This window comes from Bradyrhizobium japonicum USDA 6, from assembly GCF_000284375.1.
GTDB lineage: Bacteria > Pseudomonadota > Alphaproteobacteria > Rhizobiales > Xanthobacteraceae > Bradyrhizobium > Bradyrhizobium japonicum.
The window spans coordinates 3,380,137-3,836,675 of record NC_017249.1; the positions used below are offsets into that span (position 1 = coordinate 3,380,137).

Genomic DNA, 456,539 nt, shown 5'->3' on the forward strand with positions numbered 1-456,539 from the left:
CTCTGCCGCCGGTTCGGCAGGCGCCTGCCATTGTTCGCCGGCAGCGCCGTCGTCGCCTTGGGCTGCATCGTGGCGCTCCGTATCGGTCCGAACGCGACCTATTGGGAGGACATCTTCCCCAGCATCCTGTTGCTGGCGCTGGGCATGAGCCTTGCGATCGCGCCGTTGACGACCCTCGTCCTCACGTCCGTCGAGTCCGATCGAGTCGGAACCGTGTCTGGCGTCAACAGCGCAGTCTCACGCGCCGGGTCGCTGTTCGCCATCGCATTGCTCGGCGGTGTGCTGCAGCAAGGCGGTCCTCAGCTGTTCTGGGGATTCCACATGGCGATGGTTGTCGCCGCCGTCGCCTGCGTTCTCGCCACGCTCGCGGTGTTCATCATCGAGCCGGGGCCCCACGTCGACTTCATCCCGCGAGACTGACCGTTCGGTGTCGGCGAACAGCAGGCCGGCAAGGTCGAGAGGGAGCAATGAAGAACGAATACCAACCTCTAGGCAGAAGGAGAAACTCATGAAGATCCGGACCATTGTCGCTGTCACCTGCGCCGCCTTCTCGATGGCCGGCTCCATCCGCGCCCATGAGCGCGAAGCGGAAACCGTCGCGAAGAAACTCGAGGCGGCCATTCCCAATGTCCCTGGCAAGTCGCTGCTCGCCCTGGAGGTCGATTACGCGCCGGGCGCGGCATCCCCGCCCCATACCCATGCGAAGTCGGCTTTCATCTACGCTTACGTCATCTCGGGCGCGATCGAGTCGAAGGTGAACGACGGGGCGAAGCGCATCTATCGGGCAGGCGAGGGCTGGTCGGAGCCGCCGGATGCAACCCATTCGATCAGCCGCAATGCGAGCAAGACAAAACCGGCGAAGCTGCTCGCTGTCTTCGTCCTCGACACCAATGACAACCCGCTGACGACACCCCTCAAGTAGCGTACTCACCCAGCCTGGCACGAATTCACGGTGAAGATATCGGCCACGAGTTTACCTCGGCCGTTGTCCGCCGTGGCACCGAAAGCGGAAAATATGCTTCACGTGAATGACAGCATCGAAGCTGTTGAAAATGTATTTGCCCGAGACGTCGTCGGCGGCTTATCCGCTGATGTGAAGACGCTGCCGAGCCGTTGGTTATACAACGAGCGTGGATCTGAACTCTTCGAAGAGATAACGAGGCAGGATGAGTATTATCTGACCAGAGCCGAAACGTCGATCTTGCGAGAGCGGCAGCGGGACATCGCCAATTTTATAGAGCCTGGCGCGGTTCTCATCGAGTATGGTGCGGGAGCCGGCGTTAAGACGGAGCTTGTGCTGTCAGGCCTGCGTGACCCGCGAGGCTACGTGCCGATCGATGTCGCCGATGCTTTCCTTGCAGAAACGTCCAGGAGGATCGCTTCGCGCTTCCCGTCGCTCTGGGTCCGTCCCATCGCGCGCAATTTCCTGGATGTATTTGAGGTTCCGTTTGATGGCTTCAGCGGCGGCAGGACAGGTTTTTTTCCTGGCTCGACGATGGGGAATTTGAATGCGAGCGAGGCGAAGGCCTTGCTCATGCAGATGGGGCGACACTTGGGCAAAAACGGACGTGCCATCATCGGTGTCGATCTCCAGAAAAACGTAGATACGCTTTTACGTGCTTACGACGACAGCGCTGGTGTGACAGCCGCTTTCAACCTCAACCTCCTTGAGCGGATCAACGCCGAACTGGGCGGCGATTTCCGTTTAGAGCGGTTCAAGCACGTGGCGCGCTGGAACGAGATCGAGAAAGCAGTAGAGATGCATCTGGTTAGCGTGTGTGATCAGCGCGTTACCCTCTGCGAGCGCGCGTTTGGCTTCAGAACGTCGGAAAGCATTCATACTGAGAGCTCCCGAAAATATACTGCGGAGAGCTTCGAGCGGCTTGCCCGCTCCGGCGGATGGAAGGTTGTCGAGTTCTGGCAGGACGCGGGCGGATTATTCGGCCTGTTCGGGCTCATTCGCTATTGATCGGCCGATGATGCGCCACACCAGGTCTTCCGAAACCAGCGTGAGAGTTGCGGTGTAAAGGAACGCGGCATGGAACAGTCCCCCCAGATCGGCGACAGGATCACCGACAAATCAGCGTTGCCCGACGACAGCACTGTCCGAGACTGGATCGGGCCGAAGGCGTTCGGGCATTGGGCCGAGCTGCGAAAATGGATCGAGGCATACTACCCCGGTGTTTTCGTGCCGGACTGGCTCTATCGTGGCAAGAAGCGTGGTTGGTCCCTGCGTTACAAGAAATCCAAGGCATTCTGCACTTTCCTGCCGGAATACAGGCTGTTTTCAGTCGAGGTGGTCCTGGGGGCAGCAGAGCGAGAGAAGTTTGAGGCGCGGCGTTACGGGTGGCGCTCGCAGCTGGTGAAGCTCTATGATGAAACCCGAACATACCCTGACGGAAAATGGTTGAAAGTTGCGATCTCATCCGCAGCCGATCGGCATGACGTGACGGAGCTTCTAAGTCTGAAGCGCCCTCCCTCGCGGTCACGCGGTTGAGATGCCCGCGCCATGGTCGACTTCCAGATGAGATAGGCGCGCGCATCGAACATCTTCTTGTGCGGCGGAGCGACGTCATCGTCCTAGTGGGCGATCTGGCGGCCTAGAGCGATCCCTTGAGTGCCCCGTCGAAGGGCTCCGGCGCCTCGACGTCAAATGACGGCGCATTGGAGACGTCGGTCACCACCTGCCTGTCGGCAATGGCTTCTTTGAACCCTTCGCCGGTGACGGTGTTGCCGCCCGCTTTCCGCGGCGCTGTGATCACTTCGTGGCCGCCTTGGCGAAGGACGGCGACAGTATTCGCGGCAACCAAAAGCCCGGACACATTCCCAAGAATCCTTCCTGGGTGCATCCGGGCTCTTGCGTCATGCTCGCACAGAGCGTCCTCAGAGATCGTCGATGCGAATGGGTTGAGTTCAGATCGAGCCAGCCGGCGCAACGGCAGGAAAGTCCTTCTCGGGATCGAACACGTTGTTGAAGAAGTTCGTCAGAGAGTACATGGCCACCAGCGCGACTATCTCGATGACATTCGCATCCGTGTAGCCTGCATCGCGGACGACTTTCAGATCGGCGTCACTAACCTTGCCGCGGGTCTCGATGACTTTGCGCGCAAACTGAATGGCGGCGTCCCGCTTCGGGTCGGTGGCATGGCCCTTCCGGGCGAGAGTGATTTCATTGGCGGGCAGCTTGGCCATATGATTGGCCGTAAAGCTGTGAACCGTCAGGCAGTAGTCGCAGCCATTCACTTCGGAGACAGCGAGGCCGATGCTGTCGCGCGTCTTCACGTCTAGCGCCTTGCTCAAGGAGCCAAGCAGGGCGGCCCATGAGTTGAACGCGATCGGGCTTGCCGCGAAGGCCGCCATCATATTTGGGGTGAACCCGATGTTCTTGGTGAACATATCGAGGGTCGCTTTCGAATCGGCCGGCACTTGGTCCGGTTTCAGAGCTGCAATTCTTGGCATCATAATCTTCGCAAGTTGCTGGGTTCACAGATAGTCAAACGAGATCCAACACATCAGCCACCGGACGGCGCGGCTTTTGTGGCCAGTTTCCCGGGCGCTCGGCGCCTACCGACAACAACATGACCGGTACTTCGTCCTCGGCCAGTCCAAAATCTCGGTGCACCGCTTCCGCATCGAAACCGATCATCGGCGTCGAACCTAGGCCTAGGGAGCGGGCCGCATAGATCATGGCGGCCGCGCCGAAGGCGCCGGTGCGCACTGCTTCGTCGCGCTGGCGCTGCGGGTAGTCCTTATAGAGATCGCGTGCGGGGATTTCCCAATCCGGTATCAACTTTGCCGGCATGATACCCGCCTCCACCACCGGCGCCAGGCGGTCCGGAATTACACTGGAATCAGCCAACTGGCCGCAGATGATAAAGGTAACGGCGGCTTCAGTGATCGCCGGCTGCTTCCAGGCGATCGGACTCAACCGAGCCTTGGCTTCGGGCGTGCGTACCGCGATGAAGCGCCAGTTCTGCAAATGGAAGGATGTCGGCGCAGTAGTGCCGATTCGCACTAGCTCGCGGATTTGGTCATCGCTCAAAGTGGCGGCAGGGTCGTAGTATTTGGCGGAGCTGCGGCTCAGGATACATTCGATGACAGCGTTGGTCATGGCGAGTCTGTTGGTCATGTTGATTCCTGTGCGTTAGGGGATGATTTGAGATAACGAGTGCTTTCGCTCTCTTTGCTTGATATGCCGCAGGGATGGAGGCCCGGTTGGCATCTCATGCCCGGGGGCCGTGGTGGTTTCCTGGGTTGCGGCGCGTCCGATAGGACGCGACAGCCGCGTGCATCGAATGTGGGTCGTTCACGGACGAACGCGGATGATCGTCTTCCCGCCGATCCGCTTTGTCGGTTTGAGGGCGGCGACGGCATCTTCGAGCGTCGTTACGTGGCCGATGTTCGTGCGCAGTCGCCCGTCCCGAACCCGCCGGACGATCTCAACCAGTTGGGCACGATCGGACTCGACGACGAAGTCGACCGCCAGGCCATCGGCGGGCCGCGCCTTGGCCGGCCCGACGATGGACACCAGCGTTCCTCCGGATCGAGCCAGGCGCGCGGAGCGCTTCCCGATGTCGCCGCCAATGAGATCGAACACCAGATCGACCGGGCCGACGTCTTTTAGAGCGTCGTTCTCCAGGTCGACGAACTCATTCGCGCCGAAGTCGAGCGCCTTCTGACGGTCGGCGGCGCGTCCGGTGCCGATGACATAGGCGCCGGCCTCACGCGCGAGTTGCGTCACCATCGACCCGACTGCGCCAGCCGCGCCGTGCGCAAGGACGCTCTGCCCCGCCTGAAGGTGGCCGTGCACGAACAGTCCCTGCCACGCGGTCAGACCCGAGACCGGCAGGCTCGCGCCCACCGTGAAATCAACGTCGCCCGGCAGCGGCGCGAGGTTGCGTGCCTCGATCGCCACATACTCGGCCAGTGTGCCATCGCGATACCAGTCCGCGAGGCCGAACACCCGCTGTCCCACCGACAGGCCCGTCGTGCCATATCCGAGAGCGGTGACCACTCCAGCCAACTCGTGCCCGGGAATCGACGGTGTTCGGTCACGATCGAGGCGATCGGTCCACGTCGAAGGCCACGACAGCTCGGTTCCAACGAATCCTGACGCATGAACCTGAACGACGACGTCGTTTATTGCTGGCCGCGGTTCGGGTCGCTCCACCAGCTTCATCCCGGCCATTCCCGCAGCTTGGTCTGCCACGACGATTGCCCTCATCGCCAACCTCCTCGTGTGTGGTATGTCGTCATCTTCCGATTTGCCTCGCGGGCGAACAAAAATACGATCGCGAAATTCGATGGTCCAATGACCTGTGGCTATGGAATCGATGCCATCGACACGAAAGATCAAAGCGCGTCGGCAGTGAACGTCGGAGCGAATGCCCCACGATGGAGGATCTCCGGGCACTGAGGACGCAAGAAAGAGCTGCAATGCGGGTTTGATAGGCTGCGATGCGCCGGTACAGCGATCGACGGCACGAGAGATGCTCAATCCGGAGTGATATTCGGGATCGGGAGTTGAGCCAGATCATCCTCGTAGCTGGCCTGAGTGCTTGGGCTGTGGCCGGAAGCAGTAGCGTCCAGGCGCGTGTTGATAGCGGCACCGATGCCGAGAATCCTGCCGACAGGACAGAGGTTTGCGGCTTCCAGCAGGAGCGCGCGCTGATGCGCATCGAGTTCTCCGTCCAGCACGAGGGTGCGTGCGAACGAATCTCGTTCGCCCTGAGCGCCATGGCGGAAGCTGACGCTCACTTCCAGCCGCTCCAGCGGAAGTCTTTGGCGTCGAGCCTGAAAACGAATGCTCATAGCGGTGCATGCGGCGAGAGATGCGCTAAGGAGGTCGTAAGGATTGGGACCAGAAGAAATGCTGCCGACGCCATCCGGGCCGCCGACAGTAAACTGAGAGCCGCCGACACGGCATACCAGTGCATCATGATTAGTGGGGTCGCTTACGACAACAACTTCGCGGATCTTGGTCATGACTAGGTTCCGATTGTTCGAATGATCGACCACCGGCTTCGACGACGTGAACGCCAGCAAGCAGCGCAGAACGGGTCTTGAAGATAGTGCGAGGTCTCAGCGCCGCGTCCGCTCCGGGTCCGCTCCGGCCGGCGCGTTCAGCAACTAAATCCGGCGACCATTCGGGTAAAGCTATCATGTCGATAACCACCAGGAATGCTTCGGGAGTCGGTGCCGAAGCTCTGCGACGAGGAAATCCGTGAACCCGCGCGCCGGGCTTGACGGTCTTCCGCTCGCGACAACGCATTGACTTTCGTCGAGGCGAAGTCTCGGTCGGAGAAACAACGCGCGGGAATGGAAATCATAACGGTCGGACATTTCTCAATTAGGGGGCGGCGACGTAGTTTCACCCTGCAGGGGGCGGCGTGATGGCTCGTGGGCGATCAGTGGGTGCCGGAATTCCCGACGTACTGGGAAAACACTGCGGAGAAGAGAATGCTGCTGCCTCGTCGATCGGTTCCCGAACTGCGCGTGCCGACCCTTGCTCATGGCGACTTTGATCTTGCCGCCGACGCGCCGAAGCTGTTTACGCTGATATGCTTCTATCGCGGACTCCATTGCCCGGTCTGCCTCAAGTATCTGCGCGAGCTGGAATCGCTCATACCCGAGTATGAGCGTCGCGGTACAAAGGTCATCGCTATCAGCTCTGACGTTCGCGAGCGCGCTCAGGAAATGGCAAACAAGGTCGGCGCCAGCTTGCGATTCGGATATTCGCTGCCGCTGGCGGTTGCTCGCAAGTGGGGTCTCTATATTTCGTCGTCGCGTGGAAAGACATCGATCAACATCGAGGAGCCGTCACTGTTTTCGGAGCCCGGCGTATTTCTCATCCGACCGGATGGCACTTTGTATTACGGTGCGGTTCAAACAATGCCGTTCGCACGTCCGCTGTTCTCGGAATTGCTTCAGGCGATCGATTTCGCTATCGCCAGGGATTATCCGGCGCGTGGCGAGTATGACGGCCCTCTCTGAGCGGCCGTTGGCTTAGCTACCGGCACAGCCGTGAACATGAAGGCCGCTGCACGCTAGCTACTGTGTGATTCTCTGTTCGGCCCGGTTGTTTCGGGTTTGTTTGATCTTACCGGCTCTGGCCGAGCGTGACTCGGAATTCTCCGCAGAATAAGACGTCGCGGTTTCGAGTTCCATGCGGCCTGCGGCATTCCTCGCTACGGCATCGCGTTCGCGCGGCGAGCGGCAATAACGGCCGTTTATCGAGTTCATGGCGAGAGGTGATTTCCGTCGCCGGAATTGCAAGGCCATTCTCCAAAACATCGTCGAGCCTGAACCGGCGGTTCTGCGATCCAGGCGCGGATCACGATGAAAGATCGAGAGCGCAGTGGGTCGATATGCGAAGCAACGACGTAATCTAGATCATCGCGCTGGGTTCTTGGAGAGACGGAAGTGAGTATGACTGATAGACCGGCATCTCAGCTCGATCGCGGTTCGTTCTATCGCTTTCCACGATGTTGCGTCGCACCGATCGGTCTGCTGTTCGCGCTGGCGCTCGCCGGCTGCGACAAGAAGGCACAGTCACAGGAGGCTGCGCCTACACCGCCGCTGGTTACAGTCGCGCAACCAGTCAAGCGCACGGTCACTGACTGGGACGAGTTCACCGGCCGCTTTGAGGCGATACAGGAGGTTCAGGTCCGTGCCCGTGTCGGTGGCTTCGTCAACAGCGTCGAGTTCACAGACGGTGCGATCGTTCATGCCGGCGATCTGCTCTACATCATCGATCCGCGCCCGTTCGAGGCGGTCGCCTCACAAGCGCAGGGCCAACTCGACGACGCGCGGGCCAAGGCAGAGCTTGCCAAGCGTGAACTCGACCGTGGGCTGAACCTAGTCCAGACCAGCGCAGTTTCGGTGCAGGTCGTCGATCAGCGCCGTCAGGCCTTGCAGGCGGCCTATGCGGCCGAGACGCAGGCCGAGGGTGCGCTGAAGGCCGCGCAGCTCAATGTCGAATTCACCCACGTGCTGGCGCCGATCACCGGCCGCGTCAGTCGCCATCTGGTGACCCCCGGCAACCTCGTGCAGGGCGCCGATAGCGGCGCGACGTTGCTCACCTCGATCGTGTCGCTCGATCCGATTTACATCTATTTCGACGTCGACGAGGCGACCTATCAGCGCAACAGCAGGCTGTGGTTCGAAGGCAAGCGGCCGAGTTCGCGCGATACGTCAAATCCCGTGCAGGTGACGCTGACCGGGGAGATAAAGCCCTCGCATGAGGGGAAGATGGACTTCCTCGACAATCGACTGGACATTTCGACTGCGACCCTGCGCAGCCGCGCGATTGTCCCGAACAAGGATCTCTCGATCCTCCCGGGGCAGTTTGGCCGCGTCAGGATCATCGGCTCGTCGCCCTATGAGGCGCTGCTGATTCCGGACACCGCTATAGCCACCGACCAGTCGCGCAAGATCGTGTTCGTGGTCAAGGCAGACAACACGGTAGATGTAAGGCCGGTGATGCTCGGGCCGCTCGATGGGGGGCTGCGCGTGATTCGCGAGGGCCTCATGCCGGAGGATCAGGTCATCGTCGACGGGCTGCAGCGTGCGCGCGTCGGCGCCAAGGTGACACCGAAAAAGGCGCAGGCGCCGGCAGACGACAAGGCTCCGGCAGGTGCGAGGCCATGAATCTCGGAAAGCTTTCCATCAACCAGCCCATCTTGGCGATGGTACTGTCCATCGTGCTTGTGATCGTCGGCACGATCGCCTACCAGACGCTGCCGGTCTCGGAATATCCGCAGGCGGTGCCGCCGACCGTCACCGTCACCACGCAATATCCCGGCGCCTCCGCGCAGACCGTATCCGACACGGTGGCAGCCCCGATCGAGCAGGAGATCAACGGCGTCGAGGACATGCTGTATCTCTACAGTCAGGCGACCTCGAACGGCCAGCTCACCATCACCGTCACCTTCAAGCTCGGTATTGACCTCGACAAGGCGCAGGTACTTGTGCAGAACCGCGTCGCGATTGCGCAGCCGCGGCTGCCGGACGAGGTGCAGCGCAACGGCGTCGTAACCCGCAAGAACTCGCCCGACATCCTGATGGCCGTATTCGTGCTGTCGCCCGACGACTCGTTCGATCAGCTCTACATCTCCAACTACACGCTGCTGCAGGTGCGCGATCAGCTTTTGCGGCTCGACGGCGTCGGTGACATCCAGATGTTCGGCGCGCGCGACTACTCGATGCGACTGTGGCTCGATCCCGACCGGATCGCTGATGTCGGTCTGACATCGGGCGAGGTGCTGGCGGCGATCCGCGCACAGAACCTGCAGATCACCGGCGGACAGATCGCTGAGCCGCCGATCGCCGATCGCGCGCTCCAGCCGAACCTCGTCTTCACTGGCCGCCTCAAGGATATCGGGCAGTTTGAGGACATCGTGGTGAAGGCCGGTTCCGACGGCCGCACCGTACGTCTGCGCGACGTCGCCCGCGTCGAGCTCGGTGCGCTCTCCTACGCCACCAGCAGCCGCATACTACGCAAGTCGGCCGTCGCAATGGTGGTGACGCAACGGCCCGGATCGAACGCGCTCGCCACGGCGAAGGCAATCTCCACCACCATGGCGAAGCTGAAGGAAAGTTTTCCGAAGGGCCTCGACTACAATATCGGCTACAACCCCACCGAATTCATCGCCCAATCGGTCCATGAGCTGATTAAGACGGTGTACGAGGCGATGGCGCTCGTCGTCATCGTGGTGCTGGTGTTCTTGCAGGGATGGCGGCCTGCGATCATCCCGATCATCGCGATCCCAGTGTCGCTGGTCGGCACCTTCGCGGTGATGGCCGCGCTTGGATTCTCGATCAATAATTTGACGCTCTTCGGTCTGGTCCTCGCGGTCGGCATCGTGGTCGACGACGCCATCGTGGTGGTCGAGAACGTCGAGAGACACCTCCAGCACGGTATGAGCCGGCGCGAGGCGGCGCTCAAGACCATGGAGGAAGTCGGCGGCGCGCTGGTCTCGATCGCACTCGTGCTCTGCGCAGTGTTCGTGCCAACAGCTTTCCTGGGCGGTATCTCCGGGCAGTTCTTCCAGCAATTCGCCGTCACCATCGCAGTCGCGACCGCGATCTCCTGCTTCTGCTCGCTGACACTGTCGCCGGCACTGGCCTCCCAGATCCTTACTCCACACGAGGAGAAACGTCCGCCGGCGCGCTGGAACGTCATTGCGCGCGGCTGGGACGGCTTCACCGCGCTGTTCAACCGCATCTTCGATCGCCTAGCGCGCGGCTACGCGACCGCCGCCGACTTCGTGATCCGGCATACGATGGTGATGCTTGTGATCTATCTCGGGCTGATTGGCAGCGCCGGCTGGCTGCTCGTCACCACTTCGCAGGGCTTCATTCCCGCGCAGGATCGCGGTTACCTCATCATCTCGGCGCAATTGCCAGGCGCCGCGTCGCTGGCGCGGACCGCTGCGGTGGTGCGCGAAATCGAGCGGATCGCGCTGGATACGCCAGGTATCGTCCGCGTCGGGGCGTTCAGCGGGTTCTCCGGCGCGACGCGCACGCAGGCCGGTAATGCCGCAGCGCTATTCCCGGTGTTCGACGAGCCGGAGGCGCGGCAGAAGAGGGGATTGTCGGCCAACGCGATCACGGCCGATCTACGCAAGCGGCTGTCGGCGATCCAGGGCGCCTTCATCATCGTCATTCCACCGCCCGCGGTGCCAGGCATCGGCACTGGCGGCGGCTTCGCCATCCGCATCCAGGATCGACAAGGGCGCGGTCCCGAGCTGCTCGCAGCGGCGACCGACGAGCTCGTCGCCGCCGCCCGTAAGTCGCCAAATCTGACCTCGGTGTTCTCGCCTTTCACGGCGAATACGCCGCAGCTGTTTGTCGATATCGATCGTGTCAAAGCGCAGAAGCTCGCAGTCCCCATCGCCAACATCACCGACACGATCGAGACCTACTTCGGTTCGACCTATGTCAACGACTTCAACCTGTTTGGGCGTACCTATCACGTCACCGCGCAGGCCGATCTCCCATTCCGCAAGGAGACTTCCGATCTCGCGCGGCTGCGTACCCGGAACGCGGCCGGCGACATGGTGATGCTCGGCAGCGTCGTTGACTTCAAGGACATCTCGGGACCCGATCGTGTGGCGCGATACAATCTCTACTCGACGTCCGAGGTGCAAGGTGAGCCGGCGACGGGCGTAAGCTCGGCCACAGCGCTCAGCACCATCAAGCGATTGGCCGACGAAACGTTGCCGAGCGGCTTTTCTCTCGAATGGACCGATCTGTCCTATCAACAGGTGATGGGTGGCAATGCCGGCCTCTATGTGTTCCCGATCTGTGTGCTGTTCGTCTACTTGGTGCTGGCAGCGCAATATGGCAGCTGGACGTTGCCGTTCGCGGTGATCCTGATCGTGCCGATGTGCCTGTTCGCGGCCACCATCGGGGTGCGCTTCATGGGTCAGGACGTCAACATCCTAACCCAGATCGGCTTCGTGGTGCTGGTCGGACTTGCGGCCAAGAACGCGATCCTGATCGTCGAGTTCGCGCGCGACATCGAGCTTGAGGGCAGGTCGCGGCTGGAGGCTGTCATCGAGGCCTGCCGGCTCCGCCTGCGGCCGATCCTGATGACCTCGTTTGCTTTCATCCTCGGCGTGCTGCCCCTGGTGATTTCGACTGGTTCGGGCTCGGAGATGCGCCAGGCGGTCGGCGTCGCGGTGTTCTTCGGCATGCTCGGCGTCACGCTGTTCGGCCTGATCTTCACGCCGATTTTCTATGTGGTGGTGCGCAACCTCGCGGAAGGCAAGAACGAGGGCAGGCCAATTCAGCCGAGCGCGGCCGCGGCGGCGGCGGAATGAGCCGCGTTGACCGCGGTGCGCGATGAAGCGGGGACACTCGCGCGAAGAGGGCGGATCAAGAACGCCGACGATGTGCGGGGCGGCCTCACATGGGCGGTAAAGATGTTCCTCGCCGCGGCGGCGATCGGCCTCGATGAGCACCGGTTTCGGATGCCGGCGGGAATCGAACCGGCGCGGTCTAGCCGCACACCCGCGGAATGTTGTTGATCGCGAACCGCACCGGCACGGGTTGCGCCGGACGTCGAGGTGTAGACGGGATCGACGTTGGCAGCTCCAGCGTAGCGGCCGCTGGGCCGCTGCCGCGACGCCTATTCGACGGCTCACGCATTTCACTTGTAGTCTAGCGGCGGATCGAGCAATCTCTTGTACCGTCGAGCGAAGCCTTCTTGACTCGCCGCTCGTGGTCGTCGGCAAGAGCCTTAAGCTGAGCCGCAATCACTTGGTCCGTCATGGCTTTGGCAGAGCGAAGCAAGGTCTTCGCAGTCCTCAAATATTCTTTGCCTCGCTGTGAGATCTGAAGCGTCATGACGCCCTCGCGCGGTTTTCGGGCGACTGGTCGAAGCGTGTTGGAACCAGCCTATCCAATTGTGCTCACCCTGGTGGCGCGCCGTGAAGCGATCGACGCACCTTGGACCTCCAGGCCCGCGATCGTTCAACAGAACGCCGACTTCGGCCGGTATCGAGGGCGGGGGCGATTGGTTGCAGATTGAGTTCAAGCCAGTTGAAAGGAAAGTCACCTCTCGCCATGGAGTTGATAGCCGACCGTTATCGGAACGGCTGGGGCGCGCCTGGGTTCTACGGCGAGAGAGTGGCGCTCGTTCCACGAGGATTTCGATCGAGCGGAACTATCGATCCATTGCTTTACCAGCGAATTTCACGGCAGTAAGGCCGGCTTCTGCGAGGGGGATCCCTATAGCCGTATCCGGTCGGACCGGGGATCGGCTGGCATTTTTCGGGCGACGGAGTACGATTTCTCCCGGCGGAGACAGACCGCGCGTGTGGCGCGCGAAGAGCTTGATTGGCCGACTTCCGGCCGAGGCTCGACGCCGGAGTCTGACAGATGGTGCGGCAGTCGTTGAACGTCGCATACTCGGATGGTAGTTCCCAGGTGTTGTGGGAGGATGGCGAGCGCGTGTTTAGCCGCGGCTGGCGAGTGGACGACAATGGCAACCGGCTCGCCGTCCTGCTTGTTGCTCCTGCCGCCCATCACCCGTCCCGGTCAAGACTCGATCGTCTCACGCACGAATACGAGCTGAAAGATGAACTCGACGGGGCATGGGCGGTGCGGCCACTGGCCCTCATGCGCGACGCCGGTCGGACCGTGCTAGTGCTCGATGATCCAGGCGGCCAGCCGCTCGACCATTTGCTCGGTGAGCCCATGGAGGTAGCGCGCTTCCTGTGCCTGGCTATCGCCGTTACCTCAGCCTTGGGCAAGCTTCATCAGCGCGGGCTCATCCACAAAGACATCAAGCCAGCTAATATCGTCGTGGACTGCGCGGATGGACATGTGCGTCTCACCGGGTTTGGCATCGCATCCCGCCTGTCCCGCGAGCGGCAGGCGCCCGAGCCGCCCGAAACCATCGCCGGTACGCTCGCTTACATGGCACCCGAACAAACCGGGCGGATGAACCGCTCGATCGACGCCCGCAGCGACCTCTACGCCCTCGGCGTCACGCTGTACCAGATGCTCACGGGCGTGCTGCCCTTCACGGCGGCGGATCCGATGGAATGGGTGCACTGCCATATCGCAAGACGACCGGCGCCCCCCAGCGAGCGGTTAAAAAACCTCCCAGGCTCGGTCTCCGCGATTATCATGAAGCTTCTCGCCAAGACTGCCGAGGAGCGTTACCAGACGGCTGCAGGTGCCGAGAGAGATTTACGGCGCTGCCTCGCTGAATGGGAAACCCGTGGCGATATCGATGAATTCCCGCCCGGGGAACATGACACCCCGGACCGGCTGCTGATCCCCGAGAAATTGTATGGTCGGACGGCCGAGATCGATACCCTGCTTGCCTCCTTCGACCGTATCGTTGCCGGCGGCAGGCCGGAGTTGATCCTGGTTTCCGGATACTCCGGCATCGGCAAATCCGCGGTCGTTAACGAGCTTCATAAACGACTTGTTCCGCCCCGCGGTCTTTTTGCGTCGGGCAAGCTTGATCAGTACAAGCGCGACATCCCCTACGCCACCCTTGCGCAGGCCTTTCAGAGCCTGATCCGCCCTCTCTTGAACAAGACCGAAGCGGAGCTGCGGAAATGGCGGGAGGCGCTGCTCGAGGCGCTCGAGCCGAACGCTCGGCTCATTGTCGATCTCGTTCCGGAATTGAAGCACATCATCGGCGAACAGCCACCGGTCCCCGAGCTGCCGCCACAGGATGTGCAAGGTCGCTTTCAACTGGTGTTCCGGCGATTCATCAGCGTGTTCGCGCGGCCGGAACATCCGCTCGCCCTGTTCCTTGATGATCTCCAATGGCTCGATGCAGCAACGCTCGATTTGCTTCAGGATCTGTTGACCCGGGCGGATGTACAGAACCTGTTGTTGATTGGCGCTTACCGCAACAACGAAGTCGATCCCGTCCATCCGCTGACACGCAAGCTTGAGGCGATCCGCCAAGCCGGAGCGATACTACAAGGCATCGTATTGGCGCCCTTATCCTGTGAAGATCTGGGACAATTGATCGCGGATTCCGTTCACAGCGAACCGGAGAAAATCGCGCCGCTGGCACAGCTGATTCACGAGAAGACAACCGGCAATCCGCTTTTCGCTATTCAGTTCATTTCTGCGCTCGCCGACGAAGCATTGCTCACTTTCGATTATGACGAGGCGCGATGGTGCTGGGACCTGAATCGCATTCACGCCAAAGGTTACACCGACAATGTGGTGGACCTTATGGTGGGGAAGCTGAACCGTCTGTCCGCCGAAACCCGGAACGCATTGCAAAAGCTCGCCTGCCTGGGCAACGACGCAGAGTCCGCCATGTTGCGGATCGCTTACCAGGACTCCGGGGAGGAGATGCACGGCCAGCTTTGGGAAGCCGTGCGAGCAGGGCTGATCCTTCGTTCAGAGGATTCCTACAAGTTTCTCCACGACCGTGTCCAGGAAGCGGCCTACTCCTTGATTCCGGAGGAATCGCGTGCCGAAGCCCATCTCCGAATGGGGATGCTCCTCGCAGCGCAGACCCCTCCAGAGAGGTTGGAGGAGACGATCTTCGAAATCGTCAATCAGCTCAACCGCGGCTCGCATCTCATCACGTCAACTGAGGAGCTTGAGCGGGTCGCTGAGTTGAATTTCATTGCAGGGAAACGCGCAAAGACCTCGACAGCATATGCCTCGGCGCTGAACTACCTGATCTCCGGCGTAGCACTGCTGCCAGGGGACCCCTGGGAGCGCCAGCACGACCTGATCTTCGAGCTGGAGTTGCACCGGGCCGAATGTGAGTTCCTTACTGGTGCACTGGCGGAAGCCGAGCAGCGCCTGGCGATGCTGTCGGCCCGTGCCACAACGACGATCGAACGAGCCCGCGTTACGTGCCTGCAGGTGGATCTTTACACGACACTGGATCAGGGCAGTCGCGCGATCGCAGTCGGTCTCGACTATCTCCGCCACCTGGGTGTTGACTGGTCGGCGCACCCGACGGAAGAAGAGGCAAGGCGCGAGTATGACCGGATCTGGTCCCAACTCGGCTCCCGCGCGATAGAAACCCTGATTGATCTGCCTTTGATGAGCGATCCCGTATCGCTCGCGACCCTTGATGTGCTGACAAAGCTCGGGCCGCCGGCCCACTATACAGATGCGAAACTACGTTCGATGGTCATCTGTCGAGCAGTCAATCTCAGCCTCGAGGGCGGCAATTGTGACGGGTCGTGCTACGCCTATGCAGTGCTAGCCAGGCTTGCTGGACCGGAATTCGGCGACTACCAGGCGGGACTTCGATTCGGTCGTCTCGGCTATGAACTGGTCGAACAGCGCGGGCTAAAGCGCTTCCAAGCCAGGACCTATTTGAACTTTGGATATTTACTCATGTTCTGGACGAGACATGTCCGGGAAGGTCGTGATCTGCTGCGACGTGCGTTTGAGACGGCAAACCAGATAGGTGACCTCACTTTTGCGGCGTACTACTACACCCACCTGAACACGTATCTTCTCGCGGCGGGCGATCCGCTCGATATCGTGCAGGTCGAGGTCGAGCATGGTCTTGCGTTCGCGCGGAACATGCGGTTCGGCTTTGCGATTGACTCCATTGCCGGCCAGCTAGGGCTGATCCGGACGCTCCGCGGCTTGACGCCGATTTTCGGTTGCTTTGACGATGGGCAGTTCAACGAACTCCTACTGGAGTCCCGTTTCCGCAAGAACCCGGATCTGGCGTTGGCCGAGGGCTCGTATTGGACCCGCAAGCTGCAGGCACGTTTCTTTGCCGGCGACTATGTGGGTGCCCTTGAGGCCTCATTGAGGGCGCAACAGCTGCAGCCGACATCGGCGTCTTTTTTCGAATGCGCGGAATATCACTTTTACAGTGCGCTCTCCAGAGCGGCATCCTGCGAGTCCGCGGCGGCCGCCCAACGGCAGGAGCATGTCGAGGCACTGGCTGCGCACCACCGACAACTCGAGGTCTGGACGACGGCTTGCCCGGAGAGCTTCGAGAACCGCGCCGCACTCGTCGGGGCGGAGATCGCCCGGATCGAAGGCCGCGCGCTCGACGCCGAACATCTTTACGAGCACGCTATCCGCTCGGCACACACGCATGGCTTGGTCCACAACGAGGCGCTCGCCAACGAAGTCGCCGCACGCTTTTATTCCGCACGCGGGTTCGAGAAGATCGCGCATGCCTATCTGCAGGACGCGCGGTACGGATACATTCGCTGGGGAGCCGACGGCAAGGTGCGCCAACTCGACGAGTTGTATCCGCACCTCAGGAAGGAAAAGCCAGCTGCCGGCCCCACAAGCACGATCGGGGCACCCGTCGAACAACTGGATCTATCTACTGTTATCAAAGTCTCGCAAACCGTGTCGGGCGAGATCGTCCTGGAAAAGCTGATCGACACGCTGATGCGCACGGCGATTGAGTACGCGGGTGCCGGGCGAGGTCTGTTGATCCTTGCGGTAGGTGATGGGTACCGGATTGAGGCGGAAGTCACGACCAGCAATGATATGGTGACCGTCGGTCAGCGACAAGCAGGTGTAACCGCCGCAAATCTACCGGAGTCCATTCTACACTACGTGATCCGGACCAAAGAGAGCGTTCTGATCCACGATGCCGCTGCCGCGAACCCGTTTTTCGCCGATGAGTACATCCATAAGCATCACGCCCATTCAATTCTCTGCCTGCCGTTGCTCAAACAAGGCAGGCTGGCCGGGGTACTCTACCTAGAGAACAACTTGGCGGCACACGTTTTCACACCTGACCGCGTCACAGTCTTGAAGGTGCTCGCGTCGCAGGCGGCCATCTCGCTCGAAAATTCGCGGCTTTATGACGATCTCGCAGATCGGGAAGGGAAGATCAGGCGTTTGGTCGACGCCAACATCATTGGGATCCTCATTGCCGACAGCGAAGGACGGATCCTCGAAGCTAATGACGCGTTTCTACGCATCGTAGGATATGACCGCGAGGACTTGGTTTCGGGGCGCGTGCGCTGGACCGAGCTGTCCCCGCCCGAATGGCGCGAGCGGGACATACTGACTCAGGCGGAACTGAACTCGGCCGGAATAGTTCGACCCTTCGAGAAGGAGTATGTTCGGAAGGACGGCAGCCGCGTTCCCGTACTTATTGGCGCTGCTCTGTTCAAGGAAGGAGGCGACGAGGGCCTTGCATTCGTGCTCGATTTGACGGAGCGAAAGCGCGTCGAGGAAGCGCTTAGCCAGGCACAAAGACTGAGCCGCACCGGCTATTGGATCTACAACGCCACAACGATGCGTTACCTCTATTGGTCGGACGAGAGTTACAGGATCTGGGGGTTTGATCCGTCGCAGGGCCTGCCAAGTCGGCAAGGTATTTGGGAACGTATTCACCCAGAGGACCGCGACAGAGTGTGGGGCGCGGTTCAGGAGGCCGTGCAACGGAAGAGAGACTTCGTGGCCGAGTTCAGACTTCTCCTACCTGATGGAACAATCAAATGGGTCGAAGGAACCAGCTATCATGTGTTTTCGCCTGGGGGCGCGCTGGCTGAGGTTATCACCACAACCGTCGATGTGACGGAGCGAAGGCGGGCACAGGACGAACGTGAGAAGCTGCGTCAGTTCGAACTGGATTTCGCCCACATGAACCGCGTGAGCATGATGGGAGAATTGGCGGCCTCGCTGTCTCACGAAATTCTGCATCCGATCGCTACTGCTCGTAACAACGCCCGTGCAGGGATGCGCTTTCTGGAGATGAAACCGCCAAATTTGGATGAGACCAGGGAAGCGCTCGCTTGCGTCGTGAGGGACACGGACCGCGCCAAGGATATCGTCGGACGGATGCGTGATCACATCAAGAAAGCGCCTCTGCGAAAGGAGCGTTTTGATCTCAATTCGGCTATCAACGAAGTGATTGTACTGGCGCAAAGCGCAATTCACAGGAACAGCGTTTCGGTCCAAACCCGGCTCGCAGATGGACTGCTTCCGGTTATGGGGGATTGCGTTCAGCTGCAACAGGTATTGCTGAACTTGATCCTGAACGCGGCCGAAGCGATGGGCTTGGTCGAGGAAGGGGCGAGAGAGCTATTGATCAGCACCAGGGAGGATCAGACCGGCGCCCTCGTAACCGTACGGGATTCGGGGCGGGGCATTGATCCGGAGCACTTCGATCGAGTCTTCGACGCCTTTTACACCACGAAGCCCGGTGGAACAGGGATGGGGTTGTCGATATGCCGTTCCATCATCCAAGCACATGGAGGCAAGTTGTGGGCGGAAGCGAACGAACCTCGCGGCGCCGTATTTCAGTTTACCCTGCCGGCGGACAACGACTCATGAATTATCTTCAATTGGCGTACCCGACCGCAGAGCAGAACGCACGCATCGCTCGAGAATGTCATCGTCCACTGGCTTGCTAAGATAGCAAACAACCCCGTCCTTCAGAGCCTGATCCCTGACAACCTCATCGGGGTAGGCGGTAACGAGGATCGTTGGGATTGCATACCCTGCATCGACCAAACGCCTGTGCAGCTCGACTCCGGTCATTCCGGGCATGTTAACGTCAGTGACCAAGCAGGCGGTTTCAGGCAGGGCACGCGATGCCAGGAAATCGGCCGCCGACGAAAACGCTTCGACAGTATAGCCCAGCAGCATTATTAGCTTTCGTATTGACTCACGGTGGGGCTGATCGTCGTCGACGACGGATATCAGTGTACGGTGCAACATAGCGGCTTCCAGGCACTTCCGCCGGCCGGCGAGGCAGCGCCTCGCGCTGCATGCAACATAGTGTCACGGACATCCCTCAATAACGCAATGTCGGCGTTCCTAAGCGATGGTTTAGTCATCCGGCTATCCGCTCAGGCAAAATATTCTGTTCATCTCGATAGATTGTGCGTAGGGTGTGCAGGACTAGGCAAGAATGCGCTTCCCCAACGCAGGATACCGGGAATGGGTGAGGCAAATCCCAGTGTCTTGGTTATCGATGATGATCCCGAATTTCGCGATTCGGTCGCGCGACTGTTGCGGACAGTCGGCTTGGATGCCCGACAATTTTCGTCTGTTCCCGATTTTCTCGAGGCCGATCCGCCGGATGGTCCTACTTGCCTGGTGCTCGACGTAAGAATGCCGGGGCGAAGCGGTCTCGATCTTCAGAGCGAACTTGTCGCCGCAAACAGGCAAGTGCCTATCATCTTCATCACAGCCTACGCCGACGTGCCGATGACTGTGCAAGCAATGAAGAGCGGTGCGATAGAGTTCCTTACAAAGCCATTCCGAGATCAGGATCTGCTTGACGCCATCGATGCCGGTCTCGCTCGCGATCGTGCCCGACGTGAGAGTGATAGGGTGGTGGCTGCAATAAGGCGGCGTCTCGACACGCTCAGCCCCCGCGAGACTGAGGTCATGCTCCATGTCGTGGCTGGTCGCCTGAACAAGCAGATTGCCAACGATATCGGCATCGCCGAGTCCACGGTGAAAGTGCATCGCACTAACCTGATGCGAAAGATGAAAGCGCGTTCGGTCCCGGAACTCACCCGGATGGCGGACTGCCTCAATATAAAACTGCAGCAGCTGCAGAACCTCTGAGCCCGAAAGGCGCGCCATCAGTGCTTTCGTGCGAGGGTGCCGTCTACTCGCAAATCGCATCCACCTCATTTCGCCGCGCCGCTGATCGTCTCCTTTAGGGGCCGATCCGGCCAACGGATTCGGGGCGCGAGGTTTACGCTCTCACTTCTAAGCGATCGCTTAGCACAAGCAGCGACAAGCGAACCTCATCATACCTCCGCGTAGTCGACCGCGGCGCCCCTATCCGTCAAAATGCGGCCGTTGACGGTCACCGAGTTCGTCTTCCCCCTTGGTGAACGACCACGAGCGCCCGAATCCGGGCAGGGCGACGCAAGGCCTGTCGGTAGAGACAGCCGCACCTTGACGGAGAACATAGCAGCCCATGGAGCTTCATCAGGTTCGCTACTTCCTCGCCGTCGCGTCCACGCTCAACTTCACCCGCGCGGCCGAGCAGTGCAACGTTACGCAGCCCGCTCTGACCAAGGCGGTGCAGAAACTCGAGCAGGAGCTCGGCGGCCAATTGATCTACCGCGAACGCCAGTTGACGCAGCTCACCGACCTTGGAAAAGAAGTCCTTCCGATGCTGGAGCGCACACTGGCCTCGGCAGAGGCGGTGCGTCGCCGAGCCCAGGAGTTCCAACGCAAGGAAGTCGCGCCACTGAAGATCGGCCTCGCCCCATCCATCTCGGCCTCGCTCGTCCTCGATCCGATCGCCGAGATCGCAAAGTTCGTTCCCGGACTTCACGTAGAGTTGCGTGAGGATGTGACGGAAAAGCTCGTCGACCTCTTGCTCGAGGGGGAGATCAATGCCGCAATGGTCGGCGACGTGCAGGACGTGCCCGCCCGCATCGACGACTGGTCGCTGTTCGAGGAGCGCTACGTCGCGGTTCTCGCGCCGACACACCGGCTCGCAAACCGTCTCTCGATCGGCATCGACGACCTCCGTGAGACCATCTTGCTGGAACGCGCCGGATGCGACATCACTCCGAAGATCCAACGGTCGTATTTCCCCGAGGAACCGCTCCACCTCGGCCACTGCAGCGGTCATGACTTGCACTTGCAGCACATGGCCGCCGCTGGCTTCGGCGTGATACTCGCGCCCGAGCACATGCCGCACCTTCCGACGCTCAAGACCATCCCGCTCGAAGGCGACATGGTTTCGCGGGAGGTGCGGCTGCTGGCAGTGCAGGGGCGCTGCTACTCGCCGGCGCTGGATGCGTTCGTCAAGTTCGCTCGCCTTCGCGACTGGTCGGTCGTCGCTCGGACGGCGTGAAATCGTCGAATGCGTCCAGCGCCCGGAAGAACATGCGGCGCATGCGTTCACTGCGGTTGGTTCAAAAGCCATCCAAATGCGCTACGCGAACAATGCTGCCTTCCCAAGCTGTCCCTGACCTCGACAGCCGGACACTGAGCCACCACCGTCGGACTCGCGGTAGACGCGCCACGCTCACCCGCTTCCGTGGCGCCCGACGACTGGAATGGAAACGATAACGACCGGGCATTTCCCATGGTTGACGTGCCGGCCTACGCCTATTGCTCGTCTAACCAGAGTGCTTGCTGGCACAGGATTGCGTAATCTCTCTCTTGGATGGATGCACCTTCCGCGTCGCAAGGACCCGCTCAAGTAATCGACCAGAGGAGTCTCCGATGTCGTTTCGCTTCATCACCAAGTCTATCCACGCCTACCTGATCGACTATCCTGTCGCGGTCGTCTTGATCGCCGCGCCGTTCGTGCTGGGGCTCGGTCAAAGCGGACCGGTTGCGGTGGAGCTTTCGGTCGTCGCCGGTGTGGCCGCGCTGCTCTTGGCCTCCCTGACCGACCATCCCACCGGGATCGTCCACATCATTCCCTATTGGCTGCACCTTTGGGTCGATCGCGCCGTCGGGGTGGTCTTTGTCATCGCACCGTTTGCCTTCAAATTTACAGGGCTCGACGCCTGGTACTACTGGGTCCTCGCTGCGGCCGTCCTGTTCACGACGTCAGTCCTGAACGCGCCTGAGAAGCGAGTTGCGATCCGCCCGGAATTGGGCAGGCGCGCAGCCGGCTGAAAGCTGCGATGGCGTCGTCGAGACGTCGCCGATGTTCGTCTGCAGCCGTCCGCAGGACCTCGGGGAGCGACAATAACGATCGCCTGTCGACTCCATGGAGATAGGTGAATTCCCCCGCCGGCGTTGCAGGATCACTCTCCAAAGGCATGGTCCGATCAATCCCAGGATCAGGAGCTGTGATAGTGCCACGTCGGCGACGGACGCTGATTGAACGATGCAAATTCTGTGAAAGAAAAGACACTGATGTCCCACGAAGCCTACGATATTGTCATTGTTGGTGCAGGCGCAGCCGGCTGCGTCGTCGCGAGTTATCTCGCCGAACGTACCGATGCGTCGATCGCGCTGATCGAAGCGGGCGATATGGATCGCGATCCGTTCATCCACATCCCAGCGGGCTTCGCCAAACTTCTGGCCCACGACCGGCATGTCTGGAAATACGAGACGATCCCCCAGCACGGGACGAAGCGAGCATATCGCTCAGGCAAGGTACTCGGCGGCGGCTCCTCGATCAATGCGATGTGCTACGTGCGTGGTCAGATTCGCGATTTCGCCGCGTGGCAGGACGCGGTCGGCGACACCGGAAAATGGTCGTATGAAGACCTGCTTCCCGTCTTCATGGCGCAGGAGGACAACGACACCTTCCACGACGAGTATCACGGCATAGATGGTGGCCTGGCGGTCCAGTTGCCCAAGGGCATCAACAAGCTGAACCAATATTGCCTCAAGGCATTCCAGGAATATGGGGTTCCCTATAATCCCGACTATAACGGAAGGAGCCAGATCGGCGTCTCGCCGGTGCAGTCGACGGTCGGAGACCAGCGCCGATGCAGCGCGGTCGACGCTTATCTGCGTCCGCACCTCACTTCGGGCCGCGTGGTCCTGCTCACCGGCAAGACCGTCGTTCGCGTCCTCGTCGAAAACAAGCGGGCTGTGGGCGTTGAGTTCATGGACACGAGCCTGAAGAGGATCATGGCCAACGAAGTTGTGCTGTCGGCTGGCGCCGTCCATAGCCCGACGATCCTCATGCACTCAGGCATCGGGCCAGCCGAGCAGCTGCGCCAACACGGTATCGCGGCGATCGTCGATTCTCCGGAGGTAGGCGAAAATCTCCAGGATCACCCGATGGTACCGGTCCGTGTCTATGTGAAGGGTGGTCTCGGCTATCAGGCTGCCGCCCAGGGCCTCGGCAGCGTGAAGGCGGGCCTGCGCTATCTCGTCACGAAGGACGGCCCGGCGTCGGGTAATGGCATCGAGACGGTGACACACTGGAATCCATCTGATTTCACCGCCGAGCCCACGATCCAATGCTATCACGCTCCTATCGTCTTGAACGAGCAGCTCGGCCCGGCGGGCGACCGCTCGGGCATCACTTTCGAACTCGTGGTGCTTCAGCCTAAGAGCCGCGGCTGGGTGCGGTTGGCCGACAGTGACCCGACGTCAATGCCCCTCATCAACCCGAATTTCGTTGGCGAAGAGGAAGACCTGAGGGCCGCGGTGGAATCAGTGCGCGCGATCCGCAAGGTCATGGCCCAGGAATCGTTGGCGCCGGTGATCGAGGAAGAGATGGACCCCGGCCTGCACATCCAGTCCGATGCGGAGATCCGCGAATGGGTGAAGCGGGTCGTGACGACAATGTGGCACCCGGTCGGTACCTGCCGGATGGGCCAGGATGCACGAGCGGTGGTTGACGCGAGGCTCAGGGTCCGCGGCGTCGACGGCCTCCGGGTAATCGATGCCTCGATCATGCCGAACATAACCAGCGGCAATACCAACGCTCCGACCCAGGCGCTTGCGCGCCACGCTGCGACGATGCTGGTCGAGGATCTGAAACGCACCTAAGGAGTTCTGGCGCGAGCAGGCGAGGCCGGCCTCCCGCCCACGCCGGGCGGGAAGCCGCGCGGGAGCTGACACCGGCCATGAGCGTCCAATGCGCATAGAAAGGTTCAGGTACCTGGCTCCCGCAGCCGTACTCGCTATCGGCATCTTTCTGGTCGATACCTTGTCATCACTGCAGTTCGCGGTCGCCTCGCTGTATGTTGTCGTCGTGTTGGTAGCTGCCCAGGATCTCGATCGCGGAGGCGCTGTCGTCGTCGGCATAGTCTGCGCACTGCTTACCATCCTCAGCTATATTCTTACGCACGGCTTCGTCCCCAATGGGAGCGCAACGTTGCGATCCAGCGTTAGCCTGATCGCGCTCTTGGTCACGACAATGCTTGTGCTCCATCGACTTTCCGCTAACCAGCGCGTCAAGAAAGCAGAGCGCGAACGTATGAACCTGGCGCGCTTCTTCCCGCCAGGCATCGCTGAACAGCTCATCAAGGCTCGGACCCCTCTTTCGTTTACGCGTCGTCAGCGTGCAGCAGTACTGTTTGTCGACATCGTCGGGTTCACTGAATTCTCATCCAACAGGCCGCCGGATGTCGTCGTCCGGACGCTGCGACACCACTTGCGTATGTTCAGTGACGTGGTGTTCTCCCATCAGGGCTCGATCGACAAGTTCATGGGTGATGGGCTGATGGCTTTTTTCGGCCCGAATTGACCAACCTGCGCGACGCCACGAACGCTGCGGAGTGTGCGATCGAGCTTATCAAATCCGTCGATTCCTGGAACCGACGCATTGAGGCGAGAGACCAGTCGCTCCGTATCGCCGTCGGTATCCATTACGGCGAAGTCATCTATGGAGACGTCGGCAATGAAAAGAAATTGGAACTCACCCTGATCGGTGATACCGTGAATGTCGCTAGTCGGGTTGAAGCCCATTGCCGGGTATTGGAGGCTTCTGTGCTCGTCACCGGCGAATTCATGGATGCATTGTCTGCGGAAGGGAGCGCGGAACTCGCCACCGCGTTTCGCGACGAAGGCGCACACATGCTGCGTGGCCGAAGAGATCCGGTCCGTCTCTTCAGTATTGGCAGGCCGTCGTGCGAGCAGGCCAACTGCGCTTGGCGGTTGCCTCGCCAGCGGAACTCATTGAATCACGGTGGAAATCGGCAAAACCAGGCCGACGTGTCCGGTTGCAGAGCCTCTAGAGGTCGTGGGAGGACCGGTGGACCTCGCTTATCGTACAGGAAGCGCGGTGCTTAGGGTGTCGATCGTAGAGAGCGCATAGCACCTACGATCGGATCGCACCTCGCTCTCAGATATCCTTCCGGACTTCGCCCTCCTTGGCCATCCGCCGATGGTCGCTGGGATCTCTATTGTACGCCTTTCGGAAAGCCCGCACGAAACTCGAACGGCTCTCGTACCCCGCATTAAGAGCCACTGCGTCGATCGACATCGTCGTTGTCGTCAAATCGATCGCAGCCTGGCGCATTCTCAAGTGTCGCAAGACAGCCATCGGGGATTGTCCAAAGATGTCCGAGAAGCGCGCCATGAACGCCGAACGACTCAATCCTGCACTGTGTGCCAGGCTTTGAACTGAATGGGCGGCTCCCGGCCGCGCCACCATATCGGCAAAAGCACGGGTGACCTGCCTGTCGGCAAGTATCGAGAACCGTTCAGTCCACCGTCGGGATGACTTGAGCGACCGTCGTACCAACGAGACAACGATCTGCCTGAGCAGAGAAGCTGTCATGGCTCCAACGCCGACCTCTTGCTGTAGCAACTCGTTCATGGCTTCGCGAAGTTTGAGATCGATTCTGTCCGCCGGCTCGAATTGCTCGATGACCGGTTCGCGGAGTTCTCCGAACAGCCTCACGGACTGACCAAAGGATGCGTTAAAAAAGCCGCATATCTGGACGATCTCTGGTTGCTCTTTCGGCACTGCGACGCGGAGGATGCCTTCTTGACGAGTCCAGCAGTCTCTCGAAATGAGCTTCGGAGGGCTACTTCCACCGTCAACCTCGATCATGAGCGGGGTGTTTGGCGGCACGATGATAAGTAAATGAGGGCGCAACGGTATCGTCGGCCCGCCATCAATTGATAGACGTCCCATGCCACTTAAGTTGTAGTGGATCCCGGGTACGTCAATCGTTCCAAATTCGACTCGATGGCCTCGCGGCACCAGAATCTCGGTCATGGCGATGACATCTATGTCGAGCGCCTGCATCAAATTGTTGAGGTCTGTTGTAGACAATTTGACAGTGGCGCCCGAGGGCGACGAAACATTCTGCCCGACAAGAGCCTGCTTTGGAATCGATTTCGAATTATGCATGACTGTGGTGGCTCCTGCTAACGGCTACCAGCACCGATAGTGCTCCGAAATCTGTTCTCCGAGGATCAGCGGGGGCGTCGCCATGCCGTTCGTACCACTGAACCTCGTCTCTCGCCACTAGGCGAAATTTGGACTTGCGGAGAACGCAAATGCTCCAATAGCCATTATGCTCCGGGACTATAGTTCCCGACCGTCATCCCGTGTGCGCTACAACGCGCGCGGGATGACGGGAATGATTAAGACGACGACTTCAACGAATTCGTATCGATCGGCAGGCTGCGCACACGCTTGCCTGTTGCGGCGAAGATCGCATTGGTCACTGCAGCACTGACAATGGCCGTCGGAGCTTCACCAACGCCACCCGGAGCCTCCGCGTTCTTGATCAAGTGTGTCTCCACCACCGGCACCTCGTCGATACGCATCGGCAGATAGTTGTCAAAATTGCTCTGCTCGACCCGACCATCCTTGAAGGTGATTGACCCATGGAGTGCGGCGGTGAGGCCGAAAAGCGTTCCACCCTGAACCTGCGCTTCGATTGTATCCGGATTAACGTGCATTCCGCAGTCAAGCGCACAGACGATCCGCTTGACTTTGACGGAGCCATCGGCCGCTACTTCGACCTCGGCGACCTGCGACGTGTAACTTCCGTAAGCGAATTGTACTGAAATTCCGCGGCCATGCCGCACGGGAAGGGGGGATGCCCACCCCGCTTTTTCCGCCGCAAGCGATAAAACAGCGAGTGCTCGCGGATTGTGGCCAAGCAATCCTTTGCGGTAGGTGACGGGATCCTGCTTCGCGGCATGAGCGAGCTCATCTATGAAGCTTTCGACCACAAAGACATTGTGAGTCGGTCCGACGCCGCGCCACCAAGACGTCCGGACACCAGGGGGCTCGACCCGGACAAAGTCGACGTGGATATTGGGCAGCGCATAGGGCGGCTCTGCCGCCGCTTCGACGGCATCGGGGTCCAATCCGTGCTTGACGTAAGGGGGATAATAGCGAGCCATGACTGAGGAGCCGGCGATCCGATGCGTCCAGGCAACCGGCTTGCCGGCCGCGTCAAGCCCGGCCGACAGTCGATCGAGATAGTACGGCCGATACATATCGTGCTGGATATCTTCCTCGCGGCTCCAGATCACCTTCACCGGGCCATCGACGTGCTTGGCGATCTTGACGGCCAGCACCGTGCCATCGGCCTCCAGCCTTCGACCGAAGCCACCGCCAATCAGGTGATTGTGAATCTTGATTGCCTCCTTTGGCAGGCCGGTGAGTTCGGCCACCAGAGACTGCGTGATCGTAGGCGCCTGCGTCCCGACCCAGATGTCGCAGCGATCGTTCTGCTGGTGGACCGTGCAGTTCATCGGCTCCATCGCCGCATGGGCCAGGAAAGGCACCTGATAGATGGCGTCAACCCGTTGCGTCGCGGCCGCAAGGGCGTCCTCTGCATCACCATCGTTACGGGCAACCGCGCCTGGTTTTTTGGACGCCTCCTCCAACTGCTTGACGATATCGGCATTACTGATCTTCCCGTTCGGCCCATCGTCCCACGTGATGGCAGCCGCCTCGAGCCCCTTCTTCGCCGCACCCATGTGATCCGCCACCACGGCAACAGCTTCATCGATGTTGACCACCTGCCGGACGCCCTTCACCGCCAGCGCGGCTTTCTCGTCCACCGCTTTCGCTTTACCACCGAGCACAGGCGAAATGGCAACCGCTGCAACCTTCATGCCCGGCAATCGTGTATCTATGCCGTAGAGCGCGCGCCCATCGACCTTTATCGATGAATCCACGCGCCTGGCACGCGTGCCGATCAAGGTGAAATCCTTCGGCTCCTTCAATTTGACGCTTGCCGCCGGCGGCACAGGCAATTTCGCCGCGGCCGTCGCAAGTTCGCCGTAGCTCAGATGCTTTGCGCCTGACGCATCGAAGACGATGCCGTCCTTGGCGCGGCAGGTCGCCGGATCGACGTTCCAGCGTTTTGCGGCTGCCGCGATCAGCAGATTGCGACCTACTGCGCCTGCCTGACGCAGCGGTGTCCAGAACGCTCGGACAGAGGCGGAACCACCTGTATTTTGAATGCCTATGATCGAATTGACGTAAAGCGCGTGATTTGGCGGCGCATGCTGAACCTGAATTTTGTCAAGCTTCACCTCCAGTTCTTCAGCGAGAAGCATCGAGAGCGACGTGTAGACCCCTTGTCCCATCTCGACCATCGGCATGACCAGCGTTACGGCGCCCGTTGGATTGATCCGTATAAATCCATTCGGAGCGAAAGTACCCGTGACCTCGTCCTCGACGACCTGCGAAGTGGGCGCCGCGAAGACGGAGCTCGTGCTGGCGCCGGTCAGCGAAAAGCCGAGCAGAAAGCCTGCGCCCTGAAGGAAGGCGCGCCGTGACATGCCTGTTTCCTCGGCGACCTGCTCGCTCAAAATCGGCCCATTCATGATCTCAAACTCCGGCAGCCAGCCTGATCGCGGCGCGGATGCGCTGATAGGTGCCGCATCGGCAGACATTCCCCGACATGGCGGCGCCGATGTCGTCATCCGTCGGCTTCGGCATGTCTTTCAGGAGCGCCGCCGCCGACATGATCTGGCCAGATTGGCAGTAACCGCACTGCACCACCTCGAGCTCCAGCCACGCCTTCTGCAAGGCTGCGCCCTGCGGCGTCCGCCCGATCGCCTCGATCGTGGTGACCGCGCTGTCCCCAACGCTGTCGATCGTTGTCTGACAGGAGCGGACCGCCTGGCCGTCGACATGCACAGTGCAGGCGCCGCACAGCGCCTGGCCGCAGCCGAACTTGGTTCCGGTCATGCCGAGCACATCGCGCAGCACCCACAGCAGCGGAATGTCACCGTCGACATCGACTTCATGGGGTGTACCGTTGATTTTCAACGTGAATGCCATGCGTGCCTCCTGAGCGCGTTGGGAGTGAGGAGTGAGTGGACGGGCACCCACGCATTGGTAGTCCTCGACAGGCTCAAGTCGCCCGATGCGGCCTATTCCGGCAGATGCGACGGATTGAGGTTGCGCGGGGCGTTACTCGATGAATCTCCGATAGCGACACCCATTGATCGCAGCGCGGGACGAAATCTTCCAATAGCCGGCATGTATGGTTTCCATAGCAGCGGGGAATACTGCTGCGATGGTGCTGTCCGCCAAAGGCATCGCACTGCGCGGCGAGCGGGCGCGGGCTCATTCAGCTTCGACAATTGCTTCCAAGAGTGAAAGTGACGCGCGCATTTGGCGCATCGATCGGCGGCGCGAGCATTATAAACGAGCTCGCGCATGCGCACCAACGCGAAGGGCTAATAAAGAGGAAGTGAGTAAGCGTCGATAATGATTGATTTGTACCGACCCGTCGAAACAACGACAGATGGTCGAACGACAAGTAAGTCCACGAACAGGTCGATGATGTCAGACATCTTGAAGAAAATCGAAGCCTATAAGCGCGAGGAGATTGCCGCCTCCAAGCGTGCTCATCCCCTCGCGAGCATCGAGGCACGCGCCAAGGCGGCGGCGCCACCGCGCGGCTTCGTCCGCGCGATCAAGGAAAAGCATGGCGACGGTGACCATGCGCTGATTGCTGAGATCAAGAAGGCTTCGCCATCGAAGGGACTCATCCGCGCCGATTTCGATCCGCCGGCCCTGGCAAAGGCCTATGAGGCCGGGGGCGCGGCCTGCCTCTCGGTGCTGACCGACACTCCGTCGTTCCAGGGGCATCTCGACTTCATGGTCGCGGCGCGCGCGGCGACCAATCTGCCGGTGCTGCGCAAGGATTTCATGTTCGACACCTATCAGGTCGTCGAAGCCCGCGCTCATGGCGCGGACTGCATCCTGATCATCATGGCCGCGCTCGATGACGCCGCCGCCAAAGATATTGAGGACGCCGCCATCGCGCTTCAGATGGATGTGCTGGTCGAGATCCACGACCGGGCCGAACTCGAGCGGGCGCTGAAACTCCGCTCGCCGATGGTCGGCGTCAACAATCGCAATCTCCGTACCTTCGAGACCACGCTTGCGACCAGCGAGGCGCTAGCGCCGCTTATCCCGGAGGAGCGGCTGATGGTCGGGGAAAGCGGTATCTTCACGCCGGACGATCTGGCCAGGCTTGAGCGTGTGGGAATGTCGACCTTTCTGGTCGGCGAGAGCCTGATGCGCCAGCCGGATGTGACGGCAGCAACCCGCGCGCTGCTGGTGCGGGACACGCCGGCGACGGCGGCGGGAATACGTTCCAGCCGAGTCGCGCCATCCTCTCAATAAGCGGCTGCATGAGGCCGCGCTGGAATGCCTGTGCGCCTTCCTTCGATCATCTGCAACGCCGTATGACGGCGCCCTGGCCCCGCGCCTTAAGCGCGGCGGCCAGAAAATCGATCGTTGCGCGAACGCTGGGTAATATGCCGCGCCGTGATGGATGATGCCGTCCTGGGCGCTCCACTCCGGCAGAATGCGGACCAGCTGTCTACGCTCTAACGTCCTAGTACTCGCCGGACGCAAAGCATTCTGATTTCGTTAGTTTGGTGTAGTTGCTCAGCACTCGGGGGATCAATGGAGCCGAGAGTCTCGATACTAAACTTCGCTTCAAGCTCTGACGCCATGCAGATGCAAATCTGCAAGCAAGCGTCCGTCGAAAAGCCGCCTTGCTGCGCGCAGCCGTTTCGGCACGCTGAGAGAAACTGCGGTCGCCATTCTGCAGCCGTGGCGATTGTTATGAAGTTGACGGCAGCTATCGTCAGAGCAGGGAGAAACGCGGACATTGCTTCGCTTCCCTTTTTTAGTTTGCTGAGGGGCCGCTCTAATTCGACTCCATCTTTTTCGCCTCTGGCAATATGTAGCTATTTGCGTAGTTGTCCCCTGAAACGGAACCACAAATGACCGATCAGTGATAGGACTATGGCGGTCAGGATTATCGGGAGCCAGATCGACGTGGTTATGATGAACAAGGATATGATCACCACACGTCCAAAGACCGATTCGCTGACCGGATTCTTAAGACGAGCGAAGTAGGCGTAGATAACAAAGATGGTGGCCGGCACCATCCACGCGGCGACAAGCACGAGTAACAGGTCAACAAGTTGGCTGGCATAATGGTGCATGAGCGCACCTCCTGACAGCGTCGGCGCGAATTGCTGTCACCGCTGCGAGAGATGCGATGATCGTCGACGACAATTGGTCTTTGTTCGCGTTGGTGGGCATCTGCACGCTCGGCATCGCTGTCACGGCCGGTGCCCAAACTCTTGCGAGCCCGCAGCCTTCGATTCGCCTGAGCTAGGGCCTCTCAACGCGCACTCGTTGAGATTGCTCGGGCAAGGGCTCGTCCAATGCAATCATAACCATCCGCGGTGTTGTGCAATCCGTCCCACGTTACAAGCGCGCTTTGCGCAACTCCGGCACTGACCGAGTTTCGCATCAGCGCAAAACGAGAGAATAGCCCGACCCGTTCCTGTTTTGCGACATCGATGATGATGTCCTCCATCGTCGAATAGCCAGCTGAGGCGAGCACCTGTGGCGCATATTGCAGATCCATCAACACGACATCGGCAGAGCCGGCCTTAAGTGCCCTTACCCCTTCAACAACGTTTCTTTTGAGCCCTTGGTCCGGCCGCCCACCCCAGGCGACGTCATTGGTACCTAATTGCCAGATAACGAGATCAGGCGTGTGCGCGAAAACGTCGCGCTCGAACCGCGCGATGTTGTTCGGAATCGTATCGCCGACTCGACCGCTGTTGATGACGTCGATCGTGGCGTTGGATCTAAGCCTGGAGAGTTCTCGGCGCATCACCTCCGGATATGTGGCCGCGGACCTAAGTACCCAGAGTCCCACCGTCGACGATGATCCGATCGCGACAATCTTTAGCGGCGCACCAGATCTCAAACGCGCCGCCGTGCGGGGCAATTGTGCGCCCAGCGAGACATCCAAATTTGCAGCAAGGCATCTCTCGCCAGATGATGCCTCGTTCTGCGCTTGAGAGGGCGCCGTGCTGGACAAACCGACAATTACGGCAGCACCGATCGACGCTATTGTTCGAGCGGTTCGGCTTACGCATGGCAGAATAATTCGACCCATGTTCCCCAATAACTGGTGGATTCTCTCTTGACAACCCTTGGCGTCAAACGTCTGTTTTTGATTACAGGTCGATCGAGGGGCAGCGAGCAGCACGCATGAGTCCGGGAATAAGACAATGTCCGGCAAGCCTGTAGCGAAACGGTTGGTATTCCATATCGGCGGCTACGATCCAATCACGTCGCATACCAGCGCGCAACGACGCTTTGTGCGCGAAATTGCGAGGTTCCAACGTACCTGGTCAGTGAATGCGGCCGTTGATGGTTTGCATGAAACCGCCGACCAGATACGATGGAATGTGAGGACAGCTGGTCCCGATTGGCTCGTCGAAACCGATTACCGTCTGGTCCGATGGCACGATGTAATTGAGGTCTTCGGGGGCGAAGCATAGGCTCACGCATTTCCATCGGCATTCTGACGTTTCTGGATTTCGTTTTGACCGGCACTCTTTGGCGTTACTTGCAGACCAATTGGCGCTACGCACTTTTCTTTCTCTATCCATTCGTTACGTTCGGATTGCTCATCGCTGCCGCCTTTTTGATTGGCGTGGCTGCACTCAAGATCACCGGATCGATTCCCGTTGCTACCGGCGGCGGCCTCTTCGGGCTCGCAGCCGTGTTGGCGGGGCCGTGGCGCTGGCTGCACCTGGGCGACTTGTTCGACGATTGGATTTTTTCTTGCGAGTACATTCGATTCGGTAATTCGGAAATAGAGCAAAGGCTGGACAGATTGGCCGCCGAGCTCGTGGCTGCGGCGAGCAACTCTGCCGCAGACGAAATCTTGGTCATAGCGCACAGTCTCGGCGCCGTACTTGCGGTTGATCTGCTTGATCGCGCCTTGAAGCAGGACCCTGAACTCGGTCGGAATAAAACTCCCGTCACGTTCTTGAGCGTTGGATCATCCATACTCAAAGTAGGCCTGCACCCGAAAGCAACACGCTTTCGCGTGACGATGGAGCGCGTCGCCAAGTCGCGCGCGATCTTCTGGGGCGATTATCAGGCCCTCGTCGACCCGTTGAACTTTTACAAGAGCCGGCCGATGGCCGAAATGGGCTTGTCGACAGAGAACGAAGCGATCGTCAGGGTCGTGAGATTCAGTCGAATGCTCGACGACGAGATCTATCGACGTATCCGCCTCCACTTCTTCCGTTTGCACAACCAGTTCGTCAGCGGAAATGACAAGCGAACATCGTATGACTACTTCATGCTGACTTGCGGACCTATTTCAGCCAAATCCCAGACGCTCGCCCCGGATGGCGCCGTGTCGATGATCGCTGACGACGGAGGACTGATTGCGAGCGCGGCGCCGTCGGAGGGCGAACTGCCAAGTCGTCCGGGCGCGGCGGCCTGATTCAAATGACGCCCACTATTTCGAAAATCATTTTCGTTGCCTTGGCGATCGGCTGGTACCTCATACGCTACAAGTACGCGCGGCGTTCTCGCCGTGCGAGGATTGTGCGGAGCGCTCGCGGCCCGCTGGAAATTGCCCTCCTGCTTACATCTCTTTCGGGACTCGGGCTTGTTCCGCTTGTCTACGTAGCGACAGGAATGCCTCGTTTCGCAGATCACAGCTTTTATCCCTGGTTGGCTTGGCTGGGGTCTTTCTTTGCGATTGCGGCTTTGAGCGTGTTTCACCTGACACATCGTGCACTCGGCCGGAATTGGTCGGTAAGTCTCGACGTGCGGGAGAACCATGAACTCGTGACGGAAGGGATTTACCGGAGAGTTCGACACCCGATGTATTCGGCATTTTGGCTGTGGGCTATCGCCCAGGCATTGCTGCTGCCGAATTGGATTGCCGGTTTGGCGGGCCTGGTCGGCTTCGGGGTCTTGTTCTTTGGCCGCGTCGCAAGGGAAGAGCGAATGATGTTGCAGACGTTTGGCGACAGCTATCGCGATTATATGGCGCGGACCGGTCGGGTCTTCCCGTGGATCCTCTGAGGTCGGCCCGCCACGTCTCGACCTGTGGTACCCACGAGACTGATTTGGAACCAGACGCCTCAATTTGCGTGCCATTTCCGCAACATACGGCAGAAAAAGCGGTCGGAACCGCCGACTCACCGGTCTATTCGTTGGTGCCGTGGCGAGTGTCGGGTTATTCATATGCCTGTCAGGTGAATCCAATCGTTCCCGAACAATGGTGAGAACCGATGTTGAAATTCGTTGTCCTTGGAATCGCTACTTTGGCTTTCGTGGGAACCGCAGCTGCTGCGGACCTGCCACGGCCTCAGCCGGTTGCCGCCGCGGCGCCGGTTGGCAAAGCCCCGATCGGCAAATATCCCGTGGGTAAGAGCCCCGTGGGCAAATACCCGGTCGCTGCCCCGGCTCCGTTGGTGACCAAGGGTTGATCTGACTATCCATTCGTACGCCAGCGGCGTTCGTTTGGGGTAGCGGACTACCTGTGTCATCGGATCTTGGATCCAAGAGGATTCGAAGATGGGAGTGATTCGGAAATATCCGGGTCTAAAGCTTCTTGCAAAGGCCGCCATGCTGGCGGCCTTTGTGGGCTTGGGGGCCGGGATCAGTGACGCGCAACCACTCGTGGCGCGTACCGACCAGCCGCAACGGGACGCTCTCCCCAGCTCGGCGACGAAGCATGCGGCGAGCATGGCTGCTGCTACGCCGTCGATATCCGATGTAAAGCCAGCTCGAAGAGCTGCCGCCACGGGTCCATACTACGTTGATTTTCGTGCCCGCACGGCAGCAACGTACGGTCATGCATTCGTCTGGTACGGAAAGACGAGCGAGAAGAAGGTCGAGGTCGCTGGTCTGGCTCCGGCCGGCGACGAGGTGCCCTATCTCCTGGGACACATCATGTTTGTCCCTTCTGAGACGGGTGCGACCTACGGTGATCTTGACGAGCAATATCTGACGGCCAGCTATCGCGTCTATTTGTCTGAGGCAGACGCCAAGAAGGTCTTTGCTTATATCAAGCGCCAGCAGGAGTCTTCGCCGCTCTGGAATGCAGCAACGACAAACTGTACTGCCTTTATCGGCCGCATAGCGACGTTCATGGGCCTCAACGCTCCGTTTCATCTGCTGAAGCCTGAGGAATACGTCAACAAACTCAGAGATCTGAACGGGGGGCGAAAAACGGTGCAGCTTGAACCCGGTCGGGGCTAGAATCCTCGGGTTGAGTTCATGCAGTTTTCCGCGCGCCAGGATGGGTGTGAGGTCTTCGAGACATTCAAGCGAGCTTGTTCTTTGAGGATGCGGTTCGATACGACCTCGTGGGCTGCCTCGCCTGGTTGATGAATAGGCCGGGAGATCATGGAACGTCCGTGGCACTGCGCTGCAAGGCAGTTCCACCTCCGCTTGGTCGTAGCTAAGCTCTCGTTGGAAACCGTTCTGAGGGTGAAGTCCTCCTTGGCGTAGTTGAGGAAGGTTCGCAGAACTTGTCGTCGCAGACGAAGATCACCGCTTAGGCCATGGTTCTGGCGTCCAGGCCGAGCATCAACATCAATCGACCAGTGCACGTCGCGTACACGGCGGGATAATGGACGCTCTCCTGCCGAATCGAGATCTGTATCATCGGTACGCTTGTCGCCGCCTATGGCGATTCGCGATCATGATCGCGGTGTCGCCGACCTTTGCAGCGGTCACCGCGCGGAAAGCTGCGTGTTATCAAGTCGAAAAGCGCTCCTTCAGCTCTGTGGAAATGGAAGAGCTGAGTTCACTCGCTCGTATTCGAGCGCGATGGATCAGGCGCATTTTTTGAGCTAAGCCGTCTGAGCCGCCTGGAACGGCGCGGGCGGCCGCTCTCTTGCAGCATACTCAATGCCTGCAAGCTATCGCGCCGGTATTCGGGGGACGCGGATGCGGGTCCATATGATTGTTGCCGGCCTTATCCTAGCGATCATGGGGAAGGCCAGTGCCACGGTTGTCGATAAGGGAACCGACGCGCAAAAGTCTTGCGAGCTGCTTGTCAAGAACTCGCTTCGCAGTCAGGAAGAAGCTCGGTCCGCAGGCGCATGTGAGGGGATGATCGAGACCGCGATGATCTTTTCGCCAAATCTGCCCGCTGACGTGCGTGCATGCCCCCCGCGCAAGGCAGCCCCTTGCAAAGTGCGAAGGTTTTTCTGCAGTATCTTGATAACAATCCGGATCGAGCGAATGAACCGGGGATCACCGTCGCGATCGAAGCATTCAGGGATGCTTGGCCCTGCCGCGGGGACGATGCCGGGACTGGACTGAAAAAGCGTGCCCCAAAAAAATCCAAATAGAACGCGTATCTGCGGATACTGATACTAGCCTTGCGGCCGGCGATGTTCGCGTCAGGCCTGATTGATTCGCAATGAACTACCGCCGAGGTGCGAACTGAACCGCAGTGCACACCTCCACGATCAGCATTCAACGCCTTATCGACGAGCGAAGCGAACCCTTGAGCCCCGATCAACAGCGGGGCATTGTGCCATAAACGCCCGGGCTGGAACAGCATGACAATCCCATGCCGCGTCCTGATGATCTATCCGAAGTTCGTTCCGAATTCGTTTTGGAACTATGCGGAGGCCTGCGAACTCGTCGGCGCGAAGTATCCAACGGCGCCACTCGGCCTGATTACCGTCGCTGCTATGTTGCCGAAGCATTGGGACATCCGGCTCGTCAACCGCAATACCGAAGCGTTGACAGATGCGGACCTCGATTGGGCCGATCTTGTGATGATCGGCGGTATGCTCAACCAGCAGCCTGATGCCATCTACCTGATCGATCTCGCTCACCTGCGCGGCAAGCCAGTCTGTGTTGGTGGGCCGGACGTCTCCTCCAGCCCGCATCTTTACGCGGACGCGGACTTTCAGGTGGTCGGCGAGGCCGAGCATGTCATCGAGCAGTTCATCGCCGCCTGGGAAAGCGGCGAACGCAAGGGCGTGTTCATCGCCGAGAAATTCAAGATTGATGTCACGCTGAGTCCGATGCCTCGCTACGATCTACTCAACTTCGATCACTATCTATACATCGGCTTGCAGTATTCGCGTGGCTGCCCGTTCACCTGCGAGTTCTGCGATATTATCGAACTGTATGGTCGTGTGCCGCGTACCAAGACCAACGATCAGATTCTCGCAGAGTTGCAGGCACTCTACGATCACGGTTATCGCGGGCATGTCGATTTCGTCGACGACAATTTCATCGGCAACAAGAAGAACCTCCGCACCTTGATGCCGCGGCTCAAAGCCTGGCTGGAAGACCACGATTATCCATTCGAGTTCTCAACCGAAGCCTCGATCAACATCGCGGACGACAGCGAGCTGTTGCAGGCAATGAAGGATGCGAACTTCTTCGCGATCTTCGTCGGCATCGAGAGCCCGGATCCCGAGACGCTCGTCCAGATGAAGAAGAAGCAGAACACCAAGCGCAACATCGCCGAGTGCATTCACAAGATTTACGGCTACGGCATGTTCGTCACCGCTGGCTTCATCGTCGGGTTCGATAGCGAAAATGCCTCGATAGGACAGGCAATGGCCGACCTCATCGAGGAGGCGAGCATTCCAGTCTCCATCGTTGGACTGCTTTATGCGCTGCCTGGGACGCAGCTTACACGGCGGTTGGCAGCAGAAGGCCGCTTGCACCAGGGCCATGACCTCATGAACGTCGAGCAGACGGGCGATCAGTGCACGCTCGGCTGTAATTTCGATACCAAGCGTCCGCTTCGTGACATCCTTGCCGATTACAAGGCCGTGCTCGGGCACGTCTACAGTCCGGCAGCATATGCAGGGCGGCTGTCGCGTCTCGCAGCCATGCTCGACCGCTCCGACCGGCGACGCGATCTCCCGGATGGCGATGTGCGCAAGAGGCTTGGCGGCATCGACAGCGTACACAAGATCATGCGGGCCCTGCCGAAGGTTCGCGAGCCGTTCTGGAAGACCTTCGTCGAAGTCGCGGAGACCAATCCGGGCGCGCTACGGTACATCGTGATGCTGATGGCGTTGTACATGCACCTTGGGCCGTTCTCGGAACGCGTGATCGGCGAGATTGACCGCCGCATTGCCGAGTTGGACGATGTACCTCCACTAAGGGCGTCCGCAGTTAGTCAGGTGCTACCTCCAGCGACGGTGTAGCCACAGCCACTGATCGGGATATTCGCGGATCCAGCCCTCGATGACCGACGTGACCGCTTGCATCGTTCCCTGAATGTCGATTTGCCCGCGCGGCCGATTCAGGCTTGAGCAGCCGAAGCGATAATTCGGAGCTCGGGTCCTCGCTAGTTCTCAAGCCAGACACTCATGCCCGGCTCAAGGTCTGTCGACTCTCCCTTGGGCTCGAGGCGCAAGCGCAGCGTATTGCGGTCATGATCGCCAATGACACGCTCTGCCTGCCAGGTGGCAAACACGCCGAGCGGCCGCAGCTCGGTGATGACCGCCTTCGTCGCGACATTGGCGCCTTGCCGCATCACATTCGCCGTTTCTCCCATCGCGAGACGATCGAGATGATCCTCGCGGACGTTGAATGAGAGCCATTGCCTGCCCGCGGCCTCGACCATCAGGATCGGCTGGCCCGCGCGAACGTTCTCGCCGACCTCGGCGGCGGTGACGCTGACCACGCCGTCGGCCGGCGCGCGCAACACCATCTTGTCGAGGCGGCGCTCGAGCACGGCCACGGCGGCGGCTGCGGCCTGCACCTGTGCATCGGCGATGGCCCGTTCTTCCTTGGTCGGGCCCGCCACCGCGGCATCGTAATTGGCCTGGGCCTCGGCGACGTCGGCCTGCGCGGCCGCCACGTCATTCTCGGCCTGGTCCAGCGCCTGCTGCGACTCGAAACTCTGCCGTGCGAGCGTGCTAGTCCGCGTGAGTTGGGCCTGCACGTAGTCGAGGCGGGCGCCGGCCCTGGCGATCGCGGCCTTCAGGGAATCGACCTGTTCGCGGCGCACGCCGGCATAGACATTGTTGCGGCTTGCGACGGCGGAGGCGAGCGCGGCACGTGCCTGGTCCGCCTGCGCCGTCAGCTCCACCGCCGAGAGCTGCGCCACGACGTCGCCTTGCTTCACGGAGGCACCCTTCGCGACCGCGATCGAGACCAGCTGGCCGTTGACCTCCGGCTCGACCCTGACCTCGGTCGCGCGCACGACGCCGACGATGGCCGCGGGCGGCGCCCAATGGCGGATGACATAGATCAGCACCCCCGCCGCGACGAGTGCGAGTGGAATGGCGATGAAGGCGGCAGGTCTAAGGTTGGGCATGTCGCTGTCTCCTCCTGACGGCAAATGCCGAGATCACCGCGAGCGCGAAATAGCCGAGCGCCAGGCACCAGAGAGTGAGCCAGTCATGGGCAACCTCCCAGATGCCGGCCCCTAGCTGGTTGATGCGCACGAGGCCGTCGATCGCGGAGTCGGCGGGGAACAACCGGCCGAACGCAAGGGCCACATCCGGGATCGCTTCGCGCGGCCACGCGAAGCCGGCCATGAAGAACTGCGGCAGGCTCGTTGCCAGCAGCAGAATGGTTGCATTCTCCGGCCGCGTGAACCAGGCCCCGACGGCCTGACCCATGAAGCTCGTCGCCAGCAGAAAGACGCTCGCGAGCGCGAGAACCCGCGGAAGATGGCCGAGCGTCGAAAAGCCGTAGATGCGAGGCAGCACGATGACATAGAGCGCGAGCGCAGGAAGGTAGACGGTCAGATGCGCGATGCCGCGGCCGAGCACGCCGGCAAAGGCTGCGCCTCCGCTCGCGAGCGCAGTGCCGGTCAACATCGCCGCGCCGATCAGCAGGGTCTGCTGCAGGATCAGGATGAACGCCGCTGGAACGATGTAGCTCGCATAGCCGCCCACCGGGTTGAAGATCGGCTGCAGCAGCACATCGGCCGGGCTCGACGCCGCGAGCTTCGCCTTGACGAGGCTGCCATCCGAGCGCGCGCCGCGCGAAACGAGCTCGGACGTCAAGGTTCCGATGGCGGTGGCCAACCCGCTGGCGCTCGTTCTGAAGATGAACAGATAGGTTGCGTCCGCATAGACGGGGATGTGGGCGGTGATGCCCTTGAGCACGTCGCGCTCGGTGTTGGGCGGAATCTCGACGACGGCAAAGGCCTGCCCGCGATCGATCGCGGTGTGCGCCTCGGCGAGCGTTCGGGAGCGAACCGTCACGCTCAATGCGCCGCTCGCATCCAGCGTCTCGACGATCTGCCGGCTGAGATCGCTGAGATCGTTGTCGACGACCGCAATCGGAAGCTTGCGAAGGATCTGGTTCAGATAGGGTTGGGGATAGTAGATGCCGTAGACCAGCGGAGCGACAAATAGCAGAGTGAGGGCGCTTCGCGTTCCCAGCACGCGCCGCCACTCCGCCACGAAGGCGCCACCGACGCCGCGCGGCGTGTCGCTGGCCTCGGATGGCTCGGCAGGCCGCGCCGTCGCAAACCAGCCCTTGCGGGTGACGTTCGCCATGCGCAGCCATACCAGGCCGGCAAAGAGCAACGCCAGGCCCGCAAGCGCCGCGAAGGGAAGGGCGGAATCCGCGACCGGCAATCCCCGCGCGGCTTGTCCCAGCAGGACGGCCATGTACCAGCGCAGCGGCAGGATCGCGCTCCATGTCTGCGCAAAGGCATTCATGCCGATGGTGGGAAAGCCGACGCCGGCATAGCCGAATGCGGGTGAGGCGATCAGGCCCGCAAGCCCGAGTCCGGTGGCGAGATCGCCGACCAGAAGCTGAAGCAGGGCGCCGAGCGACAGATAACCGATGATCAGCAGCGAGGCCGCGGCGATCATCAAGGGCAGATCGCCCTTGAAGGGGATTTCCAGCACGCCTTCCAGGAACAGCGGCTCGGCCAGCATGATCAGGACGAAGATGCAGAACAGCGGCGCGAGCTTGCCGGCCAGCGCGACAAGCGGATCACCGCCGGCGCTTTCGAGCCAGGCCCGGGCGTCGCGGCGGCGGAATTCGGAGCCGACGGAATAGCCGGCGGCGAGAGTAATCACCACATGGATGATGGTCGGCAGCAGCGCGCGTAGCAGAAACTGCGCGTAGTTCTTCTGCGGATTGACGAGCGCGATGGTCTCCGCCTTGAGCGCTCCCAGGGTTGTTGGGGCAGGTGCCGCGCGACTGGCGGGAGCGGCCACGGTCGCCGCGGCGGAAAGAGAATCGCTCAGACCCGAGGATGCGATCCCGGACGGAGTCAAAAACTGCTGGTTATAAAATCCGACGATCTGCGGGCGGCGCGCGGCCTTCAGGTCGCGGTCGAAGTTCGGCGGGATATAGACGGCCGAGATCGACTTGCCGGAGCGTATATTCTGCACGGCCGTGGACAGTGTGCCGGAGCGGTCGACGATCTTCAGGCTTGGCGACGCCGCAATGTATTCCACCAGGGCGCGCGAGGCGTCCGACTTGTCCTCGTCGACGACAGTCACGCCTAACCCGCGAATGACCGGATGGCTGAACACCGTCGTGAGCACCACGAAAGCGAACAGCGGGACGCCGAGAATCAGCAGCAGCGCCACGCGATCATGGATCAGCCAGCGGCATTCGCGCCGCACAACCATCCAGAACCCCGGCTTGGAGGCCGCCATCATTGCCGCGACCGCCAGTCGAGATAGGCGCTCATCCCCGGCCGCAGCTCGGGCATCGGTTGCACCGGATAGGCGCGGATCGAAAACGTCCGCAGGTCGAAATCGCCGGAGGCACGCGTGGCCCGCCAGCTCGCATATTCCCCCTTGGTCGCGATCAGCTTGACCTCGACCGCGACGGAGCGGTCGCCGAGGGCCGGAATGCGGACATCGAAGCGATCGCCGACCTTCAGGCCTTTGACGAGATCCTCGCGCAGATCGAAATGCACCCAGAGGTCGGCCAGATTGATCAAGGTGATGAGCGGGACGCCCGGCGATACATATTCGCCAGGCTCCACGTTGCGCTGATAGATCTGTGAGGCTACGGGCGCATAAACCACGAGCTGGTCGATGATCGATTGAACGCTCTGGATATCGGCACTGGCCTTTTCGACATTGGTCTTGGCAATGGCCCGCTCCTCCTTGGTGTAGCCATTGACCGCCTGCTCATAGGCCGATTTGGCCTGGTCGACGGCGCGCTCGCTTTCGTGCAGCGCATCGGTTACCTGGTCGAGGCGGGCCTGCGGCGCGTTGCCTTGCTCGGTCAAGGTGTGTGTACGGTCAAACGTCTTCTGTGCCAGCACCAGCGCCGCTTGCGCCCGCTCCATTTCCGCGTTCCGTGCCGCGATCACTTCCACGCGCGTTCCGACGAGCACGTTGGCAAGCTGCGCGTCCGCGACAGCCTTGGCCGCCTTCATCTGCTCGTGCTTGGCCAGCGTCTCTGGATTGTCGATCTGGACCAGCACTGCGCCCGCAGCCACGTTCTGGCCGCGCTCGACGGGAATCTTGCCAACCCGTCCGTCCACGCGCGCCGCGATATCGAGCCGCGTTGCATCGACCTCGCCCTGAACCAGCAAGGGCTCCGGGCGCAACAGATAGAAGACGGAAAGCCCGACGACAGCAGCCGCAACGACACCGACGATGATAGAGGGCGTGCGTGTCGGGTTGCGCGCGGCTTTCGCCGGTCCGTTACTCGGCACGTCGGGCGTGCTTTGAACGTCCTTGTCAGAGCTCGGCACGTCCATGCCTGACTCCCTTTCTGGTGGCCGGCCGGCCTTTAGTTTATTCGGTTGTTAGGCTCAGCCGCAATCGCGAGGCGATGAATTTTTTGAGTCAGAGCCGACCATGTAACCTGTCCGTTGCCCACGCTTGGATGTTTGATACCTGACTTGTTGAAAGTTGCTGCTCTCGCAGTGGTGCTCGTCCCGATGTCCCGTGGGGGCGTCAAGTGATCAAGCAGCAGACCCATCCCAGCGATGACATTCCTCTCCAAGATGAATGACGGCGATCGCGTCATAGTCGCGCCACCTGACCCTGTCCTTGGTCGGGCCAGGATGCAGGTGCGAGATGCCAAACGCCGTCACGAAGTCAAACCCCACGATCCCTTTGGGGGAAGACCGGAAGTGGCGTTTCGGAGCCGTCGGGGCAGCTTTTGACCCAAAGGCGAGATTCAACGTCTGGAGTGATTTCCAGCTTCTGTCTGATCTTCGGATGCTAGCCGGGGAAGTCGCGGAACTCCTTGACGAGATTAAACGGAATTTTCCACCCGGCGCCTCCCCCGCGCATCAGCATCTTGATGTCTTCCGCCCTGTTTTCTTTTCCGGTTTTCGGATCGGTCTCCAGCGTGTGGCCTTGGCTGTCCCAAGGTTTGGTCGCGCTCTTCGAGTAGTAGCCGAGAAAATGGCCGGATTCATGGGCAGATGTGTTGGGCCCGCGTTGCGAGCTGATGAGGGCAAGGTCCAGGCCTCGAGCAAACGAGCCATTGGCGGGGCCGCCATTGGACCAAACCTTATCGACGCAGAAAATGGTTAGATGGGCGCCCTGAACTTTGTGTTTGACGAAGAAGCCCTTCAGTTTTTCGACGTCGATCACATCGGGAAAGATCGCTAGGCTCGCATCCTTCATGCCAGTCGCATTGGCGAGCTCCTGTTTGATGGCAGCCTGCGAGTCGTCGATGACCAGCCAGTCGCTTGGCACCCGCTCGAAGCGGATGTTGGCCTGCGGTCTCCATATATTGTTCATCGTCAGCAATTCATCTTGCTCGTTGCAGGGCTTCTTGGCGTGAAACGCCGGAGCGCCGCCACTCCCCGGAACCATGACATTGCGGAACGCCACCTTGATCTTGATTTCCGGCAGCACGACAACATGGAGCTTGGCTTCGATCTTCCGGCCGGCCGACCGGGCCACCACCTCCAGGCCGGGAAAGCCAATCGGCTTAATCCGGCCATTGATTTCGAAAAACCGTGCATCGCCATTGAAGGTGGCGGGAAGCGACGCCGCCCTGAGCTGCGGATCGATATCGGGTTTGGAAAAGGTGTCTCTGGCCTGCATGACGCGTCTAAGGGTATCGGCGCCATCGATCTCCTTGATCCCGAGGGCATGGGCGTTAGGATCGACTTTGAGCTTTCTTCCGGGATCGATCAGCGCCACGATGTTGGAGCCGCCGAACGGCACCACCATGCCCGGCGGGCTGCGGCGCTCATCGATGCCGGAGCGCCGGAAAACCTCTTGAAAGGCGGCCATGTCTGGTTCTCCTGTCTTAGTTCGGTTCGTCAACGCGAAATCTTGCGCGCAGAAATGAGAGCCTCGTTCGGCCCCGGAAACACCATCTGGCCGGCCCCCGCGGCGAGATGCAGAAAATTTCGGCGGCGAAGTTTCATGGCCAGTCCCTCCGCAAAAATTGGGCACGGACGACAATAAGCGTAGCCTACTCCGCTTTCCGGAGAGCGCGGAAGGCCAATCAATGTCCGCTAATGGCCCTGTTGAGGGCGCTCGCACCTCGCCTTTGAACTTCCCCGACCGCTCACGTCACTACTAGTCATAGCCGTGGTGGGAGCCGACGCTCCCTCCAGCGCTCAGCTTTGGGCAGGCCACGCCAGCAACGGGAGAAATTGCCATGGGACGCGCGCCGCAGCCACTGCCGCAATACACCCCGCCGGGCCCGGTGGAACAGATGCCGAATATGGCGACGCAACCGCAGTGCTCGCCGCTTGCCAAGGTTCACAGCGCCGATGTCTTTCCCTACGTGGCCAATGAAGTCGCGACGTCCCGCACCGAGGTCGGCCATCTCGGTGTGGACGTCAGTCTGGTCCCGCCGGCCGGCATCTGCCAATATCTCATCATCTGGGATTTCGGCGTCGACTGGCGGCATCTCAAGAACATCGCCAAGCGCGATCCGCTGTTGGCAGCACAGCTCATCCGATTCGAGAGCGACAAGTCGTTGCAGTTCCAGATCGTCGGATACAGCGACAGCACCGGCGGCGAACGGAACAACATCTTCCTGCGCACGGGCCGGGCCAAGAACGTCTTTCATCTGTTCGGCCCAAGCGCCCGCTCGCGCGTCTTCTCCGTCAAGCCCGCTTCACACTATGAGTATCTGAAGGACAACACGACCGTGATGAACAGGGCCGCCAATCGCGCTGTGGTCGTCGAAATCTTCGCCGGCGGCGGCGGGACGATCTAGCCACATTCCAACGCGAACGGAGGGGCGGGCGGCTCCTAATCGTGCAGTACAGCGTTTCAGCGTTTGCGGGGCCCAGCCGGACCACTATTGCTCGACCACGCAAGGGAGATAGGTGATGCCACTGACCGAAGGCGACGTCCTGGACACACTCAGTGACTCGGTCGCGCTTGGCATCGAGTTCTACGTCGACAAGATCCATATCAAGGGCGAATACTTGACGACGGTTCGCGATCACATTCGTGCCGGCAATATATTGGTGAAGGGCGGCACTCAGGATCTCGCCTTCTACGATCAGGTTACGGATGTTTTGTTGACGCAGAAGAAGTCGCCGCCCGCAAATGATAGCGATCGGGCGCTGCTCCTGCATGAGTGCGTCCATGCCATGATCGACGTCTATGATCCTGACGGCGCTGTTACGCGCCACATGGGCGAACTGGCGGCCTACCTCACTCAAACCACATATAGTGTTCGCAAGAATCCGTCGTCTAACCGCAACGGCACCGCCCCCTGGGACAAATTCTGGGGCGACCTCTACGCCACGGTGCGCGCCAATAAGCTCGACACCAGCGCGGGCAACGGCGTCCGGATCCCGTCGGCGACGCTCGAAAATCTGCGCCGGCAGCTCGCAGCGCTGCCTTTTGTGAACTATGGAAAGTTCACCAAAGAAGCGACGGGCGTATCGGATGGGCTGACCCGCAGGAACTTGTTTCTGTCGAGCGATGAACCCGTGTCCATGCGATCATCGAGCGTTTCCCACGAAACTTATGTTGATCCGAGCGATGACTATTTGGTGCGCACCCTGATGGAGGCTTACGCGAGCGCCGATGTCAGAGGCTATGGCAGCCGACTGCGCCGGCTACGTCGTGATTTTCTCTATTGCTCGCTGTCTCGCGCCCATGAACTCCAGAAGAGGTTTTCGGTGCGGAAGCGTGGAGACCGGCTCTCCGAACTGTTTCACGATCGCCTGTCGCATGGCGGCCGCGCAATTCTTCTCCGTGTGCTTGCGCTGCGAAGCTGACCAGCACGCTGGAAAAATCGGAAAGATACTCTTGAGAGGAAGAATTCACGACCGCACCGCGTCGAATTCTCGGCGTCTTGGTGCGTCATTTGAGTGGACTCCCGGCCGCTCCCTTGCAGTGGATTCTAGTCCAGGTGCCTTGCGCGCAGATCTTGAAGGTCCTTTTTCAATGCCACAAGATCCAGCCCGCGAGGAAAAGTGAGGCGTCCAGAGCGGATCACGAGCCGGACGTACGGATAGCGCTCCTCGGCAAGCATCGGAGAGCTGATTTTGTATTTGTGCCAATCTTCAACGATGTGTGCTTGTTGCTCGACGTTGTAGGATTCCCAGGAATCGCCCGGCGTGTACTCGTAGCCGGAACCGATTGTCTGCGCCCAGAAGGAGCGCGCCATCGTCCAGTTTGAATCGTTGAACGCCTGCCACACATGGGTCATTTCGTGCACGAAGAGGTCGCAAATGCGACCGAAGTCGTCGCACAAGAGACCGAAGGTGGGGCTGGGCGATGCCAGGTTACTGAACGCGACACTGCCAAGATTGATGGCATACCGCATGCTCGGCACCATGGGATTGCTCCCCCTGAAGAACGGTCCATCGTTCGTCCACGGTCTTCCGCCTGCTCCCAGGCCATTGGTAATCGCAATTGTCTCCCACGGCGGCAGCGTCGGGCCAAAAACGTTGCGCGCGAAATCCCGTTCGCTCACGTCCAGCACGCGCGCGAAGTCGGGTCGGCTTCCTTCACATTCCGGCGGGGTCGGAGCCGCTGGAGTGGGCGCAACCGGTGGAGTGGGCGCAATCGGCGGGGGAGGCGGCGTACCTGGCGGCAGATAGATGAATCCCCCTCGCCATCCACCTCTGCCGCCGGTCGTACCGGAGGAAAACGCGAAATTCTGGCGATCGGGCGACATCGCGCGGCTGCCTACATACTCGGCCAGGTACCAGTTCACCTGCCGTGTGGCTTGTTGGAAATCGCGCTGCTTGACGAGCTTTATGCCCGGAAAATTGAACTCGATGAGGTCCCAGGGGTCGATGCCGATCCGCTTGGCAAGGGATATCCAGGTCTCGCCTGCCGTCACCGCATGCCGGATTCCTGCGGGCGGTACGTAGCTTTCGACGACAGGCTTCAAGGGCCTTTCCTGGTTCGGCAATGTAAGACCTCCCCCCGCTAATTCCTGCGGAACTACGCGTTCTCGCCACCAATACTTTTATTCGTCGCCGCTACCTCGAGGCGGTTCGATGGTCCCATTCATTCTGGTCACCAACTGGCAGTGGCAAATCGAAGTGCCTCATTCGTCGGTTGGAGGCGTAGACACGGAGCAATGTCGCACCAGCGATATCCGCTTTAGCGCCGGCCTTTTGACTTCGAGCCGAGCAGGTCATGCGTGCCGCTGATGCTCACGGTTCCGGAGCACTCGAACCCGCCGAAAAGTCCGCAGGAGCCGGTGACCGTAACGCGTAAGTCTTTGCGCTGGTACATGTCGACCGAAATGCCCACGCGCGAAAAGTCGTTCGCGCTGTTCGGCAGGATCAGATCGATGTGCTCCGCGGCCCATTGCGGTATATGCTTGTTGCTCTTCCAGAACAGCTCATTGCCGGCGTGATGCACGAAGTTCGGCCCGACCGTAAGGGCGCCGTCCACGCCCTCGAATACGAAGCCCGTTTCGTCGATGTGCACGTTCACCCGATCAGGTGCTACGGCGAAATGCAACGAGGTGATGTCCTGGGGCTGCGGGTCTTTGCCGAATTGCGAGCTGTAGGCGTCGCTCCATTGTCCGCGGTCGCGCCCGAGCCCGAAGCCGTGGCGGCCCGGGAGATCCCGCGTTGAGAGCGGCCTGTCCGACAGCTTTGGGCGCCAGATCTCCCGAAACCCCTTGCCGATCGTTGCCGCCATCGACAGATCGAGGGCCCAATGCGACGCTTTCTCCGGGCTTTGCCCTTCGGCGAAGGCGTCGAATCCGTCCGTCGTCTTGGCAATGCGCAGCTTCTTGATCAGCTCTTCCCAGTCCTTGGGCAGGAAGGTGACGCCGTCGAGCGTGGTCGTCGCGGCAGCGACACCATACTTCTCGAGCTGGTGTCGGATGTAGGGCTTCTCGTCATAAAGGCGCACATCCGGGTTGGGGCCGGCAAAATAATTCTTCAAGTCGATCTGCGGCCGCAGCATGGTCAGTCGCGCCGCGATCTTCCGGTAAGTGTCGGTCGTCGTCGGATCGGTCGTCGTCATGGGGCGCACTCCGAGGCAATCCTCGCCCCAAATTGGTCTCACCCGGACGGGTTCGGGTTCAATGCCGGCTCGTTCGACCAAGCTGCCGCCCGGCCCAGGTCACTCGAATTCCTGTCGCGCCAGTGCAATGACTGTTTGAACCTGCTGATCGGAAACGGCGACCATTATCCATGGGGTAGTGCAAACAACGAGGACGATCAAATGTCACTGCGGGGCAGGGTGTTGGACGTACTCAATGGCCCGGCAGTCGCACGCATGCGCTTCCGGTTTCCGATCCGCGGCAGCCACGTGACGATTGCGCCGCAAACGTTCCATCACGTCGCCCGCGCGATCCGGTTGGGGCAGGTCACCGTCAGACCTCCGACGGATCTCGCGGCAGGCGTTGCTGCACAATACAACGATGTCGCGAGAACCAGGGCGGACGGCACAGCGGTTGCGGCGAACACGCTGGAGGTCGTGTCGGCGACGGGGCGGCTGGACGAGGCCTATGTCGTCCACGAGAGCCTGCATGCGGCATACGATCTGTTGCGTACAGGCCTTGATGCCAATGCCGAAGAGGCGTCTGCCTACGTCTGCACGGCGCTCTATTGCCGCATGACAGGCCTGCCCCGCCCTCGCTGGGCCAACGGGCCGATCTACGCCAATGCCGCAGAGGTCGCCCGAACGCTGCTGTCCCAGTATCAGAAGGGCGATCCCGGGATTCCCTGGGTCGGCGAGCATGAATGGAAGATGCTGCGCGCAGGTGTTGGCCTTGATCCGGTCTATGCCAGCGGACCCGGAGGTATTCTCACGGGATGGCTCCTCGGCCAGCAATATACCCACGACGGCTAGAGTGCCGGGCCGCATCCGTTGCAGGAAATGGCAGGAGCTTCCAACTCCTGCCGTTCATGCCAACGGAGCCGACGCACTTTAGCGCGTCACGCGACCAGCAGGCCCAGCTTGCCGACCATTGCAAGCGAGCGTTGAACGCTTTCTCGCGTCGACAGCAATAACGGCTCGGCAGGCTGCCCGGCACTATCCTTCTGGTCTATCCGGATGGTCGGGCCGAATTTTTCGGTCATTTCGGCCGTGATCTGGTCGATGGTCCGCGCTCCGTCGAGCAATTGCAGGAAATCCCTGGTCCGGTCGTCCTCCAACTGCACCGTTTGGTGGAGGAGGTTGGTGACGAGCGGACCTGTTTGCGCTTGTCTTCGCGCGAGCAGGCTCGCCTGCGGATGCACGGTAGCTTCCTTCAACAGAAAGGGACGCGACAGCAGGAACGAAACTTCGCCGCTGCAAGCCAGGATGAACATCGCCTCAGTCAACACCCTTTGGTCATCATCTGCCTGCCGGTCGCCCAGCAGCGCGCGGGCCCCATCGAGCAGCTCGTCGAATGAAAGTGCTCGCGGCCAGGCCCGGCCCAGACATAGATACGCGGCCTTCAAGAGCGGATTGGTCACCGTGACCCTGCTGCCGTCCTGGTTCTCGAATTCCATCGCGGAATCGTCGGTCACGCAGGCGTCGGGGTCGACCGGGTTGGTCGTGCTCAGCAAATGGAACCTGGTGACGAAATCGAGGTCGATCTGGCGGGATAGCGAAATGCTGTCGTGGCAGAGCAAGGTGCGCCGAAAGCCGTTGCCGTCGATGAAGTCCTGATATTGATCGCGTGCCATGAACTCGCTCTCCGGGAAGCGCTGCAACGTTGCGCGAACCTCCTCGGAATAGCCGGCAAGATAGCGTCGTGAAAAATCAGCGTCGCCCAGATATTGCAGGCCATGGCGGCTTGCGTCCTCGGCCACCTCATGCAGCAGGAACGCCTCGGCGCCATCATCGAGATCGTCGTGAAACAGTAACTCGTCGGGGGATTTAAGGACGCGGTTGTACTGGTCGCGCATGACTGCGCCGTGCACCGAGTTGGCCTTCGAGCCGTCGCTCAGGAACTTCAGGATCGCGCGGGCCTGTCCGACCTTCTCCTTCATGCCGGTGAGACGGCGGGTGTGATACCGCATCATGTCGCGGACCATGTCGCGAAGATGCGAGAACGGGTGCGCATTGTAGCTGACGTAGCAGACCCCGCGCGGAGCCAGGTTCTGCTTGAAGATCATCATCATCTTCTCGCGCACCGCCGGCGGTACCCAGGAATACACGCCGTGCGCCAAGATGTAGTCGAACTCCCCGAAGCCTGTGTCGACATTCATGATGTCGCAGTGGAGGAGCTTGATGTTGCTCAGGCCCAATGTGGCGATATTTCGCTGGCCGCGCTCGATCGTCACGCCGCTCAGGTCGACACCGACGAATTCGCTGCTTGGATATTGAAAGGCCATCGGCAACAGGTTGCCGCCAACGCCGCAGCCAAGCTCCAGCACCCGGCAACGCTCGACCGGCGCTGACTGCATGCCGTAAACGGCGGCAATGGTAGCAAGATGGTTCGGATGAGTGAGCCCGTAGACGTGGCCAGGGTAGTAGACCTCGTCGTATGGCGTGGGACCAGCGTTCGGGTGGCGATGCTCGGTTTGAATGTTCATCGTCCTCAATTCCACGAATATGCGAACTTATCGTTCTCGATCGAGACCCGCGCCTTCTTGATTTCTTCCTTGGCAAGCGATTTGCTAAGGAACTCGCGCGACAGCTCCGGGAGCAGGGTGTTGGTGATGATGTTGTCAATCATTCGCCCGCCGGAATCCGGGTCGTTGCAACGTGACACTATGTGCTCCACGACCGCGTCATCGTAGTCGAAGGACGCGTTATGATTGTCGCGGAGGCGTCGTCCGATCCGGTCGAGCTGCAACCGAACGATCCCGGCGAGCATCTCGTCGGATAGCGGGAAGTACGGTATCGAGACGATGCGTCCGAGCAGCGCTGCAGGAAACACCTTCAGCAATTCCGGCCTCAGCATCTTGGCGAGCTCTTCCGGCTCGCTGCGATACTTTGGATCGCGCGCGAGACCCATGATCAGATCGGTGCCGACGTTGGTGGTAAGGATGATCAAGGTGTTCTTGAAGTCGATCCGCCGCCCGTTGCCGTCTTCCATGGTTCCCTTGTCGAACACCTGGAAGAAGATCTCGTGGACGTCGGGATGAGCTTTCTCCACCTCGTCGAGCAGGATGACGCTGTAGGGCTTGCGCCGGACAGCCTCCGTGAGGCGCCCACCTTCGCCGTAGCCGACATAGCCGGGAGGTGCACCCTTCAAGGTCGAGACGGTGTGCGCTTCCTGGAACTCCGACATGTTGATCGTGATCATGTTCTGCTCGCCGCCGTAAAGGGTCTCGGCAAGCGCCAGCGCGGTTTCGGTTTTGCCCACGCCGGATGGACCAGCCAGCATGAACACGCCGATCGGCTTCGACGGGTTGTCCAGTTTGGCGCGGCTGGTCTCGATTCGCTTGGCGATCATCGTCAGCCCATGAGACTGGCCGACGACGCGGCGGTTGAGGATCTCCGGTAGTTTCAGCACGGTTTCGATCTCGTCGCGCATCATCCGGCCGACCGGGATGCCGGTCCAATCAGAAACAACGGACGCCACCGATTGCTGGTCTACATGGGCATAGACCATCCGCTTTTCCGGATTGATGCTCTCAAGTGTGTCGAACTTGCCGCGCAGCTCCGCGCGCCTGGCAGCCGGATCGTCGCCTTCCTTGGGTTCGGACAGGATCTCTCGAATGCTGCGGATGTCCTTGACGAGCGCCTGCTCTTTGGCCCAATCGGCTTCGAGGTTCGTCAGCTTGTCCTTCAGTGCTGCAATGTCGTTGTCGATCACTACGATGCGCTCGTCGCCCTCAATCCCAAGATCACTGTCGCTGACGAGTGCCGATCTCTCCGCTTCACGAGCGGTAATCGCAACGCGTGCATCCTCGATCAGGGCTGGCGTCGCGCTCTGGCTGATGGCCACGCGTGCCGAGGCGGTGTCAAGCAGGCTGACCGCCTTGTCCGGCAGCTGCCGTGAAGGAATGTAGCGGTGGGACAAGTTGACCGCTGCGACGATGGCAGCATCGGAGATGCGAACCCCGTGGTGCTTTTCCATCGGACCGAGAAGTCCGCGCAGCATGACGCAGCAGGTCTCCACTTCCGGCTCATCGATCTGGATCGGCTGGAAGCGTCGTGTGAGCGCGGGATCTTTCTCGATATACTGGCGATATTCTGCCCATGTGGTGGCGGCGATCGTGCGCAGCGTGCCACGGGCGAGAGGAGGTTTCAGGAGATTGGCCGCATCACCGGTGCCGGCCGCGCCGCCGGCGCCGATCAATGTGTGGGCTTCATCGATGAACAGTATGATGGGGGTGGGTGAGCTCTGGACCTCGTCGATCACCGAGCGCAAGCGCTGCTCAAACTCACCCTTCATGGAAGCACCGGCCTGCATCAGGCCGATATCGAGCGCACAAAGCCTTACACCGCGGAGCGGTGGCGGCACGTCGCCGGCGGCGATTCGCTGGGCGAATCCCTCGACAACTGCGGTCTTGCCGACGCCAGCCTCGCCGGTAAGAATTGGATTGTTCTGCCGCCGTCGCATCAACACGTCGATCAGCTGGCGGATTTCTTCGTCCCGGCCAAGGATCGGATCCATCTCGCCCGATTTGGCCTTGGCGGTGAGATCCTGAGAGAACCGGTCGAGCGGCGTCGTCCCCTTGGGACCCGCTTGGGCCGCGCCTTCCGTGCCTGCACCGACCAGGCCCGAACCGTCCATCGGCCGCATGGTTTCCTCGTCGGAGCCGGCCCAGACGTTGCGGCGCTCCGCGGCGAGTGCGTCGACGTTGACCTTGGCGAATTCCTGCGAGAGGTTGTTCAGCGTGCGACGAATATCGTTCGATTTCAGGCCCGCCACAAGCAGATGACCGGTGCGGATCTGGGTTTCGCCAAAGAACAGCGTGGCATAATGCCAGCCCCGATCGAGCAGATCGATGACCGGATTGGCGACGCCCGGCATGTCGGTTTCGTTCTTACGAAAGCCATTGATCACGCCGGCAAGGTCCGACAACAAGCGTGCCCGGTCGAGCTTGTAATGATCGACCGAGAGGCTGAGATCGTTGCGTTCCTGCTGCAGGATATGAAACAGCCAGTGCGCTAGCTCGACGTTGCGATTGCCGGCGCTCTTCGCGTGACGCAGGGCCTGTATGAAGGCATCATAGCCGGCCCGGTTCAGCTTGCCCGTTACAGCCTCAATGCTGATGTCGGTCACGGCGGATCCTCCTGCTTAATCCATCCGCGGATGCCTGGCATCAAGCGGAAATTTCATCGAATCCCATAGCTTTAGGCAATCGGCGCTACGGATAGGTTCAAATCGCCGGGGCATCGCCTGCGGCGGCCCGACGGGCGCTCAAGCGCTCGCCGAGCTGAAAGCGGGCATCGCGGCGATATTCTTCCGTGGAAGTCCAGTTCGGCGAGATCCAGGTGGTCCATCCAAGTCGTCCGCTCTGTCCGAGCCTGACCGGAACGACCTCTCCCGCCGGAATGGCGAGCTCCACCTCCCATTCCAATTCGTCGCCGATATAGAAGAATACGGCGTCCGCCAGAGGCTCCGACAGGTTGCGCGCTTCGGTCGGCAAGAACTGTTCGTACTGGGTGAAATTCTTGACGAAGACTCGCACCCTGATCTTGTCCTCGACGCTGAATACGCGTGAGCCCAGAAGCGCGTCCCGGCCGAGACTGGCATGGGTTCCGCCGAGCCGGCTGCAATGACTTGGGTCGAATGACAGCCAGGTGCCGACAAATTCGTCGATCTCGACCTTGACGTCGAACAGCCCCTGCAGGAACCGCGTCAACCGTGACGCACACTTCGCTCTGGGGGAGATCAGTCCGGCAAAGCTGAGCTTCGCCATGTCCGGTACGGTGTCTCGATCGGCCAAAACGTCGGAGCCGAGGCCGGCGAAGGAGCCTACATAGGCGATGAAGCGATCATCCGCCGGACGGTCGTGCTGAGCGATCGGCCGCGCATCGGCCCAGGCGCGAAAGAAGAGTTGCAGAAAGCGTCCGTTGAGCAGATCGAGAAAGCGCGGGAAGGCGTCATCCCGCATCAGCCACCAACTGAGGCTTTCGTCGGTGGTGGCAAGCGGCAGCGCGCCCTGCGGCCCCAGGAGACCGAGAAATTTGACGAGTATCCTGATCCGGCCACCCAGGTCGTCGACGGCCGCAAGGTTGGAGGCGGGGAACTCCAGATAAGGCACTTGGCCGAGGTCGATATACTCCTCGCGGCGCGCAGCACTGTCACCGATCCGCGGTCGATCGGAGTTGGCGCGCTCGAGCTGGCGCAGCGTGTTGAAGAAATCGAACCGCCAGGGCTCCGCCTTCATCTGGTCGATCAGCGTCATAGAGGTCTCCGCGTGCCCATGCGCGGCGGCCAACGCATGATCTCGCCGCGTTCCGGCGTCGAGACGACCGTCTGTGTGAAGGTATTGAAGCCCGAATAGTCGGCGAAGAAGCGCTCCAGCACGGCTCCGAGCAAGAACACGCCGCTGCCCTCGAATGCCTTCTCGTCGAGGGTGATAGTAATCTCCAGGCCGCGTGCTGCGCCGCTGCCGGTGCGCTCGCGCACCCGCCGTACGACAGGCCGGCTTTCTATGCTGCGCACGCCGCGGATCTTGCGTTCCGTGGCGTCGTCGAACTGGTCGGCGAACAAGGACAGCATTTCGCGCAGGGCTCCGGCGTTCTTGCCGCCACCGCGCTCGACGAGGCCAAGATAGTTCAGGCTCAGCATGTTGATCAGCCGCCAGCTGACGATTCCGCTGTTCGCGATCTCGCTGCGGCTGCGCATCTGCGCCACGATCGGCTCGCGTGGTCGGGTGGGACCAGCGACGCACATCAGATCAAGGGAAGTATCGTCCAGCAGGCGGAAGTCGGCGCCCCCCTGGCCGACCGGCAAGTGTTCCGTGAGATGCCGGTTGGAGCACAGCGCCCGGACGCTGAGTTCGGCGACCGCACCTTCGCCGCTTAGTTCACCGGGCTCCAGCAGAGACAGGAACATGTCCGTCCCGGTGTAGTCCGAGGATGCGCCATAAGTCTTTTCTCCCACTGTGCGGCGCCGGGGCAACCGTCGAACGGTGAAATAGAGCCCCTCGACCGATCCGCTGGTCCGGTCGACGGCGGCCGAATACAGCGGGCGCACCGGCCGCTTGTCCTTGTCAGCCGGAAAGTGCGCGTAGACTTCGAGCACCTGGTGCGGTTCGTATTCCAGATAGCGGCTGCGATCGGGCACGACATGGTACTCGTGCGTATTCGACTTGACGGGGATGCGATCGCTCGTCTTCTCGAACAGGTTGATCGCCGGCGCGCTATAGAGACTGAAAGTATCGGGCCGTACCGCGGCGGCAAGCCGTGAATTGTGTTCATCGAAAGCGAAGACGATATCGATCGATTTGCTGCGCAGCCGTGGTATCACGCTGCGAAGTCCCGTCAGGTTGAAGCCGAGGAACTTGCGTGGAAACATGAAATATTCCCGCAGCAGCTCCGAGCCGCGAAAGACCCGGTTGTCGTTGGGAAACAGCGACTCGTTTTCGTCGAAACCAATCTGCTGCACGCAGTCATGGGGCGCACGAGTCACCACCGGATCGCCGAAATCATCGAGATGCCGGAAGTAGACGCCCCTGCAATTCGAGATCAATTGCTCGTAAAGCGCAATGGCGTCGGATTCCGCGCCTGAAAGGTAGATCGGAAGCTCGCTCGTGCGGCAGCCTGCAAACCAGGTTTCCGGCTTGGCCCTAGCCTCTGCGTCCGGCAGCTCCTCATCGAGCCGGGCCGCGGTGCGGTGGGTCAACGATAGCCTGAGCCCAGCGATGACGTCGCCGCCGACGGGAATCCCGAGCGCCTGCAGCGCGCCTGCAGTCGAGAAGTATTCGGCGCCGGTGACGTCAAATGGCCAAAGAACGATATCGCGGCAAAGTCGAAATCGGCAGGAAAGACTTCGTTCTCTCTCGCGATAGGCGGCATCGAAATAGGCGCCGCGCGCGATCTTCCTGCCATCGCGTAGCGCTGGGTCGGCATAGGGGGGGCGAGCCGTGACCAACATGGCCGACGGAGTCGGGGCAAGGTAATTCGGAACCAGTTGCTCGAGCAGGTTTGCAGTGAATTCCGGGAACTCATGCTTGAGCTTGAGCTGAACGCGAGCGGCGAGAAATGCGGCGCCTTCCAGCAATCCTGTGATCATGGGATCTGAGCGATCCCGGATCAGCCCACCGAGGCGTTCTGCGATGCCGGGATACTCTTCGGCGAAATCCCCGGCCTGCTCGTAGAGCAGTGACAGTTCACGATTGTAAAAATCCAGGAATTCGCGGTTCATGCTAAAGTCGGTTGATCTGGATATCGCCGCTGTCGAGGTCGACGTCGGCGACAAATTCCACGGGGACGTTGAGCGGTTCGGCTTTCAGGTCGGCGTGAACGATGAAGCGCAGCTTGAGTTGCTCGGGGCCGACCGAGCCGTCGCGTCGGACCCGGATGGTGTTGCGATCGAGCCTCGGTTCATAAGTCGTGAGCGTCGCGCGCAACGCGTCGGTGAGCTCGTCGTCGGCGACCTCATCGATCGAACGGTGGGCAATATCAGGGAAGCCAAAGTTCAGGATTGAGGTTCGGACGCAATCGCGCCCGTCCAGATCCAGGGTCGATTCCAGGGCAATGGTATTGAGGAGCGTTTCGAGGTCATGGGAGACCTCGCGCCGGAGCAACGTTTCCGAGATTGGAAATCGGCCCGCGCTCCGCCGCCCTGCAATGACCCGCTCGCCAGACTCATCGCGTAGATTGAGCTTCTTGCGTGCGTCGCGCGCTTCATGGGCTGAGCGAAATGCCAGCATCAATGGGGGAGAGAGCCGATCCTTCCTTGGTGCAATGGTCATTCACGGTCCCCATGACGTCCAACTCGCATGCAATCTCGGGGGACGCTCGTTGGTGTCCGACTTGACGTCGCCCAGCAGGCTTTCGGACCCGCAACCGGGCCGAACGAGAGGTGCGATAAAAGTCGCACCGCTTGGCGCCGGTTCGCCATTCGCAACCGGCGCCAGGCGAGGGGCCGACAATCAGGCCCATTCCTTGTTGGCAGGAACATCCCAGCCAAACGTCGGCGAAGCTCCGGCGCCACCCTTCTCCGTCTGGGTCTTGTAGATCATCTTGACCTTTGCGAAGTTCAGACTCACGTTTTCGGTAAGCCGATCTTCGCCGTGCGATCCGCCTGTTGATACGCTAGTCACGAGAACCTGCTTCATCTCGATCTTGAGATATTCCAGCGGGTTTTCGCCGGCCTTGCGGACCGTCAGGATCGCGCTGTCAATATGCTTTCCGTTTGCGCAGACCTTGAAAAGCTCCGGCGTGGCCTTGTCAACGAAGTGCGTGAAGTGAAGATCCTGCACGCTGACCTTGCCGGCGCCGCCGCCCGATCCGCTGTGGAAGGTGCCGGTCTGGCTCTCGCCAAACGACCAGCTCAAAATATCGATTTCGTCTTTATGCTTGTCGTCCAGCGACTCGCCCTTGATCGGATCGAGTTTCAGGAAGATGTCGACAGCCATAGCATGGTCCTCTCAAATTTCTGTGTGTACGGTTACGATGCTGCAGCGTCAGGAGCTGGGACCTGGCAGGCGTGAAACCAGACTGAGGCCGACATCCATCGCTTCCAATTGAAAGTGCGGACGAAGAAAGAAGCGCGCGTTGTAATATCCCGGGTTCTCCTCGTTTGCTATGACCTCTACCTTCGCAGCGGCCAGCGGCTTGCGCGCTTTCTGAGCTTCTGACGATAGGGCTGGGTTGGCATCAACGTACTCGTTGATCCAGGTTTGTAGCCAGACCGTCAGCTCATCCTTCTCCTTCATGGATCCGATTTTGTCGCGAACCATGCACTTCAGATAGTGCGCAAAGCGAGACACTGCGAACATGTAGGGCAGACGTGACGACAGGTTGTCGGACGCGGTTGCATCCACGCCCTTCTCGCCGAAATACTTCTTCGGCTTGTAAAGCGACTGGGCGCCGATGAAGGCGGCCTTGTCGGTGTTCTTGCGATGGATCAGCGGGATGAGGCCCGCTTTTGCAAGTTCGTGCTCGCGGCGATCGCTGATGGCGATCTCGGTCGGGCATTTCAGGTCGACGCCACCGTCGTCGGTCGGGAATGTGTGCGTCGGCAGATTGATGACCTCGCCGCCGGATTGCACACCGCGGATGCGCGTGCACCAGCCGAACTCTTTGAAGGCGCGGTTGATGTTGACCGCCATCGCATAGGCGGCGTTGATCCAGCCGTATTTGTCGCCGGTGTGCCCGTCTGTCTCCTCCTCGAAGGCGAACTCCTCCACGGGCTCCGATTTCGCGCCGTAGGGGAGGCGACCCAGCGCGCGCGGCATGCACAGGCCGAGATAACGCGAGTCGTCCTGGTCGCGCAGTCCCTTCCATGCGGCATATTCCGGTGTGTCGAACACCTTGCCGATATCGCGAGGGTTGGACAATTCGGTCCACGAGTCCATCCCCATCAGCGTCGGCTCGGCGCCGCTGAAGAAGGGGGCGTGTGCGGCGCCGGCGATCTTGCTGAGATCGCGCAGCAACTGCACGTCGGTGGGGAGGTGGCTGAAATAGTAGTCGCCGATAAGGCAGCCGAACGGCTCGCCGCCCAACTGGCCGAACTCATATTCGTAGATCTGCTTGAACAATGGGCTCTGGTCCCAGCGCGCGTCGGGATAAAGCCGCAGGTTACGATACAGCTCGTTCTTCGAGACGTTCATCACCCGGATCTTGAGGTTGGCGTCGGTCTCCGAGTTGAAGACGAGGTAATGGAGACCCCGCCAGGTACTTTCGATCGCCTGGAATTCGGGCGCGTGAATGATCTCGTTCATCTGCGCGGTCAGCTTCTGGTCGATCCGCGCGATCATCTCCTCGATGGTATCGAGAACGTCCGACTTGATGACGCTCGAGTCCTTCAATGCCTCTTGAACGAGCGTGGTTACCGCGTTGTCGACCTCGGTCGCTGCGCGCTCGGTGCGCGGTTTGAAGCTTTGCTTCAGCAGAGTGGCAAACTCGTCAGCTTCGACGGTCTTGACCTGGGTGGTGCTCTCTTTGTGAACAGCTTCTTTTGCCATGGTCCCCGTTCCTTCCTTAGCTCTCGGTGCCAGGTTCGGTCGACTGGCTGATCGCGCGTTCCCGAAGCGCTGCCATCAGTTGAGGATCGGCCAGAAGTTTTTTCAGCTGGTCCTCGGCGGCTACCTTGCCATCCATGTAGCGCAGCAGGTTGGCAAGTTGTTCGCGCGCCTCGAGCAGCTTGGCTGTAGCCGGCACCTGGCGGGCGACGGCCACGGGAGTGAAGTCGGCCATCTTGTTGAAGCGCAGATTGACCGAAAGTTTTTCGTCTGATCCGTCGCTGAGACGATTGGCGACACGCGCCGTCACGCCGGGCTGGATTGCCGCCATGCGGCTGTCGAAATTGTCCATGTCAAACTCGAGGAATTTGCGCTCCTCGACCTTGGTCTTCTCGACGCCCGGGTTATTGCCGGAAAGGTCGGAGAGGACGCCCATGACGAACGGCAGTTCGATCAGCCGCTCGGCGTCGTAAGGATCTTCGTATGTGATGTGCACGCGTGGTGCGCGATTTCGACGAATGAATTTTTGACCGCTATCTGTAGCCATGGTTCCCTCACTACGAAATCGCTTTAGACGTCGAATTTGCGCGACGCAGATCGGCTAGGGGACTTCAAGTTGCTGCGGTCGGCAAACATCCTTGTGTCCATTTAGTGCCCTCGAGCGAAAGCTGGGTTCAATGCGATCCGTCGATTGTTTTAAGGACTCCCTCAGGAAGAACATCATCCAAAAGGCTGAGAAAATCTCGTTGCGCGAGGTCGCGCGCACGATCTACCAAAAAGGGGACGGGGCTGGACGGCTCTGCGGTTCGGAAAAACGACGCCACCTTCGCCAGCAGACCCAAGGCTTGCGCTCTGCTTTCCACTGAAAATACAATATCTTGAGTGTGGTTCTCGGCCGTCGATGAGAGCGACGTGGCGAGTTCCGCCATCCGTTCGATCGGCAGGTCGAAGACCTTGTTGCGCCCGATGTTGATCGCAGCGCTCTCCACGTGCGCAGGCACCAGCATCCGCATGACTTCGATAAATGACTTGCCGACCATCTCCTGCGCTTGACGCACCAGCAACAGTGCCGGGTTGGATGGTTCCATTCGGGCAAAATAGTCTGCCGCCGCTGCAAGCGCTGCAGATGCCTGTGCGGATGAAGTCACCACCCCGGTCGTGTCTGACGGCGCCTGTGTATCGACAGGACCGACATCTTCCGCGGTTGCGGCGATCGCGGCCGGATCGCGCGACGCGACAAGACCCGCAAGCCAGGCAGCCATGCCGTTAACCAAGCCGGAGAGCCTGTCGAGGCTGATCGGTTGCCCCGCGTTCAACTTCTCGTGCCAGGTCTGCTTGATACCCGCGATTTCAGCAGCAACCGCAGAGCACCGCCCGCTGGCTGCCTTGAGAGTGTCGAGATCTGTCTCGCTGACGATGCGCTCGATGGCTGCCAGATCAGGCCCGTCTGCGTCGGCGTCGCCGGCGGGAATTTCGCCGTGAGCGATTTGATAGGCACGGTAGTTGAGGTTGCCGTGTCTGCGGTTCTCGATCAGGGGAAGGAACTGGAGCGGGTTGATCACGGTCGGGAACACGTCGATTGCCTCGACCGTGACGGCGCGAAGTGCGTAGTCGCCGTCCTCGCCCTTCGGATGCACCGCTTCCCACTGTTCGCGCAGCAGCAGGTTGGTCGCCTTCAGGCAGCAGAGAAAGCCGTCGAGATCGCGGTTGAGGATTGAAAACTTGGCCAGCAGCAGGTTCAGACGTAGATCGCGGGTACGCGCCAGAATGGGCTGCGCGGCGGCAAACTGGCCGGCAAAATCGACTGCCTTTGGATCGAAGCGTCCACGCTCTCCGTTGGCATTGACGACCTCGAAGAAAGACATCGGTAGCAGCGATTCCGCACCTGCGAAGAAGTTCAGATATTGGACGTCTCCGATGGCGTCGAGATCCGGCCCGCAGGGATCGTCAGCGGCAATGGGCTGCGTCAGGGAGGCGACATCAAGCATATGCGGGCCGTCCATCTGCTCGATCACGGCCCCGCTGCCGAGCCCGTGGCGACTAGGGGATCGCGCGGGGGGCATGATCCGAATCTATACCTATGGGTCAGATGCCTGCCGACCTTGGTTCATTCCCGAAGATCATGCCATTTTCGCGTGAACCGGCAAGCTCTTGGAGCCGACTACTTGATGGCCCGAGGTGGTTCTTTGACGGCCGTTGCGGACCGTCAGGAAGCCCAGCCCTGGGGCGGGCTTGCCGGCACAGCCGGTGGCGCGCAGGATTTCCGTCGTTCTTGCATAACGTCTGATCAGCTTTTTGCAGCGGGTCATTCGATCGAAGGAGGGAGTTTAAGCCCACATGGGCCAGCTTACTCAGGATACCCGCCTCTGCGAACTCAAGACGCCTCTTGGCAAGGACGTTTTGGTTTTTGCCGGATTCGAAGGCTCGGAAGGTCTCAGCGAACTGTTCGAGTATCGCATCGAGTGTCTCAGTGAGGATGCCGACCTCGACTTCGACCGCGCTATCGGTCAGCAGTGCACGCTGACCATAAAGCTGCATGAAAAGGAGCGCGAGTTCAGCGGCATTCTGACGGAGGCCCAATGGCTCGGGGTGAAGAACGACTATTTCAGCTACCGGATCGTGCTGAGGCCCTGGTTATGGCTGTTGTCGCGAACCACCGATTGCCGGATCTTTCAGGACAAGAAGGCACCCGACATCATCAAAGAGGTCTTCAACGAACGCGGCTTCACCGACTATGAATCCAAACTGACCGAAGAGGGTTCTTGTCCGAAGCTAGAATATTGCGTTCAGTACCGCGAGACCGACATGAACTTCGTGTGCCGGCTGATGGAGCAGCATGGCATCTACTACTTCTTCAAGCATGAGGGCGGCAAGCACACGCTGGTGTTGGCGGACTCCAAATCGTCGCACAGTCCGATCAAAGGTCTTGCTACGATTCCCTACATCCCGCTCGCGGGTGCCGACCGGCGAGGCGAGCAGCACGTCTATGAATGGGTATCGGAACGACGATTTCGTACCGGCAAGATCGAACTTAACGATTACAATTATCAGAAGCCCAACGCTCAGATGATCAGCGATGCCAAGGGCTCCGAGCATTACACTCGGTCGGAGATGGAGTTTTACGACTATCCCGGGAAGTTCAAGGAGAAATCCGATGGCGAGCGCTACGCGAAGATCCAGCTCCAGGCAGAGCAAGCGATGGATCGGCGTCGCCGCGGCAATGGCGACGCCGTCAACCTGTTCCCCGGTGGGCTGACGAAGCTCGAAAAGCACTCCAAGGACTCGCAGAACGTCGAATACCTCGTGGTGCGAGCTGTGCACTCGTTCTCGATCGAATCCTATCGCACCGGCGGTCCGAGCGACGCAGGGCAGCACGTCTATTTCGGCAGCTACGAGTTCTTGCCGAGCGACCGGCCGTTTCGAGCGCTGATGATGACGCCGAAGCCAAGAATCAACGGTGTCCAGACGGCCAAGGTGGTGACCAAAGACGATAATTCGAGCGAGGAAATCGACGTCGAATCTCTGGGCGAAATCTATGTCCGCTTTTTCTGGGATCGGAAGAAGAAGCGGTCGTGCCGGTTGCGCGTGGCTCAGGTCTGGTCTGGCAAGCGCTGGGGCGGTCAGATCATCCCGCGCGTCGGACAGGAAGTCGTTATCGAATTCCTGGAGGGGGATCCGGACCGGCCCCTGGTGATCGGCACCGTTTACAACGACGAGTACAAGCTGCCCTACGATCTGCCGTCGAAGAAGACGATTGCAGGATTGAAGTCGGACTCCACCAAAGGTGGCGGCGGCTTCAACGAGTGGAGCTTCGAGGACAAGAAGGGGTCCGAGAAGATCACGGTGCATGCCGAGAAGGACCACGACGTAACGGTCCGCGACACCGAGACACGTACCATCGGCGAGGCCGCATTTGGCGGCGACACGCGCAGCACCACGCTCAAGAACGGCAATGATAAACTCGATATCCAGTTGGGTGGTCAGCACATCACTTTGGCCATGGACCAGTCTGTCAATGCAGGCGTCAGCATCACGCTCATGGCCAATGCCAACATCACCCTACAGGTGGGTCCTAGTCAGATCATTCTGACCCCGGCGGGCATCGTCATCAACGCGCCGACGATCGCCATGACGGCGCAGGCCGGTATGGCGCTTGCTGCCGGTGGTCCGCTGGTCGCCCACGGTACTCCAACCCTTGTTGGTTGACGGTCATGGGACAAGTTCGGTTCGGTACGGTTCAGGATCTGTTTCAGGCCTATCCCTTGGCGCGTTATGATGTCGGCAAAGCCGACGTTGACAAGCCTTCGCTGGACTTCCTTCAGGAGGCCGCCGATGCGCGGAATTGGCACCCGGCCGTGTCTTACTGTGCCTATCTGCTTCCCAGGCGCGTAGCAGTTGCCTGGGGATGTCGCTCTCTGCGACTGATGTTCGACCATTTCGACGCCAGCGATACCAGGTCGCTCAATATTGTGGAGACCTGGGTCCGGCAGCCGGACGAGCAGTCCCGGAACAAGGCGCTGGCTGTCGGCAATGCCAATGATCCTGAGCAGCCGGCGACATGGCTGGCGCTGGCGGCCGGCTGGTCCGGCGGAAGCGTGGTTCCCCCGGAATTTGCGCCTGTGGAAGCTAAGCCAGATCAGGCCGCGCGGGCGGTGCGTGCAGCACTGCTGATCGGCCTCTGCCGGCTCCCCCGTGACTCCCGGGACCGGATAATGACGTCATGCCTAGAGGATGGTATTCAATTGGCACGCGGCGAACCGCGCCCTCCGCGCTAACGAGACGATGTGATGGTGCTTCGCTTTAATATCGAGAACGAACCGAACCTTCCGGATGGCGGACCTGTGTCGTTTACGGTCACCGGCAGGCGTTCAGTCGATATTGGCCGGGACCGTCACCTCGACTGGACGCTGCCGGATCCGGCGCGGACGATTTCCGGAAAGCATTGCGAAGTGCACTTTCGCGACGGTGGCTATTGGCTACACGACGTTTCGACCAACGGCACCTTCCTCAATGGTGCCGACCAGCGCATGCGGGGGCCGCACCGCTTGCGCGACGGTGACCGACTCACGATCGGCCACTACATCATCGGAGTTTCGCTGGAGAACGAGGCTGGCGGACGCAGCCCAAACCCTGAGCCGCAACTGCGCGAACCCTCGGTCCAGCGGCATGCCGACTACGGAGAGCTTTGGGCAGCCGATCGTGACATTCCGCCGCCGATCGATCCGCAACTGTTGAAGAAGCCACGCGAGGCTGCGCGGCCCGTCAATCCGGGGTTCCTGGATTGGGCGGCGAGCGTCCCGGCACCGGGTGTAGACCCGTTCCGACGGTCACAGCCGGCGTCTCCGCACCAACCGTCCGAGCAGGACGACGACATGAACTGGGCAGCCGGTCCAGCCAGCGCGCCGAAACCGCAAGTCGAGCGCCCCCCCATCATGCCGACCCCGCGCCGGCCGTCGGTATGGACCGATGATGAACCAGCCGCTGCCCAGCCGCCAGCATCGCCATCGCGCCCGGCGCAAGCGGCAGACGAGGGACCTGTCACGGCCAAGCCAGTCGGCGGTACCGAGTTCGCGCGACTGGTGGCGCGCGCTGCAGGATTGCCGGACAATTTCTTTGCCAGCAGGTCCGATGCCGAACTCGCCGAACAGCTTGGCGTCATCTTGCGTATGACCGTGGATAATCTGATGGCGCTGCTTCAGGCGCGGACGCAAGCCAAGCAGCTGACCCGTAGCACCAGCCAAACCACCGTCCAAGCCCTTGAGAATAATCCGCTGAAGTTCTCGCCGAGCTCGGAAGAAGCGATGCGCATTCTCTTTGGGCCGCCGACGCGCAGCTACCTCGACGCACAGCGCGCCTTTGCACAGGGCTTCAGTGATCTCAAGTCACATCAGTTGAAGACCTACATGGCGATGCAGCATGCTGTCCATGAGCTGATTGCGGGCATAGATCCGACGCTGATGGCGCGCGAGCTCGAGCTTCAGCGTGGCGCAAGCTCCTGGCTCGGCACGAACAAGGGAAAACTCTGGGACGAGTTCTTGACGCGCTGGAAGGCGCATCTCGGCCGCGACAACAGCGCGCCGATCGAAACCTTTATGTTGCATTTCTCGAACTATTACGACCGCGGCGACAAGCCCGGTTCAAAGTAAACTATCGGCGACCACGCGGCTGCCGACAATTTCTAAGTGGATGTAGGAATGTCTTGGTACAGCAAAGTTTTCTGGTCGGAAGGTCTATTTCTGCGGCCGCATCATCTGCAGCAGAACGACCGCTACATCGAACACTTGCTGGAAAAGCGCGTTCGCTACACGACCCCATACCCGTGGGGCTTTGCCCAGCTAGAGATCGACAAGGATCTTACCGAACAGAGCAAGTTCGCGGTGCGCAATGCGTCCGGTGTCATGCCGGACGGTACGCCGTTCGATATCCCCGCGGACAGCCAAATTCCCGAAGCGATCGATGTGCCGGAGACGGCCGCAGGCCAGGTCGTCTGGCTGATGATGCCGGTCGCGGCGCCAAACACCCGCGAGGTCGACGAGGATCGCACCGACAGCGCCAGTCGTTATGTTCGTAGTTCGGAAACCTTCATTGACTCGACCTCTGCGCTACGCATCGAGGAAGAGATCGACATCGCTTATCCGCGCTTGTCGTTCGAACTGCGCAAGAGCAGCAAGCCCGGATACATGGGGCTCGGCATCGCGCGCATTCTCGAGGTGCGCGACAAGAACATCCTGTTCGACGATAAGTTCGTGCCGCCGATGCTGATCTGCGCCGCGCATCCGATCATCGATGGCTGGCTCAACCGCATCATCGGCTGGGTTGAGACTAAACTCGACGAGCTGGCGCGTTACGCGGTCGATCCGTCATCCGGCGGTGGGTTGCAGAGCGTCGACTATCTGGTCCTGCAAGTGCTGAACCGTACCATTCCGGTCCTGACTCATTTCCAGCGCTCCGGCAGCGTGCACCCCGAGCGCCTGTACGAGGAATTGCTGAGATTCGCGGGTGAACTTGCGACGTTTTCTACGGCGGAACGGCGGGCGCGCAACTATCCGGCTTACGATCACGACGATCTCGAGAACGTCTTCACACCCCTGGTGAGCGACATCCAGGACTTCTTGAGCGCGCGATTGGGCCGGCGGGCGATCCGCCTTGAGATCATCGAGCGCGCACAGAATGCGTTCGTATCGCCGATCCGCGATCGAGCGCTATTCCGAAACGCGACCCTGGTGCTGGAGGTTGCCGCGCGGCGGCCGCTCGTGGAGATCCAGAACGATTTCCCGCACCTGTTCAAGGTCGGGCCGAACACCAAGATGAACGAGATCGTGCACGCAAACTTGCCGGGCCTGACCTTGGCGCATTTGCCGACGCCGCCGCCGCATATCCGGGCCATTACGGATCACGTCTATTTCTATCTCGACCGCAAGTCGCCGCTTTGGCCCGAGTTCAGCACGGCGGCCTCGATCGGAATGCATTTCTCCGGCGACTGGCCGGAGCTTGAGCTGTATCTTTGGGCCATCCTGGAAGACAGGCCATGAGCGACAGGGACAAGCCGGTCAATCCTTTCGGTCGGGGCGAACGGACGATCATTCGTCCCAACCCCGGCGGGAAGTTGCCGCCGGCGCCGACCTCTCAGCCTCCGCCGGGCGAGGGGCCCGCGGCACGCCCAGGCTATTCGCCATCACCAGTACCCTCTCCCGGCGCGCCGGCGCCACCGTCATCATTTTCTCCTGTCCCGCAGGGCTCGAACTACGCCTCCGCGCCGGCCAGCCATCCCGCTGAGGAATGGATATCGACACCCGCACAGGCCCAGGCGCAGCAGCCTATGCTACCGCCAGGACCGCCGCTGCGCGTCGACGATCTCGTCGCGCCAAATGCCAATCCAGTGATGCGTGCTGCGGGCCCGTTGCTGCAGCTGCTTGGTCGGTTGCGGGTGGCGCTCATGCGCGCGTCATTCGCGAGTTTGATGGAGCAGGTTGCAGACGCGATCAAGTTCTTCGAGAAGGACATCCGTTCCGCGGGCATATCCGAGCACCAGGCCAACACAGCGAAATACATCCTGTGTGCCACTGCCGACGATATCGTGCAGCACATCCCAACCGAGGAGCGCCACGTCTGGACGCAATATTCGATGCTGAGCCGGTTCTTCGGCGAGCGTGTCGGCGGCGTCCGTTTCTTCGAGATCCTCGACCATTTGAAGGTTGATCCACTGGTCAACTATCCGGTCCTCGAACTCCAGCACGCCTGCCTTGCGCTTGGTTTTCAGGGCATTCACCGGACGTCAGGTGGCGGACTTGCGAACCTGCAGCTGATCCAGCGTAACCTTTATGAATTGCTGCGCCGGGTCCGGCCGAAGACGATGAGCGACCTGTCGCCCAACTGGCGCGGGCAGGCGCTGGCGGGGCGCCGGCAGCGTCTGCGCGTTCCGGTCTGGCTCGTCGCGGCCGTCGTCGCCGCGCTGCTGACCGGGTCCTATTTCGTCCTGCGGACGCTCCTCGCTGGCCGGTCAGAGAATGCTGCCGAGGTGGCGCTCGCGCTCCATCCAGCCGGCCCGATCGAGCTCAAGCGCCAGATCGTTGCACCACCGCCGCCGCCTCCACCTCCGCCGCCACCGGATCGCATCACCCAGTTGCAACGCATCCGCAATGCGCTCGCGAAGGAGAACACCGCCTGTGCCATGACGGCGGACCAGACCCCGAGCTTCATCGTGATCAGGGTCTGCGATCTGGCGCTGTTCGCGTCGGGCCAGGCGACCATCCTCGACGGTTTCAAGCCGATCGCACTCCGCGTCGCAGCAACCCTCGACAAGGAGCCGGGACGGATTCGGGTCGTCGGCCATACCGACAGTTCGCCGATCCGCACAGTCCGCTTCCCGTCAAATTTCGAGTTGTCGGTCGAGCGTGCCAAGGCGGTAGCCGCGGCATTGAAGCCTGGCTTGACCGATGGCGCACGCGTCGACGTCGAGGGCAAAGGAGCAGATGCGCCAATCGCCAGCAACACGACACCCGAGGGACGCGCCAAGAACCGGCGCGTCGAGATCTTTATCGAACGCAGCGAATAGGCAGATACCGCCGGGTCAGGTGGTTTGCGACAGGTACGGTTAGATGCTTGCCAAGGACATTCTTCGCATCGTTCTCTACGGAGTAGGGCTCAGCTCGCTCGGAGCGGTGATCTATCTCGCCGGTCCCTTCATCGCGTTCGGCGACTGGCGGCCGCTGGAGAACCATATCGTCCGGCAGATCGCTATTCTGCTGCTCACCACGGTCGTGGCAGGCATCGTTGGCCTCAATCTATTCAAGCGTCGCAAGAGTGCCAAGGAGATTGCCGATGGCATCGCTGGTGCGGACCAGCCTGTCAGCGATGAACCGGTGCTCAAGGAGCGCATGAAGGATGCGCTCGCGACGCTGAAGACCGCCAGCGGCAACAAGTCGGGCTATCTCTACGATCTGCCGTGGTACGTCATCATCGGTCCGCCCGGCGCCGGCAAGACCACGGCGCTGGTCAATTCCGGGCTCAAATTTCCGCTCGCGCGCGGGGCGACGCCCGCAGCGATCGCGGGAGTCGGTGGTACGCGCTACTGCGATTGGTGGTTTACCGAGGAGGCGGTGCTGATCGATACCGCCGGCCGCTACACGACCCAGGACTCCAACAGCAAGGCCGACAAGGACAGCTGGCTGGCGTTCCTGGACATCCTGAAGAAAAGCCGGTCGCGCCAGCCGATCAACGGCGTCCTCGTCGCCATCAGTATCGAAGACATCCTGACGCTGCCGAAGCAGGAACTCGCACTTCACGCCGATGCCATCAGGATGCGCCTGCTCGAGTTGCATCAGAGGCTCAAGGTCAGCTTCCCGGTCTACGCGCTATTTACCAAAGCCGATCTCGTTGCCGGCTTCACCGAGTATTTCGCCTATCTCGGGGAGGCCGGCCGGCGCCAGGTCTGGGGTGCCACGTTCCAGACCGCAGACAAGACCCAGAATCTGGTGGGGCAGATCCCGGTCGAGTTCGACCGTCTGCTGGAGCGCCTGAGCGAGGAGACGCTCGACCGTCTGCAGGATGAGCCGACGCCCCAGCACCGCGTGCAATTGTTCGGCTTTCCGGCACAGATGGCGCGGCTCAAGCCTCAGATCCACGACTTCCTCAACCAGATCTTCGAGCCGACGCGCTATCACGTGAACGCGAACCTGCGCGGTTTCTACTTCACCTCGGGCACGCAGCAGGGCACGCCGATCGACCAATTGATCGGGTCGCTGGCACGTACGTTCGGCGCTGAGGAGGTCGGTTCCGGATCCTATTCGGGCGCGGGCAAGAGCTTCTTCCTCGCCGATCTGATTTCCAAGGTCATCATAGGCGAGGCCGACTGGGTGTCGACCGACCGTGCCGCGGTGCGCCGCGCGCTGATCCTGAAAACCGCGGGCCTGTCTTTGATCGGCCTGGTCTCGATCGGACTGATCGCAGCTTGGCTGATGAGCTACAAGCGGAACTCCGATTTGATCGAGCAAAGCCTGCAGGCGGATAGCGAGTATGCAGCCGCCGGCGCACCACTTATCAAGCAGACGCTAATTGCCGATCATGATCTCGACAAGGTGCTGCCGCTACTCTACCGGTTGCGCAACGCCCCGGCAGGGTACGGATCGCGCGCCCAGTCGGTGCCTCTGTCGGCTCGCTACGGGCTCAGTCAGCACGCCCGGCTGCTGTCGCCCTCGAAGGCGGCCTATCATACGGCGCTTGAGCGCATGTTTCGGCCGCGCCTGCTGTATCGCCTCGAGGAGCAGCTCAATGCGCGCATCAACGAACCTGCCTTCGTCTACGAGGCGCTCAAGGTCTACTTGATGGTCGGCGGCCTACAGTCGCCAGACCGCGAGCTGATCCGCTCCTGGATGCAACGTGACTGGGTGGACAACCTCTATCCTGGCGCCACCAACGCGGAAGGGCGGCGTCTGCTCGACGAGAATCTCGTGGCAATGTTCGACCTCGAGACCGAGCAGCAGCCGCTGGTCGAACTCGACGGCCGGCTGATCAAGCAGGCCCAGAGCTCCTTGGCGCGCCTGAGCGTGTCGCAACGTGCCTACGAGTTTCTGAAATCGGAGGCTCGCGCATCGACCGCTGGCGACTGGATCGCTAGCCGCCATGGCGGACCCGACATGGGTGTCGTGTTCGAAACCACGACGGGGCAGCCTTTGGACGCGGTGCGGGTACCTGAGTTCTTCACGTATAACGGCTTCCATCAGAAGTTCGTCGCCCGGCTGTCCGGATTGTCTGAGCGGATGAAGAGGGAGCGATGGGTTTTGGGTGACGCAGGCCAGCAGTCAGCCATCGACCAGCAGTACGACAATCTGGCCGGCGATCTGCTCAACATCTATTCGAACGATTTCGTGACGACCTGGCGAACGGCGCTCGGGAGCCTGCGCCTGAAGAAGCTGCTCGCCGACAAGCCGAAATACGAGGTGCTGCGGGCGCTTTCGGCGCCGACCTCGCCGATGCGGCAAATTCTGGAATCGGTGCGCGACGAGACGGTGCTGACCAAGGAACGGGCGAAGCCGGCGAACGCTTCGGCGCAAGCTGCCGCACCGGCGCCCGCACTCTTCACGAACGCCCAGGATGGACCGCCTGGCGCGACGATCGAGGCACAGTTCAAACCTTACCACGCGGCGCTCGAAGGCGAGAGCACCCGCCGGCCGATCGACTCGACGGTCGCAAACCTGAACGACATCGCGCAGAACCTGACGTTGATCATTGAGAATCCCCAACTGACAGCACAGGCCACGGCTGCGCTTCAGGCCCAGGTCGCAGCGCTCCGCAACAATGCCTCGCGCATGCCGCCGCCATTCTCCGACATGCTGCGCGCAGCAGCCGCGGAGTTCGAAGGCAGCATCGCGGCTTCAACCGCCGGGCAAATCCTGCAAACGTTGCGCGATCAGGTCACGCCGGTCTGCCAACAGACCGTGACCAACCGCTACCCGTTTGTCCGCAGCAGCGGCCAGGAAGTCCCGCTGGCGGATTTTGCCAAATTGTTCAGTCCGAATGGCGTTATGGACAAGTTCTTCACCCAGTACCTGGCACCTTATGCCGATACGTCGCGGTCGGACTGGGCTTGGCGCAAGGAGAGCCCCGTTGGTCGGTCGTTCTCGCCCGACACGCTCAAACAATTCCAGAATGCGGCTTATATCCGGGATGCGTTCTTCCAGACGGGCGGCGGTGTGCCCGCCGTTTCTTTCGCGATCCGGCCTCCTGGGGCACCGGGCCCAGGCGTGACCGTTAAGACCGAGATCGGCGGCACCACGATTGCGAGTCCAACCATTCCCGGACCGGCCACGTCGTCCTTGTTCGGCGGTCCGCAACCGACGCCACCGCCACCGCCACAGAGCAACTCGCCAACGACCGTCCTATGGCCGGGCCCGGCGCCCCGAACGGCAATCTCAGTTAGTAACGACACCGGCGCGCCATCCGTGCTTGAGCGCATTGGTCCCTGGTCGCTATTTCGGATGCTGGAGGCGGGCTCGTTGGTTGTGAAAGCGGAAACGGCCAGCGCGACTTTCATCGTCGCGGGGCGCGAGCTCAACTATCAAATTTCGACTGGGTCGTTGCGCAACCCGCTAAACCTGTCAGTGCTGCGCGAGTTTCGTTGCCCGACCGGGATATGACCATGCGTTGCGGGCTATTCGGCAAGATCGGCGCCAAGCGCGATTTCATCGCAATCGCGACCCCGCGCAGCTTCCTGGAAGCCTGGGAGCCGTGGGTACAGGCAGCGCTGTCAGCAAGTCGCCACCAGCTTGGCCCAGGATGGCAGCAGGCTTTTCTGACCGCTCCGGTCTGGCGGTTTTGGCTCGGCGCCGCGATCTGCGGCACGACAGTGGCGGGGGCGATCATGCCCTCGCTCGACGGGGTGGGGCGATACTATCCCTTGACCCTGCATGCGGTGACCGGCGAGGCCGCCTCGCTGCCGCCGCCGAGCATTGATCCGCAGGACGAATGGTTCGGGCAAGTGGAAGCGTTCATGCTTTCGACCCTGGATCGTGCCGCAACCTTCGAGCAGATCTCCGATGCATTGGATCGGCTTGCGGTGCCACGACTGCAGGAAACCATCGCCGGCGGTCCGCCGATCACGTCGCTTGGTACTGCGACAACGGGAAGGGCTTCGGCGGTCGACGCCTTCGCGGGGTCGTTTGCAACACTTTGCGCCGCCAACCCACAGGTCTACGCCGCAGCTAGCTTCTGGTGGACCGCCGGAGGGGAAGGCTTTCCGCCAATGGCGCTGAGTTGCCGCGGATTACCAGATCCGTTTCACTACATCACGCTGCTGACCGGTGATCTCGGCCACGCGGCATCCGGGAATGGATGACACGCGATGGTGCATATTCCATCCTTGTTCGATGTTGGTAGCGTTACCCATGCCGGACGGGTGCGGGAGCGGAACGAGGATTCATGTCTGGTACGAACCGACGTCGGCCTTTGGGCGGTCGCCGACGGTATGGGTGGTCACGAGGCCGGCGATCTCGCCAGTCGCATTGTAGTGCAGTCGCTTGACGCGATCGGCACGCCAGAATCAGCCGCAGACCTGCTGGCGGAGTGCGAGGAGCGGCTGTTCAGCGCAAACCAGCAGATACTTGCGCTAAGTCATGAACGACAGGGTGCCACCGTCGGGACCACGGCGGCGGTTCTGCTCGTTCGCGATAGCTACTATGCCTGCATATGGGCGGGTGACAGCCGGGTCTACCTGATCAGTCGTGGCGCAATTAGCCAAGTGTCGCATGATCACAGTGAACTGGAGGAACTGATCGCCGAAGGTGCGCTGTCGCGCGAAGACGTGAATGATTGGCCGAGCAATGCCATTACTCGTGCCGTCGGTGTCGCCGATGATCCGGAATTTGAGGTGGTGACTGGCCCGGCCGAGCCGGAGGATATCTTCGTGATCTGCAGCGATGGCCTGACCAGGCACGTGCAAGACGACGAGATCCTGCAGCACGCAGCTACGCGACGCGCCCAGGCGGCTTGCGATGACATGCTCGCGCTGGCTCTTGATCGTGGCGGACTTGACAACGTGACGATTGTGATCGTGCGACTGCTGACGCCACGATCTCAGGAGGCGACAAGATCTCCACTCAATCGGGAGCCGCAACCATGACCCCGAACGATCCGTTCCGATCGTCCTATCACGGCGTGCCGCCCGGCACACGTCTCAACGGCATTTACGAGATCGAAGCGGTGATCGGCGCGGGCGGCATGGGGGAGGTCTACAAATGCCGTGAGATCCAGACTGGATCGCCTGTTGCGGTGAAAATGCTGCTGCCCGACATGGTTGATAACGAGGCGGCGCTCGCGCTGTTCCGTCGAGAGGCCGCGGCACTCCACAATCTTCCGCATGACGCGATCGTTCGCTACTTCCTGTTTACCGTGGAGCCGGTGCTGCAGCGACCTTATCTCGCGATGGAATTCGTGAATGGCCGCTCGCTCTCGAACATGCTCGATGATGGGCCGTTGACCTTCGAGGCGCTGATCAGGCTGATGCAGCGAGTCGCATCGGGACTGGAAGCCGCCCATGAGCACGGCATCATCCATCGTGACGTTTCTCCGGACAACATCATCGTTCCGCTCGACGACGTCAGGCGGGCCAAGATCATCGACTTCGGCATCGCGCGGTCGACCCAGATGGGTGACAAGACCATCATCGGCTCGGGCTTCGCCGGCAAGGACAATTACGCATCGCCGGAACAGGTTGGGTTGTACGGCAATGACGTGACTGCGAAATCCGATGTCTACAGCTTCGGTCTTGTGCTGTTCCATGCGCTGACCGGACAGAAACTCGACATGGGCGGCAGCCAGTTTCAACTGGTGGAGAAGCGCCGGCGTGTGCCCGATCTCGGTGCGGTTGATATGCGGATCCGGCCTTTGCTGGAGCGGATGCTGCAGCCTGATCCGGCATTGCGCCCGACCATGGGGGAGGTCGCCAGCTGGACGCCAACCGGTTCGGCCCAGACACCGGCCGCGCCGTTATATGGCTTCGATCCGCTACGGCGGCCGGAAAGCGCGGCGCCGGCGTCGCAGGATAGGATGCCGTCGACCGCGCGGAGCGCGCGCGGCCTCTGGCTGGGGGCGGGCGTGGCGGCGTTGTTGCTGCTGGTCGGCGGTGGCGGATATGCCTTCTACAAGCTGGTCTGGTCAGCGCCCGGCACCGCGACCTTGCCGCCACCTCCGAAACTCGCCGGAACAATGGTGCCGCCGAAGGTCGAGCCCGCTGGACCACAGTCCGGACGCCAAGAGACAGAGAAGTTGTCCGCGCAGCCGACGGCAACGCCGTCTCCGGCACTCGATGGGCCGGGGCGAGCTGAGCGCATCCGCAAATACGTGGCCCAATATTCTGGCGGTGACTGCTTCTTTGTCTTGCCGATTGCTGTGAGCCCAAATGCGGCCGTCATCGAAGGGTTCGGTTCCTCGACCGCCCCATTCGACACTTTCGACAAAGCATTTCGGCGTGAGCAGGGTTTCGAAGCTTCGGTCGGCGTCAGGCAAGTGACCCAGGCGCAATGCCCAGCCGTCAAGTTCTTGAGTCAGGTCGGGAGCGATCAGGCGCGAATGCCACGCATCACCCTGTCAGCGACAGAGCTGAAGGGCGGTGAAACCCTCAATGGGACCATTGAGAACTTTGCCAACCGCGTGGTGGAACTGCTCATGGTGTCGGATCGCGGCGAAGTCCAGAGCCTCTCATACCTTCTGAAGCCGGGCATCGACTCACTTTCGTTTACGCTCCCGACAGCGCGCGCGAGCGGTCCGCAACTGCTGTTGGTCGTGGCGGTTCCGCAGGTTCTGGACTCATTGCGCCAGCCGAGGCCGATGGCTGCCGACACGTTCTTTCTGCAGGCACTAAGCGAGGCTCAGCGCAACAAGGTGACCGTCATCGCGGCCGCGCGCTACGTGCTGCTCACCAATTGACCGGCACGTTCAGAATGTTCCGATCACCAGGATTTTCAGGTCGGCATCCGGCTTGAAGTCGCTTGCCGTATATTCAAGCATGTTTCCGGCAGCAGGCGATGCCTTTAGCCGCCCAGGACAGAAGCTCACCAAACGGTCGCTGCCGCCTGGGTCGATTGTCAGTTTGAATGAGCGGATCGGCCCGGCCCAATTCGCGCCGGTCTTGAGCACATACGATATGCGCCGCTCCTGCAGCTTCGCGCTGTTGGTCTGGTTACTGCCCGCGCGCTTGTCGAGTTCGGCGAGGAACGTATCCTGGACGCAGTATTCTTTCCGGTAACGGGCGACTTCCTGAGCGAGTGCGCCGCTGCGGCGCAGGCTCGAGCGCAGGATGGTGTCGGGACTGGAGCCGACGCTCGGCCGGTACTGGTGTTCGACCAAGACGGTGCGCGTGGGCGGAAACACCTGCTGGCGCACAGCCGAGGTCTTGACAACCCAACCCGGCGCATACTGCTGCCGACCGTTGTCGCTCATTCCGGCAGGTATCAGAAGTCCGTCGTCCACGAGCCGGGCCCGCGTCGCCTCGGGCAGGTCGTTCACCCGGATCTCGCGGCTACCAATCGGCAGCAGCGGCAACTTGAGTTCGCGGAGCAGGGCACTGACATCCCTGTTGCCGACCATGGCGCGCTGATCGACGGTCAGCGGCGCCGGGCTGCTATCCACCTTGGTCTCGAAGTCGACGAAGTTGATCGGATCATTTGACGGCAGTGCGATGTTCTCAGCCTCCGACAGGTCGATGTCGGGCAGCGGGAAGGCAACGGTAAGTGTGACCGGCTTGGCGGTGACGTTGGCGAATTGGTAGCGAACGCTAACCCTGTCGAGTGCGATACGAAGGTTCTCGCTCTCCATGGCCACGTCATTGGTGCGCACGAACTGGAGCCCGCCGATCGACAATTCCGCAGCCGAGTCGTTGGCGCGTGCCGGCCAGCCCGTCGCGGCCAGCAGCGCGACCATCAAGGCCCATATCCAGAACGATGGTCGGGCGGAGGGGCCATGCGGCAAGCTAGTATCGATGCGGCGTCGCAGCATATGCTGGTTCCATCCGATGCGGGTCAATCGATCGGCTGATAAAGATCGCCCCACTCGGACTTCCAGACCCCGTCTGGATCGCACACTACGAGTGCGAGCTTTACGTCGTTTGCCAGTCGGATCGCGCCGCGAAAAGCATCCTGAGCCGGCAACTGCGCGCTGACCTGGTCGGTGGTCAGCCGTCCCCCGCTCGCGGCGGCCGGCAGCACGATCGATCCGGAGATGCCGTCATTGTCGCGTTTCAGGACAAGCGTGATCGCGTCGGGCTGGACTTCGCTCACCTGCTCAAATCTATTCCGGGCCATGTTTTGCACCGCAAGCTGAAGACATTTCGGACTATCACCGTCCAGTGATAGATTGAACGTGATTGAGATTGCTCACCACTAATTGACGCGCCGCATCAACGGCATCTCGGATTAGTCGATCCGACGCGGCGATCGGTTCGGGGTACATTGAGGCGAACATGCTTCGTCCAAATCATTGGATCTTGGTCTTCATCGTTGGCGTTGGCATTCTTGGAACCAAGGCGTACGCCGACGATACCGTTGTACGCAGCTTTGCCGGCGGTTCGGCTGCTTCCATGGTCGGCATCGTCCCGGCCAGCGAGGACGTGGAACTCGCGGGACCGCAAGCACTCAGCGCCGACGGGCAGGGCAACCTGTTTGTGCTCGATCAGATCAACGGTCGCATCCTCCAATTTGATCCGAAACAGCCAAGCTCAGATCCTGACGTCCTCAAGATGCCGAAGGACGTGCAGCCGACCGATCTCGTGGTCCACAACGACGACATTATGGTCTGGGACGGCGGCGTACGGACGCTGAAGGCGGCGCCGGGGCAATCCACGCGCGGTCTCGGCGGTGATGTGATCCAGCTTGAAGAGGTATCGAGCCGCGGCGCGGATGATCAGGTCGCCGTCTCCGCTTTTGCCCAGATGGGATCACAGGCGCCCGGCAGCGCGGCCGACCTGCTCGACCAGAATACCCGCGCGGCGATCGTCAGGACGACGCGGCAGCCCGACCGGCAATATGTGGCTTCTCGAAGCAAGGGCTCGGTGATCGCCGACATCATTCCGGACAAGGGCAATGCCAGCGTACGGGTCGAAATCCAGACCATGGTCACCAACGAGACGATCGGCCAGCTCGGCCTGCGGGTGCGCAACCAGCTCGGCACGGTGGAGTTTCTCGAGATCGACAACAGTGACCGCTTCTACGTCCTGGCCGAGGACGTTCCGCCATCGGGAAAGAACGCCTCCACGTTCGTGGCACGCTATGCCGCGAACGGGCGTCTCGAAGGAATCTATGAGCTTCCTTTGGAAAACACGCCGCTGACCCGGCGGTTCGTAACGGTTTCGGGCGATGGCGATGTCTATTTCCTGCGGACCAAACCGGACGGTATTGAAGTGGTCGGCGTGGGCTTCAGGCCTCTGACCAACGCTTCGATTATCGACGTGCGGCCGTCGCGAACGGCAGCCGCGCCGGCATCGCAATCCGGCGTCAAATTCGACGCGTCGGCCGCCGTGAGACCGTCCAATCGCCAGCAGGCGATCGAGACAGCGTTTGCGTTCGAGGGCATCCAGTGGAAGCTGACGCAGGCGAATTACGGCAACGATCCCGACAGCCAATGCAGCGGCTTCAGCCGTGTTCGTAGGCCGTGGTATCTGCAGGGAAAGATGAACCAGGAGGTCCGCGGCGTACCCTATTGCTGGGGCTGCCATGGTTCGCTCGCGAACTTCCGGCAGCGGATCGAGAACGGAACGCTGGCTGGCAATGTGTGCACTCGCAATGCGCCACGGCCGGATGTGGCTGGCGTCGATTGTTCGGCATTCGTCAGCGCCGCGTGGGGGCTCTCCGTCCACTACACGACTGCCGCTATTCCCGCGATCGCAGCGCCCGTGGCAAATCCCTGGGACCTGAGGCCCGGCGATGCGCTGAACAAGCCGGGCTCGCACGTGATGTTGTTCCTGCGGTTCACGCCTGATCGCAAGGCCGAGGTGATGGAATCCTCGACCGGTGGCTGCAACGGCCGCGTCTGCCGCAACGTCTACCCGTTGGCGAGCCTGCTTTCGCGCGGCTACGTTCCGGTCCGCTTTCGAGCCTTCGCGGACGATCAGACGGCAGTTTCAGCGAGCGCCTATCAGGAGACCGAACAATCGCCGGCGGGCCGCAAAACGGCAAGTAAAAGGCGCTGAACCCAGTGTGTCGCCAGAGCTACAAAATGGGTAGGCATGATGTCGAGGTGGATCACGATGCGGATGCCCAGAGGACTTGATTGCGGGATCACGCGGCTATGCGCCACCATCGGGCTCGCTGCGCTGATCGGGCTGATAACCCCGCACGCGCATGCGGCAGGAGGACTTTCGATCAGCAATCCGGACGGGGCGGCGGTGCGCGCGCTGGTGATCGGGATCGATGATTATCAGCACGTGCGGAAATTGAAGGGCGCGGTCGCTGACGCCACTGACATCGTGACCAGCTTGAAAAGCATGGGGGTTGGCGACGTCGTCGTACTGACGAACGCCCAGGCTGACAGGGCAAGCGTCCTGCGCGAGATCAGTGCGCTGGTGGAGCGAACCAAGAACAACGACCTCATCTTTCTGTCGATCGCCGGTCATGGCACCCAGGAACCGGAGCGCGTCAAGGGCTCCGAGCCCGACGGAATGGAAAACGTGTTCCTGCTGCCAGGCTTTGAAACTACGCCAACCGGGTCGGTCGAACGTGTTCTAGGCAGTGAGTTCAACCATTTCATCCGGCAGTTCGAGCTGCGCGGGGCGAGGGTGATCTTCGTGGCTGATACCTGCCACGGCGGCGGTATGGTGCGCGATATCGATCCGCGTGCCGCTGAGATGAGCTTCCGGCAGGTCCCGCGCTACACGTTGCTGGTCGACGAACTGAAGCCGGTGTCGGACAGCAACGATCCGAAGTCAGAACTCGATCTTGACCACACGGCGTTTCTGGCTGCGGTGGACCGCTACACCAAGGCGCCGGAAGTCCGCATCCCTGGCATCGATGGCCTGCGCGGGGCTCTCAGCTATGCGGTCGCGCGGGCGGTGGAGGGGAGCGCGGACATCAATCACGATGGGAAGGTGACGCTCAAGGAGCTCTTCAGCAATGTTCGACAGGTGGTCTATCAGCTCTCGGACCAGCGCCAGAACATCGTGACCATATCATCGCCGCCTCAGACGCCGGATACCGACGTCGCCTTCGAATTGACGCGCGGTGTCGTGCTGATTCAGGGGCCGGCCGCGAGAGCGGCCTCTGGGTCGGCCGGATCCGGGGCCATCGAGGGACAGGCGCCCGTGCCGCCGGCTGTCACGGCCAAGGCATCAACCATTCCGACCCTTGCCGCGGCGGCGACCAAGGAACTTCCGGCCGGCGACGCGCCGGGGCCTCTCCGCCTCGCTGCACCAATCCGGCTGGCGGCGCTCGACGGCAAGACGAGCTATTTTGTAAGCGTGAAGCCAAAGGATATTCCCGTGCAGGCGGTTCAACCGACGGACAATCCCGACCTGATCTGGGATCCCGTGTCGCACGATGTGATCGCGTGGGGCGACGTGGTCGCCTACGGGATCGACGTTGCAAACCTGCCGACGGTAGTTGACCGGACAGCGGCAATTCGTGAACTGAAACGCATTGCGACCCGGTCACCGCAGATCATGCGTATCTGGCCGGACGATCGCCAACAGCGTGCTGGCCAGACTGTCGAAGTTGATCTGTCTGATGTGGGGTCAAGAGCGGTGCTGCTGTTCAATGTGTCTGGCGATGGCACCATCCAATTGTTGTATCCGGTGGGTTCTGATGCGGCGCTGGCCCGATCTGCGAGTTTGCGCCTACCGCTCAGGGTCGGCGAGCCGTTCGGTGCGGAACAGATCGTTGCGGTGACCTCGCAGCAACGCATGGTCGATCTTGAGACAGCCCTAATGCAGTTCAACCGGCGTCGCGCCTCGGGGCAAGTGATCAAGAGTCTCGAGCGTTACTTGCCCGCAGACGCGCGAATCGCCTCGATCAGCTTCTTCAGTGCTCCCTGACTCTTAGGGAGCAGGCCATGCCGTCATCGCAGCCGATCCGCCAGGCGCGACCATGGCTCGCATTCCTGCTGCTACTGGCGGGTAGCGGAGCTGCCCCCGCAGCACCATTGCCGACGGCGTCGTTGCATGTCGGCACGACGTACGCACGTTGGCTTTGGCCCGTACAAGCGGTGCGCGGGCAGACCAATACCGCGAGTGTGTCGCTTCAGATCCGGCCGAGCGAGACCGTCAATGTCGGCGGCAAGGTCTCGTTCGGCGTCACCGCCAGGAAGACCGGATATCTCATTTTGGTCGATGTCGACGCGGAAGGGCGGATGTCCCAGATCTTTCCGACCCCCGAGCTATTGGCGCAGTCGAACGAACGCGACATCAATCTCGTCAAGCCGGGTGTCGAATTTGTTGTTCCTGCCCCGGCGGCGCGACAGCGTGGTTTTGAATATATCGTCGCACCGCCGACGGGGTCCGCAGTGATGATCGCCATCCTGAGCGAGCGACGCGTGCAATTGCTCGATTTGCCGGACATGCCCCGCAAGCTGGAAGGTCAGGCCGACGCGTTGAGCTATCTATCGGCCTGGACCAGCGAGCTACGCGTGCCGGACAGCAGCAGCGGAAAGCTGGTGACGAACAATTGGTCGTTCGACGTCAAATCTTATTCCATCAAGTGAGTCCCGTGAAGCTTGGGTTATAGCTTGCTCAGTCGGCTGAAGAAGCCGCCCCGGGCGATCATGTAATGAATGTCCTTTGGAAAGGGAAAAGCGCTGCGAACGTTGGAAATTGCGTGCTGGAGGAATTCCCCGCGCTGCGGCGCTGGCTTATGCCGCGGCTGATCCGCGACCTGCGGTATCATGAAGCGATCCACGAAAGCCGGGTCAAGATCGTTGACCCTGACCATCTGGCCAAATGCCGGGAACAGGTCGTAATGACCCAAGCTTACGCTGAGATTCTTGAGGGCAGGGCGCTGAGGCTGAGTTTGATTGCCATCGGTCGTCGCCAGCCCACGCCCGATCAGGTCCAGCTTCACCGATTGCGGCAGAGTTGATGGACCATACACGATCTCGAGCGCCCGGCCGCTCTGTCCGGACAGCCATTGGTACCAGAAGGTCGCATCGTCGGGCCGCGCATTGGCACCGTAGAGGCAGTCAAATCCCCAACAGGCCGTCAGCTTGCCCTGATACTTTCCAAGGCTCCCGACGAGATTGCGCATGCCGTTACCGCCGCCGGAGTGGCATGCGATGATGAGCTTGCCGATCTGGAGCTGAGGAATGGACGTCGAAGAGAGACCCAGGAACCTGGCAAGAGCTCCAAGGATCTCCTCGAGATAGCGTTCGCCCCAGTTCGCGGTTGCCAGGTCAGACACGCTGTAGTTTCCGGCAAAGGTGTCGCCAACGGCATATTCGTAGCCCAGGAACGGCGCGATAAGCACTACGTCCTTGCCGGAATCCCGGACCTGTTCGCGCAGCCGCGCTGGATCGCTGTGGAAGAGGAATTCATGGTTTTTGACATAGAAGCCGTGAAGCCAGATCACGACGTCGAACTTGGCGGCAGATGTTGGGTGCTTTGGCGGAAGATAAACCGCCGTCGGCTTCATGCCGGGGGCCTGCCGCTTCGTGAAGAGCGTCACCCCGGGAAAGGCGTTGGCGTCCTTTTGCTCAAGCTCACACGCAACCACGCAGGTCGCTCCGCTTCGGCCAATCCAGGCACGGACCTGGCTGACCTGGTATTAAGCTCTGCTGCCCGTCACACACCTTCTCGGCACCAAAATCTGCGCGGCCTCCTGGCCTTCCATGACGCCGCGGCAGCCTTGCGCGTTGCTAGCGGCAGGACTCGACATTACCCACGTTGCCCCCGGGGCCGCCGCCGCCACGGTATTCGAGGTGGCAGCCGCTTCTAACCTGACGGCACAGAGATTGATCACAAACGATCTGACCACTGCCGCCGCCGCTGTTCTTCGCAGTTGCTTGTCGCCGCGGAACGTCGGCTGTTGGCTCCGGTCTCTCGCGGGCCGAACGATCTGCACGTGACGGACGTTCGTCCGTGTTGCGCTTTGCAACCGGTTTCTTCCCGCGTCGTTTCTCGCATTCATTGTCGTCGTTGAGGAACGAACCCTCGGCACAGGTGATCCTGCTGCACTGGTCACCGTCAGCCTTGTAGCCATGATCACAGATCAGGGGACAGACCCGGGACGGCTTGAGCTTGATTGCGTCAAGCGCGTCGAGACTTGCGAGCTTGGCGTCGAATTTGGTTCCCGCGTGCTGGTTGAAGAGAGCCAACGAGCGCTGTGAGGTCGCATTCCATTGGCCATTGACGGCGCCGGTGAAGCAGCCGACGCGGCTCAATTCGCCTTGCAAGGACTTGGCGATATCTACGGGCTTGGCGATATCGGCCTTTGTGACATCGGTCCGGCGCGGCTCGTCGCTCAGCGCGGCAAGCTTGGGCGTCTTGCTGTCCTCAGCGGGCGCAGCAGCCGCAGGGTTATCCGCGACGGTACTCTCAACAGCCGGCTTATTCCCGGAGAGTGCAGCGACGATCGTAGATTCGGATGAAATACGTTTCCGTTCCGCCTCGGCGGCCTGCTCCTGCGCCGCTTGCTTCGTCTTCTCGGCCGCAATCCGGGCCTCTTCCGCAGCCTTCAGATCCGCGGCCGCCTTCTCCTGGTCTGCACGCTGGGCGCCCTGGGACATCAGGCGAGCTTGCTGCTGCTCGGCCTGCTGCGCTTTCGCCGTGGCCGCGACGCGTGCGTCCTCGGCGTCGAGCTGGTTGAGCTGCAGCTTGGCCAGATTTGAGTAGTATCCGTCCGGATGTTGGGTCAGGAACGCGTTCAGAGCAGGCTTGTTGCGGAGCTGCAAGGCCAATTCGTAATCACGACGAATTTCCGACTGGGCGTTGGCTGCCTGTATCGGCTCCTCGGCCTTGGTAGCCGGAACAAGCGCAACGTCTTCGCCGCCGAGCGAGCCGTAGACATAGGGCTCCTGTCGGTTGCCGGTGGCTTGCAAGACATCGTCGCGGACGAAGCCGAAAGCCCTTCGCAAGTCGAGCCCCGGCTTTGCGATGTACTTCACGAGGGCCGTTGCGTACGGACTATTCTGGCTGTTGCCATCGAGTGCGGTCAGTCCCGCTTTCGCGGCAAACGCGATCAGCGTGTTGGAGACGGTGGGCTCGACCCTGGCCAGTCCGCGGCTGATCGATCGCGAGGCAACTGTACGCTTCATCGAGTCGGCAAACGGATTGTTGCGGCACGCGTCGACGATCACCACGCGTAGTTGCCTCGCCGGCTCAATCGCCAGCAGGACGCGGTCGAGCGAGAATGCTTCGTCATAGATGTCGGTGTCACGTTCGAGTCTGGCGTCGGTCGGGATCAGATAGTTTGTCCCGTCGATCTCGATACCGTGGCCAGCGTAGTACACCAGGGCTATGTCGGCATTGCGGGCCTGATCGGCGAATTCTCTCAAGGCCCGCCGCATATCAGTCGCGGCGAGGTTAAGCCTTGAGTCAACCACATCGAAACCCGCTCCCTTCAAGGTCGCGGTGATAGCCGCAGCGTCGTTGGCCGGGTTTGGGAGCAGAGGGGCGTTTTGATAGTTGGCATTGCCGACCACCAAAGCTACGCGTTTTGTCGCCCAGGCTGGCTGAGAGGCCAGGAACAGCGAAGCGGCGAGAAGAAGCAAAACTCGAAGGTGCCTGTACACTCTCATGGCGAACACTCAACCTATGCCCGTAGAATGGTGACGTCGCGAAGATCGCCGCGTGAGAAACAATTCCTGAATTCGTACGCTACTGGCGGCTGCCCATCTGCATACAGTACCAATCTCGAGCCCGATCCATTCCTATCTGTTGTTGCGAAATGCGGACGCGTTCAAAAGGCATGGAAGATATTGCGCCGGGCGTTGTGCGCCGATTCATCTGGATGGTAGGCGCCCGCCAGTGCTTTGCTGAGGGCGCGATCGCAATATAAAACATTGATATAAAACAGCTATTTTCTTTGGGGCTGCTCGTGGCAGCGCAGCACAAGGCCTCTGGCGTGGTTCAAACTTGAGTTCCGCTGAGCCGCACATCGAGGAGACGTGAAGCCCGGTGTCAGGCGCGCGGATCAATCGTCCTGGTCGAGAGCTCCCGCCCGGCCTGATGAACTCGCCGCCCGAGTCCCGCGGGGATCAGACTTGCAGGGATTAGAAAAGGCGTTGCAGCGGCATAGACGTCATATTCAGGGAAGGCCAGTCTTAGAATCCGCTCTTCGTTGATCATTCGTCGGTACTGAATCATCGCAACCACGATGGCGATGAGCACGGCAAGTGGTGAAAGGACCTGAAGTGTGACACCGGCTAACGCAATCCCCTCACATAGGTAGAGGGGATGCCGGACGACTCGATAAGGCCCCTCCGTCACAAGGCGCCTCGCCTCCGGTAGAATGCTGAAGGATTTGCCCAACCAGCGGAGTACCACGATAGAAAGCGAGATCCCCACCAGGATCAACGTCGTGGACAGAGCCGACCAGATCGGGCCGAGCTCTGCCTTCGGGAGAAAGGCGAGTGCGACGGTCGGAAATGCGCCCAGCAAGGCCGAGACCCGCATCTCAACACCCTTCGACTTCATCGTCGGGACCAGCCGGGTCATGGTTGTCAGTGCAACGAGTCCGAGGAACAGGACGTTGGCAATACTGGCTGCGATCATCAGCAAGTTGTCCACGCTGCCCAACGGAAGGCGATGGATGCTGGCGGCGCCAATGAGAGCAGATCCGCCATAGACGATCACGATGGCCACCCTGGAGGTCCAGTCCAGCCAGGGATTGACGCCGCCGGCGATCCGGTTCCTGGCTGTCCCCTCCTGGCCGACCTTGGCGTCAGTCACAGCAGTGATCTCGCTCGCTCAAAATCTGCCTCACTAAACGCCAGGCCCCTGGAGAGGTCAATTGGCTGGCCACATCTCCGAGCGCGGCCACACCAGCCAGTCCCATGCGGTTCCACATTCCGCGGACCTTCCGGATCTTCGAGTGGTCATTGAACCGAACCTGTCGTGGCGACACGAATGATAAAGCGCATAATTAAACAGTAGTACTGCCATGGGTTTGCACGGATTCGTGAATTTGCGCCGAATCTTGTTCCTTCTTCCTGTGCTGCTGCTCTTCTTCTGTCAGCCGGCGTGGGCGGGGATTCGCGTCGCACTTGTCATTGGCAATTCTGCCTACAAAAACGCGGCGCCACTTTCGAATCCCGTCAATGACGCTGCGATTGTCGAGGCGACACTCAAGAACGCAGGTTTTGACGTTGTGCAAACTCGCCGGGATCTTCAGGCGATCGAGATGCGGCGAACGCTGCGCGATTTTGCCGATCAGGCTCGCGACGCAGATGTGGCCGTTATCTACTACGCCGGTCATGGTATGGAGATCGAAGGTACGAACTATCTGATCCCGGTCGACGCCACCCTCGAGCGCGATACGGATGTGTACGATGAGGCGTTTTCGCTCGATCGCGTCATGCTGGCCATCGAACCGGCAAGGCAGCTGCGACTTGTGATCCTCGACGCTTGCCGCAACAATCCTTTCTCCGAAAAGATGAAACGGACGGTCGGCTCGCGGTCCATCAGCCGGGGACTTGCCCGAATTGAGCCAGCGACGGCGAATACTCTGGTTGCCTTCGCCGCCAAGGCTGGCTCGACAGCGTCGGACGGCAACAGCAAGAACAGTCCTTACGCTTCCGCATTGGTCAAATATATCGGGACTCCGGGACTGGATTTGCGCAGAGTGTTCGGCTTCGTTCGCGACGACGTCATGAAAGCGACGGGCAATCGGCAGGAGCCCTATGTTTACGGCACGCTTGGCGGCGACGACGTGCCGCTGGTGCCCGCCAAGGAAACAGCCAAGGAGCCAACCAGGGAACCAGCCGGAGAGCCAGCCAAGGAGGCCGCGAAGGAAGCTGCCCCATCGACTACGCTGCGATCCGAAATACGGCGCGACTACGAGCTCGCGCTGCAGGTTGGCAACAAGGACGCACTGAACTTCTTCATCGTCCAGTATCCGGATGGTTACTACGCGAATCTCGCAAAGCTTCAGCTCGCCAAAATCGATGCGGAGGAGAAGCGTGTTGTTGCGGCCGAAAAGGCGCGTCAGGCCGAGCAGGAGCAGGCGCGGCTCGTCAACGAGGGCGCACAACAGATGCAACTTGCCAAGGCTGCGTCGGATCTGAAGGCAGCGCAGGAAGCTCGGGCCGCCGCCGAGGCCGCCAAGGAAACCGCACAGCATCAGGCTGCTCAAGCCGAACAAAGGCGTGTCGCGGCTGAAACGGCAGCTGCCGCGAAGAACGCTGCACCATCAGCAACAGGGCAGCCGCAAGAGGCGAAGGCAAACACGGACACAAAAGTGGCAGCGCTCCCCAATCCACAGGCTCCCGTGCCGCCACCTTCGCCAGCCGAGCTGGCAAAATCGGTGCAAACCGAATTGCGCCGGGTCGGCTGCCTGACGGGATCGGCCAGTGGGGAGTGGGATGCGGCGTCGCGGCGCTCGCTTGAGCTGTTCAATCAAAGCGCCGGCACCAAGTTCGATACCAAGGCCGCGAGCGCCGATGCGCTCGATGCGATCAAGCTCAAGCCGGCGCGGGTTTGCCCCTTGATTTGCGGATCCGGCCTCAAGCGTGATGGCGATCACTGTGTCAAGATTACCTGCGCTGCGGGTTACTTTCTGAATGGCGACGATGAATGCGAGAAGCGCAAGGTCCGTCAGGCCCCGTCCGCAAGACTTGAACGAAGGGAGAGGGAGGCTGCTCCTGCAAGACCCGCAAGACCCGAGGCCAGCGCAAGCAACAAGCCGGAAGGCGGCGGAATGCCATTCATGTTCTTCCTGCCCTGAAGATTTCAGCCGATACAGTGTAGGGCCGTGTTCAAGCATGCCGTTCGAGTCTGCATCGGCCATTCTGAGCGTAAGCCCGGCTCTAGACTTTCCTTGCGCAGACTTCCGGGTCTTCGCGACACATTTTCCAGCTGGTTTGGCCGACCCGTGCACGAAGCCAACATGCTCGTCTGACCCGATTCACGTTCAGTCGACGAGGCGGGCGAAACGTGGCTCGTTAGTCGCCGTTAAGGGGCAAACCGCTCACGCGATTGCTGCCGCGAAAGCGCATAGGAACGCGAAGTGCGCATATGTGGTTGCCCTCTGCGCGGCAGCTGTTGCCGTAGCTGAGGACCGTACAGTGTCTTTCCGGTTGTGACCATCGTCGAAAGACGGCGCAGCGAGATACGATCGCAATTTCGAAATTCGGAGGAGCTGATGCCCATTCCGTTGAGGATCTACATCACCCCATTTGCCGACAGGGGGGTCGTTGAGCCCGGGCAATGGAGCAGCGACACGGCAAAGAAGGCGCTCGACGTGGTCAATACGATCTGGTCAAAGGCCAAGATCGCGTTCGTGATCAGCGATTGCTTGATGGAGAAGCCGCTCGACATGGCAAAGAGCGCGCGCAGCAATGATCAGCGATTGCTGGGTGTTCTTGCCTCTCGGCACGATCCGGACAATGCCATCCACATCTACCTCGTCAATTCGATTGAAAATCTATCCGCCGGCGGAAGCTCATACCCCAACAGCGAACCCGAGCCGGCAAGCTTCGTCCAGTGGTATGGCAATGACCACGCCAATGGACGCGCCTGGGCTCACGAGCTTGGCCATCTGATGAGCCTCGATCACGTCGAGATCGACTATTCCAATGAGAAACAGGCGGCGCAACGCATCAAGAACCTCATGACGAAAGGATTGAGCGCCGGCTCCGACTTGACTGGCCAGCAGATCGATGCCGCCAAGGGCTCAAAGCTGGTCAAGCGATTTGGCGGATAAGTCGTCGGCCGACCGGAGCGCTGAGTTGTGGTGCCTCCTTGATGTCGACGAGTTCGCCAGTTTTGCTCGGTGCGGTTGCAGACGGTCCAAGAGCGGACCAAATCGGCCATAATTGCTGTCACGATTGGCCTTTTGCGGCCATTTTGGCACGGATCTGGAGCCCGATCTAATCCGCCCATCCAGCCTGGGCCGGACAACGGCGCGCGCTTAATGGGCGCTTAATGCTTTTGCGCAACAGATAGATCACCAGCGCGGAATTAGTCCTAGTTACGAATGCGAGCCGAGCTCCCGAGGAGGGGAATCGGATGGGACTGCTTTTTGTCGGAGTGCTGGCGGGAGTCCTGATCGGCTTTGGCTGGTTCGCGCCTTCCCGAGGGTATTTCCTCGGGTGCGCGTCACGACCTTGTTTTGACAGGGGCATAGTGGCCAGACCCGCGGAGCCAATACCGACGGCATTGGCGCCAGATCCTGCGGTCGTCAAATCGAATTCCGCAACGCCGGCAAGGTCCGGCAAAAAGCCATCTCCGAAGAAACGCGGATCGACCGACCCTGCCAAAGCGGCGTCCCCGCGAACAGTGATCAGCGTCCCGGCATCCGAACGGCCCGCGGAAATGTCGGATCCCGCTCTGGACAAGGCGAAAGTTGCGATCGCGACGCAGATGGGGCATCCGGAAGCGGTCGAACTCAGCGACGTCAAGCGCGCAATGCGAAAGAACATGTTTGGACGTAGCGTCGATACGATTTGCGGGCGCGTGAAAGGAAGAAGCGCGTCAAGCGGCGAGGCTGGAGAGAGGCCGTTTCTGTATCTCGTGAAGGAGGATGAAGCATATGTCGTCGACGGCAAGTCAGGGTCGGCGGCGTCAACGGCGTATCGAAATATCTGCAATTAGGGATGCGTCGACTGCGCCACCGCGCGGTACATGCCCAAATGATTTGAGCGGAAAGAATTTCCCCCAGGTGTCGAGTGATCCAGCAGCGGATACGGCACTAACGCGGCACTGCGCCGCTCTCGTGATGATGCATTCAGGATGAATGCATCAGCAGGGGAGACGCAATACGGAATGGGAATATCGCGGAAGTTCTTTTCATCTCGAGGACACCATGCACGACATAACCAACACTTCAAAACGGCTCAATGAATCGCTTCACTTGCCGGTTCTGGTGATCATCGAGCCGCTCCTGTTGCCTCGTACATGCATTCTGCACGTCCTCAGGCGGGAGTTGGACGAACTTGAGATCCTTGACATGGCATCGGTCCAAGGCCTGGACTGCACGTCAGCCCGCGATGTTCGTCTGGTGATGCTGAGTATCGCGGACAAGCCCATCGGCGATCCCGCGGTTGAGGACGACCTCGCCTTCGTTGCGGAGTGTTGTCCCAACGCCGCCACTGTGGTCCTGTCAAACCACGACGACGAGCCGACCGTGCAGGCCGCGATGCAGCGGGGCGTGCGCGGCTTTCTTTGCACCTCGCTACCAATCGAGATCGCCATAGCCGGCCTGCGCCTTGTTCTTGTCGGCGGCGCCTACAGGCCGTTGCCCGTGGCCGGGATGAACAGGATACCGGATTTCGAGCCGCCGGATTCGCGCGGGCTCGCGCCCGCGTATCTGATGAACGAGGGAGCCAGATTGGCTATCGACAGGAGCCTGACCGATCTCACGCCTCGTGAGCAACAGGTTCTGGCGGAACTGGAGCTCGGCCTGCCCAACAAGCTGATCGCCGCCAAATTGGGCCTGTCGGAAAGCACGGTCAAAATGCACATTCAGCATATCATGAGGAAATGTGCCGCGCACAATCGCACGGAAGCCGTGCTCCGCTGGCGCGGCCGGTTGCCCGCGCCAAGTCGCGATCACGACCCCGGCGCGGCTCTCATGCCGGAGACCTGATGCATAATCCGGACCCGGAAAGCGCGATAACGATCCATCCCGATCTCACCGCGCTTCAGTCCTCTCTGAATGCACCACGGAAGCTGTCGAGCAGGGGCCTGAGCGCGTAGAGAGCCACGGTGCCGCGTCCCGTCGTGATGAACACCTGAACCGGCATGCCGGGGACGATCTGGATGTCGTTCGCGACGATCTGCCCGTCGTCGATCCGGATCCTGGTCGCGTAGTATGGCTGGTCGGTACGCTTGTCGAGCAGCCGGTCTGCGGATACGTGCACGACGGTTCCCTTCAGGCGGGGCACGCGACGCTGATTGTACGGTACGAGTTGAACCTCGGCATTGAGGCCGGGATGAACCACATCGATGTCCTCGGGCCTCAGGCGCGCGGTCACGACGAGACGGTCTTGGCGGGGCACCAGGTCCATGAGCGCAGCGCCCGCTCCGATGACGCCGCCGGCCGTATGAATCCGCAGATCGGTTATCACGCCGTCCTCCGGCGCCTTGATCTCCGTTCGCGATAGCTGATCCCTGGCCGCAAGCAACCGCTCGCGGAGCTGGAATATCTGGTTCTGTGCTTCACGAAGCGATTGTGCGATCTCGTTCTGCCTCTCGCTCTCGAGCTTGAACAAGGTGGCCTGCTGTTCGCTGATGACCTGCCCGGCGCGGGCAATCTGCGCGGTGATCTCGCCGCGGCGGCCCTCAACGTCGGCCAGCTCCCGCTGCAGGTTCAGAAGCCGCGGCCGCCGTTCGAGTCCCTTGTTGACGAGGGTCGCGACCATATCCAGTTCCTCCCGAACGATGTCGACCCGCTGCCCGGTGGCGGTTTCCTGAGCCTTGAGACCTTCGATCTCCTTCTCGACTTGACGTCTTCGTTCGCGAATGACCGCAAGCTGCGACTCGTGAACCTGCAGGCGTGCCTGAAAAATGAATTGCTGCGCCGACACCGCGGCGGCCGCCACCCCGCTCTGCCTGCTGTCCTGTTCCAGCGCGTCGGGGATTGCGATCCTCTCGAATCTCTGCTGCTCGGCTTGAAGCCGTGCGACACGAGCAGCTGCATCCCAAAATTGGCCTTGGAGGCTTTGCATCTCCGACCCGGCCCGGGTGTCGTCGAGCTCGATCAGCGTCTGGCCGCTGCGCACGATATCGCCATCCGAAACCAGGATCTTCCTGATGATACCGCCTTCCAGATGCTGAATCGTCTTGCGGCTCGATTCCGATTCCACGACGCCGGACGCGATCGCTGCGCTCTCGAGAGGCGCGAGGCTCGCCCATGTCCCAAGCCCCAGCATGAAGCAGAGCACCAGCAGATTGCCCGCGACGGTGATACCGCGAAGCCTTCCGCGCGGAGAGGTTGGCGTGGGCGTCGAACACCATGGAAATTCCAGAGGCTCGAAATCGTCGATTGCGGTCACCACGACGCCGGATCGCCGGGCGGGCGGGGGGCTCGCCGGCGCTCGCATGAGCTGGTCCCAGATCATGGGAAGTCTCGAGACGGCGGGAAGCTTCCGGATGGTGAGAGAGTTCCAGGTCATGGCGCTATCTGCGAAGTAACCTGGGGTCGGCTCAGGTGCGTTTCGAAGATGTCCTCGCTGTCGCCGAACGCGGCGACCGCACCGCCCTCCATGATGGCAATCTTGTCCGTGGCGGCGAGGAGACCCATCCTGTGGGTGACGACGACAAGGATGACGCCTGCGAGCTTCATGCGCTCGATGGCATCCAAGAGCATTCGCTCGCCCCCGTAGTCGAGGCTGGCGTTGGGTTCGTCGAGAACGACGAGCCGTGGACTGCCGAAAAAGGCGCGGGCAAGACCGAGGCGCTGCCGATACCCGCGCGAGAAGGTCGCTTCGCTCTGAACCACCGTGTCGTAACCCAGCGGCAGGCCCATGATCGCCCCATGGATACCGACGAGCTTGGCCGCTTCGATGACCTTCCGTCGGTCTGCATCTTCAAGGCGTGCGATGATGTCGTTGATCGTGTCGCCGAGCAGGTTGATGTCCTGGGGGAGATATCCGAGGCGGTCGCCGTTTCGGCCCTCGCGAAGCAGCGAGACGTCGGTATTGTCGAGGAGGACATGGCCATGCGTTGGCATCGACAGCCCGGCGATCACCTGGCCGAGCAAGGACTTGCCTGACCCGGACGGACCGATGATGCCAAGGCATTCTCCGGGCATGAGGCTGAACGAGATACCGTTCAGCAGAAGACGGTTGGTCCCCGCAAGCCTCACGTCAACATTGTCGATCACGAGGCCGCTTCGCGCCTGCGGCGGAGAAACCTCCGCGTTCTGCTGCCGGGTGACGGGGAATGCGGCGAGAAGCGCGCCGAGCCGCTGACAGGCGCTCACGGCCGCCACGAGTGATTTCCAGCCCGCGACCGCACTTTCGACCGGCGCGAGCGCCCGGCTGAACATCAGTGTGGAAGCAAAGATGATTGCCGGACTCTTCCCGTGATCGAGGACGAGCCATGCAGCGGCCCCCATGATCAGGACCTGCGACAGCGCGCGAACCGGCTTGGTGGCCAGCGAAACGATCTCGCCTCGCCGAAGTGCCACATCATGCTCTCTGCGGGCGTGCTGCGCGTCACGGTGGATCATGCGCGCAGCGCTATCGAGCATTCCCATGGCGCGGATCATGTGGATGTTGCTCGCTGCAGTCTGGAGCCGGCCGCAGCTTCTGGACAGCGCGGCGCCGGATCTGAGCAGAACGTCTTCCGTGACCAGCTCTCCGGCAACCGTGAGCGCGAACAGGAAGGCGACGCAGCAGGCGCCTACCACGCCAAGCAGGGGATGGATCAGAAACAGCACAAGGAGGAACAAGGGCGCCCAGAGCGCGTCGAACAGCATCGGACATGCGCCGGACTCGACGAACTGGCGCAGCACGGTGAGATCCCGATATGCGCCCGACGCTTGCGTCCAATCGCTGCGAAGCGCCGATTCGAGGCCGGCCGAAAGCACGCAAGGACGAAGGCGATCGTCGAGCCAGGCGCCAAGGCGTCCAAGGACGGCGCGCCGCAATGCATCGAACACGCCGCCGACGACCACCGTGATCGCGACAATGAGCGTGAGCAGGAGCAACGTGTCGCCGCTCCGGCTCGACAACACCCGGTCGTAGATTTGAAGAAGATAGATGGAGGGCGCGAACAGAAGCAGGTTGTAGCTGCAGCTATACGCGAATACGAGACCGAGCGGTCCCGCGCAGGACCGGAGGGCCGCGTGTAGTGGCGTCCCGATCTGCGGCAGGATAGGCAACCGAATGGGCGGCATCAGCATGATCGTCACCGCCTGAAATCGAGGTCCGACGCACTTGACCGATGGCCGACACAATCCGGCAACGGCATCGGTAGGTCATTGGCGCGAAATCCAGGACCGGTGGCCGGGGCCCCCGGTCCTGCCAGTCAGACGAGCGGCTGGTCAGAGCGTATCGAGATGGAAGGTCACTCCGCCACCCCATGCGAAGTTGCCGTCTCCGCCATCGCCGCCGATGCCGGCCACAACTTCCTGGTGCTGGTCCACCATGACCTTGTTGATCTGGGTGGCATCCGTATTGGCGTAGACCTTGGAGGTATCGTAGCCGCTGTAGGATTTCTGGCTTCCGTTCGACTCGGCGTCTCCGCCATGGGCCTTCGAAAAATACGAGGCCTTGGCGTTGGCGCCGCCGGCATCCCAATCCGCCGTCTGTTTGACGTGATCGCCGTTGTTCACGTGCACGTCGGCACCTTCCGCCTTGTTGGTCGGATCGTAGTTGACAGTCGGCTTGCTGATGATGGCTCCCTTGAAAGTACCGTCGCCGCCATTTCCGGCACTTTGACCACCGGTGTCGATCGATTTGACTTTGATCGTATCCGAGATGTTGATTGCCTTTGGCATCATTTGAGGCCTCCGTCGTTTTGTTGGCTGTCGTGCAACATCCATCCCGATCAGGCGGACGCGCGCGGCAAGTCTGGTCCGCCCGCGCGCGATGGCGATAGATGTCAAATCGGACACCATCCGGTTGGTCGGCCTATGTACGAAAGGATGACGTTCGTCGTGCGGCATCGGGGCTCGAAACATCCGCGAGGGCGCGCAGGGCGAGCTTGCGTCGTGTTGACGCAGCTCGCGATCGGGCTTGTGCGAGCGGCGCGATATTTCGCTATCCCATCAGGTGAAGATCCGACAGAAGATGGGCGGAAAGATCGCCACCCAGTGCGAGATTGCCGTGGCCGCCGTCCCCGCCAACACCGGCGATCTGGACCGCACTCTGGTCGATGTGGACGTTGTTGACCTGATCGGCTACAGCCGTCGAATGGGGACCCGCGATTGCGATATTGATGGGTGCATAGATCGCGACGCTGACGTCGATCAGGCTGCCGGAAAAATAGCCGTTGCCGCCATTGCCTGCGCTGTTCGAACCGGTCGCGATCGTATCGGAGCCGCCCCACAGATTATGGGAGAGAAGGCTTGCATGGCCGCCCGCCGCGGCGTTGGCGTTGCCGCCGTGCCCGCCAATGCCGGCGATCTGGATGATGGATTGATCTACGTAGGCATCATTGGTCTGGACCGAATGAACGTTGGAACCATAGCCCGCGACTGCGATGTTGATCGGGTCGTACACTACAAACGAGGTATGGACGAGTTCACCGTAGAACACGCCGTCACCGCCATTGCCGGCCTGGCTTCCGCCCGTTTGAATGCCAAAGGCGCCCCCTCCATTGCTTGATCCCCAGCCGGGGTCGAGCGTCATGACGCTGCCGCCGGCGGCCACGTTGCCATGTCCGCCACTTCCGCCGACGCCCGCGATCTGAGTGGCCGACTGATCGATGTCCACCGTGTTCGATTGACTTGCATGCGCAGTGCCGCCCGCGGCCGCCACCGCAATATTGATCGGATGATAGATCACCACGGGAGCGTCCACGATCGCACCCGAGAAATAGCCGCTGCCGCCGTTTCCGGCACCGTTGTCGCCGCTCGCGATCACGCCGGCGCCCAGGGACGTACTGACGCTGCCTCCCGATGCAATGTTGTCATTGCCGCCATGGCCGCCGACGCCGGCCATCTGAAAGGCGGATTGATCGACATTCAAATTGTTGGACTGGTTGGCCAGGGCGACCGAGCCGTATCCCAAGCTCACCGAGATGTTGATCGGTTGATAGATCAACAGGGACGCGTGAATGATGCTTCCGTAGAAGTAGCCATCTCCGCCGTTCCCGGCCGTGTTGGCTCCGCTCTCGACCGTAGCAATGCCCGTCCCGGGATGTGATGCGCCGGAAGCGGGCGTGGTGGACGAAACATCCAGGCCCGCCGCGGCGTGGTCGCTGGCGTGGCCGCCCGTGTCGCCCACCGATGTGGGATGCTTGGATTGAATCGGGTCGGAGTCATTATGCTGGGTATTCGCGCTCGCGGGGCGCGCCCCAGGACCTGAAAATTGTCCTGCAGATTGACCTACAAAATGACCTGCAAACGGGCCGGGACCATGGACCAGGGTGCCACCGCCGACTGCGTCAGACACGAACGGGGCGCTCGGTGCCGGACCCGCTTCGTCGTCACCATCGTACCCATCGTGCCGATGAGAGGCGTGATGCAGCCGGATCCCATCCGACATCCGCGAAAAGTCCATCGTAGCCTCCCTCATCGCAATCGCTTCACGCAATCGGACGGGTTCTGCACTCCGAACGGAATGTCATCCCGGGAAGGTCGAAAGCCCAGTCGTCAGTTCGGATATAGCGCTTCGTCTGGCAGCCGTAACATCGGCTACATCCGTTCGGGTAAAGCGCCTGATTAGCCCTTCGCACCGACGCAACTCGTCATTGCGATCCCGCAGCACTTCGATCCGCAAACGAAGGTCCGGTCTCGCGCACCGCAGGCAGCTACCAGCCTTCAGGCAGCCGACAAACGGGCCTGGGCCTTCAAGGTCGTCCCCAACGATGACCTGATGGCGAGCGCCATTCTCAAATACATAGCGAAGTCCGGCGCGAAGATGCTTGGCTTTATCGGTGTTTCGGATGGGTATGGCGAAGGTTACTATAAGGAGGTCGGCCGCCTTGCGCCGACCTTGGGTCTGACGGTGACGACGCATGAAGTCTACGCGCGTGCGGACACCAGCGTCACCGGCCAGGCGTTGAAGGTGATGTCGACGAATCCTGACGCCGTCTTCATTGCTTCTGCAGGTACCCCGACGGTCCTGCCGCAACAGGAGCTCCGTGAGCGCGGATACACCGGAAAGATCTTTCAGACCCATGGCGTGGCCAGCGAGGAGTTCATCAAGCTCGGAGGCGCGACCGTCGAAGGCGCTATTTTCGCCGGCGAGACCTTTACCGTTGCGGCCGATCTTCCGGCGGGAGACCCGTTCCGTCACGCGACGGAGCAGTTCGTGACCGCCTATGAAGCGGTGAACGGTCAGAAGCCCAATATGTTCGCGGCTCACCTCTGGGATGTCGTCGCACTGATCGGAAAAGCTGCCCCGAACGCGCTGGAGACGGCGAAGCCGGGGACGCCCGAGTTTCGTGCAGCTCTGCGGGACGAACTCGAACGCGGGCAGAACATCTATCTCAACAACGGGCTGTCGAGCATGAGCAAGACCGACCACAACGGCTATGATGAACGCTCAGCCTTTTTGATCAAGGTCGAGGGCGGGAAGTTCCGCTTGGCGAAATAGCAGCGCGCCATCCTCGGGAAGACGCGATGTCGAAGCCGAGTTTCTCGTCGGTGATCTCGACTCCTCGGCCCGGAGGACAGGGCGTCACGCCGTCAGCGCGCCACGAGAGGAACATAGTGTTCGAGTTCGGGATCGGGGAAATGGATGGTCCGGCCAAGCTCTGCGGAGCGATAGAGCCCCATAAGCATTTCCATGACGCCGACCCCGTCATCGAAGGTTTCTGCCGGACTCATGCCTCGCCTGAATGCCTCCACCATATGTCGGTTCTCGTCGGTGTAGCCGTAGATGCCGGCTTCGTCCTCGACAACCGGCATCAGACCTTGCTCGGAATTCTGCTTCTCGACGAGGTCCTCGCCCTCTGATCCGCTGATCGCGCGGGAGATGAAGACCTTGAGGCCCGTCGAGAGCGAGGAGAACTCCATCGAATATTCGGGTCCAAGCAATTCAAGCTGGATGCGCAAGCCCGCGCCGACATACGCCCATGAGGTTGTCGCCTCGATCATCAATTGATGCCCATCGGTATCTTCCATCGTCAGTATCCCGCGCGCGAAATCTTCGACCGGACGTTTGGCGAAATCGACCCCCATTCGCCTCTTGAGGTCGGCAGCGTAGTGGGGGCGCGTCCATTTGAGATTGGCCGTCGTGGCGCTGGCGCTGACCAGCCGTAAGGAATCGCGCTTTGCGCCGGGCGCGGTCAGCATGAAGCGTGCGACCTCGACTGAATGGCACATCATGTCGGAGAGCACGCCCCCTCCTTGCTTGTCGCCCTGCCAGAACCATGGCTCGTGCGGTCCTGAATGCTCCTCGGCGGCACGCGCGAGATAGGGGCGTCCACTTCCGGGTACCGCTCGCCGCCAGATGATGTCCTTGCCGCGCATGACCGCGGTCGAGAAAAGCTGGTTCTCCAGATAACCGTGAAGCAGGCCTGCATCTTCGACGAGCCTGCGCATTTCCCGTGCTTCGGCAAGCGTGCGGGCGAGCGGCTTTTCGCAGGCAATGGCGCGCAGGGGAGCCCCGGCCTTGGTCACGCGGTGGATCTCGCGCATGATGTCGAGACGGCTGTCGTTCGGCGTCAGCAGCCAAAGCGCATCGACCTCGCCGGACATTGCCATCGCCTCGATGCTGTCAAACACATGCGCCGGCCCCAGGCCAAGATTGCGCGCCTTGTCGGCAATGCGCGTCCGCCGCTCGGCGGAACGGCTGTAGACGCCGCCGACGCTGACGTTGCGCACGCCGAGCATGGACTGCAGATGGAACGCGGCAATGAAGCCGCTGCCGACAAGGCCGATGCGCAGCATTGGAAGTTCCGTGAGCTTCTGCATGTCAGAGACCTCCTTCAATGGAAATGCGCTGGTTCAGGCCGGCGTGGGCGCTCTGCGTTGCCTGCCCGGGATCGCGGCCAGCAGTGCCTGTGTGTAGGGATGCTCCGGCCGTGTCAGCAGATCTGCCGTCGGCCTGATCTCGACGATTTCTCCGAGGCGCATCACGGCGATCCTGTCGCAGACCTGGGCCGCGACGTTGAGATCGTGGGTGATGAACAGCACCGCCAGCCGCAGCCGCGCCTTCAATGTCTCGAGCAAGGTGAGCACCTGCGCCTGGACGGAGACGTCGAGCGCTGACACCGGTTCGTCGGCCACCAGCACCTCTGGGTCGAGCGCCAGCGCGCGCGCAATACCGATCCGCTGGCGTTGCCCTCCGGAGAATTCATGCGGAAAGCGTCGCGCGGCGCTCGGGTCGAGGCCCACGAGCGCCAGCAGTTCATCGGCACGCGCGAAGGCCTGCCCCGGCGGGACGCCGTGCGCGATCGGTCCGTCGGCGATAATTCGCCCGACGCGGCGACGCGGATTGAGCGAGGCGAAGGGATCCTGGAACACCATTTGGACATGCTTGCGGGCGGCCCGCAGGCCGGCACCGCGAGCCTCGGAGAAATCCAGTTCGCCGATACGGACCACGCCCGCATCGGCGTCGGTGAGACGCATCACGAGCCGACCGATCGTGCTCTTGCCCGAGCCGGACTCTCCAACGAGGCCGAGCGTCTCGCCGCGCCGGATTTCGAAGGTCACATTCTTTACGGCTGCGACCTCGGTCTGCGAGCTGAACCAGTCGCTGCCGCGATAGATCTTCGCAAGTCCGGTCGCGGCGCAGGCGATCGGTTCGTCCTCGACCCGGACCCGAATCGGCGGGGTCCCGCCGGGCACCGCGGCGAGCAGCCGGCGCGTATAGGGATGCTGCGGGCGTTCGAGTACGTCCTCCACGGACCCCTGTTCGACGACGCGGCCCTTCTCCATGACCGCGACGCGGTCCGCGATGTCGGCGACGACGCCGAAATCATGGGTGATGAACAGCACCGCCATGCCGCGCCGCTGCTGAATGTCCCGGATCAACCGAAGGATCTGTGCCTGTGTCGTGACGTCGAGTGCCGTGGTTGGTTCGTCCGCGACCAGGATCGATGGTTCGAGCGCAAGGGCCATCGCGATCATGGCACGCTGACGCTGGCCACCCGACAACTGATGCGGGTAGCTGCGGATGATCCGCTCGATATCGCGCATGCCTACCTCTTCGAGGAGGGCGCGCAAGTGGGCCTGCCGCTCAGTTGGCGTGAGTTGTCCGTGCGCCTCGAACGCTTCCATGATCTGGTCGCCGATCCTGATCACAGGATTGAGCGCTGTCATCGGTTCCTGGAAGATCATCGCGATGCGTCGCCCGCGCAACGTCCGCCATTCTGCTGCGGGGAGGTTCAGCAGATCGCGCCCCTCGAAGTGTATGGCCCCTGCAACCGGGCGAATGGCCCTGGGCAGCAGGCCCATGACAGCAGAGGCGCAGACCGATTTACCGGAGCCGGATTCACCGACGACGCAGAGGATTTGTCGCGGATGCAGAGCAAGCGAAACGTCCTCGACCGCAGAGGCACGATCCGCGCCGGCGGGCAGCGCCAGTGTCAGCCGCTCGATCGACAGGATCGCCTCTATTGTCTCGCTCATGCTGCCCGATCCGACATCACGTCTTTCTCATCCTGGTCACGCCGCCAGTGCAATGCCGTCCTTGCGATGGTCCGACGCGCCGAGAATGACGCCCCTGGAAGGATCGACGTGCACGGCCTGACAACCTCCGAGCGGTTCGTCCGCCCAGATCACGCGATGACCGCGCGCAATCAATTCGTCGGCGACGGAGCCGGGAATCGTGGGTTCGAGGCTCAGCGTGCCATCAAACGCAAAGCTGCGCGGCGCATCCGAGGACTGCTGAATGTCGAGTCCACGATCGAGCACGCCGCTCAGGATCTGCATATGTCCTGCCGCCTGGTATTGTCCACCCATCACGCCAAAGGCCATGATCGGCTTGCCGCGCTTCGCCAGCAGACCCGGAATGATGGTGTGAAAGGGACGCTTCCGCGGCGCAATCGCGTTGGGATGTCCTTCTAAGAGGGAGAATCCCGAACCGCGGTTCTGCAATAGCACGCCGGCGCGGGGGGCGTAGATGCCGCTGCCGAACGCGAAGAAGAGCGAATTGATGAAAGATACCATGTTGCCGTCGCGGTCGGCGACCGCAACGTAAGCCGTGTCACGATGAACAGGCATGTCAAAATCCGCTGATGCGCTGGCGTGCTTCCGGTCGATGGAGGAGCGCAATGCCGCGACTGACGCCTCCGAGAGGAGCGAGTCGACATCGAGCGGACGGAATGCCGGATCGGCGACTAGCGCGTCACGCTGCCGATAGGCCGCCTTGGTTGCCTCGGCGAGGAGGTGAATGCGATCCACCTCGCCGAGCGCCGGATTGGCCATGTCGAAGCCGGCAAGGATGCGGGCGATCAGCAGCGCCGCGACGCCCTGTCCGTTAGGTGGACATTGCAGGATTTGATGATCGCGGTAGTCGGCGCTGATCGGCTCGACGTACTCCGATCGGGCACTTGCGAAATCGTCAAGCTGCATCACTCCGCCCAGCGCCTTCAATGTTGCGACGATTTCCTCGGCGACAGCGCCTTCGTAAAACGCAGCGCGTCCCTCGCGTGCGATCCGGCGCAGCGTCGCGCCGAGTGCGGGATGATTGAGCTTGCTGCCGACGGCGGGCGCAGCGCCACCGGGCAGATAGACCGGTACGCCAGTCTGATGTCGTTCGATGCGATCGGCATAGCGTGCCCAATCCAACGCGGCGCGGGGCGTCACCACAAAGCCGGTCTCGGCCGCGCGGATCGCCGGCGCCAGAACCTCGTCCAGGCCTTTTGAACCATAGTCGCCAGAGAGGCGGCACCAGGCATCGACCGCCCCCGGAACTGTCACTGCATGGGGTGAATCGTCCGGAATCGACGCCAGCCCGTGTTGCCGAAACCAGCCGAGCTCGGCCTTCGCCGGCGCTCGGCCCGAGCCGTTGACAGCGACGGGTTTGCCGGAGGCGGGAGCATAGATCGCAAAACAGTCGCCGCCGATGCCGGTCATATGCGGATCAATGACACCCTGGAGGGCGATCGCGGCAATGGCTGCATCGACTGCATTGCCGCCACTGCGCAGGATCTCGACCGCAGCGAGCGTGACAGCCGGATGAGAGGTCGCGGCCATGCCCTGGTCGCCCACCGCCAGCGAGCGCCCCGGCACCATGAAATCGCGCTGTCCCCAGCTCATGCCCTTCTCCGATTGTTGTTGTGGGGCCGCGTGGCGAGGGCTGCGGCAGCCGGTTCATCGCAAAGGATATCGACGTTGCCGTGCAGGCGGAGTGCCGAGGCAGGACAAGCCGCTGTGATCGGACCCTCGATCGCGGCTGCGACTGCGGCTGCTTTCTCCGGCCCCCTGGCGATAAGGAGGATGCTCCGAGCCTCCAGGATCGTTGCTATGCCCATTGTGATCGCACGTTCGGGAACCGACGCCGGATCGGGAAAATTGATGGCATTCGCGATGCGGGTAGCTTCATCGAGTCTGACCTCGCGGGTACGTGAGGCGAAATCCGAACCTGGCTCATTGAAGCCGATATGGCCGTTGGCGCCGATGCCGAGGAGCAGGAGGTCGATGCCCCCGGCAGCCGCAATCCGCGCCTCGTAGCGCGCGGCCTCGGCGGCGACGTCGTCGGCCGTGCCATCGGGGATTTCTGCCCGACCGGCTTCCATATCTACATGCCCAAACAAATGCTGCTGCATATAGGCATGGAAGCTTCCGGGCGATTGGGGGGCGACGCCCACATATTCATCGAGATTGAAACTCGACACCGTTCGGAATGAGATGACGCCGGCGCGGGTCGCGGCGACAAGGCGGGCATAGAGCGGCGCCATTGTCGCTCCGGTCGCAAGACCGAGGGTCACCGGCCGTCGATCCTGCAGCCGCGCGATGACGAGCGCGGCTGCCCGTTCCGCGACGGCGGCGGCATTGCCGACAACTTCGATTCTCGGCGCCTGCTCCTTCATGCCGCGACATCTGCTGCCGTGAAAGGAAGAGCCAGCGGGCCCGCATCCCTGCCGATGCCAAACAGCGAGCGATGCACGAGGTCGATCGCGCTGCCGATCGCGCCGATCAGCGTAGCGCGATTGCCGAGCGCGCTGAGCTCGATACGAACAGGCTCGCGCATGCAGCGTCCCAGGTGTTCATCGATCCGGACCTTCAACTCGGGCCGTGCGCCGATGCTGCCGCCCATGATGATGATTTCCGAATCGAGGATGCTGTGCACCGCCAGGATGGCAGTCGTGAGGATCCGGCCGACCTCGTCGATCGTCACTCGTGCCGTCTCCTCGACCGCGAGCCGATCGAAGACATCGCGCACGGTACTGCCGGGCGCGCCGCCGAGCGCGATATAGCGTTCGACAATGCCGGCGCTGCCGATCGCGGTTTCCAGGGTGCCGAACCGAAGGCCGCGCGCATCGTAGGGATCGCCCCCAAGCGGCAGGTAGGCTATCTCGCCGGCCGCCCCGCGTGCGCCGCGCACGAGATAGCCGTTCGAAAAGATGCCCATGCCAATGCCGGTGCCGACTGCGATGAAGGCGAAACTGCGCGCCTTGCGGCTGTTGCCGCGCCAATGCTCCCCGATTGCGGCGAGATTGACGTCATTTTCGATGGCGACGTCGATTCCGAGCCGTTCGCGCAGCGCGGCCCTCACGTCCAGGCTATCCAGTCCGGGGATATTGGGCGCGATGACGATGCTGCCCGACCCTGGGTCGACCATCCCCGGACTTCCCATCACGCCACCGCGCAACCGTTGCGCCGATACGGACGCACGCTGAAGCAGGGCATCCTTCATGCGATTGATCTGTGCGACCACGGCAGCGCCGCCGTCGCCGGATGTCGGTTCGATGCTCTCGGCGGCGATCTCGCCGTGCAGATCGGCAAGTGCGACATGCAGTTTCGTGCCGCCAAGGTCGATACCCAACACAAAGGCGGCGTCCGGCCGGAGCGCGTAGGTGACGGCGCTTCTCCCCACGCTGCCCTGAATTTGACCGTCCTCATGGACCCAGCCGTCGCGTTCGAGATCACGCATCACTTCGGAGATGGTCTGCTTGGACAGGCCCGTGCTGCGAGCGATTTCGGCGCGCGATACCGAGCGATCGCGCAGCAGGCGCTCAACCACAAGGCGCACGGATTGCTGTCGCGCAACGGGCGATGAGGGGGCGTCTGGCATGGGCCTCAATCCAATTAGTCAATATACAGAACTAATACCTCGCCAGATCTGTCGTCAAGGGGGCAGAGTGAGGGTTTTACGCTCTCAGAAGCGTTACGCTGTAATTTAGTTTCATTTCGCGAGATGATTTGTTCGAGACGTTTACAAATAGGTTGAGTCGTGCTTGTCTTGACCGTTAGCAGCAGAGCCTTGGAAGCCTTGGGATAGGCGTGCGACGAAAGGAATTCCGTATGAAGCGGACGGGCACGGCGTTGGCGGCAATTCTTATGATCGCATCGGGCCTGGTCTCGGCGAGTGCCGCGACATTGCGGGTCGGCATTCAGGACGATCCCGATGCGCTCGACCCGGCCCTCAGCGGCACATACTCCGGCCGCTTCGTGTTTGCGGCGCTGTGCGACAAGCTTGTCGATATCTCCCCCGACCTCAAGATCGTGCCGCGGCTGGCGGAGGCATGGGAGTGGTCTGCGGACGGCAAGTCGATCACGTTCACGCTGCGCAAGAACGTCACGTTCCACGATGGCACCGCGTTCGATGCAGCGGCAGTCAAGTTCAATATCGAGCGCATGAAGACGATGCCGGATTCCAAGCGCAAGGCCGAGCTGGCGCCGGTCGCGAGCGTCGAAGCGCTTGCCGCGGACAAGGTGAAGTTCAACCTGTCGGAGCCGTTCGTGCCGCTGCTTGCCAATCTCAGCGATCGCGCCGGCATGATGGTCTCGCCCAAGGCCGCCACGGAGAAGGCCGGGGAATTTGCAGCCGCGCCGGTCTGTGCCGGTCCGTATCAATTTGCCGAGCGCAAGTCGCGCGACCTCATTCGCGTCAAGAAATATCCCGGCTACTGGGACGCTGCACGGGTCGGCTATGACGAGGTCGTCTACTACTACGTTCCCGACTCGACCGTGCGGTTGTCGCGTGTCCGGGCGGGCGATCTCGATCTCGCGGAACGTATCGCGCCGACCGATCTCAAGACCGTACGCGACGATCCCAACCTCGCCCTGCATTCCGGCCAGGGACTTGCCGTCTCGCACCTGATGTTCAATGTCGGCGCGGGCGCGAAGGCCGATACGCCACTCGGCAAGAACTCGACGCTGCGTCAGGCCTTTGAGCTGGCGATCGATCGCAATGTCATCAACCGCGTCGCCTTCAACGGCGAGTTCCTGGCGGATAACCAGATGATCCCGCCGTCATCTCCGTTCTACGACAGCGCGCGCAAGGCGCCGGCTCGCGATGTTGCCAAGGCAAAGGCAATGATTGCCGCCGCCGGAATGACTCGCGTGCCGGTCGAGATCCAGTACGAGAATACGGCCGGCGATTCCCGGGTCGCACAGATCATCCAGTCGATGGCGGGCGAGGCCGGTTTCGACGTCAAGCTGCTGCCCATGGAAACGACCACTGCCATCGAGCGCTACATGAACGGCAATTTCGAAGCCTATATCGGCAACTGGAGCGGCCGCGCTGATCCGGACCCGACGCTGGTCGCCTTTTTCAGTTGCGCGGGCTCCCAGAACGTCAACAAGTACTGCAACAAGGATCTCGATGCGATCCTGAACCAGGCCCGGGGCGAGGCTGACGAAGCCAAGCGCAAGGCACTCTACGCCAAAGCGACGGACATTTACCTGACGGCGCTCTCGTCGATTCCCCTCCATCACCCGAACTGGTTCTTTGCGGCCCGCAAATCGGTCGGCGGCATCGTCATGGTGCCGGACGGTCTGTTGCGTCTGGTCGGTGTCAAGCCTGTGAATTGATGCGCAACGCCTCGCGCCCGACGATGCGCTCGCCCTGGTGAGGACCAGTCTGCCCCGATGAAGAGCTTGCTTCTGCGCCGGCTTGCCGTCCTGCTGCCGACCCTGTTGCTGGTGTCGATGATGGTGTTCGGTCTGCAGAAACTGCTGCCCGGCGATCCTGCGCTGGCGCTCGCCGGAGAAGAGCGTAATCCCGAAGTCGTTGAGTATCTTCGGCAGAAGTATCGCTTCAATGATCCGATCCCGGTGCAATACGCCGTCTGGCTGAAAGCCCTGGTGCACGGTGACTTCGGCACTTCGGTACGCACCCGATTGCCGATCGGCACCATGCTGGCGGAAAAATTGCCGGTGACCGTTGAGCTCGCGATGCTGTCGATGCTGGTTGCGCTGCTCGTCGGGTTGCCGATCGGGATATTCGCGGCGCTGGGGCGCGGGACGCCCTTCGACTACGGCGCCAGTCTGTTCGGGCTTGCCGGACTGTCGATCCCGCATTTCTGGCTGGGGATCATGCTGATCCTTCTGTTCTCGGTGAATCTCGGCTGGCTTCCGGCCGGAGGTTTCGTTCCGCCGTCCGAGAGCGTGGGAGGCAATCTGCTTTCGATGCTGATGCCCGCGTTGGTGCTTGGCACGGGCACCGCTGCGATCATGATGCGCCATGTCCGCAGCGCGATGATCGAAGCGATGAAGCAGGACTACGTGCGCACCGCCCGCGCGAAGGGCGTGCGCGAAAGCACCATCGTGGTGCGCCATGCGTTGCCGAACGCGCTGATTCCCGTGGTCACGCTGGGCACACTGCAATTTGGCGAACTGCTGGCCGGCGCGGTGTTGACGGAGCAGGTCTTTTCCATCCCGGGGTTCGGCAAGATGGTCGTCGACGGCGTGTTCAGCCGCGATTATGCCGTGGTTCAAGCGGTCGTGCTCTGCACAGCAGCCGTATTCCTCCTGATGAGCCTGATTGCCGACGTCGCCTATGTGCTGCTCAATCCGAGGCTCAGGTCATGAGCTCGATTGAGACGGTGCCGGTCGCAAGTCAGGTGCGCGCCGCCGCTCCTTCGGAAATTCGTCGCCTGTTGCGCGAACCATCCGCCGTCATCGGAGCCACGATCATCCTGTTCTTCGTCGTGCTGGCGGTGTTTGCCTCGTGGATCGCGCCGTACGATCCAAACTCGCCGGACTGGATGGCGATTCGCGCGGCGCCCAGTGCGGCACACTGGTTCGGCACCGACGATCTCGGTCGGGACGTGCTCTCGCGCGTGATCTTCGGCACGCAAGCCTCGCTTGCCGCCGGCATGGTCTCCGTGACGGTCGCCGTGCTGATCGGCCTCCCGTTTGGTCTCATGGCCGGCTATTTCGGCGGCCTCACCGATATGGTGATCTCGCGCCTCGCCGATGCGCTGCTCGCTTGCCCCTTTTTGGTGCTGGCGATTGCGCTCGCCGCGTTCCTGGGCCCCAGCCTGCAAAATGCGATGATTGCCATCGGCATTTCCGCCGTGCCGGTGTTCGTTCGTGTTGCGCGTGCCGAGACGCTGGTGGTCTGCACCGAGGATTACATCGCGGCGGCCCGGTCCCAGGGCCTCGGCCATCTCGCCATCCTGACCGGACAGGTGCTGCCGAACGTGCTTGCGCCGACGATTGTGCAGGCGACGCTGACCATGGCGATTGCAGTTCTCGCCGAGGCGAGCCTGGCCTTTCTGGGGCTTGGCCAGCTTCCTCCGGCCCCTTCATGGGGCGCCATGCTTGACGTTGCCAGGCAATTTCTCGGCGAGGCGCCATGGATGGCCTTCTGGCCGGGGCTCGCGATCATTGCGCTCGTCATCGGCTTCAACCTGATGGGGGACGGCCTGAATGATGCCCTCAATCCCAGGCACTAGATGGAAGACGAGCCGGTTCCGCTGAGGGACTCCGCAGCGGGGCCTAGGGCTGTTTGATTTCAGGCGGCAGAGCAAAGCCTGTCTCGTCCGAGCGTTGCAGCGCGCAGATCCGATGACACAGGTCGATGACGTGCTCGTCGTAGACTAGAGTGTATTGGCGCGAGCATTTGGCGCGCCGTTGATCTGTATCAAGCCCGCCGCGGGATAGGGGCCGCTAAGCTTCCAGCAGGAACGCTGCCCGGATACAGGCCTTGAACACTCTTCGCCAGCATCGGTCCATCGACGGAGTCATCCAGCTCGTGATCCGGCTCGGATTGCTGGCGCTGCTGATCCTGTGGACTTTCCTCATCATCCGCCCGTTCGTGCCAATCCTGGCCTGGAGTGCGGTGCTCGCGGTGGCGTTCTATCCAGTCTTCGGCTGGCTCGCCAAACGCCTCGGCGGCCGCCCGCGCACCGCCGCTTTCATTCTTACGCTGGTTACACTGGGCATCGTCATCGGTCCTGCGGCCTGGCTCGGCGTGAGCGCAGTCGACGGCATCAGGGATCTCGCGGGCCAGATCAGCAGCGGCGATCTCAGGCTTACGGAGGCGCCCGAACAGATCAAGAGCTGGCCGCTGATCGGCACCCAGCTCTACGATCTCTGGACCCAGGCCAACAGCAATATCCGCGCGGCGCTGAGCGAGGTGATGCCGTATCTGAAACCGCTTGCCGGGATGATGCTGTCGTTGGCCGGTGATGCCGGTGTCGGCACGCTCCAGTTCCTGCTGTCGGTATTCGTCGCCGGCTTCCTCTTTCCCTACGGTCCGCAGCTCGTCGACGCGGTGCGCGGCTTCCTGTTCCGGGTCGTACCTGAGCAGAGCGAGCATTTTCTCGAGCTCGCCGGCGCGACCATCCGCGCGGTGTCGCAGGGCATCATCGGTGTCGCAATCGTGCAGTCGCTACTGGCCGGCATCGGCTTCAAGCTCGCAGGCGCCCCGAGTGCCGGCCTGCTGGCATTCCTCGTCCTGTTGCTGTCGATCGTGCAGATCGGCCCCTTCCTCGTTCTCTTCCCCGTGGTCGTCTGGATCTGGATGGACAAGGACGTGACCACAGCGGTGCTCCTGACCATCTTCCTCGGCGCCGTCGGCCTCCTCGACAACATCCTGAAACCCATCGTCATGGGGCGCGGTCTGACCACGCCGACGATCGTGATCCTGATCGGGGTGATCGGTGGAACGCTCGCGCACGGAATCATCGGCCTCTTCATCGGCCCGATCATCCTGTCCGTCGCCTGGGAACTCGCGGCGGCCTGGATCCGGAACGACCGCGCCGCTGTGCCGAAAGGGCCGGAAGAGACCTGAATCTCCGCACGCATCACCTTTGACCTAAGTCAATTCTCTCGACTCCCGATGCGCCCTAGATCGGGCGTAGGCAGATCTGACCTCAGGCATGTCGATGGCCCATCGAACGTCGCAGCGGGATTGCACATTCGGGCAAACGTCCCCGGCGATGACGGCTGTCGACTAACCGCCATGGATGCGATCCTTGCCATCGATGCGAATGCAGGAGGGGTGAACTTCCAGCTCTTCTCCGTGCGAGGCGAGGGGAGGCTGGAACGGCAAATCAAGGGACGGCTTGACGGGCTCGGCAGCCATCCGCGCCTCAGGGCGAGCGGAGCGAACGGCGATCCGCTGGCGCACCGCACCTATCAGAACGACGACGTCGATGACATCCCGGCGGCATGCGCGGTTGTCGATAGCTGGCTGCGGGACGAATTGGGAATCCAGCCGCTGGCCGTGGGACATCGTGTCGCGCAGGGAGGACCGGATGACGCCCGGCCGGCCCTGATCGATGACGCCGTGATGGCGCGTCTGGAACGGCTGATTGCACTCGCGCCGCTGCTTCAACCGTATAATCTTGCGCCAATCCGTATCATGCAGGCCAATCATCCGGCGCTACCGCAAGTCGCCTGCTTCGATACTGCGTTCCATCTCGGCAAGGTCGTGGAGAACGGCAGCTATCCCATTGCGCATCAACTCTACGCAGGTGGCGCAAGGCGTTACGGCGCTCACGGTCTTTGCTACGAGTCGATTGCTCGAGCTCTGACGCTCGAGGCCCCCGAGATTGCCGCGCGCCGCGTGATCGTTGCGTGCCTCGGCGACACCAGCTCGATGTGCGCGCTGAAGGAAGGCCGCAGCGTCGAAAGCACGAATGGATTCTATGCTTTTGGCGCATCGCCGTCGGACTATTCCGCGGGCGAAATCGATCCCGGCGGCGCATTTCTGCTCACCAATCCGGGTGACGCCGGTGCGGCGGCTCGTTTTCTGCGAGCAGAACACGCCGTCGAGCACCTCGCCTACTGCGCCGGCCTCAACGCCGGCCTGCTTGCGGCCGCGCTGGAGGGGCTTGACGCCTTTGTTTTCACCGGCGCAATCGGCCAGCGCTCGACCGCGATCCGCGCGCGCATCGCCGAAAGGCTGAGCTGGCTCGGTGCTATACTGGATGCGAAGGCCAACGGCCATAACGCAAGGCTGATCTCGCGCCGCGATAGTCGCATCCCTCTCTACGTGCTCCCGTCCGACGACGAATTGACCATCGCGCGGCACACATTGGCGCTCTTGGTGAACGGGCCGTCGCCACGTTGAGGCAGCTTCCCGGAAAGCTGAAAAGGATTGGGCGCGCGATGCTTCTTCAATTCCTCGTCGGTACGCTGGTCAGCGTGATCAATATCGGCATCCATGCGCTGGTGACCATCGTCGCCGTCGGGATCGCCCGCGGCGCGGGCTTGCGACAAACCAGGAGACCAAGAGTGCACCTGATGGGTGTCATGGTCGCGACAGCCGTGGTGTTGCAGGTCGCGCATACGCTGGAGGTTCTGATGTGGGCTCTGATGTATGAAGTCGTTCAGGCCGCCGCACCGGGCAGTGATGTACTCTATTTCGCCTTCGTCAACTACACCACGCTCGGCTACGGCGATATCACGCCCGTGCGCGAATGGCGCCTCATCGGCCCGTTGACGGCCATGAATGGTGTCCTGCTGTTCGGCTGGTCGGCCGCCATCCTGTTCGAGGTCTTGCGCAAGACTCTCGAGCACCTCGGCGTAACCCAGGCGCCTGGCCTCAAATGACCCTGATACCGATGGAGGCTTCGGCGAGAGCCGGGCTCAGCCAAGGAAAAGGATCATGGCCGTGAACGCCACCGGCAGCGTCCCGAACAAAATGACTGCGATCCGAAATGCGGTCTCGTTCCACATCGGAAGAGGCTAGCATCGGACGGTACCGGTGTGATGTGCAGTTTGTGCCATTCGCCGGTGTCGGCCCGCTCAAGGCTGCAGGTCGAGGCTTGCAAGCTTGTGCCGATCCAGCAGCACGATCTGACGCTGGGTGTTGCCGACGAAGCCGAGGGCGCCGACCTCATGGAGCCGTGACAGCGCGCGGGATACGGTCTCCAGCGTCAGGCCGAGGTAATCGGCGATATCGCGCCGCGACATCGGCAGCGCCATGACGCCGGACGCCGTCAACCGCCCGTCCATCTCGAGCAGGAACGCTGCGACCCGCTCCAGCGAGGTCTTGCGGCCCAGCAGCAGCATATGGTCCTCCGCATGCTGGAGGTTGTTGGTGGTCATGCTGAGGAGGTTTCTGGCGACCATCGCATCGCTTTCGGCCACCATTTCGAGGCTTTGCCGTCTGACCAGGCGCACCGTGGTGTCGACGATCGCTTCCGTGGTGAAGCGGTGTTCGTTGCCGTTCTCCAGGCCAAAAATGTCGCCGGCGAGGTGAAAGGCGCCAATCTGCCTGCGGCCGTCCGACAGCAGCTTGTAGCTTCGCACCGCACCAGACGTCACCTGATAGACATATTCGGCGGGCTCTCTCTCTCCATAGATTTCGCTGCCCTTTTTATAGGTAAATTGGCTTAAACTGACGAGCGCATTTGAATCGCTGGTCATGCCAAGGTCACGAAGGGAGTTGGGACGCGGCGTCGAATCCGCTGTGATGCGAACGAACATAGGCCAACTCCTCAGCTCATCGCCGAATTGGTCTGTCGGACGAAAAGTCTCGCCGCCGGGAATGCGCCGCGCCGTCCCACTCCCGCTGAAGTTGATTTACGACTAAGGCGGCATTCTCATCCATTGTCCCAAGGTTCATTGTACCAAGGGACAGCGTTGAGGCCTGCTGGGAGGTTGTTGCGCGGATTGAGAAGTTGCCGGTGGTGGTTGACGAATTCAGCAAGAGGTGACGCGTGCCTGGCCTTGTTCACGTGGTGGATGACGACGATTCCTTCCGGACGGCAATCGCGCGCCGGCTGAAGCTCGCCGGTTACGACGTTGCGACCTACGCGTCGGCGCAGGATTTGCTGGATGCGGCGCCTGACGACGCGCAGCCGGGATGCATCCTGCTCGACGTGTGGATACCGGGGCTGAGCGGCCCCGACTTGCAGACCCGATTGGTCGCGTCGGGTTCGACGCTGCCAATCATATTCCTGACTGGACACGCCGACACGCCAACCACGGTGCAGGCCATCAAGGCCGGCGCGGAGGATTTCCTGACCAAGCCAGTATCCTCCGAGCAGTTGATCGCTGCGATCGAGCGCGCGCTGGTGCGCCAGCGCGCCGCGCAGGCGCATCGCGGAAGGCTCGAGACCTTCCGCATTCACCTCGCCACGTTGACGCATCGCGAGCGTCAGGTGTTCGATCTCATCGTCCGCGGCAGGATCAACAAGCAGATCGCGCATGAGCTTGGAACCACCGAGCGCACCGTGAAGGCGCACCGCCACCAGGTGATGGAGAAGATGCAGGTTCATTCGCTGGCGGAGCTCGTTTCGATCGCGGAACGGCTTGGAATGCTCGATACGAGCGACGATTAGCTGATTTGTCGTCACGGACAGTTCCCGCGGCGTGACTTCCCCAAGAGACAATATGAAATTCGCTGGTGCGGTGCCATGCAGGGCGACGGTTTGCCTGACACGCAAGTGGCAACCAGGCGAATTCAATATGGCCAGAGCCGCCGCAATCAGTCGTTCGGCTCGAAGGGGCACTTCCTTGTCAGAGCGTGGCTCTGTTTTTATCGTCGATGACGATCCGTCCATCCGGACCAGCTTGAACAGGCTGCTCCGCGAGCATGGCTTTGCCGCGACGCTCTTCGACTCCGCTGGAGCCTTGCTCCATCACGGCAGCTTCGACAAGGCGATCTGCATCGTCCTCGATATCGACCTGAACGGACGGTCCGGCATCGACCTGCGCCGGCAACTGGCAGAGGAGGGCGTCACCGCGCCGGTGATCTACATCACCGGAAATGACAGCTCGGCGAATCGCGCCGCCGCGGTCGCGTCCGGATGCATTGCCTATCTGGTAAAGCCTTTCACGGCGCAGTCCCTGATCGAGTCGGTGGCGCGTGCGTCGGCAGCGTAACGCAGTACGGCCGCTCATTCATCGACATATTGCTCCAGCGTCCTGGCCGGCGCGCCCTTGTGGACGGACGCGAACTGCGCCAGCGGCACCGAGGTCGTCAATGCCAGAAGGTTTGAATCGACGACCTCGAGGGCAAGTGTCTTCCCTGACTCCATCTCCTTGATGATCGCGGGAGGCGCGACGTCGGCCGCAATGCAGCCATTGGTCAGGCACCAGCTGTAGGGGATGCGGAGGGGGCTGCCCTGGTCGACGGTCAGCTTCGCCGGCTGTTGCAGGTACATGCCGACGGGCACGAAGAGTTGCAGTCGTGCCGTGGGAGTGCCTTCGCGCTCGATCAGGTCCACGCGTATTGCCGTCTGGCCGGTTGGAAACTTGCCGGTGATTGACGTCCGGCACAGCGTCGGCGCACCGCCTGCCTTGAAGCAGAGCTTCTGCCAGTCTCCGTAGACGATGTCCTTTGCCTCACGCTGGCCGCGCGTCGCGATCTCGGCGGGCTTGTCGGCCTGCGCGGATTTCGGCGCGGCGATGCCGGCACATGTCGCGCTTCCGGCGACCGCGACGACCAGCAGGCCAGGGAGACAATTGCGGGGACTTGGCATGATGTGCCTCCGAGCCTGAACTCTATTTCTGCGCGTCGAGGAACTTCGCCACCAGCGGCGACCACAGCGGGATCGCGTCCGGCGAGCCGATGAAGAAATGGCCCTCGTTGCCGAAGGGCGGCATCAGATGATATTCGGCGCGGCCGCCAGCCGCCGTGAATGCTGCATGCATGCGCCTCGACAGATCGGGGCCGAAAAACGTGTCGTTCTCGATGTAAATCCACAGCATCGGCACCCGCGACGTGCTGCCGAAATCCGCGGTCGCCTCGACCAGCTTGTCGGGTGCGCAATTGTTGTTCGGCTTGCCGCCGACCCGCCCGCCGCGGCCGGCGGCGAAGGTGATGATGGCCTTCACCTGTGGTGGGTTCACGCTGGACAAGGCGATGGAAGCCCAGCCTCCGGCGGACTGGCCGACCACGATCACGTCCTTTGGAATGATGCGTTTCTCGGCGGCCATGTAGTCGATGATCCAGAGATCGACCTTGGCGACTGCGAGGCCCGCATCATGGAAGTTGGGGTTCGTGCACTTTCCGACCTTGGAAAAGAATGGCCCATAGAGCGCGCGCTCGGGAATGTCGATGGCCGCGGCGCCATAGCCGCTGCCGACCGGTGCGACCACGAGATAGCCGCGCTTGGCGAACCACTTTGCAGCGTCGCGGAATTCCACCAGCGGGAAGAAGCTCCGGTCGGTCGGATTGAGAGAGACGCCGTGGTTCATGATCACCAGAGGGAAAGGGCCGTCGCCGACCGGGCGCACCAGATAGGCGAACATCGGCAACGGCAGCGGCAAGGCCCAGATCTCTTCCTGGATTCGGACCTCGTCCTCAGCCCGCATTGGGGCGGAGAGCGAGGCCAGAACGAGCAGGGTGGTCGCCAGGGATCGGAGCGTTACAGCCAGAAGCGAGCGCATCGCGATCTCCTTCAACCCGTATACGTAGCGGCAACGACGATCGGGCCCAGCACCGTCAGCAACACGTTGCCGACCGCGTAGGGCACGGCGACACCAAGCACCGGCGTCTTGCTCTCGGCGACGTCGCACGCGCCTGTCACGGCGGCATCGACCGTCATGGCGCCGGCGAGCGCGCCGCACGTCACGACCGGGTTCATGCGCAGCACGTGGTAGGCGAACAGTGTCCCGACCGTCAGCGGGATCAGCGTAACAACCACACCCATGCCGACCAGCAGGAAGCCGTGGGCCTGGATCGCCGCCCACGCGGCAAGACCGTTGCCGAGCCCGATCGCCGCGATGAAGCCGCCAAGCCCGAGATCGCTCAGCGTCTGTTGTGCCGCCGGCGGCAGCGCGCCCATGGTCGGGTTTCGCGAGCGCAGCCAGCCGCAGACGAGCCCCGCGATGAGCGCGCCGCCACCGCCGCCAAGCGTCAAAGCTACCGCGCCGACCTTGAAGCTTGCAAGGCCGGCCAGCAGACCGGCGGCTATGCCGATGGCAAGGAAGGCAATATCGGTCCGGTCGCTCGCGTTCAGGGAATGACCGACCTGTGTCGTCGCCCGCGCAATATTGCCGGTGCTGCCGACCAGCGTCATGACGTCGCCGATATAGACGCGCGTGTCGGGGCCGAGCGGCACCTCTCGGCCCATCCGGGTGAGTGCACGTAGGAAGACGCCGCGCGCATTTGCACCGACGATATCGGCAATCTCCCTGATGGAGCGGCCGTGCAGCCTGCGGTTCTCCACCAGAACCTCGGTCACGTTGCCGGGCAGGTTGCGCAGGAGTTCGCCGGCGTCGATCTCCATGCCGATGACCGGCTCGGCGGCGACGATGGCCGCGGTCGGGCCGGTCACGACGACATCGTCCCCAGCTTCGAGGATGACGTCGCGGTGCGGCGGGACGTCGGCACCGCGGCGCACGATCCGCTCCACCACGGAGCGGCCGCCGATCTCCGCCTCGATCGCCTCGATCGTGCGGTCCGCGCCGGCCGACACGCGATAGGCGCGTGCCTGGAATTTGCGATAGGACAGATTTTCTGTTTTCGCCGGGGCGCCGCCGGCAAGCTCGGCCTCGAGCTTCGCCGCCTCGGCCTTCAGATCGATCCGCATCAGCCGCGGGGCGACGAACGGAACGAACAGCAGCGTCAGGATGTAGCCGAGCACATAGGTCACGGCATAGCCGGCCGCGATATTGGCCTCCTGCTGCTCCAGCGCCGCCTTCGACAGGCCGAGTTGCGCCAGCGCGCCCGACGCCGTGCCGATCACGGACGACTGGGTCAGCGCGCCGGCAGTCAGCCCCGCCGCTGTCCCAGTGTCGAGCTTGAACGCATAAGCGAAGACAAGCACGATGATGAGGCCGGTGGCTCCGATCACCAGCGCCAGGATAACCTGCGCCAGGGTCCGGACGCTCAGCGAAGCGAAGAATTCCGGGCCCGACCGGTAGCCGATGGTGAAGACGAAGAGGCTGAACAGGATCGCCCGGAGGATCGGTGGAAAGGTGAAGCTGCCGAGCTGTCCGATCAGGACGGCGACGATCAGCACACAGGCGGTCGTTCCGATCGAGAAGCCGCGAATCCTGATCCGGCCGAGGAGGGTGCCGATCGCAATGGCCAGCAGCAGGAAGATTTCCGGAGCGGTGGAGATGATCCACCTGACAGTGTCCATGGTCGCAATTCCCCCGGCGCTTTGCGCTGGATTTGATCCGCAGAGGTCTGGATTTGCTTGATCCAGATCAACCCTCCGGAACGCACGGACGAGACCTATGGGGCGATGCAGCATCTCCGACCGTCGATACGTCCGACATGAGTTCTCTGGACATTGCCGCCAGTTCGTCCGTCCATCGCGACGAAACGGCCGAAGTCGTGCTCCTGCTGGCGTTCACAGGAGGCTTTATCGATGCCTATACCTGGATCATCCACGGCGTGATGGCCAACGCGCAGACGGCGAACTTGGTCCTGCTCTGGGTTCACGGGGGCGAGGGCGATTGGGGGAACGCTTTGCGTTTCGTCCCGCCGATCCTGGCCTTTGCTGTCGGCATAATCATCGCGGCGTGGTTGCGCCGCCTCACCGGCGAGCGCGCCCCCGCGATCAGTACGCTCGTCGAGATACTGTTCCTGATCACGATCGGAATTCTGCACAACCGCTTGCCGGACCTCGCAGGTACGCTGGGCATCTCGCTCGTTGCCGCCATGCAGACAGCGGTATTTACCAAGGTCGAAGGTGCGGTCTGCAGCACGGTGATGATCACCGGGAATATGCGTCACGCCATCGAGGCTTTGTTCGCCGCGACGCTTGGCGGGTCGCGAGTCGGAGCATTTCGCCGCTCCGGCATCCTCACGGCGCTCTGCATGGCGTTCGGCCTCGGAGCCGCCGTGGGCGCCTTCGCAACCAAGAGCATTCCCGATCTTGCGCTCGGCATTCCCGTGATTGCGCTGTTGGTCGTGCTGCTGCGCTGCGAAGTGACGCCTCGCCAAGTGTCTCCATGAGCGCGCTGTCCGAACCCGGGTGGACGCGGCTTTTTTCCGTCGTTCGGCTGGCTTCCCTCCTATCGGCGCGAGTGGCTCCCTTCCGACGCCGTCGCCGGCATCACGCTCGCCGCTTACGCCATCCCGGTCTCGCTGGCTTACGCGGTGCTTGCCGGTCTCCCGCCGCAGGTCGGTGTCTACGGCTACATGCTCGGCGGCATCGGCTACGCCCTGCTCGGGTCGTCGCGCCAGCTCGCGATCGGCCCGACCTCGGCGATCTCGCTGATGATCGCCGGCACCGTCGGCGCGCATGCGCAGCTTGCGCGACCTGCTGCGCGCCGAAGGGCTGGCGGAGAAAACCGACAGCGGCCAGTGGCTGCGGTCGCTCGACAGCGTCTTGGGTGGCGATTCAGCCAATACCGCGCAACGAACGGTCTGACGCCCCTTATTGCGATGCAAGGGGGATCGTCCTGTCCGTCCGCCCGATCAGAATGCGCGCGACCGTTGACTTGGATCAATGGAGCGACCGGCCCCGCACTCACGATCCCGCATCACCTTTGCCTATGGGATCGGGAGGGCCGCATGTCCAAAGAAGCCAAGCCCGCGCAGAAGCGCATCGATCAGTTCTTTTCCGGGCCCGGCTGCCGGGCAGACGATTGGCGTGACCTCGTTGAGGCGGCCAAGGTGTGGGCGCGCGGCGGAGATCGCGCGAAATACGATGCAGCACTTGCTGATCTTTCTGTGACGGAAGAATTTCACGGCTATCCAGGCCTGCAATTGATGGCGGCGTTGCGGGAAGCCGCCGTCGCCGGTGACGCGGCCGGCTCGCTCGCTTTGTCGACGCGGATCACGCAGGCCCTTCAAACCAAGTCCTTCCGCCAGCATGCGGGCGACGCGAGCGACAACGATGAGGGCAACGGTGATGCCTCTGATCTGCTGGTGCCGACATCTGGTTCTGCGCGCCGTCCTTATTTCGAGACCCTGATCGTCACCGGTGTCTCATCCAACAGTTGGCCGTCACTTGCGGCCGAATGGCGCAAGCTGCGGCGGCCGGCGGATCAGTTCGTCTATGAACCGGTCTTCGTGGGGAGCCTCGAAGACGCCTTCTGTGCCACGCTTCTGAACCCCAATCTCGCGGCGGTCGTGATCAATGAAGGTTTTGGGCTGCGCTCGCGTCATGATGCGCCCATCCTGCGCACGATGACTTCCTCGGCCCGTCTGAACGATGAAAGCGATGCGTCCGCGCTTGGGCTCGCCCATATCATCAAGCGGATCCGTCCGGAGCTCGACCTCTACCTGATGTCCAACCGCGACGTGGAGGAGATGGCCGGGAATCCCGAGGCCAACGTCGCCCGCCGTATCTTCTATTCCATCGAAGAGCTGCTCGAGCTGCATCTGTCCATCCTCGAAGGCGTGCAAGACCGCTACGACACGCCGTTCTTCGACAATCTCAAGAAATATGCACAGCGGCCGATTGGGACATTCCATGCGCTGCCGATCGCGCGCGGCAAATCCATCTTCAAGTCGGACTGGATCCGCGACATGGGCGAGTTCTACGGCCTGAACCTGTTTTTGGCCGAGAGCAGCGCGACCACCGGCGGCCTCGACAGCCTGCTGGAGCCGACTGGCAACATCAAGAAGGCGCAGGACAAGGCGGCGCGGGCGCTTGGCGCCGACCGCGTCTTCTTCGTCACCAACGGCACCTCGACCTCGAACAAGATGGCGGTGCAGGCCCTGCTGGCACCGGGCGATATCGCAATCGTCGACCGCAATTGTCACAAGTCGCATCATTACGGCATGGTGCTGGCGGGCGCGCAGCCGCTCTACGTCGAAGCCTTCCCGATGACGGAGTATTCGATGTACGGCGCCGTGCCGCTGAAGACGATCAAGCAGGCGCTGCTGAACGCCAAGGCCGACGGCCGGCTCGACCGCGTCAAGATGCTCGACCTCACCAACTGCACGTTCGACGGCCACATCTACAACACCCGCCGGGTCATGGAGGAATGCCTCGCCATCAAGCCCGATCTGATCTTCCTGTGGGACGAAGCCTGGTTCGGCTTTGCGCGCTTCTCGCCGTTCTTGCGACGACGCACCGGGTTGGGCGCGGCCAACGAGATCGAGGCCTGGATGCACGACCCGAAATCGGTCGCGGCCTATGAACAGCAACAGGCCGAACTCGGCAAGAACCCTTCGAACGAAGTGCTGCTCAAGACCCGGCTCATTCCCGATCCGCGTCAGATCCGCCTGCGGGTCTACCAGACCAATTCGACGCACAAGTCGATGTCCGCGATCCGGCAGGGCTCGATGCTGTCCGTCAAGGACGTCGAATTTCACACCGTCGAGCAGCAATTCAAGGAAGCGGTCTTCACCCACGCCTCGACCAGTCCGAACCAGCAGCTCATTGCCAGCCTCGACGTCTCGCGGCGCCAGATGGAGTTGGAGGGCTACGGTCTCGTCGCCAATGCGATCGAAGTCGCGTTCGCCATTCGCAAGGCGGTCAACAACAATCCGCTGATCTCGAAATACTTCCGCGTTCTCGGCGCCGACGCCATGGTGCCCGCGCTCTATCGCCAGAGCGGCTTCACCGACTATCTGGCGGCCGGCGTAAACTGGGCAAATACCCTGAAGAGCCTGGACGACGACGAGTTCTGCCTCGATCCGACCCGCATGACTCTGGTGTGCGGCACGGCGGGCTTCGACGGCACCCAGTTCAAGGGGATGCTGGCGAACGAATACAGCATCCAGGTCAACAAGACCTCGCGCAATTCAGTCCTGATCCAGTCCAACATCAACAACACCCGCAGCGACGTGGCGCATCTTGTCAGGGTTTTGGCCGAGATCGCGGGCGAGGTGGATCGCGGCCTCGCCCAAGGCGGTGCCAATGCGAAGAAGACCTTCGAGGCGCGGGTCAAGAGCCTGATGAAAGACGTGCCCGACCTGCCGAACTTCTCGCATTTCCACCCGAGCTTCCGTGGCGATGCCGGCACCAAGACCAACGAGGGCGATATCCGTAGCGGCTTCTACACGGCCTATAACGCGGCGGGGTGCGAATTCATCCGGCTCGGTGATCCCGAGATCGACCGTCGCCTGAAGGCTGGACCTGAACTGGTTTCCGCCAGTTTCGTGATCCCGTATCCGCCGGGCTTCCCGATCATGGTGCCGGGCCAGGTCATCACCCAGGAGACCATCGACTTCATGCGCAAGCTCGATGTGAAGGAGATCCATGGCTACGACGCCAAGGAAGGCCTGAAGCTCGTGCGCGCAGAAGCCTTGGCGAAGATCGGCAAGCCGAAGCCCGGTGCTTCGCCGAAGCTCAAGGCGGCGTCATAAGGGGGACGAACAATGCAGGGGTTTTTCACGTTTCTGCAGCAGAATCCATTTCTGCTTCTGTTCTTCGTCGTCGGGCTGGCGGTATGGATCGGGCGGGCCAGCATCAAGGGCTATGGCCTCGGCATGGTGGCCGGCGCCATCGTGGTCGGCGCTGGCTTGGCGGTATGGTCATCGACTTATGGCGTAAAGCTCGAGCTCAACAATTTTGCCAAAAGCCTGTTCTACTATCTTTTCATGTACGGCGTCGGCCTGCGGGTCGGCCCGTCCTTCATCAACAGCCTGAAGGGTGACGGGATCAAGTTCGTCGTCCTGGCGGTGGTCTCGAGTGTCCTTGGCCTCGCGCTTGTCGTTCTCGGCGCAAAACTCTTCGCGCTTCCGACGGGCGCTGCGGGCGGCATGCTTGCGGGTTCGCAGACCATGTCTGCCGCGATCGGTTCGGCCGAGCAGGCGATCACGTCGGGCGTCGTCAAGCTGCCTGAGGGGATGAAGCCCGAGGAAGCGACCGGCATGATCGCGCTGTCCTACGGCATCACCTACATCTGGGGGACCGTCGGCATCATCCTGATTTGCAAATACCTGCCGCGCTGGTGGGGCATCGACGCCCAGGCCGCCGCGAAGAAGTATGAGCTGGACTTCGGCGTCAAGGACCTCGAAGGCGGCGCTCTCACCGGCTATCGGCAGTTCGGCGTGCGTGCCTACCGGCTGGAGAACCCGGCCCAGGTCGGCAAGAGCATCGAGGGCTTCCGCAAGGAGAACCCCGAATATCGCATCGCCAACGTATTGCGAGGCGGCGAGTCGGTGGGGGCCAATGCGGACCTCGTGCTTCAGAAGGGCGACATTGTCGCGCTGGGCGGCGCGACAGAGCACCTCACCGACAAGATGGGCCTGATCGGGCCCGAGGTTGCCGACGCCAAGGCACTTAGCGTTGCTCTGGATCAGGCCGATATCCTCGTCACCAACAAGGAGATGGTCGGGAGGACCTTTGAATCCTTCCGCGACCTGGCAATTGCCGGCCAGTTGCAGATCGGCAAGGTCGAGCGCGGTGGCGTGCCGCTTCCGGCCGGCCTCAAGACCGAGCTGCAGCGGATGGACATCATCTCGGTGGTCGGTCTGAAGTCGGCCGTCGACGAGCTCGGCAAGATGTGGGGCCGCATCGCGCGTTACAACACCTCGACCGATCTACTGACGCTGTCTGTCGGCATGATCCTTGGCTTCCTGATCGGCCGGATCGAATTCCCGGCCTTCGGCGCCAAGATCGGCCTCGGCAATGCCGGTGGCTTGTTGCTGGCGGGCGTGATTGTTTCCTCGATCGTGTCTCGCTTGCGCTTCTTCGGCAGCACGCCGAACGCGGCGCGCAACGTGCTGGAGGATCTCGGCCTCGTCGTCTTTGTCGCGATCGTCGGCGTCAATGCGGGTGCCGGCCTGCTGGCCCAGCTCACCGGTGCCGTCGCCTTGAAGATCTTCCTCGTCGGCTTCATCGCCTGCACGATCCCGCCGTTCGTCGTCTGGGCGATCGGCTTCCACATATTCAAGATCAACCCGGCGGTGCTGATGGGCGGTGTTGCCGGCGCACGGTCGCATTCCGGTCCGTGCCGCGAGGCAGCGGTCGAAATCAAAAGCACGGTGCCCTGGATCGGTTTCCCGGTCGCCTATGCCGTATCGGGCATTCTGCTCACCGTGTTCGGCTACTTCGCAATGCTTCTAGCCCAATAGTCCGTTGCAACAACCAAAAGGGGAATGAACATCATGAGGAAATTTGCCATCGGCGCCGCCTTGGTCATCTCGTTCGCCACCGCGGCCGGCTTCAGCACGCCGTCACGTGCCGAGACCGGCCAGGTCGCCGTCGTCTTCACCAAGGGCGGCTTCGTTGTCGGCGTCGGCGGCGGCGAGGGCGTTTTGGTGTTGCGGGGCAAAAAATATCCCTTCACCGTGTCAGGCATGAGCGTTGGCTTCACGATCGGAGCTTCGACGACCAGGTTCGTCGGCCGCGCCCTCAATCTGAGGGGGCCGCAGTCGATTGAAGGCTCTTACGCGGTGGGCGGCGCCGGCGGCGCGGTCGCCGCAGGGGCCGGAGCCGTGCAGTTGCAGAACGGCAACGGCGTGATCCTTCAGCTCAGCGGACCGAGGGTCGGCGCGGAAGTGTCGGCCGCGGTCGGCGGCGTCACGATCCGGCTGAAATAGGTCCGGCAGGGCGCTCAAGCCAAACGGGCTGCATCATCGCAGCCCGTTTCGCGTTTCAGTAGCGTTCCTCGACGAACTTCAGGCCGCGCAGGCTCGCCTGGTCGTTGTAACGTCCCTTGTGGGACCGCGGCGGCAGCTTGACCTTCTCCCGCTTGACCTCCTTGTAAGGGATCGTTCTCAGGATGTGCGAGATGACGTTGAGCCGCGCTCGCCGCTTGTCGTCGGAGCGGATCAGTCGCCACGGTGCATGCTTCGTGTCAGTCGCCTCGAACATCATGTCACGCGCGCGTGAGTAATCGTACCAGCGCCCGAACGACTCGGTGTCCATCGGGCTCAGCTTCCACTGCCGCAGCGGATCCTCGATACGCGCCTTGAAGCGGAGTTCCTGCTCCTCCATCCCGACCTCGAGCCAAAGCTTGATCAGGATGATGCCCGCGTCCACGGCGAACTTCTCGACCAGCGGACACAATTCCAGGAAGCGCCTGTGTTCGGCCGGCGAGCAGAAGCCCATGACGTACTCAACGCCGGCGCGGTTGTACCAGCTGCGGTCGAAAATCACGATCTCACCGCCGGCCGGGAATTGCTCGATATAGCGCTGCAGGAACAGCTGGGATTTCTGCCGGTCGGAGGGCGCGGGCAGGGCGCAGACACGGAACACGCGCGGGCTCACCTTTTCGGTCAGCGCCTTGATGGTGCCACCCTTGCCGGCCGCGTCGCGCCCCTCGAAAATGATGATCACCTTCAGCTTTTCGGCTTTCACCCATTCCTGGAGGTGACACAGCTCTACCTGGAGCTTCTCGAGCTCCTTCTCATAGTCCTTCCGCTTCATCCGCTCCGCGGGCGCGTCCTTGGCCATGCTCAATCACCCCAGGAAATGGTCACGCCGATGTCGCCGGGCACACCGCCTGGAAAATCGATGACCTGATAGGCGATGCGATAGCCGCGTGGTTTCAGGTAGTCGCTCCAGAGCTGGAAGATTTCCTTCGGAATCCCGGTCAGGGTGTTCTCCCAGCCCGCTTCCATCTGATTGATGGCGCGGCCCTTGTCGGTGCACAGCGTGTTGGGGAAGCGATAGACCTGAACCTCGGTCAAGCCGTTCCGCACCGCACGCTGGATGATCGTCGAGGCGAGCTTGATCTTCTCGTCCTCGGTCTTGCCAGAAGGCTTGCTGAGGCGTTCAATGAGGGCGTGTTTCTCGGCTTCGGCGGCGGCGGCAAGGCGCGCATATTCGTCGGCCTTCGCTGCCTCCTTGAGGGCTGCTTCCTTGCGGATCTGCGTGGCGCTGGGGATGAGATCATCGATGCCGGGCATGGCTGGCGACTCCTGTTGCTGCGCGTCAACTTTCAGGCGAGGCTAGGAGGGGCCGTTCCAGGCCCGTTGATCCAAATCAAGCAATTGCGCCACCCGATACCGACACTGCATTCGACGCATTCAAGTGGGAACGCGCCTGACGAGGAGAGAACGTTGAGCGATCAGCTTCATCCGATGGCCCCGCATCATCTGCCGTTCTTTCTCGCACCGGGAAGCGGGGTGGATCCGCTGATGGTGGTGATGGGAATTTTCCTGATCGGCACCGTGCTCTGGGTCGGTACTCTTTATTGGAAACTGCACAGCCTGCCTGAGCGAATGGCGCACAAGTCGCAGAAACTGCAATTCGAATTCGTAGCCGTGCTCGGCCTGATCTCGCTCTTCACGCACATGCACATCTTCTGGATTGCAGGCCTGCTGCTGGCCATGATCGACCTTCCCGACTTCGGCGGTCCGCTGCGCAGCATCGCCGGTTCCGTGGAGAAGATCGCGGATGCGACGCCCGAAGACAGCGACGCGGCCACGCAGATCGGCCCGCGACCTGCAGGCGGCGACGCACCGCCTCCAACGGACAAGCCGGGGCCCGCGAAGGAGAAGGAGCACAGCCATGTTTGAGCTGATGTTCTGCTCGCTGCTGACGATCCTGCCCGACTATCTCTACCGCCGCTATGTCCAGGGCAAGCGCTTCGGCAAGGAGATCACCTTCTTCTCCGTCTGGTACGAGCTGCGTTGGGGCATTACCGGCTGCCTGATGCTGACGGTGTCGCTGATCACCATGATCTTCTATTTCCATCCGTCGACATCCAGCGCGACGCTTTATTTCCGCACCGTGCCGATCCTGCCCGAAGGCTCGGGGCGCGTGGCCGAGGTCAAGATCGGCTTCAGCGCGCCGGTGAAGAAAGGCGAAGTGCTGTTCACGCTCGACGCGTCGAAGCAGCAGGCCGCGGTCGCGACCGCCAGGCGCAAGATCGCCGAAGTCGATGCCGCCATGCAGACGGCACAAGCTGACGTGGTCAAGGCCGAGGCGCAGATCGGCGAAGCGAAGGCGAATTATCAGCAGGCCAAGGACGAGCTCGACGTCAAGAGCGAGCTGCAGCGACGAAATCCCGGTATCGTGCCGCAGCGCGATATCGAAAAGCTCCAAGTGCTGGTCGACCAGCGCCAGTCCGGCATCGATGCCGCGACGGCCGCGCGGCAGTCGGCGGCGTTGCAGGTCTCGACCTCGCTTCCAGCGCAGAGGGCGAGTGCCGAGGCGGCGCTTGATGAGGCCCAGGTCGATCTCGACAAGACACTGGTCCGCGCCGGCGTCGACGGGCGCGTCGAGCAGTTCCTTGTCCGCTCCGGCGATGTCGTCAACCAGTTGATGCGGCCTGCGGGAATCCTGATTCCGGCGGAGGCCGGCCGATCGGTCCTTCAGGCCGGCTTCGGTCAGATCGAGGCCCAGGTGATGAAGACCGGCATGGTGGCGGAGGCGACCTGCATCTCGAAGCCGTGGGTCATCATTCCGATGGTGATCACAACGGTGCAGGACTACATCGCCGCCGGCCAATTCCGCTCCGGCGAGCAGTTACTGGAAGCACAGAACGTCGTTCGGCCCGGCACGATCCTGGTGTTCCTGGAGCCGCTCTACAAAGGCGGCCTCGAGGGCGTGACGCCGGGCTCGAGCTGCATCGTCAACGCCTACACCAGCAATCACGAGGAGATTTCCGCCAAGGACACGCCGACCAGCCGGAAGATCGCGCTGCACGTCGTCGACGGCGTCGGCCTGGTCCATGCCCTGCTGCTGCGCATCCAGGCTTTGCTGCTGCCGATCCAGACGCTGGTGCTGAGCGGGCACTGAGCGCGCGAGGGAAGAGAACATGAGATCACGAAGAGCGATTGCACCGGGCGCGATGTTGCTTGCCTCGCTGTTGGGGGCGTCCGGCCGTGCCGATGCGCTTGATCTCAACGGCGCATGGGTCAGTGATGCCGACAACTGCCCCAAGGTGTTTGCACGCAACGGCTCGCAGCTCGGCTTCACCGAGATGTCGGACGCCTATGGCGGCGGCTTCATCATCAACGGCGACCAGATCGCCGGCAAGTTCGCGCGCTGCCGGATCAAGGCGAGGAAGGACAATGGTCCGTACGTTAACCTCATCGCTGCGTGTGCGACCGACATAATGCTGTCCAGCGTCCAATTCAATTTGAAGGAGCTGGACTCCAACAGCCTGGTCCGCCTGTTCCCGGGCATGGAAGACATGGAGATCCGCTACCACCGCTGCCTGGCGAAATAGCGGCCATAGGCTGTCGGTGCCGTGCAATTCCCGCTAGAGTTACCGCGGTGAGCGGCCGTTCGAAGCCGCCGGGGAGGTGGATGAGCGGGCACGTGACCATTGCGTCAACCAAATCGTGGTCAGTCACGGCCGCAGTGCTCTGTCTCGGCCTGCTGCTCGCCGCGTGCATGCTGTCCGGGCCCGCGCGAGCCGCCGAGCCCGTCTCGGTTGCGCGCAGCGAGCCAAAGCGCGTGCTGATCCTGCACTCCTTCGGCCGCGAGTTTCGCCCCTGGAGTGAGTACGCGCGGAGCATCAAGGTCGAGCTCGAGCGGCAATCGCCCTGGCCGCTCGACGTCCAGGAGCACGCGCTGCTCAGCGCGCGCTTCAACAATGCTGGCCCCGAAACGCCCTTCGTCGAATATCTCGGTTCGCTCTACCATGGCCAGCCGCCCGACATTGTGCTGAGCATCGGCGCACCCGCGGCGCGGTTCGTGCAGAGATACCGTGCGAAACTCTTTCCGGAAGCGCCGGCGGTGCTGACCGTGGTCGAACAACGGCTGGTGAACCGCCTGGATCTCACCGACAATGACGTGGTCGTGTCCGTCCGCAATGATTTCGTGGCGGCCTTCGAGAACATTCTCAAGGTCTTGCCCGATATCAAAACGGTTGCCGTTGTGATCGGCGCCTCGCCCCTCGAGAAATTCTGGATAGAGGAGGTGAAGCAGGAGTTGAAACCGCTGGAAGGCAGGCTCGACCTCGTCTGGTACTCCGACCTCCCGTTTGAGGAGATCCTGAAGCGCGCATCGGCGCTTCCACCGCACTCGGCGCTGTTCTGGGGGCTGATGTCGGTCGATGCCGCCGGCATTGTCCACGAGGGCGATATCGCCCTGCACAGGCTGCATGCTGTCGCGAATGCGCCGATCTTCTCGTATCAGGAGCCTTTCTTCGGCGACGCCAGTGTCGGCGGACCCATGCACTCCGTCGCCGAAACCAGTTCGAAGACCGTCAGTGCCGCGATCCGGATCCTCGGCGGCGAGAAGCCGGCCCGCATCAAATACGAGCCGATCGGATTCGGGTCGCCGAAATATGATTGGCGGGAGTTGCAGCGCTGGGGGATAGGCGAGAGCAGTCTACCGCCGGGCAGCGAAATCCTGTTTCGTGAGCCGACCCTCTGGGATCGCTATCGCTGGCAGATGCTGCTGATCGCGGCCGTGATTTTGATACAGGCCGGTTTCATCAGCGGGCTTCTGCACGAGCGCCATCGCCGTCAATTGGCCGAGATCGAGTCGCGACAGCGCCTGGCGGAACTCGCCCACGCCAATCGGTACTCGGCCGTCGGCGAGTTGACGACGTCGATTGCCCACGAGCTGAACCAGCCGCTCGGCTCCATTCTGACCAATGCCGAGACGGCGGAGCTCATGCTCAAAGCCACTGCACCCGACATCAACGAGATCCGCCAGATTCTAGCCGACATCAGGCGCGACGATCAGCGGGCGTCCGAGGTCATCCGCAGGCTTCGCAGCGTCCTGAAGAAGAGGCCGTTTGAAATCAGGGACACCGAACTGAACGACACGGTACGGGAAGCAATTGGCCTGGTGACAGCGGTCGCCGACGGGCGCCGGATCACGCTGGCTTACGCGCCGGCCGCTGCGGAGTTGAACGTCAAGGGCGACCCCGTGCAGCTGCAGCAGGTCGTTCTCAACCTGATCATCAATGCGTTGGATGCGGTCTCCGACGCGGACATGAAGAAGCGCGAGGTCAGCGTATCGACCGCGCGCGCCGGCGGCCACGCCGAGATCAGGATCGCCGATACCGGTTCGGGCATTGCGGTCGGCGACCTCGCGAAGATCTTCAATCCATTCTTCACAACCAAGCCTCAGGGCATGGGTATGGGGCTCGCAATCGTCAAGACCATTGTCGAGGCCCATCACGGCACCATAGCCGCCGAGAACCAGCCGTCGGGCGGCGCGCTGTTCACGATCAGGCTCCCGATCATTCATTAGCGCCGACGTCTTGCGATCCGGCAGCGCGGCATTGCTCTCGCGCCGCAACAAGGCGGCGAAGCAGGCCTTCGTTGATCTTGATCAATAAACGGCCATGCCGCGGCCCGATCTTGGTGGCCGGAAAGTTCGATGGAGGAAGGTATGTTTCGCTGCGGCAAGATCCTGATGGCACTTGCGCTGATGCTGACGCTGCCGATCACCGCAACCGCGCAGACAGCTGACAAGCCGGCGGCGCCAAGCACGCAGGCACAGCCCGCAAGTCCGCCTCCGCCGAGCGCCGAACTCCTGAAACCCGAGCAGCTCGAGGCACTGGTCGCGCCAATCGCGCTCTATCCCGACGAGCTGTTGGCAAATGTGCTGGCGGCATCGACCTATCCGCTGGAAGTCGTGCAGGCCGATCGCTGGCTGAAGGAACGCAAGACGCTGAAGGGCGATGCGCTCAAGGCCGAGGTCGACAAGCAGGCCTGGGACGACAGCGTCAAGGCGCTGGCGAGCACCCCCGATGTTCTTTCGATGATGAGCGACAAGCTCGAATGGACCCAGAAGCTCGGCGATGCCTTTCTCGCCCAGCAGCCCGACGTGATGGACGCGATCCAGCGCCTGCGCAACAAGGCCTATGACAACAAGAAGCTGGTCACGACCAAACAGCAGAAGGTCAGCGTTCAGAGCCAGGAAGGCAGGCAGGTGGTCGTCATCCAGCAGGCCGATCCCGCCGAGATGTACGTGCCCTATTACGATCCGGCGACGGTCTACGGCGCCTGGCCCTACGCGGAGTACCCGCCCTATTATTGGGGCTATCCGTCCTATATCGGCGCCGGCGTGGTTGCTGCCGGCATTGCCTTTGGCACGGCCTGGGCGATCGGGCGCTGGGGCAATTACTGGGGCGGCGGCTGCAACTGGGGCAACCGCAATGTCTACGTCAATCATCGTACCACCAACATCGGCAACGGTTGGCAGCACAATCCCGCCCATCGCGGCGGCGTGCGCTACAACAACACCAACGTCCAACAGCGTTTCGGCAACACCAATGTGAGGGCGGGCGCGTCGGATCGGATGGATTTCCGCGGCCGTGATGGCAACCAGGTGCTGCGTCCGGGCCAGGGTGCGGGAGATCGGGCGGGAGATCGCGCCGGCGACCGTGCCGGTGATCGTGGCGGTCCGGGTGACCGTGCAGGAGATCGTGCAGGAGATCGTGCAGGAGATCGCGGTGATCGTGCCGGCAATCGCGGTGACCGGCCCGGCGGCGGCGATCGCGCTGGCGCGGGAGATCGTGCCAAGGGTGGTGGAGATCGCGCCAAGAATGCAGGCAAGAACGCAGGCAAGGGCGGCGGCGATCGTGCAAAGGCTGCCAACCGTGCCGGCGGCGGCGCTGCCGCCAATCGTGGCGGTGGCGGCAATCGCGGCGGTGCGATGAATGTCTCGTCCGGCCGGGCGGCGGCTGCAGCATCGGCGCGCGGACGCTCCAGCATGGCGAGCATGCCGCGCGGCGGCGGTGGTGGAGGCTTTGCCGGGCGCGGTGGCGGGGGCGGAATGGCCATGCATGGTGGTGGTGGTGGCGGCTTCCGTGGTGGAGGCGGAGGAGGAGGCCGTGGCGGTGGCGGCGGTGGCCGGCGCTCCGACATCGCGCTGAAGCATGACATCGTCCTGCTCGGCCATCTCTCTAACGGCCTCGGCTATTATCGCTTCAGCTACATCGGCAGCGACAAGGCCTATGTCGGCGTGATGGCGCAGGAAGTCGAGCGGGCGATGCCTGACGCTGTGACGCGCGGCAGCGATGGCTATCTGCGCGTGTATTATGAAAAGCTTGGCCTGACATTCCGCACCTACCGCGATTGGCTCGCCGACGGCGCGAAGATCCCTGCGGAGGCGACGCCATGATCGGCCTGAAATTGCTTAATCGTACCGTCTTACCGGGCATCATGGCGCTCGTGCTCATGGGCACGGCAAGCCAGGCACAGCAGTCCTACCCGACACCGGAGGAGGCGGCATCCGCGCTCGCTGCCGCGGCCAAGAGCGGTCCGCGCGATATCCTGAAAGTGCTCGGCAGAGCGGCGGACGACATCGTCTCATCCGGCGACGAAGTCGCCGATGCCGACATTCGCGCGCGTTTCGTCTCGATGTACGACGCCAAGCACGCGATCAAGGCAGAGGCCAACAAGAAGGCGACGCTGCTGCTTGGCCCCGATGACTTCCCGTTCCCGATTCCGCTGGTCAACACGAAGGCGGGTTGGGAATTCGACACCGACGAGGGGCGGATCGAGGTGCTTCGCCGCCGCATCGGCCGCAATGAGCTCGACGCGATCCAGACCGCGCTCGCTTATGTCGACGCCCAGAACGAATATGCCGACAAGGATCGCGGCCAAGGCGCCGGCGTCTATGCGCAGCGCTTCCTCTCCACCCCCGGGAAGAAGGACGGCTTGTTCTGGCGCGATGACAACGATCCAAGTCCGCTCGGCGCGCTGGTCGCGGAGGCTTCGGCCGAAGGCTACAAGCCGGGTGAAGGGCCGGCGCCCTACCACGGCTATTACTTCCGCATCCTGAAGGGCCAGGGGCCTGACGCACCCGGCGGCGCGCTCAACTACGTGGTCAAGGACAAGATGATCGGGGGCTTCGGGCTGATCGCCTGGCCCGCCGAATACGGCAATTCCGGTGTGATGACATTCGTGGTCAATCATGCGGGCACCGTCTACGAGAAGGATCTCGGCAGGCGGACCGATTTCGTCGCGCCGCGCATGACGCTGTTCGATCCCGACCAGACCTGGAAGAAGGCCGATGCCGGAAAACCGTAAGCTGGAATGGATGCGGCGCGCGATAGCAATCGGCGTTGCGGCACTTGCGTTCGTCCTGCTCGCGATGCCGGCCACGCCGTCGTTTGCGCAAGCGAGCGGCCATGTCCAGGTGAGGTTCGTCAAGGCTGGCCTGCTGGTCGGAGGCGGCACCGGTAGTGGCGTGCTGAACTACCGCGGTCGGAACTATCCCTTCAAGGTCTCCGGCTTGAGCGTCGGCATCACCGCCGGTGCGACCGTCGGCAGATTTGATGGCCGGGCATCAGGCATCAGCGAGGTCGGCGACTTCGTCGGCACCTACAGCTCCGTCGGCGGCGGCTTCGCCCTCGTCGGTGGCGTCAACGGCGTCCACCTGCGCAACGAAAAGGGCGTGACGATCGTATTGCAAGGCCCGAAGGCCGGACTTGAGCTCGCCTCCAACATCAGTGCGATCACGATCGCCTGGAAGTGAGCGCCTCGAGCCTGGGTTACCGGGCCGCGATGGCCGTCATCTCGAGTTTGACGCCTGGACCGAGATCGGCCACGCCGATCGCGGCGCGCGCCGGCAGGTGAGCTTCCGCAAAGTGCGCCTTCCAGGCCACATTGAACTCCGCCTTCTCCTTCAGGTTGGTCATGAAGATGGTCACCTGCAAGACGTTGGCGAGATCGGAGCCGAGCGTCTTCAACAGGCGCGCCAGCTGCCCGAGGACGTCGTTGGCCTGGCCCGACATATTGAGGCTCGTGTCCTCGGGGACGATCCCGCCGATGTAGAGCACGCCATTATGCTCGACCACTTCGTGGAGGAGTCCTTCGTAGGGCAAGACGCGCTGGATCATGATGAGACCGATATTGCTGTGGGGATGGGCGGCATATCGCACATTTCCATGTCGATGTCGTTTGAAGAGATTTCGCGACCGGGGCGTCTCGAAGATAGTCCAATAAGATATTGAAAATAAAGAATAAATTGGCCGAGAAATCGCCACTGGTGGCGCGGTTGGACGGTCACCAAGCTGTACTTGCGCGCGGGAGCCCGGCGTTTCCGACGGCCCTGATCCCGACGACAGCGGGGGCGGATTGGTATACTGCCACCGGAATTGACGCGGTAGCGGCTGGGCCCGTGCCGCGCGGAATAAGGATCAGACGATGGACGATACGATTGGCTTTCCCGACCCCGGCCTCGACCTCTCTGACGGCTTCAAGCCCCACACCTCGCATTGGGGCGTGTTTTCCGCGCGTCAAAGCGAAGCTGGACTCGAGGTCAGGGCCTATGCGGGCGACCCCGATCCGAACGGCATCATCGGCAATTTCCCCGGCGCGCTGCGTCATCAGGCGCGCATCGCCCAGCCGGCGATCCGCCGCGGCTGGCTCGAGCGCGGACCTGGCCCGGACGATCGCCGCGGCCGCGATGAGTTCGTCTCCGTCAGTTGGGAGAAGGCGCTCGATCTGCTCGGCGACGAGCTCGGCCGCATCCGCGACACGCGCGGCCCCGGCGCCGTGTTCGGTGGCTCCTACGGCTGGTCGAGCGCGGGCCGCTTCCATCATGCCCAGAGCCAGGTGCATCGCTTCCTCAACATCGCGATGGGCGGCTATGTGCGCTCGGTGAACACCTATTCCTCGGGCGCGTCCTCGGTGCTGCTGCCGCAGATCCTTGCGGGCTACGAGGACATCACCAAGCGCAACGTCACCTGGGAGCAGATTGCCGAGAACACCGACATCGTGCTGGCGTTCGGCGGCATGGCGCTGAAGAACTCCATGGTGGCCGGCGGCTCGATCAGCAAGCATATCGAGCGCGGCGCCATGGAAGCCGCGCGCCGGCGCGGCTGCGCGTTCATCCTGGTCAGCCCGCTGCGCGACGATCTTCCCGTCGAGGCCGGCGCCGAATGGATGACGTGCCTGCCGGGCACCGACACCGCCCTGATGCTCGGCATCGTCCACACGCTTGTGAGCGAAGGTCTGCACGACCAGGCCTTCCTCGATCGCTACACCGAAGGCTGGCCCGTGTTCCTCCGCTATCTCACTGGCGAGAGCGACGGGCAGGCCAAGCATGCCGAATGGGCCGCCGCGATTTGCGGCGTCGATGCGGACACGATCCGCGAGCTCGCGCGCCGCGCCGCCGGAAAGCGTGCGCTGATCACCGTTTCGCATTCGCTCCAGCGCGCTGAGCATGGCGAGCAGCCGGTGTGGATGGGCATGGTGCTCGCAGCGGCGCTCGGCCAGATCGGCCTGCCTGGCGGCGGCTATGCTTATTCGCTCGGCGCGATCGGCTATTACGGCCGCCGCGTCAACGACGTGCCGGGACCGACGCTGGGGCAGGGCCGCAACGGCGTGCGCGATTTTATTCCGGTCGCGCGCATCGCCGACATGTTGCTCAATCCCGGCACGACCTATCGCTACAATGGCGAGACGCGTACCTATCCGGACATCCGCCTCGTCTACTGGGCCGGCGGCAATCCCTTCCATCACCATCAGGACATCAACCGCTTGCGCAAGGCTTTTGCGCAGCTCGATACGTTCGTCGTGCACGAGCTCGCCTGGACTGCGACGGCGCGGCACGCGGACATCGTGCTGCCCTCGACCATGACGCTGGAGCGCGAGGACATCGGCTATTCGACCAACGATCCCCTGATGGTCGCGATGCACCAGATCGCCGAGCCCTTTGGCCTAGCGCGTGACGATTACGACATCTTTGCCGATCTCGCCGAGCGCCTGGGTGCGCGCGAACCTTTCACCGAGGGGCGCACGTCGCGGCAGTGGCTCGAACATCTGTACGAGCCGACTCGCGCCTCGCTTCAAGCGCGTGGCCTCGAGGCGCCTGATTTCGACGAATTCTGGCGGCGCGGCAGCCTGGTGGTGCCGCGGCAGCCCGACGACGGCGGCCGTCTGCGCAGCTTTCGCGAAGATCCCGTCAATCATCCGCTGCCGACGCCGACCGGCCGCATCGAGATCCATTCGGCCAAGATCGCCGCGCACGGCGATGCCGATTGCCCCGGCCATCCGGTCTGGCTGGAGAAGACCGACATGCCGAAACCCGGCGCGCCGTGCTTCCTCGTCGCCAATCAACCGGTGACGCGCCTGCACAGCCAGCTCGATTTCGGCGGCCATTCGCTGGGCGCGAAGCATCGCGGGCGCGAGGTCGCGCGCATGAATCCACGCGATGCCGATGCACGCGGTATCAGGGATGGCGACATCATCCGCCTGTTCAACGAGCGCGGCGCGTGTCTTGCCGCAGTCCACGTCACCGACGGCATCGCGGCCGGCGTGGTGCAATTGCCGACCGGCGCGTGGTACGACCCAATGGACCCCGAGGACGACGCGCCGCTCTGCGTTCACGGCAATCCCAACGTGCTCACCCGCGACATCGGCACCTCGTCCTTCGCGCAGGGCTGCACCGGCCAGCTCACGACGGTCGAGGTGGAGAAGTTCACGGGCAATCTGCCGCCGATCCGCGCTTTCGATCCGGTGTAGGCGCGTCGCCGGGATTGCTTCGGCCGTAGTGCAAAGGCGCCGGACTACGCCGCGCTCTATCCGGTCTACGCGAAATGCGCTCGCAACGACGACGTGGAGGGAGTGTGAGTCGTGCTGCGCTCTCGTGCCCGTGCCGTAGCGCGTCCAGGACACGCAGAAAGAAAAGGGGCCGCCCTGTGTAGGCGCAGGGACGGCCCCGAGTGGCTCGCAGGCCCGGGAGGAAAGGGGCTCGAGCCGGCGTGAGTGGCGGGGTACTCACGCCAAAGAAAATCGCAAACCGGTCGAAGTGCAAATGGCGTGATGCCAAGTGCCTTGATCCTAAGTCGCTTGACTGCAACTCCCTTGATTCCAGTTCCCTCGATCCCAATTCACCTGCCGGCGCACGAACTACGCCGCTGCGCCAACCATCCAGTCCATGTCCGCGGCAGCGCGCCGCCGCGGAAGCGCCTCCGTAGCAGGCAGCACAGCCCTGCTGGCCAGACGCCAGCGTGCCGGTGACTCGCCGCTGATGCGCTTGAACACGGTCGAAAAATGCGCCTGCGTGCTGAAGCCGACGGCAAGCGCGATCTCCGCAAGCGGCCGCTCGGTCGTCGTGAGCAAGGTCTTCGCATGCGCAACCCGATGATTGAGCAGATATTCGCGTGGACGGTAGCCGGTCGCGGCGCGGAACTGCGCCGCGAAATGCATCCTCGAGAGGCCTGCGACATTGGCGAGCTCGGACAGGCTGATACAGCGATCAAAGTGATCGGCGATATATTGCTCGACGCGCCGCAGCCGCCATTTGGGCAAGGCATTGACTTTCGAGCGTGGCAGCTCGAGCCGGGTCAGATGCATCGCGAGGGTCTCGCCGATGCAGCGCGCGAACTGCTGGTCCGCGGTATCGCCATGCTCGGTCAGTGCCTTGGCGAGCTCGGCGGCGAGCGGGTCGCGCAGCAGGACGAGGTCGTTGAGGCCCTCAGTCGCCGGCCGCGCCGCCGAAAAATGATCGGTGGAGATATGGAAGTGTAGGAAGGCGCAGGGCGACTGGAATTGCACGCCGAGAAGCTTCGATGGCGCACTGACGTACAGCGTGCCCGCGGGCATGGTCCCGTCGAAGATGATCTGACGGTCCCGCGTCAGCTTTACCCGAGCGGTCTTCAGCGCGATGGCGACGAAATAGCGGTCCGCCGGCGTCGTTGCTTCGTGCGACGAGATGGCCCGAGAGTCTTCCCATCGCGAAATCGTGATGTCCGCGTCCAGGCCGCGGTCGACCTTGCGCCATCCGCTTTCCTGCGCGATTGCTCGCATCCCGTGCGAAGCGTTGCGATCACACCGGCTGGCGGGAAATTCGATCCAGGCATGCGCTGCTTGCAAGTCATTGAACATCGCTCGTCCTCTCCTGGCCTCGTCGCCGCTTGCAGCGATCGGCCAACTCTCAGTGCTTTCCACGATCAGAGGATAGGCGTGAGCCAGGCAAGAAGCCCGTTAGTGATGATTAGGAGGTGTTAGATTTTGTGCGAGCGCCTGAAGTGTGACAGCGCGCCGCAGGGCGTTTGATTTTGTCCAGCATTTCAATTATTTGCGCAGATCGGCGCGGTGTGAGGACATTGCAGAACATCGCGCTGCGATCGAGGTGCCGGTAGGAGGCCGGCGCGGTGCCTTGCTGGACCGCGCATCGACGGCGGGTATAGTCGCCGCGCATTTGAATGAAATGGCCGTCAAGATGAGTCAGAAGTGACCGAACCCCCGGCAGGACATAGCTCGCCCGGCAATGGCGCCGGGGCGAGCCTGGATTTCGACGCAGTCTCGTTCGGACCGTTTTCGCTGCGGTCGCGGTTGCTCGAGAGGGACGGGGCGCCGGTCAAGCTCGGCAGCCGGGCGATGGACATTCTGCGCCTGCTCCTCAGCCGTGCCGGCGAAGTGGTGCCGAAGAGCGAGATCCTGAGCTACGCGTGGTCCGGCCTCGCGGTCGAGGAGATCAGCCTGCGCGTCCATGTCGCGGAGCTGCGCAAGGTGCTTGGCGACGGCAAGGACGGGGCCCGCTACATCACCAACGTCCCGAGCCGCGGCTATTGCTTCGTCGCGCCTGTGCAACGTGGCGAACGCAACGTGGCGCCCGTGCCCGTATTGCGTGCGCCCGAACGAGCGGCGGCGCCGGTGGCCTTGCCACATCGGCTGGACCGGATGATCGGTCGGGACGACGTGCTGCCCGAGTTGTCGGCGCGTCTGCTGAGCGACCGCTTCGTCACGCTGCGAGGACCAGGCGGTATCGGCAAGACCACGGTCGCGACCGCACTCGCGCATGACATGTGGCAGGCATTCGAGGGCCAGGTTCATTTTCTCGAATTCGGCCCACTAAAGGACGCCACGCTGGTCGCGAGCACGGTTGCCGCCGCTCTGGGCCTCGTCGTGCATCACGATGATCCCTCAGGCAGCATCGTCAATTTTCTGCGCGGACGGCGGCTGCTTCTCATCCTCGACAGCTGCGAGCATGTCATCGACGAGGCCGCGCGCCTTGCGGAAAATATCTATCGCGAGGCACCGGGCATCGCCATTCTCGCCACCAGCCGCGAGTCGCTGCTGGTGGAAGGCGAGCAGATCTTCGAGCTCGTTCCGCTGGCCGGCCCGCCGCAAGGGGCGCACCTCAGCGCCGGCGAAGTGCTGGATTATCCGGCCGCGCAGCTGTTCATCGATCGTGCCGCGGCCGCAGGCCATCGCGGCGATATCACGGACGAGGATGCCGAGGTTCTGGCCGAGATCTGCGGCAAGCTCGATGGTATCGCGCTCGCGATCGAGCTCGCCGCCGTGCGCGTCGGCGTCTACGGATTGCGGGAGATGGCCGCGCTGCTCGACTCCAGGCTCAAGCTCGAATGGCGCGGACGGCGAACGGCGCCGCCACGGCAGCAGACGCTCGGCGCGACGCTCGACTGGAGTTTTGGCCTGATCGGCGAGAGCGAACGCACCGTGCTTCAGCGGCTCGCCATCTTCGCCGGCCCCTTCACGCTCAAGGGGCGATCGCCGTCGCCGCGGATGAGGGCGCCGCGGCCGATCGCGTCGTCGATGCGCTGGAGCAGCTCGTCGCCAAGTCGCTGGTGTCGGCGCAGCCCGATGGCGCATCGCGACGCTATCGCCTGCTGGATGCCACGCGCGCCTATGCCATGCAGAAGCTGGTCGACGCAGGCGAAGCGACGGCGATCGCGCGCCGTCACACGGTCTATGTTCAGCGCACGCTCGAAGCCGGCATGGCGGAGCAGGGCGGCGACCCGGCTTCGCGCCTGCAGGCGCGCGCGAGCCTGCTCGCAGATGCCCGTGCAGCGTTGGAATGGAGTTTTGCCAACCACGACGGCGCCGCCTTGCGCGTGCCGCTCGCCGGCAGCGCCGCAAGGCTGTTCGTCGAGCTCAACCTGCTGAACGAGGCGCGCATCTGGTCGGGCCGCGCGCTCGCGATGCTCGACGATGTCAACCAGGGCGGTAAATGGGAACTCGAGCTGCAGTCGACGCTCGGCCACGCCTTCATGTTCACGGAGCGCAACAGCGAGCAGGCCGAGGCCGCACTCCGGCGCGGGCTGGAGATCGCGGAAGCGCTCGACGATCACGCCAATGCGTTCAGGCTGCTGTCGCGGCTGAACATGTTCTATCGCCGCACGGGCGACTACAGGCATCTCGTGCCGACCGCACTCCAGGCCGAGCGCATCGCCCGCCAGATCGGCGATACCGCGGGGATCGCAGGCAGCAAGGCGCTTCTCGGCGTGTCCTATCATCTTGCCGGCGACCAGGCCGAGGCGCAGGCCCATCTCGACGAAGGCGTGCGTGACGACGCCGCGCTGCGCGGGACGGAGCCCGGGCATTTCGCCTATTCGCGCACGCCGCAGATTCCGCTCGCGCGGGTGCTGTGGCTGCGCGGCTTCCCCGACCGCGCGCTCGATTGCGTCCGTCCGCTCGTCGGCGCCGCCGCGCCGCGCGACGTGGTGATGCATTGCATCGCGCTGTGCTGGTCATCATCGGTGTTCGGCTGGGTCGGCGACTGGGCCGCCGTCGAGACGATGACGGGACGCCTCGCGACCCATGCGAATTTGCACGGGCTCGCGCCGTACGAAGCCGTCGCGACCGGCTTTCGCGCGCAGACCATGATCGCCCGCGGCGAGCTGGCCGGCGGTGTCGATCTGCTGCGGAGCGCGCTGCCGCGCCTGCATGCGGATCGCTACGAGCTCTACGCATCCGCGTTCGCCGCAGACCTGTCGCAAGGACTGGCTGCGCTGGGGCGGTTGACGGACGCGCTGCAAGTCCTGCATGAGACGATCGCCCGTGTCGAGCAGGGCGGCGGCGGTTTTGACGTGCCCGAGCTCCTGCGCCGGCGCGGCGACCTCGAGGCGCGGACCGGTGACCTCGGTGCCGCCGAAGCGAGCTTTGCCGCATCGCTCGCGCTGGCCGAGCAGCAGGGCGCGCTGTCCTGGCGATTGCGGACGGAGATGTCGCTCGCGGCGCTTCGGCTTCGGCAGGGTATCAAGAATCCGCTCGACGATCTCGCCGCAACCTATGCGCGGTTCTCGGAAGGATTCGAGACGGCGGATTTGAAGGCCGCACGGCTCGTGCTGGACGAGGCATCGGCCTGACTAGGCTCAGTCGAACCGGAAATCCGCGAGATCGATCGACACCATCAACTCATCACGCAGCGGCATCAGATCGTCGCCGCGCAGATAGATGCGCCGCCGGCTCGGGAGCTTGAAGCCGTCAACGCTGACGGGATCGGATACGTACTGAGCTGCCGGAAAATTGCCGGCGATCTCGACCCGGTAATCATGCCGACGGATGAGCATGTCGGGGCCGAAATAGAAATCCTGCTCGGCGCTGTGGCTTGCGATCACGGTTGGGAAGGTCGCCCGCAATCCGCGCCAGACCTCCGCGCCCTCGCGCCAGGGTGCGATCTCCCGGACCTGGAACCCGTCCGCCGCCAGCAGGAACGGCGCAGTCATGTAGGTCCAGAGCGCATAGCCGTTGAAATAGGCGCGATGCAGCGGATCCCAATGCGTGCGCATATCGTGCCGCGCGAAGGCGGCGCGCGGATTGCTGCGCTCCGCGACGATGCGGCCGTCCGCAGCCACGATGGCGATCCGGTCCGGGCTGAACTCGGTGCGCCGGCCGGCCTTGCCGAACGGCTCCACGGAAGCCCGCTCGCGATGCAACTCGATCCGCATCGTGCGCGGCGCCTGGTCCTGATCGACGCCCTTCAATATCCAGAGATCGCCGCCCGTCACGATCGTGGCGGTGAGCCGCTCGTGGGCATTCCATCGATCGAGCCCGCCATGGGCCTCGATCGCATTCGCCAGCAGCGGAATCATCCGGCCGTTTCCTCTCGCATCGGTGGTGTCGCCCCAATAGAGATACCCCCGTGCGCAGACGATCGCCCGTTAAGCGTTGTTAAGTGCCGTTGGCAGGTTCGGCGCCTAGGCTTCGACCATGACGTCCAGCACCGCGTCGGCAAAGGCCTTCGGCGCCTCTTGCGGCAGATTGTGGCCGATACCGCCCTTGATGGTCCGGTGCGAATAGCGCCCGGAGAATTTCTTCGCGTAAGCGGACGGCTCAGGATGCGGCGCGCCGTTGGCGTCACCCTCCATGGTGATGGTGGGCACGGCGATCACGGGGGCTTGCGCCAATTTCGCCTCGTCGTCGGCGTATTTCGCCTCGCCTTCGGCAAGGCCCAGCCGCCAGCGATAATTGTGGATCACGATCGCCACGTGGTCCGGATTGTCGAACGCCTTCGCGCTGCGGTCGAAGGTGGCGTCGTCGAAATGCCATTGGGGCGAAGCGAGCTGCCAGATCAGCTTCGAGAAATCGTGGCGGTACTTGTCGTAGCCCTCGCGGCCGCGCTCGGTCGCGAAATAGAACTGGTACCACCATTGCAGCTCGGCCTTCGGCGGCAGCGGCGTCTTGCCGGCTTGCTGACTGCCGATCAGGTAGCCGCTCACGGACACCATCGCCTTGACCCGCTCCGGCCGGAGCGCAGCGATGATGTTGGCGGTGCGCGCACCCCAGTCGAAGCCGGCAATCGTCGCCTTGTCGATTCCGAGCGCGTCCATCAGGGCGACGATGTCGGCCGCGATCGCCGCCGGCTGCCCGTTCCGCATCGTCGAGTCCGAGAGGAAGCGCGTGCTGCCGTAGCCGCGCAGGTAAGGCACGATCACGCGATGACCGGCCGCGGCGAGCAACGGTGCGACATCGACGAAGGCGTAGATGTCATAGGGCCAGCCATGCAGCAGGATCACGGGCGGGCCATCCGCGGGGCCCGCCTCGGCATAGCCGACGTTGAGGAGGCCGGCGTTGATCTGTTTCAGGGACGCGAACGCGGTGTTGGCGCCGGGCTTGACGACGGTGGCGGACTTGGCCGGCTTCGCCGTAGCCGTCGTGCTCAGCGCAAGCTGGGTCGCGGCGAGCGCCATCGCAGCCCCGCCGACGAAACGACGTCGTTCGTGGCTGATGTTGTCGGTCATGTGTGCCTCCTGTGGTCGGTGCATCGTGCAAGTCGCCGTTCAGCCCTTGTGCCCGTCCAGACGCGCAAGGAAGTTGCGGACCAGCGTGGCGATCTCGTCGGTTGCCTCGTCGAGCGCGAAATGGCCGGCTTCGAGGATGTGGACCTCCGCATCCGGCACATCGTCGCGATAGGCCGAAGCGCCGGCGACGGCGAAGGACGGATCGTACTTGCCCCAGACCACCAGCGTCGGCGGCCGCGTCTTGCGCAGCCATTCCTGCCATTTCGGATAGGAGGCGACGTTGGTCCGGTAATCCAGGAACAGCGTAGTCTGGATCTCGGCCTCGCCGGGACGCGTTAGGAACGCGTATTCGTCGGTCCAGCTATCGGGGTCGTAACGCTCGGGGTGCGGGCTGGAGCCGAGGTGCCGCTGGCGCGTCGCGGCCAGGGATGTGAAGTTTGCCTTGAGCGCCTCAAGCTCATGCGCCGGATCGGCCCAGTATCTGCGACGCGCTTCCCAGAGCGGGCTCAGTCCCTGTTCATGCGAAACGGCATTCTGGATCATGATGGCGCGGACGCGCTCGGGATGCGCCAGTGCCATGCGGAAGCCGACCGGGCCGCCATAGTCCTGCATGAACAGCACGTAGTTGGTCAGGCCAAGCTTGTTCGTCAGCTCGCCCATCACGCCGGCAATGTTGTCAAAAGTGTAGTTGAAATCGGACGGCGGCGGCGCGCTGCTGTTGCCGAAGCCGGGATAATCAGGCGCGATCAGGTGATATTTGTCGGCGAGCAGCGGCAGCAGGGGTTCCCACATCCGCGACGAGGAGGGAAAGCCGTGCAGCAGCAGTACGGTCGGCGCATCGGCTGGCCCGGCCTCGCGGTAGAAGATATTGAGACCCCCGATATCGATCGTGTGATAGCTGATCGAGCGTCGGCTCGACCGCAGATCCTGTGCCGAGGCCTGCACGGTGGTGCAGGCGAGGGCGGCTGCGAGGGTGAGGGTGGCTGGAATGTTCATGTCATCGCTCCGATGTGGGCGTGTCGCGTCGAGACGTGCCGGCGCGTCATGCACCGGCAACCGCTCTGACGGGATTGAGCGCCACGCCGCCACTGTGATCGCTGTTGTGCGAAGTAGCTTCCGCTCGCCGGATCACATTCGTGAGCCCCGGCGTAAAGCTTTCGTCATCGTTCTCGGTGTCTCCGGTCAGTTGCCGGAGCGGTGCTGATTGATGAGCACCGCTCCGATGCAAGCCTGACTTACGCGGCCGACTTCGCCTTCTTGGCCAGGGCGGCGAGCAGCGTCTGCGCCGCCGGGCCGGAGGAGTGCGGATTCTGTCCCGTGATGAGCTGGCCCGCGCTGACGACGTGTACGCCCCAGTTCGCCGTTTTCGAGAAGACCGCGCCGAGCTTCAACATCTCGTCCTCGACGAGGAACGGTACGACATGGGTCAGGCCCACTTCCTCTTCCTCGCCATTGGTGAAGCCGGTCACCTCCTTGCCCTCGACCAAAGGCTTGCCGTCGGGCGTCTTGACGTGGCGCAGCGCACCGGTCGAGTGACACACCACCGCGATGGTCTTGCCCGCGGCGAGGAAGGATTCGATCAGCTTGACCGAGTCCTTGTCTTCGGCGAGGTCCCACATCGGGCCGTGACCGCCGGGATAGAACAGCGTGTCGAAGTCTTCCTGCTTGACGCTGTCGAGGCGCACCGTCTTGTCGAGCTGGGCTTCAGCGGCAGCGTCCGCCTCGAAGCGCAGCGTCAGGTCGGTGCGGAACTCGGGCTCGTTGCTCTTGGGATCGAGGGGCGGCCGGCCGCCTTTGGGCGAAGCCAGCGTGATCTCCGCGCCGGAATCCTTGAACACGTAGTAGGGAGCGGCGAGCTCCTCGAGCCAGAACCCGGTCTTGCGTCCAGTGTTGCCGAGCTGGTCGTGGGAGGTGATAACCATAAGAACCTTCATGACGATCTCCTTGAGTGCGTTCGCTGCAATGACGCATTCCCTCGTGGTGGAGGTGCGCCGGCCTCGGTCTCGTTCGAGCACGACACTCGTTCGTTGCTCGTGAGCCCAATGTTGCACCCAAGGCCGCGTGTTAGCTCGTTATGTATTGTTAGGCGTTGAGAGCAGTGAACGGTTCCCGCTCTCGCGCGTCGCCACCGCTACTCGAACACGGCGTCGAAGATCTCGACGTCCATCAGCACGGGCCTGGCGATCACGCTTCCATCAGGCCGCAGCGTCTGCACACGCCGCAATGTCGGCACGACGATGCCGCCGAAGCTGTCATGGGCCCAGGAATAATGCGCGACCTTGTTTCCGAACAGATCGTGATCCGTCCGCCGTTGCAGCGCGTTCTCGTCGAAATAGAAGATCTGCTCGGGCGCGAGCGTGATCAGGCTCGGCGGGAACTGCGCGCGCAGCCGCCGCCACGTGTCAGCGTTTTCGCGCCACGGCGGAAGCTCCTCCGTGACGACGTCGGGATGGGCGAGCAGAAATGGGTTGGTCAGATAATTCCAGATCGAAACGCCGCAGAAGAAGACGAGATGCAGTTCGTCCGCGAGCGCAGGAGAGCCGGTCTCGGGAAATGCAAGGCTCGGGTTATCCCAGGTGCGCAGGACCTCACCCTCGAGGCTCTCGATCGTGATCGCGTCGGGCTGAAAGCAGCCGGAGTGTTCACCCCCGGTGATGCCGGTGAAGCGGACCGACTGGGCGCGGGTCGAGCCCTCCGCCGTCACGTCCTTGAATTCGCTGGCATGTCCGGCGCTGGAGAACAACGAGCCGCCGACGGAAAGGTGGAGCGTGAATCGGGTCAAGCTATTCCAGCGGGCCATACCGCCACTGGCATCAATTACATCGTCAAGAAGCGCCATAACCCGCCATATCCACCGTGAAGTGCCACCACCATGGCGGGGTGGATGCGGCTTGGCATGTTAGAAGTTGTTAGGAGTTGCGAGCAGGTGCTTGGGCGGTATCCCGTTGAAGATACTGTCAATTCAGCGCGCTCAACAGCTCCCTGGCGGCCACGAGATCACGGGTCTGGAGGCCTTCCTGGTACCGCGCGACGAGCGGGGCGAGCAGGGCGCGTGCTTCGCCCGCTTGTCCGGTCTGGCGCCAGACCCGGCCGAGGCTGATCGCCCCCCGCAGCTCCCAGCCGAGCGCGCACTGCCGGCGCGACAGATCGAGCGATTTCCGGAAGCAGCGCTCGGCCTCCGCGGTGTTTCCCGACCGGACGAGGATGTCGCCCTTGACCCGGAGCATCTCCGGCATGTCGAAGGATTCGCCATGATCTGGAATCTGCGCAATGGCCTCATTGATCGTGCGCAGGGCCTCGTCCGGCTGGTTCTCCGCCACGAGACCCTCCGCCAGCGCCGTCGCAAACACTGTCGTCATGATCCGGTGCCGCGTCGCGTACAGCGTGGCCTGGCTGCGGCGAAGATGCTCGATCCCGCCGGCGATGTCGCCGCGGCGAAGCATGAGCTCGCCCTTCTGGCCGACGCCGACGGCATGATAGGGACCAAGGAAGTGCCGCGCCGAATGGTCGATCAGCCGCTCGATCAGGATTTCGGCATTGGCCCAGTCGCCGACCCAGAGGAACACGTAGATCGTCCAGACCAGGGAGATGCCGAGGGTGAGGGGTTGTTCCAGCAGTTCCGCCTCGCGAACGGTGTATCTCGCCGCCTCGATCGCGCGATCGGGCCGGCCGGTGAGCCAGAGCCCGCGCGCCAGCGCGACCAGCGCGACGATGCGGTCGTCATAACCGAGATGCCCGATGTTCAGCCGCTGCGAGCCGGGATTGTGCACCATCGCGCTCTCGCAGAACTGCACGGCCTTGTCCTGATTGCCGATCAGATGGTGCGCGACGCCCAGCATCCATTCCACGTTCAGCGCGGCGGCCGCGTCATTCAGCTTGCGGGCAACGCTCTCGCCCTGCTCGCCGGTGCCGAGCGCGCCGTGAAAATCCCCGACCCTGGTCAGGTAGATGTGCAATCCGCGCAGCAGCCAGAGCTGCCAGTGCAGATCCTCGAGATCCCGCGCAAGCTGAAGACTGCGTGTGAACGCCGACCGGACCGCTTCGGTATTGCCCTGCGTGAACATCAAGGAGACGCCGAGCGCAGCCTGCAACGTCATCTCCTGGCGGCGGTCGATCGAATTCGTATCGAGAGAGACAAGCGCCTGCTTCGTCCAGCGATAGCACTCCGTCAGCAATGTCAGTTCGAGGAAAAACTGGGCCGCCGAAGCCGCCAGATCCACGCCGATCGTCCGGTCGGCGCTATCCGAAAAGCTCCAGGTCAGCGCGGCCCTGACATTGTGCAAATGGTCGGCATAGGGAAGGAAGCCGCCCGCGGTCTGCATACCCGTGGATTTGAGCGCGATGTCGCGCAGGAAATCGCGGAAATATTCGGCGTGAGCGCGCGCGACACGGGGCGCTTCGCCGTTCTCGACGAGCTTGGCGCCGGCGAAGGCGCGGGTGGTGTCGAGCAGACGATAGCGCAGCCGCCGCTCCGCAGGTGAGGTTGCGATCAGCGATTTGGAGAGCAGGTTCGAGATCGCCTCGACCGCCTCGGGCTCGCTGATGCCCTGGCTGAACGCAACGGCGAGCGCGGCCTCCATCGTGAATGGCCCGACGAACACCGACAAACCGCGCAGCGTCGCACTCTCGGCTGCCGGCAACAGATCATAGCTCCAGGCGAGCGCGGCGCTCAGGGTCTGGTGCCGCGGGATCGCGGTACGGCGTCCCCGCCACAGAAGCGAGAAACGGCTGTCGAGCAGCGAGGCGGTCCCGGCAATGCCATAGGCGTTCACGCGTCCGGCGGCGAGCTCGATCGCGAGCGCGATGCCGTCCAGTCGCCGGCAGATCTCGGCGACAAGCGGTGCATCCTCATCGCTCAGTTCGAATTCGCCCAGGCTCTCGGCAATGCGTTCCACGAAGAGCTGGCTTGCGGGATAGGCAAGGATGTCGGCGATGCCGAGCCCGTCGCGCTGGGGCGGGCAGTCCAGCGGAAACAACCGGTGGACGCGTTCGCCTTCGGTGCGAAAGGATTCGCGGCTGGTGGCGAGAATATGCAGCTCAGGGGCTTCCTGGACGATGTGCTCGGCCAAGGGCGCGAGCTCGTCGATGATGTGCTCGCAGCTGTCGAAGATCAGCAGCATTCGACGGTTGCGCAGCACCGTCAGCAGGCCCGGCATCGGGTCCTCGGAATTGACGGTCAGGCCGAGCGTGGCGGCGATGGTGCTTGGAACGAGCCTGGCATCCGTCAGCGCGCCGAAATCAACGAAGTTGACCTGACCGTCGAAGGCCTGGAGCTCGCGATGCGCGACGGCGAGCGCGACGGAAGTCTTGCCAATCCCGCCGGGGCCGACAATTGTCACGAAGCGATGCTGCGCAAGCTCGGTGGAAATCCGCTCGACCGCGTCGTCTCGTCCGATCATCCTGGCAAGCGGCGGCGGGAGTATGTGAGGCGACGGGACGGCCGGGCCTGTCCGCGTCTCCGGCGATTCGGACCGGACCAGCGGGCCCGCGAAGCAATAGCCACGGCCGGGCACGTTGACGACATAGCGGGAGCCTTCGCCGGCATCCCCCAAGGCCTTGCGCAGCGTCGTGATGTGGAAGCGAAGGCTGCCTTCATCGACCGTCACGTCGGCCCAGACGCGCTTGATCAACTCACGCTTGTCGATGACCTCGCCGGCGCGCTCGACGAGAAAAATGAGAATATCGAGTGCGCGGCCGCCGAGGTGAAGCGGAGCGCCGTCCTTCTCGAGCAGGCGCGACCTTGCGTACAGCCGGAATGGCCCGAAGGAAATCGCCGCATCCTGGTCGTTAGTGTCCGCCACGCGCCAATGAATCCAGTGAAGGGGCTGTTGTCCGCATCCTGATCTAGCAGAACGAGGTCATGAGTAAACTGGTCGAAAGTGGCGAAATCGCGCGGCAAGTCAGCCGGCCGCGCCGGGATGATGCGTGACAAGTTTCGCTTAAAGGCGAGCGGCTTGCGAAGCGATCGGGACGACCCGTCAGCGTGCTTGACCGTCGAGATGACAGTCTGGCCGCCAACTTGTGATGTCGCCGATCATAACAAAATCTTGCAACGTCTAACGAGCAAAACGCGCGCGGCGCATCCAGTATAGGGTTCGAGTTAGGTCCTAGGTCCAACGGGGAGGCTATCATGTCCGCTATCGGTTTGGGGACGAACGACCATTTCGTTCGATCTCAGCACATTGCCAACCTTGATGATCAGTCGCGTGATTGGGAACTCGTACTACGGGAATCCCACCATCGGATGAAGAACACGCTGACGCTGCTGGGTGCGTCAGTCCGCCGCGACTTCTCGCGGCCGGGCACCAGGGACATGTCGGGCGCGGTGGACCGGTTCGAGCAGCGCATCGTCGCGTTCGGCAGGCTCTATCAGCTCTTGTCCGACAGCGACAGCCTGTCCGCCGTCTCCGTCGAGGCCTTCTTCGAAAACCTGTGCGAGGCGCTCTCCGAGGCAGTGCTGGAACCGGCCGGCATCCGCTGCGAGGCCGCGATCGAGAGCGGGGCGCTGCCGGCATCGCAGTGTCATCGGTTGGCGTTGATGCTGACGGAGCTGGTCACGAATGCAGCGAAACATGCCTTCCCGAACAAGAACGATGCGCTGATCCGCATCGAAATTGCCAACCGCGACGACGCTTGGCTCTGCACGGTGGCTGACAACGGCATCGGCGCGACCGGTCCGCTTCAGGGCACCGGCAGCCGCATCCTTGAAGGGCTCGCACGCAGTATCGACGCGCGGTTGCAGGGTGAGGCGGGCCAGGGTGGCACGCGGGTAACGATCGTGATGCCCGCTGCCGCTTGAAGCTCGTTTCAATTTCAACTCAGGGAGTGCGACATGGCCACCACCGAAATCGACCGCGACGCCGCGGCCGGGTCCCCGAAGACGTCTTCGACATCGCGGGGCGTTGATCTGAAGCTCGAGATCGTCGTCATCCCCGTGTCGGATGTCGACCGCGCCAAGGCGTTCTACACGCGCCTCGGCTGGCGATTGGACGCCGATTTTGCCTCGGCTGACGAATGGCGCGTGATCCAGTTCACGCCGCCGGGTTCGGCTTGTTCTGTGATCTTCGGCAAGAACGTCACGCCGGCAACGCCGGGTTCGGCGCGCGGGCTGTACCTGATCGTCTCCGATCTGGCCGTGGCGCGACAGGAACTGCTCGACCGCGGCATCGCGGTGAGCGCACCATTCCATGGTGCGGGCGACGTTCACGCCGGTTCGGACGAGCCGTATCTGTTCGGCAGCGTCCGGGTCAGCGGTGTTGACCCGAAGCGCGGCAGCTACAGCTCGTTTGCCTCGTTCAGCGATCCCGACGGCAATGGCTGGCTGTTCCAGGAGGTCACGACGCGACTGCCTGGACGCATTGCGGGTGACGGCACGACGTTTGCCTCAACGGCCGATCTGGCCGCAACCCTGCGACGTGCCGCTGTCGCGCATGGTGAGCACGAGAAGCGCATCGGCGGACACGACGAGAACTGGGCCGACTGGTACGCCGACTACATCGTCCGCGAGCAGGCCGGTCAACCGCTGCCCTCGTGAGTTGTAATGAGCCCATCTCCCGAATTCACGGACAGGGCGCGCGCCGATTGAACTCGTCGCGCGCCGTGTCGCTTCTGCATCGCGCGTATCGTCATGGTCGCTCGCTCTCTTGCACCCCGCGGACTCGCAACGGCTAACGCGGCCTAACAACCGATAACGAGCAAATTGCCAGGACCTGCGCCAATCTCTGTTCACGACGAAACGACGCGTCGATTTCGAATTCGGCTGGCGTCACCGACCAGAGTAAGGGAGATCCGACATGACAACGCAAGCACGAGCCGACATTCTCAATCCTGACCGCCGTCAATTGCTGAGCCAGGCCGCGATGACCGCGGTCGCTGCCAGCGTAGCGAGCCTGCTGCCGCTGCGTCCGGCAAAGGCCGCTGCAAGCGGCGCCATCCGCCCGTTCCGCGTCAGCGTGCCCGAGGAAGATCTGCTTGACCTCCGCCGCCGCCTCGCAGCGACACGCTGGCCCGATCGCGAGATCGTCGCCGACCAATCGCAGGGCGTACAGCTCACGACGCTCCAGCAGCTCGTGCGGTACTGGCAGAACGACTACGACTGGCGCAAGATGGAAGCGCGGCTGAACGCCTTGCCGCAATTCGTCACCGAGATCGACGGCGTCGACATCCACTTCATTCACATCCGCTCCCGCCACGAGAACGCACTGCCGATGATCGTCACGCATGGCTGGCCGGGCTCGATCATCGAGCAGATGAAGATCGTCGGCCCGCTGACCGATCCCACCGCGCATGGTGCGAAGGCCGCGGATGCATTCGACCTGGTGATCCCCTCGCTTCCGGGCCACGGCTTCTCCGGCAAGCCGACGGAGCTCGGCTGGGATCCCCAGCGCATCGCGCGCGCCTGGATCGTGCTGATGCAACGCCTCGGCTACAACCGCTACGTGGCGCAGGGCGGCGATTGGGGCAATGCCGTCACCGAGCAGATGGCGGTGATCGCACCGCCGGAACTGCTCGGCATTCACACCAACATGCCCGCCACCGTTCCCGACGACATCGCCAAGGCGCTTCAGCCGGGTGGAACGCGGCCATCAAACCTCTCGGCCGACGAGCGCATTGCCTACGACCAGCTCGACGATTTCTACAAGCACGGCCTCGGTTACGCGATCGAGATGTCGAACCGGCCGCAGACGCTCTATGGTCTCGTCGACTCACCGGCCGGTCTTGCATCCTGGATGCTTGATCACGACGCACGCAGTGCTGCGATGATTGCGCGGGCGTTCGACGGCAAGACCGAAGGCCTGTCGCGCGATGACGTGATCGACAACATCACGCTCTACTGGCTCACCAACACCGCGGTGTCGTCGGCGCGGCTCTACTGGGAGAACAAGCTGGTGTTCTTCGAGCCCAAGCACATCAAGATCCCGGTCGCCGTCAGCGTGTTCCCTGACGAGATCTATGCCGCGCCGCGCAGCTGGGCCGAGAAGGCCTATCCGAAGCTGATGCACTACAACCGCCTCGACAAGGGCGGCCACTTCGCGGCCTGGGAGCAGCCCGCGCTGTTCTCTGCGGAAATGCGCACCGCGTTCCGCCCGCTGCGCCAGTCGATCTGAACCGAGCAGGGGACGCGCGCCGCCGTGCGTTCCATTTTCGAACACACATATCAGGAGTGTCAACAATGAGCCGCCCCGTACAGATCTTCACCACCGAGGACATTCACCTGGAGCGCCGCCTGCCGACATACTGGCGCGTCACCTTCGACATGCCGCCGGTGAACATCTTCGGCCCTAAGCACCTTCCGCTGCTCAACGACATCATCACCGCGATTGAGACCGATCCGGACGTGAAGGTGGTCGTATTCGACAGCGCCGTCGAAGGCTTCTTCATCACGCATTACGACTTCCTGGCGCCGCTGGAGGACTCTCTCGGCGTTCCGCCAGGGCCGACCGGCCTGCAGGCGCTGCCCGACATGCTGGTGCGCCTCAGCCGCGCGCCGGTTGTCTCCATTGCCTCGATCCGGGGCCGTGCGACCGGGGTCGGCAGCGAGCTCGCGCTGGCCAGCGACATGCGTTTTGCCAGCCGCGAGAAGGCGATCCTGTCGCAATGGGAGGTCGGCGCGGGACTCGTGCCCGGCGGCGGGCCGATGGCCCGGTTGCCGCGGCTGATGGGCCGAGGCCGTGCGCTCGAAGTGTTGCTCGGTGCCGACGACATCCACGGCGATCTCGCCGAGCGTTACGGCTACGTGAACCGTTCGCTGCCGGATGCGGAGCTCGTCGGCTTCGTCGAGGCGCTCGCCATGCGCATTGCGTCGTTCGACAAGGAAGCCATCGCCGAGACCAAGCGTCTCGTCGATGTTGCGAGCCTGCCGCCGGATGATGAGATCAAGCCGGAGTGGGATGCGTTCCTGGCCGCGCTCGGCCGTCCCGCCAGCCAGACTCGCATCAAGGCGCTGATGGCGCGCGGTTTCCACCGCGCCGGCGACGTCGAGAACCGGCTGGGCTTCCACGTCGGACAGATCGGGAGTTGACGGAACCGCTGCGGCGCTCGGCCGGTTGGAAGGGGTGACAGGCGGTCGTGCCAATGTCGCTTTCCTCCGGTACCGAGCGCCGGTGCCAAAAACCAACCTGAGAACCAACAAGGAGAATCGAGATGATCCGCAAGGCAACAGCAGTCTGGAAAGGCACCGGTCGCGACGGCACCGGCCATCTGTCGAGCGAATCCGGTGTGCTCGCCGGCACGCCCTATTCGTTCAAGACCCGCTTCGAGAACGAGAAGGGCACCAATCCCGAGGAGTTGATCGCCGCGGCCCATGCCGGTTGCTTTACCATGGCACTGGCCTTCGGCCTTCAGCTCGCCGGCTTCACGCCGGACGAGCTGTCGACGGAAGCCGCCATCACGCTCGAGCCGGAAGGCAAGGGCTTCAAGATCAGCAAGTCGGCACTGACGCTTCGCGCCAAGGTGCCGAACCTTGACGACGCAGGTTTCGCCAAGATCGCCGGCGAGGCCGAGAAGAACTGTCCGGTGTCGAAGGTGCTCAACGCCGCGATCACGCTCGACGCCAAATTGACCTGATCCAACACAGGGAGCGGTGCCATGCCTCGCCAAGATCTGTCTCGCCAAGATCTGTCTCGCCAAGATCTGTCTCGCCAAGATCCGCCTCGCCAGCATCAGCCGGATGAAGACAGGTTCCGGGCGATTTTGCCCGAGGACATCGCATGGCAACCATTCCCTGCGTTCCCGCCGGGCGCGCGGCTGGCCGTGATGGTCGGCCATCCCAGCGAACCCGGACCTTACGTGGTCCGGGTGAAGGTGCCCGGGGGCACGAAACTGATGCCGCACAAGCATCCGGAGGATCGCATCTACACGGTCATGTCGGGTGTGTTCTACATCGGCCTCGGCGAGCGTTTTGATGGCGACCAGGTGAAAGCCTATCCGCCGGGCAGCGTCATCGTGCTGCCCGGCGAGACCTGGCATTTTCACTGGGCGAAGTCCGGCGAATACGTCACACAGGTCTCCGCCATCGGGCCGCTGGGCCTCGAATACCACGATGACCACGATGACCCGCGCTTGCATCCGGCAGCGGACAAGCGCTGACTATCTCGACGAAACCAATGGAGCATCAGATGACGACAGAGCGCGCAGTTTTGGCCGGAGGCTGCTTCTGGGGCATGCAGGATCTGATCCGCAGGCAACCGGGGGTGATCTCCACCCGTGTCGGTTACACCGGCGGGCATGTGAAAAACGCCACCTATCGCAATCACGAGGGCCACGCCGAGGCGATCGAGATCATCTTCAATCCCGCGAAGACGAGCTTCCGGACCATGCTGGAGTTCTTCTTCCAGATCCACGATCCCACCACGCTCAATCGCCAGGGCAATGATCGGGGCACGAGCTACCGCTCGGCAATCTTCTATACCAGTGACGAGCAGAAGAGAGTCGCCGAAGACACCATTGCCGATGTCGAGGCATCAGGTCTCTGGCCTGGCAAGGTGGTGACCGAGGTCGCGCCCGCAGCTGAGTTCTGGGAAGCCGAGCCCGAGCATCAGGATTATCTCGAGCGCTATCCCGATGGCTACACCTGCCACTTCATCCGGCCCGACTGGAAGCTGCCAAGGCGCGCGGCCGCCGTGGGAGGCTAGCGGGATTGTCGCGTACGGCCGCCGAGGCCCTCTTGACGAGGAGTGCAAATGTGCGAACTCCCCTCATCCTACGATCACGAGCATTCCTCGCGGCTCAATGCGCCTCCGGCCGGCGTCGACAGATCACAGTCACCGCCTTGCGGGCAATCTCCCTCAGATCGGCGCGGCGTGCGCCGGCCCGGGCGCGGATGGCGATCGTCTGCATCGTGGCGGCGGCAAGGATCGCAAGTGCAGCCGGATCGGCCTCGCGATCCAGCTCGCCCTTGTCCTGCGCCAGGCGGAAGCGGGCCTCGAAATCGGCATCGATCGTCCGCAGTCCCGTCGCAACGCTGCTCCGGATCGCCGCATCCTCGGCGACTTCGGTCACCGCGGTACCGACCACGAAGCAACCGCGCGCTGATCCCTTGCCGGAAAAGTAGATCGACAGCGCCGCGTCATAGGCCAGCATCAGCGCTTCGTCCAAGGGATGGTCCCCTGCGAGAGCCTCACGCGTTGCCGCAAGGCTGATCTCCCAATAGCGCGCCAACGCCTCGAGATAGAGCGCGTGCTTGTTGCCGAACGCCGCATAGAGGCTCGGTGGACTCATGCCGGTCGCGGCCGCGACCTTGTCCAGGGACGTGCCGGAATAACCCGTCCTCCAGAACGTTTCCGTTGCCCGCTTGAGGGCCGTCTCAGTGTCGTAGGCGGGTGGCCGTCCCCGGCGCGCCAGGCCCGCCTCGCTCTTTTTCCGTGCCATGTCGTTCGAACCTGCTTGCCATGTTTCACACGTATATTTGTATGGATCGTTATAAAAATCAATGGCCGCGCGGCTTGATCGCCGCATCGGGGTACAATATTTGTAACGAACGTTAGTAAATGAGATAAGGACGAGGACGATGGGTTTGAACTTTGCGCCAATCGCCGGCTGGCTGGGCGATCGCAGCTTCCGCGGCAGCGAGGCTGTTGCGCCGTTGTTCGGAGCGGATCTTGCCAGGCGGCTGCGCCGGCCCCTGATGCTCGCGGTGCCCGCCGCGGCTGCCGTGTTCGGCGCCTTCATGTATCTGGCGCAGGAACAATACGTCTCGACCGACGATGCGTTCGTGCGCGCGGCGAAAGTCACCATCAACGCGCGGGTGTCCGGCCAGGCGGTCGACATCGCCGTGCGCGACAATGAGCGTGTCCGGCAGGGCCAGGTCCTGTTTCGAATTGACCCGGAGCCCTACCAGATCGCCGTCGATCAGGCCGAAGCCCGGCTCGGCAGCGCGCGGCTCCAGATCGACTCCCTCAAGGCGACCTACCGCCAGCAGCAGGCGGAACTGCAATCGGCGAAGGACTCGGCCTCTTTCGACGAGCGCGAGTTCGACCGCAAGAGGATGCTGGTCGCCTCCGACTTCACGCCGCGCGCGGTCTACGAGCGGGCCGAGACCGATCTGAAGGTCGCGCGCCATCGGATGGCATCGATCGAACAGCAGATCGCCAATACGGTCGTCGCGCTCAACGGGGATCCCAATATCGATGTCGACCGTCATCCGACAGTCCGCGCGGCCAGGGCGCAGCTCGATCGCGCGCGGCTCGATCTCTCCTACGCCACGGTGAGGGCACCCGACGACGGTATCGTGACCAAGGTCGACGATCTGCAGATCGGTGGTTTCGTCAACGCAGGCGCGCCCACGTTCTCACTGATGTCGAGCCGGGACGTCTGGATCGAGGCGAATTTTCGCGAGACGGGCCTGACCCACATGCGCCCGGGCCAGCAGGCGACGATCGACGTCGACGCCTATCCGGATCGAAAATTCAAGGCGCATATCGTCAGCATGAGTCCCGGCACCGGGTCGGACTTCTCGATCCTGCCGCCGGAGAATGCGACCGGGAACTGGGTCAAGGTCGTCCAGCGGCTGCCGGTGCGCCTCGAGCTCGATGATCCCGATTCGACCCGGCCGCTGTTCTCCGGCATCAGCGTGACGGCGCGGGTTGACACCGGCCATCGTCGCGACTGGCTGCATCTGCTCCAGCCTGCGCTTGCGACGGAGGTCAAATGAGTACGCCCCTCCCATCGACCGCGACCGGCGGTCATCATGCAATCTCGGCGGCCACCCTGATGGCGACCTACATGCAGGCCGTCAACATTTCGATACCGAACGCCGCGCTGCCGCACATCCAGGCCACGCTCTCGATGGCCAATGACGAGGTCGGCTGGGTGTTCTCCTCGTATATCGCCGCAAGCGCTGTGACCATGTCGATCACGCAATGGCTTGCGGGACGCTATGGTCGCAAGGCGGTCTATCAGGCGGCCCTTGCCGTCTTCACGCTCGGTCTTGTCCTCGACACGCTGGCGACGACGTCGATCCAGTTCGTGCTGGCGCGGATTCTCCAGGGCGCGGCGAGCGGACCACTTGCCCCGCTCTCATTGGCGATTCTGCTGGAGGCGACGCCGGCGGCGCGGCAAGCGCGCATGGGCCTGGCATTGACGGTCTGCTCGCTGCTCGGCATCAGCACCGGTCCCGCTCTTGGTGGCTGGCTCAGCGAATATTACGGCTGGCCGTCGATCTTCTATGTCAGCCTGCCCATGACGGCCTTCATCGCCCTGACGATGGCCCTGTTGTTGGGCGAGAAGCGGGCAGAGCGGAGCCAGCCCTTCGACGTCTTCGGCCTGACGACCTTCTCCGCCGGCATGATCGGGTTGCAGATGCTGCTGGATCGCGGCGAGCGCCTCGAATGGTTCGCCTCGACGGAGATCTGGGTCGAAGCCATCGCCTCGGTCCTGGGCTTCTATCTCTTCATCGTGCACGTTCTGACGAAGAAGGAACATTTTCTCCGCACGTCGCTGTTCAGGGATCGCAATCTCGTCCTCTCGACGGTGATCTCCTTCGCGCTCGGCTTCGTCCTGCTGCCGACATTGGCGTTGACGTCCCCGATGCTGGAGGAGTTGCTCAACTACCCTGTCGACACTACCGGCTACATGAGCATTCCACGCGGCGTGGCGCTGGTGGGCGCGCTGGTGCTGACCAGCCTGGTTCCGGGACAGGTCGACTACCGGCCGTTCCTCATGGGAGGAATGGCGCTCGTGGTCTATGCCAACTGGCTGATGCTCGGCTATTCGCCGGCGATGGATTGGCGGCCGGTCGTCGAAGCAGGCTTCCTCCAGGGCGCTGGTCTCGGCATGTTGTTGCCGGCGCTCGTGAGGGCCGCGTTCGGAACGCTCGATCCGAAGCTTCGCCCTGAAGGCAGTGCGCTGATCAACCTGTCGCGCCTTTATGGCAGCACCATCGGCATCGCGGTGGTCCAGCTCTTCTTCTATGCCAACACCCAGGCCGTGCATATCGCGCTCGCCAAGCATCTCACGCCTTATCGTGTCGCGGCGAATGTCACGGGCCCGATCGGGAAGTCAGGCCTTGCCGCCCTCAATGGCATGGTCACGCGCCAGGCGGCCACGGTCGCGGTCATCGATCAGTTCGAGATCCTGATGTTCGCCATGCTCGTCGTGATTCCGCTGGTGTTCTTTCTTCGTAAGCCGCGCCCCGTCGGTTAACGCCGAAGAGTCGTGAAATGACGTTGTGTCCGCAACCCCGATCGCTTCGTCCGCATCGCGCGGCTAGCAGTCAACAAGGAGTATCACCATGACGACCTCCGATTCACTTCGTTACACGAGGATTCCCACACATGAGGCCGTGACGATTCCCGCAGTCGGATTTGGCACGCTCATTCCCGATCCGCTCGTAACCAGGCAGGCCACCAGGGCTGCGTTGGGGGCCGGATTTCGACATCTCGATTGTGCCGAGCGCTATCGCAACGAAGCGGCCGTCGGCGACGCGCTACAGGACGCGTTCAGGGCGGGCACGCTTCGGCGCCAGGACCTGTTCGTTACGACGAAGCTATGGAACACCAATCATCGGCCGGAACGGGTCAGGCCCGCCTTCGACGCCAGTCGCCGGCGGCTGCAACTCGACGAGATCGATTGCTACATCATCCATACGCCCTTCGCCTTTCAACCCGGTGACGAGCAGGACCCGAGGGACGCGAGCGGCCATGTGATCTACGATTCTGGCGTGACGCTGGCGGAGACATGGGGGGCGCTGGAGCGCCTCGTCGACGAGGGGCACTGCAAGTCGATCGGGCTGTCGGACATTACCTTGGAGAAGCTGCGCGAGATCGTCGAGGTCGCGCGGATCAGGCCTGCCATGGTGCAGGTCGAATCGCATCCGTACCTGCCCGAATGGGACCTGCTCGACTTCTGTCGGGAGCATGGAATTGTCCTGCAGGCGTTTGCCGCGCTGGGGCACGCCATGAAGCCGAACCTCCTCGCTGACCCCGTGATCACCGCCATCGCGGAGCGCCTGCAAAAGACGCCGGCTCAGGTCGCACTGGCCTGGGCCGTCCAGCGCGGCACGGCTTTCCTGACGACCTCGACCAATCCTCGGCGTATCGAGGAAAACTTCGATATCTCGACGCTGCCTGCAGACGCCATGCGGGAGATGCGGGACCACATCACGACGAATGTCCGGTTCAACACGGTGGTCGAGACCGGCGTGCCCGGATTCATTCCGCGGGCAGGATGAAGCGCGTGGCGCGGTGCGAAAGCCGAAGGCCTTCGGCCGGCCTCGTCAACTCCGGAGTTGCGCGATCAAATCGCGCGCGCTGCGGATATCGGCGATGCCGGCGCCCTCGCTGAACGGCCCGCATGCGCGTTCGAGAATTGCCAGGGCCTCTGCATTCTGGCCGGCTCCGATCATGAACCGCGCGAGGCTGATCGCGCCGCGCAGCTCCCAGAATCGCGCGCCCTGCTGGTTGGCAATGTCCATGGCCTCGCGAAAGCGCACCTCGGCGTCTCCCGCATGCCGCGGGCTCTTGAGCAACAATTCGCCCTTGATGCGCGTCAGTTCCGGCAGATACCACAGCTCCTGCCGGTCGTTGCAGCGGGTCAGGACGTCCTCGATCACGTCGAGGCCACGGTCGACCTGGTGGGCCTCGCCGGAACATGCGGCGAGTTCGCCGAGCAGTGGAAGAAAGCGCGGCAGGAATCGCGCATCGCCGGCGCGATTGAGCTCTTCGCGCAGCAGCGGCAGGCCGGTCGCGACGTCGCCACGCCTTACGACGACCGCCGCGTTGAACGCCCGTGCCCAAAGGCCCCACAGCCGGATGGCGTGGCGCTCGGTGTGTTCGAGCAGCTCGGCGCCGTGGCGCTCCGCGGCCTCGAAATCGCCGGACCAGAAGGCGATCGGGCAGGCGGCTTGCCCCAGCACGCTACAGAAAGTCAGCGCGTGGCCGTTGGCACGGCCTTCCTCGATGTTTCGGGCGGCGAGCGCCTGCGCCTGATCGGCGAGGCCCTGAAGCCACAGGATGCGGGCCCGGAAATATTGCGTTGATATCCTGAGGTCGAGCGGGAAGATCTTCGGCTTCTCCGCCAGCACATGCAGCGACGCGTTCACGCGCTCGATGCGAAGCCGTGCGTCGTTCTGATCGCCGAGATAATGCAGCGCCACCGCCATCAGCCGGTCGCCCAGCATGAGGTCGGTCCTGTCCGACGAGTTCGCCGCTGCATTCGCAAACCGGTCGGCGAGCGCGCGGGCCTTGCCGAACTGTCCGTTGTTGAACTGGTCGATGCACAAACCCCAGAGCGCGCGCAGCCGGAAGTCCTTGTCGTCGAGCCTGTCAGCCAGCTCCAGGGTCGTCTCGAGGATCGGACGCGCCTCGCGGGCGCGGCCCTCGCCATACATCAGCGACCAGCCGAGCGCCGACAGGAGTTGCATGCGAATGCGATCGTCGCCGCCGCTGTCGCCGAGCGCGGTGAGCGCCGTCTTGGCGCGCTCGCGGCATTCGGCGAACAGGGACAGGCGGACCCACAGCGTGACGGCAGCCGCCGTCAGTGCGATCCCGAGTGCAGCGTCGCCGTTGGGCCCGAAGGCCCAGTTCAATGCGGCACGCACATTGTCCAGCTCCGCGCCATAGATGCTCAGCCATTCCGTCAGCGGCGTCGATGTATCGGCCTCCGCGCGCTCGAAGAATTCGCGAAAATGCTCTGCATGACGCCGCGCGAACTGACTGGTCTCGCCGAGCTCGTTCAGCTTTCCATGCGCATAGGTGCGGGTGGTGTCGAGCAGGCGATAGCGCAGCGTTCGCGAGCCCGATGGCGAGATCAGCGATTTGGTGACGAGGCTGTCGATCGCCTCCAGCGTTTCGGACGCGCCGAGGCCGTCGCCGGCGGCCACCGCGGCAGCCGCCTCCGGCGCGAACGGCCCGGCAAAGACCGACAGGCGTCGCAGCGTGGCACTCTCGGCGGGAGGTAGCAGATCGTAGCTCCAGTCGAGCGCCGCGGCGAGCGTCTGATGTCGTGGCACGGCGGTGCGCCGACCCCGCCACTGCAACGAGAAGCGGCTGTCGAGCAGCGACGCCGTCCCGGCAATACCGTACGCATTGACACGGCCGGCCGCGAGCTCGATTGCAAGCGCAATGCCGTCGAGGCGCCGGCAGATGCTGGCGACGAGCGGCGCTTCTTCCGCACTGAGCTGGAACGGACCCGAGCTCTGCGCAATGCGCTCGACGAAGAGCTGGGCCGCGGGGTAAGCGAGGACCTCGGCGACATCCAGGTCCTCGCGCTCCGGCGGGCAATCCAGCGGGAACAGGCGGAAAATCCGTTCGCCGTCGCTCCGGAACGACTCGCGGCTGGTTGCGAGAACGCGAAGCTGCGGTGCGTCGCGAACGATGCGCTCGACGAGCGGCGCCAACGCATCCAGCACATGCTCGCAGCTGTCGAAGATCAGCAGGGCTGGGCCGGTCTTCAGGAATGTCAGCAGGGCCGGCGTCGGATCCTCCGCGCTGATGGTCAGTCCCAGTGCGGAGGCGATGGTGGTCGCGATGTGGCCGGCGTCCCTCAGCGGACCGAAGTCGACGAAGAAGACGCGTCCGCCGAAATCCGCCGATCTACGATGCCCGACGGTGACGGCGACGGCGGTCTTGCCGATGCCGCCGGGGCCGACCACCGTCATGAAGCGATGCAACGAAAGCCCGTTCGATATCTTCTCGACGATCTCCTCCCGTCCGACCATTTTCGAGAGCGGCGAGGGAAGGGAGCGGGGAGGTGCGATGTTCACGGCGGGCTGAGCGGGCGGCGGAGCCGCCTGAGCGAGCGAGGCGACAAAGCAGTAGCCGCGGCCGGGCACATTGACGACATAACGGGCCGACTTGCCGGTATCGCCCAGCGCCTTGCGCAGTGCTGCGACGTGGAAGCGCAGGCTGCCCTCGTCGACATTGACGTCGGCCCAGATGCGCTTGACCAGCTCTCTCTTGTCGATGACTTCGCCGGGGCGCTCGGCGAGGAAGATCAGAATATCGAGCGCGCGGCCGCCGACGTGAAGCGGCGAGCCCTCCTTCTCCAAGAGCCGCGACTTCGGAAATAGGCGAAATGGCCCAAAAGAAATGGCCGAGTCTTCGGTACGATCTGGCACGCGCCATTGCCCCCGCAACGGGAGTCAAAAGGTATTACTTTTTGGTCTATCAGAACGAGGCGTACAGTAAACTGGCCGAAAGCAGTGGGCAGAGCTGGTAGCCCTGCGCGCATGGCTTCGATCGGTCGGTCCGCCGAAATAACCCTTAAGAAGTAAAGGGTTATATTGACATGGCAAGGCGATGACCCCGGTGCTCTCACCCGGATGGCGCATTGACGGCGGTAGCAGATTGCTGCGATTGGATCGTTCGGGAGCCGGTCCCGCCTCGACTGTGACTACCGACTTCCGGAATTCGAACATGGCTTCCTTCTCGCGGCGACGATTCGTCCATGCGCTATCGGGCGCAGCGGCGCTGGCGGCCATCCCGCGCAGCGGACAAACCGCTGATTATCCGACTCGTCCCATTCGCCTCGTGCTTCCGTATGGAGCCGGCGGAGCGGGGGATCAGATCGGGCGTCCCTGGGTGGACAAGATGACATCGCTGCTTGGGCCGACCTTCGTGGAATATATCGGCGGTGCGGGCGGCGCGATCGGGGCTGCGACGGTCGCGCGCGAGGAGCCCGACGGATATTCGCTGCTGCTCGGCAACGGCAGCACGCAGGTCATCATTCCCCTGACCTCGAGAAATCCCGGCTATTCCGTCGACGATTTTCGCGCCATCTATCGTCTGATCAGCACTTCGCTGGTTTTCGCGGTCCATCCGTCGGTGCCTGCCGCTAACCTGCGCGAGTTGATTGCTCACGCGAGAGCCAACCCGGGAAAGCTGTCCTATGGCACGCCCGGCATCGGCACTGGAAATCATCTCGTTGGCGAATCCTTCAAGCAGCAGGCAGGCGCGCTGGACATCGTCCACGTGCCGTATCGAGGCATTTCGCAGGCGACCAACGACCTCGCCGGTGGCCAGATCTCGCTTGTCATCGGCGTCATGTCGGACCAGCTGAAGCAACTGGGCGAGGCCGGGAAGGTCAGGCTGCTGGCGGTCACCAGCGAAAAGCGGCTGAGCGGCGCGCCGGAGATTCCGACCGCTGTCGAATCCGGCATGCCGGATCTTCGCTATGAGGGGTGGTTCGGCATCTTTGCGCCCAGGCACACCGACGATGCGATCATCGACCGGATCGCGCAGGCAACGCGCGTCGCGATGGCCGATCCTGCGCTTCAGGCAAGCTACCGTGCGCAAGGCATCGAGCCGGACAGCGATTCGAGCCCCGAGAAATTCCAGCGCATTGTCGATACGACGACGGCAAGCCTGGCGCCGGTGATCAAGTCGATCGGGCTGAGCAATTTGTGAGGCCGCTCAGGCCTCGACGCGCGATGTCTGGCGGCCCTCCGCCGTGACGATGCGCGCCGACAGCGCGACGAGACACATCAGCGCGGCCAGCAGCCAGAACGCTGTCGGCAATCCGCCAAGCCGTGCGATGAAGCCGACACCGGCGGGACCGATGAGGATGCCCGCGTAGCCTGCAGTCGTGATGGCGGCGACGGCGAGCCCCGTGGGCATCACAGTCTGCCTGGCCGCCCGGCGGAACAGCACCGGCACGAGGTTCGATGCACCGAGGCCGATCAGCAGGAAGCCGCCGATGGCGACCGCCGCTACGGGCGCCCTGAGCAGGACTACGAAGCCTGCGATCGCAATGATGCTGCCCCAGAACAATGTCGCGCGATCCCCGATGCGTGCAACGACGGCGTCGCCGCCGAGCCGCCCCGCGGTCATGGCTATCGAGAACACGATGTAGCCGATCCCGCCTTGCGCCTCCGAGACGAGGCCCGCGCCGATGACAAGCAGCGCGCCCCAATCGAGCATCGCGCCCTCGACGAGGAAAGTGATGGCGCCGAGCAGCGCCAGCAGGAGCACGGAGCCATGCGGCAGCACGAAGAGCGGTCCGTCCTGCACTTGCACCGAACGAAGCAGGCGCGGCCAGGCGGCCAGCATCGCGACCAGCATCAGCACGGAGCAGATCAGCGTGCAGGCGAGCGCGCCGAGTTGCAGCGAGAGCAGCGCAGTCATCAAGGCGGATCCCGCGAAGCCGCCGATGCTGAACAGCGCGTGGAAGCCGGACATCAGCGGGCGGCCCGCGTCGCGCTCCACCTCGACCGCATGGATGTTCATGGCGACGTCGATGGAGCCGAGCGCGGCGCCGAAGGCGAACAGGGCCAGCGCCAGCGTCGCAGGCGAGCTTGCGATCGCCAGCAGGGGCAGCACCAGCGCCAGACCGAGTCCGCCCGCAATGATGATCGGCTTGCTGCCGTAGCGCGCGCTCATGACTCCGGTCAGAAGCATTGCCACGACCGAGCCGATGCCGAGGCTGAGCAGGAGCAATCCAAGAACGCCGTCATCGACGCCGAGCCGCGTCTTTGCGAACGGCACCAGCGGCGCCCAGCACGCGATGCCGAAGCCCGCGACGAGAAAGGCGAGCCGCGTCGCGAGGCGCGTTGCCGGCCGGTCGGCAGAATGCATGGGAACTCCGGGGAAGCAGGGGCGGGGCGATCGACAAGCCCTGAGATTGCCGCGTCTTTATGTCCGAGGCGTGCTCGAATTGTCGCAGGCTGTGCTCGAGAACGGCGCGACGTCGACCTGGGTTCCGAAGCGTGTCGCGTTCGCGACGATATTCGTGAGTGCGCCGCCGGGGGCCGGCCGTCGGGCAAAACACCGGGTCATTCCGAGCTGCGCCGGTGTCAAGCCGCGCCTGCAACAATATTCCACTTTACCGAAATTCGGAAATGACGTATGTGTCGTCCATCCCGGCTCACCAAGAGGGGCGATCTTGTGTCGTCACTGTCGCGAGCCGGGCTTGCGGTGGACGCGGCAGCGTTGGGCGCGAGAAGTGCGGGCAGGGCGGATTGCTCTCCGTGAGCCCAAGACTTCGTGCCGGATGAGCGGCGCTGCTAGGCTTCGTCTCGTCTGCAAGTTTCCGGCTCCGTCGACAGGGCTGGAAAAACTGCGGCGACATGGCGGGCCGTGCGTGCGGCAAAACCGTGTGGTCCTGGCCGTCGTCGCTACGGTCAAGTGCTTGCGAATGCGGCAGTCGCGTCAACCGGCGTGGTGCTGGTGACTTTCGCAAGGACGAGGGAGGCCAGAGGGAATTCGGCTCCCGGGAGAGCACGGCATAAGCCGTCCAACCATCGCGCAGGGAAGGCCGAGTGATTGGCACCACCTGTATGCTGCTGTGCGGTCTCCTTTGCGCTACCTTTCGCGCAGCGGACCGCGGGTGCGAGGTCAGCACCCGGCCTTCCCAGCGCCCTCTTGGCTTCGAGGGCGGAGAGATCAAGCAAGCTCGGGCGAAATGCGCTGCGAGGGTGCATAGGTGTGTCTGCAGCATTCGCTGTCATCGCCCGCCTTGTGCGCACTTGCGCACTGGGGCGGACGATCCAGCATGCCAGAGGCGGGTGAGGTTGAGCGTTGCGCTTCGACTATGCCGTTCCGATCACGAAGGGCAAGTACGGCATCGTCCAGGAGTTCAGATGCGGCGGCGGCACCTCGTTCTAACCACCCAGGAGCCGCCGGCAGGCGTCGACGAAGACCTGTGCGCCGGTGACGATATCGGCATCGGCGGTGTTTTCGGTCCAGTGATGGCTGATGCCGCCGATCGACGGCACGAACAGCATCGCTGCGGGCATGACGGTCGCGAGCATCTGCGCGTCGTGGCCGGCGCCGCTGGGCATGCGAATGGATCGTCCGCTGGCAAGGGTCTTGCTCGCGGCTTCGATGGCGTCCTGGAAGCCGGCGTTCATCATCGCTGGCGCGCCGGTGCGAATCTTCTCCACGGTGACGGTGCAAGGGCCCTTCACATTGGCCTCTTCCGCCATGGTGCGCAGCAGCTCCTCCAGCCGCGCGATAACCGCCGGATTGTCGTCGCGGATCTGGAACAGCATCTCGGCGCCGCCGGGAATGATGCTCGGCGCGCCAGGATCGAGCGTGATGCGGCCGGTGGTCCAGACCGTGCGGGGACCGCATGCGGTCGGGAAACGTTCGTCGATCGCCACGCAGAACTTCGCCAGCGCGAGGCCCGCATCCTTGCGCACGGCCATGCGGGTGGTGCCGGCGTGATTTTGCTCGCCGGTGAAACTGATGCGATACTGCCAGATGCCGACGATGGAGGTGACGACGCCGATCGCGAGCTTGTCGCTCTCGAGCGTGTCGCCCTGCTCGATATGCGCCTCCAGATATCCAACGTGTCGCTTCGGTTCGACGGCAACGCGGGCGCGTCCTGTGAGACCCATGTCGGCGAGCGCATCGCGCATGGGCCGCCCGTTGGTGCGGTCACGTGCGGCGTCGATTTCGGCCTCGGTCACCTGTCCGACATAGGAGCGCGAGCCGAGGAAGCTGCCGAAATGTCCTTCCTCGTCGCACCACGCGGCGACTTCGACCGCGCCCTTCACGGACGGATCGGCATTGAGCACGCGGGCCGCTTCGAGCGCATAGACGACGCCGAGCGGGCCATCGAGCCAGCCGGCGTAGTTCTGGCTCTCCAGGTGCGAGCCCGCCAGCAGTTTTGGTCCCGGCTTTGCGCTGGTGCCGAACACATTGCCGATGCCGTCGATCGCGGCGATAAGGCCGGCGTCGGGCAGCTTCTGCACCAGCCAGTCCAGCGACTGCTTGTGCGGCTCGGAGAAGGTCGGCTTGTGCACGCCGGTCTTGTAGGCGCCGATGGCGCGGAGCGCATTGAGATCGGCGAGAACGCGTTGCCCATCGGCACGCGGCTTGGTGTCAGGCATGTTCGGCAACCTTCAGCGCCTCGGTGCGGATCTCCTCGACCAGCCGTTCCTTCAGCTGGACGAATTCGGGCGTGGTCTTGATCTTGTACGAGCGCGGATGCGGCAGGTCTACATTGATCTCGGCCTTGATGCGGCCGGGGCGCGCGCTCATCACGATGACGCGGCTGCCGAGGAAGATGGCCTCCTCGATGTCGTGGGTGACGAACAGCACGGTCTTCTGGTCGCGTTCCCAGATCCCGAGCAGCATTTCCTGCATCAAGGCGCGGGTCTGGTTGTCGAGCGCGCCGAAGGGCTCGTCGAGCAGCAGGATCTTTGGATCATTGGCGAGCGCGCGGGCGATCGCGGTGCGCTGCTGCATGCCGCCGGAGAGCTGCTTCGGCCAGTGGTTCTCGAAGCCGGACAGTCCGACCTGGCGGATGAGGGCATCGGCGATCTTGTTCCGCTCCGCCTCGGGCACGCCGCGCTCGCGCAGGCCGAAGGCGATGTTCTCGCGCACGCTCAGCCAGGGAAACAGCGTGTAGGACTGGAACACCATGCCGCGATCGGCGCCCGGGCCGGTGACCTCGCGCCCGTCGAGCGTGACGCGCCCGCTGGTCGGCCGGTCGAGACCGGCGACGATGCGAAGCAGTGTGGACTTGCCGCAGCCGGAGGGGCCGAGGATGGTGACGAAATCGTTGTTGCCGATGGTGAGGTCGGTCGGCTCCAGCGCCCTGGTCGGCGCGTTGCCGTGGCGCGCGGGGAAGGTTCGCGAGACCTGTTCGATCTTCAGCGTGGTCATGCGAGCCTCCACGGAAACAGCCAGGCGTTGAACGCCTTGAACATGAAGTCCGAGAGGAGACCGATCAGTCCGATGACGATGATGCCGAAGATGATCTGGCCGGTGTTGAGCAGCGCCTGGCTGTCGGTGATCATGTGGCCGATGCCCGAGGACGAGCCGATCAGCTCGGCGACGATGACGTAGGTCCAGGCCCAGCCCAGCACCAGCCGCAGGATTTCGGCGATCTCGGGCGCGGAGGAGGGCAGCAGCACGCGGCGGATGATGCCGCGGTCGCTGGCCCCGAGCGTATAGGCCGCCTCGACCAGATCGCGCCGCGTAGTGCCCACGGTTACGGCGATCATCAGGATGATCTGGAATACCGAGCCGATGAAGATGACGAGCAACTTCTGCAATTCGCCGATGCCGGCCCACAGGATCAGCAGCGGGATAAAGGCCGAGGCAGGCAAATAGCGAGCAAAGGAGACGAACGGTTCGAGGAACGCTTCGACCGGCTTGTAGGCGCCCATCAGCACGCCGAGCGGAACCGCGATGATCGCAGCGAGCGCGAAGCCGCCGACGACGCGCCAGATCGTCATGCCGATGTCGAACAGGAAGCCCTGCTTGGCGAGCAGGTCATAGCCTTCCTGCATCATGGTCAGCGGGTTCGCGAGAAAGGTCTTCGACACATGGCCGCCGAGCGTTGCCCACGACCAGAGGGCGACGAACAGCACGAAGAACGCGAGGCCGTAAACCACGCGCTGCTTCGATGTCACGGGATCCAGGGGACGCATCAACGATCTATCCGGGCGGTGAACGAGTTTTCCGGCCCCGCCGCGAGACGGGGCCGGCAGCTCCTGAAGGGTTTACTTGATGTAGCTCGCGTCGAAGAGGTCCTCGACCTTCGGCGCGGCCTTGATGATGCCGATCTCGAGCAGGAGGTCGGCGGCCTCCTTGTTGAAGGTCAGGAAATCGCCGGCAAAGAACTTCTGGTTCGCGGCCTTGTCCTGCCAGCGCAGATATTTGGCCGAATTGCCGAACGCCTCGCCGGTCTGCTTCACATCGGCGCCCATGATCTCATAGGCCTTGGCCTGGTCCTTGGCGATCATGTCGAGCGCCTCGAAATAGCTGTCGGCGAGCGCCTTGGCAGCCTTCGGGTTCTCGGTGAGGAACTTCGGCGTGCAGCCAAAGGTGTCCATGACCATCGGGTAGTCGAGCGTGGTCGCGATGATCTTGCCCTTGTCGGGCGCGGCGCGAACCGTCGACAGATACGGCTCGTAGGTCATCGCGGCATCGTTCTGGCCGGAGACGAAGGCCTGCGCGGCCGCAGCGGGCTCGAGGTTCACGACGGTGACGTCCTTCACCGAGAGCCCGTTCTTCTTCAGCATCCAGGCCAGCGCGAAATAGGGCGAAGTGCCGGGCGCGGAAGCCGCGACGGTCTTGCCCTTGAGGTCCTTGATCGATGCGAGATCGTTGCGAACGGCCATGCCGTCGGCACCATAGCTCTTGTCGAGCTGGAAGATCTGCTTGGTCGCAACGCCGTTGGCGTTCCAGGAGATCCAGGTCTCGACCGTCGTGGCAGCGCACTGGACGTCGCCGGAGGCGATCGCGAGGTGGCGGTCCTTCTGCGGGATCTTCTTGATCGTCACGTCAAGACCATTTTTCTTGAAGATGCCGGCCTCCTTCGCCAGCGTGAGCGGCGCGAAGCCGGTCCATCCGGAGATGCCGATGCCGACCTTGACGTCGTCGGCGAGCACGGGAGTGGAGGCCGCAAGTGCAATGATTGTCGCAAATACCTTTAAACTACGCATGATTGTCGTCCTCTTGCCGATCGATGGTTTGACGTCTTGTTGATCATTGCCGGCCCATATGGACCGTTGCCCGAAGCGTTGCACGATTTGTGCCGACATTGTTCTCTCAGCCTCCCTTGAATCGGGCGACAAGGCGGTGAGAGTCACCGGGATAGAGCAGGCGCACCGCGGTGATGGTGCGTGCGCTGCGCCAGGTATAGCGGTCGATCACGAGGCAAGGCGCGCCGACGGCGATGTCGAGCGCTTCCGCCGTGCGATCGTCCGCAACGATGGCGCTGATCGTATGCTCGGCTTCCGTCCATGGGACATGATGAAGCAGCCACGAGCCGGGCGGCTCGCGCGAGAAATCCGCGGTCGCCGCATCCGGCACGGAGGAAAGATCGATCAGTCGGTCCTCGACGGCAAACGGCACCTTGTCGGCGCTGTGCCGGCAAGTGATCGCAACCACCTTGCCGGCCTTCTTGACGCCAAGACGCTCGCGGTCGGCGGCGGTCGCCGCGCGCAGCTTGCGCCCGATCAGCTCGTAGCCGTAGCCGCGGCCAAGCGCGGTGATCTCGGCGCGAATGTCTGCGATCTTCAGCACCGCGGACAGATGCTGCGGCCGGCGTACGAAGGAGCCGGCGCGCCGCCGCCGTTCGATCAGGTCTGCCTGCGCGAGCTCCGACAGCGCTTTGTTCACCGTCATGCGCGAGCAGCCGTAACGTGCGACCAGTTCGTGCTCGAACGGGATGCGATGCCCGGGCGGCCACTCGCCGGTCAGGATGCGCTTCTCGATGTCGGCGCGGATGCGCTTGTAGAGCGTCGGCTGGTCGGCGGCATCGGTGGCCAGGCTCATGCGAGGAGCCTCCGCACCGCCGCGTTGAAGCGCTCGCGCGCGATCTGTCGCAGCCTGTGACGCCCGCCTTCGACGACCTTGTGGCCGCCGGCCCAGACGCAATCGATCGCGCCGGTCCCTCCGGCAAAAATCCAACCGTCGATGGCGGCGTCGCGCAAACGTCCCGCGAGTGACGGATGTGCGGTGTCAAGTGTGACGATGTCGGCGCGTGCGCCGGGCTCGAGGCCAACCGTCGCTTGTGCCAGCGCGCGCGCACCGCCGGCGAGCGTATGATCGAACAGCGTACGTCCCGTCGAGCGGCCTGCGCCGCCGGAGAGCACGTTGCGCTCGCGATGCTTGAGACGCTGGCCATATTCGAGCTGACGCAGCTCGTCGGCTGCGCCGACCAGCACGTTGGAGTCGGTGCCCACACCGAATGCGCCGCCGGCGTGGACGAATTCGCGCGCCGGAAAGATGCCGTCCCCGAGACTGGCTTCCGTGATGGGGCAGAGACCCGCCACTGCACCGGTCCTGGCGAATGCGGTTACTTCCGCGTCCGTCGTATGGGTCGCGTGGATGAGGCACCAGCGTTGATCGACGGGCGCGTTCTCCAGCAGCCACTGCACCGGCCGTCGTCCCGACCAGGCCAGGCAATCCTCGACCTCTTTCACCTGCTCGGCGGCATGAATGTGCACCGGCCCGCCATCCGCGAGTGGAATGATCGCCGCGAGCTCGTCCGGCGTCACCGCGCGCAGGCTGTGCGGCGCGATGCCGATATTGGCGCCCGGCAATCTGCTGATCGCCTTGCGCGATGCAGCCATCAGAGCGGCGAACTGATCGACCGAGCAGATGAAGCGGCGCTGGCCTTCATGCGGGGCTGCGCCTCCGAAAGAGCCGTGCGCATAAAAACTCGGCAGCAGCGTCAGCGCAATGCCGGAAGCTTCGGCGGCCTGCGCAATGCGGGCAGCCATTTCCGCGAGGTCGGCATAAGGAGAGCCGTCGCGGTCGTGGTGGAGGTATTGGAATTCGCCGACGCGGGTAAAGCCCTGTTCGAGCATCTCGACATACAGCAACGTCGCAACGGCAGCGACATCGTCCGGCGTCATCGCCAGCGCGAAACGATACATCGTGTCGCGCCAGGTCCAGAATGTATCGGTGCTATCGCCGCGCAGCTCGGCCAGCCCCGCCATGCCGCGCTGGAATGCGTGGCTGTGCAGGCTCGCCAAGCCCGGAAGCGCAATTCCGTGACGCTCGTCGCCGGCGGCCGGCGCCACGCCCGGCGTCACCTCGGCGATCGCGCCGGCGGTGATCACCATCTGCACGTCATTGGCCCAGCCCGAGGGCAGGAGCGCGGAGGCGAAATGCAGTCGGGTCATGATTACACGCCGGCTGGACAGAACCGCCCCACGATTATATGTCTAGACATATAAGTCAAGCATCCCACGAAGGGACCATTGCATGGCAGAGCGCTTCGACCGGATCTGGCACAACGCCCGGCTCGCCACGATGCGGGCCGACCGTCCCGATCTCGGCGAGATCGAGCACGGCGTGATCGCCACGCGCGGCGGTCATATCGTCTATGCGGGCGCAGCGGCGGATTTCCCCGGTGATGCAGACGCGATCAAGCGGATCGACTGTGAGGGGCGCTGGATCACGCCCGGCCTCGTCGATTGCCATACCCATCTCGTCTATGGCGGCAACCGCGCGCATGAATTCGAGCTGCGCCTGAAGGGCGCAAGCTACGAGGAAATCGCGCGCGCCGGTGGCGGAATTGTCTCGACAGTCGCCGCGACCCGCAAGGCGAGCGAGGCCGAGCTCGTTGCAAACGCGCTGCCGCGGCTCGATGCGCTGGTCGGCGAGGGCGTCACCACCATCGAGATCAAGTCCGGTTACGGCCTCGATACCGAGACCGAGATGCGTCAGCTCTCAGCGGCGCGCATCCTCGGCCGTCAGCGGCCGGTTGCGATCCGCACATCCTTTCTCGGGGCGCATGCGCTGCCTGTGGAGGCCAGCGGTGACAAGGATCGCTACATCGATCTCGTGTGTCATGAAATGCTGCCGGCTGTCGCAAAGGCCGGTCTTGCCGATGCCGTCGATGCCTTCATGGAAGGTATCGCGTTCTCGGCCGAGCAGACCGCGCGGGTGTTCGAGACGGCGAGGGGGCTTGGGCTGCCGGTCAAGCTCCATGCCGACCAGCTGTCCAACCTCGGCGGCGCTGCGCTCGCCGCAAAATTCTCGGCGCTCTCCGCCGATCACCTCGAGCATACCGACGAGGCCGGCGCCGCCGCAATGGCGAAGGCCGGAACTGTCGCCGTGCTGCTGCCCGGTGCCTTCTATTTCATCCGCGAGACACAGAAGCCGCCGGTCGAGGCGTTCCGCAGGCACGGCGTCCACATGGCGCTCGCGACCGACTGCAATCCCGGCAGCTCGCCGCTGACATCCCTTCTGCTCACGATGAACATGGGCGCGACGCTGTTCCGGATGACGGTGGCCGAATGCCTCGCTGGTGTCACCCGTGAAGGCGCGCGGGCGCTCGGCGTGCTCAATGAGACCGGCACGCTGGAAGCAGGGAAGTGGTGCGATCTCGCGATCTGGGACATCGAGCGCCCCGCCGAGCTCGTCTACCGCATCGGCTTCAATCCGCTGCATCGCCGGGTTTGGAGGGGACAGTGACGGAACAGGGCGCGGTGATCGCCGTCAAGCCGGGAACGGTAAGCCTCGGTGATCTCGCGCGCGTGCTCAAAGGCGCCGCTGTCGTGCTTGATCCGTCATTCTGGCCGCGCGTCGAGGCGACGGCGGAGATCGTCGCAAAGGCCGCAAACGCCGCCGCGCCGGTCTACGGCATCAATACCGGTTTTGGAAAACTGGCCTCGAAGCGCATTCCGCCCGACCAGACCGCGCTGCTCCAGCGCAATCTCATCGTCTCGCATTGCTGCGGTGTCGGCCTGGCTACGCCGGAGCCGATCGTGCGGCTGATGATGGCGTTGAAGATCGTCTCGCTCGGCCGCGGCGCCTCCGGCGTGCGTCGCGAGGTGATCGAGCAGTTGCAGGCCATGCTGGCGCAGGACGTCTATCCGCTGGTGCCGCAGCAGGGCTCGGTCGGCGCCTCTGGTGATCTTGCGCCGCTCGCGCACATGACGGCGGTGATGATCGGCGAGGGGGAGGCGATCGTTGATGGCAAGACTGTCTCCGGCCGTGAGGCACTCGCCGTCGCCGGTCTCGCGCCGCTGACGCTCGGTCCCAAGGAGGGGCTCGCGCTCATCAACGGGACGCAGTTCTCGACGGCCTACGCCGTCTCCGGCGTGCTGCGCGCGTTTCGCCTGGCTCGCGCCGCGCTCGTGACCGGCGCGCTGTCGGTCGATGCGGCAATGGCATCGACGGCGCCGTTTCGCCCGGAAATTCAGGCGCTGCGCGGTCACGCCGGACAGGTCGCTGCGGCCGCGACGTTGACCGCGTTGCTCGACGGCAGCGATATCAGGTTGTCGCATCTCGAAGGTGACGAGCGCGTGCAGGATCCCTATTGCCTGCGGTGCCAGCCGCAGGTCGCGGGCGCTGCGCTCGACTTGATCACGCAGGCCGCCCGCACCCTGGTCGTCGAAGCCAATGCCGTCACCGACAATCCGCTCGTTCTGGTCGAGACCGGCGAGATCGTCTCCGGCGGCAATTTCCACGCTGAGCCGGTCGCCTTTGCCGCCGATACGATCGCGCTGGCGCTGTCGGAGATCGGCGCGATCAGCGAGCGGCGGATCGCGACGCTGGTCGATCCCGCGCTCAATTTCGGTCTTCCGCCGTTTCTGACGCCCGATCCCGGCATCAATTCCGGCTTCATGATCGCCGAGGTCACGGGCGCTGCGCTCTACGCCGAGAACAAGCAGCGTGCGGCTGCCTGCTCGATCGACTCGACCCCGACCAGCGCCAACCAGGAAGACCATGTCTCGATGGCCGCGCACGCCGCGCGTCGCCTCTCGGACATGGCCGATAATCTCGCCGCCATCCTCGGCATCGAGCTCCTGGTCGCCGCACAAGGCATCACGCTGCGTGCGCCGCATGCGACCAGCGCGCCACTCGCAGCCGTCATTGCTGCGCTTCGCGAGCATGTGCCCGCGCTCGCCGCCGACCGCTACATGGCCGGCGATCTCGCCCAGGCGGCGGCGCTGATCGAAGCCGATGCGCTACCGGCCGTGGCGATCGCGGCGCTTCCAACCGATCCGTTCCCGAGACTTGACTAAAGAGGTGCTCCGCATGAACCGCCGACTGGACAATGACCGCACCATCCGCGCCCCCCGCGGCAGCGACATCAGCGCCAAGAGCTGGCTGACGGAAGCGCCCCTGCGCATGCTGATGAACAATCTCGATCCTGATGTCGCGGAGCGTCCGAGCGAGCTCGTCGTCTATGGCGGCATTGGCCGCGCCGCGCGCGACTGGGAGAGCTTTGACCGCATCACGGCGGCCTTGCGCACGCTCGAAGCCGACGAGACGCTGCTGGTCCAATCCGGCAAGCCGGTCGGTGTCTTCCGCACCCATGCCGATGCCCCGCGTGTCCTGATCGCGAACTCCAACATCGTGCCGCATTGGGCGACGCTCGACCATTTCAACGAGCTCGATCGCAAAGGCCTGATGATGTACGGCCAGATGACGGCGGGCTCCTGGATCTATATCGGCAGCCAGGGCATCGTGCAGGGCACTTACGAGACCTTCGTCGAGGTCGGACGCCGCCATTACGGCGGCAGCCTTGCGGGCAAATGGATTCTCACCGCCGGTCTCGGCGGCATGGGCGGCGCGCAACCGCTGGCCGCGACCATGGCGGGCGCCTCGATGCTCGCGGTCGAGTGCCAGCCGAGCCGCATCGAGATGCGACTGCGCACTGGTTATCTCGATCGGCAGGCCGCGACGCTCGACGAGGCGCTGGCGATCATGGAAGATGCTGCGAAGACGAAGAAGGCGGTTTCGGTCGGCCTGCTCGGCAACGCTGCGGAGATTTTCCCCGAGCTGGTGCGTCGCGGCGTCAAACCCGACATCGTCACCGACCAGACCAGCGCGCATGATCCGATCAACGGCTACTTGCCGAAGGGCTGGACGCTCGCCGATTGGGAAGCCAAGCGCGCCTCCGATCCGAAGGCGGTGGAGCGTGCGTCGAAGACGTCGATGGTCGAGCACGTCCAGGCCATGCTGGATTTCCATGCGCAGGGCATTCCGACGCTCGACTACGGTAACAATATCCGCCAGATGGCGCAGGACATGGGCCTGAGGAACGCCTTCGATTTCCCGGGCTTCGTGCCTGCCTATATCCGTCCCTTGTTCTGCCGCGGCGTCGGGCCGTTCCGCTGGGCTGCGCTGTCGGGCGATCCCGAGGACATCTTCAAGACCGACGCCAAGGTCAAGGAGCTGATGCCTGACGACAAGCATCTGCACAATTGGCTCGACATGGCCAAGGAACGCATCAAGTTCCAGGGCCTGCCGGCGCGGATTTGCTGGGTTGGTCTCGGCGATCGCCATCGTCTGGGCCTTGCCTTCAACGAGATGGTGGCGCGTGGCGAACTGAAAGCGCCGATCGTGATCGGCCGCGATCATCTCGACAGCGGCTCGGTGGCGAGCCCCAACCGCGAGACCGAGGCGATGAAGGACGGATCGGACGCGGTGTCCGACTGGCCCTTGCTCAACGCGCTGCTCAATTGCGCCAGCGGCGCGACCTGGGTGTCGCTGCATCACGGCGGCGGCGTCGGCATCGGCTACTCGCAGCATGCCGGCATGGTGATCGTCGCCGACGGCACGCCGGAAGCGGCAAAGCGCATTGAGCGTGTGCTCTGGAACGATCCTGCCAGCGGCGTCATGCGCCATGCAGACGCGGGCTATGAGACTGCAATCGATTGTGCCCGTGACAAGGGCCTCGATCTGCCAAGCCTTGCGACGTAGCTAGCCGCTCACCAGCAGCTTCGGCATTGTCATCTTCGCGCCGTCCATGAAGGTCTGGACGGCGTCGCGGACGATCGCGTCGAGATCGGGCGGGATCGGCGTCTCGTAGATGAACTTGCGGATGGCGAGATAGAAGATGCGGCCGTGCAGGCCCCAGAACAGCTCGGTCTCGCGTTCGCTGAGCGGATGGGATTTCGCGTCGGGCAGCTTCAGATCGTGGCGCAACTCGGCCGCCGCGGGCTCGATGATTTCGCGGCGGACAATGTCGAGATAACGGCCGGTGATGCCGAACGACTTCATGCCGGAGAAGACGAAGATCCGCACCCAATTGTACTCGAACACGCGTTCGACATAGTCGAGATAGAAGCGCGTCAGCCGCGCCTCGAGCGGCAAGGTTCGGTCGCGGATCATCGGCCCCCAATCCGGCGACCAGCGGCTGAGATAGACCTCCTGGTAGACCCGTTCGATCAGCGCCTCCTTGCTCGGGAAGTGGCGATAGATCGCCGAATGCGTGATGCCCATGCGTTTGGCGAGCTCGCGGGTCTGGCCCTCGAAGCCATGCTCGGCGAAGAAGCGGATCGCCTCGTCCACGATCGCACGCTCGCGGTCGGCCGCACGCATGTTGCGGCGCTTTGGCGCGGACTTGCTGCCTGTGTCCGTCCGCTTCCGGACCGGTCGCTTCGCTGGTTTCTGCGCTTTTCGGGCCATTTCGTCGATGAATCGCAATCTCAGGCTGCCTTCTTAGCCCATAGGTGCATTTGTGACCAAATGGTCATTTTCTGTTGACCGCCTCTCGGCGGCGTGTCAGGATTTTGAGACCAGATGGTTACAAATCTGGCATCCCGGCTGATGAGCCGACGGATCTCGAGGAAACGGCGGTGAAGGCGAGGGCTTTCAGCTATTTTCGTGCTGCGACGATCGACCAGGCGCTGGATGCTCATGCCCGCGCCGGCGATGACGCGCGCTTCATTGCCGGGGGCCAGAGTCTCGTGCCGGCGTTGTCGCTGCGGCTCCAGGCGCCGCGGTTGCTGATCGACATCACCCATATTGACGAGCTGCGCGGCGTCCGGCGCGAAGGCGGTTACTTGCGCATCGGCGCGCTGACGCGCCATTGCGAGATGCTGAGTGAGCCGCTGATCGCCGAGTTCGCGCCGTTGCTGCGTGCTGCAGCGCCGTTCGTCGCCCATCCCGCAATCCGCAACCGCGGCACCTTCGGCGGAAGCATTGCGCTGGCCGATCCCGCCTCCGAGTTCCCGGCGATGACCTTGGCGCTCGATGCCGAGATCGAGATCGCCGGCCCTTCCGGCAGCCGGCGTGTGAAAGCCGACGACTTCTTCGTCGAGCTGTTCGAGACCGCATTGCAGCCCGGTGAGCTGATCACCGCGATCTACGTTCCGCTGTTCAAGGCCGATCAGCGCTTTGCGTTCGACGAGCTGGCGCGCCGACGTGGGGACTATGCTCTGGTCGGATGCGGCATGCTTGCGACCTGCACCGGCGATCACATCAACGACATCCGCATTTCCTTCTTCTCGGTCGGCAATACACCGACTCGGGTGAAAGGTGCTGAGGCAACCCTGATCGGCTCGAACCTGGATCCTGAACGTATCGCCGCCGCGCAAGCGGCGCTCGAAAGCGATCTCGCGCCGCCCGACAGCGACGAGGTGCCGCCGGCGATGCGGCTGCATCTCGCCCGCGTGCTGCTCGGCCGCCTGCTCGGACGTCTCGGTGAGGGCGCATGAGCGGTTTTGACGAAACCCTTCTGGACGACGCGGACGAGACGGTGCGGGTCCGTTTCGTCGTCAATGGCCGCAAGGTCGCCTGCGAGGTGGCGCCACGCGAGACGCTGGTCGATTGCCTGCGCAACGCGCTCGAACTGACCGGCACGCATGCCGGCTGCGAGATGGGGGCCTGCGGCGCCTGCCTGGTGCAGCTCGACGGCCGCGCCGTGCATTCCTGCTTGATGTTCGCGGTGCAGGCTGATGGTGCGAAGATCGAGACCATCGAGGGACTCACCGAGAGCGGCGCTATCGCCGATCTCCAGGCCGAATTCCATCGCCGCAACGCGCTGCAATGCGGCTTCTGCACGCCGGGCATGCTGGTGAATGCCCACGAACTGCTCTCGCAGGTGGCGCGGCCCAGCCGCGACGAAATCCGCGACGCGCTGTCGGGCAACTATTGCCGCTGCACCGGCTATGAGGCGATCGTCGACGCCATCGACGCGGTGGCCAAAGCACGCCGCGAAGGCGGGGGCGCGACATGACCGCACCGCTGACCTCGCTCGACCGACCGAATTCCTATATCGGCCGCTCCGTGCCGCGCCCGAACGCCAAGCGGCTGCTCACCGGCCGCGGACGTTATGTCAGCGACCTTCGCCTGCCGCGCATGCTCCATGCCGCCTTCCTGCGCAGTCCGCATGCGCACGCGAAGATCGTCGCCATCAATACCGAGCAAGCGCGCGCACTCGAAGGGGTGCATCTCGTTACTACCGGCGAGGATCTCGCAAGGATCTGCATGCCCTGGACCGGCACGCTCGACCACTTCAAGGGCATGACGTCGGCTCCGCAATTGCCGTTGCCGCTCGACCGCGTGGTCTGGGCCGGGCAGGCCGTGGTGGCCGTCGTCGCCGAGAGCCGGGCGATTGCGGAAGATGCGCTGGAGCTGATCGAGATCGACTATGAGGACCTCCCTGTCGTCGTCGATATCGACAGTGCACGAGAGGTTGGTGGCCCGCTGATCAATCCGGGCACCGCAAATAACACCTGCTTCCGCAGCCAGCTCGACAACGGCACGGTCGATGACGCCTTTGCGCATGCCGCGCACGTGGTGGAAGAAGAGTTCTCCTTCGGCCGCCACACCGCGGTGACGCTGGAGCCGCGCGCCATCGTTGCGGACTACGATCCCGCCGCCGGCGCACTCACCGTGCATCACGCGACGCAGACGCCCTACCAGTTCCAGGATCTCTATTCGCGCCACTACGGCATCCCCGAGGCCCGCGTTCGCGTGATCGCGACCGACATCGGCGGCTCCTTCGGGATGAAGCTGCATGTCTATCACGAGGACATGGCGGTGGTCGGCCTCTCGATCCTGCTCGGCCGTCCCGTCAAATACGTCGCCGACCGGATCGAGTCCTTCGTCTCCGACATCCACGCCCGCGATCATCGCGTCCGCGCCCGCATGGCGCTCGATGCGATGGGCGAGATCCTGGCGATGGACGTGCTGGACCTGACCGCGATCGGCGCGTTCTCGACCTATCCGCGCACCAGCGTGGTCGAAGGCAACCAGGTAATCCGCCTGATCGGCGCGCCCTATCGTTTCAAGAACTATCGGGCCACACTGGAGGTGATCTTCCAGAACAAGGTGCAGACCAGCCAGTATCGCGCCGTTGGCCATCCCATCGCTTGCGCCGTCACCGAGCGGCTGGTCGACATGGCCGCGGCGAAGATCGGCCTCGATCCCTTCGACATTCGCGCGCGGAACGTGATCGCTGACGATGCCTATCCGCAGACCTCGCCGACCGGCTATCGCTTCGAGGCGCTGTCGCATCAGGCCTGCCTGAAGCGCTTGTACGAGATGATGGGTTATGAGGCGTTGCGCGCCGAGCAGGCCGACTTGCGCAAGCGCGGCGTCTATCGCGGCATCGGCATTGCGGCCTTCGTCGAGATCACCAATCCCAGCCCAGCTTTTTATGGTGTCGGCGGTGCGCGCATCTCGTCGCAGGACGGCGCTATCCTCAGCCTGACGCCGTCGGGCGAGGTCCGTTGCCTGATCTCGGTCACCGAGCAGGGGCAGGGCACCGAGGCGATCATCAGCCAGATCGTGGCCGATCAGCTCGGCCTCGCGCAGGAGCATGTCAAGGTCATTATGGGAGATACCGAGGTGACGCCGCATGGCGGCGCGACCTGGGCCTGCCGTGGCGCCGGCATCGGCGGCGAGACCGCGCTGCAGGCCACGCGCGTGCTCAAGCGCAATATTCTGGAGATTGCCGCGCTCATTCTTCAGGAGCAGCCCTCGGCACTCGACATCATCGATGGCGAGGTCGTCGACGCCGTGACCCGGAACCAACGGTTGCCGATCTCCGAGATCGCCCGGATCGCCTACTTCCGCTCCGACACTTTGCCGCCCGGCACACAGGCGCAGCTCACCGTTAGTCATCACTTCGCCCCGCAGGGCTATCCGTTCGCCTTCACCAACGGCATCCAGGGCTGTTCGCTGGAGGTCGATGTCGAGACCGGCTTCATCAAGGTGCTGAAGCACTTCATCGTCGAGGATTGCGGGCGCGTCATCAATCCGATGCTGGTGGACGAGCAGCTTCGCGGCGGCATCGTCCAGGGGCTCGGCGCGGCGCTGTTCGAGGAATGCCGCTACAGCGAGACAGGTCAGCTCATAAACGGCTCGCTCGCCGACTACCTCGTTCCGATGCCGATGGAGATGCCCGACATCGTCATCGGCCACGTCGAGACGCCGACCGCCGACACCGTGCTCGGAGCCAAGGGGGTTGGCGAGGCCGGCACGGCGGCGGCATCCGCCTGCGTTCTCAACGCCGTCAACGACGCGCTCACGCCGTTCGGCGCGACGATCAATTCGATCCCGATCACGCCCATAAAAATCCTGAAAGCCCTGAAACGTTTCTAGAAAAAAGACAGTTGGAGGAAATCATGCCCAAATCCGGTTCGACCTCGACAATATCCCGCCGCACTGCGCTCGCCGGCCTCTCCGCCGGCACTGCGCTGCTCGCCATGCCGCGTCTCGGCCGCGCCGCGGACGAGACCATTCGCATCGGCTTCCCGACGCCGCTGACCGGACCGTTCGCCGCTGAGGCGCGCGATCAGGTCAAATGCGCCGAGCTCGCCGTCAAGCTCGTCAACGACAAGGGCGGCATCGGCGGCCGCAAGGTCGAGCTCCTGGTGCGTGACGACAAGCTCAATGCCGGTGAGGCCGCGACCCGGACGCTGGAGCTGATCGAGAAGGACAAGGTCCACGCCGTGGTCGGTGCGCTCTCCAGCGCCGTGCAACTCGCCGTCAACGAGGTCACCCGCGCCCGCGGTGTGATCTACGTGTCGATCAGCCAGTCCGACACGATCAACGAGGCCAAGGATTTCAGCAAATACACCTTCCATGAGGCGCTGAACCCGCACATGACGACCGCTGCCGTGGCGCGGCAGACCCTGAAGAAGGGCATGAAGGTCGCCCATCTCGTGGCCGACTATGCGTATGGCCATGAGATGCTGCGCGGCTTCAAGCGCGCGCAGGCAGCGATCGGCGCGGACAATGTCGGCGAGATCCTGCATCCGTTCGGAGCGGCCGACTATTCCACCTTCATGCCGCGCCTGATGTCGATGCGGCCGGATGTGCTCTGCATCTCCAATTTCGGCCGCGACCAGGCCAACGCGATCAAGCAGGCGGTGGATTTCGGCGTCAAGCAGCAGATGAAGATCGTGGTGCCCGTCATCCTGCACAACCAGCGCCTCGCGGTCGGCCCCGACGTGTTCGAGGGCGTGGTCGGCGGCGCCAACTATTATTGGGGGCTGGAACCGCAGAGCAAATCGGCGGCCAGCTTCAACGCGGCGTTCAAGGCTGCCAATGGCGGTGCGATCCCGACCGACTACGGCGCCTACGGCTATTCCGGCGTCGGTTCGCTGCTGGCGGCCATGCAGGCCGCCGGAGGCACCGACACCGACAAGGTCATCGATGCCCTCGAGAAGCTGCAATATGACCTGACCAAGGGCCCGCAGCACTACCGCAAATGCGACCACCAGTCGGTGCAGTCGGTGCTGGTGCTGGAGTCCAAGAAGAAGTCCGCGATGGCGAACGACAACGATTTGTTCGCCATTCTCGCCAACGATACCGGCTCCGACGATATGCTGCGCAGCTGCAGCGAGCTCGGCCACGCGACCTAAGCCATAGCAGATGGACCTGTCGCTGATCATCATGCAGCTTCTTTCCGGGATCGCCCTTGGGGCGGTCCTGGTGATCACTGCGCTTGGACTGACGATCGTGTTCGGCATGCTCGGGGTGGTCAATTTCGCCCATGGCGCGCTGTTCATGATCGGGGCCTATGCGGGGCTGTATCTGGCATCGCTCACCGGCAGTTTCTGGTGGGGATTGCTGCTAGCTCCCATCTTGATCGGCGCCTTCGGCATGCTGATCGAGCTCGTCCTGATCCGCAGGCTCTATGGACGCTCGATCGACGATCCGCTGCTGCTCACCTTCGGCCTCAGCTACATCCTGGTCGAGGGCGTGCGCATCGTGTTCGGTAGCGACGGCATTCCGTTTCCGACCCCGCCGCAGCTCGTCGGCGTGCTCGATCTCGGCATCGGCTTCTTCCCGCGCTATCGCCTGTTCGTCATCGCGCTGGTGGCGGTGGTGCTGCTGGCGCTCTGGCTGACGCTGGAGAAGACCCGCATCGGCCTCATTGTGCGCGCGGGCGCCCGCGATCCCACCATCATGCAGGTGCTCGGCGTCGATATCGGCCGGGTCTGGCTCGCGATTTTTGGCCTTGGCGTCGGACTTGCCGCGCTGGGCGGTGTGCTCGCGGGTCCGATGCGTAGCGTCAATCCGGAGATGGGCTCGCTGGTACTGGCGGAGGCCTTCGTGGTGACCGTGATCGGCGGGCTCGGCTCGATCGTCGGCGCGGTCGTCGCCGGCCTCATGGTCGGCATCTGCATCAGCCTGGTGGCGCTGTTTGCGCCTGAAATGGCGACCATCGTCATGTTCGCGCTGATGGCTATTGTGCTGCTGATCCGCCCGCAAGGCCTGTTCGGCGTGAGAGGGAGGACCGCGTGACGTCACCATCGAGCGGCGAAGCGGTCGCCAAGCCCACGTCCAGCGGGCTCGGCTGGATTCTCGAGCAGCGCGTGCTGCTGTCGATCGCGGTGCTGGCCGTGCTGCCATGGCTGCTGCCGTCCCAGGCGCTGGCCGTCAACGTCCTGATCTACGGCGTCGTGGTGATGGGGTACAATCTGCTGTTCGGCTACACCGGGCTGCTATCGTTCGGGCAGGCGGCGTTCTTCGGCGCGGGCGCCTACTTCACCGGCATCGCGATCGGCCGCTACGGTGTGCCCTGGTTCGCTGCGGTGCCGATCGCCGTCCTCCTGAGCACCGGCCTTGCCGCAGCAATCGGCATCGTCTCTACGCGCACCCGCGGCATCTATTTTTCCATGGTGACGCTGGCGCTGGCCCAGCTCGTCTACTACGTCGCGCTGCAGGCCTCGTCCTTCACGGGCGGCGAGAACGGCCTGCGCGGCTTCACCGTCGACCGCATCAGCCTGTTCGGCTTCTCCGTCAATTTCCTCGACCCCGTTAACAAATATTACGTGCTGACGGCCTTCGCGGCGCTCGCGATGTGGTTCCAGTCGCGGATCCTGAACTCGCCGTTCGGCGCCGTCATCGAGGCCATCCGCGAAAACGAGCAGCGGGCGCGGGCGTGCGGCTATGACGTCGAGCGCAGCAAGCTGATCGTGTTCATGCTGTCGGGCGCGATCTCCTCGCTTGGCGGCTGCATGCTGGCGCTGCACCTGTCGATCGTGCCGCTCGACCTTTTGCACTACCAGACATCGGGCATGATCGTGATGATGGTGCTGCTCGGCGGCGCGCGCAGCTTCTTCGGGCCCTTCGTCGGGGCTGCGAGCTTCCTGATCCTGGAGGATGTCATCTCGCTTTGGACGCCGCATTGGCAGATTTTCGTCGGCGCGATCTTCGTGCTGTTCGTGCTGTTCCTGCCCAAGGGGATCTGGGGAACGCTGCTCGACACGCTCGGCATCGGAAAGGCGCGGCCATGAGCGGCGAACTGCTTCGCGTCGAGGGGGTCGGCAAGCGTTTCGGCGGCTTCGTTGCGCTCGAAGACATTACCGTATCCTTTGCGGCGGGACAGCTCACCTCGATCATCGGGCCGAACGGCGCCGGCAAGAGCACCTTCTTCAACATCCTCTCCGGCGCGCTACCCCCGACGTCGGGCACGCTGCACTTCAGGGGACGCGAGCTGAACGGTCTGCCGCAACACCGCTTCGTGCACCAGGGCATCTCGCGCTCCTACCAGATCACGAACATCTTTCCGGACTTGTCCGTGCACGAGAATGTGCGCGTGGCGGCGCAGGCGCTGACCGTGAGCTACGACATCTGGCGCAACCGCGCCCGGCTGACGGAGCTGAACGTGCGCGCCGACGCGGCGCTTGAGGCGGTCGGACTGCTCGGCAAGCGCGCTGAATTGGCAAAATTCCTCTCGCACGGCCAGCAGCGCGCGCTGGAGATCGCGATCGCGCTGGTCTCCGAGCCCGAACTGCTCCTGCTCGACGAGCCCACCGCCGGCATGGGGCCGGAAGAGACCAAGGACATGGTGGCGCTGCTCGAACGGCTCGCGGAGAAGCGCACGGTGCTGCTGGTCGAGCACAAGATGAAGATGGTGCTCGGCCTGTCCAAGCGTGTCGTGGTGCTGCATCACGGCCGTCTGCTGGCGGACGGCCCGCCCGACGAGATCAGGAGCAACCCGGAAGTCCGGCGGGTTTACCTCGGACAGAGTGAAGGCTATGGCTGAGACCGCGCTGCTCGAAATCGATGATCTCCACGCCTGGTATGGCGCAAGCCATATCCTGCACGGCATCTCCCTGCACGTGAAGGAGGGCGAGGTGGTCGCTCTCGTGGGTCGCAACGGCGCCGGCAAGACCACCACGCTGCGGGCGATGATGGGTCTGATGCCGAAGGCGACCGGCCGCGTGCGCTTTGCGGGCAAGGAACTGCTGCCGCTCCGCGCTCATCAGCGCTTCCATCTCGGTTTGGCCTATGTGCCGGAGGACCGCCGCATCGTTCCCGGGCTCTCCGTGCGCGAGAACTTGCGGCTCGGCCTGGTCGCGGCCGGAAGCGAGATCGAGGAGCGCGCCGCGATCGACGAGATCGCCGAAACCTTTCCGCGCCTGAAGGAACGCCTCGATCAGGAGGGCGTCACGCTTTCGGGCGGCGAGCAACAGATGCTCGCGATCGCCCGCGCGCTGATCGCAAAGCCCAAGATGATCCTGCTCGACGAGCCCTCGGAAGGCATCATGCCCGTCCTGGTCGAGGAGATGGGCGTGCTGTTCCGCCGCCTGCGCGACGAGGGCAAGACACTGCTGCTGGTCGAGCAGAACGTCGAATGGGCCCTGCGGCTGGCCGACCGCGCGGTGATCATCGACCAGGGCGAGGTCGTGCATCAAAGCAGCGCCGCGGCACTGCTGGCGGACAAGGACATCCAGGAGCGCTACTGCGCGGTGTGACGGCTGCGGGGGCGTTTCGACGCATGTGAAGCGGACGATTGACAGGCAGCAGTTTAATTTATCAGCGCTACGCGTGCGGAGAGATATGGCCTTCAGGCCACGACCTTGGCGCCGGCGTCGCCGAGACGCTGGCGTTCCTTTGCGAGATAGTCGCCGATCGCGTCGCCCGACATCGGCTTTGCAAAGTAGTAGCCCTGGATGAAGTCGCATCCCAGGCGCCGCAGGCTGTCGAGCTGGGCGCGGGTTTCGACGCCCTCGGCGACGCAGGCGATCTCCATGTCGTCGCACAGGCCGGCGAGAGACTTGATGATCTTGTGACTCACCGGATTTTCGTTGATGTCGGCGACGAAGCTGCGGTCGATCTTGATCTTGTCGAGCGGCAGCCGATGCACGTGGCTCAGCGAGGAATAACCAGTGCCGAAATCGTCCAGTGAAATGCCGCAGCCCATGGCCTTCAGCGTCGCGATCGATTGCTGCGCGCGCACGAAGTCGAAGGTGACGGCGGTCTCGGTGATCTCGAAGTCGATCCGGTGCGGCGGCAACCCGCTTCTCTCGATGATCGAGATCAGCGGCAAAATGCCCTCGGCTGCGCAGACATCGTGAGCGGAGAGGTTGAACGACAGGCGGATGTGGTCGGGCCAGGTCCTTGCCGTCGCGAGCGCGCGGGCCAGCAGCGCCTGCGTCAGCGGCCGGATCAGGCCGATGCGCTCTGCGGCGGGAATGAAGTCGGCCGGTGAGACCAGGCCGAGGCGGGAGCTGTGCCAGCGCGCCAGGACTTCGAAGCCGGCGGTGTGCTCGCTCATGGCGTCCACGATCGGCTGGAACACCAGATCCATCTCAGTGCTGAAATCGGCGGTGCGGAGCAAGTTCTCGATGACGCCGCGGCTGCGGATCTCGGCCTCGAGCTCGCTCGAGAAGATCACGGTGCGGCCGCGCAGATGGCGCTTGGCGTGATAGAGCGAGTAGTCGGCGCATTCATAGAGCGCTTCGGCGCTCGTCGCCGAGCTCGGGAACAGCGCGAAGCCGATCGAGCAGGACAGGCCGGTATGGGCGGTATCGAGCTGGTAGGGCAGCCTGACCTGTTCGCCGATGCGCTGGCCGAGCCGCATCAGGTCGTCATCTTCAGGATCGCCGCACACCACGAGGCCGAACTCGTCGCCGCCGAGCCGGGCAAATTCCACCCGCTGCGGGCCGAAGCCCTCGCAGACTTCGCGGATGCGGCGCCCGGCTTCGATCAGGACGCGATCGCCGACCGAGTGGCCGTAATTGTCGTTGATCGGCTTGAAGCCGTCGAGGTCGAGGATCCCCACCGCGACGCGAACGCGCCTGCGCTCGGCGTCGGTGAAGGCGCTCGACAGCTCGGCGAAGAAGCGGCGGCGGTTCGGCAGCTCGGTGAGGGAATCGAGATTGGCGAGGCGGAAGTTCTCGTCCGAGAGCGCTTGTGTCGCGGCCTGCTGCGCCAGGAGCGATTTGCGGCTGGAGACGAGATCGGCGAAGTCGCGGTAGTAGATGAAAAGCACCGTCACCATCGCGCCGGAGACGAGAAGGTTGTTGACCGCGATCGCCTTCAGCGTCGGTTCGCCGGTGGCCCAGAAGAACAGCACATAGGGAACGTCGACGACGAGCGTCACGATCAACGCCGCGGAACGCAGATGCATCAGCGAAAAGATGCAGCCGATCACGGTCACCGCCATGTAGAAGGCGACCTGGCTCTTGGCGAAGGCATCGCCGTAGGGGTACAGCGCGAAGGACCATGCGGTGAAGCCGGCGCCGATCGGCAATGTCATCCAGTTGGTGGCGCGCAGATTGCGCAGGATATCGGCATCGCTCCGCACGAGGTGCCGCTGGCGCAGCCACCAGAAGCTGCGCAGCGCCGCGAGCACGGTGAGCACGCTCGGCACGATCATCGTCAGCCAGTCCGGCGCCACGTTGACATAGGTATAGGCGACGGCGATCGTGTTGCTCATCAGGATGAAATAGAGCAGCGGGATCTGCTTGGAGAAGGCGTCGAACTGCGCGCGCGTCAGGTCCGCGTTGTCGTCCGGCACGCGAAACAGCCGCATCGCGGCGGCGAGCTGAGACTTCAAATTGACGACAGGCATTGCAATACGCGCCCCGGATCCCTTCAAAACGGCGGCGATCTTGCACGACGGGGGTAAAGGTCGCGTTAGGTGGCGCTGCACGAACAGCCAGCGCAGGTTGCGCGCGGCCGCGGGATTTTCCAACCGCGTGTATGGGTGAGACCGTGTTAAGGATATCCGGCGGCGAGCCGCGTGTCTCAGGCACGCCTCGCCCGCGGCCACCCGCAGCTACAATCTGCTAACCATGGGAGATCTTGGCTTTCACGTAGGCGACGGCGTATGGCTGCGTGGTCAGCCGACGCGCGCGCTTCACCTCTCCCCGCGGGAGGAGAGGTGAAGAGAGGGCAAGCGGCCGTTATTTCTTCTCCAACGCCGCCGTCTGCTTGGCGAGTTGCTTGTCGAAATCCTCCGACAGGCTGGTTGCGTAGGTTGCGAGCTCGCCCGGCTTCACGAACGGGTTCGGTGCGCCGTCCTTCATCTCCGCACGCTTGGCCTGCATGCCATAGACTTCCGGATGCGGCCCGAGCAGCACGTCGATCTTCATCGCCTTGGCCTTGGCGAAGGTCGCGCGGTAATCATCAACGATGCCGGCATAGGTCGGCTGGCCGACCAGCCGGTTCAGCGCCACCGTGCCACTGCAGAAGAACAGCACCTCGCGGTCCTGGCCACCGTCCTTGACGGTCATCTCCCAGCTCGTGCAGCCCGGCGAGTGGCCGGGCGTTGCATGCGCCGTCAGCGTGGTATCGCCGAGCGTGACCTTGTCACCCTCCTTCACCGTGCGGTCGACCTTCACCGCGGGAAAGGCGAGGTCCTCGTTCTTCTCGTCGCCTGGATAGTAGCCGCCTTCGAGCAACGGCTTGTCGCGCTCACCGGCAACGAGCTGTGCGCCGGTCTCCTTCTTGATCTCGGCGAAGCCGCCGGTGTGGTCGAGATGCGCATGCGTGTTGAGGATGATCTTGATGTCGGCGACCTTGAGGCCGAGCTTCGCGATGTTGTCCTCGATCATGCCGGTCGACTGGGGCATCGCGGTGTCCATCAGGATCAGGCCCTGCGATGTCTTGATGACATAAACGGCAATGCCGTCTGTTCCGACATAATAGATGTTGCCGATGAGCTGGAACGGATCGAATGGCGCCGTCCATTTCTGCATGACCGCCGCGAGGAAATCCTTGATGGTCTGCGCCTGTGCGCCGGTTGCGAGGAATACCAGCGCACATAGCGTGGCCGCGAGCTTCTTCATAGGTTGCCTCCCGAAGTGTTCTTGTTCGTTTTGACCGTGCGCGCCTTTTGCGCGGCACGGCCGGCGCGCAAGCTACGTCGTGCGAGCTGCGGCAGCAACGGCCTCGTATCCGGAAAAATTCATTGCATGCGCGGAATAACGGTCGCCGTTCGGTTTGAGCATGGCGGCTATCGCCGGAATGCGGCCGCTTGCTGTTTGACCGCACGCAGGCGGCCCGCCATACTTTGCGTCAAGGCGAGCCAAAGACTTGTCGGCACCGGGAGCTGAAATGACCAATTCATTCGCCGTCCTCGCGGGGACGCTGATTTCCCTCGTCTCCTTCACTTCAATTGCACTGTCGCAGCCGGCCTGCGTCACCCAGAACATGGCCGTGCCGCCCGGGGCCAACACCACCGACAAGGCGGCACCGTTCTTCATCGACACGACGGGCCTCGATTTCAAGACGGCGCCGCCGACGCGCGATCCCTCGAACCCCAACTATCCGCGCGCGACAGAGCTGCCCGACGGCACGCTGCCGCCGCCCGGCGCCGAGGGCAATTTCATCATCGGGCCCACCCACAATCCCGCGCCGGAGACGATTGCGAAGGAAGGCGTACCACGCGGCACGACAAAATCCTTCACGCTGACGTCGAAGGAGAGCACGATCTACAATCCCGGCCTGATCCGCGACGACGTCGCCGGCTGCACCAATTCCTCGATCATGACGACCGTCACCGCGCCGGATGACAAGTCGCACATGATCGTCACCACCAGCCATCCTGGAATCTGGTCGCGCACGATCGACGTCTACGTGCCGGCGCAATATGTGCGCGGCACCGAGGCGCCGTTCATCGTGGTCGGCGACGGCGGCTCCAACGCCTACAAGGACCTCGCCACGACGCTCGATAATCTGATCGCGCAGCGCCGCGTGCCGCCGATGATCGCGATCCAGATCGGCAATGGCGGCCAGGATGCGCAGGGCAGCCAGCGCGGCCGCGAATATGATGCGGTGTCAGGCGCGTATGCGCAATTCGTCGAGCGCGAGGTGTTGCCGCTGGTCGAAAAGAACGCTGACGTCAAGCTGACCGGAAATCCGGACGGGCGCGCGACCATGGGGCTGAGCTCGAGCGGGGCTGCGGCCTTCACCATGGCGTGGTTCTATCCCGATCTCTATCACCGCGTGCTGGCCTTCTCGCCGACGATGGTCAACCAGCAATGGCCGCACGATCCGTCGCTGCGTGGCGGTGCCTGGGAATATCACAGCGCATGGACGGGGCCGGCCGGTCCCAACCTCATCTCCAAGGCCGGCGTGCTCACGCCGGCCGAGCCGCCCGGCGTGCCGCTGATCGTCGCCGCACCGGCGAAGCCGATCCGCTTCTGGTTCTTCGGCGGCGACCAGGACCTGTTCTATCCGAACCCCACCATTCCCGACGGCATGCACGACTGGACCCTGTCGAACGCGCTGATGGCGAAGGTGCTGGCGGAGAAGGGCTACCACTACCAGTTCCTGTTCGTGCGCAACGCCAAGCACGTCGACCGGCCGACGATCGCACAAACGCTGCCGTCGGCGCTGGAGTGGGTCTGGAAGGGCTACCCGATCCCCTGAACGCGAAGCCGCGCGAAATCTAGCGCCCGATCGTCACGCCGGCGGTCGAGCGCATGGCGTCCCGGAGGGTCGTCGCGTTCATGTCGTCGAGGACCTGACGCGTCAGCACGGTGGTCTGGCCCGGCGTGTTGAGGATCGTCTGGCCGCGCGAGGTCGAGAGCCGGTCGGCCTTGTAGGGCGCGGCCGGATCGGTGGCGGGCATATGGTGCGGGCGTTTGCTGGACGCCGCAAAGGCCCCTTGCGAGATGCAGAGGGCGGCGATCACGACCAGGCGCAATGATCTTGCGGGCATACGGCCTCCCATGTCCAGGGCGTCAGCTTGGCATATGGCGGGCATGGTCGCAGAGGACAAGGGTCAGGCGAGAGCGGCCTGGCGTTCCCGCAGCGGTTCGCGGGTCCGGTCGGGGTTACGCGGCTCGGCGAGCCGGGTAAAGCTGCGCTGACCTGCCGACGCGGGCGCCTCGACGACGACGCCCTCGCAGACGATCTGCCCGCCCAGCATCCTGAATTCGAGCTTGTCGTAACGTGGCATGGTCTCGCCGGGCGCGGGCGGCAGCAACTCGACGCGGCCCTGGATGTTCAGCGTGGCATCGCCGGCGCCGTGAAGCCGCGGATTCCACATCCTGATCCCGGTCTCCGTCCAGCGCTGACGGATCAACGCGGCACGGTCGACGGGTTCCACGACCTTTGCGCGCGTCTTCGGCGCGCTGGGGATCACCGGAGCGGGAGACTCGAGGGCCGGCTCCGGCGCAACATGCGTGACGGCGCTCACTGTGTCGGCAGAGGAATCCTCCGCGGCGATCGGTGCGACCGGGGCGGGATCGTTGGCCGGGACTGGCTCGATCTCCATTGCGACGACAGGAAGGGCAGCGCTGTCGATGCTGCTCTCAGAGACCTCCTCCGCCGAGACGTCGCCGTCCGCAAGCGCGATGCACGGGTCCTCCACGACAACCGGCTCAGCATCAGCGACGTCAGAGGAGGTATCGTCGTCGACGGCGAGAACGGGGGCATCAACCGGAGCGATCTCGACGTCGATAGACGAGACCAGCGCCTCCTCTGCGACGACAAGCTCCACCTCGGTCGAGTGTTCGGGAGATGGATCGCTGCAGATGACGGGCTCGGAAACGTTGGCCTGCCGGCCCTCGGCCTCGACAGGTGATAGCTGGACCTCTTCAACGATGACGGGTTCAGCGTTCACCGGGAGTTCCGCAGACGGCTCGCTGCCGACGAGCTCAGCAGCATCGACCGGCTCGCTCTCGATCTCGGCAACGGGGACCGGTGTCTCTTCTACGACGACGGGTGCGACGCTGGTTTCAGGCTCCGCGGGCGGATCGCTGCTGACGAGCTCATGTGCATCGACGGACGCGCTCTCCACCTCGACTGATGAGACCGAAACCTCTTCGACGACGACCGCCTCGACCTCTGTCGGCGCTTCCAGGGATGAATCACCGGCGACGCTGATATCAGTTGGCGCTGCGGACGGGCTCTCCGGGATGACAGAGATAGCGACGGCCTCTTCGGCGACCGGAGCCGCAACGGCGATCTCGCTGTCACTGCGCTGCGGGCTCGTGCTGATGCGGTCGGGCGCCGGAACAGCTTCTGCGATGTCGGCAACGGTTGCGGGCGAATCGCTTGCCGCGATCGGCGCGACATCGATGCTGCCGCCGTGAGGCAAGGGCCTGAGCCGGGTGAACGCCCATTTCACCGCGGGAATGCGGCGCAGCAACGATATCAGTCTCGAAAGCACAGGGAGTTGTCCAAGAGGTACTCGGCGTGAGGCAATCGCTGATTCGCCAGCAATGCAAAAAACTGCCCCGGCCGTCACATCGATGTCAATGTAGGTGGGACCAATTGCAGAACATCCGTGCGTCCACCGCGCGGGAAAGGGCAACGCGACTGCCGTGTCGGATGCGACAACGCACCACCGCCGGGTTGCGGGCGGTCGCGCCTAGGATGGGCGGGACAGCAACGCAAAGCACGCGCATGTCCGATCCTCCCGACGACAGGATCGTTCCGATCCGCTCGTTGCAAGGCGCCCGGCTCGACGAGCGCTTTGACGCAACGCTTGCGGACCTCGAGGCGCGCCGCGATGAACTCGTGCAAATCATCTCGCGTCTCACCGACGGCTTGAGCGCGATCGATCAGGCCGCCGCTGGCGGATCGGCACAGTCGGCGCGGGATCTGCTCGCGCTCCTGACCACGGCCAAAGCCCAGCTGAGCGAGGTGACGGCCATCATCGAAAAGCTGCGGTCGTCCTGAAGCTCCGACGACAAGCTTTGGGTTGCCTGGCAAGAGCAGTGGATGAAGGAGCCGGACCCGCAGGGCTACCGCAATGTCATGCGGTACTGCCCCGGCCGCTGATCCTGCGCCGAACGTCGCACTTCCCTGCGTCGTCCTTCCCGCCTAAGTTCATATGTCTGGGGAGTGAGGACAACGCAATGAGAAAACTTGCCGCCATCGCAGCGGCTCTGGTCTGGTCGACATGCGCTTACGCGCAGGATCGCACCATCACCGTGGCCTCGACGACGTCGACGGAGCAGTCGGGCCTGTTTGGCTACCTGCTGCCATTGTTCTCGAAGGCGGAGGGCATCGAGGTGAAGGTCGTCGCCGTCGGCACCGGCCAGGCGCTCGACATCGGGCGGCGCGGCGATGCCGACGTGGTGTTCGTCCATGACCGGCCCGCCGAGGACAAGTTCATGTCCGAGGGGCAGGGCGTGAAGCGCTTCGATGTCATGTACAATGACTTCATCATTGTCGGTCCGAAGAGCGATCCCGCAAAGATCGCCGGCGACAAGGACGTCGCGGATGCGCTGCGCAAGATCGCGGCGGCGAGGGCAACCTTCATCTCGCGCGGCGATAAGTCCGGCACGCATGCGGCGGAGCTGAGATTGTGGAAGGAGGCGGGCGTCGATATCGGCGCCGGCAAGGACAGCTGGTATCGCGAGATCGGGCAGGGCATGGGTCCTGCGCTGAACATGGCCTCGTCGTCGAACGCCTATCTCCTGTCGGACCGCGGCACCTGGCTGTCGTTCAAGAACCGGGGCGAGCTTGCCGTCCTGACCGAGGGCGACAAGCGGCTGTTCAACCAGTACGGCGTCATGCTGGTGAATCCGGCGAGGCATGCGAACGTGAAGGCGAAGGACGGACAGGCCTTCATCGACTGGCTGGTTTCGCCGAAGGGGCAGGATGCGATCGCCGGCTACAAGGTCGGCGGCGAGCAGCTATTTTTCCCCAACGCGTCCCACTAGCAGGAAGGCGACGGTCGACACCGCCACGCTGAGCGCGAGCAGGATCAGCCCGAGCCCGAGTGCCAGCGGCAGCTCGCCCTTGCTGGTTTCCAGCGCGATCGCCGTCGTCATCGTGCGCGTGAAGCCGCGGATGTTGCCACCGACGATGATGATGGCGCCGACCTCGGCGATCGCGCGCCCGAAAGCCGCGAGAAAGGCGGTCAGCAGCGACGTTCGGCCGAGCGCGAACAGCAGGCCGATGCTGCGCAGTGTCGATAGTCCGTCGATCCGCGCGAGGTCGCCATACTCGGCCCAAAGCAGGCTCGCCGGGCGGTGCACCAACGCGACCACGATCGGGGTCGCGAGCAGGGTCTGCGCGATCACCATCGCGGTCGGCGTGAACAACAGTCCGGCTGCCCCAAGCGGGCCGGACCGCGACAGCAGAAGATAGAGCGCAAGCCCGACCACGACCGGCGGAAGGCCGAGCAGCGCATTGGTCAGCACGATGACGACCTGCCGCCCGCGAAATCGGGTGATCGCGAGCAGCGCCCCGATCGGCGCGCCGATCAGCAGCGCGACGATGCCGGCGGTCAGGCTGACACGCACCGACAGCGCGACGATGCCGAGCAGCTCGGCATCGGCCTCGCCGATCAGCGTGAGCGCGGCGGCGACGGATTGCGCGAAATCGTTCATCCGGCCGGACGCTGCGGCGTCGGGCAGAATGCCTCCGGTTCGTCGACGTCGAGGCCGCGCAATCGCTTCACGGACTGGTCCCTGCGAGTCTTGTTCGACGACAGAATACCGGGCAGGCACGATTTGAAAATGCGATTCATCCCAAAAATGAACGTCGGTGCGGCGTTATGCAGGCTTCCGGGACGTAATCTGGGCCGTGCTCCGCTCTTCGGCGGCTCCGCCCCAAAGCCAGCGCCCGAGCAGAACGGCAAGCCCGGCCCCGATGAATTGAGCGGCGATGAAAGCCGGGATGTCGTGCGGGGCGACACCCGCGAAGGTATCGGACAGCGAGCGGGCGATGGTGACCGCGGGGTTTGCGAATGACGTGGACGACGTGAACCAGTACGCCGAGGTGATATAGAGGCCGACGGCATAGGGAACGGCGGTGGGTGTCCGACGCCCGACGCCAAGGATCGTCGCCAGCAGGCCAAACGTGGCCACGGCCTCGGCAAGCCATTGTCCGGCACCCGCGCGTTCTGTGAGCGAGAGCTGCAGGACCGGAAGCTCGAACATCATGTGCGCGATCCCGACGCCTGCGATCGCGCCGGCGATCTGAGCGACGAGATAGGCGGCAGCGTCCGTCCATGCGGTTTCGCCGCGCAGGGTGAATGCCAGCGTCACGACCGGATTCAAATGCGCCCCCGATATCGGAGCGAACATCAGGATCAGCACCACGAGGATCGCACCCGTGGCGATGGTGTTGCACAGCAGCGCCAGCGCGACGTTTCCGCCGGAGAGCCTCTGGGCCATGATCCCCGAGCCGACGACGGCGGCAAGCAGGAACGCCGTCCCAAGCCACTCCGCGAAGGCGCGCTGCGCAAGCCCCGGCATCAGGCGCCGCGATCCAGCCGCACGCGCTCGCCGTCCTCCTTGACGAATTCGCCCTGCTGCGCCGGCAGCAGATCGAGCACGCGTTCGGAGGGCCGGCAAAGCCTGACGCCTCTCGGCGTCACCACGATCGGCCGGTTGATCAGGATCGGATGTGCCATCATCGCGTCGAGCAGTTGCTCGTCGGTCAGCGCCGGGTTGTCGAGCCCGAGCTCCGCATAGGGCGCGGCCTTTTCGCGAACCGCCTCGCGCACCGAAATCCCCATGCGCGCGATGAGCTGCTGCAACAGCGCCCGCGATGGCGGCGTCTTCAGATATTCGATGACGTGCGGCTCGATGCCGGCAGTCCGGATCATCGCCAGCGTGTTGCGCGACGTGCCGCACTCGGGATTGTGGTAGATGATCGCGTCCATGACGGAAGTCCTCGTGCTCAGCAGCAGGCCCGCGAGACGGTTGGCGTCACCTGCGGCGCGCAGCAGGCCGACTGGGTCTCCTGCTTCTCGTGAGCGACTCGCGCCCGATTCTCGCCGCTGCCGTCGCCGTAATCGGTGCTCTCGCCCGAGGTGTAAAAGGTCTCCCAGGCGATGCCGGCGGGATCATCGATCCAGGATTTTTCCGACTTGGCGTAGCAGCAGGTGGTCTGCCCCTGCTCGATGACGTTGCCGCCGGCCTGGCGCAGCCGCGCATAAACCTCTTGCAGCTCCTCGCCGGTCTCGACCTGGATGCCGAGATGGTCGAGGCCTGCCGCGCGGCCACGCGTCGAGATCGCGAAATTCATGCGGGGGTCTTCGAGCATCCACTTGGCATAGTCGGATTTCACGACCGATGGTTGGCTGGCGAACAAGGCCGAGTAGAACCCGATCGCGTGGGGAATATCCTCGACGGACACGTGAACGTGCAGGCGCTTCATGGTCTGTCCTCTCAGGCTGGCACTTTGCTGCGCTTTCGCGCGGGTTTCGCAGTATTGGCCGGAGCACATGATGTTCCGCCGCAGCAATTCTCGGTCAGGAAACCGACGAGCGCGTTCATGGTCTCGAACCGCGCCGCATAGATCATCGAGCGTCCCTCGCGCCGGACCGTCGCAAGTCCCGCCATCCTCAGCCGGTCGAAGTGAAAGGTCAGCGTGTTGGGGGCGATGTCCAGCGTCTCGGCGATCGCGCCGGCGGACATGCCGTCCGGGCCGGCCTGCACCAGCAGGCGGAAGACGTCGAGGCGGTTGTCCTGTGCAAGCGCGGCGAGCGCTGCGACGGCGTTTATCTTTTCCATATTTCAACGATTATGGAAATAATAAGCGGATGTCAATCAAGATCGAGGCTGTTCGCTCCCGATCTCGATATGATGGTCGGACCTCCGCGCCTCAGCGCTTGGCGTTGGCCGATGCCGAGACCGCTACCTCAAGGCTCTGCTGCCAGTAGCGCTCGATCTGGTCGACCAGGGCGGCCGGCAGCGGCACGTAATTGAGCGTCTCGGCCTGCGTCTTTCCGTTCTCCAGCGACCAGCGCATGAAGTCGATGGCCGCTGCCGATCGTTCCTCAGATTTCGGCGCCTTCGGCATCAGCACGAAGGTCGTCGCCGTGATCGGGTAGGCGTCTTCGCCGGGCGCGTCGGTGAGCACGAGATGGAAATCCTTCTCCGCCTTCCAGTCCGCGCTCGAGGCCGCGGCCTGGAACGATGCGGCGTCGGGCACTACGAAATTTCCGGCGCTGTTCTGCACGACGCCAAATGAGATTCTATCCAGCCGTTGCAGCGCGTAAGTGTATTCGAGATAGCCGATCGCGCCCGGAACGAGGCTGACGAGCGAGGCGACGCCGTCATTGCCCTTGCCGCCGAGGCCAAGCGGCCACTCGACCGAGGTGCCTTCGCCCACGCTCGTCTTCCACCGCGGGCTGACCTTGGAGAGGTAGTTCGACCAGTTGAACGTCGTGCCGGATCCGTCGATGCGATGAACCACCGTTATCGCAGTGTTCGGCAGCCTGATGTCGGGGTTGATCGCACGAATGGCCGGATCGTTCCATGATCTCAGCTTGCCGAGATAGATGTCGGCGAGCATCTGGCCGGTGAAGCGGATCTGGCCGGGCTTGACCCCATCGATATTGACGACCGGCACGACGCCCCCGATCACGATCGGGAATTGCATCATGCCGAGCCTGTCCAGCTCCTTGGGATCGAGCGGCATGTCGCTTGCGCCGAAGTCGACGGCCTCTTTCTTGATCAGGCCGACGCCGATGCTCGAGCCGACCGCTTGATAGGTGACGGTGTTGCCGGTCTTCGTCTTGTATGCGTCGATCCATTTCGCCATTACGGGCGAAACGAAGGTCGAGCCGGCTCCCTTGGTCTCGGCCGCCAGGCTCTGCGTGGCGACGAGCAGAGCGGTGAAGATGATGGGAAGTGCAATATGTTTTGTCATGTGCGCGACCCTAACAGGTGGGGCACGAGGCTGATGTGGGTTATGTCACAATAGCGTCGCGAGGCATTCGCACTGGCCATTGCGCATCAATTACACCATGCCGTTAGCGAGCACCCATCGTCCGATTGATGTAGATCAAGATGGTCCGAACCGGCGGGGCCGAGCCGTCCCTCGCTGCAAGGCGCCGGGGGCGAGCACACGAAAATTCGGTAAAACCGCCTGCCAGACTGCCAAATCATGCCGTTTCGCGGCCGGATGGCGGCTTTATTCCCGCCTCGGATGCTTTAAGGAAGGGGCATGATCAGGTCGCCCCCGCCCGGTGGCGGTGCTAGACCCTGATGCAGGAACAATGGGGCCGGGCCGTCTGGCACGCCCGCAAGGATGAAGGATACGAGGCAATGATCAACACGGTTGGCATCATCGGGGCAGGGACCATGGGGAACGGCATCGCGCAGATTTGTGCCGCGGCCGGGCTCTCGGTCGTGATGGTCGACATCTCCGATGCGGCTGTGAACCGCGGGCTGTCGACCGTCGGCGGCAGCCTCGAGCGCCTGGTCAAGAAGGAGAAGATGTCGGCGGCCGATCGCGACGCGACTCTCAAGCGCATCACCGGCACCACCGACCGCGCGAAGCTCGCCGATTGCGACCTCGTCATCGAGGCCGCGACCGAGAACGAGGAGCTCAAGGTCAAGATCCTGAAGGACCTCTGCGCCACGCTGTCGCCGCGCACGCTGCTCGCGACCAACACTTCCTCGATTTCGATCACGAAGCTTGCCGCCGCAACCGATCGCCCCGATCGCTTCATCGGCATGCACTTCTTCAACCCGGTGCCGGTGATGGCACTGCTGGAGCTCATCCGCGGCTTGCAGACCTCCGACGACACCCACGCCAAGGCGCTGGATTTCGCCAAGCGGGTCGGCAAGGTGGCGATCACGGCCAAGAACAGCCCCGGCTTTGCCGTCAACCGCATCCTGTGCCCGATGATCAACGAGGCGATCTTTGCGCTCCAGGAGGGGATCGCGACCGCCGAGGAGATCGATGCCGGCATGAAGCTCGGCTGCAACCATCCGATCGGGCCGCTGGCGCTCGCCGATCTCGTCGGGCTCGACACCATGCTTTCGGTGATGGAGGTCTTCTACAAGGGCTTCAACGACCCCAAATACCGTCCGGCCCCCTTGCTCAAGGAAATGGTCGACGCCGGCCATCTCGGCCGCAAGACCGGCCAGGGCTTCTACACCTATAGCGCCTGATGGCGCCGGCGGCGGGTGCCCGGCATCCGCCGTCCGATCCCCGCAATTTGCGCTGCGACAAAGACGCCGCGCGCAATTGGCCCGACAATGTCGAACGGGCGGCCTGCGGGAACAAATGAACGGATAACGAAGGACATGTCGGATCGATTGAAGGCCGAGCGCGAGGCGGCGGCCGCGCGGCGGAACCTGCTGACCCAGGATGCGATCGAGCGCACCGGGATCACGGAGGAGATGATCGGGGAGCTCGTCACCCGCTTCTACGGACGCGTGCGCGAGGATGCGCTGCTGGGGCCGGTCTTTGCGATCGTGCAGAATTGGGACGAGCATCTCGCCAAACTCAGGGAATTCTGGTCGTCGGTCGTGCTGATGAGCGGCCGCTATCATGGTTCGCCGATGCGGGCGCATGTGCCGCTCAGCCTGGTCGGCGATCATTTCGACCGCTGGCTCGATCTGTTCGAGCAGACCGCGCGCGAGGTCTGTCCGCCGCCGGCGGCCGCGCTCTTCATCGACAAGGCGCGTCGCATCGCCGACAGCTTTGAGATGGCGTCGGCGACCATCGCCGGCCGCATCGCTGCGCCGCGTCACGTGCTCCGGTCCTGACGACAGAAAATCTGCCTGTAAAACGTGCAGTTGTGTCGCTTCGAGGTTGTGCTGCGTGGCCAATAACGCGTTGCACCAATTCCGGCATCATCGGTCTGATCTGCAAAATCATCATGCTGATCGCGCGACGCGACGTTGCAATTGCAAATATGCGCCGGAACGCATTCATTTGCGTTCAACCAAAGCGAGCAAAGACATATTGATGCGCTGCGGCGCCAACTCTCCGCCTTTTTTTCGGCAGAGTTCCAGCGCCTGCTACCGTGCATGTCGCGCGCATCATTCAACACCACTCCCTCATCGTCCAAGAGCACCGCGGAACCTGACGTCGACGCGGGCGCAGAACAGACGCGGCGAACGCTGCTGCTCGGCGCGCTCGCCACGACCGCCTGCCTTGGTTGTTCCACGCAGGCGCGCGCGGGCGAGGATCCGCCAGGCTCCGACGAACGTCCGCAGAAGGGTGATCTCCTCGTCTTCTCCGAAGGCGACCAGGAGGGAAAGCTCATCACTGCGGCCGATCTCCCGGCCGGTGGACCGCCGGTCCATGCGTGGCCGAAGGATCCCAACACGTCGGTGGTGCGCAGCGCCTCGCGCCTCAACGAAATCCTGATCATCAGACTCGATCCTGCCGAACTCGACGAGAAGACCCGCGCGCGTGCCGTCGACGGCATCTTGGCCTATTCGGCGATCTGCTCCCATGCCGGCTGTCCCGTCACCGCCTGGGTCAAGAGCGATGTCGGCGACAAGGATGTGTTCAAGTGCATGTGTCACAACTCTGAATACGATCCCCGCGAGGGCGCGCAGGTCGTGTTCGGGCCGGCCCCGCGGCGGCTTGCCGCGCTGCCGCTCGCGCTCGCTGACGGTTCGCTCAGCGTTGCCGGCAACTTCATCGGAAAGGTAGGTGGCGTGCAGCCAGGATGATGGACGGTGCGGGTTATGCCCGCGTCACGAGAGGCCGCATCCGCCGAGGGGCGGACGACGGGACGAACGACAAGAATTCAAAGCAAGAATTCAAACGGATGAAAAAGGGGAACGTCCATGAAAACTTCCATGACCAGGAAGCAATGGTTACTGTCCGGCTTCGTCGCCTTCACGTGTCTTGCCTCGACCGCCGCCGGCGCCGGCCCGATCGAGAATTATTCTCCCGTCACCGCGCAGCGGCTGGAAAATCCGGAACCCAGCAACTGGATGCTCTATCGGCGCACCTATGACGGGCAGGGCTATAGCCCGCTCGACCAGATCAACACCTCGAACGTCAAGAATCTCACGCCGGTCTGGACGTTTGCCACCGGCGTGGTCGAAGGCCACGAGGCGCCGCCGATCGTCAACAACGGCGTGATGTTCGTGGCGACCCCGATGGGGCAGGTGATCGCGCTGAACGCGAAGACCGGCGACGAGTACTGGCGCTACAAGCGGCAGCTCCCCGACGATCTGTTCCAGTTGCATCCGACCAGTCGCGGTGTCGGCCTCTGGGAGGACAAGCTCTATCTCGCCACCACCGACGACCATGTCGTGGCACTCGACGCCAAGACCGGCAAGGTGGTGTGGGACACCAAGGTGCAGGATTACAAGAAGGGCCAGTACATGACCCTGATGCCGCTGATCATCGACGGCAAGGTCATCGTCGGCGGCTCCGGCGGCGAGTTCGGCGTGCGCGGCTATGTCGCCGCCTACGATGCCAAGGACGGCAAGGAGCTGTGGCGGACCTACACCATTCCGGGCGAAGGCGAGCCCGGTCACGACACCTGGCAGGGCGACGACTGGAAGAACGGCGGCGGCTCGGCCTGGATGACCGGCAATTACGACAAGGAGACCAAGACGATCTATTGGGGTGTCGGCAACGCCGCGCCGTGGCCTGGCGAGATGCACCCCGGCGACAATCTCTACACCTCGTCGGTGCTCGCGCTCGATCCCAGCAACGGCAAGATCAAGACCTATCACCAGTATCACCAGAACGATTCTTGGGACTGGGACGAGGTCGAAGCGCCAATGCTGATCGACCTGCAACGCAATGGGCGCAACATCAAGAGCCTGGTCCATCCCGGCCGCGACGCGATCTTCTGGGTGCTCGAGCGCACGCCGACCAAGATCAACTATGTCGCTGGCTGGCCGTTCGTCTCCACCGACGTCTGGAAGGGCATCGATGCCGAGAGCGGACGGCCGATCGTCGATCCCGATCACAAGCCGACCGTAGGCAAGCGCGTCGAGTTCTGTCCGTCGCTGTGGGGCGGCAAGGACTGGCCGTCAGCGGCCTACAGCCAGAAGACAGGCCTCGTCTACGTGCCCGCCAACGAGAATTTCTGCGGCGGCTTTACCGGCGAGAAGCTTCCGCTCAAGCCCGGCGAACTCTGGCTCGGCACCAAGCCGGAAGACATCGGCCTGAAGACCAAGCCCGGCGCCGATCATTTCGGCGAGCTCCAGGCCTGGGATCCCGTCACCGGCAAGAAGGTGTGGCAGCACAATTTCCCGAAGTCGCAGCTGTTCGGCTCGGTGACGGCGACCGCAGGCGATCTCGTCTTCGTCGGCGGCACCAACGACCGCAACTTCCGCGCCTTCAATGCCAAGACCGGCGAGCTGCTGTGGGAGCAGAAGACCAACTCCGGCATCATGGGCATGCCGTCGTCCTATGAGATCGACGGCACGCAATATATCGCGATCCAGTCCGGATGGGGCGTCGACGCGCAGCGCATCCAGGACGCGCTCGCGACCAACAATATCGGCATCGAATCCAATGTGCCGCAGGGCGGCGTGATCTGGGTGTTCGCGCTGAAGAAATAAGCTCTGCGGGCAGATCGAAGGAAGCGGAGCGTCAGGGGGCAAATGCGGCGGACGGCAACGTCCGCCGCATTTTGCGTATCTTCTTCCCTTCTCTCCTTGTTGTGGGAGAAGGTGGCATAGGCGGCCTTCGGCCGCCGTTCTTAAGAGAACGCCGAAGCGAAGCTTCGGCTAGAGCGCCGCATGAGCGGTTATATCCGCGTACACAAATCGCGAGGGGGCTCGCGGAGACAAACCCCTCACCCAAGCGAGCTCGTGTCACCCAGCGTCGCTGCCCTCTCCCGCAAGGGGAGAGGGCGCATCAATGCGCAGGCGCTGAACCGCTACTTCCCCTGCCGATCAACCTTGTCCTTTTCCTTCTGGTTCATCTCCTGAACCTTCGGATCGGAGCTGGTCTGCCCGGTGGTCTGCGTGGTCGAAGGCGGCGGCGCGCCGGCGTTGGGAAGCGAGTTCTGCTCCGGCGCGGTGGGGCGCGTGGCGGTGGTCGGCGGAGTGGTGCTGCTTTGGGCGAACGCAGCCGTGGTCGTCATGAAAAAGGCGCCCGACAGCAACGAGACTGCGAGCGCCTTTGAGATGTTGGTCATCGATCTGCTCCTGTCAGATCGATGGAAACGGCGCGAGGCCGCTCAATGTTCCGCCTTAGGCCTCCAATTGCTTGCCGAGCGGAAGGCTGCGGATACGCTTTCCGGTCGCGGCGAAGATCGCGTTCATCAGCGCGGGCGCGAATGGCGGAACACCGGGTTCGCCGACGCCGCTCGGCGGCGTGTCGGGTCCGGGCGGGACGATGTAGACGTTGGTTACAAGAGGAGATTCATCCATCCTGAGGACCTGGAAGTCGTCGAAGTTCTTCTGCTCGACCTTGCCGTCCTTGAAGGTGATCGCGCCGTATTTGGCGACGCTCAGCCCCATGATCGCCGCGCCCTCCATCTGCGAGGCGATGCGCTCGGGGTTGACATAGGTGCCGCAGTCGATCGCGGTATCGACCCGCGGCACCGTCAGCTTGCCCTTCTCGTCGACGGCCACCTCGACGATGGTCGCGATGTAGCTGACGAAGCTGCGGTGCACGGCAATGCCGAGGCCGTGGCCTTTCGGCACCTGACGGCCCCATTCGCCCTTCTCGGCGACCAGCTCGACCACCTTGCGCAGGCGCGCGGTGTCGATCGGGTAGCTGTCATAGGGCTCGCCGTAGTTCCACATGTCCTTCACCGCTGGCTTGACGATGCGGGGACTGCCGATCAGCGCGAGCAGTGTCTCCTTCTGGTCGCGCCCGGTCGCCTGCGCGATCTCGCCGACCATCGACTGCACCGCAAAGGCCCGCGGGATGTTCGAGACCGAACGGAACCAGCCGATGCGGGTGAACGCCGCGGCTTCCGGGTTCTCACAGGAGATGTTGGCGATCTCGAACGGCATGTCGACGAGGCCCATGCCGAGCTCGAAGGGTGCCTGGTGGTTTGCACCCGCGGCGAAGGTCGAGGCGATGCTCGGGGCCACGCTGCGGTGGCGCCAGGCGATCACCTTGCCGTTCTTGTCGAGCCCCGCCTCGATCCGCTCGACCGAGACGGTGTGCAGGAAGTCGTGACGGACGTCGTCCTCGCGCGTCCATTGCACCTTCACCGGCGCGCCGAGCTCCCTCGAAAGCAGTGCGGCCTCGAGCGCGAAGTCGCATTTCGACTTGCGGCCGAAACCGCCGCCGAGCAGCGTGACGTTCACCGTGACGTTGTCCTCGGGAATGCCGAGCGTCTTGGCGACGTCCTCGCGGGTGCCGCCGGGACTCTGCACCGGCGCCCAGATCTCCGCCTTGTCACCCTTGACGTCGGCGACCGCCACCGGCGGCTCCATGCTGACATGGGCGAGGTGCGGCAGATAGTATTCGCCGACGACGACCTTGTCGGCGCCTTTCAGCGCAGCGTCTGCGTCACCCTCCTGGCGTACGACGAGGCCCGGTTTGCGTGAGGCTTCCTCGAGCTCCTTGCGATAGGCGACGGAGTCGTATTTGCCGTTGGCGCCGTCGTCCCAGGTCAGCTTCAGCGCGTCGCGGCCCTTGATCGCCGCGCCGGTGTTGCGCGCGATCACCGCAACGCCGCCGAGCGGCTGGAATTTCGACGGCCACGGCCAGCCGCGCACCTGCATCACCTTCTCGACGCCGGGGACCTTCAGCGCGGTGTCCGGATCGAACGAGACCAGCTTGCCGCCGGTCACCGGCGGGCGTGCGATGACGGCATATTTCATGCCCGGCAGGCGTACGTCCGCGCCGTAGCGCGCCTTGCCGGTGGTGATGTCGTGGAGATCGACGATGCCGATCTGGCCCTTGCCGAGATAACGGAAGTCCTTGGGGTCCTTCAGCTTGAGGCCTTCGATGCTCGGCACCGATTGCTTGGCTGCGTCCGCGGCGAGCTCGCCGAAGCCGAGCTTGCGGCCGCTGGCACTATGGACGACCTCGTGGTTGACGGCCTTGACCTCGGTCGCCGGCACGCCCCAGCGCTTGGCCGCGGCCTGCTCCAGCATGGTGCGGGCGGAGGCGCCGATCTGGCGCATCGGGATCAGATAATGCCGCGTGCTGCGGGAGCCGTCGGTGTCCTGGTTGCCGAACTTGACCTCGTCGCCATGGGCCTGCTGCACCTTTACCCTGGACCAGTCAGCCTCCATCTCCTCGGCGACGATCAGCGGCAGGCTGGTGCGCACGCCGGTGCCCATTTCGGCACGATGGGCGAGGATGGTGACGGTGCCGTCGGGCGCAACGGCAACGAAGACGCGCGGGTCGACCACGACGCCGTGCGGCATCTTGCCGGCGCCGGTCTCATAGGCAAACGCCCGGCGCGACATCACGGGGGCGGCGAGCACGAAGCCGCCGGTGATGCCGAGCCCCTTCAGGATGCTGCGGCGCGAGACCTTCTCGACCTTGAGGTTCTTTTCGAAGCCACGGAGCTTCGTCGGGTTCTCGATGAAATTCATGTCACACTCCCGTCGATGCGAGATGGACTGCGTTCTCGATGCGCTGGTAGCAGCCGCAGCGGCAGATGTTGCCGGCCATCGCTTCGCGGATCTGGTCGTGTGACGGCTTGGGATTCTCCATCAGCAGCGCGGCAGCCTGCATGATCTGGCCAGCCTGGCAGAAGCCGCATTGGGGCACGTTGACCTGGCGCCAGGCCTTCTGGACGGGATGGTCGCCGTTCGGATGCAGTCCTTCGATGGTGGTCACCTCGCGCCCGGCGACGTCGTTGATCGACGTGATGCAGGAGCGCACGGCCTCCTTGTCGACGATGACGGTGCAGGCGCCGCACAAGGCCTGGCCGCAGCCAAACTTGGTGCCGGTCAGCCCGGCCTCGTCACGCAGAAACCAGAGTAGCGGGAGATCCGGGTCGCCGTCCCAGCTCTGTTCCTGGCCGTTGATCTTCACCTTGATCATGATGGTCCCTCGCTCTTCATAAGCATGTCGATTTCAACATTGCCGACACAGGTCGGCGCACTGCCCGTTTCGTCGTGTCGCCGCATCCCCGCCCGGTCTCCTGCGCGGGCAAATCCCGGCAGCAAGCAGGAATGCGAATCGTGATGTCCGGATGTGCTCGATACCTCCCGTCTTATTCTTGATTGATTGAATTCGCGCGGCATCGTGACGACGCGATCGTAGCAGAGACCGCGCCGGCCCGGCGTTCACAGCCGGGTGTTCTTGACGGGAAAGGATTGCAACGAAGGTTTGTCAAAAGCAGGGCGCGACATCACGCCGCTGCGCCTGCGAAATGTGCACGACGAAAAAAGCTTCGTCCGGCAGAGACTGCGCGGACGAAGCAGGATGCCTCAGTCGAGGGAGGGAGAAGCGCAGAGGCGCGGACTTCGAGGGGGAAGCGGGCGGCACTGCGCAGTCATTCAGAGACCAGGACTGAGGAGCTCATCTGAGGAGCTCATGGCCCTCGCATCTTGCGTCGTGCGAAGCGGAGGCATCGCAGCGATTTGGTCGGGGACCGGACCGTCCGGCTCGCTGGCGATGGTCGGGGCCAGCGAGCGGACGGGGGCACGGCGAAGGTCTGGCGGCTCCGTTCAGGCGGCCTTGTCAGGCAGCTTTGGCTTTCGCCACGTGGGTCGCTATCGCGTCCATCAGCGCCGGCGACAGGCAGTCATAGGGCTCGAGCCCGATTTCCTTCAGCCGCGAGCGGATGCCTGCCATCTGTTCCGGCTTCACGCCGGATTCGATCACGGAGGAGACGAAGGCGGCGAATTGCGGCGCCTGCGAGCCCTGCTCCTGGAACAGCTCGGGATGGATGAAATCGAGGCCGTAGAACGGATGGCCCTTGTTCTCGATGCGGCCGTACATGTGCGTGCCGCAGGCCTTGCAGGCGTAGCGCTGGATCACCGCCGAGGGATCGACGATCTGGAGCTTGTCGCCGTTCTCGGTCACGCTGACGTTCTGGCGCGGCACCACGGCGACCACCGAGAAGTTCGCGCCTTGCGGCTTCCAGCACTTGGTGCAGCCGCAGGCGTGGTTGTGGGCAACGTCGCCCTTCACCGCGACCTTGACCGGGTGGTCCGTGCATTTGCAGACCAGTGTGCCGCCGGCAAAGTTGCCGCTGCCCTGTTTGACGCCGTTATCGATCGAGGGATGGAGTGCAACAGTCATGGGTCGATCCTCCTTGGGTGTGACGCTTTCGAGCTAGAACACGACGACTGAACGGATGGATTTGCCCTCGTGCATGAGGTCAAAGCCCTTATTGATCTCCTCGAGCTTGAGCACGTGGGTGATCATCGGATCGATCTGGATCTTTCCGTTCATGTACCAGTCGACGATCTTGGGCACGTCGGTGCGGCCGCGTGCGCCGCCGAAGGCCGTGCCGCGCCAGTTGCGCCCGGTGACGAGCTGGAACGGGCGGGTGGCGATCTCCTTGCCGGATTCGGCAACGCCGATGATGATCGAGGTGCCCCAGCCGCGATGGCAGGCTTCCAGCGCCTGGCGCATCACGGTGGTGTTCCCGGTGCAATCGAAGGTGTAGTCGGCGCCACCGTCGGTCAGGTTGACCAGATGCGCGACGATGTCGCCGGTGATCTTCTTGGGGTTGACGAACTCGGTCATGCCGAACCGGCGGCCCCAATCCTCCTTGGAGTCGTTGATGTCGACGCCGATGATCTTGTCGGCGCCGGCCATCTTGGCGCCCTGGATCACGTTGAGGCCGATGCCGCCGAGGCCGAACACGACCACGTTGGAGCCCGGTGTGACCTTCGCGGTGTTGACGACGGCGCCGACGCCGGTGGTGACGCCGCAGCCGATGTAGCAGCTCTTGTCGAAGGGCGCGTCCTCGCGGATCTTGGCGACGGCGATCTCCGGCAGCACGGTGAAGTTCGAGAAGGTCGAGCAGCCCATGTAGTGGTAGACCGGCTTGCCCTTGTAGGAGAAGCGGCTGGTGCCATCGGGCATCACGCCCTTGCCCTGCGTCGCGCGGATCGCGGTGCAGAGATTGGTCTTCTGGCTCAGGCAGCTTTTGCACTGCCGGCACTCCGGCGTGTAGAGCGGGATGACGTGGTCGCCCGGTTTCACCGAGGTCACGCCCGGTCCGATCTCGCGGATGATACCGGCGCCCTCATGACCCAGGATCGACGGGAAGATTCCTTCGCTGTCGAAGCCGTCGAGCGTGTAGGCGTCGGTATGGCAGATGCCCGTCGCCTTGATCTCGACCAGGACTTCGCCTGCCTTCGGTCCTTCCAGATCGACTTCGACGATCTCGAGTGGTTTCTTGGCTTCGAAAGCAACGGCGGCACGTGTCTTCATCGTAAACTCCTCAAATTCTCGCAGGACGCCACGAGGTGGTATCGGTCCTGGTAACCTTCATTTCTTGCCCATGCAGGCGTCTTCCGCCTTGGTGTAGGTCTCGTTCTTCTCCTCCTTCTTGGAGGGACGTTGACGGCCCCACGCCTCGTCGGAGCGCGCGCGCAGATAGACGTAGAGATCGTCCATGTAGCAGGCGACGTTCGGGTTGTCGCCGAAGGCAGGCATGACGTTCTCCTGCGCGGTCGAGATGTTCTTGCGACCGGAGGCGACGACGCCGAGGAAGTCGCCATAGCTCATGGTCTTGACCGAATCCTTCAACGACGGTGCGTAGGTGGATCCCATGCCGTCGGGGCCATGGCAGACGTGGCAGTCGGAGTGATAGCGGCGATATCCGGAATAGGTGAACCAGTCCACGGTGCCGTCGGCCGAAATCTTGTAGGTCGGGTTTCCTTCCTTATCGAGCCACTTTCCGTCGTCTTCCTTCTTGACGGCGGTCGGGTCGCCCGGACCGTCCGCAACAGCAATTCCTCCCGAAGTCACGAAGATGGTCGCAGCGATGACAAAGCAGATTTTACGCAAGAGATGATCCTCGAAGGCATCAGGTGGAGACGAGCCGGCGCGTGGAGTTGATCCACGCGCCGGAGCGACACGAAGGGTGGGCTAGTTCGCCGCTGGCAGCGAGAACACGGTCAGCGTACCGCCGAGTGCCGTGTAGTTGCTGAGAGCCGCGTAGCCACCGACTGCGCCGAGACCGGCGGTCGGATCGGTCAGACCAGCTGCCAGACCGATACCGGCCCAGCCGCCCACGCCGGAGAGCACTGCGACATACTGCTTGCCGCCGTTCTCATAGGTCGTGACGTTGCCGATGATGCCGGAGGGAGTCTTGAACTTGTAGAGCTCCTTGCCGGACTTGGCGTCGACTGCCTTCAGGTAGCCTTCGAGCGTGCCGTAGAACACCACGCCGCCGGCGGTTGCGAGCGCACCCGACCAGACCGAGAACTGCTCCTTGTTCGACCAGACGATCTTGCCGGTCTTGCCGTCCCAGGCGATGAAATTACCCATGTGGGTCTCGCCCGCCGGCGGATACATCGAGAGCGTCGCACCCACATAGGGCTGGCCCGCGGTGTAGCTCACCTTGAACGGTTCGTAGTCCATGCAGACGTGGTTGGTCGGAACGTAGAACAGCTGCGTGTCCGGCGAGTAGGCTGCCGGCTGCTCGTCCTTGGTACCGAGCGCGGCCGGGCAGATGCCCTTCACGTTGTGGTCTTCGCCGGCCTTGTCGGTCGACGCTGCGTCAAGCACCTTCGGACGGCCATAGGTCGCCGAGTTCTTGTCCATGTCGACGCCGGAGGTCCAGTTCACCTTCGGATCGTACTTTTCGGCGACCAGCAGTTCGCCGTTCTCACGGTCCATCGTGTAGGCGAGGCCGTTACGGTCGAAATGAGTCAGCAGCTTGCGCGGCTGGCCGTTGATCTGCTGATCCGAGAGGATCATCTCGTTGACGCCGTCATAGTCCCACTCGTCGTGGGGCGTCATCTGATAGACCCACTTGGCCATGCCGGTGTCCGCGTCACGCGCGAAAATCGTCATCGACCACTTGTTGTCGCCCGGACGCTGCTTCGGATTCCAGGTCGAGGGGTTGCCCGACCCGTAATACACGAGGTTCAGAGCGGGATCGAAGGACATCCAGCCCCAGGTGCAGCCTCCGCCGATCTTCCACTGATCGCCTTGCCAGGTCTTCAGCGAGGAATCGGCTCCGACCGGCTTGCCGAGCGACGTTGTCTTGGCCGGATCGACCTTGATCTGGTCATCCGGACCTTCGGAGAAGGCGCGCCAGACCTGCTTGCCGCTCTTGAGGTCGTAAGCGGTGACGTGGCATTGCACGCCGAACTCGCCGCCGGAGATGCCGACCAGGACCTTGTCCTTGACGACCAGCGCCGCCGACGTACCGGTCTCACCCTTCGCGGGGTTGCCGTTCGTCGCCGACCACTCGACCTTGCCGGTCTTGGCGTCGAGCGCGACGAGGTTGGTGTCGGCCTGATGCAGGATGATCTTGCCGTCACCGTAGGACAGGCCGCGGTTAACCGTATCGCAGCACATCACCGGGATGACGTTCGGATCCTGCTTCGGCTCATACTTCCAGACGATCTTGTTCTCGTTGGAAAGGTCAATAGCATAGACCTTGTTCGGGAACGGCGTGTGGACGTACATCATGTTGCCGATGATCAGCGGGCCGCCTTCGTGGCCGCGCAGCACGCCGGTGGAGAAGGTCCAGGCGACCTGGAGCTTGCCTACGTTTTGTGCGTTGATCTGGTTCAGCTTCGAATAGCGGGTATTGGCGTAGTCTCCCGCGGGCATCACCCAGTCTTTGGGATTCTGCGACATCTTGATCAGCTCGTCATTGGCTGACGCGCTGCCGGCGGCGAGCATCGCCGCGGAGCCAAGATAGGTCGCCATTAGCACCTTGCGCATAGTCATTCCTCCGTTGGTCTCGTTTATTGTTTCCGAAGCATTGCTTAATCACCGGGCTTCTCGTCCGGCGTCTGCTCGTGCAGGGCGGTCACGTTTGGGACCAGAAACGATGCTGTGCTGTTTCCTCCTCCGGATGAGAGCTACGGGTCCACGTGCAGGAGAGGCCCGTTTTTGTTGTTCCTGCCGCAATCCCTAACGACTTCGTCATCGGGAAACTTGCCCAAGAGGGAAGCCGGTTTGCTCGACAGCGCACGGACGCGAAGTTTTTGATTTTGCAGTAGCGAATTCAGCGGCTTCCGCGCGGCTTCGCGACGCCTTCGACGCTCAGGTTCCCCTTGACGGCGCTGCAACTAAGGCGGAGGATTAACCGTCAAGGGTGGCAATGGAACGACCGCGATCGTTGCAACAGACCGCTCAAATTCGAGGTAAACGTCACGCAATCATAGCTGAGGGCTCCGGCAGCGCTGGTTGCGATTCGCGTCGAATCTCCAGATGAAACCAGCGGCTGGATTAATGTCCGACACCATTCACACGCTCTCGACGACCGGCCTGACGCCGAAGCGGCAGATCCAGAGCTGGATCGACGGGCTGACAAGCCTGTGTGGGCATTTCGACGTCGATCCGCTCGAGGCGTCCTCGCTCGAGGGCCGCATCGACTACACCAGCGTCTCGCGCCTGAAGCTCTGCCAGATCGAGGTCAGCCAGCATCGCATCGCGCACACGCTGGCGCGCGCCAAGGCCAATGAACACCCGTACATCAAGATCCACTTCCAGACCTATGGCGTGTCCTATTTCGAGCAGGAAGGCCGCCACATCGAGCTGAACCCGGGCGACATCATCGCCTATGACGTCTCCTGTCCGCATTCCATCATCAGCCCCGCCTTCACCCGCCACGACGTGGTGATCGTGCCGAAGGCCTTGCTGCGCGACCGCGGATTCCCGTCGCAGCGGATGCCGGCCTGCAAATTGTCGGCGAAGACCGGGACGGGGAGGATCGCCCATGATTTTGTTCATGCCACCTTCGACGAGGCGGCCAAGCTGTCGGCGAACAGCGCGGTCGGCGTCGCCGATTCGCTGATCGACCTCTTGCTGCTGCCGTTGCGCGAAGCGGACACGATGTTCGATCGCGTCGGGCCCGAGGCGATGTATGTGCGCGCGCAATTCTTCATCCGCGAGCACCTGCGCGATCCGGATCTGTGCATCGACCAGATCTCCGCAGAGCTCGGCTGCTCCAAGCGCTATCTGCACATGCTGTTCTCCGAGCGCGGCACCACGGTGAGCGACTACATCTGGCAGGCGCGCCTGCAGAACTGCCGCCAGGAGCTCGAGGCACACGGCGGCAAGACCATCACCGACGTCGCCTTCTCCTGGGGCTTCTCCAGCTCATCGCATTTCAGCCGCGTGTTCCGGAAATACTTTGGCGTGGTGCCGTCCTCGATCCACAAGGCCCAGCAGGGCGCCGCGGCCTCGGGCGAGCATTAGGCGAGCGCCGCAGCCGGCGCAGGCCGCGCGGCGATATCTCTCAGGCCGATATGGCGACGTAGGGAATGCTGGTCACGAGAGCGACGAGCAGGACCGCGTTGCCCAGCATTCCGCTCCAATGCAGGCGTCGCAGCCGACGCGGAGCCTCGGCATCTCCGGCGTCCCTCGCGCGGAGCTGGTCGTCCATCCGTTGCATGAACCAGCGGCGTCCCCAGATCGCCAGGGCCGCGAGCAGGCCGACGCCCATCGCGGCGACCAGGCGACCGTCGAGCAGGAAAGCCAGCGCCCCGATCACGCCGGCGATGCGCATCACCAGAAAATGGGCGTTGAACATCCCACGCAATAACTGGGCGACGGGCTGGATATCGAGCTTCACCAGCAGGAAGGCGGGTGAGGCCAGCGTGAAATAGCCCATTGGAAAGAGCAGGATGATCATGACGGCAACGGCGACGCCATCCGGTGTCATGCGATCGGCCTTTCTTGTCCGCCGGTGAGGGGGACGGCACCGGCACACAATCATAGCGGGAAAATGCGCTTCCAACACTAGGCTTTGGTTGGATGCCGGACTCCGATGGGGCAGCCCCGTGCGCCGCGCAAGGTTCAGGCCGGCTCGAGGCCGAGCGACCGCGCGCTCTCGATCCAGATCGGCAACTCGCGTTGATACAGGGCATTGGTTTCCTTGAAGCCGATTGCCGGCTCGAGCACGAAGGTCGCGAGAACCTCCTTCACCTTCGGATCGCTGTTGGCGGCGACGCAGAGCTCCGCCAGGCGGTCGACCACCGGCTGCGGCGTCGCCTTCGGCACGGCCCAGCCGGAGAAACCGCTCACGGTGAAGAATTTTGACGTTGCGCCCTGCTCCGGGAGGGTCTTGATGGCGGGGATCGCGTCGACCTTCTTCGAATGCACGGCGAACACGGTGCCACGGTCGCTTTGCAGGACGGACTGCGCCGCCGTGTAGCTGCCCATTGCGGCGTCGAGCGTGCCTTCCAGCATCCCCGTCCACATCGGCGCTTCGCCGCGGTAGTGAACCGGCTCGATGGAAAGACCGTACTGCTTGTTGAGCTCGTTGATCGTCATGTGCGGAGCCGAGCCCGCGCTATAGGTGCCGAAGTTGACCTTGCCGCTCTTGCGCGCGAAGGCGACGAAATCCTCCAGCGTCTTGACCCCGGTCTTGGGGTTCGCGACCAGCAACAGGCCGGCGCCCGGAATGACACTGACGAGCGTCAGGTCCTTGTCCATGTCGTAGCCGGGATTCTTCATCACGACCCGGTTCATGATGTAGGTGGTCGAGATCGAGCACAGGATGGTGTGGCCGTCGGGCTCGGCGCGGGCGACCTCTGCGGTGCCGATCGCGCCGGAGGCGCCGGGCTTGTTCTCGACCACGACGGTCTTGCCGACCTGCTTGGAGATGAATTCGCCATAGGCGCGCGCGAGCAAATCGGTCTGTCCGCCGGCGGGATAGCTGCAAATCATGCGGATCTGCCGCGACGGCCAATTGCCTTGCGATGCGCCTTGCGCCGAGGCGCCGCGCGCGACGAAGGGCATCGCGAGTGCACTGGTACCGGCGGCGATGAAGTGGCGGCGATCGAATTTTGCGGGCATGATTCCCTCCTGATTTTTGCCGACCCTACTGCATCAGGCTGGGGTGGTAGGCGAGACAGATTGGCGCATTCGACAGGGCCGCGCGGCGCCCATTTGCGCGTCATCCGGGAGATCGGGTCTTCCGCATGACCCGCAGCCGGACGATCTCGGTCAGGGCTACCGCGATCAGGCCGAACGTACCGCCGATCAGCACGTTGACGATGCGCTCCTCGGCGATGCCGCTGGCGCCGCCGGCAAAGGACGCGGCGAGCGCAATGAAGAAGCAGCGCAGGCCGAAGCCGACGACGTAGCGGGAGAACGAGATCAGGGTGAGGGTGGCCGCGAGAATCGCGATGGCGTAGCCGACGCGGCTTTGCGGCAGGGCAAGGCCGGTGAGAAAGCCGAGCGGCGCGCCGACGAAGGCGCCGATCGCCCGCTGCTTCAGCTTGCCGGTGGATGCCGTGAGGTCGCCAACCACGACGCTTGCGGCCGACCACATCACCCATTGTCCCTGCGCGAGGTTGAAGATCTCGACCAGGGCGGCTGCGGCAAAGACCGCCATGGCGGTTGCGGCTGCCGGCAGAAACCAGTCGGCCGCGGGCGGTCCGAGCGAGGTCGCGGCATTGCCGCGCAGCCGCTGGTCGTAAGTCTGGATCGCGCAGACGAGCGCCAGCGCGATCGGAGAGGAGGCGACGATCACGCCGGCATGACGTATCGCTTCCTCGGCGCTCACGCCCTCCCGCACCTCGCAGGCGAGATAGACGGCGGGGATGAACACCCAATTGCCAAGTGTGCGGAAATGTTCGCCATAGCGCGTCCCCGCCACCGCAAGGAAGCCGGCGAGCGCCGTCAGCACCACGAATAGCGGCTTGACCGGAGCTGCAAGGAAAAGCGCGGCAAAGGTGACGAGGATGGCGAGATAATGCCACGCGACGACTTTTGGCGGAAAGTGCTGCCTGAGCGCCGGAATGAGCAGCGAGACCGCGACCAGCCCCAGGTTCAGCAGCGCCGTCTCGCGCAAGATGAAATAGGCGGCGACCATCGGGCCGACGACGATCAGCGCGCGCAGGAGCTCGCCGGTCTTGACTTCGCGGGAGAGGAGATCGCGCAGGCCGGCGGCGGAGGGTGTCGTGGGGGGATTCACGGGGCACCAAAGGGGCGAACGAAACACTATGCATACCACGGAAATGTGGTCGGCACTTTGGGGTGTGGAGCGACGGTCGCACCACACCCTCGCTGTCATCGCCCGGCTTGACCGGCGATCCAGTATTCCCGAGGCGCTTGCGATTGGATCGAGAGGCCGCGACGTACTGGATGCCCCGCCTGCCGCCTACGCCAAAGCTTCGGCGCTCCTGGACCTCAACCCCGGCGAAGCCTTGGCGCAGCCGGGTCGCGGTGCATGACACCGGTGATGTGACGGCACGTGTGGCTACCTACCGCTGAATGATCGTCGCCCAGACATCGCCGAGCACCGCAGGCTCGCGCGGCGGCAGATAGGTGAGGCCGGCCTGGTTGCCGAACTCGGCGATCTTGCCCTCGGCGGCAAGGCTGGTCAGCGCCTTGTTGACCGCATCGATCAGTGCGCCGTCGCTGGTGAGCCCGACATAGCCGCGATTGGCGCCGATCGGATAATAATAGCCCGACGCGGTGATCGTCGTGTCGGTATGCGCGGCGCGGTGGGCATCGAAGCGGCCGAGGTCGATCAGCGTCGCGTCATGGTCGCCGCGCTGGAGCGCGCCGAGGAGATCGTCGCGGCCGGGGACGAGATGGGTGATGCTGTCGATCAGGCGGCCCTTGTCGAAGGTCATCAGGATGGCATCGCCCAGCGAGCCGCTCTCGATCGCAAGGCGAAGGCCGGCGAGGTCGCCGATGCCACCGATCTTGCGGCCCTGCGCTTTCGGTCCGAGTACCACCGTCATCGGCGAATAGACGTAAGGCTGGCTCGGTGCGAGCACGCCGAGCGCGACGCGGCGGCGCCGGTCGTCGCGCGTGGCCCCGGCGAAATCCGGCAAGCGTGCCGTCTTCATGCCGGGCTTGACGAGGGAATCCGTCGTCAGCGCATAGCCGCCGACCAGCGAGCAGCGCCCATCGGAGAGCAAGGCGTTGGCCTCGAGCTGCGGGCTCGAATCCTCGTCCAGCTTGCTCTCGAACCACTGGATCTTCAGCGGCCGGCCGATCCGGTCCGCGATCGCCTGCGCCAGCAGCACGTCGAAGCCTGAATCCGGCTTGCCCTTGTCATGCACCGAGAGCGGAGGCCGGTCCTCGTCGAGGCAAACCTTCAACGGCTCGTCGGCCGCGCGCGCGGCGGTGGTCGCCGCCGCTAGGATCGCGGCGACGCTCCATGCGGCGAGCCAGGCTCTCATGGCTTTCTCCTGCTCGAGACGAAGGCCCAGAGATTGCCGATCTCGTCGTCGCTCAAAATGTCGGCCCAGGGCGGCATCTTGTTGTTCTTGCCGTTCTTCACCGTGGTGACGAAGCGCGTCTTGTCGTCGGGAAAGGCGCGCAGGTCCGGCGTGATGGTGCCGGAATTCATCATGTTGGGGCCGTGGCAATGCGAGCATTTCGAAGCATAGGTCGACTTGCCATGGTCGATCTGTGCCTGCACGGGATTGCCAGTTGCATCGTCCGCGGCACGAACGGTCGCCGCAAGCGCGACCGTCAGCACCGCGACGGTGGCGATCGTCGCCACCGTCTTGTGAGATATGTCCTTCAGCATCGGGCCGTGGTTATTGCTTGACCGCAAAAACCCACAGCGAGCCGCCGGGCGGTACCTTGGCAAGCCGCTCGTCGCCGGAGAACAGCGAGTAGACGCCGCCATAGCCGGAGGTGACGGCAATGTACTGCACGCCATCCTGCTGCCAGGTCACCGGTTGTCCCTCGATGCCCGAGCCGGTCTGGAACTGCCAGAGCTTCTTGCCGGTGTCGGCATCGAAGGCCTCGAACTCGCCGGTCAGCGCGCCCGTGAACACGACGCCGCCCGCGGTCGACAGCACGCCCGAGAAGCGCGGGATGTCGCTCGGTGCTTCCCACTTGGCCTTGCCGGTCATGGGATCGATCGCCTTCAGATGACCGCGCGGGCCGTCACCCCACTCCCAGAGGTCGGTGAGGTCCATGCCGAGATACCATTCGCCCTGCTTGAAGGTCACGGGCTCGGTCTTGTACCTGCCGCCGAAGGCGAGCGTGTTGGCATAGGCGAGGCCGGTCTGCGGATTGAACGACATCGGCTCCCAGTTCTTGCCGCCGAGGATCGACGGATAGACGGTGACCTTCTTGCCGTCGCGCGCGTCCTTCGTGACGTCGGTCTCGATCGGCTTACCGGTCTTCATGTCGACGCCGGTTGCCCAATTCACCTTCACGTAAGGATTGGCCGCAAGCAGCTTTCCGTTGGTGCGGTCGAGCACGTAGAAGAAGCCGTTGCGGTTGGCGTCCATCAGCACCTTGGTCGGCTTGCCCTCGACATTCATGTCGGCGAGGACCATCTCGGCCACCGAATCATAGTCGAACGGATTGTTCGGCGAGAACTGGTAGTGCCACTTGATCTTGCCGGTCTTGGGATCCATCGCCAGCACGGAGCAGGTGTAGAGGTTGTCGCCGGGACGCACCGCCGAGTTGAACGGTCCGGGATTGCCGATGCCCCAATAGACCGTGTTGAGCTCGGGATCGTAGGAGCCGGTGATCCAGGTCGAGCCGCCGCCCAACTTCCAGGTGTCACCCTTCCAGGTGTCGCCACCGGGCTCGTCGGGCGAGGGGATCGAATGGGTACGCCAGAGATGCTTGCCCGTCGCCGGATCCCAGCCGTCGATGAAGCCGCGGGTGCCGAACTCGGCGCCGGAGATGCCGGTGATGACGACACCGTCGGCGACCAGCGGCGCCACCGTCATCGAATAGCCTTCCTTGATGTCGGCGGCCTTCTGTCGCCACAACTCCTTGCCGTCCTTGGCATCGAGCGCGATCACGTTGGCGTCGAGCGTGGTGCGGAAGACCTTGCCGTCATAGAGCGCGGCGCCGCGGTTGATGATGCCGCAGCAGACGATGCGCGGCGTCTCGGCGGGATACTCGACCTTGGATTTCCAGATCTGTTTCCCGGTCTTGGCGTCGACCGCCATGGTGGCGTTGTGCGAGGTCACGTAGATCACGCCCTGGTACACCAGCGGCTGCGATTCCTCGCTGCGATCGTCGTTGAAACTGTAGTTCCAGACCGGGACGAGATTCTTGACGGTGTCCTTGTTGACCTGGTTCAGCGTCGAGAAGCGCTGCAGATTGTAGCCCATCCCGTAATTGAGAACGTTCGATGTATCGGTCGCGCCCTTGACCAGTTGCTCGGTGGTCTGTGCGCTCGCACAAGTCGATGCAAGCATGACGAGGCTCGCGGCCATCGCAAAGCGTTTCATCCGTTCCTCCCAATATGCGCGCCTTTTGACGCTGCGGGAGCAACACTCCGCCCGAACGCAAAACACGTCAATACGAAAGTCGTAAGTCCGTCGCCGATATGTTGGATGCCAGATGCCGGTCACCTGACAGAAACCTGACAACCGACTTTCACTTGTGCGCAGACGCTGAAAAAATTCCGTGGCATGAAGCAGTGCCGGCTTCGGCTGCTCTGCTCGGCCGTCGGGTTCCGCGAGTTGTGCGGTGCGCAGGTTGCAATTCCGGACTTGAACCGGGGCTCGCTTGTGGACTTATGTCGTTTCGATCCCGAACGAATCGGGGGCTGGTGGCTGGTCAGGAGGGTTTGATGATTTCACGTCGCTCAGTTGCGCTTGCGCTCACGATTGCAGTGCTGTCCGGTCCAGCGTGGGCTGCTTCCGGCAACGCCGTAAAGATGTTCGATACCGACAATGACGGCACGCTCGATCTCGCCGAGGTGAAGAAGGCCGCTGCCGCGCTGTTCGCAAAGCTCGATCCCGATCACGACGGCACGCTTGACGCGCGCGAATTGCGCGGACGGTTAACGGCGAAAGAACTCGCCGCCGCCGATCCCGATCGCGACGGGACTCTCACGCTCGACGAATATCTCGCGGTGGTGGAGCAGCGCTTCAACGCAGCGAATCCCGACAAGGACGGAACGCTGGATGCGAAGGAGCTGAACTCGCGCGCCGGCCGCGCGCTGGTGCGCTTGTTGCGGTGAGAGATGCGGCGCTTGACTGGGAGCGAAGGCGATTTGCCCGAGAGGGAAATTCGCGAGCATAATGCGACAGTTCGCTGTGTTTGCGCTTCGATTCCAGGCTTGCGCTGCACCTGACGCAGCCCTAGGTTTTGCCCCGCGCGATGTCGCGCTCAATACCCTTGGGAGACCCGAATGGCTTGGAAAGCTCCGAAGATCGCGGAAGTGCCGGTCGGCATGGAAATCAACATGTACGCCTGCGCTGCGCGCAAGTAAGACTGACGACCTGCCGCGGCTTCGATGGCGGACGCCGTCGAAGCCGTGGTAGTGTTCGCAATGCGCCTTGGAGCCCACACGATCTGGACGGCAATTGCGTTCGGTGTTGCGCTTGCACCGGCGTGTGTCAGTGCCGAAGAGGGCTTCGATACCGAGCACATCTTCGGCTTCATGATCGGCACCGACGTCGGCAATCCCGGCGAGCGCGAATTCCAGACCCAAACGACAGGGAGCTTCGGCAAGGGCGGCGGTACCTATCGCGCCCTCCAGCAGGAGGTCGAGATCGAGGTCGTGCCGCTGCCGAACTTCCGTGTCGAGGTCGGCGGCACCGCCACGCTGCACGACATCACCGGCGTTCCCGATATCGACGACCGCCGCCAGTTCAATTTCCAGGGCGCCTCGCTCGACCTGCGTTACCGCCTGCTCGACCGCGAGCGCGCGCCGTTCGGGTTGACTGTCGCCGCCGAACTCCATGGCGATCGCATCGACGAGACCAGCGGCGCGAAGGGACGGATGTACGGCTCCGAATTCACGCTCGCTTTCGACCGTGAGCTGATTCCGAACTACGCCATCGCAGCGCTCAATCTGATCTATCAGCCGGAATGGGCGCGCTTCGAGGTGGCGGGGGTGTCCGAGAAGAGCTCGACGATCGGCGCGGCCTTTGGCGCCATGGTGCGCGTGCGCCCCAATTTTCTGCTCGGTGGGGAAATGCGCTACTTCCGCCAGTATGAGGGCATCGGCCTCGGTGAGTTCTCGGGCCAGGCGCTGTTTGTCGGTCCGACCGCCTATTTCCAGCTATCGGAGAAGTCGCGGCTCACTCTGAGCTGGAGCATGCAGGCCTGGGGCCGCCCGGCCGGATCAGGCGGCAATCTCGACCTCGTCAATTTCGAGCGTCATCAGGCGCGATTGGTGTTTGGGGTAAACTTCTAGGTGTTTGTTCCGCCTCTGCCCGCGCGCGGGGAGAGGGAACATCCCGTCCGTTTGAAACTTCCCGCTCCTCGGAACGTAATCTTTCGTGCTAATCTCGATTGTCCCCTTGCGACAGGATCCCGGCATGAACCCGATTGACCTGGTGGTGACTGTGTGTGCGGTGCTCTCGCCTGCGACCTGCGAGGAGCAGCATCTGGTGTTCAACTTTGCGGGGTCGCCGAGGCAATGCGTGATGGCCGCACCGCCCTATATCGCCCAATGGGTCGGCGACCATCCGAAGTGGCAGGCGGTGCGGTGGCGCTGCGAATATCCGCACCCGAACGACAAGGCGTAAGCCCTTCGTTATTTCGTGCAGTCCTTCAGGTCCTTGTCGGCGATCGAGAACACCGCGTCCGCCTTGATCTCGATGTCGCGGACGACGCACTGCCGCGCATTGGGATAGCTGACCCTGGCGTCATAGCGGCCGGGCTCGACGCCGGTGATGCGCAGCCGCTCGTCGTGGTCGACTTCCTTGTCCTTGTCGTTCAGGCACTGGTTCGGGCCCCACTCGGTCTTGCCGGCGGGCGAGAGCTGGAAGCCGGAGATCGTCTCCGTCGTCAAATTCCAGAGCCTGATGCCCTTGCCCTTGCTTTGGGCGGCGGCTTCGCCGGCCAACGTCAACAACGCGATCAAAGCCAGAAACCAACGCATCAGCCGATCCTCCAAAGGCGCCCGTTATTCCCTGACCAGACGCTCGCGGTTCTTTGCCTTGTCGAAATTCCTGGCGCGGTCAAGGCCGATCGGCGCGATCAGCTTCGCCGAGGCGAGATCGGCGCCCTCGAAATCGGCGTCAGTGACGGTGGCTCCGGTCAGGTCGGCGCCGCCGAGCTGCGCATTTTTGAGCGACGCGCCGGTCAGGTCGGCTCCCTTGAGGGAGGCAAATTCGAGATCGACGCGCGACAGGTCGGCATTGCGCGCGTTCAACCCTTCCAGATTGGCGGATCGCAGCACTGCGCGCATCAGCCCCATCGACTGGTTGCGCATATCGGCGCCAAGATGCGCGTCCGCAATCGAAGCGCCGAGCAGGCTTGCGCCGGTGAGGTCGGCCGCGATGCGAGCACCGGTCAGGTCCGCGCCGTCCAGACGCGCGCGCGCCATCTGCGAGGCGAACAGATTGGCGCCCTTCAGGCTCGCGCCGGCGAGATCAGCGTCCAGCAGCCACGCCTGATCGAGGATCGCCTGATCAAGACGGGCACCGGCGAGTTTTGTCTTGTTGAGGCGCGCCGCACGGAGGATCGCCGTGGAAAGGTCGAGACCGGAGAGATCGAGCCCCGACAACCGCTTGCCGGTGAAATCGGCCGGCGCCCCGGCGCCGGCTTTGGCCAGGATGGCCTCGACCTCCTGCCGGCTCATTTCCGCCGAGACCATCGCGGGTGACGTGAGGTCGACGTCACGCATCATGTCCTGCGCGCTCGCCATGGTCGCGACGAGAGCGAGGCCAAGCGTCATGAGGGCGACCATTCGCTTCATCATCGGGCTCCGCTACGGGCCCTGTTTAGCACGCGCTTTGCCTGGCTGCCTATGAGGCATCACGCCCGTCGCGTTCGCCGCCATGTTCACCCTGGGTCCTCGCCAGGAGGCCCGCCTTGATCGTGGCGATCTCTGCGTCGCCGCGTGCGCCACGCGGGATGCCGATCGGCACCTCTGCCAGAATTCGCGCCGGCTGCGGCGACAGGAAGAACAAGCGGTCGCCGAGGCGGACCGCATCGTCGAGGCTGTGGGTGACGAGCAGCGTCATCACGGGGCGGCTTGCGACCAGCGTTGCGATCTCGTCGCGCAGGCGGCCGGCGAGCGCGTCGTCGAGCGAGGCGAGGGGCTCGTCGAGCACGAGCAGATCGGGCTCGACCGCGAAGGCGCGAGCCAGCGCGACGCGCCGGGCCAGTCCCAGCGACAATTCGCCGGGAAAATGGCTGCGATGCGCTTCCAGCTCCAGGATCCTGAACAGCTCCGACAGCTTCGCCTCGGAGATATCAGGAGCCGCAAGCCGCACATTCTGCTCGACCGAGCGCCACGGCAGCAGCCGCGGCTCCTGGAACACCATCCCGATCCGCGCTTCCGGTGGACGCGCGATGGTCCCGTGGAAATCGCGGTCGAGCCCGAGGATGATGCGCAGCATCGTGCTCTTGCCGCAGCCGGAGGGGCCGATCAAAACGCCGACCTCACCAGATTGAAGCGCGAAGCTGACCGGGGCCAGCACCTCGTGCGTTTCGCCCGCGGCACTCCTGAATGTCTTTCCGGAGATATCGACTTCAAGCCGCACGGGGCCGCCACCGTGTTGCGCGGGCTTCGAACGGCTGCACCAGCAAGGTTTCGATGACGAGCACGACGGCCGCGAAGGTGAGCGAATAGGCCAGCAGACGCGGCGTGTCGAACAGCTGGAAGGCGACGCCGATCTCGAAGCCGACGCCGTTCGGCCGTCCGAGCAGCTCGGCCACCAGCACGATCTTCCACACCAGCGACAATCCGGACCGGGCCGAGGCTGCGATATAGGGCGCAAGCTGCGGCAGCACGACATGGCGGAACGCGCGCCAGCGCGGCATCGCGAACACGGTTGCCATCTCGTCCAGCGAACGGTCGAGCGCGCGGGTGCCCTCACGCAAGGTGACGATGGCGGTCGGCAACTTGTTGATGGCGATCGCCGCGATCGCCGCCGCTTCGGTCAGGCCGGCCCAGATATAGGCCAGCACGATCACGACCAGCGCCGGCAGGTTCAGCAGCAGGATCAGCCAGGGATCGCCGAGCCGGTCGGCGAGCTTCACCCGTCCCATCAAATAGCCGATGGCACTGCCGAGCGACATCGCCAGCACGAAGGCGAGCGCGACGCGCGCCAGCGTGGCGCCGAGATGCAGGAACAGGGCGCCGCTCGATGCTTCCGTGATGATGACGTTGAGCACGGCAGGCGGGGAGGGCAGCTTTGCGCCGCCGACGAACAGCGCCGCGATCCACCAGGTCGCGAGGAACAGGGAAAACGAGAGAAGACGCAGCACCTCAGTCTCCGGGGACCGCGTGATAGAAAGTGCCGGGGTCGAGCTCGGCCGCCGGCCCGACCAGGTCGCGTCCGCCGATCTCGGCGAGCACGCGATAGAGCACGCGCGCATCCGCCTCCTCGTCCACGATGCTCCGGCGCGGAATGCCGTCGCGATAGCGGTCGCGGTAGGTCTTGAGGATGGCCGGATCGCTCGCTCCGGTGAGCGGCGCGATCTTGTCCCAGGCGGCGTCCGAGGTGACCAGCAGCTGCTTGGCCTTGCGGGTCATCGCAATGAAACGCGCCACCGCATCGCGGTGGGTTGCGGCCCAGCTCTCGTCGAAGACATAACCGACCGCGGACACCGCGCCCTTGGCCCCCAGCTTTGGCAAAATCTCCTCGATGCCGGCGAGGCGGCGAAAGCCCTTGGCTTCGAGCTGCGCGCAGAAATTCCAGAAATTGAGGCTCGCATCCATCTCGCCGTCGAGCGCCTTGGCGGCGATCAAGGGCGGCGCACCATAGACGATGCTGGCATCGGACTTCAGATCGATGCCGTCCTGCTTCATCCGCGCCTGCAGCAGCAGCCAGCTCTTGTCGATCGCGCCGCCGCCGACGCCGAGCTTCCGTCCCTTCAGGTCGGCGAGCGTCTTGAGCGGCGACGAGGCCGGCACCATCACCGCGCCGAGCGCGCTGGAATAGGGATAGAAGGTGAGCTTGGCGCCGAGCACGCGCTCGCGCGACACCCACAGCCAATCGGACAGGATGATGTCGGCATTCCCGGCGCGCAGGGCGATCTTGCCGGCCTCGGGGCTCGCGAGCTCGGCGACGTCGAGCGACAGATCGGCTTCCTTGTCGAGCCGGCCGGCGCGGATCGCGGCCAACTCCCAGGAGAATGTTCCGGTCTTCTGCACTGCAAGGCGGATCGTATCCGCGGCGCGGCCAGGCGCGGCCAGCGACAGCGCCAGCGTCATCGCGAGCGCCAATGTTCGCCCAGGCGCTCTCAAACCAAGTGCTCTCATCACCTTGTGAGCCGTTTCCTCGAAGGGAGTGCTTTTCATGACAATACGCATAGCATAGCTTTTGTCGCAACCAGCGGGAGGACGCTCATGAATCTGGCGGGACAGCTACGACCGATTGTCGCCGCATTGGCGGTGTGGGCTGCGACCGTCTACGCCGCGCGTGCCGAGGAGGCCAATGATTATCCGACGTCGGCGCGTGCCGAATACGTCTATGGCTGCATGAAGGCCAATGGTGAGAGCCGGCAGTCGATCGAGCAATGTTCCTGCTCGATCGACGTGGTGGCCTCGATCGTGTCCTATGACCGTTACGTCACCGCCGAGACGGCGCTCAGCATGTCCCAGGTGCGCGGCAATCTCGGCGTCCAGTTTCGTACGTCCGAGCAGGCGAATTCGGCGGTGAATGATCTCAGGCGTGCGCAGGCGGAAGCCGAGGTGAGGTGTTTCTGACAGCTAGCTTCACGCCAACCGTAGTCGTCATGCCCGGGCTTGTCCCGAGCATCCACGTTCTTAGGATCGGCGCGAGGGAAGCGACGCCGTCCTTCGGACGGCTATGCCCGGCCATGACAGTCGAGAGACTTAAGTCCCCGGCTTCTCCACATCCCATTCATTGCGGAACACGTGCCCATCCGTGTCCTTAGCTTCCGCGCGGAAGCGCTTGGCACCGTTGGACACATACGTGAAGCGCAGATTGGGATCTTCCGAGATCGAGATGCCACCCTCCATCGACAGCACGGGGCTGTCGTCCTGCGTCAGCTTCAGCTGGTTGACGAAAAAGGCGGGAATGTAGAGCTGCGTGACCTGGTCCATTTGCAGCCCCGAATTGTTGGGATGGCCGATCATGATCTGCGCCTCGCGGACGCGGCTCGCCGGTGCCTCCTCGCGCGCGAATTGCCGGTAGCGCATCTGGCCGAGCCGGTTCCTGGCTTCCTCGATGTTCTTTCCTGCCGGCGCCGAGCAGCCGCCTGAGGCCTTCACATAGGTCTTGGCGACGTAGAGCTGGCCGTCGCTGAGCTCGGCGACCGCGTGGACGTCGGTGTAGTTGTTGACGCGCACGCGCGTGGAGATCTCGGTGACGTTGGCATCTGCGCCGAGCTCGAACTTCGCCGCCATCGGCGCCGGGTTGCGGTCGATGACGAGGGTGATCGAACGGATGCGGCGGCTATCCGCGGGCGACAGTTTGCTGCGCAGGGTCACCGGCACGATCGCCGCATCCTCGGCGCGATAGGGCATCTCGATGCCGATGACGTCGTTGCCGTCGTTGATCGGACGGTTGCTGAAGATGTCCTGCACTAGGCCCGGCCAGGGATCGTAAGCCTCTTCGGCGCTCGCCGGCACAGCGAAGGCGATGCCGAGCAATGCGGCGATCAGGGGCAGGCGGCGGCGTGTGCATCCCGTCATTGTCGAGGTCCCGTGCGGACGAAGCAGTTTTCTCTGGGGCGGCGTAGCCGATCCGCGTCCAGCGTAGCGCGTCCACTACTCCCATTCAATTTCCGAAAATGCTGCGGTTGCGTTGCGAGCATTGTAGTCGTCGAACAATTGCCAATGCGGCCGTTCCGATGCGGCCGCCTTGTCGGCGGCAGTCCGGATCGGCTCGCCCTTCTTGTTCGACGCCCGGACGTCCGCCAGCAGCGTCGTGAGATAGCGCCGCTCCTCGCCGAGCGCGGCAGGCCAGTCGCTCACAGGCCCGTGACCGGGCACGACGCGCTGCGCCGGAATCTTGTCGAGTTCCCCGAGCGTGCCGAGCCAGCCGCGGATGCTGCCGTCCATCACCGGGATATGGCGGAGGAAGACGAGATCGCCGGCGAACAGCGTCTTGCTGGTCTCGTCGAACACGGTCAGATCGCTGTCGCTGTGCCCGGCCGGCCAGGCCCGCAAGGTGAGGCGGCGCGACCCGAGATCGAGCGTCAGGGTATCAACGACGAGCAGGGTGGGCGGCACGATCTTCACGGGGTCGATCAATTCGCTACCCATGAGGCGTCTAAAATTGTCGAGATAATACGGCCCGCGCGTCGCCAGCGCCTGCGGCAGCTTGCTGTGGCCGACGAAGCGGGTTCCCTCTGCGGCAAAGGCCGCATTGCCGAAGACATGGTCGGGATGGCCGTGGGTGTTGATGACGTAGCGGATCGGCTTGGATGTGCGAGCCCGCACCGCCTCCAGCAGCGCCTGACCCTCGCGGAGGCTGCCGCCGGTGTCGATCACGGCCACCGCGTCCTCGCCGACGATGAAGCCGACATTGGCGATGTCGCCTTCGTTCTCGCGGGTCATCAGCGCAATGGCCCCGGAGTGTACGAAGATTCCCGGCGCGACTTCGCTCACAGGCAATTCGGCCGCTTCAGTGCGTGCTAGCGTCGCGATCCCCAGCAGGGACAAGGCTGCGATCACGAGAGCGATGCGAGACACTTTTCCGCCTCAGTTCAAAGGGTTGCGCGCTTTGCACTGCAACAAAGCAAAGCCAGCATAAAGTTTGGCAAAACATGGCGCGTCATGCGTTGCATGGCTAGCATTCAAACAAACCGAGGAGGAAGCGCGATGACGGAGGCCGGACGACATCGTCGCTGGTTGTTTTCACTGTGGGTCCTGGTGGCATCCTGCGCGTTCGGCGACGTCGCCATTGCGCAGACCAGCGAGACCGGCGACCTCTCGTTCGAGCTGGTCGATCCAAAAGTGCTGCGCGTCTGTGCCGACCCGCGCAATCTGCCGTTCTCGAACGAGAAGGGCGAGGGGTTCGAGAACAAGCTCGCCGAGTTGCTCGCGGACAAGCTCCAGAAGAAGCTCGACTACGTCTTCTTCCCGCAGGCCACCGGCTTCGTGCGCATGACGCTGGGCGCGCATCGCTGCGACGTCATCATGGGATTTCCGCAAGGTGACGACCTCGTGCAGGGCACCAATCCCTATTACCGCACGACCTATGCGCTGGTCGCCAAGACCGGCAGCGGGCTCGAAGACGTCGATACGCTCGAAGACGCGCGCCTGAAGGGCAAGCATATCGGCATCGTCGCCGGCACGCCGCCGGCGACCAACATGGCGTTGGCCGGCCTGATGGGCGATGCGAAGCCCTATCCGCTGATGATCGACACGCGCTTCGACAATTCGGCGCAGGCCATGATCGACGACCTCGCCGCCGGCAAGATCGATGCCGGCGTGCTGTGGGGCCCGATGGCCGGGTTCTATGCCAAGAAGGCCGGGTCGCTGCACGTCACGCCGCTGGTGAAGGAAACGACCGGGCCGAAGCTGGTCTATCGCATCGGCATGGGCGTGCGTCCCGCCGACCAGAACTGGAAGCGGCAGCTCAACAAGCTGATCCAGGAGAACCAGGGTGAGATCAACAAGATCCTGCTCGACTTCGGCGTACCGCTGCTCGACGAGAGCGACCGGCCGCTCGGTGCGGAGACGGCCAAGAAGACGCCATGAGGCGGCGCGTTACCGCTGCGCTGCTCGCCGCCATTCTGGTGGCGCCGGCGTTGGCGGAGCAGCAGGAGCCGTTCGAGCCCGAGGGATATCGCGCCGATAATTACCGCGCGCCGGTGCCGGCGACGCTCACCGGCGCGCGCGTGCTGACGACTGCGGAGGCCGAAGCGATTTGGCGTGCGAAGAGCGGCACATTCATCGACGTGCTGCCACGCGCGCCGAAGCCGAAGAACCTCCCCGAAGGCACCGTCTGGCGCGATATGCCGCGGAAAAACATTCCGGGCAGCATCTGGCTGCCGGACACCGGCTACGGCGTGCTGCCGCCCGCCATGGATGACTATTTCCAGCGCGGCCTCGCCCGCGCCGCGCGCGGCGACAAGGCTGCGCTGCTCGTGATCTATTGCCTGGCGGATTGCTGGATGTCCTGGAACGCTGCCAAGCGCGCCTTGGCCTACGGTTATGCCAACGTCGCCTGGTACCCCGACGGCACCGACGGCTGGGAGCGCGCAAACCTTCCGACCGAGGACACGCAGCCGCAGCCGCGGCCAGAGCAGTAGCCACAGCCCGTCATGCCCGGGCTTGTCCCGGGCATCCACGTACTTCAATCCGTGTGGTTGGGCGTGGATGGCCGGGACAGGCCCGGCCATGACGCCGTGCCGCGCGCGGGGGAGGTGAAGATGCAGGGTTACTGCTTCTGCAACTTGGTCAGCGTGCCCGTACCGTTGTTGTCGGTCGCCGAGTACGTCACCCTGTCGCCGGCATGGACGGCATCCAGCATCGCGGCGTCCTTGGCCTTGTACTCCTGAACCGCGCCGGCGCCGCCTGCGCTGCCGCCGACCGTGCCTTTCTGTGCCTGCTGGATCGAGATCGTGCTGTTGAGCCGGTCGATTCTGGTGACCATTCCGGTCATGTCGTCAGCAAGAGCGCTGGTTGCGAGCATGCCGAGGGCCGCAGCACCCGCAAAGATGAATTTTCTTGTTCCCATCGAGGCCTCCCGACGTCTTGAAGTTCATTTCGACAAGCCATCTTGAATGGATTTGGTTCCGGCAGATAGCGCGGCAAAAGGTTAACGTTCCCGAGGCGATCGCGGGAACTTTTGGTGAGCTGTCAGCGAGGCTGACGCTATTCCATTTCCTGCTGGATCACGCGTCCGAGAGCGAACAGGCGCTGGTCGATCGTGGTCGGAACTTCGCAAACGAACCGCACCACCTTGTGGCGGTCCTCGAAGATGCGGGTCTTCCAGATCAGGTCGTTGCTGAGCGCCTCGACCTTGGCCTCGTCGCGCGGCGTTGCGCCCTGGAGCGCCTGCAGCGCCAGGGTCTCTTCGCGAATCTTGTCGGCGGCCTCACGCTGCTTGCGGCTGACGCGTTCGAGCCCGCTCATGACCTGGGAGCGCTGCGCATTGAGCGTGTCGAACAGACCGGCGAACAGGAGTTTTGCGTTCGCGGTCTTGTCAGCGGCGGAGCCCGCCAGGAATTCCTTGACCGACTTCTCCGCCTCGTCGAGCGGCGTCTTGCGCGCCGACAGCTTTGAGACCAGCGCGCTGATCTTGGCGTCGTCCTTCCACTTGGTCTCGGCGTCGTCGAGCGCCGGGCCGGCCCACACGGCGGCGAGAGAAATCACCGGCACTTTTGCCTGCGTGCAGGGCCAGTCGGGATAGCGCGGATCGGCCGCGCGCGCGGCCGTGCCCGCAACAGCGAGCGCCACAGCGGCTACGATCACGATCCCCGATCTCATCATTCGCCTCCCGCTGGGCCCCGTCGCGCCAGCCCGCGCGAGGGATCATAGGCCAGAATCGCGCCGATCATGAAGACGATTGTGCAGGCCGCGACCACCGCCAGCGAGATCCAGTTGATTTGCCCGTAGAACGCAAAGCGGATCAGCTCGACCGCATGGGTGAACGGGTTGGCCACGCAGAGATAGTAGAGATAGGGGCTGCCCTCCTGCACCCGCCAGAGCGGGTACAGCGCCGAGGAGGCGAAGAACATCGGGAAGATCACGAAGTTCATCACGCCGGCGAAGCTTTCAAGCTGCTTGATGCCCGAGGAGATCAGCATGCCGAGCGAGCCCAGCATCAGCCCCGACAGGATCAGCGCCGGCAGCACGGTGAGATAGCCGATCGCGGGAGGGGTGATGTCCCAGAACCAGGCGATCAGCAGGAACGCATAGACCTGGAGCAGCGACACCGCGGTGCCCGCCAGCAGCTTGCAGAACAAGAGGAACCCGCGCGGCAGCGGGCTCACCAGCAGCGTCCGCATATTGCCCATCTCGCGGTCATAGACCATCGAGAGCGAGGACTGCATGCCGTTGAAGAGCTGGATCATCGCCATCAGCCCGGGCGCGATATAGACCTCGTAGAGGATGTAGGTCTCGTAAGGCGGGATGATCGAGATGCCGAGCACCTGGCGGAAGCCGGCGGCGAAGATGAACAGCCATACCAGCGGGCGCACCAGCGCCGAGATGAAGCGCTCGCGCTGATGCAGGAAGCGCAGGCCCTCGCGCCAGACGATGCCGGTGAGGCAGGTCATGTATTCCGCGGCCGAGAAACCGCGCGGTGTATCCCGCGTCGTGATGCTGCTCATGCGCCGCCTCCCGGCATCGTCCGCGCACCGGTCAGGCGCATGAAGGCGGTGTTGACGTCCTGCGCGCCGGCATCCGTGATGACGCGGCTCATCGGCCCCTCCGCCAGCACCTTGCCCTGGTGCAGCACCACGAGGTCGTCAGCGGGCATGATCTCGTCGAACAGATGCGTGGCCCAGAGCACGCCGATGCCTTGTTCGGTGACGAGCTGGCGGACATGGCTGATGATGTCGGCGCGCGCCTTGACGTCGAGGCCGACGGTCGGCTCGTCCAGCAACAGCAGCCGAGGCCGGTGCAGCAGGGCGCGGGCGATCTCCAGCCGCCGCATCTGGCCGCCCGAGAGATCGCGCACCTTGCTGCCGGCACGCTCTTCGAGCCCGATGCGGCCGAGCAGCTCGCCGCTGCGCGCGGCCGCCTCGCGCCGGCTGATGCCGTGGAGGGCGGCGTGATAGAGCAGGTTCTGTGTCAGCGACAGGTCGAGATCGAGCGTGCGCGGCTGGAACACGACGCCGAGCAGCCGCAGCGCCTCGCCGGGGCTCTTGCTGATGTCGTGGCCGAAGATGCCGACGCGGCCGCTCTGGATGCCGAACAGGCGCGTGATCAGCGAGAACAGCGTGCTCTTGCCCGCGCCGTTGAGCCCGAGCAGCGCAGTGAAGCTCGCGGGCTGCACATTGAAGGAGACGTCCATCAACGCCCGGCGCGGCCCATAGGAATGGCTGACGCCGTCGATCGACAGCGCCGGCACCGCGGCCGCTTCCGGCCTCGGCATCTCCTGTGGTTCGGCGATGGGAGCAGGGCTGGTCATGGCGCGATCGCAATGCCCCAGGGCAGTTCGCCCACCTGAATGGTCTTGATTACCTTTTGCGCGGCGACGTCGATCACCGAGACGTCGTTGGACACGCCGTTGGTGGTGAGCAGATATTTCTCGTCCGGCGTGAACGCCATGTGCCAGACGCGCTGTCCCACCAGCAGGTATTTCGTCACCTTGCGCGAGGCGACGTCGACCACGGCGACGCGGTTGGCCGGACCGAGCGCGACGAAGGCGGTCTTGTCGTCCCTGGTCATGCCGATGCCGACCGGCTGGATCGCCTCCTTCCGCAACCCCGGAATCTCGAACGTGACCTTGCCGGTCACCTCGTGCTTTTTGGGATCGATGATCGAGACCGTGCCGCCGATCTCCGAGGACACCCACAGCTCCGAACTGTCATGCTTGAATTCGGCAAAGCGCGGCCGCGCGTCGACCAGCACGTTGGCGACGATCTGGCGCGACGAGGTGTCGATGAAATGCGCCATGTTGGTCGTCTCGGACGTGTTGATCAGCGTCTTGCCGTCGGGGCTGATGGTCATGCCCTCGGGCTCGACGCCGACCTGGATGTCGCCGAGCCGCGCGCGCTTCTCCAGATCGATCACGGTCACCGTGTTGTCGTTCTCGTTGGCGACATAGAGGATTTTTCCGGCCGCATCCTGCGCGAACAATTCGGGGTCGGGCCCGGAGGGCAGGCTGTCCACCACGGCCTGGGTCTTGGCATCGATCACCTGGATGGTGTCGTCGTCGCCGACCGCGACCATCACGAACTTGCCGTCGCGCGTGAAATCGATGCCGCGCGGGCGCTGGCCGACCTTGATGGTCTTGGTCACGGTCCAGCTGTCGGTGTCGATCACCGAGACCGTGTTGCTCTTCTCGTTCGAGACATAGGCGATGAACGCATGCGCGGGCGCGGCCGCAAGCGCCAGTCCGGACAGCAACCCCACACGCCACATGCGCAACATTCGCGTCCTCATTTCAGCTTGCATTTGCTCTCCGGGCGGTCGTAGCCGAGCGTGTCGAGCTCGGAGACCTGGTGCAGAAATCCCTCCTGCGGCGACACCGACACCACCATGCGGCCGTCGACCAGCAGGATCGGCTGGCGCAGCTGCAGGTTCCAGTCGCGCAGGGTCAGTCTTGTGCCCTTGAAGGCAGCGACTGAAAAATCCGGCCCCTTGATGAAGTCGGTTACTTTCTTGACGTCGCCGGAATTGGTGCGCGAGGTGGCCTCGCCGATCATGCGCACCGCCGTCCAGGCCTGCATGTCGCGCGCGGTCATGCGCCGCGAATTCAGCTTGATGAAGCGGTTCTGCATCTGGATCGCGCCCCACTGGTCCTGCGCCGCGTCCCAGCTGCGCGGCACGAGGCCGGCCGAGCCCGCGACGGGGCGCGGATCCCAGGTGCGATAGGGCAGATAGGCGCCAAACACTTCGCTCTCGTCGGCGGCGACCAGCACGTCATAGGCCGGCAACTGTTGCGTGAACACCGGCATCTGGCGCTGGATCAGCGTGACACCGCTATCGGTGCGGCGCGCGCCGCCCTTGTCCTCGAAGGTCTTCTCTTGCACGATCTTGGCGCCGAAGCGTGTGGCGGTACGCCGGAGCGCGTCTGCAAACAGCTTGTCCTCGTCATGCGAGCCGACCACGAGCACCCAGCGCTTCCACTGCTTCCAAACCAGATATTGGCCGAGCGCATCGGCCAGCATCGCGCGCGTCGGTGCGGTGTGGATGACATTGGCGCGGCAATCGGTCTCGCGCAGCCGCTCGTCGATCGCGCCGGCGTTGAACAGCAGCGTGCCGCGCTCACGCAGGGCATCCGAGACCTTCAATAGCGCGTCGGCCGGCAGGTCGGCGATGATGAAGCCGTTCTTCTCGGCGAGCGCAGCCGCGGCCTCAACCGGATCTTCGCCTTCCTTGATGCGGCGCTCCTCCAGCGTGAAGCGCTGGTTGAGGAATTTTCCCGTGGTGTTGTTGTCCTCGATGGCGAGGCGCGCGCCAGCGACGCCGTCATTCTCCGCGGGCTGCTCGACCAGCGACAGCGTCGATCTGGTGCCGGCGACGCCGAGATAGCCGACGCCGATCTGGACCGGGTCGGCCGCGAGCGCGCTCGTCGCGGCAAGACCCAGGCCGATCAGGCCGACCAACCATCGGATCATGTTTCCTCCAGATGTTCCCCCTGGCTTGACCGCCGGTGGAGAATTGTCTCTGCTAAAGCATGACCGATTTGGCCCGGCTTGCAACCCCGCATTTCGTCCCCGCGCGCGCGAGACCGGGAATCACGATCATGCGAGCGCTGATCTGTTTCGCAGCTTTGCTGTTGACGGGTTCGGTCGCGTTGGCCGATCCGCCAAGGCTCGCGGTGTTCGATTTCGAGCTGATCGACACCAGCCTTCCCGGCGAGTTCTACGGCTCCAAGCCGGAAGAGGCGCGGCTCGAGCGCATCAGCGAGCAGCTGCGCAAGGAACTGGCTCTGTCGGGAAGGTTCCAGTTGCTCGACATCGCGCCGGTCAGGGATGCGGCCCGTCACGCCAATCTGCAGGCCTGCGGCGGCTGCGACCTCAAGCTTGCCGGCCAGCTCGGCGCCGACCTCGAGATCACCGGCATGGTGCAGAAGGTCTCGAACCTGATCATCAATCTCAACATCTATTTGCGCGACGTGAAGACCGGCAACATGATCACCGTCGCCAGCGCCGACATGCGCGGCAACACGGACGAATCCTGGTCGCGCACGATGAGCTACCTGATCCGCAATCGATTGCTGGCGCCGAATTACGGCAAGCCGGAGTAGGGATTTCTTACCCTCCCCCTCCAGGGAGGGTAGGAAAGATCACCCCTTCAATCTCTCCGCATGCCAGTGCAGATGATCGCCCATGAACGTCGAGATGAAATAATAGCTGTGGTCATATCCCGCCTGCCGCCGCAGCGTCAGCGGGATGCCCGCCTTGGTGCAGGCGGCCTCGAGCAACTCGGGCCTGAGCTGTTCCTTCAGGAAATTGTCCGCCTCGCCGACGTCGACGAGGAAGCCGGAATATTTCGCGCCGTCCTCGATCAGCGCCACGGTGTCGTGGTTGCGCCAGGTCTCCTTGTCCGGTCCGAGATAGCCGGTCAGCGCCTTGATGCCCCAGGGCACGAGCGACGGCGCCACGATCGGCGCAAACGCGCTGGCCGCGCGATAGCGGTGCGGGTTGCGCAGCGCGACCGTCAGCGCGCCGTGGCCGCCCATCGAATGGCCCATCACCGATTGCCGCTTGGCGTCGACCGGAAAATTCTCCGCCACGAGCTTTGGCAGCTCGTCGGTGACATAGCTCCACATGCGATAGTTGCGCGCGAACGGCTGTTGCGTCGCGTCGACATAGAAGCCGGCGCCGAGGCCGAAATCATAGGCATTGTTGGCATCGCCCGGCACGTCGGGCCCGCGCGGGCTGGTGTCCGGCGCGACGAAGACCAGGCCGAGCTCGGCGCAGGCTTTGCGGAATTCGCCCTTCTCGGTGACGTTGGCATGGGTGCAGGTGAGGCCGGAGAGATACCAGACCACGGGAAGCTTTGCGCCGGCGGCATGTGGGGGAACATAGACCGAGAACACCATGTCGGTTCCGGTCGACTGGCTGGCATGGCGGTACACGCCCTGCACGCCGCCATAGGATGTGTTGGTCGAGACAGTCTGGATCGTCATGCCGATATGCTCCGTGGCATCTAACCACATCAAGATTGCAACGCTTGTGTGACCGAATTCGTGGCGGTGTTTGTCAGGCGACGCCGCTGTCGATCGCCAGCCGCACCAGCTCGACCGAGGTCTTCACGCCGAGCTTCTGTCGCATGATCGAGGAGGTGTTGGCGACAGTCTTGTAGGACGACTGCACCAGCCAGGCGATCTCGGACAGGCTCTTTCCGGCGCTGAGCAGCCGCAGGATTTCCATCTCGCGCGCGTTCAGCTTCGACAGCGGGCTTTGCGCCAGCGTCGGTCCCGCAAACGCGATGCTGCGCGCGATCGCGGTCGGCAGATAGGTGCCGCCGCCCCCGACGGCGCGGATCGCCTCGACCAGGTCGTCGGGGTCGCCGGTCTTGGAGACGTAGCCCTTGGCCCCGCACTCGATCGCGCGCGCGGCGAACGCAGGGTCGTCGTTCATGCTGAACATGATGATGCGGGCCTCGGGCGCGCGTTCGAGGATGCGGCGTGCGAGCTCGAAGCCGGAGACGGTCGGCAGGTTGATGTCGATGATGCAGAGGTCGGGGCGCTCGACAATGAAGACGCATTCGCCGTCCTCGGCGTCGGCGGCCTCCAAAATCTCGATCTCGCCCTCGTCGGCCAGCACGGCACGGCAGCCGGAGGCGACAATGGGATGATCGTCGACGATCAGAATACGCATAGGCGTTCCTCGCGACAGCGCGTTCCCCTTGACAGAATTTGCCTGTTTTGCGCCGCATGATCCGAACAAAAGCGCTGCGCGCGTCTCATGTCGCCTCATGCAACCCGGCCGGGATTGCTGTACGCTTTCGATTAGATATCGGGCGCTTCGCCTCTGTCAACGTCATCGGACAGGCGCGGGCCAACCTTCGCGAGGCACGGGCGGCACCAATGTGGCAAAATCTATCGTTGCGCGCGCGCATCAACCTTCTGCTGGCACTGCTGCTGGCGCTGGGGCTCGCCGTCAATATCGGCCGCCAGGTCGCGGAAGCAGGTCCCCGCGTGCAGGCCGAGGACCAGAGCGTGATCCGGCTCGCGCGCGAATTCATCGAGATGATCGTTGCGGATCTGAACGAGGCGCCCGATCCGGATGCCAGGCTGAACCAGATCGCGCGCGATCTGAGCCGCCTGCGCCATGTCAGCATCGCGCTTCAGGACGCCGGCGGTAAACCGCTGACGCCGCCCCGGCCTGCCGACGACGACGCGCGCGGACCCCCGGCCTGGTTCGTCAGCCTGGTTCATCCCGAGCAGACCGCGGTGAGCGTGCCGGTCTCGGTCCATGGCAAGCCGGGCTCGCTGGTGATCACCGCGCATCCCGACGACGAGATCGCCGAGATCTGGGACGCCATCGTGACCCAGCTCGAGGTCGGCTCGGTGATCGCGCTCGCGCTGTTCCTGGTGATGATGACGGTGGTCGGCCGCGCGCTCGCGCCGCTGCAGTCGTTGGCGCAGACGATGACCGCGATCGAGGGCGGGCATTATGACGCGCGCGCCACGCCGGGCGGTGCGCCCGAGCTGGCCGCGATCTGCGGCAAGCTCAATCACCTCGCGGCGGCGCTCGGCGCGGCGGTGGAGGAAAAGCGGCTCCTGGCCGAGCGCGCGGTGTCGCTCCAGGACGTCGAGCGCAAGGAGATCGCGCGCGAGCTGCACGACGAATTCGGGCCGTATCTGTTCTCGCTGCGCGCGCATGCGAGCGCGCTGGCGAAGCTCGCGGACGGGCGCGCGCCGAATGCCGAGTCGGTCCGGAAGCACGGCAGCGCCTTGCTGGAACAGATCAACCAGCTCCAGCAGTTCACCCGCCGGGTGCTGGAGCGGCTCCGGCCCGTCGGCCTTGCCGAGCTCGGCCTGCGCCAGGCGCTGGAATCGCTCTCGCGGCTGTGGCGGGAGTCGCATCCCGACGTCGCGATCGAAACCGTGATCTCCGCCACGCTCGGGGTCACCGGCGAGACGGCCGACCTCACCATCTACCGCATCGTGCAGGAGGCGCTCACCAACGTGTTCCGCCACGCCGGCGCGACGTCGGTCAATGTCGTGATCGAGCCCGTCGAGCAGGCCGGCGGCCGCGGCTACGCGCGCGTGCGGGTCAGCGACAACGGCCGCGGCATGGAGCCGGGCCAGAAGCTCGGCTTCGGCCTCGTCGGTATGCGTGAGCGCATTCTGGCGCTGGGCGGCACGCTTAACGTCGTCTCCGGCGACGGCGGCCTGACCGTGGAGGCGCTGGTTCCGACGGCGGCATCCTGATGGCATCGGGAAAAATTCCCGATTTGGTCGGGAAAACGGGTGCGGATAGTGCCTGACCTTTTGTGGCTGGCGGACTCACTGGCGCCGAATACACTCGTCTCAACCAAACGGCGAAAATCAAAACAGCCGGTGGTCACGGATGGGAAGGCAGGGATGGGCACGCCTCTTTGGTTCAAGCGTCGTTTGTTGATGGCCTCGGTGTCGACGGGGCTGGTGTCGGGCCTCGTCTTTATAGGTCCTGCCGCAGCCGCGCAGGACGAGGAGACCAACGTCCAGAACCTGCCGGCGGTCGAGATCACGGCACCACCGCCACCGGCCGTGAGGCGCAGTGCGCCAACGCGGCCGGTCGCACGGGTCGGAGCGCCGGCGTCCGCCGCTCCGAAGACACGCCTCTACGTCTACCCAACCTCTCCCGGCACCGGCCGAGGCCTCGATGTCGACAAGGTGCCGTCCGCGATCAATGCGGTGGATGCCAGCCAGATCAGGCGTACCGCCTCGCCAGATATCGCCATTGCCCTGCAGCAGTACGTGCCTGGTCTCAGCATCAATGAAGTGACCGGCAATCCATTCCAGCCCGATGTGCAGTTTCGCGGCTTCGTCGCTTCACCTCTGGCCGGCACGCCGCAGGGCCTCGCCGTCTACCAGAACGGCGTACGCATCAACGAGGCGTTTTCCGACACTGTCAATTGGGATCTGATCCCGACGGCTGCGATCCGATCGGCAGTGGTCGTAACTAACAATCCGGCATACGGCCTTAACGCGCTCGGCGGCGCCATCGATCTGCAGATGAAGAACGGCTTCAACTATCAGGGTGCCGAAATCGACATCATGGGCGGCTCGTTCGGCCGCATCCAGGGCTCTGCGCAATGGGGCAAGCAGGTTGACAATAATTGGTCGGTCTACGGAGCGCTCGAAGGCGTTCACGACAATGGTTTCCGCAATTTCTCGCAATCGGACGTCCGGCGCTTCTATGGCGATGTCGGGTATCGCTTCGAAGGCAACGAGTTTCACCTCAATGGCGGCGTCGCCAACAATTCCCTGGCAGGACCCAGCACTGTTCCGGCCGAATTGCTCCAGCAATATTGGGGGGCGACCTACACGACGCCGCAAACCATTTCCAACAAGGTCGGCTATCTCAACCTGACCGGCAAGGTGGAGGCGACGCCGACCTGGACCTTTGAGGGCACGGCGCATCTGCGGAGCTTCAAACAGAGTACCGTGGACGGAAACCCGACCGACGCCCAGCCTTGCGTCGATCCAACGCTCCTGTGCTTCGGCGATGATACGGTCCCGGCTTTTGGCCTGAATGGCGTTCAGCTCGCCAATACCTTTGCGCCGGATGCCATCCTCGGCGAGATCGATCGCACCAGCACGAAATCGACCACCTTCGGCGTATCCGGCCAGGCGACCAACAGCGACCAGTTGTTCGGTCACGAGAACCGCTTCGTAGTTGGCGCGAGCTATGATGTCAGCAGCACGCGCTTCACCGGCAGCGCCGAGTTAGGAACCATAGGCACGAACTATGTCGTCACGGGCAGCGGCATATTCCTGGGCCCGTCCGGCGACCCGACATCGGTCGGCCCTGTGTCGCTTCGCACCGTCAATCAATATCAGGGGCTCTATGCGCTCGACACGTTCAACGTGGATGATCGCTTCGCGATCACGGGAGGCGGGCGGTTCAATGCGGCCCGTGTCACGTTGATGGACCAGCTCGGCACCGCACTCAATGGCGATCATACCTATGATCGATTCAATCCCATCATTGGCGGCACCTACAAGATCACGTCTGAAGTGACCGCCTATGCGGGCTATTCCGAAGCCAACCGGGTGCCGACGCCGCTCGAACTCGGCTGCGCCGATCCGGCGAGGCCATGCATCATCGGACAGTTCCTGATCGCTGACCCGCCACTTCAGCAAGTCGTATCCAAGACCTTCGAAGCGGGCTTCCGCGGCACCAAGGAATTGAACATCGGCTCGCTCGGCTGGAAAATCGGTGCCTACCGTGCGACCAACTACGACGACATCCTCGCGACCCCAATTCCGGGCCTGACCGGCTTCGGCTTTTTCCAGAACGTCGGCCGAACACGAAGGCAAGGTGTCGAAGCCGAGGTGAGCATCAAGTCGAACGTGCTTCAGTTCCAGGCGAGCTATGCGTTCCTGGATGCACGCTTCCTCGACGCGCTGACGCTTGGATCAGAGAGCCCGTTCGCCGACGCCGACGGCAACATCCAGGTCTTGCCGGGCAATCACATTCCGCGCCTCCCTAGCCACCTTATCAAGGCGAGCATCGAATATGCGGTTACCGATGTCTGGAAGGTCGGGGGTGATGCGCTCTTTGTCTCGAGCCAGTATTTCGTCGGCGATGAGTCCAACCAGTTTCCGAAGCTGCCGTCCTACGCCGTGTTCAATCTCCACACCTCCTACCAGATCACCAAGAACTTCCAGATTTACGGTCGCGTCAGCAACATCTTCGACAATCGCTACTCGACTCTCGGCACATTCTTCGACCGCGAAGCCTTGCCCAACTTCACCAACGGCGGTGCGGAGTTCACCGACCCGCGATCGCTGAGCCCGGCAAGGCCCCGTGCGTTCTATGCAGGCATGCGGATGACGTTCTGAGTTCGACACGCAAGCCTGGTCGCCTCTGGAGGGCGAAAGACACCATCTTTACTCCGCCCAGCCTCGGGCGAGGATCGCCGCTTGCTGCAAGGAAATGCGCCGGACCAGCGGGTCTGCATGGCGGTGGACCAGCCGCCAATCCGTGCCGTCCTTGCGATAGATCTCCGTGACGCGCAGCGACCAGTCCTGGGCAGGCAGGCCGCCGACCTCCGCGCTCTGGCGTTCGATCATGACGAGCGCGACGAGTCCGTTCGAGGCATAGCTCTGCAAGACCTCCAGTCCGGTTTCCCCGTTCCTGAAATATTGCGCCAGGTCAGCCAGCCGTTTTGGGCTGTTGTCGAATCCGAAGCTGGCAGGGCCACCGAAGGGCTGCATCAGCGTGAAATCCGGGGCAATGCGGACGAGCTGCGACCAGCGGTCCATGTCGCCACGCATGAAGGCGGCATTCTTCTCGCCGGCGAGCTTGATGAGACCGGCTGTCGCATCGTCCTCGGCGACCGCGTCGGCTGAAAGCTGAGCGGAAGCAGGAATTGCCGCCGCCATCATCATCGAGCGCCTCGACATCCTGTGCGGCGAGTCCTGCTTGTCCGGCGAGCCATGGCCTTTGCTCACCTCTTGCGACCTTCTGATCATTTCGAGGCTCCTGATTGCACGATCTACGCATTCCATGAGGCCTTGATCTCGATGAATCCAGCGATATGATTTCAGCAACATGCTGAACCAAACTGATCTATCCAGGGTCGAACTGAATCTCCTTGTGCTCTTCCGCGTGGTCCTGGAAGAACGCCATGTCGCGCGCGCAGCCGCGCGACTGAACCTGACGCCGTCCGCTGTCAGCCACGCGCTTGGCCGGCTGCGCCTTGTTTTGAACGACCCGTTGTTCCTGCGAACGCCGAAGGGCGTCGTTCCAACGGAACGGGCCCTGGAGCTTGATCACCCGATCGCTGAAATCATCGCGCGGGTCGAACAACTGGTTGGCTCGGCTAGACCATTCGACCCTGCAAAAAGCCATCGCCGTTTTACGATCGGGGCACCCGATGCTGTTCTCGCCTCGACAACGGGGCAACTACTGGGTTCGATCGCGAGCAGGGCGCCCCACATCGACATCGGATTGATCCATGTGATGCCCGCGCCTCGCGGCGGCGCGATCGGCGAACCCTGGCACGAGTGCCTCGAGATGCTCGAAAGACGAGAGCTGGACATCGCGATGCTGCCGCTGCCTGCGGTATCGCCGCGTTTCGAGGCGCGCAGGCTCTACGACGAGGAATTCGTGCTGGCCATGCGCAAGGGACACGCCTTCGCCAGAGCTCCGACACCTGCGGCTTTCTCGCGATCTCAGCATCTGCTGGTGTCTCTCAGCGGTGAACCGCGCGGCTTCGTCGATGAGATGTTGGCAAGGCGCGGTCTCAAGCGCCGCATTGCCTTGACTGTCCCGAACTTTATGATGGCACTGGTCCAGCTTGCAGGGTCCGAACTGATCGCTGCATTGCCGCGGCGTCTGGTGCAGCAGCACGCCGGGCATTTCGGATTGATGTTCGTCGAGCTGCCTTTCGCCCGTAAACCGGATACGATCTGCGCCATCGCGACCAAGGCCGCGATGAAGGACGCCGGTGTTGCATGGCTGATGGAAGTTGTCTTCGCCTCGGTCGGAGCAGGTCGGAACCGCAATCGGTAGCGCGCGCCCGCTCAGTTGGGCGGCCCCCAAACGGTTTCCTCCGTCCAGCCCAGATCGGCAAACTCGGATGCCCTCAACGGCGCTTCGGCAGCTGAAAAGAACTCGTCGAGTTGCGGCGGCTTGACGCGCGTTCCCGACAACATCGTGTGCGCCTGCCCACGGTGGTGAATGTGATGCTGAATGAGATGCATCAGCAGCCGGTCGCGTCGCTCTATCTGGACACCAGGATCTCGATTGATCCGCACGTCTTCGTTCAACGAGGCGGGCGTCAGAGCATCACAGACGCCGATGAAGCGGCGGTCGATCGATGCTTGAGCTTCCGAGAGCCCTGCAAGAGCCGGAAATGGGATCGGATCCTCCCAGGCCTTCGGCCCAAGCCATCCGCCCTCGAGTGCATCGACGTAAAGGAGGTCAACGACATAAATATGGTTCAACGTCCGCTGCAGGCTCGGGAAGAAGCCCGTCCGCTCGACCTCAAATTCGCCTTGGCCCAGCTCGGCGCACGCGCGGTGCAATCGGTGGTTCGCCCAGGCATTGTTGTAGGCGAAGGCGCGATAGGTTTGAACAATCGACATTGCAAACCCCTCGACCTGCTTGGCGCCGCCTTTACCGATCAGAAACCATAGCAAATGATCTGAAAATTGTAACGAAACGACTTGGCTGTTTCCGGGTAGGTTTGCCGGAGGGCCCGTCCGATGACAGAGCACCAGTTGCGAGAGCAGGAATTCCAGATCGCGCGTTACAAGCTTCTGGAGCGCGAAGTCACCGATCCGCTTGCCGCATGTCTGCTTCACAGCATCATCGAGGAACTGGAAGCCGAGTTGCGAAGGGACAGACCGGATTCGCACGGGCCGCGCGATTAACCGTTTCTTAGCGCTGATCATGCGGATTATTCGCGAGGGAATGTCAAGGGAGACTGCTCCCATGCTGAAGGACGGCACCTACGCGGCGTGGTACAAGACACCACTGGACCAGGGTACCGGGATCGTCCATGTCGCAGACGGACAAATCTGGGGCTGCGACAGCCTGATGACCTATCACGGCTCCTGCAAGGTCGATGGAGATCGCTTCACTGCCACCGTGTCGACGAAGCGTCATACCGACGGACGTGCAACGGTCTTCGGCATCGACGACGAACTCACGCTGGACATCGAGGGAAACTGCCCCGGCAAGGTCGCGACTTACACGGCGAAGGCAGCGCAGATGCCGGGAATGATCCTCCAGGGGACGCTCATTCTCACGGAACAGCAGCCGCCCGCGCGTGAGCGAACCGAGCAGGTACCCGCGTTCAATCCCGACAAGCTTCCGAAATTGCCCAAGCGCTCGCGCTGATCGAGCGAGCCGGGGCGCTCGGCGTGCCCGGTTCAATGCAGCATCATGTCGGACAAGGCTTGGCGTCGCCAGCTTGTGCGGCCGATAGCCGAGTTTTCGCCGAGATCGCTCCGAACCATCCTCTGCTGGTAGGCACGCCCGACCCTGTAGGTGCAGGGTTCGCAGACATTCACGAGACGCATTGCGCAGCGCGAAGCTGAAGATCATACCGCCCAACGGCAAAGACCGCGACTTCGTGGTGGATGGTCTGGGCTCGCGAGCTGTGATCAATTCGCAGCTGGCGTGCTTCGGTGCGGCTCAGGACGTGAAAGGCAAAAAGAAGGGCAGGGGGTAAATCCGGGCGTTCTTCTGCATTTTTGCATCCGCAAGTCCCGGAACTCCCGCTTTTCAAGCAGCTTCCGACACGCCATTGTGCCGCCGCAACAATCGTCTCAAGGGGCAGTATCAATGTCGGACAAGGTTTCGCGTCGCCAGTTTGCCAAGCTGGCGGGATTGTCCGCAGCCGGAATCGCCAGTCCGCTGGAGGCCGCTGAGGTTAAGCCGGCACCGGCGCCGCGAGGCATGGACGGCTTTCCGGCGGGCTTTGTCTGGGGCACGGCGACCTCGTCCTATCAGGTCGAGGGTGCGGTCGACGTCGACGGGCGGGGGGCTTCGATCTGGGACAAGTTCGTGCGCATCCCCGGCAAGATCGAGGACGGCACCACCGGCGATCGCGCCGTCGAGCATTATCACCGCTACAAGGAGGACATCGCGCTCATCAAGGAGCTCGGCTGCAAGGCCTACCGCTTCTCGGTGGCATGGCCGCGGGTGTTTCCGGACGGCGACGGCAAGCCGAACCCGAAGGGGCTCGACTTCTACAATCGTCTCGTCGACGAGCTCCTCAGGAACGGCATCGAGCCGTGGCTGACGCTCTATCACTGGGACCTGCCGCAATCGCTCCAGGATCGCTTCGGCGGCTGGCGCTCGACCGAGACCTGCAAGATATTTGGCGACTATGCGGGCTATGTCGCCGAGCGCCTGACCGATCGCGTCAAGAACGTGTTCACGCTGAACGAGAGCGGACGTTTCGTCCAGTTCGGCTATGGCCTCGGCATCGACGCGCCCGGCGTGACGCTGCCGCAAGCCGAGGTCAACCAGGTCAGGCATAACAGCGCGCTCGCGCACGGGCTCGCGGTACAGGCGGTGCGAGCGCACGGCCGCCGCGGCACCAGGGTCGGGCCGGCCGAGAATATCGACGTCTGCGTTCCTGCAATCGACACGCCAGAGCATGTCCGCGCGGCCGAGATCGCGCTGCGCGAGATGAATGCCGGCTATCTCAACGTCATCATGACGGGCCGGTATACCGACGCCTTCCTGAAATACGCGGGCGCCGATGCGCCGAAATACACCGACGCCGAGCTGAAGATCATCTCCTCGCCGGTCGACTTCCTCGGTCTCAATATCTACGCGCCGCAGAACTACGTGGTGCCCTCCGACCAGGGCGCGGGCTTCATGCCGCTGCCGATCCCGAAATCGTTCCCGCACATGAACTCGAACTGGCTCCGCGTCGCGCCGGAGACGATCTACTGGGTGCCGAAGCTGGCCGCAAAGATCTGGAAGACAGATGCGATCTACATCAGCGAGAACGGCACCTCCGGCGACGACGTGGTGACGCCCGACGGCAAGATCTACGACACCGACCGCATCATGTACCTGCGCAACTATCTCGCCCAGCTCCAGCGTGCCACCGCCGAGGGCGTGCCGGTGCGCGGCTACTTCCTCTGGAGCCTGCTGGACAATTTCGAATGGGTGTTCGGGCTCAACAAGCGTTTCGGGCTCTATCACGTCAATTTCGACACGCAGGTGCGCACGCCGAAGCTCAGCGCGACCTTCTACCGCAACGTGATCGCGAAGAACGCGGCGGGGGCGTAGCTTTCTCTCCCTCTCCCGGATTTCCGCGCGTAAAATCCGACCTCTTCCCGCAGGCGGGGCGAGGTGACGCAAGATCGCGCGGCCACGGCCGTTTAGCCTGACAAGCCAATCGCTTCACCGGTATCGCCGCGCCTCATGCGGAACCCGCGCTTCTACTGTGCATGGGGTTGTTTTTCAGTTTTTTGCAAGGAGGCCGCGCGGCACCGCACGTTGACTCCACCTTTCCCCTGATTCAGAAACGACATCAACACCCATAAACAAGAGGACAACGCCAATGGCTGACGCGCTGATCATCGATGCCTGCCGGACCCCGCGGGGCGTAGGCAAGGCCGGCAAGGGAGCACTCTCGGGCATTCATCCGCAGCAGCTCGGCGCGACCGTGCTGCGCGCGCTCGCCGACCGCACCGGCATCGACACCGCCGATGTCGACGACATCGTCTGGGGCTGCAGCGCGCAGGTCGCGACCCAAAGCGGCGACCTCGGCCGCATGTCGGCGCTCGATGCCGGCTACGACGTGCGCGCCAGCGCGGTGACGCTCGACCGCTTCTGTGGAAGCGGCATCACCAGCGTCAACATGGCGGCGGCCTCGATCATGTCGGGAACCGAAGACCTCGTCATCGCCGGCGGCTGCGAGATGATGTCGATGGAAGGACGCCGCGGCGGCGGTCCGATGATGATGGACAGCGGCAATCTGCGCCTGCGTGCGCGGCATCCGCAGTCGCATCAGGGCGTCTGCGCCGACGCGATCGCGACGCTGGAAGGCATCACGCGAAGCGACGTCGACGCGCTCGGTCTCGAAAGCCAGAAGCGCGCAGCGCAGGCGATTGCCGGCGGCCACTTCAAGAACAGCCTCGTGCCCGTGCATCGCGAGGACGGCAGCCTCGCGCTCGACCATGAAGAGTATCCGCGGCCGCAGACCACGATGGAAGGGCTGAGTGCATTGAAGCCCGCATTCCCCGCGATCGCCGATTTTGCGCTCGACGACAAGGGCACGACCTATCGCGGCCTCATCCTGCAGAAATATCCGGACCTGAACATCGACTTCATGCATCACGCCGGCAATTCGTCCGGCGTCGTCGACGGTGCCGCCGCGATCCTGCTCGCATCGCCCGCCTATGCCAGCGCGCACGGCCTGAAGCCGCGCGCGCGCGTCGTCGCGATGGCCAACATGGGGGATTCGCCGACCCTGATGCTGAACGCGCCGGTGCCGGCGACGCGCAAGGTGCTGGCGAAGGCGGGGCTCTCAATCGACGACATCGATCTGTTCGAGATCAACGAGGCCTTTGCGGTGGTGGCGGAAAAGTACATCCGCGACCTCAAGCTCGACCGCGCCAAGGTCAACGTCAATGGCGGCTCGATCGCCCTCGGCCATCCCATCGGCGCCACCGGCTCGATCCTGATCGGCACCCTGCTCGACGAGCTCGAACGGCGCGACCTGAAGCGCGGTCTCGTCACCATGTGCGCCGCCGGCGGCATGGCTCCGGCCGTCATCATCGAGCGTATCTAGCGCGAGCGAAGCTCGCCGCGCCCCCGTAAAAACAGGGTGAAAGAGTAGCTGAGACGTCGCACACGACGATCTAGCCTTATTTTTCAGGGTGAATCGCGACCGGCCTTTCACAAAGAGGCCGGTCGTCGCTTGTCGAAAGCAGCGAATCAGCTTTAGCAAGGCGGCGTGCGGGCCTTTGAAACAAGGCAAAAACCGCTGCCGGAGGCTCCTTCCGCTCTGGAAGCCGCTGAAAAGCAGGGTTTTTTGCCCCAGGGGGCCAAAAAAGCCCGTAAAATCGCGACAAAACTGTGCAGAAGGCTCTGGGCCTTCAACGGTTGGTCTAATATGCAACCGGCAACGAATCAGAGGAGACACGATGCCAACCCAAATGTCCAAATCGCAGCTGATCGAAAAGATTGCGACCGCCACCGAGCTTTCCAAGCGTGACGTCAAGAGCGTCATGGAGACGCTGACCGACGTCGGTCACAAGGAGCTCAAGAAGAACGGCCTGTTCCTGGTGCCGGGCTTCGCCAAGTTCGTGGTCATCAAGAAGCCCGCGACCAAGGCGCGCAAGGGTACCAACCCGTTCACGGGTGAAGAGATGATGTTCAAGGCCAAGCCGGCCCGGAAGATCGTCCGCGCCCGCCCGGTCAAGGCCGCCAAGGACGCGGTGGGCTAACAACGCAAAGGCCCCCTCGGCTAGGAGGGGGCCTTTTGTTTGGGGCTGCCGCGAGGGCTTGAGACGGAGGGCTCAACCCTTGCGGCGCTTCGCCCGGACCGGAACAGGCTGAAGTCGCGGCCCAGGCGCCGCCAGCGCATCGCGAACCCGGTCGATCGCACGGTCGAGCAGCTGACGCAGCCGCTGCGTCTTCCGTGATCGCCTCGCTTTTTCCAGCAGTTTCTTCATCGCCTTCACTCCGCCGCTTCGACCTTGGCATCGGCCGGCTCGAGCGCTGCGGCGATGGCCTCGTCGACGCGCTCCAGCCAGATGAATTCGAGGTTGTCCCGCGCGCTCTTCGGGATGTCGTCGTAGTCCCGCTTGTTGCGCGCCGGCAGCATCACCCGCTTCAACCCGGCAGCGGCCGCAGCCACCACCTTCTCCTTGATGCCGCCGACCGGCAGCACCAGACCGCGCAGCGAGATCTCGCCGGTCATCGCCGTGTCGCTGCGCACCGTGCGATTGGTGAGCAGGGACGTCAACGCCGTGAACATCGCAACGCCCGCGCTCGGTCCGTCCTTCGGGGTTGCGCCCGCCGGCACGTGAACGTGGATGTCGTTCTTCTCGAACACCGACGGATCGATGCCGAGCTGCGTGGCCTTGCTCTTCACCAGCGTCATCGCAGCCTGCACGCTCTCGCGCATGACGTCGCCGAGCTGACCGGTCAGGATCATGCCGCCCCGGCCGGGCACGCGCGAGGCCTCGATGAACAGGATGTCACCGCCAACCGGCGTCCAGGCAAGGCCGGTGGCCACGCCCGGAATGCTGGTGCGCTGCGCAATCTCGCCCTCGAAGCGCGGCTGGCCGAGCACGATGCCGATGTCCTTCGGGCTCACCACGACCTTGGCAGCCGTGCCCTCGGCGATCTGCACCGCGGCATGGCGGAACAGCTTGCCGATCTCGCGCTCGAGGTTGCGCACGCCGGCTTCGCGGGTGTAGCCCTTGACGACCAGCTTCAACGCCTCCGGCTCGATCTCGGCCTGCTCGGCCGTCAGGCCGTTGGCCTCGAGCTGACGCCGCACCAGGTAGCGGCGCGCGATCTCCAGCTTCTCCTCCTCGGTGTAGCCGGCGAGGCTGATCAGCTCCATGCGATCCAGCAGCGGACCCGGAATCTGGTCCAGCATGTTGGCGGTCGCGATGAACACCACGCGCGATAGGTCGAACGGCACGGCCAGGTAGTTGTCCCGGAACGTCCCGTTCTGCTCGGGGTCGAGCACCTCCAGCATGGCGGCCGAGGGATCGCCCTGCACGCCACGGCCCATCTTGTCGATCTCGTCCAGCATCATGACGCAGTTCCGCGTGCCGGCCTTCTTGATGCCCTGGATGATGTTGCCGGGCAGCGCGCCGATATAGGTGCGCCGGTGGCCGCGGATCTCGGCCTCGTCATGCACGCCGCCGAGGCTGACGCGCACGAACGGGCGATCCATCGCGCGTGCGATGGATTGGCCGAGCGAGGTCTTGCCGACGCCGGGCGGACCGACGAAGCACAGGATCGGCGCCTTGCCCTGCGGAGCGAGCTTGCGCACCGCCAGATATTCGATGATCCGGCCCTTGATCTTCTCCAGGCCAAAGTGATCAGCGTCGAGGATGCGGCGTGCTTCCTTGATGTCGATCGGCTTCTCCGCGGGCAGCGCCCACGGCAGCTCGATCAGCCAGTCGAGATAGGTGCGGACCATGCCGGATTCACCGGCAGCCTCCGGCATGCGCTCGTAGCGGCGCAGCTCCTTCTTGGCGTGCGCCTCCGCTTCCGGCGGCATGTTGGCCTTGGCGATGGCAGCCGTCAGCTCGGCGACCTCGGCCGCCTTGCCGTCGCCTTCGCCGAGCTGCCGCTGGATGGTCGCCATCTGCTCGCGCAGGATCGCCTCGCGCTGCCGCTCGTCGAAGGAGGCCTTGGTCTTCTGGCCGATCTCGTTGGAGATGCGCAGCACCTCCAGCCGCTCGGCCAGGTGCTTCGACACCTTCTCGACGCGCAGTGCGAGATCGATGGTCTCCAGCACCTCCTGCTTGTCCTGCGGCTTGATGTCCATGAACGAGGTCGCCAGGTCCGCCAGCGCGCCGGGCGCGGTGGTGCTCTGGAACATCGCGACCAGCTCGGGCGGCGCCTGCGGCAGCAGCTCGATCGCCTCGATCGCCTGGCGCTGCAGGTTCAGCGCGCGCGCCTCGATCTCGGGCGAGCTCGTGGTCGGCTCGGGGATCTGCTGGAAACGCGCGGCCAGGAACGGCGTCCCCGGCAGGAAGTCGAGGATGCGGGCGCGCTGCACGCCCTGGCAGACGATGTGATGGGTGCCGTCGGGCGCGGTGATGTAGCGCACGATGTTGGCGATGGTCGCGACCCGGTAGAGATCATCAGGCCCGGGCTCCTCGATCTCGGGGCTGCGCTGCAGGACGATGCCGACCGGCCGCTGCTCGCGCAGCGCCTGCTGCGCGGCGGCGATGGACTTCGCCCGGCCGATCGCGATCGGCGCGATGGCGCCGGGAAACAGCACCATCTCGCGCACCGGGATGACGATCAGCGCGTCTTCGGGAATCTTCACGTCGGGATTATTCTGGGAATTGGTTTGTGCGGTATTCATCTGTTCGGTGGCCATGATCGACCTCAGGATTTGGCGAGGCGCAGCGCGACGCAGCCGTCCATCACGAACCGGCTGATGGCGTAGCGGCCGACGGGAAGCGCAATGCGCCGCTCGAAGCGGCCCTGCGGCAGCTCGAGCCGGTGGATGCGGGCGTTGCGAAGCTCCGGCGGCAGCGTGCGCTGGCCGGAGATGACGAGCACGCCGTCGAGGATCACCGTCTCGACGTTGTCGGGATTGACGCCGGGAAGCGCGACCAGGATCAAAAGCTCATGCTCGGTCTCGAGCACGTCGATCGGCGGCTCCCAGCAGGCTTCCTGGCGGCCGAACTGCTGGCGCAGCCGTTCGGCGCGGGTCAGCGAGTCCAGGGCTTCGGACAGCATCCAGTCGAGGGGATTTTTGGGTTGCATGGCAAAAACTCGGGGAAGGCGCTGCGGTTGGAAAACGAGCATATGGGGACGGTTCCCCAAAATTCCAGCATCGCGCGTTTGGAGCATGCCTGGCCTCTCCAACCGGAAAAGGCCCTTGTAGTCGCACGCTTCGACGCCGCGGGGATATTCCGCGGCATCGAAGGCAACAGTTGGGCGCGTCGCGCTGATCAGGCCGCGGCGCGGTACTCCTCTTCCGCTTCGAGGTTGATGACCGAGGTCGCGAGCTCGGTCAGCGTGTGATCGGTCGCCTCTTCCTCGTCCAGCGTCTCCTGGAGCAGCCTTGCCGCGTCCGGCATGCCGAGCTCCTCGGCCCAGGTGCGGAGCGTGCCGTAGCGGGAGATCTCGTAGTGCTCGACGGCCTGAGCGGCCGCGAGCAGGCCGGCGTCGAGGGCAGGGGCGTTCTTGAAATCCTTCATGATCTCGGCGCCCTCGTCGGTGATGCCGTTGATCGCTTCGCAGGGCTTGCCGCGGGCCGGCTTGCCCAGCATCTTGAAGATCTGATCGAGCCGTTTGACCTGGCCCTGCGTCTCGCGCAGATGCTTGTTGAAGGCTGCGGCAAGGTCCTTGGAATGCGCGGCCTTGGCCATCTTGGGTAGCGTCTTGATGATCTTGTTCTCGGCGAAATAGATGTCCTTCAGCGTCTCCAGGAACAGGTCGCTCAACATCTTCGGTGCCTGACGCGGACGGCGCGCCGCGGTCTTTTTCGCGTTCGCACGCTTCTTTGCTCGTTTAGCCATGAATCCTCCTCTTGAGGTGACACGGGAAGGGCGATGCCCTCCTCAATCCTCGCGCGACCAAGACTCTGCGAAGGCAAATGTTCCTCGCGAAGGCCTCCTCCAGCGGTTATGGATTGCGGCTGCACCTCGCGCGAGACCCACCCGCATGCTCGACTTCGCCCTGTCCGCCTTCGTGACGCTGCTGCTGGTGGTCGATCCCGTCGGCCTTGCGCCGGCCTTCCTCGCCGCGACCGGAGGCATGCCCGACAAGGTCAAGCGCACGATCGCCCTGCGCGCGCCGCTGATCGCGGCCTCGATCCTGGTGGTGATCTCGCTGGCCGGAAACTGGCTGTTGCGCCAGCTCGGGATCGGCATCCCCGCTTTCCAGATCGCCGGCGGACTGCTGCTGTTCGGCGTGTCCTACCAGATGATCTTCGGCGACCGTCCGCATCGCGAGGCGCGCGAGGCCGACAAGGCGACCTCGGAGCATGCCTCCGACGTCGCGGTGTTTCCCTTGGCCATCCCGATGATGGCCGGTCCCGGCGCGATCGCGACCACGCTGCTGCTGACGGGCAATGCCGGCTATGGGGCCAAGCTCGCGATCATCATCGCGGTCGTCGTCTCCGTCTGCATGCTCTGCATGCTGTGCTTCGTCTCCGCGAGCCTGATCGCGCGCACCCTCGGGCGCACCGGAAATGCCGTGCTCTCACGCGTGCTCGGTATGCTGCTCGCAGCCTACTCGGTGCAGTTCGTGATCAACGGGATCGCGGCCGTCCGGGCGAGCCTGCCCTAGGGGTTGCCCTCGACCTGCGTAAATCTGCTAATTTATTGATTTCAAGTGATATTTCGTGGCTTGGCGAGGCTGCCGGCAAGACGGTAGCTGATCCGGGTCGCTTTCGCTTGCACTGCCACATTGCTTTGACGTACTCCCGGTCTAACAAACGCCCATCGCCAAGAAGTCGAGATATCGATGACAGCGGACGAGCTCGACAAGAGACAGGCCATAATCGACGCTTGCCGCCGCATGAACGCGCTCGGCATCAACCAGGGCACATCAGGGAATATCAGCGTCCGGCATGCAGACGGGCTTCTGGTCACGCCGACCAGCGTGCCCTATGACGCCATGACGCCCGACCAGATCGTGTTGATGGCGATGGACGGCTCCCATGCCCCCGGTCAGAAGCCCTCCAGTGAGTGGCGCTTCCACCGCGACATCCTGAAATCGCGGCCCGACGTCAACGCCGTCGTCCACGCCCATCCCACCTATTGCACCATCCTGGCGATCATGGGCATGGAGATTCCGCCCGTGCACTACATGATCGCAGCCGCCGGCGGTGACAGTATCCGTTGCGCGCCCTATGCCACCTTCGGAACGGCGGAGTTGTCCGAGCATGCGCTGCGGGCGCTGGAGGGCCGGCTCGCCTGCCTGCTCGACCATCACGGCATGATCGCGGTCGGCAAGACGCTGGACAAGGCGATGTGGCTCGCCGTCGAGGTCGAGACGCTGGCGCGGCAGTATCACGGCTGCCTCCAGATCGGAAAACCGCCGCTGCTGTCGAGTGCCGAGATCGAACGGGTCCGCCAGCGCATGGCCGGCTACGGCATGTCGGAAGGGTAGGGCGGGCAAGAAGGTGTTCGCGCGGATCAGACACATCGCCGATCGCAAGGGATCGAACCGCGTCATGGTTCGCCTGCGCGCGCTCTTGCGCAGCAACGAGTTCTACCTGATCCCGCTGGCGCTTGTGATCGGCACGCTTACCGGCGCCATCGTGACGCTGATGGCCGAGATTGCACAGATTGCCCATATGGTGATCTACGGCATTCCCGTCGACGTTCGCCTGTCCGCCCACGCCCGGGTCAGCCCCTGGGCGGCCCTGAGCGCGCCCGCGCTGGGCGGACTGGCGCTCGGTATCATGGAATGGTGGCGGCGGCGGCTGAAGATCTCCAACGCGGTCGACCCGATCGAGGCGAACGCGCTGCGCGGCGGCAATCTGTCGATGCGCGACAGCATGGTGGTGTCGAGCCAGACGCTGATCTCGAACGGCTGCGGCGCCTCGGTCGGCCTCGAGGCCGGCTACACCCAGATCGGCTCGGGCATCGCCTCTCTGTTCGGCAAGTTCTTCAATCTGCGCCGCAACGATTTGCGCCTGATCGTCGGGTGCGGCGCCGCCGCTGCGATCGCAGCGGCGTTTGGCGCGCCGATCACCGGCGCCTTCTATGCCTGCGAGCTGATCGTCGGCGTCTATTCGGTCGGCAGCGCCGCGCCGATCCTGGCGGCCTCGCTTGCCGGCGCGCTGACCGCGCAATGGCTCGGCGGCGCGCCGTACTCTATCGAAATACCGAAGGTCAGCGCGGTCGGCGTCGAGCAATATCTGGCATTGATCGGGCTTGCGCTCATTACCAGCGGCGTCGGCATCGCGGTGATGCGGTCGTCTTCGATGTTCGAGCGCCTGTTTGTCTGGCTGCCGGTCTGGCTGCGCCCGGTGATCGGCGGCCTTATCGTCGGCAGCTTTGCCATCGTGACGCCGCAGGTGCTCGCGGCCGGCCACGGCGCCATGGTGCTGGATCTGTTTCACGACATGACGATCGGCCTGATCGCGATCATCATCGCCTTGAAGGTGACGGCCTGCCTGATCTCGCTCGCCTCGGGTTTCCGTGGCGGTCTGTTCTTTGCCTCGTTGTTCGTCGGCAGCCTGATCGGAAAGTTCTTCGCTGCGGTTCTTTTGCTCATCAGCCCGGAATTCGTGATCGACCCGCTGGTGGCAATGCTGACGGGCATGGCGACGCTCGGCGTCGCCATTGTCGGCGGTCCCCTGACCATGTCGTTCCTCGTGCTCGAGATGACCCGCAATGTCGACGTCACCGCCGTGGTGCTGGCCGGCTGCATCGTCACCTCGATCTGCGTCCGCTTCATGTTCGGCCATTCCTTCTCGACCTGGCGCCTGCATCTGCGCGGCGAGACCATCCGCAGCGCCAACGACGTCGGCTGGCTGCGCAACCTCACGGTCGAGCGGCTGATGCGCTCCGACGTCGGCAAGGTGCCGTCGACCACGACGATCGCCGCCGTGCGCAGTGAATTCGCGCTGGGCTCGCGGCCCGGCATCGTCATCGTCAACAATGCCGACGAATATGTCGGCCTCGTCCTGCTGCCCGACCTGTTCTCCAGCGATCTCGACACCATCGCCGACGACATCCAGGTGATCGAGCTCGCCCGCCTGACCGAGATCGTGCTGATCCCGGAAATGAACGTGAAGTCGGCGATGGCCGTGTTCGACGAGGCGGAAGCCGAGATGCTGGCGGTGGTCGATTCCACCGATAGCCGCAAGGTGGTCGGCTTCCTGACCGAGACGTTTGCCCGCCGCCGCTATGTCGAGGAGATCGACAAGGCGACGCGCGGCGTGCTCGGGGCGCTGTCGTAAGAGGTCTGCGGCCTCGGGGTCGAGAGAGGTATTGGGGGAGGGGGCCATGGCCCCTGAAGTCGTCCGGCCTCCGAATTTCCTTGAAGGCGTCTTGCTTTGGACAAAGCCCGTCAGCGATGATCAGGGCAAGCAAATGCGACGGACGCCTTCGGGCGACATTGGGCTAGAAGGGGAGCGCCAATGAACTCCGTGACGACACCGATCGAGCCGCGTTATGCGCCGTCCGCGCGCATGGACGAAGAGCTCACGCATACCTTCGAGAAAATCAAGAGCGTGGATGAAGAGATCGCGCGCGCCAGCGAGCAGCTTGCCCGGCTGGAGCGCGATGCGGTGCGCAGTCGCCCGCGGCGTGGCGGGACGGCGCTGCGCGGCTTCGTCGGTCTGGGGCTGGCTGCAGGGATTGGCATCGCTGCCTTTGTCTCGCAATCATCCCACGGTGATACGGTCAGGCAGATGATCGCCGGTTGGGCGCCGCTGCACGCTGCGACGTCGTCGCAGTTGCAAGCAGAGCCGGCGCGCGAAGCAGGGCCGCCGCGCGAAGCTGAGACGAGCCCGACTGCTCAATTGGCCGAGGCATCTCCGCAACCGGCATCCGCCGCCGAATCCATACCGGAGGCAGTCGCGCCAACCGGCAGCACGCTCCCGCCGGAGTTGACCGAATTGCTGCAGAAGCTGGCGAGCGATCTCGCAAACGTGCAGCAAGGCATCGATCAGCTCGCGGCGAGCCAGGCGCAATTGAAAGCGAACCAGGAGCAAATGTCGCTCGACAATCTCAGGCTTGCCGATGAGTTGAAGGCAGGCCAGGAACAAATGGCGCGGCTCGTCGCCAAGATGCCTGGAGACAAGGCGTCTGAAAACAAGACGCCGGATAACAACAAGCCCGAGATCGCCGGGAAAACGACCGGCCGGTCGAACGCGGGGCAGAAGACGAGCGCAGCACCCGTGCCTGCGCCACGTCCGGCTGCGGCCCAGACGCGCAAGCCGGCGCCGGCAACGTCGTCACCGCATGCCGCGGTGCGACGGCCGCCTCCGGTCCAGCTGCAATCAGCGCGGCAATAGCCGCGATCGGTATGGGCCCGTCGTCGCGGCCGCATTCACGACAACGATCGCCCCACGTCGGTGGTGCCGACGCCGTCGGGAACTACCGCCGGCATCGCGCCGAGTAAGGCGGCCGTCATGCCGCTTTCGAATTCGCCGAGCCGCACCAGCGCGACGCGGACTATGCCGCTGATCGTATGGCGCCCATCGCCATCAGCGCGATGATCGAGCCCTGCGAGGCCGAGAGAGTAGGCGCAGCCGGTTAGTGCATAGGTCTGCCAGCCAATCGCCGCGGTGAGCGACTTGATAGGAGCATTCCGACAGGGTTCGCGACGCGATGTAGGGCGACGGCGCCGCGACAAGGCAACGGCTAGAGATGACAGAGTGGAAGCTCGATCCGAGGTGTCCAGCAATCATGGAAGCTGGACGGCGGGCTGCTTGCGCCGCCGTCCGCGCCTTCTATCGGCCTGGTTGAGATGGAGAAGCGACGACGCACGCCACGATCCGTCGGACCAGTGGCAGCACCATCAGCAGCGTGGGAAAGGCGACGAGCCATGACAGCGCCCAGGCGCCGGGCCAGGTCGCGAGGAACGCCGGCGTCGCGCCGAGGCTCCGGAGCGTCGAAATGACCGACACCACGGCCGTCATGAGGATGGACAGCACGAATGGCATCACGATCGGCGCATAGCGCGCCGGCAGTTTGCGAACCGCAATCATCTGGTTTCTCTTGAAGAAAAGGACGCGTCAGTCACGTTGAACCTGCGAAAATGGCATCGATCCCGACGGCGTCGGTTGATGCGTTGGTTCACGTGAAACGCTTACGGCGACCGAAAAACGGCGCGGCTGTTCATTATCCGCTCAGGTTGAGTGGTTCAAGCTGGATCTGGTCGTTCGGTTTACAATCGTTCCAAGCGTGGCAGATTGCCGCGATCACGAAACTTCTCAGTGATTTGCGAGTTGTGGACCGTTTCATATTTTGACTTTGAACGAGAACAAAGGACGCCGAGATGAGCGACAGGCCCGTAAATTCCAGATTTGGCCGCAACACCGTACTGGCTGCGTTTGCGAGTCTGGCTCTGGCCACAGCTTGCGTCTCGTCCTCGTCTGCGGCGCCGGCCGATTCGCCGACCGTCAGCGCGGACTCTGCGACGTCGAGCAGATCCGTAGCGACCGATTTCAGCGCCGCCCGCCGCCACCGCTACTATCGCCGGGGTCCAAATGCGGCAGGACTTGCCTTCATGGGCGTGGCGGCAGGTCTGATCGGAGGCGCGATCGCAGAGAGCCGGCGCCAGGAGTACTACGAGAATCGCTATTATGACGGCCCGGGTCCTTACTATGGTGGTCAGGGATATTATGGCGGCGGTCCCTATTACGGTCCGCGTGGCTACTATCAGCCTTATTAGGCGCCTGTTCTCGACGTAGCCCGGCTGCGCGGAGCCCGTCATCGGGCTACGCGCCTCTGCGTTGCCCGACGGGCAAAACACCCGAGAGGGCGTCAAGCCGCGCGCGTGAAAATATTCCGCGTTACCGAAATTCGGAAACGGCGTATGTGTCGCCCATCCCGGCTCACCAAGAGGGGCGATCTTGTGTCGTCACGTTTCGCGAGCCGGGTTGCGGTGGACGCGGCAGCGTCGGGCGCGAGAGGTCAGGGTAGGGCGGATTGCTCTCCGTGAGCCCAAGACTTCGTGCCGGATGAGCGGCGCTGCTAGGCTTCGTCTCGTCTGTAAGTTTCCGGCTCCGTCGACAGGGCTGGAAAAACTGCGGCGAAATGGCGGGCCGTACGTACGGCAAAACCGTGTGGTCCTGGCCGTCGTCGCTACGGTCAAGTGCTTGCGAATGCGGCAGTCGCGTCAACCGGCGCGGTGCTGGTGACTTTCGCAAGGACGAGGGAGGCCAGAAGGAATTCGGCTCCCGGGAGAGCACGGCATAAGCCGTCCGACCACTGCGCAGGGAAGGCCGAGTGATTGGCACCACCTGTATGCTGCTGTGCGGTTTCCTTGCGCTACCTTTCGCGCAGCGGACCGCGGGTGCGAGGTCAGCACCCGGCCTTCCCTGCGCCCTCTTGGCTTCGAGGGCGGAACGACGAAGCAAAGCTCGCGCGAAATGCGCCGCGAGGATGAAAAAGGCGTGTCTTAGGGGCCGTAGGATGGGTAGAGCACTTGCGGAACCCATCATGCTTCCGCCTTGATGAGAGATGATGGGTTTCGCTTCGCTCTACCCATCCTACGAGTGCGCTCGCCATGGATGACGTTGAAAGAGTTGCGCTCTACGCTTCCGGCATCACCGTCCCGCCGGTGCCGACAGCGCGCCGTTGGCGTAGCGCTGCCAGTCGGGTGTGGTCGACTGCGACGGCCAGAACGCGTTGGAGTCGCGGACCGACTGGGTGATCGGGGCGGCGCGTGCCTTGCTTCTGTGGTGGCGGTCGCTCGCGGCGGCGGTCTGGACGGTGGCGGCGGCAATCAGGGTGACGCCGAGAATGGCAAAGGTCTTTCGCATGGTTGTTTCTCCCGTGACGGCGATTCAGGCTGTGAGAAAAATGTCTCCTGTGTTCGCGGTCGTGGCTGACATGGCGATGCGTCCTGCCGAATATCAGCCGGGCCGGTTTCACGATCCGAAGCGCGGCCATCACGTTGGGGCGAGCAAATTTTCTAGCCCCGGCCAAATATTCGGCAATCGTGCCCGCAGCGCCGGTGGACTTGCCCCTGGCAATCCGGTTCAATGACGTGAATTGAGTTCTCAGGCGACAACGATGTCGAAATATCTGCTGGTCCTTCTCCTGATCGCCTCGCCGGCGGTCGCGCAGGTTAAGCTCACGCCAAAGACCTCGGCAGCGCATCCAGACCCGTGCGCCCCGATCGGGCGGACCGCGGACGGCAAGCTGGTCTACTCCATGAAATGCGAGAATCTGCCGGCGCCGCCTCCACCTCCGCCACAGGCGGAACTGAAGGAGGCGCCCCCTTCGGCCGCGCCCGCCGCCGAGCCCGAGCCGGAGGTGCGGCGGAGCGGTATTTTCGGCTGGTCCTACGACCGCAGATGACGGGCCGCGCCACTTGCGCGAAGCCCCCTGGAATGCTCTTTGCTTGAAAATTCCCCGTGGGCCTTTGGCCCCCGATCCAGAGAGATGAGATGAGCAAACTCGTTATCCGCGCCGGCGACTTCACCTTCGATGCCCGCTTCGAGGAGCAGCTGGCGCCCAAGACCGTCGCTGCGTTTCGCAAGGCGCTGCCGTTCGAAAGCCACATCATCCATGTGCGCTGGAGCGGCGAGGGCGTCTGGATGCCGCTCGGCGATCTCGATTTCGGCGTCGGCTACGAGAACCACACCAGCTATCCCGCGCCGGGTCAGATCATCCTCTATCCCGGCGGCATCAGCGAGACCGAGATCCTGCTCGCCTATGGCGGCGTGCACTTCGCCAGCAAAATGGGCCAGCTCGCCGGCAATCATTTCATCACGCTGACCTCGGGCCTCGAGAATCTCGCGACCCTCGGCAAGAGCGTGCTGTGGAAGGGCGCCTTGCCGATCCGCTTCGAGGAAGTCTGAGTGACGGATACTCGCTACCCGCGCGATCTCCGCGGTTACGGCCGCAACCCGCCGCATCCGCAATGGCCTGACAACGCGCGGGTCGCGGTGCAGTTCGTCGTCAACTTCGAGGAAGGCGGCGAGAACAACATCTTGCACGGCGATCGCGCCTCGGAAGCGTTTCTGTCCGACGTCCTCGGTGCTCAGCCCTGGCCGGGCCAGCGCCACGCCAATATCGAGTCGATGTTCGAATATGGCTCGCGCGCCGGCTTCTGGCGGCTGTGGCGGATGTTCAATACGCGGAAGTGGCCGACCACCGTGTTCGGCGTTGCCACCGCGCTGAAGCGCAATCCCGAGATTGTCGCGGCGATGAAGGAGTCAGGCTGGGACATCGCGAGCCACAGCCTGAAATGGATCGAGCACAAGGACATGACCGAGGCGCAGGAGCGCGCCGAGATCGCCGAGTCCATTCGCGTCCACACCGAGGCGACGGGCTCGCGGCCGCTCGGCTGGTACACCGGGCGCTCCTCGATCAACACCAACCGCCTCCTGATGGAGGAGGGCGGCTTCCTCTATCTCTGCGACTCCTATGCCGACGATCTGCCCTATTGGGTCAAGGGCGCGAACGGCAAGCAGCTCATCATTCCCTATACGTTAGACGCCAACGACATGCGCTTCATCAACCCGCAGGGGTTTGCCGAAGGCGAGCAGTTCTTTACCTATCTGAAGGACGCCTTCGACGTGTTCTATGCCGAGGGTGAGACCGCGCCGAAGATGATGTCGGTGGGGCTGCACTGCCGTCTTGCCGGCCGGCCCGGCCGTGCCGCGGGACTGATCCGCTTCCTCGACTATATCGGCAAGCACGATCGCGTCTGGGTGCCGACGCGGCTCCAGATCGCGCAGCACTGGCACGACAAGCATGCGCATCTCGCCGCTGACGCCTTCGAGATCGGGTGAGGACGATGGCGCAAATCTCGCTCGCCGATCTCAATGCTGCTGATCAGGCCGGCTTTGTCGCGGTCCTTGCCAATGTCGTCGAATATTCACCGTGGATTGCGGAGAAACTTGCCGGGCAGCGGCCGTTCGCCGGTATCAACCAGTTGCACTCAGCGCTGATGGCGGCGATCCAGGCTGCCGAGCCCGACGTGCAGCTCGCGCTGATCCGGGCGCATCCGGACCTTGCCAACAAGACCCAGCGCGCGGCGGGCCTCACGGCGGAATCGACCGACGAGCAGAACAGTGCCGGCCTCGACCGGCTGTCGGAGGCCGAATACGCGGCGTTCGAGCGCGTCAACAACGCCTATCGCGACAGGTTCGGCTTCCCCTATATCGTCTGCGTGCGCCGTCACACCAGGGATTCCGTGCTGCGCGACTTCGAGACGCGGTTGCGCAATATCGCCAAGACCGAGACGCGGCGCGCGATCGAGGAGATCGGTCGTATCTCCGCGCTGCGGCTCGATCAGCTCGTCGTCGCCGACGACGCACTGAAGGTGCACGGCCGGCTCTCGACGCATGTGCTCGACAATCACGCCGGAAAGCCTGCAGCCGGCATCCCGGTGGAGCTCGTCGAGCTTGCAAATCTCGGCGAGAGCCGCGTGATCGCGCGCGCCGTCACCAATGCCGATGGCCGCACCGACCAGCCGCTGATCGGCGGCCGTCCGCTGCCGATCGGCCGCTACGAGCTTCGCTTCAGCGTCGCCAAATATTACGCCGAGCGTAACGTGCCGCTGTCAGACCCGCCGTTCCTCGATGAGATCCCGCTGCGCTTTGCGATCAGCGAGCCGGAAAGCCACTACCACGTGCCGCTGCTGGTCACGCCGTGGAGCTACTCGACCTATCGCGGCAGTTAATTCCCGAACTTCGCGTGCAGCGCCGGAAACAGCTGGTCCGGCTTGAACGGCGGCGCGGTGAAGCGGATGCCGGTGGCATCCGTGATCGCGTTGCCGAGCGCGGCGGTGACCGGATTGTACGGGCTCTCGCTCATCGACTTGGCGCCCAGCGGCCCGATCGTGTCGGACGTCTCGGCAAAGAAGACCTCCGTGCGCGGAACGTCTGCGAAGGAGGGCAGGTGGTAATCGCGGAATTTCGGATTGGTGACGCGGCCGGTCGCGTCGATCACCATCTCCTCGTAGAGCGCCGCCCCGATCGCCTGCGCGACGCCGCCCTCGACCTGGCCGCGGCACTGCATGGGATTGGCGACGACGCCGGCGTCCGCCGCCTGCACGCTCCTGAGAATCTTGATCTCGCCGGTGCCCTTGTTCACGGCGACGCGAAAGCCCTGGACGTTGAAGCCGACCGAGCGCGGCGTCCCCTCGGAATTGCCGCTGGCCGCGAATGGCTGTCCGCGTTCGCGCGCAAGCTTCGCGAGTTCGGTAAACGACATCCGCCGCACGCCGCTGACGACGGCTTCGTCGTCGAGCGTGCAACTCGCGGCGTCGCACAACCAGGCGCCGGCGGCCACCGCTTTCAGCTCGGTCGCAAGCTGCATCGCGGCCGCATGCGTTGCCTTGCCCGCAACGAAGGTGCCCGCACTGCCATAGGCGCCGGTGTCGTGGCCGCCATGGGCGGTGTCGGACTGGCGCAGGCGGATGCGGTCGACGGTGGTTGCGAGCGTCGTCGCCGCGATCTGCCGGTGCACGGTGCTGGTGCCGTTGCCGAACTCGGCGGTGCCGACGGTGAGGTCGAAGCCGCCGTCGTCGTTGAGCGCGATCATCGCATCCGCGAGATGGCCGGCCGGCGGCACCGTGTCGATCATGGTCAGCGCGACGCCGTCGCCGATCAGCCACTCCGGCGACAGGTCCGGCTGCGGGCCATCAGCCTGCATGGCGCGTTCGACAAGGTCGAGGCACTGGTCGAGCCCGTAGGAGCCATAGAGCACGTCGTGAAATTCGGACGGCGGTGGCGACAGCATGGGATCGCCTGTTTTGACGACGTTGCGCCGGCGCATGTCGTAGGGGCTGATCCCGAGCTGCCGTGCCAATTCGTCGATCGCGGCTTCGATCGCGATCTGCGTTTGGGGCAGGCCATAGCCGCGAAACGCGCCCGACGGCACCGTGTTGGTGTAGACGGCGAAGCCGTCGACCTTCTTATTCGGACAATTATAGACCGCGATGGACTCGGACAGCGAGTGGAACATCACGGGGCCAGCATGATTGCCGTAGGCGCCGGTGTTGGAGAGCACTTCGAGCTGGAGCGCGGTGAGCCTGCCGTCGGCATCGGCGCCGGCCTTGATGTGGACCCGCATCGGATGCCGCGTCGAGGTCGCGATGAACTGCTCCTCGCGGGTCAGCTCCAGCTTGACCGGTCGCCCGGTCTTGAGCGCAGCCAGCGCCAGAATGTCCTCGACGAACATCTCCTGCTTGCCGCCAAAGCCGCCACCGACGCGCTCGCAGAACACGCGGACCTTGTCCATCGGGAGCCCAAAGATGTCCGACAACGCGCGGCGGGTCAGGAACGGCACCTGCGTGGAGGTGCGGACATTGAGCACGCCTGAAGCATCGAGCCAGGCGAGGCCGCCATGAGTCTCCAGCGCGGCGTGCTGCACGCGGTGGCTGTGGAAGGTTGCCTCATAGGTGACGGCGGACGTCGCGAATGCCGCCGCCACGTCGCCGTATTCGCCATGCGTCTCGGCTGCGAGGTTGCGCTGGGGATCGGCGATACGGTTCGCGGTGGTGCGGTCAGGATGAATGACAGGTGCACCCGGTGCCATCGCCTGCTCCGGGTCGATCAGCGCAGGCAGGATCTCGTAGCTGACCTTCAGCCGGCGGCACGCCTCCTCGGCGGCGGCCTCGCTCTCGGCGACGACGGCGGCGACCTTCTGGCCGATGAAGCGGACGACGTCATCGAGGATGCGAGTATCCTCCGGATCCATCCAGTCCTTCTCATGCCGGGCAGTCGAGATCAGCACCGACGGCGCATCCTCATGCGTCAGGACCGCGTGCACGCCGGGCACGCGCAGCGCGTCCGACTTGTCGATTGCCACGATTTTCGCGTGGGCGTGCGGCGAGCGCAGCAGCTTGATGTGCAGCAGGTCGTCGATCTGCGTGTCGAAGGTGTAGTGCGCCTTGCCGCGCACGACGTCGGGGCCTGCGGGCGCCGGCAGGCTGCGGCCGAAGGCGGCGCCGGGTTCGACGCTCTCCTCGACATTGGTCTTGCCGAGCAGTGCGTCCTCGATCGAGCGATAGCCGGTGCAGCGGCAGATATTGCCCTTCAGCGCCGATCCGAGATCAGTGCGCTGCGCCTGATTCAGCGAAGCGCAGGTCAGGATCATGCCGGCGGTGCAGAAGCCGCATTGGAAGCCCTGCGCGTCGAGGAAGGCCTGCTGCATCGGATGCGCGCCGTGGTCGCCAGCGAGGCCCTCGATCGTGGTGACGGCGCGCCCCTCGGCGCGAAACGCCGGGATCAGGCAGCTATGCACCGGCTCGCCGTCGAGCAGCACGGTGCAGGCGCCGCAATCGCCGGCATCGCAGCCCTTCTTCACGCCGAAATGGCCGAGCTCGCGCAGGAACGTGCGCAGGCACTGCCCGGCGCGCGGCTCTTGCGGGAACGCCTTGCCGTTGACCTCGAAACTCATGACGGCGTTGCCCCGGCGAGTTCGACGCGAATCTCCTCGGCGAGCCTTAGCGTCATATGCTTGCGCCAGAGCGGCTTGCCGTGGATGTCGGTGTGGTACAGATCATCCGGGATCTGCTGCGCGATCGCGTCGCGAAGCGCGCCCGCGTCCAGAGCCTTGCGAAAGGACAGCTGGATCGGTCGCACCGTCGATGCGGTCACCGACAGCGTCAGCGTGCCATCGCTATCCAGGCTGCCGATCAGAAGCGCCGCAGAGCGGCCGACCGGGGCCAGCGAGATCTGGCGAAAGGCCGTGCGGCGCTTCAGCGCGGCAATCGGGATATCGATCTGCCGGATCAGGTCGCCCGGCGTCAGGCGGTTGCGCTGGTTGCCAATGACGAAGTCGACGACGGGCATCTTCTCTTCGCCGCCGCCGGCCTTCCAGATGGTGCAGACGCCGTCCAGCGCCGACGTGAGCGAGATCATCGGTCCCGCCGGCAGCGACATGCAGAGATTGCCGCCGACGGTTGCGGTCTTCCAGATCTTGAATGACGCAAGGAAAGCCCGGCAGCACTGGCCGATCAGCGGGGCTGCGAGCCAGTCGGGCGGGCAGGCGAAACCGTCGAGCTGTGTGATGGTGCAGGTGGCGGAGATGGCGAGATGGGTGTCGGTGATCGTCAGCGCCGGCCATTTCAGGTCAGTGAGATCGATCAGCCGCTTCAGGTGGACCTGGGGCTCCGAGAACAGCCAGGTGCCGCCCGCGAGCCAAGCATCACCTTCCGCCCAGGCGGGCAGTTGTGCGCGCGTTTGCGGATGGGCCACCGTCGTGATGGTATTCAAATCCATGGCTGCGCCAAAGCTTTCGCCCGTGAATCGTACAGATGAGTCTTGCAAGACCGGAGCCAAGTCGCAACAAGCAAGTCGTAGCATGAAGGTGATCGGGCCGGGGGCCGCCTTGCCGGCCTTGTCATCAGCGGATGTGAGGAGACCACGATCATGAGCGACGCAAAGCCGATCTGGATCAGGGATCCCCTCGCCATCCTCGCCGACGGCGCCGAGCGCGGGATCGTGGTGAGGGATCGCCGGATTGTCGAGCTCGTGCCGGCCGGCGGCAGGCCTGCGACGGCGGATGTCGCGGTGTTCGACGCAAGCGGGCATGTCGTGCTGCCGGGCCTGATCAACACGCATCATCATTTCTACCAGACGCTGACGCGGGCGCTGCCGGCGGCGATGGACCGCGAGCTGTTTCCCTGGCTCCAGGCGCTCTATCCGGTATGGGCGAGGATGACGCCGGAATCGCTCGAGCTCGGCGTCACCGTGGCGATGTCCGAACTCCTGCTCTCGGGCTGCACCACCACAACGGATCACCACTATGTGTTCCCGGCGGGGCTCGAGGAGTCCGTCGATATCGAGGTCGGGGTCGCAAAACGGCTCGGTGTCCGGGTGCTGTTCACGCGCGGCTCGATGAACCTGTCGCAGCGCGACGGCGGCCTGCCGCCTGACAGCGTCGTACAGGACGAGGACACCATCCTCGCCGACAGCGCGCGGGTGGTTGCAAAGCATCACCAGCGTGGCGCGGATGCGATGGTGCAGATTGCGCTGGCGCCATGTTCGCCGTTCTCGGTCACGACGTCCCTGATGCGCGCCACCGCCGATCTCGCCGACAGGCTCGACGTTCGCCTGCACACCCATCTCGCCGAGACCGAGGACGAGAACAAATTCTGCCAGCAGATGTATGGCTGCCGTCCGCTCGACTATCTCGAGCAATGCGGCTGGCTCAATGCGCGGACCTGGCTCGCTCACGGCATCTTTTTCAACGCCGACGAGATGAAGCGGCTCGGCAAGGCCAAAACCACCATCAGCCATTGCGCATGCAGCAATCAGATTCTGGCGTCGGGCTGCTGCCCGGTGTGCGAGATGGAGGAGGCCGGTGTCGGCATCGGCATCGGCGTCGACGGCTCGGCCTCGAACGACGGATCGAATTTGATGCAGGAGGTACGGGCGGCGTTCCTGCTGCAGCGGGCGCGCTACGGGGTGGCCAAGATCAGCCACAAGGATGCGCTGCGCTGGGCGACCAAGGGCTCGGCGGCCTGTGTCGGCCGGCCGGAGCTGGGCGAGATCGCCATCGGCAAGGCCGCCGATCTCGCCCTGTTCAAGCTCGACGAGCTACGCTTCTCCGGTCACGGCGATCCGCTGGCCGCGCTGGTGCTGTGCGGGGCGCATCGGGCCGACCGGGTGATGGTGGCGGGACAATGGGCCGTGATCGACGGCGCGATCCCGGGACTGGATGTTCCCGATCTCATCCGCCGCCACGGTTCCGCGGCGCGGGCGATGCAGGCGGGATAATCCGGGCAAAAAAGAAAGAGGGGGCGACCACAAGTGCCGGGTGCTTCTGGCCACCCCCTCCGAACCTCCTCCGGGAGGAGCAGGTGATTAAGGCAATGCAAGAAGCGTGCTACTTGCCCGGAAGCTTGTCGTCGATGCCCTTGACGTAGAAATTCATGCCGAGGATCTGGCCGTCATCGAGGTGATCGCCACCTTTGCACTCGACCGGCTTTCCGTCCTGCCCAACGACCGGGCACTTGAACGGATGCAGCTTGCCCGCTGTGATCGCGGCCTGGGCATCCTCGGCCATCTTCTTCACGTCGTCGGGCATGTTGGTGTAGGGCGCCATCGCGAACATATGGCTGTCGAGGCCGCCCCAGGTGTCCTCGGACTTCCAGGTGCCGGCGAGCTCGGCCTTGACGCGCTCGATGTAGTAAGGGCCCCAGGTGTCCAGGATCGAGGTGAGCTGGGTCTTAGGCCCGAACTTGATCATCTCGGAATCCTGGCCGAAGGCGAGCTTGCCGCGTTCGCTGGCAATCTGCATCGCCGCCGGCGAATCCGTGTGCTGCATGATGACGTCGGCGCCCTGGTCGATCAGCGCCTTGGCGGCGTCGGCCTCCTTGCCCGGGTCGAACCAGGTGTTGGCCCAGATGATCTTGACCTTGATGTTCGGGTTGATGGTCTGCGCCGCCAGGATCGTCGCGTTGATGCCGGAGACGACCTCCGGAATCGGGAACGAGCCGATATAGCCGAGCACCCCGGACTTCGACATCTTGGCCGCGATCAGGCCCTGGATGTAGCGGCCCTGCCACCATTTGGCCGAGTAGGTCGACATGTTCGGGTTGCGCTTGTAGCCGGTGGCGTGCTCGAAATGCACGTTCGGATATTTCTTGGCGACCTTCAGTGTCGGGTCCATGTAGCCGAACGAGGTCGTGAAGATCAGCTTGTTGCCGGCGCGGACGAGCTGCTCGATGGAGCGCTCGGCGTCGGGACCTTCGGGCACGTTCTCGAGATAGGTGGTCTCGATCTTGTCGCCCAGCTCCTTCACCAGGGCCTGGCGCGCGAGGTCGTGCTGGTAGGTCCAGCCCAAGTCTCCGATCGGACCCAGATAGATGAAGCCGACTTTCAGCTTGTCGGCGGCGGAGGCTGCGCTGACGCTTCCGGCAAGCAAGAGCCCGGCAGCCAGCGCAAGAAGTGATTTCCTCATCATCAATCTCCAAACATCAGGGGACAGCCACGATCCGCAACGTACGCGCCCCATCGCGCACGCCGCGGAAATGAAATTCAGCGGTCGGGCACGAACACGGTGCCGAGCGCGGCCGGCGCGGTCGACCCGCCGGTGCGCGCGCGGGAGAGCAGGACCAGGACGATGACGGTTGCGAGGTAAGGCAGCGCCGACATGAATTGCGAGGGAATGCCGATGCCCCAGCCTTGCGCATGCAGCTGCAGGATCGTCACCGCGCCGAACAGATAGGCGCCGACCACGAGCCGGCCCGGCCGCCAGGACGAAAACACGACCAGCGCCAGCGCGATCCAGCCGCGGCCCGCGGTCATGCCGGGAATGAAGAACGGCGTATAGGCGAGCGGCAAATAGGCGCCGGCGAGGCCTGCGCAGGCGCCGCCGAACATCACGGCGAAGGTGCGAATGCGCAGCACGGGGTAGCCGAGCGCATGCGCGGAGACATGATTGTCGCCGCAGGCGCGGAGGATCAAACCCGCCCGCGTGCGATACAGGAACCACCAGACGCCGATGACGAGTGCGATGGAGAAATAGACGAAGGCGTCCTCGCCGAACAGCACCCGGCCAATCAGCGGCATGTCCGTGAGGCCGGGAATGGCGAGGTGCATCGCGGGCGTGATGCGCTCGCCGACGAAGCCCGCGCCGATCAGGCCGGACAGGCCGACGCCGAGGATGGTCAGCGCGAGACCCGTTGCAACCTGGTTGACAGCGAGGCCGAGTGCCATCAGCGCGAACACCAGCGACATCAGCGCGCCCGCGACGATGCCGAACAGTGCGCCGATGAAGATCGAGCCGGTGAGCCACGCACCCGCAAAGCCGCAGGCCGCGCCGACGATCATCATGCCCTCGACGCCGAGATTGAGCACGCCGGAGCGCTCGGTCACGAGCTCACCGGTCGCCGCGATCAGGAGCGGCGTCGATGCGGCGAGTACCGCGAGGATGATGGCTTCAACCAGTTCCACGGGCCACCTGTCGGTTCGGGAAAATCAGCTTGAAGCGGTAGAGAATGAGCGAATCGCAGGCGAGGACGTAGAACAACAGAATTCCCTGGAAGACCTTGGTGACGTCCAACGGGATCTTCATCGCGATCTGCGCCTGCTCGCCGCCGATAAAGGTCAATGCGAGAAAAAGGCCAGCAATCAATATTCCAAGCGGGTTCAGCCGGCCGAGGAAGGCGACGATGATCGCGGTGAAGCCGTAGCCGGGCGAGATGCCGGGCTGAAGATGCCCGACCGGACCCGCGACCTCGATGATGCCGGCAAGGCCTGCGAGCGCGCCTGACACCGCGAAGGTCAGGATGATCAGCTGGTTGGCGTTGAAGCCGCCGAACCGGGCCGCGCGGGGCGCCGCGCCGACCACGCGGATCTCGAAGCCCTTGATGGTGCGTCCGAGCAGGATCGCGGCTGCTGCGACGACGAGCAGGGCGATGATCGAGCCGAGATGCAGCCGGCCACCTTCGATCAGCAGCGGGACTGTCGCCACCGGATCGAATTCCGCCGTCGTCGGGAAGTTGAAGCCATGCGGATCGCGCCAGGGGCCGCGCACGAGATAGTCGAGGAAGAGGTCGGCGACATAGACCAGCATCAGGCTGGTCAGGATTTCGCTGGCGCCGAACTTTACCTTGCAGATCGCCGGGATCAGCGCATAGAGCGCGCCTGCCGCGGCGGCGAGCACGAGCATCGCCGGCAGCACCCAGGCCCCGGCATCGGTGCCCTGCGTCTTCACCGCGATCCAGCTTCCGGCGACCGCGCCGATCAGGAATTGGCCCTCGGCGCCGATGTTCCAGGCATTGGCGAGATAGCAGAGCGAGAGCCCGATCGCGATCATCACCAGCGGCGTCGCCTTCACCGCGATCTCCTGTAGCGAATAGCCATCGGTCAAAGGCGCGATGAAATAGGCATGCAGAGCGAGGAGCGGATTCTTGCCGAGGATCGCGAACAGGATGATCATGGTCGCGATCGTGAGGCCGATCGCGATCAGCGGCGAGACCAGCGCGATCGTGTTGGAACGCTCGACGCGCTTCTCAAGCACCAACTGCATGCGCGGCCTCCTTCGGCTCCAGGCTGCTGCCCCCCATCAACAGGCCAAGTTTTTCGCGCGTGGCTTCGCTCGTGGCAAGCGGTGCCGACAGCCGGCCATGGAACATCACGGCGATGCGGTCGGCGATCTCCGCGAGCTCGTCGAGATCCTGGCTGGTGACGAGCACCGCGGCGCCTGCGGTTGCGAGATCAAGCAGCGCCTGACGGATCACGGCGGCGGCGCCGGCATCGACGCCCCAGGTCGGTTGGCTCACCACCAGCACCGCGGGGTTGCGCAGGATCTCGCGGCCGACGATGAACTTCTGCAAATTGCCGCCGGACAGGGATGCTGCTTCCGGATCCCGTTTGGCCTTGCGCACGTCGAACGTTTCGGTCGCGCGGTCCACGGTCTTTAGTGTCGCCGCGGTGTCGATGAAGCCGTGATGGACCATGCCGCTGGCGGCGTGCCCGGTCAGCAGCGCGTTCTCCGACAGCTTCATGCGCGGCGCGGTGCCGTGGCCGAGCCGTTCCTCCGGGACGAAGGCCGCGCCCAGCTTGCGGCGCTGGGTGATCGAGAGGTGGCCGGCGGCAATGCCTTCGATCACCACCGTGCCGGGGTCCTTCGAGAGCCGTTCGCCGGAGAGCGCGGCGAACAACTCGTCCTGGCCGTTGCCGGCGACCCCGGCGATCCCGAGGATCTCACCGCCCTTCAGCTCGAACGAGATGTGCTCGAGTCGCACGCCGTGCGCCTCGCTCGGCGCGAGTGAAAGGTCGTTGACGACGAGCCGCGGCACGGTGGTCGTCAGGCCGGCTGGTGCCTTCACTTCCCTGATCTCGCCGCCGACCATCATCCGCGCGAGCGAGGCCGCGGTCTCGAGTCGGGGATTGCAGGTCTCGACCTTCTTGCCGCCGCGCAGGATCGTGGCGGTGTCGCACAGTCGCTTCACTTCCTCGAGCTTGTGGCTGATGTAGAGGATGGCGCGGCCTTCGGCCTTGAGGCGTTCCAGCACGATGAAGAGCTGGTCGGCCTCCTGCGGCGTCAGCACGGCGGTCGGCTCGTCCAGGATCAGGAATTTCGGATCCTGCATCAGCGCGCGGACGATCTCGATGCGCTGGCGCTCGCCGACGGAGAGTTGCCAGACCTCGCGCCTGGGATCGAGCGGCAGTCCATAGGTCTTCGACACCTGCTCCAGCCGCGCCGACATGTCGTTGAAGGATTCCCTGCCGTCGAGGCCGAGCGCGACATTCTCGGCAACGGTGAGATTGTCGAAGAGCGAGAAATGCTGGAACACCATGCCGATGCCGCGGTTGCGCGCCTCTGAGGGACCCGACAGCACGATGGGGTGGCCCTGCCAGCGGATCTCGCCGGCGCTGGGCTGGATCAGCCCGTAGATCGCCTTGACCAGCGTCGACTTGCCGGCGCCGTTCTCGCCGAGAAGGGCATGGATCTGTTTCGGCTGGATCTCGATGCTGATGGAGTCGTTGGCGAGGAAATCACCATAGCGCTTGGTGAGCCCGATCGTCTGAAGCAGAGGGGGCTCGCCGGAATGCAGGTCGTTGGACGTCTGGTCTAACATTCGCTGATGCGCTGGCACGGGGTGAAGTGCCTCAATTGTGGGCTAGTTTGAACCGTCGCGTAAGATGTGAAAAAGCGTCATCCCTTGCTCAACGCTTCGGCAGGCGGTCTGTGTCGCGAGTCGCGACCCTTGTCAGTCGATGATCGTCTCCAACCGACATTCGGGAGAGCCATTGCGGCGGCCTCCTGCGAGAGACGCTGTTGCAAATTTGTGACGGCTCAAACCAAATCGGAACCCGCTGTGCAGGCCTGACCTGAAGTTGAGCAAAGTGGCGCCGGCGCGCGTATGCAATTCCCGACCAGGCCAACGGTCGCGGTCGTCGATTGTGTCTGCATTCTTGCGCCGCCACAAAAGACAAATGAAATCAAACGGGGATATTCGGCATCGCGTCACCGCACGCACGCAACAGCGAAACGGAAAAAATCCTCGAATTCCCCGGTTGAAAGGCCGCCTCCTGCCGAAACAAGCGGCATGCCTTGAAAGAAGTTGAGGCTTCTCACTCCGGGAGATCGGCGCAAGTGTCGCACCCAAGGGGCGTTCATTTTTACGTGTCCAAACTTGGGGGTATTCAGGATGTCGTTTCGTTTCAAGGCAATCGCAGCCGCGGCGCTGTCGATTGCTGCACTCGCTATCAGTGGGCTGGCTCAGGCAGCGGACCTGCCGGTCAAGGCTGCCAAGAAGGCGGCGGATGTCCCGTTCTTCCTGGTGATCGACAACCGCGTCACGTTCTCCTGGATGCCCAAGGGCACGGACCCCGGCATGTGGAGTGTCCGCCCCGACGGCAGCATCAACGGCACCACCGCCAAGCAGGTCTACTCCTTCACCCATTTCGATCTCTGGGCCTACGGCACCAACTTCTTCACCATCTCGATGTTCAAGTCGGGCAAGAACGATCCGGCCTCGCCCTGTATTGCACCCGGACTGTCTGCCTCCTTCGGTGCCGCCGACTGCGCCGGCGCCACCGAGATCTACGGCCTGTTCCGTTCGACCTTCGGCTGGAACCAGCTCTTCAACACCAAGGCCTTCACTATGGGGCCGCTGCAGGACATTTCGTTCGAAGTCGGCATGGACGGCAACAGCGAGAACACCTTCCTCGCGCCTGCCAAGCGCGACGTCGTCGCCGGTCTGCAGTTCGCCTTCGACCTTCCCTACAAGGGCTACATCAACGTTGCGCCCTTGATGTACTGGGAGTTCTCCAACCACAACGCCTTCACCCAGTGCGGCGGCGGTTTTGCTGGCCCCCTCCCGGGTGTGAGCTGTAACTCCGATGGCAATGTCAGCTACAACCCGACCTGGGCCGTCGAAATCAACTACTACATGGACCTGGGCTTCCTGCCGCCGAACATGCAGTTCTGGTCGATCAGCGGCCGCGCCGGCTGGTACGGTGCGAAGGGTGACTCCAACGGCCTGCCTGCTCTCTCTGGTCCAGGCCGGTTCTCGACCGCCTCCAAGGCCGAGCTGAACAGCGAACCGATCCGCCTGACCTTCGATGCCTCGAAGGCGGTCTTGGGTGACAAGTATTCGCACTTCGTCGACCTCTGGGTTTCCTATCGCTACTGGCAGAACAAGTTCGGCCTCGACCACAACGCCATGCCCGGCGTCTGCACCGTCGCAGCGACCGGCCAGAGCACCAAGAGCTGCACCGAATCCACGGTTTACGGCGGCATCACTGTGAAGTTCTGATCGGCTGGGGGTCTTCAGGTTAGGATGGCGTTGCGCAGAGATGCGCGGCGCTGTTCTGCTTTTTGAAGCGCTAGAATCGTAGGGTGGGCAAAGGCGCAAAGCGCCGTGCCCACCATCTTTCCAAGTGATTGGCTATTGGTGGGCACGCTTCGCTTTGCCCACCCTACGAAGCCGAGTGTGTGGCGGCGCCTACTGCGTCCACACGCCGTCGTGCAGCGCTTCGGCCTCGTCCTCGAGCAGCGGCCCCACAACCTCCGTCGGCCGCTGGCCGCTGGCAAACACCTCACGGCACGGCAAGTCCAGCGTGGGGTTCTCCGGATGGTTGCCGGTGACGCCGCGCAGGCGATGCTCGCTGAGGCCGTAGACCACGCGGCCGATGCCGGCCCAGTAGATCGCGCCGGCACACATCGCGCAGGGCTCTGCGGAGGAATAGAGCGTGGCCTTCGCCAGCACCTCGCGGTCGAGCCTACGGCAGGCTTGCGTGGCCGCGAGGCGCTCGGCATGCGCAGTGCCGTCGTGGTCGGGCATGTAGCCGTTCTCGGTCTCGATCAGCACCTTGCCATCGGCATCGACGACGACGCAGCCGAACGGATGGTTGCCATGGGTGAGGGAGCGGCGCGCGACCGTGAAGGACAGGCGGAGGAAGTGCTCGTCGCGCTCGGATCCGCCGCTCATCGCTCGTCCCTGGTCAATGCCCCGCCATATGCCGGCCGACCACGGTCAGATCGGCTTCGCTGGTTCGTGCTTCATACACGAATTCGCCGTGGAACATCACCACCAGCCGATCGGAGAGTTCGAGCAATTCGTCAAGGTCCTCGCTGACGAGCAGCACGGCGGCGCCACGGTTGCGGGCGGCCATGATCTCGGCGTGGATCTGCGCCACCGCCGCGAAGTCGAGGCCGAAGCAGGGATTGGCCGCGATCAGGACCTCGACGTTGCCGCCAAGCTCGCGCGCCAGCACGGCGCGCTGGACGTTGCCGCCCGACAGCGCCGCGATCGGCGTGTCGGGCGTGCGGGTCTTGATCTTGTACTGCGCGATCTTCTTCTTCGCATCGTCCCGGAAGGCGCCGCGGTTGAGCCACCAGCCGCCGCTCGCGAAGGGCGCACGGTCGAATTCGCGGAAGGCGATGTTGTCGGCGACGCTCATGCCGCCGACGCAGGCGTTCCTGAGCGGCTCCTCGGGCAGGAGCGACATCTTGTGGCGGCGCATCTCCTCGCGGCTGGCGTGATAGGAATCGCCGGCGACGCGGACTTCCCCGCCCTCCGCCTCGCGTTGGCCGGCCAACACCTCGACCAGCTGGCGCTGGCCATTGCCGGAGACGCCGGCAATGCCCACGATCTCGCCGGCGCGGACCGTGAGTGAGACGTCGTGCACGGCGATGGCGCCTGAGTCGTCGAGCGCGCAGACTTTTGCCAATTCCAGCCGGGCCTGGCCGGCTTCGCCGGTGCGCGGCGGCTGCACGGTCAGTTCTTCGGCGCCGATCATGGTTCGCGCCATCGCATCCGGTGTGAGTTCGGAAACCTTGCCGGCACCTGCGAGCTTGCCGCGGCGCAGGATCGTGACGTCGTCGGCGAAGGCCATGACCTCGCGGAATTTGTGCGTGATCATCAGGATGGTCAGCTCGTCCTTGACGACCATGTCGCGGAGCATGCCGAGCACTTCGTCGGCCTCTGCCGGCGTCAGCACCGAGGTCGGCTCGTCCAGGATCAGGAAGCGGCGCCTCAGATAGAGCTGCTTGAGGATCTCGCATTTCTGCCGCTCCCCGGCGGAGATGTCGGAGACCTTGGCTGCGAGCGGCACCTTGAACGGCATCCGGGCCAGAAAAGCCTCGAGCTCCTTCATCTCCTTCGGCCAGTTCACCACGGCCGGCACATCGTCGCGGGCCAGCACGAGGTTTTCGGCGACCGTCATGGCCGGCACCAGGGTAAAATGCTGGTAGACCATGCCGAGGCCGAGCGCGTGGGCGTCCTTTGGATTTGCGATCGCCTGCTCGCGGCCGCCGACCAGGATGTCGCCTTCGGTTGCGTGGTAATAGCCCATGATGCATTTGACGAGCGTCGACTTGCCGGCGCCGTTCTCGCCGAGCAGCGCGTGGAACGAGCCCGGCCGCACCTTCAGCTCGACATTGTCGAGCGCGAGGAAGTCGCCGAAGCGCATGGTCATGGCGATGGCGTCGACGCCGAAGGCGCCTGCTGGCGGCGGCGTGTCGCCGATGATCACGAAATCGCTCCGATGAAGGCGTCCGACGTCGAGACCGCGCCGAACACGCCGCCCTGCATCTTGATCATCTTCAGTGCATGGTCGTGATTGCTCTTGTCGGTCGCGCCGCAGCAATCGTGTAGCAGGACGCATTCGAAGCCGCGGTCGTTGGCCTCGCGCATCGTGGTGTGAACGCAGACGTCGGTCGTGATGCCCGTCAGCACGATGTTCTCGATGCCGCGCACGCGCAGGATCAGCTCCAGGTCGGTGGCGCAGAACGAGCCCTTGCCGGGCTTGTCGATGATGGGCTCGCCCGGCAGCGGGCTAAGCTCCTCGATGATGTCCCAGCCGGGCTCGCCGCGCACCAGGATGCGGCCGCAGGGACCGGGATCGCCGATGCCGGCGCCGATCTGGCGCGAGCGCCAGCGCTTGTTGGCGGGCAGGTCGGAGAGATCGGGGCGATGTCCCTCGCGGGTATGGATGATGTGAAAGCCTTGCGCGCGCATCGCCGCGAGCAGCTCCTTGATCGGCTCGATCGGCGCCCGCGTCAGCGAGAGGTCGTAGCCCATCTTGTCGACATAGCCGCCGATGCCGCAGAAATCGGTCTGCATGTCGATGATGATGAGCGCGGTGTTCTCCGGGCGGAGATCGCCGTTGTAGGGCCAGGCGTAGGGCTCGGACTTGATATAGCGCTCGGGCATGATTTCGCTCTCTAGCGGGTGATCGACAATTCGGCCGGGGCTCCGGTCAGCGTGCGTTTTGGCGAGCAGGTGATGATCATGATCGCCAGCGTCAGGATGTAGGGCGCGGCGTTGAAGAGGTGATAGCCGGAGGTGACGCCGACCGATTGCAGTGCAGGGCCCAAGGCCGCGGCACCGCCGAAGGCGAGCGAGGCCCATAGGCAGAGCAGGGGATCCCAGCGCGCGAAGATCACGAGGGCCACGGCGGTGATGCCCTGGCCGGAGGACAGGCCCTCATTCCAGCTGCCGGGATAGAACAGCGACAGGAACGAGCCGCCGATGCCGGCGAGGAAGCCGCCGACCATGGTCGCGCGCAGGCGGATCAGCAGCACGGAATGGCCCATTGCGCGCGCGGCGTCAGAGCTCTCGCCGGCGGTGCGGATCAAGAGGCCCCAGCGCGTCGTGCGGAAGGCCCAATAGAGGATCGGCGCGAGCGCGACGCCGATCAGGAACAGGACGTTGACGCGTAGCGCGGCGCGGACTTGGGGGACGTCGCTCCACCAGCCAAAATCGATCGCGGGCAAGCGCGGAGCGGTGGGCTCGATCAGCGGCTTGCCGAGATAGAAGGCAAGGCCGGTGCCGAACAGCATCAGCGCGATGCCGACCGCGATATCGTTGACGCGCGGCAGCGAGCAGATACCGGCGTGCAATGCGCCCAGCAGTGCACCAGTGATGCCGGCGGCGAGCACGCCGAGCCAGGGCGAGCCCGTGAGGTAGGAGATGCCGTAGGCGCTCATCGCGCCCGTCACCAGCGTGCCCTCGAGGCCGAGATTGATGCGGCCGGAGCGCTCGGTGATGCATTCGCCCAGGCTCACGAACAGGAACGGCGTGGAGACGCGGATGGCGCCGCCGAGCACGGCGAGGGGGACAGTCCAGAGTCCGATCGATCCGTCTGCCATCTCAGGATTTTCCCTTCAAAAATCCAATGCGGCCGTAAAGCGCATCGCTGGCCAGCACGAAGACGAAGATGATGCCCTGAAGCACCAGAACGGATGCGTCGGGCAATCCGAGACGGCGCTGCAGCAGGCCGCCGCTGGCGCTGATGCCGCCGAGCAGGATCGCGACGGGAATGATCGCGAGCGGATTCTGCCGGGCGAGGAAGGCGACGAGAATGCCGGTGAAGCCGTAGCCCGCCGCAAGGTTGGCGTTGGTGCGTCCCTGCACAGCGGCGACCTCGACCATGCCGGCAAGGCCCGCGGCGCCGCCGGCGAGGAAGCAGACGGTCAGGATCAGCTTGCTGACGCCGAGGCCGACGATCTTTGCGGCGCGGATGTTGCCGCCGGCGACCCGCGCGGCGAAGCCGAACACGGTGTGATAGATCAGGACGTAGGCAGCGATCGCGGCGATCAGGCCGAAGACGAGACCCCAATGCACGTCGGTGCCGGGAATGGTGCCGATCATGTTGGCGGCACCGATCTCGCGCGTCGACGGCTTGTTGAGGCTGGCGGGATCGCGCATCAGCCCCTCTACGAGATGATTGAGGATCGCGAGCGCGATGTAGACGAGCAGCAGGCTCGAGATGGTCTCGTTGACGCCGCGATATTGGCGCAGCGCGCCCGACAGCATGATCCACAGGCCGCCGCCGATCACGCCGCCGATGACCATGGCAATTTGGACGACGAGCGGCGGCATGCCCTGAAGCGCCAGCGCGGCGCTGGTCGCCGACAGCGCGCCGATCAGGAGCGCGCCTTCGCCGCCGATGATGACCATGCCGAGCTGTGCCGGCAGTGCGGTGCAGAGCGCGGTGAGGATCAGCGGCGCGGCACGCGTCAACGTGTTCTGCCAGGAGAACCAGGTGCCGAAAGCGCCGTAGTACATATAGAAATAGAGATCGAGCGGGTTCTTGCCGAACATCGCGACGAAGATGCCGAAGACCACGAGCGCGCCGGCCAGCGCCGCGCCCGGGATCAGGATGTATTCGATTGTCGCGCCGTGGCGCTGGACAAAGCCGGGACCGGCGGCCGGGGCAACTGTCCCGGCCGCTTCAGTGGAATCCGCGGCTTCCGTTGTCACGAAGTCGCTCCGATCACGCCTTCGACCAGGTAGTCCATCTTCTCCAGCTCAGGATCCTTCTGGCCGCGATCGGTGCCGGCTGCGATCACTATCTTGCCCTTGTTGTCGACCAGCCCGCCCCTGAAGATGGCGTAGCCCTCCGCCGACAGGAATTTGGCCTTGACCTCGTCGGCGTGCTTTCGCGCCTCGGTGGAGACTGCCTCACCGTAGGGCGAGGTCTTGACGATCTCTTCCTTGAGTCCGCCACGATAGAAGTTCGGGATGCTTTCGCCGGCGGCGATCATCTTGACGAACTTCGGATAGAGCGCTTCCCAATTCCACTCGGCGCCCGTGAGATATGCCTTCGGCGCCAGCGGCGACTGGTTGGTGTGATAACCGCAGACGAAGGCGCCGCGGCGCGCCGCGTTCTCGACCATGGTCTTCGGACCGTCGACGTGGCAGGTGAGCACGTCGACGCCCTGATCGATCAGGCTGTTGGTGGCTTCGGCCTCCTTGACCGGCATCGACCAATCGCCCGTGAAAATAACCTGGGTGGTGGCCTTGGGATTGGCGAGTCTGGCGCCGAGCGCGAAGGCGTTGATGTTGCGCAGCACCTGCGGGATCGGCTTGGCGGCAACGAAGCCGAGCTTGCCGCTCTTGGAGGTGTAGCCGGCGACGATGCCCGAGATGTACTGGGCCTCGTCGATATAGCCAAAATAGCTGCCGGCGTTCTTCGGATCCTTGTCGCTCCACAGGCCGCCGCAGTGCTCGAAGCGCAGCTTCGGGAACTTGGTGGCCATCTTGATCATGTGCGGGTTGTAGTAGCCGAACGAGGTCGGGAAGAGCAGGGTGGCGCCGTCGAGGTTGATCATGGACTCGATCGTCTTCTCGACCGCGTCGGTCTCCGGCACCTTCTCTTCCTCGACGACCTTCAGCCCCGGAATTTTCTTCAGTGCCGCCGCGCCCTGCGCATGCGCCTGGTTGTAGCCGTAGTCATCGCGCGAGCCGACATAGATGAAGCCGATGGTGGTATCGGCCGCGAAGGCGGGACGGAGGCCCGCTGCCGCACCGAGGGTCAGGGCCGCGCCGCCCTGCAACAAATGACGTCGTGAAATCTTGCCGAAATCCATTGCTCGCTCCCCTTGGCGGATGTCCCGCCTTAATCTCGCGGCCGCGCCGGTCTGGCGGAGCCTGGGGATAAGATGTCGCAAGCTTCGTGCCAGAGGCCATGGAGTGGTCAATGGACCTGAAGTCATTGAAAAATATTGTGTTTATAAATTAGCAGAATCCTGCTGAGTAAATCGTCAGATTAATTTTTAAGCAAAATCTAGAACTTGTATGCAATGGAGTTGAGCAACTAGGCCAGCTCGTTTGTGTCCATGGCGGAGACGATCTGCCGGCAACATGCATTCGTGCTACCCACGCGCGGATCGGGACCGCGTTCGTGATTTTTTGCTGGCACCGAACTTGTATCGATTGCCGCCAGGACCGCCGCCGCGGTCCCAACAAATGGGAAGCTCGCCGAGATGGTTGCTGGTAACGCCGTTCAGAATGCATCGCTCGGCGAGGAGATCGTGCGACGGATCGACGAGCTCGCCGCGATCTCGGAAGACGGCGACAGGCTCACCCGCATCTACCTCACCAACGAGCTGCGCAGCGCCGCCGATCTCATCCTGGGCTGGATGCGCGAAGCCGGCATGAGCGCGCATCTCGATGCGATCGGGAATGTCTGCGGACGCTACGAAGGCGAGCAGCCGGGGGCGCCCTGCCTGATGCTCGGCTCGCACTACGACACGGTGCGCGATGCCGGTAAATGGGACGGGCCGCTGGGCGTGATCACGGCGATCGCCTGCGTCGCCGATCTCAAGCGCCGCGGCAAGCGCCTGCCGTTCGCGATCGAGGTGATCGGCTTTGCCGATGAAGAGGGGGTACGTTTCGCCTCGACGCTGCTCGGAAGTCGGGCGGTGGCGGGCACCTTCGACGAGAGCGTGCTGAACACGCGCGACCGCGACGGCGTGTCGATGCGCGATGCGCTCGTCGCGTTCGGCCTCGATCCCGATCACATCGGCGCGGCCGCGCGGGCCCGGCGCGAACTGCTCGCCTATCTCGAATTGCACATCGAGCAGGGCCCGGTGCTGGAAGCCCAGAACCTGCCCGTCGGGGTCGTCACTGCGATTGCGGGCGCGACACGGCTCGCTGCGCGGCTGACCGGCATGGCCGGTCATGCCGGCACCGTGCCGATGGCGCTGCGCCGTGATGCGCTCGCCGGCGCGGCCGAATGCATCGGCGCGATCGAGCAGTTTTGCCGCACCGACGCGGGCGGGCTGGTCGGCACCGTCGGCTATATCCAGGCGAGGCCAGGTGCGACCAATGTCATCCCGGGCGAAGTGTCGTTCACCATCGACATGCGGGCGCCGACCGACATGCATCGTAAACGCGCGGTCGCCGACGTCGTCCGGCAAATCGAGGCCATCGCCAAGCGCCGGAATTTGGCGCTTCAGCTAGACGTCACTCACGAGAACCGCACCGCGCCTTGCGCACCCTGGCTGAAGGACCAGATTGCGCAGGCGATCGCTGCCGAAGGCGCGTCAGTGTTCGAGCTGCCGAGCGGGGCAGGGCACGACGGCATGGCGATGATCGATATCGCCGATGTCGGCATGATCTTCGTCCGCTGCCGCGGCGGCATCAGCCACCACCCGGACGAGCACGTCGAGCTCGCCGACGTCGACGCCGGCGCGCGCGTGCTGCTGCGGGTGATCGAGAATTTCAGGCCGCAGGAGGGCCGTGCCGGCGCGAACTGATAGCCTGAAGCCCGCAAGTCACCGGGTAGAGATACGAATCAGTCATGTTTAATCAGTCATGTTTAAAATGGTGGCCGCCATCACGGGGTCACGAGACATCAGCCGATTGACGCATATGAACAGCGACATCTCTTTTCCATCACAGCGTGAGAACCGGTTCTACCAGGGGATGGCTGCGACCTTCGTCGCTAACGCGCTTCAGGCGGTCAATTTTCTCGGTGATCGCTTCCTGAGACAATCGCATCATGCGTTGTCGGACATCGAGGATCTCTACCGGCATTCGATGGACAGTGCCTTTTCGGTGACCGAGGCCTTCCTCGTCACGGGAGCGCCGCACGCCTCCGCCTATTACCCGCGCGACTTCGCCTGGTTTTACCCCGACGTCCTCGACCCTGAAACCATCATGGATGCGCAGGACGCGGTCCGTCGGGCTCGCCTGCTTGAAAAGAGCGTTCGCCTCTTGCTGGAGGCGGTTCGCGCCGACGTGGTCACGACGACCATCGTTCCTGCGGGACGCGGGCGGTACCTCGGCGTGAATTATTTCTCGCGGCCCTCTGATACGCTGCTCGGCATTCTCGCCGGTCTCAAGCAGATGATAGGTGCCGACGAGAGAGCGTCTTCCTATCTGGCGATGTCGCAATGCGCACATGCCGGCCGCCTGCTGCTGGCCGAATATGGCGTCGACCTGAAGCGAGCGATCCTTCAGCTCGCGAGCGAGCTTGAGCCGTTCGACACTGACGGTACCAGGTATTTGCTGTGCGATGCCGGGGGGCCTCGCTCTGCGGCAACGGATACGCGGGCCGAGCGCAGGCGCTTCGTCACCAACGCCTGCGTCTACACGACGTTCGTGTGGGGCGTGCAGCTCGGGATCGTCGACGAGAACGAACTGAAGCGGCTGCTCGGTCGCGACCTTGCGCAGTACAAGCGAGATCTGCTCCGTTTGTTCGGCAAGGACGGCTATATCAGGCATTCGCTTGACGGCCCGGCGGGCGCGCCGGTGTCCTTGGTGGCCCTGGATTTCGTCAGCGTGCATCGCGGTTTCTGGAACATGAACGATGCCAGCGAGCGGGCGCTGTTTGCGGCTACGACGGATCTGATCATCGCCGAGCCGCGATTTCGCATCCCCAGTACGTTCCACTTCCTGGTGTCCGCGGATAATCCACGGAACAAGATGATCCACAAGATCGCGGCGCCGGCCTATCAGGGGCGTTCGTCGTGGCCGACATTCAACGTCGAATTCGCGGATCGGATGCTGGACTTCGATGAAGCCTCAGGGAGCGATACCTATCGGGCTTGCGCGCAGGGGATATTGAAGGACATTCGGACCGCGACCGAGGTCCATGGCGGCTATCAGGAGCTGATCTCGGAGCAGGGCCTGAAGTATCGCACCTGGGCGTATAAAGGCGCCGTGGCGCACTCCTGGTTTCCGCGCTTCCTGTCCGTCTGGGGGAGGGCGTATGGAGCGCCACTCCTCCAATGGGATGACGGGCGCTAACCCGCGGTCACGTCGACCAGCTCGCCACCCTCCAGTACCTTGGCCGCCTTGGCGCGGTCGAGATCGCCTTCCCAGGCGGCGACCACGACAGTCGCCACGCAATTGCCGATGAGGTTGCCGAGGGCGCGGGCCATGCCGATGAACCAATCGACCGACAGCACCAGCACGAGGCCGATGGCGGGAATACTCGGCACCGCGTTGAGCGTCGCTGCCAGGATCACGATCGCCGAACCCGGCACGCCGTGCGCGCCCTTCGACGTGATCAGCGAGACGCCGAGCACCAGCAGGAGGTCGCCGAAGGACAGCGGCGTGTTGGTCGCCTGCGCGATGAAGACGACGGCGAGCGTCAGGTAGATCGAGAAAGCGTCGAGGTTGAAGGAATAGCCGGTCGGGATGACGAGGCCGACCACGGAATCCTTCACGCCCATCCGCTCCAGTTTCTTCATGATCTGCGGCAGCACGGCATCGGAGGACGCGGTCGCGAGCACGATGGTCAGCTCTTCGCGCAAGTAAGCGAGGAATTTGAGGATGTTGATTCCGGCGAGCGCCATCACGCCGCCGAGCACGCCCAGCACGAAGATGCCGACCGAGACGTAGAACAGCATCACCAGCGAGACGAGCTGCTTCAGTGAGCCGACGCCGTATTTGCCGACGGTATAGGCGACCGCGCCGAGCACGCCGAGCGGCGCGACCCGCACGATCAGCCCCATGACCCGAAACAGCACGGTGGAGGCCGCGTCGATGATCGACGTGACCAGCGCGCCCTTCTCGCCGCCGACGAGCGCAAGGCCGACACCGAAAAGGACCGCGAAGAACAGCACCTGGAGCACGTCGTTGCGCGACAGCGCATCGAACGAGGTGCTGGGGATCACGTTCATCAGGAACGCACCGATGCCGCCGCCGGACAGCTTGTGGGCGTTGTCGGCATAGGTGTTGAGCGCCTTGGCGTCGAGCGTCGAGGGATCGATGTTCATGCCGTGGCCGGGGCCGAAGAGATAGGCGAGCAGCAGGCCGACCACGAGCGCGACCGTCGTCATTACCTCGAAATAGACCAGCGCCTTGACGCCGACCCGGCCGACCTTCTTGAGGTCGCCGGCGCCGGCAATGCCGTGCACGACGACGCAGAACACGATCGGGGCCACGATCATCGAGATCAGCTTCAGGAAGGCATCGCTGAGGATCTTGAGCCCGATCGCGAAGTCCGGAACGCCCATCCCCAGGATGACGCCTAGCACCAGCGCGGCGAGGACCTGGACGAACAGCGAGGTGTAGAGCGGCTTCGGCTCGGCGGTAGGTGCCGCGGTGATGGTCGACATGGTGGGCTCCCCCGGTTTGACGCGTCTTGGACGTCAAAAAGGAGCAACAACCGTGCCAGATTGTCGCGGCTTGGTCCTGGAAGTCATCCAGGGCGCCGCATAATCGGAGATTCTTGCGTGCGCTCTTCCGTTTGCAAGTCGGCATCGCAACAGCTATGTCCCGGCTTTCGCAAGAGCCTGATATGACAATCTCGAATGAGCACGATCTGATTTGTCTGAAAGAGGTCGGGCGTATCGTCGCCAATGCCCTTGAGGCGATGGGGAAGGCCCTCGAGCCCGGCATGACCACCGCCGAACTCGACCGGATCGGGCGAGAGCTCCTTGAGGCCGGTGGAGCGCGTTCGGCGCCGGAACTGGCCTATGCCTTTCCTGGCGCAACCTGCATCAGCGTGAACGAAGAGATCGCTCATGGCATCCCGGGTGCCCGGCGGATCGAGCGTGGCGACCTCGTCAACATCGACGTCTCGGCCGAGAAGGGCGGCTTCTTTGCCGATACGGGAGCTTCGTTCGCCGTTCCGCCCGTCACCCGTTCGATCGAGCGTCTTTGCAGGGATGGTCGGCGGGCGATGTGGACGGGCCTGCGGCAGGTCGGAGCCGGCAAACCGATTGCCGGCATCGGTCAGGCCATCGGTACGTTTGCGCGGAAAAACGGCTACATGCTCGTCAAGAACCTGGCCAGTCACGGTGTCGGCTTGTCGCTCCACGAGGAGCCGACGGAGATCGCGACATGGCCCGATCGCTCCGAGCGCCGCATCATGAGCGATGGCCTGGTGTTCACCGTCGAGCCGTTCCTGTCGCTTGGCGCGGAGTGGGCCGATAACGGTGATGACGATCCATGGACGCTCTACAGCAGCCCCGGGGCGCCTACCGTTCAGTACGAGCACACGGTCGTCGCAACCCGAAATGGACCTTTGATCGTTACGTTGGCGGGGTGAACTCGTCCCCGCGACGCGCTGTCAGCAGGAACGCAAAGGATTATTCTTCGGGCGATCATGCAGAGCCATTGCGCGTGGACAGTCTCGTCACGCCACGAGATCCAGTAGCCGGCACGATCCGCGTACCAGCACCTTGCGTCCGGTTGGCGTCATCGAAGGTACACCGTCATTGACAACAACGAGACCGAGCTTGACGAGACCTTCGACGAGATAGGCCTTCGAGAGGCGACCATTCGACACGGGGTTGCGAAGCGCTTTCAGCGCTTCCCATTGGTCCGGCGAAAGATCGAAGTCGATGTCGTCGCTCATGTTGCCTCAAGCGATAGTCCAGGTTCGCGCGCCCCTGTTAGCGGCGCCGCATGAACACCATGCGACGACAATGAGTCGGGAATTCGGTAAGCTGTTTAGAACCTCTCTTCACGAATTGCCGCACTTCATTGCGCCACAACAGTTAAGATGGCTCGCGCACGAAAATCGTCCCGAGCTCCGATCACTAATTGATGATGTGCGCTTGATCCTGCGGCGAGAGTTACCGCAGTGCACGGGAAGCATCACTGTCCCATTGCGCGTCGCGATATGCACAGAAATCGTGAAGCGAGGGCGATTGGACTCTGACTGGACTCTGCTACGTTGATCTGCGGGGGATTGGCTTCACACGACAGGAGTGTGAGTGCATGAACAGGCTGGTGGAAATTCGCAGTCAGGAATTCCTCTGCCGAGAGCGCGCCGCGCTGGATTCGGAGCGACGGGCGTTCTGGCTCGCGCAGGCCCGGGAATGGGAGCAGCGCGCGCTCGACGAAATTGCGCATCACTTTCGGGAGTGCAACCTCGTCCAAGCTGGGCTGACTGCCGCCTGACGCCAGCAACGGACGTGATTGCCGTCTACTGATAAGTCGCCACGATGTCGGACACGGCGCGTTCGAGCTGCTGTGCGGTGGCGCATTGGCGCACGACAGTGCAGAAGGTCGCGTAGCGCGGCATCTCGGAATCACCGAAGCCCCAGGCGAGCCGTCCTTCGGGATTGAGCCAGACCACGCGCTTCGAGCGTTCGGAGATGCGGCGCAGGATGTCGGCGCGCGGGTCGAGATTGTTGCTGCGGGCGTCGCCGAGCACGATCACCGTGGTCTGCGGCGTCAGCGTGCTCATGAACTCCTTCTCGAAATCGACGAGCGAAGAGCCGTAGTCGGATGAGCCGAAGCCGACCTTGGACATGATCTCGGCCATCGCCTCTTCCGGCGACTTCTTTTCCAGGATCTCGCTGACCTCGATCAGATGGGAGGAGAAGGCGAAGGAGTGGACGTCGTCGACCACCTCGTGCAGCGAGTGGATCAGGAGCAGGAAGAAATCGGAGACCTGCGCGACCGAGCCGGAGACGTCGCAGATGGCAACGATCTTCGGCCGATCGCGATGCTTGCGCTTCCAGGTGGTGAGGAAGGGCACGCCGCCCCAGGCCGCGTTGCGGCGCAGTGTGCGACGCACGTCGAGATGGCCGCGGCGCTGGCGCTTACGCGGCTTCGAGTAGCGCTCGCGCAGGCGGCGCGCGATCTGGCGGATAAGCGCACGCATCTCCGCGACCTGGCGCCGCTCGATGCGGGCGAGCGGGGCATTGCGCAGGATCTCGTTGCGGAGATTTTCGGCCTCCTCGCGGGCATAGAGCGCAAGGCCTTGCGAGACGGTGTCGCGGACTGCTTCGCGCAACGCGTCCAGCGCGCCGCGCAGACGCTCGGCCAGCGACGGATTGGCCGCGGTGAGCGCGTCGAGATCGTCGCGCAGGCGCTGAAGGCCCATGGCGTCGAGGATGCGGCTGGAAAAGATGCCGCGCTGAGTCGAATAGCGGATGTCGGACAGCGAAGCCGCACCGGAAGCGCTGGCGATGGCGGCTGCGATCGCGTTGCGATCCTGCGACAGCAGCATCTGCGCGAGCGGGCCCAATCCTTCGGAAGGCTGGCCTTCGCCTGCTTCACTGGCCGAGCTGGGTGAGGGCGTCTGATCCGCGTCCTGCGATGCGTCGTCGTTGTCGTCGGCCTCGAGGTGACCCTGCCGCGGCTCTGGTTGGCTGAAGAAGAGATCAAAGCAGTCGCCGAGGGCGAGCTTCTCGTCCTGCGACTTGGCGAGCGTCAGGAGCAGCGCATCGCGCAGGATGGCCCGGTCGGAAAAGCCGACCTGCTTGACCGCGCGCATCGCATCGATGCTTTCGGCGGGCGAGACATGCACGCCGGCACCGCGCGCCGCCCGAAAGAAACGATGGAGGTTCTCGCGCATCGGCGTCAACCGAAAACGTTGGACCGTGCCGCCTTGGCAATGAAGGTCGTAACTTGCGGCGTTGCTGCCTCTATGTCGGCCTCGTACTTCAGGAGCACATTGAGCGTGTCCTTGACGATGTCCGTATCGAGCTCCGAGGCCTGAAGTAGGACCAGGACGCGCGCCCAGTCGATGGTCTCACTGACCGAAGGCAGCTTCTTCAGGTCGAGCGAGCGGATCTCGTGGATGAAGCCGACCATCTGCCGACGCAGCGCCTGCGAGATGCCGGAGACGCGGCTCTCGACGATGCGTTCTTCGAGCCGCTGCTCGGGGAAGCCGATATGCAGATGCAGGCAGCGCCGCTTCAGGGCGTCGCCGAGGTCACGCTCGCTGTTCGAGGTGAGGATCACCGTCGGCGGCGTGATCGCCGCGACCGTGCCGAGCTCCGGGATCGTGACCTGGAAATCGGAGAGGATTTCCAGCAGCAGCGATTCGAACTCGGCGTCCGACTTGTCGATCTCGTCGATCAGCAGCACGCAACCGCCGGGCTGCTCCAGCGCCTGGAGCAGCGGCCGGGGCTCGACGAACTCCTTGGAGAAGAACACGTCGCCGAAATCGTGCAGCTGATTGAGTGCGTCATGCAGCGTCTGCGCGCCGCCAAGGACTTCGCCGAGCTTGTCCTTGAGGATCTGGGTGTAGAGAAGCTGCTTGGCGTATTTCCACTCGTAGAGCGCCTTGGCCTCGTCGAGGCCCTCGTAACACTGCAGGCGGATCATCTTCATGCCGCGCCAGGCCGCAATGGCCTTGGCAAGCTCGGTCTTGCCGACGCCCGCGGGGCCTTCGACCAGGATCGGCTTCTCGATCTGCTGCGACAAATAGACGGCGGTCGCGATCTGCCGGCTCGCGATATAGCCTTGCGCGGCGAGGCCGCTCTCCACTGCCTCGATTGAGGTCGAGGCCTTCTGTTCAGCCACGAAAGGGCGCTCCCAAAGGTCCTGCTTGAGGCTTGTTCTGCCTGCGTTCCCGGCAAAGAACAAGCCTCGTTTGGGAGGCATCAGACCCGCGCGGACGGCGTTTTTTCCGCTTAACGCAAATACTTGAGGGGGACGCCGACGGCGGTCAGTGCCGCAGCTCCGGCTTGCTGATGGTCTGCCGGACTTCGGCGCCGCAGTCCGCGCATTCATAGACGAAGTCGATCCTGGCAAGGCCCCAATGCGGTTCGACCTCGCGGACATACATCGGTAGGAACCCCATGCAGGCGGGACAAATCACAGGCGCGATTTCGATATCCTGATGATGCTGTACATAAGCTGGCATCTCGGCTCTCCTTCGCAGGCGACCACCAAACCCCGTGCGAAACCTACCGCCGGGCGCACCATGACCGTCATCAACTCTTTCGAACAGAGGCGGAACTGCGCGCCTTTGTCGTTCGCTGTGACATTCTTGCTACGTCTCTGTACTGTAACGGGCCGACCGAATTCCTATTTCACTGGCCGATCCGTTTTCCACGGACCTTCACTGCAACAATAAGGGAGCAACGCCCATGACGCATGCCATTCGCTTTCACAAGACCGGCGGTCCTGAAGTCCTGGTCTGGGAGGAGGTCAGTGTCGGCAAGCCCGGACCCGGCGAGGCGCGCATCCGTCACACTGCCGTCGGTCTCAACTTCGTCGACATCTACAATCGCTCCGGCGTGTATCCGGCACAATTGCCGAGCGGTCTTGGCAGCGAGGCGGCCGGGATCGTCGAGGAAGTCGGCTCGGGTGTCACCGATCTGAAGCCGGGCGACCGCGTCGCCTATGGCGCCTCGCCGCTCGGTGCCTATTCCGAGGCGCGGCTGATCCCGGCCGACCGGCTGTTGAAGCTGCCCGACGGCGTCGACGACAAGACTGCGGCGGCAATGATGCTGAAGGGGCTCACCACCCAATATCTGATCCGGCAGACCTATCGCGTGAAGGCCGGCGACACCATCCTGCTCCATGCCGCGGCCGGCGGCGTCGGCCTGATCCTGAGCCAGTGGGCAAAGCATCTCGGCGCGACGGTGATCGGCACCGTCAGCAGCGACGAGAAGGCAAAGCTCGCCAAGGCACACGGCTGCGATCATGTGATCATCTATACGCGCGAGGATTTCGTGAAGCGCGTCGACGAGATCGCCGGCGGCAAGAAGGTGCCGGTGGTCTACGATTCCGTCGGCAAGGATACGTTCCTGAAGTCGCTGGATTGTCTTGCGCCGCTCGGTGTTGCCGCGCTGTTTGGTGCGTCCTCCGGCGCTGTCGAGCCGCTCAACCTCGGCCTGCTCGCGCAGAAGGGCTCGCTCTACGTCACCCGTCCGACGCTGTTCACCTACGCGGCCAAGCGCGAGGCCCTGGTCGCGATGGCGAACGAGCTGTTCGACGTGGTGAAGTCCGGCGCAGTCAAGATCGAGGTGCACCAGACCTATCCGTTGAAGGACGCCGCCAAGGCGCATGCCGATCTCGCCGCACGCAAGACCACGGGCTCGACCGTCCTCACGGTGTGATCGCCGGCCGGGCAGTGACGCAGGCCGTTTGGGCCTGCGTCACGTTTTCTCGTGCTTGCGCCGGTCGCGGGCGTGATCGAGGCGGGTGGCCTGGAGGTCGACTTCTTCAGGCGGAACCTGGGGGAGGGCGGCCTCGGTCAGGATGGCCTCGGTCACGTCTTCGACCGAATTCTCCGCGATTTCGTGGATGAACGAGATGTTTCGGTATTCCCCCGAAGCGACGCGGGAGATGACCTCGCGCCTTGTGATCTCGGGATCGACGACCGCCTCGCGTCCGCGCCGCCCATAGTCGATCATCACGACGAAATACTGCATGAAACGATCCTGCCGCGCCCGTGGTCGGGAGCGCGGCAGAGTATTTCCGAAAAACAGAATTAAGTCAAGATTGATTTCCAGAAATCGGAAATCGACGCCTATTTGCTCTTCTTGCGAGGGCGTGCCGACTTGGCGCGCAGCCGCTCGAGCTGGCCCTTGGGCATCGACAGGCAGATCTCGCCGACCCACTCGAGCTTGACGCCGACGATCGGCTTGGCGTTGAAGCTGGTGAGGTTGACGACGGAGGGGGATTTGCCCCGCTCGATGGTCTTCAAATAGCGCTCGCCGGTCTTGAGCCGGACCACGGCCTCTTCGCCGTAGAAGCTCGACAGCGGATGGCGCTGGTCCTTGTAGACGACGATCACGTCGCCGCTCTCGTATTTGGGCAGCATCGAATCGCCGACGATCTCGAAGGCGACGGTCTCTTCCATGATCGGGAACGGCAGCGCGATATCGCCGAGGCCTTCCGGGGGAACCTGTTCATAATCGGGCTCGATCACCGCGCCGGCTCCGACGCGGCCCATGATCGGCGCGAGATTGAGCTCAAGATATTCCATGATCGGAATGATTTCGGACGCCTTCACCAGGCGCTCGCCGCCCAGGATCTCGGACACCGCGCCGGGCCGCACGCCCATGGCGGCCGCGAGGCCGCCCTTGCTCTTGCCCGTCTTCTCCAGGCCCCGCTCGATCATAGCAACGTCCAACATGGTGATTCCCTCGATTGCCCATCGTCCCGCCTCTTGTAATCCGAAATTCGGAATTGATGCAATTATGAATATCAGAATTGTCGCTTGACAGTTGCTTCGGAATAACGGAATGTAATCTCCGCCTCGCGATCGAGCGATCGGAGGAGGCGCATCACAGGACAACAGCATGGAACCGGGTCATTGGCCGTCGGAGCACTCCGACGCGCTTCGCGACTATTTTCTCAAGGGAATGTCTTATGCGGAGATCGGAAGACAGATAAACGGAAGGTTTGGAACGGCTTACACACGCAACGCGGTGGCCGGCCGCGCCAAGCGGCTGGGACTCGCGGCACCGGCGCGGATGACGAGTCCATCGATCGTGCCGTCCTTGCCGTCAGGAGCCTGTCTCATCGGGCCGCCCCGTCCGGCGATGCCGAACCTGAACTTGCCACCGAAATCCGCAATGAAGCCCGCGCGGGTCAAGTTGCGCTGTGTCGGCGTCCAGCCCCGCCTGATCACGCTGGGCGAACTCGGGCGCGACGACTGCCGCTATCCCTATGGTGGCGACAAGGACGGGGAGGCGATCGCCTTCTGCGGCCATCCGCGCCAGCGGGGTTCCAGCTATTGCACGCCGCATGCCCGCCTGACGCGAAAGTCTGAGGCCGCGTCCGCTCGCGTCGCCGGTCCCGTCGTCCTGAGGCTGATCTCTGCCGCCTGACGGGACCGCTATTCATTCAATTTGCGAGGAGTATCCGAGTGGCAGGTGTACGACGCAACAAGTCCTACAGATTGACTGGAATCTACGATCGGCGCTCGCGCGAGGTGCCGTTCAATGCCGAGGTGGCGGAGGTCGAGGTCGACAATCCGCTGGCGCTCGATGCCGGCGAGAAGATCGTCGTCGTCCGCTCGGTCCGAGGTGATCCGCTCGGCCGGTTGCACGCGCATCACCAGATCGACGAGGCGCAATATCGCGGCGGGCGCGCCTTCCAGAGCGACTGGGAGAGGGCGGAGCGCGGGCCCCAGGCGGTGGATCCGACGCGCGAATATGTCGATGGCACGCGCTCGCGCGAGCCCGTTACCGAGGACCAGCGCCAGGCTGTGCTGCGCCTGAACCGGGTCGAGCGCGAACTCGGTACCGATGGCGCCGCGCTGGTCCACGACGTCCTGGTGCTGGGGCTGACCATGGATCAGATCGGGGAGCGGCGCGCTGTTCGCACCCAGCGCTGGAACGACTATTTCGCGCGGCGCTTTCGCGAATGCCTGGACCGGCTGGCGCTGATCTACGGCTTTGCGACGGAAGGCCGGGCTCAGCGCGCCAAGCAGCGTTGAGGCTAGTGGTGCGCCTGCGGGTCTCGCCGCAGGCGCGCCCGGGCCGCTTGTTACGGATGCGGCACAATCTGGTAAGGCGTCGTGTAGGGCTCGACACGGAGAGACGCGTTGGCCAAGAGCCCGATCTTCGCGGTCGGCGCCTGTTGCAATTCACCGTTCGGGCCGCGATGCACGTTGTACTGCCAGACCGTGAGATCGCCCTTCTGCGCCAGCGCGTGCGCAACCGCGCTCGCATCATTGCCGCCGAGCGTCTGGAGCTCCTCCGCCGACAATCCGACGACGATTTCGTCCTTGATGGTGACGATCTTGAACAGATTCATCCTGGTCTCCTGCGCCCATGCGCCTTGTATCGAGAAAGTGAGAAGCGCGACCGCGCCGCCCTTGATGAGATCGCAGCGGGAAAGCATTCTGTCGTCCTTTGGTGCTGAGGCGCGCCCGAATCGAGAAGTCCGTCAGCCATGGCGCCCGTGGTCTGCGTGGCCGCATCGCAACCGCTTGGTCGTTCCACCTTGAACGACGGTTCATTGGCGGAGATATCTTCGGACCGATAAACCCTGGTGCGGGGAACCGCGTCCAAGCCGAGCAGCCCAAGGGGCTTCACTGGCGGACGGATCAAGGCGCTGCAGGCCGGCTGCGAGGCTCGACGTTCATTTCGCCGACGATACAACCGCCGAGGTCGGACTCGCCAACTGCGTGTATACGCTGAAGAAACTTTAATCTGACCTCATTCACACCGGAAACACGGCGAAACGCCACACCGATTGACAGCGACCGAGGCCGTGTGCGTGAGTGATGCCGCTTCTTGACGCAGGTGGGTGACGACGGTCCATATTCCTGTTATCCGGAATTGCCGTGGTGCGATGCGGACGAAGCAGCGCTACGGCGACGGTTGGGCTTGCTGGAAGGGTTGTTTCTTGACATAGTTGCAACCTGTTCGGTTGAGCCAGTCCGTGTGGATATGTGGTTCAGCGTGTTAACCCACCGGGTGCCCCGGCCGAGAGCTCAGGGTCACCATGGCGTCCGGTCATGGTGTTCGGTTCTCGAACGAGACCTCGACGTCTGATCACGAGGGCCGATGCTTGTCATAGGTGCGAGATGAAAAACCTCAATTTCGCCGCTGAACTGCACCTTAAGCTCGGCGCGCCTGCAAGCAGCACCGTTGAAAGTCTGCGTCTGCTTCGCGCGTTCCTGAAGCTCGCGCCTCGACAGCGTTTCGAGGTCATCAAGCTGGTCGAAGACCTCGGCACCGAAGAAACCCTTCCCGAGCACCCCCTGTCCTGACCCCGGCCGCGCGCCGGCCTTACGCCTCGTCCCTCGTTTTCCGGCCGGAGCCGGACCGCCGGGCGACGTTTGTCCCCCAGGCTGCCGCTGGAATGCGGTCCGGCAAGTGTGGTATTCAGTTGGGAAAAACGGGGAGGAGTATGACCATGATCGAACCGAAGCTCGAAGTTCCGGCCGAACTGCGCGACCTGGCCGAAAAGACGATCGATCAGGCGGAACAGGCATTCGGCATGTTTTTCGAAGCTGCCACCAAATCGATGACGTCGGTTCCCGGAGCGGGTACCGAAGTGTCCAAGCAGGCGCTCGCGTTCACCGAGCAGAACATGAAGTCGGCGTTCGAGCACGCGCGCAAGCTCGTGCATGCCACCGACCTTCAGGAAGCGATGCGAATCCAGTCCGACTTCCTGCGCAGCCAGTTCACCAGCGCCGGCGACCACATGCGCCAGATGACCGGCAGTTTCATGCAGCCCGGCAAGGGAAAGTCCTGAGTTCCGGTGTGCGCCGCGTGACCGCAAATTGATCCTGCGTGACGCCGCGCTCAGCCGCAGCACGATCCCGGAAATTGCGAGAGATCGATGCGGGCGATGATCGACCGCAGCAGCTTGCGGGTCGCACGATAGAGATGCCGCGCGATTGCCCGTGTGCTCGCAGCTGGCAGGCCAAGGCCTGCCGTCTCGAGACGTTTCGTATCGAGGCTTTCGATGGTGTGCGACACGTGCCTCTCCGGGATGGTGAGGCCCTTCCTAGCGTCGCCAGCCTGGAGCTGCCTTGATCTGCCGCAAAGGGGCCCGGCTAGTAGTCGCCGGGGTTCATGATCATCGGGCTTCTGGTGTCAGCCGGCGCGAGCGAGCTGCTGGCACTGTCACGCAGGAAGCGGTCGAGTGTCGCCTGGATCTTCTCCTTGACCGCATCGGGACCGCGATCGCTCATCTCGGTGTGCTGCGCACCGGTATGGACGATGTCGATGCCGCGCGCTTTGGCCTCTTCAGGCGTCGGCAGCACGCCCGGGTCGGTCTGGAAATGCGGATCCTTGGAGCGGAACGACAAGATCTTCAGGTTGTCGCTGAGCACGAAGGGCACCCGCAAATTGTCGAGCGTGATCACCTTCGACACGATCTCCGGGTGCTGATGGGCGACATACATCGAGACGTCGCCACCGTTGGAATGGCCGACGATGGTGATGTGGTCGTAGTCGGTGTTTTCCTGCCGTCGCTTCAGTTCGGCCAGGGTGAAAAGGATGTTGGCCTCGCAGCGGATGTAGACCTCGCGCCGCCCGACATATTGCTGACCGACATGGGTCATCAACGGCGGATCGCTCGGCAGGTCCTGCTGGATGCTGGCAACGAGATAACCGCGCGCCGCGAGCACGTTGGCGAGGAAGGAATACTCGGTCGCCTTGACGGTGTTGCCGTTGCTGATGATGGCGAGCGGGAGCTTCCAGAGCCCGAGATTGGCCTTGGTCTCGTAGTCGCGCCGCACCGCGATTTCGACCGAGATCGGCCGTTGGCGCGAGGCATCGAACAGGGTCAAAACGTCATGTCGGATCGCGAGCCGGCTGACCACGAAATACTGGCCGACGCCGAGCACGCAGAGAAAGGCCAGGATTGCAAACACCCTCTTCATGGTTCCGTCCCAATCACTTTCGTCTGAAAATGGTCATTGGAAGCCCCCGGATCGAGCGATCGTGAGCAGGTTACGGGATTAAATTTAGGCAAGCCTGTGAGCAAGGCCAAAAAGGGCCGCATGCCGGGTGCGATCAAAGCGCGGCGGCTAGAGGCAGCCACCCCTCCGCGTTCGGGGCAGAGCCGGAATGCGCTCGAGAGGGTGAAGAGGAAGCGCGGGCTGCGGCGCTCGTTGTCTGGAGCCCGGTAGCTCAAGGGGACGGCTACGCCGAGATCGGCTTGAAGATCGTCCGCCAGAAAGAACCGCACGCCCGCTCAGGCCGACGTCAGCGACAGGCCGTCGCTCAGGCGGTACCGTCGTTCCAGACTGCGCCGGCGTCGCCAAGGCGTAGAGAAGTCACAGAGGATATCCTGCTGCATGACGAAAGCCGCGTGCTCGACATGTTCGAGCGGATCCAGCAGCTCGGCGTCCGCGTTCTGTTCGACGATTTCGGCACGGGCTATGCGAGCCCGAGCTATCTGAAGAAGTTTCCGCTCGACGGGCTCAAGATCGACCGGTCGTTCGTGCTTGACCTGCTCGCCGATTCCGACGACGCCGCGATCGTCGGCTCGACCATCGGTCTCAGCAAGCAGCTCGGGCTCACTGTCGTGGCGGAAGGCATCGAGAACCGTGCCACGGCCGACTTCCTGGTCAGCATGGGATGCGAGGAAGGGCAGGGATATTTCTTCGGCCGCCCGATGCCTGCCGAGGCGTTCGAGAGGCAATTCCTGCCGGCCGAGCTCGAAGCCGTCAGCGCTGCCTAGCTGACTCACATCACGCGGGCTTCATTGCTAACGCCGGCGGGCGATGGCAACCCCGAACAGGAAGGCGACGAACAGGCTCGCGAGCGGCGCTTCGCGTGTGATTGCGGCGACCGTCGAGAGCGGTTTACCCGGCTTTCGAGCTTCGTCGATGACTTGCGTCAAGCGGTCGACAGCGGCGCGCAAGCCTCCCGCGACCTCACCGATCGTATGAGAGACGTCTGCCGCCGCGTCGATGGCGCGCTCGGCCATGCCGGGCTGGGACGGGGGCTGCGGAATTTCGGTGCTCAAATTCGTAAACTCCGCTTCTGACGAAGTAATGAGGCCGGCACCTTTGGCTATCCGCGCGAGCGCTCGTTTTGAACAGCGGGTCCGAAGACCTTTGGCTATCCGCGACAGGCGCCGTAATGTACGGCGGGTGCCGGCCTTGCAAGGGAAATGCGGCGTGCGGGGTTTTGTTCCGGGCGGCTTCTCTCGCGGCGTCTTTTCACCGAGAAATACCCGTGAAACGACGGGTACGAATCTCTGCTAGGCTGCCACGACCTTGTGGATGTCAGGAGACTGCCGTGACCGATCGGACCATGCCGGATCGAGCCCGGCGCATCGCCTTGCTCGGCGCGCCCATCGACATGGGAGCTTCGCAGCGCGGCACCTTGATGGGCCCTGCGGCGCTGCGCACCGCCGGGCTTGCGGCTTTGCTCGAAAGCCTTGATTTCGAAGTTGTCGACTACGGCGATCTCTCCGTTGCGGAGGTCGGGGACCTCGCTGACCGGCCGCCCGAAAAAGCCAATCACTATCGCGAAATCCAGCGCTGGACGCGTCTGCTGAGCCGCAGAGGCCATGAGATCGCGCAGACCGGGGCGTTGCCGATCTTCCTCGGTGGCGATCACACATTGTCGATGGGCTCGGTGAATGCCATGGCGCGCCACTGGCAGGAACGCGGACGCGAGCTGTTCGTGCTCTGGCTCGACGCCCATGCCGATTACAACACGCCCGAGACGACGATCACCGCCAACATGCACGGCATGTCGGCGGCGTTCTTGTGTGGCGAGCCCGGCCTCGACGGATTGCTCGGCGATGATCCGCGCGCCTCGATTGATCCCGACAGGCTGGACCTGTTCGGCGCGCGTTCGATCGACAAGCTCGAAAGGGAATTGATGCGCACACGCCGGATCAGGGTTGTCGACATGCGCCAGATTGACGAGTTCGGCGTCGCTGTGCTGATCCGGCGCGTCATCGAGCGCGTCAAGGCGAGCGATGGCGTGCTCCATGTCAGCTTCGATGTCGATTTCCTCGATCCGTGTGTGGCGCCGGGAGTCGGCACCACGGTGCCGGGCGGAGCGACCTATCGCGAGGCGCATCTGATCATGGAGCTGCTTCATGATTCCGGCGTGGTCGGATCGGTCGATATCGTCGAGCTCAATCCGTTCCTGGACGAGCGCGGTCGCACCGCGCGCACTGCGGTCGAGCTGATCGGCAGCCTGTTCGGACAGCAGATCACCGACCGCCCGACGCCGAGTAACGCGATCGCACCAGGCGAGTGAAACTGGGAGCTGTCTTGCATCGCGAAGAACAGAATGACTGTCGCGGCTGGCTGATCTAGACCAGTCCTGGTCGAAATCGCCTGTTTTTGAAATAGGTGCGGATTGCAAACGCCTTTCGCGGAGGGTTTGATGCGGGTCGCGCTTCAGCCGAGGATCCGCAATGAGCAGCACGATCGACGCCGCCGGAAAACCCGCGAGAACAACACGCCGTCGCTTCCTGCAAGGCGGCACCGCGGTGGCGGGCGGCGCCGTTCTGGGCGCTGGTGCGTCGGCCGCGGCGGAAACGGATAACCTTCCGCCCAACATTCCCGAATGGATGAAGGCACCGGGCGAGCCGATGGGAGCCCAGCCCTATGGCGCGCCGTCACCGTTCGAGAAGGACGTCGTCAAGAACATCTCGAAGACTCTTAAGCAGTACATATCGGCTTCCAGCCGGACGCCATTGCGGGAGCTCGACGGCATCATCACGCCGAATGGATTGTTCTACGAGCGGCATCATGGCGGTGTTCCGACCATCGATCCGGCGCAGCATCGGTTGATGCTGCACGGCCTCGTCGAACGGCCCCTGATCTTCACGATGGACGATCTCAGGCGCTTCCCGTCGGAGTCGCGCATCCACTTCCTCGAATGCTCCGGCAATCCCGGTTACACCAAGCCCTATGGCAAGACGGCATCGGACCTCGTGGGTCTGGTGAGTTGCGCCGAATGGACCGGCGTGAGCCTGAAGCTCGTGCTCCAGGAGGCCGGATTGAAACCGGACGCCAGATGGGTCGTCGCCGAAGGCGCTGACGCCGCCGCGCTGACGCGCAGCATTCCGATCGAGAAATGCCTCGAGGACGCCCTTCTGGTCTACAGCCAGAACGGCGAGCGCTTGCGTCCGCAGCAGGGCTATCCCCTGCGGCTGTTCCTGCCGGGCTTCGAAGGCAATATGAGCGTGAAGTGGCTGCGCCGTCTGCACGTGACCGCGGAGCCAACTTATTCGCGCGAAGAGACCTCGAAATACACCGATCTCTTGCCCGACGGCACGGCGCGCGAATTTTCCTTCTACATGGAGGCGAAGTCGATCATTACGCGTCCCTCGGGCGGTCATCGCCTGAGCGCGCCTGGCTTCCACGAGATCACCGGCATCGCCTGGAGCGGACATGGCAAGATCAAGCGCGTCGAGGTGTCGGTCGATGACGGCAAGAGCTGGCAGGACGCGCGATTGCAGGAGCCGGTGTTGACGCGCGCCCTCACGCGCTTCCGCCTGCCCTGGCAATGGGACGGCAAGCCGGCCGTGATCCAGAGCCGTGCCGTCGACGAGACCGGCTATGTGCAGCCGACGCTGGCCGAGCTGCTCGCGGTGCGCGGCGAGAACTATTTCTACCACAACAACGCGATCTGGCCCTGGCGCATCGCGGCCGACGGCGAGGTGACCAATGCGCTGGCGTGAGAGCTGCGGCGTTGCCGTCGCAATCGCGCTGGGTGCCTTCGCGAGCGAGGCGCATGCGCAAAGCCCTTATGGCATCGGTCGCCCTGCGACGGCTGCGGAGATCGCAGGCTGGAATATCGATGTCGGACGTGACGGCAGCAATCTGCCGAAGGGAGGCGGTTCGGTCAGCCATGGGCGCGAGGTGTTCGCCCAGCAATGTGCCTCCTGCCACGGCGATAAAGGCGAGGGTGGCCTGGGTGACCGGCTCGTCGGCGGGCAGGGCACGATCGCGACGGCCAGGCCGATCCGCACCGTCGGCAGCTATTGGCCTTATGCGCCGACGCTGTTCGATTATATCCGCCGCGCCATGCCGCAGAACGCGCCGCAGTCGCTGAGCGACGAGGACGTCTATGCGGTGTCCGCCTATATCCTGAACCTGAACGGGCTGGTGGGAGCCGATGCGACGCTTGACGCCAAATCGCTTTCGGCTGTCAAAATGCCGAACCGCGACAGCTTCGTCGGCGACGCGCGCCCGGACGTGAAAAAGTGATCATATCGGGACGATCTGTTCCGCGTAGTGGCTCGGAACTTGCTTAAGCGAAGGCCGGAACTCGCGGGATACGTTTGAGTTAACCCGCGAGAGGAAACAGCACGGGTCTTTCGATGACAACAGATCGCTTCGCAAACTCCATGTCCTCGGCGCTTCGTCATCCCGGCGTGATCGCGCTGATCGTGGCCGGCTTGACGATTGTTGCGATGCTGATCGTCGATCACGGGCCGTGGAACCGCGCCAAGACGCAGCCGGCTCATGTCGCGATGTATGCAACCACGGGCGAGGCTGCACATGCCGCCGGCGCCAAGGTGCTTCCCACCGCCCCGAAGTCGCCGGTCGAGCCGGAGCGGCCGGGGCCGAAGACATCTCCGACCGTCAATCCGGTGACGCCGTAATACGGTTCATCAGCGTGCCGGCCGCGCCCGCGGCCTTCATCATCGTCGCCGCGTCCCAGATCTTGGCGTCGCAGATCCTGGCGTCGCAGATCTCGGCGGCACTGTCGCCGGTCTGGTCAGCCGATCGCGGACGAGCCGAGCAGCGCGAGGACGGCCAGCGCCATGATCGCGGTGCCGAGCCAGCCCAGCGCGACCAGCCGTGATCGGGCTTTGAAGCGCCCCATGATCGCACGGCTCGAGACGATCAGCATCATCATGGCCATGACCGGCACGGCAACGATGCCGTTGAGCACCGCGCTCCATACCAGCATGTGGATCGAGTCGATGCCGGTGAAGCCGAGGCCGAAGCCGATGATGGTTGCGGCCGCGATGATGGTGTAGAAGCCGACCGCTTTTTCCGGCTTCGCCTCCAGCGTGGCGTGCCAGCCGAAAATCTCCGCAACGGCGTAAGCCGCCGAGCCCGCCAGCACCGGGATCGCCAGAAGGCCGGTGCCGATGATGCCGAGCGCGAACAGCGCGAAGGTGAAGTCGCCGGCGAGCGGACGCAGCGCTTCGGCCGCTTCCGTCGCCGAGTTGATCCTGGTGACGCCATTGCCGTTCAGCACGGCCGCCGTGGTCAGGATGATGAAGAAGGCGATGCTGTTGGAGAGCAGCATGCCGACGATGGTGTCGGCCTTGATGCGCGCGATTTCAGGGTCGCCCCCGCTCGGAAGGTCGCGCAGCGGCTTGTCGCGCTTGCCCTGGTTCATCTCCTCGACCTCTTGCGAGGCCTGCCAGAAGAAGAGATAGGGGCTGATGGTGGTGCCGAGCACGGCGACGACCATCAGGAAATAGTCGGCGCTGATCGTCGCCTTCGGCCAGACCGCGGCGAGCAGCGCGGTGCTCCACGGGATATTCACCGTGAAGGCAGTGGCGACGTAGGCGAGCAGCGTCAGCGTCAGGAATTTCAGCACCGGCGAATAGCGGCGATAGGGCACGAACACCTGGAGCAGGGTCGAGCCCGCCGCGAAGATCAGGGCGTGCTCGTGATTGAGCCCGCCGATGACCAGCGAGAGGGCCTCCGCCATCGCGGCGATGTCGGCGGCGATGTTGAAGGTGTTGGCGATGACGAGCAGCGAGACGAGCCCCAGCACGATCCAGCGCGGCGCGAGCTGCAGGACGTTGGCGGCGAGCCCTTTGCCGGTGACCCGGCCGATCCGCGCGCTGACGAGCTGAATCGCGATCATGAACGGCAGCGTCAGAAACACCGTCCAGAGCAGCCCGTAGCCGAATTGCGCACCCGCCTGCGAATAGGTGGCGATGCCCGACGGGTCGTCGTCGGCCGCGCCGGTGATGAGTCCGGGTCCCAGCCGTTTCAGCAGCCCCGGCCCGGACTTCGCCGAACCTTCGGCGCTGTCGTGCTTGGCGGCGTGCTGCTTCGATCGGTTTGACAGGGCTGACCTTCCGGAATTGCGAAGTGTGCTTTAAGCGCGATCATGGCAGCAAAGTTCCTGCGTCGGCCAGCGCCGCCGCCTGCTGACGCCAATGCTCCGTCATTGCTTTGACACGTCGGGCAAAACACCTGTAGAGTTGTACCATAGCAGAGATCGTCGGGCCCGCACCGTCACCGGTTGCGGGCTCTTCGTTTGCCTCCCGTTCAAAACGATCGCCAGCCTCTCGCGCCAGAGCATCTCGCCGACGGCCGGCTGATCCCTGGACACAGAGGCCATCGGCGATCAGGCAGCACTTGCTCGATTGTCCGCCGTCGCGCGGCACGAACTGGTTCTCATGACAGTAGCGCCCGCCGACCGGCGGGGTTAACGTTGTTGCGCTGATTCGCGCCTTCCGAAAATTTGGAACCAAAGCTGGATGAGCGCGTTGCGGTGCCGCTTGACGGGCCGTTCCAACCCGCCCCGGCAGCAAAGTCACGGTGCGGTGCTGCCTTGCCCAAGGCCGGGCCGCGCGCCGTACGAGCAAAGAATTTGCAACGACAAAAGGGGGCACATTTGGCCGCCGATCTGGTTTTCAGAATTGCAATTGCCGGGCTGTTTGTCTTTTCAGCGGTGCTGGCTTCCATGCTGTGGCTGAACGTGTGAGCCTCGACGTGTGAGCCTCGCCCTGTGAGTCTCGCTCTGCCGTTTGGAACGGCCGGTCCATGGTGGCGTTTTTCTTCCGTGAGGGAGGAAACGCAATGGACAATCTGACGAAGCGCGGGCAACCGGACCGCAGCAAGATCAATATGCACGAGGCCTACGAGGTCAAGTACTGGACGCACGCGCTCGGCGTATCGAAGGAGGAGCTGCAGAAAGCCGTCGACAAGGTCGGCAATTCGGCCGCCGCCGTCCGCAAGGAATTGGGAATTAACGGTTCAACGCAAAGGACGTGACGGAGCGCATCGTGCCTGCGCTGAGCTGCGGCGTGCTTCGCGCCGAAACGCGCGCTGCTACTTGATGCTGACGAACATGCCCCAGGCGGCGGCCAGCGCGCCGCCGGTGAAGACGACCACCGGGTTGTCGCAGAACGTGCTGCCATAGCTGCACACGTTGGCACCGAACTGGCCGAGCTCGTGATGGCTCGCGGAGTAGAACAGTCCCGACAGCACCAGCAATGCGGCGGCGACGTAATACATCGACGTTATCTCCAGCCTGCCCGTGCGCCCTCGCAAGGGACATGTCCCAGCATGGCGCGGGGAGATTTCATTTCGCCGAATCCGCTTCGCCGCATTTGGTTAAAGTTTGACCCATTGGGCAAACGATGTCGTGATTGAACGCGAGCGGCCGGCGCCAGAACAAATGTGAGATAGTTCATATCCGGCGCGTTACCGGCGTGTTGCCATTCCGGTGTGTCCGGCGAAACTTCATTTCTTTCGCTATGCGCTGCGGTTCGGACTGTGCGGAGGCGTTGAATGGTCAATATCAAGGTTCCTCTTAATCCGGTGCAGAAACGCGGCTTGTGGCCGCCCAAAGGCGGGCGCGAATATCCGGTCCTGGATACGGACGACTGGTGGAAAATTGCGGCGCGCGAGCACATGGATGCGTGGGCGTTGATCGAGTTCAATTTCCAGACGCACGTTCCCGAGGAGGTGAATTGGTATTTGCGAGAGCTCGTGGGTTGCCGCCACAGCCGTGACGGGGGCGCAACTACGCGTTTCTCGGGGCTGACCCGAAGCTGCGCAAAATCTATCTTCCCGCTGTGCCGCCTCCGCCCCCACCTAAACCCATACCCTGGCCCGACAAACTCAAGAAGCTCCAGTACGAGGTGGAGCATTCGAACGATCCGCAAAAGGAACGCTTCCTCTGCATGCTCAAGGCGATGGAGAACCGCCGTGATGATCGCGTGATCTTTTGGTCCACCATAGCCCCGGGCCCCGAGTGGGTTGCTCCGCTTGGCGTTGAGGGAAGAGGGATCGGGAGAGCGTTGATCGATTCACAGTGGCTCTATAAAAATATAAAGACCGTGCGGGATGTGGACCTTCTTCCGTATGGCGACGGGATGCCGAGAAGCGATACTTTCGTGATCAGCTTCCACAAATATCTGTTTGAAACGGCTGAGCCTTCCATCGGTATCCTGCGCGCGGCGAACGCAGAAATCGTCAAGACGCATGTCATGCTGGATCGTTGGGCGAACCAAAGCATGGGTGGAAGTTCGTCGATGCCGACGTGTTATCGCGCAATCAAGGAATTCATTCGCTTGCAGGAGCAAAGTGATTACCCGTCTGTCATCAACTGCATCGTGACAACCGGCAGGTAACCAGTTCCCTGGGCGGATGACTGCACCAATCCCCACCGCTTCAACGTACGCGCCCTGGTTCAAAGGCCCGCACGTCAATGAAGCATCTTGCGGGACGCATTGAAGGTGAGGATCGCGCTCACGACGCCGTCGCGCGCGACATAGGAAATGGCTGCTCCATCGGCGGATGGCTGGAGATCGTCCAGATGCGAAGCGGGATAGGCGCGCAGGCCCTGCCGGTTCGAAATCGTCTTCAGGCCGCCGCAGGCGCCGCCTCAGTTGGCGGCCTTTTGCGGCGACTTCCATCTCATTTGCGGTGCACGCGATCGGGCGGTTAGCTCCGGAGTTATCCGCTCCCCGTTCAAGTGTCCTGATCCGCCTTCGCGGATGTCAAAGCAAAGGGCCGCTGTCCTGGACAGCGGCCCCTCATGTTTCCGGGTTTCAATAATTCCGAAATGAAATTCCTCGACCAGCTCCCCGGGTTGCCATTTTTTCCCGGTTAACAAATCCTTGCCATAACAAATGTGAACCAGACCGGTAAATTTCCCAGTGTCCTGATCTGCCAGCAATCCGCGGTGAGGAAGGCGGTCGGGCAGGTGGGCGGCGGCGCCCCAACCCCGTCCTGCGCTCCCGCATTTCTCCTGCATTGACTATTTGTTCATGATTTGTTCTTATTGTCCCATCATCAGGTGGAGATGGGCCGTGGACAACCGCATCAATGAAATCCGCAACATCGTCAGAGCGTTACGCGTCAGCATGCGAGAGGCCGAGGCCATCATGCACGAGCAGATCAATCGCGACGAGGACTGCACCTTCGTGGCGGAAGAGATCATGAAGATGCGCGTCGTGATGAGCGGCCTGGTTCAGGAGCGGGCACGACTCGGCGACAGCGAGCCTATTCTCGTGCACAGCCTCTTCGTTCCGCGCCGGCCGCCGGCAGCCCCGCGGACTGGTCTTGCCAATGGCGGCCTCGTACCGCACGGAATTGAGCAGCAACGCGGCCACGCACGCCCGTGAACGGAGATGGCGTTCAGACCGCGCGGCAAGCGGCAGACGTATGATGTCGGCTACGAGCCAAGAACTCCGCGGCCAGGCGTCGGCCGTAAAGAAAGCGGTCAACAGCCGGAAGGAGGTGGGGAAGAGGTTGCGGAATCGTAAGGTCCCCCTTTGGAACTTCCTGCTGCAAACTCGAATTGGTTGTGTGGTCGGCCCACCGCCGATGGCCGGCCTGGAATGGCGGCTCCGGCGCCCCCAGCCCCCGTCCCGCGCCGGGGCCGTTTCCAGGAGTTAGGTGGGACAAAAACACCGGCGGCATCGCCGCCAGACGTTCAGCAGGCACCTGTGTAGATCGTCTTCTGGAGATCGTTTTCGGTCTCGACGAAACACGCCTGAAACATTGCTGAAACCAGATTGTCCTGAACGCCGCGCCCGTTGGCCTCGACCAACGGAGCGAGAAGGAGACAAGTCATGATCCAGGTCGGTTCGAAAGAAGAAGTCGCGTTTCTGCTGGCGCTGTTCGGCACGCACACCCAGCCGGTCAAGCGGCCGAAGCCGAAATCGCAGCAACGCTGACGGCTGAGCCATGCCCGGTTTGGCCGATTGCCAGAGCCTCCTGCGTCTCCTGATCGCAAGGGGCGATCCGAGGGCCATTCCACTCGCCAAAGGCGCCATCGATCAATATTTGAACACCGCGCCGGCCAGCCTCCGCGGGCGCGGCCTGCGCGTGCTCCAGCGCGACGCGCTCGACCAGCACGGTGCCGCGGTCGGGGTGCAACGCTCCTTCGCCGAGACGGTGGACGCCTATATCGAGCGCAAGCTTGCGGAGGAATGACACCTTCCGGTGCAGCGGCTGGGGCAGCGTGGCTGCCGGTCAGGCTGCGACGGGTGGCGTGGCTTGCGTCAACAGCCCGATCTTCCGGTCGAGATGCCAGACCTCGACGTCGCCCCGGCGCGTGAACTGTTGTGCGACGCGAAGCGCGGCTGCGTCGGAATCGGCCTCGAACGCTTCGGCGGAGCGAAACACGCCGTTCTCGCCGACCAGATAGGCGCGGTATTGCCGGGTCATGTCGGCGCCCTCAGGCCCGACGAATGCAGCCAGGACTCGATCTGGATGGCCGTCTCGTCCTGCCGCGCCCGGCGCAGCAGCATCTCGCGGCGGCGCCCCGGCGCAAGCGCCTGGGCCTCCTCGCGAAGCCGTGCGGCCTCGTCTGCGAGCCGCTCGTGGAGAGTTTTGGACTGTTTGAAACGACGTCGCTTCAGCATGACACTGCTCCCTCGTTAGAGTGGGGCGGGAGCGCAACTGGCGTTCTCATCACCGACCGATGCCACGTGCCGCGCGGTGGTGACTGACTGTAGGCCTGTCCTCGGCGGGCGTCTGCAACATTTGATACATTCCTCCGGAAATCTCGAGCGTCCGTCGCGGCGAGGTTTTAGTCCCTTGAGCCGGGGGCCGTCAGCCCCGACAGGTCGAGCGCGAACACGCTGCCAGGCAGCGAGCTCGCATGCATGGACTTTCGCGCATCGGTCGGAACAGCAAAAGCGTGAAGTACCGGGCGAACAGGTGTTGACATTGTTCTCGTTATGTTCTAGTTGGCATCAACTCAACCTATGAGCGAGCCGTGATCGATTGTCAGTCACGCCTCGAAACTTACCTGAGGCGGCCGAATGAGTAAGTCGTTTCTTGCCTTGGTCTTGTTGGAGACTCCTGCAACTCCGGACATGGTCGCGCTCGCCAAGGCCATTCGCGCGCGACATCCCGAACTGCCGATGGAGGTGGAAGGAGGGGGCGAGGGGAGCGCACGCCAGGGTTCGCCGCTGATCCGCTGTGGCAACGAACTCGTTGTGGTGATGGCGATGCCGGCACCCATTCCGGAAGATACCGGCCTCTGGTCGCGCGCTTCCACGATATGGCCGCAGGCCAAAGCGGTCGCGGCGGGGCACCGAGGGCATCTGATCGTTTCGGTGCTTGGCCAGAATCAGCGACCATTACCCACCGCCCGTTTGACGACTGCAGTCATCGGCGCGCTGATAGCAACCATGCCGCAATGCTGCGCCGTCGTGTGGAACGGCAAGGTCGCACGATCCACCGATCTATGGCTTGACCTGTCCAGCCGATCGCTCGCGCCGTTTCCGGATTATCCCTGCTCGCTTTGGATCGACATACTCCCCTTCCGATCAGAGGCGGGCATCGGCGCAGTGACGATGGGGCTGGCGGCGTTTGCCGAACGTGAAATTCAATTCGAGACCCACAAGCTGTCCCTTGGAACATTGCTCAACAAGGTCGACGGTCTTGCCGCCTATCTGGTCGAACACGGAGCGGTGGTCAAGGATGGCGATACGTTTGGTAGAGACGCGCGCGAGCGCTTTTCGGTTCGTCACAAGGACTCCGATCAGTTCGGTGGCTTGCCTGTGCTTTTCTGTAGCGATGGTTCGGCGTGACTCCGCGTGATGATGCGCGAAGGGATATGCGGGATGTCGTTCAAGGTCGATCGTTGACACGTCGGGCAAAACACTGGCAGGATGGCATCATCGAGATGAATTCGGACAAAGCCCGCGGGGATGCCGCGGGCTTTTTTGTTGGCAGTTGATATTGGTTCTACGTCGCCCTGCAGGCATGATGTTCAATGGGCGGAGTCATGGGTAACAGAACGACAGTCTTCATTGTGACCGACCAAAGGCGCGAAGCGCCCACCGTTACGTGATGAGCCGGACGTATATTCGGCAGGAGCATAATTTTATGGCTGTATCCCGTAATCCAAAGCGAAGGCCGAAGGGGCCGAAACTCTATCGTGTCGGGCTGGATTTCAGAATCCACACGCGCCCCGGTTTGGAAATGGAGAATTTTGCCGCCCTTGGCGCCGGTCGCGTGCTGCTTTCACCACGGGGCAAGCGAAGCTTTCCTGCGCTGGCCGAAACGCCACGGCTGCTGATCGACAAATCTCTCGGTCGGCCGCCGGTCGATTGGGAGCTATTTCACGACTTCTGGCTCGTATCCGATCGGATGAAGAGTGTCCTGGAGGCCGTGGATAGCGACGGCGTGGCGTTCCTGAGGTGCGAAACGCGGTCGTTGCGTGGAGATGCGCCCGTCTATTGGCTTTGTGATGTTGTCCGCAAGCTCGAGGTCATCGACGAGGAAAAGTCGATCGTCGAAATCCTGGATGATGGGACAGATTTCAGGCGGTACGATAACACGGCGATTTCAAGCTTTGTCTTTAGGGAGGAGGCCATCGGTTCGGCTCATATTTTCCGGCCGCGCTTTCTAGAGACGAGGATTATTTGCGACCAGGCAATGAAAGACGCCTGTAAGGCTGCCGGGGTCAGAGGCCTAAGCTTTGGAGATCCCTACTTCAATTACGATAGCCTTCGCCCCTAGTTTTCTTCACGTCGAGATTCGGGGAAAATCCGGCTTTGTCTGTTTGTGGGCTCGCCGAAGACATTCGCACGACTCTAACGACTCTAGCAGAGGGGCGGATGCCCCGATTTCATTTCAATAGTACGGATCGCTGCCGTCGTCACGCCGACCTAAAGGCGACGACGTTGTAGGCGCGGCGTGCCGATCGGCGATGCCGGGTGCGGCGGCCGCATGGACCTCTAGCGCGCACGCAAAGCGGCCGGCTCTCGCCGCCGGCCATCCACCAAGCATTTCAGATCAGACCCGCCGGCTGCGATTACCAGCAGCCCGGACGCCGGCCTGCGCCAGAAAAGTAGCAGTCGCATGTTCCAAGATCATCACGTCTTAGCGCAGAAATTTGCAGGCCATCCGGTTATCCGTCTCTTGGGGGAACGCTTCAATCATGATGCGATTCGAAATCTAATCGCGTTGCCGTCAAGGCAGCCGCTGGCAACCGAACTTAGTTCAAGTCCGCATACGGGGGGACATCTCGGAACGTACTACAAGGGATTTTGCGAGCATCTGAAGGAGCTCAAAACGTCTCCAAGGTTCGCCGCGGCTAGCGCGGGCGATGCACGTGCGCTGGACGAGGTAGCTTCCGAGTTGAACGCGCTTGTTGCCGCTGCCAAGTACGCGCTAGCGAACGGTCATCTGTTTCCCAATACTCCCAAGGGAATGACGCCTAAGGAGGCAAATGATGAGAACAACAAATGGTTCTCAAACTGGAGGAAATATGCCGAGGACAATGCAGAGCAGATTCGGCAGATGCAGGAGACAGTTGATCAGTTTCACAATGCCGGTCAGCGGTATGCAGCTTTGCATTTTCCGCTTTTGTCCCCGACCAGCGATCTCAGCATGGCAGAGAGGATCGAAATCTTAAAGCGCTTCCCAAAGGGCTCTCCGATTTCGCTGCAATTTACCGCTGTTGGCGCTGTCCCTGGTCTTCCGGGCCTCGTTCCACCCTTTGTCAATACCCGCTTGCCAGGATTCATTCCGCCTTCACTTGAGGGAGCGAACGAGCCGGAAGGGTTTACACCAAGCAATCCGCTTCTGACCTATGGATTGCCAGGGTTTCCGGTCCCTCCCTCAGATTGGCAACGTCTGATGCAAGTGCCTCCCAGCGTGGCTATGCCGCCGGAGCCGCAGGTCTTGCAATTTCACTCGGAGACAGGCCAGCCACTCACGCGTCTCTCTGATGGATCACAAGTGCTGGGGCCGCAGGCACCTCCTGATCAGGGCTCTGCGTCGCTGATGGGGGCGGCTGTGCTTGGTACAGGAGCGATGATGCTACCTGTAGCACAAGGCCTTGGCGCTGCGTTGCTCGCAGGCTCAACTGTCGCCGCCCTCACTCGCCCCGCTTTCCCGGCAACCATCTCCAGCGATGCCAAGGTTGCAGATGGCAGCGTCTTTTCCAACGGAGCAGCTCCCTATCAACCGTTCGACGTTAACGTTCCTGTCCAACGCCTTGATGATGGATGGAGGGATACTCTCGAGCCATCCGCCAGCACCTTTGCAGATCGGTTCGGAAACTGGACCGACACGCCAGCCGGAACTATGCCTGCCCAGAATGTACAACAAGCGCCGACCCCTCCTGCCGCGGGAGCAGTCGCACCCGAAGAGGTTCGGCGTCTCACCCGCGTCAACGCGACAAATGCGAGCAGCGTCTTCACATCAGGGAGTGCGCCAGTCCCGTATCTGCCGTCCACGGAATTCAACGATCGGTTTGGCAGCTGGAGCATGCCGACTGGCGAGGGCCGCGCACAACAGGCGAACATGCCGATCGGCGCGTTCGCGGAAGAGCCGCCTTACATCATTCCGCCGCCGATCTTCGGGGTGGATGATCCGGGCTACCCGCGCAATGATGCTGAAGAATGGTTTGCGCGCTGGATACGGCCGTTGCTTCGACCGGAGTGAAGGCGTCGAAGCCCTAGGCACACACTGGCAGAATGGCATCATCGAGATGAGTTCGGATCAAGCCCGCGGAATCCCGCGGGCTTTGTTTGGATGGCGTCTCTGACGCGCGCGCGCTACACAGCAGCCGGCGGTCCAAACCAGGTCGTCAGCGCATCCGCAAGTCCGCGCTGGCTCTCATCTCCGACCCACGCCACATGCCCGTCGGGCCGCACGAGCACGGCTTCGGGGGCGGTGACCTGTCCGATGGCCGGAAGCTCCCATGCGCCGTTGTAGTCGGCGTCGACTGTTCCGATGCGATCTGCCCAGGGCGCGATGTTGACGCTGCCGGGCTTGCCGAAATTGAGCAACACAGCCTGTGCGCTGTGCAGAAGCGCGAAGAGTTTTCGGGGGCAGCCATCGACCGTGAGGTCGAGATCGGGCATCCGGCGCCCGAGCAGTTCGTGTCCTTCGCCGAGATCGTAGCGGATATCGAGCCCGCTCATCATCGCGCCGAAGCGTTTGCGCGGCTCGTCCATGGCGAGCAGGTCGGACACCACATCGCGCGCGGCCTTGAGGCCGGCCTCGCCGCGGCGGAGCATGGCGATCTGCGCCATGGTGTTGCGCAAGACGCGCGCGGCCACGGGATGACGCTCAGTGTGGTAGGTGTCGAGCAGGCCGTCGGGCGAAATGCCCCTGACCACCTGCGCCAGCTTCCAGCCGAGATTGACCGCGTCCTGCACGCCGGTGTTGAGGCCTTGCCCGCCGACGGAGTGATGGATATGCGCGGCATCGCCGGCGAGCAGCACGCGCTCCCGGCGATAGGACACGGCCTGCCGCGCCGCATCGGTGAAGCGGGAGATCCAGGCGGGATTTTGGATCCCGAAGTCGGTGCCGTACACGGCGACGAGCGCATCGCTGAGATCGCGCAAGCCGGGTTCGCCGGTGCGGTCGAGCGTCGCTTCCGTCACGACGACCAGCACGCGACCGCTCTCCGCCTTGCTGAGGCCATGAAAGCCGATGGCGTCGTGGCGGAGACCCCATGCCGGCTCGTCGCGCATCTCGACTTCGGCCATGAGATTGCTGAGCGTCGGATCGGAGCCGGCGAAATCGATGCCGGCCCTCTTGCGCACCAGGCTGCGACCGCCGTCGCAGCCGACGAGATAGCTTGCGCGCAATGCCTTGCCGCCGGAGAGCGCAACGTCGATGCCGGTCGCGTCCTGAACGAAGCCTGTCACCTCGGAGTTTCGATAGATCGGTACCGCGAGCTCCTCGACCCAGTCGGCCAGGATGCGCTCGATGTGGCGCTGCCGCAGCGCGAGGCCATAAGCGTGCCGGGTGGGGAGATCGCCGATGTCGAGCCTGGTCCAGGCGAAGCCCGCGAGCTGGGTGACTTGCCCTTCGCGCAGGAAGCGCTCCGCGATGCCGCGCTGATCGAGGATCTCGATGGTCCGCGCGTGCAATCCGCCGGCTCGCGTGCCGACGAGCTCCTGATCCGCGCGCCGCTCGACCACGGCGACGTCGACATCCGCGAGCGCCAGCTCGGCGGCCAGCATCAAGCCGGTCGGGCCGCCGCCGGCGATCACCACGGCATGGTGGCTCGCGCAGCTGGCACCGGCCCGCTCGGAACGGCCGCGCGGCCGGGACGACAGAAGCAATACAGGCATGTGGACTCCCTCGCGTTGCCGCTTTGGATGTTCATTGGGTCGGGGGTTCTACGGCAGGGCGGGGGCTTGAAGCAAGCCCTTTGCGCACCACATATCAAGCTGGGAGGAAGGGCTCCTCCTTCTGTATTCGCTGCGTTGACACGTCGGGCAAAACACTGGCAGAATGGCATCATCGAAAGACGTTTGGTTCGGCCCGCGCGAGCGGGCTTTTTTGTTTCTGCGTCGTGTGACGACGATCTCACTCAACACAAGGTTTGACACGTCGGGCAAAACACCGGCAGAATGACATCATCGAGACGAGTTTGGTTCACCCGCGCCGGAAGCATCCGCCGCGGGTTTTTTCGTCTCGACTTCGAGATCGGACGGTGGCCGCGCATCCGGCCACGCACTCGCTAGACCACGTTCAAGGGGCGCCGATCGGCGCGCCGCCGTCCGTACCATTTCTGGCCGTGCGCGCGCGAACGTGCCGGCCCGCGGCGCCGGGCCTGTTGCTCGCGCCGCTGCGGTCTCCGGAGACACGGAGATAGGGTTCGCGCCCGAAACGATCGCGGCTTCGTCACGCGATCTGCCGCGCATTTTCTTTTTCGTGGAGAGACGATGACCGCCTATCTGATATCGCTCGCGCTCGCCGGCCTGGTTGCAATCGTGCTGTGGGAGACGTTTTCTTGAACGAGGAGATAGAAGGCGAGCTCGCGAGCGAGCCGATCCGCCCGCCGGCGCGACGGAGGACGTCCAGCGCACGCACCTTGACCGAAATTCGCTCGCTTGCGCGAAGCCACACCAGAACTGCGCTCAGGGTGCTCGTCGGCATCATGCGCAGCGACGATGCGACGCCGGCAGCGCGCGTCTCAGCAGCGAATGCGATCCTCGATCGCGGCTGGGGCAAGGCGGCGCAGCCGATCGAGAACGGCGAAGACGGAGCGCTGGAACTGATTCACCGGATCGAACGCATCATTGTGTATCCGGGAAGCTTGGGCGATGGGGATGCCGGGCGTGACGCCTGAGCCGTGGAAAGATCGATCTGGAATTCGGTTGGACTTGCCGTTTGACACGTCGGGCAAAACACTGGCAGAATGGCATCATCAAAGACGAGTTGGTTCAGCCCGCGCCGAGCAATCGGTTGCGGGTTTTTCGTCTCGGTCATGCTTTCGTCAGTCCTTGGTCTGCTTGCTGGTCCGGCGTTGCCCGGCATAGGCGCGCTGACGGATCGTGGCCTACGGCTTGCGGCGGCGTCCTTGCTGGTTTCAATCAAGCTCCGCAGGGACAGCCCGACACACCCGACAACGAAGACTGGTCCGCGATGTGGCGCAGGCGCAGCGGTCTGCACTAGGGCGAGCGCATCCATTGTCCATCCTGAAAATTCCGACGGCGAAAATCTTCGAGCCGCTATTGAAACCCGCCCGTTACAAGGGCGTTTATGGTGGGCGGGGCTCGGGTAAATCGCATTTCTTCGGCGAGCTCCTCGTCGAAACCTGCCAGGCCGAACGCGGCACGCTCGCGATTTGCATCCGCGAGGCGCAGCGGACGCTGGCGCAATCCTCGAAGCGCTTGATCGAGGGCAAGATCGCAAGTCTCGGTCTTGGTCACGGCTTCAAGCTCTTCAGCGACAAGATCGAGACGCCCGCAGACGGTTTGATCATCTTTCGTGGACTTCAGGACGATGCCGGCAAATACAGGTTGATGATGAAGGCGCGGGATGCCGTCGCGGCCAGGCCGATGCCGCCGGTACAGAGACCGGGCATGGCGGCGAGTCGGGATGAACGGGATCGGCATGATCTGCGAACGCTGAGCGCGCGCCTTTCGAGCACTGGTGATCTCAAGGATGCGGTCGCACTCTACCAGGCGAAGAAGGCGGGTGGCCGGTGAGGGAAGCGTGCCAGGAAACCTTAACCGATCAGACACCTGATGTGCTTCGTTTGGCTCCAAATAGCGACCTTGTGCAAAAAGGATAGGATGCCCATGCTGTTCAGCCGCATTTTGCCTCTCATGATTGTCGCGACAGGCCTTCTATCGGTTGATGCGTTTGCCGGTGATTACACTGTTTCCTATGCCTTCGACGGCACGACGCGGGAGGATGTCTCCGCCGGTGCAACGAGCTCGCTCAATGAAGAGGGGACCACGAAAGAGTGCCAGTATGACAGGCATTGCACGATAGAGCTGACGAAGTCGGATCTGACGATATCGTTGAGCGTCAAGCGTTCCGGGCGCCGTAAGGTGGTCGTCTATGCGGACGGCGGTCGTAGCCGTAGCGCAGGTTGTTGCTATTTTTCGGGCGGCGATCGCCAGGCTGAGAGCGAGCTTACCCAATCATTGCTTCGCCTGTACATCTACGAAGGGCACGCTCGCAAGAGAAACGAATACGTTCAAAATCCCCCTTGGGGCTTCTGTATCTCCAATTTTCAGACTTGAAATAGTTCGGCGTTCGAGAACGCCGCTAGCCCGTCCTCATCGCCCTTATTCGTCAGCCGAATTCTCCCGCGATCCTTGGTTGATCGCGGGACCGGATCGGCATGCTTCCACAGGAACTCATGATGGCCACCATCGAGCGACAGTATCTGCCTCCCCTGAATCCCGAGACGACGATCGCGGAGGCGGATCGCCCGCGTGTCTACGATATCGTTCGCAAGCAGTTGGCCGATCTCCTGGAAGGAGACCAGTCCTACTATCCGGATGGGGTCCAGAAGGATTGGCAGGCTCGCGCCGAAGATCTTGACGGCTACATTAGATCGTTCACGAGCTTGCAAGGACGTGTCAACGATCCAGCCGATATCCTTGGAGACGTGATCAGGCATCTCCGCGGACATGCCAAAAACTTTCGGACCCGAATCGAGGGGGCAGGGCCGTCCGATCCGATCGAACTGCCGCCGGCACTGTCGCCGACCACCCGAGACAGGAACGAGCTGTACGTCTATCCAAATCCGTTTGCTCCGCCAATGGAGACTCTTCCCCAGCCGCGGCGGGAATGGCCGGTTTCGTCGGGCGCTGGAATCGCTAAGGGCAGCGGGACGAGCAAGCCAGAGCAGCGCATCGCGCCGCCAATATTCTTCCCGTTCTAGGAACGGCTCTTTCGATCCTCTCGGGGTACCGACCAGCCATCTGAACTGGATTTACGACAGGAAAGCGCACCATGAGCGAAGACGACAGGAATTTCATCGAACGCGCCGATTCCATAACCGGACATCTCTACGGCAAACCCATGTCGCCGGAGCGGATTGTGGAGAACTTTGCGCTCTATGGATTGAAGAAGCGCGTGGCGGCACTCGAGAAGTTCGATGCCGAATTGGGGGCGAGATCGATTCGAGCCCTCACAACTTGCGAAGGCGCGTTCAGCTTGTCGATCTGCGCCGGCGCATGGGCAGTCTTCATGAGGCGTTGCGCAAAGCCAAGCGATGACCCATCCACTGCTAGCGGCGCTTGCACAGGCACGGCTGCGCGATGCGCCGATGTTCGTCAAATGGTGCGAGCTGAACGGCGCGACCGCGTGCCCGGCCACGCCTGCGTCGGTCGCGCGTTTTGTGACCGACTGCGCGTCGCTTGGCATGAGCGGACTCTGGCCGGCCGTTCAGGACATATCGCGGATGCACGTAGCACTCGGCCTGGCCGATCCGACCCTGGGTGGTCCGGCGGCAGGCGCGATGAGCACGGTTGCGGCCATATCGCCGCCTCGATCCTGGCCGGGCTCATTCAGGCAACGGTTCGAGGCGCTACCCTACGACATCCAGCTCTATCTTTTGTCGCACGAAACCCAGCGGGAACGCGCGCTCCGGCGCGCGCAGAACGAGGCTGCATCCGCTCGCCAGAAGCTGGCGGCGTTCGAGGCTCAAACGAAGGACGAAAAGGCCAGTGGCAATGAAACAGCATCGCACGACAAGGCTTGAGGATCGGATCGAAGAGCTGCGCGCTGAAATCGACGGCATTATCGATCAGCGCGTGGCCAGGATCGCCAGCGGGAGCCCCGGCGTCCCCGCGGGCGTGATCCGCAACCTCCTGACGGCCCGGGCGCCGTCCTGCCGGTGCGCGCAGTATATCGAGCTGTGCGGCACAGAGGCGAAGACGCCGGACTGACGGCTGGTAGTTCAGATTCTCTCCAAATACGCGACGGTGGCTCAGGAAGCCGCCTCTTCAATCAAGGATACAGGATGACTCTCTACAAATGGTCCCAACTGGCCTCCGCCGACGCCACAGCAGATCCGACAATCAACTGGGCGGAGGGGCAAACCCCTCCAGCGTCAACGACTCGGCGCGCGGGATGATGGCGGCGATTGCCAAGTACCGCGATGACACGGCTGGAATGATCGTCACGAGCGGAACCAGCACAGCCTACGTGGTCAGTACCTATCAGGTGTTTCAGTCGCTTTCGCAGTTGAACGGCCAGCTTGTCGCGTTCACGCCGCATGCTACCAATGGAGCGGCCGTGACCATCAACGTCGATGGTCTTGGTGCTAGGCCGCTTCGGTCTGCTCCCTCGATCGAACTGCCGCCCGGAACGATCATCCAGGGTACGCCGTATGCGGCTCTCTACAACAATAGCGATGCCGCATTCTATTTGGCTGGCTTCTTCAACGATCCTTACAATGTTCCTATCGGCTCCTGCATCGACTTCTTCGGCGCAACAGCCCCAAACAGTTCATTTGCCCTCGCTTACGGTCAAGCAATCTCTCGGACGGCCTATTCGACACTATTCTCGATGTTCGGCACGACATACGGCACCGGTGACGGTTCCACTACCTTTAACGTTCCTGATCTTCGCGGGCGGATCGTTGCCGGCAAGGATGATATGGGTGGTTCTGCGGCTAGCCGCCTGACGTCGTCTTATTTTGGCGGCACGGCAACCAATCTTGGTGCGACGGGTGGCTCGGAAAGTCATACGCTAACGACAGCGCAACTGGCCTCACATACGCACCCGAACACGTTGACTGATCCAGGACACGTGCACTCGTATCAGCGAGCGGAGTACGGTGAGCAGAAGCCGGCGTCGGGCGGCAATACGCCCTTTGCTACGTATTCCTCGCAAAATACAGGATCGGCTACCACCGGGGTCACGATCAACAATGTCGCAACGGGCAGCGGCAATGCTCATAACAATACACAACCGACGATCATCGCCAATAAGTTGTTGCGGATTATTTAGCGATCTTTATGCCATCGCATCACGTCGTGATCTTGCGGGATGATCGATCCGATAGCTTCCTTTGGAAAAAAGATAAAATCTCGATGTCCACTCAATCCAAATTTAGGATGAGGAATTGTCGAGATATCTTTTATCTGCGCGTAAGTCTTTCCAAGAAACATGATGCCCGAATAGCCGAGACTACTGAAGAACTCTAGCAACGGAGTAATTTCTCCGGGCGTACTTTCGAACTGGATAACCGGAGAAAATTTACGGATCAGATGTTCTCCGCCGCGGAAAACTTTTAGTTCATGCCCTTCTACGTCGCACTTGATGAACTTCAAATTCGAGATTGGTCCGATATCATCTAGCTTCGCGAGCTTAACGGGTATTGACCCGCCGATGTTTCTGGAGAGCGAGGCACTCCCATCCCCGGGGCGCTTTCTGGACAGTTGAGAGACGCCCTCGGCGTCAGACAAAGCAAGATTGACAATCTCGACATTTGGTCCGAGGCGACGCTGACGAATATACTCCGCCATCTCCGGCTGAGGTTCGATTGCGAGCACGCGACCGTGGGGTCCAACAGCTTTGGCCAGCCAATACGAGTAAATCCCTTTGTTCGCCCCAATGTCTAGAACTGTGGCGCCGGTCAGCCGCAAGCGCAGAAGAGCCTTGAGCTGCAAACTCTCGGTTCTCAGCCTGTAGCGCAGGCATCGAACGAAAAAATGGACATCCTCGAGCATGACTTGAGGCTACTACTACACCCCCCAACCGAGTCAACCCATGGTAGACCTGAACGCCCTTTCTGCGGCGAATGCGAAGCGCTGGGCGCATGCGAAGCCGACCCGGAAAGCCGAATCCGGCAATGTTGCCTTGCGTCTCTACAAGGCCAGGCAGCGCTATCGGGCTGTCGCACGGGAAACCGGTGTCCCCTGGCCAGTCATTGCGGTCATTCACGAGCGGGAATCCTCCCAGGACTGGCGAGCTTCCCCGGCTCAGGGCGATCCCTGGAACCGCGTGTCGGTTCACGTGCCGGCGGGACGAGGCCCATTCGAATCGTGGGAGGACGCGGCCATCGACGCGCTCGTCAAGTGCCCGCCGTTCCTCGCGCGTCACAGGGATTGGTCGATTGCGGCCGCGCTGACGGCGCTCGAGACTTACAACGGCATCGGTTACGCCGCCCGCGGCGTGCCTTCGCCATACGTCTGGTCCGGCACTGACCAGTACCGTACCGGCAAGTATGTGCGGGATGGCGTCTACGATCCAGGCAAGGTCGATCCGCAACTGGGATGTGCGGCGCTCATCATCGCGCTGATGGAGCTCGATCCCGACATCAGTTTTGCGGGAGCAAAGATCGCAAAGAGCGCAGCGGCGAGTGATTCAGCGGAGCCCTCACTGACGAATCCGTCGAGGGGCTCGATCGGTGCATTCGTGGTCAACCTGGTCAGAGCAGTTTTTGGAAGGAAATGAACATGAGAACGATGCTCGATATCATATTCTTCATCATATTTTTCGGCGCCGGCTTTGCCGCCTGCTGGTTTTGCAAAGATCCGATTGTTCGGCTCGTGACCGGCACCGAAGCCCTGATCGCGTCGCTTGAGGTCAAGCTTGCGGCACTGCGGGCGAAACCGTGATGCTCGCAAAAATCAAGGCGGTCTGTCTGCACTCCATGACCATTGCCTGGAGCTATTGCATCGCGTTCACCGGTGCTCTGGCATCAATCATCGACGACCTCGCCGATGCCCTGGGCGATCCCGGCGTCAAGGATCAAATCAGCTCGGCCATTGGCGACGTCAAGACGACGGGGCGCATCATGCTGGTGATCTCCATCGTGACGATCGTCGCACGTCTGCGAACCCTTCGGAGGATAGATCAATGTGGATGACGATCATCTCATTTCTCGGCGGCCCTGTCGTCAAGGCGCTGATCGATGCTTACAGCGCGAAGCTGAAGGCTGAGAATGTTGACACCAGGATCGCGGCTGATCTTGCGGCGAGCGAGATCGCGTCGCAGACGGCGGAAACCAAGGCCGTCATGGAATATAGAATCGCGGAGCTCGGTTATTGGTACGAGCCGGATAAGTTGATTGGCTATTGCGTGACGGTCTATTTCGCGAAGCTCCTTGTCTGGGACAAGGTTCTCGGCCTCGGTACTACAGATGCCCTGGCGGGATTTGCGGCGATCACCGCCAATCTCGTGGTCTCTTTCTATTTCGCCAAGCGCGGATTCGAGAATGTTGCAAGGATCATCAAGCGGTGAAGATGCCAGAGGATGAAATCAGGGCGATCGTGGCCGAGACACTGGCCGAGCAACACAGGCTGCAACAGGAGAGTGTCGATGCGATCGTTTTGAAGGCGGTCGCATCGGTGCTGGCGTCCTTCGGAATCGAAGATGACGACCGGAAGGAGCTAAGGGCCGATTTCCAGCACCTGCGGAGGTGGCGAAAGAGCGTGGAGCAGGCGCAGAGCTACACCTTCAAGGCCGTTATCACGGTGATCGCGACGGGACTGATGGGCGCCGTTTGGCTAGGCGTCAAGGTCGTACTGGGCAAGTGAGCCGCTACGGCGGCAACATCGCTGCACCTTGACTCACGCAATTTCCCGCAAACGGGCCGTCTCATGTACAAAATTCGTATCGTCGAAGCGTCCGATGACGACATCCTTGACACGTTGGCCGATCTGCATCGGTCGACGTTCTTCGATGCGGCGGCCATGCCGCAATTCGAGTTGGGAGCGTGGTGGCTTGCCTATCATGGCGGTGAGGCGGTCGCATTTGCCGGCGTCATACCGTCGACGCACGTTCGAAACGGCGGCTACTTCTCCAGGGTCGGCGTGTTGCAGCGGCATTGGGGGCGGGGACTCCAGCGCAGGCTGATGCGTGTGATCGAGGCGAGGGGGCGGCGTGTCGGATGGGATGCCATTGTGTCCGATACGACAGACAACCCGGTCTCTGCGAATAACTTCATCCAGGCGGGCTATCGGCTCTTCGAGCCAGAGGTGCCCTGGGCCTGGGCGCACACGCTTTATTGGCGGAAGTGGCTTCGCTGAGAGGGGTTTCCCGTGATGCGGAACGTGCTTTTCTCGGCGTAGGATGGTCAATGCGAGACACAGTGTGACTCGTACGCCCAAAATGTTCGAGGGCCCGGCAGCTTGATGGCTGCCGGGCCCTTTTTGCGTATTGAAGCGATGCGGGTGAAGTACTTGCGAAGTTGGCGGCGCCGGGCTTTAAGTTTGCTCTTGCAGGAAATTCGGCACCCATAAGCCGATGTAAGGGAGCGCCGTCGATGCCCACCAAGCCTCAATTGCCGGAACGTTCGTCGCGGGCGACGGGCGCGCCTACCGCGCTCGACGGTCTCTTGGTCGTCGATTTCACGCGCGTCGTGGCGGGGCCGGCCTGCACACAGACACTTGCCGATTTCGGTGCACGCGTCATCAAGATCGAGAATCCGGATGGCGGCGACGATACGCGCGCCTATGAGCACGCCGAAATCGGCGGCGAAAGCGCCGCTTATCTGAGTCTGAACCGCAACAAGCGCGGTATCGCGCTCGACCTAACCGTGCCGCAGGCTCGCGAGATCGCACTGGACCTGATCCGGAAGGCGGATGTGGTCGTGGAGAATTTTTCGAGCGGGGTCATGAGGAAATTCGGCCTCGACTACGAGGCGGTCGCGCCGCTCAACCCGCGGCTGGTCTATTGCTCGATTTCCGCTTACGGGCGCACCGGACCGTTCGCTTCACGCCCCGGCTTCGATCCCATCACGCAGGCGGAAAGCGGTTTCATGTCGCTCAATGGGTTTGCCGATGGGCCTGCGGTTCGTACCGGCCCGCCGATCGTGGACATGGCGACGGGGATGTCCGCCTGCAACGCCATCTTGCTGGCGCTATTGGCGCGCGATCGGCTCGGCCGTGGTCAGCATGTCGAGGTCGCCCTGTTCGACGTCGCCATGGGCATGACCGGCTTCTACGGCATGGCCTATCTGATCAACGGCGAAAACCCCGGCCGGTTCGGCAATTCGCCGAGCGGGTCGCCCACTGTCGGCGTCTATGAAGCTTCCGATGGGCCGCTTTACATGGCCTGCGCCAATGACCGGCTCTATCGCCGGCTGGTGGTCGAGGTGCTGAACCGGCCCGATTTGATCACCGATCCGCAGTTCGCGTCGCGCAAAGCGCGCTCTGAGAACAAGGAACTCCTGCGGGCAGCCATCGCAGAGGTCTTTGCGAGCGATACCCTCGAGAATTGGATGGCGAAGATGAAGCTGGCCAATATCCCGGTTGGCTATCTTCGAACGGTCGAGGAGGGGTTCAATGCTCCCGAGGCCCGCGAGCGCCATCGCCTGAACAGGATTCCGCACCGTACGGCAGAGTGGGTCCCCAATATCGAACCTCCGATCAATATGAGCCTGACGGGAGCGATTGATCCCGTCGCTGCGCCCCTGTTAGGCGAGCATACCGAAGACGTCCTGCGTGATACGCTCGGTTACGACGAGCGTCGGATTTCGGAGTTCAATCAGAAGGGCGTCTTTGGATCAGGCAAACCATCGACCTCAGGCCAAGCCTGAGCGGTCAGCTCCACGGAGCCGCCAGGCATCGCAAAGCTTGCGGAAAGCTGCTTTGAGAAGACGGTATACGCGACATCGCATTCCTGCGAACAGCCGGGGTGCAGGGCGACCACGCAACGTTAACCCTGCCCAGCTTGATTTGGCGAAGTTCCCGCCGCATAACTATGTGAAAGCGAGGGACTCGAATGGCGCCTGGTCAAGAGCCGAGCATGGGCCAGCCGACGGGGCAGGAAGCCGGTGGACGCGCCTATGCGGCAATGATCGCGAGGACCCGGGCGCTCGTGCCGCGGCTGCGAGAGCGGGCTGCCCGCACGGAGGAACTGCGGCATCTTCCGACGGAAACCGAGAAGGATCTCCACGACGCCGGCCTCTTCCGCATGCTGCAGCCGAAGCGCATCGGCGGTGCCGAGCTTGACTATGTCGCTCTCGTCGACTGCGCCGAACTGCTGGGAATGGCGGATGCGTCAGTGGCGTGGAATCTCGCTAACCTGGCAAGCCACCATTGGATGCTCGGCATGTTCGCGCAAAAGGCGCAGGATTTGGTCTGGGACCGCGATCCGGACGCGTTGATTGCGTCCTCTTTCATTTTTCCTGCCGGACGCGCCACGAGGGTCGAGGGCGGCTACCGGTTGCACGGCAGCTGGCCGTTTTCCTCCGGCGTTGCCTCCTGCGAGTGGAACATGCTCGCAAGCGTCGTTTACTCCGACGACGAGGCGGACGGCATCGAGTATCGAATCTTTCTGCTGCCGAAGGGCGATTACAAGGTGTTGGACACCTGGAATGTCGCGGGCCTGCGCGGGACGGGGTCCTGCGACGTCGAAGTCAGGGACGCTTTCGTGCCGGACTTTATGACGGTCGCGGTTGGCGATCTTGCCGGCGGCCCGACGCCGGGAAGCAAGGTCAATCCCAATCCGCTCTATGCGCTACCTGTGTTCTCGCTGTTTCCCTACGTCCTCTCCGGCGTCGCGCTGGGGAATGCTCAAGTATGCCTCGACGATTATGCGGAGGTCGCGCGTCATCGCATCTCGACCTACAACCGTGCCAAGCTGAGCGACTTTCAAAGCACGCAGATCAAGATCGCGGAGGCTTCGGCCAAGATCGACGCTGCGCGCCTGATCATGCGTTCGGCCTGCGTCAATGCAATGGAAGATGCGAGGCGCGGTCGTATTCCTGATATGGCGACCAAGACCAGATATCGTCGCGATGGCGCATTTTCGGTGAATCTGTGCACCGACGCGGTCTCGATGCTGTTTGCGGCGAGCGGAGCGCGCGGTCTGTTCACGACGGGCGTGTTGCAGCGGCAGTTCCGCGATGCGCACGCGATAAACTCGCATCTTGCGTTCAACTTCGATGCGGCCGGAACCAATTACGGACGGGTGGCTCTGGGCCTGCCGTCCGAGAATCTCACGCTGTGAGGCCGGCCGATGAATGATCTGCCGAAGCAGCCGGCCATTTCCGATCCAGCCAATGAGCTCGCCAGCGACAGCTCGCCGATCGATCCTCGTGATTTTCGCAACGCGCTTGGCACATACGGAACGGGCGTAACGATCATCACGGCCATGGCCGCTGATGGAAAGCCCTATGGTATCACCTGCAATTCGTTCGCGTCAGTCTCTCTGAATCCCCCTCTGGTCCTGTGGAGCCTCGGATTCTATTCCTCAAGCCTCCCCGTGTTTCAGAACGCCAGCCATTTCGCCGTTCACATACTCGGCACGTCGCAGCAAACGCTTGCGAACAAATTTGCAAAATCGTCCGAGGACAAGTTCGCCGGGGTCGACTGGACCCCGGGCCTCGGGAACGCGCCGGTCCTTGCCGAGAGTGTCGCCAACTTTCAATGCCGATCGGTCAATCGCTATTATGGCGGTGACCACGTGATTTTTCTCGGAGCGGTCGAGGCCTATGCCTACAGCGCCAAGGAGCCCCTGCTGTTTGCGCGCGGGGGGTATGGCCGGTTCCTGGCTGATGATGAACGCAAGAAGTCGCCATAAGGCGATTCAAGGACGCTCGTCGGCTCGGCGGTCTGTGGCCGAGAGCTTGTAGATTTCCAAAGCGTCCGCGTCGGCACCGCGTGCAGCCTTGGCCAGCCTGAATATCTGTCCCGCGAGGGTCGCCATCGGCACGGGCGTTGACGTCGCCTGGGCGACATCGGCGACCGTGTCGAGATCCTTGAGCATTGTCGCGATATGGCCAAGCGGCGGCGAGTGGATGCCCTGGACCATGCGCGGCACGAAGAGCTGAAGCGGGATGGAATCCGCAAAGCCGCCGGCGAGCGCCTCGGGCAGCCGGCCTGCGTCAATCCCTGCATTCGAGGCAAGGCGCGTTGCTTCCGCCAGAACGGCCATCGCGCATCCGACGATCACCTGGTTGCAGAGCTTTGTGGTTTGGCCAGCCCCGATCGGGCCCATGTGGGTGAACCTGCGTGCCATGTGCAGCACATAGGGCCGTGCCCGCTCAATGTCAGCAGCTTCTCCGCCGGCCATGATGGCGAGCGTGCCTTCCTCTGCGCCCTTGGTGCCGCCGGACACCGGCGCATCTATCCAGCCCGCGCCATTCGCGTCTTTCAGCCGCGCTGCAAGATCGCGCGCGGCGTCGGGATGGATTGACGAGAAGTCGACGACGAGCTTGCCTGCGCCGGAAGCCGCTGCAAGACCCTCGGGTCCGAAGATCACCTCTTCGACGGCGGCGGCATCGGTCACGCACATGAAGACGATATCCGCGTTCGCCAACATGTCGCGGGGTGTGGTTGCGCGCCTGGCGCCGGCCGCGACGAGCGGAGCGACCTTGCCCTCCGAACGATTCCAGACAGCGACCTGATGGCCGGCTTTGAGCAGGCGCCGGGTCATCGGCGTTCCCATCAGTCCAAGGCCGAGATAGCCGAGCCTCTCGACGCCGTGCGGGTTTGTCTTGGTCGCATCAGCCATAGGTTGCCTCCTTCTGTCGCAGCGCAAACGCCGCCTTACCATACATTGCAGGTCGGACAGCGAAACCGTCCGGCTCGCATGGCTTGCCTGATTGTTTGAACCATGAAACATTTGCGCCAGTCGGGTTGGGTGGCGCCGGTCGGCGCCGGAGCAGCGGAGTGGGCATGATGCGAACCGTGTCGAAGTGGATCCTGGCTTTGGGAGCGGCGGCGGCTTTGAGCGCGGGGGCGGGCCCGTCATGGGCACAGCAGACCATTCGCGTCGGCTGGACCATCCCGGCCGAAGAATCCAAGTACTGGATGATGCGCAGGCCGGCTGAGTTTCCCAATATCGGCAAGGCTTACAATATCGAATGGACCCAATTTCAGGGCACCGCGCCGATGACGCAGGCATTGGCGGCCGGCGCGCTGGATTGCGCAACGCAAGCGCCGCTGTCGCTGGCCAACGGTGTGGTCGGCGGCAATCTCAAGGCCTACATCGTGGCGCAGCACGTCTTCGAGAAGCCCGGCGGTTTCTCGGTCTATTGGGCGGTGATGGATGACTCGCCGATCAAGACGATCGCCGATCTCAAAGGCAAGACGGTCGGCATTTCCGTGATCGGCGGCGGCACACAAGGCCCCTTCAACTTGTTGCTCAAGCAGAATGGCGTCGATCCGGCCAAGGACATCAAGCTGGTCGAGGTCGGTTTTGCCGTCTCCGAAGATGCGCTGCGCCAGGGCCGTGTCGACGCGGTCAACATGAACCAGCCGTTTGCCGCACGTGCGGAGGCGAAGGGTGGCACAAGAAAGCTGTTCTCGTTGTCGCAGGCGATGCCGAACATCGTGCACATCCTGGAAGCCTGCCGCGCCGATTTCGTCGACAAGAACCCCGACTTGGTGAAGGCCTACGTGCGTGACATTACCTCAGGTATGAAGAAAGCGCTGGCCAACCGCGAAGAGACGCTAAAGGTCGTGAATGAGGTTCTGAAGGCGCCTATTCCGGTGCTCGAGACCTATCTGCTCAAGGACAACGATTTCGGCCGCGATCCGGGTGCGGCGCCGAACTTCCCCGCGATCCAGAAGATGCTGGACATCTACGCGGAGACCGGAATGCTGCCGAAGCTGGATGCCACGCAGTTCAAGCACGCGACGATCGTCGCGCCGCTGGAATAGGCGACGGGCGAATTGTCCGAACGAGGGGGGGGCGGCGTCCCGGACGTTGCATGAAGAAGATGCACGCATGAAGAAGTTGCGATCACGGGTCACGACTGACGGCCTCGACCGGGCCCCGCACCGCGCTTTCATGCGCGCAATGGGGCTCGACGACGCCGCGATCGCCAAGCCGATGGTGGGCGTCGTCAGCATGAAGGGCGAGCAGACGCCCTGCAATATGACCCACGACTTCCAGGTGGCCGCGGCCAAGACGGGAATCGAGGAGGCGGGCGGCACGCCGCGCGAATTCTCCACCGTGTCGGTCTCCGACGGCATCAGCATGAATCACGAGGGAATGAAGTTTTCTCTCTTTTCGCGCGAGCTGATTGCCGATTCGATCGAGGCCGTCGTTCATGGTCTCGCCTATGACGCGCTGATCGGGTACGGCGGATGCGACAAGACGCTTCCCGGCGTGATGATGGGCATGGTTCGTTGCAACGTACCGTCTATTTTCATCTACGGCGGCAGCTCGCTGCCTGGCCGGGTGGACGGGCGGACTCTCACGGTGCTCGACTCCTATGAAGCTGTCGGCAGCTTCATGACCGGAGAGATCGACGGCGCCACGCTCGAGCGGATCGAGCGCGCCTGCCTGCCGACCATTGGCGCGTGCGCCGGCCAGTTTACCGCGAATACGATGGGGATGGTGTCGGAGACGATGGGGCTGACCATTCCCAACGTCTCGATGGTGCCCGGTGTCTATGCCGAACGTGCACAGATCTCGCGCCGCGCCGGGCGACTGGTGATGGAGATGCTGGAACGTGGCGGCCCGCTGCCGCGCGACCTCGTGACTCGGAAATCCCTCGAGAACGGAGCGGCGATTGTTGCCGCCACCGGCGGCTCGACCAACGCCGCGCTGCATCTGCCGGCGATCGCGAATGAGGCCGGGATCGCATTCACGATCGACGACGTCGGCGAGATCTTTGCAAGGACACCGCTGATCGGAAACTTGCGACCGGGCGGCAAGTACACCGCGAAGGATGTCTACGACATCGGCGGCGCGGCCGTCGTGATCCGCGAGTTGATCCAGAGCGGGCACATCGATGGGAGCTGCTTGTCCGTCACCGGGCGCACGCTCGCCGAGGAATATGGCGCGGCCAACGCTCCCGATGGTGAGGTTGTTTACGCGTCTCGTGCACCGATCATGCCTGATGGTGGCGTGGCGGTTCTGAAGGGCAATCTCTGTCCAGACGGCGCGGTGATCAAGGTCGCGGGTTTGAAGAGTCAGCACTTCGAGGGCGTTGCGCGCGTCTTCGAAAATGAGGAGGCATGTGTCAAAGCCGTCCGTGACCGCACCTACACGGCGGGCGAGGTGCTGGTGATCCGCAATGAAGGGCCAGTCGGCGGCCCGGGCATGCGCGAGATGCTCGGCGTTACCGCGCTGATCTACGGCCAGGGTATGGGCGAGAAGGTGGCCCTGATCACCGATGGACGGTTCTCCGGCGCTACTCGCGGCATGTGCATCGGCTACGTGTCCCCCGAAGCGTTCGTCGGCGGTCCGTTGGCGCTTGTTCACGACGGCGACAGGATCCGGATCGATGCCGCAAACCGGCGGATGGATATGCTGGTCGACGAGCAGGAACTCAAGGCGCGCCGACGCGATTGGAAGCCGAGGCCGCCCCGTCACCGTGCAGGTGCGCTCGCAAAGTATGCGCGGTTGGTCGGACAGGCGCCGGGCGGAGCCGTGACACATGAGGGCCCTGCAGAATGGCCTTGGTTCGAATGACGCGCCGCGCCCGTGCGAGAATGACCGCCTGTCTGGCAAGTTTCTTGCTAAGCTCGCTCAGCTGATGGAGGACATCAGCGGATCGGTTGCGTGACGTTCGCGCGTGAGTCAAGCGAGAGACGGGATGAGGGTAGTGCCTTCGAGATCGAGCGAATGGGTGAATCCGGTGACGTTACAAAGGCCGGCTTCTGCGATCATCGAGATCGACCGCGTCTCCCAGGTTTTTCAGACCTCGGCGCGTAAGGATCATTTGGCGCTATCGGACATCTCGCTGACGATCGAGGAAGGGGCCTTCGTCTCCATCCTTGGTCCGTCCGGCTGCGGCAAGTCGACACTTCTTTATGTCGTCGGCGGCTTCGTCAGTCCGACCAGCGGCGTGGCGAGAATGAAGGGACAGACGATCACGGGCCCAGGTCCGGATCGCGGACCAGTGTTTCAAGAGTTCGCTCTGTTTCCCTGGAAGACGGTGCTGGGCAATGTGATGTATGGCCCGCGCCAGCAAGGTGTGCCTGCCACCGAGGCCGGAGCACAGAGCCGGGCCTTGATCGAGATGGTCGGCCTCAAAGGCTATGAGAACTTTTATCCCAAGGAGCTCTCGGGTGGCATGAAGCAGCGCGTCGCGCTGGCCCGGACATTGGCTTACCATCCTGAAGTTCTGCTGATGGACGAGCCGTTCGGCGCGCTCGACGCGCACACCCGTACACGCCTCCAGAATGATCTCCTGAACATCTGGGAGCGTGACCGCAAGACGGTGCTGTTCGTGACCCATTCGGTCGACGAGGCCGTCTTCCTGTCGGACAAGGTCGTGATGATGTCGAAATCTCCCGGCCGCATTCGGCAGGTGATCGACATCGATCTGCCTCGGCCGCGTCGCCGCAACGAGCTGTTGCTCGATCCGCGCTACCAGAAATACGTCGTCGACATCGAGCGCATGTTCGACGAGGTCGACGAGACTGGATCGCCGTCATGACACCGCTGGCTGCCGCCGCCAGACGTGCCGCCCCGGTGTTCGCTTGCATCGGGCTGCTGGCAGTCTGGCAGGTCGCGTCGCTCTTGCTGAAGAATGACAGCTTTCCGACAGCGATCGAGGCGATCCGCGCGATCCCGGACATCCTTGGCGACAAGGAGTCGCTGATCAACATCCTGGCCTCGCTTCGTCGCATGGCGATCGGGTTCGGTGTAGCGGTGCTCGTTTCGATCCCGCTGGGTCTGATGATGGGGCGTAGCCGCGCCGTCGCGGCCTTCTTCAACCCGCTTCTGATGGTGATCTATCCGGTGCCGAAAGCGGCGCTGATGCCGATCATCATGCTTTGGCTGGGCGTCGGCGACATCACGAAGACGCTGGTGATCTTCCTCGGCGTCAGCCTTCCCGTGATCTATCACAGCTTTGAGGGCGCCCAGGCCGTCGAAGAGAAGATGTTGTGGTCGGGCGCCGCGATGGGACTTTCGCCGCTGCAACGGCTGGTGCGGATCGTGCTGCCGGCAGCGCTGCCGGAGATCCTGACCGGATGTCGCACCGGTCTCGTGCTGGCGTTGATCACGATGATCACCAGCGAGATGATCGCTCGCCAGTCCGGCGCCGGCAACATTCTGTTCAATGCGCTGGACATGGGCCAATACGACACCGTCTTCGCGATGATCATCATCGTGGGGGCGATGGGAATTTGCCTCGATGCGATTTTCGAGCGGGTCCGCGCACGGTTGGTGCGCTGGTCCGAGCCTCAATTCGACATGCCGCTGAGCTTCTCATGACATCGCGTCTTCCCTCAGCAAACGTCGTTCTCGGGCTCGCGCCAATCGTGCTGGTGATCGCGGTTTGGCAAGGCCTCGTATCGTTCGGCTTTGCGCCTGCGGTCTTGCTGCCGCCGCCGGGATACGTCTTCAGCAGGTTGCTCCAGCAACTCGTGACGTGGACGTTTCAACAGGAGATCGCAGCGACCCTGATCCGGCTGTTTGCCGGCTTTGCGATTGCGGTCGTGCTCGGCGTAGGTATCGGCATCGCTGCGGCCGCCAATCCAGCGATCAATGCCGTGGTCCGGCCAATCGTGCGCGTATTGGCGCCGTTGCCTAAAGTCGCACTCTATCCGGCGCTGCTGCTTCTGCTCGGCTTCGGCCACGGATCGAAGATCACGCTGGTGGCGGCGGACGCACTCTTTCCCATTCTGCTGTCCACCTATTACGGCGCATCAGCCGTCGAGCAGAAGCTGATCTGGTCGGCGATGGCAGCGGGAACGCCGCGCTATGAAATCTTGTTCAAGGTGGTCTTGCCGGCCGCGATGCCCTCGATCCTGACCGGCTGCCGGATCGGCCTTGTCATTTCCTGCATCGTGGTGTTTCTGGCCGAGATGATCACGTCGACGGACGGGTTGGGGCACGTGCTGGTGACGGCGGCCCGGACCTTTCAGGCCGTCGACATGTTCGTACCGCTGATCACGATTTCGCTGCTAGGGTTGATCCTGAACGGCTTGCTGGGTGCCGTGCGATCGTATCTCTTGCGGGGCTTCCCCGAAGCGTGATCTGACTGAACAGAAGAACCAGAAGACCGGGAGTGAACCATGCTGGCGGATCGCATCGAGGCAAAATGGATCGACGCGTTTTGCGAGATCTTTGAACGCTGCGCCGTCAAGGCCGGCGACACCGCGGCGATCCTCTCGGAAACACAATCGCGTGCGCTGAACGTTCATTTGGCGGAGCTCGCCCTGCTGCGGATGGGCGCGCGGCCGTTTCATGTGGTGATGCCGACGCCGCGTAACCGGAATATCGTGCCGGTTCGCTCGACCGGGGCAAGCGAGGCAATCCAGCGGCTTGGTCCGGTCATCACCGCACTCCAGCAGGCCGGCTTTGTGGTGGATTGCACCATCGAGGGCCTGATGCACGCGGCGGAGACGCCGGAGATCCTCAAGGCCGGTGCACGGATACTGGTGATCTCCAACGAACACCCGGAAGCGCTAGAGCGGATGGTGCCGGATCCCGCACTTGAGAAGCGTGTTCGCGCGGCGGCGAAGTTGTTGCGTGGGACGAAGCGGATGCGCGTGACATCGAAGGCCGGCACGGCGCTCGACGTTGACATGGTCGGTGCGTCCACGGTCGGCGTGTGGGGTTGGACCGACAAGCCAGGCACGCTGGCGCACTGGCCAGGTGGCATTGTGGTTAGCTTTCCCAAGAGCGGAACGATCAACGGGACGTTGGTGATGGCCCCCGGTGACATCAATCTGACCTTCAAGCGCTACCTGGCGTCCCCGGTGAAAATGACGCTGAAGGACGATTATGTTGTCGAGCTGGAAGGCGAGGGCACGGATGCGGCGATGATGCGCGCCTATCTCGCGGCGTGGGGCGATCGCGAGGCCTATGCGGTCTCGCATGTCGGTTTCGGCATGAATCCGGGGGCCCGCTATGAAGCCCTCTCGATGTATGACCAGCGCGACACCAACGGCACTGAAATTCGTGCCGTCTCCGGCAATTTCCTGTTCTCGACCGGCGCGAACGAATTTGCCGGCCGCTACACGGCGGGCCACTTTGATTTGCCCATGATGGGAACGACGATCGAACTCGACGGCGTCGCGGTCGTGCGCGAAGGGGTGCTGCAGGACGTCTTCGGCTAGCTGCGGTCGAGGACCGGTGGGCGCGCCAGGCCGAAATGCCGGAGCAGGTCGACCATGGCCTGAAGCCGCTTCACGCGATAGGCATCGACGTCCATGCCTGAATAATCGAGGAAGCCGGCACCCGTTCGCAGGCCGATCCGGCCTTCATGCATATTGCGGGAAATGACGTCCGGCGCGCGATAGCGGTCGCTGCCGAGCGCGCCTTCGAGGTACCGGCTGGCGTAGTACAAGATGTCGCCGCCGCCCCAGTCGATGAACTCGAGCAGTCCGAGCACGGCATAGCGGAAGCCAAAGCCGTAACGGATCGCTTTGTCGATCTCCTCGGCGCTGGCGACGCCTTCCTCGACCATGCGTGCGGCCTCGTTCATCGCCAGTGCCTGGATGCGCGGGACGATGAAACCGGGCGTCGCCGCGCAGACCACGGGGACCTTTCCGATGGCTTCGAGCAGCGCCTTGACCTCATCGATGATGGCGGGATCGGTGGCTTTGCCGGGCGAAACCTCGACCAGCGGGATCAGATAGGCCGGATTGAGCCAGTGCACATTGAGGAAGCGGCGAGGGTTCACGATCGCATCGGCGAGATCGTCGACGAGGATGGTTGACGTGGTCGAAGCGATGATCGTATCCGGACCGACTTGCTTTGAAGCCGCCTCGAGCACCTCGCGCTTGAGCTCGACGACCTCAGGAACGCCCTCGAAAACCATTCCGGCGCCGGACAGCGCTGCGCCGCTTCGGCTGGCTGGCACCACCGAGACCCGTGCGACAAGCGGATCGACATCTGCCTCGCTCAGCAGTCCCAGCTTCGACAGGCTGGCAAAGGTCTTCCTGACTTCGTCGCGCGCGTCCGCCTCCAGCCTGGCGAAGTCTTCCGCGGAACGGCCCTTGATGTCGATCATCGTGACCGTATGCCCTGCGTAGGCGAACGCGACGGCGATGCCGCGCCCCATGCGGCCGGCCCCGAGGCAGGCAATGTTGGCGCGCCTGGTCATCGGTCAAAATCCCCTGCGAAGAAGCGCCTGGAGCTCGGCCTTGCCGAGATTGCCAAGCCCCAGCGTCTCGAGCGTTCGGCCGCCCTGAGCAAAATCCTCGCCGCAAATCGCACCGCCGATGGCCAGAAAGGCCTTGGCCAACGGCGTGGGCGAGTCCGCCAGGGCGGCGACGGAGACCAGCAGCGACAGCCCAAGCCGCAGATCCTCACGCATATAGCGGTGCTCGGTCAGCACGATCCGCTCACGCCAGTCGCCGGAATCGGTCAGCCGGTCGTGCGAGCCACGGCCATACATCCAGATCTCGCCTTCTTTGGCGTAGTGGTGGGCCAGCGGAAAATGCGGCGCGCCATAGCCAAGCGCTTCGCGCACCGCGATCCGTTCTGCGTCGAGCGCGTCGGTTACCCGGCGGATCGCGGCCTGCGTTCCTTCCTTGTGGATGTCCCATCGTTCGAAATGCTCGATCGGACCGGCGTTCATCACGATCAGTGGCGGGTGAATGATGGGCCCGGCATTCGTCAGCGCGCCGGAGAGCGCATCGCCACACGGCTCGATCGCATCAGGGAAAGCGCGTCCGATCACTTCGAGTGCATGCGCGGCCTGATCGAGCGGAAACACGCCGACCGGCAGCCGCTTGGCGCGTATGGTGATCGCGACTTCGAACGGCCCGTGCTTGCGGGTCAGCCAAGGCAGCGTGCCGGTCTCGGCAAAGCTTGCCCTGGCATGGTTTCCGGCATCCCGTGCGGCTTGGGCGAAGATCATCGAGCCGAATGTGGCGGGCGGCAGGAACACGACCTGGCCGTCCCGCAAATGCGGAGCGAGCAAACGAGCAATGTCCGGCTGCGCGAAGGCAGGGGCGGGGCACAGAATCAGTTCGGTGCTCTCAATTGCTTCGCCGATATCGGTCGTCACCAGCGCGAGCTTCACATCGTGCCGGCCATTATGATCCTTGACCAAGATTTGCGAGCCGGCGGCCCGATGCGCCGCCACCTGATCGGCGTCGCGGCGCCAGAGCCGGACCTCATGCCCCGACAGCGCAAAATCGCCCGCGGCCGCGAAAGAGCCGTTTCCCCCACCCAGTACTGCAATCTTCAAGATGCTTCTCCTTGCGCGCGCGACTGCGCATCGAGCTCCTTCAGCAGGAAATGCTGGACCTTGCCCAGTGCCGTGCGCGGCAGGTCGTTGACGAAGACGATGTCGCGCGGAACCTTGTAACGGGCGAGCTGCGTCTGAAGATGCGCTCTCAGCTCCTCCGCTTCGAGCCGGCAGCCGGACCGCCCGATGACATAGGCGATCGGCACCTCGTCCCAGCGCGGGTCCGGCCGGCCGATCACGGCGCATTCCCTGACATCGGGATGTTCGAGCAGGACGCGCTCGACCTCGGCCGGATAGACGTTCTCGCCGCCGGAAATGATCACATTCTTCTTGCGGTCCCGGACCCAGAAATAGCCGTCGGCATCGCAAAGGCCGATATCGCCGGTGCGATACCAACCGTCGTGCAGCGCATCGCGCGTGGCATCCGCATTGCCCCAATATTCGAAGAACACGGTGGGCCCTCGGACGGCGATTTCGCCCGGCGTGCCCGCAGGGACCTCATTGCCGGCCTGATCGATCACTTTCGCTTCGCAGCACAGCCCGGCAAGTCCGGTCGATCCCGCGCGCGAAAGGTCGCCGCCAAGCCGGGTGTAGATTGCGATGGGGCAGGTTTCCGTCGATCCATAGACCTGAAGCACCGGAACATCGCGCGCCACGAAGCGATCGATCAGGTGCGGTGGCACGATGGTCGAGCCGGTCGAGACGGCTTTGAGCGACGAGAGATCGGTCGTTGTCCAGGCGGGATGCTCGCTCACGGCCTGGAGGATTGCAGGCACCATCACAGTCAGGGTCGGTCGTTCCCGTTCAATGGCCGCGAGCGCAGTATCCGGCGTGAAGCGGTCGTGGATCGTGACGGTCGCACCAAGCTGCAGCGCCGGCGTGGTCTGGATGTTGAGGCCGCCGACATGGAAGAATGGCAGTACCGTCAGCACGTGATCATCCGACGTCATGTTGTGCATGTGCTGGCTCATGACGCCGTTCCAGAACAAGGCTTCTTGCCGCAGAACAGCGCCCTTCGGCCGTCCCGTCGTTCCAGACGTGTAGACGACGAGCAGCGGGCAGGAGAGATCAGTGTGCGGATTGCGGCCGCTGCCTTCGCTGCGAGCCAGCAGGTCTTCGAATGTCACGCCCCGCGACGGCGCGAAATCGAGGCCAATGACGGCCGTCCCCGGCGCAAGCTCCGGGAGAACTCCGTCAAATGCCCGCTCGAGTACCAGGACCTTTGCGCCCGCATCGGTGAGAATGAAGCGCTGCTCGGCAACCGCCAGTCGCCAGTTCAGCGGCACCAGCATCGCACCAAGTCGCGCGCATGCGTAGAGCAGAACCAGATAGTCCGGCCGGTTCAGGCTCAGGATCGCGACGCGGTCGCCTCGGCCGACGCCGAGTTCCTGCTTCAACGCCGTGGCGGTCCGTTCGATACGCGCGGCGAGTGCGGCGTAGCTCAGCCGCTCACCCTCGAAGGCGATCGCCGTCTTGTCTGGCGCGAACCCCGCGTTGCGATCGATCAGACTACAGAGGTCCACGGTCAGTCGTCCGTTTCACCGGCCTCGTACAGCGCCTCGCGCCCGATGCGGTCGAGGCAGAGCTCGGCGGTCCAGGGCAGCATCAGCGAGCCGCAGCGGCTGTCGCGATAGATGCGCTCCAGCGGCAGCGAGCGGAGCATGGCCTGACCGCCGCAGGTCCGGATCGCGAGCGCGGCGAGCTCATTGGCGCCCTCCATCACCGAATATTGCGCGGCATAGGCGCGCAGCACCTGCTCCTTGCTTGGATTGGCGTGGGCCTCGGTGACCGCCTGGAACCAGATCGCCTTGATCTGCTCGAGCTTGATCTGCATCTGCGCGACCGCGATCTGCTTGGTCGGGTACATCCGACGCTTGACCGGCGGCATGCCCGGTACCTCGCCGCGAAGATAGCGCACGGTGAAATCATAGGCGGCTTGCGCCAGGCCCATATAGGTCGGCGACAGCGTCAGGAACATGTGAGGCCAGCGCATCGCCGCCTGGAAATAGACGCCGCGCGGCATCAGCGCGGAATCCTCAGGGACGAACACATCCTTGAACAGCAGCGTGCGAGAGACTGTGCCGCGCATGCCGAGCGGATCCCAGTCGCCGACCACCGAGACACCGTCCGATTTCGCGGAGATCGCGAGGTAGAGGGTGTTGCGCCGCGAGGCTCTTTCGCCCTCCTCCATCTCGGTGCAGAGCACGCCGTAATAGTCGGCATGACCGGACAGCGATGCAAAGATCTTCTTGCCGTTGACGATCCAACCGCCCTTCACGGGCTTGGCCTCCGTGCCGAACGCGACGCCGCCGGCCGCGGCCGCTCCGCCCTCGGAAAAGGGCTGCGAGTAGATCGCGCCATCCTCAACAATACGCTTGTAATGAACCGCACGCCGCCGCTCGTGCTCGGCGCGGGTCTCCACGTCCATGTCGAGATCGTCGGCGAGCGGACCTGACCACAGGGTCGAGCAGACGTGCATGTTCCAGGTGAGGGCGGTCGCGCCGCAATAGCGGCCGATTTCGGCTGCCGCCAGTGCGTAAGTTTGATAGTTCGCGCCGAGCCCGCCATGCTTCTTGGGAACCGCGATGCCGAGCAGGCCGACGCGATGCAGGTCGCGATAATTCTCTGTCGGGAAGATCGCCTCGCGATCGTAAGTCGCCGCACGACCAGCGAACACGCTCTGGCCGATCTCGCGGGCGCGCGCGATGATGCCGGCCTGCTCGTCGTTCAAGCGGAATGCGACGGGATCGAAGATCGGAGCATCCAGCGCGACCTTGCCGGTTGCGCCAATGTTCTTTCTGACTTGCATGGTCATTGCGCAGCCACCCTACGTTTTGGTCGCGACGGAATTCAGGAACCGGCCGACGGCTTCGTCGAATGCGTCAGGGCGTTCGAGGTTGGCGAGATGGCCGACCCCAGCCAGCTCGACATATTCGGCAGAGGGAATGAATGTTGCTGTCTTTGCCATCATGGGGGCAGGCGCGTTGTTATCCCTGGAGCCGGACAGCAACAGCGTCGGGACGGAAATGTCTCTGAGTGTGCTGCGCTGATCGAAGCCCATCAAAGCCAGCATCATGGCGCGATAGCTTGCCTCGGGCACGCTTGCCATGCACTCGCGCGCAAGCTCCATTCCCTTCGGATCGGGATCGTCGCCGACAAGCTCTTTCACCAGGGAGGGAGCCAGCGACTTCATGGTCTCGCCGCGATCGAGTGGCCCAAGCCGCGCCGCGATGAACGATTTTTGCCAATCGCCATCGGCCTTGCCGAAGGCCGGGCTGGTCTGCGCGAGGACGATCGCGCGGGCCAGTTTCGGAGATTGCGCCAGCCATTTCTGGACGATCATGCCACCGATCGAATGGCCGACGAGAATTGGCTTGGCTGCACCAAGCTGCTCAATGAATTGCTGGAGCGCATCGGCAAGGGCCGCGATGCTGACGCTGGCGAGCGACGCCGACCTGCCGTAGCCCGGCATATCCCATGCAATCGCGCGGAACTGGGTGCTGAATCTGGCAAGCTGCTGCCGCCAGGCCCGTGCCGCGCCGCCAATGCCATGCAGGAAGATCAGAGGTGTCGCGTCCGGATCGCCCGCGGCTTCGTAGGCGAAGCGGCCGTCTTTTGTTATCATTGGCGCAGGCTGCGACACGCGACATCCTTTTGCTCGGCCGGGCGATGCTAACAGGCCTGTGGGGGATGGGAAGCGATAATTTTATACTTAAAGCAATTTTCGGGCCGGTCTCTCGCGCGAAGGCGTTCGCGGCGCTACGGCAGCTTCGTTGCAAAAACTTGAAGGTTAAAATATATCGAGGAACGATCAGCAGAGCCAAGGAGCCAGCGCATGTCCGGATTGCCGCACTCGCCGCACGCGCTCGTGACCGGTGGCGGTCGCGGCATCGGCCGCGCCATCGCGGCCTCTCTTGTCGGGGCAGGCGCAACTGTGACGGTGCTCGGCCGCAACGCCGCTGTTCTCGAAGAGGCGGTCAGCGCAGGTGCCGCGCATTTTGCTGCGATCGCCGACGTCTCGAACGAATTATCACTGAAAGCCGCTATCGCTGAAGCGAGCGCGCGAAAGCCGATCGATATCCTGATCGCCAACGCGGGAAGCGCAGAATCCGCGCCGTTCGCGAAATCGGACGCTGCCCTGTTTGCGCGCATGATGGACGTCAATTTCATGGGCGTTGTCCACGCCATCCAGGGCGTTCTGCCGGGCATGAAGGATCGTCCCTATGGCCGCATCGTCGCGATTGCCTCGACGGCAGGGCTCAAGGGGTACGCCTATGTCAGCGCGTATACGGCGGCGAAGCACGCCGTCGTCGGTCTCGTGCGCTCTCTTGCCCTCGAGACGGCCGGAAGCAATGTGACTGTGAATGCGGTGTGCCCGGGTTTCACCGATACCGATCTCGTCGCCGGCAGCATCGAGAACATCATGAAGAAGACCGGCAGGAGCCGCGAGCAGGCGATCGCCGAGCTCGCGAAGCACAATCCGCAGGGACGGCTGATCACGCCTCAAGAGGTGGCAGATGCAGTGCTTTGGTTGTGTGGCGAAGGCGCTGGTGCGATCACCGGGCAGGCGATTGCAGTCGCAGGCGGCGAAATCTAGCAGCGCGGAACAAACATACTAAGGAGATCGCATGAGCAGACCAGCCAATCCTGTGACCGTGCCGCTCGCGGATTATTCGCCGCAGCACTTCCTGCTGGCAGTGGTCGACAGCGTTGCCACGGTGACGCTCAATCGTCCCGAGCGGAAGAATCCACTGACCTTCGAGAGCTATCGGGAACTGACGGATTTCTTCCGCGCCTGCGCTTTCGATGATGCAGTCAAGGCCATCATCGTCACCGGCGCCGGCGGTAACTTCTCGTCCGGCGGCGATGTGTTCGAGATCATCGGCCCGCTCGTGAAGATGGACACCAAGGGGCTGACCGCGTTCACGCGGATGACCGGCGACCTCGTCAAAGCGATGCGGGCCTGCCCTCAACCCATTGTGGCTGCGGTCGAGGGCATCTGCGCCGGCGCCGGCGCGATCATCGCGATGGCATCGGACATGCGGCTCGCGGCGAGCGGCGCGAAGGTCGCGTTCCTCTTCAACAAGGTCGGCCTCGGCGGCTGCGACATGGGCGCCTGCGCGATCCTGCCACGGATCATCGGACAGTCCCGCGCCTCCGAGCTGCTCTATACCGGCCGGTTCATGACCGCGGAGGAGGGCGAGCGCTGGGGCTTCTTCAGCCGCATCGTCACGCCCGAGCAGGTGCTGCCGCAGGCGCAGTTGCTGGCCAAGCAGGTCGCGGAAGGGCCGACCTTCGGCAACACCATGACCAAGCGGATGTTGGCGATGGAATGGGCGATGTCGATTGAAGAGGCGATTGAAGCGGAAGCCGTTGCCCAGGCGCTGTGCATGACCACAGCGGATTTCGAGCGCGCCTTTGAAGCGTTCGCCAACAAGGTCAAGCCGGTCTTCAGAGGCGACTGAGCCCCGGACTTGCTGCGAGAAGCCGGCACGGTGACTTGCGCCGCACCTGCCCGGAACAGATCAGATTTTCCGCAACAGCGTGCGCGACCGGCGGGATCTCGAGGAGCTGAGAATTAAGGCTAAGCCCAAGACCCGGGCCGAGCTCAAGGCTGAGGCCACAAAGCCGCTTGCGGCGGAGTGACCGCCCGTGCGACTTTAACCCCATTGCCTGGCGTATTTTCGAGTGGAGTAAGGGCGATGAAGGCGATTATCGTCGGTGGCGGTATCGGTGGTCTCACCACGGCATTGATGCTGCGCTCGCGCGGCATCGGGTGCGAGATTTTCGAGCAGGCCGACACCATCCGCGAGCTCGGCGTCGGCATCAACACGCTGCCGCATGCGATGCGGGAGCTTGCCGGCCTCGGTCTCCTCCAGCAGCTCGACGACGTCGCGATCCGCACCGACCAGCTCTATTACCTCAATCGCCACGGCCAGGAGGTCTGGCGCGAAGCCCGCGGCATCGACGCCGGCCACGACGTGCCGCAATTCTCGATTCACCGCGGCCGCCTCCAGGGCGTCATCCATCGCGCCGTCGAGGAGCGGCTCGGGCCGGAGGCAATTCACACCGGCTGCCGCCTCGGCGCCTTCACGCAGGACGAGGGCGGCGTCACCGCTTATTTCTTCGACCGCTCGGGCGCGCACATCCATACTGCGCGCGGCGATATCCTGATCGGCGCTGACGGCATCCATTCTCGCGTTCGCGACACGCTGTTCCCGAACGAGGGACCGCCGTGCTGGAACGGCCTGATGCTATGGCGCGGTGCGCGCGATTGGCCGCTGTTCCTCACCGGCAAGTCGATGATCGTGGCCGGCGGCCTCAACGCCAAGGTGGTGATCTATCCGATCGCAGAGGGATCGAGCCCGGCGAGCCGTCTCACCAACTGGGCGGTGCTGGTGAAGGTCGGCGAGGGCAATGCCCCGCCGCCCCGGAAGGAAGACTGGTCGCGGCCCGGCCGGCGCGAGGAGTTGATGCCGCATGTCGCGCGCTTCTCGGTGCCCTATATCGATGTCAAGAGGCTGATCTCGGCAACGCCCGAGTTCTACGAATATCCGACCTGCGACCGCGATCCCTTGCCTTACTGGTCGTCCGGGCGCGTTACGCTGCTCGGCGATGCCGCGCATCCCATGTATCCGGTCGGCTCCAACGGCGCGTCTCAGGCGATCCTCGACGCGCGCTGCCTTGCTGATGCGCTGGTGCGCGCCGAGCATCCGCGCCAGGCTTTGCTTGAATATGAGAAGAAGCGTCTGCCGATGACCGCTGACATCGTCCGCTCCAACCGGCGCGGCGGCCCCGAGGGCGTCATCGACGCCGTCGAGCAGCTTGCGCCCGATGGCTTCGACAACGTCGACAACGTGCTGAGCTATTCCCAGCGCGAGGCGATCGTGCGCGGCTACGCCACCAAGGCCGGCTTCGCCGCCGTGCCTGGACTTGCGGCGGTGCGAGCTTGAGACTCGCTGCTAGCCGCCGGGTGGCGGCGGCAGGAAGTGGATGTTGAACTCGGCGGCCATCGCCACCACGTCCTCGGGCTTCTGTTCCTTCATGTTGTGAAGGCCCCAGAACAAGTCGAACAGCTTGCGGGTCGGCGACACCCAGAACAGAACCTTTGCCGTCTGCTCCGACTTGTTGAAGATGCCGTGCGGCACGCCCATGCCGAGGCGGATCAGATCGCCCGCGGTCGCCTGCGCCTCCGAATTGCCGAGCACGAAGTCGAGCTTGCCCTCGAGCATGTAGAGATACTCATCCTGGTCGGGATGGATGTGCGGCGGTACGAATGTGCCCGGCGGCAATGTCGCGTGCCAGGAGAAGCTGTGCTCGGTATTGCTCTTCGGCACATAGGTCTGGCCGAGGATGTTCCAGGAAATGCCCTGGATCCCTTCATTGGCCCGCGTGATGCCGGTGATTTCGCTTTTCATTGCAGTCCTCCCGTAATGCGGTGCGGCTTAGTTTGCCGCCTTGCAGTCCTTGGCATAGCGGTCGCCATAGTTCTCGAAGACCTTTTGAACGATCTCGGTCTGGAACTTGCCGTCCGCACGCTTGGCGACCTTGGTCAGATAGAAATCCTGGATCGGATAGCCGTTGGTGTTGAACTTGAAGGCGCCGCGCAGAGAGGTGAAGTCGGCCTTCTTCAGCGCAGCCCCAACCGCATCCTTGTTCGAGAGATCGCCTTTCACGGCCTTGACCGCGCTGTCGATCAGCATCGCAGCGTCATACGCCTGGAAAGCGTAGGTGCCGGGCACGACGTTGTAGGCGGCTTCATAGGCCGCGACGAACTTCTTGTTCTGGGGATTGTCGAGATTGGGCGCCCAGTTCGCGCCGCCAAACATGCCGACGGCCGCATCCTGCTGCGCCGGCAAGGTCGATTCATCCACCGTGAAAGCCGAGAGCACTGGAGTCGTGTCGGCGAGGCCGGCTTGCCGGTATTGCTTGACGAGATTGACACCGAGGCCGCCCGGCATGAACGTGAACAGCGCATCGGGCTTCTGCGACGAGATCTTGGAAAGCTCCGGCTGGAAGTCCAGCGTGTTCAGCGGCATGTAGGATTCTTCGACGATCTCGCCCTTGTAGTCGAGCTTGAAGCCCGCCACAGAATCCTTGCCGGCCTGATAGTTCGGCACCATCAGATACATGCGCTTGTAGCCGCGATCCTGCGCGACCTTGCCGAGGATCTCGTGGACCTGGTCGTTCTGATACGACGTCACATAGAAGAACGGGTTGCAGTCTTTGCCGGCGAAAGTCGATGGGCCGGCGTTGGGGCTGATCAGGAACGTCTTGGACTCCGTAATGGGGCGGTGGATCGCCTGGAGGATATTGGAGAAGATCGGGCCGACCACGAAGTCGACCTTGTCGCGCTCCAGAAGGCCCTTGACCTTCGTGACCGCTGCGTCGGGCTTCAACTCGTCATCGGCGACGATCATTTCGACATCTCGGCCCCCCATCTTGCCGCCGAGATCCTTCACGGCGAGCGCAAAGCCGTCGCGGACCTGCTGGCCAAGCGCGGCGGCGGGGCCCGACAGGGTCACGACCACGCCCAGCTTGATCTTCTCCTGGGCGAGGGAAGGGCTCACCGCAGTGCCGAGCAGCAGGGCGGCGGCGGCAAAGGTCACTTGCGTCTTCATGATGTATCCCCCGTGACGATCGGGCTTGCGCAGCAAGCCGCGTACTTCAATCCAAGCTTATGCCGATGATGGCGGCCGCGGCAAGCAAGCTCAAGGCGTGGCCATCCTGCGGGCAGCGGCGCATGCAAGCGGCGCGCCAGTTATTTGAAGCCTAAAGAAATTCGAGTGTGGTCGATTGTTGCAGCTTTAGGCTTGCGGCCGGGGCCGATTTATTTGAAGCTCAAAACGTTGGGGAATCCGTGCTGGCGCCAGGCCGGCCATGAGTGACTGCATCGAGATGCTCGATTCCGAGACCAAGGCCGTCGAGACGCCGGAGGACCACGCCGAAGAGCTTCGGCTGTGGCTGCGTCTGCTCACCTGCACGACCCTGATCGAAGGCGAAGTCCGCGGCCGCCTGCGACAGCGCTTCGACGTCACGCTGCCCCGGTTCGACCTGATGGCGCAACTCGACAAAGCGCCCGATGGCATGACGCTGTCCGACGTCTCCAAGCGAATGATGGTGTCCAACGGCAACGTCACCGGCCTCGTCGAACGGCTGGTGGAATCGGGCCATCTCGACCGGCGCACCTCGGAGACGGACCGCCGCGTCCAGGTGATCCGCCTCACAAAGCTGGGCCGCGCCGAGTTTCGGAGGATGGCTGCGGAGCACGAGACCTGGATCGCCGATCTGTTCGCCGACCTGACCCCGAAGGATGTCCGCGAATTGATGCGGCTCCTGGCCAAGACAAAGGCGTCGGCGCAGAAATCGGCCGGTCGCCGCCGGCCGTAGTCCGCTAGCGGGGCACCCCGCCAGTCCCACCTTGCCGCAGGAAAATGCATGGGATGCCCAAAATCCGCTATTGCGCCGAATTGTTTTAAGCCTAAAATGTTTCCCGGATGATGCTGCCGGGTGCTTTCCATGCTGAAAGGAGCGTGCGATGGCCAACGCCGCTAAGGCTCAAGAGTCGGGTTCGTATGATGGCAACGCCGCGACAGCCCACGTCGATACGTTCGCACGGCAGCATCTGCCGCCGCGAGAGTTCTGGCCCGAATTCATCTTCACGCGGCCGGAGCTGCACTACCCGCCGCGATTGAACTGCGTCAGCTATTTTCTCGATCGCTGGGTCGAGGAGGGCCACGGCGACGCGCCGTGCGTCATCAGTCCGGCCGTCAGCTACACCTATCGCGAGCTGCAAGCGCTTGTGAACCGCATCGCCAACGTGCTGGTTCGTAAGCTTGGTCTCGTAACCGGCGGGCGCGTGCTGCTGCGCTCCGCCAACAATCCGATGATGGTTGCAACCTATCTCGCGGTGATCAAGGCTGGCGGCATCGTCGTGGCGACCATGCCTCTGCTGCGCGCCAAGGAACTATCTTATCCGATCCAGAAGGCGGAGATTGCACTCGCGCTCTGCGATGGAAAGCTCTCGGAGGAGATGGAGAAGGCGAAAGCGGCGGCGCCCGGCCTCAAGCACGTGGTCTATTGGGGCACCGGCGCGTCGGACTCGCTCGAGGCGCTGATTGCTGATGCGAGCCCGGAGTTCAAGGCGGTCGATACCGCCGCCGATGACATCTGCCTAATTGCCTTCACGTCGGGCACGACGGGCGATCCCAAGGGCACCATGCATTTCCATCGGGATATGCTGGCGGTCTGCGACGGTTATGCGCACAACATCTTGAGAGCGGAGCAGAAGGATCGCTTCGTCGGTTCAGCGCCGCTCGCCTTTACCTTCGGCTTCGGCGGCGTGCTGTTTCCGATGCATATCGGCGCTTCCTTCGTCGTGCTGGAGAAGACAACGCCGGACGACATGCTGACGGCGATCGAGCAATACAAGACCTCGGTCTGCTTCACTGCGCCGACCGCCTATCGCGCCATGATCGGCAAGCTCGCAGGTCGTGACATTTCCTCGCTGCGAAAGTGTGTCTCTGCCGGCGAGACCCTTCCCAAGCCGACATTCGATGCCTGGCTCAAGGTCACCGGCATCATGCTGATGGACGGCATCGGTTCGACCGAGCTGCTGCACATCTTCATCAGTGCGACCGAGGACGAGATCCGTCCCGGCGCAACCGGCAAACCCGTGCCGGGTTACGAAGCAAAAATCGTCGATGACGACGGCAATGACCTGCCGCCGGGCACGATGGGGCGGCTCGCGGTGCGTGGCCCGACCGGCTGCCGCTATCTCGCCGACGAGCGGCAGCGCAAATACGTCCAGAACGGCTGGAACATCACCGGCGATACCTATCTGATGGATAGCGACGGCTACTTCTGGTACCAGTCGCGCTCCGACGACATGATCGTGTCGGCCGGGTACAACATCGCAGGCACGGATGTGGAGGCGGCGCTGCTGACGCATCCATCCGTAGCCGAGTGCGGCGTCGTCGGTGCGCCGGACGAGGCGCGTGGCATGATCGTGAAGGCCTATGTCATCGCCGCCCCCGGTGTGACGCCGGACGCTCAACTCGCAGCGGAGTTGCAGGAGCATGTCAAACGTGAGATTGCGCCTTACAAATATCCGCGCGCGATCGAGTTCGTGGCGCAACTGCCGAAGACCGAGACCGGCAAGTTGAAGCGATTTGCCCTGCGACAGTTGGCGCAGGCCGCAGCGACGTCATCTGGCGTCGCGGCGGAATAAGAGAAGGATGAAGCATTGTCCGTGACGACGCCGAAAGGCCCGCACCTCGCTGTGCTGCCGACAGCAGCCCAGGGCGAAACCGGCTCCAGGGCGCAGGTGCTCCAACCGTCCGGGTGGCCGCTACCGAAAGGCTATGCCAACGGCATGGCCGCCGAGGGACGCATCGTCGTCACCGGCGGCGTGATCGGCTGGGACGCCGAGGAGCGTCTCGCGGACGGCTTTGTCGCGCAGGTGCGCCAAGCCCTGAGCAACATCGCCGAGATATTGGCGGAGGCGGGTGCGCGGCCCGAGCACCTCGTGCGCCTGACCTGGTACGTCGTCGACATGGACGAATACTTGGCCAACCTGAGGGAACTCGGCAAGAGCTACCGCGCCACCTTCGGTGCGCACTATCCTGCGATGGCGCTGGTGCAGGTCGTCCGCCTCGTCGAGAAGGCGGCGCGCGTCGAGATCGAAGCCACCGCCGTCATTCCCCGCTAAGCCGCCCTCGGTTCGCGCCTAGCTGGCCTTGGCGAGATCGTCGTCCTCGGGCGAATTCAGATAGACGCCCGATACGGTGTCGACCCAGCACAGATGGTCATGCACCTTCTTGACACCGTCGACGTTCTCCGCCGCGACGATGGCAGCCTGACGCGCGCGTTCCTCAGTGATGACACCGCTGAGATGAACGATGCCGTCCCGGACGATGACGTTCAGTCCGAACGGGCACCAGTCGTTTTTCTCCATGGTGTCGATGATGCGGCCGCGAATGTGGTCGTCGTCGGCCGTCGGGTCCGGTACCTCGCGGGCGAGCCCCGCCACCGCCTGCAACAGATTCGCGCGGGAGACGATGCCGACGACCTTGTCGCCCCGCACCACCGGCAGCCGCTTTACGTTGTTCCGTTCCATGAGATCGACGATCTCCGCGAGCGCCGTATCCTCGGTGATGGTCACAACCGAGGTGGTCATCACCTCCGAGACCTTGCGGCCATGCTCGTGGACGAAATCGCTGGCGGATTCGCCGGGGCCGAGGATGAACCGCAGCCAACGGCCTCGCTTGCGGCCGGTGCCGATTTCGCTGCGGCGGACGAAATCCCCCTCGGAGACCACGCCGACCAGCTTGCCGGCATCGTCGACCACGGTTAGGCCGCTGACGTGCCGCTTCAGCATGATGTTGGCCGCTTCGACGATGCTGGTGTGGGGGGTAACCGAGATCACCGAGCGGGTCATGATCTGGTGGGCGCGCATGGGGAAGCTCCGCAAGTTCACACGAATATCGATGTGTGGAGCTTAGGTCGCCGGCAGGAAGCTGATTTGACTTAAGTCAAGCTGGTCCGCACCTAATCCTCGGGTTCTGCATTCGGGGCGAGGTCGGAGGAGCGGAACGGCTTGGCTTTGTCCAGTTTCCGGTAAGCGTTCGAGGCGGTCCCCAACAGCTTCTTTTGCCGCTTCCGGTTGAGGAAGCGAATGCCCGCCTCGGGGACGGCCTCGTTCAGGGACGCTGCCAGGGTTTGCCCTCGCGCATCGTCGTTCAATTGCCCGAGGGACCTCTGCGCCTTGCGCAATTGCTTGAGGATCGACTTCTGTTTTGTCAGCGATTCGTCTGCAAACAAATCCTCTAGCGACTCGATCGAATAGGTCAGCCGCTTGTTGAGGAGCCGCAGCTTGTGCCGTTTTTCGACGTCGAGCTTGCGGAGTTTCCGCGCCTTCCTGAGCAGCGTCGTTTCCCATTCCGTGAGCTGCGCCGTCGCGTGGTCGGCAAGCGGGCAGCGGCGCAATCGGATTGCCTCCTTGCTGCGCCGGGTCGACCAAGGACCGCTCTCGATCCAGGCCGAGGTCTGCTCGACAAGACGGCGATACCGCGCCGATTGCAGCGCGCGCGCCAGCAGGCGGTGGCTCTCGGCGCGCTTCTCGTCCCAATGCTGAAGCTCGGCGATCACGTCAAGCTCGCCTCCGCTCTCGGCGATAACCCGCTCGATCGCCACGTCGAGGTCGCGCACCATGCCGAGCTGGCTGTTCAGCCATTTCAGTTCGGCCCAGACATTCGGCCGCAGGGAATCGTCGACCATGGGCGAGAAGAAGCGGATGGCGGTGCGCAGATGCGTCAGTGCGATCCGGATCTGATGCAGCGCCTCCGGATCGCCGTGGCAGGTGCCATTGTGCTGGGCGAGGACGGCATCGAGGTGACGGCGGGCGATGATCCGGAACGCGGTGTCGCAGGCCATACCGGGACTGAGGCGGCCGGGCAGAACATTGCGCCGCGCCGCAGGCTTGGCACGAGCGGTCGCCATCGAACTCGTGGTGGGTCGCGCCATCCTAGCCCGCGCCAATCAGATTGCCTTATTTGCCCTCAGCGATTACGTCCCGGCAGTTCTGGAGCGTCTGCGCTTGTGTCCCGGATGCATCGATGGTCGCCCAACCGACATAGCCGATATTATAGTGCTCTTGCTGCGCGGCAACCTCTTGCGTGGCGTCGGACGCGTCGCCCCGGCGGCCGCCGATTCGCGCCTGGCGGGTGGCGAGGTCGGCGACGAGGAATAGTCCATTGAGCGGTACGCCGCACTCGCGTGCCAGGGCGGCCATCTCGTCTCGCTCGGACTCGCGCGCAAAGACGGCGTCGACGATTGCCGAATGGCCTTGCGCCAGAACCTGCCGGGCGCGCTGCATCAGCACCTCGTAGACGCGCGCCGTCACGTCGGGCCGGTACGTGGACTGCGGTAGCCGCTCGGTGTGTCCGACCTGAAACATCTGCTTGCGAATGACGTCGCTGCGCAGCACGACGGCGCCGGGCTGTGGCGCCACGGCGGGCGCCAGCGCGCGGGCGAGCACGGATTTGCCGGTGCCCGACAGTCCGCCGACCGCGATCAGGCGAGGGGCGGGGGGATGAATCAAAGCCTGGGCGAGCTCGAAATAGCGGCGCGCCTCGTCGAGAGTGCCGGGGCCGTCGGCATCAGGCCGCCTCAGCCGCGCCAGCGCCACCTGTGCACGGATCGCGGCGCGAATGGACATGAACAGTGGCAGCGCAGCCAGGGCGTCCAGCGTTTCGTCGGGCGCCGTCATCAGATACTGGTTCAGGACGGCATTGGCCGTGGCCGGCTGGTCATGGCGCAGCAGGTCCATCAGCGTGAACGCAAGATCGTAGAGCACGTCCACAGTCGCCATCTGCGTGTCGAATTCGAGAGCGTCGAACAGGACAGGCTGCCGGTCGATCAGCACGATATTGGCAAGATGCAAGTCGCCGTGACAGCGGCGCACAAAGCCGTGGCGCGCGCGTTCCTCCAGTGTAGCGCGGACGCGCAGGAATGCCTGATGTGAGGACTCGCAGAGTTGCTCGATCTGGGCTGCTTCGAAATGATCGCCATTGCGCAGCCCGGTGCTGTTGCCTTCGATCAGCGCGGAAATGGAGGCAACCCATGCGGCGCCGTCCGCGACGGGCGCTCTCGCATGCAATGCTGCGATCGCATCCGCGATGGCCGGGCCGAGCTCTGCATCCAGCGGACCGCCTTTTGCCACATGGTCCAGCGTCCGGTTTTCGTCGAAGCGGGACATGTCGACTGCATACTCGACCGGCCGGCCGCGACCGTCGATCTTGATCGATCCATCCGGCTCCTCCGTGATCGCCACGACGCGGTGATAGATTTGCGGCGCGAACGGCTGGTTGATCCTGATCTCCTCTTCGCAGGCCGCCTCGCGCTTTTCGAGCGTCGAATAGTCGAGGAATGGAAACTTGACAGCCCGCTTGATCTTCAATGCGCGTGCCCCGTCCAGGAGCACCGAGGCTGCGTGCGTGTCGATCCGCTTCACGCCGGGATGCGCGCTCAGTGCTTGGAAGACCCGTTCCTGGGTTGCAGAATCGTCCGTCATCTCTGCCAGCAAATCCAGATGCATCGGCGGTGAGGCAGCAGGCTAACTCCTGGAGGCGGATCGAGGCCAGTCCTTGACATCGGTCAAAGCCGGTCGTCGGCTGGCTGCGCGGTGTTCCCGCCTTGAGGAAGATCAAGCTTCCCGGCGAAAGGTGGCTTATCCTAGCCGGTAAGGAGAATCCCGATGCCCATCAAGGATGTCTTTCTGCCGCTTGTCGGCCAGCCGCGCGGGCCGGCCCTCGCTGCGATCGGGACATGCGTGGCTGTCGCCGCCGACCTCGGCGCCAGGATCACCGCGCTCGCGCTCGAGGAAGACGATTTCGTGCGGCCGAGGGTCACCATCCCTGGTGATCTCGATTCCGCGGAGGCGAGCGGTTCGCGTGAGGTAAGCAACGTGCAGCAACTCCTCAACGCCTTCACCAATGCAGCCTCCAGCGCCAACATTCGCGCCCAAAGCCGATCGGGTAAGGTGCCGGCGGACCAGATCGCGTCGATCCTGGCCGAGCATGCGCGCTTCAGCGATCTGACGCTGGTTCCCGCGAGGCCGCATGACAGTCGAACGGAGCGCATCATCGAAACGCTCCTGTTCGAATCCGGCCGGCCGCTGCTGCTCTGCCCGGAACAGCATGTGGACAAGCTGCGACCGGAGTTCGAGAACGTCATGATCGCCTGGGATCACTCCGCCCGTGCCGCGCGGGCGGTCGGCGACGCGTTGCCCATTCTTCAGGCTGCGGCATCCGTCCGGGTGGTCACGGTGGCGGACGACCCGACCGACGCGATTGTTCAATCCGGAACCGCGCTCGTCGACCACCTGAGGGAACACGGTGTCTACGCCTCGTTCGAAACGGCGATGGGCCGCGGCAGCTCGATCGGCAAGGTGCTCGGAAGCTGGGCGAATTCCCATGCCATGGATGCGATCGTGATGGGCGCCTACCATCATTCACGGCTGAACGAGATCGTCTGGGGTGGTGTGACAAAGACCGTCATTGGCCAGCCGCCGTGCTGGGTTATGATCTCGCACTAGGCGCATCGCCGGTTTATCGGCCGATCGTCAACCATCGGAACCGCCACCGACCGGGCGCATATGCTTTCATGTCAACCTATCGCTTGAAGAATCTGCTGTCGCCGCGTTCGGTTGCGCTCGTCGGCGCGAGCGCCCGCCCGGTCTCGGTCGGCCGCGCCGTTCTCGAGAACATTCGCAAAGCCGAGTTCAAGGGGCGGTTCGGCCTCGTCAATCCGCGCCATGCCGAGATCGGCGGCATCGCTGCGGTGGGCAGTCTGGACAGGCTGGACTTCGTGCCCGAGCTCGTGGTCATCACCGCGCCGGCGCGAGAGGTCCCCGGCATCATTGATCAGGCCGGACGTCGGGGCTCGGCCGGCGCGCTGATCGTCTCGGCGGGCCTCGGTCACGGACCGGGATCCCTGCACGAGGCCGCGATCGCTGCGGCGCGCAAATACGGCATGCGGCTGATTGGGCCGAACTGCCTCGGCATCATGATGCCCGGCGTCAGCCTCAATGCCAGCTTTGCCGCTCACATGCCGGGGGCGGGCAACCTCGCGCTGATCTCGCAATCCGGCGCGATCGCGGCCGGAATGGTGGATTGGGCTGCGCAGCGCGGCGTCGGGTTCTCCGGCATTGTCACGATCGGCGATCAGATCGACGTCGATATTGCCGATCTGCTCGATCATTTCGCGATGGACCACAAGACCCGCGCGATACTGCTTTATATCGAGGCCATCAAGGACGCGCGCAAGTTCATGTCGGCGGCGAGGGCCGCGGCGCGCGTGAAGCCGGTCGTCGTGGTCAAGTCCGGTCGCATGGTGCAGGGTGCCAAAGCGGCGGCAACCCATACGGGCGCGCTCGCCGGCGCCGACGCCGTCTATGATGCCGCGTTCCGCCGTGCGGGCGTCCTGCGCGTCTCCGATCTGCGCGAGCTGTTCGATTGCGCCGAGACGCTCGGTCGCGTTGAGCCGCCGGCGGGACAGCGTCTCGCCATCCTCACCAATGGCGGGGGCATCGGCGTCCTGGCCGTGGATCGGTTGGCGGACCTTGGTGGAATCCCGGCGTCCATCTCGGCTGAGACGCGCAAGAGCCTCGATGCAGTTCTGCCGCCGACCTGGTCCGGTGCAAATCCCGTCGACATCGTCGGTGATGCCGATGCATCGCGCTACGCGGCGGCGCTGGAGGTGCTGCTCGCAGATCCTGATAATGATGCCGTCCTCGTCCTCAACGTGCAGACTGCGATCGCCCCGGCGGCCGACATCGCCGCGACCGTGACCGAGCTCGTCGGCAAATATCGCGAGCAGCAGCGTCGATGGGCGAAGCCCGTGCTGGCGGCTTGGGTCGGAGCCGATCAGAACATCATTCAGGCGCTCTCCGGCGCGGGCATTCCGAATTATCCGACCGAAGATGATGCGGTGCGCGGCTTCATGCATCTCGTGCGGCATCGCGAGGTCGTGGAGGAGCTGAGCCAGGTTCCTCCCGCGATGCCCGACACGTTCGTGCCTGACGCCCGGGCTGCCAGGCAGATCGTCGCCGCTGCGATCGCGGACGGTCGCAAATGGCTCGATCCCGTCGAGATCAAGCACCTGCTCGGGGCCTATGACATCGCGATGGTACCGACCCGTGCTGCTGATGATGTCGAGCAGGCCGTCACCTACGCCAGCGAGATGTTCGCGCAGGGCGTCACAGTCGTGCTGAAGATCATGTCGCGCGACATCGTCCACAAGTCGGACGTCGGCGGCGTCGTCCTCAATCTGACCACGCCGGAGGCCGTGCGCGCGGCTGCCACCGACATTCTCGCGCGGGCGAGGAAGCTCCGTCCCGAAGCCCGCATCGAGGGCGTCATCGTGCAGGCGATGGTCGTCAAGGCGAAGGCGCGCGAGCTGATCCTGGGTCTTGCCGACGATCCCATCTTTGGCACCGTCGTCGTCTTCGGCCGGGGCGGGACGGCGGTCGAGATCATCAACGACAAGGCACTGGCGCTTCCGCCGCTCGATCTGCAACTCGCCCGGGACCTGATCGGCCGCACGCGCGTATCACGGCTGCTGAAGGCCTATCGTGACGTACCCGCGGTCGAGCAGGACGCCGTCGCGATGGTGCTGGTCAAGCTCGCCCAGATGGCCGCTGACATTCCCGAGATCCGGGAGTTCGACATCAACCCACTGCTTGCGGACGAGACCGGCGTGACCGCGGTCGACGCCCGCGTCGCGGTGGGGCCGCCGCAGCGCAAATTCGCCGGCTCCGGCCCGGCCAACTTCGCCGTCCGGGCCTATCCGTCGCAGTGGGAGCGCCGCCTGGCGCTCAAGGACGACTGGCGGATCTTCGTACGGCCCCTGCGTCCGGAGGACGAGCCGACCATCCACGAATTCCTGCGTCACGTCACGGCGCACGACCTCCGCCTGCGCTTCTTCGCGCCGATGAAGGAGTTCACCCACGAATTCATCGCACGCCTGACCCAGCTCGACTATGCGCGCGCAATGGCCTTCATCGCATTCGACGAAGCCACCAACGAGATGGTCGGCGTCGTCCGGCTCCATTCGGACTCGGTCTATGAGAGCGGCGAATATGCGATCCTGCTGCGCTCCGACCTCAAGGGCAGGGGGCTCGGATGGGCGTTGATGCAGTTGATCATCGACTATGCGAGGTCGGAGGGGCTGAAGACCATCTCGGGTGATGTTCTCAGGGAGAACACCACAATGCTTGAGATGTGCCGCCAGCTCGGCTTCGACGTGAAGCCAGATTCAACGGAGCCCGACCTCTGTGACGTCAGGCTCAAGCTCTGATCGTTCCGATCACGAGTGCGCTTCGCGCGATGCGCCGGCTTCCGTGGCCGCTTTCCGCAGACTCTTGACGATGATCGCAATCAGCGGCACCAGCACCGGCACAATCGTGGTGAGCGGATGATGGACCGCGCCTGACACCTGAGCCTGGAGCGCCCGCGCCTCGAGCTGCAAGGCTTCGATGGATGCGCCGTGAATTTCATTGGCGAGCTCGATGTCGCGGCCGGATGGAGGACGGCCGGCAACGATGAAGAGAACCGCCGCGATGGCGAAATTCACGGCGCCGAGGATGGCAGCCGCCGCAATTGCGCTCCAGATCTGGACCAGCGCGAAATAGGCCGACAGCTCCAGCATCAGGAGCCCGAATGCCGCGATCAACGCCGCGAAGGCCCGCAGGCCGAGACCGATCAGTAGATGGCGCAGCCTGATGTCCGCGATGATCCTGTCGGTGCGCCACAGCACGCGCAGATGTTTGACGACATTTTCCATGTTCATCTAGTGTCTCCTCAGCATGAAGCCGACGACCACGCCGAGCGCGAAAGCCGAGGCCAGCGATGTGACCGGGCGTTCCGCAATGAGGCCCTGAAGCTGCTCCTGCTCGTCGCTGACGGTTTCTCCGAGCTCGGCAAGCGCGGCCTTGATCTGATCGGCCAGAACCTCGGCCCGGTCTCTCGAGCTGTCGAACATCTCTTCGCCTGCGGTGCTCAGCAGACGCGTGACGTCAACCTTCAGCGCTCGCAGCTCTTCGCTCATCCTGTCGCTGTTGAACATGGATTTGAGAACTCCCTTGAAATGGAAGCGAGCCTAAGGCCCGGCGGCGCGACCGCGCTTGATTTGCGTCAAGGGCCGGCGCGTGGCCCTGGTGTTGAGACAGGTCAACCCGGCCGCCACATGCTGGCCTAGAAGTGGCGGCTGAATGGGGGCCAATTGTCCCGATGAGGTGGAAGCGTGAACGAACCGCTGTTGCTGGCAACGCCCTCCGGCGATGCGCTGAAATTGCGCCCGGAAGGGCCGTGGACGGCAGCCAACGTGTCGGCGCTCGAAACGCTGTCCCGATCGGTCGGAGCGGATGTCGATCGATCCAGCGCCGTGACGCTGGACATGTCCGGCGTCAGTGCGCTTGACACGCTCGGCGCCTGGGTCCTGGAGAAGTTGTCGCGCAGGGCCGCATCATCCGGTAGATCGGCCGAATTCGTCGGCGTTGCCGATCATTTCAGCGGCCTGATGGATGAGGTGCGTCAGGTCAACCGCCACCCCCCGGCGGTTGCGGCCGCGCCAAACCCGATTCTGCTGAGGCTCGGCGATCTCGGCAAGTCCACGGTTGGCGCGCGCGAAGACGTCACGATCTTTCTTCAAATGCTGGGTGCATTGTTCATCGCCGTAATCGGCGTGCTGCGCCGGCCGCGATCGCTGCGGCTGACCTCGCTGGTCTACCAGCTCTACCGGATTGGCTGGCAGGCGATTCCCATCGTCGTGCTCATCACCTTCCTGATCGGCGCCATCATTGCGCAACAAGGGTTCTTCCATTTCCGCAGGTTCGGTGCGGAGTCCTACACGGTCGACATGGTCGGCATCCTGGTGCTCCGCGAGCTCGGCGTGCTGATCGTCGCCATCATGGTCGCGGGACGTTCGGGCAGCGCCTACACCGCCGAGCTCGGCTCGATGAAGATGCGCGAGGAGATCGACGCGCTCTCGACCATGGGACTCGATCCCGTCCATGTCCTGATACTGCCGCGAGTAGCAGCCCTCGTCATCGCGCTGCCGATCCTCGCGTTCATTGGGGCGGTTGCGGCGCTCTATGGCGGAGGACTGGTCGCGCAATTCTACGGCGGCATGGCACCGGCGATCTACATCGCGCGGCTGCATGAGGCCATCTCCGTCACCCATTTCGAGGTCGGCATCCTGAAGGCGCCCTTCATGGCGCTGGTGATCGGGATCGTCGCCTGCAGCGAAGGATTGCGCGTGAAGGGCAGCGCGGAATCGCTCGGGCGGCAGACGACCACGTCGGTGGTGAAGTCGATCTTCCTGGTGATCGTGCTCGATGGCCTGTTCGCGATCTTCTTCGCTTCGATCGGAATGTGACGATGGACGAATCGCAAGAGGTATTGGCGATCCGCGTTCGCGACCTCGTGGTCGGCTTCGGCCGCCAGACCGTGCTCGACTATCTGTCGCTCGACGTCCGCCGGGGCGAGATCCTCGGGCTCGTCGGAGCGTCCGGCGGCGGCAAGTCGGTCTTGATGCGCACCATCATCGGCCTCATCCCGCGCCAGGGCGGGAGCATCGAAGTCATGGGACGGCCGATCGGTGGCCGCACCGAAGGCGCGGCAACGACGTGGGGCATTCTGTTCCAGCAAGGTGCGCTGTTCTCCTCACTGACGGTTCGTCAAAACGTGCAGTTTCCGCTGCGCGAAAATCTCGTGCTGTCGCAGGAGCTGATGGACGAGATCGCGATCGCCAAGCTCGAGATGGTCGGGTTGCGGGCGCAGGACGCCGACAAATATCCGTCGGAGCTCTCGGGCGGCATGACCAAGCGCGTGGCGCTGGCCCGCGCACTCGCGCTCGATCCGCCGATCCTGTTCCTGGACGAGCCGACCTCCGGTCTCGACCCGATCGCGGCGGGCGATTTTGACGCGCTGATCGGGACGCTGCAGAAGACCCTCGGCCTCACCGTGTTCATGGTCACCCATGATCTTGCGAGCCTCACCACGGTCTGCGACCGCGTCGCCGCGCTCGCCGACGGCAAGATCGTGGCGATCGGCCCGATGCGCGAATTGCTGCAATCCGAGCATCCCTGGGTGCGCGCCTATTTCCACGGCAAGCGCTCGCAGATGCTGCAACACGAGATGAGATGAGACATGGAAACCCGCGCTCCCTACGTGCTGATCGGCAGCTTCGTGCTGGCCGCGATCCTCGCGGTATTCGGCTTCGTCTATTGGCTGAACAACACGGGCGGCATCGGGCCGCGCGCGAACTATCATGTGCAATTCCAGGGTCCGGTGCCGGGTCTGCTGGTTGGTGCCGGCGTGCTGTTCAACGGCATCCGGGTCGGCGAGGTGACGCAGATCGGCCTCGCGCCGGATAATCCGCGCTTCGTCAATGCGACGATCTCGGTTGCCTCGACGACACCCGTGCGTAACGACACCAAGGTCGGGCTCGATTTCCAGGGGCTGACCGGCGTGCCGGTGGTGACGCTGGAGGGCGGCGTGATCGTTGCCAAGGCCGGCGAGCCCGTGACCCTGATCGCCGAGGCCGGTGCAGGCCAGAGCATGACGCAGGCTGCGCGCGATGCGCTGCGACGGGTCGATACCGTGCTGGAGGACAATTCCGGTCCACTGAAGGACACCATTGCGAACCTCAAGACATTCTCCGACGGGCTCGCGCGCAACACCGGCAAAATCGACGGTATTCTGGCAGGCCTGGAAAAGATGACCGGCGGCGGGACGCCGGCCCAGAAGATCACCTACGACCTGCGCACGCCGCAGAATCTTGGGCCGGCCGGCAAGACGCTTACGGCGTCACTGGCGATTCCGGAGCCGACCGCGGTTGCGATGCTCCAGACTCAACGGATGCTGTTTGCGCCCAGCGGGGACAATCCGGGTTTTGCGGAATTCCTCTGGGCCGACAGCATCCCGAAGCTGGTCCAGGCGCGGCTGATCGACAGTTTTGAGAATTACGACATCGCCCACGCGCCCCTGCGCACGGCTGACCTCGGACAGGCGGACTACCAGCTTCTGATCGACATCAGGCGTTTCCGGATCGCCACGGAGGGCGAGGCCCGGGTCGAGATCGGACTGTCGGCACACATCGTCGACAAGAACGGCAAGGTGATCGCGTCGCGCCTCGTCGAGACCAGCGAGAAGCTTGACAAGGTCGAGCCGGCCGCAGCGGTCGCAGCGTTCGACGCAGCCTTCGCTCGCATTGCAAAGGAGCTGATCGGCTGGACAGTTCAGGCAGTCTGACGGCCTCTATTCCAGTGTCTTCAGGTAGGACAGGAGATCGTGGATCTGGTCTGGACTGAGCTCGAAGGCCGGCATGTTGGTGTGGCCGGTCGAAATACCTTCGGCCAGCGCTTCCTCGAGGGCCTCGATCGGATAGCGGTTGTGCAGCGTGCGCAACGGCGGCGCTATCCTGAGCGGGCTTTTCGAGACCCGATCGATCGCATGGCAGCGCGCACAACTGGCCCGTGCAAATGCCTTGCCGCGCTGTTCTGCGGTCGGAGCCGCCAGCACAGGCGTGATCAGAAACAGCCCAATCAGGCCGTGGCGCAACGCAGTTTGCAGCATGGAAGGTGATCCCGTCGAACTCTGGAAGCAGAATATGGCGGGGACGTCTGTCAAAATTGATCTGGGTCAACTGCCTTTGGCGCAGTGCAGTAAAATGCAGCCGTGCGGTGGACTCGGCCTGACGCGGAGCAGCCGGCGCTTGGAGCGGTGGATGAAGGCTTCCGTGGTGACGATCGAGCCGAACGGGCATTTCTGTAGCGATTGTGCGGTCCGCGACTTCGCGGTGTGCTCGTCGCTGGACCCGGCCGAGCTCAGGGAATTCGAGCATCTGGGGCGCCGCGTCCATTTTGACGGGGGCGAGACCGTGTTCTCCGAGGAGGACATCGCGACCTCGTTCTACAACGTCCTCGAAGGCGTCATGCGGCTCTACAAGCTGCTGCCCGACGGAAGGCGGCAGATCGTGGGATTTGCTTTGCCCGGCGATTTCCTGGGGATGAATATTTCCGGCCGGCACAATTTTTCGGCCGATGCGATCAGCGGCGTCACCGTGTGCCAGTTCGCGAAGGCCCCTTTTGGCCGTTTCATCGAAGACCGGCCGCACCTGCTCAGGCGGATCAACGAGCTGGCTATTCGCGAGTTGAGCCAGGCGCGCGACCACATGGTCTTGCTCGGCCGCCGCTCGGCGGACGAGAAAGTCGCGACGTTTCTGCTCACCTGGCGCGAGCGGCTATTTTCGCTGAAGGGGGCGTCGGACACGGTTCAGCTGCCGATGAGTCGTCAGGACATCGCCGACTACCTCGGCCTGACCATTGAAACCGTCAGTCGCACCTTCACCAAGCTGGAGCGACATGGGGTGATCGAGATCGTTCAAGGCGGCATCAGTCTGCTCGATCCGGCGAAGGTCGAGGCCTTGGCTGCGGCCTGATTCGGCGATCGCCAATTTTGATCCCAATCAATGACGGCGGTCGCGCGCCGCCAATAATGCCCCAAATAGCAGGGGAGGGCATCATGCCGACTGACGCACTGCTGGTGACGATCGCTGTCGTAGTCGTTTTTGTCACATTCGCCGGGGCTTTGGCATGGGCAGACCGGCAAACCAGCGCAGGTCGGCCTGATTCGGACGCTAGGCACTGACGGTCCTGAGATCACAATCGCGTTTTACCGTGCTTGCCGCGGAGGCGTCCACGGCCAGCTCGTGGCTGTTCGGCAGCGCCTCAACGCAATGGTGCGGGCGATAGCTGCAACTCTGCATCGACCGGGACACGTTGGCTCATCCCCCGGATGCCGCCTTGGCGCCCGATCGCGGCATTTTCGCCGTATTTGGCTCAAACCGTGCACATGCTTTCCGGTTGAAAAGCCTGCTAACGTTGACTACGCAGGAACTCCAGTGCCTCGCAGTCTTAGGAGCCCAGCGGCGTGCCTCAGGACAAGACCGGCGACCCCCGACAAGCTGCGGGCAACAAATTATCGGTCCTGCGCAAGCACCCGATCTTCGCGGATCTGGAGCCGGAGGCGCTCGATCAGCTCTGCCGCTACGCCAAGCACACCACGGTGAAGCGCGGCGCGACGATCGCCGCCAAGGGCGATCCCGGCAACAACCTGTTCGCGGTGATCACGGGAACAGTGAAGATTTCCTCTTCGTCGCCGGATGGAAGGAACGCTATTCTCAATCTGATCGGTCCTGGAGAAATCTTTGGCGAGATCGCGGTTCTCGATGGCGCGCCGCGCTCGGCCGACGCGACCGCCAACACCAATTGCGAACTCTACATCATCGACCGTCGCGACTTCCTGCCATTCGTGAAGAGCCAGCCGGCGCTGGCGATGAAGTTCATCGAGCTGCTTTGCGCGCGCCTGCGCTGGACCAGCCAGCAGGTCGAGCAAGTGATCCTGCAAAATCTGCCGGGCCGGCTTGCGAGCGCGCTGCTCGGTCTCACCGAAGAGCGCAAGTTAGACTCCGGCAGCGGCACGCTCGCCATCACGCAGCAGGAGATCAGCGAGATGGTGGGGATGACGCGCGAGAGCATCAACAAGCAATTGCGCGCCTGGGCCGGCCGCAACTGGGTTCGTCTCGAGCACGGCGCCATCGTCGTGCTGGATACCGATGCGTTGCGCGACCTCGCCGAGAGCGGCCTCGACGGCGAGTGAGGCCTCAGATCTGATTGTCGACGATGGCGACCGCTCGGGTCCACCCTGCGGACGCCCGCTCGATCTTTACCGGGAAGCATGAGACCGTGAATCCGGTCGACGGCAGCTTGTCGAGATTGTGCAGCTTCTCGAGATGGCAATAGCCGATGTGTCGTCCCGCCTTGTGACCTTCCCAGATCAGGCCGGCATCTTTTGTTTCGGCATATTTCTTCGCGGTGTAGACGAACGGTGCGTCCCAGCTCCAGCCGTCGGTGCCGGTCAGCCGCACACCGCGTTCGAGCAGGTACATGGTGGCCTCATAGCCCATGCCGCAGCCGGAGTTGACGTAGTCGGCCTGGCCGAATTTGGCGCCGGCGCTGGTGTTGACGACCACGATCTCCAGCGGCGACAGCGTGTGCCCGATCCGTTTCAGCTCCTTCTCGACATCGTCGGCAGTCACCACGTACCCATCGGGCAGGTGGCGGAAGTCGAGCTTCACGCCGGGCTGCAGGCACCATTCGAGCGGCACCTCGTCGATCGTCCATGACCGCTCGCCGCGATTCATGGTCGGGTGGAAGTGCCAGGGCGCGTCGAGATGCGTGCCGTTGTGGGTGGACAGCGAGACCTGCTCGACCGCCCAGCCCTGGCCATCCGGCAAATCCTCCGCCTTGAGGCCGTCGAAGAACTGCAGCATGCGGGGCAGGCCCTGCTGGTGATCAATATACTGGATCGTCGGGTGATTGCCCGGCGGATCGGCCGTCGCGTCGTTTCCGAGCGGCACGGAAATATCGATCAGCTTCCGCGGCATGGGCATTCCTCGCGATGTTCCGTTTCGGCGCATCTTGGGGGGCTCTACCTGTGGCGTCAAGTAACGGCCCGGTGCAGGCGATTTCGGAAAAACGAGGCCATTCGCCGATCGCGCGCTCGAAGTGATGCATGATAGATCGATGCAACTCCAGCATTGATCGATGCTGGATTTGGCTTGGACTCAGAATGCCGCCCGCCCTAGGGACGACGTAAGGATGGGGCGACCTTCATGTCTGCACCTCCAAGCCGCAACCAATAGCGGTCGATTCTAGAGCCAGAGGAACGACCATGGACATGATGAGCATCGTCACCTTGCGTCCGGCATTGGCCGAACGGCGAGGCGGGATTAGAGGGAAGCCGGTACCTGCCGCGCAAGTCCCCGCCGGAGAGGGCGCGATGAAGCTCGCACCTGCCCTCGCCGCGATCATCCACCAGTCAAATCCGCTCGACTCCGCCGCGCAATCCTACCAAGGTGGTGCGTTTGTAACGCTTGACTTTACACCTGAAGTGGAGCGACCCAAGGCGGCCTGCAGCATCGGCTCAACGACAACATAATCAACTCAGGAGGAAGCCCAGATGAAGACACTCACCGGTATCATCGCAGCCGCCGTACTGGCGGTCTCAGCGCCACTCGCGACCGCACGCGATTTCCGTTCGGCCGACATCCACCCCGCCGATTATCCGACCGTCGAGGCCGTCAGGTTCATGGGCAAGCAGCTCGCGACGGCGAGCGGCGGCAAGCTCGGCGTGAAGGTGTTTCCCAATGGAGCCCTGGGCTCCGAAAAGGACACCATCGAGCAGCTGAAGATCGGCGCCCTCGACATGATGCGGATCAACGCATCGCCGTTGAACAACTTCGTGCCTGAAACCATCGCGTTGTGCCTGCCCTTCGTCTTCCGCGACACGCAGCACATGCGCACCGTCCTTGACGGACCGATCGGCGACGAGATCCTCGCAGCCATGGAGCCGGCCGGCCTGGTCGGGCTTGCCTATTACGACAGCGGCGCCCGCTCCATCTACACCGTCAAGGCGCCGGTCAAGTCGCTCGCCGACCTCAAGGGCCTGAAGATCCGCGTCCAGCAGTCCGACCTCTGGGTCGGCATGATCCAGAGCCTCGGTGCCAATCCGACGCCGATGCCTTATGGCGAAGTCTACACCGCGCTCAAGACGGGCCTGGTGGACGCAGCCGAGAACAACTGGCCCTCCTACGAGTCTTCGCGTCACTTCGAGGCCGCCAAGTTCTACAACGTGACCGAGCACTCGCTCGCGCCCGAAGTTCTCGTGATGTCCAAGAAGGTCTGGGACACGTTGAGCAAGGAGGATCAGGCGATGGTCCGCAAGGCGGCCAAGGAATCGGTGCCGGTCATGCGCAAGCTCTGGGACGATCGCGAGCAGGCTTCCCGCAAGACCGTCGAAGCCGCAGGCGTTCAGGTCGTGACCATCGCCAACAAGACGGAATTCGTCGACGCGATGAAGCCGGTGTACGACAAGTTCGCAGGTGACGAAAAGCTGAAGGGCCTCGTCAAGCGGATCCAGGACACGAAGTAAGACCACAGCGTCGGGTCCGGCGTCGCCGCGAGGCGGGCGCCGGACCCTCGCGAAGGGGACGCGCAAGGAGACGCCGATGACAGACCCACATGTCGCAAGCCACGAACAGGAGGTAACCGGCCGACCGTCGACCGGCCTGCTGTCGCGGATCAACGCCGTCGTTGCTCGCCTCGGCATGTATCTGTCCGTGACCGGCCTGCTCGTCATCGTCACCATCGTGTTCTACCAGGTGTTCGGACGTTACGTGCTCAATTCGAGCCCGACCTGGACCGAGAACCTTGCGCTGGTCCTGATCCTGTATGTCACGCTGATCGGCGCCGCCGTCGGCGTTCGCGACGCCGGACACATCGGCATGGACAGCTTGCTGGTGATGCTTCCGGATCATCTGCGAGAGAAGATCGAGCTCGTGATCCACGTTCTGGTGGCCGTGTTCGGCATTGCGATGGCGTACAATGGCTGGATCCTCGGAGCGTCGGTCGGAACCGTGAAGATCCCCAATCTCGGGCTCCCCGAGGTCATCCGCTACGTCCCGCTGATCGCCTCCGGCGTCCTCATCGTCTCCTTTTCAATCGAGCACATCATTGCGCTCCTGCGCGGCGAGGAGGTCGTCCCCTCATGGAACTGATCATTCTCGGCGCAACCTTCTTCGGCTTCCTGATCCTCGGCGTACCTGTCGCCTTCGCGATCGGCCTCTCGGCGATTTGCACCATCCTCTACGAAGGCCTGCCGGTCGCCGTCATCTTTCAGCAGATGATGTCGGGGATGAACATCTTCTCCTTCCTTGCCATCCCGTTCTTCGTCTTCAGCGGTGAGCTGATGCTGCATGGCGGGGTAGCCGACAAGATCGTGCAGCTCGCCAAGAATCTCGTCGGACACATCCGCGGCGGGCTCGGCATGTCGAACGTGGTCGCCTGCACGCTGTTCGGCGGCGTCTCCGGCTCGCCCGTGGCCGACGTGTCGGCGATGGGCGCGGTGATGATCCCGATGATGAAGAAAGAGGGTTTCGACACCGACTACGCGGTCAACGTCACCACCCACGCTTCGCTGGTGGGCGCGCTCATGCCGACCAGCCACAACATGATCATCTATGCGCTCGCCGCGGGCGGCAAGGTCTCGATCGGCGCGCTGATCGCGGCCGGCCTCCTGCCGGCGCTCGTGCTGATGGTGTGCATGCTGGTTGCCGCCTACGCGGTCGCGGTGAAGCGCGGCTATCCCGCCGGCAAGTTCCCGGGCTGGGCCGAGGTGTTCCGCTCGTTCGCGGCCGCGCTGCCCGGCCTGCTGATCGTCGGCATTATCCTGGCGGGCATCCTGTCCGGCGTCTTCACGGCAACTGAATCCGCAGCCGTCGCGGTCACCTACACGATCCTGCTGACGTTCTTCATCTACCGCACCATGACCTTGCCGAACTTCCTGCGGGCTGCCGCCAAGGCCGTGAAGACGACGGGCGTGGTGCTGCTGCTGATCGGCGTCTCCACCATGTTCCAGTATTTGATGGGGCTCTACGAGGTGGCCGACTTCGCCGGCGACTTGATGAGCAAGGTGTCCTCGCAACCCTGGGTCATCTTCCTGCTCATCAACGTCATCCTGTTCGTGCTCGGCACGTTCATGGACATGGCGGCGACCATCCTGATCTGCACTCCGATCTTCCTGCCGATCGCGATGAAGGCGGGCATGGATCCGGTGCAATTCGGCATGCTGATGCTGATCAACTGCGCGCTGGGGCTGAACACCCCGCCGGTCGGAACGACGCAGTTCGTCGGTTGCGCCATCGGCGGCATCTCGGTGGGTGCGGTGATGCGTACCATCCTGCCGTTCTATGCCGCCCTGATCGCAGCTCTGATGTTCGTGACCTACGTCCCCGCGTTCTCGCTGTGGCTGCCCCGCCTGCTGATGGGCTACAAGGGATAGCAGCAACAGGGAGAATCCGTTCGTGACTGACTATCGCAAGCTCTTCGATCTCACCGGCAAGACCGCCGTGGTGCTCGGCGCCGCCTCGGGCATCGGCAAATCGTCGGCCGAGGCGCTGGCCGGGCTCGGCGCCCGCGTCGTTTGCGCAGATCGTGCGCTTGACGCCGCTGAGGCGACGGCAGCCGGCATTCGCGACAAGGGCGGCTGGGCGGAAGCAGCTAGCTGCGACGCCGCGAGCGCTGCGGACGTCAATGCGCTGGCTAAAATCGTGATGCAGAAATTTGCGCGGCTCGACATCGCCGTGACGACGCCGGGGCTCAACATCCGCAAGACCATCCTCGACTACACCGAGGAGGATCTCGACCGCGTTCTCAATCTCAACGTCAAGGGCACGGTCTGGTTCTTCCAGGCCTTCGGCCGCATCATGGTCGAGCAGAAGGGCGGCAGCATCATCGCCTGCTCCTCGGTGCGCGCGGTCACCATCGAGCCGGGCCTTGGCGTCTACGGCTCGACCAAGGCGGCCATCGGCCTCCTGGTGAAGGGCTTTGCTTCAGAGGTCGGCCACGCTGGCGTCCGCGTCAACGCGATCGCGCCGAGCATTGCCGAGACCGCGCTGACCGGCCCGTTCAAGCAGCGGCCCGATATCTACAATCTCTACGCCGGCCACACCGTGTTCAACCGCTGGAGCAGTGCCGACGAGGTCGCGACGGCGGTCGCCTATCTTGCTTCGGACGCCGCGAGCTATGTCAGCGGCAGCACGCTGTTCGTCGACGGCGGCTGGACCGCGGTCGATGGTCCGCCGACCGGTCTCACCCAGTTGCATAAATAGGGCGGCCGTCGGCACCTAGCCGGTAAAGCCCATGCTCCGGCGCAGCTCCTTCCGGTCTGCGCCGGTCAGCAGCGCGATCAGCGCGGCCGCTTCTGTCGGATGTGCGGCCCGCGCGGTCACGGCGGCCGTGTACATCGTCACGAGCTCGCAGCCCTGCGGCAGCGATCCTGACAGCGCGATGCCGTCGGTCGCGATGATCTCGGTCGCCTGCGTGCATCCGATCGGCCGTGCGGCGGTGGACGACGCCAGCTCCCGCATCGCGGTCGCTCCGTTCGGAAAGATCTTGAGACGCGATGCGACCTCATAGGCGATCCCAAGCTGGTCCAGCACTCTTGCGACATGCTGTCCCGCGGTCGAGGCTTTGGTGTCCGGAACGTAGATGGCATCCGCGGATCGCAGCACCTCGCGCAGATCGGCCTCAGTCTTCACCGTGACTTTCGGATCGCGGTTACGGACCGCCAGCGCGGTCTCGACCCGGCCGATATCTGCGATCGAGGAGGGGACGACGAGCTTCTCCGCGGCAAGCTTCGCAAGGAGCGCCTGCGTCAGGATCACGAGATCCGCCGACGTGCTGGCGCGCAGCTTGTCGGCCATGATGCCGACCGCGCCGAACTCGCCATCGATGCCGAATCCGGTCCGCGTCTTGAAAGGCTCGCTGAGGCCGCGCACGAGGCCTTGCGCCGCGCCGCCGCTCAAAATGGTCACTGTCGTCACGATGCAAGCTCCATGGCTGCGATGATCTTGTCGCGCGTGATCGGCAGGTCGCGTACGCGCACGCCGAGGCAATCGTAGACCGCATTGGCGATCGCCGCCGTCACGGGGCCGTGCGCGGCCTCGCCGGCGCCGACCGGCTCGATCTCCGGCCGCTGGATGATTTCGACATCCACCGCCGGCACCTCGCTGAAAGTCAGGATCGGGTAGTCCGTCCATGACGTTGAGGTGATGCGCGTCCGGTCGAAGCGGACGCGTTCCTTCAGCACCCAGCTCGTGGCCTGGATCGCACCGCCCTCGATCTGGTTGATGACGCCGTCCGGATTGATGGCCTCGCCGACGTCGACTGCAAGCGTCAACCGCCGGACGCGAATGTCGTCGGTGCCTTCGATCTCCGCGATCGCGGCGCAATAGGCGCCCGTGTTCTTGTAGCGGGCGAAGCCGACGCCATGGCCGATGCCAGACTGTTTTTGCGGTTTCCACTGCGCGCGGCGTGCCGCGGCGCGAATGACGTCGCTGGCGCGCTCGTCGCGGAGACAACGCAGGCGGAACGCGATCGGGTCCTCGCCGCGCAGGACCGCGATCTCGTCGAGTATGGATTCGATCGCGAACACATTACCTTGCCCGCCCAGGGTCCGCAGCGCCGACGTGCGCACCGGCATCGTCAGCAACCGGTGGCTCGTGATGGTCCAGGCCGGAAGGTCGTAGAGTGGAACGGAGTTGCGGTCGCCGCCCCGCCATTGGCGGCCGGTGGGTTCGTCGAGATCATGCGCGGGTAGGGGGGCGCGATCTCGGTCGCCGCAAGCAGCGCCGGCTGCGCCGCGCGTCCCGGCCGCGCGGCGTGGCCGTTGCTCCAGATCGCATGGCGCCAGCTGACGATCTCGCTGTCCGCATCGAGGTCGGCCTCGATCTCGATGGCCATCGCTGCGCCAAACGGCGCATGAGACATCTCGTCATGGCGCGACCACTGCACCCGCACCGGGCGGCCGCCGGCGGCTTTCGCCAGCAACACAGCATCGAGCGCGACGTCGTCGGCCGCATTGTGCCCATAGCAGCCGGCCCCCTCCATATGCTCGACGACGATGTTTTCGGCCGGCAGCTCGAGCACGATCGCAAGATCGGCGCGCAGCAGATAGACGCCCTGGCTGTGTGTCCAGACATGGATACGATCGCCGTCCCATCGCGCCATGGCGCAAGATGGCGCGATCGAGGCGTGTGCGATGTAGGGACGGGTGTATTGCCGGCGAAGGGTGCGCGCAGCTCTCTTCGTCGTTGCCGCTGCTCTGGTGTCGATGACGGTGGTTTCGACCGGCTGGCTCTTCAGAAAGCCTGCGAGATCGTCTTCGTCGGGCAACGGCTCGCCGGCCGACCATGTTGCGCCCTTGCGCAAGGCTTTCAGTGCGGCTTCCGCCGCAGCCTCGCTATCGGCAACCACGCCGGCAAAGCCGCCGTCGCGGACGATCGCGAGGAGGCCCGGAACGGCGCGCGCCGCCGTGTCGTCGAGCGCGGTCAGTCTGGCACCCGAGATGTCAGGCCGCAGCACGCGGCCGTGTGCCAGGTCCGGCAGCGCGCAATCGTGAATGAAGCGCGGTCGCGCGAACACCTTGTCGGGAATGTCGACCCGCTGGACCGAATGTCCGGCGACACCGCGTGTGGCAGCGGGCTTCGCCACGGCGCCCGCGGTGGCGTCGCGGTCGAGCGAGACGTCGCCAGCCAGCTCCCAATAGCTGGTCCTGACATTGCCGGGACCCGAGATCGTGCCGTCATCGACATCGAGCAGCGCCGCATCGACGCCGAGACGCTCTGATGCGGCAGCGAGGAAGCGCTGGCGCACCTCGGCGCAGACATGTCGCAGCGCGCGGCCGGATTGCTGGACCGAGAGGCTGCCCGAGGTGACACCCTCGTTCGGGCTGGCCGCCGTCGAGGCGCGGATCAGCTCGATCCTGCCGATATCGACGTCGAGCTCGTCCGCGGCGATCTGCGCCAGCGCCGTGACGATGCCCTGGCCGATCTCGACCTTGCCGGGCGAAATTGCGACACCGCCTTCGCCGCTGAACCGCACCCAGGACGACAGCTTTGGATTGGCCGCGAGGCTAACCGGCAGTTTCGGGACGGGGGACGGCATACTCATGATGTCGCCGTCTCCGCTGCCGCGCGCAGCACGGCGCGGACCATGCGATTGTGCGATCCGCAGCGGCACAGATTGCGATCGAGCGCGGCTCTGACCTCGGTCTCCGTCGGCGAGGGATTGCGCTTCAGCAGCGCCGCCGCGCTGATCAGGATCCCCGAGACGCAATAGCCGCATTGCATCGCCTGCTCGGAGACGAAGGCGCGTTGCAGCGGATGCGGCCGCTCGGCCGTGCCGAGGCCTTCCACCGTAACGACGTCCTTGTCCGCCACCGACCACATCGGCATGTCGCAGGAGGCCATCGCGCGGTCGCCGACCATGACGTAACAGGCCCCGCACTCACCGGCCCCGCAGCCGAAATGCGCACCCGTGATGCCGAGCCGGCCGCGCAGCACATCGAGCAGTGTCTGGTCGGGATCGGCATCCACAGCCATCGCCGCGCCGTTGAGCTGAAATTGAATGGTCGGCATGATCGCTCTACGGCCTCAGGATTTGTCGAACTTCTTGACGACATCGGCCCATTTCTCGATATCGCCGCGAAGGAATTTTTCGAATTCCCCCGGCGTCATGGACATGGGTACGGCACCCTGCTCGGTCCAGAGCTTTACGATGTCCGGTCGCTTCACCATTGCGTTTACGGCGGCATTGAGCTTGTCGATGACAGGCTTCGGCGTGCCGGCCGGAGCCATTAGGCCAAGCCAGATCGTGGCCTCATAGCCTGCTACGCCGGCTTCGCCCGCGGTCGGCACGTTCGGCAGTACGGCCGAGCGCTGCTTGCCGGTGGTCGCGAGCGCGCGGACCTGGTTCTCGCCGATATTCGGCGCCATCGCCGGCACGGCGTCGATCATCATCTGCACCTGTCCGCCGATCACGCCGCTGCGCGCCTCGCCGCTGTTGCGGTAGGGAACGTGGACCACGTCGATGGCGGCCATCGCTTTGAACAACTCGCCGGCCATGTGATAGGGCGTGCCCTGGCCGGAGGAGGCGTAGTTCAGCTTGCCCGGCTGCGATTTGGCGAGCGCGATGAACTCCTGCAGCGTCTTCGCCGGAACTTGCGGGTTCACCACGATGACGAGATCGGAGTAGTTCACCGGCGCGATCGGCGCGAGGTCGCGCATCAGCTCGTATTTGCGCTTGTCCGGCGTCAATAGCGATTCATTCGCGGTCTGGGTGTTGGACATCATCAACAGCGTGTAGCCGTCGGCCGGCGACTTCGCCGCTTCGACCGTGCCGATGATGCCGCCCGCGCCGGTGCGGTTTTCGACCACGAAGGGCTGGCCAAAGCTCTCCTGGAGCACGTTGCCGATCAGCCGGGCCGCGACGTCCGCCGGCCCGCCGGCGCCAAAGGGCACCACGATCCGGACGGCGTGGTTGGGATAATCTTGCGCGGATGAGGGGGCTGCGGAGAATGCGGCAAGCAGGCCGGCGGCGAGCGCCAGCATAAGACGTCGGGCCATCACGCCCACCTCCCTGATATCGTTTTTGTTGGCCGACACTGTAACGGCAGGGGATATGGACTGTCGACGCCTCACAAAGTCGGTCGCGCCGGGAATATCGGACGGTTTTCGGTGTGACCGCGGCCGATTTCGCGGTCGCGGCAGGAGCCGTCTGCGCATGCGGGTTGAGCAATTCGCATGGGAAATGCCGGCAAAATGCTCTCGGCTGGTCGGTATTTTGATGTTACGAACTGGACATGAACCAGCACGCCAAGATCGAAATCCGCCATTCGACCTGTCCGCACGACTGCCCCTCGGCCTGCGCGCTCGATATCGAGGTGGTCGAAGGCCGCAGCATTGGCCGCGTCCGAGGTTCGAAGAAGCAGACCTACACGGCTGGCGTCGTCTGCGCCAAGGTCGCCCGTTACGCCGAGCGCATCCATCACCCCGAGCGGCTGATGTATCCGATGCGCCGCACCGGGCCGAAGGGCTCCGGGCAGTTCGCGCGGATCTCCTGGGACGAGGCGCTGGACGAGATCGCGGATCGCTTCAACCAGGCCGAGCGCGAGTACGGCGCGGAATCGATCTGGCCTTATTACTACGCCGGCACGATGGGGCTGGTGATGCGCGACGGCCTCAATCGCCTCACGCATGTGAAGAAATATTCGCGCTTCTATCAGACCATCTGCGCCAATGTCGGGCGCATCGGGTTCGCGATCGGCACCGGTAAGATTGCCGGCGTCGATCCGCGCGAGATGGCGCTCTCCGACCTCGTCGTGATCTGGGGCACCAACCCGGTCAACACGCAGGTCAACGTGATGACGCATGCTGCCCGTGCTCGCAAGGAGCGCGGCGCCAAGATTGCCGCCGTCGACATCTACGACAACGAGACCATGAAGCAGGCTGACATCAAGATCATCCTGCGGCCCGGCACCGATGGCGCCTTTGCGTGCGGCGTGATGCATGTCCTGTTCCGCGATGGCTACGCCGACCGCGCCTACATGGACAAGTACACCGACTGCCCCGATGAACTCGAGGCGCATCTGAAGACGCGCACGCCGGAGTGGGCGTCCGCGATCTGCGGCGTGCCGGTGTCGGAGATCGAGGCCTTTGCGAAACTGGTCGGCGAGACCAAGCGGACCTTCTTCCGGCTCGGCTACGGCTTCACCCGCTCGCGCAACGGCGCCACGCAAATGCACGCGGCGCTCTGCGTTCCCGCGGTGACCGGCGCCTGGCAGTATGAAGGCGGTGGCGCCTTCTTCAACAATTACGCGCTGTGGCACTTCAATGAATCCCTCATCGAGGGGCACGACGCGATCGATAAGACCACGCGTGCGCTCGACCAGTCGCAGGTCGGCCGCATCCTCACCGGCGACGCGGAAGCCTTGCTCGGCAAGGGGCCGATCAAGGCGATGCTGATCCAGAACACCAATCCGATGACGGTGGCACCGGAGCAGGCGCTGGTGCGTCAGGGGTTTGCGCGCGAGGATCTGTTCGTGGCGGTGCACGAGCAGTTCATGACCGAGACGGCCGAGATGGCCGACATCGTGCTGCCGGCGACCATGTTCATGGAGCATGATGATCTCTATTACGGCGGCGGCCACCAGCACATCTCGGTCGGGCCGAAGCTGATCGACCCGCCCGGCGAATGCCGCTCCAACCATCAGGTCATGCAGGCGCTGGCGCCGCGGCTTGGCGCGAAGCATCCGGGCTTCGAGATGACGCCGCGCGAATTGATCGACGCGACGCTGAAGCTCAGCAACCACGGCGACATCGCTGGTCTCGAAGCCGACATCTGGCGCGACCTGCAACCGGACTTCCGGACCTCGCATTATATCGACGGCTTTGCCCACGCGGACAAGAAATTCCATTTCAAGGCCGATTGGGCGCATCCGCCGTTCGGCCAGACGATGGGCGATTTCGACAAGATGCCGTCGCTGCCGGACCATTGGGCGGTGATCGAGCATACCGATCAAGCCCATCCGTTCCGGCTCGCGACCAGCCCCTCCCGCAGCTTCCTCAACACCACCTTCAACGAGACGCCGTCCTCGCAGGCGCGCGAAGGCAGAGCGAGCGTGATGATCCATCCGCTGGATGCGGCCGCGCTCGGCATCGCCGACGGCGACGCCGTGACGCTCGGCAACAACCGCGGCGAAACCACGCTGCTCGCAACGCTGTTCGACGGCGTGCGGCGCGGCGTGCTGATCGCGGAATCCGTTCACCCGAACAAGAATCATATCGGCGGCCGCGGCATCAACGTGCTGACTGGAGCCGATACGATCGCGCCGATCGGGGGAGCCGCATTCCACGACAACAAGGTCTGGATCAGGAAAACGGTCTCGGCCTGAGCGCACGCTCGCCAATTTGTGTCGAGGCGCTAAAGCAAGGCCTCGCTACAGATTGCCCTTGCGCCTGCCGCCCGAGCTGCCGCAAATGGCTGCAAACGGGAGCAAGGAAGCGAGCGTACCATGACCGACACCACAGCAATCATCACCGAAAAGCGTGGGCAGGCGTTCTGGATCACCATCAACCGGCCGGAGAAGCGCAACGCGCTGAACGGCGAGGTCATCGCCGGCATCACCAAAGGCTATCGCGAGGCGCATGACGACAAGGACGTCCGCGTCATCGTGCTGACGGGGGCAGGCGACAAGGCGTTCTGCGCCGGCGCCGACTTGCAGAATTCCGGCGCGGCGTTCGCGATGGATCATTCCAAGCCGAATGTCGACTATGCCGATCTGCTGCGGTTGTCGCAGAACGCGACGAAGCCGGCGATTGCGCGGGTCGGCGGCGTCTGCATGGCCGGCGGCATGGGCCTGTTGTGCATGACCGACATGGCGATTGCGGCCGATCACGTCATCTTCGGCCTGCCGGAGGTGAAGGTCGGCGTATTCCCGATGCAAGTGCTGAGCTTGTTGCAGAGCATCGCGCCGCCGCGACTCGTCAACGAATGGGCGCTCACCGGCGAGCCGTTCGACGCGAAAGCGGCGCAAGCTGCGGGCCTGCTCAACTACGTCGTGCCTACAGCCGAGTTGGATGCCAAGGTCGACTGGCTGATCGGCCGCATCGTCGACAAATCCCCGACCGCGATCCGCCGCGGCAAATATGCCATGCGCGCCATCGCCTCGATGTCGTTCGACGAGAGCATCGCCTATACCGAAAGCCAGATCGCGCTGCTCGCAATGACCGAAGACGCCAAGGAAGGCCTGAAGGCCTTCGGCGAGAAGCGGAAGCCGGTCTGGACGGGGCGGTGAGGGGAAGTTCGTAGGGTGGGTTAGCGTCAGCGTAACCCACCACTGTCAGTTTCCGCCGAGGCAGAATAGGCGGGTTACGCCCTGCAGGCCGCGCTTTGCGCGTCCGCAGCGGTAACCCACCCTACGGCATCTCAACCCGCGTTGGGCTTCAGCCCGGCCGCCTGGATGCCGGCGACCGCACAGGCCTCGTCATTGTCCGAGGTGTCGCCCGACACGCCGACGGCACCGAGCAGCGTTGCGCCATCCATGATCAGAACACCGCCGGGGACCGGCACCAGCGCGCCCTTGGCGATGGTGTTCACGGAATCGATGAAATAGGCCTGCTCCTGTGCGCGCTGGTACAAGGCGCGCGAGCCCATGCCCATGGCGAGCGCACCATAGGCTTTGCCGTGGGCGATCTCGGCGCGCATCAGGCTGGTGCCGTCCTGCGCCGCGGCGATCTTGAGCACGCCGCGTGCGTCCAGGATGGTGACGACCAGCGGCTTGAGCTTCAGCTCGGTGGATTTCGCGAACGCGGCGTCGAGGATCTTGCGGGCGGTGTCGAGCGTGAGGTCAGCCATGGCTGGTTTCCTTTTTAGTGTGAGAAGTGGAATTTGCTCCGGCGCGGTCGAGGCTCATCGCCAGCACGCGCGCAACGTGAAGCGCTTCGCGCTGGGCGCCGTCGTGGATCTGATGTCGGCAGGAGGTGCCGTCAGCGACGACCAGCGTATTTTGGTCGGCGCGCCGCACGGCGGGCAGCAGCGACAGTTCGGCCATCTCGATCGAGGCATCATAGGTGTCAGCGCCGTAACCGAACGCGCCGGCCATGCCGCAGCAGCTCGATTCGATGGTCTCGACCTTCAGGTCCGGAATGAGGCGCAGCACCTGCTCGACCGGCTTGAAGGCGCCGAAGGATTTTTGGTGGCAATGGCCGTGCACGACGGCCTTGTCGGCGACGGTACCGAGCGGCAGCTGCAGCCTTCCGGCCTCCGCTTCGCGCACCAAAAATTCCTCGAAAGTCAGCGCGTGGGCGCCGACGGCCCTGGCATCGTTGTCCTTGCGCAGCGAGGCGAGCTCGTCGCGCAGCGTCAGCAGGCAGCTCGGCTCAAGGCCGACGATCGGCACGCCGCGGGCGGCAAAGGGCGCGAACGCGGCCACGAGGCGGTCGAGCTCGGCCCTGGCTTCGTCGACGAGACCGGCTGAGAGGAATGTACGGCCGCAGCAGAGCGGGCGACTGCCGCTCGAAGGCCTGGGCAGGTGCACGCGATAACCACCCGCCGCGAACACGCGGAGCGCGGCGTCGAGATTTTCGCGCTCGTAGATGCGATTGAAGGTGTCCGTGAACAACACGACTTCGCGGCCGGTCTCCGGCCCGACCGCTTCCGCAGGCGGCATGAACACGTCGCTGCGGAAGGCGGGCAGGGCGCGGCGCGCGCTGATGCCGGCAAAGCGCTCGAACAGCTTTCGGAGCAACGGGCTGCGGTTGCGCAAATTGGCGAGTGGCGCGAAGTGCGATGCGAGACCGGCATAGCGCGGGAGGTAGCCGACCAAGCGATCGCGCAGGGTCAGGCCATGGGACGCTGCGCGGGCAGCGAGCACCTCGATCTTCATCTTGGCCATGTCGACGCCGGTCGGGCATTCGTGGCGGCAGGCCTTGCAGGAGACGCAGAGTTTTAGGGTCTCCATCATCTCGTCGGAGGACAACGCGTCGGGACCGAGCTGGCCGGAGATGGCGAGCCGCAAGCTGTTGGCGCGGCCGCGGGTGACGTCCTTCTCGTTGCGCGTCGCGCGGTAGGACGGGCACATCACGCCGCCCTCGAGCTTGCGGCAGGCGCCGTTATTGTTGCACATCTCGACGGCGCCTTGGAATCCGCCGCCGGCGCCGGGATAGGCGGACCAGTCCAGCCTGGTCTTCAGCTCGGTGACGCGATAGTCGGGCCGGAAGCGGAACAGCGAGCGATCGTCCATCCGGGGCGCATCGACGATCTTGCCGGGATTGAGGACGCCCTCGGGATCGAAGCGGCTCTTCACCTCCCTGAAATCGGCGACGAGACGCTCGCCGAACATGGTCTCGTGGAATTCCGAGCGCACCAGGCCATCGCCATGCTCGCCTGAATGCGAGCCCTTGTATTCACGCACCAGCGCGAAGGCTTCCTCGGCGATGGCCCGCATCGCCTTGACGTCCTTCTCCAGCTTCAGGTTCAGCACGGGCCGCACGTGCAGGCAGCCCTCGGAGGCATGCGCATACATCGTGCCGCTGGTGCCGTGCTTTGCGAAAACCTCGCTCAAGCGCGCGGTGTAGTCGGCCAGATGCGGCAGCGGCACGGCGCAATCCTCGACGAACGAGACCGGCTTGCCCTCCTGCTTCATCGACATCATGACATTGAGGCCGGCGGCGCGGAAATCGGCAATGCCGCTCTGGAGTGCGGGCTCGGTGATCTCCACCACGCCGCCCCATTTGCGCTGCTCGTTGTTCCAGCCGAAGCCGAGATCGCCCATCAATTCGCCGAGTTGCTTGAGGCGCACCAGATTGTCCGCCTGGTCCTCTTCGGCGAACTCCACCACCAGAACGGCATCCGGATCGCCCTTGATAGCGGCGGAGATGATCGGCCTGAACATCGCGATGTCGCGGCCGAGCGCGAGCATGGTGCGGTCGACCAGCTCGACCGCGATCGGCTTGAGCTTGACCAGGTGCTGGGCGGCGTCCATCGCCTCGTAGAAGCTGCCGAAGTGGCAGATGCCGAGCGCCTTGTTGCGAATGACAGGCCACAGCTTCAGCTCGACCTTGGTGGTGAAGGCGAGGGTGCCTTCGGAGCCGACCAGGAGATGCGCCATGTTGTTGCGCGCATTGCGCGGCGTCAGCGCATCGAGATTATAGCCGCCGACCCGGCGCTGCACCTTGGGAAAGCGCGCGGCGATCTCGTCGGCCTCGCGGGCGCCGAGATCGAGCATGTCGCGGAACAGGGCGCGCGCGCTGTCGTTCGCATCGAGATCGGAGAGGTCGCGCGACACCTCGCCGTAGCGGCCAAGCGTGCCGTCGGCGAGCGCCGCCTCCATCGATAGCGTGTTGTCGCGCATCGTGCCGTAGCGAAGGGAGCGGCCACCGCAGGAATTGTTGCCGGCCATGCCGCCGATGGTCGCGCGCGAGGCCGTGGAGACGTCGACCGGAAACCACAGGCCGTGCTTCTTGAGCTGACGGTTGAGATCGTCGAGCACGATGCCGGGCTCGACCACGCAGGTGCGGCTGGCGACGTCGAGCGACAGGATCCGGTTCAGGTGCTTCGAGAGATCGACCACGAGGCCGTCATTGACGGTCTGGCCGCATTGCGAGGTGCCGCCGCCGCGCGGGGTCACCTTCAGGCCCTCGTCACGGGCGATCGCCAGTGCCCGCAAGGCCTCATCCATGGTCCTGGGCACGACCACGCCGGTCGGCATGATCTGGTAGAACGAGGCGTCGGTGGCATAGCGGCCGCGGCTGAAGCCGTCGAACAGGACATCGCCGGTCATTTCCGCGCGCAGGCGCCGTTCGAGCGAGGAGGCGTTTGTCATCCCTGGTCCCGGATTGATCCAGCGAGGCCCAGCCTTGCTGAGTTATTCATTATTTCTCATGACCGATTATATTATGAATTCAAAATGAGCAAGTCGGTCACCCCTCAGGGCGATACCGGCGCGTCCGCTTGGGGCTCGGTCAGGTGCTCGATCGCGGCCGCCCGCTTGTTGCGCAGGTGCTGGAACAGGATGTCGCTGAGCTCGCTGGCGGCGCGGCGGCGCAGCGCGTCGAGGATGGTCTCGTGCTCGCGCATCGCTTCCGCCCAGCGCTGCCGCTTGCGGGCGAAATTGGCGGAGTAACGGACCCGGCGGATGCGGCCAGCGAAGTTGGCGTAGGCGCTCTTCAGCGTCTCGTTGCGTGCGGCTGCGACGATGCTTTCGTGGATGCGCTGGTTGGTCTGGAAATAGCCGTGCATGTCGCGATGCAGATAGTGCCCGTACATCTCGTAATGCAGCTGCTCGATCGCCGTGATTTCCTCATCCGTGATGGCCTCGCAGGCGAGGCGTCCGGCAAGGCTCTCCAGCCCCGCCATGACGTCGAACAGCTCCTCGAGGTCGCGCTGGCTGAGCTGGCGGACGCGCGCGCCGCGGTTGGGCAGAAGCTCGATCAGGCCCTCGGAGGCGAGCACCTTCAGGGCCTCGCGCAGCGGCGTGCGGGAGATCCCTAGCATCGCGCAGAGCTGGCGCTCGGGGACACGCGCGCCGTCGGGGATATTGCCCTCGACCACGTAGTCGCGCAGCCGCAGCAGGATCTCGCCGTGAAGCGAGGCCTCCTGGCGGTCGCCGCCATTTGCGGCTGGTGGGGCGATCGGAACCCCGGTGTCGGGAATCGTGGATTTCATTTGCAGCACAATAGTTTGCCTGTCTGATCGCGTCGATGTTTACAATCGAATACCAAAATTCGATTGAAAGGACAAAAAATGAATGCAAAATAGTCTTCGAAGCCGGCCCAGAGTCCGCCGACAAGGAGGTTTTCATGCACCAGGGACGCCATTTCCTTCAGATTCCAGGCCCGAGCCCGGTCCCAGAGCGCGTCCTGCGCGCCATGGACATGCCGGTGATCGACCACCGGAGCGCCGAGTTCGGTGAGCTCGGCCGCGCCGTTCTCGAGGGCAGCCAGACAATTTTCCAAACCGCGGGCCCGGTCGTGATCTTCCCCTCGTCGGGGACGGGCGCCTGGGAGGCCGCGATCGTCAACACGCTATCGCCTGGCGACAAGGTGCTGATGGTCGAGACCGGCCATTTCGCCACGCTGTGGCGGCAGATGGCGGGACGATTCGGCATCGAGGTCGACTTCGTGCCCGGTGACTGGCGCCGCGGCGCCGATCCCGCATTGATCGAGGCGAAGCTCACCGATGACAAGGCACGCGCGATCAAGGCTGTCATGGTCGTGCACAACGAGACCTCGACCGGCGCAACCAGCCGCATCGCCGAGATCCGCGCCGCGATCGACCGCACCGCGCATCCGGCGCTGCTGATGGTCGACACCATCTCCTCGCTCGGCTCGGTCGACTACCGCCACGACGAGTGGAAGGTCGATGTCAGCGTGAGCTGCTCGCAGAAGGGGTTCATGCTGCCGCCCGGCCTCGGCTTCAACGCGATCTCGGAGAAGGCGCGCGCAGCCGCGAAGACCAACAAGATGCCGCGCTCCTATTTCGACTGGGAGGAGATGCTCAAGCCCAACGCCAACGGCTTCTTCCCCTACACGCCGGCGACCAATCTGCTCTACGGCCTGCGCGAGGCTATCGCGATGCTGCTCGAAGAGGGGCTCGACAACGTGTTCGCGCGCCATCAACGGCTGGCTGCCGCGACGCGTGCCGCCGTCAGTCACTGGGGCCTCGAGATCCTCTGCCAGGAACCCTCGGAGTTCTCGCCGGTGCTCACCGCGGTGTTGATGCCGCCGGGCCACGACGCCGATCAGTTCCGCAAGATCGTGCTCGACAATTACAACATGTCGCTCGGCTCGGGCCTGTCGAAGGTCGCCGGAAAAGTCTTCCGCATCGGCCATCTCGGCGAATGCAACGCGCTGACGCTGCTCGGTGCGCTCACCGGCGTGGAGATGGGCCTGTCGGTTGCGGGCGTGCCGCATCGCTCCGGCGGCGTCGACGCCGCGATGAAGCTTCTGGAGCAGCGCCCGCAGGGCAATGCCTCGCCGCATCTGAAAGTGGTCGGCACCTAGGTCGCGCGGGACACGCAGGGCCAATCATAAAAAACAGTACAGTCAGGGAGGGTGGAGATGGGAATTCGGTTCAAGGCCACGCATGTCGTCTTGGCGATGCTCTGCGCGATGTATTTCATCACCTATGTCGACCGGGTGAACATCGGCACCGCCGCGAGCGAGATCCAGAAGGAGCTGGGTCTGTCGAACACCCAGCTTGGCCTCGTGTTCTCCGCCTTCGCCTATCCCTATCTGCTGTTCCAGGTGATCGGCGGCTGGGTCGGCGATCGTTTCGGGCCGCGCAAGACCCTGTTCTGGTGTGGCATGATCTGGGCGGCGGCGACCATCTCGACCGGCTTCGTCAACGGTCTTGCCGCACTGTTCGTTGCGCGCTTCGCGCTCGGCTTCGGCGAGGGCGCGACCTTCCCGACGGCAACGCGCGCGATGCAATACTGGACGCCCGCGAACCGCCGCGGTTTTGCGCAGGGACTGACCCATTCCTTCGCCCGGCTCGGCAACGCCGTGACGCCACCGGTGGTGGCGCTGCTCATCCTCTGGCTGACCTGGCGCGGCGCGTTCGTCGTGCTCGGTCTCGTCAGTCTGGTCTGGGGCGTCGTCTGGGTCTGGTACTTCCGCAACGAGCCGAAGGAGCACGCCTCCATCACCGAGGCCGAGCTCGCCGCACTGCCGCCGCGCCCGACCGGCGAGCGGCCGGGCGTTCCGTGGGGGCCGTTGCTCGGACGCATGTGGCCAGTGACGCTGACCTATTTCTGCTACGGCTGGTGCCTGTGGCTCTATCTCAACTGGCTGCCGCTGTTCTTCAAGAACAACTACAATCTCGACATCAAGAACTCGGCGCTGTTCGCCTCCGGCGTGTTCTTCGCCGGCGTGGTCGGCGACAGCGTCGGCGGCGTGCTTTCGGACAAGATCCTCGATCGCACCGGCAACGTCCGCCTGGCGCGGCTGAGCGTCACCGTTGCGGGATTTACGGGCGCGCTGCTTTCGCTGTTTCCAATCCTGTTCGTCCACGACATCACGATCGTCGCGCTGTGCCTGTCGGCCGGCTTCTTCTGCGCCGAGCTGGTGATCGGCCCGATGTGGTCGATCCCGATGGACATCGCCCCGAAATGTTCCGGCACCGCCTCGGGGCTCATGAACACCGGCTCGGCCTTCGCCGCCATCGTCTCTCCGCTCGTTGCCGGCTTCGTGATCGACGCGACCGGCAACTGGTACCTGCCGTTCCTGATGTCGATGGGGCTGCTGTTGCTCGGTGGCTTCTCCGCCTTCCTGATGCATCCGGAGCGTCCGTTTACGGAAGCCGAGGGGCGCCTGCCGGTCGGAAAGGTGGTGGCCGCGGAGTAGGGGAAGCGCGGCCGGGGCGAGGCCCGCCGCTTATGCATGGGAGGCGTCTTAAGGAGAGGGGACAAGCCCGTCAAATGGTGCTATTCGGCGGCCATCAAAACCAAGGCTAGACCGGGAAGGACGCCGATGACCGTGCACACTGGAAGGCATTTCTTACAGATTCCAGGACCGACCAACGTGCCCGACCGGGTGCTGCGGGCGATGGACATGCCGACGCTGGACCATCGCGGTCCGGAGTTCGCCGAGCTCGGTTTTGCGGTCCTCGCCTCGATGCAGCGGGTGTTCCGCACCCAGCACCCCGTCATCATCTTCCCCTCGTCCGGCACCGGTGCCTGGGAAGCGGCGATGGTCAACGTGTTCGCCCCCGGCGACAAGGTTTTGATGTGCGAGACCGGCCAGTTCGCCGTGCTGTGGCGCGGCATCGCCGACAAGTTCAAGCTCGACGTCGACTTCATCCCGAGCGACTGGCGCCATGGCGCCGACCTCGCCGAGATCGAGAAGCGCCTTGCCGCCGACAAGCAGCACACGATCAAGGCGGTCTGCGTCGTTCACAACGAGACCTCGACCGGCTGCGTGACGCCGCCGCTCGAGGTGCGCAAGCTGCTCGACCGCGTCAGGCATCCGGCCCTCCTGATGGTCGACACCATCTCCGGCCTCGGCTCGATGGAATACGAGCACGATGCCTGGGGCATCGACGTCTCGGTCGCCGGCTCGCAGAAGGGCCTGATGCTGCCCCCGGGCCTCGGCTTCAACGCCGTCTCGGAGAAGGCGCTCGCGGTGGCGAAGGCCAACCCCGGCATGCGCTCCTACTGGGACTGGCAGGAGGTCATCTCCTTCAACAAGCTCGGCACCTTCCCCTATACGCCCGCGACCAATCTGCTCTATGGCCTGCGTGAAGCGGTCAAGATGCTGGAAGAGGAGGGGCTGGAGAATGTCTGGACCCGCCACAAGCGCCACAGCGCCGCGACCCGCGCCGCGGTCAAGGTCTGGGGCCTGGAGACGCAGTGCGCCGATCCCGCCGCACACTCGCCGGCGCTGACCGGCGTGCGCGTGCCCGATGGACACGACGCCGACGCCTTCCGCAAGGTGGTGCTCGAAAACTTCGACATGTCGCTCGGCACGGGCCTGAACAAGGTCAAGGGCAAGGTGTTCCGCATCGGCCATATCGGCCATTTCAACGACCTGATGCTGATGGGCACGCTCGCCGGCGTCGAGATGGGCCTGGATCTTGCAAAGATTCCGCACCGGAGCGGCGGCGTATTGGCGGCCATGGACGTCCTGAAGGGACGCGACGCGGTGCCGATGGCCAAGGCCCAGGTGGCCTGAAGGCTCAGGTGGCCTGAACTAACTTAGAAAGTGAGCGCGCGATGAACGCACCGACGACGACCAACGAAGACCTGCTCTACTCCGTCCAGGACGGCATCGCGCGGATCACCTTCAACCGCCCCCAGGCGCGTAACGCAATGACCTTCGCCATGTATGACCGCATGGCGGAGATCTGCCAGGAGATCAACGCCGATCGCTCGATCAAGGCACTGATCCTGACTGGCGCCGGCGACAAGGCGTTCGCCTCGGGCACCGACATTTCCCAATTCCGCGCCTTCAAGACCGCGCAGGACGCGCTCGACTACGAGGCCCGCATCGACCGCGTGCTCGGCACGCTCGAGCAGTGCCGTGTGCCCGTGATCGCGGCGATTGCGGGAGCCTGCACCGGCGGCGGCGCCGGCATCGCGGCCTGCTGCGACCTTCGCATCGGTACCGAAACCACGCGCATCGGCTTTCCGATCGCACGCACGCTCGGCAACTGCCTGTCGATGTCGAACATCAGCCGCGTCGTCTCGCTGGTGGGACCTGCCCGCACCAAGGATCTGATCTTCAAGGCGCGCCTCGTCGAGGCGCAGGAAGCGCTGTCGCTCGGCCTGCTCAACGAGGTCGTGCCCGACGTCGAGACGCTGCAGCGCCGTGCCGACGAGACCGCCAGGCTCGTCGCAAGCCATGCGCCGCTCACGCTGGAAGCGACCAAGGAGGCGGTGCGCCGCATCCGCCGCACGCTGTCGCGCGAAGAGGGCGAGGACCTGATCCTCAAGGCCTATATGAGCGAAGATTTCCGCGAGGGCATGGACGCCTTTCTCAACAAGCGTACACCGAACTGGAAGGGCAAGTAGCGCAGGCCTAGGTCTTGTGCGGTGCCTAGGCAAACGCCTGTCTCAGTGCAATCGCCGACACGGCAGACATAGATTCTCGCCTTCAGGACGTTGCTCAACCGTTGTGAGGCTGCGCGCTGCAACGGCTCGCGTTTTGTCGGCGGGTTCGCTTGCCATCCATCTCATTCCAAAGTCATAAGTGAAGCGGCGCCGGGCGGCTTGAACTGGCCGGCGTTCGCCCGCACAATGCAACTCGCCTTACTTCGCGAATTGCCAATCCAAACAAGAACATAGGGAAGATGCGCGTGAGATATGGAATGAAGGCCGCAATCACGCTGGCCGCCGCGCTTTGTGGCGCGCCGGCTTTTGCTGGCTGGGAGCCGACCAAACCCGTCGAGATCGTGGTGGCCGCCGGCGCGGGCGGCGCCTCCGACCAGATGGCGCGGATGATGCAGGCCGCCATTCAGAAGAACAATCTGATGAAGCAGCCGATCGTCGTCTCGCTCAAGGGCGGCGCCTCGGGCGCGGAAGCGCTGATGTACATGAAGTCCAGCGAAGGCGACCCGAACAAGGTGCTGATCGCCTATTCGCTGATCTACATGCTGCCGCTGTCGGCGAAGATCCCGTTCAACTGGCGCGAGCTGACGCCGGTCTCGGTGATCGCGCTAGACCAGTTCGTACTGTGGGACAACAGCGCAGGTCCGAAGACGGTGAAGGAATTCGTCGCGGCCGCGAAGGCGGCGAGTTCGCCGTTCAAGATGGGCGGCACCGGCTCCAAGCGCGAGGATCACGTGCTGACCGTCTTCCTCGAGCAGAAGACCGGCGCGAAATTCTCCTATCTGCCCTACAAGTCCGGCGGCGAGGCCGCCACCCAGCTCGTCGGCAACCACACTGAATCCAACGTCAACAATCCGAGCGAAAATCTCGAAGTCTGGCGTGCCGGCCAGGTGCGTCCGCTCTGCGTGTTCGACAAGGAGCGCATTTCCTACACCAGCAAGGTGACGGACACGCAATCCTGGGCCGACATCCCGACCTGCAAGGAGGAGGGCGTCGACGTCCAGTATCTGATGCTGCGCGCGATGTTCCTGCCCGGCAAGGTCACGCCGGAGCAGCAGGCGTTCTATGTCGATCTGTTCCACAAGGTGACGCAGACCGCGGAATACAAGGACTACATGGAAAAGCAGGCGCTGAAGCCGATCTTCCTCACCGGCAAGGACATGGTGCAATTCCTCGAGGAGGACGACGCCACCAACAAGTCGCTGATGACGGAAGCCGGATTCGTCGCGAAGTAATCACACCCTCCATGTCATGCCCCCGCGAAGGCGGGGCATCCAGTATTGCACAGAATTCGACGAAAGACGGCTTCTGCACGGAGTACTGGATCATCCGCCCCAGTGCGCAATTGCGCACAAGGCGGATGATGACAGCGCAACTTGATCTGGCGGAGCATGTCCCAAACCGATCTTGAAATCGTCGTCGACGATCCGACCGCGCCTGAAGACGACTCACCCTCCGTCGTCTCCTCCGGCACGATCGAGATATTCGTCTGCCTGCTGTTGCTCGCGTTGGCCGCAACGCTCGGCTATGACAATTGGCGCACCGGCGCCTCCTGGGATTCGACCGGGCCGGAGCCCGGCTATTTCCCGTTCTATCTCTCCGTCATCCTCGGTGGCGGCAGCCTCTATGGCCTGATTGCGGCCTTCGTGGCGCACCGCGCGGCATCCGAAAGCTTCGTCACGCGTGCGCAAGCGCGCCGTGTGATGGCGGTGTTCGTGCCGACGCTGCTGTTCTGCCTGGTGATGCAGTTCCTCGGCCTCTACGTCGCGAGCTTCCTCCTGATCGCGGGCTTCATGCGGCTCGTCGGCAAGATCGCGCTGTGGAAGTCGCTGCTCACTGCCCTCCTGTTCACGGCGATCATGTTCATCACCTTCGACATCGCCTTCGACGTCATCATGCCGAAAGGGCCGCTCGAAGCGGCCTTCGGCTACTAGGCGCTCACGATGGAAGCTTTCGGTCTCTTGCTTCATGGCTTCGCCGTCCTGCTGACGTGGAAGACGCTCGTGCTGATGATGGTCGGGCTGGTGCTCGGCATCTTCGTCGGCGTGCTGCCCGGGCTCGGCGGCCCCAACGGCGTTGCGATCCTGCTGCCGCTCACCTTCACGATGGATCCGACCTCGGCGATCGTGATGCTGTCCTGCATCTACTGGGGCGCGCTGTTCGGCGGCGCCATCACCTCGATCCTGTTCAACATCCCCGGCGAGGCCTGGTCGGTCGCGACCACGTTCGACGGTTATCCGATGGCGCAGCAGGGCAGGGCGGCGGAGGCGCTGACCGCGGCGTTCACGTCCTCCTTCATCGGCTCGCTGGTCGCGGTGCTGCTGATCACCTTCCTCGCGCCGATGATCTCGTCCTTTGCGTTGAAGTTCGGTCCCCCCGAGTTCTTCGCTGTTTATCTGTTGACCTTCTGCTCCTTCGTCGGATTGGGGCGCGAGGCCAAGCACAAGACGGTCATCTCGATGTCGCTCGGCCTTCTGCTCGCCGGCGTCGGCATGGATACCGTGTCCGGCCAGCTGCGCATGACCTTCGGCTCGGCCGAGCTCTTGCGCGGCATCAACTTCCTCGTTGCCGTGATCGGCCTGTTCGGCATCAGCGAGATCCTGCTGACGATGGAGGAGCGGCTGGCGCTGCGCGGACACGCGGCGAGCATCTCGCTCCGCGTCGTGCTGAGCGTCTGGAAGGACCTGCCGAAATACTGGGTGACGCTGCTGCGTTCCTCCTTCATCGGCTGCTGGCTCGGCATCACCCCGGGGGGCGCGATCGCGGCTTCCTTCATGGGTTACAACCTCGCAAAACGCTTCGCCAACGATCCCGAGAGCTTTGGCAAGGGCCGCATCGAGGGCGTGTTCGCACCGGAGACGGCGGCGCATGCCTCCGGCACCTCGGCGCTGCTGCCGATGCTGGCGCTCGGCATTCCCGGTTCCGGCACGGCAGCGATCCTGCTCGGCGGGTTGATGGTGTGGGGACTCAATCCGGGTCCGCTGCTGTTCGTGGAGCACAAGGACTTCGTCTGGGGCCTGATCGCCTCAATGTATCTCGGCAATGTCGTCGGCCTCGTGCTGGTGCTGACGACGGTGCCGATCTTCGCCTCGATCCTGCGGGTGCCGTTCGCCGCGGTCGCGCCGATGATCGTGGTGTCCTGCGCGATCGGCGCCTATGCGATCCAGAACGCGATGTTCGACATCTGGCTAATGCTGGGCTTCGGCGTGGTCGGCTACGTTTTCAAGAAGATCGGCATCCCGCTCGCGCCGTTCACCCTGGCGCTCGTGCTCGGCAACCGCGCCGAGGATGCCTTCCGCCTCTCCATGATCGGGTCCGGCGGCAACCTCAAGGTGTTCTGGTCGAACGGCCTCGTCGGCTCGATCACAACCTTGGCGATTGTGCTGTTGTTTTGGCCTGCGATCGACCGCTTGCTGCGCTGCGTCGGATGGCCGCGACAGACGAAGCCTGTCGCTTGAGCCAAGCGGATTGGAAACCCCATTGGGATAGGTGTCGCGTAAGTCCGATAAAGTTCAAAGCCCGTGTCGCCGGGTGCAGTTTTGCTTCCGAATCAATCGCGATGTGGGGAATAGTGCATTCCACGACTATTGCCGCTCGCGAGGGTGTGATATGGCTAACAATTGCAGGTTGTTGTTCTTTGTTGCGTCGGAATTGATCTTCGGCTCATGACGCCGAACGATCTATTGCAATCATTTTTTTAGTTGGAGACGGAAATGAAGAGGTTATGTGGGCTGCCTTTTGTAATCGCCGGGGCAATCATCGCACTTTCGCTCCTGACGAGTCCCGCCAGCGCTCAAGCGAGCCGCACTTGGGTGTCGGGTGTTGGCGATGACGTCAATCCGTGCAGCAGGACGGCGCCTTGCAAGACCTTCGCCGGCGCGATTTCGAAGACAGCGGTGAACGGTGAGATCAATTGTCTTGATCCTGGCGGCTTCGGCGCCGTGACCATCACGAAGTCGATCACCATTGACTGCCACGAGGTGTACGGTTCGATTCTCAACGCCTTAACGAACGGCATCAACGTCGCATTTGATTCCTTCGCGGGAACCGACGTCCGCAAGACGGTGAACCTCCGCAACCTCAACCTGCAGGGATTCGACACCGGCCTTACCGGGATTCGTATCTTTGGTGCGGGGGCCGGGAGCTTCGTCAACATCGAGGACTGCCTGATCAACGGCAATTTCGGCTCGCCCGGCACAGGCATTGCCGATCAGCGGACCAATGGAACGCTGAACGTCGTGAACACCACGATTCGGGATATGGGAGGCAGCGGCTTTACGATTGCAAGCGCGGCTGCGGGCTTGATCAAGGCGACGCTCAGCAACGTCAAGGTGATCAACGCGGCCAGCGGTGTCGGCGTGGGCGCCGGCGCCGCCGTTCACCTCAGCAATTCGGTCGTGTCAAGCAATTCGGTTGCCGGTATTGCCATCTCGGGCGGCGGCATCAACATTGACACCACGACGATTTCGTTCAACACGATCGGCGTCAAGCAAGTCGGCGGATCGGTCAACCTGTCCAATAACGATCTTTCGTTCAACAGCACCGGCGTGTCCGGCACGGTCAGCTCGCATTCGAACAATCGCTTCACGAACAACGGTGCCGGCGGAACGATCACGCCAATCGGTAGCACGACCAATCCGACCGGATTGCAGTAAGAGCGAGAGTCGCATCGGCTCAGCGATGACGTGAAATGCAAAAGCCCCGGCTCGCCGGGGCTTTTGGTATTTGCAATGTTTTCCGTCCCGGCGCGATGCGGGCCGCCGCGTTGAGCCGGCTCGATGAGGACCTGAGCTGCCGCCGTTCAAATCTGGAGAGCGAAGCTGGCGAAAATCTGCTGAGCGCATCTCTGGTCTGGCGCAGTATCTGCGGTGGTCCTCGTGATCTCGGTGACGATGAATCGAAAGCCCGGCGGTGTCGCCGGGCTTTCGTTATTTCGTCGTGACCCACCGACCGGACAGTTCGAGGCGGGAGCCAGGTCGTGCTGCTCTACCATGACGGCGGAGAGCTTTGTCGTGTCGTCGATGCTGCCGGCCGCTATGTCGGCACGCGCTTCGACGGTTTGCGCAAGATTTAATTGTTGCGTAAGCGCGTCAATGCGCGGCCGATGGTGATCACCGCGGCGATCCGGATCCGAAAGGCCGGCCGTCGAGACGCGGCCGTTCTTTCACACCACCTTGGCGCTCCGGAGCGTCGCGATCTCATCTGCGCTGAGGCCGAACTCCTTCAAGATCTCGTCGGTCTGCTCGCCGAATTCCGGCGGCCGCGCCACCATCTTGCTCGGCGTGCGCGACAGCGTGACGGGTTGGCCGACCAGTCGAATGTGGCGGTCCTCGTCGTTCGGTACGTCCTGCGCGATGCCGAGATGTTTGACCTGCGCGTCTTCGAACATCTGGTCGATGGCGTAGATCGGTCCGCAGGGCACGCCGGCGTCGTTGAACTCGCGGACCCAGGTCTCGGTCGACTTCGTCACCGTGCGCTTTTCGATCTCGGCGTTGAGCGCGTCGCGGTTCTTGGAGCGGGCCGGCGCGGTCGCATAATCGGGATGGCTGTAGAGCTCCGGCGCGCCGATCGCCTGCGCGCAACGCTCCCAGATCCGTCCGCCGGTGGTGGCGATGTTGATGTAGCCGTCCGAGGTCTTGAACACGCCGGTCGGGATGCTGGTCGGATGGTTGTTGCCGGCCTGCTTGGCGACTTCCTTCTCCATCAGCCAGCGCGCGGCCTGGAAGTCGAGCATGAAAATCTGCGCCTGCAGCAGCGAGGTCTGCACCCACTGTCCCTTGCCGGAGACCTCGCGCTCGAGCAGCGCGGTGAGGATGCCCATGGCGCAGAACAGGCCGGCCGTGAGGTCGGCGACGGGAATGCCGACCCGCATCGGCCCTTCGCCCGGCGCACCGGTGATCGACATCAGTCCGCCCATGCCCTGGGCGATCTGATCGAAGCCCGGCCGCTTGTGGTAGGGGCCATCCTGGCCGAAGCCGGAGATGCTGCCATAGACGATGCGCGGATTGATCTCGCGCAGGCTCTCATAGTCGATGCCGAGCTTCTTCTTCACGTCGGGACGGAAATTCTCGACCACGACGTCGGCCTTGGCGGCGAGGCGCTTGAACACGGCGAGCCCGCGCTCGTCCTTCAGGTTCAGCGTCATCGCCCGCTTGTTGCGATGCAAGTTCTGGAAATCGGACCCCCGCCGCGGCCCGCCCGGCTGCTCGCCGCCGGAATCCTCGGTCAGCGCGTCGATCTTGACGACATTGGCGCCCCAGTCCGCGAGCTGCCGCACGCAGGTGGGCCCGGACCGGACACGGGTCAGATCGAGCACGGTGAAGCGCGACAGGGCTTCCGAGGCATGCGGAAAGGGCATCGTGAAAGGCTCCGGGTCAGATTGCGGAGTCACCATAGTGCCGAAACATCATGCGGCAAGTCTGCGCGTGCGCGGATGCCGCCTGTCGAAATGCAGTGCTTGGTGCTGCTTGCTGCGTTGCAGGAAGGGATCAGCGCGGCAGGCGCTTCAGCTCGTCGCGTGCCTGCGCGGCGAGCGGGTCATCGCCGTGGCGCGCAATGAAGAGCTCGAACGCCTCCCTGGTTCCCTTCTGACGTGCGGTCTCGTATTCCCGGGTGACCGTCGCCGCAGGGTCCCGGGCCATAGGCATGGAGGGGGCGGGTCCCGCCTTACCGCTTTCATTGCCTTTGTCCTTGCCGCCATCGTCTGCATTGGCTTTCCCGACCATGGCGGGCTGTTCTCCGATGGGCAGACGATCCGGCCCGGCGAACACCGCCATGACCCCGACGAGACCGACTGAAAATAGGCCTGGTTTCATGATTTCCTTTACAGACCATACCCGCCGGCGGGACCTGAATCCCTGCCCTCGGCCCGTGCCCCTACTTGATTTGATGGCTAATACGGCCCTATGAAAGGGGGCCGGAAGCCGCTGCCGAATTTTAACCAAACATATAACTCTCAAGCTAGAATCTCGCGCCTTCGTCCGCGAATCGCGTGATCCGTTGCTCCGGAGAGTCCATTGGCTAATTCTGTTACCGTTGGTGCAACCAACAACGCCGATATTGACGGCTTGCTGTCGGGCTACAAGTGGACCGGCACGATCACCTATAGCTTTCCCGACTCGGCCAGCGACTACTCCAATCCTTATTACGGCGGCAACAGTGAGCCGACATCGTCTGGCTTCGCCGCGGCGCCAAGCGCGATGCAGTCGGCGATCAACTACGCGATCGGACTGATCCTCGGCTACACCAACGCCAGCATCCAGTACGTGGGGACCGACGGCGCGGACATCATGATCGCGCAGTCATCGAAGCCCCCGACCTCCTACGCCTACTATCCGGGCGACTATGCGGCCGGCGGCGACGTCTGGTTCGGGACCCAATACAATTACTCGCTCGCCAAGCTCGGCAATTATTATTTCACGACAGCGATGCATGAGCTCGGCCACGCTCTCGGTCTCAAGCACAGCCAGGAGACGGGCGGTCCCGCCAACATCGCGGTGCCGAGCGCGCATGACGACAGCGAATACACCATCATGAGCTATCGCAGCTATGTCGGCGCCTCGACGACCGCCGGCTACAGCAACGAGGCTTACGGATATCCGCAGACCTACATGGCCAACGATATCCTCGCGCTCCAGACGATGTACGGCGCGAACTATGCGACCCAGGGCGGGAACACCGTCTACTCCTGGAATCCCACCACGGGTCAGGAGTTCATCAACGGTGTCGGGCAACTCGCGCCGGGCGGCGGCGCCGGCAACTCGGCCAACCGCATCTACGAGACGATATGGGACGGCGGCGGCATCGATACCTATGATCTGTCCAACTACACGACGAATCTGAGCATCAATCTCAATCCCGGCGCGACGTCGCTGTTTTCAACCGTGCAACGGGCCAATCTCGGCGACAACCAAAATCTCGGCTACGACCATTACGCCTCAGGCAACGTCTACAACGCCTATCTCTACAACAACGACGCGCGCTCCTACATCGATAATGCCACCGGCGGCTCCGGCAACGATACGATCATCGGCAACGCCATCGCCAACGTGCTGAACGGCGGCGCCGGCAACGATACGATCACTGGCGGCGGCGGCAACGACACCATTATTGGCGGCGCCGGTACCGATATGACGGTGTATTCGGGCAACAGGGCGAATTACGCGATAGCCTACAGTGCGGTCACGCAGACCTTTACCGTGGTTGATCAGCGCTCCGGTTCTCCCGACGGCACCGACACGGTGACCGGCGTCGAATCGTTCCAGTTCGCCGATGGCGTGGTGGCAAGCTCCGTCCTGATGGGGCCTCCCAAGCCCGACCTGTCCGAATTCGTAACTGTCAGCCAGAGCTCCGTACCGGCCGGAGGTAATGTGACGGTCGATGCCTACAACATGAATCTCGGTGACGCAGTGGCAGGGCCGTCCGTCGCGGGCATCTATCTCTCCACCGACGCGACAATCACCACATCGGATACGCTGCTTGCGACGGTGTCGACCTCGATGACCCTCGCGACGGTAAGTCAGCCCGGCTATTACGACCATCAGACGATCATCGTCGCGCTCCCCGGCAATGTGGCGCCTGGCACCTACTACATCGGTGGTATCGGCGACTACAACAACCAGCTCAGCGAGCGCGACGAGACCAACAACACCTACAATGCGGTCCAGATTACCGTGACGGCGCCGGGCCATCCTGACCTGATCGAATATGTAGCCGTGGACAAGACGACCGTTGCCGCCGGGAGCAGCCTGACGATCGATGCCTACAACATGAATATCGGCAACGCCGTGGCAGGCCCCACGACGGCTGCAATCTATATTTCGACCGACGCGACGATCACGACGTCGGACACGCTGCTCACGACGCTGACGACATCGTCGACGCTGGCCACCGTCAGTCTGCCCGGTTACTACGATCAAAAGACGGTCAGTGTGACGCTGCCCGGCAATCTGGCACCCGGCACCTACTACATTGGCGGCATTTCCGATTACAACAATCAGCTGACCGAGAGCAACGAGACCAACAACACCTACAACGCGGTGCAGGTCACGGTGACTGCGCCGCCGCAGCCTGACCTGATCGAATATCTGGTCTCGTCCCAGACCACCGTTGCCGCCGGGAGCGGCCTGACGATCGATGCCTACGACATGAACATCGGCAACGCCGTGGCGGGCCCGACGACGGCTGCAATCTATCTTTCGACCGACGCGACGATCACGACGTCGGACACGCTGCTCACGACGCTGACGACAGGCTCGACGCTGGCCACCGTCAGCCAGCCCGGCTATTACGATCTTCATACGGTCACCTTGACGCTGTCCGGCAATCTGGCGCCTGGCACCTATTACGTCGGCGGCATTTCCGACTACAACAATCAGCTGACCGAGAGCAACGAGACCAACAACACCTACAACGCGTTGCAGATTACCGTGTCTGCCGCGGGCAGCTCGGCGACGTCGCATGCGCCAGCGGCTTCGCCGTCGTCGACGCAGGCAGCGACGAATGGAGACGCTGGCTCGGTCGGCGCTCTGCTTGTCGGGCATACGCATGTTCAGGACAATTTCGCGCTATCGCAGACGGACAACGCGCAAGGCGGCCTCTACTGGGCGGAACATTCCCAACTCGCGCAGCTGGTCTCAGTGCTGGCGGCCAGGACCCAGCAACTGACGGACCTGACGGACGCTCATTTCGTGTTCGACAACGTCTCCGATATGGCGCAGCACCATGTCGGCGATTTTCACCTGATCTGATCGATACGCGGTCGAACTGCAGCTCTGGATTCTCCGGCGTGCGTACACTAGTCTGGCGACCCAGACGGGTGAACGGGTGAGATGAAGACCCTTGATCGGGGCTTCGCCCGATGGTTTTGCGGGGACGGATGCGAGGCTCGGCGCGACGAGGACTTTGGGTATTGCTTGCGTTTGTGCTCGCCGCGCCCGCTCACGCCCAGTCGTTGCGCCAGGGCGTCGCCGCGTTCCAGCGCCAGGATTATGGGACGGCCTCCCGCATCTTCATTCCGCTCGCCGAGCGCGGCAATGCGCGGGCGCAGACCTATCTCGGCTTCCTGTTCGAGACCGGCCGCGGGGTGCCGCAGAACTATACGGAAGCCGCGATGTGGTATCGCCGCGCGGCGGAGCAGGGCGACAGCCGCGCCCAATATTCGCTGGGCCTGCTCTACGACCGCGGCCAGGGCGTGCCGCAGAACATCGTGGAAGCCTCCAAATGGCTGAACCTGTCGACGGCGGCCGCGCCGCCGCCGGCGCGCGAGGCACGGGCCCGGATCCGTGACGCCGTCACCACCAAGATGACGCGCGGGGAGATCGCCCAGGCCCGCCTGCGGGCGCTGGAATGGGCGCCGAGCCGCGAGCACTGACCTTCTGGCGCCTTGCCCTCTGCGACCGCAAATAAAAAAGTCGAAAACAACCCCATGCACAGTAGACGAGGACCGCCGGCGCGGCGCCTCGCGCCTGCGCCAGGATGACGATTTATCCTGACATCATCGGGCTTTAGCCCGGCCAGCCGCCGAGCCAGTTGGTGTACCAGCTTTCGCCCAGCCAACCGACCCAGATTGCGGGGGCGAGGAACAGCCCGAACGGCAGGAAGGCCGTGCCGCGAAGCCGCTCCTTTCTCAGGGCGGCATTGGCGAGATAGGCGGCGATCGCAGCCAGCGCCGCAAGCTCGATCACTGCGACCACGGTCGCGAGATCGAGCCAGGCGCCGCAGACCGCGGCGAGCTTGACGTCGCCGAGCCCGAGCCCGTCGCGGCCGCGCCAGCGCCGATAGAACGCCATCAGGAGCAGGAGCGGCAGCGCCACGGCGGCCGCGCGGGCCACGGGCCAAAGCAGGGCCTCGACGCCGATATCAGGCACGAACGCGCCGGCGCGGAGCAAGGCGAGTGCGAACGCCGCCGCCGTCAGCTCATTCGGAATGAGGTAGTGGCGGGCATCGTTCGCTGCGATCGCGAGCATCAGGGCGGCGAGATAGGCGCCGTACAGGCCCTCCGCGCCCGGTGCCGTGACGAGACTTGCGAAAACACCCAGCATTAGGGCGATGCTGAGCACGAGCGCAGGGCCCGTCCCCTCGGGCACAGCCTGATCCGTCACGCCGCTAAAGCGCGATGAGATTTAAACCAATCGTCATCGCGCTTTGGCTCCTTGGTTTGAGCATGATCTTTTTCGGAAGACCGATTCACACTTTTCCGGATCATGCTTTAGCGCGCCGCCCCGGGCGGACTCACGGTGACGACGGGATTGCTGGTTCCGACCAGGCGGCTGTTCATCTTGCTGCGCATCTCCTCGGCGATGACATGGGCATCGACACCGTCCTTGATCACCGTCGGGCGGATGAACAGGATCAGCTCGGTGCGGTTGCGCGTGTTGGTCTGGTGCGAGAACGCGTCGCCCACGCCGGGAATGGAATCGAGGACCGGAATGCCCTGGCGCTGCCTGTTCTCGGTCTCGCTGATCAGGCCGGCGAGCAGCACGGTCTGGCCGCTGGTCACGGCAATCGAGCTCTTGACGCGGCGCTGCGAGATCGTCGGCGTCAGCGAGTTGGCACTGCCGGCAGCGACGCTCGAGATCTCCTGCTCGATGTCGAGTACGACATTGCCGTTGGCGTTGGCGCGCGGCAGCACGCGCAGGATGATGCCGGTGTTCTTGTAGTCGATGGTGTTGACCACGGTGTTGTTGGCGGTCAGCACGGTCGCCGTGCCGGTCGAGAACGGCACCTGGTCGCCGACCTGCAGGGTCGCCGACTGGTTGTCCAGCACAACCAGAGACGGATTCGACAGCACCTTGACATTGGTGACGCCGTGCAGCGCATCGAGCACGACGCGCGGCGAGTTCTCGGCGCCGATCAGGAAGTTGAAGCCCGGCAATGCGCGGCCGAGCAGGGCGCCGGCTGCGGCGTTGACGGCGTTGCTCGTGCCCTCGATATTGCTGCCGATCGTGCTCGAATTGCTGATGCCCGAGATGGTGTTGGAGATCGAGCCCTGCTTGCTGGCGAGGAAGAACTGTACGCCGTAGTTCAACTGGTCGTTCAGCGTCACCTCGGCGATCGTCGCCTCGATCGCGATCTGGCGCTGCGGCCGGTCGATCTGCCGGATGGTCTGCTCGACGATGCGCTGCGCCTCCTGATTGGCGTAGACGAGCACGGCGTTGTTGGTGACGTCGGCGGTGATCCGCACATTCTGGAGGATGCCATTGATGCCGGGCCTCGCCCCGCCGCCCGAAAGGCTGCCAGAGCCGTTGTCCTGAGTCGACATTGCGGACGCGGCCGGAGCGGACCGGGCGCCGAGCGCCGATCCCGGAGGCGCGGTGACCGGCGTTGCGGCGCCGGCGCCGGCGGTCGGCAGCGCGCTCAGCGACGCCACCGGATTGCCGGATGACGAGGTCGAAATGCCCGCGCCGGGCGCGAGCTGGCTCGATGCGCTGTCGAGTGTCGAGCCGCTCGTCGCGCTCTGGCTGAACAGCATGTCGTTCAGCATCGTCACGACCAGCTTGGAATTGCCGTAGCGCAACGGATAGGATTTCAGGTTCACGCCCTCGGTGTCGGAGCGGTCGAGCCGCGCGATCCAGGTCTGCGCGCGCTTGAGATATTCCGGCTTCTGGCTCACCACGAGGATCGAGTTGAGCCGCGAGATCGGCTGAAACTTGATCACGTTCTGGCTCATGCCGCCTTCGCCCGAATCCATGATCTTCTCGATCTCGGTGATCACGGGTTCGGGCGAGGAGTTGCGGACCGGGAAGATGCCGACGGATTGTCCGCGCATCCAGTCGGCGTCAAAGGACAGAATGGTGTCGACCGCGGTGGCGCGGTCGGCGCCGCTGCCGCTGACGATCAGCGTGTTGCGGGCGCTGTCGGGCCGCATGGTCGAGGCCTTCACGCCGAAGGCATCGAGCAGCTTGAAGATGTTCTGGGCCGAGACGTAGCGCAGCGGCACCACCGTGATGCCCTGGCCCGCCGCGGCGTTGGTCGAGCGATCGACGCCGCCGGGACCGGCTTCCGGCGCCGGCAGCAGGCGATATCCGGTACGGTCGCGCACCAATGCGACGCCCGACATGCGCAGCGCGTTTTCCAGCACGTAGAGCGCGTCCGCCTTGGGTACGGGCCGCACCGAGGCAAGCGTGACGGTCCCCTGCACGCGTGGATCGATCGTATAGCCGACATTGAGCACGTCGCCGAGGATGACCTTAGCGACGGTCGCCACGGGCGCGTTCTCGAAATTGAGGTCGTAGCCGCTGCCGCCGGACTCGTCGCGTTCGGCAAGCGCGCCGCCTTGCGGCGTTGCACCGTCGCTGAGGTAGATTGCCGGCCTCGGCGATTTGGCTTGGGCAATGCCGCCCGCGCCTGCATCCGCAGGTTGTCGCGGCTGGAGATCGAGGGAGCGGATCTTGTCGGCGATGTCCTGGGCGCGCGGATCCTTTGGATCGGCTTCGATCGACTGGTCGGCCGTGACGATGCAGGCGGCAAGCAGGAAAGCGGACGACAACAGAACGATCGTTCCAGTCAACGCTGAGCGGTGGCGCAAAAGCGGCTGGACCACTTCGAACAAAATACGCCCGCCGCTAGCTGATTGGAAATTGCATCCGCCCCCCCTCGGTTCGGATGCGCAAGAATTTGCGCGGCGATTATGTTTTTGCTAACAAATAAGTCAAGGGGCAAAGGGCCTTCCATAACTCGCCGAAGTTGTTGCATTCAGGTAACAAGGTCAACGCTGTGAATGCGATGCGCGACCGCTCCGCGGATAGCTTCCGGCAGCACCTCCTGGAAAAATATTCACTGCCGCTGCGGGCGCACGCCCATGTGGACAAGTCAGCCAATCCCGCGATTACGCGCCCCTTGCGCGAATTGTGGGAGGCCACCGACCTTTCCGCGGCCGATTTCGCCGATGAAGTATCCGACTATTTTGCACTGCCGCGGCTGAGCCTTCCGCAACTGCTCGCGGCTACACCTCGTCTCGACGGCTTTTCGCGCCGTTTCCTGCGTGAATCCACGATCTTTCCCTTCAGTGCGACGAGTGACGTTTTCAGATTGGCTGTTGCCGATCCTTCCGACACCGCTGCCATTCGCGCGGCCGAAATCGTCTTCGGAACGCCGGTCGATGTCGTCGTGGCGTCATATGAGGACATTACGACGGTACTCGATCAGCGCACCGAGGCGGGCGATGCGAAGGCCGAGGACGGCGTGCGCAGCATCGCGCAGCAGTCCGACGACGACATCGAGAGCCTGCGCGATCTCGCCAGCGGTGCGCCGGTGGTGCGCGCGCTCAACGATCTCCTCGAGCGTGCGGTGGAATTGCGCGCCAGCGACATTCATGTCGAGCCGTTCCGCGCCGGGCTCACGGTGCGCATGCGCGTGGATGGCCTGTTGCGCGCGCTGCCGTCGCCGCACGGCATTCCGCCGCAGGCGCTGATCTCGCGCATCAAGATTCTCGCCAGCCTCAACATCGCGGAACGGCGGCTGCCGCAGGACGGCGCCGCGCGCGTGCGCGTCGGGCGCGGCGAGATCGACGTCCGCGTCGCGACCATGCCGACGCAGCATGGCGAGAGCGCCGTCATCCGCCTGCTGCCGCGCGACCGCGGCCTGCTGGAAATGGGCAAGCTCGGCCTTGCCGCGCACGACGAGAGGGCGATGACGCGGCTGCTCGCGATGCCGCACGGCATGATAGTGATCACCGGCCCGACCGGCAGCGGCAAGACCACGACGCTCGCCACCATGCTGTCGATCCTCAACGAACCGACGCGCAAGATCCTGACCATCGAGGATCCCGTCGAATACGAGATCCCCGGCATCAACCAGTCCCAGGTCAAGCCGTCGATCGGACTGACCTTCGCCTCCGCCATGCGCGCCTTCGTGCGCCAGGACCCCGACGTCATCATGGTCGGCGAGGTCCGCGACGCCGAGACCGCTCATATCGCGATCCATGCCGCGCTGACCGGCCATCTCGTGCTGACGACGCTGCACACCGAGACCGCGGCCGCCGCCGTGCCGCGCCTGATCGATCTCGGCATCGAGGGCTTCCTGCTCAAGTCCACGCTGCGCGCGGTGGTCGCGCAGCGCCTGGTACGCATGCTCTGCGACCGCTGCAAGGTGCCGCACACGCTGACCGAGGCCGATCTCGCCAAGGACCCGCGCTTTGCGGTGATCGGATTCAAGTGCGGCGAGGTCGTGCACGAGGCCGGCGGCTGCGAACGCTGCGGCGGCACCGGCTATCGCGGGCGCAACGGCGTGTTCGAGATCCTGGAGATGTCCGACGAGGTGCGCACGCTGATCGGCCCGCAGACCGACTCCCATTCGATCGATGCCGCCGCGATGCGCGGCGGCATGACGACGATGCTGGAGGATGCGGTCGCCAAATGCCGGGCCGGGCTGACGACGGTCCCCGAAGTCTTCCGCGTCACGACGGTGCGCTAGGGCATGCCGAACTATCGCTACCGCGCGCTCAATGCCAACGGCGAGCTGGTCTCCGGCGCCATCGCCGCGCCCGGGCCGGGCGACGTCGCGCAGCAGATCGAGCAGCTCGGTCTGGTGCTGGTCGACAACGTCACGCCGGAAGAGGGCGGCGCGACCGGCGGTGTGCTCAGCCTCTTCAACAGGCCGAAGCCGGAAGACGTCACGATCCTCACCCGCGATCTCGCGCTGCTGCTGCGCGCCGGCGCCCGCATCAATGACGGACTGGAGCTGCTCGCGACCGATCCCGATCTCGGCCGGCTGCGCCCCGTCGTCGCCGACATCCGATCGCGCGTCGTCGCGGGCGAGAGCTTTGCCGAGGCGCTGGCGCGACACGAGGGGCTGTTTCCGCCGATGTATATCGCGCTGGTGCGGGTCGGCGAGGCCTCGGGCTCGCTGGATCAGGTGCTGGAGGTGCTGGCCGGCGAACGCTCGCGCAGCGAGGCATTGCGGCGCCGGTTGTCGGATGCGATCCGCTATCCGCTGTTCGTGCTCGGCGCGGCCGGCTGCGTGCTGCTGTTCTTCCTCACCTTCGTGCTGCCGCAGTTCGCCAGCGTGTTGCAGGATTTCGGCGCCAAGGTCGATCCGATCGTCGGGATCTTCCTCAACATCTCGACCTTTCTGCGCGGCAATTCCGATGCGGTGCTCGCCGGCCTTGCGGCCACCATCGCCGCCATTTGGCTCTTGCTCCGGCAGGAGCGCGTCCGCCGCGGCCTCACCAATGCGATCACACGGCTGCCGGCGATCCGCAACGTGATGCGTGCGTACCGCACGGCGCTGTTCTGCCGCAATCTCGGCCTGCTGCTCGGCAGCGGCGTCAATCTCACCGTCACGCTGCGCATCCTGATTGACATGATGGCGACGACCGGCCCGTCCGCGGTCTGGAGCGACGCCGCCGACCGGGTTCGGCATGGTTCAAAACTCTCCGACGCACTGGCCGAGACGGAGGCGCTGCCGCCGATGGCGGTGCGCATGCTGAGGTTGGGCGACGAGACCGGGCAATTGCCGATGCTGTCGGGCCGGGTCGCCGAATTCTACGAGACCAAGCTGCAGCGAACGCTCGATCGCGCGGTCGGCGTCGCCGGGCCGGCGGCAATCATCGCGATCTCGCTCGTCGTCGGCGGCCTGATCACGTCGGTGATGACGGCGCTGATGTCGGTGAGCCAGATTGTCGGATAAGCAGGTAATGGGAGGGGTTCGAAGTGAGCAAACATCCGTCGTTTAGGCGCGGCCGGCGGCGCGCGCGGCGAGGGGAGGCTGGCTTCACCCTGGTCGAGATGCTGGTGGTCATCACCATCATCGGGATGATCATGGCGCTGGTCGGCCCGCGGGTGCTGAACTATCTCAGCGAGTCCAAGGCGAAGGCCGCAAAGATCCAGATCGAGAGCTTCTCCAGCGCGCTCGATCTCTATTATCTCGATGTCGGCCGCTATCCGACCTCCAATGAGGGCCTTGCGGGACTGACGCGCACCAACAATCAGGCCGGCTGGAACGGGCCGTACCTGCGTGGCGGCGTGGTGCCGAACGATCCCTGGGGCCACGTCTACGTCTATCGCTCGCCGGGCGCGAGCGCGCCCTACGAGATCATCTCGCTCGGATCGGACGGTCAGGAAGGCGGCAGTGGAACGGCAGCCGACATCGCCAGCGGCGCGCGCTGAAGGTCTTCGCGAGGCGCAAGACTTCAACGCACAGGGCTTCAACGCGCAAGGCTTCGCGCTGATCGAGATCCTGTGCGTACTCGCGATCATCGGCCTGCTCGCAGCGATCATCATGCCGGCGATTCCGCGCACGACGACGCGCGCGAGGCTCGAGAGCTACGCGGTCGAGACCGCGGCACTGCTGAAAGCCGATCGCAACGCGGCGCTGCGCCGCCAGGTGAGGGTGGTGACGCAGGTGGACGCGGAGGGGCGCGCGATCCGTTCCGGCGTCACCGGGCGGACCATCCGCCTGCCGGGCGACGTGGTCATGCAGGCGACGCTGGCGTCGCGTTGCGCCGATCGCGCGACGGGGCGGTCGATCGACTTCTTTCCGTCGGGCATGTCGTGCGGCGGGACGATCGCGCTGGCGCGGCCGGGGATGGGTTATGAAGTGCGCGTCAACTGGCTGACCGGAGGTGTCGAGATTGTCCCGCAGAAGCTGCTCTGACGCCGCCGGCTTCACCCTGATCGAGGCGCTGGTCGCGCTCGCGATCATCGCGGTCGTGCTCGGGACGATCGGCTCGGTCATCGCCACGACGGCGAAGGGCACCCGCTCGATCGACCAGCATCTGGTGCTATCAGGCACGGCCGAGCGGCTGCTTGCGGACCTGCCGGCGCGCGGATTGCTGAAGCCCGGCCGACAGAGCGGCGAACTCGCCGGCAGCCACTGGCGCGTTGATATCGCGCCGATGAACGTGGCGGGCGGCAATCCCGCCACCGATCGCTTCGTGCCGATGGCGGTCAATCTGCGCCTCCAGCGCGCCGACGGCAGTGCGATCCAGATCACGACGGTGAAGCTGGTGCCCAGGGGATCGCAATGAAGGGCTTCGCGATGAGGGGGCCGGCGATGAAACGCCTGCGCCGCGCGCTCGCCGATGAGGCCGGCTTTACCCTGCTCGAAGTGCTGCTCGCGACGCTGCTCATGACCGTCATCCTGGCGGCGCTGGCGACGGTGACGGCGCAATGGCTGCCGAACTGGAATCGCGGCATCGCCCGCGTGCAGCGGGCCGAGCGCCTCGCCACCGGACTCGACCGCATCGTCGCCGACCTGTCGGTCGCCGAGCACGTGCCGGTCAACGGCGACGCGAGGGCGCCGCTGTTCGACGGCGCCGAATTGTCGGTGACCTTTTTGCGCACCGCGCTCGGTCCGAGCGCGCGTCCGGGACTCGAATTCATCCGCCTGATCGAGAAGGCCGATGCGCAGGGGCTCGCGCTGGTGCGGGAGCGCGCGCCGTTCCAGCCGATGCCGACCGACGGGCAGATCCGCTTCGTCGACCAAGTCGTGCTGATCCGCGCGCCGTTCCGGGTGAGCTTCTCCTATGCCGGACCGGACGGGCAGTGGCAGCCGATCTGGCGGGGCCAGCCGCAACTGCCGGACCGCATCCGCATCACCGTGCGCGACGGCGCCACCGGGCAGGTGCTGGCGGTCTCGGCTGCGGTGGTTCCGCACATCACGGCGGCGGCGGAATGTGCGCGGGCCAAGAATCCGGCGACTTGCGTGGCGTCGCAGAACCGGCCGCAACAGGCGCAGAAGGAGGAGCAACAGCTATGAGCGGCGCGAGGCATCACGGCGGCGCGCTTCGCGATGACCGCGGCTTCATCGTCGTCGTGGTGCTCTGGATGCTGGCGGCGCTGGCCGCGCTCGCGCTGATCTACCTGACCTATGTCACCAATACCGCGGTCACGGTCGCGGTCAACGCAGACCGGCTGCAGACTGACGCGCTGGTGAACGCCGGCCTCGAGCTCGCAGCCTACCGGCTGACGGCGCAGAACGAGGCCACGCGTCCGACCAGCGGCACCTTCAACGCCCGTGTCGGGGCCGGCCGGGTGAGCGTCACGTTCCGCTCGGAGGCGGCACGCATCGACCTCAACATGGCGCCGAAGCCGATCCTCGCGGGCCTGATGACGGCGCTGGGTGTTTCCGCGGACAATGCGCCCGTCTATGCCGACCGTATCGTCGCCTGGCGGTCGTCGACGGAGCCCGGCCAGGACAATCCGGAGGATTCCTACTACCGCACGCTGGGCGCCTCCTATCTGCCGCGCCATGCGCCGTTTCCGCACAGCGACGAGCTCTGGCTCGTGCGCGGCATCCCGCCCGCCGTGGTCGAGCGTGTGCTGCCCTTCGTCACCGTGTTCAGCAACATGCGGACGGTGAACGTGCTCGACGCCGCGCCGCAGGTGGTGGCGGCGCTGCCGGGCATGACGCCGCAGACGCTGCAACAGGTCTTGCGCGACCGCACCGATCCCAACATCGACCCGCGCTCCCTGGTTGGGCTCGCCGGTGGCGGCGCTGCGACAATCGAGGGCGCGAAGGCGTACCGGCTCACAGTGGCCGTGGAGGCGCCTTCGCACCGGCAGAGCTCGGCCGAGATCGTCATCCTCCTTCTCGAAAGCGGCGATGAGCCGTATCGTGTATTGTCGTGGCACAACGACTTCGACGGCTCCGCCGGAAAGCCTCTGTGAGATGAGTTCGCTCAGTTCCCTTCGCGCGATTGCCGATGCCTGGACCGGCGCCGTGGCCGGTACCATCGTCGCCGCCCTGGAACGGATGGTGTCGCCGCGCGTGGTGCGGCTGGTCGAGGGCGAGACCGGCGCGTTCGCGCTGGAGGCTGCGAAGTCGGAGAACATCCTGAAGGAGATCGCGTTCGAGGACGGCAAGTTCGCCAGTCCCGATCTGGCGCAGATCGTCCGCGGCAGCCGCGTCGAAATCGTGCTGCGGCCGTCGCGCTTCCTGTTCCGACCGCTGGAGCTGCCGGCCCGCGCCGCGGATTTCCTCGACGGTATCGTGCGGGCACAGATCGACCGACTGACGCCGTGGAGCGCGAGCGAGGCCGTGTTCGGTTGCAGCCGGCCATCGCCGCATGGCAGCGAGAGCATCACCACCGAGATCGCAGCCGCGCCGCGCCGGCTGGCGATGGGTTATGTCGAGGCGTTATCGGGCTTCCACCCGTCCGCGATCGCGATCGCGACGGAGGCGCCCGCGGGAGCGCGCATCAAGGTGTTCGAGCAGAGGTCGCGCGGCGCGGTCGATCCTGCGCGGCTGAGCCGGACGCTGCAGGCGGTGCTGGCTTTCGCCGCAATCGCCGCGGTCGTCGGATCGGTCGCCGCAAGCTATCTCGCCGACAGCCTCGGCGCGCAGGAAGCCGAGCTCGACCGGCAGATCACCCAGCGCCGCGCGGCGCTCCGCTCGGGCGGGGACGGTGGCGAGCGCTCGCCGCTGGCGCTGCTGGAGCGGCGCAAATACGAGACGCCGGCGAGCGTGATCGTGCTGGAATCGCTCAGCCGCATCCTGCCGGACCACACGTTTGTCACCGAGCTGCATCTGGCCGGCAACAAGCTTCAGATCGGTGGCATCACGCGTGATGCGCCCTCGCTTATTCCCTTGATCGAGCAGTCCCAGCATTTCACCCGCGCGACCTTCTATGCCCCGACCACGCGTGCCCCGTCCGATCCCGGCGAGCGCTTCCACATCGAGGCGCAGATCGAACCGAGGAACGCGCCATGAGCAGCGCAGGAATCGCGAGCGGAAATGCGGTTACACGTGCGCTCGCCGGCTCGCCGCTGATCGCGGTCACGCTCTATCTCGCGGTAACAGGCGGGCTCTTGCTGATGGCGGGCCTGTCGATCGCCGATGTCATCGCCCACCGTCAGGCCCTGGCGCAGACCTCCGACCTGCTCGACCAGCTGCGTGGCCGCAAGGGCGGCGCCAAGAACGCCGCGGCAGCAATGGCCGAGCATCCCGGCACGCCGTTCCTGGAAGGGCCGACCGTGACGGTCGCCGGCGCCAATCTGCTGCAGCGGGTCGCGGCAGCGGTCGGCAATGTCGGCGGCTCGGTGCAGTCCTCGCAGGTCGACGTATCAGGCGCGCAGGCCAAGGACGGATTCGTCGGCCTCGTCGTGAGCTGCGAGCTGGACCAGCCCGCGCTCCAGAAGGTGCTGTACGATCTCGAAGCCGGCATGCCGTTCCTGTTCGTCGATCAGCTCGACGTCCAGGTGCCCCAGACCACCGCGCTGAACGAGGCCGGCACCGGCCGCGTCAGGGTGATTTTGGGAGTTTCCGGCCAGTGGCAGGCGGGAAAGTAGGATCAGCTCACCAGCTGTACTTGAACACGCCCTTGCCGGAATAGCTGGTGACGTTGCCGGAGAACTCGCCGTCGAAGGTGCCGGCGATCGAGAAGCCACTCAACCATTTCATCTCGGCGCTGGCGCTGAGGAGCGCGGAGTCGGCGTCGACCCTGGCGCCGTTCACGACAAAGCTGGTGCCGAGCAGGGTCTGGAACAGCGCGGTGACGGCACGGCTCGGATTGTAGTCGTGCGCCCAGGCGGCGCGGCCGCGCAGCGTCAGTACGCCGTTCTGCATCGCATAGGCCTTGTCGGTGCGCAGGCCGAGCTCGGAGCGGGTGTCGGTGAGGGACTGCGAGGCGTAGTTCAGCGCGAACAGGCCGCCGCCATTGAGACTGACTTCGGAGTAGTTGGGCAGGTTGAAGTTCGTCACCTGCGCCGCCGCATAGGGCGTGATGCCGACCAGCGGCGTCGCGAAGCGATAGCCGCCCTCGAAGCGAGCCGAGAACGTGTCGGCCTTGAAGCGGCCCTGCAGCTGGTCGAAGCCGCCGGGCGCCACGGTGCGGTTGGTGGTGACGTCGTGCCAGCCATAGGCGAGCGCGGCCGAGACGTAGGCAGGTCCGAAATTGTGGCGGCCATAGACGCCGGCCTGGAACATATCGGCCGAGCCCGAGCCCATCGCATTCGCAACCGAGTAGTTCAGCCCGCCGCCGCCGAGCGCGAAGCCGACCAGCGTGTCCACCGAGACCCTGTAGTCGGCGCCGGCAGCGCCGCCCCAGACCCGTGCGGTCAGGTCTTGCGAGCCGACCTGCGCATTGCCGCCGACATCGGCCGAGCCGCCATAGCCGGCGGCCCAGACGCTCCAGCGGCTGCTCGGCTGCGGCGAGAGCAGCGGCGCCTTGGTCGCCATCGCGTAAGCCTCGCGCTCGCGCGCATTGGCCGGACGCATCTTCGCGTAGGCCGTCATGTCATCGCTCTCGGCGAATTGCGCGACGCTGCCCGCCTTGGCAAAGCCGCCCGAGCGTCCGATGACGGTCGGATCGAGCATCAAATTGAGGAACTGGCCGTCGGCGTTGATCGCGGACTGGATGATGCCGGTGCCGAGCTCGCCCGAGGCGGTCGTCAGCCCTGCCGGCGACAGCGCGGCGAAGGCGGCGGGAATGCCGCCGGTCGCGTTGAAGAAGTTGGTCAGCGTGTTCGCGACGTTCTGCTGGTTGACGTTGAGCCCGCCCGCCTGCGCGAAATCGACGTTGACGTTGAGGAACACGTTGCTGGTGTCGTAGCTCAGCTTCGCGTTGATCGTCGGCATGTTGGAGACGACGGTCGGGTTGAAGGTGGTGTTGGTGAGGCTGCCGGCCGCGGTCAGGATCGTGTACTGCTTCTTGACCGTCCCCGAGGTGAAGTTCGCGCGCACCGTCGCGCCGCCGAGATCGGTCGCGCCCGTGACCTGGGTAAGGCTGGCATTGCCGGTGGAGACCTGCACCAGATAGGTCGAGGCCGCCGTGAAGATCAGCGAGCCGTTGATCGTCAGCGGGCCGAACGGGTTCGCCGCGCTGCCCGGCGCAAGCGTGCCGCCGTTGACCTGGACGCCGGCCACCGTGCCGCTGCCGGCGAGCGTGCCGCCGGTGTTGACCGTGATCGGGCTGTTCAGGATCGAGCCGTCCACCACCAGCGTGCCGCCATTCACGGTGGTGGCGCCGGTATAGGTGTTGTTGCCGGACAGCGTCTGCGCGCCTCCGGCGACGGTCAGGCCGCCACCGAAGCCGGCATCGTCGATGACGCCCGAGAAATTGCCGATGCCGTTGCTGATCGTCAGCGTGTTGGCGCCGAGATTGACATTGCCTGAGCCCGCCAGCGATTTGATCGAGGTGCCGCCGTTGAGCAGGCCCGAGATGTCGAAGATGCCGTTGGCGATGACGTTGCTGGAGGTCGCGATGCTGCCATTGAGCCCGCCGAAATCGATCAGATCGAGCTCGCCGCCGGCTGCAATGTTCGTGATGCCGGTATAGGTGTTGGTGCCGAACAGCTGCTGCGTCGCGCCGTTCGCGATCGCGAGATTGCCACCGGTGCCGCCGCCGATGCCGCCGTCCTGGATCACGCCGCCGAAGAAGGTGCCGCTCGTGATCGTCAGCGTCTTCGATCCCAGCGAGACGACGCCGGCGGTGCTGGCGGAGAAGAGGCCGGCGACCGAAGCGCCTGACGTGGTCTGGGAAATATCGAGCGTTGCGCCTCCGCCCGCGAGGGCGACATAGAGCGAGTTCGCAATCGATCCGCTGCCCTTCAGCGCGAGCGTTGCGCCCCCGTCGATCTGAGTGACGTTGCTGTAGGTGTTCACGCCGCTGATCGTCTGGACGCCGCCGCCGACCTCGAGGCCGCCGGTGCCTTGAATGACGCCCGCGAATTCCGTCGAACCGTTGGTGACGAACAGTCCCTTGCTGCCGAGATTCACGAGGCCGCTGGAATTGCCGGCGAGCGTCGTGATGGCGGCAAACGAGGGGATGATGGCGGAAATGTCGAGCGTCGCGTTGACGGTGACGAGGCTGGAGCCGGAGATGATGCCGAAGCCCGACAGTGCCAGCGTTCCGGCCGAGACGGTCGTCGCGCCGGTGTAGCTGTTGCCGCCGGTCAGCGTCAGCGTGCCGGTGCCGACCTTGGTCAGGCCGCCGCCGTTGCCGGAGATCACGCCGTCGACCTGGGTCGAGGCGTTGTTGCCGCCCGTGGTCAGCGTCTTGGCGCCGAGCACGTAGCTGCCGGCGCCTTCGATCGAGCCCGCGGTCATGCCGGCGCTGGTGAGGCCCGAGATGTCGACGATGCCGCCGGCATTGGTGATGAAGCGGGCGTTGCCGCCGGTCGCCGTGCCGGTGAAGCTCGTGGTGGCAAAATTCTCGGTGGTGATGGTGGCGCTGCCGGCGGAGGCGGAGCCGGCGAAGCTCAGCGAGCCGCTGTTGGAGATCGTCGACGTGCCCGCGGTGGCCGAGGTGTTGAACGAGAGGAAGCCGGTGGCGGCATTGGTGATGTTGGCGTTGTTGGCCGAGCTCGCGTCGTTGAAGTTCATCACGATGTTGTTCGTGATCGTCGCAGTGCCGGCGTTGCTGCTGCCGTTGAACTCGACATCGCCGTTGTTGGTGATGTTGGCCGAGCCCGCGGTGCTGGTGTCGTTGAAGATCATCGCGCCGGCAGAGACGTTGTACGTCACGACGTTGCTGCCACCGCTCGCGCTGCTCGAATTCGTGAACGCCATGCTGGAGCTGACGTTGAACGTCTGGACGTTGGTCGAATTGTTCGAGATGCCGGCGCCGTTCACCACGAAAATGTCGTTGGTGGTGACGGTATAGGCTTGCGCATTGGGTGCGGCGGTGAACACCACGGAGCCGATGTTGACGACACCGTTGCTGTCGACCGTGTTCGAGCCGGAGTTGGTGAAGGTGGCAGTGCCGTCCGGTACGTCCGGATTCGACGTCCAATTCGTGCCGTCCGTCCATTCGGTGGTGGCGCCGGCCCAGGTGCCATCGACGGCATGCGCGGCGACCACCCCGAGCGCGGTGGTGGCGAGCAGGGTCGCCAGCGAGTGCCGAAGGAGGGACCCCAGCGCGTATCCGGTCCCCTTGCGCCCCATCGTCGGTCCAGCCATCGGTATTCCCAAATAGGCAAACGAAATCATCAAAAATATGCAGCTCGAGCGTGTGGTGGAGCCGTGCGCCTGCCCCATAGTCTCATGGCGTCGCAGCGGCGGGCAATGAATGGAGGTCTATTTGCGCCGCGTTCTTGCCCGTTCCGAGTGCAATTTCAACGAGCGTGGCCGTTGGGCAACATTTTCACGCGTTGCAATATGCGAGGCAGGAAGCTCATGGATTGCAGTCCGGCTTGGGATCAAAACGGTGCCGGTTGATGGCGAGGCGCATCGGAACTAGTCTGGTGGGCGAGGCTTGCCGCGTGCTGGCGTGACAACCATTCGCAAGGGAATTTCGATGTCCGGGGGGCTGAGACCGACGGGATTGGCGATGCTGTGCGCGGCCGCCGCGTCATGCTGGGTCTCGAGCATGATCCTGGGTGTTGCCGAGACCGCGGCTGCCACCTCGTCGCGCATGGACATCCTGTCCGACGATGCCCCGCCCAGCGCGGCCGAAAGCGTCGATGTCGGCGCCATGCGGCCGATCGCGCGGCCGTCGCAGGCGGCGAGCAAGCCGATCCCGCGCGGCAATCCGCTGTGGTCGGTGCCGCTCTCGGCGCTGACCGTGACCCAGGAGCGCCCGATCTTCTCGGCGATGCGCCGGCCGCCGCCGCGCGCGGTGGCCGCGTCTCCGGTCGAGGAGGTGAACGTGCCGGCGCCGCCCAGGCCGGTCGAGGGACCGCCGCCTCTGCTGCTGGTCGGGGCCGTGGTGGGCGAGGGCGACGCCATCGCGATCTTCGTGAACCGCGCCGATCAGAAGGTCGTGCGCCTGCGCCAGGGCGAATCGCTCGGCGGCTGGTCGCTAGCCGAGGTTCAGCCGCGCGAGGTGACGCTCAAGCAGGGCGATCGCAGCGAGGTCCTGGCGCTGCAGCGGCCGGATCCAGCGGCCTCTCCCCGGACCCCACCTCCGACCCCGACCGATTCCGCGAGCGTTGAGGGTAAGCTGGTCACGCCGACCACGGGCGATGCGTCGTTCGCCCCTTTCGTGCCCCGTTCGACGCCAAAGAACGGCGAGTCGGACGGGCTCTGAGCGCTGCCGTCTGGATCCGGTGCCGCCTCGCAAGCCGGCTCAGTACCGCGGCCGATGCCATTGCCTCAGCAATTGAACCACCTTAAGACCCGCGCGATGCCCAATCCGATGGCATCAGGCGGTCGCGCTTGCGCGCGTGGGGCCAATCGCTTGCCGGGAAGGATGCGGCTCCGACACGCAAATTGACGCGCCCGGCGAGGCCGGCGGTTCGGGCGGACCCGGGGGGTGCTATCGACATTCCGGGTGCTGGCTGCTAGCCCGGTTTCGCGATACCTAGAGGGGAACTCTGATCGGCGAGGTCGCAAAGGCGTGATGGGGTGAAGGCCGGGTGGCTGGCATGGCGTTGAAAAAAAGACCGCCCGATCTGCTGGGTAACTCGGCGTGGAATGCGATGGCCTTCCTTGTGGCCGTGGTGCTGAACCTGGCGATCCTGCCTTTCGTGATCGCTCGTCTCGGTCTCGCTGCATTCGGTGTCGCGGGTCTTGTGACCGCATGCATTGCGCCTGGGCTCGTGTTCAGCAACGCGCTTGGACTGTCGACGGCTCGCGAGCTCGCGCAGCGGCTGGAGCCATCCGACCGCGAGGATGCGCGGCGCCTGTTCGCGACGGCGATCACGGTCGCGGCCGGAGCGGGCGGCCTTATCACCATTTTCTTTTGGGTTGCCGGAGCTCCACTGGCGCGTCTTGGCTTTCATCTGGCAGGTCCAGCGGCCGACGATCTTGGACTGGCCTTCACACTGGCTAGCGCCGGTTGGTTGTGCCAATGCCTATCCGCGGTCTTCGTGTCGTTATTCACCGCGCGGCAAGACTATCGCCGGATCGCATCGATCGGCATTGGCAGCACGGTGACCTCGACCCTTTCGATGCTGCTGTTCATTCCGGCCGCGCCATACGCCTCGACTTTCCTTGGCTGCCAGGCGCTCGGCTTCGCGGCCGGCCTGCTGATGGCGCTGGTCTGGTCCCGCGGCATAAGGCAATGGCTGGCACTGCCGGCGTTGCATCGCGAGGCGCTCGGCAAACTGGTTCGGATGGGCGGCTGGCAAGTTGCCGCACAAGGGGGGGCACTACTTGCGGGGCAGGCCGATCGATATCTGCTTGGCGCGCTCCTGCAACCTCAATTCGTCGGTTTCTATGGCGTGGCGCAGCGCCTCCAGGAGGCAACCTATATCGGCATCCTCAAGGTCGGTGAGATCCTGTTTCCGTTCTTCAGCACGCTGCAAAAGGAGAGCGAGGATCGCAAGGTCGACCTGCTGTTCCGATCGTCGTGGATATTGAACGTCCTTGCCGCAAGCGCCCTGGGTGCATTGATCCCCGTGGCCGGTCCACTGCTGCATGTCTGGACCGGTGCCGAGGTCGCGGCTGAGGCTGCGCGGGTGCTCGTCGTCATGTCGATTGCCGGCATCCTCGGATCGAGCGCGAACGTGTTCGGCTTCTATCTGCTGGCGCAGGGACGGTCGCGCTCCAATGCGCTCATCGCGTTGATCACGGGCGTCGTCACCGTCGTCACCAGCGCGATCGTCTTGCCAAGCTTCGGATGGCAGGCTGCAGGCTGGAGCGCCTGCGCCGGCATGATCGCGCAGATGGCGACCATCGTCATGCTGTTGCGCCGTAGTTTTGACCTCCCCGGCATTTGGCCGCGCGTCATCCATTGTGTGTTGATGCCGCTCGGCATCGGGATCGCGACGGCCCTGGCGCTGCGCTACGGTCTCGACCGCGCACCATTCCAGCTTGCCCCGTCCTGGTGGTCCGTGGGAGTCGCCGCGTCGCTAACGGCTGCGATCATCTTCGTCGTCGAAGTTGCCGCGTCGCAGCTGGGACCCTATCGAAGCGCCTGCTGGCAAGACTTGCGGGCAATTCTCAGTCGCTTCGTACCCCTGAAGGCCATCTAGGACATGTGCGGAATCGCCGGAATCGTCAATTTGCGCGGCAATGCGGTCGAGCCGTCCGACATCTCGCGACTGACCCGCCTGATCGCGCATCGTGGTCCGTTTGGCGAAGGAATCTGGTTCAGCCCGGACCGGACTCTCGCATTCGGCCACCGTCGCCTTGCGATCATCGATCCCGGCGAGGGCGGCTATCAGCCGATGCTGTCTGCAGACGGCCGTTACGTCATTGTTTTCAACGGCGAGATCTACAATTTTCTCGAGCTGCGCCGCGAGCTCGAGGCGCAGGGCGCGGTGTTCCGTAGCGAATCCGATACCGAAGTGATCCTGGCCGCCTGGGAAGCCTGGCGGGAAGACATGCTGCCGCGCTTCAACGGCATGTGGGCCCTGGCGATCTTCGATACGAGCACGCGCGAATTGTTCCTCGCGCGCGATCGCTTCGGCATCAAGCCGCTGCTTTATGCCATGTCGCCGGAGCGATTTGTCTTCGCCTCCGAGCAGCGGGCGCTGGTGCGGAGCGGACTGATCGATCCCTCGGTCGATCTGGAGGTGGCGCGCCGGCTGTTGCTCGACGCTTTCGGGATCGAGGGAAGCGAGCGGACCTTGTTTCGGCAGGTTCGCCGTCTGCAGGCCGGCCATTGCATGTGGCTGCGCCAGGGCAAGGTCAGCGTCCGGCGCTGGTGGCGGACCGTCGATCATTTGCCGTCGGTGCCGACTACGGAATCCGAGCGCGTGGCCGGCTTCCGCGAGCTGTTCCAGGATGCCGTGGCCCTGCGGATGCGCAGCGATGTGCCGATCGGGACGTGCTTGTCCGGAGGCTTCGATTCATCGGCGGTGATCTGCACCATGGCGTCGCACGAGCAGGCCGGGATGGGGCCGCGCGACAGCACCGCGTGGCGCCACGCCTTCGTCGCGACGTTCCCGGGTGCATTGAATGACGAGCGGCCGATGGCCGAGGAGGCTGCAGCCTGGGCCAAGGTCGAGCCCACGTTTCTTGAAATCGGGCAGGCCGATGCGCTGACGGATCTCGACCGGATTCTTGACGATCTCGACGACGTCTATATCAGCCTGCCCAGCGCGGTATGGCTGATCTATCGGCAATTGAGGCAAAACGACGTGACGGTGTCGCTCGACGGCCACGGAGCGGACGAGTTGATGGGCGCCTATTTGCAGGAAGGACAGACGTTTGCGTTTCGGATCCGGAACGCGGCAGAAGATCTGGCGTCGCGATCGCCGCTGGCGCGTCGCGGCGTGGACTTCCTGCGCATGTTGGCCCTGAAGCGTCAGGGGGTCTATTTTCTGCGTGGCGGCCTGCGCGATCTTCCGGCCTCGTTGCCGCTGGTCGCGGAGGATGATGTGCTGCCGCGTGAATGGGGCGGCCTGAACCGCCGCCTCTACCGCATGTTTCACAGCACGGTGCTGCCCACAATCCTGCGCAACTTCGATCGTCTCTCGATGGCCCACGGCATCGAGGTCCGCATGCCCTTCATGGACTGGCGCCTGGTGACCTACACGATGGCGCTTCCCGAAAGCAGCAAGTCGGCGGATGGCTACACCAAGGCGGTCGCCCGGCGCGCGATGGCGAACCTGATGCCGGAGTCGATCCGCACGGCGCGCCGCAAGGTCGGCTTCAATTCGCCGATGCCCGAATGGCTGAACGGAGCCTTGGCCGGCTGGACGGCAGATCTGCTCGCTCGCGAGGTGCCGGCGTTTGCCGAACTGGTCGATGAAACGGCCTTGCGCCGGGCGGTCAGCCGCTTGACGGCGTCGAAGACGTGGGACTGGGAGGCGGTCGGACGGATCTGGCCGTATCTGAACATGAAATGGATGTTGGCAAGGTACGCGTAAGATGCGTCTGTTCCAGAATAGCTGCTTCTATCCCTCCTATCTGCCGCGGTTGAACGTGCTCGCGGCAAAGGCGGTCACCTTCGAACAGCGTCGCGAGGTGTTTCTGAACGACCGTTTCGGTGCGGCACATTTCCTGAAGCCGGTGCTTGACGGATCGCCGGAGGCCTTCTTTACCAATGGTGACGACGAGGTCCTGCAGCGGCGTTGGGCGCGCGAGCAGGGTATGTCGGGCGAGCCGACGCTCGAGGCCATCCTGCTCGCACAGATCGAGCATCACGCTACCGAGGTGTTCTACAACCTCGATCCGGTGCGTTATCCTAGCGCGTTCGTCGCGAAGCTGCCGGGGTGCGTGAAGACGACGGTGTGCTGGCGTGCGGCACCGTCGGGAAATGCCGATTTCACGGCCTATGGCGCCGTGCTTGGAAACTTTCCCTCGATCCTCGACATGTGGCGCAGCAAGGGATGCCGAGGAGAACCGTTCTTTCCGGCGCATGATCCCGTGATGGATGAGTATGGTCACGGCGAGCGTCCGATCGACGTCGCCTTTGTCGGCGGTTACTCGAGGCATCATCGCGCGCGTGCCAGGACGCTGGAGCGGGTGGCACACCTGGCGGACGCCCACAATGTCGTGTTGTGTCTCGATGCATCGCGCCTGACCAGGCTCGCCGAGAGCGCCATCGGGCGGTTGCTGCCGCTGCGACAGCACAGGCGTCCCGATGCCATCGCAGCCATCGCCCGGCCGCCTGTGTTCGGGCGAGACCTCTATGAGCTTATCGGTTCGTCGAAGATCGTCCTGAATGGCGCGATCGACATGGCCGGCGAAGATCGCGGCAATATGCGCTGCTTCGAGGCGATGGGGTGCGGTGCTCTGCTCGTGTCCGACGCCGGAAGATACCCGGAGGCCATGCAGGTTGGTGTTACGATCGAGACCTATGGTACGCCGGAACAGGCCGCCGAAGTGACCTCGCGAAGCCTGCAGGATTGGCCCCGATCGGCCGAAATCGCCGCGCTCGGGCGCGCCCGCATCCGCGACATTTACAGCAAAGACGCGCAATGGAAGGAATTCGTGGACCTCATAGGGCGCCTTTAGCCGTGCTACTGTGTTTGCCGCAGCGTCTTTCCGATTGATTGCATGAATCTCAACTACCTGATCGAGTCAAGGACGGGAGCCGGGCTCCTTCGGAGGTGTCAATTGAAAATCCGAACACGATCGGCCTTGCTGCGTGAGAGGGGGCCTGATGTCCGGCCTTTCAAAGCTCGCTCGTCATTGTGCGCATGCCATCGATGGCCTCAACTTTCACTATGTCGTCCAGCGCCTGATCGGACGGGCGACCTGCCGCTTGCATGGACAAGCATTCCTGGCTCATACCGCGCGGATCAGGAACGCGTTCGGCGATAGTGACAGGATTGTCATCGGCGACCGTTCTCACGTCAGGGGCGAGCTGATGGTCCTCGGTCACGGCGGTCGGATTACGATCGGAGAATGGTGCTATGTCGGAGTGGACACACGGATCTGGTCAGGAGCTTCGATCGACATCGGAAACCGCGTCCTGATTTCGCATTCTGTGAACATATTCGATAATCTGTCACATCCGATCCGTGCTAGCGAGCGGCACGAGCAGGCGAAGCAGATATTCACCCTGGGTCACCCACGGAACCTCTCTCTCGATGACCGCCCGATCAGGATCTGCGACGATGCGTGGATTGGTGCTTGCGCGATGGTCATGCGAGGTGTGACGATCGGTGAGGGGGGGATTGTCGCCGCGGGCGCAGTGGTCACCAAGGACGTTCCAGCGTATTCCATCGTGGCGGGTAATCCTGCCACCATCATCAGGGAATTGTCCCCGGACGAGCGATGAAGGGGCACCTGTGACAACGAGGACCGGAATGTGCTCACAAGCCAATCATCGGCCCGCAGGGTAACGTTATGTCCATGTGGGTTACCGGTGCGAACGGGTTCATCGGCCGCCATCTCGTCCGCGAGCTGGCGGGCGGCGGGCATGTGGTTCATGGTGTCGGTCATGGCGCCCTCGATCCGGCCGATGCGCGCGCGCTCGGCTTGCAGACCTCGATCAACGGTGAAGTCGACGCGGCTAATCTGAACGCGCTCGCCGCCGCGCACGGACTGCCGTCGCACGTCTTCCATCTCGCCGGCGGATCGTCCGTCGGATTGTCGATCGAACGTCCGTTCGAGGATTTTTCGCGGACCGTGGCCAGCACGGCGCGTCTGCTGGAGTGGCTTCGAAGCTTTGCGCCCGGGAGCCGGCTGGTCGTTGTGTCGAGCGCTGCGGTCTACGGCGCCGACCACGCCGGGCCGATTCCCGAAAGCGCGGCGCCGGCGCCGATGTCGCCCTACGGCCACCACAAGCTGATGATGGAGCAGCTGTGTCAAAGCTACGTCCAGAGCTTCGGCATTCGCTGCATGGTCGTGCGATTGTTCTCGGTCTATGGTCCCAACCTTCGCAAGCAGCTTCTGTGGGACATCTGCTCGCGGCTGCGGAACGAGCAGCGCACGCTGAATCTCGGTGGAACAGGAGCCGAGATCAGGGACTGGACCGACGTTCGCGACGTTGTCCGCCTGCTGGCACGCGTCGCAGAGGGGCCGTGGCAGGACGATTTTGGCGTGATCAATGGCGGCTCCGGGCGCGGTGTGAGCGTGGCTGGCGTTGCCGAAGGCCTGATCGGGCATTGGGGCGGCAACACGGTCGTGCGGTTTTCCGGTGTCGCACGGCCGGGCGATCCGACGAGCCTGCTCGCCGATAGCGGGCGCGTGCTCGATATGAATTTCGATTGGCGCATTCCGCTGGAGCGCGGCCTGGCCGACTACGTCGAATGGTTCAGGGGCCAAGCCCGTGCCTGAGCGCGCGCCGGTGCGGATCGCCTTCACCAACATTCCGCGCCGCCTATGGGCAGGAGGCCATAACTATCAACGCAATCTGTTCGAGGCGCTCAACAGGCACGCGCCGGGATCGGTGACGCCCGTGCTGTTTGCCGGAACGGCCGATGATTCCGAGGAGATCACGGCGCTGGCCGGCATTCCCGCCGTCGAGGTCGTGCGCTCGCCGGTGTTCGATCATGCCGCGACCGGCCTTGCCCGTGCGACGGATCTCGCCCGCGCGATTGCCTTTGGTCTGGACGGTCCCGCCATCGCCGAGTTCAGGACTCGCAAGATCGACATGGTGTTCGAATCGGCGCGCTTCTTTGGCTGGCGTCTGCCGTTCCCCGCGATCGCCTGGTTTCCGGATTTCCAGCACCGCTTGCTCCCGCATCTTTTCTCGAGGAGCGCCTATTGGCGGCGTGATCTCGGCTTTCGGATCCAGCTTGCCTCCGGCCGCCACGTCATGTTGAGCAGCGCCAGCGCACTTGGTGATCTCAAGAAATTCTATCCGGGTCTGTTGAACGCCGTCTCCGTGGTCCGGTTTGCGACCGAACCGCCGGCCAGCCTCCTCGCCACGAATCCGTCCGACGTGATCGCAAGCTACGGCTTGCCGCCGTGCTATTTCTATCTGCCGAACCAGTTCTGGCGTCACAAGAATCACCAGCTCGTCGTCGATGCGCTTGACCTCTTGAAACGCAGGGGGCTCGACGTCGTCGTCGCGGCGTCGGGAAGCACGCTGGACTTCCGCGAGCCCGGTCTTTTCGACGCGATGATGCAAGACGTCAAAGCGCGCGGCCTCGAGACGAACTTCCGGCATCTCGGAATGATCCCGCTCGACCATGTCTACGCGCTCCTGCGCGCATCGGCCGCGCTCATCAATCCTTCGGAGTGCGAGGGGTGGAGTACCACCGTCGAGGAAGCAAAGTCGTTTGGTGTCCCGATGCTGCTGTCCGGCCTCGAGGTGCATCGCGAGCAGACCGAGGGTCGCGCGCGATATTTCGGCATTCACGATGCCGAAGCCTTGGCCGAGCACATGTCGCAGGTCGCGCGATCGGCCGATCCTGGGATCGTCCGCGACCTCCTGCCCAATCTCGATGAGCGCGTCAAAGCCTTCGTTGCCGATTTCGTCGGGCTGACCGCGGATGTGATGAAAAATCCGGGAGCTCCCTAGTCAGGGTTTCCGGTCCGCATCGAAGATGCCCCGCGGCGTCACATACCAGAGCAGGAAGAGAAGCGCGGCGCCGTGGGTCACCATGGCGACGGAAAGCGGCGTGTTGAGCAGAACGTGCGGTAGCGTGCCACTGGAGATCAACACGAATCGCTGCGGCAGTCCTGCCGAGGCTCGGTTGCCCAGAGCCAGGATGAAACCCGCCGCAAGTGCTGTCAGTGGCGCAAGGTAAAGTCCGACCGAGGCGACACCCTCCGTCGCGAACAGGGAGGCGTTGAGCATGCCGAACCCGTACGTTTCCTGCATCACTACCGACAGTTGATCCCGGTAAGCGCAAGGCATCACGGTTTTCAGCAGCGAGATCTGACAGAAATGGGTCAGCGGATGGCTCGCAAAGAAATCGTTGTAGATGTCGAGCGCACTCGATGTCGTCGCGATCATCCGGATGTTGACGAGGTCGAAATATCGGCCGACGATTCCGTTAAGGCTTGCGCCTGTTGCGACGTTCGCGATGAGGCCGATCAGCATGGGAATGAAGATCGAAAAGATGACCGAAGTTCGCGCCGGCGCAAAGCGTGACAGCACGGCCAGCGCGAACAGCCACGCGGGCGTGAAGAAGGTGAATTTCGTCAGCGTGATCGGATAGAAGAAGAGGAGCAGGATCACGACCAGCACGGCACGCCAGCGATGGCCGAGTAGCCAGTAACAGGCGAAGGCGAACGGCAGCAGCGTGCTGGAGACCCAGCCGATGAGATATCGCACCGGGCCGGGAAATGCGATCTCGCCGCGGTAATCGTAGATGTTTGCGATCGCGACCAGGCGGAAATTGTAGGTCGAGGCGACGGCGATGGTGCCGATGGAGATCGCCAGGATCAGCGTCAACAGATGCTCGAAGCGGGCATTCGACAGTGCGACGAGCTGCCGGAACGGCGCCCGCACGAACAGCATGGGCAACAGCACCAATATCAGCGACAAGCCCGCCGAAAGCCCCGCGAGCAATTGCGGGTAGCTGTATTCGGAGAAGACGTCGATCCACAGGAAGCCGAGGATCATCGTGTAGAAATAGAAGCCGACGAAATAGCCGAAGCTGAACCGGGCGGCAGCGAACAGCAGCGAGACGATCGAGAAGGCAGACGCGATGGCGACCGCGATCCAGACGCGGTCGCCGCTGAAGTGGATATAGGACTGGAAAGTCGCAACCCTGATCAGCGACAGGCAGGCGACAGCGCTATGCAACAGCACCAGGGTCGTCAAAGCGGCCCTGGTGTCGAGCCGGGCTCGCAGGTTGCTGATGATGCCGGACAGAGCACTCATGGCGGACAGGCTCGCTTGCGGACGAGGTGAGCTGCGAGCGGGATCAGGCTATTTCGAGTGAGTGCTTGAAATAGGCGATGGTCTCCTTCAGGCCGTCCTCGAGTGCGACCTTCGGCTCCCAGTTCAGCGTCGCCTTCGCCTTGGCGAGGTCGGGCTGGCGCTGTCGCGGGTCGTCCTGCGGCAGTGGCTTGAACACCAGCTTCGAGCGCGAGCCCGTGAGCTCGATGACTTTCTCGGCGAGCTCGCGGATCGTGAACTCGGAATTGTTGCCGAGATTGATCGGGCCGGTAACGTCTTCGTTCGTCACCATCAGCCGCAGGATGGCTTCGACGAGATCGTCGACATAGCAGAACGAGCGGGTCTGTCCGCCGTCGCCGAACACGGTGATCGCCTCGCCCTTGAGTGCCTGGACGATGAAGGACGACACCACGCGCCCGTCATTGGGCTGCATGCGCGGGCCATAGGTGTTGAAGATGCGCGCGACCTTGATCGGCAGGCCGTGCTGGCGCCAGTAGTCGAAGAACAGCGTCTCGGCGCAGCGCTTGCCTTCGTCGTAGCAGGAGCGGATGCCGATCGGGTTGACGTTGCCCCAATAATCCTCGGTCTGGGGATGGATCAGCGGATCGCCATAGATCTCGCTGGTCGAGGCCTGGAAGATCCGCGCCTTGAGCCGCTTGGCGAGGCCGAGCATGTTAATGGCGCCGTGCACCGAGGTCTTGGTGGTCTGCACGGGGTCGCGCTGGTAGTGGATCGGCGAGGCCGGGCAGGCCAGGTTGAAGATCGCGTCGACCTCGATGTAGAGCGGGAAGGTGACGTCGTGCCGGACCGCCTCGAACAGCGGATTTGCGATCAGATGGGCAATGTTGCGCCGGCTGCCGGTGAAATAATTGTCCGCGGACACCACCTCGGCGCCGGCGTCGAGCAGCCGCTCGCAGATGTGCGATCCGATGAAGCCGGCGCCTCCGGTCACGAGGACGCGGCTGTTCTTGTAGCTGTCAAACGGCATTATCGGTTCCAGGTTGATCTTGTGCTGAGCGGGAGGCCTTTGCCGGGCTGGGCGAGCAGAGTGGTATCGGTATCGAAAGGAATCGCCAACCCTGTTTTGAGGAGGTAATATGATACCTCATCCTCGGACATCCGCCGAGGGGGTATTTCATCTCAAGCCCGGGGCGGGCGAGGTTGGTGCGCCCCCTTGGCAGGGCCTCTGCCTGACCTGGAAGCGCCAGCGCCCCGCGCTCTAATCGCGAGGGAGCACGGATTGCTTGCCGTAGAATTCGGCGATGCAATCGTTCGGCATCTTGCCCGGGTTGTCGGTCAGGTCGGCGTCCATCAAGAGGGACGGCCTGACCGACCTCTTGGGTACGACAACATCCCGATCCTTGATCGCTCGAAGCAGGTCATCCCGCTGAAGGCTCTCGCTCCAGAAGGTGGCGAATTGTGATCGCTCCGCACGGACAGACACCAGCGCGCGGCCATTGAGAAGGAGCAACGAAACGAGTCCGCAGGCCACCAAGGCTGTCATGCGAAAAGACTGGTGCCAGCTTAGTGACGGGATGAAGCGCGCCGCCAGGGCGACGACGCATGCTGAGCCCGCGAGAAGGAAAACCACGACCTCGTTCCGCGCTCTCATTGCGAGATCCGAAGCAGTCGCAAAGTAGCCAACGAAATAAGCAGCATAGGTGCCAGCGAGAACAGCCGCCGCGAGCCCGGCGATCAAGACCAGCAGGCGGGCCGCCGTCGGCCTGGGTTGCGAAGGCGCCACGAAGACCGAGAACAACGCGACGAAAACGAACCAGGCCCACGTCGCCTCTTGCCCGAAGAGCCAGAACAGTTCGAGCCACAGGTAGTACAGCCCCATGGTGAAGGATGCGGCGATCTTCCCGCCCTCCGGGTATTCCGCCATTCGGACCGCATTCCCCGGCGCCAAGAGCAGCATCGCAAAACCGATGAAGGTCACCGTCAGCATCGTTGCATGGCTCGCCAGTTGCGGATGCGGATGGCAGGCCTTTCGATAGAGGGCGGATCCGGCGACGAGGGCCATGATCCAAAGCGGCGTGAACTCGTTGGCGAGAGCCCCTAGGAAGCACAATGCCGAGAGAACGACGACCCAGCCGGTCGAGAGGACGGTTTCGTTCGCAGCGGACCGCACCAACTCGACAAGGATGATCATCACAAAGGCAGCAGGAATCATGTAGGGGGCGCTGCCCGAAACCCAATAAAGCATCTCCCGCAGACTGATCGCCAGAACGAATGTCGCCGCGGTGAGCATCACGCCCGCCAAAAATCTTTCCGGCCACGAGAGACCGGTCCACAACCGGCCGGCCCAAAAAACGCTCACCGTGAGGAAGACGGCCATCCCGCAAATGAGCGTGACCGGATAGATGGTAAGATAATCGACGCCGGTGACCTTACTGGCAAGGTTTGGGGCTGCGATCGTCACCAGAGAGGTGAGCCGACCCATCGATGCCAAATAATAGGATTTGACCATTCCGACGAGGCCAAAGCTGTTGAAGCGATTCGTCAGACAATAATCGTCGCTTTCAGGCATCGCATAGAGCGCGATCGACGCCAGCCAGACCAGGATGAAAAGAGCCACGGCCGCGGCCAGCAGAGGCATCACGTCCAGCACGCGGCGTCCAAGGCGCATGATAAATCCAGCTCAGAACGATTGTGGGTAGATCGCCCCATAGTATCTGCTCTCCATCTGCCACAGAAAACGCGACATTTTCAATACAACCCGAGATGGAACCGCACAGGGAAATCTGACTGCCCGGCGCGATCATGAGCCCGGCGTGGATCACGCCGGCGGTGGCGCGCAAGGCGCGTCACGACGTGTCGAACATAGCTCATTGGGCTGCCCGCTCAGGGCATCAAATGATTTCCAGCTGCCCCGGGTTCGTATAGAAGCCGTCTGGAAAGCGAAAGGGAGAGCGCCTCCCGTCCGGAGCCGGCTTATGAAAGTTGTCATCCTCGCGGGTGGTCTTGGAACCCGAATTGCCGAAGAGACCAGCACGCGGCCGAAGCCAATGGTCGAGATCGGCGGCCGGCCCATCCTGTGGCATATCATGAAGATCTACAGCCATTACGGCTTCAATGATTTCGTGATCTGCCTCGGCTACCGGGGCTACATGATCAAGGAGTACTTCGCGAACTACTTCCTGCACATGTCCGACGTCACCTTCCATCTCGCCGAGAACCGGATGGAGGTGCATCGCGAGACCGCCGAGCCCTGGCGGGTCACGCTGGTCGACACCGGCGAGGACACCCAGACCGGCGGCCGGCTGAAGCGGGTGCTGCCTTACGTCGCGAACGAGCCGTTCTTTGCGCTGACCTATGGCGACGGCGTCGCCGACATCGACCTCGCCGCCGAGATCGCCTTCCACAAAGCGCATGGGCGCAGGGCCACCGTCTCGGTGGTGCGGCCCGCGAAACGGTTCGGCGCGGTCGCGATCGAAGGCGACCGGGTGGTCAATTTCGAGGAGAAGCCCAATGACGACGGCGGCTGGATCAATGGCGGATTCTTCCTGCTGTCGCCGTCGGTTGGCGAGCTGATCACGGGCGACAAGACGATCTGGGAGCGCGAGCCGATGGAGCAGCTCGTGCGCGGCGACGATTTGCGCGCCTATGTGCATCCTGGCTTTTGGCACCCGATGGATTCGCTGCGCGATCGCAATTTCCTCGAGGCCGAGTGGGCGGGCAACCGCGCCAAATGGAGGGTCTGGTGACGGATCCGGCATTCTGGCGCGGCAAGAAGGTCTTTCTGACCGGGCATACCGGCTTCAAGGGCGCGTGGGCTTCGCTGCTGCTGCGTCGTCTCGGCGCCACTGTCTACGGCTATGCACTGCCGCCGACGCATCAATCCGCGCTGTTCGTGACGGCTCGCATCGCCGACGACATCAAGCACCGCGTGGCCGACATCCGCGATCTCTCGGCGTTGCGCGGCGCAATGGCAGAGGCCGATCCCGACATTGTCATCCACATGGCCGCGCAGGCGCTGGTGCGCCCGTCCTATGAGGAGCCGGTCGAGACGTTTGCGACCAACGTGATGGGCACGGTGCACGTGCTGGAGGCGGCACGGCAGCTTCGCTCGCTTCAGGCGATGCTGATCGTCACCACCGACAAATGCTACGAGAACAACGGCACGGGCGCGGCCTTCCGCGAGAGCGACCGTCTCGGCGGCGACGATCCCTACAGCAACAGCAAGGCCTGCGCCGAGCTCGTGACGCACTCCTATCGCCACAGCTTCTTCAATGCGAAGGGCGCGGCGCGTGTCGCGACTGCGCGCGCCGGCAACGTCTTCGGCGGCGGCGACTGGGCGCGCGACCGTCTGGTGCCCGACGCGATGCAGGCCTTCCTCGCGGGCGAGGCGCTGCGCATCCGCAATCCCAATTCGGTGCGGCCGTGGCAGCACGCGCTCGATCCGGTGCTCGGCTATCTCAAGCTGGTCGAGCGGCTGGCGGGCGACGACCATTTCATCGGCGGCTGGAATTTCGGGCCCGACGCGGCAAGCGAGGTACCGGTCGGGACCGTGGTCGAACATCTGATCGCGCTGTGGGGCGACGGCGCGCGCTGGACGGCCGATGCCGGCCCGCATCCGCACGAAGCCGCCTATCTCAGGCTCGACTGCGCCAAGGCGCGCGGCGAGCTCGGTTGGACGCCGCGGCTCGATCTGGCCCAGGGTCTGCGCCTCACCGTCGACTGGTACAGGGCGCTGCGCGAAGGCCGGGACCTGCGCAGATTCTCGCTCGACCAGCTCGATCAGGTCGTTGGCGCGTCGTCGAGGACGGTCGCGTGATGTGACGGCTCGCGGCGGCCGGGGCCGAAGAAAGCGGACCGCCGCGTCTCGACCGATCTTGCCGTGGCGCGAATGCGCAGGAGATCCTTGCGGGCGACCAGGCCGAGGAGATGCCCGGTCTCGCGCTCGACGATCGGCACCCGCCCGACATCGGCCAGAACCATCCGATCGGCAACATGCGACACGGGCTCGTCGGGATAGCCGAGCGTGAGCGAGCGGTCCGAGGCGCAGTCGAACAGGGTGTCGCGGCCGTCGGCGCTTTCCGCGCGCCACCGCAGGACGTCCGAGCGGCCGACGAGACCGGAGAGCCGTCCGCCGGCATCGATCAGCGGATAGGACTTGTGACGTCGCTCCCCGCCGGAGAAGAACGATACGGCTTCGCCGACGGTCATGGTTGCGGGCAGGGTATCGACATCCTTCACCATCACTTCGTTGATGCGAAGCAGGTCGAACGGGTCGATGCCGTATTCGCGCACGACGTGCTGGCCGCGCCGCGCGATCTTTTCGGTGAGAATCGAGCGCTTGAGCAGCAACACGGTGAGCGCATAAGCCGCGCTCGTGGCAATCAGAAGCGGTCCAAGCATCGCAAAGTCGCCGGTCAGCTCGACGGCGAACAGGATCGCAGTCAGCGGCGAGCGCATGGTGCCGCCCATCATTGCGGCCATGCCGATAAGCGCCCACGCACCATGCGCCCCCGGCAGCAACTGTCCTTCGAGCCAGCCGGCGCAGCCGCCGAAAATAAGAAGCGGCGCGAGGACGCCGCCGGAGGTGCCCGATGCCAGGGCAACGATCCAGATCGCCGACTTCACGAGCAGGATCACGAGTGTGGCCGACACCGCAATGTGGTCGTTGAGCAGGTCGCCGATGATATCGTAGCCGACACCGAGCGCGCGCGGCTCGATCAGGCCGCCGGCGCCGACGAACAATCCGCCGATCGCCGGCCACCACATCCAGTGAATTGGCAGGCGGCCGAAGAAATCCTCGGCCTTGTACAGGAGAGTAGTCAGCAATCCCGATTGCAATCCTGCGGCGATGCCGATGCCGATACAGGCAAGCGGTCCCCACCACGGCAAATCGAGCTGGCCGGCGAACGGAAACAGTGGCCCGGTGCCGATCAGCCAGGGCCGCAGCGCCGACGACACCACGCAGGCGGCGATCACGGGAATCAGGCTGCGCGGCTTCAGCTCGAACAGGAGAAGCTCGACGGCGAGCATGACGGCGGCGACCGGGGTTCCGAAGATGGCCGTCATACCCGCGGTCGCCCCGGCGACCAGCAACGCCTTGCGCTCGGCGGCGGTGAGATGGAAGCATTGGGCGAAGAGAGAGCCGACGGCGCCGCCGGTCATGATGATCGGGCCCTCGGCGCCGAACGGGCCGCCAGTACCGATCGAGATGGCCGACGACAGCGGTTTGAGGACGGCGACTTTCGGCTGGAGACGGCTGCCGCCGATGAGGATGGCCTCGATCGCCTCGGGAATTCCGTGGCCGCGAATCTTCTCTGAGCCAAAGCGCGCCATCAGGCCGATGACGAGGCCGCCGACGGCTGGAGCCGCCACCATCCAGGCGCCAGGTTTCATGCCCGACAGCGAGAGCGTCTGCGTGCTCAGCGTTTGCAGCCATACCGCATTGGTGACGATCGCGATGGCGTGCAGCAACAGCCACGCCGTCGCCGCGCCGCCGGCGCCGACGAAGACGGCCATGGCAACCAGCATCAGAACACGCCGGTCTGTCGTGAAGTCGCCAAGGCGCGGCAGGGAATTGGCGGGGATGGAGCGTGGCATCTTGGTCCGATCGGGAACAACGCAATTATAAGGATGACGGAGCGGAGCGGTCACAGCCGCCGGCTCGGCGGAAATATATCGTAAGACGATATAAATCAATGGGTCATTGATGGCGGGAAGATCGAGTCGAAAATAAGTTGAAGAACCGCTTGGCGCGGCAATTCCAGAATCGCGGCGATGCGCGCCTGCCGGGAGACTGCGTGTTTGTTCAAGTCTCTGGCAAAGAGCGGCCCGTCAAAGCGGCACGTCGGCGACGTAGATGGCGGACTTGCGATAATATCTGGCGATGCAGTCGTTCGGCAATCGGTCGGCATTGGCCGTGACGTCGGCGGTCATCAGCAGAGAGGGTGTCCATTTATGCCAGGGAACGGCGATCACCGGTTCGATGCTTGTTGTCAGGAGGACGTGCCGGGCGACGCTTTCCTCCCAGTACGGGTAGAGGTCTTGCCACTGCTTGCGCAGTAGCGACGACGTTGAGCTGAAGCCGAGCGAGGCGATCATGAGAAGCGCAAGGCTGGTCGGCAGCGTGACCGGGTCGAGGAGGCCGCGATAGCGGCCTGCCGAAAGGCGCTCGCGCAATTGCGTGCGGTGCGCCCGGACCAATAGTCTAACACTCAGCATCAGTCCGAACAGCAGCAGGATCAGTGCCTGGTTCTGCGCTCTTTCGACGAGCCGGAACCCCGTCGCATACCGATGCGTGAAATATTCGAAGTAGCAACAGGCCAGGCAGGTGGCGACGATTCCGAGTGCCAGCATCTTGCCGTTGGCCTGTGCCGGCCTCGCTGGCTCCGGCTCGACGAGGACGATGGCGCCTGCGGCGATGAGCGAGACGACGATTGCTGGCTCGCGGAAAAATCGGCCGAGCCCGACGAGCGAATCGCGCAAGCCGTTGATCAGCGACGGCAGGAGGTGACCGCCATTCGGGAGCTGCTCCATGCGCGCGCTATTGCCGCTGGCCGATACCACGACGACGAAGCCGACGGCGATAGCGACGGCGATCAAGCCGTGATGCGCGATCTGGCGCGGCTGACCGAAGAGGTGGCGCGCGAGGAGGGATGCGGCGAGGATCAGCAGCAGCCAGACGCCGGTGAACTCGTTGCACATCGCGGCGACGAGTCCGCCCAGCGCCATGCCGATGGTGAGTAGCCAGGAAAACTCTGTTTCGGTGTCGAGCGCCCGGGTGCACTCGCCCAGGATCAGAATGGTGAGGAGCGCAGGCGGGACGTAGCAAATCAGGCCCGTCAGCCAGTAGAGCAGCTCGCGCAGGTTCGGCGTCGCGCTGACCACGGTGCTTGCAAATGCGAAGGTGAGGAAGGCCAATTGCAGCGCGCCGGCGCGAGGCCATGCGCGGACCGTCGCGACAGCCAATCCGAACAGGAACAGGCCCGCAGCCGCGGCCAGCGCCAGCGAATAGGCCGACAGCAGGCTGACATTCGTGGCCGCGGAGATCGCCGGCGGAATTTGGCCCAGGATCAGGACCACGATCCGGCCCGACAGCGATTGATAGAAGATCGAAATGGTCTGGACGAACCCGTGGCGCGCGTGCAGATCCGCGAAACAGAAATCGTCGTGCTCGGGCGCGCTGAGCAAAGTCAGCGCAAACAGGCAGAACAGAAACGCCGCGGGAAATAGGCTACCCAGCGCCCACGCAAGGCTGGCCCTGCGCGCGGCGACAGGACGCGTCGCCGACGCCATAGCGTCTTGATTGTACACCCAAAGCCCCCCCCGGTGACCCGGGTTAGACTAGTGACAACCGATCCAGCTCGCAACGTTCATTTTGGGCAAACCTCGCGTACCGCTAGAATTGCCGCCGCTTGAGCCAGGCGCGCGCGCTCCAATGGCCGAAGCACCAGGCCGACTTGAGCAGCGGCAGTCGCTCGACGTTGCGGTAGACGTTCCAGACCCATTTGGCGGAGCGCACCGGGCGGCTGGAGACGGACGAGCCCCTGACGCGGTAGCGCGCCAGATCCTCATTGAGGCCGTGGGCGATATGGCCGCGCCGGAGGATGGAGAGCCACAGGCAGAAATCGTCGTAGCCCTCGTTGGTCATCGCGACAGGCCCCGAAATCTCGAGGTCGACCAGCGCGGTCAATGTCGCGATCGAGGTGTTTTTCAGGAGCTGATCGTAGCTGAGCTGCGCCGGCACCGCGATCAGCCGGCCGGACATGGTGTTGGCCTCGTCGATGCGGCGGAACGCGGTGTAGCTCAGCGCGGCGCCTTTCTCCCGGGCAAAGGCGAGCTGGCGTTCGAGCTTCGCGGGCAGCCACAGATCGTCGCTGTCGAGGAAGGCGAGATAGCGGCCCTTTGCCTCGTCGATCGCGGCCTGGCGCGCCAGCGCCGGACCGCCGTTCTTCGGCAGCCGGATCAGCTTGACGCGCGGGTCGCGTTCGCCGATCTCCGCGATGATCTTGGGGGTGCGATCCGTCGAGCAGTCATCGGCGATCAGCAATTCCCAGTCGTCGAAAGTCTGGGCCTGCACCGAATGGATGGTTTCCTCGATGAAGCGCTCGACGTTCCAGGACGGCATGATGATGGAGACGAGAGGCATCGCGTGATCCGTTCAGAGAGCAGCCGCAGGCTCGGCGAGCGCGGCTCGCAACGAGGCCGTGAACGTGTCGAGCAGCCCGGGATCGCCGATGTAGAGCTCGCCGGGAAACGAGCGCCGCCACGCGGCTTCGAAATAAGGCGCTCCGCTGGCCGGGTCGAACGGTCCGGCCCTGAGCGCCTCGCGCAGGCGCTTCGGCACGTCGGCGAGACGGTCGGTAGAATAGACCAGCGGGCAGGTGCGATAGAACGCATCGCCCATCACCACGACCGGCTTGCCGAGCAGCAGCGCTTCGGCGCCCGACTTGCTGTTGACGGAGATGACGGCATCGGCCCGGTTGAGGACAGCGTAATTGTTGGTCTGCGGTGGCAACAAGACGAGATTGTCGAAGCGCCGTGCGAGCTCGAACAGCCGATCCGCGGAGATCGCGCCGATCTGCGCGGGATGCTCCTTGACGACGAGCAGGTGCGAATCCGGGATCGTCCGCAGCAGGAAGTCGACGGTCGCGACCTGGTCGAGATAATCAGGCGCGCGCAGCGTCAGCGCCATGTCGGCGGGAACGTGGAAGGGATAGTAGACGAACGGCGTCTCGGGGACCGGGCGATAGAGCTTGCGAAGTCTCGCCGCGTTGACGGCCATCATCGCGTGCACCCTCGCGTGCCGCAGATTGTGTCCGAACTCCTGGTGCTTGCCGAGCGCGAACTGGTCCCACAGTTTTTCGGCGAGGCGGCGCGAGTTGCGCAGGTTCACGACCTTCTTGAAGGCCGCCGAGTAATGATGCGCGTCCTTCTTCGGGATCACGATCGCGCGCTGGTTCAGCGTGGCATCGAGATAGGATTTCACATCAGCCGAGACGTCGTCGGCTGGCTTCGCCATCATCTCGGGCGCGCCAAAACTGTCGGGCGTGAAATACATCCGTCCGCGAAAGAACGACGGCTCGATGAACCAGTTGCGGATGCCGCGGCGCTTCGCCGCGTAGAAGCTCGTGATCACGGAGAGGAAGCCGCCGAGCTCCTGCACCAGCTCGGCGCGTGTGCCTTGGCTCTCCAGCCGGTCGAGCAGCGCCTCCATGGCGTTGGTGTAGATCATGAAGCGACGGCGCAGCGCGGCGGTGTCGCGGATGCCGAAGGTGAAGCGCTCGTGGCTGAACAGGAAGTTGGAGCCGTCCAGACCGTAGGCTTCGATGCGGGCATCGAAGGCCTGCCGGTCATCGGGCGAGGGGCCGGTCTTGAGGCCTTCGCGGTACATGTTCATGACCGGGACGCCTGCGGCCGCCGACATCTCGGCGCTGCGATCGTCGAAGGCGAGCAGCTCGACCGCATATCCCGCCGCGCGCAGCCGCTGCGCCACCGGAATCCAGAATCGGGTCTGGTATTCGGCCAGCGTCGTGATCAGAAGGGTTTTCTCGGGCGACATGTGGGGCAGGGTTGCTCGGTTGCGGTTTCCGCATATAGAAGCCTGCACGATAGCTCAAGGGTGGATTGGGGCCGGTTCCACCGCAGAAGTGTGGTAGGAGACGGCCCTATCTGGCCAACCGTCGCGGGCACCCGGTGCCGGCGGCCCGGGGCGGAATCGAGGAAGGCGGGCGCAAAGCGATGAATAAGCAGGTCGTCTTCCGCGTCGATGCTTCGGTCGAGATGGGGCTTGGTCACCTCACGCGGTGTCTCACGCTCGCCGACGCCCTCGCCGCGGACGGAGCGCGATCGTGCTTCCTCATGCGCAGCCACGCGGCCGGGTTGGCACACCTTGTCGAGAGCCACGGACACGCGGTGCGGCTGTTATCCGATCCGCTCGCGCGGCCGGCCGGGGCTGACGATGGCGGGGGCCGTACGCGCATTGGCTACCGACCCATTGGCAACAAGACGCAGACCAGACCCGCAGCGCCCTCGACGAGATCGGTGCGGCCGAATGGCTCATCGTCGATCATTACGCCCTCGACGCAAGATGGGAGCAAGTCTGCCGGCGCGACGGCATGCGCATCCTCGCCGTCGACGACCTCGCCGACCGCGACCATGATTGCGAGCTCCTGCTCGACCAGAACCTGGTCCAGGGCATGGAGACGCGCTATCGCGGCCGCGTGCCGGCGGCCTGCGTGCAATTGCTCGGGCCCGGCTATGCGCTGCTTCGTCCGGAGTTTGCCGCGCAGCGCGCTCTCCTCACCCGGCGCAGCGGCGAGATCAATCGCATCCTGATCTGCTTCGGCGGCTCCGATCCGAGCAATGAGACCGCGAAGGCGCTGGAGGCGGTCGCGAGCCTGGCCCATCCGTCGCTCGCCGTGGATGCCGTCATCGGTTTAAGCAATCCGCATGTGGACTCGGTTGCACAACTCTGTCACGGACTGTCGGGCGCCGAGCTGCATCGGGGAGCGAACAATATTGCCGAGTTGATGCGGCGGGCGGACCTGTCGATCGGGGCCGGCGGCGTCATGAGCTGGGAGCGTTGCTGCGTGGGTCTGCCCGTGATCGCAGTCGATATCGCGTCGAATCAGGTCGGCGCGCTCGAGGCATTGGCTGCGGAACGTGCGGCCGTCTATCTCGGGGCGGCCAATGACGTATCCAGAGCAGCTCTGGCCGACTCGATTCGAGCGCTGCTGGACGATGCTGCCCGGACCAAGGCGCTGGGCGAAGCCGCGCTGGCCCTGGTCGACGGGCGGGGGCGGAGCGGGTCGTGGCCTGCATGCGGACCACTCCCGGTTAGGGCGGGCAGGAGCGGCGAAGCCATGTATTTGGCAGAAGGACCGGTTTTTGTGCTAAACGCGGCGCGGTCTCGGGGAACCGTGTTCCGCTTTGTGATCAAAGTATGAAGATTTCGATTGTCTGCTCAAGTGCCTCACACCCGGTCTACGCCCATCTGGAACAGTGGGCGAGGCTTGCGCGCGCCTCGCACGATGTCGAACTCGTGCAAAAGAAGGCCGAGCTGACGGGCGGGGATATCCTTTTCCTGATCTCGTGTCATGAAATCATCTCGGCGCAGGACCGGGCGAGATACGGTGCGAGCTTGGTGATCCATGCCAGCGACCTCCCGCTCGGGCGCGGCTGGTCCCCCCATATTTGGCAGATTCTCGAAGGAAAGCATGATATCGTCGTTTCGTTGCTTGAGGCGGAGGATCAGGTGGATACCGGCGCCATTTGGGCGCAGCGCCACATGGTGCTCGAAGGCCATGAGCTCTATGACGAGATCAACGCGAAGCTCTTTGCCATCGAAATGGAGCTGATGAGCGAGGCGGTGGCCGTTGAGGGGCGAAGGGCGCGTATGCGGCAGGATGGTCGCGCTCCGACCTACTACCGAAGACGTGGGCCCGAGGATTCGCGGCTGGATCCGAACCGCTCGATCGCTGAGCAGTTCGAGCTCCTGAGAGTGGTAGATCCGCAACGTTTTCCCGCGTTCTTCGATTTCCGTGGTCATCGCTACGTGGTGCGTATTGAGAAGGTGGAAGCGACCGATGAGTGACACGATATCCATTGCCGGGCGGTCGATCGGCCAAGCGCATCGGCCGTTCATCATTGCGGAGATGTCCGGCAACCATAACCAGTCGCTGGAGCGCGCGTTGGCGATCGTTGACGCCGCAGCGAAATCGGGCGCGCATGCGCTCAAGCTTCAGACCTACACCGCCGATACGATGACGCTCGACCTTGGCAGCGACGAGTTCTTCATCGATGATCCCAACAGCCTCTGGAAGGGGCGGTCGCTGCACAAGCTCTATCAGGAGGCCTACACGCCGTGGGAGTGGCACGCACCGATCTTCGAGCGCGCGCGGTCGCTTGGCATGATTCCGTTCTCCACGCCTTTCGATGCAACGGCAGTCGACTTTCTCGAGAGCCTTGGCGTTCCCTGCTATAAGATTGCTTCCTTCGAGAACACCGATCTGCCGCTCATCCGCAAGGTTGCTGCGACCGGAAAACCGATGATCATCTCCACCGGCATGGCAAGTGTTGCCGATCTCGACGAGACGGTCCGTGCGGCGCGAGCGGCGGGCTGCAAGCAGCTCGTGCTGCTGAAATGCACGAGCACCTATCCGGCGACGCCCTCGGATACCAATCTCATGACGATTCCGCACCTGCGCGCGTTGTTTGATTGCGAGGTGGGGTTGTCGGACCACACTTTCGGGATCGGCGCTTCGGTGGCGAGCGTGGCGCTCGGCGCAAGCGTGATCGAGAAGCACTTTACGCTTGCGCGGGCCGACGGAGGCGTCGACTCGACGTTTTCTATGGAGCCTTCGGAGATGGCGGCGCTCGTGGTCGAGACCGAGCGGGCCTGGATGGCGCTTGGCGAAGTCCGCTACGGCTTGATGGAGAAGGAGCGGGACTCCCTGATCTTCCGCCGTTCGCTCTATGTGGCCGAAGACCTCGCGCCCGGCGACGTGCTGACCGGGGAGAATTTGCGGATCATTCGCCCCGGTCTCGGTCTGCCGCCAAAATATTTCGAGACGCTGATGGGTAAGCGCGTGGGCCAGGCGGTTCGCCGCGGTACGCCGATGAGCTGGGACCTGCTGTCATCCGCTGAAGAAGCGGCGTCTGCGCAGCAGGTGACTGCGGCGAGGAGCGCGCGTGGCTGACCAGCCGCATGTCTGCCTGATCGTCGACAACCCGCTTCGCGACCTCGAAGGGCTGGTGTTGCTGGCGCGCCAACTGGCAACGCGCGGCGCACTGGCCACGCTGGTGCCGATGTACGAGCAGGGGTTCGATGTTCTGGCGCTGCGGCCCGATATGGTGCTCGTCAACTACATCCGGCCCAACAATGTCGACCTGATCAAATCCTATAAGCGCGCGGGAGTTCTGGTTGGCGTTCTGGACACCGAGGGCATCGGCGGCAAGAACGCCGACCAATTCGCCGGCATGGTGAAGGGGACCGGATGCACCGACCTCGTCGATCTCTATTGCGTTTGGGGACAGGCGCAATATGCCGCTTTCCTGCGGCAAGGCACTGTCCCCGCTGAGATCCTTCGCGCGACCGGCTGCCCCCGGTACGATTTCTGCGCGCCCCCCTGGCGTGCCGCATTGCCCGAACCGTCGGTAGCGTCGGGTTATGTCTTGATCAACACGAACTTTCCGACCGTAAACCCGCGATTTTCGGGCAGCTCCTCCGACGAGGAGGGGGCCATGGTGCAGGCTGGTTTCACCCGCGAGTTCGCGCGCCAGTTCATCGCAGACGGCCGGGAAGCTTATCGCCACACGCTGGGCATGGCGATCGAGCTTGCGAAGCATTTTTCCGACGTGCCGTTTGTGTTGCGGCCGCATCCGTTTGAAAATCTCGATTCATACGGGGGCTTCGCCGACTTGCCGAATGCAAGCGTGATCCAGAGTGGAACCTCGCTCGAATGGATCAGCGGTGCGCGCCTGCTGGTTCATCAGAATTGCTCGACCGCCATCGAGGCCACGATGCTGAACGTGGAGCCGCTGAGCATGGAGTGGTTCAACACGCCGGCCCTTCGGCTCGATGCGGCGACCCGGGTCAGCCGTCCGGCGCGTAGCGAAGCGGAGCTGATCGAGTTGGTGCGGCAGGGCCTTGAGGGCAAGCTGGCGCAACCCTCTTCCGAGATTGTGGACTTTCGCCGGGAAATCATCAGCGATCTCTACCTTGCCATGGACGGCGCGAGCTCCGTTCGGGTTTCGGAGGCAGTGTTGTCGACGATGGCCGTGGCCGAGCAGGATCTCCGTCCGGCGGCCGGGTCGCGCTCGCCGTCGCTTCGCGGGCTCGCGGCGGCGGCCGCCCGTCGCACCTTGGGGCACAGGGCAAGCAGGGCTTTGCGTCGCCTCTACGGCTCGGCCGAGGGCGAGCGTCGCCGTGCGGGCAAGCAATTCGGCGATGGACTGGTCAACACCATATTGCAGCGTATCGACGCTGCTTCGGTGGACCGGCGCCGGTTTGTCGCCCGGACGCCCGCAAATATTCGGGGCGGCATGTTCAGTGGCGCCAGCCTGCAGCTTGCGGAAGTGAACTGAACCGTGCTGCGTCGGTTTCTTCATAACACCGCAATCTCGGCCGTCGCCTATGGCGTTGCCGGGGTGCTGGGCCTGTTCGCGGTAGGCCTAATTGCGAAGTCCTATGGGCTCGCGGTGCTGGGGCTTATCGTGCTCTTGCGCTCCTTTCTGCCCAGCGGCTTTCTCGCAGTGATTGATCTCGGCGTTTCCGAGATCACGACTCAGGTGATTGCGCGGGGGCGGCTCGGGGATTGGTCCACGGCCGGTGAAAAGGTTTCGTTGCTGACCATGCTCGCCCTGGTCACCGGATTGCTCTCGGGCGTACTGCTGTGGTTTTGCGCGGCGGACCTGGCCGCCATCTTCAAGGTTCACGCCGATCAGTCCGCGGATTTCATTGCCATCTTGAAGGTGACCGCGCTGATCATGCCAATCGCCTTCCTGGGGCTGGCCGCCGAAGGAGCGCTCAAGGGATTTGAGCAGTACAGCTGGCTGCGATTGACCGAGGTGGCGGGAAGCGTCGCCTACGTGGGATCGATCTTCATCGCTGTCTGGAGCAACCTTTCATTTGCCTGGATCGCCTACGCCTATCTCGCGACGATTGTGGCCAAATACGTGGTGCTTGCGCTCGTCGTCTGGCTCTTTGCGCGCAACACCTCGCTCCGTTTCAGGTCATGGACACCCTCGAGCCGGCACGACGTGGCCTACAGGTGTTGGCTGATGTTTAACAACCGTATCGCAGGCACTTTCCAGCAGACGCTGGTTCCGCTGGCTATCGGTGCACTCTACAGTCCCGTCGAAGTGGGAACCTACGACGTGCTGACACGCCTTCCCCGCTTTCTCAAGACGACAATGAGCCCGCTCTACTCGGCAATTCTTCCGATTTCGGCACATCTCGACGAACGAACCGACGTTAGACGATTGCAATTGCTGGGACGAAATGGCCTCGTTCTACCTGCCGCCATCGTTGTGCCAATCCTTGTCGTCGTTGCGTTGTTTTCTCAAGACATATTGCGGGTCTGGGTCGGGCCCGAGCATTCGAGCGAATGGCCGTGGTTGGCTCTGTCGCTGTTGGTTCCCGCTGTGACTGTCATGCTGGGGGCCGGGCAAACCGCTTTGATGGTCAGGTCGGATTTCCTGCGTCTCAACACGCGGCTGCTTTATCTGCAGGTCCTGGCGCAGTATGTGGTGACAGCACTGACGCTGGCATGGCTGCGCGAGCGTGCCTTCATATTGGGGTGGGTGCTATCTTATGTCGTATTTGCGCCCCTGATCGCGCACCGCATGCTCTCGGTCATGCACCTGCCAAGGATGTTGTTCTGGGAGCAACTGGGCAAGCAGACATTGGTGGCCGCTGTGCTCGCCGCGGGGACGATCGCCTATAAGACCTATTCGACGCCGTACACCCTTCCGGCACTGATCATCGTGGGAGCGATTGCCTGCCTCGCCGCATGGGTGCTGAGCGTCGCTCTGATCCTGTCACAGAGCGATCGCGCCATGTTCGGCAAATTCGCCCGCGCGCTGACGCAGCGGTGATCTTGTTGCATCAATCCAATTTCGCTGTCGGCGAGCGGTCGGGGCAGCGTCAGAGTGTCGGCATCCTCGGCACGGTCGGGAGCGCTGGCTCCGGAACTCGGCTGGTCCCTCCTGGATCCGATGCTGGAGGCCTTGATCAGGCCCGGTCTTCATCTAAAATTGAGGAGCTGAAGCGGCCAACCGCCGGCAGCTTGCAGAATTGACCGGCGCTGCACACAAATAGCCGGCATTTGCGTTAAGACAGGCGGGAGAATTTCGTGTTCAGGCTTCCCAGTTTCCACCCCAAGGTTCTCCTCTGGCGTGCTGCGACCAATATCGGGCCTCTGCCCGTGCTGGTGAGGGCGCGGGAGTCTGCCGTATGGCAGGATTTCTGGCGGACCGAAAGGAGCGAGGCAGCGTTTCTCGACTATGCAAAGAATACGCCCTTGCGGGATTGGCTTGCGAACTATTGCGCCGGCCTGCGGCCGGAATCGGTGGTCGAACTCGGCCCGAATGTCGGGGCAAATCTTCAGGCGATTTGGCGGGCCGATCGCAACATCAAGCTTTATGGCGTCGAGCTGAACGACAACGCCGTCAAATGGGGCATGCAACACATGCCAGAGGGCTGCGGAGCGAAGCTGCTGACCGGTTCGATGGCCGATGTGGCGGGCGTGCTCGAGCGCAACGGCATCGAGGGTGCGGACGTGGTCTTCAGCTGCGGTGCCACAATGCACGTAAACGACGAAATCTTCGCAGCCGCGAAGCAACAGGCACTCAAACTTGCCCGCAAGGCGATTATCCACGTGGAGTACAATGCTTGGACTCCAGCGGAACTGCAAAACGGACGAAATTGGCGTTCGTCTTTCCTGTCAGATCGCTGGGTTCGGGACTATGTAGCGGAGTACGAATCCATGCCCGGCGTTTCCCGCGTCGATTGCATTCGCATACCGCCGGAGATCAATGTCGCGCGCAATATCGGTCGACTTTGGATCAACGATATGACGGCCATGATTGTCGTTCATCGGAACTGAGCGATCGGGTACAAAGATCGATTCCCGCTCTGGCGACAGGGGATCCGTTTCTACATCTTCTAGGATGTCCGGTTCCGGAGGGGTACTCTTCGGTTGCCCATAATGCATGGATTTGCTAAGGGGCAAATCGCTTGACCGGGCCGGTCAAGGGGTCTGAACGATATTCCGGCAGGTTGGGGACGACAAAGATGGGATTGATGTCCAGGGCGCTTTGGCAGGTGAACCGGTCGCCGCTGCGATGGGCAGTCAAGACGGGTGTCAGCACCTGGCATTACGGCGCCAAACGGCAGCGCAAGCAAGAGTTGAACGGCTTGGACGTCAGCGCGGCGCAGAAGGCCGCGGCGAAGGATTTGAATCGCGACGGTTATGCCATCGTCAGCGAACTGATCGACCCCTCCTTGCTGCAGCAGCTTGCCGCTTCGGGCGAAGCAAAGCTCTCGGAAATCGACGCCGCCGACAAGCAGCAGGCCGGATACTGGAAAAAATTCCTGGTCCACTTGCTCGACTCGGAGATGGTCGACGGCAAACTCGCGGCCGATAATCTGTTTGTGCGCTACGCTCTGCAGCCAGGCGTGGTGAATGTCGTTGCCTCGGCGCTCGGGGAAGTCCCCTGGCTCGACTACGTCATGCTGTCGTATTCGAGGCACACCGGGCAGGCGCTCGCGTCATCGCAACTGTGGCATCGTGATCATGACGATGTCAGGGTGGTGAAGTTCTATACCTATCTGACCGACGTGCAGGAGGACGCCGACGGTCCCTTCACGTTCCTGTCGCGGCAATCGACCGATCGATTTGGCTATCCGCTGCTCGGAAGTCATTTCAGTGACGACGAGGTATTCGGGAAGGTACCGCGTCAAGACGTGAAGGTGATGAAGGCGCCTCGTCTTGTTTCGTTCATGATCGATACCAGCCGTTGTCTGCACATGGGCAGCCGGATCGCCCCCGGTCATGGCCGGCTGATGTACACCGCGACCTTCATTGCTTTTCCCCGTATGTTTCCCGGGGGCAAGAACCGGCCGTTCCGTGCAACTCCGGGCACCTCCGAACGGGACAAGTTGATCCTGGGGCTTGGTTGACCTTGGCGTTTCCGCTATCGCGAACGGCGAGGCCACCGAGATTTCCATGGATCAGCAATCTAGAGGCGTAATTGACAGTGTCGCCTGATATCGAACCGGCATCGACGCTGGAGTTGTCCCGTGCCTATGCGTCGGACTTCGCACGGAGCCTCCTTCGCCTTGCCTTCAAGAATGTCAAACGGACGGGCGACGTCGTCGATTCCGAATACAATGGCGGCGCCTGGGACAGGGTGCTGAACGAGCGCGCCTGGCTCGATGCGCCTCTGGAAGAGTTTCTCGCGGGGCAGAGTCGCTCACCTCGACTGGCCAAGGTAAACGGTCAACTCGTACGTATCGCCACGAAGGACTATTACAAGTATCGCATCCGGGCGCTGTCGGAACTGATGATGCGCCACGTCGGCGATGCGACGTCCCTGGTCGAATTGGGCTCCGGGACCGGTTATAACCTGTTTTCGCTCAGCTTGGATCCTCGCTGGACGCAACTTCGCGGCTTCGACATCGCGCCGAACGGCATTGAAGCGGGACGACAGATCGCGCGCCATTATGGCCTGGATGGGCGCGTCAGCTTCGACCGGATCGATCTGACGGACGCACATGATCCCCAGTTCAGCCAACTCGCAGGCGCAACGATCTTCACTCACTTCTGCATTGAGCAAATCCCCTACGCCGTGGATGCCGTGATCGAGAACATTCTGCGGGCGCGGCCGGGCCGTGTCGTGAACATCGAGCCCGCGATCGATATGCTGAATTTGTCGGATCCGCGCGATCTGGCCAGTCGGATCTACTTGAAATCAGTGGATTACCAGACCCGTCTTTTCGCTTTGCTGGATGAGCTCGAGCGGAAGGGGCGGATTCGCATTCTTGCTCGCGAGCGGATGGCCTACGCTCCCACATTGCACAACGACGGTCTCTTGTATGCATGGGAGCCGCTGAGCGGTTGATCGAGCCAGGCTTCCAGTTCGAGGCTTTCCAGGGCGCGCCTCGCCGCGCCGGGTTGCGTGGATGGGGGAACGTGAAGTGGGCGCACTGCTGTGGGAGTTCGAAACGCTGCTCTCGTTGCTGTTGAATGCAGCCGTTACGTTGTTGGTTCTTGCGCTTATCTTCCGAATTTCGCTGAGCCAGCCCGGATTGCTTTTCCTCACTTTCTTTTTCTTCTTTTATTGTGCCTGGAGACTCGTCTCAGTCTTCTACATTGACGTATTCGGACCGATCGTCTCCGAGCAGCTGGAAAGAAGCATTGGTCCCGGGCTTGCGGCGGTGCCGCTGGGCGCCAGCCATGTCCTTGTCCTCCTGATGTTGCTGGTCTCCTTTCATCCACAGCGTTTGAAGGCTCTCGCGGCCGCGTCCAATTTCAAAATGTCGAGTTTCCTGCCGACCGGACGTCTCGATTTGTTCAATCTGGCGTTCTGGGTCATCCTCTTGTTCGAGGTTGCTCTCTGGATCGAGATGTTGACCCGGGGGACGATCCCGCTTTTCAGCAAAATCGAACGGCTGGACTATTCGCGGCAATTCGGAGGCTTTCTCCACGGACGACTGATGGATTGGGGGCCGATGCTGGCTTTCCAGCTAGGATTGCTTTTCGCGACGCCGGTGCTGCGTGGCGCACGCTTCGACTACCGATTTGGAGCGCTGTTCGGCAGCCTGATGGTTTATCTGCTCTTTGTCGGGCACAGGTTCTCGTCGTTCTTTCTGTATTTCTCGTTCTTCATTATGCCCATGGGCAGCATTGTCCTGGGGCGCAGCAAAGCCGCAGCGTTCGACAACTTGGCATTCTACCGCATGCTGCGCGCTCTGTGGTTGCCGGTGGCCTGTCTTGGTGTCCTCGTTCTGGGGGCTCTCACATATTCCTATACCGTCGTGCGTGGCGCGGAATCGGAGTTGCTTCAGGCCAAACTCACCCAGCGGCTCCTGGTGCAGCAGGGCGAGATGTGGTGGATGACGTATGAGCGCGTTTTTCTGCACGGGGACTGGAACGCGCCTCTGGCCTTCGTCAAGCTTTTCCTGGATCCTTTCAACCCCAACCGCAATTCGACGATGCAGCTGCTGATGGAGCTTGGTCTGCCGATCGAGCGCGCGCATGCCTTGCTCGATCTGGGGGTGGCCTACACGGGCGGCTGGCCGGAAGTCTTGTTCGAACTTGGTGGACCGGTTAACGGATTTATTCTGGTTGTGCTTTCGGCAATCATGTTTTCGGAGTTCTTGTTCTTGGTGACGCGCTGTATCGTGGAGCAGCGATATGCCACTTGCTTTTTCCTGACGCCAATATTGTATGCAGTTGAAGTCTACCTCGCGTCGGGAATGATGAATTCGTTTATCCAATTGACCTTTATGACGAAATTGGGGGCTGCGATTTTCGTTTACGTCCTGGAAGATAGGTGGCGGGCGAGGTTGATGGTATCGGCATCGCCTGGAGCGGGCCAAGCGATGGCACTTGAGAAGGAAGTCACGCCATGAGAGATGCGACGGCTTCCCTATCGGCTGTTTCCTATGTCGGCGGGATGTTCAGCTATCTGACCCGCGCGGTTAGATTTCGGCTGAAGTCCGTTGTCCTGATTCCGCTTGTTGCAGCGCTGGTTGTGTTCGTCGCAGACTGGATGCGTCCCGTCGGTTACGCGGCGCAAGCCGTTGTGCGGGTCGGCCGGGTTGATGGAGCCGAGGTCGCGCCGATGTCCTCGATCGTATTCCAGATGAACTCGGCGTCGTTCAAGCGCCGGGCGTTCGGGACCGCGGACTCATCGGCTGATGGCGACGCCAAGGCACGTAGATTGATGCTGGACAGCTTCGATGTGCGGCCTGCAACTTCCGAAATGCTCGCTCTGTCCGTCGGTGCTCCGAGTGAGCAAGCCGCCACCGAGGCGCTCCAGGCCGCAGTGCGGACGCTGAACGCCGATCAAGAGAAGATTCGTGCGCCAGCGCTCTCTGAGGTCAACACCCAGATCGCCTTGGTAGATTCCAATATCGCCAGTCTCATCAGGGTTCGGGAGGAGCTGGCGTCCCTTGGCTCGATCGGTGTGAGCGATCCAGCCTCGTTGATGCTGCGGCGAGTGTGGTTGCTCGATCTGATTGTGCGCAACGAGGAAAAGTTGGTGGTTGCGACGAACGATCGACGCGCACTGGCGGAGCGGATGGGGCCGTCCAAGACCTACCCCGCGACGCTCAGCGACGATGTCACGGTCCGGCAGGTTTCCCCAAATCCGCTTCGGCACGCAATTTTCGCCGGTGCGATCGTTCTGCTGATCATGCTCGTATACGCCATGGTGAGCAGGCCAGTATCAGCTTAGACTGCCGATCCATTCGCGGGTTGTCGATGCCGGCATGTGAGATGAGCTCGGCCGCGGATCGGGCGACTCTAGGCCAAATGGTTGCGGAGCCTTCTTCAACGTGCAAAATCCCGCTGATCCTGGGCATGACGGAAGCGAGCTGACGGACCGGCTGAGACGCCCGGCCGTATTCTTCGATCGCGATGGTGTGCTCAACGTCGACAAGGACTATGTGCACAGGATCGACGACTTCGAATGGATGCAGGGAGCGCGCGAGGCCGTCAAGCTGTGCAACGATCTCGGCTATTACGTCTTCGTCGTCACCAATCAATCGGGCGTCGCCCGCGGCTACTTTAGCGTGGATGATATTCATCGTCTGCACGACTGGATGAATAGCGAGCTGGGCGCAATCGGCGCCCATATCGACGACTTCCAGTACTGTCCCTACCATGAGGAGGGCACGGTCGAGGCGTACCGACGCGCGAGCGACCGGCGCAAGCCGGCCCCGGCATGATATTGGATTGCATGAAGGCGTGGCCGGTCCGCGCCGAGGGCAGTCTGCTCGTCGGCGACAATGCCCGCGACATCGAGGCCGCCGTCGCCGCGGGAATACCCGGACATCTGTTCCGGGGAGGCGATCTGGCCGCATTCCTTCGTCCGCTGCTCGCCGCCCGGAGCTAGCCCCGATTGACCGCGCGGAACATGTATTCCGCCTGCTCCCAATCTTCGACGGTGTCGATGTCCTGCACGAGGTGCCGCGGCAGCACGACCCCGACGGAGCGCTCCGAGAAGATCGGTACGTCTTCGAGGAAGGCCGCGGCCGTGCCCCAGTAGAATTGGCCTGCATCATGATAGGCCGGCTCGAGGTCCTGCGACCGGGTGAGGCGATGCTCCGGATGAAACGGATCGACGCGGCCGGCCGGGGTCATGCGCAAGGCACGCTGGATCGGAAAGGCGTAGCTTGTCACCGAAAACGCGAAGGCGGCGTCGGAGCTCGTGAGGGCCTCATAGGCCTCACGCAGGAAGCGGGCCTCGATCAGCGGGGCGGTCGCGTAGACGCAGCAGACATGGGTGATGTCGTCACCGCGTTCGATGAACCAAGTGACGGCGTGCTTGACGACTGCGGCCGTCCCGGTGTGGTCGTCGGAGATCTCCTTCGGACGAACGAAGGGTGCTGTCGCGCCGAACTGGCGCGCCACCTCGGCGATCTCAGCGTCATCAGTGGAGACGATGATCTCGTCGAACAGGCCGCTCGCCTGCGCTGCCTCGATGGAATAGGCGATGATGGGCTTGCCGCAGAACGGCCGGATGTTCTTGCGCGGGATGCGCTTGCTGCCGCCGCGGGCCGGGATGACGGCGATCTTCACGCGAGGATCTTCCTAAGCGCCGCGACGACGGTGTCCTGCTCGGCATCCGTCATTTTCGAGAACAGCGGCAGCGTGATGGCGTCCTGGTAATAGCTCTCGGCCTCCGGAAACATGCCGACCTTGAAGCCCAGGCGCTGATAATAGGGCTGCGTGTGCACGGGAATGTAATGCACGTTGACGCCGATGCCGGCGGCACGCAGCGCCTCGAACACTTGACGGCGGCTGAGCTTGATCTCGTTGCGCCGCAGCCGGATCACGTAGAGATGCCAGGCCGAGTTCGTGTCCGGATGCTGCCACGGGCGGGTCACCGGCAGCTTCGCCAGCAGGCGATCGTAGCGCGCCGCGAGCTCGCGCCGGCGCTCCACGAACGCATCGAGCCGGACGAGCTGGCTGCTGCCGAGTGCGGCCTGGATATCGGTCATGCGGTAGTTGAGCCCGAGCTCGATCTGCTCATACATCCAGGGACCGTGCTGGTCCTCGTTGGAGCGCCGCTCGTCGGCCGTTGGGGGCGACTGCATCGGGCGAATGATGCCGTGACTGCGCAGATAGGAGAGCCGTTCGGCGAGTTTCGGCGCGTTGGTCATCAGCATCCCGCCTTCACCGGTCGTGATGATCTTGACCGGATGGAAGCTGAACACGGTGACGTCGCTGAGGGCGCCATCGCCGACCTTGCGTCCGCGGTACTCACCGCCGACCGCGTGCGAGGCGTCTTCGACAATGTGGAAGCGGTAGCGGTCGGCGAGCGCGCGGATCTCCACCATCTCGCAGGACTGCCCAGCAAAATGCACAGGCACCACCACCTTCGGAAGACGGCCCGCGGCCTCCGCCTGCGCGAGCTTTTCGGCCAATGCAGCAACGCTCATGTTGTAGGTGCGCGGATCGATGTCGACGAAATCGACGGTCGCGCCGCAATAGAGAGCACAATTGGCGGACGCCACGAAGGTGTTCGGCACCGTCCACAGAATGTCGCCAGGCCCGAGATCGAGCGCGAGACAGGCAATGTGAAGCGCTGCGGTTGCGTTCGAAACGGCGATGCCGTGGGCCGCGCCGCAATATTTCGCCAGCCCCTGCTCGAAGCGAGGGCCGGCCTGTCCCTGCGTCAGCCAGTCCGACGTCAGGACATCCCTGACCGCGTCGATGTCCTCGGCAGAGATATCCTGGCGCCCATAGGGGATCATTGGACCGCTATCTTGTTGAACTCTCTGATCTCGGCGACGTCGAGGAAATGCTCGTTCCTGCCGGAATTATACTCGAAGCCATCGGACACGGGCTCGCCGTGCTCGCCGATCTGGTTGGTGAGATAGTCGACGTCGCGGCGGAAGAACTTGATCGTCGGCTTGATCACGAAGTGGTCGTGGAACTTCAGCGTCAGATGCGAATCGTCGGTCGGGCACATCACTTCGTGCAGCTTCTCACCCGGCCGGATGCCGATCACGCGGGTCGGCAGGTTCGGCGCCATCGCGGCCGCGAGCTCGGGAATGCGCACAGAGGGGATCATCGGCACGAAGATCTCGCCGCCCGACATGCGCTCGAAGCTCTTGATCACGAAGTCGACGCCCTGTTGCAGGGAGATCCAGAACCGCGTCATGCGCGGGTCGGTGATCGGCAGATGGTCGGTGCCCTCGGCGATCAGCTTGTTGAACAGCGGAACGATCGAGCCGCGCGAGCCGACCACGTTGCCGTAGCGAACCACGCTGAACGCGGTGCGATGGCCGCCGGCCATGTTGTTGGCGGCGATGAACAGCTTGTCGGAGGCGAGCTTGGTCGCGCCGTAGAGGTTGATCGGCTGGGCCGCCTTGTCGGTCGACAGCGCGATGACCTTCTCGACGTTGGCCTCGAGCGCCGCCTGGATCACGTTCTCGGCGCCATGGACGTTGGTCTTGATGCATTCCATGGGATTGTATTCGGCGGCCGGAACCTGCTTCAGCGCCGCAGCATGGATCACGAAGTCGATCCCCTTCATGGCGGTGCGCAGGCGCTCGCCGTCGCGCACGTCGCCGATGAAGTAGCGCATCACCGGCTGGTCGAAGTCCTGCTGCATCTCGTATTGCTTCAGCTCGTCGCGCGAATAGACCACGACGCGACGCGGCTTGAAGTTCTTGAGGAGGCCGGCGACGAACTTCTTTCCGAACGAGCCCGTGCCTCCGGTGATCAGTACAGATCTTTCGTCAAACATGGGCGTTTACAGCAGCTTGCGGTGATGTCGGGGGAACGGCGGCTGTTACCATAGGCATTCGAGGCCGTCTAGGCTGGAATCTCCACGCGGGAAGAGGTGGCCCGTTCCGGCCATCTTGCGCGGAGCAAGTCGAGCTTTCAACCGGCGGAGAGTTTGGCTAAATATTGGGGATGTCAACCGGCCGGGGCGAGCATGATTGAACGGATAAAGAGCAGTCCGAACGCATTTCCGCAGCTTCGGCGGCATCAAGACCTTGTCGAATTTATCAGGGAAGAGCAGCCCGGATTCGTCGGCAAGGTTCTCGATGTCGGTTGCGGACCCGGATATCTTGCCAAGCTGATGAGGGAGGCCGGGTTCCCCGAGGTCCATGGCGTCGACTGGGGTGGCCCTTCATCTCTTATTCCGAATTCCGTTTCTTCCTACCAGCAGGTCGATCTGAATGAACAGAGGCTGGAGGAAGTGGTCGCTTCGAAGTTCGATCTCATCGTGTGCTCGGACACGCTGGAGCATCTCGAGTGCCCGGCCAAAGTCATAAGATCGATGCGAGAGCTGTTGACCGATACGGGGTCGCTCTACGTCACTGTGCCGAACTGCACGAATATATTTCAGAGAGTGAGCTGGCTGCTGACGGGCAACAGCTACCGCTACCGCACCGAACGTCCCGGCGAATTTGGCCACATCTCGCTGTTTCCCTCTTCGGTGATGCAGTCCCTTATCAATCGCGCCGGTTTGAAACAGGTGCGCAAGGGAAAGGGCTATATAGCTGCGGCCGGCTTCATTACCAGCAAGGGCATGAAGTTCAGCGACTTCTGGAGCTATTCGAGCTACTACCACTTCAAGCCGGTTGGACCGAAGCCCGAGTGAGCTCTAGCGGTCCTCGAAATTCGACAGCCGCTGGAGCGCGACGCGAAAACCTTCGCCGTCGTTCTCGTGTCCCTGCCAGATCTCCGGGATGAACGAGGCCTGTGGCGCCTGCCTGTTCAGCACCCGGAATACGTTGCCGAAATCGATCTCGCCTTCGCCGATCTGGAGGCCCTCGCCGTCGACGCCGCGGGCGTCGGCCATGTGAACATGGGCGACGAACGAGCCGATCTCCTCCATGAACTCGTCGAACGACCAGCGGTTCTCGGTGCATGCGAGCTGGGAATGCGAGGTGTCGAAGCAGATGCGCACCCCGAGCTCGCGGCAGCTGCGCGCGATGTCGTCGCTGGAGACGAACAGATTGTGGTAGCGCTGGCCGCCGAAATGCCAGGGATAGGGCGGCATGGTCTGCGGCCAGAGCTCGACCGCGGGATCGGCGAGCTCGCGGACGCTGGCGCGCAAATGGGCTTCGCGAACCGCTCGTTCCTCGGCGGTGAGGAAGCGCGTGGCTGAGAAGCCGCCGACGTTGCAGATGATGCCGACCGGGCCCTCGTTGCGAAAACGCTGCGCCAGCGCCTTGGTCTTGGCGATGACGCGCTTCATCTCCGCGATTGAACGCGTGCGATAGTCGTCGTCCGGGATCGTCAGGTCGAGCACGTGGTCGCCCTCGAACAGTTCCGGCGCGTGCACGATCAAGCCGCACGGATAGCTGTCGGCAAGAAAGTCGGAATCGTTGATGCCGAGGTCGCGATAGCTCAGGTGAAACTCGACGAAATCCGGATTGACCGCTGCGATCAGCTTGTCGGCATCGCGATGGCGCACCGGAACCCCCCAGGGGCGCCTGAAACTGATTTGTGCACCGGCAGCGAGCTCACCGAGGTCCGAGATGTCGGATGGATAGAGCGGCGTCTGCGCGGGGATCGCGCGCGGCGCCTTCCGCCCGATCACCTCGTCGATGCGGTTCGGTGACAGTCCCTGGCCCGGGCTGCGGATCTCGATCATCTCCCGGGTGATCGTCGTACCGGCCGCGATGGCGTCGATGGCGAAGATCGACTTGCCGAGGCTGATGCGGTTGGCCTTCTCGCCCTGGCTGAGGATGCGGGGCAGGGCGCTGCCGAGGGAGTCCTCGACCTGGCGCACACCTTCGACCATGCGCTTGAATTCATGCGGCAGCAGGCTGACCTTGTGGTCATTGCCTTCCTGGTCGCGCGCCAGCGTGAAATGCTTCTCGATCAGGCGCCCGCCCATCGCCACCGCCGCGACCGACACGAAGACGTCGCGCTCGTGGCCGGAATATCCGACCACGCTCTCGCAAAGCTCCTGGAGGCGCAGCATGTATTTCAGGTTGATGTCGCGGAAGGGCGCCGGATAGGTCGAGTTGCAGTGGAGCATGACATACTCCGCACCCGACGTCTGAAGCAGCTTCACCGTCTCGCGAATCTCGTCCTCGGTCGACATGCCTGTGGAGCAGATGATCGGGATCCGCTGGTCGACGATGTGCTGGAGCAGCTCGTGATTGGTGAGGTCGGCGGACGCCGTCTTGATCGCCTTCAATCCGTATGCGCGGCATTTGTCCGCACTGTTGACGTCGAAGGCGGTGCAGAGCGGCTCCATTCCGAGCGAGGCCGAGTAGTCGAAGCAGCGATAGAGGTCCTCGTCGCTGAGCTGGAAGCGGTCGAGCAGGTCGAGCACGTATTCGGTGCCGAGATCCTCGCTCTGTCCCTTCGCCCGTTTGCCGTAGAGGCCGGCCATGTCGCGCATCTGGAATTTGGCGGCGTCGGCGCCGGCCTCCGCCGCCGCCTTGATCAGGGCCATGGCGGCCTCGAGGCTGCCATTGTGGTTGTTGCCGATCTCCGCGATCAGGAAGGTCGGATTCTCTTCGGCGATGGTCCGGCTGCCGATCCTGATACCCTCGCCGGGATGGCGCTGACGGGCGACGCCGACGACGTGGCGCTCCGCGTCGACCAGCGGCACGTAGAGCACATCGCGCAGCAGCCTGTTGGCGGTCTCGCGGTCGCCCGCGACGGCGCTGCGGACGCGCCGGTTGCAGAGGTCGCCGACCGCGGCCTGCACGCCCGACGCGGCGCCCGCGCCGATCCATCGGATGATGTCGCCGTTCGAGAGGCTGCCGAGCAGCCGGCCGCTGCCATCGACGCAGAACACGATCTCGCGCCGGTTCGCCGCGACCTTGCTCGCCGCCTCCTGGATGGAGGCGTCCTCGTGCACCAGATAGCTCTGGAGGTCTCTGTCGATGATCATCCTGCGATGTTCCTGCGGAACGCGGTCTCAAGCATCTCCCAATCGGAGAGCTCGTCGAGCTCGATGCTGGTGCTTTCGTCCATCTCGTGGACGACGATCTTGCCGTGAAGGCGCGCGCTACGCCCGCGCAGCCGATCCACGGTCGAAATGTAGAACGCGCCGTTCTCCATCAGCGTGCCATTCCATTGCTGGCGCAGCGGACGGTTCGACGGATCATAGTTGATTGGCGTGCCATCGTCATTCCAGAAGAACCGTCGGGTCCTGACGCAGGTGACGAGCGAGTCCGCTTTGCTTGACACGAAACGAGAAATGGCGTCCGCAACATCGCGGCGGGTCGTTTGCGGGCTCGTCGCCTGCGCGGTGATGAGATAGGGCTCCGAGATGTCGCAGGCGTCGATCAGGTCGTAGATCGCCTCTTCGGTCGTGGAGTTGTCGGCCGCCAGATGGGGGGGGCGGGGATGCACGAGGATCCGGGAATCGATCGACCTGACCACGGCGGCGATCTCCTCGCTGTCGGTCGACACGAAGACGCGCGAGACCATGTCGCAGTCGAGCAGCGCGCTCAGCGTCCAGGCGCAAAGCGGCCGGCCGCAGAACGGTTTGACATTCTTGCCGGGGATCGATTTGGAGCCACCGCGCAGCGGAACCAGGGCGACAAAGCTCGGCTTGCTAGACAACGCGTTCATTGAATCTACGTTCATCCATGCCAGGTGGGATCACCGCGGCAAGCGGTGCAGTCTCGGCGGTTGGCACGCCCCCTCCGAAAATGTCGCGCGTGCCCGTCCGAAAATCGAAAAACCGGAGGTATTTCCAGCTCTTATCTCCCGCGACGCGCTGCTTGGTCGACCTCGATCAGCAGTCGCTAGATACGGCACGGGGCGGGATCGTGCAAGGCAAACGGCGGTCCGGGAGCCCGGAATTGCCTCTTCCGACGGCTCGGTGGCGTGGCCCGAATGTTGAGCGTTTCGCTTAAATGATCGCGTTGTTGAGGGGCGCAGCCTGAGTGCTTTCCCCCAAGGTCCCGTCGGACGGATCGTGTTTGGTTTCCGATGCGAGCAGGGCTTCGTCCGGAGCCAGCTCAACTTGCTTCGCGGGCGGTGCAGTAACCTGAGCGCACGCCAGGTCAGCAGGTTGCTCCGGGCTTGCGAGAGGCCTGGTACGCGTACCGGGCGCTATCTCGACGGTAGCGTCAGATGAATATTCATCTGAGATGTCTTCGAGAACGGCATTCGCGCAAAGTCGAAAGCTGCGAACGCGAGATGGAAGAATGGCGTTAGCGGATTTTTCAGTGATGGCCTGTTCGCGGAGACGTCGGCGAGCCCGAGCAACTTCAATTCGTTGATGGCGCTGACAGTCCAGAACGGCGCGCCTTGAGTATACTTGCATTGCAGGACTTCGAAGCCGGCCTCCTGACAGTGGCGAATGAGACTTTCCCTTGTGAACAACACGAAATGACGGGGCGTGTGAAATCCACCCCAGGAGCGGTTCCTAAACAGCCGGGCATCGAGAGAATCGTAATTTGGCGTCTTGATCCAAATCCGTCCTCCGGGTTTCAGCAGGCCGCGAGCCTTTTCCAGGAGTGCTGCAGGATTGGGAACGTGCTCCAGCAGATTGAGCATAAGGATCAGATCGAACTGCCGATCAGTCTTGAAGCCCTCCACCGGCGTGAGGTGAAATTCGTGTCCCTTTGCTCTGGCGGCGTCCTCCGCACCGGCGTCGATGTCGACGACCGTGGTGTGGGTTACGCGGGGGTCAGCTCGCTTGAGAGCGTCGAGAAGCCATCCACTGCCGCCGCCCACGTCCAGGGCGGACAAGGCATTTCCAGGAATTTGACGGGTGATGGATCTGAAGGCTCTGTCGTCGAGGAAGTTCTTGATCTTCAGCGCGATGGAGTCTGCTTCGGAAGCATGGAAAGAATAGTAGTTGGACGGGTAAATTTCATTCAACCGGTCGAAAAGCATCGGGTGAATGAAGACGATGTCGCAGCCGGTGCAGCGGTAAAACGAAAACGTATCCGGCGTTGTAAAGTACTCAACGTCATTGGCATTCGCGAAGTGGCTGACATCGGTTCGCGTGCACAGGGGGCAGCACGGGGGAGAGCTCATTGTGTTTTGTTTCTCGTGACGATGACGTCAGCCCGAAGAAGGCCAAGGAATGTATTGATATAGCTGGACCGACGCATCTCGATGATCGGGGCGATATCTGTATCGAGCAGATAGGCCTCGAGCTGATGGAGGTTTGTATAGGAGACCTGGGGCTCCCAGTGGTGCAAGAGATGTCGATCGAACCCGGCGGCGCCGAATAACGAGGAAAAGACGCTTGGGCCAAAGACCCGGGTGTAGGCTCCATGGTCTTGTTCGAAATAGTCGATGTGCGGGTCGGCGTTGGGGTCACGGTGTTCCAGCAGTTGCCGTAGCGCCCCGAGAAACGGAAAAACCATGCCGATGCCGAGGATCCATGCAAAGCCGAGCGTGTAGAAGCCAAACCAAAAGCTGGCGCCGACGATCGTGCCGTGAATTGAAAGGCCGATCAGCAGCAAGAACGTTTCCCGGGTCGTTCGGGCCTTCCCGGCGCTCGTTCGTCGCTTGGAAAGCACCTCGATCGACCGCAGCCCGAACAGGCTCTTGAAGATGAAAAGCAGATTCAGCGGGAAGAAGTAGCTCATCTCGCTATCGTCTTTTTGGCCGAGTGCACGGTGGTGCTGGAAGTGAAAAGGCCTGTACGACTGGACGGAAGTACCAACCATCCATGCGATCAGAATATCGCACAGCAGATCGCTGGTCTCTCTACGTTGCGCCAGATTGAAGTGGGCGCCTTCGTGAATGAACAACTGCAGATAGGCGACCCAGAATCCGACCGCCAGGGCACCGCCCAGCGTCGCGATCCACGGAGGACATCCATAACGAGGAGCAATAGCGGTAGCGAGCGCCGTCGCTAGCAACGCGGCGTATCCAAGCGCGATGTCGGCCCATACTCGAACGTACGAGGGCTTCAGGGTCTTCAGAAAATCCAGATAGCGCTGGCCGCTTCGATCAACGAGGACCGGCCGCAGCGTCTGGAATTTTCTCGAGTAATCCATGTCCGATCGGATCGCGACCAGGTCCTCGTTTTCCTCGCTCTTCAAAGGATATTCTCCCTGGCGCGACAATTTAGGCAAGGCTTGTTAGGCAAGGCTTGCCTCGTCCGTTCGCGCGCCCGCTACGCCCGCGCAAATCTATAGAATTTCCGCAACTGCAACTCAACCGGTTATTGCCGCGGCAACCGTCGCTGTTCCCGCGCCGACGCCCGACCGCTCATGCCGAGGGGGCGCGCAGCGCGGCTTCGCGGGCGGCGCCGGGGCGTGCGGACGGGGCCTGCTCGTGCCGCCGCGAGCTTCATGAATTCCGCCGCTTTGCGGTCAACGCACTGGTCGCAGGGCCCGGAATTGGCTATTTCGACAGTCCCGTATCGACGAATTGCTCAAGCGCCTCCGATACCGGATTTTAGAAGGACGTAGCCTGCGTGCATTCCCCCCGCCGGACGTGTTGGGTCGAGCCTCCGGCGTAAGCCGGGCGCCGGTTGAAGCCAACTCCATTTGCTTCGCAGCGATCTTCACGTGGGCAATGTCGGCGACATCGGCGATCGCATGCGCAATCGTGCGTTGGCCCCTGGGAAGCCCACACTGGCTCGCGTTCGTGAAGGCGTTTCTGCTGTTGGCAGCGGCCGTCTCCTGCCTGCTTGTACTGAGTTCCCGGCGTCACCAGGGTGCAAGCCATGCCGGCGTGGTCCTCTCGGTCATCGCCATCGTCTTTCTGCCGTGCCTTGCCTGGTTCGGTCGGGTCTTTGCCGACATCATCACCTACCCGGTCTTGCTCGGGATGGTGTTCCTGGGCGTGCAACGTGCCGCCGGGCTGGTGCGCCGCATGGCGCCGCGGATGCCGGTGCTGGCAGTCGTCTGCGGCTGCGGCGCCGGGATCGGCTACTTCTTCGTCGTGAACTCCAGGGGGTATGCCACTGTCCTCACGCCGGAACAGGCGGCAACGGGCCTGCAGCACCTCGACACGCTATATCATGCGTCGATCGCCAACATGCTCGTCAACTTCGGACATTTGAGCACGGGCTTGGACGGCTTCATGCCCATGAAGTATCACGTGCTGTCCCACATATGGATGGGATGTGTCGGCCTGTGGCTCGGCGTCACCACGCTCGAGAGTTACTATCTTACGGCGCAAATCATCGCCATTCCGTTGCTCTTGTTCAGCTTGATCATGGCGGGCTTGCTGTTGCGGCGCTCGGCGGAAGGATTGAGCGACAGCGCGCTAGTCACGCTCATTCCGCTCCTGCTTCTGATGATCGCCGATCTCTGGGGATGGACTTCATATCTGGTTTCCGAAAGCTATTTCATCTCCCTTTTTCTGCTCTTGCTTGCTTTACCACTGCTCCCGGAGATCGCCGACGAGAGGTCACCGCTCGGACCTCCCCTGACAGCCCTTGCGGTCGCGGGAACGTTGGTCTTGTTCTCAAAGATTTCGGTCGGAGTGATTTTCTGGGGCGCCGCAGGATTTTTGCTGTGGCGGCGCCTGGGACTTACTCTTTTGAACTTCATCAAGGTTGCCGCCCCAATCGCTCCGCTGGTCTGGCTTGCGAGCGCGATCGGCTCTCCCGAAGCCGGTGAATACGTCCATGCACTGAGACCATTGGCTTTCGTGCGAGAGTTTCCGCGCGGTTCGCTGCCGAACATCGTGGCCAATCTGGTGCTGTTGTATGGCGCCTCGCGCCTCTGGCTCTCAGGCACTTCGGCCGAGATGCGGCTCGCGGAGGCATTGGCACTCATTGCGATGGGGAGCCTTGCCCCGGCTCTCCTGCTCGATATCATCGGAGGCTCGGCCTTTTATTTCGCGAATGTCGGGACCTTCGTCTGTATCGCCTTTTTGACAGCCTACGGCGGTTCGATGCTCGAAAGGCGAAATCCTCGGGCAATTCGTCCCGCGGTGATCCTGATCTTCATCGCTGTCGTGGCGCTCGCTACGAACGAGAAGAGACGCAGCCCCATCGAGTTGGTGAGACAGTTCCAGGAATTGCGCGCCCGGGCCCACACACTCGCCGGCAGGGGCGAGGCGGCCCCGTTGTCGACCTTGCACGCAACCGCAGCGCTGCTTGCGCCTGGCGGCAGCCTTCGCGGAGAGATAGGCGATGATGTGAAGCACACGCCGGGAGGGCAGTCGATCGAGACGTTGCGCTCCTTGAGTGGAGGGCAAACGCATCAGACCGCCGTGTTCGTGGCGCCGGACAATCGGCCATTCTGGACGACCTATATCGACTGTCGCGGCGACCCGTTGATTGTTCCTGCAGTCCTCGGCGTGCCCATGCTCAAGGGGATCAACCCCGCCGAATTCGGATGTCCAAAGGACAGGTATTATCTGGGGGCGCACAACGCTGAAGACGCGGTCTCGGACGTTGCAAGCGATGATCAGCTTTGCGCTCGGGCGGCACGATGGGGGCTGGGCAAGATTTTGGTCCTTTCCACCCCGCAAGTCGGTCGCAGGCTAAGCTGTGCCGTTCCGCGATCGTGAGCCTGCAACAACGTCCGGTGCGCGGCCGCGGTCACGGGCGTTTGCTTCGGTATGATTTCGGGGCCGACGAAGACCATGTCAGGGAGGCCACTGTTTCGCTTGGAACGCGGGCGATCTCAGAGGGCCGCGATGATCCGCAAAAATCGCCTTTCGGCAGCGCATAGTAGCTTTGCCCGGTCTTGCGAAATCGGAGCGTCTTGCTCGTCAGCCAAAGTCGCGGTGATCGCGATTCGCGCGACGCCCGCGAGCTGGCTGATGGCCGGCAAGAGCTGTTGGCATGTGGTCTTGGGAAACAAAGAGAGATCGATGATCAGCCGCGATTGGCGTTTTTGTAGAGACATGGGTCCGGCGTAGGAGACCAGCCGCCGCCCGGCGATCAGGTTCGGAGGAACTGCGACCCCCGCGCGTTCCAGGGTCGGATAATCCAGCACCCCATCCGGGAGGGCGTGCCCCACGGTTCGAAGGGCGTCGATGAATGACGCAATATCCTGCAGTGGTGCGGTGGATCGCTCAGCGGCTTCACCGTCGATCTGCTGCTCACGGCAAGCTTCCGGCGATTGCGGATCTCCCGTCTTCTCGAACCGGTAGGCGATCACCTCGGGCGTCGATCCGCGAAGTTCGCAGAGAGAGCCGCGGGCCCTGAGCCGCTCGAGAATGGCCTTTTCGAGCGAGCCGAGGCTCGCCTCGTCGCGACGTCTGACAACCAGATCTCCGGTCGCGAGCGTCACGTCGGTCGCCAGGATGCGTGCATAGATCGCCGGCACCAGTTCATCCGAAAAAGTGAAGGATCGCGGCCAGGTGTGCCACTTGTTCGCATACATCAGTGTGATGTCGCTGAGCATCTGCTGCGTATTCGCGCCTTCGCCGAGCAGCATGGTGACTTTCGGCGAGTTCGCGGCGTACCGCTCGATCAGGTGCTTTGCATCCGCAATGATTGCACGGTCGTAGTCATCCAGGGACCAGGGATTGTCTGTCGAACGTAGAGCAAGCTCGCGATCGACTTTCCCGCGCAAGGCCGTGTACAGGGCGGCGGGGGTACAGCGATCATGATACCTGCACTCACCGGGGAGCAGCGAGTACGGTGAGTCGATACGAAACATGTAGAGGCAGGAGAAGATCGAGGCCCAGAGCACGGCGACGGTCGTCAACGCGGTCAATATGCCCGCCACGCGATCTCCGTCCAGCGCACGGTCCGCCAACCAGAGCGCGGTGGGAATGAACAACAACGCGAACGGCAAGAGAGCGATGGCGACGGTGTAGTCGACCGATCTGGCCGCGAAATAGGAACCCGTAATGGCCGTCAGGATCGCGGCAGGCAGCGCGTGGCGCAGCCAGGTGTCGCTCGTGGCGTGCAACGCGCTGCGCTTGTTGTCGAGCACCAGCAGCCAACAGCCGGCTACCGCGATCACGACCCCGCCCAGGATTGGAATCCAGCCCCAGAATGTCGCGTCGAACGGTATGGACCAGAACTGCCCAATCGGGTTGTAGCTCGACAGGAAGCCGAGATAGACGTCGAAGGCCGGCCAGCTGCCCGCCGCGAGCAGTGTGCCGACCGACAGCGCAGCAAGTCCCGACATCATGATCACGGTGGCGATGGCGAGGTCCTTCGCCAGCCTGGCGTAGCTCCGGTCACGGAGATTGCGCAAGGCGAGCGAGCCGGAATAAAGGGCAAACGTGCCGACGAACGCCTCGATGCTCCACAGGCCCGACAGAAAGCCGGCCAGGAAGACGAGGGCGGAATGCCGGGCGCCGGTTCGAGCGCCAATCCCAACGGCCATGAGCAGGATGGGGAGATAGCGCGCTCCCAGCACCGACGGTGCGGCGTTCACGTTGCCCTGGCCGCCGTCCCACGCAGACAGCCAAAACAGGATGAACACCAGCCCGAACCAGACCGCGCTCATCCGGGCCCTGGTGGATTGCCAAAGCGCCGTGATGAAAAGAGCGTAGAAGAGCAGGTTGCAGAACTGGATGGCGACGCTGGCGACGGCAAAGGACGGTGGCCCGAGCCGAAACGCAAGGTAGGTGACGAGGACGGGGCCCGGTCCGTACTGGGAGAAAGTGTCGACCATCAGCGTGCCGCCATGCAGGAGATGCAGGGCAGGACCCATCACGGTCATGTAGTGAAACGGGTCGCCGGCGAGCGAGAAGTCGAAACTCAGGACGGTGCTGGCGACGAGCGCGCAGACCAGGGCGACCCGCTGGGTTAACCGGAGTTGGGCGGGCTGGGTCGCAGCAAGGTGTCGTTCGAGCATCAGAAGGCATGCGCCGACTGTCACGAGGAGGACTGCAGTGAATATCGCGAGCAGCAGGCTCGACCGATCCGGGAATCCTCCGGGCAGGGTGCGAAACACAAAGTCGAACAGGGGACTGAAATGTCGATGTCCCGGTCCGATCCTGAACAGGACGATCACGGCAGCCGCGAAAGCAAGCACCAGCGCGACCGATGGCACAGCCCTTGAGCTCGCTCGCGCGATGATCGAACGCGCCTGATCGAGCACCTTGTCGCTCAAGCAGGCGGCGAGCAGCAGCGCGGCATAGACGAACACCACGATCCTGGCTGCATGCATTCCGGCCCTGTACCAGAAAGTCACACCGTTGCGGGCGGCCCATGCCGCCAATGCGACAAGAACAAGGCTCGTCAGCGCCGCGACCGCACACCACACGTTCAGGGCTTCGAAAGAACGTCCCACTCCGGGCCAGCGGCGATCAAGCCAATATTGCAGCGTCACCGTAGATACCGGCAGCACCAGAATGCCGGCGAAAAAGATCAGTATCGTCCGCTGTCGCGAATCAATCGCCAGCAGATCGCCGAGCACGATCGCGACGAGAATGCCAAGCAAGGTCAGGGCCGCGCTCGACAGCAGCGGAGCAACGTCGTCGAGCCAGCTGCTCGACCGATGCCGCGCGGCCTCCCGGTAGGGCTCTTGCACGTCTGCCTTCATGCAACCTTTCCCAAAGCCTCAGGCGGATGAGGCGAGGAGGCGATGCATAGTGCGCCTTGCCGCAATGGTGATCGGAGAGGGGCGCGGCCGCACGGTGTCGGGCGACGGGCCCTACGAGGGCACATGAGCGGCCATGCAGTACTGCGCCCCGAGCGGCAGCCAGCCGAGGCTCGCGTCCAGCTTGTGAAAGAAGGGCGTGTCGAACGGAGTGAATATGATGAACTGCCGCTCGATATCGACCATGCCGGCGGCGCGGAAAAGCTTGGCGAGCCGGTTCGAACGGAGCAGCACGGCATTCTGGTCGAATGGACAGGTCCTGACGATCTTCTTCGTCAGCGGATTGAGCGGATTGTGCTCGATGATGATGACGAGACCTCCCGGCCGGACCACGCGAGCCGCCTCTACGAGAAAGGACTTCCAATCGTCGGGCGGCACATGATGCATGACGGCAATGGCAAAGGCGATGTCGAAGGTGCGAGCATCGTAGGGAAGCCGCGTGCCTTCATAGACATCGTAATGGACGTCCGGATTGTCGGCCCTGGCTTCCTCGATGACCGTGCCAGCGACGTCGATTCCGGTCAGCTTGATGCCGGGTTGCGCAGGCCTCAGATGGGGATGAATGAGGCCGTGTCCGCAGCCGATATCGAGAACATCGAGAGGTTTTGACGAAGTACCGTTCTGCGACCGGACCTTGGAGAACGTGTCCAGCAGATAACGGGCCTTGGCGCGCGTGAAGAAATCCTGGGGCTGGCCGCTGAAGGCGATCGCATCGTCGATTTGCGCGCTATAGCCGTCGCGATATTGGTCGAATTCCGTCATCAAGCTTGCCCCGTTCCGGTTCGGCGGAGGATTTCGGCTGGCGCCCGGGTGTCCCCTGGCGCTGCCGCCCCTAGCGCCAGACGGTCTAGTGACGCGCTGGGCACGTTGACACTGTACTCGATCACGGTCGTCGGCCGCGACCGCACCTGGTTGTAGATGCGCCCCACATACTCGCCGATGATCCCGAGGAAAATGGCATTGAGGCTGATGCCGAACAGCAGCAGCACGGTTGTGGTTGCGAAGCCTGCTGGCCAGTCGACCCCGAAGAACAGCCGCGCGAAGATGTAGAAGAAGCTGCCAAGGCACGTCAGCATCGAGATGCCCAATCCGACGAACGCCGCGAGGCGGAGCGGGAAGATCGAGTGTGTGATCATCCCGTCGACAGCGAGCGCGATCAGCTTGGCAATAGGAAACTTGCTGACGCCCGCCTGTCGCGCTTGGCGGTCGTAGGGCACGCCGACCTGCTTGGTGGCCAGCAGCGAGGTCAGGCCGCGCGTGTAGGGTGCGACGTCATTGATCAGGTGCAGTTGATCCAGAACGGTACGGTCGATCAGCCTGAAGTCACCGCTGTCGAGCATCAGATTGTCGTCGGACAGCCTTTTCAGCAGTCGGTAGTAAAATTGGCGCGCCCATTGCAGCGGCTTGCTCTCCTGCCGAAACCGCCTGATGCCGACGACCACGTCGTGGCCCAGCTCCCACAGCTCAAGAAATCTGGGGAATACCGTCGGTGGATCCTGGAGGTCGCAGTCGATCTGGATCGCGGCGTCACCGGAGGCCAGACGATAGGCTGTGAGCACGGACCTCTGGAATCCGAAGTTTCTGGCAAATCGTACCGCGCGCACGCGAGGGTCTTTGGCCGCCAGCTCGGAGACAATCGCACTCGAGTTGTCGGTGCTGTGGTTGTCCGTGAAGATTATTTCGAACGCATAGCGATCGTTCATCTGTTCGAAAACATCGCGCACGGCGCCATAAGCCCTGCGGATGTTGTCTTCCTCGTTGAAGACAGGAATCAAAATGGAAATGAGCTTGCGTTCAGTGTCAGAAGACGTCCCGCGCATTTCGTTCGTTGTCCTGTCCGTGGCTATCGGTATTCGGCCGAGAGTTGATGCCGGCGAAAAGTTGCTAGTAACAGATGTGGCGCATCGCGCAAAGCCATCCCCACCCGCCGGCGGCAAATTACGTAGCGTTCCGAAGGGCATATGCTTGATTAATGGGGAGCTTTCCAGTAAGGGTCGCCCGGCGCGCCTGATGTCGCACCCCCACTCGGGAAGGTCGTCTTCCAGAAATTTGCAGTATCTCGTTGTTGCAATTAAGGTTCCGAATGCCCAACGCATCACATCACGACATTCCGACCGGGAAGCTGACACGCTGCCAGGTTTGCGGCTCCGAACGACTTGAGCTTGTCATCGACCTCGGCCATCAACCGCTCTGCGATTCGCTGCCTTCAAAGGCGCAACTCGATGGCCCCGAGACGAGCTATCCGTTGCGTCAGGTCTGGTGCCGTGATTGCTCCCTGTCGCAGATCGATTATGTCGTTCCTCCTGAGGTTGTCTTTCATCCGGAATACCCCTACCGCTCCGGTATCACCAAGGAGCTTGCGATCTACCAGGATGCGTTCGTACAGGACGCGGTCGCGGACCTCGGGCTGAAGCCGGATCAACTCGTTGTCGACATCGGGTCCAACGACGGAACGCTGCTCTCCGGCTTCAAGCGGCGCGGCATGCGGGTGCTGGGCATCGAGCCGACCAACATCGGTCGCATCGCGCAGGAGCAAGGCATCGACACGCTGCAGGCGTTCTTCAACGAGGAAACTGCCCGCAAGGTGGTTGAGACGCACGGTCACGCGAAGGTCGCGACTGCCACCAACGTCTTTGCGCATGTGGCGAAGCTCGGCGGCTTTATCCGCGGCCTCGAGCGCTTGCTGGCGCCCGACGGCGTCTTCATTCTCGAAAACCACTATCTGCTCGACGTCATCGAGGGCGGGCAGTTCGACACGATCTACCATGAGCACCTTCGCACCTATTCGCTGAAGTCGATCGTCAAGCTGTTCGAATTCTACGACTTCACCTGTGTCGACGCGCAGCGCGTCAGCCGCTATGGCGGCAATATCCGCGTCTATGTGGCGAAGGGCCGGGGACGTCCGGTCAAGCCCGCGGTCGCGGAATTGTTGAAGGCCGAGGATGATTTCGGTCTCTCGCGGCCCGAATGCTATGAGGCTTTCCGCGCGCGAGCCGAAAAGGTCAAGCTCGACCTCCTCCAGCTCGCCCTCGAAGCCAACAAGAAGGGGCTGAGCTTCGTCGGCAATTCGTGCCCTGGCCGCTGCAGCACCTTGCTGAACTATGTCGGCATCGACCGCATGCTCATGCCGTACATCTGCGAGCAACCGACCTCGCTCAAGCTCGGTCTGCATTTGCCCGGAAAGCAGATTCCGATCGTCGACAACGAACGGTTGATCCGCGAGCAGCCGGACTATGTCGTGCTGCTCGCTTGGCACTACGGTCAGCCCATTGCCGAGCAATTGCGCGCCAGGGGATTGAAGTCGAAATTGGTCATGCCCTTGCCCGAGGTCCGGATATTGCCGGATTGAGCAATGCGGCGGCCGTCAAGCCGCCGCATGCGCCGCTGCTCCCTGGAGGACGCAGCAATGATGATTTCGGCTCGGGCACTCTGCCGTCCGCGAGGTTTGGTCGTCTCCAGGCGGCGGACCTGATTTACGACGACGTCCTTGCCTTTGCCGCTCGATCAGATTGACGACGATTGTCACGCAGCTGACCGAACAAGAGCTTCTACCGGCTCGCACCGTGCGGACGCGAAAGGAGTTTTGATGAGCGGCGTTACGGTCGCCTTGGTGGGGGCGGACGGTGGGGGCGAACGCATGCCTCCGTCTTGGCTCAGCTTTCCGACCGGACCGCACGCATCCTGTGGGTCTCGCGGCACAACAAGGCCGCGCTAGAGGCATTCCTGGCCGATCTTGCGGGAGCGGGTGATCGATTCACGGTGGTCGACAGCCTGGATGTGGCATTGGCTTTGCGTCCTGGCGCCGCCATTGTCGCGACTCCTGCTGGCAATCACGCCGAGACCGCCGAGCTCCTGCTGCGCAGCGGCGTTCCGACCCTGGTCGAGAAGCCACTGGCCCTTGGTGTGGACGAGGCAAGGCGGCTTGTCGATCTGGCAGCCGAGCGCGGTATTCCGCTTCTCGTTGGTCTCCACCTGATGACGGCCCCATTCCTGCTTCACTTCTTGCGCCTTTCCGCGGGACGGGCGGTGTCTGCGATCGAACTGGAGTGGCTGGATCCGGAGCAGGAGATCCGGCACGGCGTCGTCAAGTCATCTAACCTGACGACCCACAAGGTCGACGAGATCGTCCCCCATCTTTGGTCGATACTGCATCTGATCGACGACACTGCGGAGCCGCAAACGCGCACGGTGAAGCCATGTGCGCAGGGTGCCGTCGAGGTGGAGGTCGATATGCGCGAAGCTCGCGCAACCCTGCGGTTCGGACGAAGGGCGCCAGCGCGCAAGCGGCGCATCGGGCTTGCATTTCGCGATGGAGGTCATGCCGAGCTCGACTTCACGCATGAGCCCGGCGCAATCATCCTCGATGGAGCTCAGCAACCGAGCCTCGAAACGGACGGCAGGATCGGTCCGCTCGCGGTTGAGCTCGCCGGCTTTCTGGACATTGTGCGTCTGGGGCGGGATGCCTGGTCTTCTCCCCGATCGGCATCCCGTTGCATGGGAGCCGTCGAATTGGCCGAAGCGGTGCGGACCCAATTGGTTGTGGCAGAGGCGGCGGCCGCAGCGGCGCGCCTTGCGCGCGGCGGTTCGATGAGGGATCCCGATATTTCGGCTTGGGTCATAGACAACATCGCGCCGCTTCTGGACGTCCAGGAGCCGCGCACCGAGAACGAGAGGCGAGAGCTCATGGGCCTGATCTTGGACGCGGCCGACATGGCGGGGCCGACGGACCATGTCGAGGACGATAAGCTGCGTCGAACGATGGCAACGATCCGCCGCTCGGACTTCTGCGGCCATTTGAACCGAGGCCTTTAGGCCTGAGGCGCCGCCACTCTCGGGCGTTGCGCCGCCTGACCGCCGCCGGCGAGAGCCAAAATTGCCAAGGCAGCAAGATTTACATCCCCGTCAGTTTCTATAGAAAGCTCCCAAGAGGTCTACATGTATGTGATTGGGATAAGCTCCGGCATCAAGCACGGCCACCACGACGGAGCGGCGGTATTGCTGCGCGACGGCGAGTTGATCGCTGCGGCCGAAGAGGAACGTTTCACGCTGGCCAAGCATGCGCGCGGCGAGCTGCCGCGTGGGGCGATCGGCTTCTGCCTGAAGCAGGCCGGCATCACCATGCGCGACGTCGACTGGATCTGCTCGCCGCTGAAGACCTACACGAACTACACGCAGCGCCTCACCGAATATTTCAGGTACCAGTTCGGTCACAGCCCGAAGATCGAGCTTTACGACCATCACCTCTGTCACGCCGCGAGTTCGTTCTACGGATCAGGTTTTTCCGAGGCGACCGTCGCCTGCTTCGACTTCTCCGGCGATTCCAGCTCCGGCCTCGTCGCCCATGCCCGCGGTAACGACTTCCGCGTGCTGACGCGGTTCGGCCGCAACAACAGTCTCGGGCTCTATTACGGGATGCTGACCCAGTATCTCGGCTATCAGATGACCAATGACGAGTACAAGGTCATGGGTCTGTCGTCCTATGGCAGCCCCGACTATCTCGACAAGTTTGCGAAGTTATTGCGTCCCAACGGCATCAATTACGAACTCGATCCCGAACTCGACAAGCGCCGGCGCGACGCGGAAATCTTCACCAGCGATTTCTCGACGCGGCAGGAGCGCATCTTCACCGAGAAGATGGAGGAGATTCTGGGGCCGCGGCGGCTACGTGGTGCGCCGCTCGACCAGCGGCTGACCAATATCGCCGCGAGCGGCCAGAAGCAGCTCGAGATCGTCGCCACCGAGGTGATCCGCTCCGCGATCGCCGAGACCGGTTGCGGCGACGTCTGCATCGCCGGCGGCGTCGGCCTGAACTGCAAGATGAACATGGAGATCGCGGCCGAGCCGTCCGTGAAGCGTCTCTACGTTCCGCCGGTGCCGCATGATGCGGGCGTGGCGCTGGGCGCCGCGATGATGAAATGCGCGGAGGCTGGCCACACGATCGCGCCGCTGACCCATGCCTATTGGGGACCGGAATATTCCAACGACACGATCAAGGAGACGCTGGACAAGATCGGTGCGCGGTTCGAGCGGCTCGACGATCCAGTGTCGCGCTGCGTCACCGACCTGACGGAGCAGAAGACCGTCGGCTGGTTCCAGGGGCGGATGGAGTATGGTCCGCGCGCGCTCGGCAACCGCTCGATCCTGGCCGATCCGCGCCATGCAGACATGAAGGACCGCATCAACCTCACGATCAAATATCGCGAGGAATTCCGCCCGTTCTGTCCGTCGGTGCTCTACGATCGCCAGGCCGAGTATTTCGAGGACACGTTCGATGCGCCCTTCATGGTGGTGACGTTTCCGGTCAATGAGAAAGTCGCCGAGACCATGCCCGCGGTGGTCCATGTCGACAACACCGCGCGCATCCAGAGCGTCCATGCGGACAGCAATCCGCTCTACAGCCGCCTGATCGGCGAGTTCGCGAAAGCCACGTCGCTGCCGGTCCTGATCAACACCAGCCTCAACATCAACGAGCAGCCGACCGTGAACGCGCCGCTGGAGGCGTTGCATACGTATTTCTGCTCGGGTCTGGACGTGCTGTATCTCGGCAACTATCGACTGTCGAAGTCGAGCTGAAGTTACCGCTCGTCCACGATCACCTTGCCGTCGTTCGGCAGCGCGCCCGGGCTGACCAGCTCGACATTGCCGCCGAGTTTCGTCACCGCGCGCAGGGTGCCTGCAATTTCATCGCGCAGGGCGTCGCTCGCGGCCGCAGTTTCCGCTCGCAGCGTCATCGCATCGGCCTCGCCCTGGCGCATGACGACGAGGCGCAGGCGGCCGAGTGCTGCATGGCGCTTGCCGATCTCGGCGACCTGCTCGGGTCGGACGAACATGCCCTTGACCTTGGTGGTCTGGTCGGCACGGCCCATCCAGCCCTTGATGCGCATGTTGGTGCGGCCGCATTTGCTCGGGCCCGGCATCGCCGCGGTAAGGTCGCCGAGCGCGAGACGGATCCAGGGATGGTGCGGATCGAGCGAGGTCACCACGATCTCGCCGACGTCGCCCGGCGCGACGGGATCGCCGGTGCCGGGTTTGACGATCTCCATGATGAGATCCTCGTTCACCACCATGCCCTCGCGCGCCTCGGTCTCGAAGGCGATGAGGCCGAGGTCGGCGGTGCCGAAAGCCTGGTAGGCGTCGATGCCGCGCGCCTTGATCTCGGCCTGGAGCGAGGGCGGGAAGGCCGCACCCGAGACCAGCGCGCGCTTGATCGATGAGATGTCGCGCCCCGAGCCTGCTGCGGCATCGAGCAGAATCTTCAGAAAGTCCGGCGTGCCGCTGTAGCCGACCGGACGGTAGGCCTCGATCAGCTCGAATTGCTGCTCGGTATTGCCGGGACCGGCCGGGATCACCGCGCAGCCGAGCGCGCGGGCCGAGGCATCGAAGATGAAGCCGCCGGGGGTGAGGTGGTAGCTGAAGGTGTTGAGCACGATGTCATCGGGGCGGAACCCTGCTGCGAACAGCGCCCGCGCACCGCGCCAGGGATCGGCCTGCCGCCCTTCAGGCTCGAAGATCGGACCGGGAGAGGTGAAGAGGCGCGCGAACGATCCCGAGGCTGCCGGCACGAAGCCGCCGAAGGGCGCTGAGGCCTTGTGCAGGGCCGGCAGCTCCGACTTGCGCAGCACCGGCAGGCCCGCCAGCGCCGCCCTGGAGGTCACGGCGGCCGGATCTATGCCCTTCAGCCGCTCGGCGTAGGCGGGTGCGGCCATTGCGCCGCGCAGCACGTCCGGCAGGCGGGAGAACAGCTCCGCCTCGCGCGCGGCTGGTTCGCGCGTCTCGCGGGCGTCGTAATGGGCGGTCATGGCTGGTCTTTCCGGGTTGGCATCCGTTGCACGCCGCCGCCGGCATGGGTATCAGACGGCCAGTATCGAGGCGTGGAGAGGACGCGATGGCGGACGAAGGCATCATTGCGGCGGGTGGGGCGGCGGACGTCGTCGCGCGCCTGAAGCGCCGCATGATCGACGAAGCGCTGCCGCTGTGGTCGTCCGTCGGCTGGGACGATGCGGCAGGCGGTTTCATCGACCGGCTGCAGCTTGACGGCACGGCCGACACGTCCGCGCCGCGGCGCGTGTTCGTGCAGGCGCGCCAGATCTGGTGCTACGCCAAGGCGGCGCAGATGGGCTGGTATCCTGAGGGGCGCGCCATCGCGCTGAAGGGACTGGAGCATCTGCTCAGCAAAGCGAAGGCGCCCGACGGCCGGCCCGGCTACGTGCACCGGCTGGCGCCGGACGGCGCCGTGCTCGACGGCCGGCGTGATGCTTACGACCACGCCTTCATCCTGTTTGCGCTCGCGGCCGTCTACGGGCTCGACCAGGATGCGCAAATTCGCGCCGAGATCGACGCGCTGCTCGCCTTCCTCGACGGCCATCTGCGCTCGCCGCATGGCGGCGTGCATGAAGGCCTGCCGATCTCGCTGCCGCGCCGGCAGAACCCGCACATGCATCTGTTCGAGGCGATGATCGCCTGCTTCGATGCGACCCACGATCTGTCGTTCCAGAACCGCGCCGGCGAATTTTTTGCGCTGTTCCTCGCCAATCTCTACGACAAGCAGAAGCGGATCCTGACGGAATATTTCGAGGAGGACTGGTCCAAGATCGAGCCGGTCAGCGTCGAGCCGGGCCATCAGGCCGAATGGGTCTGGCTGCTGAAAGGGTTTGAACGCATCACGGGTTGCCCGACCGGACAGCGTCGCGCCGAGCTGCTCGCGACCGCGCTGCGCTATCGCGACGAGGCCACGGCTTGCATGGTCGACGAGGGCGATGCCAGCGGCAACATCCGTCGCAGCACGCGCCGGCTGTGGCCGCAGACCGAGATGGCCAAGGCGTGGATCGCGCAGGCCGAGTCCGGCGAGGCGGGCGCTGCGGACGAGGCGCGCGCGGCGCTGGTGCGGCTCGAACGGCATTATCTCAGCCATCCCGTGAAGGGCGGCTGGTACGACCAGTTCGATCGCGACGGCAAATCGCTGGTCGACACCATTCCTGCGTCGTCGTTCTATCATGTTCTCTGCGCAGTCACGGAAGCGGAGCAGGTGCTGAGCTGAGTTTCACAGCCACCGTTTGCGCCGCTTGAAACTCTTGAGGTTCTTGAAGCTCTTGCGCTGATCGCCGGCGCCGCCGAGGTAGAATTCCTTGACGTCCTCGTTGTCGCGCAGTTCGTCCGCGGTGCCGTCGAGCACGACCTTGCCCTGCTCCATGATGTAGCCGTGGCTCGCCACCGACAGCGCGGCGCGGGCGTTCTGCTCGACCAGCAGGATGGTGACGCCGAGGTCGCGGTTGATCTTCTGGATGATCGAGAACACCTCTTTCACCAGCAGCGGCGACAGGCCCATCGACGGCTCGTCCATCAAGATCATCTTCGGGCGCGCCATCAGCGCGCGGCCGATCGCGAGCATCTGCTGCTCGCCGCCTGAGAGATAACCGGCAAGGCCGGTGCGCTCCTTCAGGCGCGGGAAATAGTTGAAGACCATGTCGAGATCGGCATCGACTTCGCGATCCCTGCGGGTGAAGGCGCCGAGCTTGAGGTTTTCGAGCGATGTCATGTCGGCGACAATGCGCCGGCCCTCCATCACCTGGAAGATGCCGCGACGCACGATCTTGTCGGGATCGATGCCGGCGACGGCGGAGCCCTCGAACAGGATCTCGCCACGCGTGACCTCGCCGTCCTCGGTCTTGAGCAGCCCCGAGATCGCCTTCAGCGTCGTCGACTTGCCGGCGCCGTTGGCGCCCAACAACGCCACGATCGCGCCCTTGGGCACGTCGAGGCTGAGGCCGCGCAGCACCAGGATGACGTCGTCATAGACGACCTCGATGTTGCGGACGGCGAGGAGGGGCGGTGCGGGCACGGCGGTCGGGCTGGGGCGGGATGCTTCAATGGTTTGGGACATGAGTTTTCATTCTCCGCTGTCGTCACCCCGCCTTGTGCGCAATTGCGCACTGGGGCGGGTGACC

412 protein-coding genes and 9 pseudogenes (1 of these 421 running past the window's edge) are annotated in these 456,539 nt (G+C 63.3%); 233 read left to right on the forward strand and 188 right to left on the reverse strand.

Features of this window, described 5'->3' with window-relative positions; translation table 11 throughout:
* The 4 genes from BJ6T_RS15860 to BJ6T_RS15875 all read left to right on the forward strand — a co-directional run.
* On the forward strand, positions 1-420 hold the final stretch of the coding sequence (locus BJ6T_RS15860; RefSeq protein WP_014493442.1) for an MFS transporter. 1,017 nt of this gene lie to the left of the window's left edge; only the last 420 of its 1,437 coding nucleotides appear in the window; the start codon falls outside the window, past its left edge; the stop codon is at positions 418-420.
* 88 nt (positions 421-508) lie between these two features.
* Positions 509-922 (forward strand): cupin domain-containing protein, encoded by a 414-nt coding sequence (locus tag BJ6T_RS15865; RefSeq protein WP_014493443.1) that lies wholly within the window; start codon positions 509-511, stop codon positions 920-922.
* Between the two features lie 93 nt (positions 923-1,015).
* On the forward strand, positions 1,016-1,969 hold the full coding sequence (gene egtD / locus BJ6T_RS15870; protein WP_014493444.1) for an L-histidine N(alpha)-methyltransferase: 954 nt from the start codon (positions 1,016-1,018) through the stop codon (positions 1,967-1,969).
* A gap of 69 nt (positions 1,970-2,038) precedes the next feature.
* Positions 2,039-2,497: a DUF3788 domain-containing protein gene (locus BJ6T_RS15875; RefSeq protein ID WP_014493445.1), complete on the forward strand. Its 459-nt coding sequence runs from the start codon at positions 2,039-2,041 to the stop codon at positions 2,495-2,497.
* A 103-nt stretch (positions 2,498-2,600) separates the two neighbouring features.
* On the opposite strand, the gene BJ6T_RS15880 is transcribed toward BJ6T_RS15875, so the two are convergent.
* From BJ6T_RS15880 to BJ6T_RS43605, 5 genes are all read right to left on the reverse strand, one after another.
* On the reverse strand, positions 2,601-2,822 hold the full coding sequence (locus tag BJ6T_RS15880; protein WP_141378903.1) for a hypothetical protein: 222 nt from the start codon (positions 2,820-2,822) through the stop codon (positions 2,601-2,603).
* A 91-nt stretch (positions 2,823-2,913) separates the two neighbouring features.
* Entirely contained in the window at positions 2,914-3,459 is a 546-nt protein-coding gene (locus tag BJ6T_RS15885; RefSeq protein ID WP_028170016.1) for a carboxymuconolactone decarboxylase family protein, read from the reverse strand.
* 34 nt (positions 3,460-3,493) lie between these two features.
* Positions 3,494-4,129, reverse strand: coding sequence for a nitroreductase family protein (locus BJ6T_RS15890; RefSeq protein WP_014493448.1), 636 nt, complete (start codon positions 4,127-4,129; stop codon positions 3,494-3,496).
* A 177-nt stretch (positions 4,130-4,306) separates the two neighbouring features.
* Entirely contained in the window at positions 4,307-5,224 is a 918-nt protein-coding gene (locus tag BJ6T_RS15895) for an NADP-dependent oxidoreductase (RefSeq protein ID WP_028170015.1), read from the reverse strand.
* Between the two features lie 269 nt (positions 5,225-5,493).
* Complete coding sequence (locus BJ6T_RS43605) at positions 5,494-5,985, reverse strand: OsmC family protein (RefSeq protein WP_014493450.1); 492 nt, start codon at positions 5,983-5,985, stop codon at positions 5,494-5,496.
* Positions 5,986-6,459: 474 nt separating this feature from the next.
* Between BJ6T_RS43605 and BJ6T_RS15905 the strand changes: the two genes are divergently transcribed.
* From BJ6T_RS15905 to BJ6T_RS15915, 3 genes are all read left to right on the forward strand, one after another.
* Positions 6,460-6,993: a peroxiredoxin-like family protein gene (locus BJ6T_RS15905; protein ID WP_028170013.1), complete on the forward strand. Its 534-nt coding sequence runs from the start codon at positions 6,460-6,462 to the stop codon at positions 6,991-6,993.
* Positions 6,994-7,428: 435 nt separating this feature from the next.
* Complete coding sequence (locus BJ6T_RS15910) at positions 7,429-8,649, forward strand: efflux RND transporter periplasmic adaptor subunit (RefSeq protein ID WP_014493452.1); 1,221 nt, start codon at positions 7,429-7,431, stop codon at positions 8,647-8,649.
* A complete protein-coding gene (locus tag BJ6T_RS15915) occupies positions 8,646-11,825 on the forward strand; it encodes an efflux RND transporter permease subunit (protein ID WP_014493453.1) in 3,180 nt (1,059 codons plus the stop codon). The genes BJ6T_RS15910 and BJ6T_RS15915 overlap by 4 nt, the downstream gene beginning before the upstream one ends.
* Positions 11,826-12,165: 340 nt before the next feature.
* Here BJ6T_RS15915 and BJ6T_RS15920 read toward each other — a convergent pair whose 3' ends face one another.
* A complete protein-coding gene (locus BJ6T_RS15920) occupies positions 12,166-12,351 on the reverse strand; it encodes a hypothetical protein (RefSeq protein ID WP_028170012.1) in 186 nt (61 codons plus the stop codon).
* A 534-nt stretch (positions 12,352-12,885) separates the two neighbouring features.
* Here BJ6T_RS15920 and BJ6T_RS15925 point away from each other — a divergent pair.
* Positions 12,886-18,771 carry an ATP-binding sensor histidine kinase gene (locus tag BJ6T_RS15925; RefSeq protein WP_014493454.1) on the forward strand — a complete coding sequence of 1,962 codons (5,886 nt, stop codon included), beginning with the start codon at positions 12,886-12,888 and terminating at the stop codon, positions 18,769-18,771.
* On the opposite strand, the gene BJ6T_RS15930 is transcribed toward BJ6T_RS15925, so the two are convergent.
* Positions 18,766-19,158: a response regulator transcription factor gene (locus BJ6T_RS15930; protein WP_014493455.1), complete on the reverse strand. Its 393-nt coding sequence runs from the start codon at positions 19,156-19,158 to the stop codon at positions 18,766-18,768. The genes BJ6T_RS15925 and BJ6T_RS15930 overlap by 6 nt on opposite strands.
* A 222-nt stretch (positions 19,159-19,380) precedes the next feature.
* On the opposite strand from BJ6T_RS15930, the gene BJ6T_RS15935 reads away from it, so the two are divergent.
* The 6 genes from BJ6T_RS15935 to BJ6T_RS43610 all read left to right on the forward strand — a co-directional run bounded on the left by BJ6T_RS15935 (position 19,381) and on the right by BJ6T_RS43610 (position 25,128).
* Complete coding sequence (locus tag BJ6T_RS15935; protein WP_028170010.1) at positions 19,381-20,016, forward strand: response regulator transcription factor; 636 nt, start codon at positions 19,381-19,383, stop codon at positions 20,014-20,016.
* 361 nt (positions 20,017-20,377) lie between these two features.
* Positions 20,378-21,268, forward strand: coding sequence for a LysR family transcriptional regulator (locus BJ6T_RS15940; RefSeq protein WP_014493458.1), 891 nt, complete (start codon positions 20,378-20,380; stop codon positions 21,266-21,268).
* A gap of 374 nt (positions 21,269-21,642) precedes the next feature.
* A complete protein-coding gene (locus BJ6T_RS15945; protein WP_014493459.1) occupies positions 21,643-22,044 on the forward strand; it encodes an SPW repeat domain-containing protein in 402 nt (133 codons plus the stop codon).
* A 243-nt stretch (positions 22,045-22,287) separates the two neighbouring features.
* On the forward strand, positions 22,288-23,883 hold the full coding sequence (locus BJ6T_RS15950) for a GMC family oxidoreductase (protein ID WP_039227726.1): 1,596 nt from the start codon (positions 22,288-22,290) through the stop codon (positions 23,881-23,883).
* An 88-nt stretch (positions 23,884-23,971) separates the two neighbouring features.
* Complete coding sequence (locus BJ6T_RS49145; protein ID WP_028170009.1) at positions 23,972-24,583, forward strand: adenylate/guanylate cyclase domain-containing protein; 612 nt, start codon at positions 23,972-23,974, stop codon at positions 24,581-24,583.
* Entirely contained in the window at positions 24,580-25,128 is a 549-nt protein-coding gene (locus tag BJ6T_RS43610) for an adenylate/guanylate cyclase domain-containing protein (protein ID WP_049803000.1), read from the forward strand. Before BJ6T_RS49145 ends, BJ6T_RS43610 begins: the two co-directional genes overlap by 4 nt.
* Positions 25,129-25,180: 52 nt before the next feature.
* Here BJ6T_RS43610 and BJ6T_RS15960 read toward each other — a convergent pair whose 3' ends face one another.
* The 3 genes from BJ6T_RS15960 to BJ6T_RS15970 form a co-directional block, all read right to left on the reverse strand.
* Entirely contained in the window at positions 25,181-26,197 is a 1,017-nt protein-coding gene (locus tag BJ6T_RS15960; protein ID WP_014493464.1) for a helix-turn-helix transcriptional regulator, read from the reverse strand.
* Positions 26,198-26,433: 236 nt separating this feature from the next.
* Positions 26,434-28,641 (reverse strand): xanthine dehydrogenase family protein molybdopterin-binding subunit, encoded by a 2,208-nt coding sequence (locus tag BJ6T_RS15965; RefSeq protein WP_014493465.1) that lies wholly within the window; start codon positions 28,639-28,641, stop codon positions 26,434-26,436.
* Positions 28,642-28,645: 4 nt separating this feature from the next.
* Positions 28,646-29,101, reverse strand: a complete 456-nt coding sequence (locus BJ6T_RS15970; RefSeq protein WP_014493466.1) for a (2Fe-2S)-binding protein — start codon at positions 29,099-29,101, stop codon at positions 28,646-28,648.
* Between the two features lie 507 nt (positions 29,102-29,608).
* Between BJ6T_RS15970 and trpC the strand changes: the two genes are divergently transcribed.
* Positions 29,609-30,457, forward strand: a complete 849-nt coding sequence (gene trpC, locus BJ6T_RS15975; protein WP_014493467.1) for an indole-3-glycerol phosphate synthase TrpC — start codon at positions 29,609-29,611, stop codon at positions 30,455-30,457.
* Positions 30,458-31,029: 572 nt separating this feature from the next.
* Here the strand turns inward: trpC and BJ6T_RS15980 are convergent.
* The gene (locus BJ6T_RS15980) at positions 31,030-31,290 is read right to left on the reverse strand and encodes a hypothetical protein (RefSeq protein WP_014493468.1); all 261 of its coding nucleotides are present in this window, start codon (positions 31,288-31,290) and stop codon (positions 31,030-31,032) included.
* Positions 31,291-31,472: 182 nt separating this feature from the next.
* A complete protein-coding gene (locus BJ6T_RS15985) occupies positions 31,473-32,354 on the reverse strand; it encodes an SGNH/GDSL hydrolase family protein (RefSeq protein ID WP_240537977.1) in 882 nt (293 codons plus the stop codon).
* Between the two features lie 22 nt (positions 32,355-32,376).
* Between BJ6T_RS15985 and BJ6T_RS45670 the strand changes: the two genes are divergently transcribed.
* The 7 genes from BJ6T_RS45670 (at position 32,377) to BJ6T_RS16010 (ending at position 38,310) form a co-directional block, all read left to right on the forward strand.
* Positions 32,377-32,649 carry a hypothetical protein gene (locus BJ6T_RS45670; protein ID WP_144038002.1) on the forward strand — a complete coding sequence of 91 codons (273 nt, stop codon included), beginning with the start codon at positions 32,377-32,379 and terminating at the stop codon, positions 32,647-32,649.
* Positions 32,650-32,693: 44 nt separating this feature from the next.
* On the forward strand, positions 32,694-33,608 hold the full coding sequence (locus BJ6T_RS15990) for a hypothetical protein (RefSeq protein WP_043900202.1): 915 nt from the start codon (positions 32,694-32,696) through the stop codon (positions 33,606-33,608).
* Positions 33,609-33,613: 5 nt separating this feature from the next.
* Positions 33,614-34,198, forward strand: coding sequence for a protein-S-isoprenylcysteine O-methyltransferase (locus BJ6T_RS15995; protein WP_028170005.1), 585 nt, complete (start codon positions 33,614-33,616; stop codon positions 34,196-34,198).
* Positions 34,199-34,407: 209 nt separating this feature from the next.
* Positions 34,408-34,605, forward strand: a complete 198-nt coding sequence (locus BJ6T_RS49660; protein WP_014493472.1) for a hypothetical protein — start codon at positions 34,408-34,410, stop codon at positions 34,603-34,605.
* 88 nt (positions 34,606-34,693) lie between these two features.
* Positions 34,694-35,380: a hypothetical protein gene (locus BJ6T_RS16000; RefSeq protein ID WP_014493473.1), complete on the forward strand. Its 687-nt coding sequence runs from the start codon at positions 34,694-34,696 to the stop codon at positions 35,378-35,380.
* A 911-nt stretch (positions 35,381-36,291) separates the two neighbouring features.
* The gene (locus tag BJ6T_RS49665; RefSeq protein WP_430644621.1) at positions 36,292-36,480 is read left to right on the forward strand and encodes a Rap1a/Tai family immunity protein; all 189 of its coding nucleotides are present in this window, start codon (positions 36,292-36,294) and stop codon (positions 36,478-36,480) included.
* A 213-nt stretch (positions 36,481-36,693) separates the two neighbouring features.
* The gene (locus BJ6T_RS16010) at positions 36,694-38,310 is read left to right on the forward strand and encodes a B12-binding domain-containing radical SAM protein (protein ID WP_028170003.1); all 1,617 of its coding nucleotides are present in this window, start codon (positions 36,694-36,696) and stop codon (positions 38,308-38,310) included.
* On the opposite strand, the pseudogene BJ6T_RS43620 reads toward BJ6T_RS16010, so the two are convergent.
* The 5 genes and pseudogenes from BJ6T_RS43620 to BJ6T_RS16030 all read right to left on the reverse strand — a co-directional run.
* Positions 38,290-38,397: pseudogene (locus BJ6T_RS43620) on the reverse strand (LpxL/LpxP family acyltransferase); the annotation flags it as partial. The gene BJ6T_RS16010 and the pseudogene BJ6T_RS43620 sit on opposite strands and share 21 nt — an antisense overlap.
* Positions 38,398-38,453: 56 nt before the next feature.
* Positions 38,454-39,428 (reverse strand): HlyD family secretion protein, encoded by a 975-nt coding sequence (locus BJ6T_RS16015; RefSeq protein WP_014493475.1) that lies wholly within the window; start codon positions 39,426-39,428, stop codon positions 38,454-38,456.
* Positions 39,415-41,745, reverse strand: coding sequence for an ABC transporter permease (locus BJ6T_RS16020; RefSeq protein ID WP_014493476.1), 2,331 nt, complete (start codon positions 41,743-41,745; stop codon positions 39,415-39,417). The genes BJ6T_RS16015 and BJ6T_RS16020 overlap by 14 nt, the downstream gene beginning before the upstream one ends.
* Entirely contained in the window at positions 41,742-42,803 is a 1,062-nt protein-coding gene (locus tag BJ6T_RS16025) for an HlyD family secretion protein (RefSeq protein WP_014493477.1), read from the reverse strand. The genes BJ6T_RS16020 and BJ6T_RS16025 overlap by 4 nt, the downstream gene beginning before the upstream one ends.
* Positions 42,804-43,272: 469 nt before the next feature.
* Positions 43,273-44,301: a hypothetical protein gene (locus BJ6T_RS16030; RefSeq protein ID WP_014493478.1), complete on the reverse strand. Its 1,029-nt coding sequence runs from the start codon at positions 44,299-44,301 to the stop codon at positions 43,273-43,275.
* A 373-nt stretch (positions 44,302-44,674) separates the two neighbouring features.
* Here BJ6T_RS16030 and BJ6T_RS16035 point away from each other — a divergent pair, with 373 nt between their 5' ends.
* Together BJ6T_RS16035 and BJ6T_RS16040 are read left to right on the forward strand one after the other, a co-directional pair.
* Entirely contained in the window at positions 44,675-45,241 is a 567-nt protein-coding gene (locus BJ6T_RS16035; RefSeq protein ID WP_014493479.1) for an OmpA family protein, read from the forward strand.
* A gap of 115 nt (positions 45,242-45,356) precedes the next feature.
* Positions 45,357-46,259 (forward strand): hypothetical protein, encoded by a 903-nt coding sequence (locus BJ6T_RS16040; protein WP_014493480.1) that lies wholly within the window; start codon positions 45,357-45,359, stop codon positions 46,257-46,259.
* A gap of 125 nt (positions 46,260-46,384) precedes the next feature.
* Here the strand turns inward: BJ6T_RS16040 and BJ6T_RS16045 are convergent, their stop codons facing one another.
* On the reverse strand, positions 46,385-47,383 hold the full coding sequence (locus tag BJ6T_RS16045) for a hypothetical protein (RefSeq protein ID WP_014493481.1): 999 nt from the start codon (positions 47,381-47,383) through the stop codon (positions 46,385-46,387).
* A 215-nt stretch (positions 47,384-47,598) separates the two neighbouring features.
* Positions 47,599-48,477, reverse strand: a complete 879-nt coding sequence (locus BJ6T_RS16050; protein WP_014493482.1) for a hypothetical protein — start codon at positions 48,475-48,477, stop codon at positions 47,599-47,601.
* Positions 48,478-48,732: 255 nt separating this feature from the next.
* On the opposite strand from BJ6T_RS16050, the gene BJ6T_RS16055 reads away from it, so the two are divergent.
* Positions 48,733-49,308, forward strand: a complete 576-nt coding sequence (locus tag BJ6T_RS16055) for a hypothetical protein (RefSeq protein ID WP_225894845.1) — start codon at positions 48,733-48,735, stop codon at positions 49,306-49,308.
* 86 nt (positions 49,309-49,394) lie between these two features.
* Here the strand turns inward: BJ6T_RS16055 and BJ6T_RS16060 are convergent, their stop codons facing one another.
* The 9 genes from BJ6T_RS16060 to BJ6T_RS16100 form a co-directional block, all read right to left on the reverse strand.
* Positions 49,395-50,981, reverse strand: coding sequence for a methyltransferase regulatory domain-containing protein (locus BJ6T_RS16060; RefSeq protein ID WP_014493484.1), 1,587 nt, complete (start codon positions 50,979-50,981; stop codon positions 49,395-49,397).
* A gap of 5 nt (positions 50,982-50,986) precedes the next feature.
* Entirely contained in the window at positions 50,987-53,626 is a 2,640-nt protein-coding gene (tssH, locus tag BJ6T_RS16065) for a type VI secretion system ATPase TssH (protein WP_014493485.1), read from the reverse strand.
* 97 nt (positions 53,627-53,723) lie between these two features.
* On the reverse strand, positions 53,724-54,788 hold the full coding sequence (tssG, locus tag BJ6T_RS16070) for a type VI secretion system baseplate subunit TssG (RefSeq protein WP_028169999.1): 1,065 nt from the start codon (positions 54,786-54,788) through the stop codon (positions 53,724-53,726).
* The gene (gene tssF / locus BJ6T_RS16075) at positions 54,752-56,719 is read right to left on the reverse strand and encodes a type VI secretion system baseplate subunit TssF (protein WP_014493487.1); all 1,968 of its coding nucleotides are present in this window, start codon (positions 56,717-56,719) and stop codon (positions 54,752-54,754) included. Before tssF ends, tssG begins: the two co-directional genes overlap by 37 nt.
* Position 56,720: 1 nt before the next feature.
* The gene (gene tssE, locus BJ6T_RS16080) at positions 56,721-57,269 is read right to left on the reverse strand and encodes a type VI secretion system baseplate subunit TssE (RefSeq protein WP_014493488.1); all 549 of its coding nucleotides are present in this window, start codon (positions 57,267-57,269) and stop codon (positions 56,721-56,723) included.
* Between the two features lie 180 nt (positions 57,270-57,449).
* Entirely contained in the window at positions 57,450-57,935 is a 486-nt protein-coding gene (locus BJ6T_RS16085; protein WP_014493489.1) for an Hcp family type VI secretion system effector, read from the reverse strand.
* Positions 57,936-57,983: 48 nt separating this feature from the next.
* On the reverse strand, positions 57,984-59,486 hold the full coding sequence (gene tssC / locus BJ6T_RS16090) for a type VI secretion system contractile sheath large subunit (protein WP_014493490.1): 1,503 nt from the start codon (positions 59,484-59,486) through the stop codon (positions 57,984-57,986).
* Between the two features lie 16 nt (positions 59,487-59,502).
* Complete coding sequence (gene tssB, locus BJ6T_RS16095; RefSeq protein WP_028156839.1) at positions 59,503-60,030, reverse strand: type VI secretion system contractile sheath small subunit; 528 nt, start codon at positions 60,028-60,030, stop codon at positions 59,503-59,505.
* A 127-nt stretch (positions 60,031-60,157) separates the two neighbouring features.
* A complete protein-coding gene (locus tag BJ6T_RS16100; RefSeq protein ID WP_028169998.1) occupies positions 60,158-61,471 on the reverse strand; it encodes a type VI secretion system protein TssA in 1,314 nt (437 codons plus the stop codon).
* Positions 61,472-61,820: 349 nt separating this feature from the next.
* Between BJ6T_RS16100 and BJ6T_RS16105 the strand changes: the two genes are divergently transcribed.
* Genes BJ6T_RS16105 through BJ6T_RS16145 form a run of 9 tightly spaced genes read left to right on the forward strand, consistent with a single transcriptional unit; the run spans position 61,821 to position 75,404 of the window.
* Positions 61,821-63,689: a type VI secretion system Vgr family protein gene (locus BJ6T_RS16105; protein ID WP_014493493.1), complete on the forward strand. Its 1,869-nt coding sequence runs from the start codon at positions 61,821-61,823 to the stop codon at positions 63,687-63,689.
* Positions 63,690-63,694: 5 nt separating this feature from the next.
* Positions 63,695-64,258 carry a DUF6931 family protein gene (locus BJ6T_RS16110; RefSeq protein ID WP_014493494.1) on the forward strand — a complete coding sequence of 188 codons (564 nt, stop codon included), beginning with the start codon at positions 63,695-63,697 and terminating at the stop codon, positions 64,256-64,258.
* Positions 64,259-64,270: 12 nt separating this feature from the next.
* Positions 64,271-65,629, forward strand: a complete 1,359-nt coding sequence (tagH, locus tag BJ6T_RS16115; RefSeq protein ID WP_014493495.1) for a type VI secretion system-associated FHA domain protein TagH — start codon at positions 64,271-64,273, stop codon at positions 65,627-65,629.
* 48 nt (positions 65,630-65,677) lie between these two features.
* Positions 65,678-67,015: a type VI secretion system baseplate subunit TssK gene (tssK, locus tag BJ6T_RS16120; protein WP_014493496.1), complete on the forward strand. Its 1,338-nt coding sequence runs from the start codon at positions 65,678-65,680 to the stop codon at positions 67,013-67,015.
* On the forward strand, positions 67,012-68,538 hold the full coding sequence (gene tssL / locus BJ6T_RS16125; RefSeq protein ID WP_014493497.1) for a type VI secretion system protein TssL, long form: 1,527 nt from the start codon (positions 67,012-67,014) through the stop codon (positions 68,536-68,538). Before tssK ends, tssL begins: the two co-directional genes overlap by 4 nt.
* 43 nt (positions 68,539-68,581) lie before the next feature.
* On the forward strand, positions 68,582-72,118 hold the full coding sequence (gene tssM / locus BJ6T_RS16130; protein ID WP_014493498.1) for a type VI secretion system membrane subunit TssM: 3,537 nt from the start codon (positions 68,582-68,584) through the stop codon (positions 72,116-72,118).
* Positions 72,115-72,816: a type VI secretion system-associated protein TagF gene (gene tagF / locus BJ6T_RS16135; RefSeq protein ID WP_028169997.1), complete on the forward strand. Its 702-nt coding sequence runs from the start codon at positions 72,115-72,117 to the stop codon at positions 72,814-72,816. The genes tssM and tagF overlap by 4 nt, the downstream gene beginning before the upstream one ends.
* Positions 72,817-72,822: 6 nt before the next feature.
* The gene (locus tag BJ6T_RS16140; protein WP_014493500.1) at positions 72,823-73,599 is read left to right on the forward strand and encodes a PP2C family protein-serine/threonine phosphatase; all 777 of its coding nucleotides are present in this window, start codon (positions 72,823-72,825) and stop codon (positions 73,597-73,599) included.
* Positions 73,596-75,404, forward strand: a complete 1,809-nt coding sequence (locus BJ6T_RS16145; protein ID WP_014493501.1) for a serine/threonine-protein kinase — start codon at positions 73,596-73,598, stop codon at positions 75,402-75,404. Before BJ6T_RS16140 ends, BJ6T_RS16145 begins: the two co-directional genes overlap by 4 nt.
* A 9-nt stretch (positions 75,405-75,413) precedes the next feature.
* Here BJ6T_RS16145 and BJ6T_RS16150 read toward each other — a convergent pair whose 3' ends face one another.
* Positions 75,414-76,397 carry a DUF4424 domain-containing protein gene (locus tag BJ6T_RS16150; protein WP_014493502.1) on the reverse strand — a complete coding sequence of 328 codons (984 nt, stop codon included), beginning with the start codon at positions 76,395-76,397 and terminating at the stop codon, positions 75,414-75,416.
* A 98-nt stretch (positions 76,398-76,495) separates the two neighbouring features.
* Positions 76,496-76,777, reverse strand: coding sequence for a hypothetical protein (locus BJ6T_RS16155; RefSeq protein WP_028156828.1), 282 nt, complete (start codon positions 76,775-76,777; stop codon positions 76,496-76,498).
* A gap of 158 nt (positions 76,778-76,935) precedes the next feature.
* Between BJ6T_RS16155 and BJ6T_RS16160 the strand changes: the two genes are divergently transcribed.
* The 3 genes from BJ6T_RS16160 (at position 76,936) to BJ6T_RS16170 (ending at position 81,161) form a co-directional block, all read left to right on the forward strand.
* On the forward strand, positions 76,936-78,660 hold the full coding sequence (locus BJ6T_RS16160) for an NHL repeat-containing protein (protein ID WP_014493504.1): 1,725 nt from the start codon (positions 76,936-76,938) through the stop codon (positions 78,658-78,660).
* A gap of 57 nt (positions 78,661-78,717) precedes the next feature.
* Entirely contained in the window at positions 78,718-80,496 is a 1,779-nt protein-coding gene (locus tag BJ6T_RS16165) for a caspase family protein (RefSeq protein WP_014493505.1), read from the forward strand.
* Between the two features lie 122 nt (positions 80,497-80,618).
* A complete protein-coding gene (locus tag BJ6T_RS16170; RefSeq protein ID WP_232577377.1) occupies positions 80,619-81,161 on the forward strand; it encodes a DUF4384 domain-containing protein in 543 nt (180 codons plus the stop codon).
* A 17-nt stretch (positions 81,162-81,178) separates the two neighbouring features.
* Here BJ6T_RS16170 and BJ6T_RS16175 read toward each other — a convergent pair whose 3' ends face one another.
* From BJ6T_RS16175 to BJ6T_RS16185, 3 genes are all read right to left on the reverse strand, one after another.
* Entirely contained in the window at positions 81,179-82,165 is a 987-nt protein-coding gene (locus BJ6T_RS16175) for an alpha/beta hydrolase family protein (protein WP_014493507.1), read from the reverse strand.
* 142 nt (positions 82,166-82,307) lie between these two features.
* Positions 82,308-84,188, reverse strand: a complete 1,881-nt coding sequence (locus tag BJ6T_RS16180) for a caspase family protein (RefSeq protein WP_038935427.1) — start codon at positions 84,186-84,188, stop codon at positions 82,308-82,310.
* Between the two features lie 382 nt (positions 84,189-84,570).
* Entirely contained in the window at positions 84,571-85,341 is a 771-nt protein-coding gene (locus tag BJ6T_RS16185) for a methyltransferase family protein (protein ID WP_014493509.1), read from the reverse strand.
* Positions 85,342-85,552: 211 nt separating this feature from the next.
* Between BJ6T_RS16185 and BJ6T_RS16190 the strand changes: the two genes are divergently transcribed.
* From BJ6T_RS16190 to BJ6T_RS16205, 4 genes are all read left to right on the forward strand, one after another.
* Positions 85,553-87,334, forward strand: coding sequence for a caspase family protein (locus tag BJ6T_RS16190; RefSeq protein ID WP_014493510.1), 1,782 nt, complete (start codon positions 85,553-85,555; stop codon positions 87,332-87,334).
* A 354-nt stretch (positions 87,335-87,688) separates the two neighbouring features.
* On the forward strand, positions 87,689-88,312 hold the full coding sequence (locus BJ6T_RS16195; protein ID WP_232208341.1) for a zinc metalloprotease: 624 nt from the start codon (positions 87,689-87,691) through the stop codon (positions 88,310-88,312).
* Positions 88,313-88,617: 305 nt separating this feature from the next.
* Positions 88,618-89,202 carry a hypothetical protein gene (locus BJ6T_RS48390; protein WP_225894843.1) on the forward strand — a complete coding sequence of 195 codons (585 nt, stop codon included), beginning with the start codon at positions 88,618-88,620 and terminating at the stop codon, positions 89,200-89,202.
* 211 nt (positions 89,203-89,413) lie between these two features.
* Positions 89,414-90,196 (forward strand): response regulator transcription factor, encoded by a 783-nt coding sequence (locus BJ6T_RS16205; protein ID WP_014493513.1) that lies wholly within the window; start codon positions 89,414-89,416, stop codon positions 90,194-90,196.
* Positions 90,197-90,251: 55 nt separating this feature from the next.
* On the opposite strand, the gene BJ6T_RS16210 is transcribed toward BJ6T_RS16205, so the two are convergent.
* The 4 genes from BJ6T_RS16210 to BJ6T_RS16225 form a co-directional block, all read right to left on the reverse strand.
* Positions 90,252-91,724, reverse strand: coding sequence for an HlyD family type I secretion periplasmic adaptor subunit (locus tag BJ6T_RS16210; RefSeq protein ID WP_014493514.1), 1,473 nt, complete (start codon positions 91,722-91,724; stop codon positions 90,252-90,254).
* The gene (locus tag BJ6T_RS16215) at positions 91,721-93,457 is read right to left on the reverse strand and encodes a type I secretion system permease/ATPase (protein ID WP_014493515.1); all 1,737 of its coding nucleotides are present in this window, start codon (positions 93,455-93,457) and stop codon (positions 91,721-91,723) included. The genes BJ6T_RS16210 and BJ6T_RS16215 overlap by 4 nt, the downstream gene beginning before the upstream one ends.
* Positions 93,458-93,598: 141 nt before the next feature.
* Entirely contained in the window at positions 93,599-94,222 is a 624-nt protein-coding gene (locus BJ6T_RS16220; protein ID WP_225894841.1) for a hypothetical protein, read from the reverse strand.
* Between the two features lie 94 nt (positions 94,223-94,316).
* Complete coding sequence (locus BJ6T_RS16225; protein ID WP_225894840.1) at positions 94,317-95,780, reverse strand: hypothetical protein; 1,464 nt, start codon at positions 95,778-95,780, stop codon at positions 94,317-94,319.
* A gap of 210 nt (positions 95,781-95,990) precedes the next feature.
* Between BJ6T_RS16225 and BJ6T_RS16230 the strand changes: the two are divergent.
* Positions 95,991-96,818: pseudogene (locus BJ6T_RS16230) on the forward strand (ABC transporter substrate-binding protein); the annotation flags it as partial.
* 92 nt (positions 96,819-96,910) lie between these two features.
* Here the strand turns inward: BJ6T_RS16230 and BJ6T_RS16235 are convergent.
* The 5 genes from BJ6T_RS16235 to BJ6T_RS16255 are packed head-to-tail and all read right to left on the reverse strand — an operon-like array spanning position 96,911 to position 103,409.
* Positions 96,911-98,140 (reverse strand): Gfo/Idh/MocA family protein, encoded by a 1,230-nt coding sequence (locus BJ6T_RS16235; protein ID WP_014493519.1) that lies wholly within the window; start codon positions 98,138-98,140, stop codon positions 96,911-96,913.
* A 33-nt stretch (positions 98,141-98,173) separates the two neighbouring features.
* A complete protein-coding gene (locus tag BJ6T_RS16240; RefSeq protein WP_014493520.1) occupies positions 98,174-99,799 on the reverse strand; it encodes an ABC transporter ATP-binding protein in 1,626 nt (541 codons plus the stop codon).
* 36 nt (positions 99,800-99,835) lie between these two features.
* Positions 99,836-101,431, reverse strand: coding sequence for a gamma-glutamyltransferase (gene ggt, locus BJ6T_RS16245; RefSeq protein ID WP_014493521.1), 1,596 nt, complete (start codon positions 101,429-101,431; stop codon positions 99,836-99,838).
* Positions 101,428-102,204 carry a glucosamine-6-phosphate deaminase gene (nagB, locus tag BJ6T_RS16250; RefSeq protein WP_014493522.1) on the reverse strand — a complete coding sequence of 259 codons (777 nt, stop codon included), beginning with the start codon at positions 102,202-102,204 and terminating at the stop codon, positions 101,428-101,430. The genes ggt and nagB overlap by 4 nt, the downstream gene beginning before the upstream one ends.
* The gene (locus BJ6T_RS16255) at positions 102,201-103,409 is read right to left on the reverse strand and encodes an ROK family transcriptional regulator (RefSeq protein ID WP_043900204.1); all 1,209 of its coding nucleotides are present in this window, start codon (positions 103,407-103,409) and stop codon (positions 102,201-102,203) included. The genes nagB and BJ6T_RS16255 overlap by 4 nt, the downstream gene beginning before the upstream one ends.
* A 230-nt stretch (positions 103,410-103,639) precedes the next feature.
* Here BJ6T_RS16255 and BJ6T_RS16260 point away from each other — a divergent pair, with 230 nt between their 5' ends.
* The 6 genes from BJ6T_RS16260 to BJ6T_RS16285 all read left to right on the forward strand — a co-directional run bounded on the left by BJ6T_RS16260 (position 103,640) and on the right by BJ6T_RS16285 (position 110,125).
* Positions 103,640-105,151 (forward strand): ABC transporter substrate-binding protein, encoded by a 1,512-nt coding sequence (locus BJ6T_RS16260; RefSeq protein ID WP_014493524.1) that lies wholly within the window; start codon positions 103,640-103,642, stop codon positions 105,149-105,151.
* Between the two features lie 57 nt (positions 105,152-105,208).
* The gene (locus BJ6T_RS16265; RefSeq protein ID WP_014493525.1) at positions 105,209-106,150 is read left to right on the forward strand and encodes an ABC transporter permease; all 942 of its coding nucleotides are present in this window, start codon (positions 105,209-105,211) and stop codon (positions 106,148-106,150) included.
* Complete coding sequence (locus BJ6T_RS16270; RefSeq protein WP_014493526.1) at positions 106,147-107,019, forward strand: ABC transporter permease; 873 nt, start codon at positions 106,147-106,149, stop codon at positions 107,017-107,019. Before BJ6T_RS16265 ends, BJ6T_RS16270 begins: the two co-directional genes overlap by 4 nt.
* 251 nt (positions 107,020-107,270) lie before the next feature.
* Entirely contained in the window at positions 107,271-108,359 is a 1,089-nt protein-coding gene (locus BJ6T_RS16275) for an AI-2E family transporter (RefSeq protein ID WP_038935414.1), read from the forward strand.
* Between the two features lie 171 nt (positions 108,360-108,530).
* Entirely contained in the window at positions 108,531-109,643 is a 1,113-nt protein-coding gene (locus BJ6T_RS16280; RefSeq protein ID WP_014493528.1) for an acetate kinase, read from the forward strand.
* A gap of 38 nt (positions 109,644-109,681) precedes the next feature.
* Positions 109,682-110,125 (forward strand): potassium channel family protein, encoded by a 444-nt coding sequence (locus BJ6T_RS16285; RefSeq protein WP_014493529.1) that lies wholly within the window; start codon positions 109,682-109,684, stop codon positions 110,123-110,125.
* 195 nt (positions 110,126-110,320) lie between these two features.
* On the opposite strand, the gene BJ6T_RS16290 is transcribed toward BJ6T_RS16285, so the two are convergent.
* Entirely contained in the window at positions 110,321-111,004 is a 684-nt protein-coding gene (locus tag BJ6T_RS16290; RefSeq protein ID WP_014493530.1) for a helix-turn-helix domain-containing protein, read from the reverse strand.
* 233 nt (positions 111,005-111,237) lie between these two features.
* On the opposite strand from BJ6T_RS16290, the gene BJ6T_RS16295 reads away from it, so the two are divergent.
* Both BJ6T_RS16295 and BJ6T_RS16300 read left to right on the forward strand, forming a co-directional pair.
* Entirely contained in the window at positions 111,238-111,861 is a 624-nt protein-coding gene (locus BJ6T_RS16295; RefSeq protein ID WP_014493531.1) for a response regulator transcription factor, read from the forward strand.
* Positions 111,862-112,036: 175 nt separating this feature from the next.
* Complete coding sequence (locus BJ6T_RS16300) at positions 112,037-112,405, forward strand: response regulator transcription factor (protein ID WP_014493532.1); 369 nt, start codon at positions 112,037-112,039, stop codon at positions 112,403-112,405.
* Positions 112,406-112,419: 14 nt separating this feature from the next.
* Here the strand turns inward: BJ6T_RS16300 and BJ6T_RS45675 are convergent, their stop codons facing one another.
* From BJ6T_RS45675 to BJ6T_RS16315, 3 genes are read right to left on the reverse strand one after another with little or no spacing between them, the layout of a single operon-like run.
* Positions 112,420-113,004 (reverse strand): invasion associated locus B family protein, encoded by a 585-nt coding sequence (locus BJ6T_RS45675; RefSeq protein ID WP_014493533.1) that lies wholly within the window; start codon positions 113,002-113,004, stop codon positions 112,420-112,422.
* Between the two features lie 22 nt (positions 113,005-113,026).
* Entirely contained in the window at positions 113,027-113,914 is an 888-nt protein-coding gene (locus tag BJ6T_RS45680) for an alpha/beta hydrolase family protein (protein ID WP_014493534.1), read from the reverse strand.
* 11 nt (positions 113,915-113,925) lie between these two features.
* Positions 113,926-115,614 (reverse strand): aspartate:alanine exchanger family transporter, encoded by a 1,689-nt coding sequence (locus BJ6T_RS16315; protein ID WP_014493535.1) that lies wholly within the window; start codon positions 115,612-115,614, stop codon positions 113,926-113,928.
* A 137-nt stretch (positions 115,615-115,751) separates the two neighbouring features.
* Here BJ6T_RS16315 and BJ6T_RS16320 point away from each other — a divergent pair, with 137 nt between their 5' ends.
* The 5 genes and pseudogenes from BJ6T_RS16320 (at position 115,752) to BJ6T_RS16335 (ending at position 121,925) form a co-directional block, all read left to right on the forward strand.
* A complete protein-coding gene (locus BJ6T_RS16320; protein WP_014493536.1) occupies positions 115,752-116,435 on the forward strand; it encodes a YoaK family protein in 684 nt (227 codons plus the stop codon).
* Positions 116,432-116,729 (forward strand): annotated as a pseudogene (locus tag BJ6T_RS43630) (SulP family inorganic anion transporter); the annotation flags it as partial. The gene BJ6T_RS16320 and the pseudogene BJ6T_RS43630, both read left to right, overlap by 4 nt.
* A gap of 267 nt (positions 116,730-116,996) precedes the next feature.
* A complete protein-coding gene (locus tag BJ6T_RS16325; RefSeq protein ID WP_014493537.1) occupies positions 116,997-119,744 on the forward strand; it encodes an aminotransferase class I/II-fold pyridoxal phosphate-dependent enzyme in 2,748 nt (915 codons plus the stop codon).
* A gap of 12 nt (positions 119,745-119,756) precedes the next feature.
* A complete protein-coding gene (locus BJ6T_RS16330; protein ID WP_014493538.1) occupies positions 119,757-121,457 on the forward strand; it encodes an aspartate:alanine exchanger family transporter in 1,701 nt (566 codons plus the stop codon).
* A gap of 33 nt (positions 121,458-121,490) precedes the next feature.
* A complete protein-coding gene (locus BJ6T_RS16335; RefSeq protein WP_028169989.1) occupies positions 121,491-121,925 on the forward strand; it encodes a hypothetical protein in 435 nt (144 codons plus the stop codon).
* Positions 121,926-121,980: 55 nt separating this feature from the next.
* Here BJ6T_RS16335 and ppk2 read toward each other — a convergent pair whose 3' ends face one another.
* Both ppk2 and BJ6T_RS16345 read right to left on the reverse strand, forming a co-directional pair.
* Positions 121,981-122,781, reverse strand: coding sequence for a polyphosphate kinase 2 (gene ppk2, locus BJ6T_RS16340; protein ID WP_014493540.1), 801 nt, complete (start codon positions 122,779-122,781; stop codon positions 121,981-121,983).
* 2 nt (positions 122,782-122,783) lie between these two features.
* Positions 122,784-123,236, reverse strand: coding sequence for a hypothetical protein (locus BJ6T_RS16345; RefSeq protein WP_014493541.1), 453 nt, complete (start codon positions 123,234-123,236; stop codon positions 122,784-122,786).
* 174 nt (positions 123,237-123,410) lie between these two features.
* Between BJ6T_RS16345 and BJ6T_RS16350 the strand changes: the two genes are divergently transcribed.
* The 7 genes from BJ6T_RS16350 to BJ6T_RS16380 all read left to right on the forward strand — a co-directional run bounded on the left by BJ6T_RS16350 (position 123,411) and on the right by BJ6T_RS16380 (position 130,725).
* Positions 123,411-123,848, forward strand: a complete 438-nt coding sequence (locus BJ6T_RS16350; RefSeq protein ID WP_039227736.1) for a hypothetical protein — start codon at positions 123,411-123,413, stop codon at positions 123,846-123,848.
* Positions 123,841-125,073 (forward strand): HlyD family secretion protein, encoded by a 1,233-nt coding sequence (locus BJ6T_RS16355; protein WP_014493543.1) that lies wholly within the window; start codon positions 123,841-123,843, stop codon positions 125,071-125,073. Before BJ6T_RS16350 ends, BJ6T_RS16355 begins: the two co-directional genes overlap by 8 nt.
* 19 nt (positions 125,074-125,092) lie before the next feature.
* Positions 125,093-125,506, forward strand: coding sequence for a hypothetical protein (locus tag BJ6T_RS16360; protein ID WP_014493544.1), 414 nt, complete (start codon positions 125,093-125,095; stop codon positions 125,504-125,506).
* Between the two features lie 80 nt (positions 125,507-125,586).
* The gene (locus BJ6T_RS16365; RefSeq protein WP_014493545.1) at positions 125,587-127,488 is read left to right on the forward strand and encodes a sensor histidine kinase; all 1,902 of its coding nucleotides are present in this window, start codon (positions 125,587-125,589) and stop codon (positions 127,486-127,488) included.
* 141 nt (positions 127,489-127,629) lie between these two features.
* Entirely contained in the window at positions 127,630-129,366 is a 1,737-nt protein-coding gene (locus tag BJ6T_RS16370; RefSeq protein ID WP_014493546.1) for a DUF3300 domain-containing protein, read from the forward strand.
* Positions 129,363-130,277: a DUF2950 domain-containing protein gene (locus tag BJ6T_RS16375; RefSeq protein WP_014493547.1), complete on the forward strand. Its 915-nt coding sequence runs from the start codon at positions 129,363-129,365 to the stop codon at positions 130,275-130,277. Before BJ6T_RS16370 ends, BJ6T_RS16375 begins: the two co-directional genes overlap by 4 nt.
* Positions 130,261-130,725 (forward strand): lipid-binding SYLF domain-containing protein, encoded by a 465-nt coding sequence (locus BJ6T_RS16380; protein WP_014493548.1) that lies wholly within the window; start codon positions 130,261-130,263, stop codon positions 130,723-130,725. Before BJ6T_RS16375 ends, BJ6T_RS16380 begins: the two co-directional genes overlap by 17 nt.
* A gap of 16 nt (positions 130,726-130,741) precedes the next feature.
* Here the strand turns inward: BJ6T_RS16380 and BJ6T_RS16385 are convergent, their stop codons facing one another.
* Positions 130,742-131,089, reverse strand: coding sequence for a RidA family protein (locus BJ6T_RS16385; protein ID WP_028169988.1), 348 nt, complete (start codon positions 131,087-131,089; stop codon positions 130,742-130,744).
* A gap of 307 nt (positions 131,090-131,396) precedes the next feature.
* On the opposite strand from BJ6T_RS16385, the gene BJ6T_RS16390 reads away from it, so the two are divergent.
* Positions 131,397-133,718, forward strand: coding sequence for a molybdopterin guanine dinucleotide-containing S/N-oxide reductase (locus BJ6T_RS16390; protein WP_014493550.1), 2,322 nt, complete (start codon positions 131,397-131,399; stop codon positions 133,716-133,718).
* A gap of 387 nt (positions 133,719-134,105) precedes the next feature.
* On the opposite strand, the gene BJ6T_RS16395 is transcribed toward BJ6T_RS16390, so the two are convergent.
* Positions 134,106-135,083, reverse strand: coding sequence for a helix-turn-helix domain-containing protein (locus BJ6T_RS16395; protein WP_014493551.1), 978 nt, complete (start codon positions 135,081-135,083; stop codon positions 134,106-134,108).
* Positions 135,084-135,431: 348 nt separating this feature from the next.
* On the opposite strand from BJ6T_RS16395, the gene BJ6T_RS48395 reads away from it, so the two are divergent.
* Both BJ6T_RS48395 and BJ6T_RS48400 read left to right on the forward strand, forming a co-directional pair.
* Positions 135,432-137,108 carry an ATP-binding protein gene (locus BJ6T_RS48395; RefSeq protein WP_014493552.1) on the forward strand — a complete coding sequence of 559 codons (1,677 nt, stop codon included), beginning with the start codon at positions 135,432-135,434 and terminating at the stop codon, positions 137,106-137,108.
* The gene (locus BJ6T_RS48400) at positions 137,051-138,310 is read left to right on the forward strand and encodes a hypothetical protein (RefSeq protein WP_240537978.1); all 1,260 of its coding nucleotides are present in this window, start codon (positions 137,051-137,053) and stop codon (positions 138,308-138,310) included. Before BJ6T_RS48395 ends, BJ6T_RS48400 begins: the two co-directional genes overlap by 58 nt.
* Positions 138,311-138,316: 6 nt before the next feature.
* Here BJ6T_RS48400 and BJ6T_RS16405 read toward each other — a convergent pair whose 3' ends face one another.
* The 6 genes from BJ6T_RS16405 to BJ6T_RS16430 all read right to left on the reverse strand — a co-directional run bounded on the left by BJ6T_RS16405 (position 138,317) and on the right by BJ6T_RS16430 (position 145,986).
* A complete protein-coding gene (locus BJ6T_RS16405; RefSeq protein WP_014493554.1) occupies positions 138,317-139,036 on the reverse strand; it encodes a hypothetical protein in 720 nt (239 codons plus the stop codon).
* A gap of 105 nt (positions 139,037-139,141) precedes the next feature.
* A complete protein-coding gene (locus tag BJ6T_RS16410) occupies positions 139,142-140,185 on the reverse strand; it encodes an alpha/beta fold hydrolase (RefSeq protein ID WP_014493555.1) in 1,044 nt (347 codons plus the stop codon).
* Positions 140,186-140,224: 39 nt separating this feature from the next.
* Complete coding sequence (locus tag BJ6T_RS16415) at positions 140,225-141,181, reverse strand: alpha/beta fold hydrolase (RefSeq protein ID WP_014493556.1); 957 nt, start codon at positions 141,179-141,181, stop codon at positions 140,225-140,227.
* Positions 141,182-141,420: 239 nt separating this feature from the next.
* Complete coding sequence (locus BJ6T_RS16420; protein WP_014493557.1) at positions 141,421-142,119, reverse strand: type 1 glutamine amidotransferase domain-containing protein; 699 nt, start codon at positions 142,117-142,119, stop codon at positions 141,421-141,423.
* Positions 142,120-142,316: 197 nt separating this feature from the next.
* A complete protein-coding gene (locus BJ6T_RS16425) occupies positions 142,317-143,024 on the reverse strand; it encodes a hypothetical protein (RefSeq protein ID WP_028169986.1) in 708 nt (235 codons plus the stop codon).
* Between the two features lie 118 nt (positions 143,025-143,142).
* Positions 143,143-145,986 (reverse strand): ATP-binding protein, encoded by a 2,844-nt coding sequence (locus tag BJ6T_RS16430; RefSeq protein WP_014493559.1) that lies wholly within the window; start codon positions 145,984-145,986, stop codon positions 143,143-143,145.
* A gap of 329 nt (positions 145,987-146,315) precedes the next feature.
* Between BJ6T_RS16430 and BJ6T_RS16435 the strand changes: the two genes are divergently transcribed.
* From BJ6T_RS16435 to msrA, 7 genes are all read left to right on the forward strand, one after another.
* Entirely contained in the window at positions 146,316-146,984 is a 669-nt protein-coding gene (locus tag BJ6T_RS16435; protein WP_028169985.1) for a sensor histidine kinase, read from the forward strand.
* Positions 146,985-147,017: 33 nt separating this feature from the next.
* Entirely contained in the window at positions 147,018-147,719 is a 702-nt protein-coding gene (locus BJ6T_RS16440) for a VOC family protein (RefSeq protein WP_014493561.1), read from the forward strand.
* Positions 147,720-147,978: 259 nt separating this feature from the next.
* A complete protein-coding gene (locus tag BJ6T_RS16445; protein WP_014493562.1) occupies positions 147,979-149,292 on the forward strand; it encodes an epoxide hydrolase family protein in 1,314 nt (437 codons plus the stop codon).
* Positions 149,293-149,357: 65 nt separating this feature from the next.
* Complete coding sequence (locus BJ6T_RS16450; protein ID WP_014493563.1) at positions 149,358-150,206, forward strand: enoyl-CoA hydratase/isomerase family protein; 849 nt, start codon at positions 149,358-149,360, stop codon at positions 150,204-150,206.
* Positions 150,207-150,328: 122 nt separating this feature from the next.
* The gene (locus BJ6T_RS16455) at positions 150,329-150,751 is read left to right on the forward strand and encodes an OsmC family protein (protein ID WP_014493564.1); all 423 of its coding nucleotides are present in this window, start codon (positions 150,329-150,331) and stop codon (positions 150,749-150,751) included.
* Between the two features lie 21 nt (positions 150,752-150,772).
* Complete coding sequence (locus BJ6T_RS16460) at positions 150,773-151,273, forward strand: cupin domain-containing protein (protein ID WP_225894838.1); 501 nt, start codon at positions 150,773-150,775, stop codon at positions 151,271-151,273.
* Between the two features lie 29 nt (positions 151,274-151,302).
* Positions 151,303-151,818, forward strand: a complete 516-nt coding sequence (gene msrA, locus BJ6T_RS16465; protein WP_014493566.1) for a peptide-methionine (S)-S-oxide reductase MsrA — start codon at positions 151,303-151,305, stop codon at positions 151,816-151,818.
* A 94-nt stretch (positions 151,819-151,912) separates the two neighbouring features.
* On the opposite strand, the gene BJ6T_RS16470 is transcribed toward msrA, so the two are convergent.
* Positions 151,913-152,554 carry a TetR/AcrR family transcriptional regulator gene (locus tag BJ6T_RS16470; RefSeq protein ID WP_014493567.1) on the reverse strand — a complete coding sequence of 214 codons (642 nt, stop codon included), beginning with the start codon at positions 152,552-152,554 and terminating at the stop codon, positions 151,913-151,915.
* Positions 152,555-152,693: 139 nt separating this feature from the next.
* Between BJ6T_RS16470 and BJ6T_RS16475 the strand changes: the two genes are divergently transcribed.
* From BJ6T_RS16475 to BJ6T_RS16485, 3 genes are all read left to right on the forward strand, one after another.
* The gene (locus BJ6T_RS16475; RefSeq protein ID WP_014493568.1) at positions 152,694-153,836 is read left to right on the forward strand and encodes an HlyD family secretion protein; all 1,143 of its coding nucleotides are present in this window, start codon (positions 152,694-152,696) and stop codon (positions 153,834-153,836) included.
* Complete coding sequence (locus BJ6T_RS16480; RefSeq protein WP_014493569.1) at positions 153,833-155,326, forward strand: MDR family MFS transporter; 1,494 nt, start codon at positions 153,833-153,835, stop codon at positions 155,324-155,326. The genes BJ6T_RS16475 and BJ6T_RS16480 overlap by 4 nt, the downstream gene beginning before the upstream one ends.
* 88 nt (positions 155,327-155,414) lie before the next feature.
* Complete coding sequence (locus BJ6T_RS16485; protein WP_014493570.1) at positions 155,415-156,353, forward strand: aldo/keto reductase; 939 nt, start codon at positions 155,415-155,417, stop codon at positions 156,351-156,353.
* Positions 156,354-156,398: 45 nt separating this feature from the next.
* On the opposite strand, the gene BJ6T_RS16490 is transcribed toward BJ6T_RS16485, so the two are convergent.
* Complete coding sequence (locus tag BJ6T_RS16490; protein WP_028169984.1) at positions 156,399-159,239, reverse strand: ATP-binding protein; 2,841 nt, start codon at positions 159,237-159,239, stop codon at positions 156,399-156,401.
* 298 nt (positions 159,240-159,537) lie between these two features.
* Between BJ6T_RS16490 and BJ6T_RS16495 the strand changes: the two genes are divergently transcribed.
* A complete protein-coding gene (locus BJ6T_RS16495) occupies positions 159,538-160,527 on the forward strand; it encodes a Bug family tripartite tricarboxylate transporter substrate binding protein (RefSeq protein WP_028169983.1) in 990 nt (329 codons plus the stop codon).
* A 6-nt stretch (positions 160,528-160,533) separates the two neighbouring features.
* On the opposite strand, the gene BJ6T_RS16500 is transcribed toward BJ6T_RS16495, so the two are convergent.
* The 7 genes from BJ6T_RS16500 to BJ6T_RS16530 all read right to left on the reverse strand — a co-directional run bounded on the left by BJ6T_RS16500 (position 160,534) and on the right by BJ6T_RS16530 (position 168,707).
* The gene (locus BJ6T_RS16500; RefSeq protein WP_014493573.1) at positions 160,534-161,694 is read right to left on the reverse strand and encodes an MFS transporter; all 1,161 of its coding nucleotides are present in this window, start codon (positions 161,692-161,694) and stop codon (positions 160,534-160,536) included.
* 1,025 nt (positions 161,695-162,719) lie between these two features.
* Positions 162,720-163,952: a Zn-dependent hydrolase gene (locus BJ6T_RS16505; RefSeq protein WP_014493574.1), complete on the reverse strand. Its 1,233-nt coding sequence runs from the start codon at positions 163,950-163,952 to the stop codon at positions 162,720-162,722.
* Positions 163,945-164,730, reverse strand: a complete 786-nt coding sequence (locus BJ6T_RS16510) for an ABC transporter ATP-binding protein (RefSeq protein ID WP_014493575.1) — start codon at positions 164,728-164,730, stop codon at positions 163,945-163,947. The genes BJ6T_RS16505 and BJ6T_RS16510 overlap by 8 nt, the downstream gene beginning before the upstream one ends.
* Positions 164,727-165,500 carry an ABC transporter permease gene (locus BJ6T_RS16515; protein ID WP_014493576.1) on the reverse strand — a complete coding sequence of 258 codons (774 nt, stop codon included), beginning with the start codon at positions 165,498-165,500 and terminating at the stop codon, positions 164,727-164,729. Before BJ6T_RS16515 ends, BJ6T_RS16510 begins: the two co-directional genes overlap by 4 nt.
* Positions 165,501-165,572: 72 nt before the next feature.
* Positions 165,573-166,517 (reverse strand): ABC transporter substrate-binding protein, encoded by a 945-nt coding sequence (locus BJ6T_RS16520; protein ID WP_014493577.1) that lies wholly within the window; start codon positions 166,515-166,517, stop codon positions 165,573-165,575.
* A gap of 106 nt (positions 166,518-166,623) precedes the next feature.
* Positions 166,624-167,352, reverse strand: a complete 729-nt coding sequence (gene hutC / locus BJ6T_RS16525) for a histidine utilization transcriptional repressor HutC (protein ID WP_014493578.1) — start codon at positions 167,350-167,352, stop codon at positions 166,624-166,626.
* The gene (locus tag BJ6T_RS16530) at positions 167,349-168,707 is read right to left on the reverse strand and encodes a formimidoylglutamate deiminase (RefSeq protein WP_014493579.1); all 1,359 of its coding nucleotides are present in this window, start codon (positions 168,705-168,707) and stop codon (positions 167,349-167,351) included. The genes hutC and BJ6T_RS16530 overlap by 4 nt, the downstream gene beginning before the upstream one ends.
* An 82-nt stretch (positions 168,708-168,789) precedes the next feature.
* On the opposite strand from BJ6T_RS16530, the gene hutI reads away from it, so the two are divergent.
* From hutI to hutU, 3 genes are read left to right on the forward strand one after another with little or no spacing between them, the layout of a single operon-like run.
* Positions 168,790-170,004, forward strand: coding sequence for an imidazolonepropionase (gene hutI, locus BJ6T_RS16535; RefSeq protein ID WP_014493580.1), 1,215 nt, complete (start codon positions 168,790-168,792; stop codon positions 170,002-170,004).
* A complete protein-coding gene (gene hutH / locus BJ6T_RS16540; RefSeq protein ID WP_014493581.1) occupies positions 170,001-171,560 on the forward strand; it encodes a histidine ammonia-lyase in 1,560 nt (519 codons plus the stop codon). The genes hutI and hutH overlap by 4 nt, the downstream gene beginning before the upstream one ends.
* Before the next feature lie 13 nt (positions 171,561-171,573).
* Positions 171,574-173,244 (forward strand): urocanate hydratase, encoded by a 1,671-nt coding sequence (gene hutU / locus BJ6T_RS16545; RefSeq protein WP_014493582.1) that lies wholly within the window; start codon positions 171,574-171,576, stop codon positions 173,242-173,244.
* On the opposite strand, the gene BJ6T_RS16550 is transcribed toward hutU, so the two are convergent.
* Entirely contained in the window at positions 173,245-173,865 is a 621-nt protein-coding gene (locus BJ6T_RS16550; protein WP_028170512.1) for a TetR/AcrR family transcriptional regulator, read from the reverse strand.
* Between the two features lie 257 nt (positions 173,866-174,122).
* On the opposite strand from BJ6T_RS16550, the gene BJ6T_RS16555 reads away from it, so the two are divergent.
* From BJ6T_RS16555 to BJ6T_RS16590, 8 genes are read left to right on the forward strand one after another with little or no spacing between them, the layout of a single operon-like run.
* Entirely contained in the window at positions 174,123-174,983 is an 861-nt protein-coding gene (locus BJ6T_RS16555; RefSeq protein WP_014493584.1) for an FAD binding domain-containing protein, read from the forward strand.
* Entirely contained in the window at positions 174,980-175,504 is a 525-nt protein-coding gene (locus tag BJ6T_RS16560; protein ID WP_014493585.1) for a (2Fe-2S)-binding protein, read from the forward strand. The genes BJ6T_RS16555 and BJ6T_RS16560 overlap by 4 nt, the downstream gene beginning before the upstream one ends.
* A complete protein-coding gene (locus BJ6T_RS16565) occupies positions 175,501-177,876 on the forward strand; it encodes a xanthine dehydrogenase family protein molybdopterin-binding subunit (protein ID WP_014493586.1) in 2,376 nt (791 codons plus the stop codon). Before BJ6T_RS16560 ends, BJ6T_RS16565 begins: the two co-directional genes overlap by 4 nt.
* 23 nt (positions 177,877-177,899) lie before the next feature.
* Positions 177,900-179,141, forward strand: coding sequence for an ABC transporter substrate-binding protein (locus BJ6T_RS16570; protein WP_014493587.1), 1,242 nt, complete (start codon positions 177,900-177,902; stop codon positions 179,139-179,141).
* A 10-nt stretch (positions 179,142-179,151) separates the two neighbouring features.
* Positions 179,152-180,027, forward strand: a complete 876-nt coding sequence (locus tag BJ6T_RS16575) for a branched-chain amino acid ABC transporter permease (protein ID WP_014493588.1) — start codon at positions 179,152-179,154, stop codon at positions 180,025-180,027.
* Positions 180,024-181,022 carry a branched-chain amino acid ABC transporter permease gene (locus BJ6T_RS16580; RefSeq protein ID WP_014493589.1) on the forward strand — a complete coding sequence of 333 codons (999 nt, stop codon included), beginning with the start codon at positions 180,024-180,026 and terminating at the stop codon, positions 181,020-181,022. Before BJ6T_RS16575 ends, BJ6T_RS16580 begins: the two co-directional genes overlap by 4 nt.
* Entirely contained in the window at positions 181,019-181,774 is a 756-nt protein-coding gene (locus tag BJ6T_RS16585) for an ABC transporter ATP-binding protein (RefSeq protein WP_014493590.1), read from the forward strand. Before BJ6T_RS16580 ends, BJ6T_RS16585 begins: the two co-directional genes overlap by 4 nt.
* Positions 181,767-182,486, forward strand: coding sequence for an ABC transporter ATP-binding protein (locus BJ6T_RS16590; protein ID WP_014493591.1), 720 nt, complete (start codon positions 181,767-181,769; stop codon positions 182,484-182,486). The genes BJ6T_RS16585 and BJ6T_RS16590 overlap by 8 nt, the downstream gene beginning before the upstream one ends.
* Positions 182,487-182,578: 92 nt before the next feature.
* On the opposite strand, the gene BJ6T_RS16595 is transcribed toward BJ6T_RS16590, so the two are convergent.
* Together BJ6T_RS16595 and blaBJP are read right to left on the reverse strand one after the other, a co-directional pair.
* On the reverse strand, positions 182,579-184,588 hold the full coding sequence (locus BJ6T_RS16595) for a putative bifunctional diguanylate cyclase/phosphodiesterase (RefSeq protein WP_014493592.1): 2,010 nt from the start codon (positions 184,586-184,588) through the stop codon (positions 182,579-182,581).
* Positions 184,589-184,922: 334 nt separating this feature from the next.
* Complete coding sequence (gene blaBJP, locus BJ6T_RS16600) at positions 184,923-185,807, reverse strand: BJP family subclass B3 metallo-beta-lactamase (RefSeq protein WP_014493593.1); 885 nt, start codon at positions 185,805-185,807, stop codon at positions 184,923-184,925.
* Positions 185,808-186,075: 268 nt separating this feature from the next.
* Between blaBJP and BJ6T_RS16605 the strand changes: the two genes are divergently transcribed.
* Complete coding sequence (locus BJ6T_RS16605) at positions 186,076-187,392, forward strand: alpha/beta hydrolase (RefSeq protein ID WP_014493595.1); 1,317 nt, start codon at positions 186,076-186,078, stop codon at positions 187,390-187,392.
* Between the two features lie 19 nt (positions 187,393-187,411).
* Here BJ6T_RS16605 and BJ6T_RS16610 read toward each other — a convergent pair whose 3' ends face one another.
* Together BJ6T_RS16610 and BJ6T_RS16615 are read right to left on the reverse strand one after the other, a co-directional pair.
* Positions 187,412-187,684, reverse strand: coding sequence for a TonB-dependent receptor plug domain-containing protein (locus BJ6T_RS16610; protein ID WP_014493596.1), 273 nt, complete (start codon positions 187,682-187,684; stop codon positions 187,412-187,414).
* Positions 187,685-187,747: 63 nt separating this feature from the next.
* Complete coding sequence (locus BJ6T_RS16615; protein WP_014493597.1) at positions 187,748-189,118, reverse strand: hypothetical protein; 1,371 nt, start codon at positions 189,116-189,118, stop codon at positions 187,748-187,750.
* A 125-nt stretch (positions 189,119-189,243) separates the two neighbouring features.
* On the opposite strand from BJ6T_RS16615, the gene BJ6T_RS16620 reads away from it, so the two are divergent.
* Together BJ6T_RS16620 and BJ6T_RS16625 are read left to right on the forward strand one after the other, a co-directional pair.
* Positions 189,244-189,651, forward strand: coding sequence for a hypothetical protein (locus BJ6T_RS16620; RefSeq protein WP_141379301.1), 408 nt, complete (start codon positions 189,244-189,246; stop codon positions 189,649-189,651).
* 179 nt (positions 189,652-189,830) lie between these two features.
* Positions 189,831-190,640, forward strand: coding sequence for an ABC transporter substrate-binding protein (locus BJ6T_RS16625; RefSeq protein WP_014493599.1), 810 nt, complete (start codon positions 189,831-189,833; stop codon positions 190,638-190,640).
* Here the strand turns inward: BJ6T_RS16625 and BJ6T_RS16630 are convergent.
* The 6 genes from BJ6T_RS16630 to pstS all read right to left on the reverse strand — a co-directional run bounded on the left by BJ6T_RS16630 (position 190,614) and on the right by pstS (position 194,586).
* A complete protein-coding gene (locus BJ6T_RS16630) occupies positions 190,614-191,312 on the reverse strand; it encodes an ABC transporter permease (protein WP_014493600.1) in 699 nt (232 codons plus the stop codon). The two genes, BJ6T_RS16625 and BJ6T_RS16630, sit on opposite strands and share 27 nt — an antisense overlap.
* Positions 191,313-191,477: 165 nt before the next feature.
* Positions 191,478-192,182 (reverse strand): aquaporin, encoded by a 705-nt coding sequence (locus tag BJ6T_RS16635; protein ID WP_014493601.1) that lies wholly within the window; start codon positions 192,180-192,182, stop codon positions 191,478-191,480.
* A complete protein-coding gene (gene arsC, locus BJ6T_RS16640; protein ID WP_014493602.1) occupies positions 192,182-192,592 on the reverse strand; it encodes an arsenate reductase (glutaredoxin) in 411 nt (136 codons plus the stop codon). Before arsC ends, BJ6T_RS16635 begins: the two co-directional genes overlap by 1 nt.
* 17 nt (positions 192,593-192,609) lie before the next feature.
* A complete protein-coding gene (locus BJ6T_RS16645; RefSeq protein ID WP_014493603.1) occupies positions 192,610-193,089 on the reverse strand; it encodes an ArsI/CadI family heavy metal resistance metalloenzyme in 480 nt (159 codons plus the stop codon).
* Between the two features lie 11 nt (positions 193,090-193,100).
* Positions 193,101-193,445 carry an ArsR/SmtB family transcription factor gene (locus BJ6T_RS16650; protein WP_014493604.1) on the reverse strand — a complete coding sequence of 115 codons (345 nt, stop codon included), beginning with the start codon at positions 193,443-193,445 and terminating at the stop codon, positions 193,101-193,103.
* Between the two features lie 91 nt (positions 193,446-193,536).
* Complete coding sequence (gene pstS / locus BJ6T_RS16655; protein WP_014493605.1) at positions 193,537-194,586, reverse strand: phosphate ABC transporter substrate-binding protein PstS; 1,050 nt, start codon at positions 194,584-194,586, stop codon at positions 193,537-193,539.
* Between the two features lie 338 nt (positions 194,587-194,924).
* Here pstS and BJ6T_RS16660 point away from each other — a divergent pair, with 338 nt between their 5' ends.
* The 4 genes from BJ6T_RS16660 to BJ6T_RS16675 all read left to right on the forward strand — a co-directional run bounded on the left by BJ6T_RS16660 (position 194,925) and on the right by BJ6T_RS16675 (position 199,211).
* Positions 194,925-195,836, forward strand: a complete 912-nt coding sequence (locus BJ6T_RS16660; RefSeq protein WP_014493606.1) for a 3-hydroxybutyryl-CoA dehydrogenase — start codon at positions 194,925-194,927, stop codon at positions 195,834-195,836.
* Between the two features lie 135 nt (positions 195,837-195,971).
* Entirely contained in the window at positions 195,972-196,436 is a 465-nt protein-coding gene (locus tag BJ6T_RS16665; protein ID WP_039152740.1) for a group III truncated hemoglobin, read from the forward strand.
* A gap of 264 nt (positions 196,437-196,700) precedes the next feature.
* Positions 196,701-197,354: a QcrA and Rieske domain-containing protein gene (locus BJ6T_RS16670; protein WP_014493608.1), complete on the forward strand. Its 654-nt coding sequence runs from the start codon at positions 196,701-196,703 to the stop codon at positions 197,352-197,354.
* A 129-nt stretch (positions 197,355-197,483) separates the two neighbouring features.
* Positions 197,484-199,211: a methanol/ethanol family PQQ-dependent dehydrogenase gene (locus tag BJ6T_RS16675; RefSeq protein ID WP_014493609.1), complete on the forward strand. Its 1,728-nt coding sequence runs from the start codon at positions 197,484-197,486 to the stop codon at positions 199,209-199,211.
* Between the two features lie 320 nt (positions 199,212-199,531).
* On the opposite strand, the gene BJ6T_RS16680 is transcribed toward BJ6T_RS16675, so the two are convergent.
* The 7 genes from BJ6T_RS16680 to xoxF5 form a co-directional block, all read right to left on the reverse strand.
* The gene (locus tag BJ6T_RS16680; RefSeq protein WP_014493610.1) at positions 199,532-199,792 is read right to left on the reverse strand and encodes a hypothetical protein; all 261 of its coding nucleotides are present in this window, start codon (positions 199,790-199,792) and stop codon (positions 199,532-199,534) included.
* A 55-nt stretch (positions 199,793-199,847) separates the two neighbouring features.
* Positions 199,848-202,160, reverse strand: a complete 2,313-nt coding sequence (locus BJ6T_RS16685; protein ID WP_014493611.1) for a xanthine dehydrogenase family protein molybdopterin-binding subunit — start codon at positions 202,158-202,160, stop codon at positions 199,848-199,850.
* Position 202,161: 1 nt separating this feature from the next.
* The gene (locus BJ6T_RS16690) at positions 202,162-202,614 is read right to left on the reverse strand and encodes a (2Fe-2S)-binding protein (protein ID WP_014493612.1); all 453 of its coding nucleotides are present in this window, start codon (positions 202,612-202,614) and stop codon (positions 202,162-202,164) included.
* 642 nt (positions 202,615-203,256) lie between these two features.
* Entirely contained in the window at positions 203,257-203,820 is a 564-nt protein-coding gene (gene gfa, locus BJ6T_RS16695) for an S-(hydroxymethyl)glutathione synthase (RefSeq protein WP_014493613.1), read from the reverse strand.
* Between the two features lie 33 nt (positions 203,821-203,853).
* Positions 203,854-204,963 (reverse strand): S-(hydroxymethyl)glutathione dehydrogenase/class III alcohol dehydrogenase, encoded by a 1,110-nt coding sequence (locus tag BJ6T_RS16700; RefSeq protein WP_014493614.1) that lies wholly within the window; start codon positions 204,961-204,963, stop codon positions 203,854-203,856.
* Positions 204,964-205,020: 57 nt separating this feature from the next.
* Entirely contained in the window at positions 205,021-205,542 is a 522-nt protein-coding gene (locus tag BJ6T_RS16705) for a c-type cytochrome, methanol metabolism-related (protein ID WP_014493615.1), read from the reverse strand.
* Positions 205,543-205,623: 81 nt separating this feature from the next.
* The gene (gene xoxF5 / locus BJ6T_RS16710; RefSeq protein WP_014493616.1) at positions 205,624-207,435 is read right to left on the reverse strand and encodes a lanthanide-dependent methanol dehydrogenase XoxF5; all 1,812 of its coding nucleotides are present in this window, start codon (positions 207,433-207,435) and stop codon (positions 205,624-205,626) included.
* Between the two features lie 513 nt (positions 207,436-207,948).
* On the opposite strand from xoxF5, the gene BJ6T_RS16715 reads away from it, so the two are divergent.
* Complete coding sequence (locus BJ6T_RS16715; protein ID WP_014493617.1) at positions 207,949-208,917, forward strand: helix-turn-helix domain-containing protein; 969 nt, start codon at positions 207,949-207,951, stop codon at positions 208,915-208,917.
* Between the two features lie 40 nt (positions 208,918-208,957).
* On the opposite strand, the gene BJ6T_RS16720 is transcribed toward BJ6T_RS16715, so the two are convergent.
* From BJ6T_RS16720 to BJ6T_RS16745, 6 genes are all read right to left on the reverse strand, one after another.
* The gene (locus BJ6T_RS16720; protein ID WP_014493618.1) at positions 208,958-209,383 is read right to left on the reverse strand and encodes a hypothetical protein; all 426 of its coding nucleotides are present in this window, start codon (positions 209,381-209,383) and stop codon (positions 208,958-208,960) included.
* A gap of 134 nt (positions 209,384-209,517) precedes the next feature.
* The gene (locus tag BJ6T_RS16725) at positions 209,518-210,519 is read right to left on the reverse strand and encodes a Bug family tripartite tricarboxylate transporter substrate binding protein (protein ID WP_014493619.1); all 1,002 of its coding nucleotides are present in this window, start codon (positions 210,517-210,519) and stop codon (positions 209,518-209,520) included.
* Between the two features lie 100 nt (positions 210,520-210,619).
* On the reverse strand, positions 210,620-211,642 hold the full coding sequence (locus BJ6T_RS16730) for an FUSC family protein (RefSeq protein WP_014493620.1): 1,023 nt from the start codon (positions 211,640-211,642) through the stop codon (positions 210,620-210,622).
* Between the two features lie 289 nt (positions 211,643-211,931).
* Positions 211,932-212,861 (reverse strand): type 2 periplasmic-binding domain-containing protein, encoded by a 930-nt coding sequence (locus BJ6T_RS16735; RefSeq protein WP_014493622.1) that lies wholly within the window; start codon positions 212,859-212,861, stop codon positions 211,932-211,934.
* Positions 212,858-213,214 carry a c-type cytochrome gene (locus tag BJ6T_RS16740; RefSeq protein WP_014493623.1) on the reverse strand — a complete coding sequence of 119 codons (357 nt, stop codon included), beginning with the start codon at positions 213,212-213,214 and terminating at the stop codon, positions 212,858-212,860. The genes BJ6T_RS16735 and BJ6T_RS16740 overlap by 4 nt, the downstream gene beginning before the upstream one ends.
* 10 nt (positions 213,215-213,224) lie before the next feature.
* On the reverse strand, positions 213,225-214,889 hold the full coding sequence (locus BJ6T_RS16745) for a methanol/ethanol family PQQ-dependent dehydrogenase (protein WP_014493624.1): 1,665 nt from the start codon (positions 214,887-214,889) through the stop codon (positions 213,225-213,227).
* Positions 214,890-215,233: 344 nt separating this feature from the next.
* Between BJ6T_RS16745 and lanM the strand changes: the two genes are divergently transcribed.
* The 4 genes from lanM (at position 215,234) to BJ6T_RS16765 (ending at position 217,142) form a co-directional block, all read left to right on the forward strand.
* Positions 215,234-215,626 carry a lanmodulin LanM gene (gene lanM, locus BJ6T_RS16750; RefSeq protein ID WP_014493625.1) on the forward strand — a complete coding sequence of 131 codons (393 nt, stop codon included), beginning with the start codon at positions 215,234-215,236 and terminating at the stop codon, positions 215,624-215,626.
* A 171-nt stretch (positions 215,627-215,797) separates the two neighbouring features.
* Positions 215,798-215,878: a pyrroloquinoline quinone precursor peptide PqqA gene (gene pqqA, locus BJ6T_RS16755; RefSeq protein ID WP_039227747.1), complete on the forward strand. Its 81-nt coding sequence runs from the start codon at positions 215,798-215,800 to the stop codon at positions 215,876-215,878.
* Positions 215,879-215,902: 24 nt separating this feature from the next.
* Positions 215,903-216,808, forward strand: coding sequence for a DUF6662 family protein (locus BJ6T_RS16760; protein WP_014493626.1), 906 nt, complete (start codon positions 215,903-215,905; stop codon positions 216,806-216,808).
* A gap of 124 nt (positions 216,809-216,932) precedes the next feature.
* Positions 216,933-217,142: a hypothetical protein gene (locus BJ6T_RS16765; protein WP_014493627.1), complete on the forward strand. Its 210-nt coding sequence runs from the start codon at positions 216,933-216,935 to the stop codon at positions 217,140-217,142.
* An 8-nt stretch (positions 217,143-217,150) separates the two neighbouring features.
* On the opposite strand, the gene BJ6T_RS16770 is transcribed toward BJ6T_RS16765, so the two are convergent.
* Genes BJ6T_RS16770 through BJ6T_RS16790 form a run of 5 tightly spaced genes read right to left on the reverse strand, consistent with a single transcriptional unit; the run spans position 217,151 to position 220,783 of the window.
* Positions 217,151-217,498 (reverse strand): hypothetical protein, encoded by a 348-nt coding sequence (locus BJ6T_RS16770; RefSeq protein WP_014493628.1) that lies wholly within the window; start codon positions 217,496-217,498, stop codon positions 217,151-217,153.
* A gap of 24 nt (positions 217,499-217,522) precedes the next feature.
* Positions 217,523-218,320: a pentapeptide repeat-containing protein gene (locus tag BJ6T_RS16775; RefSeq protein ID WP_043900206.1), complete on the reverse strand. Its 798-nt coding sequence runs from the start codon at positions 218,318-218,320 to the stop codon at positions 217,523-217,525.
* Positions 218,321-218,366: 46 nt separating this feature from the next.
* Positions 218,367-219,107 (reverse strand): ABC transporter ATP-binding protein, encoded by a 741-nt coding sequence (locus BJ6T_RS16780; RefSeq protein ID WP_028170516.1) that lies wholly within the window; start codon positions 219,105-219,107, stop codon positions 218,367-218,369.
* Positions 219,097-219,834 (reverse strand): ABC transporter permease, encoded by a 738-nt coding sequence (locus tag BJ6T_RS16785; RefSeq protein ID WP_014493631.1) that lies wholly within the window; start codon positions 219,832-219,834, stop codon positions 219,097-219,099. The genes BJ6T_RS16780 and BJ6T_RS16785 overlap by 11 nt, the downstream gene beginning before the upstream one ends.
* 1 nt (position 219,835) lies before the next feature.
* Positions 219,836-220,783 carry an ABC transporter substrate-binding protein gene (locus BJ6T_RS16790; protein WP_014493632.1) on the reverse strand — a complete coding sequence of 316 codons (948 nt, stop codon included), beginning with the start codon at positions 220,781-220,783 and terminating at the stop codon, positions 219,836-219,838.
* A gap of 135 nt (positions 220,784-220,918) precedes the next feature.
* Here BJ6T_RS16790 and BJ6T_RS16795 point away from each other — a divergent pair, with 135 nt between their 5' ends.
* Complete coding sequence (locus BJ6T_RS16795; protein WP_014493633.1) at positions 220,919-221,278, forward strand: hypothetical protein; 360 nt, start codon at positions 220,919-220,921, stop codon at positions 221,276-221,278.
* Positions 221,279-221,407: 129 nt separating this feature from the next.
* On the opposite strand, the gene BJ6T_RS16800 is transcribed toward BJ6T_RS16795, so the two are convergent.
* Both BJ6T_RS16800 and BJ6T_RS16805 read right to left on the reverse strand, forming a co-directional pair.
* On the reverse strand, positions 221,408-222,229 hold the full coding sequence (locus tag BJ6T_RS16800; RefSeq protein ID WP_014493634.1) for a quinoprotein dehydrogenase-associated SoxYZ-like carrier: 822 nt from the start codon (positions 222,227-222,229) through the stop codon (positions 221,408-221,410).
* Positions 222,230-222,304: 75 nt separating this feature from the next.
* Positions 222,305-223,231: a quinoprotein relay system zinc metallohydrolase 2 gene (locus BJ6T_RS16805; RefSeq protein WP_014493635.1), complete on the reverse strand. Its 927-nt coding sequence runs from the start codon at positions 223,229-223,231 to the stop codon at positions 222,305-222,307.
* Between the two features lie 129 nt (positions 223,232-223,360).
* Between BJ6T_RS16805 and BJ6T_RS16810 the strand changes: the two genes are divergently transcribed.
* Entirely contained in the window at positions 223,361-224,242 is an 882-nt protein-coding gene (locus BJ6T_RS16810; RefSeq protein WP_014493636.1) for a substrate-binding domain-containing protein, read from the forward strand.
* The gene (locus tag BJ6T_RS16815) at positions 224,239-224,796 is read left to right on the forward strand and encodes a PQQ-dependent catabolism-associated CXXCW motif protein (RefSeq protein ID WP_014493637.1); all 558 of its coding nucleotides are present in this window, start codon (positions 224,239-224,241) and stop codon (positions 224,794-224,796) included. Before BJ6T_RS16810 ends, BJ6T_RS16815 begins: the two co-directional genes overlap by 4 nt.
* A 128-nt stretch (positions 224,797-224,924) precedes the next feature.
* On the opposite strand, the gene BJ6T_RS16820 is transcribed toward BJ6T_RS16815, so the two are convergent.
* The 6 genes from BJ6T_RS16820 to BJ6T_RS16845 all read right to left on the reverse strand — a co-directional run bounded on the left by BJ6T_RS16820 (position 224,925) and on the right by BJ6T_RS16845 (position 229,779).
* On the reverse strand, positions 224,925-225,224 hold the full coding sequence (locus BJ6T_RS16820) for a copper-binding protein (protein WP_014493638.1): 300 nt from the start codon (positions 225,222-225,224) through the stop codon (positions 224,925-224,927).
* A 137-nt stretch (positions 225,225-225,361) separates the two neighbouring features.
* Positions 225,362-225,976, reverse strand: coding sequence for a hypothetical protein (locus BJ6T_RS16825; RefSeq protein WP_014493639.1), 615 nt, complete (start codon positions 225,974-225,976; stop codon positions 225,362-225,364).
* Positions 225,976-226,821 (reverse strand): lanthanide ABC transporter permease protein PedC, encoded by an 846-nt coding sequence (locus BJ6T_RS16830; protein ID WP_014493640.1) that lies wholly within the window; start codon positions 226,819-226,821, stop codon positions 225,976-225,978. The genes BJ6T_RS16825 and BJ6T_RS16830 overlap by 1 nt, the downstream gene beginning before the upstream one ends.
* The gene (locus BJ6T_RS16835) at positions 226,818-227,624 is read right to left on the reverse strand and encodes a lanthanide ABC transporter ATP-binding protein PedB/LutE (protein WP_014493641.1); all 807 of its coding nucleotides are present in this window, start codon (positions 227,622-227,624) and stop codon (positions 226,818-226,820) included. The genes BJ6T_RS16830 and BJ6T_RS16835 overlap by 4 nt, the downstream gene beginning before the upstream one ends.
* A complete protein-coding gene (locus BJ6T_RS16840) occupies positions 227,621-228,589 on the reverse strand; it encodes a YVTN family beta-propeller repeat protein (protein ID WP_014493642.1) in 969 nt (322 codons plus the stop codon). The genes BJ6T_RS16835 and BJ6T_RS16840 overlap by 4 nt, the downstream gene beginning before the upstream one ends.
* A gap of 8 nt (positions 228,590-228,597) precedes the next feature.
* A complete protein-coding gene (locus BJ6T_RS16845; RefSeq protein ID WP_014493643.1) occupies positions 228,598-229,779 on the reverse strand; it encodes a lanthanide ABC transporter ABC transporter substrate-binding protein PedA1 in 1,182 nt (393 codons plus the stop codon).
* A 59-nt stretch (positions 229,780-229,838) separates the two neighbouring features.
* Between BJ6T_RS16845 and BJ6T_RS16850 the strand changes: the two genes are divergently transcribed.
* Positions 229,839-230,411, forward strand: coding sequence for a DUF3280 domain-containing protein (locus BJ6T_RS16850; protein WP_014493644.1), 573 nt, complete (start codon positions 229,839-229,841; stop codon positions 230,409-230,411).
* A gap of 39 nt (positions 230,412-230,450) precedes the next feature.
* On the opposite strand, the gene fghA is transcribed toward BJ6T_RS16850, so the two are convergent.
* Together fghA and BJ6T_RS16860 are read right to left on the reverse strand one after the other, a co-directional pair.
* Positions 230,451-231,296 carry an S-formylglutathione hydrolase gene (gene fghA / locus BJ6T_RS16855; protein WP_014493645.1) on the reverse strand — a complete coding sequence of 282 codons (846 nt, stop codon included), beginning with the start codon at positions 231,294-231,296 and terminating at the stop codon, positions 230,451-230,453.
* Between the two features lie 73 nt (positions 231,297-231,369).
* A complete protein-coding gene (locus BJ6T_RS16860; protein ID WP_014493646.1) occupies positions 231,370-231,990 on the reverse strand; it encodes a response regulator in 621 nt (206 codons plus the stop codon).
* A gap of 209 nt (positions 231,991-232,199) precedes the next feature.
* Here BJ6T_RS16860 and BJ6T_RS16865 point away from each other — a divergent pair, with 209 nt between their 5' ends.
* Entirely contained in the window at positions 232,200-233,549 is a 1,350-nt protein-coding gene (locus tag BJ6T_RS16865; protein ID WP_028170517.1) for a histidine kinase, read from the forward strand.
* Positions 233,550-233,702: 153 nt separating this feature from the next.
* Positions 233,703-236,168: a TonB-dependent receptor gene (locus BJ6T_RS16870; RefSeq protein ID WP_014493648.1), complete on the forward strand. Its 2,466-nt coding sequence runs from the start codon at positions 233,703-233,705 to the stop codon at positions 236,166-236,168.
* Between the two features lie 48 nt (positions 236,169-236,216).
* On the opposite strand, the gene BJ6T_RS16875 is transcribed toward BJ6T_RS16870, so the two are convergent.
* Positions 236,217-236,717 carry a Cif family virulence factor gene (locus tag BJ6T_RS16875; RefSeq protein ID WP_014493649.1) on the reverse strand — a complete coding sequence of 167 codons (501 nt, stop codon included), beginning with the start codon at positions 236,715-236,717 and terminating at the stop codon, positions 236,217-236,219.
* A 163-nt stretch (positions 236,718-236,880) separates the two neighbouring features.
* On the opposite strand from BJ6T_RS16875, the gene BJ6T_RS16880 reads away from it, so the two are divergent.
* Positions 236,881-237,843, forward strand: coding sequence for a LysR family transcriptional regulator (locus BJ6T_RS16880; RefSeq protein WP_028170519.1), 963 nt, complete (start codon positions 236,881-236,883; stop codon positions 237,841-237,843).
* 11 nt (positions 237,844-237,854) lie between these two features.
* Here the strand turns inward: BJ6T_RS16880 and BJ6T_RS16885 are convergent, their stop codons facing one another.
* The gene (locus BJ6T_RS16885; protein WP_028170520.1) at positions 237,855-238,418 is read right to left on the reverse strand and encodes a DinB family protein; all 564 of its coding nucleotides are present in this window, start codon (positions 238,416-238,418) and stop codon (positions 237,855-237,857) included.
* Positions 238,419-238,767: 349 nt separating this feature from the next.
* Here BJ6T_RS16885 and BJ6T_RS16890 point away from each other — a divergent pair, with 349 nt between their 5' ends.
* The 5 genes from BJ6T_RS16890 to BJ6T_RS16905 all read left to right on the forward strand — a co-directional run bounded on the left by BJ6T_RS16890 (position 238,768) and on the right by BJ6T_RS16905 (position 243,251).
* Positions 238,768-239,175, forward strand: a complete 408-nt coding sequence (locus BJ6T_RS16890; RefSeq protein ID WP_014493654.1) for a hypothetical protein — start codon at positions 238,768-238,770, stop codon at positions 239,173-239,175.
* A 181-nt stretch (positions 239,176-239,356) separates the two neighbouring features.
* On the forward strand, positions 239,357-239,509 hold the full coding sequence (locus BJ6T_RS47245) for a hypothetical protein (protein WP_014493655.1): 153 nt from the start codon (positions 239,357-239,359) through the stop codon (positions 239,507-239,509).
* A gap of 113 nt (positions 239,510-239,622) precedes the next feature.
* A complete protein-coding gene (locus BJ6T_RS16895; protein ID WP_014493656.1) occupies positions 239,623-241,086 on the forward strand; it encodes a GH1 family beta-glucosidase in 1,464 nt (487 codons plus the stop codon).
* 274 nt (positions 241,087-241,360) lie between these two features.
* The gene (locus BJ6T_RS16900; protein ID WP_014493657.1) at positions 241,361-242,593 is read left to right on the forward strand and encodes an acetyl-CoA C-acetyltransferase; all 1,233 of its coding nucleotides are present in this window, start codon (positions 241,361-241,363) and stop codon (positions 242,591-242,593) included.
* Positions 242,594-242,948: 355 nt separating this feature from the next.
* A complete protein-coding gene (locus BJ6T_RS16905; protein ID WP_014493658.1) occupies positions 242,949-243,251 on the forward strand; it encodes an HU family DNA-binding protein in 303 nt (100 codons plus the stop codon).
* Positions 243,252-243,323: 72 nt separating this feature from the next.
* Here the strand turns inward: BJ6T_RS16905 and BJ6T_RS47250 are convergent, their stop codons facing one another.
* The 4 genes from BJ6T_RS47250 to BJ6T_RS16920 form a co-directional block, all read right to left on the reverse strand.
* Positions 243,324-243,479: a hypothetical protein gene (locus tag BJ6T_RS47250; protein ID WP_167541697.1), complete on the reverse strand. Its 156-nt coding sequence runs from the start codon at positions 243,477-243,479 to the stop codon at positions 243,324-243,326.
* Positions 243,480-243,484: 5 nt separating this feature from the next.
* Positions 243,485-245,878: an endopeptidase La gene (lon, locus tag BJ6T_RS16910; RefSeq protein WP_014493660.1), complete on the reverse strand. Its 2,394-nt coding sequence runs from the start codon at positions 245,876-245,878 to the stop codon at positions 243,485-243,487.
* Positions 245,879-245,886: 8 nt separating this feature from the next.
* On the reverse strand, positions 245,887-246,270 hold the full coding sequence (locus tag BJ6T_RS16915) for an Hsp20/alpha crystallin family protein (RefSeq protein WP_014493661.1): 384 nt from the start codon (positions 246,268-246,270) through the stop codon (positions 245,887-245,889).
* A 188-nt stretch (positions 246,271-246,458) separates the two neighbouring features.
* Positions 246,459-247,028, reverse strand: a complete 570-nt coding sequence (locus tag BJ6T_RS16920; RefSeq protein ID WP_014493662.1) for a YciE/YciF ferroxidase family protein — start codon at positions 247,026-247,028, stop codon at positions 246,459-246,461.
* A gap of 145 nt (positions 247,029-247,173) precedes the next feature.
* Here BJ6T_RS16920 and BJ6T_RS16925 point away from each other — a divergent pair, with 145 nt between their 5' ends.
* The 4 genes from BJ6T_RS16925 (at position 247,174) to BJ6T_RS16940 (ending at position 251,485) form a co-directional block, all read left to right on the forward strand.
* Positions 247,174-247,800 (forward strand): MarC family protein, encoded by a 627-nt coding sequence (locus tag BJ6T_RS16925; RefSeq protein WP_014493663.1) that lies wholly within the window; start codon positions 247,174-247,176, stop codon positions 247,798-247,800.
* Positions 247,801-247,977: 177 nt separating this feature from the next.
* Positions 247,978-248,625 (forward strand): L-fuculose-phosphate aldolase, encoded by a 648-nt coding sequence (locus BJ6T_RS16930; RefSeq protein ID WP_014493664.1) that lies wholly within the window; start codon positions 247,978-247,980, stop codon positions 248,623-248,625.
* Positions 248,626-248,638: 13 nt separating this feature from the next.
* Positions 248,639-250,426, forward strand: coding sequence for a chloride channel protein (locus BJ6T_RS16935; protein WP_014493665.1), 1,788 nt, complete (start codon positions 248,639-248,641; stop codon positions 250,424-250,426).
* 231 nt (positions 250,427-250,657) lie between these two features.
* Positions 250,658-251,485 (forward strand): hypothetical protein, encoded by an 828-nt coding sequence (locus BJ6T_RS16940; RefSeq protein ID WP_225894837.1) that lies wholly within the window; start codon positions 250,658-250,660, stop codon positions 251,483-251,485.
* A gap of 438 nt (positions 251,486-251,923) precedes the next feature.
* On the opposite strand, the gene BJ6T_RS16950 is transcribed toward BJ6T_RS16940, so the two are convergent.
* Positions 251,924-252,181 carry a DUF2798 domain-containing protein gene (locus BJ6T_RS16950; RefSeq protein ID WP_014493668.1) on the reverse strand — a complete coding sequence of 86 codons (258 nt, stop codon included), beginning with the start codon at positions 252,179-252,181 and terminating at the stop codon, positions 251,924-251,926.
* A gap of 290 nt (positions 252,182-252,471) precedes the next feature.
* Here BJ6T_RS16950 and BJ6T_RS16955 point away from each other — a divergent pair, with 290 nt between their 5' ends.
* On the forward strand, positions 252,472-252,867 hold the full coding sequence (locus BJ6T_RS16955) for a hypothetical protein (RefSeq protein WP_014493669.1): 396 nt from the start codon (positions 252,472-252,474) through the stop codon (positions 252,865-252,867).
* 877 nt (positions 252,868-253,744) lie between these two features.
* Here the strand turns inward: BJ6T_RS16955 and BJ6T_RS16960 are convergent.
* Entirely contained in the window at positions 253,745-253,960 is a 216-nt protein-coding gene (locus BJ6T_RS16960) for a hypothetical protein (RefSeq protein WP_014493670.1), read from the reverse strand.
* Here BJ6T_RS16960 and BJ6T_RS45695 point away from each other — a divergent pair.
* The 5 genes from BJ6T_RS45695 to uraD all read left to right on the forward strand — a co-directional run bounded on the left by BJ6T_RS45695 (position 253,941) and on the right by uraD (position 256,833).
* Entirely contained in the window at positions 253,941-254,186 is a 246-nt protein-coding gene (locus BJ6T_RS45695) for a hypothetical protein (RefSeq protein ID WP_141379058.1), read from the forward strand. The genes BJ6T_RS16960 and BJ6T_RS45695 overlap by 20 nt on opposite strands.
* Positions 254,187-254,213: 27 nt before the next feature.
* A complete protein-coding gene (locus BJ6T_RS16965) occupies positions 254,214-254,501 on the forward strand; it encodes a hypothetical protein (protein WP_014493671.1) in 288 nt (95 codons plus the stop codon).
* Between the two features lie 89 nt (positions 254,502-254,590).
* The gene (locus BJ6T_RS16970; RefSeq protein ID WP_014493672.1) at positions 254,591-255,004 is read left to right on the forward strand and encodes a DUF3830 family protein; all 414 of its coding nucleotides are present in this window, start codon (positions 254,591-254,593) and stop codon (positions 255,002-255,004) included.
* Positions 255,005-255,940 carry an allantoinase PuuE gene (puuE, locus tag BJ6T_RS16975; RefSeq protein ID WP_014493673.1) on the forward strand — a complete coding sequence of 312 codons (936 nt, stop codon included), beginning with the start codon at positions 255,005-255,007 and terminating at the stop codon, positions 255,938-255,940. It abuts the gene before it with no gap.
* A gap of 5 nt (positions 255,941-255,945) precedes the next feature.
* Positions 255,946-256,833: a 2-oxo-4-hydroxy-4-carboxy-5-ureidoimidazoline decarboxylase gene (gene uraD, locus BJ6T_RS16980; protein WP_014493674.1), complete on the forward strand. Its 888-nt coding sequence runs from the start codon at positions 255,946-255,948 to the stop codon at positions 256,831-256,833.
* Here the strand turns inward: uraD and BJ6T_RS16985 are convergent.
* Both BJ6T_RS16985 and BJ6T_RS16990 read right to left on the reverse strand, forming a co-directional pair.
* Entirely contained in the window at positions 256,830-259,556 is a 2,727-nt protein-coding gene (locus BJ6T_RS16985) for a molybdopterin-dependent oxidoreductase (protein WP_014493675.1), read from the reverse strand. The genes uraD and BJ6T_RS16985 overlap by 4 nt on opposite strands.
* Positions 259,553-260,380, reverse strand: a complete 828-nt coding sequence (locus tag BJ6T_RS16990) for an FAD binding domain-containing protein (RefSeq protein ID WP_014493676.1) — start codon at positions 260,378-260,380, stop codon at positions 259,553-259,555. Before BJ6T_RS16990 ends, BJ6T_RS16985 begins: the two co-directional genes overlap by 4 nt.
* Before the next feature lie 150 nt (positions 260,381-260,530).
* On the opposite strand from BJ6T_RS16990, the gene BJ6T_RS16995 reads away from it, so the two are divergent.
* Positions 260,531-261,880 (forward strand): 8-oxoguanine deaminase, encoded by a 1,350-nt coding sequence (locus tag BJ6T_RS16995; protein ID WP_014493677.1) that lies wholly within the window; start codon positions 260,531-260,533, stop codon positions 261,878-261,880.
* Between the two features lie 109 nt (positions 261,881-261,989).
* Here BJ6T_RS16995 and BJ6T_RS17000 read toward each other — a convergent pair whose 3' ends face one another.
* The 4 genes from BJ6T_RS17000 to BJ6T_RS17015 form a co-directional block, all read right to left on the reverse strand.
* Positions 261,990-263,066, reverse strand: coding sequence for a BMP family ABC transporter substrate-binding protein (locus tag BJ6T_RS17000; protein ID WP_014493678.1), 1,077 nt, complete (start codon positions 263,064-263,066; stop codon positions 261,990-261,992).
* A gap of 77 nt (positions 263,067-263,143) precedes the next feature.
* Positions 263,144-264,061 carry an ABC transporter permease gene (locus tag BJ6T_RS17005; protein WP_014493679.1) on the reverse strand — a complete coding sequence of 306 codons (918 nt, stop codon included), beginning with the start codon at positions 264,059-264,061 and terminating at the stop codon, positions 263,144-263,146.
* Positions 264,048-265,139: an ABC transporter permease gene (locus BJ6T_RS17010; protein ID WP_014493680.1), complete on the reverse strand. Its 1,092-nt coding sequence runs from the start codon at positions 265,137-265,139 to the stop codon at positions 264,048-264,050. Before BJ6T_RS17010 ends, BJ6T_RS17005 begins: the two co-directional genes overlap by 14 nt.
* Positions 265,123-266,694: an ABC transporter ATP-binding protein gene (locus tag BJ6T_RS17015; RefSeq protein ID WP_014493681.1), complete on the reverse strand. Its 1,572-nt coding sequence runs from the start codon at positions 266,692-266,694 to the stop codon at positions 265,123-265,125. Before BJ6T_RS17015 ends, BJ6T_RS17010 begins: the two co-directional genes overlap by 17 nt.
* Before the next feature lie 573 nt (positions 266,695-267,267).
* On the opposite strand from BJ6T_RS17015, the gene BJ6T_RS17020 reads away from it, so the two are divergent.
* A complete protein-coding gene (locus tag BJ6T_RS17020) occupies positions 267,268-268,377 on the forward strand; it encodes a hypothetical protein (protein ID WP_014493682.1) in 1,110 nt (369 codons plus the stop codon).
* A gap of 189 nt (positions 268,378-268,566) precedes the next feature.
* Here BJ6T_RS17020 and BJ6T_RS17025 read toward each other — a convergent pair whose 3' ends face one another.
* Genes BJ6T_RS17025 through BJ6T_RS17050 form a run of 6 tightly spaced genes read right to left on the reverse strand, consistent with a single transcriptional unit; the run spans position 268,567 to position 274,439 of the window.
* Positions 268,567-269,052, reverse strand: coding sequence for a nucleoside deaminase (locus tag BJ6T_RS17025; protein ID WP_014493683.1), 486 nt, complete (start codon positions 269,050-269,052; stop codon positions 268,567-268,569).
* 13 nt (positions 269,053-269,065) lie between these two features.
* Complete coding sequence (locus tag BJ6T_RS17030; protein ID WP_014493684.1) at positions 269,066-270,598, reverse strand: ABC transporter ATP-binding protein; 1,533 nt, start codon at positions 270,596-270,598, stop codon at positions 269,066-269,068.
* On the reverse strand, positions 270,595-271,278 hold the full coding sequence (gene biuH, locus BJ6T_RS17035) for a biuret amidohydrolase (RefSeq protein WP_014493685.1): 684 nt from the start codon (positions 271,276-271,278) through the stop codon (positions 270,595-270,597). The genes BJ6T_RS17030 and biuH overlap by 4 nt, the downstream gene beginning before the upstream one ends.
* 11 nt (positions 271,279-271,289) lie before the next feature.
* Positions 271,290-272,216: an ABC transporter permease gene (locus tag BJ6T_RS17040; RefSeq protein WP_014493686.1), complete on the reverse strand. Its 927-nt coding sequence runs from the start codon at positions 272,214-272,216 to the stop codon at positions 271,290-271,292.
* A 1-nt stretch (position 272,217) separates the two neighbouring features.
* Positions 272,218-273,330: an ABC transporter permease gene (locus BJ6T_RS17045; protein ID WP_014493687.1), complete on the reverse strand. Its 1,113-nt coding sequence runs from the start codon at positions 273,328-273,330 to the stop codon at positions 272,218-272,220.
* Positions 273,327-274,439, reverse strand: a complete 1,113-nt coding sequence (locus tag BJ6T_RS17050; RefSeq protein ID WP_014493688.1) for a BMP family ABC transporter substrate-binding protein — start codon at positions 274,437-274,439, stop codon at positions 273,327-273,329. The genes BJ6T_RS17045 and BJ6T_RS17050 overlap by 4 nt, the downstream gene beginning before the upstream one ends.
* A gap of 396 nt (positions 274,440-274,835) precedes the next feature.
* On the opposite strand from BJ6T_RS17050, the gene BJ6T_RS17055 reads away from it, so the two are divergent.
* Both BJ6T_RS17055 and BJ6T_RS17060 read left to right on the forward strand, forming a co-directional pair.
* The gene (locus BJ6T_RS17055) at positions 274,836-276,110 is read left to right on the forward strand and encodes an allantoate amidohydrolase (protein WP_028170521.1); all 1,275 of its coding nucleotides are present in this window, start codon (positions 274,836-274,838) and stop codon (positions 276,108-276,110) included.
* 115 nt (positions 276,111-276,225) lie between these two features.
* Positions 276,226-277,605 carry a hypothetical protein gene (locus tag BJ6T_RS17060; RefSeq protein WP_028170522.1) on the forward strand — a complete coding sequence of 460 codons (1,380 nt, stop codon included), beginning with the start codon at positions 276,226-276,228 and terminating at the stop codon, positions 277,603-277,605.
* On the opposite strand, the gene BJ6T_RS17065 is transcribed toward BJ6T_RS17060, so the two are convergent.
* Positions 277,602-278,921 carry a dicarboxylate/amino acid:cation symporter gene (locus BJ6T_RS17065; RefSeq protein ID WP_014493691.1) on the reverse strand — a complete coding sequence of 440 codons (1,320 nt, stop codon included), beginning with the start codon at positions 278,919-278,921 and terminating at the stop codon, positions 277,602-277,604. The two genes, BJ6T_RS17060 and BJ6T_RS17065, sit on opposite strands and share 4 nt — an antisense overlap.
* A gap of 182 nt (positions 278,922-279,103) precedes the next feature.
* Between BJ6T_RS17065 and map the strand changes: the two genes are divergently transcribed.
* Positions 279,104-279,856, forward strand: coding sequence for a type I methionyl aminopeptidase (gene map, locus BJ6T_RS17070; protein ID WP_014493692.1), 753 nt, complete (start codon positions 279,104-279,106; stop codon positions 279,854-279,856).
* 87 nt (positions 279,857-279,943) lie between these two features.
* Here map and BJ6T_RS17075 read toward each other — a convergent pair whose 3' ends face one another.
* Positions 279,944-280,165: a hypothetical protein gene (locus BJ6T_RS17075; RefSeq protein ID WP_014493693.1), complete on the reverse strand. Its 222-nt coding sequence runs from the start codon at positions 280,163-280,165 to the stop codon at positions 279,944-279,946.
* A 365-nt stretch (positions 280,166-280,530) separates the two neighbouring features.
* On the opposite strand from BJ6T_RS17075, the gene BJ6T_RS17080 reads away from it, so the two are divergent.
* Positions 280,531-280,713 carry a hypothetical protein gene (locus tag BJ6T_RS17080; protein WP_014493694.1) on the forward strand — a complete coding sequence of 61 codons (183 nt, stop codon included), beginning with the start codon at positions 280,531-280,533 and terminating at the stop codon, positions 280,711-280,713.
* Between the two features lie 25 nt (positions 280,714-280,738).
* Here the strand turns inward: BJ6T_RS17080 and BJ6T_RS17085 are convergent, their stop codons facing one another.
* The 3 genes from BJ6T_RS17085 to BJ6T_RS17095 all read right to left on the reverse strand — a co-directional run bounded on the left by BJ6T_RS17085 (position 280,739) and on the right by BJ6T_RS17095 (position 283,414).
* Complete coding sequence (locus tag BJ6T_RS17085; RefSeq protein WP_014493695.1) at positions 280,739-282,118, reverse strand: vWA domain-containing protein; 1,380 nt, start codon at positions 282,116-282,118, stop codon at positions 280,739-280,741.
* A gap of 5 nt (positions 282,119-282,123) precedes the next feature.
* A complete protein-coding gene (locus BJ6T_RS17090) occupies positions 282,124-283,071 on the reverse strand; it encodes an AAA family ATPase (protein WP_014493696.1) in 948 nt (315 codons plus the stop codon).
* Positions 283,072-283,216: 145 nt separating this feature from the next.
* Positions 283,217-283,414, reverse strand: a complete 198-nt coding sequence (locus BJ6T_RS17095; RefSeq protein ID WP_014493697.1) for a hypothetical protein — start codon at positions 283,412-283,414, stop codon at positions 283,217-283,219.
* A 226-nt stretch (positions 283,415-283,640) separates the two neighbouring features.
* Between BJ6T_RS17095 and BJ6T_RS17100 the strand changes: the two genes are divergently transcribed.
* The gene (locus tag BJ6T_RS17100; protein ID WP_014493698.1) at positions 283,641-284,615 is read left to right on the forward strand and encodes a quinone oxidoreductase family protein; all 975 of its coding nucleotides are present in this window, start codon (positions 283,641-283,643) and stop codon (positions 284,613-284,615) included.
* A 39-nt stretch (positions 284,616-284,654) separates the two neighbouring features.
* Here BJ6T_RS17100 and BJ6T_RS17105 read toward each other — a convergent pair whose 3' ends face one another.
* Together BJ6T_RS17105 and BJ6T_RS17110 are read right to left on the reverse strand one after the other, a co-directional pair.
* On the reverse strand, positions 284,655-284,930 hold the full coding sequence (locus BJ6T_RS17105; RefSeq protein ID WP_014493699.1) for a hypothetical protein: 276 nt from the start codon (positions 284,928-284,930) through the stop codon (positions 284,655-284,657).
* Positions 284,931-285,028: 98 nt separating this feature from the next.
* Positions 285,029-285,637 (reverse strand): S24 family peptidase, encoded by a 609-nt coding sequence (locus BJ6T_RS17110; RefSeq protein WP_028156659.1) that lies wholly within the window; start codon positions 285,635-285,637, stop codon positions 285,029-285,031.
* A gap of 166 nt (positions 285,638-285,803) precedes the next feature.
* On the opposite strand from BJ6T_RS17110, the gene BJ6T_RS17115 reads away from it, so the two are divergent.
* Together BJ6T_RS17115 and BJ6T_RS17120 are read left to right on the forward strand one after the other, a co-directional pair.
* Positions 285,804-286,334: a GcrA family cell cycle regulator gene (locus tag BJ6T_RS17115; RefSeq protein ID WP_028170523.1), complete on the forward strand. Its 531-nt coding sequence runs from the start codon at positions 285,804-285,806 to the stop codon at positions 286,332-286,334.
* Positions 286,335-286,372: 38 nt separating this feature from the next.
* Complete coding sequence (locus BJ6T_RS17120) at positions 286,373-286,945, forward strand: hypothetical protein (RefSeq protein ID WP_014493702.1); 573 nt, start codon at positions 286,373-286,375, stop codon at positions 286,943-286,945.
* A gap of 50 nt (positions 286,946-286,995) precedes the next feature.
* Here BJ6T_RS17120 and BJ6T_RS17125 read toward each other — a convergent pair whose 3' ends face one another.
* The gene (locus tag BJ6T_RS17125; RefSeq protein WP_014493703.1) at positions 286,996-287,352 is read right to left on the reverse strand and encodes a hypothetical protein; all 357 of its coding nucleotides are present in this window, start codon (positions 287,350-287,352) and stop codon (positions 286,996-286,998) included.
* 688 nt (positions 287,353-288,040) lie between these two features.
* On the opposite strand from BJ6T_RS17125, the gene BJ6T_RS17130 reads away from it, so the two are divergent.
* Both BJ6T_RS17130 and BJ6T_RS17135 read left to right on the forward strand, forming a co-directional pair.
* Positions 288,041-288,226 (forward strand): hypothetical protein, encoded by a 186-nt coding sequence (locus tag BJ6T_RS17130; protein WP_014493704.1) that lies wholly within the window; start codon positions 288,041-288,043, stop codon positions 288,224-288,226.
* Between the two features lie 146 nt (positions 288,227-288,372).
* Positions 288,373-288,714 carry a phasin gene (locus tag BJ6T_RS17135; RefSeq protein WP_014493705.1) on the forward strand — a complete coding sequence of 114 codons (342 nt, stop codon included), beginning with the start codon at positions 288,373-288,375 and terminating at the stop codon, positions 288,712-288,714.
* 50 nt (positions 288,715-288,764) lie between these two features.
* On the opposite strand, the gene BJ6T_RS47255 is transcribed toward BJ6T_RS17135, so the two are convergent.
* The 3 genes and pseudogenes from BJ6T_RS47255 to BJ6T_RS48405 all read right to left on the reverse strand — a co-directional run.
* The gene (locus BJ6T_RS47255; protein ID WP_155256758.1) at positions 288,765-288,941 is read right to left on the reverse strand and encodes a hypothetical protein; all 177 of its coding nucleotides are present in this window, start codon (positions 288,939-288,941) and stop codon (positions 288,765-288,767) included.
* A 77-nt stretch (positions 288,942-289,018) separates the two neighbouring features.
* Entirely contained in the window at positions 289,019-289,849 is an 831-nt protein-coding gene (locus BJ6T_RS17140) for an alpha/beta hydrolase (RefSeq protein WP_014493706.1), read from the reverse strand.
* A gap of 147 nt (positions 289,850-289,996) precedes the next feature.
* Positions 289,997-290,231, reverse strand: a pseudogene (locus tag BJ6T_RS48405) (ShlB/FhaC/HecB family hemolysin secretion/activation protein); the annotation flags it as partial.
* Positions 290,232-290,241: 10 nt separating this feature from the next.
* Here BJ6T_RS48405 and BJ6T_RS17145 point away from each other — a divergent pair.
* Positions 290,242-290,652 (forward strand): annotated as a pseudogene (locus tag BJ6T_RS17145) (EAL domain-containing protein); the annotation flags it as partial.
* 27 nt (positions 290,653-290,679) lie between these two features.
* Here BJ6T_RS17145 and BJ6T_RS17150 read toward each other — a convergent pair.
* Positions 290,680-290,940, reverse strand: a complete 261-nt coding sequence (locus tag BJ6T_RS17150; RefSeq protein WP_014493708.1) for a hypothetical protein — start codon at positions 290,938-290,940, stop codon at positions 290,680-290,682.
* 275 nt (positions 290,941-291,215) lie between these two features.
* Here BJ6T_RS17150 and rocF point away from each other — a divergent pair, with 275 nt between their 5' ends.
* The 4 genes from rocF to BJ6T_RS17170 all read left to right on the forward strand — a co-directional run bounded on the left by rocF (position 291,216) and on the right by BJ6T_RS17170 (position 294,552).
* Positions 291,216-292,193 (forward strand): arginase, encoded by a 978-nt coding sequence (rocF, locus tag BJ6T_RS17155; protein ID WP_014493709.1) that lies wholly within the window; start codon positions 291,216-291,218, stop codon positions 292,191-292,193.
* Positions 292,194-292,353: 160 nt separating this feature from the next.
* Positions 292,354-293,625: a sulfite dehydrogenase gene (gene soxC, locus BJ6T_RS17160; protein ID WP_028170524.1), complete on the forward strand. Its 1,272-nt coding sequence runs from the start codon at positions 292,354-292,356 to the stop codon at positions 293,623-293,625.
* Positions 293,612-294,154, forward strand: a complete 543-nt coding sequence (locus BJ6T_RS17165; RefSeq protein WP_014493711.1) for a c-type cytochrome — start codon at positions 293,612-293,614, stop codon at positions 294,152-294,154. Before soxC ends, BJ6T_RS17165 begins: the two co-directional genes overlap by 14 nt.
* 113 nt (positions 294,155-294,267) lie before the next feature.
* Positions 294,268-294,552: a hypothetical protein gene (locus BJ6T_RS17170; protein WP_014493712.1), complete on the forward strand. Its 285-nt coding sequence runs from the start codon at positions 294,268-294,270 to the stop codon at positions 294,550-294,552.
* A 116-nt stretch (positions 294,553-294,668) separates the two neighbouring features.
* Here the strand turns inward: BJ6T_RS17170 and BJ6T_RS17175 are convergent, their stop codons facing one another.
* Positions 294,669-295,913 (reverse strand): NRAMP family divalent metal transporter, encoded by a 1,245-nt coding sequence (locus BJ6T_RS17175; RefSeq protein ID WP_080588611.1) that lies wholly within the window; start codon positions 295,911-295,913, stop codon positions 294,669-294,671.
* Between the two features lie 809 nt (positions 295,914-296,722).
* On the opposite strand from BJ6T_RS17175, the gene BJ6T_RS17180 reads away from it, so the two are divergent.
* Positions 296,723-296,917, forward strand: coding sequence for a DUF3606 domain-containing protein (locus BJ6T_RS17180; protein WP_014493714.1), 195 nt, complete (start codon positions 296,723-296,725; stop codon positions 296,915-296,917).
* 57 nt (positions 296,918-296,974) lie between these two features.
* Here BJ6T_RS17180 and BJ6T_RS17185 read toward each other — a convergent pair whose 3' ends face one another.
* On the reverse strand, positions 296,975-297,160 hold the full coding sequence (locus BJ6T_RS17185) for a hypothetical protein (protein ID WP_014493715.1): 186 nt from the start codon (positions 297,158-297,160) through the stop codon (positions 296,975-296,977).
* Positions 297,161-297,831: 671 nt separating this feature from the next.
* Here BJ6T_RS17185 and BJ6T_RS17190 point away from each other — a divergent pair.
* The 3 genes from BJ6T_RS17190 (at position 297,832) to BJ6T_RS17200 (ending at position 300,091) form a co-directional block, all read left to right on the forward strand.
* On the forward strand, positions 297,832-298,281 hold the full coding sequence (locus BJ6T_RS17190; RefSeq protein ID WP_144038003.1) for a hypothetical protein: 450 nt from the start codon (positions 297,832-297,834) through the stop codon (positions 298,279-298,281).
* A 681-nt stretch (positions 298,282-298,962) separates the two neighbouring features.
* Entirely contained in the window at positions 298,963-299,277 is a 315-nt protein-coding gene (locus BJ6T_RS47260) for a hypothetical protein (RefSeq protein ID WP_014493718.1), read from the forward strand.
* Positions 299,278-299,842: 565 nt separating this feature from the next.
* The gene (locus BJ6T_RS17200; RefSeq protein WP_014493719.1) at positions 299,843-300,091 is read left to right on the forward strand and encodes a hypothetical protein; all 249 of its coding nucleotides are present in this window, start codon (positions 299,843-299,845) and stop codon (positions 300,089-300,091) included.
* A 39-nt stretch (positions 300,092-300,130) separates the two neighbouring features.
* Here the strand turns inward: BJ6T_RS17200 and BJ6T_RS17205 are convergent, their stop codons facing one another.
* Complete coding sequence (locus BJ6T_RS17205; protein ID WP_014493720.1) at positions 300,131-300,325, reverse strand: hypothetical protein; 195 nt, start codon at positions 300,323-300,325, stop codon at positions 300,131-300,133.
* Complete coding sequence (locus tag BJ6T_RS17210; protein ID WP_014493721.1) at positions 300,322-300,522, reverse strand: hypothetical protein; 201 nt, start codon at positions 300,520-300,522, stop codon at positions 300,322-300,324. Before BJ6T_RS17210 ends, BJ6T_RS17205 begins: the two co-directional genes overlap by 4 nt.
* Before the next feature lie 402 nt (positions 300,523-300,924).
* Between BJ6T_RS17210 and BJ6T_RS17215 the strand changes: the two genes are divergently transcribed.
* From BJ6T_RS17215 to BJ6T_RS45710, 3 genes are all read left to right on the forward strand, one after another.
* The gene (locus BJ6T_RS17215; protein ID WP_014493722.1) at positions 300,925-301,698 is read left to right on the forward strand and encodes a DUF4261 domain-containing protein; all 774 of its coding nucleotides are present in this window, start codon (positions 300,925-300,927) and stop codon (positions 301,696-301,698) included.
* A 298-nt stretch (positions 301,699-301,996) separates the two neighbouring features.
* Positions 301,997-302,632 (forward strand): imm11 family protein, encoded by a 636-nt coding sequence (locus tag BJ6T_RS17220; protein WP_014493723.1) that lies wholly within the window; start codon positions 301,997-301,999, stop codon positions 302,630-302,632.
* Between the two features lie 342 nt (positions 302,633-302,974).
* Positions 302,975-304,564, forward strand: a complete 1,590-nt coding sequence (locus BJ6T_RS45710; RefSeq protein WP_014493724.1) for a hypothetical protein — start codon at positions 302,975-302,977, stop codon at positions 304,562-304,564.
* A 113-nt stretch (positions 304,565-304,677) separates the two neighbouring features.
* On the opposite strand, the gene BJ6T_RS17225 is transcribed toward BJ6T_RS45710, so the two are convergent.
* Positions 304,678-306,207, reverse strand: coding sequence for an FAD-dependent monooxygenase (locus BJ6T_RS17225; RefSeq protein WP_014493725.1), 1,530 nt, complete (start codon positions 306,205-306,207; stop codon positions 304,678-304,680).
* Between the two features lie 677 nt (positions 306,208-306,884).
* On the opposite strand from BJ6T_RS17225, the gene BJ6T_RS17230 reads away from it, so the two are divergent.
* The 7 genes and pseudogenes from BJ6T_RS17230 to BJ6T_RS17260 all read left to right on the forward strand — a co-directional run bounded on the left by BJ6T_RS17230 (position 306,885) and on the right by BJ6T_RS17260 (position 311,338).
* Positions 306,885-307,211, forward strand: a complete 327-nt coding sequence (locus BJ6T_RS17230) for a hypothetical protein (protein WP_043900382.1) — start codon at positions 306,885-306,887, stop codon at positions 307,209-307,211.
* A 340-nt stretch (positions 307,212-307,551) separates the two neighbouring features.
* Positions 307,552-307,866: pseudogene (locus tag BJ6T_RS49670) on the forward strand (phage terminase large subunit); the annotation flags it as partial.
* 300 nt (positions 307,867-308,166) lie between these two features.
* Positions 308,167-308,616, forward strand: a complete 450-nt coding sequence (locus BJ6T_RS17240; RefSeq protein WP_014493728.1) for a hypothetical protein — start codon at positions 308,167-308,169, stop codon at positions 308,614-308,616.
* 122 nt (positions 308,617-308,738) lie between these two features.
* Positions 308,739-309,263, forward strand: a complete 525-nt coding sequence (locus tag BJ6T_RS45715; RefSeq protein WP_141379067.1) for a hypothetical protein — start codon at positions 308,739-308,741, stop codon at positions 309,261-309,263.
* 333 nt (positions 309,264-309,596) lie between these two features.
* Positions 309,597-310,085 carry a hypothetical protein gene (locus BJ6T_RS17250; RefSeq protein ID WP_014493730.1) on the forward strand — a complete coding sequence of 163 codons (489 nt, stop codon included), beginning with the start codon at positions 309,597-309,599 and terminating at the stop codon, positions 310,083-310,085.
* Positions 310,057-310,272 (forward strand): hypothetical protein, encoded by a 216-nt coding sequence (locus tag BJ6T_RS17255; protein WP_014493731.1) that lies wholly within the window; start codon positions 310,057-310,059, stop codon positions 310,270-310,272. The genes BJ6T_RS17250 and BJ6T_RS17255 overlap by 29 nt, the downstream gene beginning before the upstream one ends.
* A gap of 184 nt (positions 310,273-310,456) precedes the next feature.
* Positions 310,457-311,338, forward strand: coding sequence for a phage tail protein (locus BJ6T_RS17260; protein WP_240537980.1), 882 nt, complete (start codon positions 310,457-310,459; stop codon positions 311,336-311,338).
* Here BJ6T_RS17260 and BJ6T_RS17265 read toward each other — a convergent pair.
* On the reverse strand, positions 311,335-312,060 hold the full coding sequence (locus tag BJ6T_RS17265; RefSeq protein ID WP_225894836.1) for an FkbM family methyltransferase: 726 nt from the start codon (positions 312,058-312,060) through the stop codon (positions 311,335-311,337). The genes BJ6T_RS17260 and BJ6T_RS17265 overlap by 4 nt on opposite strands.
* Positions 312,061-312,100: 40 nt before the next feature.
* Between BJ6T_RS17265 and BJ6T_RS17270 the strand changes: the two genes are divergently transcribed.
* The 9 genes from BJ6T_RS17270 (at position 312,101) to BJ6T_RS17305 (ending at position 317,863) form a co-directional block, all read left to right on the forward strand.
* Positions 312,101-312,787, forward strand: a complete 687-nt coding sequence (locus BJ6T_RS17270; RefSeq protein WP_014493734.1) for a hypothetical protein — start codon at positions 312,101-312,103, stop codon at positions 312,785-312,787.
* A gap of 2 nt (positions 312,788-312,789) precedes the next feature.
* Positions 312,790-312,951: a hypothetical protein gene (locus BJ6T_RS47265; RefSeq protein WP_167541698.1), complete on the forward strand. Its 162-nt coding sequence runs from the start codon at positions 312,790-312,792 to the stop codon at positions 312,949-312,951.
* Positions 312,951-313,202 carry a hypothetical protein gene (locus BJ6T_RS17275; protein WP_014493736.1) on the forward strand — a complete coding sequence of 84 codons (252 nt, stop codon included), beginning with the start codon at positions 312,951-312,953 and terminating at the stop codon, positions 313,200-313,202. The genes BJ6T_RS47265 and BJ6T_RS17275 overlap by 1 nt, the downstream gene beginning before the upstream one ends.
* The gene (locus tag BJ6T_RS17280; protein WP_014493737.1) at positions 313,193-313,576 is read left to right on the forward strand and encodes a hypothetical protein; all 384 of its coding nucleotides are present in this window, start codon (positions 313,193-313,195) and stop codon (positions 313,574-313,576) included. Before BJ6T_RS17275 ends, BJ6T_RS17280 begins: the two co-directional genes overlap by 10 nt.
* On the forward strand, positions 313,573-313,872 hold the full coding sequence (locus BJ6T_RS17285) for a hypothetical protein (protein WP_014493738.1): 300 nt from the start codon (positions 313,573-313,575) through the stop codon (positions 313,870-313,872). The genes BJ6T_RS17280 and BJ6T_RS17285 overlap by 4 nt, the downstream gene beginning before the upstream one ends.
* Before the next feature lie 63 nt (positions 313,873-313,935).
* Positions 313,936-314,364 carry a GNAT family N-acetyltransferase gene (locus BJ6T_RS17290; protein WP_014493739.1) on the forward strand — a complete coding sequence of 143 codons (429 nt, stop codon included), beginning with the start codon at positions 313,936-313,938 and terminating at the stop codon, positions 314,362-314,364.
* 236 nt (positions 314,365-314,600) lie between these two features.
* Positions 314,601-315,875, forward strand: a complete 1,275-nt coding sequence (locus BJ6T_RS17295) for a CaiB/BaiF CoA transferase family protein (RefSeq protein WP_014493740.1) — start codon at positions 314,601-314,603, stop codon at positions 315,873-315,875.
* 209 nt (positions 315,876-316,084) lie between these two features.
* On the forward strand, positions 316,085-317,290 hold the full coding sequence (locus tag BJ6T_RS17300) for an acyl-CoA dehydrogenase family protein (protein WP_014493741.1): 1,206 nt from the start codon (positions 316,085-316,087) through the stop codon (positions 317,288-317,290).
* A gap of 9 nt (positions 317,291-317,299) precedes the next feature.
* Complete coding sequence (locus BJ6T_RS17305) at positions 317,300-317,863, forward strand: flavin reductase family protein (protein WP_014493742.1); 564 nt, start codon at positions 317,300-317,302, stop codon at positions 317,861-317,863.
* Between the two features lie 6 nt (positions 317,864-317,869).
* On the opposite strand, the gene BJ6T_RS17310 is transcribed toward BJ6T_RS17305, so the two are convergent.
* Positions 317,870-318,796 (reverse strand): NAD(P)-dependent oxidoreductase, encoded by a 927-nt coding sequence (locus tag BJ6T_RS17310; protein ID WP_014493743.1) that lies wholly within the window; start codon positions 318,794-318,796, stop codon positions 317,870-317,872.
* A 167-nt stretch (positions 318,797-318,963) separates the two neighbouring features.
* Between BJ6T_RS17310 and BJ6T_RS17315 the strand changes: the two genes are divergently transcribed.
* The 6 genes from BJ6T_RS17315 to BJ6T_RS17340 all read left to right on the forward strand — a co-directional run bounded on the left by BJ6T_RS17315 (position 318,964) and on the right by BJ6T_RS17340 (position 325,311).
* On the forward strand, positions 318,964-319,947 hold the full coding sequence (locus tag BJ6T_RS17315; protein ID WP_014493744.1) for an ABC transporter substrate-binding protein: 984 nt from the start codon (positions 318,964-318,966) through the stop codon (positions 319,945-319,947).
* Positions 319,948-320,014: 67 nt separating this feature from the next.
* Positions 320,015-321,709, forward strand: a complete 1,695-nt coding sequence (gene ilvD, locus BJ6T_RS17320; RefSeq protein ID WP_014493745.1) for a dihydroxy-acid dehydratase — start codon at positions 320,015-320,017, stop codon at positions 321,707-321,709.
* A gap of 124 nt (positions 321,710-321,833) precedes the next feature.
* Complete coding sequence (locus BJ6T_RS17325) at positions 321,834-322,679, forward strand: ABC transporter ATP-binding protein (protein ID WP_039227764.1); 846 nt, start codon at positions 321,834-321,836, stop codon at positions 322,677-322,679.
* Positions 322,676-323,461, forward strand: a complete 786-nt coding sequence (locus tag BJ6T_RS17330) for an ABC transporter permease (RefSeq protein ID WP_014493747.1) — start codon at positions 322,676-322,678, stop codon at positions 323,459-323,461. Before BJ6T_RS17325 ends, BJ6T_RS17330 begins: the two co-directional genes overlap by 4 nt.
* Positions 323,458-324,225 (forward strand): ABC transporter permease, encoded by a 768-nt coding sequence (locus BJ6T_RS17335; RefSeq protein WP_014493748.1) that lies wholly within the window; start codon positions 323,458-323,460, stop codon positions 324,223-324,225. Before BJ6T_RS17330 ends, BJ6T_RS17335 begins: the two co-directional genes overlap by 4 nt.
* Before the next feature lie 39 nt (positions 324,226-324,264).
* The gene (locus BJ6T_RS17340) at positions 324,265-325,311 is read left to right on the forward strand and encodes a 2,5-dihydroxypyridine 5,6-dioxygenase NicX family protein (protein ID WP_014493749.1); all 1,047 of its coding nucleotides are present in this window, start codon (positions 324,265-324,267) and stop codon (positions 325,309-325,311) included.
* Here BJ6T_RS17340 and BJ6T_RS17345 read toward each other — a convergent pair.
* Genes BJ6T_RS17345 through BJ6T_RS17365 form a run of 5 tightly spaced genes read right to left on the reverse strand, consistent with a single transcriptional unit; the run spans position 325,308 to position 331,017 of the window.
* Positions 325,308-326,300, reverse strand: coding sequence for a 3-hydroxybutyryl-CoA dehydrogenase (locus tag BJ6T_RS17345; RefSeq protein ID WP_014493750.1), 993 nt, complete (start codon positions 326,298-326,300; stop codon positions 325,308-325,310). The genes BJ6T_RS17340 and BJ6T_RS17345 overlap by 4 nt on opposite strands.
* Positions 326,301-326,303: 3 nt before the next feature.
* Positions 326,304-327,392 (reverse strand): NAD/NADP-dependent octopine/nopaline dehydrogenase family protein, encoded by a 1,089-nt coding sequence (locus BJ6T_RS17350; protein WP_014493751.1) that lies wholly within the window; start codon positions 327,390-327,392, stop codon positions 326,304-326,306.
* Positions 327,389-328,915, reverse strand: coding sequence for a class I adenylate-forming enzyme family protein (locus tag BJ6T_RS17355; protein ID WP_014493752.1), 1,527 nt, complete (start codon positions 328,913-328,915; stop codon positions 327,389-327,391). The genes BJ6T_RS17350 and BJ6T_RS17355 overlap by 4 nt, the downstream gene beginning before the upstream one ends.
* A gap of 2 nt (positions 328,916-328,917) precedes the next feature.
* Entirely contained in the window at positions 328,918-330,207 is a 1,290-nt protein-coding gene (locus BJ6T_RS17360) for an acyl-CoA dehydrogenase family protein (RefSeq protein ID WP_014493753.1), read from the reverse strand.
* Positions 330,208-330,219: 12 nt separating this feature from the next.
* The gene (locus BJ6T_RS17365; RefSeq protein WP_043900210.1) at positions 330,220-331,017 is read right to left on the reverse strand and encodes an alpha/beta fold hydrolase; all 798 of its coding nucleotides are present in this window, start codon (positions 331,015-331,017) and stop codon (positions 330,220-330,222) included.
* Positions 331,018-331,227: 210 nt separating this feature from the next.
* On the opposite strand from BJ6T_RS17365, the gene BJ6T_RS17370 reads away from it, so the two are divergent.
* From BJ6T_RS17370 to BJ6T_RS17380, 3 genes are all read left to right on the forward strand, one after another.
* On the forward strand, positions 331,228-331,989 hold the full coding sequence (locus BJ6T_RS17370) for an SDR family NAD(P)-dependent oxidoreductase (RefSeq protein WP_014493755.1): 762 nt from the start codon (positions 331,228-331,230) through the stop codon (positions 331,987-331,989).
* Between the two features lie 31 nt (positions 331,990-332,020).
* Positions 332,021-332,857 carry an enoyl-CoA hydratase family protein gene (locus BJ6T_RS17375; protein ID WP_014493756.1) on the forward strand — a complete coding sequence of 279 codons (837 nt, stop codon included), beginning with the start codon at positions 332,021-332,023 and terminating at the stop codon, positions 332,855-332,857.
* A 237-nt stretch (positions 332,858-333,094) separates the two neighbouring features.
* Positions 333,095-334,345: a flavin-dependent oxidoreductase gene (locus BJ6T_RS17380; protein WP_014493757.1), complete on the forward strand. Its 1,251-nt coding sequence runs from the start codon at positions 333,095-333,097 to the stop codon at positions 334,343-334,345.
* A 9-nt stretch (positions 334,346-334,354) separates the two neighbouring features.
* Here BJ6T_RS17380 and BJ6T_RS17385 read toward each other — a convergent pair whose 3' ends face one another.
* Both BJ6T_RS17385 and BJ6T_RS17390 read right to left on the reverse strand, forming a co-directional pair.
* Positions 334,355-334,810, reverse strand: coding sequence for a cupin domain-containing protein (locus BJ6T_RS17385; RefSeq protein ID WP_014493758.1), 456 nt, complete (start codon positions 334,808-334,810; stop codon positions 334,355-334,357).
* Between the two features lie 27 nt (positions 334,811-334,837).
* The gene (locus tag BJ6T_RS17390; RefSeq protein ID WP_028170531.1) at positions 334,838-336,013 is read right to left on the reverse strand and encodes an ABC transporter substrate-binding protein; all 1,176 of its coding nucleotides are present in this window, start codon (positions 336,011-336,013) and stop codon (positions 334,838-334,840) included.
* A 259-nt stretch (positions 336,014-336,272) separates the two neighbouring features.
* Between BJ6T_RS17390 and BJ6T_RS17395 the strand changes: the two genes are divergently transcribed.
* The 3 genes from BJ6T_RS17395 to BJ6T_RS17405 all read left to right on the forward strand — a co-directional run bounded on the left by BJ6T_RS17395 (position 336,273) and on the right by BJ6T_RS17405 (position 339,102).
* Complete coding sequence (locus tag BJ6T_RS17395; RefSeq protein ID WP_014493760.1) at positions 336,273-336,782, forward strand: MarR family winged helix-turn-helix transcriptional regulator; 510 nt, start codon at positions 336,273-336,275, stop codon at positions 336,780-336,782.
* Between the two features lie 148 nt (positions 336,783-336,930).
* Positions 336,931-338,622: a benzoate-CoA ligase family protein gene (locus tag BJ6T_RS17400; RefSeq protein WP_014493761.1), complete on the forward strand. Its 1,692-nt coding sequence runs from the start codon at positions 336,931-336,933 to the stop codon at positions 338,620-338,622.
* Between the two features lie 21 nt (positions 338,623-338,643).
* Complete coding sequence (locus BJ6T_RS17405) at positions 338,644-339,102, forward strand: RidA family protein (protein WP_028156619.1); 459 nt, start codon at positions 338,644-338,646, stop codon at positions 339,100-339,102.
* An 18-nt stretch (positions 339,103-339,120) separates the two neighbouring features.
* Here BJ6T_RS17405 and BJ6T_RS17410 read toward each other — a convergent pair whose 3' ends face one another.
* From BJ6T_RS17410 to BJ6T_RS17420, 3 genes are all read right to left on the reverse strand, one after another.
* Positions 339,121-339,849: a CBS domain-containing protein gene (locus tag BJ6T_RS17410; protein WP_014493763.1), complete on the reverse strand. Its 729-nt coding sequence runs from the start codon at positions 339,847-339,849 to the stop codon at positions 339,121-339,123.
* Positions 339,850-339,941: 92 nt separating this feature from the next.
* Positions 339,942-340,916 (reverse strand): CHAD domain-containing protein, encoded by a 975-nt coding sequence (locus tag BJ6T_RS17415; protein ID WP_028170532.1) that lies wholly within the window; start codon positions 340,914-340,916, stop codon positions 339,942-339,944.
* 25 nt (positions 340,917-340,941) lie between these two features.
* Positions 340,942-342,465 carry a bifunctional aminoglycoside phosphotransferase/ATP-binding protein gene (locus BJ6T_RS17420; protein ID WP_028170533.1) on the reverse strand — a complete coding sequence of 508 codons (1,524 nt, stop codon included), beginning with the start codon at positions 342,463-342,465 and terminating at the stop codon, positions 340,942-340,944.
* A 183-nt stretch (positions 342,466-342,648) separates the two neighbouring features.
* Between BJ6T_RS17420 and BJ6T_RS17425 the strand changes: the two genes are divergently transcribed.
* The gene (locus tag BJ6T_RS17425; RefSeq protein WP_014493766.1) at positions 342,649-343,488 is read left to right on the forward strand and encodes a universal stress protein; all 840 of its coding nucleotides are present in this window, start codon (positions 342,649-342,651) and stop codon (positions 343,486-343,488) included.
* 68 nt (positions 343,489-343,556) lie between these two features.
* A complete protein-coding gene (locus BJ6T_RS17430; RefSeq protein ID WP_014493767.1) occupies positions 343,557-346,250 on the forward strand; it encodes a bifunctional acetate--CoA ligase family protein/GNAT family N-acetyltransferase in 2,694 nt (897 codons plus the stop codon).
* A 9-nt stretch (positions 346,251-346,259) separates the two neighbouring features.
* On the opposite strand, the gene BJ6T_RS17435 is transcribed toward BJ6T_RS17430, so the two are convergent.
* Both BJ6T_RS17435 and BJ6T_RS17440 read right to left on the reverse strand, forming a co-directional pair.
* A complete protein-coding gene (locus BJ6T_RS17435; protein ID WP_014493768.1) occupies positions 346,260-346,742 on the reverse strand; it encodes a phage holin family protein in 483 nt (160 codons plus the stop codon).
* On the reverse strand, positions 346,743-347,018 hold the full coding sequence (locus BJ6T_RS17440) for a hypothetical protein (protein ID WP_014493769.1): 276 nt from the start codon (positions 347,016-347,018) through the stop codon (positions 346,743-346,745).
* A 177-nt stretch (positions 347,019-347,195) separates the two neighbouring features.
* Between BJ6T_RS17440 and BJ6T_RS17445 the strand changes: the two genes are divergently transcribed.
* The 3 genes from BJ6T_RS17445 to BJ6T_RS17455 are packed head-to-tail and all read left to right on the forward strand — an operon-like array spanning position 347,196 to position 350,206.
* Positions 347,196-348,329, forward strand: coding sequence for an ABC transporter permease (locus tag BJ6T_RS17445; protein WP_014493770.1), 1,134 nt, complete (start codon positions 347,196-347,198; stop codon positions 348,327-348,329).
* Positions 348,330-348,331: 2 nt separating this feature from the next.
* The gene (locus BJ6T_RS17450; protein ID WP_014493771.1) at positions 348,332-349,099 is read left to right on the forward strand and encodes an ABC transporter ATP-binding protein; all 768 of its coding nucleotides are present in this window, start codon (positions 348,332-348,334) and stop codon (positions 349,097-349,099) included.
* Between the two features lie 3 nt (positions 349,100-349,102).
* On the forward strand, positions 349,103-350,206 hold the full coding sequence (locus tag BJ6T_RS17455; RefSeq protein ID WP_014493772.1) for an ABC-type transport auxiliary lipoprotein family protein: 1,104 nt from the start codon (positions 349,103-349,105) through the stop codon (positions 350,204-350,206).
* A gap of 6 nt (positions 350,207-350,212) precedes the next feature.
* Here the strand turns inward: BJ6T_RS17455 and BJ6T_RS17460 are convergent, their stop codons facing one another.
* The gene (locus BJ6T_RS17460) at positions 350,213-350,530 is read right to left on the reverse strand and encodes a c-type cytochrome (protein ID WP_014493773.1); all 318 of its coding nucleotides are present in this window, start codon (positions 350,528-350,530) and stop codon (positions 350,213-350,215) included.
* A 151-nt stretch (positions 350,531-350,681) separates the two neighbouring features.
* Between BJ6T_RS17460 and BJ6T_RS17465 the strand changes: the two genes are divergently transcribed.
* Both BJ6T_RS17465 and BJ6T_RS17470 read left to right on the forward strand, forming a co-directional pair.
* Complete coding sequence (locus BJ6T_RS17465; RefSeq protein WP_014493774.1) at positions 350,682-351,395, forward strand: Crp/Fnr family transcriptional regulator; 714 nt, start codon at positions 350,682-350,684, stop codon at positions 351,393-351,395.
* A gap of 491 nt (positions 351,396-351,886) precedes the next feature.
* A complete protein-coding gene (locus tag BJ6T_RS17470; RefSeq protein ID WP_014493775.1) occupies positions 351,887-352,615 on the forward strand; it encodes a Crp/Fnr family transcriptional regulator in 729 nt (242 codons plus the stop codon).
* Between the two features lie 4 nt (positions 352,616-352,619).
* On the opposite strand, the gene BJ6T_RS17475 is transcribed toward BJ6T_RS17470, so the two are convergent.
* Positions 352,620-353,402, reverse strand: a complete 783-nt coding sequence (locus BJ6T_RS17475) for a cyclase family protein (RefSeq protein ID WP_014493776.1) — start codon at positions 353,400-353,402, stop codon at positions 352,620-352,622.
* Positions 353,403-353,689: 287 nt separating this feature from the next.
* Here BJ6T_RS17475 and BJ6T_RS17480 point away from each other — a divergent pair, with 287 nt between their 5' ends.
* The 5 genes from BJ6T_RS17480 to BJ6T_RS17500 all read left to right on the forward strand — a co-directional run bounded on the left by BJ6T_RS17480 (position 353,690) and on the right by BJ6T_RS17500 (position 357,686).
* On the forward strand, positions 353,690-353,956 hold the full coding sequence (locus BJ6T_RS17480; protein ID WP_014493777.1) for a hypothetical protein: 267 nt from the start codon (positions 353,690-353,692) through the stop codon (positions 353,954-353,956).
* 21 nt (positions 353,957-353,977) lie between these two features.
* Positions 353,978-354,949 carry a TRAP transporter substrate-binding protein gene (locus BJ6T_RS17485; protein WP_014493778.1) on the forward strand — a complete coding sequence of 324 codons (972 nt, stop codon included), beginning with the start codon at positions 353,978-353,980 and terminating at the stop codon, positions 354,947-354,949.
* Positions 354,950-355,025: 76 nt separating this feature from the next.
* On the forward strand, positions 355,026-355,574 hold the full coding sequence (locus BJ6T_RS17490; protein ID WP_014493779.1) for a TRAP transporter small permease: 549 nt from the start codon (positions 355,026-355,028) through the stop codon (positions 355,572-355,574).
* Entirely contained in the window at positions 355,565-356,857 is a 1,293-nt protein-coding gene (locus tag BJ6T_RS17495) for a TRAP transporter large permease (protein ID WP_014493780.1), read from the forward strand. Before BJ6T_RS17490 ends, BJ6T_RS17495 begins: the two co-directional genes overlap by 10 nt.
* 22 nt (positions 356,858-356,879) lie before the next feature.
* Complete coding sequence (locus BJ6T_RS17500) at positions 356,880-357,686, forward strand: SDR family NAD(P)-dependent oxidoreductase (RefSeq protein ID WP_014493781.1); 807 nt, start codon at positions 356,880-356,882, stop codon at positions 357,684-357,686.
* A gap of 15 nt (positions 357,687-357,701) precedes the next feature.
* Here the strand turns inward: BJ6T_RS17500 and BJ6T_RS17505 are convergent, their stop codons facing one another.
* From BJ6T_RS17505 to BJ6T_RS17520, 4 genes and pseudogenes are all read right to left on the reverse strand, one after another.
* Positions 357,702-358,400 (reverse strand): molybdate ABC transporter substrate-binding protein, encoded by a 699-nt coding sequence (locus BJ6T_RS17505; protein ID WP_014493782.1) that lies wholly within the window; start codon positions 358,398-358,400, stop codon positions 357,702-357,704.
* Positions 358,397-360,522 (reverse strand): annotated as a pseudogene (locus BJ6T_RS17510) (xanthine dehydrogenase family protein molybdopterin-binding subunit). The gene BJ6T_RS17505 and the pseudogene BJ6T_RS17510 overlap by 4 nt, the downstream one beginning before the upstream one ends.
* Positions 360,523-360,524: 2 nt before the next feature.
* Entirely contained in the window at positions 360,525-360,995 is a 471-nt protein-coding gene (locus BJ6T_RS17515; protein ID WP_014493785.1) for a (2Fe-2S)-binding protein, read from the reverse strand.
* A gap of 15 nt (positions 360,996-361,010) precedes the next feature.
* Positions 361,011-361,982 carry a tripartite tricarboxylate transporter substrate binding protein gene (locus tag BJ6T_RS17520; RefSeq protein WP_014493786.1) on the reverse strand — a complete coding sequence of 324 codons (972 nt, stop codon included), beginning with the start codon at positions 361,980-361,982 and terminating at the stop codon, positions 361,011-361,013.
* Positions 361,983-362,218: 236 nt separating this feature from the next.
* On the opposite strand from BJ6T_RS17520, the gene BJ6T_RS17525 reads away from it, so the two are divergent.
* Both BJ6T_RS17525 and BJ6T_RS17530 read left to right on the forward strand, forming a co-directional pair.
* The gene (locus BJ6T_RS17525) at positions 362,219-364,309 is read left to right on the forward strand and encodes a molybdopterin oxidoreductase family protein (RefSeq protein ID WP_014493787.1); all 2,091 of its coding nucleotides are present in this window, start codon (positions 362,219-362,221) and stop codon (positions 364,307-364,309) included.
* A gap of 120 nt (positions 364,310-364,429) precedes the next feature.
* Positions 364,430-365,212, forward strand: a complete 783-nt coding sequence (locus tag BJ6T_RS17530; RefSeq protein WP_014493788.1) for an enoyl-CoA hydratase/isomerase family protein — start codon at positions 364,430-364,432, stop codon at positions 365,210-365,212.
* A gap of 131 nt (positions 365,213-365,343) precedes the next feature.
* Here the strand turns inward: BJ6T_RS17530 and BJ6T_RS17535 are convergent, their stop codons facing one another.
* The 3 genes from BJ6T_RS17535 to BJ6T_RS17545 form a co-directional block, all read right to left on the reverse strand.
* Positions 365,344-365,772 (reverse strand): GlcG/HbpS family heme-binding protein, encoded by a 429-nt coding sequence (locus tag BJ6T_RS17535; RefSeq protein WP_014493789.1) that lies wholly within the window; start codon positions 365,770-365,772, stop codon positions 365,344-365,346.
* Positions 365,765-368,740: an FAD-binding and (Fe-S)-binding domain-containing protein gene (locus tag BJ6T_RS17540; protein WP_014493790.1), complete on the reverse strand. Its 2,976-nt coding sequence runs from the start codon at positions 368,738-368,740 to the stop codon at positions 365,765-365,767. The genes BJ6T_RS17535 and BJ6T_RS17540 overlap by 8 nt, the downstream gene beginning before the upstream one ends.
* A gap of 104 nt (positions 368,741-368,844) precedes the next feature.
* A complete protein-coding gene (locus tag BJ6T_RS17545) occupies positions 368,845-369,582 on the reverse strand; it encodes a GntR family transcriptional regulator (RefSeq protein ID WP_039227774.1) in 738 nt (245 codons plus the stop codon).
* A 134-nt stretch (positions 369,583-369,716) separates the two neighbouring features.
* Here BJ6T_RS17545 and BJ6T_RS17550 point away from each other — a divergent pair, with 134 nt between their 5' ends.
* The 8 genes from BJ6T_RS17550 to BJ6T_RS17585 all read left to right on the forward strand — a co-directional run bounded on the left by BJ6T_RS17550 (position 369,717) and on the right by BJ6T_RS17585 (position 379,116).
* Positions 369,717-370,919 carry a pyridoxal-phosphate-dependent aminotransferase family protein gene (locus tag BJ6T_RS17550; RefSeq protein WP_014493792.1) on the forward strand — a complete coding sequence of 401 codons (1,203 nt, stop codon included), beginning with the start codon at positions 369,717-369,719 and terminating at the stop codon, positions 370,917-370,919.
* Between the two features lie 57 nt (positions 370,920-370,976).
* Positions 370,977-372,260 carry an MFS transporter gene (locus BJ6T_RS17555; RefSeq protein ID WP_014493793.1) on the forward strand — a complete coding sequence of 428 codons (1,284 nt, stop codon included), beginning with the start codon at positions 370,977-370,979 and terminating at the stop codon, positions 372,258-372,260.
* A gap of 126 nt (positions 372,261-372,386) precedes the next feature.
* On the forward strand, positions 372,387-373,586 hold the full coding sequence (locus tag BJ6T_RS17560; RefSeq protein WP_014493794.1) for a pyridoxal-phosphate-dependent aminotransferase family protein: 1,200 nt from the start codon (positions 372,387-372,389) through the stop codon (positions 373,584-373,586).
* 41 nt (positions 373,587-373,627) lie between these two features.
* The gene (locus tag BJ6T_RS17565) at positions 373,628-374,425 is read left to right on the forward strand and encodes an enoyl-CoA hydratase/isomerase family protein (protein ID WP_014493795.1); all 798 of its coding nucleotides are present in this window, start codon (positions 373,628-373,630) and stop codon (positions 374,423-374,425) included.
* Positions 374,426-374,721: 296 nt separating this feature from the next.
* Entirely contained in the window at positions 374,722-375,696 is a 975-nt protein-coding gene (locus BJ6T_RS17570) for a Bug family tripartite tricarboxylate transporter substrate binding protein (protein WP_014493796.1), read from the forward strand.
* 156 nt (positions 375,697-375,852) lie between these two features.
* Positions 375,853-376,395, forward strand: a complete 543-nt coding sequence (locus BJ6T_RS17575) for a tripartite tricarboxylate transporter TctB family protein (RefSeq protein ID WP_028156588.1) — start codon at positions 375,853-375,855, stop codon at positions 376,393-376,395.
* A gap of 9 nt (positions 376,396-376,404) precedes the next feature.
* Complete coding sequence (locus BJ6T_RS17580) at positions 376,405-377,919, forward strand: tripartite tricarboxylate transporter permease (RefSeq protein ID WP_014493798.1); 1,515 nt, start codon at positions 376,405-376,407, stop codon at positions 377,917-377,919.
* 255 nt (positions 377,920-378,174) lie between these two features.
* Complete coding sequence (locus BJ6T_RS17585) at positions 378,175-379,116, forward strand: hypothetical protein (RefSeq protein WP_043900211.1); 942 nt, start codon at positions 378,175-378,177, stop codon at positions 379,114-379,116.
* A gap of 509 nt (positions 379,117-379,625) precedes the next feature.
* On the opposite strand, the gene BJ6T_RS17595 is transcribed toward BJ6T_RS17585, so the two are convergent.
* Complete coding sequence (locus tag BJ6T_RS17595; RefSeq protein WP_028170538.1) at positions 379,626-380,819, reverse strand: CaiB/BaiF CoA transferase family protein; 1,194 nt, start codon at positions 380,817-380,819, stop codon at positions 379,626-379,628.
* 130 nt (positions 380,820-380,949) lie between these two features.
* Entirely contained in the window at positions 380,950-381,276 is a 327-nt protein-coding gene (locus BJ6T_RS17600; RefSeq protein WP_028170539.1) for a hypothetical protein, read from the reverse strand.
* A gap of 201 nt (positions 381,277-381,477) precedes the next feature.
* On the opposite strand from BJ6T_RS17600, the gene BJ6T_RS43660 reads away from it, so the two are divergent.
* Both BJ6T_RS43660 and BJ6T_RS17610 read left to right on the forward strand, forming a co-directional pair.
* Positions 381,478-384,210 carry a CARDB domain-containing protein gene (locus tag BJ6T_RS43660; protein ID WP_014493802.1) on the forward strand — a complete coding sequence of 911 codons (2,733 nt, stop codon included), beginning with the start codon at positions 381,478-381,480 and terminating at the stop codon, positions 384,208-384,210.
* A gap of 161 nt (positions 384,211-384,371) precedes the next feature.
* A complete protein-coding gene (locus BJ6T_RS17610; protein ID WP_014493803.1) occupies positions 384,372-384,833 on the forward strand; it encodes a tetratricopeptide repeat protein in 462 nt (153 codons plus the stop codon).
* Between the two features lie 133 nt (positions 384,834-384,966).
* Here BJ6T_RS17610 and BJ6T_RS17615 read toward each other — a convergent pair whose 3' ends face one another.
* Positions 384,967-385,503 (reverse strand): prepilin peptidase, encoded by a 537-nt coding sequence (locus tag BJ6T_RS17615; RefSeq protein WP_202556875.1) that lies wholly within the window; start codon positions 385,501-385,503, stop codon positions 384,967-384,969.
* 167 nt (positions 385,504-385,670) lie between these two features.
* On the reverse strand, positions 385,671-387,950 hold the full coding sequence (gene gspD / locus BJ6T_RS17620; RefSeq protein WP_014493805.1) for a type II secretion system secretin GspD: 2,280 nt from the start codon (positions 387,948-387,950) through the stop codon (positions 385,671-385,673).
* Between the two features lie 236 nt (positions 387,951-388,186).
* On the opposite strand from gspD, the gene BJ6T_RS17625 reads away from it, so the two are divergent.
* Genes BJ6T_RS17625 through gspM form a run of 9 tightly spaced genes read left to right on the forward strand, consistent with a single transcriptional unit; the run spans position 388,187 to position 395,691 of the window.
* Positions 388,187-389,875, forward strand: coding sequence for a GspE/PulE family protein (locus BJ6T_RS17625; RefSeq protein ID WP_202556874.1), 1,689 nt, complete (start codon positions 388,187-388,189; stop codon positions 389,873-389,875).
* 3 nt (positions 389,876-389,878) lie between these two features.
* A complete protein-coding gene (locus tag BJ6T_RS17630; protein ID WP_014493807.1) occupies positions 389,879-391,090 on the forward strand; it encodes a type II secretion system F family protein in 1,212 nt (403 codons plus the stop codon).
* Positions 391,091-391,113: 23 nt separating this feature from the next.
* The gene (gspG, locus tag BJ6T_RS17635) at positions 391,114-391,569 is read left to right on the forward strand and encodes a type II secretion system major pseudopilin GspG (RefSeq protein WP_014493808.1); all 456 of its coding nucleotides are present in this window, start codon (positions 391,114-391,116) and stop codon (positions 391,567-391,569) included.
* The gene (locus BJ6T_RS17640; protein WP_014493809.1) at positions 391,532-392,056 is read left to right on the forward strand and encodes a prepilin-type N-terminal cleavage/methylation domain-containing protein; all 525 of its coding nucleotides are present in this window, start codon (positions 391,532-391,534) and stop codon (positions 392,054-392,056) included. The genes gspG and BJ6T_RS17640 overlap by 38 nt, the downstream gene beginning before the upstream one ends.
* Positions 392,025-392,429, forward strand: a complete 405-nt coding sequence (locus BJ6T_RS17645) for a type IV pilus modification PilV family protein (RefSeq protein WP_240537981.1) — start codon at positions 392,025-392,027, stop codon at positions 392,427-392,429. The genes BJ6T_RS17640 and BJ6T_RS17645 overlap by 32 nt, the downstream gene beginning before the upstream one ends.
* On the forward strand, positions 392,426-393,160 hold the full coding sequence (locus BJ6T_RS17650; protein WP_014493811.1) for a hypothetical protein: 735 nt from the start codon (positions 392,426-392,428) through the stop codon (positions 393,158-393,160). Before BJ6T_RS17645 ends, BJ6T_RS17650 begins: the two co-directional genes overlap by 4 nt.
* Positions 393,157-394,071, forward strand: a complete 915-nt coding sequence (locus BJ6T_RS17655; RefSeq protein ID WP_014493812.1) for a type II secretion system minor pseudopilin — start codon at positions 393,157-393,159, stop codon at positions 394,069-394,071. Before BJ6T_RS17650 ends, BJ6T_RS17655 begins: the two co-directional genes overlap by 4 nt.
* A gap of 1 nt (position 394,072) precedes the next feature.
* Complete coding sequence (locus BJ6T_RS17660; RefSeq protein ID WP_014493813.1) at positions 394,073-395,113, forward strand: PilN domain-containing protein; 1,041 nt, start codon at positions 394,073-394,075, stop codon at positions 395,111-395,113.
* Positions 395,110-395,691 (forward strand): type II secretion system protein GspM, encoded by a 582-nt coding sequence (gspM, locus tag BJ6T_RS17665; protein WP_014493814.1) that lies wholly within the window; start codon positions 395,110-395,112, stop codon positions 395,689-395,691. Before BJ6T_RS17660 ends, gspM begins: the two co-directional genes overlap by 4 nt.
* Positions 395,692-395,698: 7 nt before the next feature.
* Here the strand turns inward: gspM and BJ6T_RS17670 are convergent, their stop codons facing one another.
* The gene (locus BJ6T_RS17670) at positions 395,699-399,301 is read right to left on the reverse strand and encodes an autotransporter outer membrane beta-barrel domain-containing protein (protein WP_280663808.1); all 3,603 of its coding nucleotides are present in this window, start codon (positions 399,299-399,301) and stop codon (positions 395,699-395,701) included.
* A 337-nt stretch (positions 399,302-399,638) separates the two neighbouring features.
* Here BJ6T_RS17670 and BJ6T_RS17675 point away from each other — a divergent pair, with 337 nt between their 5' ends.
* The 7 genes from BJ6T_RS17675 (at position 399,639) to BJ6T_RS17705 (ending at position 408,149) form a co-directional block, all read left to right on the forward strand.
* A complete protein-coding gene (locus BJ6T_RS17675) occupies positions 399,639-400,370 on the forward strand; it encodes a hypothetical protein (protein ID WP_028170543.1) in 732 nt (243 codons plus the stop codon).
* Positions 400,371-400,761: 391 nt separating this feature from the next.
* Positions 400,762-402,258, forward strand: a complete 1,497-nt coding sequence (locus BJ6T_RS17680) for a lipopolysaccharide biosynthesis protein (RefSeq protein WP_225894864.1) — start codon at positions 400,762-400,764, stop codon at positions 402,256-402,258.
* A 3-nt stretch (positions 402,259-402,261) separates the two neighbouring features.
* Entirely contained in the window at positions 402,262-404,100 is a 1,839-nt protein-coding gene (gene asnB / locus BJ6T_RS17685; RefSeq protein ID WP_014493819.1) for an asparagine synthase (glutamine-hydrolyzing), read from the forward strand.
* Position 404,101: 1 nt separating this feature from the next.
* Positions 404,102-405,190, forward strand: a complete 1,089-nt coding sequence (locus BJ6T_RS17690) for a glycosyltransferase family protein (protein WP_014493820.1) — start codon at positions 404,102-404,104, stop codon at positions 405,188-405,190.
* A gap of 148 nt (positions 405,191-405,338) precedes the next feature.
* On the forward strand, positions 405,339-405,959 hold the full coding sequence (locus tag BJ6T_RS17695) for an acyltransferase (RefSeq protein ID WP_028170544.1): 621 nt from the start codon (positions 405,339-405,341) through the stop codon (positions 405,957-405,959).
* A 68-nt stretch (positions 405,960-406,027) separates the two neighbouring features.
* On the forward strand, positions 406,028-406,960 hold the full coding sequence (locus BJ6T_RS17700) for an NAD-dependent epimerase/dehydratase family protein (RefSeq protein WP_014493822.1): 933 nt from the start codon (positions 406,028-406,030) through the stop codon (positions 406,958-406,960).
* Positions 406,953-408,149, forward strand: a complete 1,197-nt coding sequence (locus tag BJ6T_RS17705; protein ID WP_014493823.1) for a glycosyltransferase family 4 protein — start codon at positions 406,953-406,955, stop codon at positions 408,147-408,149. The genes BJ6T_RS17700 and BJ6T_RS17705 overlap by 8 nt, the downstream gene beginning before the upstream one ends.
* Here the strand turns inward: BJ6T_RS17705 and BJ6T_RS17710 are convergent, their stop codons facing one another.
* From BJ6T_RS17710 to BJ6T_RS17720, 3 genes are all read right to left on the reverse strand, one after another.
* A complete protein-coding gene (locus BJ6T_RS17710; RefSeq protein ID WP_014493824.1) occupies positions 408,150-409,460 on the reverse strand; it encodes a hypothetical protein in 1,311 nt (436 codons plus the stop codon).
* A gap of 43 nt (positions 409,461-409,503) precedes the next feature.
* A complete protein-coding gene (locus BJ6T_RS17715; RefSeq protein WP_014493825.1) occupies positions 409,504-410,466 on the reverse strand; it encodes a UDP-glucuronic acid decarboxylase family protein in 963 nt (320 codons plus the stop codon).
* 231 nt (positions 410,467-410,697) lie between these two features.
* Positions 410,698-412,107, reverse strand: coding sequence for a DUF6056 family protein (locus tag BJ6T_RS17720; protein ID WP_014493826.1), 1,410 nt, complete (start codon positions 412,105-412,107; stop codon positions 410,698-410,700).
* Between the two features lie 307 nt (positions 412,108-412,414).
* On the opposite strand from BJ6T_RS17720, the gene rfbF reads away from it, so the two are divergent.
* Together rfbF and rfbG are read left to right on the forward strand one after the other, a co-directional pair.
* Positions 412,415-413,185 carry a glucose-1-phosphate cytidylyltransferase gene (gene rfbF, locus BJ6T_RS17725; protein WP_014493827.1) on the forward strand — a complete coding sequence of 257 codons (771 nt, stop codon included), beginning with the start codon at positions 412,415-412,417 and terminating at the stop codon, positions 413,183-413,185.
* Positions 413,182-414,255, forward strand: a complete 1,074-nt coding sequence (gene rfbG / locus BJ6T_RS17730) for a CDP-glucose 4,6-dehydratase (protein ID WP_014493828.1) — start codon at positions 413,182-413,184, stop codon at positions 414,253-414,255. Before rfbF ends, rfbG begins: the two co-directional genes overlap by 4 nt.
* On the opposite strand, the gene BJ6T_RS17735 is transcribed toward rfbG, so the two are convergent.
* The 4 genes from BJ6T_RS17735 to BJ6T_RS17750 all read right to left on the reverse strand — a co-directional run bounded on the left by BJ6T_RS17735 (position 414,219) and on the right by BJ6T_RS17750 (position 419,997).
* A complete protein-coding gene (locus BJ6T_RS17735) occupies positions 414,219-416,036 on the reverse strand; it encodes a chloride channel protein (RefSeq protein WP_014493829.1) in 1,818 nt (605 codons plus the stop codon). The two genes, rfbG and BJ6T_RS17735, sit on opposite strands and share 37 nt — an antisense overlap.
* Positions 416,037-416,270: 234 nt before the next feature.
* Entirely contained in the window at positions 416,271-417,749 is a 1,479-nt protein-coding gene (locus BJ6T_RS17740; RefSeq protein WP_141378582.1) for a DUF6056 family protein, read from the reverse strand.
* Between the two features lie 85 nt (positions 417,750-417,834).
* Entirely contained in the window at positions 417,835-418,584 is a 750-nt protein-coding gene (locus tag BJ6T_RS17745; protein ID WP_014493831.1) for a glycosyltransferase family 2 protein, read from the reverse strand.
* A gap of 12 nt (positions 418,585-418,596) precedes the next feature.
* Positions 418,597-419,997 carry a capsular polysaccharide export protein, LipB/KpsS family gene (locus BJ6T_RS17750; protein WP_014493832.1) on the reverse strand — a complete coding sequence of 467 codons (1,401 nt, stop codon included), beginning with the start codon at positions 419,995-419,997 and terminating at the stop codon, positions 418,597-418,599.
* Positions 419,998-420,442: 445 nt separating this feature from the next.
* Here BJ6T_RS17750 and pseG point away from each other — a divergent pair.
* The 12 genes and pseudogenes from pseG to BJ6T_RS49680 all read left to right on the forward strand — a co-directional run.
* Positions 420,443-421,384 (forward strand): annotated as a pseudogene (gene pseG / locus BJ6T_RS42595) (UDP-2,4-diacetamido-2,4,6-trideoxy-beta-L-altropyranose hydrolase); the annotation flags it as partial.
* Positions 421,381-422,031 (forward strand): formyltransferase family protein, encoded by a 651-nt coding sequence (locus BJ6T_RS17760; protein ID WP_014493834.1) that lies wholly within the window; start codon positions 421,381-421,383, stop codon positions 422,029-422,031. The pseudogene pseG and the gene BJ6T_RS17760, both read left to right, overlap by 4 nt.
* Positions 422,024-423,136 (forward strand): pseudaminic acid synthase, encoded by a 1,113-nt coding sequence (gene pseI / locus BJ6T_RS17765; protein WP_014493835.1) that lies wholly within the window; start codon positions 422,024-422,026, stop codon positions 423,134-423,136. The genes BJ6T_RS17760 and pseI overlap by 8 nt, the downstream gene beginning before the upstream one ends.
* Positions 423,129-424,523 carry a surface carbohydrate biosynthesis protein gene (locus BJ6T_RS17770; RefSeq protein WP_014493836.1) on the forward strand — a complete coding sequence of 465 codons (1,395 nt, stop codon included), beginning with the start codon at positions 423,129-423,131 and terminating at the stop codon, positions 424,521-424,523. Before pseI ends, BJ6T_RS17770 begins: the two co-directional genes overlap by 8 nt.
* Before the next feature lie 3 nt (positions 424,524-424,526).
* Positions 424,527-426,035, forward strand: coding sequence for a lipopolysaccharide biosynthesis protein (locus BJ6T_RS17775; protein WP_014493837.1), 1,509 nt, complete (start codon positions 424,527-424,529; stop codon positions 426,033-426,035).
* 257 nt (positions 426,036-426,292) lie between these two features.
* A complete protein-coding gene (locus tag BJ6T_RS17780) occupies positions 426,293-427,045 on the forward strand; it encodes a class I SAM-dependent methyltransferase (RefSeq protein ID WP_014493838.1) in 753 nt (250 codons plus the stop codon).
* 188 nt (positions 427,046-427,233) lie between these two features.
* The gene (locus BJ6T_RS17785; RefSeq protein WP_014493839.1) at positions 427,234-428,121 is read left to right on the forward strand and encodes a hypothetical protein; all 888 of its coding nucleotides are present in this window, start codon (positions 427,234-427,236) and stop codon (positions 428,119-428,121) included.
* A gap of 77 nt (positions 428,122-428,198) precedes the next feature.
* On the forward strand, positions 428,199-429,062 hold the full coding sequence (locus BJ6T_RS17790; protein ID WP_240537982.1) for a class I SAM-dependent methyltransferase: 864 nt from the start codon (positions 428,199-428,201) through the stop codon (positions 429,060-429,062).
* A gap of 76 nt (positions 429,063-429,138) precedes the next feature.
* On the forward strand, positions 429,139-430,575 hold the full coding sequence (locus tag BJ6T_RS17795) for a DUF6418 domain-containing protein (protein ID WP_141378583.1): 1,437 nt from the start codon (positions 429,139-429,141) through the stop codon (positions 430,573-430,575).
* On the forward strand, positions 430,572-431,402 hold the full coding sequence (locus tag BJ6T_RS17800) for a hypothetical protein (protein WP_014493842.1): 831 nt from the start codon (positions 430,572-430,574) through the stop codon (positions 431,400-431,402). The genes BJ6T_RS17795 and BJ6T_RS17800 overlap by 4 nt, the downstream gene beginning before the upstream one ends.
* 100 nt (positions 431,403-431,502) lie before the next feature.
* The gene (locus BJ6T_RS49675) at positions 431,503-431,895 is read left to right on the forward strand and encodes a D-glycero-alpha-D-manno-heptose-1,7-bisphosphate 7-phosphatase (RefSeq protein WP_014493843.1); all 393 of its coding nucleotides are present in this window, start codon (positions 431,503-431,505) and stop codon (positions 431,893-431,895) included.
* An 11-nt stretch (positions 431,896-431,906) separates the two neighbouring features.
* Positions 431,907-432,062: an HAD hydrolase-like protein gene (locus BJ6T_RS49680; protein ID WP_014493844.1), complete on the forward strand. Its 156-nt coding sequence runs from the start codon at positions 431,907-431,909 to the stop codon at positions 432,060-432,062.
* Here the strand turns inward: BJ6T_RS49680 and pseF are convergent.
* The 3 genes from pseF to pseB are packed head-to-tail and all read right to left on the reverse strand — an operon-like array spanning position 432,059 to position 434,924.
* Positions 432,059-432,748: a pseudaminic acid cytidylyltransferase gene (gene pseF / locus BJ6T_RS17810; protein WP_014493845.1), complete on the reverse strand. Its 690-nt coding sequence runs from the start codon at positions 432,746-432,748 to the stop codon at positions 432,059-432,061. The genes BJ6T_RS49680 and pseF overlap by 4 nt on opposite strands.
* The gene (gene pseC / locus BJ6T_RS17815; RefSeq protein ID WP_014493846.1) at positions 432,745-433,926 is read right to left on the reverse strand and encodes a UDP-4-amino-4,6-dideoxy-N-acetyl-beta-L-altrosamine transaminase; all 1,182 of its coding nucleotides are present in this window, start codon (positions 433,924-433,926) and stop codon (positions 432,745-432,747) included. The genes pseF and pseC overlap by 4 nt, the downstream gene beginning before the upstream one ends.
* Positions 433,923-434,924, reverse strand: coding sequence for a UDP-N-acetylglucosamine 4,6-dehydratase (inverting) (gene pseB / locus BJ6T_RS17820; protein WP_014493847.1), 1,002 nt, complete (start codon positions 434,922-434,924; stop codon positions 433,923-433,925). The genes pseC and pseB overlap by 4 nt, the downstream gene beginning before the upstream one ends.
* A gap of 96 nt (positions 434,925-435,020) precedes the next feature.
* Here pseB and BJ6T_RS17825 point away from each other — a divergent pair, with 96 nt between their 5' ends.
* A complete protein-coding gene (locus BJ6T_RS17825; protein WP_141378584.1) occupies positions 435,021-435,788 on the forward strand; it encodes a class I SAM-dependent methyltransferase in 768 nt (255 codons plus the stop codon).
* Positions 435,789-435,791: 3 nt separating this feature from the next.
* Here BJ6T_RS17825 and BJ6T_RS17830 read toward each other — a convergent pair whose 3' ends face one another.
* The 4 genes from BJ6T_RS17830 to BJ6T_RS17845 form a co-directional block, all read right to left on the reverse strand.
* Positions 435,792-438,044, reverse strand: a complete 2,253-nt coding sequence (locus BJ6T_RS17830; RefSeq protein ID WP_014493849.1) for an N-acetylneuraminate synthase family protein — start codon at positions 438,042-438,044, stop codon at positions 435,792-435,794.
* Complete coding sequence (locus BJ6T_RS17835) at positions 438,041-438,730, reverse strand: acylneuraminate cytidylyltransferase family protein (RefSeq protein WP_014493850.1); 690 nt, start codon at positions 438,728-438,730, stop codon at positions 438,041-438,043. Before BJ6T_RS17835 ends, BJ6T_RS17830 begins: the two co-directional genes overlap by 4 nt.
* Positions 438,731-439,216: 486 nt before the next feature.
* A complete protein-coding gene (locus BJ6T_RS17840; RefSeq protein ID WP_014493851.1) occupies positions 439,217-440,149 on the reverse strand; it encodes a class I SAM-dependent methyltransferase in 933 nt (310 codons plus the stop codon).
* Positions 440,146-441,168 carry a fatty acid desaturase gene (locus tag BJ6T_RS17845; protein WP_014493852.1) on the reverse strand — a complete coding sequence of 341 codons (1,023 nt, stop codon included), beginning with the start codon at positions 441,166-441,168 and terminating at the stop codon, positions 440,146-440,148. Before BJ6T_RS17845 ends, BJ6T_RS17840 begins: the two co-directional genes overlap by 4 nt.
* 550 nt (positions 441,169-441,718) lie before the next feature.
* Here BJ6T_RS17845 and BJ6T_RS17850 point away from each other — a divergent pair.
* Entirely contained in the window at positions 441,719-443,596 is a 1,878-nt protein-coding gene (locus BJ6T_RS17850) for a hypothetical protein (protein ID WP_141378585.1), read from the forward strand.
* Between the two features lie 116 nt (positions 443,597-443,712).
* Here BJ6T_RS17850 and BJ6T_RS17855 read toward each other — a convergent pair whose 3' ends face one another.
* From BJ6T_RS17855 to BJ6T_RS17865, 3 genes are all read right to left on the reverse strand, one after another.
* Complete coding sequence (locus BJ6T_RS17855; protein ID WP_014493854.1) at positions 443,713-446,538, reverse strand: hypothetical protein; 2,826 nt, start codon at positions 446,536-446,538, stop codon at positions 443,713-443,715.
* Positions 446,539-446,649: 111 nt separating this feature from the next.
* A complete protein-coding gene (locus BJ6T_RS17860) occupies positions 446,650-447,357 on the reverse strand; it encodes a class I SAM-dependent methyltransferase (protein ID WP_014493855.1) in 708 nt (235 codons plus the stop codon).
* On the reverse strand, positions 447,357-448,415 hold the full coding sequence (locus BJ6T_RS17865) for a glycosyltransferase family 2 protein (RefSeq protein WP_014493856.1): 1,059 nt from the start codon (positions 448,413-448,415) through the stop codon (positions 447,357-447,359). Before BJ6T_RS17865 ends, BJ6T_RS17860 begins: the two co-directional genes overlap by 1 nt.
* A gap of 263 nt (positions 448,416-448,678) precedes the next feature.
* Between BJ6T_RS17865 and BJ6T_RS17870 the strand changes: the two genes are divergently transcribed.
* The 4 genes and pseudogenes from BJ6T_RS17870 (at position 448,679) to BJ6T_RS17885 (ending at position 453,168) form a co-directional block, all read left to right on the forward strand.
* Positions 448,679-449,944 carry a class I SAM-dependent methyltransferase gene (locus tag BJ6T_RS17870; RefSeq protein WP_014493857.1) on the forward strand — a complete coding sequence of 422 codons (1,266 nt, stop codon included), beginning with the start codon at positions 448,679-448,681 and terminating at the stop codon, positions 449,942-449,944.
* Complete coding sequence (locus BJ6T_RS47270; protein ID WP_160321078.1) at positions 449,941-450,108, forward strand: hypothetical protein; 168 nt, start codon at positions 449,941-449,943, stop codon at positions 450,106-450,108. The genes BJ6T_RS17870 and BJ6T_RS47270 overlap by 4 nt, the downstream gene beginning before the upstream one ends.
* A gap of 111 nt (positions 450,109-450,219) precedes the next feature.
* Positions 450,220-451,407, forward strand: a pseudogene (locus tag BJ6T_RS17880) (Gfo/Idh/MocA family protein); the annotation flags it as partial.
* Positions 451,408-451,530: 123 nt separating this feature from the next.
* Positions 451,531-453,168, forward strand: a complete 1,638-nt coding sequence (locus BJ6T_RS17885; protein ID WP_014493860.1) for a carbamoyltransferase family protein — start codon at positions 451,531-451,533, stop codon at positions 453,166-453,168.
* Positions 453,169-453,170: 2 nt separating this feature from the next.
* Here the strand turns inward: BJ6T_RS17885 and BJ6T_RS17890 are convergent, their stop codons facing one another.
* Positions 453,171-454,394, reverse strand: a complete 1,224-nt coding sequence (locus BJ6T_RS17890) for a phenylacetate--CoA ligase family protein (RefSeq protein ID WP_014493861.1) — start codon at positions 454,392-454,394, stop codon at positions 453,171-453,173.
* A gap of 86 nt (positions 454,395-454,480) precedes the next feature.
* On the opposite strand from BJ6T_RS17890, the gene BJ6T_RS17895 reads away from it, so the two are divergent.
* Complete coding sequence (locus BJ6T_RS17895) at positions 454,481-455,632, forward strand: AGE family epimerase/isomerase (RefSeq protein ID WP_014493862.1); 1,152 nt, start codon at positions 454,481-454,483, stop codon at positions 455,630-455,632.
* Between the two features lie 3 nt (positions 455,633-455,635).
* Here the strand turns inward: BJ6T_RS17895 and BJ6T_RS17900 are convergent, their stop codons facing one another.
* The gene (locus BJ6T_RS17900) at positions 455,636-456,475 is read right to left on the reverse strand and encodes an ABC transporter ATP-binding protein (protein WP_014493863.1); all 840 of its coding nucleotides are present in this window, start codon (positions 456,473-456,475) and stop codon (positions 455,636-455,638) included.
* Positions 456,476-456,539 lie beyond the last annotated feature (64 nt).

Bases quoted from the DNA above. Each gene is read 5' to 3' on its own strand.
- BJ6T_RS16350 (WP_039227736.1), top strand. From the start codon at position 123,411: ATGGCCCCGCATCATCTGCCGTTCTTTCTCGCACCGGGAAGCGGGGTG.
- BJ6T_RS15875 (WP_014493445.1), top strand. From the start codon at position 2,039: ATGGAACAGTCCCCCCAGATCGGCGACAGGATCACCGACAAATCAGCG.
- BJ6T_RS16360 (WP_014493544.1), top strand. From the start codon at position 125,093: ATGAGATCACGAAGAGCGATTGCACCGGGCGCGATGTTGCTTGCCTCG.
- hutU (WP_014493582.1), top strand. From the start codon at position 171,574: ATGAACCGCCGACTGGACAATGACCGCACCATCCGCGCCCCCCGCGGC.
- BJ6T_RS16020 (WP_014493476.1), bottom strand. From the start codon at position 41,745: ATGATGGCGGCCTCCAAGCCGGGGTTCTGGATGGTTGTGCGGCGCGAA.
- BJ6T_RS17750 (WP_014493832.1), bottom strand. From the start codon at position 419,997: ATGTCGCCCGAGAAAACCCTTCTGATCACGACGCTGGCCGAATACCAG.
- BJ6T_RS17095 (WP_014493697.1), bottom strand. From the start codon at position 283,414: ATGCCAGCTTATGTACAGCATCATCAGGATATCGAAATCGCGCCTGTG.
- xoxF5 (WP_014493616.1), bottom strand. From the start codon at position 207,435: ATGCGCAAGGTGCTAATGGCGACCTATCTTGGCTCCGCGGCGATGCTC.
- BJ6T_RS16060 (WP_014493484.1), bottom strand. From the start codon at position 50,981: ATGAACATTCAAACCGAGCATCGCCACCCGAACGCTGGTCCCACGCCA.
- BJ6T_RS16880 (WP_028170519.1), top strand. From the start codon at position 236,881: ATGCTGAACCAAACTGATCTATCCAGGGTCGAACTGAATCTCCTTGTG.
- BJ6T_RS17600 (WP_028170539.1), bottom strand. From the start codon at position 381,276: ATGAAACCAGGCCTATTTTCAGTCGGTCTCGTCGGGGTCATGGCGGTG.
- BJ6T_RS17275 (WP_014493736.1), top strand. From the start codon at position 312,951: ATGCTCGCAAAAATCAAGGCGGTCTGTCTGCACTCCATGACCATTGCC.
- BJ6T_RS16000 (WP_014493473.1), top strand. From the start codon at position 34,694: ATGGGAGTGATTCGGAAATATCCGGGTCTAAAGCTTCTTGCAAAGGCC.
- BJ6T_RS15905 (WP_028170013.1), top strand. From the start codon at position 6,460: ATGCTGCTGCCTCGTCGATCGGTTCCCGAACTGCGCGTGCCGACCCTT.
- BJ6T_RS16100 (WP_028169998.1), bottom strand. From the start codon at position 61,471: ATGCTTGATGTCGCCTCCCTGACGCAGCCCATTGCCGCTGACGATCCC.
- BJ6T_RS17375 (WP_014493756.1), top strand. From the start codon at position 332,021: ATGAGCAGACCAGCCAATCCTGTGACCGTGCCGCTCGCGGATTATTCG.
- BJ6T_RS16470 (WP_014493567.1), bottom strand. From the start codon at position 152,554: ATGGCACGGAAAAAGAGCGAGGCGGGCCTGGCGCGCCGGGGACGGCCA.
- BJ6T_RS17225 (WP_014493725.1), bottom strand. From the start codon at position 306,207: ATGCCTGTATTGCTTCTGTCGTCCCGGCCGCGCGGCCGTTCCGAGCGG.
- BJ6T_RS17105 (WP_014493699.1), bottom strand. From the start codon at position 284,930: ATGCAGTATTTCGTCGTGATGATCGACTATGGGCGGCGCGGACGCGAG.
- BJ6T_RS17460 (WP_014493773.1), bottom strand. From the start codon at position 350,530: ATGCTGCAAACTGCGTTGCGCCACGGCCTGATTGGGCTGTTTCTGATC.
- BJ6T_RS16110 (WP_014493494.1), top strand. From the start codon at position 63,695: ATGGGACAAGTTCGGTTCGGTACGGTTCAGGATCTGTTTCAGGCCTAT.
- BJ6T_RS16410 (WP_014493555.1), bottom strand. From the start codon at position 140,185: ATGACCGACAACATCAGCCACGAACGACGTCGTTTCGTCGGCGGGGCT.
- BJ6T_RS17690 (WP_014493820.1), top strand. From the start codon at position 404,102: ATGCGTCTGTTCCAGAATAGCTGCTTCTATCCCTCCTATCTGCCGCGG.
- BJ6T_RS16405 (WP_014493554.1), bottom strand. From the start codon at position 139,036: ATGATTCCGCTGCTGGCGAATGCGATCGAGGCCCATGGCGGGCTCGAT.
- BJ6T_RS16030 (WP_014493478.1), bottom strand. From the start codon at position 44,301: ATGGCCGCCTTTCAAGAGGTTTTCCGGCGCTCCGGCATCGATGAGCGC.
- BJ6T_RS16590 (WP_014493591.1), top strand. From the start codon at position 181,767: ATGGCTGAGACCGCGCTGCTCGAAATCGATGATCTCCACGCCTGGTAT.
- tagH (WP_014493495.1), top strand. From the start codon at position 64,271: ATGGTGCTTCGCTTTAATATCGAGAACGAACCGAACCTTCCGGATGGC.
- BJ6T_RS16500 (WP_014493573.1), bottom strand. From the start codon at position 161,694: ATGCATTCTGCCGACCGGCCGGCAACGCGCCTCGCGACGCGGCTCGCC.
- BJ6T_RS15965 (WP_014493465.1), bottom strand. From the start codon at position 28,641: ATGAATGGGCCGATTTTGAGCGAGCAGGTCGCCGAGGAAACAGGCATG.
- BJ6T_RS17495 (WP_014493780.1), top strand. From the start codon at position 355,565: ATGGAACTGATCATTCTCGGCGCAACCTTCTTCGGCTTCCTGATCCTC.
- BJ6T_RS16775 (WP_043900206.1), bottom strand. From the start codon at position 218,320: ATGATGAAGCGAATGGTCGCCCTCATGACGCTTGGCCTCGCTCTCGTC.
- BJ6T_RS16840 (WP_014493642.1), bottom strand. From the start codon at position 228,589: ATGTTGCGCATGTGGCGTGTGGGGTTGCTGTCCGGACTGGCGCTTGCG.
- pqqA (WP_039227747.1), top strand. From the start codon at position 215,798: ATGGCTTGGAAAGCTCCGAAGATCGCGGAAGTGCCGGTCGGCATGGAA.
- BJ6T_RS15865 (WP_014493443.1), top strand. From the start codon at position 509: ATGAAGATCCGGACCATTGTCGCTGTCACCTGCGCCGCCTTCTCGATG.
- BJ6T_RS15890 (WP_014493448.1), bottom strand. From the start codon at position 4,129: ATGACCAACAGACTCGCCATGACCAACGCTGTCATCGAATGTATCCTG.
- BJ6T_RS16985 (WP_014493675.1), bottom strand. From the start codon at position 259,556: ATGAGTTTCGAGGTCAACGGCAAGGCGTTCCCGCAAGAGCCGCGCGCC.
- BJ6T_RS16900 (WP_014493657.1), top strand. From the start codon at position 241,361: ATGGCTGACGCGCTGATCATCGATGCCTGCCGGACCCCGCGGGGCGTA.
- BJ6T_RS17660 (WP_014493813.1), top strand. From the start codon at position 394,073: ATGAGTTCGCTCAGTTCCCTTCGCGCGATTGCCGATGCCTGGACCGGC.
- BJ6T_RS16265 (WP_014493525.1), top strand. From the start codon at position 105,209: ATGAAGAGCTTGCTTCTGCGCCGGCTTGCCGTCCTGCTGCCGACCCTG.
- BJ6T_RS17830 (WP_014493849.1), bottom strand. From the start codon at position 438,044: ATGATCATCGACAGAGACCTCCAGAGCTATCTGGTGCACGAGGACGCC.
- BJ6T_RS16085 (WP_014493489.1), bottom strand. From the start codon at position 57,935: ATGGCTGTCGACATCTTCCTGAAACTCGATCCGATCAAGGGCGAGTCG.
- gfa (WP_014493613.1), bottom strand. From the start codon at position 203,820: ATGACTGTTGCACTCCATCCCTCGATCGATAACGGCGTCAAACAGGGC.
- BJ6T_RS16370 (WP_014493546.1), top strand. From the start codon at position 127,630: ATGTTTCGCTGCGGCAAGATCCTGATGGCACTTGCGCTGATGCTGACG.
- BJ6T_RS16760 (WP_014493626.1), top strand. From the start codon at position 215,903: ATGGCGGACGCCGTCGAAGCCGTGGTAGTGTTCGCAATGCGCCTTGGA.
- BJ6T_RS16390 (WP_014493550.1), top strand. From the start codon at position 131,397: ATGGACGATACGATTGGCTTTCCCGACCCCGGCCTCGACCTCTCTGAC.
- pstS (WP_014493605.1), bottom strand. From the start codon at position 194,586: ATGACAAAACATATTGCACTTCCCATCATCTTCACCGCTCTGCTCGTC.
- BJ6T_RS16585 (WP_014493590.1), top strand. From the start codon at position 181,019: ATGAGCGGCGAACTGCTTCGCGTCGAGGGGGTCGGCAAGCGTTTCGGC.
- BJ6T_RS15995 (WP_028170005.1), top strand. From the start codon at position 33,614: ATGACGCCCACTATTTCGAAAATCATTTTCGTTGCCTTGGCGATCGGC.
- BJ6T_RS16630 (WP_014493600.1), bottom strand. From the start codon at position 191,312: ATGAACGATTTCGCGCAATCCGTCGCCGCCGCGCTCACGCTGATCGGC.
- BJ6T_RS16235 (WP_014493519.1), bottom strand. From the start codon at position 98,140: ATGCAGAAGCTCACGGAACTTCCAATGCTGCGCATCGGCCTTGTCGGC.
- BJ6T_RS17520 (WP_014493786.1), bottom strand. From the start codon at position 361,982: ATGGCCCGACGTCTTATGCTGGCGCTCGCCGCCGGCCTGCTTGCCGCA.
- BJ6T_RS17380 (WP_014493757.1), top strand. From the start codon at position 333,095: ATGAAGGCGATTATCGTCGGTGGCGGTATCGGTGGTCTCACCACGGCA.
- BJ6T_RS16050 (WP_014493482.1), bottom strand. From the start codon at position 48,477: ATGACGACGACCGATCCGACGACGACCGACACTTACCGGAAGATCGCG.
- BJ6T_RS17220 (WP_014493723.1), top strand. From the start codon at position 301,997: ATGGCTGTATCCCGTAATCCAAAGCGAAGGCCGAAGGGGCCGAAACTC.
- hutC (WP_014493578.1), bottom strand. From the start codon at position 167,352: ATGAGCCTGGCCACCGATGCCGCCGACCAGCCGACGCTCTACAAGCGC.
- BJ6T_RS17575 (WP_028156588.1), top strand. From the start codon at position 375,853: ATGTCCCAAACCGATCTTGAAATCGTCGTCGACGATCCGACCGCGCCT.
- BJ6T_RS16515 (WP_014493576.1), bottom strand. From the start codon at position 165,500: ATGCGTCCCCTGGATCCCGTGACATCGAAGCAGCGCGTGGTTTACGGC.
- BJ6T_RS17420 (WP_028170533.1), bottom strand. From the start codon at position 342,465: ATGACGGACGATTCTGCAACCCAGGAACGGGTCTTCCAAGCACTGAGC.
- BJ6T_RS15925 (WP_014493454.1), top strand. From the start codon at position 12,886: ATGGTGCGGCAGTCGTTGAACGTCGCATACTCGGATGGTAGTTCCCAG.
- BJ6T_RS16990 (WP_014493676.1), bottom strand. From the start codon at position 260,380: ATGGATTTGAATACCATCACGACGGTGGCCCATCCGCAAACGCGCGCA.
- BJ6T_RS16255 (WP_043900204.1), bottom strand. From the start codon at position 103,409: ATGCCAGACGCCCCCTCATCGCCCGTTGCGCGACAGCAATCCGTGCGC.
- BJ6T_RS17080 (WP_014493694.1), top strand. From the start codon at position 280,531: ATGAACAGGCTGGTGGAAATTCGCAGTCAGGAATTCCTCTGCCGAGAG.
- BJ6T_RS17365 (WP_043900210.1), bottom strand. From the start codon at position 331,017: ATGATAACAAAAGACGGCCGCTTCGCCTACGAAGCCGCGGGCGATCCG.
- BJ6T_RS17165 (WP_014493711.1), top strand. From the start codon at position 293,612: ATGCGCTGGCGTGAGAGCTGCGGCGTTGCCGTCGCAATCGCGCTGGGT.
- BJ6T_RS16460 (WP_225894838.1), top strand. From the start codon at position 150,773: ATGCCTCGCCAAGATCTGTCTCGCCAAGATCTGTCTCGCCAAGATCTG.
- BJ6T_RS16190 (WP_014493510.1), top strand. From the start codon at position 85,553: ATGGGTTTGCACGGATTCGTGAATTTGCGCCGAATCTTGTTCCTTCTT.
- BJ6T_RS17265 (WP_225894836.1), bottom strand. From the start codon at position 312,060: ATGCTCGAGGATGTCCATTTTTTCGTTCGATGCCTGCGCTACAGGCTG.
- BJ6T_RS16445 (WP_014493562.1), top strand. From the start codon at position 147,979: ATGACAACGCAAGCACGAGCCGACATTCTCAATCCTGACCGCCGTCAA.
- BJ6T_RS17695 (WP_028170544.1), top strand. From the start codon at position 405,339: ATGTCCGGCCTTTCAAAGCTCGCTCGTCATTGTGCGCATGCCATCGAT.
- BJ6T_RS16440 (WP_014493561.1), top strand. From the start codon at position 147,018: ATGGCCACCACCGAAATCGACCGCGACGCCGCGGCCGGGTCCCCGAAG.
- BJ6T_RS48390 (WP_225894843.1), top strand. From the start codon at position 88,618: ATGGGACTGCTTTTTGTCGGAGTGCTGGCGGGAGTCCTGATCGGCTTT.
- BJ6T_RS16685 (WP_014493611.1), bottom strand. From the start codon at position 202,160: ATGAATTTCATCGAGAACCCGACGAAGCTCCGTGGCTTCGAAAAGAAC.
- BJ6T_RS17885 (WP_014493860.1), top strand. From the start codon at position 451,531: ATGTATGTGATTGGGATAAGCTCCGGCATCAAGCACGGCCACCACGAC.
- BJ6T_RS17760 (WP_014493834.1), top strand. From the start codon at position 421,381: ATGAAGATTTCGATTGTCTGCTCAAGTGCCTCACACCCGGTCTACGCC.
- BJ6T_RS16665 (WP_039152740.1), top strand. From the start codon at position 195,972: ATGTCGGATCGATTGAAGGCCGAGCGCGAGGCGGCGGCCGCGCGGCGG.
- BJ6T_RS16380 (WP_014493548.1), top strand. From the start codon at position 130,261: ATGCCGGAAAACCGTAAGCTGGAATGGATGCGGCGCGCGATAGCAATC.
- BJ6T_RS16450 (WP_014493563.1), top strand. From the start codon at position 149,358: ATGAGCCGCCCCGTACAGATCTTCACCACCGAGGACATTCACCTGGAG.
- soxC (WP_028170524.1), top strand. From the start codon at position 292,354: ATGAGCAGCACGATCGACGCCGCCGGAAAACCCGCGAGAACAACACGC.
- BJ6T_RS16690 (WP_014493612.1), bottom strand. From the start codon at position 202,614: ATGATCAAGGTGAAGATCAACGGCCAGGAACAGAGCTGGGACGGCGAC.
- BJ6T_RS16720 (WP_014493618.1), bottom strand. From the start codon at position 209,383: ATGACACCGGATGGCGTCGCCGTTGCCGTCATGATCATCCTGCTCTTT.
- BJ6T_RS15915 (WP_014493453.1), top strand. From the start codon at position 8,646: ATGAATCTCGGAAAGCTTTCCATCAACCAGCCCATCTTGGCGATGGTA.
- BJ6T_RS17785 (WP_014493839.1), top strand. From the start codon at position 427,234: ATGGGATTGATGTCCAGGGCGCTTTGGCAGGTGAACCGGTCGCCGCTG.
- BJ6T_RS15950 (WP_039227726.1), top strand. From the start codon at position 22,288: ATGTCCCACGAAGCCTACGATATTGTCATTGTTGGTGCAGGCGCAGCC.
- BJ6T_RS17525 (WP_014493787.1), top strand. From the start codon at position 362,219: ATGAACCAGCACGCCAAGATCGAAATCCGCCATTCGACCTGTCCGCAC.
- tssL (WP_014493497.1), top strand. From the start codon at position 67,012: ATGAGCGACAGGGACAAGCCGGTCAATCCTTTCGGTCGGGGCGAACGG.
- BJ6T_RS15970 (WP_014493466.1), bottom strand. From the start codon at position 29,101: ATGGCATTCACGTTGAAAATCAACGGTACACCCCATGAAGTCGATGTC.
- BJ6T_RS16435 (WP_028169985.1), top strand. From the start codon at position 146,316: ATGTCCGCTATCGGTTTGGGGACGAACGACCATTTCGTTCGATCTCAG.
- BJ6T_RS17720 (WP_014493826.1), bottom strand. From the start codon at position 412,107: ATGCGCCTTGGACGCCGCGTGCTGGACGTGATGCCTCTGCTGGCCGCG.
- BJ6T_RS17855 (WP_014493854.1), bottom strand. From the start codon at position 446,538: ATGAAGGCAGACGTGCAAGAGCCCTACCGGGAGGCCGCGCGGCATCGG.
- BJ6T_RS16820 (WP_014493638.1), bottom strand. From the start codon at position 225,224: ATGGGAACAAGAAAATTCATCTTTGCGGGTGCTGCGGCCCTCGGCATG.
- BJ6T_RS17865 (WP_014493856.1), bottom strand. From the start codon at position 448,415: ATGCGCGGGACGTCTTCTGACACTGAACGCAAGCTCATTTCCATTTTG.
- BJ6T_RS16860 (WP_014493646.1), bottom strand. From the start codon at position 231,990: ATGCGTATTCTGATCGTCGACGATCATCCCATTGTCGCCTCCGGCTGC.
- lon (WP_014493660.1), bottom strand. From the start codon at position 245,878: ATGGCCACCGAACAGATGAATACCGCACAAACCAATTCCCAGAATAAT.
- BJ6T_RS17745 (WP_014493831.1), bottom strand. From the start codon at position 418,584: ATGCCTCTCGTCTCCATCATCATGCCGTCCTGGAACGTCGAGCGCTTC.
- BJ6T_RS17310 (WP_014493743.1), bottom strand. From the start codon at position 318,796: ATGGCTGATGCGACCAAGACAAACCCGCACGGCGTCGAGAGGCTCGGC.
- BJ6T_RS17540 (WP_014493790.1), bottom strand. From the start codon at position 368,740: ATGACAAACGCCTCCTCGCTCGAACGGCGCCTGCGCGCGGAAATGACC.
- BJ6T_RS17490 (WP_014493779.1), top strand. From the start codon at position 355,026: ATGACAGACCCACATGTCGCAAGCCACGAACAGGAGGTAACCGGCCGA.
- BJ6T_RS16700 (WP_014493614.1), bottom strand. From the start codon at position 204,963: ATGAAGACACGTGCCGCCGTTGCTTTCGAAGCCAAGAAACCACTCGAG.
- BJ6T_RS17140 (WP_014493706.1), bottom strand. From the start codon at position 289,849: ATGAAGAGGGTGTTTGCAATCCTGGCCTTTCTCTGCGTGCTCGGCGTC.
- BJ6T_RS15930 (WP_014493455.1), bottom strand. From the start codon at position 19,158: ATGTTGCACCGTACACTGATATCCGTCGTCGACGACGATCAGCCCCAC.
- BJ6T_RS16940 (WP_225894837.1), top strand. From the start codon at position 250,658: ATGGACGAAGAGCTCACGCATACCTTCGAGAAAATCAAGAGCGTGGAT.
- BJ6T_RS17400 (WP_014493761.1), top strand. From the start codon at position 336,931: ATGGCCAACGCCGCTAAGGCTCAAGAGTCGGGTTCGTATGATGGCAAC.
- BJ6T_RS17655 (WP_014493812.1), top strand. From the start codon at position 393,157: ATGAGCGGCGCGAGGCATCACGGCGGCGCGCTTCGCGATGACCGCGGC.
- BJ6T_RS17065 (WP_014493691.1), bottom strand. From the start codon at position 278,921: ATGTCGACCATCACCGCGGCACCTACCGCCGAGCCGAAGCCGCTCTAC.
- gspM (WP_014493814.1), top strand. From the start codon at position 395,110: ATGAGCAGCGCAGGAATCGCGAGCGGAAATGCGGTTACACGTGCGCTC.
- BJ6T_RS17240 (WP_014493728.1), top strand. From the start codon at position 308,167: ATGCTGTTCAGCCGCATTTTGCCTCTCATGATTGTCGCGACAGGCCTT.
- BJ6T_RS17325 (WP_039227764.1), top strand. From the start codon at position 321,834: ATGAGGGTAGTGCCTTCGAGATCGAGCGAATGGGTGAATCCGGTGACG.
- BJ6T_RS16905 (WP_014493658.1), top strand. From the start codon at position 242,949: ATGCCAACCCAAATGTCCAAATCGCAGCTGATCGAAAAGATTGCGACC.
- msrA (WP_014493566.1), top strand. From the start codon at position 151,303: ATGACGACAGAGCGCGCAGTTTTGGCCGGAGGCTGCTTCTGGGGCATG.
- BJ6T_RS17100 (WP_014493698.1), top strand. From the start codon at position 283,641: ATGACGCATGCCATTCGCTTTCACAAGACCGGCGGTCCTGAAGTCCTG.
- BJ6T_RS17450 (WP_014493771.1), top strand. From the start codon at position 348,332: ATGGACGAATCGCAAGAGGTATTGGCGATCCGCGTTCGCGACCTCGTG.
- BJ6T_RS16635 (WP_014493601.1), bottom strand. From the start codon at position 192,182: ATGCCGGGGCTTGCGCAGCGCGCCTTCGCGGAGTGGCTTGGGACGGCG.
- tssE (WP_014493488.1), bottom strand. From the start codon at position 57,269: ATGACCATTGCACCAAGGAAGGATCGGCTCTCTCCCCCATTGATGCTG.
- BJ6T_RS16965 (WP_014493671.1), top strand. From the start codon at position 254,214: ATGTCGAAATATCTGCTGGTCCTTCTCCTGATCGCCTCGCCGGCGGTC.
- BJ6T_RS16480 (WP_014493569.1), top strand. From the start codon at position 153,833: ATGAGTACGCCCCTCCCATCGACCGCGACCGGCGGTCATCATGCAATC.
- BJ6T_RS17395 (WP_014493760.1), top strand. From the start codon at position 336,273: ATGAGTGACTGCATCGAGATGCTCGATTCCGAGACCAAGGCCGTCGAG.
- BJ6T_RS15910 (WP_014493452.1), top strand. From the start codon at position 7,429: ATGACTGATAGACCGGCATCTCAGCTCGATCGCGGTTCGTTCTATCGC.
- BJ6T_RS17835 (WP_014493850.1), bottom strand. From the start codon at position 438,730: ATGAACGCGTTGTCTAGCAAGCCGAGCTTTGTCGCCCTGGTTCCGCTG.
- BJ6T_RS16425 (WP_028169986.1), bottom strand. From the start codon at position 143,024: ATGGCGCTTCTTGACGATGTAATTGATGCCAGTGGCGGTATGGCCCGC.
- trpC (WP_014493467.1), top strand. From the start codon at position 29,609: ATGTCAGACATCTTGAAGAAAATCGAAGCCTATAAGCGCGAGGAGATT.
- BJ6T_RS17110 (WP_028156659.1), bottom strand. From the start codon at position 285,637: ATGTTGGACGTTGCTATGATCGAGCGGGGCCTGGAGAAGACGGGCAAG.
- BJ6T_RS16765 (WP_014493627.1), top strand. From the start codon at position 216,933: ATGAACCCGATTGACCTGGTGGTGACTGTGTGTGCGGTGCTCTCGCCT.
- BJ6T_RS17630 (WP_014493807.1), top strand. From the start codon at position 389,879: ATGCCGAACTATCGCTACCGCGCGCTCAATGCCAACGGCGAGCTGGTC.
- BJ6T_RS16745 (WP_014493624.1), bottom strand. From the start codon at position 214,889: ATGAAACGCTTTGCGATGGCCGCGAGCCTCGTCATGCTTGCATCGACT.
- BJ6T_RS16875 (WP_014493649.1), bottom strand. From the start codon at position 236,717: ATGATGATGGCGGCGGCAATTCCTGCTTCCGCTCAGCTTTCAGCCGAC.
- BJ6T_RS47265 (WP_167541698.1), top strand. From the start codon at position 312,790: ATGAGAACGATGCTCGATATCATATTCTTCATCATATTTTTCGGCGCC.
- tssC (WP_014493490.1), bottom strand. From the start codon at position 59,486: ATGGCAAAAGAAGCTGTTCACAAAGAGAGCACCACCCAGGTCAAGACC.
- BJ6T_RS17425 (WP_014493766.1), top strand. From the start codon at position 342,649: ATGCCCATCAAGGATGTCTTTCTGCCGCTTGTCGGCCAGCCGCGCGGG.
- BJ6T_RS16415 (WP_014493556.1), bottom strand. From the start codon at position 141,181: ATGAACATTCCAGCCACCCTCACCCTCGCAGCCGCCCTCGCCTGCACC.
- BJ6T_RS17060 (WP_028170522.1), top strand. From the start codon at position 276,226: ATGAACAGCGACATCTCTTTTCCATCACAGCGTGAGAACCGGTTCTAC.
- BJ6T_RS45710 (WP_014493724.1), top strand. From the start codon at position 302,975: ATGTTCCAAGATCATCACGTCTTAGCGCAGAAATTTGCAGGCCATCCG.
- BJ6T_RS17625 (WP_202556874.1), top strand. From the start codon at position 388,187: ATGCGCGACCGCTCCGCGGATAGCTTCCGGCAGCACCTCCTGGAAAAA.
- BJ6T_RS16735 (WP_014493622.1), bottom strand. From the start codon at position 212,861: ATGAGAGCCTGGCTCGCCGCATGGAGCGTCGCCGCGATCCTAGCGGCG.
- BJ6T_RS17250 (WP_014493730.1), top strand. From the start codon at position 309,597: ATGACCCATCCACTGCTAGCGGCGCTTGCACAGGCACGGCTGCGCGAT.
- BJ6T_RS16770 (WP_014493628.1), bottom strand. From the start codon at position 217,498: ATGCGTTGGTTTCTGGCTTTGATCGCGTTGTTGACGTTGGCCGGCGAA.
- BJ6T_RS16220 (WP_225894841.1), bottom strand. From the start codon at position 94,222: ATGCCGCACGACGAACGTCATCCTTTCGTACATAGGCCGACCAACCGG.
- BJ6T_RS16290 (WP_014493530.1), bottom strand. From the start codon at position 111,004: ATGTTCGTTCGCATCACAGCGGATTCGACGCCGCGTCCCAACTCCCTT.
- BJ6T_RS16815 (WP_014493637.1), top strand. From the start codon at position 224,239: ATGAGGCGGCGCGTTACCGCTGCGCTGCTCGCCGCCATTCTGGTGGCG.
- BJ6T_RS17085 (WP_014493695.1), bottom strand. From the start codon at position 282,118: ATGCGCGAGAACCTCCATCGTTTCTTTCGGGCGGCGCGCGGTGCCGGC.
- BJ6T_RS16680 (WP_014493610.1), bottom strand. From the start codon at position 199,792: ATGACCAACATCTCAAAGGCGCTCGCAGTCTCGTTGCTGTCGGGCGCC.
- BJ6T_RS16365 (WP_014493545.1), top strand. From the start codon at position 125,587: ATGAGCGGGCACGTGACCATTGCGTCAACCAAATCGTGGTCAGTCACG.
- BJ6T_RS16225 (WP_225894840.1), bottom strand. From the start codon at position 95,780: ATGGACTTTTCGCGGATGTCGGATGGGATCCGGCTGCATCACGCCTCT.
- BJ6T_RS45670 (WP_144038002.1), top strand. From the start codon at position 32,377: ATGTCCGGCAAGCCTGTAGCGAAACGGTTGGTATTCCATATCGGCGGC.
- BJ6T_RS17580 (WP_014493798.1), top strand. From the start codon at position 376,405: ATGGAAGCTTTCGGTCTCTTGCTTCATGGCTTCGCCGTCCTGCTGACG.
- BJ6T_RS16485 (WP_014493570.1), top strand. From the start codon at position 155,415: ATGACGACCTCCGATTCACTTCGTTACACGAGGATTCCCACACATGAG.
- fghA (WP_014493645.1), bottom strand. From the start codon at position 231,296: ATGACGATCCAGACTGTCTCGACCAACACATCCTATGGCGGCGTGCAG.
- BJ6T_RS17260 (WP_240537980.1), top strand. From the start codon at position 310,457: ATGATGGCGGCGATTGCCAAGTACCGCGATGACACGGCTGGAATGATC.
- BJ6T_RS16520 (WP_014493577.1), bottom strand. From the start codon at position 166,517: ATGCGTAGTTTAAAGGTATTTGCGACAATCATTGCACTTGCGGCCTCC.
- BJ6T_RS17040 (WP_014493686.1), bottom strand. From the start codon at position 272,216: ATGGCAGACGGATCGATCGGACTCTGGACTGTCCCCCTCGCCGTGCTC.
- lanM (WP_014493625.1), top strand. From the start codon at position 215,234: ATGATTTCACGTCGCTCAGTTGCGCTTGCGCTCACGATTGCAGTGCTG.
- BJ6T_RS16015 (WP_014493475.1), bottom strand. From the start codon at position 39,428: ATGCCCAACCTTAGACCTGCCGCCTTCATCGCCATTCCACTCGCACTC.
- BJ6T_RS17545 (WP_039227774.1), bottom strand. From the start codon at position 369,582: ATGAAATCCACGATTCCCGACACCGGGGTTCCGATCGCCCCACCAGCC.
- BJ6T_RS16850 (WP_014493644.1), top strand. From the start codon at position 229,839: ATGACCGATTTGGCCCGGCTTGCAACCCCGCATTTCGTCCCCGCGCGC.
- BJ6T_RS15960 (WP_014493464.1), bottom strand. From the start codon at position 26,197: ATGCATAATTCGAAATCGATTCCAAAGCAGGCTCTTGTCGGGCAGAAT.
- BJ6T_RS16610 (WP_014493596.1), bottom strand. From the start codon at position 187,684: ATGCCCGCAAGATCATTGCGCCTGGTCGTGATCGCCGCCCTCTGCATC.
- BJ6T_RS17555 (WP_014493793.1), top strand. From the start codon at position 370,977: ATGGGAATTCGGTTCAAGGCCACGCATGTCGTCTTGGCGATGCTCTGC.
- BJ6T_RS17255 (WP_014493731.1), top strand. From the start codon at position 310,057: ATGAAACAGCATCGCACGACAAGGCTTGAGGATCGGATCGAAGAGCTG.
- BJ6T_RS45715 (WP_141379067.1), top strand. From the start codon at position 308,739: ATGGCCACCATCGAGCGACAGTATCTGCCTCCCCTGAATCCCGAGACG.
- BJ6T_RS16155 (WP_028156828.1), bottom strand. From the start codon at position 76,777: ATGGCCCGGAATAGATTTGAGCAGGTGAGCGAAGTCCAGCCCGACGCG.
- BJ6T_RS17485 (WP_014493778.1), top strand. From the start codon at position 353,978: ATGAAGACACTCACCGGTATCATCGCAGCCGCCGTACTGGCGGTCTCA.
- BJ6T_RS17585 (WP_043900211.1), top strand. From the start codon at position 378,175: ATGAAGAGGTTATGTGGGCTGCCTTTTGTAATCGCCGGGGCAATCATC.
- BJ6T_RS17215 (WP_014493722.1), top strand. From the start codon at position 300,925: ATGAGTAAGTCGTTTCTTGCCTTGGTCTTGTTGGAGACTCCTGCAACT.
- BJ6T_RS16145 (WP_014493501.1), top strand. From the start codon at position 73,596: ATGACCCCGAACGATCCGTTCCGATCGTCCTATCACGGCGTGCCGCCC.
- BJ6T_RS16950 (WP_014493668.1), bottom strand. From the start codon at position 252,181: ATGATTGCGGTTCGCAAACTGCCGGCGCGCTATGCGCCGATCGTGATG.
- BJ6T_RS16210 (WP_014493514.1), bottom strand. From the start codon at position 91,724: ATGACCTGGAACTCTCTCACCATCCGGAAGCTTCCCGCCGTCTCGAGA.
- BJ6T_RS17595 (WP_028170538.1), bottom strand. From the start codon at position 380,819: ATGCCCTTTCCGCATGCCTCGGAAGCCCTGTCGCGCTTCACCGTGCTC.
- BJ6T_RS16010 (WP_028170003.1), top strand. From the start codon at position 36,694: ATGACAATCCCATGCCGCGTCCTGATGATCTATCCGAAGTTCGTTCCG.
- BJ6T_RS17530 (WP_014493788.1), top strand. From the start codon at position 364,430: ATGACCGACACCACAGCAATCATCACCGAAAAGCGTGGGCAGGCGTTC.
- BJ6T_RS49660 (WP_014493472.1), top strand. From the start codon at position 34,408: ATGTTGAAATTCGTTGTCCTTGGAATCGCTACTTTGGCTTTCGTGGGA.
- BJ6T_RS16160 (WP_014493504.1), top strand. From the start codon at position 76,936: ATGCTTCGTCCAAATCATTGGATCTTGGTCTTCATCGTTGGCGTTGGC.
- BJ6T_RS17130 (WP_014493704.1), top strand. From the start codon at position 288,041: ATGAAAAACCTCAATTTCGCCGCTGAACTGCACCTTAAGCTCGGCGCG.
- BJ6T_RS15935 (WP_028170010.1), top strand. From the start codon at position 19,381: ATGGGTGAGGCAAATCCCAGTGTCTTGGTTATCGATGATGATCCCGAA.
- BJ6T_RS16180 (WP_038935427.1), bottom strand. From the start codon at position 84,188: ATGAGAGTGTACAGGCACCTTCGAGTTTTGCTTCTTCTCGCCGCTTCG.
- BJ6T_RS17015 (WP_014493681.1), bottom strand. From the start codon at position 266,694: ATGTTAGACCAGACGTCCAACGACCTGCATTCCGGCGAGCCCCCTCTG.
- BJ6T_RS16040 (WP_014493480.1), top strand. From the start codon at position 45,357: ATGCCACTGACCGAAGGCGACGTCCTGGACACACTCAGTGACTCGGTC.
- BJ6T_RS45680 (WP_014493534.1), bottom strand. From the start codon at position 113,914: ATGCGCTCGCTTCTGGCTGTAACGCTCCGATCCCTGGCGACCACCCTG.
- BJ6T_RS17295 (WP_014493740.1), top strand. From the start codon at position 314,601: ATGCCCACCAAGCCTCAATTGCCGGAACGTTCGTCGCGGGCGACGGGC.
- BJ6T_RS16355 (WP_014493543.1), top strand. From the start codon at position 123,841: ATGTTTGAGCTGATGTTCTGCTCGCTGCTGACGATCCTGCCCGACTAT.
- BJ6T_RS16260 (WP_014493524.1), top strand. From the start codon at position 103,640: ATGAAGCGGACGGGCACGGCGTTGGCGGCAATTCTTATGATCGCATCG.
- BJ6T_RS17335 (WP_014493748.1), top strand. From the start codon at position 323,458: ATGACATCGCGTCTTCCCTCAGCAAACGTCGTTCTCGGGCTCGCGCCA.
- BJ6T_RS16925 (WP_014493663.1), top strand. From the start codon at position 247,174: ATGCTCGACTTCGCCCTGTCCGCCTTCGTGACGCTGCTGCTGGTGGTC.
- BJ6T_RS16790 (WP_014493632.1), bottom strand. From the start codon at position 220,783: ATGACGCTGGCGCTGTCGCTGGCCGCGCCTGGCCGCGCCGCGGATACG.
- BJ6T_RS17280 (WP_014493737.1), top strand. From the start codon at position 313,193: ATGTGGATGACGATCATCTCATTTCTCGGCGGCCCTGTCGTCAAGGCG.
- BJ6T_RS16890 (WP_014493654.1), top strand. From the start codon at position 238,768: ATGCTGAAGGACGGCACCTACGCGGCGTGGTACAAGACACCACTGGAC.
- BJ6T_RS17480 (WP_014493777.1), top strand. From the start codon at position 353,690: ATGGACATGATGAGCATCGTCACCTTGCGTCCGGCATTGGCCGAACGG.
- BJ6T_RS15940 (WP_014493458.1), top strand. From the start codon at position 20,378: ATGGAGCTTCATCAGGTTCGCTACTTCCTCGCCGTCGCGTCCACGCTC.
- BJ6T_RS16315 (WP_014493535.1), bottom strand. From the start codon at position 115,614: ATGGACACTGTCAGGTGGATCATCTCCACCGCTCCGGAAATCTTCCTG.
- BJ6T_RS16025 (WP_014493477.1), bottom strand. From the start codon at position 42,803: ATGGACGTGCCGAGCTCTGACAAGGACGTTCAAAGCACGCCCGACGTG.
- nagB (WP_014493522.1), bottom strand. From the start codon at position 102,204: ATGAAGGAGCAGGCGCCGAGAATCGAAGTTGTCGGCAATGCCGCCGCC.
- BJ6T_RS45695 (WP_141379058.1), top strand. From the start codon at position 253,941: ATGGCAAAGGTCTTTCGCATGGTTGTTTCTCCCGTGACGGCGATTCAG.
- BJ6T_RS16510 (WP_014493575.1), bottom strand. From the start codon at position 164,730: ATGACCACGCTGAAGATCGAACAGGTCTCGCGAACCTTCCCCGCGCGC.
- BJ6T_RS17345 (WP_014493750.1), bottom strand. From the start codon at position 326,300: ATGACCAGGCGCGCCAACATTGCCTGCCTCGGGGCCGGCCGCATGGGG.
- BJ6T_RS17190 (WP_144038003.1), top strand. From the start codon at position 297,832: ATGCTCAAGGCGATGGAGAACCGCCGTGATGATCGCGTGATCTTTTGG.
- BJ6T_RS16550 (WP_028170512.1), bottom strand. From the start codon at position 173,865: ATGCGTGCGGCCGACCGCGAGCGTGCGATCGTGGACGAGGCGATCCGC.
- BJ6T_RS17020 (WP_014493682.1), top strand. From the start codon at position 267,268: ATGTCGTTTCGTTTCAAGGCAATCGCAGCCGCGGCGCTGTCGATTGCT.
- BJ6T_RS17135 (WP_014493705.1), top strand. From the start codon at position 288,373: ATGATCGAACCGAAGCTCGAAGTTCCGGCCGAACTGCGCGACCTGGCC.
- BJ6T_RS16810 (WP_014493636.1), top strand. From the start codon at position 223,361: ATGACGGAGGCCGGACGACATCGTCGCTGGTTGTTTTCACTGTGGGTC.
- BJ6T_RS17515 (WP_014493785.1), bottom strand. From the start codon at position 360,995: ATGCCGACCATTCAATTTCAGCTCAACGGCGCGGCGATGGCTGTGGAT.
- BJ6T_RS17370 (WP_014493755.1), top strand. From the start codon at position 331,228: ATGTCCGGATTGCCGCACTCGCCGCACGCGCTCGTGACCGGTGGCGGT.
- BJ6T_RS17025 (WP_014493683.1), bottom strand. From the start codon at position 269,052: ATGAGCGGCGGATCCGAGCGCGACGAGCACTTCCTCCGCCTGTCCTTC.
- BJ6T_RS16835 (WP_014493641.1), bottom strand. From the start codon at position 227,624: ATGACCAGCCCTGCTCCCATCGCCGAACCACAGGAGATGCCGAGGCCG.
- BJ6T_RS16995 (WP_014493677.1), top strand. From the start codon at position 260,531: ATGAGCGACGCAAAGCCGATCTGGATCAGGGATCCCCTCGCCATCCTC.
- BJ6T_RS17185 (WP_014493715.1), bottom strand. From the start codon at position 297,160: ATGTATTACGTCGCCGCCGCATTGCTGGTGCTGTCGGGACTGTTCTAC.
- BJ6T_RS17315 (WP_014493744.1), top strand. From the start codon at position 318,964: ATGCGAACCGTGTCGAAGTGGATCCTGGCTTTGGGAGCGGCGGCGGCT.
- BJ6T_RS17305 (WP_014493742.1), top strand. From the start codon at position 317,300: ATGAATGATCTGCCGAAGCAGCCGGCCATTTCCGATCCAGCCAATGAG.
- BJ6T_RS16795 (WP_014493633.1), top strand. From the start codon at position 220,919: ATGAATCTGGCGGGACAGCTACGACCGATTGTCGCCGCATTGGCGGTG.
- BJ6T_RS15885 (WP_028170016.1), bottom strand. From the start codon at position 3,459: ATGCCAAGAATTGCAGCTCTGAAACCGGACCAAGTGCCGGCCGATTCG.
- BJ6T_RS17385 (WP_014493758.1), bottom strand. From the start codon at position 334,810: ATGAAAAGCGAAATCACCGGCATCACGCGGGCCAATGAAGGGATCCAG.
- BJ6T_RS17210 (WP_014493721.1), bottom strand. From the start codon at position 300,522: ATGCTGAAGCGACGTCGTTTCAAACAGTCCAAAACTCTCCACGAGCGG.
- BJ6T_RS16740 (WP_014493623.1), bottom strand. From the start codon at position 213,214: ATGCTGAAGGACATATCTCACAAGACGGTGGCGACGATCGCCACCGTC.
- ilvD (WP_014493745.1), top strand. From the start codon at position 320,015: ATGAAGAAGTTGCGATCACGGGTCACGACTGACGGCCTCGACCGGGCC.
- BJ6T_RS17000 (WP_014493678.1), bottom strand. From the start codon at position 263,066: ATGAGGAAATCACTTCTTGCGCTGGCTGCCGGGCTCTTGCTTGCCGGA.
- BJ6T_RS17570 (WP_014493796.1), top strand. From the start codon at position 374,722: ATGAAGGCCGCAATCACGCTGGCCGCCGCGCTTTGTGGCGCGCCGGCT.
- BJ6T_RS17170 (WP_014493712.1), top strand. From the start codon at position 294,268: ATGACAACAGATCGCTTCGCAAACTCCATGTCCTCGGCGCTTCGTCAT.
- BJ6T_RS17430 (WP_014493767.1), top strand. From the start codon at position 343,557: ATGTCAACCTATCGCTTGAAGAATCTGCTGTCGCCGCGTTCGGTTGCG.
- BJ6T_RS16150 (WP_014493502.1), bottom strand. From the start codon at position 76,397: ATGGTCGCGCTGCTGGCCGCGACGGGCTGGCCGGCACGCGCCAACGAC.
- BJ6T_RS17860 (WP_014493855.1), bottom strand. From the start codon at position 447,357: ATGACGGAATTCGACCAATATCGCGACGGCTATAGCGCGCAAATCGAC.
- BJ6T_RS16955 (WP_014493669.1), top strand. From the start codon at position 252,472: ATGAGCGACAGGCCCGTAAATTCCAGATTTGGCCGCAACACCGTACTG.
- BJ6T_RS16495 (WP_028169983.1), top strand. From the start codon at position 159,538: ATGGCTTCCTTCTCGCGGCGACGATTCGTCCATGCGCTATCGGGCGCA.
- ppk2 (WP_014493540.1), bottom strand. From the start codon at position 122,781: ATGGCCAAGGACGCGCCCGCGGAGCGGATGAAGCGGAAGGACTATGAG.
- egtD (WP_014493444.1), top strand. From the start codon at position 1,016: ATGCTTCACGTGAATGACAGCATCGAAGCTGTTGAAAATGTATTTGCC.
- BJ6T_RS16625 (WP_014493599.1), top strand. From the start codon at position 189,831: ATGAGAAAACTTGCCGCCATCGCAGCGGCTCTGGTCTGGTCGACATGC.
- BJ6T_RS17565 (WP_014493795.1), top strand. From the start codon at position 373,628: ATGAACGCACCGACGACGACCAACGAAGACCTGCTCTACTCCGTCCAG.
- BJ6T_RS17550 (WP_014493792.1), top strand. From the start codon at position 369,717: ATGCACCAGGGACGCCATTTCCTTCAGATTCCAGGCCCGAGCCCGGTC.
- BJ6T_RS16575 (WP_014493588.1), top strand. From the start codon at position 179,152: ATGGACCTGTCGCTGATCATCATGCAGCTTCTTTCCGGGATCGCCCTT.
- BJ6T_RS17465 (WP_014493774.1), top strand. From the start codon at position 350,682: ATGAAGGCTTCCGTGGTGACGATCGAGCCGAACGGGCATTTCTGTAGC.
- BJ6T_RS17440 (WP_014493769.1), bottom strand. From the start codon at position 347,018: ATGTTCAACAGCGACAGGATGAGCGAAGAGCTGCGAGCGCTGAAGGTT.
- BJ6T_RS16240 (WP_014493520.1), bottom strand. From the start codon at position 99,799: ATGAGCGAGACAATAGAGGCGATCCTGTCGATCGAGCGGCTGACACTG.
- BJ6T_RS16660 (WP_014493606.1), top strand. From the start codon at position 194,925: ATGCAGGAACAATGGGGCCGGGCCGTCTGGCACGCCCGCAAGGATGAA.
- BJ6T_RS17180 (WP_014493714.1), top strand. From the start codon at position 296,723: ATGGACAATCTGACGAAGCGCGGGCAACCGGACCGCAGCAAGATCAAT.
- tagF (WP_028169997.1), top strand. From the start codon at position 72,115: ATGACCATGCGTTGCGGGCTATTCGGCAAGATCGGCGCCAAGCGCGAT.
- BJ6T_RS17895 (WP_014493862.1), top strand. From the start codon at position 454,481: ATGGCGGACGAAGGCATCATTGCGGCGGGTGGGGCGGCGGACGTCGTC.
- BJ6T_RS49665 (WP_430644621.1), top strand. From the start codon at position 36,292: ATGCCCCCCGCGCAAGGCAGCCCCTTGCAAAGTGCGAAGGTTTTTCTG.
- BJ6T_RS17300 (WP_014493741.1), top strand. From the start codon at position 316,085: ATGGGCCAGCCGACGGGGCAGGAAGCCGGTGGACGCGCCTATGCGGCA.
- BJ6T_RS16385 (WP_028169988.1), bottom strand. From the start codon at position 131,089: ATGATCCAGCGCGTCTTGCCCTACGAAGGACTCCTCCACGAAGTGGTC.
- BJ6T_RS17800 (WP_014493842.1), top strand. From the start codon at position 430,572: ATGAGAGATGCGACGGCTTCCCTATCGGCTGTTTCCTATGTCGGCGGG.
- BJ6T_RS16530 (WP_014493579.1), bottom strand. From the start codon at position 168,707: ATGACCCGACTGCATTTCGCCTCCGCGCTCCTGCCCTCGGGCTGGGCC.
- BJ6T_RS16800 (WP_014493634.1), bottom strand. From the start codon at position 222,229: ATGACGGGATGCACACGCCGCCGCCTGCCCCTGATCGCCGCATTGCTC.
- BJ6T_RS17475 (WP_014493776.1), bottom strand. From the start codon at position 353,402: ATGCCGCGGAAGCTGATCGATATTTCCGTGCCGCTCGGAAACGACGCG.
- BJ6T_RS16345 (WP_014493541.1), bottom strand. From the start codon at position 123,236: ATGCCCGGCATCGATGATCTCATCCCCAGCGCCACGCAGATCCGCAAG.
- hutI (WP_014493580.1), top strand. From the start codon at position 168,790: ATGGCAGAGCGCTTCGACCGGATCTGGCACAACGCCCGGCTCGCCACG.
- BJ6T_RS17360 (WP_014493753.1), bottom strand. From the start codon at position 330,207: ATGACCATGCAAGTCAGAAAGAACATTGGCGCAACCGGCAAGGTCGCG.
- pseB (WP_014493847.1), bottom strand. From the start codon at position 434,924: ATGTTTGACGAAAGATCTGTACTGATCACCGGAGGCACGGGCTCGTTC.
- tssF (WP_014493487.1), bottom strand. From the start codon at position 56,719: ATGAACCGCGAATTCCTGGATTTTTACAATCGTGAACTGTCACTGCTC.
- BJ6T_RS16560 (WP_014493585.1), top strand. From the start codon at position 174,980: ATGAGCGGTTTTGACGAAACCCTTCTGGACGACGCGGACGAGACGGTG.
- BJ6T_RS17125 (WP_014493703.1), bottom strand. From the start codon at position 287,352: ATGCTTTCCCGCTGCGATCTCATCAAGGGCGGCGCGGTCGCGCTTCTC.
- BJ6T_RS16605 (WP_014493595.1), top strand. From the start codon at position 186,076: ATGACCAATTCATTCGCCGTCCTCGCGGGGACGCTGATTTCCCTCGTC.
- asnB (WP_014493819.1), top strand. From the start codon at position 402,262: ATGTGCGGAATCGCCGGAATCGTCAATTTGCGCGGCAATGCGGTCGAG.
- BJ6T_RS16920 (WP_014493662.1), bottom strand. From the start codon at position 247,028: ATGGCTAAACGAGCAAAGAAGCGTGCGAACGCGAAAAAGACCGCGGCG.
- BJ6T_RS16885 (WP_028170520.1), bottom strand. From the start codon at position 238,418: ATGTCGATTGTTCAAACCTATCGCGCCTTCGCCTACAACAATGCCTGG.
- BJ6T_RS16035 (WP_014493479.1), top strand. From the start codon at position 44,675: ATGGGACGCGCGCCGCAGCCACTGCCGCAATACACCCCGCCGGGCCCG.
- BJ6T_RS16915 (WP_014493661.1), bottom strand. From the start codon at position 246,270: ATGCAACCCAAAAATCCCCTCGACTGGATGCTGTCCGAAGCCCTGGAC.
- BJ6T_RS17200 (WP_014493719.1), top strand. From the start codon at position 299,843: ATGCCCGGTTTGGCCGATTGCCAGAGCCTCCTGCGTCTCCTGATCGCA.
- BJ6T_RS16455 (WP_014493564.1), top strand. From the start codon at position 150,329: ATGATCCGCAAGGCAACAGCAGTCTGGAAAGGCACCGGTCGCGACGGC.
- BJ6T_RS16595 (WP_014493592.1), bottom strand. From the start codon at position 184,588: ATGCCTGTCGTCAATTTGAAGTCTCAGCTCGCCGCCGCGATGCGGCTG.
- BJ6T_RS17650 (WP_014493811.1), top strand. From the start codon at position 392,426: ATGAAGGGCTTCGCGATGAGGGGGCCGGCGATGAAACGCCTGCGCCGC.
- BJ6T_RS16320 (WP_014493536.1), top strand. From the start codon at position 115,752: ATGAGTTCTCTGGACATTGCCGCCAGTTCGTCCGTCCATCGCGACGAA.
- BJ6T_RS16650 (WP_014493604.1), bottom strand. From the start codon at position 193,445: ATGGAAAAGATAAACGCCGTCGCAGCGCTCGCCGCGCTTGCACAGGAC.
- BJ6T_RS16970 (WP_014493672.1), top strand. From the start codon at position 254,591: ATGAGCAAACTCGTTATCCGCGCCGGCGACTTCACCTTCGATGCCCGC.
- BJ6T_RS16565 (WP_014493586.1), top strand. From the start codon at position 175,501: ATGACCGCACCGCTGACCTCGCTCGACCGACCGAATTCCTATATCGGC.
- BJ6T_RS17535 (WP_014493789.1), bottom strand. From the start codon at position 365,772: ATGGCTGACCTCACGCTCGACACCGCCCGCAAGATCCTCGACGCCGCG.
- BJ6T_RS17435 (WP_014493768.1), bottom strand. From the start codon at position 346,742: ATGAACATGGAAAATGTCGTCAAACATCTGCGCGTGCTGTGGCGCACC.
- BJ6T_RS16165 (WP_014493505.1), top strand. From the start codon at position 78,718: ATGCGGATGCCCAGAGGACTTGATTGCGGGATCACGCGGCTATGCGCC.
- pseC (WP_014493846.1), bottom strand. From the start codon at position 433,926: ATGATCCCCTATGGGCGCCAGGATATCTCTGCCGAGGACATCGACGCG.
- BJ6T_RS16205 (WP_014493513.1), top strand. From the start codon at position 89,414: ATGCACGACATAACCAACACTTCAAAACGGCTCAATGAATCGCTTCAC.
- BJ6T_RS17870 (WP_014493857.1), top strand. From the start codon at position 448,679: ATGCCCAACGCATCACATCACGACATTCCGACCGGGAAGCTGACACGC.
- BJ6T_RS17890 (WP_014493861.1), bottom strand. From the start codon at position 454,394: ATGACCGCCCATTACGACGCCCGCGAGACGCGCGAACCAGCCGCGCGC.
- BJ6T_RS49680 (WP_014493844.1), top strand. From the start codon at position 431,907: ATGAAGGCGTGGCCGGTCCGCGCCGAGGGCAGTCTGCTCGTCGGCGAC.
- BJ6T_RS17050 (WP_014493688.1), bottom strand. From the start codon at position 274,439: ATGGATTTCGGCAAGATTTCACGACGTCATTTGTTGCAGGGCGGCGCG.
- BJ6T_RS16105 (WP_014493493.1), top strand. From the start codon at position 61,821: ATGGGCCAGCTTACTCAGGATACCCGCCTCTGCGAACTCAAGACGCCT.
- BJ6T_RS16845 (WP_014493643.1), bottom strand. From the start codon at position 229,779: ATGATCCGATGGTTGGTCGGCCTGATCGGCCTGGGTCTTGCCGCGACG.
- BJ6T_RS16325 (WP_014493537.1), top strand. From the start codon at position 116,997: ATGTCCAAAGAAGCCAAGCCCGCGCAGAAGCGCATCGATCAGTTCTTT.
- BJ6T_RS16285 (WP_014493529.1), top strand. From the start codon at position 109,682: ATGCTTCTTCAATTCCTCGTCGGTACGCTGGTCAGCGTGATCAATATC.
- pseI (WP_014493835.1), top strand. From the start codon at position 422,024: ATGAGTGACACGATATCCATTGCCGGGCGGTCGATCGGCCAAGCGCAT.
- BJ6T_RS17715 (WP_014493825.1), bottom strand. From the start codon at position 410,466: ATGCCGTTTGACAGCTACAAGAACAGCCGCGTCCTCGTGACCGGAGGC.
- BJ6T_RS17010 (WP_014493680.1), bottom strand. From the start codon at position 265,139: ATGCAGTTGGTGCTTGAGAAGCGCGTCGAGCGTTCCAACACGATCGCG.
- BJ6T_RS16865 (WP_028170517.1), top strand. From the start codon at position 232,200: ATGTGGCAAAATCTATCGTTGCGCGCGCGCATCAACCTTCTGCTGGCA.
- BJ6T_RS49145 (WP_028170009.1), top strand. From the start codon at position 23,972: ATGCGCATAGAAAGGTTCAGGTACCTGGCTCCCGCAGCCGTACTCGCT.
- BJ6T_RS15920 (WP_028170012.1), bottom strand. From the start codon at position 12,351: ATGACGCTTCAGATCTCACAGCGAGGCAAAGAATATTTGAGGACTGCG.
- BJ6T_RS16675 (WP_014493609.1), top strand. From the start codon at position 197,484: ATGACCAGGAAGCAATGGTTACTGTCCGGCTTCGTCGCCTTCACGTGT.
- uraD (WP_014493674.1), top strand. From the start codon at position 255,946: ATGGCGCAAATCTCGCTCGCCGATCTCAATGCTGCTGATCAGGCCGGC.
- tssB (WP_028156839.1), bottom strand. From the start codon at position 60,030: ATGGCTACAGATAGCGGTCAAAAATTCATTCGTCGAAATCGCGCACCA.
- BJ6T_RS17455 (WP_014493772.1), top strand. From the start codon at position 349,103: ATGGAAACCCGCGCTCCCTACGTGCTGATCGGCAGCTTCGTGCTGGCC.
- BJ6T_RS16715 (WP_014493617.1), top strand. From the start codon at position 207,949: ATGTCCGACACCATTCACACGCTCTCGACGACCGGCCTGACGCCGAAG.
- BJ6T_RS17055 (WP_028170521.1), top strand. From the start codon at position 274,836: ATGGTTGCTGGTAACGCCGTTCAGAATGCATCGCTCGGCGAGGAGATC.
- BJ6T_RS17205 (WP_014493720.1), bottom strand. From the start codon at position 300,325: ATGACCCGGCAATACCGCGCCTATCTGGTCGGCGAGAACGGCGTGTTT.
- BJ6T_RS17390 (WP_028170531.1), bottom strand. From the start codon at position 336,013: ATGAAGACGCAAGTGACCTTTGCCGCCGCCGCCCTGCTGCTCGGCACT.
- BJ6T_RS15980 (WP_014493468.1), bottom strand. From the start codon at position 31,290: ATGCACCATTATGCCAGCCAACTTGTTGACCTGTTACTCGTGCTTGTC.
- BJ6T_RS17340 (WP_014493749.1), top strand. From the start codon at position 324,265: ATGCTGGCGGATCGCATCGAGGCAAAATGGATCGACGCGTTTTGCGAG.
- arsC (WP_014493602.1), bottom strand. From the start codon at position 192,592: ATGGACGCGATCATCTACCACAATCCCGAGTGCGGCACGTCGCGCAAC.
- tssK (WP_014493496.1), top strand. From the start codon at position 65,678: ATGTCTTGGTACAGCAAAGTTTTCTGGTCGGAAGGTCTATTTCTGCGG.
- BJ6T_RS16930 (WP_014493664.1), top strand. From the start codon at position 247,978: ATGACAGCGGACGAGCTCGACAAGAGACAGGCCATAATCGACGCTTGC.
- BJ6T_RS17075 (WP_014493693.1), bottom strand. From the start codon at position 280,165: ATGAGCGACGACATCGACTTCGATCTTTCGCCGGACCAATGGGAAGCG.
- BJ6T_RS16670 (WP_014493608.1), top strand. From the start codon at position 196,701: ATGTCGCGCGCATCATTCAACACCACTCCCTCATCGTCCAAGAGCACC.
- BJ6T_RS16375 (WP_014493547.1), top strand. From the start codon at position 129,363: ATGATCGGCCTGAAATTGCTTAATCGTACCGTCTTACCGGGCATCATG.
- BJ6T_RS43605 (WP_014493450.1), bottom strand. From the start codon at position 5,985: ATGACCAAGATCCGCGAAGTTGTTGTCGTAAGCGACCCCACTAATCAT.
- BJ6T_RS17560 (WP_014493794.1), top strand. From the start codon at position 372,387: ATGACCGTGCACACTGGAAGGCATTTCTTACAGATTCCAGGACCGACC.
- BJ6T_RS16830 (WP_014493640.1), bottom strand. From the start codon at position 226,821: ATGAGCAGCATCACGACGCGGGATACACCGCGCGGTTTCTCGGCCGCG.
- ggt (WP_014493521.1), bottom strand. From the start codon at position 101,431: ATGAGCTGGGGACAGCGCGATTTCATGGTGCCGGGGCGCTCGCTGGCG.
- BJ6T_RS16870 (WP_014493648.1), top strand. From the start codon at position 233,703: ATGGGCACGCCTCTTTGGTTCAAGCGTCGTTTGTTGATGGCCTCGGTG.
- BJ6T_RS16825 (WP_014493639.1), bottom strand. From the start codon at position 225,976: ATGAGATCGGGGATCGTGATCGTAGCCGCTGTGGCGCTCGCTGTTGCG.
- BJ6T_RS16475 (WP_014493568.1), top strand. From the start codon at position 152,694: ATGGGTTTGAACTTTGCGCCAATCGCCGGCTGGCTGGGCGATCGCAGC.
- BJ6T_RS17115 (WP_028170523.1), top strand. From the start codon at position 285,804: ATGGAACCGGGTCATTGGCCGTCGGAGCACTCCGACGCGCTTCGCGAC.
- BJ6T_RS17270 (WP_014493734.1), top strand. From the start codon at position 312,101: ATGGTAGACCTGAACGCCCTTTCTGCGGCGAATGCGAAGCGCTGGGCG.
- BJ6T_RS16505 (WP_014493574.1), bottom strand. From the start codon at position 163,952: ATGCCTGACACCAAGCCGCGTGCCGATGGGCAACGCGTTCTCGCCGAT.
- BJ6T_RS16960 (WP_014493670.1), bottom strand. From the start codon at position 253,960: ATGCGAAAGACCTTTGCCATTCTCGGCGTCACCCTGATTGCCGCCGCC.
- BJ6T_RS16140 (WP_014493500.1), top strand. From the start codon at position 72,823: ATGGTGCATATTCCATCCTTGTTCGATGTTGGTAGCGTTACCCATGCC.
- BJ6T_RS16270 (WP_014493526.1), top strand. From the start codon at position 106,147: ATGAGCTCGATTGAGACGGTGCCGGTCGCAAGTCAGGTGCGCGCCGCC.
- BJ6T_RS17330 (WP_014493747.1), top strand. From the start codon at position 322,676: ATGACACCGCTGGCTGCCGCCGCCAGACGTGCCGCCCCGGTGTTCGCT.
- biuH (WP_014493685.1), bottom strand. From the start codon at position 271,278: ATGCCCGAGCGCTATATCAAGTCCGAGCCCTACGCCTGGCCCTACAAC.
- BJ6T_RS17670 (WP_280663808.1), bottom strand. From the start codon at position 399,301: ATGGCTGGACCGACGATGGGGCGCAAGGGGACCGGATACGCGCTGGGG.
- BJ6T_RS16645 (WP_014493603.1), bottom strand. From the start codon at position 193,089: ATGAAGCGCCTGCACGTTCACGTGTCCGTCGAGGATATTCCCCACGCG.
- BJ6T_RS16215 (WP_014493515.1), bottom strand. From the start codon at position 93,457: ATGCTGATGCCGCCCATTCGGTTGCCTATCCTGCCGCAGATCGGGACG.
- BJ6T_RS17710 (WP_014493824.1), bottom strand. From the start codon at position 409,460: ATGAGTGCTCTGTCCGGCATCATCAGCAACCTGCGAGCCCGGCTCGAC.
- BJ6T_RS17680 (WP_225894864.1), top strand. From the start codon at position 400,762: ATGGCCTTCCTTGTGGCCGTGGTGCTGAACCTGGCGATCCTGCCTTTC.
- BJ6T_RS16335 (WP_028169989.1), top strand. From the start codon at position 121,491: ATGAGGAAATTTGCCATCGGCGCCGCCTTGGTCATCTCGTTCGCCACC.
- BJ6T_RS16570 (WP_014493587.1), top strand. From the start codon at position 177,900: ATGCCCAAATCCGGTTCGACCTCGACAATATCCCGCCGCACTGCGCTC.
- BJ6T_RS16055 (WP_225894845.1), top strand. From the start codon at position 48,733: ATGCGCTTCCGGTTTCCGATCCGCGGCAGCCACGTGACGATTGCGCCG.
- BJ6T_RS17675 (WP_028170543.1), top strand. From the start codon at position 399,639: ATGTCCGGGGGGCTGAGACCGACGGGATTGGCGATGCTGTGCGCGGCC.
- BJ6T_RS47250 (WP_167541697.1), bottom strand. From the start codon at position 243,479: ATGAAGAAACTGCTGGAAAAAGCGAGGCGATCACGGAAGACGCAGCGG.
- BJ6T_RS16330 (WP_014493538.1), top strand. From the start codon at position 119,757: ATGCAGGGGTTTTTCACGTTTCTGCAGCAGAATCCATTTCTGCTTCTG.
- BJ6T_RS17735 (WP_014493829.1), bottom strand. From the start codon at position 416,036: ATGCCACGCTCCATCCCCGCCAATTCCCTGCCGCGCCTTGGCGACTTC.
- BJ6T_RS16280 (WP_014493528.1), top strand. From the start codon at position 108,531: ATGGATGCGATCCTTGCCATCGATGCGAATGCAGGAGGGGTGAACTTC.
- BJ6T_RS15895 (WP_028170015.1), bottom strand. From the start codon at position 5,224: ATGAGGGCAATCGTCGTGGCAGACCAAGCTGCGGGAATGGCCGGGATG.
- BJ6T_RS17410 (WP_014493763.1), bottom strand. From the start codon at position 339,849: ATGCGCGCCCACCAGATCATGACCCGCTCGGTGATCTCGGTTACCCCC.
- BJ6T_RS16725 (WP_014493619.1), bottom strand. From the start codon at position 210,519: ATGCCCGCAAAATTCGATCGCCGCCACTTCATCGCCGCCGGTACCAGT.
- BJ6T_RS15945 (WP_014493459.1), top strand. From the start codon at position 21,643: ATGTCGTTTCGCTTCATCACCAAGTCTATCCACGCCTACCTGATCGAC.
- BJ6T_RS45675 (WP_014493533.1), bottom strand. From the start codon at position 113,004: ATGCCAAGTCCCCGCAATTGTCTCCCTGGCCTGCTGGTCGTCGCGGTC.
- BJ6T_RS17840 (WP_014493851.1), bottom strand. From the start codon at position 440,149: ATGAGCTCTCCCCCGTGCTGCCCCCTGTGCACGCGAACCGATGTCAGC.
- BJ6T_RS17415 (WP_028170532.1), bottom strand. From the start codon at position 340,916: ATGGCGCGACCCACCACGAGTTCGATGGCGACCGCTCGTGCCAAGCCT.
- BJ6T_RS16895 (WP_014493656.1), top strand. From the start codon at position 239,623: ATGTCGGACAAGGTTTCGCGTCGCCAGTTTGCCAAGCTGGCGGGATTG.
- tssM (WP_014493498.1), top strand. From the start codon at position 68,582: ATGCTTGCCAAGGACATTCTTCGCATCGTTCTCTACGGAGTAGGGCTC.
- BJ6T_RS17900 (WP_014493863.1), bottom strand. From the start codon at position 456,475: ATGTCCCAAACCATTGAAGCATCCCGCCCCAGCCCGACCGCCGTGCCC.
- map (WP_014493692.1), top strand. From the start codon at position 279,104: ATGACAATCTCGAATGAGCACGATCTGATTTGTCTGAAAGAGGTCGGG.
- rfbF (WP_014493827.1), top strand. From the start codon at position 412,415: ATGAAAGTTGTCATCCTCGCGGGTGGTCTTGGAACCCGAATTGCCGAA.
- BJ6T_RS17700 (WP_014493822.1), top strand. From the start codon at position 406,028: ATGTCCATGTGGGTTACCGGTGCGAACGGGTTCATCGGCCGCCATCTC.
- blaBJP (WP_014493593.1), bottom strand. From the start codon at position 185,807: ATGAAGAAGCTCGCGGCCACGCTATGTGCGCTGGTATTCCTCGCAACC.
- BJ6T_RS16420 (WP_014493557.1), bottom strand. From the start codon at position 142,119: ATGAAGGTTCTTATGGTTATCACCTCCCACGACCAGCTCGGCAACACT.
- BJ6T_RS17615 (WP_202556875.1), bottom strand. From the start codon at position 385,503: ATGCTGGGTGTTTTCGCAAGTCTCGTCACGGCACCGGGCGCGGAGGGC.
- BJ6T_RS16395 (WP_014493551.1), bottom strand. From the start codon at position 135,083: ATGTTCAATGACTTGCAAGCAGCGCATGCCTGGATCGAATTTCCCGCC.
- BJ6T_RS17290 (WP_014493739.1), top strand. From the start codon at position 313,936: ATGTACAAAATTCGTATCGTCGAAGCGTCCGATGACGACATCCTTGAC.